Origin of the sequence: Shewanella sp. MR-4, assembly GCF_000014685.1 — a bacterium.
GTDB lineage: Bacteria > Pseudomonadota > Gammaproteobacteria > Enterobacterales > Shewanellaceae > Shewanella.
In genome coordinates, this window is the sequence record NC_008321.1 from 3,352,132 (window position 1) to 3,813,504 (window position 461,373).

The 461,373-nt window shown below is 47.8% G+C and carries 388 protein-coding genes, 4 tRNA genes, 3 rRNA genes, 1 pseudogene, 2 riboswitches and 1 other annotated feature (2 of these 399 cut by a window edge); of the genes and pseudogenes, 177 read left to right on the forward strand and 219 right to left on the reverse strand.

Going from position 1 to position 461,373, the window contains the following annotated elements; translation table 11 throughout:
* Window positions 1-226: the 3' end of an HPP family protein gene (locus tag SHEWMR4_RS14705; protein ID WP_011623553.1), read on the forward strand. It extends 254 nt beyond the left edge of the window; 226 of the gene's 480 nt are visible here — the last part of the coding sequence; its start codon lies beyond the left edge, outside the window; the stop codon is at window positions 224-226.
* A 131-nt stretch (window positions 227-357) separates the two neighbouring features.
* Here the strand turns inward: SHEWMR4_RS14705 and SHEWMR4_RS14710 are convergent, their stop codons facing one another.
* The gene (locus SHEWMR4_RS14710; protein WP_011623554.1) at window positions 358-1,686 is read right to left on the reverse strand and encodes a short-chain fatty acid transporter; all 1,329 of its coding nucleotides are present in this window, start codon (window positions 1,684-1,686) and stop codon (window positions 358-360) included.
* Window positions 1,687-1,907: 221 nt separating this feature from the next.
* On the opposite strand from SHEWMR4_RS14710, the gene SHEWMR4_RS14715 reads away from it, so the two are divergent.
* Window positions 1,908-2,378 (forward strand): FKBP-type peptidyl-prolyl cis-trans isomerase, encoded by a 471-nt coding sequence (locus tag SHEWMR4_RS14715; protein ID WP_011623555.1) that lies wholly within the window; start codon window positions 1,908-1,910, stop codon window positions 2,376-2,378.
* Window positions 2,379-2,444: 66 nt separating this feature from the next.
* Here SHEWMR4_RS14715 and SHEWMR4_RS14720 read toward each other — a convergent pair whose 3' ends face one another.
* The gene (locus SHEWMR4_RS14720; protein ID WP_011623556.1) at window positions 2,445-5,051 is read right to left on the reverse strand and encodes a glycosyl hydrolase family 18 protein; all 2,607 of its coding nucleotides are present in this window, start codon (window positions 5,049-5,051) and stop codon (window positions 2,445-2,447) included.
* A gap of 107 nt (window positions 5,052-5,158) precedes the next feature.
* Window positions 5,159-5,246, reverse strand: a riboswitch (cyclic di-GMP riboswitch).
* Window positions 5,247-5,693: 447 nt separating this feature from the next.
* Complete coding sequence (locus SHEWMR4_RS14725) at window positions 5,694-6,485, reverse strand: ROK family protein (RefSeq protein ID WP_011623557.1); 792 nt, start codon at window positions 6,483-6,485, stop codon at window positions 5,694-5,696.
* A 361-nt stretch (window positions 6,486-6,846) separates the two neighbouring features.
* Here SHEWMR4_RS14725 and SHEWMR4_RS14730 point away from each other — a divergent pair, with 361 nt between their 5' ends.
* From SHEWMR4_RS14730 to SHEWMR4_RS14740, 3 genes are all read left to right on the forward strand, one after another.
* Window positions 6,847-8,664, forward strand: coding sequence for an aminopeptidase P family protein (locus SHEWMR4_RS14730; RefSeq protein ID WP_011623558.1), 1,818 nt, complete (start codon window positions 6,847-6,849; stop codon window positions 8,662-8,664).
* Window positions 8,665-9,131: 467 nt separating this feature from the next.
* Window positions 9,132-10,700 (forward strand): methyl-accepting chemotaxis protein, encoded by a 1,569-nt coding sequence (locus SHEWMR4_RS14735; protein WP_011623559.1) that lies wholly within the window; start codon window positions 9,132-9,134, stop codon window positions 10,698-10,700.
* A 324-nt stretch (window positions 10,701-11,024) separates the two neighbouring features.
* Window positions 11,025-12,326 (forward strand): DEAD/DEAH box helicase, encoded by a 1,302-nt coding sequence (locus SHEWMR4_RS14740; protein ID WP_011623560.1) that lies wholly within the window; start codon window positions 11,025-11,027, stop codon window positions 12,324-12,326.
* Window positions 12,327-12,557: 231 nt separating this feature from the next.
* Here SHEWMR4_RS14740 and SHEWMR4_RS14745 read toward each other — a convergent pair whose 3' ends face one another.
* Window positions 12,558-13,451 carry a hypothetical protein gene (locus SHEWMR4_RS14745; protein WP_011623561.1) on the reverse strand — a complete coding sequence of 298 codons (894 nt, stop codon included), beginning with the start codon at window positions 13,449-13,451 and terminating at the stop codon, window positions 12,558-12,560.
* A gap of 307 nt (window positions 13,452-13,758) precedes the next feature.
* Between SHEWMR4_RS14745 and SHEWMR4_RS14750 the strand changes: the two genes are divergently transcribed.
* The 3 genes from SHEWMR4_RS14750 to SHEWMR4_RS14760 all read left to right on the forward strand — a co-directional run bounded on the left by SHEWMR4_RS14750 (window position 13,759) and on the right by SHEWMR4_RS14760 (window position 16,039).
* On the forward strand, window positions 13,759-14,406 hold the full coding sequence (locus SHEWMR4_RS14750) for a peroxiredoxin-like family protein (protein WP_011623562.1): 648 nt from the start codon (window positions 13,759-13,761) through the stop codon (window positions 14,404-14,406).
* A 129-nt stretch (window positions 14,407-14,535) separates the two neighbouring features.
* Entirely contained in the window at window positions 14,536-15,171 is a 636-nt protein-coding gene (locus SHEWMR4_RS14755) for a DUF2913 family protein (protein ID WP_011623563.1), read from the forward strand.
* A gap of 118 nt (window positions 15,172-15,289) precedes the next feature.
* Window positions 15,290-16,039 carry a substrate-binding periplasmic protein gene (locus SHEWMR4_RS14760; RefSeq protein WP_011623564.1) on the forward strand — a complete coding sequence of 250 codons (750 nt, stop codon included), beginning with the start codon at window positions 15,290-15,292 and terminating at the stop codon, window positions 16,037-16,039.
* 109 nt (window positions 16,040-16,148) lie between these two features.
* On the opposite strand, the gene SHEWMR4_RS14765 is transcribed toward SHEWMR4_RS14760, so the two are convergent.
* The 5 genes from SHEWMR4_RS14765 to SHEWMR4_RS14785 form a co-directional block, all read right to left on the reverse strand.
* The gene (locus SHEWMR4_RS14765; RefSeq protein ID WP_011623565.1) at window positions 16,149-16,457 is read right to left on the reverse strand and encodes a ribbon-helix-helix domain-containing protein; all 309 of its coding nucleotides are present in this window, start codon (window positions 16,455-16,457) and stop codon (window positions 16,149-16,151) included.
* A gap of 104 nt (window positions 16,458-16,561) precedes the next feature.
* The gene (locus SHEWMR4_RS14770; RefSeq protein ID WP_011623566.1) at window positions 16,562-17,122 is read right to left on the reverse strand and encodes a DJ-1/PfpI family protein; all 561 of its coding nucleotides are present in this window, start codon (window positions 17,120-17,122) and stop codon (window positions 16,562-16,564) included.
* A 156-nt stretch (window positions 17,123-17,278) separates the two neighbouring features.
* Window positions 17,279-19,057, reverse strand: a complete 1,779-nt coding sequence (locus SHEWMR4_RS14775; protein ID WP_011623567.1) for a flotillin family protein — start codon at window positions 19,055-19,057, stop codon at window positions 17,279-17,281.
* Window positions 19,058-19,090: 33 nt separating this feature from the next.
* Window positions 19,091-19,726: a YqiJ family protein gene (locus SHEWMR4_RS14780; protein ID WP_011623568.1), complete on the reverse strand. Its 636-nt coding sequence runs from the start codon at window positions 19,724-19,726 to the stop codon at window positions 19,091-19,093.
* A 106-nt stretch (window positions 19,727-19,832) separates the two neighbouring features.
* The gene (locus SHEWMR4_RS14785) at window positions 19,833-20,399 is read right to left on the reverse strand and encodes a DsrE family protein (RefSeq protein WP_011623569.1); all 567 of its coding nucleotides are present in this window, start codon (window positions 20,397-20,399) and stop codon (window positions 19,833-19,835) included.
* An 81-nt stretch (window positions 20,400-20,480) separates the two neighbouring features.
* Between SHEWMR4_RS14785 and SHEWMR4_RS14790 the strand changes: the two genes are divergently transcribed.
* From SHEWMR4_RS14790 to SHEWMR4_RS20610, 6 genes are all read left to right on the forward strand, one after another.
* On the forward strand, window positions 20,481-21,974 hold the full coding sequence (locus SHEWMR4_RS14790; protein WP_083757928.1) for a carboxypeptidase M32: 1,494 nt from the start codon (window positions 20,481-20,483) through the stop codon (window positions 21,972-21,974).
* 118 nt (window positions 21,975-22,092) lie between these two features.
* A complete protein-coding gene (locus SHEWMR4_RS14795) occupies window positions 22,093-22,587 on the forward strand; it encodes a GNAT family N-acetyltransferase (protein WP_011623571.1) in 495 nt (164 codons plus the stop codon).
* A complete protein-coding gene (locus SHEWMR4_RS14800; protein ID WP_037415674.1) occupies window positions 22,587-22,937 on the forward strand; it encodes a DMT family protein in 351 nt (116 codons plus the stop codon). The genes SHEWMR4_RS14795 and SHEWMR4_RS14800 overlap by 1 nt, the downstream gene beginning before the upstream one ends.
* A gap of 37 nt (window positions 22,938-22,974) precedes the next feature.
* Window positions 22,975-23,232, forward strand: coding sequence for a DUF2960 domain-containing protein (locus tag SHEWMR4_RS14805; RefSeq protein WP_011623573.1), 258 nt, complete (start codon window positions 22,975-22,977; stop codon window positions 23,230-23,232).
* A 39-nt stretch (window positions 23,233-23,271) separates the two neighbouring features.
* Complete coding sequence (locus SHEWMR4_RS14810; RefSeq protein ID WP_011623574.1) at window positions 23,272-23,781, forward strand: RDD family protein; 510 nt, start codon at window positions 23,272-23,274, stop codon at window positions 23,779-23,781.
* A 49-nt stretch (window positions 23,782-23,830) separates the two neighbouring features.
* Window positions 23,831-24,496, forward strand: a complete 666-nt coding sequence (locus tag SHEWMR4_RS20610) for a hypothetical protein (RefSeq protein WP_011623575.1) — start codon at window positions 23,831-23,833, stop codon at window positions 24,494-24,496.
* 61 nt (window positions 24,497-24,557) lie between these two features.
* On the opposite strand, the gene lptG is transcribed toward SHEWMR4_RS20610, so the two are convergent.
* A complete protein-coding gene (gene lptG, locus SHEWMR4_RS14820; protein WP_011623576.1) occupies window positions 24,558-25,616 on the reverse strand; it encodes an LPS export ABC transporter permease LptG in 1,059 nt (352 codons plus the stop codon).
* Window positions 25,613-26,725 (reverse strand): LPS export ABC transporter permease LptF, encoded by a 1,113-nt coding sequence (lptF, locus tag SHEWMR4_RS14825; RefSeq protein ID WP_011623577.1) that lies wholly within the window; start codon window positions 26,723-26,725, stop codon window positions 25,613-25,615. Before lptF ends, lptG begins: the two co-directional genes overlap by 4 nt.
* A gap of 255 nt (window positions 26,726-26,980) precedes the next feature.
* Here lptF and pepA point away from each other — a divergent pair, with 255 nt between their 5' ends.
* Complete coding sequence (gene pepA, locus SHEWMR4_RS14830; protein WP_011623578.1) at window positions 26,981-28,489, forward strand: leucyl aminopeptidase; 1,509 nt, start codon at window positions 26,981-26,983, stop codon at window positions 28,487-28,489.
* A 176-nt stretch (window positions 28,490-28,665) separates the two neighbouring features.
* Window positions 28,666-28,784, forward strand: a sequence feature (Phe leader region).
* Between the two features lie 37 nt (window positions 28,785-28,821).
* Complete coding sequence (locus tag SHEWMR4_RS14835) at window positions 28,822-30,825, forward strand: chorismate mutase (protein ID WP_011623579.1); 2,004 nt, start codon at window positions 28,822-28,824, stop codon at window positions 30,823-30,825.
* A gap of 145 nt (window positions 30,826-30,970) precedes the next feature.
* Here the strand turns inward: SHEWMR4_RS14835 and SHEWMR4_RS14840 are convergent, their stop codons facing one another.
* The 11 genes from SHEWMR4_RS14840 to ffh form a co-directional block, all read right to left on the reverse strand.
* The gene (locus SHEWMR4_RS14840) at window positions 30,971-32,275 is read right to left on the reverse strand and encodes a cation:proton antiporter (RefSeq protein ID WP_011623580.1); all 1,305 of its coding nucleotides are present in this window, start codon (window positions 32,273-32,275) and stop codon (window positions 30,971-30,973) included.
* A 45-nt stretch (window positions 32,276-32,320) separates the two neighbouring features.
* The gene (locus SHEWMR4_RS14845; RefSeq protein WP_011623581.1) at window positions 32,321-32,656 is read right to left on the reverse strand and encodes a hypothetical protein; all 336 of its coding nucleotides are present in this window, start codon (window positions 32,654-32,656) and stop codon (window positions 32,321-32,323) included.
* A 163-nt stretch (window positions 32,657-32,819) separates the two neighbouring features.
* Window positions 32,820-33,950, reverse strand: coding sequence for a hybrid-cluster NAD(P)-dependent oxidoreductase (locus SHEWMR4_RS14850; RefSeq protein ID WP_011623582.1), 1,131 nt, complete (start codon window positions 33,948-33,950; stop codon window positions 32,820-32,822).
* A gap of 50 nt (window positions 33,951-34,000) precedes the next feature.
* Window positions 34,001-35,665, reverse strand: coding sequence for a hydroxylamine reductase (gene hcp / locus SHEWMR4_RS14855; RefSeq protein WP_011623583.1), 1,665 nt, complete (start codon window positions 35,663-35,665; stop codon window positions 34,001-34,003).
* Window positions 35,666-35,882: 217 nt separating this feature from the next.
* A complete protein-coding gene (gene tyrA, locus SHEWMR4_RS14860; RefSeq protein ID WP_011623584.1) occupies window positions 35,883-37,022 on the reverse strand; it encodes a bifunctional chorismate mutase/prephenate dehydrogenase in 1,140 nt (379 codons plus the stop codon).
* Between the two features lie 62 nt (window positions 37,023-37,084).
* Complete coding sequence (locus tag SHEWMR4_RS14865; RefSeq protein ID WP_011623585.1) at window positions 37,085-38,176, reverse strand: 3-deoxy-7-phosphoheptulonate synthase; 1,092 nt, start codon at window positions 38,174-38,176, stop codon at window positions 37,085-37,087.
* 665 nt (window positions 38,177-38,841) lie between these two features.
* The gene (rplS, locus tag SHEWMR4_RS14870; RefSeq protein WP_006080791.1) at window positions 38,842-39,195 is read right to left on the reverse strand and encodes a 50S ribosomal protein L19; all 354 of its coding nucleotides are present in this window, start codon (window positions 39,193-39,195) and stop codon (window positions 38,842-38,844) included.
* A gap of 34 nt (window positions 39,196-39,229) precedes the next feature.
* Window positions 39,230-39,976 (reverse strand): tRNA (guanosine(37)-N1)-methyltransferase TrmD, encoded by a 747-nt coding sequence (trmD, locus tag SHEWMR4_RS14875; RefSeq protein ID WP_011623586.1) that lies wholly within the window; start codon window positions 39,974-39,976, stop codon window positions 39,230-39,232.
* A gap of 15 nt (window positions 39,977-39,991) precedes the next feature.
* The gene (gene rimM / locus SHEWMR4_RS14880; RefSeq protein WP_011623587.1) at window positions 39,992-40,522 is read right to left on the reverse strand and encodes a ribosome maturation factor RimM; all 531 of its coding nucleotides are present in this window, start codon (window positions 40,520-40,522) and stop codon (window positions 39,992-39,994) included.
* A gap of 20 nt (window positions 40,523-40,542) precedes the next feature.
* Window positions 40,543-40,791, reverse strand: coding sequence for a 30S ribosomal protein S16 (gene rpsP, locus SHEWMR4_RS14885; RefSeq protein WP_011623588.1), 249 nt, complete (start codon window positions 40,789-40,791; stop codon window positions 40,543-40,545).
* Window positions 40,792-41,009: 218 nt separating this feature from the next.
* Window positions 41,010-42,383 (reverse strand): signal recognition particle protein, encoded by a 1,374-nt coding sequence (gene ffh, locus SHEWMR4_RS14890; protein ID WP_011623589.1) that lies wholly within the window; start codon window positions 42,381-42,383, stop codon window positions 41,010-41,012.
* A 288-nt stretch (window positions 42,384-42,671) separates the two neighbouring features.
* On the opposite strand from ffh, the gene SHEWMR4_RS14895 reads away from it, so the two are divergent.
* Entirely contained in the window at window positions 42,672-43,460 is a 789-nt protein-coding gene (locus SHEWMR4_RS14895; protein WP_011623590.1) for an inner membrane protein YpjD, read from the forward strand.
* Between the two features lie 101 nt (window positions 43,461-43,561).
* Window positions 43,562-44,833: an HlyC/CorC family transporter gene (locus SHEWMR4_RS14900; RefSeq protein WP_011623591.1), complete on the forward strand. Its 1,272-nt coding sequence runs from the start codon at window positions 43,562-43,564 to the stop codon at window positions 44,831-44,833.
* Between the two features lie 65 nt (window positions 44,834-44,898).
* Here SHEWMR4_RS14900 and SHEWMR4_RS14905 read toward each other — a convergent pair whose 3' ends face one another.
* The 13 genes from SHEWMR4_RS14905 to rpoE form a co-directional block, all read right to left on the reverse strand.
* A complete protein-coding gene (locus tag SHEWMR4_RS14905) occupies window positions 44,899-45,435 on the reverse strand; it encodes a DUF962 domain-containing protein (RefSeq protein ID WP_011623592.1) in 537 nt (178 codons plus the stop codon).
* A gap of 189 nt (window positions 45,436-45,624) precedes the next feature.
* Window positions 45,625-46,062: an IS200/IS605-like element ISShes4 family transposase gene (gene tnpA / locus SHEWMR4_RS14910; RefSeq protein WP_011623593.1), complete on the reverse strand. Its 438-nt coding sequence runs from the start codon at window positions 46,060-46,062 to the stop codon at window positions 45,625-45,627.
* Window positions 46,063-46,225: 163 nt separating this feature from the next.
* Window positions 46,226-46,609: a holo-ACP synthase gene (acpS, locus tag SHEWMR4_RS14915; RefSeq protein WP_011623594.1), complete on the reverse strand. Its 384-nt coding sequence runs from the start codon at window positions 46,607-46,609 to the stop codon at window positions 46,226-46,228.
* Window positions 46,609-47,346: a pyridoxine 5'-phosphate synthase gene (gene pdxJ, locus SHEWMR4_RS14920; RefSeq protein ID WP_011623595.1), complete on the reverse strand. Its 738-nt coding sequence runs from the start codon at window positions 47,344-47,346 to the stop codon at window positions 46,609-46,611. The genes acpS and pdxJ overlap by 1 nt, the downstream gene beginning before the upstream one ends.
* Window positions 47,347-47,435: 89 nt before the next feature.
* Window positions 47,436-48,137, reverse strand: coding sequence for a DNA repair protein RecO (recO, locus tag SHEWMR4_RS14925; RefSeq protein WP_011623596.1), 702 nt, complete (start codon window positions 48,135-48,137; stop codon window positions 47,436-47,438).
* A 49-nt stretch (window positions 48,138-48,186) separates the two neighbouring features.
* Window positions 48,187-49,206, reverse strand: coding sequence for a GTPase Era (gene era / locus SHEWMR4_RS14930; protein ID WP_011623597.1), 1,020 nt, complete (start codon window positions 49,204-49,206; stop codon window positions 48,187-48,189).
* The gene (gene rnc / locus SHEWMR4_RS14935) at window positions 49,203-49,883 is read right to left on the reverse strand and encodes a ribonuclease III (protein ID WP_011623598.1); all 681 of its coding nucleotides are present in this window, start codon (window positions 49,881-49,883) and stop codon (window positions 49,203-49,205) included. Before rnc ends, era begins: the two co-directional genes overlap by 4 nt.
* A 1-nt stretch (window position 49,884) precedes the next feature.
* Window positions 49,885-50,802 carry a signal peptidase I gene (gene lepB / locus SHEWMR4_RS14940; RefSeq protein WP_011623599.1) on the reverse strand — a complete coding sequence of 306 codons (918 nt, stop codon included), beginning with the start codon at window positions 50,800-50,802 and terminating at the stop codon, window positions 49,885-49,887.
* Between the two features lie 179 nt (window positions 50,803-50,981).
* Entirely contained in the window at window positions 50,982-52,772 is a 1,791-nt protein-coding gene (gene lepA / locus SHEWMR4_RS14945) for a translation elongation factor 4 (protein WP_011623600.1), read from the reverse strand.
* Between the two features lie 167 nt (window positions 52,773-52,939).
* A complete protein-coding gene (locus SHEWMR4_RS14950) occupies window positions 52,940-53,413 on the reverse strand; it encodes a SoxR reducing system RseC family protein (RefSeq protein WP_011623601.1) in 474 nt (157 codons plus the stop codon).
* 11 nt (window positions 53,414-53,424) lie between these two features.
* The gene (locus SHEWMR4_RS14955; RefSeq protein WP_011623602.1) at window positions 53,425-54,357 is read right to left on the reverse strand and encodes a MucB/RseB C-terminal domain-containing protein; all 933 of its coding nucleotides are present in this window, start codon (window positions 54,355-54,357) and stop codon (window positions 53,425-53,427) included.
* A gap of 12 nt (window positions 54,358-54,369) precedes the next feature.
* Window positions 54,370-54,993 (reverse strand): sigma-E factor negative regulatory protein, encoded by a 624-nt coding sequence (locus tag SHEWMR4_RS14960; RefSeq protein ID WP_011623603.1) that lies wholly within the window; start codon window positions 54,991-54,993, stop codon window positions 54,370-54,372.
* A 26-nt stretch (window positions 54,994-55,019) separates the two neighbouring features.
* On the reverse strand, window positions 55,020-55,598 hold the full coding sequence (gene rpoE / locus SHEWMR4_RS14965) for an RNA polymerase sigma factor RpoE (RefSeq protein ID WP_011623604.1): 579 nt from the start codon (window positions 55,596-55,598) through the stop codon (window positions 55,020-55,022).
* 189 nt (window positions 55,599-55,787) lie between these two features.
* Between rpoE and nadB the strand changes: the two genes are divergently transcribed.
* Window positions 55,788-57,401: an L-aspartate oxidase gene (nadB, locus tag SHEWMR4_RS14970; protein WP_011623605.1), complete on the forward strand. Its 1,614-nt coding sequence runs from the start codon at window positions 55,788-55,790 to the stop codon at window positions 57,399-57,401.
* Window positions 57,402-57,516: 115 nt separating this feature from the next.
* Here the strand turns inward: nadB and SHEWMR4_RS14975 are convergent, their stop codons facing one another.
* The 10 genes from SHEWMR4_RS14975 to rppH form a co-directional block, all read right to left on the reverse strand.
* Window positions 57,517-57,957 (reverse strand): protein YgfX, encoded by a 441-nt coding sequence (locus tag SHEWMR4_RS14975; protein WP_011623606.1) that lies wholly within the window; start codon window positions 57,955-57,957, stop codon window positions 57,517-57,519.
* Window positions 57,938-58,186: a succinate dehydrogenase assembly factor 2 gene (locus SHEWMR4_RS14980; RefSeq protein ID WP_083757995.1), complete on the reverse strand. Its 249-nt coding sequence runs from the start codon at window positions 58,184-58,186 to the stop codon at window positions 57,938-57,940. The genes SHEWMR4_RS14975 and SHEWMR4_RS14980 overlap by 20 nt, the downstream gene beginning before the upstream one ends.
* Window positions 58,187-58,269: 83 nt before the next feature.
* Complete coding sequence (gene nhaR / locus SHEWMR4_RS14985; RefSeq protein WP_011623608.1) at window positions 58,270-59,178, reverse strand: transcriptional activator NhaR; 909 nt, start codon at window positions 59,176-59,178, stop codon at window positions 58,270-58,272.
* A 95-nt stretch (window positions 59,179-59,273) separates the two neighbouring features.
* The gene (locus SHEWMR4_RS14990; RefSeq protein WP_011623609.1) at window positions 59,274-59,660 is read right to left on the reverse strand and encodes a hypothetical protein; all 387 of its coding nucleotides are present in this window, start codon (window positions 59,658-59,660) and stop codon (window positions 59,274-59,276) included.
* A 2-nt stretch (window positions 59,661-59,662) separates the two neighbouring features.
* Window positions 59,663-60,832 carry a Na+/H+ antiporter NhaA gene (gene nhaA / locus SHEWMR4_RS14995; protein ID WP_011623610.1) on the reverse strand — a complete coding sequence of 390 codons (1,170 nt, stop codon included), beginning with the start codon at window positions 60,830-60,832 and terminating at the stop codon, window positions 59,663-59,665.
* Between the two features lie 117 nt (window positions 60,833-60,949).
* Window positions 60,950-61,744 (reverse strand): thymidylate synthase, encoded by a 795-nt coding sequence (gene thyA / locus SHEWMR4_RS15000; protein WP_011623611.1) that lies wholly within the window; start codon window positions 61,742-61,744, stop codon window positions 60,950-60,952.
* Window positions 61,744-62,550 (reverse strand): prolipoprotein diacylglyceryl transferase, encoded by an 807-nt coding sequence (gene lgt, locus SHEWMR4_RS15005; protein WP_011623612.1) that lies wholly within the window; start codon window positions 62,548-62,550, stop codon window positions 61,744-61,746. The genes thyA and lgt overlap by 1 nt, the downstream gene beginning before the upstream one ends.
* A gap of 45 nt (window positions 62,551-62,595) precedes the next feature.
* Window positions 62,596-63,396: a sulfite exporter TauE/SafE family protein gene (locus SHEWMR4_RS15010; RefSeq protein WP_011623613.1), complete on the reverse strand. Its 801-nt coding sequence runs from the start codon at window positions 63,394-63,396 to the stop codon at window positions 62,596-62,598.
* A 58-nt stretch (window positions 63,397-63,454) separates the two neighbouring features.
* The gene (gene ptsP / locus SHEWMR4_RS15015) at window positions 63,455-65,689 is read right to left on the reverse strand and encodes a phosphoenolpyruvate--protein phosphotransferase (RefSeq protein WP_011623614.1); all 2,235 of its coding nucleotides are present in this window, start codon (window positions 65,687-65,689) and stop codon (window positions 63,455-63,457) included.
* 23 nt (window positions 65,690-65,712) lie between these two features.
* On the reverse strand, window positions 65,713-66,237 hold the full coding sequence (gene rppH, locus SHEWMR4_RS15020) for an RNA pyrophosphohydrolase (RefSeq protein ID WP_011623615.1): 525 nt from the start codon (window positions 66,235-66,237) through the stop codon (window positions 65,713-65,715).
* A 691-nt stretch (window positions 66,238-66,928) separates the two neighbouring features.
* Here rppH and mutH point away from each other — a divergent pair.
* On the forward strand, window positions 66,929-67,600 hold the full coding sequence (mutH, locus tag SHEWMR4_RS15025; RefSeq protein ID WP_011623616.1) for a DNA mismatch repair endonuclease MutH: 672 nt from the start codon (window positions 66,929-66,931) through the stop codon (window positions 67,598-67,600).
* 123 nt (window positions 67,601-67,723) lie between these two features.
* Window positions 67,724-68,791, forward strand: a complete 1,068-nt coding sequence (locus SHEWMR4_RS15030) for an adenylate/guanylate cyclase domain-containing protein (protein ID WP_041408833.1) — start codon at window positions 67,724-67,726, stop codon at window positions 68,789-68,791.
* A 25-nt stretch (window positions 68,792-68,816) separates the two neighbouring features.
* On the opposite strand, the gene oxyR is transcribed toward SHEWMR4_RS15030, so the two are convergent.
* From oxyR to SHEWMR4_RS15045, 3 genes are all read right to left on the reverse strand, one after another.
* Window positions 68,817-69,728 carry a hydrogen peroxide-inducible genes transcriptional activator OxyR gene (oxyR, locus tag SHEWMR4_RS15035; RefSeq protein ID WP_011623618.1) on the reverse strand — a complete coding sequence of 304 codons (912 nt, stop codon included), beginning with the start codon at window positions 69,726-69,728 and terminating at the stop codon, window positions 68,817-68,819.
* A gap of 218 nt (window positions 69,729-69,946) precedes the next feature.
* On the reverse strand, window positions 69,947-70,312 hold the full coding sequence (locus SHEWMR4_RS15040; protein WP_011623619.1) for an Hpt domain-containing protein: 366 nt from the start codon (window positions 70,310-70,312) through the stop codon (window positions 69,947-69,949).
* 184 nt (window positions 70,313-70,496) lie between these two features.
* A complete protein-coding gene (locus SHEWMR4_RS15045; protein ID WP_011623620.1) occupies window positions 70,497-71,426 on the reverse strand; it encodes a TIGR01212 family radical SAM protein in 930 nt (309 codons plus the stop codon).
* Window positions 71,427-72,012: 586 nt separating this feature from the next.
* Here SHEWMR4_RS15045 and gltB point away from each other — a divergent pair.
* From gltB to SHEWMR4_RS15095, 8 genes are all read left to right on the forward strand, one after another.
* On the forward strand, window positions 72,013-76,461 hold the full coding sequence (gltB, locus tag SHEWMR4_RS15055) for a glutamate synthase large subunit (protein ID WP_011623622.1): 4,449 nt from the start codon (window positions 72,013-72,015) through the stop codon (window positions 76,459-76,461).
* Window positions 76,462-76,467: 6 nt separating this feature from the next.
* Window positions 76,468-77,874 carry an FAD-dependent oxidoreductase gene (locus SHEWMR4_RS15060; RefSeq protein WP_011623623.1) on the forward strand — a complete coding sequence of 469 codons (1,407 nt, stop codon included), beginning with the start codon at window positions 76,468-76,470 and terminating at the stop codon, window positions 77,872-77,874.
* Between the two features lie 247 nt (window positions 77,875-78,121).
* Window positions 78,122-78,832, forward strand: a complete 711-nt coding sequence (locus tag SHEWMR4_RS15070; protein ID WP_011623624.1) for a 5'-methylthioadenosine/adenosylhomocysteine nucleosidase — start codon at window positions 78,122-78,124, stop codon at window positions 78,830-78,832.
* A 31-nt stretch (window positions 78,833-78,863) separates the two neighbouring features.
* A complete protein-coding gene (locus SHEWMR4_RS15075) occupies window positions 78,864-79,856 on the forward strand; it encodes a cobalamin biosynthesis protein (protein WP_011623625.1) in 993 nt (330 codons plus the stop codon).
* A gap of 55 nt (window positions 79,857-79,911) precedes the next feature.
* The gene (locus SHEWMR4_RS15080; protein WP_011623626.1) at window positions 79,912-80,289 is read left to right on the forward strand and encodes a DUF2721 domain-containing protein; all 378 of its coding nucleotides are present in this window, start codon (window positions 79,912-79,914) and stop codon (window positions 80,287-80,289) included.
* A complete protein-coding gene (locus tag SHEWMR4_RS15085; RefSeq protein WP_011623627.1) occupies window positions 80,286-80,912 on the forward strand; it encodes a trimeric intracellular cation channel family protein in 627 nt (208 codons plus the stop codon). The genes SHEWMR4_RS15080 and SHEWMR4_RS15085 overlap by 4 nt, the downstream gene beginning before the upstream one ends.
* Before the next feature lies 1 nt (window position 80,913).
* Entirely contained in the window at window positions 80,914-81,405 is a 492-nt protein-coding gene (locus SHEWMR4_RS15090; RefSeq protein WP_011623628.1) for a nuclear transport factor 2 family protein, read from the forward strand.
* 124 nt (window positions 81,406-81,529) lie between these two features.
* Window positions 81,530-81,958: a hypothetical protein gene (locus SHEWMR4_RS15095; protein WP_011623629.1), complete on the forward strand. Its 429-nt coding sequence runs from the start codon at window positions 81,530-81,532 to the stop codon at window positions 81,956-81,958.
* A 152-nt stretch (window positions 81,959-82,110) separates the two neighbouring features.
* Here SHEWMR4_RS15095 and tyrS read toward each other — a convergent pair whose 3' ends face one another.
* On the reverse strand, window positions 82,111-83,307 hold the full coding sequence (gene tyrS / locus SHEWMR4_RS15100) for a tyrosine--tRNA ligase (RefSeq protein WP_041408835.1): 1,197 nt from the start codon (window positions 83,305-83,307) through the stop codon (window positions 82,111-82,113).
* Window positions 83,308-83,434: 127 nt separating this feature from the next.
* Here tyrS and SHEWMR4_RS15105 point away from each other — a divergent pair, with 127 nt between their 5' ends.
* Both SHEWMR4_RS15105 and SHEWMR4_RS15110 read left to right on the forward strand, forming a co-directional pair.
* Complete coding sequence (locus SHEWMR4_RS15105) at window positions 83,435-84,835, forward strand: peptidoglycan DD-metalloendopeptidase family protein (RefSeq protein ID WP_011623631.1); 1,401 nt, start codon at window positions 83,435-83,437, stop codon at window positions 84,833-84,835.
* A 19-nt stretch (window positions 84,836-84,854) separates the two neighbouring features.
* Window positions 84,855-85,964, forward strand: a complete 1,110-nt coding sequence (locus SHEWMR4_RS15110) for an anhydro-N-acetylmuramic acid kinase (RefSeq protein ID WP_011623632.1) — start codon at window positions 84,855-84,857, stop codon at window positions 85,962-85,964.
* Between the two features lie 9 nt (window positions 85,965-85,973).
* Here SHEWMR4_RS15110 and SHEWMR4_RS15115 read toward each other — a convergent pair whose 3' ends face one another.
* Entirely contained in the window at window positions 85,974-88,124 is a 2,151-nt protein-coding gene (locus SHEWMR4_RS15115; protein ID WP_011623633.1) for a winged helix-turn-helix domain-containing protein, read from the reverse strand.
* Between the two features lie 309 nt (window positions 88,125-88,433).
* Here SHEWMR4_RS15115 and SHEWMR4_RS15120 point away from each other — a divergent pair, with 309 nt between their 5' ends.
* On the forward strand, window positions 88,434-90,839 hold the full coding sequence (locus SHEWMR4_RS15120; RefSeq protein WP_011623634.1) for a prolyl oligopeptidase family serine peptidase: 2,406 nt from the start codon (window positions 88,434-88,436) through the stop codon (window positions 90,837-90,839).
* Between the two features lie 515 nt (window positions 90,840-91,354).
* Here the strand turns inward: SHEWMR4_RS15120 and SHEWMR4_RS15125 are convergent.
* Window positions 91,355-94,378, reverse strand: a complete 3,024-nt coding sequence (locus tag SHEWMR4_RS15125; protein WP_011623635.1) for a TonB-dependent receptor plug domain-containing protein — start codon at window positions 94,376-94,378, stop codon at window positions 91,355-91,357.
* 690 nt (window positions 94,379-95,068) lie between these two features.
* Between SHEWMR4_RS15125 and aqpZ the strand changes: the two genes are divergently transcribed.
* From aqpZ to SHEWMR4_RS15140, 3 genes are all read left to right on the forward strand, one after another.
* Complete coding sequence (gene aqpZ / locus SHEWMR4_RS15130; protein ID WP_011623636.1) at window positions 95,069-95,764, forward strand: aquaporin Z; 696 nt, start codon at window positions 95,069-95,071, stop codon at window positions 95,762-95,764.
* A gap of 155 nt (window positions 95,765-95,919) precedes the next feature.
* Window positions 95,920-96,300 carry a DUF2750 domain-containing protein gene (locus tag SHEWMR4_RS15135; protein WP_011623637.1) on the forward strand — a complete coding sequence of 127 codons (381 nt, stop codon included), beginning with the start codon at window positions 95,920-95,922 and terminating at the stop codon, window positions 96,298-96,300.
* A gap of 18 nt (window positions 96,301-96,318) precedes the next feature.
* Window positions 96,319-96,774 carry a hypothetical protein gene (locus SHEWMR4_RS15140; protein ID WP_011623638.1) on the forward strand — a complete coding sequence of 152 codons (456 nt, stop codon included), beginning with the start codon at window positions 96,319-96,321 and terminating at the stop codon, window positions 96,772-96,774.
* A 128-nt stretch (window positions 96,775-96,902) separates the two neighbouring features.
* On the opposite strand, the gene erpA is transcribed toward SHEWMR4_RS15140, so the two are convergent.
* Entirely contained in the window at window positions 96,903-97,253 is a 351-nt protein-coding gene (gene erpA, locus SHEWMR4_RS15145; protein ID WP_011623639.1) for an iron-sulfur cluster insertion protein ErpA, read from the reverse strand.
* Window positions 97,246-98,052: a DUF6776 family protein gene (locus tag SHEWMR4_RS15150; RefSeq protein WP_011623640.1), complete on the reverse strand. Its 807-nt coding sequence runs from the start codon at window positions 98,050-98,052 to the stop codon at window positions 97,246-97,248. Before SHEWMR4_RS15150 ends, erpA begins: the two co-directional genes overlap by 8 nt.
* A 74-nt stretch (window positions 98,053-98,126) precedes the next feature.
* Between SHEWMR4_RS15150 and SHEWMR4_RS15155 the strand changes: the two genes are divergently transcribed.
* The 4 genes from SHEWMR4_RS15155 (at window position 98,127) to nhaD (ending at window position 104,446) form a co-directional block, all read left to right on the forward strand.
* A complete protein-coding gene (locus SHEWMR4_RS15155; RefSeq protein ID WP_011623641.1) occupies window positions 98,127-99,851 on the forward strand; it encodes a chloride channel protein in 1,725 nt (574 codons plus the stop codon).
* A 190-nt stretch (window positions 99,852-100,041) separates the two neighbouring features.
* Complete coding sequence (locus tag SHEWMR4_RS15160; RefSeq protein ID WP_011623642.1) at window positions 100,042-101,061, forward strand: aspartate carbamoyltransferase; 1,020 nt, start codon at window positions 100,042-100,044, stop codon at window positions 101,059-101,061.
* Between the two features lie 26 nt (window positions 101,062-101,087).
* Window positions 101,088-102,380: a glutamate-1-semialdehyde 2,1-aminomutase gene (gene hemL, locus SHEWMR4_RS15165; RefSeq protein WP_011623643.1), complete on the forward strand. Its 1,293-nt coding sequence runs from the start codon at window positions 101,088-101,090 to the stop codon at window positions 102,378-102,380.
* A gap of 818 nt (window positions 102,381-103,198) precedes the next feature.
* On the forward strand, window positions 103,199-104,446 hold the full coding sequence (gene nhaD / locus SHEWMR4_RS15175) for a sodium:proton antiporter NhaD (RefSeq protein ID WP_041408837.1): 1,248 nt from the start codon (window positions 103,199-103,201) through the stop codon (window positions 104,444-104,446).
* Window positions 104,447-104,508: 62 nt separating this feature from the next.
* Here the strand turns inward: nhaD and SHEWMR4_RS15180 are convergent, their stop codons facing one another.
* Window positions 104,509-105,642 carry a general secretion pathway protein GspB gene (locus SHEWMR4_RS15180; protein ID WP_011623645.1) on the reverse strand — a complete coding sequence of 378 codons (1,134 nt, stop codon included), beginning with the start codon at window positions 105,640-105,642 and terminating at the stop codon, window positions 104,509-104,511.
* On the reverse strand, window positions 105,642-107,330 hold the full coding sequence (locus tag SHEWMR4_RS15185; protein ID WP_011623646.1) for an ExeA family protein: 1,689 nt from the start codon (window positions 107,328-107,330) through the stop codon (window positions 105,642-105,644). The genes SHEWMR4_RS15180 and SHEWMR4_RS15185 overlap by 1 nt, the downstream gene beginning before the upstream one ends.
* 174 nt (window positions 107,331-107,504) lie before the next feature.
* Between SHEWMR4_RS15185 and SHEWMR4_RS15190 the strand changes: the two genes are divergently transcribed.
* Both SHEWMR4_RS15190 and SHEWMR4_RS15195 read left to right on the forward strand, forming a co-directional pair.
* Complete coding sequence (locus SHEWMR4_RS15190; RefSeq protein ID WP_011623647.1) at window positions 107,505-108,755, forward strand: multifunctional CCA addition/repair protein; 1,251 nt, start codon at window positions 107,505-107,507, stop codon at window positions 108,753-108,755.
* A 234-nt stretch (window positions 108,756-108,989) separates the two neighbouring features.
* The gene (locus SHEWMR4_RS15195; protein WP_011623648.1) at window positions 108,990-109,256 is read left to right on the forward strand and encodes an Lpp/OprI family alanine-zipper lipoprotein; all 267 of its coding nucleotides are present in this window, start codon (window positions 108,990-108,992) and stop codon (window positions 109,254-109,256) included.
* Between the two features lie 623 nt (window positions 109,257-109,879).
* Here SHEWMR4_RS15195 and SHEWMR4_RS15200 read toward each other — a convergent pair.
* The 4 genes from SHEWMR4_RS15200 to folB all read right to left on the reverse strand — a co-directional run bounded on the left by SHEWMR4_RS15200 (window position 109,880) and on the right by folB (window position 112,533).
* A complete protein-coding gene (locus SHEWMR4_RS15200; protein WP_011623649.1) occupies window positions 109,880-110,719 on the reverse strand; it encodes a putative RNA methyltransferase in 840 nt (279 codons plus the stop codon).
* Window positions 110,720-110,803: 84 nt separating this feature from the next.
* Window positions 110,804-111,604, reverse strand: a complete 801-nt coding sequence (locus SHEWMR4_RS15205) for an undecaprenyl-diphosphate phosphatase (protein ID WP_011623650.1) — start codon at window positions 111,602-111,604, stop codon at window positions 110,804-110,806.
* An 18-nt stretch (window positions 111,605-111,622) separates the two neighbouring features.
* Window positions 111,623-112,126 (reverse strand): 2-amino-4-hydroxy-6-hydroxymethyldihydropteridine diphosphokinase, encoded by a 504-nt coding sequence (folK, locus tag SHEWMR4_RS15210; RefSeq protein WP_041409112.1) that lies wholly within the window; start codon window positions 112,124-112,126, stop codon window positions 111,623-111,625.
* Between the two features lie 56 nt (window positions 112,127-112,182).
* Window positions 112,183-112,533: a dihydroneopterin aldolase gene (gene folB, locus SHEWMR4_RS15215; RefSeq protein WP_011623652.1), complete on the reverse strand. Its 351-nt coding sequence runs from the start codon at window positions 112,531-112,533 to the stop codon at window positions 112,183-112,185.
* Between the two features lie 238 nt (window positions 112,534-112,771).
* Between folB and plsY the strand changes: the two genes are divergently transcribed.
* On the forward strand, window positions 112,772-113,383 hold the full coding sequence (gene plsY / locus SHEWMR4_RS15220) for a glycerol-3-phosphate 1-O-acyltransferase PlsY (protein ID WP_011623653.1): 612 nt from the start codon (window positions 112,772-112,774) through the stop codon (window positions 113,381-113,383).
* Window positions 113,384-113,558: 175 nt separating this feature from the next.
* On the opposite strand, the gene tsaD is transcribed toward plsY, so the two are convergent.
* Window positions 113,559-114,575, reverse strand: a complete 1,017-nt coding sequence (gene tsaD / locus SHEWMR4_RS15225) for a tRNA (adenosine(37)-N6)-threonylcarbamoyltransferase complex transferase subunit TsaD (RefSeq protein WP_011623654.1) — start codon at window positions 114,573-114,575, stop codon at window positions 113,559-113,561.
* A gap of 214 nt (window positions 114,576-114,789) precedes the next feature.
* Between tsaD and rpsU the strand changes: the two genes are divergently transcribed.
* The 5 genes from rpsU (at window position 114,790) to SHEWMR4_RS15250 (ending at window position 119,610) form a co-directional block, all read left to right on the forward strand.
* Entirely contained in the window at window positions 114,790-115,005 is a 216-nt protein-coding gene (gene rpsU / locus SHEWMR4_RS15230) for a 30S ribosomal protein S21 (protein WP_006080725.1), read from the forward strand.
* A 6-nt stretch (window positions 115,006-115,011) separates the two neighbouring features.
* The gene (locus tag SHEWMR4_RS15235; protein WP_011623655.1) at window positions 115,012-115,455 is read left to right on the forward strand and encodes a GatB/YqeY domain-containing protein; all 444 of its coding nucleotides are present in this window, start codon (window positions 115,012-115,014) and stop codon (window positions 115,453-115,455) included.
* 83 nt (window positions 115,456-115,538) lie between these two features.
* The gene (gene dnaG / locus SHEWMR4_RS15240; protein ID WP_011623656.1) at window positions 115,539-117,263 is read left to right on the forward strand and encodes a DNA primase; all 1,725 of its coding nucleotides are present in this window, start codon (window positions 115,539-115,541) and stop codon (window positions 117,261-117,263) included.
* A 135-nt stretch (window positions 117,264-117,398) separates the two neighbouring features.
* Window positions 117,399-119,249, forward strand: coding sequence for an RNA polymerase sigma factor RpoD (rpoD, locus tag SHEWMR4_RS15245; protein ID WP_083757930.1), 1,851 nt, complete (start codon window positions 117,399-117,401; stop codon window positions 119,247-119,249).
* A 284-nt stretch (window positions 119,250-119,533) separates the two neighbouring features.
* A tRNA-Ile gene (locus SHEWMR4_RS15250) sits at window positions 119,534-119,610 on the forward strand.
* A 220-nt stretch (window positions 119,611-119,830) separates the two neighbouring features.
* Here the strand turns inward: SHEWMR4_RS15250 and SHEWMR4_RS15255 are convergent.
* Window positions 119,831-121,951: a methyl-accepting chemotaxis protein gene (locus tag SHEWMR4_RS15255; protein ID WP_011623658.1), complete on the reverse strand. Its 2,121-nt coding sequence runs from the start codon at window positions 121,949-121,951 to the stop codon at window positions 119,831-119,833.
* Between the two features lie 419 nt (window positions 121,952-122,370).
* On the opposite strand from SHEWMR4_RS15255, the gene SHEWMR4_RS15260 reads away from it, so the two are divergent.
* On the forward strand, window positions 122,371-123,921 hold the full coding sequence (locus tag SHEWMR4_RS15260) for a peptide MFS transporter (protein ID WP_011623659.1): 1,551 nt from the start codon (window positions 122,371-122,373) through the stop codon (window positions 123,919-123,921).
* A gap of 405 nt (window positions 123,922-124,326) precedes the next feature.
* Window positions 124,327-125,337: an LLM class flavin-dependent oxidoreductase gene (locus SHEWMR4_RS15265; RefSeq protein WP_041409113.1), complete on the forward strand. Its 1,011-nt coding sequence runs from the start codon at window positions 124,327-124,329 to the stop codon at window positions 125,335-125,337.
* 52 nt (window positions 125,338-125,389) lie between these two features.
* Here SHEWMR4_RS15265 and gabT read toward each other — a convergent pair whose 3' ends face one another.
* The 10 genes from gabT to SHEWMR4_RS15315 form a co-directional block, all read right to left on the reverse strand.
* A complete protein-coding gene (gabT, locus tag SHEWMR4_RS15270) occupies window positions 125,390-126,667 on the reverse strand; it encodes a 4-aminobutyrate--2-oxoglutarate transaminase (RefSeq protein ID WP_011623661.1) in 1,278 nt (425 codons plus the stop codon).
* Between the two features lie 102 nt (window positions 126,668-126,769).
* Window positions 126,770-128,218 (reverse strand): NADP-dependent succinate-semialdehyde dehydrogenase, encoded by a 1,449-nt coding sequence (gabD, locus tag SHEWMR4_RS15275; protein WP_011623662.1) that lies wholly within the window; start codon window positions 128,216-128,218, stop codon window positions 126,770-126,772.
* Window positions 128,219-128,274: 56 nt separating this feature from the next.
* Window positions 128,275-129,561 (reverse strand): NAD(P)/FAD-dependent oxidoreductase, encoded by a 1,287-nt coding sequence (locus tag SHEWMR4_RS15280; RefSeq protein ID WP_011623663.1) that lies wholly within the window; start codon window positions 129,559-129,561, stop codon window positions 128,275-128,277.
* 278 nt (window positions 129,562-129,839) lie between these two features.
* A complete protein-coding gene (locus tag SHEWMR4_RS15285) occupies window positions 129,840-130,655 on the reverse strand; it encodes an ABC transporter permease subunit (protein ID WP_011623664.1) in 816 nt (271 codons plus the stop codon).
* Entirely contained in the window at window positions 130,652-131,557 is a 906-nt protein-coding gene (locus SHEWMR4_RS15290; RefSeq protein WP_011623665.1) for an ABC transporter permease subunit, read from the reverse strand. Before SHEWMR4_RS15290 ends, SHEWMR4_RS15285 begins: the two co-directional genes overlap by 4 nt.
* Complete coding sequence (potA, locus tag SHEWMR4_RS15295) at window positions 131,554-132,690, reverse strand: polyamine ABC transporter ATP-binding protein (protein ID WP_011623666.1); 1,137 nt, start codon at window positions 132,688-132,690, stop codon at window positions 131,554-131,556. The genes SHEWMR4_RS15290 and potA overlap by 4 nt, the downstream gene beginning before the upstream one ends.
* Before the next feature lie 159 nt (window positions 132,691-132,849).
* Window positions 132,850-133,950: a polyamine ABC transporter substrate-binding protein gene (locus SHEWMR4_RS15300; RefSeq protein ID WP_041408839.1), complete on the reverse strand. Its 1,101-nt coding sequence runs from the start codon at window positions 133,948-133,950 to the stop codon at window positions 132,850-132,852.
* 616 nt (window positions 133,951-134,566) lie between these two features.
* A complete protein-coding gene (locus SHEWMR4_RS15305; RefSeq protein ID WP_011623668.1) occupies window positions 134,567-135,922 on the reverse strand; it encodes a glutamine synthetase family protein in 1,356 nt (451 codons plus the stop codon).
* Between the two features lies 1 nt (window position 135,923).
* Window positions 135,924-136,685: a gamma-glutamyl-gamma-aminobutyrate hydrolase family protein gene (locus SHEWMR4_RS15310; protein ID WP_011623669.1), complete on the reverse strand. Its 762-nt coding sequence runs from the start codon at window positions 136,683-136,685 to the stop codon at window positions 135,924-135,926.
* A 392-nt stretch (window positions 136,686-137,077) separates the two neighbouring features.
* On the reverse strand, window positions 137,078-137,626 hold the full coding sequence (locus SHEWMR4_RS15315; protein WP_039977919.1) for a cupin domain-containing protein: 549 nt from the start codon (window positions 137,624-137,626) through the stop codon (window positions 137,078-137,080).
* A gap of 234 nt (window positions 137,627-137,860) precedes the next feature.
* On the opposite strand from SHEWMR4_RS15315, the gene SHEWMR4_RS15320 reads away from it, so the two are divergent.
* Window positions 137,861-139,168 carry an NAD(P)/FAD-dependent oxidoreductase gene (locus SHEWMR4_RS15320; protein WP_011623671.1) on the forward strand — a complete coding sequence of 436 codons (1,308 nt, stop codon included), beginning with the start codon at window positions 137,861-137,863 and terminating at the stop codon, window positions 139,166-139,168.
* 44 nt (window positions 139,169-139,212) lie between these two features.
* Here SHEWMR4_RS15320 and SHEWMR4_RS15325 read toward each other — a convergent pair whose 3' ends face one another.
* The 4 genes from SHEWMR4_RS15325 to SHEWMR4_RS15340 form a co-directional block, all read right to left on the reverse strand.
* Complete coding sequence (locus SHEWMR4_RS15325) at window positions 139,213-139,725, reverse strand: DUF2937 family protein (RefSeq protein WP_011623672.1); 513 nt, start codon at window positions 139,723-139,725, stop codon at window positions 139,213-139,215.
* An 84-nt stretch (window positions 139,726-139,809) separates the two neighbouring features.
* Window positions 139,810-140,667 (reverse strand): sulfurtransferase, encoded by an 858-nt coding sequence (locus SHEWMR4_RS15330; RefSeq protein ID WP_011623673.1) that lies wholly within the window; start codon window positions 140,665-140,667, stop codon window positions 139,810-139,812.
* Window positions 140,668-140,812: 145 nt separating this feature from the next.
* On the reverse strand, window positions 140,813-141,178 hold the full coding sequence (locus SHEWMR4_RS15335; protein WP_374897024.1) for a septal ring lytic transglycosylase RlpA family protein: 366 nt from the start codon (window positions 141,176-141,178) through the stop codon (window positions 140,813-140,815).
* A 192-nt stretch (window positions 141,179-141,370) separates the two neighbouring features.
* Complete coding sequence (locus tag SHEWMR4_RS15340) at window positions 141,371-142,867, reverse strand: aldehyde dehydrogenase (RefSeq protein WP_011623675.1); 1,497 nt, start codon at window positions 142,865-142,867, stop codon at window positions 141,371-141,373.
* A gap of 280 nt (window positions 142,868-143,147) precedes the next feature.
* Between SHEWMR4_RS15340 and SHEWMR4_RS15345 the strand changes: the two genes are divergently transcribed.
* The 4 genes from SHEWMR4_RS15345 to SHEWMR4_RS15360 all read left to right on the forward strand — a co-directional run bounded on the left by SHEWMR4_RS15345 (window position 143,148) and on the right by SHEWMR4_RS15360 (window position 147,319).
* On the forward strand, window positions 143,148-144,488 hold the full coding sequence (locus tag SHEWMR4_RS15345) for an aspartate aminotransferase family protein (protein ID WP_011623676.1): 1,341 nt from the start codon (window positions 143,148-143,150) through the stop codon (window positions 144,486-144,488).
* Window positions 144,489-144,539: 51 nt separating this feature from the next.
* Window positions 144,540-146,030 carry a CoA-acylating methylmalonate-semialdehyde dehydrogenase gene (locus tag SHEWMR4_RS15350; protein WP_011623677.1) on the forward strand — a complete coding sequence of 497 codons (1,491 nt, stop codon included), beginning with the start codon at window positions 144,540-144,542 and terminating at the stop codon, window positions 146,028-146,030.
* A gap of 16 nt (window positions 146,031-146,046) precedes the next feature.
* A complete protein-coding gene (locus SHEWMR4_RS15355; RefSeq protein WP_011623678.1) occupies window positions 146,047-146,412 on the forward strand; it encodes a cupin domain-containing protein in 366 nt (121 codons plus the stop codon).
* Between the two features lie 184 nt (window positions 146,413-146,596).
* On the forward strand, window positions 146,597-147,319 hold the full coding sequence (locus SHEWMR4_RS15360) for a TorF family putative porin (protein WP_011623679.1): 723 nt from the start codon (window positions 146,597-146,599) through the stop codon (window positions 147,317-147,319).
* 64 nt (window positions 147,320-147,383) lie between these two features.
* On the opposite strand, the gene nagP is transcribed toward SHEWMR4_RS15360, so the two are convergent.
* The 8 genes from nagP to SHEWMR4_RS15400 all read right to left on the reverse strand — a co-directional run bounded on the left by nagP (window position 147,384) and on the right by SHEWMR4_RS15400 (window position 158,909).
* Window positions 147,384-148,682 (reverse strand): N-acetylglucosamine MFS transporter NagP, encoded by a 1,299-nt coding sequence (gene nagP / locus SHEWMR4_RS15365; RefSeq protein ID WP_011623680.1) that lies wholly within the window; start codon window positions 148,680-148,682, stop codon window positions 147,384-147,386.
* 339 nt (window positions 148,683-149,021) lie between these two features.
* Window positions 149,022-150,209 (reverse strand): transmembrane glucosamine N-acetyltransferase NagX, encoded by a 1,188-nt coding sequence (gene nagX, locus SHEWMR4_RS15370; protein WP_011623681.1) that lies wholly within the window; start codon window positions 150,207-150,209, stop codon window positions 149,022-149,024.
* Between the two features lie 138 nt (window positions 150,210-150,347).
* Window positions 150,348-151,484, reverse strand: a complete 1,137-nt coding sequence (gene nagA, locus SHEWMR4_RS15375) for an N-acetylglucosamine-6-phosphate deacetylase (protein WP_011623682.1) — start codon at window positions 151,482-151,484, stop codon at window positions 150,348-150,350.
* Window positions 151,485-151,527: 43 nt separating this feature from the next.
* Window positions 151,528-152,526, reverse strand: coding sequence for a glucosamine-6-phosphate deaminase NagB-II (gene nagB-II / locus SHEWMR4_RS15380; RefSeq protein WP_011623683.1), 999 nt, complete (start codon window positions 152,524-152,526; stop codon window positions 151,528-151,530).
* 58 nt (window positions 152,527-152,584) lie between these two features.
* Window positions 152,585-153,493, reverse strand: a complete 909-nt coding sequence (gene nagK, locus SHEWMR4_RS15385; protein ID WP_011623684.1) for an N-acetylglucosamine kinase — start codon at window positions 153,491-153,493, stop codon at window positions 152,585-152,587.
* A gap of 223 nt (window positions 153,494-153,716) precedes the next feature.
* Window positions 153,717-156,407, reverse strand: coding sequence for a family 20 glycosylhydrolase (locus SHEWMR4_RS15390; protein ID WP_011623685.1), 2,691 nt, complete (start codon window positions 156,405-156,407; stop codon window positions 153,717-153,719).
* Window positions 156,408-156,435: 28 nt separating this feature from the next.
* Window positions 156,436-157,923: a methyl-accepting chemotaxis protein gene (locus SHEWMR4_RS15395; protein ID WP_011623686.1), complete on the reverse strand. Its 1,488-nt coding sequence runs from the start codon at window positions 157,921-157,923 to the stop codon at window positions 156,436-156,438.
* On the reverse strand, window positions 157,923-158,909 hold the full coding sequence (locus SHEWMR4_RS15400) for a substrate-binding periplasmic protein (protein ID WP_011623687.1): 987 nt from the start codon (window positions 158,907-158,909) through the stop codon (window positions 157,923-157,925). The genes SHEWMR4_RS15395 and SHEWMR4_RS15400 overlap by 1 nt, the downstream gene beginning before the upstream one ends.
* A gap of 490 nt (window positions 158,910-159,399) precedes the next feature.
* On the opposite strand from SHEWMR4_RS15400, the gene SHEWMR4_RS15410 reads away from it, so the two are divergent.
* Window positions 159,400-160,302 carry a sulfite exporter TauE/SafE family protein gene (locus tag SHEWMR4_RS15410; RefSeq protein ID WP_011623688.1) on the forward strand — a complete coding sequence of 301 codons (903 nt, stop codon included), beginning with the start codon at window positions 159,400-159,402 and terminating at the stop codon, window positions 160,300-160,302.
* Window positions 160,303-160,339: 37 nt separating this feature from the next.
* Here the strand turns inward: SHEWMR4_RS15410 and SHEWMR4_RS15415 are convergent, their stop codons facing one another.
* The 3 genes from SHEWMR4_RS15415 to SHEWMR4_RS15425 form a co-directional block, all read right to left on the reverse strand.
* Window positions 160,340-160,990 (reverse strand): putative 2OG-Fe(II) oxygenase, encoded by a 651-nt coding sequence (locus SHEWMR4_RS15415; RefSeq protein WP_227499207.1) that lies wholly within the window; start codon window positions 160,988-160,990, stop codon window positions 160,340-160,342.
* A gap of 20 nt (window positions 160,991-161,010) precedes the next feature.
* Window positions 161,011-162,546, reverse strand: a complete 1,536-nt coding sequence (locus SHEWMR4_RS15420; protein WP_011623690.1) for a tryptophan halogenase family protein — start codon at window positions 162,544-162,546, stop codon at window positions 161,011-161,013.
* A gap of 62 nt (window positions 162,547-162,608) precedes the next feature.
* Window positions 162,609-165,272, reverse strand: a complete 2,664-nt coding sequence (locus SHEWMR4_RS15425; RefSeq protein ID WP_011623691.1) for a TonB-dependent receptor — start codon at window positions 165,270-165,272, stop codon at window positions 162,609-162,611.
* 426 nt (window positions 165,273-165,698) lie between these two features.
* On the opposite strand from SHEWMR4_RS15425, the gene SHEWMR4_RS15430 reads away from it, so the two are divergent.
* Window positions 165,699-166,715: a LacI family DNA-binding transcriptional regulator gene (locus SHEWMR4_RS15430; protein ID WP_011623692.1), complete on the forward strand. Its 1,017-nt coding sequence runs from the start codon at window positions 165,699-165,701 to the stop codon at window positions 166,713-166,715.
* 60 nt (window positions 166,716-166,775) lie between these two features.
* On the opposite strand, the gene SHEWMR4_RS15435 is transcribed toward SHEWMR4_RS15430, so the two are convergent.
* The gene (locus SHEWMR4_RS15435; protein ID WP_011623693.1) at window positions 166,776-168,065 is read right to left on the reverse strand and encodes an NAD(P)/FAD-dependent oxidoreductase; all 1,290 of its coding nucleotides are present in this window, start codon (window positions 168,063-168,065) and stop codon (window positions 166,776-166,778) included.
* A gap of 192 nt (window positions 168,066-168,257) precedes the next feature.
* The gene (gene glnB, locus SHEWMR4_RS15440; RefSeq protein WP_011073353.1) at window positions 168,258-168,596 is read right to left on the reverse strand and encodes a nitrogen regulatory protein P-II; all 339 of its coding nucleotides are present in this window, start codon (window positions 168,594-168,596) and stop codon (window positions 168,258-168,260) included.
* 237 nt (window positions 168,597-168,833) lie between these two features.
* Between glnB and SHEWMR4_RS15445 the strand changes: the two genes are divergently transcribed.
* Window positions 168,834-169,346, forward strand: coding sequence for a GspH/FimT family pseudopilin (locus SHEWMR4_RS15445; protein WP_011623694.1), 513 nt, complete (start codon window positions 168,834-168,836; stop codon window positions 169,344-169,346).
* Window positions 169,347-169,500: 154 nt separating this feature from the next.
* A complete protein-coding gene (locus SHEWMR4_RS15450; RefSeq protein ID WP_011623695.1) occupies window positions 169,501-169,983 on the forward strand; it encodes a GspH/FimT family pseudopilin in 483 nt (160 codons plus the stop codon).
* Window positions 169,984-170,011: 28 nt separating this feature from the next.
* Here the strand turns inward: SHEWMR4_RS15450 and SHEWMR4_RS15455 are convergent, their stop codons facing one another.
* From SHEWMR4_RS15455 to murJ, 12 genes are all read right to left on the reverse strand, one after another.
* Complete coding sequence (locus SHEWMR4_RS15455; RefSeq protein ID WP_011623696.1) at window positions 170,012-170,311, reverse strand: TapY2 family type IVa secretion system protein; 300 nt, start codon at window positions 170,309-170,311, stop codon at window positions 170,012-170,014.
* A complete protein-coding gene (locus tag SHEWMR4_RS15460) occupies window positions 170,308-170,751 on the reverse strand; it encodes a type IV pilin protein (RefSeq protein ID WP_011623697.1) in 444 nt (147 codons plus the stop codon). The genes SHEWMR4_RS15455 and SHEWMR4_RS15460 overlap by 4 nt, the downstream gene beginning before the upstream one ends.
* 8 nt (window positions 170,752-170,759) lie before the next feature.
* On the reverse strand, window positions 170,760-174,293 hold the full coding sequence (locus tag SHEWMR4_RS15465) for a pilus assembly protein (RefSeq protein WP_011623698.1): 3,534 nt from the start codon (window positions 174,291-174,293) through the stop codon (window positions 170,760-170,762).
* Between the two features lie 3 nt (window positions 174,294-174,296).
* On the reverse strand, window positions 174,297-174,749 hold the full coding sequence (locus SHEWMR4_RS15470; protein ID WP_011623699.1) for a PilX N-terminal domain-containing pilus assembly protein: 453 nt from the start codon (window positions 174,747-174,749) through the stop codon (window positions 174,297-174,299).
* A gap of 12 nt (window positions 174,750-174,761) precedes the next feature.
* Entirely contained in the window at window positions 174,762-175,775 is a 1,014-nt protein-coding gene (locus SHEWMR4_RS15475; protein WP_011623700.1) for a PilW family protein, read from the reverse strand.
* Window positions 175,776-176,342: a type IV pilus modification protein PilV gene (gene pilV, locus SHEWMR4_RS15480; protein ID WP_011623701.1), complete on the reverse strand. Its 567-nt coding sequence runs from the start codon at window positions 176,340-176,342 to the stop codon at window positions 175,776-175,778. It abuts the gene before it with no gap.
* 215 nt (window positions 176,343-176,557) lie between these two features.
* Complete coding sequence (gene ispH, locus SHEWMR4_RS15485) at window positions 176,558-177,514, reverse strand: 4-hydroxy-3-methylbut-2-enyl diphosphate reductase (RefSeq protein ID WP_011623702.1); 957 nt, start codon at window positions 177,512-177,514, stop codon at window positions 176,558-176,560.
* A gap of 1 nt (window position 177,515) precedes the next feature.
* Entirely contained in the window at window positions 177,516-177,938 is a 423-nt protein-coding gene (gene fkpB / locus SHEWMR4_RS15490) for an FKBP-type peptidyl-prolyl cis-trans isomerase (RefSeq protein ID WP_011623703.1), read from the reverse strand.
* On the reverse strand, window positions 177,938-178,450 hold the full coding sequence (lspA, locus tag SHEWMR4_RS15495) for a signal peptidase II (protein WP_011623704.1): 513 nt from the start codon (window positions 178,448-178,450) through the stop codon (window positions 177,938-177,940). Before lspA ends, fkpB begins: the two co-directional genes overlap by 1 nt.
* Window positions 178,451-178,459: 9 nt before the next feature.
* A complete protein-coding gene (ileS, locus tag SHEWMR4_RS15500; protein WP_011623705.1) occupies window positions 178,460-181,282 on the reverse strand; it encodes an isoleucine--tRNA ligase in 2,823 nt (940 codons plus the stop codon).
* A 32-nt stretch (window positions 181,283-181,314) separates the two neighbouring features.
* Window positions 181,315-182,250: a bifunctional riboflavin kinase/FAD synthetase gene (gene ribF, locus SHEWMR4_RS15505; RefSeq protein WP_011623706.1), complete on the reverse strand. Its 936-nt coding sequence runs from the start codon at window positions 182,248-182,250 to the stop codon at window positions 181,315-181,317.
* 65 nt (window positions 182,251-182,315) lie between these two features.
* Entirely contained in the window at window positions 182,316-183,875 is a 1,560-nt protein-coding gene (murJ, locus tag SHEWMR4_RS15510) for a murein biosynthesis integral membrane protein MurJ (RefSeq protein WP_011623707.1), read from the reverse strand.
* A gap of 252 nt (window positions 183,876-184,127) precedes the next feature.
* Between murJ and rpsT the strand changes: the two genes are divergently transcribed.
* Complete coding sequence (gene rpsT / locus SHEWMR4_RS15515) at window positions 184,128-184,394, forward strand: 30S ribosomal protein S20 (protein WP_011623708.1); 267 nt, start codon at window positions 184,128-184,130, stop codon at window positions 184,392-184,394.
* Between the two features lie 60 nt (window positions 184,395-184,454).
* Here the strand turns inward: rpsT and SHEWMR4_RS15520 are convergent, their stop codons facing one another.
* A complete protein-coding gene (locus tag SHEWMR4_RS15520) occupies window positions 184,455-184,751 on the reverse strand; it encodes an ArsR/SmtB family transcription factor (protein ID WP_006084975.1) in 297 nt (98 codons plus the stop codon).
* A gap of 135 nt (window positions 184,752-184,886) precedes the next feature.
* On the opposite strand from SHEWMR4_RS15520, the gene SHEWMR4_RS15525 reads away from it, so the two are divergent.
* The gene (locus SHEWMR4_RS15525; RefSeq protein WP_011623709.1) at window positions 184,887-186,293 is read left to right on the forward strand and encodes a M28 family metallopeptidase; all 1,407 of its coding nucleotides are present in this window, start codon (window positions 184,887-184,889) and stop codon (window positions 186,291-186,293) included.
* Window positions 186,294-186,364: 71 nt separating this feature from the next.
* On the opposite strand, the gene yaaA is transcribed toward SHEWMR4_RS15525, so the two are convergent.
* Together yaaA and SHEWMR4_RS15535 are read right to left on the reverse strand one after the other, a co-directional pair.
* Complete coding sequence (gene yaaA, locus SHEWMR4_RS15530) at window positions 186,365-187,138, reverse strand: peroxide stress protein YaaA (protein ID WP_011623710.1); 774 nt, start codon at window positions 187,136-187,138, stop codon at window positions 186,365-186,367.
* Window positions 187,139-187,246: 108 nt separating this feature from the next.
* Window positions 187,247-188,713, reverse strand: a complete 1,467-nt coding sequence (locus SHEWMR4_RS15535) for an alanine/glycine:cation symporter family protein (RefSeq protein ID WP_011623711.1) — start codon at window positions 188,711-188,713, stop codon at window positions 187,247-187,249.
* A gap of 431 nt (window positions 188,714-189,144) precedes the next feature.
* Between SHEWMR4_RS15535 and SHEWMR4_RS15540 the strand changes: the two genes are divergently transcribed.
* The 5 genes from SHEWMR4_RS15540 (at window position 189,145) to SHEWMR4_RS15560 (ending at window position 196,133) form a co-directional block, all read left to right on the forward strand.
* Window positions 189,145-191,511, forward strand: coding sequence for a phosphoketolase family protein (locus SHEWMR4_RS15540; protein ID WP_011623712.1), 2,367 nt, complete (start codon window positions 189,145-189,147; stop codon window positions 191,509-191,511).
* A gap of 238 nt (window positions 191,512-191,749) precedes the next feature.
* Window positions 191,750-192,868, forward strand: a complete 1,119-nt coding sequence (locus SHEWMR4_RS15545; RefSeq protein WP_011623713.1) for an OmpA family protein — start codon at window positions 191,750-191,752, stop codon at window positions 192,866-192,868.
* Between the two features lie 248 nt (window positions 192,869-193,116).
* Entirely contained in the window at window positions 193,117-194,073 is a 957-nt protein-coding gene (tal, locus tag SHEWMR4_RS15550) for a transaldolase (protein WP_011623714.1), read from the forward strand.
* A gap of 20 nt (window positions 194,074-194,093) precedes the next feature.
* Window positions 194,094-195,731 (forward strand): glucose-6-phosphate isomerase, encoded by a 1,638-nt coding sequence (gene pgi, locus SHEWMR4_RS15555; RefSeq protein ID WP_011623715.1) that lies wholly within the window; start codon window positions 194,094-194,096, stop codon window positions 195,729-195,731.
* A 216-nt stretch (window positions 195,732-195,947) separates the two neighbouring features.
* The gene (locus SHEWMR4_RS15560; protein ID WP_007650190.1) at window positions 195,948-196,133 is read left to right on the forward strand and encodes a DUF3545 family protein; all 186 of its coding nucleotides are present in this window, start codon (window positions 195,948-195,950) and stop codon (window positions 196,131-196,133) included.
* A 67-nt stretch (window positions 196,134-196,200) separates the two neighbouring features.
* On the opposite strand, the gene SHEWMR4_RS15565 is transcribed toward SHEWMR4_RS15560, so the two are convergent.
* From SHEWMR4_RS15565 to SHEWMR4_RS15580, 4 genes are all read right to left on the reverse strand, one after another.
* Window positions 196,201-196,737, reverse strand: coding sequence for a hemerythrin domain-containing protein (locus SHEWMR4_RS15565; protein ID WP_011623716.1), 537 nt, complete (start codon window positions 196,735-196,737; stop codon window positions 196,201-196,203).
* Window positions 196,738-196,958: 221 nt separating this feature from the next.
* Entirely contained in the window at window positions 196,959-197,681 is a 723-nt protein-coding gene (locus SHEWMR4_RS15570; protein ID WP_011623717.1) for a hypothetical protein, read from the reverse strand.
* Complete coding sequence (locus SHEWMR4_RS15575; RefSeq protein WP_011717976.1) at window positions 197,674-198,276, reverse strand: sigma-70 family RNA polymerase sigma factor; 603 nt, start codon at window positions 198,274-198,276, stop codon at window positions 197,674-197,676. Before SHEWMR4_RS15575 ends, SHEWMR4_RS15570 begins: the two co-directional genes overlap by 8 nt.
* A 47-nt stretch (window positions 198,277-198,323) precedes the next feature.
* Complete coding sequence (locus tag SHEWMR4_RS15580; RefSeq protein WP_011623719.1) at window positions 198,324-200,198, reverse strand: vWA domain-containing protein; 1,875 nt, start codon at window positions 200,196-200,198, stop codon at window positions 198,324-198,326.
* A gap of 225 nt (window positions 200,199-200,423) precedes the next feature.
* Between SHEWMR4_RS15580 and dauA the strand changes: the two genes are divergently transcribed.
* The 4 genes from dauA to SHEWMR4_RS15600 all read left to right on the forward strand — a co-directional run bounded on the left by dauA (window position 200,424) and on the right by SHEWMR4_RS15600 (window position 205,445).
* Window positions 200,424-202,184, forward strand: a complete 1,761-nt coding sequence (gene dauA / locus SHEWMR4_RS15585) for a C4-dicarboxylic acid transporter DauA (RefSeq protein WP_041408844.1) — start codon at window positions 200,424-200,426, stop codon at window positions 202,182-202,184.
* Window positions 202,185-202,439: 255 nt separating this feature from the next.
* A complete protein-coding gene (gene purE / locus SHEWMR4_RS15590) occupies window positions 202,440-202,931 on the forward strand; it encodes a 5-(carboxyamino)imidazole ribonucleotide mutase (RefSeq protein WP_011623721.1) in 492 nt (163 codons plus the stop codon).
* Entirely contained in the window at window positions 202,931-204,028 is a 1,098-nt protein-coding gene (gene purK, locus SHEWMR4_RS15595) for a 5-(carboxyamino)imidazole ribonucleotide synthase (protein WP_011623722.1), read from the forward strand. Before purE ends, purK begins: the two co-directional genes overlap by 1 nt.
* Window positions 204,029-204,182: 154 nt before the next feature.
* A complete protein-coding gene (locus SHEWMR4_RS15600; RefSeq protein WP_011623723.1) occupies window positions 204,183-205,445 on the forward strand; it encodes a sensor domain-containing diguanylate cyclase in 1,263 nt (420 codons plus the stop codon).
* A 75-nt stretch (window positions 205,446-205,520) separates the two neighbouring features.
* On the opposite strand, the gene SHEWMR4_RS15605 is transcribed toward SHEWMR4_RS15600, so the two are convergent.
* From SHEWMR4_RS15605 to SHEWMR4_RS15625, 5 genes are all read right to left on the reverse strand, one after another.
* Window positions 205,521-206,138, reverse strand: coding sequence for a hypothetical protein (locus SHEWMR4_RS15605; RefSeq protein ID WP_011623724.1), 618 nt, complete (start codon window positions 206,136-206,138; stop codon window positions 205,521-205,523).
* A gap of 156 nt (window positions 206,139-206,294) precedes the next feature.
* Window positions 206,295-206,756: a hypothetical protein gene (locus tag SHEWMR4_RS15610; RefSeq protein WP_011623725.1), complete on the reverse strand. Its 462-nt coding sequence runs from the start codon at window positions 206,754-206,756 to the stop codon at window positions 206,295-206,297.
* On the reverse strand, window positions 206,756-208,405 hold the full coding sequence (gene gshA, locus SHEWMR4_RS15615) for a glutamate--cysteine ligase (protein WP_011623726.1): 1,650 nt from the start codon (window positions 208,403-208,405) through the stop codon (window positions 206,756-206,758). Before gshA ends, SHEWMR4_RS15610 begins: the two co-directional genes overlap by 1 nt.
* A gap of 183 nt (window positions 208,406-208,588) precedes the next feature.
* The gene (locus tag SHEWMR4_RS15620) at window positions 208,589-211,438 is read right to left on the reverse strand and encodes a M16 family metallopeptidase (protein ID WP_011623727.1); all 2,850 of its coding nucleotides are present in this window, start codon (window positions 211,436-211,438) and stop codon (window positions 208,589-208,591) included.
* A gap of 141 nt (window positions 211,439-211,579) precedes the next feature.
* Complete coding sequence (locus tag SHEWMR4_RS15625) at window positions 211,580-212,005, reverse strand: YqaA family protein (protein WP_011623728.1); 426 nt, start codon at window positions 212,003-212,005, stop codon at window positions 211,580-211,582.
* A gap of 287 nt (window positions 212,006-212,292) precedes the next feature.
* Here SHEWMR4_RS15625 and SHEWMR4_RS15630 point away from each other — a divergent pair, with 287 nt between their 5' ends.
* Window positions 212,293-213,546: a dicarboxylate/amino acid:cation symporter gene (locus tag SHEWMR4_RS15630; RefSeq protein ID WP_011623729.1), complete on the forward strand. Its 1,254-nt coding sequence runs from the start codon at window positions 212,293-212,295 to the stop codon at window positions 213,544-213,546.
* Between the two features lie 158 nt (window positions 213,547-213,704).
* Window positions 213,705-213,872, forward strand: a complete 168-nt coding sequence (locus SHEWMR4_RS20995) for a hypothetical protein (protein ID WP_011623730.1) — start codon at window positions 213,705-213,707, stop codon at window positions 213,870-213,872.
* A gap of 40 nt (window positions 213,873-213,912) precedes the next feature.
* Here SHEWMR4_RS20995 and SHEWMR4_RS15640 read toward each other — a convergent pair whose 3' ends face one another.
* The 7 genes from SHEWMR4_RS15640 to pssA form a co-directional block, all read right to left on the reverse strand.
* A complete protein-coding gene (locus SHEWMR4_RS15640; protein WP_011623731.1) occupies window positions 213,913-215,043 on the reverse strand; it encodes a sodium ion-translocating decarboxylase subunit beta in 1,131 nt (376 codons plus the stop codon).
* A gap of 8 nt (window positions 215,044-215,051) precedes the next feature.
* Window positions 215,052-216,887, reverse strand: a complete 1,836-nt coding sequence (oadA, locus tag SHEWMR4_RS15645; protein ID WP_011623732.1) for a sodium-extruding oxaloacetate decarboxylase subunit alpha — start codon at window positions 216,885-216,887, stop codon at window positions 215,052-215,054.
* An 11-nt stretch (window positions 216,888-216,898) separates the two neighbouring features.
* Window positions 216,899-217,186, reverse strand: coding sequence for an OadG family protein (locus tag SHEWMR4_RS15650; RefSeq protein ID WP_011623733.1), 288 nt, complete (start codon window positions 217,184-217,186; stop codon window positions 216,899-216,901).
* Window positions 217,187-217,755: 569 nt separating this feature from the next.
* Window positions 217,756-217,871 (reverse strand): 5S ribosomal RNA (rrf, locus tag SHEWMR4_RS15655).
* A gap of 221 nt (window positions 217,872-218,092) precedes the next feature.
* Window positions 218,093-220,985 (reverse strand): 23S ribosomal RNA (locus tag SHEWMR4_RS15660).
* A 357-nt stretch (window positions 220,986-221,342) separates the two neighbouring features.
* Window positions 221,343-222,885: ribosomal RNA gene (locus SHEWMR4_RS15665) — 16S ribosomal RNA — on the reverse strand.
* The 16S, 23S and 5S rRNA genes sit together here, the layout of an rRNA operon.
* Before the next feature lie 680 nt (window positions 222,886-223,565).
* Window positions 223,566-224,384, reverse strand: a complete 819-nt coding sequence (gene pssA, locus SHEWMR4_RS15670; RefSeq protein ID WP_011623735.1) for a CDP-diacylglycerol--serine O-phosphatidyltransferase — start codon at window positions 224,382-224,384, stop codon at window positions 223,566-223,568.
* A 91-nt stretch (window positions 224,385-224,475) separates the two neighbouring features.
* Here pssA and SHEWMR4_RS15675 point away from each other — a divergent pair, with 91 nt between their 5' ends.
* Window positions 224,476-224,940 (forward strand): DUF4124 domain-containing protein, encoded by a 465-nt coding sequence (locus SHEWMR4_RS15675; protein ID WP_011623736.1) that lies wholly within the window; start codon window positions 224,476-224,478, stop codon window positions 224,938-224,940.
* Between the two features lie 182 nt (window positions 224,941-225,122).
* Here SHEWMR4_RS15675 and clpB read toward each other — a convergent pair whose 3' ends face one another.
* The 3 genes from clpB to rluD all read right to left on the reverse strand — a co-directional run bounded on the left by clpB (window position 225,123) and on the right by rluD (window position 229,578).
* Window positions 225,123-227,696, reverse strand: a complete 2,574-nt coding sequence (gene clpB, locus SHEWMR4_RS15680; protein WP_011623737.1) for an ATP-dependent chaperone ClpB — start codon at window positions 227,694-227,696, stop codon at window positions 225,123-225,125.
* A 118-nt stretch (window positions 227,697-227,814) separates the two neighbouring features.
* Entirely contained in the window at window positions 227,815-228,603 is a 789-nt protein-coding gene (gene pgeF / locus SHEWMR4_RS15685; protein ID WP_011623738.1) for a peptidoglycan editing factor PgeF, read from the reverse strand.
* Window positions 228,604-228,606: 3 nt separating this feature from the next.
* Window positions 228,607-229,578, reverse strand: coding sequence for a 23S rRNA pseudouridine(1911/1915/1917) synthase RluD (gene rluD, locus SHEWMR4_RS15690; RefSeq protein ID WP_011623739.1), 972 nt, complete (start codon window positions 229,576-229,578; stop codon window positions 228,607-228,609).
* 122 nt (window positions 229,579-229,700) lie between these two features.
* Between rluD and SHEWMR4_RS15695 the strand changes: the two genes are divergently transcribed.
* The 6 genes from SHEWMR4_RS15695 to hmpA all read left to right on the forward strand — a co-directional run bounded on the left by SHEWMR4_RS15695 (window position 229,701) and on the right by hmpA (window position 234,188).
* Window positions 229,701-230,462 (forward strand): outer membrane protein assembly factor BamD, encoded by a 762-nt coding sequence (locus tag SHEWMR4_RS15695; protein ID WP_041408847.1) that lies wholly within the window; start codon window positions 229,701-229,703, stop codon window positions 230,460-230,462.
* A 219-nt stretch (window positions 230,463-230,681) separates the two neighbouring features.
* A tRNA-Phe gene (locus tag SHEWMR4_RS15700) sits at window positions 230,682-230,757 on the forward strand.
* Window positions 230,758-230,812: 55 nt separating this feature from the next.
* Window positions 230,813-230,899 (forward strand) — tRNA-Leu (locus SHEWMR4_RS15705).
* Between the two features lie 43 nt (window positions 230,900-230,942).
* Window positions 230,943-231,029, forward strand: a tRNA-Leu gene (locus SHEWMR4_RS15710).
* Window positions 231,030-231,193: 164 nt separating this feature from the next.
* Window positions 231,194-232,819, forward strand: coding sequence for a methyl-accepting chemotaxis protein (locus tag SHEWMR4_RS15715; protein ID WP_011623741.1), 1,626 nt, complete (start codon window positions 231,194-231,196; stop codon window positions 232,817-232,819).
* A gap of 175 nt (window positions 232,820-232,994) precedes the next feature.
* The gene (gene hmpA, locus SHEWMR4_RS15720) at window positions 232,995-234,188 is read left to right on the forward strand and encodes an NO-inducible flavohemoprotein (RefSeq protein WP_011623742.1); all 1,194 of its coding nucleotides are present in this window, start codon (window positions 232,995-232,997) and stop codon (window positions 234,186-234,188) included.
* Between the two features lie 92 nt (window positions 234,189-234,280).
* Here hmpA and SHEWMR4_RS15725 read toward each other — a convergent pair whose 3' ends face one another.
* Window positions 234,281-235,006, reverse strand: a complete 726-nt coding sequence (locus SHEWMR4_RS15725; protein ID WP_011623743.1) for a pseudouridine synthase — start codon at window positions 235,004-235,006, stop codon at window positions 234,281-234,283.
* Window positions 235,007-235,020: 14 nt separating this feature from the next.
* Window positions 235,021-235,641: a helix-turn-helix transcriptional regulator gene (locus SHEWMR4_RS15730; RefSeq protein WP_011623744.1), complete on the reverse strand. Its 621-nt coding sequence runs from the start codon at window positions 235,639-235,641 to the stop codon at window positions 235,021-235,023.
* Between the two features lie 146 nt (window positions 235,642-235,787).
* Between SHEWMR4_RS15730 and SHEWMR4_RS15735 the strand changes: the two genes are divergently transcribed.
* The 3 genes from SHEWMR4_RS15735 (at window position 235,788) to SHEWMR4_RS15745 (ending at window position 237,484) form a co-directional block, all read left to right on the forward strand.
* Complete coding sequence (locus SHEWMR4_RS15735) at window positions 235,788-236,402, forward strand: NADPH-dependent FMN reductase (protein WP_011623745.1); 615 nt, start codon at window positions 235,788-235,790, stop codon at window positions 236,400-236,402.
* A 50-nt stretch (window positions 236,403-236,452) separates the two neighbouring features.
* On the forward strand, window positions 236,453-236,869 hold the full coding sequence (locus SHEWMR4_RS15740) for a VOC family protein (protein ID WP_011623746.1): 417 nt from the start codon (window positions 236,453-236,455) through the stop codon (window positions 236,867-236,869).
* Between the two features lie 144 nt (window positions 236,870-237,013).
* A complete protein-coding gene (locus tag SHEWMR4_RS15745; RefSeq protein WP_011623747.1) occupies window positions 237,014-237,484 on the forward strand; it encodes a YcxB family protein in 471 nt (156 codons plus the stop codon).
* A 78-nt stretch (window positions 237,485-237,562) separates the two neighbouring features.
* Here the strand turns inward: SHEWMR4_RS15745 and SHEWMR4_RS15750 are convergent, their stop codons facing one another.
* Entirely contained in the window at window positions 237,563-238,132 is a 570-nt protein-coding gene (locus SHEWMR4_RS15750; protein ID WP_011623748.1) for an acetate uptake transporter, read from the reverse strand.
* Between the two features lie 738 nt (window positions 238,133-238,870).
* Between SHEWMR4_RS15750 and SHEWMR4_RS15755 the strand changes: the two genes are divergently transcribed.
* The 5 genes from SHEWMR4_RS15755 to SHEWMR4_RS15775 all read left to right on the forward strand — a co-directional run bounded on the left by SHEWMR4_RS15755 (window position 238,871) and on the right by SHEWMR4_RS15775 (window position 242,733).
* Complete coding sequence (locus SHEWMR4_RS15755) at window positions 238,871-239,107, forward strand: hypothetical protein (RefSeq protein ID WP_011623749.1); 237 nt, start codon at window positions 238,871-238,873, stop codon at window positions 239,105-239,107.
* Window positions 239,108-239,460: 353 nt separating this feature from the next.
* Window positions 239,461-240,324 carry a MipA/OmpV family protein gene (locus tag SHEWMR4_RS15760; RefSeq protein ID WP_011623750.1) on the forward strand — a complete coding sequence of 288 codons (864 nt, stop codon included), beginning with the start codon at window positions 239,461-239,463 and terminating at the stop codon, window positions 240,322-240,324.
* Window positions 240,325-240,350: 26 nt separating this feature from the next.
* Window positions 240,351-240,743 carry a DUF3019 domain-containing protein gene (locus SHEWMR4_RS15765; RefSeq protein ID WP_011623751.1) on the forward strand — a complete coding sequence of 131 codons (393 nt, stop codon included), beginning with the start codon at window positions 240,351-240,353 and terminating at the stop codon, window positions 240,741-240,743.
* On the forward strand, window positions 240,743-241,456 hold the full coding sequence (locus SHEWMR4_RS15770) for a winged helix-turn-helix domain-containing protein (RefSeq protein WP_011073412.1): 714 nt from the start codon (window positions 240,743-240,745) through the stop codon (window positions 241,454-241,456). Before SHEWMR4_RS15765 ends, SHEWMR4_RS15770 begins: the two co-directional genes overlap by 1 nt.
* Before the next feature lie 8 nt (window positions 241,457-241,464).
* A complete protein-coding gene (locus SHEWMR4_RS15775; protein WP_011623752.1) occupies window positions 241,465-242,733 on the forward strand; it encodes an ATP-binding protein in 1,269 nt (422 codons plus the stop codon).
* A 28-nt stretch (window positions 242,734-242,761) separates the two neighbouring features.
* On the opposite strand, the gene SHEWMR4_RS15780 is transcribed toward SHEWMR4_RS15775, so the two are convergent.
* Complete coding sequence (locus tag SHEWMR4_RS15780; RefSeq protein WP_011623753.1) at window positions 242,762-243,070, reverse strand: DUF1289 domain-containing protein; 309 nt, start codon at window positions 243,068-243,070, stop codon at window positions 242,762-242,764.
* 158 nt (window positions 243,071-243,228) lie between these two features.
* Here SHEWMR4_RS15780 and SHEWMR4_RS15785 point away from each other — a divergent pair, with 158 nt between their 5' ends.
* Window positions 243,229-243,765, forward strand: coding sequence for a DUF4136 domain-containing protein (locus SHEWMR4_RS15785; RefSeq protein WP_011623754.1), 537 nt, complete (start codon window positions 243,229-243,231; stop codon window positions 243,763-243,765).
* A 200-nt stretch (window positions 243,766-243,965) separates the two neighbouring features.
* On the opposite strand, the gene tnpA (SHEWMR4_RS15790) is transcribed toward SHEWMR4_RS15785, so the two are convergent.
* Both tnpA (SHEWMR4_RS15790) and cysM read right to left on the reverse strand, forming a co-directional pair.
* Entirely contained in the window at window positions 243,966-244,403 is a 438-nt protein-coding gene (tnpA, locus tag SHEWMR4_RS15790) for an IS200/IS605-like element ISShes4 family transposase (RefSeq protein ID WP_011623755.1), read from the reverse strand.
* Between the two features lie 192 nt (window positions 244,404-244,595).
* Window positions 244,596-245,474, reverse strand: a complete 879-nt coding sequence (gene cysM / locus SHEWMR4_RS15795) for a cysteine synthase CysM (RefSeq protein ID WP_011623756.1) — start codon at window positions 245,472-245,474, stop codon at window positions 244,596-244,598.
* Window positions 245,475-245,681: 207 nt separating this feature from the next.
* Between cysM and cysP the strand changes: the two genes are divergently transcribed.
* The 4 genes from cysP to SHEWMR4_RS15815 all read left to right on the forward strand — a co-directional run bounded on the left by cysP (window position 245,682) and on the right by SHEWMR4_RS15815 (window position 249,713).
* A complete protein-coding gene (cysP, locus tag SHEWMR4_RS15800; protein ID WP_011623757.1) occupies window positions 245,682-246,689 on the forward strand; it encodes a thiosulfate ABC transporter substrate-binding protein CysP in 1,008 nt (335 codons plus the stop codon).
* Window positions 246,690-246,861: 172 nt separating this feature from the next.
* On the forward strand, window positions 246,862-247,707 hold the full coding sequence (gene cysT / locus SHEWMR4_RS15805; RefSeq protein WP_011623758.1) for a sulfate/thiosulfate ABC transporter permease CysT: 846 nt from the start codon (window positions 246,862-246,864) through the stop codon (window positions 247,705-247,707).
* 9 nt (window positions 247,708-247,716) lie between these two features.
* Window positions 247,717-248,586 (forward strand): sulfate ABC transporter permease subunit CysW, encoded by an 870-nt coding sequence (gene cysW / locus SHEWMR4_RS15810; protein WP_011623759.1) that lies wholly within the window; start codon window positions 247,717-247,719, stop codon window positions 248,584-248,586.
* Window positions 248,583-249,713 (forward strand): sulfate/molybdate ABC transporter ATP-binding protein, encoded by a 1,131-nt coding sequence (locus SHEWMR4_RS15815; protein ID WP_011623760.1) that lies wholly within the window; start codon window positions 248,583-248,585, stop codon window positions 249,711-249,713. Before cysW ends, SHEWMR4_RS15815 begins: the two co-directional genes overlap by 4 nt.
* 123 nt (window positions 249,714-249,836) lie before the next feature.
* Here SHEWMR4_RS15815 and SHEWMR4_RS15820 read toward each other — a convergent pair whose 3' ends face one another.
* From SHEWMR4_RS15820 to SHEWMR4_RS15840, 5 genes are all read right to left on the reverse strand, one after another.
* Window positions 249,837-250,982 (reverse strand): HlyD family secretion protein, encoded by a 1,146-nt coding sequence (locus SHEWMR4_RS15820; protein WP_011623761.1) that lies wholly within the window; start codon window positions 250,980-250,982, stop codon window positions 249,837-249,839.
* A gap of 1 nt (window position 250,983) precedes the next feature.
* Window positions 250,984-251,400, reverse strand: a complete 417-nt coding sequence (locus SHEWMR4_RS15825) for a DUF3302 domain-containing protein (protein WP_011623762.1) — start codon at window positions 251,398-251,400, stop codon at window positions 250,984-250,986.
* Window positions 251,401-251,924: 524 nt separating this feature from the next.
* Window positions 251,925-252,275, reverse strand: coding sequence for a hypothetical protein (locus SHEWMR4_RS15830; RefSeq protein WP_041408848.1), 351 nt, complete (start codon window positions 252,273-252,275; stop codon window positions 251,925-251,927).
* A 132-nt stretch (window positions 252,276-252,407) separates the two neighbouring features.
* Window positions 252,408-252,890, reverse strand: a complete 483-nt coding sequence (locus tag SHEWMR4_RS15835) for a hypothetical protein (protein ID WP_011623763.1) — start codon at window positions 252,888-252,890, stop codon at window positions 252,408-252,410.
* A gap of 197 nt (window positions 252,891-253,087) precedes the next feature.
* Entirely contained in the window at window positions 253,088-254,575 is a 1,488-nt protein-coding gene (locus tag SHEWMR4_RS15840) for an AAA family ATPase (protein ID WP_041408849.1), read from the reverse strand.
* Between the two features lie 217 nt (window positions 254,576-254,792).
* Here SHEWMR4_RS15840 and purT point away from each other — a divergent pair, with 217 nt between their 5' ends.
* The 5 genes from purT (at window position 254,793) to SHEWMR4_RS15870 (ending at window position 263,212) form a co-directional block, all read left to right on the forward strand.
* Window positions 254,793-255,968, forward strand: a complete 1,176-nt coding sequence (gene purT, locus SHEWMR4_RS15845) for a formate-dependent phosphoribosylglycinamide formyltransferase (protein WP_011623765.1) — start codon at window positions 254,793-254,795, stop codon at window positions 255,966-255,968.
* A gap of 224 nt (window positions 255,969-256,192) precedes the next feature.
* The gene (locus SHEWMR4_RS15850; protein ID WP_011623766.1) at window positions 256,193-257,701 is read left to right on the forward strand and encodes a DUF3142 domain-containing protein; all 1,509 of its coding nucleotides are present in this window, start codon (window positions 256,193-256,195) and stop codon (window positions 257,699-257,701) included.
* Complete coding sequence (locus tag SHEWMR4_RS15855; protein ID WP_011623767.1) at window positions 257,691-259,970, forward strand: tetratricopeptide repeat protein; 2,280 nt, start codon at window positions 257,691-257,693, stop codon at window positions 259,968-259,970. Before SHEWMR4_RS15850 ends, SHEWMR4_RS15855 begins: the two co-directional genes overlap by 11 nt.
* A gap of 1,074 nt (window positions 259,971-261,044) precedes the next feature.
* Complete coding sequence (locus SHEWMR4_RS15865; protein ID WP_011623768.1) at window positions 261,045-261,749, forward strand: hypothetical protein; 705 nt, start codon at window positions 261,045-261,047, stop codon at window positions 261,747-261,749.
* 449 nt (window positions 261,750-262,198) lie between these two features.
* Window positions 262,199-263,212, forward strand: a complete 1,014-nt coding sequence (locus SHEWMR4_RS15870; RefSeq protein WP_011621306.1) for an IS110-like element ISShes7 family transposase — start codon at window positions 262,199-262,201, stop codon at window positions 263,210-263,212.
* Window positions 263,213-263,671: 459 nt separating this feature from the next.
* On the opposite strand, the gene SHEWMR4_RS15875 is transcribed toward SHEWMR4_RS15870, so the two are convergent.
* The 3 genes from SHEWMR4_RS15875 to gbpA form a co-directional block, all read right to left on the reverse strand.
* Window positions 263,672-265,828 carry a S46 family peptidase gene (locus SHEWMR4_RS15875; protein ID WP_011623769.1) on the reverse strand — a complete coding sequence of 719 codons (2,157 nt, stop codon included), beginning with the start codon at window positions 265,826-265,828 and terminating at the stop codon, window positions 263,672-263,674.
* A 238-nt stretch (window positions 265,829-266,066) separates the two neighbouring features.
* Window positions 266,067-267,242, reverse strand: a complete 1,176-nt coding sequence (locus tag SHEWMR4_RS15880) for an aromatic amino acid transport family protein (protein ID WP_011623770.1) — start codon at window positions 267,240-267,242, stop codon at window positions 266,067-266,069.
* A gap of 557 nt (window positions 267,243-267,799) precedes the next feature.
* Window positions 267,800-269,275, reverse strand: coding sequence for an N-acetylglucosamine-binding protein GbpA (gbpA, locus tag SHEWMR4_RS15885; RefSeq protein WP_011623771.1), 1,476 nt, complete (start codon window positions 269,273-269,275; stop codon window positions 267,800-267,802).
* 125 nt (window positions 269,276-269,400) lie between these two features.
* A riboswitch (cyclic di-GMP riboswitch) is annotated at window positions 269,401-269,496 on the reverse strand.
* Between the two features lie 402 nt (window positions 269,497-269,898).
* Between gbpA and SHEWMR4_RS15890 the strand changes: the two genes are divergently transcribed.
* Window positions 269,899-270,456 carry a TMEM165/GDT1 family protein gene (locus tag SHEWMR4_RS15890; protein ID WP_041408851.1) on the forward strand — a complete coding sequence of 186 codons (558 nt, stop codon included), beginning with the start codon at window positions 269,899-269,901 and terminating at the stop codon, window positions 270,454-270,456.
* Between the two features lie 70 nt (window positions 270,457-270,526).
* On the opposite strand, the gene katB is transcribed toward SHEWMR4_RS15890, so the two are convergent.
* The 6 genes from katB to fkpA form a co-directional block, all read right to left on the reverse strand.
* Window positions 270,527-271,987: a catalase KatB gene (gene katB / locus SHEWMR4_RS15895; protein ID WP_011623773.1), complete on the reverse strand. Its 1,461-nt coding sequence runs from the start codon at window positions 271,985-271,987 to the stop codon at window positions 270,527-270,529.
* 359 nt (window positions 271,988-272,346) lie between these two features.
* Window positions 272,347-272,592 carry a YgjV family protein gene (locus SHEWMR4_RS15900; RefSeq protein WP_011623774.1) on the reverse strand — a complete coding sequence of 82 codons (246 nt, stop codon included), beginning with the start codon at window positions 272,590-272,592 and terminating at the stop codon, window positions 272,347-272,349.
* A 53-nt stretch (window positions 272,593-272,645) separates the two neighbouring features.
* The gene (locus SHEWMR4_RS15905) at window positions 272,646-273,083 is read right to left on the reverse strand and encodes a PaaI family thioesterase (protein ID WP_011623775.1); all 438 of its coding nucleotides are present in this window, start codon (window positions 273,081-273,083) and stop codon (window positions 272,646-272,648) included.
* Window positions 273,084-273,191: 108 nt separating this feature from the next.
* Window positions 273,192-273,647, reverse strand: a complete 456-nt coding sequence (locus tag SHEWMR4_RS15910; RefSeq protein WP_011623776.1) for a hypothetical protein — start codon at window positions 273,645-273,647, stop codon at window positions 273,192-273,194.
* Between the two features lie 126 nt (window positions 273,648-273,773).
* A complete protein-coding gene (gene exeM / locus SHEWMR4_RS15915) occupies window positions 273,774-276,386 on the reverse strand; it encodes an extracellular exonuclease ExeM (protein WP_011623777.1) in 2,613 nt (870 codons plus the stop codon).
* 626 nt (window positions 276,387-277,012) lie between these two features.
* On the reverse strand, window positions 277,013-277,786 hold the full coding sequence (fkpA, locus tag SHEWMR4_RS15920) for an FKBP-type peptidyl-prolyl cis-trans isomerase (protein WP_011623778.1): 774 nt from the start codon (window positions 277,784-277,786) through the stop codon (window positions 277,013-277,015).
* Window positions 277,787-277,940: 154 nt separating this feature from the next.
* Here fkpA and SHEWMR4_RS15925 point away from each other — a divergent pair, with 154 nt between their 5' ends.
* The 6 genes from SHEWMR4_RS15925 to pepN all read left to right on the forward strand — a co-directional run bounded on the left by SHEWMR4_RS15925 (window position 277,941) and on the right by pepN (window position 284,645).
* Window positions 277,941-278,891, forward strand: coding sequence for a WD40 repeat domain-containing protein (locus SHEWMR4_RS15925; RefSeq protein WP_011623779.1), 951 nt, complete (start codon window positions 277,941-277,943; stop codon window positions 278,889-278,891).
* A gap of 9 nt (window positions 278,892-278,900) precedes the next feature.
* Entirely contained in the window at window positions 278,901-279,113 is a 213-nt protein-coding gene (locus tag SHEWMR4_RS15930; RefSeq protein WP_011623780.1) for a SlyX family protein, read from the forward strand.
* Between the two features lie 53 nt (window positions 279,114-279,166).
* Entirely contained in the window at window positions 279,167-279,712 is a 546-nt protein-coding gene (gene def / locus SHEWMR4_RS15935) for a peptide deformylase (protein WP_011623781.1), read from the forward strand.
* Window positions 279,709-281,109 (forward strand): COG3014 family protein, encoded by a 1,401-nt coding sequence (locus SHEWMR4_RS15940; RefSeq protein WP_011623782.1) that lies wholly within the window; start codon window positions 279,709-279,711, stop codon window positions 281,107-281,109. Before def ends, SHEWMR4_RS15940 begins: the two co-directional genes overlap by 4 nt.
* A gap of 67 nt (window positions 281,110-281,176) precedes the next feature.
* Window positions 281,177-281,770: a penicillin-binding protein activator LpoB gene (gene lpoB, locus SHEWMR4_RS15945; RefSeq protein WP_007645693.1), complete on the forward strand. Its 594-nt coding sequence runs from the start codon at window positions 281,177-281,179 to the stop codon at window positions 281,768-281,770.
* A gap of 241 nt (window positions 281,771-282,011) precedes the next feature.
* Window positions 282,012-284,645 (forward strand): aminopeptidase N, encoded by a 2,634-nt coding sequence (gene pepN / locus SHEWMR4_RS15950; RefSeq protein WP_011623784.1) that lies wholly within the window; start codon window positions 282,012-282,014, stop codon window positions 284,643-284,645.
* Window positions 284,646-284,702: 57 nt separating this feature from the next.
* On the opposite strand, the gene SHEWMR4_RS15955 is transcribed toward pepN, so the two are convergent.
* The gene (locus SHEWMR4_RS15955) at window positions 284,703-286,235 is read right to left on the reverse strand and encodes an EAL domain-containing protein (protein WP_227499208.1); all 1,533 of its coding nucleotides are present in this window, start codon (window positions 286,233-286,235) and stop codon (window positions 284,703-284,705) included.
* 217 nt (window positions 286,236-286,452) lie between these two features.
* Between SHEWMR4_RS15955 and SHEWMR4_RS15960 the strand changes: the two genes are divergently transcribed.
* On the forward strand, window positions 286,453-288,345 hold the full coding sequence (locus SHEWMR4_RS15960) for a methyl-accepting chemotaxis protein (RefSeq protein WP_011623786.1): 1,893 nt from the start codon (window positions 286,453-286,455) through the stop codon (window positions 288,343-288,345).
* 102 nt (window positions 288,346-288,447) lie between these two features.
* On the opposite strand, the gene SHEWMR4_RS15965 is transcribed toward SHEWMR4_RS15960, so the two are convergent.
* The gene (locus SHEWMR4_RS15965) at window positions 288,448-289,890 is read right to left on the reverse strand and encodes a diguanylate cyclase domain-containing protein (RefSeq protein ID WP_011623787.1); all 1,443 of its coding nucleotides are present in this window, start codon (window positions 289,888-289,890) and stop codon (window positions 288,448-288,450) included.
* A 335-nt stretch (window positions 289,891-290,225) separates the two neighbouring features.
* On the opposite strand from SHEWMR4_RS15965, the gene SHEWMR4_RS15970 reads away from it, so the two are divergent.
* Window positions 290,226-291,122: a DUF72 domain-containing protein gene (locus SHEWMR4_RS15970; RefSeq protein ID WP_049764549.1), complete on the forward strand. Its 897-nt coding sequence runs from the start codon at window positions 290,226-290,228 to the stop codon at window positions 291,120-291,122.
* A 12-nt stretch (window positions 291,123-291,134) separates the two neighbouring features.
* Here SHEWMR4_RS15970 and SHEWMR4_RS15975 read toward each other — a convergent pair whose 3' ends face one another.
* From SHEWMR4_RS15975 to SHEWMR4_RS16000, 6 genes are all read right to left on the reverse strand, one after another.
* Window positions 291,135-292,604, reverse strand: a complete 1,470-nt coding sequence (locus SHEWMR4_RS15975) for an inorganic phosphate transporter (protein ID WP_011623789.1) — start codon at window positions 292,602-292,604, stop codon at window positions 291,135-291,137.
* Between the two features lie 194 nt (window positions 292,605-292,798).
* A complete protein-coding gene (locus SHEWMR4_RS15980; protein ID WP_041408853.1) occupies window positions 292,799-294,475 on the reverse strand; it encodes a glucan biosynthesis protein in 1,677 nt (558 codons plus the stop codon).
* A 256-nt stretch (window positions 294,476-294,731) separates the two neighbouring features.
* A complete protein-coding gene (locus tag SHEWMR4_RS15985) occupies window positions 294,732-296,207 on the reverse strand; it encodes a carbon starvation protein A (RefSeq protein ID WP_011623791.1) in 1,476 nt (491 codons plus the stop codon).
* Between the two features lie 227 nt (window positions 296,208-296,434).
* The gene (locus SHEWMR4_RS15990) at window positions 296,435-296,911 is read right to left on the reverse strand and encodes a GNAT family N-acetyltransferase (RefSeq protein ID WP_011623792.1); all 477 of its coding nucleotides are present in this window, start codon (window positions 296,909-296,911) and stop codon (window positions 296,435-296,437) included.
* Window positions 296,912-297,094: 183 nt separating this feature from the next.
* Window positions 297,095-297,829 (reverse strand): LrgB family protein, encoded by a 735-nt coding sequence (locus SHEWMR4_RS15995; protein WP_011623793.1) that lies wholly within the window; start codon window positions 297,827-297,829, stop codon window positions 297,095-297,097.
* Entirely contained in the window at window positions 297,829-298,263 is a 435-nt protein-coding gene (locus tag SHEWMR4_RS16000) for a CidA/LrgA family protein (RefSeq protein WP_011623794.1), read from the reverse strand. Before SHEWMR4_RS16000 ends, SHEWMR4_RS15995 begins: the two co-directional genes overlap by 1 nt.
* A 120-nt stretch (window positions 298,264-298,383) precedes the next feature.
* Here SHEWMR4_RS16000 and SHEWMR4_RS16005 point away from each other — a divergent pair, with 120 nt between their 5' ends.
* On the forward strand, window positions 298,384-299,274 hold the full coding sequence (locus SHEWMR4_RS16005; RefSeq protein ID WP_011623795.1) for a LysR family transcriptional regulator: 891 nt from the start codon (window positions 298,384-298,386) through the stop codon (window positions 299,272-299,274).
* A 4-nt stretch (window positions 299,275-299,278) separates the two neighbouring features.
* On the opposite strand, the gene SHEWMR4_RS16010 is transcribed toward SHEWMR4_RS16005, so the two are convergent.
* Window positions 299,279-300,103: a hypothetical protein gene (locus SHEWMR4_RS16010; RefSeq protein ID WP_011623796.1), complete on the reverse strand. Its 825-nt coding sequence runs from the start codon at window positions 300,101-300,103 to the stop codon at window positions 299,279-299,281.
* A gap of 374 nt (window positions 300,104-300,477) precedes the next feature.
* Between SHEWMR4_RS16010 and SHEWMR4_RS16015 the strand changes: the two genes are divergently transcribed.
* From SHEWMR4_RS16015 to SHEWMR4_RS16025, 3 genes are read left to right on the forward strand one after another with little or no spacing between them, the layout of a single operon-like run.
* Entirely contained in the window at window positions 300,478-301,212 is a 735-nt protein-coding gene (locus tag SHEWMR4_RS16015) for a basic amino acid ABC transporter substrate-binding protein (RefSeq protein WP_011623797.1), read from the forward strand.
* A 5-nt stretch (window positions 301,213-301,217) separates the two neighbouring features.
* Complete coding sequence (locus SHEWMR4_RS16020; RefSeq protein ID WP_011623798.1) at window positions 301,218-301,898, forward strand: amino acid ABC transporter permease; 681 nt, start codon at window positions 301,218-301,220, stop codon at window positions 301,896-301,898.
* Entirely contained in the window at window positions 301,891-302,616 is a 726-nt protein-coding gene (locus tag SHEWMR4_RS16025; protein ID WP_011623799.1) for an amino acid ABC transporter ATP-binding protein, read from the forward strand. Before SHEWMR4_RS16020 ends, SHEWMR4_RS16025 begins: the two co-directional genes overlap by 8 nt.
* Before the next feature lie 109 nt (window positions 302,617-302,725).
* On the opposite strand, the gene SHEWMR4_RS16030 is transcribed toward SHEWMR4_RS16025, so the two are convergent.
* Window positions 302,726-303,130 (reverse strand): GFA family protein, encoded by a 405-nt coding sequence (locus SHEWMR4_RS16030; RefSeq protein WP_011623800.1) that lies wholly within the window; start codon window positions 303,128-303,130, stop codon window positions 302,726-302,728.
* Window positions 303,131-303,287: 157 nt separating this feature from the next.
* Window positions 303,288-303,779: a DUF7000 family protein gene (locus tag SHEWMR4_RS16035; RefSeq protein WP_011623801.1), complete on the reverse strand. Its 492-nt coding sequence runs from the start codon at window positions 303,777-303,779 to the stop codon at window positions 303,288-303,290.
* A 226-nt stretch (window positions 303,780-304,005) separates the two neighbouring features.
* Between SHEWMR4_RS16035 and SHEWMR4_RS16040 the strand changes: the two genes are divergently transcribed.
* The gene (locus tag SHEWMR4_RS16040) at window positions 304,006-304,917 is read left to right on the forward strand and encodes a TIR domain-containing protein (protein WP_041409130.1); all 912 of its coding nucleotides are present in this window, start codon (window positions 304,006-304,008) and stop codon (window positions 304,915-304,917) included.
* Between the two features lie 344 nt (window positions 304,918-305,261).
* On the opposite strand, the gene SHEWMR4_RS16045 is transcribed toward SHEWMR4_RS16040, so the two are convergent.
* Together SHEWMR4_RS16045 and SHEWMR4_RS16050 are read right to left on the reverse strand one after the other, a co-directional pair.
* On the reverse strand, window positions 305,262-305,717 hold the full coding sequence (locus SHEWMR4_RS16045) for a hypothetical protein (protein ID WP_041408854.1): 456 nt from the start codon (window positions 305,715-305,717) through the stop codon (window positions 305,262-305,264).
* A gap of 14 nt (window positions 305,718-305,731) precedes the next feature.
* Window positions 305,732-307,687 (reverse strand): alkyl/aryl-sulfatase, encoded by a 1,956-nt coding sequence (locus SHEWMR4_RS16050; RefSeq protein WP_011623804.1) that lies wholly within the window; start codon window positions 307,685-307,687, stop codon window positions 305,732-305,734.
* A 394-nt stretch (window positions 307,688-308,081) separates the two neighbouring features.
* Between SHEWMR4_RS16050 and SHEWMR4_RS16055 the strand changes: the two genes are divergently transcribed.
* From SHEWMR4_RS16055 to SHEWMR4_RS16065, 3 genes are all read left to right on the forward strand, one after another.
* Window positions 308,082-308,735, forward strand: a complete 654-nt coding sequence (locus SHEWMR4_RS16055; protein WP_011623805.1) for an oxygen-insensitive NAD(P)H-dependent nitroreductase NfsB — start codon at window positions 308,082-308,084, stop codon at window positions 308,733-308,735.
* Window positions 308,736-309,037: 302 nt separating this feature from the next.
* Complete coding sequence (locus tag SHEWMR4_RS16060; protein WP_011623806.1) at window positions 309,038-309,682, forward strand: DNA-J related domain-containing protein; 645 nt, start codon at window positions 309,038-309,040, stop codon at window positions 309,680-309,682.
* Between the two features lie 266 nt (window positions 309,683-309,948).
* Entirely contained in the window at window positions 309,949-310,701 is a 753-nt protein-coding gene (locus SHEWMR4_RS16065; protein WP_011623807.1) for a DsbA family protein, read from the forward strand.
* Window positions 310,702-310,779: 78 nt separating this feature from the next.
* Here the strand turns inward: SHEWMR4_RS16065 and SHEWMR4_RS16070 are convergent, their stop codons facing one another.
* The 3 genes from SHEWMR4_RS16070 to hemG form a co-directional block, all read right to left on the reverse strand.
* On the reverse strand, window positions 310,780-311,787 hold the full coding sequence (locus SHEWMR4_RS16070; RefSeq protein WP_011623808.1) for a DUF4382 domain-containing protein: 1,008 nt from the start codon (window positions 311,785-311,787) through the stop codon (window positions 310,780-310,782).
* 267 nt (window positions 311,788-312,054) lie between these two features.
* A complete protein-coding gene (locus SHEWMR4_RS16075) occupies window positions 312,055-312,582 on the reverse strand; it encodes a cytochrome b/b6 domain-containing protein (protein WP_011623809.1) in 528 nt (175 codons plus the stop codon).
* 42 nt (window positions 312,583-312,624) lie between these two features.
* Window positions 312,625-313,146 carry a menaquinone-dependent protoporphyrinogen IX dehydrogenase gene (hemG, locus tag SHEWMR4_RS16080; protein WP_011623810.1) on the reverse strand — a complete coding sequence of 174 codons (522 nt, stop codon included), beginning with the start codon at window positions 313,144-313,146 and terminating at the stop codon, window positions 312,625-312,627.
* Between the two features lie 444 nt (window positions 313,147-313,590).
* On the opposite strand from hemG, the gene SHEWMR4_RS16085 reads away from it, so the two are divergent.
* Window positions 313,591-314,796 carry an MFS transporter gene (locus SHEWMR4_RS16085; protein WP_011623811.1) on the forward strand — a complete coding sequence of 402 codons (1,206 nt, stop codon included), beginning with the start codon at window positions 313,591-313,593 and terminating at the stop codon, window positions 314,794-314,796.
* Window positions 314,797-314,935: 139 nt separating this feature from the next.
* Complete coding sequence (locus tag SHEWMR4_RS16090) at window positions 314,936-315,775, forward strand: TIGR03899 family protein (protein WP_011623812.1); 840 nt, start codon at window positions 314,936-314,938, stop codon at window positions 315,773-315,775.
* A 21-nt stretch (window positions 315,776-315,796) separates the two neighbouring features.
* On the opposite strand, the gene cysC is transcribed toward SHEWMR4_RS16090, so the two are convergent.
* The 5 genes from cysC to cobA all read right to left on the reverse strand — a co-directional run bounded on the left by cysC (window position 315,797) and on the right by cobA (window position 321,586).
* Window positions 315,797-316,414 carry an adenylyl-sulfate kinase gene (gene cysC, locus SHEWMR4_RS16095; RefSeq protein WP_011623813.1) on the reverse strand — a complete coding sequence of 206 codons (618 nt, stop codon included), beginning with the start codon at window positions 316,412-316,414 and terminating at the stop codon, window positions 315,797-315,799.
* A gap of 50 nt (window positions 316,415-316,464) precedes the next feature.
* The gene (locus SHEWMR4_RS16100) at window positions 316,465-318,189 is read right to left on the reverse strand and encodes an SLC13 family permease (RefSeq protein WP_011623814.1); all 1,725 of its coding nucleotides are present in this window, start codon (window positions 318,187-318,189) and stop codon (window positions 316,465-316,467) included.
* 3 nt (window positions 318,190-318,192) lie between these two features.
* The gene (cysN, locus tag SHEWMR4_RS16105) at window positions 318,193-319,635 is read right to left on the reverse strand and encodes a sulfate adenylyltransferase subunit CysN (RefSeq protein ID WP_011623815.1); all 1,443 of its coding nucleotides are present in this window, start codon (window positions 319,633-319,635) and stop codon (window positions 318,193-318,195) included.
* Between the two features lie 130 nt (window positions 319,636-319,765).
* Complete coding sequence (gene cysD, locus SHEWMR4_RS16110) at window positions 319,766-320,674, reverse strand: sulfate adenylyltransferase subunit CysD (protein WP_011623816.1); 909 nt, start codon at window positions 320,672-320,674, stop codon at window positions 319,766-319,768.
* A gap of 81 nt (window positions 320,675-320,755) precedes the next feature.
* Window positions 320,756-321,586 carry a uroporphyrinogen-III C-methyltransferase gene (gene cobA / locus SHEWMR4_RS16115; protein ID WP_011623817.1) on the reverse strand — a complete coding sequence of 277 codons (831 nt, stop codon included), beginning with the start codon at window positions 321,584-321,586 and terminating at the stop codon, window positions 320,756-320,758.
* A gap of 429 nt (window positions 321,587-322,015) precedes the next feature.
* Here cobA and SHEWMR4_RS16120 point away from each other — a divergent pair, with 429 nt between their 5' ends.
* On the forward strand, window positions 322,016-322,900 hold the full coding sequence (locus tag SHEWMR4_RS16120) for a phospholipase A (protein WP_011623818.1): 885 nt from the start codon (window positions 322,016-322,018) through the stop codon (window positions 322,898-322,900).
* A gap of 187 nt (window positions 322,901-323,087) precedes the next feature.
* Window positions 323,088-324,635, forward strand: a complete 1,548-nt coding sequence (locus tag SHEWMR4_RS16125; RefSeq protein ID WP_011623819.1) for a S41 family peptidase — start codon at window positions 323,088-323,090, stop codon at window positions 324,633-324,635.
* 54 nt (window positions 324,636-324,689) lie between these two features.
* Here SHEWMR4_RS16125 and SHEWMR4_RS16130 read toward each other — a convergent pair whose 3' ends face one another.
* The 5 genes from SHEWMR4_RS16130 to SHEWMR4_RS16150 form a co-directional block, all read right to left on the reverse strand.
* The gene (locus tag SHEWMR4_RS16130; protein WP_011623820.1) at window positions 324,690-326,426 is read right to left on the reverse strand and encodes a hypothetical protein; all 1,737 of its coding nucleotides are present in this window, start codon (window positions 326,424-326,426) and stop codon (window positions 324,690-324,692) included.
* A gap of 365 nt (window positions 326,427-326,791) precedes the next feature.
* Entirely contained in the window at window positions 326,792-327,577 is a 786-nt protein-coding gene (gene mtgA, locus SHEWMR4_RS16135; protein ID WP_011623821.1) for a monofunctional biosynthetic peptidoglycan transglycosylase, read from the reverse strand.
* A gap of 676 nt (window positions 327,578-328,253) precedes the next feature.
* Entirely contained in the window at window positions 328,254-329,051 is a 798-nt protein-coding gene (locus SHEWMR4_RS16140; protein WP_011623822.1) for a phosphoadenylyl-sulfate reductase, read from the reverse strand.
* Entirely contained in the window at window positions 329,044-330,741 is a 1,698-nt protein-coding gene (gene cysI / locus SHEWMR4_RS16145; RefSeq protein WP_011623823.1) for an assimilatory sulfite reductase (NADPH) hemoprotein subunit, read from the reverse strand. The genes SHEWMR4_RS16140 and cysI overlap by 8 nt, the downstream gene beginning before the upstream one ends.
* Window positions 330,742-330,815: 74 nt before the next feature.
* On the reverse strand, window positions 330,816-332,630 hold the full coding sequence (locus SHEWMR4_RS16150) for an assimilatory sulfite reductase (NADPH) flavoprotein subunit (RefSeq protein WP_011623824.1): 1,815 nt from the start codon (window positions 332,628-332,630) through the stop codon (window positions 330,816-330,818).
* Between the two features lie 417 nt (window positions 332,631-333,047).
* Here SHEWMR4_RS16150 and SHEWMR4_RS16155 point away from each other — a divergent pair, with 417 nt between their 5' ends.
* From SHEWMR4_RS16155 to SHEWMR4_RS16165, 3 genes are all read left to right on the forward strand, one after another.
* Window positions 333,048-334,574 carry a Re/Si-specific NAD(P)(+) transhydrogenase subunit alpha gene (locus SHEWMR4_RS16155; protein WP_011623825.1) on the forward strand — a complete coding sequence of 509 codons (1,527 nt, stop codon included), beginning with the start codon at window positions 333,048-333,050 and terminating at the stop codon, window positions 334,572-334,574.
* Window positions 334,575-334,585: 11 nt separating this feature from the next.
* Complete coding sequence (gene pntB, locus SHEWMR4_RS16160) at window positions 334,586-336,070, forward strand: Re/Si-specific NAD(P)(+) transhydrogenase subunit beta (RefSeq protein ID WP_011623826.1); 1,485 nt, start codon at window positions 334,586-334,588, stop codon at window positions 336,068-336,070.
* Between the two features lie 154 nt (window positions 336,071-336,224).
* Window positions 336,225-336,614, forward strand: coding sequence for a hypothetical protein (locus SHEWMR4_RS16165; RefSeq protein WP_011623827.1), 390 nt, complete (start codon window positions 336,225-336,227; stop codon window positions 336,612-336,614).
* Window positions 336,615-336,702: 88 nt separating this feature from the next.
* On the opposite strand, the gene SHEWMR4_RS16170 is transcribed toward SHEWMR4_RS16165, so the two are convergent.
* The 3 genes from SHEWMR4_RS16170 to hldE all read right to left on the reverse strand — a co-directional run bounded on the left by SHEWMR4_RS16170 (window position 336,703) and on the right by hldE (window position 339,590).
* Window positions 336,703-337,182 (reverse strand): TetR family transcriptional regulator, encoded by a 480-nt coding sequence (locus SHEWMR4_RS16170; protein WP_011623828.1) that lies wholly within the window; start codon window positions 337,180-337,182, stop codon window positions 336,703-336,705.
* Window positions 337,183-337,335: 153 nt separating this feature from the next.
* On the reverse strand, window positions 337,336-338,163 hold the full coding sequence (locus SHEWMR4_RS16175) for a hypothetical protein (RefSeq protein ID WP_011623829.1): 828 nt from the start codon (window positions 338,161-338,163) through the stop codon (window positions 337,336-337,338).
* On the reverse strand, window positions 338,160-339,590 hold the full coding sequence (gene hldE / locus SHEWMR4_RS16180; RefSeq protein WP_011623830.1) for a bifunctional D-glycero-beta-D-manno-heptose-7-phosphate kinase/D-glycero-beta-D-manno-heptose 1-phosphate adenylyltransferase HldE: 1,431 nt from the start codon (window positions 339,588-339,590) through the stop codon (window positions 338,160-338,162). Before hldE ends, SHEWMR4_RS16175 begins: the two co-directional genes overlap by 4 nt.
* Window positions 339,591-339,692: 102 nt before the next feature.
* On the opposite strand from hldE, the gene SHEWMR4_RS16185 reads away from it, so the two are divergent.
* Window positions 339,693-340,619, forward strand: a complete 927-nt coding sequence (locus SHEWMR4_RS16185; protein ID WP_011623831.1) for an LpxL/LpxP family Kdo(2)-lipid IV(A) lauroyl/palmitoleoyl acyltransferase — start codon at window positions 339,693-339,695, stop codon at window positions 340,617-340,619.
* Between the two features lie 166 nt (window positions 340,620-340,785).
* Here the strand turns inward: SHEWMR4_RS16185 and SHEWMR4_RS16190 are convergent, their stop codons facing one another.
* Complete coding sequence (locus SHEWMR4_RS16190) at window positions 340,786-342,510, reverse strand: potassium/proton antiporter (RefSeq protein ID WP_011623832.1); 1,725 nt, start codon at window positions 342,508-342,510, stop codon at window positions 340,786-340,788.
* 622 nt (window positions 342,511-343,132) lie between these two features.
* Here SHEWMR4_RS16190 and SHEWMR4_RS16195 point away from each other — a divergent pair.
* The 3 genes from SHEWMR4_RS16195 to SHEWMR4_RS16205 all read left to right on the forward strand — a co-directional run bounded on the left by SHEWMR4_RS16195 (window position 343,133) and on the right by SHEWMR4_RS16205 (window position 348,254).
* The gene (locus SHEWMR4_RS16195) at window positions 343,133-345,418 is read left to right on the forward strand and encodes a nitric-oxide reductase large subunit (RefSeq protein ID WP_011623833.1); all 2,286 of its coding nucleotides are present in this window, start codon (window positions 343,133-343,135) and stop codon (window positions 345,416-345,418) included.
* 193 nt (window positions 345,419-345,611) lie between these two features.
* Window positions 345,612-347,168: a nitric oxide reductase transcriptional regulator NorR gene (norR, locus tag SHEWMR4_RS16200; protein WP_011623834.1), complete on the forward strand. Its 1,557-nt coding sequence runs from the start codon at window positions 345,612-345,614 to the stop codon at window positions 347,166-347,168.
* Between the two features lie 171 nt (window positions 347,169-347,339).
* Window positions 347,340-348,254, forward strand: a complete 915-nt coding sequence (locus tag SHEWMR4_RS16205) for a L,D-transpeptidase family protein (protein ID WP_011623835.1) — start codon at window positions 347,340-347,342, stop codon at window positions 348,252-348,254.
* 97 nt (window positions 348,255-348,351) lie between these two features.
* Here SHEWMR4_RS16205 and SHEWMR4_RS16210 read toward each other — a convergent pair whose 3' ends face one another.
* Entirely contained in the window at window positions 348,352-349,179 is an 828-nt protein-coding gene (locus SHEWMR4_RS16210) for a M14 family metallocarboxypeptidase (protein WP_011623836.1), read from the reverse strand.
* Window positions 349,180-349,341: 162 nt separating this feature from the next.
* On the opposite strand from SHEWMR4_RS16210, the gene SHEWMR4_RS16215 reads away from it, so the two are divergent.
* Window positions 349,342-350,757 carry a M16 family metallopeptidase gene (locus SHEWMR4_RS16215; RefSeq protein ID WP_011623837.1) on the forward strand — a complete coding sequence of 472 codons (1,416 nt, stop codon included), beginning with the start codon at window positions 349,342-349,344 and terminating at the stop codon, window positions 350,755-350,757.
* A complete protein-coding gene (locus SHEWMR4_RS16220) occupies window positions 350,754-352,289 on the forward strand; it encodes a M16 family metallopeptidase (protein ID WP_011623838.1) in 1,536 nt (511 codons plus the stop codon). Before SHEWMR4_RS16215 ends, SHEWMR4_RS16220 begins: the two co-directional genes overlap by 4 nt.
* A 34-nt stretch (window positions 352,290-352,323) precedes the next feature.
* Here the strand turns inward: SHEWMR4_RS16220 and SHEWMR4_RS16225 are convergent, their stop codons facing one another.
* The 7 genes from SHEWMR4_RS16225 to SHEWMR4_RS16255 all read right to left on the reverse strand — a co-directional run bounded on the left by SHEWMR4_RS16225 (window position 352,324) and on the right by SHEWMR4_RS16255 (window position 360,245).
* Window positions 352,324-353,004, reverse strand: coding sequence for a response regulator (locus SHEWMR4_RS16225; protein ID WP_011623839.1), 681 nt, complete (start codon window positions 353,002-353,004; stop codon window positions 352,324-352,326).
* A complete protein-coding gene (locus tag SHEWMR4_RS16230) occupies window positions 353,004-354,617 on the reverse strand; it encodes a sensor histidine kinase (RefSeq protein WP_011623840.1) in 1,614 nt (537 codons plus the stop codon). Before SHEWMR4_RS16230 ends, SHEWMR4_RS16225 begins: the two co-directional genes overlap by 1 nt.
* Before the next feature lie 15 nt (window positions 354,618-354,632).
* Window positions 354,633-356,153: a tripartite tricarboxylate transporter permease gene (locus SHEWMR4_RS16235; protein WP_011623841.1), complete on the reverse strand. Its 1,521-nt coding sequence runs from the start codon at window positions 356,151-356,153 to the stop codon at window positions 354,633-354,635.
* A gap of 2 nt (window positions 356,154-356,155) precedes the next feature.
* Window positions 356,156-356,623, reverse strand: a complete 468-nt coding sequence (locus SHEWMR4_RS16240) for a tripartite tricarboxylate transporter TctB family protein (RefSeq protein ID WP_006085948.1) — start codon at window positions 356,621-356,623, stop codon at window positions 356,156-356,158.
* 10 nt (window positions 356,624-356,633) lie between these two features.
* A complete protein-coding gene (locus tag SHEWMR4_RS16245; RefSeq protein ID WP_011623842.1) occupies window positions 356,634-357,587 on the reverse strand; it encodes a tripartite tricarboxylate transporter substrate binding protein in 954 nt (317 codons plus the stop codon).
* Between the two features lie 12 nt (window positions 357,588-357,599).
* Entirely contained in the window at window positions 357,600-358,880 is a 1,281-nt protein-coding gene (locus tag SHEWMR4_RS16250) for an OprO/OprP family phosphate-selective porin (RefSeq protein ID WP_011623843.1), read from the reverse strand.
* A 576-nt stretch (window positions 358,881-359,456) separates the two neighbouring features.
* On the reverse strand, window positions 359,457-360,245 hold the full coding sequence (locus SHEWMR4_RS16255; RefSeq protein WP_011623844.1) for a bactofilin family protein: 789 nt from the start codon (window positions 360,243-360,245) through the stop codon (window positions 359,457-359,459).
* 228 nt (window positions 360,246-360,473) lie between these two features.
* Here SHEWMR4_RS16255 and zapE point away from each other — a divergent pair, with 228 nt between their 5' ends.
* The 3 genes from zapE to SHEWMR4_RS16270 all read left to right on the forward strand — a co-directional run bounded on the left by zapE (window position 360,474) and on the right by SHEWMR4_RS16270 (window position 363,336).
* Complete coding sequence (gene zapE, locus SHEWMR4_RS16260) at window positions 360,474-361,676, forward strand: cell division protein ZapE (RefSeq protein WP_011623845.1); 1,203 nt, start codon at window positions 360,474-360,476, stop codon at window positions 361,674-361,676.
* A 49-nt stretch (window positions 361,677-361,725) separates the two neighbouring features.
* Entirely contained in the window at window positions 361,726-362,163 is a 438-nt protein-coding gene (locus tag SHEWMR4_RS16265) for a MerR family transcriptional regulator (protein WP_011623846.1), read from the forward strand.
* A gap of 237 nt (window positions 362,164-362,400) precedes the next feature.
* Window positions 362,401-363,336, forward strand: a complete 936-nt coding sequence (locus tag SHEWMR4_RS16270) for an NAD-dependent epimerase/dehydratase family protein (RefSeq protein ID WP_011623847.1) — start codon at window positions 362,401-362,403, stop codon at window positions 363,334-363,336.
* Between the two features lie 98 nt (window positions 363,337-363,434).
* Here the strand turns inward: SHEWMR4_RS16270 and SHEWMR4_RS16275 are convergent, their stop codons facing one another.
* A complete protein-coding gene (locus SHEWMR4_RS16275) occupies window positions 363,435-364,058 on the reverse strand; it encodes a LysE family translocator (protein WP_011623848.1) in 624 nt (207 codons plus the stop codon).
* A 75-nt stretch (window positions 364,059-364,133) separates the two neighbouring features.
* Window positions 364,134-365,111: a LysR family transcriptional regulator gene (locus tag SHEWMR4_RS16280; RefSeq protein WP_011623849.1), complete on the reverse strand. Its 978-nt coding sequence runs from the start codon at window positions 365,109-365,111 to the stop codon at window positions 364,134-364,136.
* Between the two features lie 136 nt (window positions 365,112-365,247).
* Between SHEWMR4_RS16280 and SHEWMR4_RS16285 the strand changes: the two genes are divergently transcribed.
* A complete protein-coding gene (locus tag SHEWMR4_RS16285) occupies window positions 365,248-366,207 on the forward strand; it encodes a sodium-dependent bicarbonate transport family permease (protein WP_011623850.1) in 960 nt (319 codons plus the stop codon).
* 81 nt (window positions 366,208-366,288) lie between these two features.
* On the opposite strand, the gene SHEWMR4_RS16290 is transcribed toward SHEWMR4_RS16285, so the two are convergent.
* Window positions 366,289-367,260, reverse strand: coding sequence for a sensor domain-containing diguanylate cyclase (locus tag SHEWMR4_RS16290; RefSeq protein WP_011623851.1), 972 nt, complete (start codon window positions 367,258-367,260; stop codon window positions 366,289-366,291).
* A gap of 59 nt (window positions 367,261-367,319) precedes the next feature.
* Window positions 367,320-370,184: a bifunctional [glutamate--ammonia ligase]-adenylyl-L-tyrosine phosphorylase/[glutamate--ammonia-ligase] adenylyltransferase gene (gene glnE / locus SHEWMR4_RS16295; protein WP_011623852.1), complete on the reverse strand. Its 2,865-nt coding sequence runs from the start codon at window positions 370,182-370,184 to the stop codon at window positions 367,320-367,322.
* A gap of 251 nt (window positions 370,185-370,435) precedes the next feature.
* Here glnE and SHEWMR4_RS16300 point away from each other — a divergent pair, with 251 nt between their 5' ends.
* From SHEWMR4_RS16300 to SHEWMR4_RS16335, 8 genes are all read left to right on the forward strand, one after another.
* Entirely contained in the window at window positions 370,436-371,413 is a 978-nt protein-coding gene (locus SHEWMR4_RS16300) for a hypothetical protein (RefSeq protein WP_011623853.1), read from the forward strand.
* A 15-nt stretch (window positions 371,414-371,428) separates the two neighbouring features.
* Window positions 371,429-372,328: a DUF350 domain-containing protein gene (locus SHEWMR4_RS16305; protein ID WP_011623854.1), complete on the forward strand. Its 900-nt coding sequence runs from the start codon at window positions 371,429-371,431 to the stop codon at window positions 372,326-372,328.
* 4 nt (window positions 372,329-372,332) lie between these two features.
* Entirely contained in the window at window positions 372,333-374,066 is a 1,734-nt protein-coding gene (locus tag SHEWMR4_RS16310; RefSeq protein WP_011623855.1) for a polyamine aminopropyltransferase, read from the forward strand.
* Window positions 374,067-374,144: 78 nt separating this feature from the next.
* Window positions 374,145-374,558, forward strand: coding sequence for a YjfI family protein (locus SHEWMR4_RS16315; protein ID WP_011623856.1), 414 nt, complete (start codon window positions 374,145-374,147; stop codon window positions 374,556-374,558).
* 12 nt (window positions 374,559-374,570) lie between these two features.
* The gene (locus SHEWMR4_RS16320) at window positions 374,571-375,260 is read left to right on the forward strand and encodes a PspA/IM30 family protein (RefSeq protein ID WP_011623857.1); all 690 of its coding nucleotides are present in this window, start codon (window positions 374,571-374,573) and stop codon (window positions 375,258-375,260) included.
* Window positions 375,261-375,407: 147 nt separating this feature from the next.
* Complete coding sequence (locus SHEWMR4_RS16325) at window positions 375,408-376,061, forward strand: hypothetical protein (protein WP_011623858.1); 654 nt, start codon at window positions 375,408-375,410, stop codon at window positions 376,059-376,061.
* A 107-nt stretch (window positions 376,062-376,168) separates the two neighbouring features.
* Window positions 376,169-376,498, forward strand: coding sequence for a hypothetical protein (locus SHEWMR4_RS16330; protein ID WP_011623859.1), 330 nt, complete (start codon window positions 376,169-376,171; stop codon window positions 376,496-376,498).
* A 135-nt stretch (window positions 376,499-376,633) separates the two neighbouring features.
* Window positions 376,634-377,458 (forward strand): ion transporter, encoded by an 825-nt coding sequence (locus SHEWMR4_RS16335; protein WP_011623860.1) that lies wholly within the window; start codon window positions 376,634-376,636, stop codon window positions 377,456-377,458.
* Between the two features lie 38 nt (window positions 377,459-377,496).
* Here SHEWMR4_RS16335 and SHEWMR4_RS16340 read toward each other — a convergent pair whose 3' ends face one another.
* Complete coding sequence (locus tag SHEWMR4_RS16340; RefSeq protein ID WP_011623861.1) at window positions 377,497-379,008, reverse strand: inorganic triphosphatase; 1,512 nt, start codon at window positions 379,006-379,008, stop codon at window positions 377,497-377,499.
* A 231-nt stretch (window positions 379,009-379,239) separates the two neighbouring features.
* Here SHEWMR4_RS16340 and SHEWMR4_RS16345 point away from each other — a divergent pair, with 231 nt between their 5' ends.
* The 6 genes from SHEWMR4_RS16345 to SHEWMR4_RS16370 all read left to right on the forward strand — a co-directional run bounded on the left by SHEWMR4_RS16345 (window position 379,240) and on the right by SHEWMR4_RS16370 (window position 387,446).
* Window positions 379,240-379,920 carry a TIGR00153 family protein gene (locus SHEWMR4_RS16345; protein ID WP_011623862.1) on the forward strand — a complete coding sequence of 227 codons (681 nt, stop codon included), beginning with the start codon at window positions 379,240-379,242 and terminating at the stop codon, window positions 379,918-379,920.
* Between the two features lie 25 nt (window positions 379,921-379,945).
* Window positions 379,946-381,235, forward strand: coding sequence for an inorganic phosphate transporter (locus SHEWMR4_RS16350; protein WP_011623863.1), 1,290 nt, complete (start codon window positions 379,946-379,948; stop codon window positions 381,233-381,235).
* Between the two features lie 192 nt (window positions 381,236-381,427).
* On the forward strand, window positions 381,428-381,976 hold the full coding sequence (locus SHEWMR4_RS16355) for a TIGR04211 family SH3 domain-containing protein (protein WP_011623864.1): 549 nt from the start codon (window positions 381,428-381,430) through the stop codon (window positions 381,974-381,976).
* 259 nt (window positions 381,977-382,235) lie between these two features.
* Entirely contained in the window at window positions 382,236-385,430 is a 3,195-nt protein-coding gene (gene putA, locus SHEWMR4_RS16360; protein WP_011623865.1) for a bifunctional proline dehydrogenase/L-glutamate gamma-semialdehyde dehydrogenase PutA, read from the forward strand.
* A gap of 1,007 nt (window positions 385,431-386,437) precedes the next feature.
* The gene (locus SHEWMR4_RS16365; protein WP_011623866.1) at window positions 386,438-387,172 is read left to right on the forward strand and encodes a DUF599 domain-containing protein; all 735 of its coding nucleotides are present in this window, start codon (window positions 386,438-386,440) and stop codon (window positions 387,170-387,172) included.
* Between the two features lie 94 nt (window positions 387,173-387,266).
* A complete protein-coding gene (locus SHEWMR4_RS16370) occupies window positions 387,267-387,446 on the forward strand; it encodes a helix-turn-helix domain-containing protein (protein WP_011623867.1) in 180 nt (59 codons plus the stop codon).
* A 51-nt stretch (window positions 387,447-387,497) separates the two neighbouring features.
* Here the strand turns inward: SHEWMR4_RS16370 and cyaB are convergent, their stop codons facing one another.
* The 4 genes from cyaB to SHEWMR4_RS16390 form a co-directional block, all read right to left on the reverse strand.
* Window positions 387,498-388,112: a class IV adenylate cyclase gene (cyaB, locus tag SHEWMR4_RS16375; protein WP_011623868.1), complete on the reverse strand. Its 615-nt coding sequence runs from the start codon at window positions 388,110-388,112 to the stop codon at window positions 387,498-387,500.
* 52 nt (window positions 388,113-388,164) lie between these two features.
* Window positions 388,165-389,916, reverse strand: coding sequence for a heme ABC transporter ATP-binding protein/permease CydC (cydC, locus tag SHEWMR4_RS16380; RefSeq protein WP_011623869.1), 1,752 nt, complete (start codon window positions 389,914-389,916; stop codon window positions 388,165-388,167).
* Window positions 389,913-391,868 (reverse strand): heme ABC transporter permease/ATP-binding protein CydD, encoded by a 1,956-nt coding sequence (gene cydD / locus SHEWMR4_RS16385; RefSeq protein WP_011623870.1) that lies wholly within the window; start codon window positions 391,866-391,868, stop codon window positions 389,913-389,915. The genes cydC and cydD overlap by 4 nt, the downstream gene beginning before the upstream one ends.
* A 247-nt stretch (window positions 391,869-392,115) precedes the next feature.
* Window positions 392,116-393,162: a DUF3626 domain-containing protein gene (locus SHEWMR4_RS16390; protein WP_011623871.1), complete on the reverse strand. Its 1,047-nt coding sequence runs from the start codon at window positions 393,160-393,162 to the stop codon at window positions 392,116-392,118.
* Window positions 393,163-393,557: 395 nt separating this feature from the next.
* Here SHEWMR4_RS16390 and SHEWMR4_RS16395 point away from each other — a divergent pair, with 395 nt between their 5' ends.
* On the forward strand, window positions 393,558-395,207 hold the full coding sequence (locus tag SHEWMR4_RS16395) for a DEAD/DEAH box helicase (protein WP_011623872.1): 1,650 nt from the start codon (window positions 393,558-393,560) through the stop codon (window positions 395,205-395,207).
* 109 nt (window positions 395,208-395,316) lie between these two features.
* Here the strand turns inward: SHEWMR4_RS16395 and SHEWMR4_RS16400 are convergent, their stop codons facing one another.
* Complete coding sequence (locus SHEWMR4_RS16400) at window positions 395,317-397,017, reverse strand: methyl-accepting chemotaxis protein (RefSeq protein WP_011623873.1); 1,701 nt, start codon at window positions 397,015-397,017, stop codon at window positions 395,317-395,319.
* Between the two features lie 269 nt (window positions 397,018-397,286).
* On the opposite strand from SHEWMR4_RS16400, the gene SHEWMR4_RS16405 reads away from it, so the two are divergent.
* The 4 genes from SHEWMR4_RS16405 (at window position 397,287) to SHEWMR4_RS16420 (ending at window position 401,551) form a co-directional block, all read left to right on the forward strand.
* Complete coding sequence (locus tag SHEWMR4_RS16405; RefSeq protein WP_011623874.1) at window positions 397,287-398,534, forward strand: aminotransferase class V-fold PLP-dependent enzyme; 1,248 nt, start codon at window positions 397,287-397,289, stop codon at window positions 398,532-398,534.
* Window positions 398,535-398,601: 67 nt separating this feature from the next.
* Complete coding sequence (locus SHEWMR4_RS16410; RefSeq protein WP_011623875.1) at window positions 398,602-399,045, forward strand: SufE family protein; 444 nt, start codon at window positions 398,602-398,604, stop codon at window positions 399,043-399,045.
* 110 nt (window positions 399,046-399,155) lie between these two features.
* Window positions 399,156-400,319, forward strand: a complete 1,164-nt coding sequence (locus tag SHEWMR4_RS16415) for a membrane dipeptidase (RefSeq protein ID WP_011623876.1) — start codon at window positions 399,156-399,158, stop codon at window positions 400,317-400,319.
* A 59-nt stretch (window positions 400,320-400,378) separates the two neighbouring features.
* Window positions 400,379-401,551 carry an AAA family ATPase gene (locus tag SHEWMR4_RS16420; protein WP_011623877.1) on the forward strand — a complete coding sequence of 391 codons (1,173 nt, stop codon included), beginning with the start codon at window positions 400,379-400,381 and terminating at the stop codon, window positions 401,549-401,551.
* Window positions 401,552-401,575: 24 nt separating this feature from the next.
* Here SHEWMR4_RS16420 and SHEWMR4_RS16425 read toward each other — a convergent pair whose 3' ends face one another.
* Window positions 401,576-401,905, reverse strand: a complete 330-nt coding sequence (locus SHEWMR4_RS16425) for a cupin domain-containing protein (RefSeq protein ID WP_011623878.1) — start codon at window positions 401,903-401,905, stop codon at window positions 401,576-401,578.
* A gap of 146 nt (window positions 401,906-402,051) precedes the next feature.
* Here SHEWMR4_RS16425 and SHEWMR4_RS16430 point away from each other — a divergent pair, with 146 nt between their 5' ends.
* The gene (locus tag SHEWMR4_RS16430; protein ID WP_011623879.1) at window positions 402,052-404,319 is read left to right on the forward strand and encodes a toxin-antitoxin system YwqK family antitoxin; all 2,268 of its coding nucleotides are present in this window, start codon (window positions 402,052-402,054) and stop codon (window positions 404,317-404,319) included.
* A 62-nt stretch (window positions 404,320-404,381) separates the two neighbouring features.
* Here the strand turns inward: SHEWMR4_RS16430 and SHEWMR4_RS16435 are convergent, their stop codons facing one another.
* Together SHEWMR4_RS16435 and SHEWMR4_RS16440 are read right to left on the reverse strand one after the other, a co-directional pair.
* A complete protein-coding gene (locus SHEWMR4_RS16435) occupies window positions 404,382-404,756 on the reverse strand; it encodes a PH domain-containing protein (protein ID WP_011623880.1) in 375 nt (124 codons plus the stop codon).
* Between the two features lie 141 nt (window positions 404,757-404,897).
* Complete coding sequence (locus SHEWMR4_RS16440; protein ID WP_011623881.1) at window positions 404,898-406,814, reverse strand: peptidase U32 family protein; 1,917 nt, start codon at window positions 406,812-406,814, stop codon at window positions 404,898-404,900.
* A 187-nt stretch (window positions 406,815-407,001) separates the two neighbouring features.
* Here SHEWMR4_RS16440 and rluA point away from each other — a divergent pair, with 187 nt between their 5' ends.
* From rluA to SHEWMR4_RS16455, 3 genes are all read left to right on the forward strand, one after another.
* Window positions 407,002-407,679 (forward strand): bifunctional tRNA pseudouridine(32) synthase/23S rRNA pseudouridine(746) synthase RluA, encoded by a 678-nt coding sequence (rluA, locus tag SHEWMR4_RS16445; protein WP_011623882.1) that lies wholly within the window; start codon window positions 407,002-407,004, stop codon window positions 407,677-407,679.
* A 95-nt stretch (window positions 407,680-407,774) separates the two neighbouring features.
* Window positions 407,775-408,236, forward strand: coding sequence for a transcriptional regulator AsnC (asnC, locus tag SHEWMR4_RS16450; protein WP_011073571.1), 462 nt, complete (start codon window positions 407,775-407,777; stop codon window positions 408,234-408,236).
* A 205-nt stretch (window positions 408,237-408,441) separates the two neighbouring features.
* Window positions 408,442-412,623, forward strand: coding sequence for a rhombosortase-dependent M36 family metallopeptidase (locus tag SHEWMR4_RS16455; RefSeq protein ID WP_011623884.1), 4,182 nt, complete (start codon window positions 408,442-408,444; stop codon window positions 412,621-412,623).
* Window positions 412,624-412,698: 75 nt separating this feature from the next.
* On the opposite strand, the gene SHEWMR4_RS16460 is transcribed toward SHEWMR4_RS16455, so the two are convergent.
* From SHEWMR4_RS16460 to SHEWMR4_RS16505, 10 genes are all read right to left on the reverse strand, one after another.
* Entirely contained in the window at window positions 412,699-413,202 is a 504-nt protein-coding gene (locus tag SHEWMR4_RS16460; protein ID WP_011623885.1) for a hypothetical protein, read from the reverse strand.
* A gap of 144 nt (window positions 413,203-413,346) precedes the next feature.
* Window positions 413,347-414,117, reverse strand: coding sequence for an ABC transporter permease (locus SHEWMR4_RS16465; RefSeq protein WP_011623886.1), 771 nt, complete (start codon window positions 414,115-414,117; stop codon window positions 413,347-413,349).
* On the reverse strand, window positions 414,114-415,052 hold the full coding sequence (locus tag SHEWMR4_RS16470) for an ABC transporter ATP-binding protein (RefSeq protein WP_011623887.1): 939 nt from the start codon (window positions 415,050-415,052) through the stop codon (window positions 414,114-414,116). Before SHEWMR4_RS16470 ends, SHEWMR4_RS16465 begins: the two co-directional genes overlap by 4 nt.
* 227 nt (window positions 415,053-415,279) lie before the next feature.
* Window positions 415,280-415,810: a hypoxanthine phosphoribosyltransferase gene (hpt, locus tag SHEWMR4_RS16475; RefSeq protein WP_011623888.1), complete on the reverse strand. Its 531-nt coding sequence runs from the start codon at window positions 415,808-415,810 to the stop codon at window positions 415,280-415,282.
* 7 nt (window positions 415,811-415,817) lie between these two features.
* Window positions 415,818-416,477 carry a flavin prenyltransferase UbiX gene (locus SHEWMR4_RS16480; RefSeq protein WP_011623889.1) on the reverse strand — a complete coding sequence of 220 codons (660 nt, stop codon included), beginning with the start codon at window positions 416,475-416,477 and terminating at the stop codon, window positions 415,818-415,820.
* 1 nt (window position 416,478) lies between these two features.
* Window positions 416,479-417,876 (reverse strand): UDP-N-acetylmuramate:L-alanyl-gamma-D-glutamyl-meso-diaminopimelate ligase, encoded by a 1,398-nt coding sequence (mpl, locus tag SHEWMR4_RS16485; protein WP_011623890.1) that lies wholly within the window; start codon window positions 417,874-417,876, stop codon window positions 416,479-416,481.
* Between the two features lie 171 nt (window positions 417,877-418,047).
* Window positions 418,048-418,680, reverse strand: a complete 633-nt coding sequence (locus SHEWMR4_RS16490; protein WP_011623891.1) for a hypothetical protein — start codon at window positions 418,678-418,680, stop codon at window positions 418,048-418,050.
* 197 nt (window positions 418,681-418,877) lie between these two features.
* Entirely contained in the window at window positions 418,878-419,741 is an 864-nt protein-coding gene (locus SHEWMR4_RS16495) for a sterol desaturase family protein (RefSeq protein WP_011623892.1), read from the reverse strand.
* Between the two features lie 44 nt (window positions 419,742-419,785).
* On the reverse strand, window positions 419,786-420,817 hold the full coding sequence (locus SHEWMR4_RS16500; RefSeq protein WP_011623893.1) for a DUF2804 domain-containing protein: 1,032 nt from the start codon (window positions 420,815-420,817) through the stop codon (window positions 419,786-419,788).
* A 254-nt stretch (window positions 420,818-421,071) separates the two neighbouring features.
* On the reverse strand, window positions 421,072-421,635 hold the full coding sequence (locus SHEWMR4_RS16505) for a porin family protein (protein ID WP_041408858.1): 564 nt from the start codon (window positions 421,633-421,635) through the stop codon (window positions 421,072-421,074).
* Window positions 421,636-421,771: 136 nt separating this feature from the next.
* Between SHEWMR4_RS16505 and SHEWMR4_RS16510 the strand changes: the two genes are divergently transcribed.
* The 4 genes from SHEWMR4_RS16510 (at window position 421,772) to SHEWMR4_RS16525 (ending at window position 424,896) form a co-directional block, all read left to right on the forward strand.
* Complete coding sequence (locus SHEWMR4_RS16510) at window positions 421,772-422,338, forward strand: YajG family lipoprotein (RefSeq protein WP_041408859.1); 567 nt, start codon at window positions 421,772-421,774, stop codon at window positions 422,336-422,338.
* A gap of 33 nt (window positions 422,339-422,371) precedes the next feature.
* Window positions 422,372-422,959: a peptidylprolyl isomerase gene (locus SHEWMR4_RS16515; protein WP_011623896.1), complete on the forward strand. Its 588-nt coding sequence runs from the start codon at window positions 422,372-422,374 to the stop codon at window positions 422,957-422,959.
* A 69-nt stretch (window positions 422,960-423,028) separates the two neighbouring features.
* Complete coding sequence (locus tag SHEWMR4_RS16520) at window positions 423,029-423,349, forward strand: hypothetical protein (protein ID WP_011623897.1); 321 nt, start codon at window positions 423,029-423,031, stop codon at window positions 423,347-423,349.
* 149 nt (window positions 423,350-423,498) lie between these two features.
* On the forward strand, window positions 423,499-424,896 hold the full coding sequence (locus SHEWMR4_RS16525) for an AmpG family muropeptide MFS transporter (RefSeq protein ID WP_011623898.1): 1,398 nt from the start codon (window positions 423,499-423,501) through the stop codon (window positions 424,894-424,896).
* A 90-nt stretch (window positions 424,897-424,986) separates the two neighbouring features.
* Here the strand turns inward: SHEWMR4_RS16525 and SHEWMR4_RS16530 are convergent, their stop codons facing one another.
* Entirely contained in the window at window positions 424,987-425,472 is a 486-nt protein-coding gene (locus SHEWMR4_RS16530; protein WP_011623899.1) for a YajQ family cyclic di-GMP-binding protein, read from the reverse strand.
* 162 nt (window positions 425,473-425,634) lie between these two features.
* Between SHEWMR4_RS16530 and SHEWMR4_RS16535 the strand changes: the two genes are divergently transcribed.
* The 4 genes from SHEWMR4_RS16535 (at window position 425,635) to SHEWMR4_RS16550 (ending at window position 429,008) form a co-directional block, all read left to right on the forward strand.
* The gene (locus tag SHEWMR4_RS16535; RefSeq protein WP_011623900.1) at window positions 425,635-425,997 is read left to right on the forward strand and encodes a VanZ family protein; all 363 of its coding nucleotides are present in this window, start codon (window positions 425,635-425,637) and stop codon (window positions 425,995-425,997) included.
* A complete protein-coding gene (locus SHEWMR4_RS16540) occupies window positions 425,997-426,977 on the forward strand; it encodes a ketopantoate reductase family protein (RefSeq protein ID WP_011623901.1) in 981 nt (326 codons plus the stop codon). Before SHEWMR4_RS16535 ends, SHEWMR4_RS16540 begins: the two co-directional genes overlap by 1 nt.
* Before the next feature lie 295 nt (window positions 426,978-427,272).
* On the forward strand, window positions 427,273-427,611 hold the full coding sequence (locus tag SHEWMR4_RS16545; protein ID WP_011623902.1) for a P-II family nitrogen regulator: 339 nt from the start codon (window positions 427,273-427,275) through the stop codon (window positions 427,609-427,611).
* Window positions 427,608-429,008: an ammonium transporter gene (locus SHEWMR4_RS16550; protein ID WP_011623903.1), complete on the forward strand. Its 1,401-nt coding sequence runs from the start codon at window positions 427,608-427,610 to the stop codon at window positions 429,006-429,008. The genes SHEWMR4_RS16545 and SHEWMR4_RS16550 overlap by 4 nt, the downstream gene beginning before the upstream one ends.
* Window positions 429,009-429,070: 62 nt before the next feature.
* Here SHEWMR4_RS16550 and SHEWMR4_RS16555 read toward each other — a convergent pair.
* The 6 genes and pseudogenes from SHEWMR4_RS16555 to SHEWMR4_RS16580 form a co-directional block, all read right to left on the reverse strand.
* Window positions 429,071-429,259 (reverse strand): annotated as a pseudogene (locus tag SHEWMR4_RS16555) (EAL domain-containing protein); the annotation flags it as partial.
* A 48-nt stretch (window positions 429,260-429,307) separates the two neighbouring features.
* Window positions 429,308-430,180 (reverse strand): DMT family transporter, encoded by an 873-nt coding sequence (locus SHEWMR4_RS16560; RefSeq protein WP_011623904.1) that lies wholly within the window; start codon window positions 430,178-430,180, stop codon window positions 429,308-429,310.
* Between the two features lie 164 nt (window positions 430,181-430,344).
* Window positions 430,345-431,193 (reverse strand): 3-deoxy-8-phosphooctulonate synthase, encoded by an 849-nt coding sequence (gene kdsA, locus SHEWMR4_RS16565; RefSeq protein ID WP_011623905.1) that lies wholly within the window; start codon window positions 431,191-431,193, stop codon window positions 430,345-430,347.
* A 57-nt stretch (window positions 431,194-431,250) separates the two neighbouring features.
* Window positions 431,251-432,498: a DUF819 domain-containing protein gene (locus SHEWMR4_RS16570; RefSeq protein ID WP_011623906.1), complete on the reverse strand. Its 1,248-nt coding sequence runs from the start codon at window positions 432,496-432,498 to the stop codon at window positions 431,251-431,253.
* 144 nt (window positions 432,499-432,642) lie between these two features.
* Window positions 432,643-433,431, reverse strand: a complete 789-nt coding sequence (locus SHEWMR4_RS16575; RefSeq protein WP_011623907.1) for a tetratricopeptide repeat protein — start codon at window positions 433,429-433,431, stop codon at window positions 432,643-432,645.
* Window positions 433,431-433,826 carry a SirB2 family protein gene (locus SHEWMR4_RS16580; RefSeq protein ID WP_011623908.1) on the reverse strand — a complete coding sequence of 132 codons (396 nt, stop codon included), beginning with the start codon at window positions 433,824-433,826 and terminating at the stop codon, window positions 433,431-433,433. The genes SHEWMR4_RS16575 and SHEWMR4_RS16580 overlap by 1 nt, the downstream gene beginning before the upstream one ends.
* 118 nt (window positions 433,827-433,944) lie before the next feature.
* On the opposite strand from SHEWMR4_RS16580, the gene SHEWMR4_RS16585 reads away from it, so the two are divergent.
* Complete coding sequence (locus SHEWMR4_RS16585; RefSeq protein ID WP_011623909.1) at window positions 433,945-434,358, forward strand: GNAT family N-acetyltransferase; 414 nt, start codon at window positions 433,945-433,947, stop codon at window positions 434,356-434,358.
* A 145-nt stretch (window positions 434,359-434,503) separates the two neighbouring features.
* Here SHEWMR4_RS16585 and prmC read toward each other — a convergent pair whose 3' ends face one another.
* From prmC to hemA, 3 genes are read right to left on the reverse strand one after another with little or no spacing between them, the layout of a single operon-like run.
* A complete protein-coding gene (gene prmC / locus SHEWMR4_RS16590) occupies window positions 434,504-435,364 on the reverse strand; it encodes a peptide chain release factor N(5)-glutamine methyltransferase (protein ID WP_011623910.1) in 861 nt (286 codons plus the stop codon).
* Window positions 435,365-435,366: 2 nt separating this feature from the next.
* Window positions 435,367-436,458, reverse strand: a complete 1,092-nt coding sequence (prfA, locus tag SHEWMR4_RS16595) for a peptide chain release factor 1 (RefSeq protein WP_011623911.1) — start codon at window positions 436,456-436,458, stop codon at window positions 435,367-435,369.
* A 14-nt stretch (window positions 436,459-436,472) separates the two neighbouring features.
* Window positions 436,473-437,723, reverse strand: a complete 1,251-nt coding sequence (gene hemA, locus SHEWMR4_RS16600) for a glutamyl-tRNA reductase (protein ID WP_011623912.1) — start codon at window positions 437,721-437,723, stop codon at window positions 436,473-436,475.
* Window positions 437,724-437,977: 254 nt separating this feature from the next.
* Here hemA and lolB point away from each other — a divergent pair, with 254 nt between their 5' ends.
* The 3 genes from lolB to SHEWMR4_RS16615 all read left to right on the forward strand — a co-directional run bounded on the left by lolB (window position 437,978) and on the right by SHEWMR4_RS16615 (window position 440,538).
* Window positions 437,978-438,622, forward strand: coding sequence for a lipoprotein insertase outer membrane protein LolB (gene lolB / locus SHEWMR4_RS16605; protein WP_011623913.1), 645 nt, complete (start codon window positions 437,978-437,980; stop codon window positions 438,620-438,622).
* Window position 438,623: 1 nt separating this feature from the next.
* Window positions 438,624-439,478 (forward strand): 4-(cytidine 5'-diphospho)-2-C-methyl-D-erythritol kinase, encoded by an 855-nt coding sequence (gene ispE / locus SHEWMR4_RS16610; protein WP_011623914.1) that lies wholly within the window; start codon window positions 438,624-438,626, stop codon window positions 439,476-439,478.
* Between the two features lie 112 nt (window positions 439,479-439,590).
* Window positions 439,591-440,538, forward strand: a complete 948-nt coding sequence (locus SHEWMR4_RS16615) for a ribose-phosphate pyrophosphokinase (protein WP_011623915.1) — start codon at window positions 439,591-439,593, stop codon at window positions 440,536-440,538.
* A gap of 185 nt (window positions 440,539-440,723) precedes the next feature.
* Here the strand turns inward: SHEWMR4_RS16615 and SHEWMR4_RS16620 are convergent, their stop codons facing one another.
* Window positions 440,724-442,586 carry a methyl-accepting chemotaxis protein gene (locus SHEWMR4_RS16620; RefSeq protein WP_011623916.1) on the reverse strand — a complete coding sequence of 621 codons (1,863 nt, stop codon included), beginning with the start codon at window positions 442,584-442,586 and terminating at the stop codon, window positions 440,724-440,726.
* A 400-nt stretch (window positions 442,587-442,986) separates the two neighbouring features.
* Here SHEWMR4_RS16620 and SHEWMR4_RS16625 point away from each other — a divergent pair, with 400 nt between their 5' ends.
* From SHEWMR4_RS16625 to SHEWMR4_RS16635, 3 genes are read left to right on the forward strand one after another with little or no spacing between them, the layout of a single operon-like run.
* Window positions 442,987-443,520, forward strand: a complete 534-nt coding sequence (locus tag SHEWMR4_RS16625; RefSeq protein ID WP_011623917.1) for an RNA polymerase sigma factor — start codon at window positions 442,987-442,989, stop codon at window positions 443,518-443,520.
* Window positions 443,520-444,095, forward strand: coding sequence for a hypothetical protein (locus SHEWMR4_RS16630; RefSeq protein ID WP_011623918.1), 576 nt, complete (start codon window positions 443,520-443,522; stop codon window positions 444,093-444,095). The genes SHEWMR4_RS16625 and SHEWMR4_RS16630 overlap by 1 nt, the downstream gene beginning before the upstream one ends.
* Entirely contained in the window at window positions 444,092-445,048 is a 957-nt protein-coding gene (locus tag SHEWMR4_RS16635; protein ID WP_011623919.1) for a DUF4097 family beta strand repeat-containing protein, read from the forward strand. Before SHEWMR4_RS16630 ends, SHEWMR4_RS16635 begins: the two co-directional genes overlap by 4 nt.
* An 85-nt stretch (window positions 445,049-445,133) precedes the next feature.
* Here the strand turns inward: SHEWMR4_RS16635 and rsuA are convergent, their stop codons facing one another.
* Window positions 445,134-445,841 (reverse strand): 16S rRNA pseudouridine(516) synthase RsuA, encoded by a 708-nt coding sequence (gene rsuA, locus SHEWMR4_RS16640; RefSeq protein ID WP_011623920.1) that lies wholly within the window; start codon window positions 445,839-445,841, stop codon window positions 445,134-445,136.
* Window positions 445,842-446,179: 338 nt separating this feature from the next.
* Between rsuA and SHEWMR4_RS16645 the strand changes: the two genes are divergently transcribed.
* From SHEWMR4_RS16645 to SHEWMR4_RS16660, 4 genes are all read left to right on the forward strand, one after another.
* Window positions 446,180-448,264, forward strand: coding sequence for a M13 family metallopeptidase (locus SHEWMR4_RS16645; RefSeq protein WP_011623921.1), 2,085 nt, complete (start codon window positions 446,180-446,182; stop codon window positions 448,262-448,264).
* 197 nt (window positions 448,265-448,461) lie between these two features.
* Complete coding sequence (locus SHEWMR4_RS16650) at window positions 448,462-449,247, forward strand: RelA/SpoT domain-containing protein (protein ID WP_011623922.1); 786 nt, start codon at window positions 448,462-448,464, stop codon at window positions 449,245-449,247.
* 248 nt (window positions 449,248-449,495) lie between these two features.
* Entirely contained in the window at window positions 449,496-449,903 is a 408-nt protein-coding gene (locus tag SHEWMR4_RS16655) for an SMI1/KNR4 family protein (RefSeq protein ID WP_011623923.1), read from the forward strand.
* A 41-nt stretch (window positions 449,904-449,944) separates the two neighbouring features.
* Entirely contained in the window at window positions 449,945-450,445 is a 501-nt protein-coding gene (locus SHEWMR4_RS16660) for a DUF4447 family protein (RefSeq protein ID WP_011623924.1), read from the forward strand.
* A 71-nt stretch (window positions 450,446-450,516) separates the two neighbouring features.
* Here the strand turns inward: SHEWMR4_RS16660 and SHEWMR4_RS16665 are convergent, their stop codons facing one another.
* Both SHEWMR4_RS16665 and SHEWMR4_RS16670 read right to left on the reverse strand, forming a co-directional pair.
* Window positions 450,517-451,146, reverse strand: a complete 630-nt coding sequence (locus tag SHEWMR4_RS16665; protein WP_011623925.1) for a glutathione S-transferase family protein — start codon at window positions 451,144-451,146, stop codon at window positions 450,517-450,519.
* Window positions 451,147-451,265: 119 nt separating this feature from the next.
* Window positions 451,266-453,851, reverse strand: a complete 2,586-nt coding sequence (locus tag SHEWMR4_RS16670) for a TonB-dependent receptor (protein WP_011623926.1) — start codon at window positions 453,849-453,851, stop codon at window positions 451,266-451,268.
* Window positions 453,852-454,050: 199 nt separating this feature from the next.
* On the opposite strand from SHEWMR4_RS16670, the gene SHEWMR4_RS16675 reads away from it, so the two are divergent.
* The 4 genes from SHEWMR4_RS16675 to SHEWMR4_RS16690 all read left to right on the forward strand — a co-directional run bounded on the left by SHEWMR4_RS16675 (window position 454,051) and on the right by SHEWMR4_RS16690 (window position 458,536).
* Window positions 454,051-454,593, forward strand: a complete 543-nt coding sequence (locus SHEWMR4_RS16675) for a PH domain-containing protein (protein WP_011623927.1) — start codon at window positions 454,051-454,053, stop codon at window positions 454,591-454,593.
* Between the two features lie 83 nt (window positions 454,594-454,676).
* A complete protein-coding gene (locus SHEWMR4_RS16680; RefSeq protein ID WP_011623928.1) occupies window positions 454,677-455,963 on the forward strand; it encodes an Nramp family divalent metal transporter in 1,287 nt (428 codons plus the stop codon).
* 151 nt (window positions 455,964-456,114) lie between these two features.
* Window positions 456,115-456,579 (forward strand): DUF1456 family protein, encoded by a 465-nt coding sequence (locus tag SHEWMR4_RS16685; RefSeq protein ID WP_041408865.1) that lies wholly within the window; start codon window positions 456,115-456,117, stop codon window positions 456,577-456,579.
* Window positions 456,580-456,847: 268 nt separating this feature from the next.
* The gene (locus tag SHEWMR4_RS16690) at window positions 456,848-458,536 is read left to right on the forward strand and encodes an NAD-dependent malic enzyme (RefSeq protein ID WP_011623930.1); all 1,689 of its coding nucleotides are present in this window, start codon (window positions 456,848-456,850) and stop codon (window positions 458,534-458,536) included.
* Window positions 458,537-458,604: 68 nt separating this feature from the next.
* Here SHEWMR4_RS16690 and SHEWMR4_RS16695 read toward each other — a convergent pair whose 3' ends face one another.
* The gene (locus SHEWMR4_RS16695; protein WP_011623931.1) at window positions 458,605-459,039 is read right to left on the reverse strand and encodes a DUF3069 domain-containing protein; all 435 of its coding nucleotides are present in this window, start codon (window positions 459,037-459,039) and stop codon (window positions 458,605-458,607) included.
* A 24-nt stretch (window positions 459,040-459,063) separates the two neighbouring features.
* Window positions 459,064-459,591 (reverse strand): phosphatase PAP2 family protein, encoded by a 528-nt coding sequence (locus SHEWMR4_RS16700; protein WP_011623932.1) that lies wholly within the window; start codon window positions 459,589-459,591, stop codon window positions 459,064-459,066.
* Window positions 459,592-459,705: 114 nt separating this feature from the next.
* Here SHEWMR4_RS16700 and SHEWMR4_RS16705 point away from each other — a divergent pair, with 114 nt between their 5' ends.
* Window positions 459,706-461,373, forward strand: partial view of a GGDEF domain-containing protein gene (locus tag SHEWMR4_RS16705; protein ID WP_011623933.1) — the 5' portion only. 273 nt of this gene lie beyond the right edge of the window; only the first 1,668 of its 1,941 coding nucleotides appear in the window; the start codon lies at window positions 459,706-459,708; the stop codon falls past the right edge of the window.

Sequence of the window (461,373 nt, forward strand, 5' to 3'; positions counted from 1 at the left end):
GCCGCTGAGCTTAGGATTGGCCGTAGGGGCGGGAATCGCATTGATGATGCTGACCCACACAGTGCATCCTCCTGCAGGAGCAAACCCGCTAGTTATTATGCTGACCGCGCAAGAGTGGGACTTTTTATATTCGCCGGTCGCCAGTGGTCTAGTGCTGATCCTATCCTTTGGCTGGCTGTATCATAATCTGCTGTGTCGACGCCCCTATCCGCAGAAATGGTTTTAAGCTGCGTCAAAACACTAAAACCTTAACGTGTTAACACATTCAGGCGTGAAGTGGCTAAAAAAGAGAATAAAGAAGAGGATAAAAATAAAGGGCAAGTTGATTGCCCTTTATCAAAACTGCTCACTTTAAACTTAAAACCAGCTGAGGGCGATACTGATAATCCCCCCGGTGATCAGCAACTGCATTAAACAGAACCCCATGATATCCCTCGCCTTTAATCCGGCGATTGCCAGCACTGGCAGCGCCCAGAAAGGCTGAATAAGATTGGTCCACGCATCACCCCAAGCCACTGCCATAGCAACACGTGCTACATCGGCGCCCAAGGCTTCGGCGGCGGGTAACATAATTGGCGCCTGCACCGCCCATTGTCCGCCCCCCGAAGGCACGAAAATATTCACAATCCCTGCACTGATAAAGCTCCAAAATGGTAGACTTTCGGCACTGGCGATGGCCACAAAACCTTCGGAAATACTCTGGGCTAACCCCGATTGCACCATCACCGCCATAATCCCAGCGTAAAAAGGAAACTGGATGACGATACCCGCGCCGCCTTTAATGGCCTCGTTGAGACTCAGTAATAAACTGCGTGGCGTTTGATGTAGCACTATGGCGAGGAATAAAAATAAGAAGTTGACTAGGTTAAGGTTTAAGCTGCCGCCCTGCACCGCAAAGTAATAGCCTAAGTAAACGAGTCCCGCGCCGCCGACACTCCAACCGAGCAAGCGACTGTTTTCTAATTTATCCGCAGGGCGAGTCGTATTGGCCGTTAACTGTACCGCTTTATCGTCTGCGCCCCCATCCTCCAGCGCCTTAGGATCAACATAAATGCAGTCTTTATCTTCTGGCAACATAAAGCGGTTCACCAGTGGCATCACCACAAACAAAATCAGTACTAACAGCAGGTTAAAGCTAGCGAAGATGGTCTCGCTGGTGGGGATAATACCGATTTGTGATTCTGAGAAATGCCCAGCAGTGGCAATAGTTAACGGAATCGAGCCCGCTAAGCCGCCATGCCAAACCACAAATCCCGAGTAAGCACTGGCGACCAATAAACGGTAATCCACACGCACTTTACGCGCTAAGGCCTTAGCGAATAAGGCGCCGACCACTAAGCCAAATCCCCAGTTAATCCAACTGGCGGCGAGGGAAACCAAGGTCACTAAGATAATGGCCTGAGGCGCCGACTTGGCAAATCCTGCGATGCCATCGAGTAATTTCTTAATCGGTGGCGAGCTGGCGAGCATAAATCCCGCCACCAGCACTAATAGCATCTGCATCGAAAAACTCAGCAGCGCCCAAAAGCCATCGCCCCAGTAATTGATGACTTCGAGTGGGGTTTTCTGCTCGGCTACCACGGCCGAAATCAGCACCACTAAGGTTAAGAGCAAGACAAAGATATAAGGATCGGGTAAATATCGGTCGACGAGCTTGACCAGAGGTTTTGCCGCTTTGGTTAACATAAGACTGTCCTTGTTTATTCTTCTTATCTGTTTTTATTGAGTTTTTGTAGAGTCTAATGTCACAGGTTAAGCGATCTCTAAAACGGGATAAAGCCTTTAACCATTTTAAAAAAGTGAGAAAATGTAACGCGAATCATCCAACACCGCGCCCAACCGAGGCGCTAGCCACTTCGGCTAAAAAACTGATAACATGACCAAAATTGACTGAGGTGCTCCTTAAAATGAAAATGTTACTTGCCGTTGTTGTGATTGCTGGGGTGATTTTTTACTTCTTTACCTCGATGAATAACCAAAAAGCGGCCCAAGAAAATATCCGTTTAGGTAATGAGTTTTTAGCGCAAAACAAAACCCAAGAAGGAGTGAAAACCACCGCCTCTGGATTGCAATATCAAGTGTTAAAGCAAGGCACTGGCACTGTTCATCCTAAGGCGAGTGATACAGTGACTGTGCATTACCACGGCACCTTAATTGATGGCACAGTGTTCGATAGCTCGGTAGAGCGCGGCGAACCCATTGCCTTCCCATTAAATCGTGTTATTCCAGGTTGGACTGAAGGCGTGCAACTGATGGTCGAGGGCGACAAGTATCGCTTCTTTATTCCTAGCGAACTGGCCTATGGCAACCGCAGTACTGGTAAAATTGGCGGCGGTTCAGTACTGATTTTTGATGTTGAGCTGCTGAAGGTAAATTAATTTCAATATTAAAAACAAAGCCATGCACTGCATGGCTTTGTTCTATTTAGGCGCTCTATCTATCCTTTACGGGCACGTTGCTGCACCAATATCAGTCCAAACGGACGCGACACCGGGAACATCTCCCTTAGTCCAGTATTTGGCCTGCCACTGACGACCGTTGTAGTTAGTAGTTGCACCACCGCTGTAGGCAACACCCGCATCCCAACCCAGCTCGACCTGACTCAACAATTGCCATTGGTCAGCCGTTCTTGAAGGTGTGTCACCTTGAGTCCAGTATTTCGCCTTCCAAACCAGCTGGTTATAACTCACTGTATCACCCGTGTTGTAAATGCTTGTCGTATTCCACGCCGGATAATTGGCCGCATTAGGGTCAGTGGCATCACATTGACCACCCGTTGCCTTAGGCGTCACGGTTAAAGTCAATGCGGCACTAGCATCTAAGGAGCCATCGGAGACTAATACACTCAAACTGTATTGGGTAGATTGAGTAACAGCTGGCGCCGTCACCACCAGTGTGGCACTGTTTTGTCCACTCGCCGCCACGCCGCTTGGCACTGTCCATGCGTAGGTAAGACTGTCGCCATCGGCGTCGGTCGCCGTCGCGTTGATACTGACTGATTGCCCCGCTTCAACCGTCACACTCGCTGGCACAGTCACTACAGGCGCTTGGTTTACGGTCTCGGCCTTATGGGTGAGAGTCACTGTATCGGTTGAGGATAAGCCTTCAGGATCGGTAACTCGAAGGCTAAACACATACACCACATCCGACGCCGTCGCGCTCAGCTGCACCACAGCATTGGCCATATCCGCATTAGTGATACTCAAGCTTGGGCCCGAGACTTGACTCCATTGATAACTTAAAGCTGCGTTTTCAGGATCCCGCGACGCGCTGCCGTTTAGCGTCACATCCAACGTGCCCGTTACGGTGACATCCGTCCCCGCATTGGCAATCGGCGCTTTATTCGCTGGTGGCGTTGTGCCCTCTCCATGACCTAGACCTTCGTGCATGGCATTGAGAATGTCACCATTATCGGCATCAATTTCCCAGGCGAACAGACCACCGAGCTGATTGGCCAGCACGTATTGGCCCTTGGCTTTAACAGAACGAGCATCGTCGAAGGTAATTAAATCACCCGTTGATGCATTAAAGACAGATGGTGCTTCGGCAGTTTCATCATAGGCATAGCTCCAGCCTGCGCCCATATAATCCTTGGCGATCTGGCGATAATCCACCACGCCCGCTTCCCAAGTGCCCTTCACTTTGCCCGTTGCAGTGCCCGTGAAAGGATTGTTACCGCTATAGCCATTCACCCCAGTCCAGCCGCGGCCGTACATAGCAGCACCGACCACAATCTTACCCGGAGTCACCCCTTGAGAGAGCAGGGCTTTTACGCCTTTGTCCGTGGTGTAACGGGTATTAGGATCCCAGCTCGCCTCATAGAGATTGGTTTGATGCCCAAGCTCTGTATTGGTCCAGCCGCCATTAAAGTCGTAACTCATCAGGAAGATGTAATCCATATATTGCTGCGCCGCCTGATAATCGACCTTAGCAATCTTATCGCCGCCCGCACTGATGGCCGACGTTAGCTCATAGGTGCGTCCGGTTTCGGCGCTGAGTTCATCGAGCATCGCCCGCAATTCACGCATCAGAGTGACATAGGTTTCTCCGTCATTGGCATTACCTAAGCTTGGGTTAGCACCACTGCCGCCGGGAAATTCCCAGTCGATATCAACACCATCAAAGAATTTCCAAGTTTGTAAAAACTCCTTCACCGAGGCCACAAAGGTGTCACGCTTGGTTTTATCCCCTAAAAAGTAGAAGGGATCCGAGAGCGTCCAGCCGCCAACGGAGGGGAGGATCTTCAGATCGGGATAGGCTTGTTTTAACGCCATCAATTGGCCGAAGTTGCCTTTGTAAGGGTCGGAATAATCACTCACACCCGCCTGCGGCTTTTGAATCGCAGCCCAAGGGTCATGAATTGCAACTTTAAAATCGGCACGGCCAGCACAGGCACGTTGCAATGCCTCAAAGCTGCCTTCGATTTCTTTTAGGCTGTCGTTGATGCCATTGCCGCCACATATAGGAGTAAAGCCATATAAAATGTGGGTTAAGTTTTGTGCTGGCACCATATCGACGGGGAACTTACGGCCATAAACTCCCCACTCCACAAAATAACCCCCGACTACTTTGCCGGATTTATTCGCATAGGGACGATTGTTTTCTTTCAAAGGCGCATTCAGTGGCGCTAAGTGACTACCATCAGTATCTGCCACGAGGATTTGTTTAGCATCACTCGCCGTACAACCGTCACTGTTACACAATTGCACTTGCATTTGATAACGGCCGCCCTTGTTCACCTTAAAATTAGCGACCCCATTGGCGCTGGCGGGTCCTTCCCAAACCAGATTGCCATCGAGCAACACTTGGGCTTTGTTGCCAATATCGCCATTATTCAGGTTCCAATTTACCGACACGTCGGCAGCATCCTTAACCGTCACTAACTGGTTATAGGCTGAGGCGGCTTGATTCACCTCGATAATAGCAAACTTGGTTTCTCCCCAACCTAAGGTAGGTTTTCCTGGGAGCGCGGCAAATGCTTGAAAACTGGCGACGGATGCCAGCACCGAAGCCACCAGCATCGCAGTGGTGGAGATTTGAGTCTTAAACATGAAAATTCCCTATTGAGTAAGTTATGCATCAATAAGGCAAACAAAGCATAGACAGGATACAACACTCTTAAAACCATGTGCGTACAACGGCAACATGAAGAACAACCTGCGGTATCCCCGCTATCATAGGTACAAACGACCCTTAGACCGGAGGCTTTGCGTCCCAATCTTTCAATTGGTTTGCCTTTCACAATAATGACAACGTTGTCATTACGTTATTTAGCATATGTCGCAACCCAACCAAATTGCAACCAAATATTAACAGCTAGGCTGTTATACCGATTGCTATCGCCGTATCATTCGTAAAAATAGGCACATAAATTCATTATAAAATGATATTAAATCATTGTGTTTAAATAAAATTATATGAAAACCGCCTCTCATCATCGGCTGTTGGCGTTAGCTGGATAGCGCACAGAAAAATAAGTCGAAAGTATTAATATCGACACGGAATAGGGTGCGGTATAAGGAGTGCGAATAAAAATACGGCCATTGAATCGGTGCGCTTCAATACAGAAGCACTCTTACCCAATGACCGCATGATTTTTATCTTTATTTTGTGACCACATAATAGCTGAGGTTGAATTGTGGTCGAACTTATGACGCCTCAACCTCGGCTTATTCTAACTTAGCCGAATGCCGCTAAGCAGCGCTCTTCGAGTAATCCCTTGCCAAGATCACCGACAAACCTCGGCAAACCAAGGTTTCCATATCATCGACACGATTAATCTTCATTTCGGCTAACGGTGCACTTAGGGCCATGCGTCTTAAACTATCGAGACAACCCTTGTAGTAAGGCGCGCTGTTCATCATGCCGCCCGCTAACCAAATCCGATTTGGATTAAACAGATTGACCGCCCACGCTAGCCCCATCCCCAGATAAGTGCCGGCGAGATATAAATCATCGGCGGTAGAAATCTTGCGGCTGCGGATAGAATCGCCACTGGCGAGTTGTTCGAGACTAAATTCCCCCGATTCTGTCATCACTCGGCAATGTCCTAGCTCCCCCGCAACCCCAGTCGCGCCAGTAAAAGCCTTGCCGCTCAACGCGATCGACATGCCAATCCCAGTGCCACACATGACTAACAACTCACAGGCATATTTTTCGTCACAGGTTGCCTGCATACCAGCGTCGATATCATTGCAGATAAACTTAAGTTCCCCTTGGGTTTTCAAGGTTTCAAAGCTTAGCCCATTGAGACCGGGCAAAGACTTACAGGAGACCAAACGATTCTGTTGTACGAGTCCAGGTACAGCAATCGCTAAATGGTAATTCTGTAAATCATAATCCCGTTCAAGCGCCGCGATTTGATCATTTAAATCTTCAATTTTAAAGCCTTCACCCGTGGGGATTTTATATTGTTCTGTATGCCCCTTGAGTTGAAGTTCGAACAGGGCTTTGCTACCGCCCACGTCTATTGTTAATGTTTGCATCGCCAACTCCACTGATACATGTGCTCCCCTCTGACCCCGAGCGGAGATGGCGAATGTTAGCATAATGGGTAAATATTAGCGATTGAATAAAACTTAAGTGGCTAATTTGTAAGAATTAGTCGGAGGAACTGAGTGATAAAGATAACATTTCAATTTAAGAATTAGCCTAAGATCACAGCCCTCGTTATCGTAAAATGACAGCTAAAAAACAAAATTGTATACAAAATCCTTTATTCCATCCCCTTGCATCTTAGCCATTGAGCTTGCGATAATCGCCGCCAATTCGCATCCTTTTCGCCAGCATTACGCATTATAATTTGGCCGCCTACGTCAGCCGCCAATGCCAATATTTGGAGCCCCTATGTCGTTATCATCATCGTCACAATCCCTACAGCCTAATAAGATTGCTAACCGTCTTGCCGCCATTCGTAGTGAACTTGCCAGTGCCAATTTAGATGCCTTTATCATCCCGCGCGCGGACGAATACTTAGGCGAATATGTGCCAGAGCATAATGAGCGTTTGTACTGGGCAACGGATTTTACCGGCTCAGCGGGTATGGCTATTGTCTTAAAAGACAAAGCCGCCATCTTTACCGATGGTCGTTATACGGTGCAAGTACGTCTGCAGGTGGATGCGAATCTCTTTAGTTATGAAAGCCTGACCGACACACCGCAAATCGAATGGCTATGCGATACGCTTGCCGCAGGTTCACGTGTGGGCTTCGATGCCCGTTTACACACTTTAGCTTGGTTTGAAAACGCCAAAGCGATGTTAGCGAAAGCCCAAATTGAATTGGTTGCCGTTGAACAGAATCCGATTGATAAGCACTGGCAAAATCGACCTGCACCGTCGAGCGCGGCTATCACGTTATTTAGTAATGAGAGTGCGGGTAAGACCAGCCTGCAAAAACGGACCGAGATTGGCGCACTAGTCAAAAAAGCCGGCGCCGATGTCGCGTTAATCGCCGCTTTAGACTCCTTCTGCTGGCTACTCAATATCCGTGGTAATGACGTACCGCGTCTGCCAGTCGTGCTCGGCTGCGGGCTACTTCACGCCAATGGCGATATGCAGCTGTTTACCGATTTAAACAAACTCCCTGAAGGCATTGAGGAACATGTTGGAGCGGGTGTGAGCTTTAAGAGCGAAGCTTCCCTTGCCGATACCTTGGCAAGCTTACAGGGCGTGAAACTGCTCGCCGATCCCAATTCTGCTAACGCTTGGGCACAAAATATCGCCCGCGATGCAGGCGCCAAGTTAATTGCCGGTATCGACCCGGTCTCCCTGCCTAAGGCACAGAAAAATGCCGCCGAATTAGCGGGCATGCGCGCCAGCCATATCCGTGATGGTGTGGCCGTGAGTCGTTTCCTCGCTTGGCTCGATGCCGAGGTCGCAGCCAATCGTCTGCACGATGAAGCCACCCTCGCCGACAAGTTGGAAAGCTTCCGCCTCGAAGATCCACAATATCGAGAGCCAAGTTTTGATACTATTTCCGCCGCTGGCGCCAATGCGGCCATGTGCCACTACAACCATAACAATGGCACGCCAGCCATGATGACGATGAACAGCATCTACCTTGTGGATTCTGGCGCTCAGTATCTGGACGGCACCACAGATGTCACCCGTACCATCGCCATTGGTAACGTGACCGATGAACAGAAGAAAATGGTCACCTTGGTATTAAAAGGCCATATCGCTTTAGATCAGGCCCGCTATCCGAAAGGCACGACAGGGCAGCAACTCGATGCCTTCGCCCGTCAATATCTGTGGCAACATGGCTTTGATTACGACCACGGCACAGGCCACGGCGTTGGTCATTTCCTCAGCGTGCACGAAGGTCCGCAGCGCATCGGTAAAAACCTCAATGCCATCGCCTTAATGCCAGGCATGGTGTTATCTAACGAGCCAGGGTATTACCGCGCCGACAGTTTTGGGATCCGCTTAGAAAACCTAGTGGTAGTCCAACACTGCGAAGCCTTAAAGGGCGCCGAGCGTGAAATGTATGAATTCGATGCCTTAACGCTGATCCCAATGGATGCTCGCCTTATCGATAAGAGCCTGTTAACCCAAGGCGAAATCGACTGGTTTAATGCTTACCATCAGAAAGTGTTTAACACCTTATCGCCATTAATGTCGGGCAGTGAGCTTAAGTGGCTGACACAGGCGACAAAAGCCATCTAACACTCGTTCAACACGAAAACCCAAGCCCCAGCGCTTGGGTTTTTATTAGAAGCAGCCTCAAAGCAAATTGAGCGGAATCTGTCCCCCATATATCTGCTCAACAACGACATTAGTCCAATAGGCACGCTTAGGTTTTTCATCTAAGCTGCGGCCATGTTTTTAACCTTATCAGCTAATAGCGGTATATGCCCCATAAGCGAGAAACTGACCCTATATAAAACTCTGAAATTTGCTTTTTAACAGGATAAACACTCGTTTGAAAGCGAATTAAAAACGTAATGTTTAAAAACACGAATGAAATTTAAAAATCATTACTTTTATTGAGGTTAAAGCTAAAAACCTCTCTCCAATAACCCCACAAAAATGATACCATTATCACATAACAAGCCGGCTCCAATGAGAGCTGGCACTCGTTTTACCCGTTACATTTACCCCAATGTCGTTTCGGCCCTGAATGGACACACTAAATGAGCCAGAGTAACCCTAGCCACAATAAAATTAGTCATATCCACAGCAACGCCCAAGAAGTCCGCCTCACACCACAAGACGAATTGATTTCCACAACGGATACCCGCGGGATCATTACCTATGTCAACCAACGTTTTGCCGAGGTGTCGGGCTACAGTGCTGAAGAATTAATCGGCCATCCCCACAACAAAGTACGTCATCCCGATATGCCCAGCGCCGCCTTCAAAGAGATGTGGGAAAAGCTGAAATCCGGCCAATCCTGGCGAGGCATAGTCAAAAACCGCTGCAAGAATGGCGGTTTTTACTGGGTCGATGCCTTCGTCTCTCCGCTGTTTGAGAATGGGACTATCGTCGGCTATCAGTCGGTGCGTATCCAGCCGCAGGCGGCCTATGTCAGCAAAGCAACGGAGATTTACCGCAGGCTAATGCAGAACAAACCCATTCCTAAGCCGCTGAGTTTAATGCAAAAGCGATTTGTGTCTGCCGTGGTGGCCACCACGGGTTTACTGATTGCAGGTTACTTTTGGGGCTGGGGCGTGATTTTCGCTGGGGCGATGTTAATGAGCCTCAATCTGGCGATTTTCTACGATGAAGCTTTTCGCATTCCAGCCAAATTGATTGAAATGCAAGAGAAATATGACTCTATCAGCCGCTATATCTATTCGGGCGCCGATACCTCATCGATTCTCGATTTCCAATTGATCCTATTGCAAGCCAAGATGAACGGCGTGCTTGGTCGTACCCAAGATCAGGCCCACCACTTACATGCGATTGCCGATCAGCTGGTGGTGACCACAGAACAAACCTATGTCAGCCTAGACCAAGAGAAAAACCAGCTAGAACAACTCGCCAGCGCGATGGAAGAAATGAGCTCAACCATTGCCGAGGTTGCACAAAATACCCAACTGACCTCGACCAGCATCAACACCGCCTACGATCTCTGCCTGAAAAGCAGCGCCAATATGAAGGCCAACACCCAAAAAGTTGAGCAATTAGCCAAATCCGTGGCCGATGCCGCCAATAATGCTCATCAACTCAATAAAGAAGCCGAACGGGTAGCCAGTGCTATGGGCGAGATTGACTCGATTGCCGAGCAGACTAACCTGCTCGCCCTCAATGCCGCGATTGAGGCCGCCCGCGCAGGAGAACAAGGCCGCGGGTTTGCGGTTGTCGCCGACGAAGTACGCGCGCTGTCGAGCCGTACCCAGTTATCGACCAACAGCATTTCCCAAAGCGTCGACAAGATGTTCAGCATGTTAAATGCCTGGGCCAAGGAGATGGAACAGAGCCGACAACATGCCGAGGTGTGTGCTAACGACATTCAAACCTCCGCCGAAAATGTAAATACCATTTACCAAGAGGTGAGTGAGATCCACACCTTTGCTCAGCAAAACGCGGTGGCCGCCGATCAGCAGCGTCAAGTGGTGCATGAAATCACTAACAACATTCACTCCATCACCCAAACCAGCAGCGAAAACCTCGCGGCAACCCATCAAATTGGTGATGCAGCTAATCACCTCAAGCAAAACGCCGAAAAGGCACTCGGCCTGCGCCGCGCCTTTGGCTAATCGTCCAGTCGCGCCATTGTCTGTTTGGACAATGGCGCAAGACTCGCTGTCCACATCGGCCCTTCAAACCTTTTATCCACACCAAAACCCGTTTACGCTTTGTCTTAAAATCTCAAAGGCTTAAAAAGTACAGGTTTTAACCGAAAATTTTGCTATACTCCGCGCCCGCCATTTTTCTGCTCGCAATGTAGGAAAATACAGGCTGGAGAAATGCGTAACCAAGTGCATATTCTGTAACAGACCCTGTGCACAACGGGCTGAATCGCCTTTCTACTGCGCACAATGCGCTTGAGAGATTGAATAAGTGAACAACAGGAATCCAAAATGAGATTTGAATCTTTTAGTTTTTGCCCCGAGATTTTACGCGCTATCTCAGATTGCGGTTATCAAAAAATGACACCTATTCAGCAGCAAGCGATCCCCGCCATCCGCCGCGGGCAAGATGTGCTCGCCAGCGCGCAAACGGGCACTGGTAAAACGGCGGCATTCGCATTACCTATACTGCAAAAGATGGCAGAAAATCCCAGCGAGACCTTAAAATCGAACGCGCGGGTATTAATCTTAACGCCGACTCGCGAGCTCGCAGCTCAAGTTGCCGACAACGTTGAAGCCTACAGCAAGTATTTAAATTTCAGCGTGTTAACCATTTACGGCGGTGTAAAGGTTGAGACTCAGGCGCAAAAACTTAAACGCGGTGCCGATATTATTGTCGCGACGCCAGGGCGTTTGCTCGAGCACCTTACCGCCTGTAATTTAAGTCTCTCTAGCATCGACTTTTTAGTGCTCGATGAAGCCGACCGTATGTTAGACATGGGCTTTAATGCGGATATTCAAAAAATCCTCCAAGCGGTGAATAAGAAGCGTCAAAACCTATTGTTCTCGGCCACCTTCTCCAGCGCGGTGAAAAAACTGGCCAACGAGATGATGGTCAAGCCTCAAGTCATCAGCGCCGATAAGCAAAACACCACCGCAGATACCGTGAGCCAAGTGGTGTATCCGGTTGAGCAGCGCCGTAAGCGCGAACTCTTATCCGAACTGATTGGTAAGAAGAACTGGCAACAAGTGTTGGTCTTTACCGCGACGCGTGATGCGGCCGACACCTTAGTGAAAGAATTGAATTTAGACGGCATTCCGTCTGAAGTGGTGCACGGAGAGAAGGCGCAAGGTAGCCGTCGCCGCGCACTGCGTGAGTTTATGTCGGGTAAGGTACGCGTCTTAGTCGCGACCGAAGTCGCCGCCCGCGGCTTAGATATTCCCAGCCTTGAGTATGTGGTCAACTTCGACTTACCCTTCCTCGCCGAAGACTATGTACACCGTATTGGCCGTACCGGTCGCGCGGGTAAATCTGGGGTCGCGATTTCATTTGTGAGCCGTGAAGAAGAGCGCACCTTAGCGGATATTGAAAAGCTTATCGGCCAAAAAATTCGTCGTATTACCGTTCCCGGATACGAAGTTGGTAGCCGCGACTTGCTGTTAAAGCAGCTACAAACCCGTCGCAGTTTTGCCAAGAAACAACAGCGACTCGACAACGTCAGCGAGCAGATTGTCGCCGAGAAAAGCATGCAGGGCCGCCGCGTGAAAATGAAAGTTGGCCAAGCCCCAAGCAAGGCGAAAAAGCTGAAATAACTCCCGACATAGGCAACACAGCCTCGCCTGTCGGTCTCGTTATAAAAAGCAAAAAAGCGTCCTAAGGGACGCTTTTTTTATTGAGCCGAAACAATGGGTGACAAGCCATAGGCTATAAGAGTGACTCGCTCTCAAAGATGGCTTATCTCAGTCCAACCTCTAAACGTACACAATCGGCAAGTTATCCCCTACCTCATTTGCACAATACTTAACCCACTGAACTGAGGCTGATCACTTATTCGAAAAAACACCAAATAACTGCTTAAGCCTTTGCTCATCAATGGGATTTTCGCCGCGCCACCCTGCTAGCGGTAAGATGATGTCGGAGCGAATACTGCCGGGATATTTGATATTGCAGATCGCTTCAAATGGCGTAAATGCCTCATAAAGCGGCGCAACATAGGGATTTGGCATGATGCCAAGCTCAGCTAACACCATCAGTTGGCCACGGAAACTGTACTTATTAAATTGGGGGATAATCTTGGCTTTCTTCACCCTTTGCTCGAGTTTTCCGGGTGTTTCATCTAAAGGAGCCTGACGGATAGCTTCAATTAAAGCACTAAAGATGGCCACATCCTCGGCACTAGGTTTACAAGGCGATAGCGTACAAAATTCTTGTAATTCTATGAGGTTGTGCGCCCAGCGCTCGTTCCACACACTGCCAGCGTAACAGGAAAAGATTTTTTGCCCCTGCTCAATCCAGTTAACGCGCTTGATGGAACACATAGGACAAATGTCACTATCGGTTGCCATCGAATGTTCTGGTAGCGCCTTCGCAAACAGATAGCTGAGTATTGGCTGTCGACCGCGCGGGAAGCTTGAAAAACCACATAAATAGGCTGCCAGTAAATTTTCGAAGGAAAGATTCGGCTGCTTTAGTATCGCTTTATAGCCGAGAACCACATCATCATGACTCAGCTTAACCCTGTCGTTGACGGGATAGCCACTCTGTTCAATCAATGTGATTTCGGCATCAGATAGTCCTTGATAGGAGTAGATATAGGTTCCCGTATCGACATCAAACACATCACCATTATCGATTCTTTGTTGGTAACCATGCTCGTCTTTGCGGTACGACTTTTTAACATAGACTTTCTTTAACGCCTTAAATAATCCCTTATCCATTTACCACTTTCCTATTGAAAAACTTAATAAAATTTAGCCGTTGCCCCCACGGCGCGAGCCATAGTACCACTCCAAGGTTCACAACCCCACCATTGGCTCACGCTAGACTCACACTAAGCGCAAAACCATCAAGTAGGAGTTGCTCCACATCCCTTAAAAAACGTCGAAAAATCGTGATTAACGCTGCAATAAATTGAGCCAATAACCGTTCTTATATCCGTCACCACAACCTATTTCTGTTTGACAAGCGTACAAGCTAGAGGCAATCGCTTGAGTTAACAAAAAACATAACATGGAGAGATTATCTATGCAGTCCCTATTACAGCGCTTTTTACTGACAACCACCCTATTGCTCGGCAGTTTTGTCAGTCAGGCCGACCCTATCGCCAAGGATGAATATTCCGTTAGCCCACTGCTAAACGGCGAGCAAATCCCCACAATCACTTTGCAAGATATGAATGGGCAAAGCGTTGATTTAGCAAAATTAACGGCACAAAAACCAACCATTTTCTTCTTTTACCGTGGCGGCTGGTGCCCCTTTTGCAACAACCAAATGGGGCAGCTAAAAGCCATCGAGCCTAAACTTATCGACATGGGCTTTCAATTAGTCGGTATTTCGCCGGATACGCCCGCACAGCTAAAATCATCGGCCGCTAAAAACGAGCTTAAATACCAGCTGCTTTCCGATGAAAAAATGCTGGCATCACAAGCCTTTGGACTCGCCTTTTACACCAGCAAACAAGTCACTGATACTTATTTGAGTCGCTTAAAACTGGATAACCCACTGTGGACCACGCCCGAAGGCGACAAAAGATTAGTGCTGCCAGTGCCAGCTATCTATATCACCGACACAAAAGGGTTAATCCATTTCCAATATGTAAATCCCAACTACAAGGTGAGACCCGCGCCTAAGTTAATTCTGACCGCAGCAAGCCTTGTCAGTGCCCCAGAATAAGCCTAGATAAACCATCGCAGCCAGTAAGAATCGTTATCGATTTATTGGCTGCTTTGCTAAACTAGTTCCGCCGCAATTCAAACGCATAGTTCCATTAGATCAATCCCTTTAGCCCGCGGCGGAGCCAGAATGAATTCTCAAACCTATAACCAAGCCGTACTCGAACTCGCTCGCGCGGGTCTTGCCGATTTAATCGCCTCAGCCCAAGCTAAAAAAGCCCAACGCACGCCTGCGCAAGAGAGTCATTTTTTGTGTAACTGGATGGTCGAGGCGCTCAAAGAAAAGCGTTTCTCTAAACTGGTGGCCGACGATCTCACTGCATGGATCCGTATGGCTCGCAGCCAAGGTGCTGGTGCCGAACTTAAGCGGTTATTGGAGAGAATTGTTCAACAGTATCAAAGCGTTGAAAACTCTCACGTCGAATTAGGTACGGCGTTAAATGCTATGATTGCCGAGTTAACTCAGCTCGAATGGCTAGTGTTTACTGACACCGAAATTAACACCAAACTTAAGCTGGACGCCGATGGTCAATCTAGCTTAGTGATTGATATGAAAGAGTTTACTCAACATATCAGAGATAATCAGCTCATCAAACCCATCAACTTATATGTCCGCGCCGATGAGCAGCAGTTGACTCAAATCGCCCTCTCCCACGGGCTGCTTATCAGCCAAGGTAATAAAAAAACCAGCCTGATTAAGCACCATAAAACCTATCAAATTTATCCTCATAATCAGCTACCTGCGTTGTGCCAACTCTTGGCTTAATGACAAAAAACTGCTTGAATAGGAAAACTGCGTTACAGCTAACAATTTTTTCACAATGACAAGATAAAATGTAGCGCAGTCACTGCGAAGCTCGTTCAACCAAGGAGTGAAGGACAAGATGCGTAAAGCTGGTATTTCCTATCGTTGGCGAGTAAACGCCATTTTGTTACTGCTACTCTTTGCTCCCTCTTCCTTTGCCCAATTACTCAAGTACAACATCACCGGCTCTTATTCTTGGTACCCCTATTTTATTGCCAATCAGCCAGAGGCGCCGGGAATGATTACCGAATTAATTCCGCTGATTTTATCCTTAGCCAATATCGAGGGAGAAAATCTCTCCTTGCCGCCCAAACGGACGAACAACGCCCTTGAAACGGGCCAGTTAGACTTTGATGTGGTGAGCCCAAGTTGGTTTGCAGATCAAGACTTTGGCCCCTTATTCGTTAAATCCGATCCCATTATGCCCATCACTGAGTACATAGTGACAAGGCCCGAACATGTCGAATCATTTAAGGAAATTTCCGAAATCAAAGGCAAGCAAATCGGGACTGTTCGAGGATATTTGTACCACGATGACAAGGAGTTTATCCGTGTCGATTTTACTTCAGAGCAAGAGCTGATTAAGGCATTAGATAAACACCGCATCACTGCCATTATCTCAGGTAACTATCCCGCTTTGTACTGGTCGAACAAACTTAAGATCCCCGTTGGATTGGCCGCGGTGCATTCCGATGGCGTATTGGTGCTAAGGCTACGTAAGGAGCATGCCGATCTACTGCCCGCACTCAATCACGCGATAGCGCAGCTTAAAGCCGATGGAAAGGTGGAGCAGATTATCCAGAAATACACCCAAGCCTTTGCCAGCTAAATCAATATAGGCTGATGTATCCAAGCTTATTGCAACCATAAGCTTGCCAGCCAAGAAGGCGGCTAAGTTTAGTTTCCGCAAATAGTAAGAATGACATGCGCCTTAGTGTTTAAGAGGATGTCGCGTTTAGCTCAACCTTAGGTTTTAACACCAAACGCTGCCCTTGGTTAAGATGGGTGGTGCAAGCAACGCGCAGCAAAGAGGCAAAGTTAGCCACCTCACCGTGACGAGTTAACACCTCACGGTAAATACGGGTCAAAAATACCGCCACACTCAGCTCGGCATCCTCGGCAATCTCTTCAATAATCTGCCAGAAAATCGCCTCGAGCCGCACGCTCGTCACGACACCATCGATTCGAATAGAACGGGTTTTGAGTTCAAACAGTTCGGGTTCGGCACCGGAATAGATTTCACACACAATATCACTCCCCAGCTATTGCGCTTAGCTTAAGTCCACAGCGGATATTCAACTTAAGCCTCTACCCGAACTGTTATGCCATAAATAAGGCAGGATGAATATCGTTAATTCAATAACTTGTTGAACTGCGCCAACCATGCTGGATGCGCAGGCCAAGCGGGCGCGGTCACTAACTTGCCATCGGTAATCGCCGCCGTCACCTCAATATCACAGTACTCGGCGCCCGCTTGTTTCACTTCGGGCGCGCAAGCAGGATACGCGGATACTTTCTTACCGCGAACCACATCGGCCGCCGTCAGTAGCTGCGCCCCATGGCAAACGGCTGCAATGGGTTTATCTTGGGCGGCAAACCCCGCCACCAAGGCAATCACCGCAGGGTTTAGACGTAAATACTCAGGCGCACGGCCTCCGGGAAGCAGCAGCGCATCGAAATCGCTCGCATTCGTGCCGGCAAAGTTGCCATTTAAGGCAAATAAGTGTCCCGGTTTTTCGGTATAGGTTTGATCACCTTCAAAGTCATGGATAGCGGTCTTAATAGTTTGCCCCGCCACTTTATCAGGGCAAACAACCGTCACATTGTGTCCCACCATTTGTAGGGCTTGAAACGGCACCATTAACTCATAATCTTCAACAAAATCACCGGCGATAATCAAAATATTGGCCATAAGAAACTCCTTTTATTCGATAAGGGAAAACGCGACATCGGATTTCACTCTACTCCGACCATTAAATTTAGGGTAATAGTGGAATACTACAAATCGATGCAGCGGTTTCAGGCATAAAAAAAGCGCCCGCAGGCGCTTTAATCTAAACCATTAAGATCAATTACTTATCTTTGGTTCAATCGCAGCATGTTGCTGACTATAACCATTTAATCCGGTATTTGCAGATTTCACTACATTTAAGGCTTCAGCGGTTAAGGCATTATTGCCATTGAGTAAGTCATTTAAGGTGCCAGACTCCGATTGCACTAAGCCTAACTCTCGCAGCATGGCATCCACCACTGGCGCATTGGCGCGGTAGTTTAACGCGGCGCTGGTGACTTGCTCGGCGATGCCACCTTGATTCACTGCTGCGCCATCAGCTCCCGATGCCAATTGATTACCAGCGCCATAACCTTGAAGAATTTTAATGCCTTCGATATTTTCCAGCGGTTTAACCGCCTGCGCGACAATCTCAGGCAGTGCTTTTAAGATAGCGAGGGATTTTTGCAGCGCAATCTGCTCATCACGCAACACGTTTTCGGCTTCATACAGAGCTTGTTTACCCGCCGCTTCAACGGCATAGACCTTCTCGTCGGCCTCGGCTTGCAGTTTCTTGGCATCTGCACTGGCGCGGGCTTCAATCAGAATCGCGCTCGATCTGTCTTCGGCGGCACGTTTTTCCGCCTCAGCTTGTACTGTCACGCCTACCGCATCGCGCTCCGCTTCTTTGCGTGCATCGATGACTTCAATCTCTTTACGACGATTCGCCTCAGCCACTTGGCGCACCGTAATAACCGCTTCTTCTTTCTCTACCTTGGTTTTTTCCGCTTCGGCGGCGCGGGCACGGGCGGCAGACTCTTCTTCCGACTTCGCGGCTACCGCGATGTGTTTTTCCTGCTCGGCAACTTCGATATCACGTTGCTGTTGAATACGGGCCTGTTCGATAGATTTGCGCTTTTCAATCTCGCGGGTCTCGATATCTTTAGTCTTTTCGATTTCAGCGGTTTCGATTGCGCGCTCTTTGGCAATCTCAGCTTCGCGTTCTTCACGGGCCTTGTTTTCTTTTTGCTTAATAATTTCCGCTTTTTGCTCGGCACGTTTAAATTCGAGCGACTGCTGCTGAATAAGGCGCGCTTCTTCTTCGGCCTTTTCAATCTCCAGCGATTCTTTTTCCGCCTCTAGGTTACGCTGCTCGATTTTGATGCGGTTTTCCTGCTGGATATCGTTGGTCTCTTTACGTTTTTCTTCGATGATCTTGGCTAAACGTGCACGACCTTCGGCATCGAATGCATTGTTTTCATTAAAGAATTGCAGATCAGTCTGGTCAAAACCCGTTAACGAAACGGATTCGAGTTCTAACCCGTTTTTCTCGAGATCGTTGGCAACGTTATTCTGTACCCGCTGGACGAAATCGGCGCGCTGCTCGTGCATTTCAGTCATGGTCATTTCTGCCGCGACCGCACGTAACACGTCAACAAACTTAGATTCCATCAGCTTTTTCAGCTCTTCCACGCGTGTGGTACGGGTACCTAAGGTTTGTGCCGCCATTGAAATACCTTCGGCATTGGGCGCCACACGCAGATAGAAGTCGGCCTTCACATCGACACGCATTCTATCCTTAGTGATAAGCGCATCTTTTTGGGTTTTCTCCACTTCGATACGCAGGGTATTCATATTTACCGCTATGGTTTCATGCAGCACGGGTAAGACGATTGCGCCGCCGTCCTTAATAATTTTTTCACCACCAAACCCCGTACGTACAAAAGCCATTTCCTTCGTCGCACGTTTATATAACTTGGCGAAAATCAGACCAATCACAATCAGGCCAATCAATACCATTCCGGCAACTAACAACACGAAGTTGCTCGAACTGGTTACGTCGTTTAACACATCCATTTGCTTTCCTTTTTCGTTAATGGCTTTGGAAAATTAATTATCAAAGCGAGTCGCAGACCAGACTCTTCCTTCTCGTTTTAGCAGCACCACTTGCGTGCCACTGGCAAACTCGATACCCGAGGTTTCGGGTTCGACTAATACATAATGTTTTTGTTGATGTTTATCGCGCACCACAGCTTCCGAAGGCATGCCCTTCATGGCGCAGCCTAAGGTGATAGTACCAACATAACCACTTAAATCATCAAGGGATATGGCGGTGGACTCATTTTTGGGGAGTAAATCGGCCAAGATCCGCCCGAGATAGCGACAGGCAAACGCACTGCCAACCACAGCAATCGGTAAGGTGAAGAGTTGCGGTAACAAAACGCCCGTGAATAGCAGGCTCAGGTAATTTGCAATATAACCGACTATTGCAAAGCTGGTCAGTGCCAGCACAAACCAGATAAGTAAGGGTAATCGATTCAGACATAGCCAGCCCGCAATCCCCGTCAGGCCAGTACCACCAATATCGGCATCATAATCCACATCGGCGGGCACCCATTGGTCGAGCGCACTCATCATGCTTAGCCCTATGACTAGGGCTAAGGCTTCAAACACACCAAGGACAAGCACGCAGGCGAAGGCAATAGTGTAAGGTAGGTTAGGCTGTTCAACTAAAAACGCCCACATAGTCATCTCCTTGAACGATACAGCATTCCATTTACTTCACTGTAATTATCAACTTACGAGTGACAGAATAGCAAGGCGAGCCTAGTTTCCAAACAAAAAATTTACCCTAAAACGGATTTTGACTAAATCCTTGCTGCGCCAGAATCGCATGGGCCGTCATCGCAGACAGGGCCATATCGACGCCCGGTAACAAAGAGGCATTGTGTAAGTCAAAATAAGCGGCGCTCTGACCACAGATATAAAACTTCACCCCATGGGCCACTAAGGTTTTCACTAAGGCTTTATTGGGGTTTTGCGCCCCGTTGTGCTGCTTGGCATAAAAACTATCATCGGCTAAATCGCCAACGGCACTGCCATGCACCACCATCGCTAGCTCAATATCGCTTTCTTTCACGCCAGCCGCCACGTGCATATTAATAAAACGGGCAAGGCTGTCGAGCTGACGATTCACTTGGCCGACATCGGCCGCCTTGCTCATATCGAATGCCACCTTAAACTTCATCCCCGCAGGGATCGCAAGGTTGCTTTCGACCTTAGCCACTTGACCAAATTCGGGGATAGCGGTTCCAGGCGCAAAGCTCTCGGCTCCGGCATGGGCGGCACTGGATAAGCCAGCCAACAGCGCCATGGTCATGACTTTAAGGGTTTTAGTGTGATGTGATTTTGGCTGCATGATATTATCATCCTGTTATTGTTATTTTTTCGTGCTAATAGATAACGACAGCACCTTAAGATTGAGTCTATGGATACCGCTATGAACACCAAAGAACCTACGCAAAGTTACGATAAACTCACGGCCCATTTCCAGAAAATTTCACATTTTGAACATTTTAGTGCGCTTGGTGATTGGGATCAGGCCGCCATGATGCCCCTCGGTGGCGGCAGCGAGCGTGGCGATGCGATGGCAGAACTGGCGTTACATATCCACAGCCTTAAAACGGCGCCAGAGCTTGGCGATAACCTCGCACAAGCCTCGCAAGAGGCGCTGAGCCCAGAGCAACAGGCCAATCTGAGGGAAATGCAATATCAGTATCAACAGGCGACCTTAGTGCCGGGTGAGCTAGTACAGGCCAAAACGAAAATGGCCTACCAATGTGAGAATGCCTGGCGCGAGCAACGCAAAAACAATGATTGGCAAGGTTTTAAACCGAATCTAAAAGCGGTGATTGCCCTCGCGAGGGAAGAAGCCTTAATTCGCGCGCAGGCCCTTAACATCTCCCCCTATGATGCCCTGCTCGATAAATTTGAGCCCGGCATGACCACGGCAAAGCTTGAGCAGACCTTTGGTGACTTAAAAACGTGGTTACCCAGTTTTATCCAAGATGTACTGGCAAAACAAGCCAGTGAACCCAAGCTTACCCTTAACGGCCCCTTCGAAATCAAGGCACAGCAAGCCCTAGGCCAAGCGGTGATGGCCTATTTAGGGTTTGATTTTAACCATGGCAGGCTCGATATCAGCAGCCACCCATTTTGTGGTGGAGTGCCAAGCGATGTACGCATCACGACGCGTTATAATGAAGCCGATTTTAGCAGTGCTATCATGGGCATAGTGCATGAAACTGGCCACGCCCGTTATGAACAGGGCTTACCGAAACAATGGCGCGGTCAGCCCGCAGGATTGGCTCGCTCCATGGGCGTCCATGAGAGCCAAAGCTTATTTTGTGAAATGCAGCTCGGTGCCAATCCCGCGTTTTTACGCCAATTACAACCACTGATTAAACAGCATTTGGGCTGTGAGTTTAGCGCCCAAGACTTGGCAAGACACTATACCCGCGTCAATCCCGGGCTTATCCGTGTCGATGCCGATGAAGTCACTTACCCTTGCCATATTCTATTGCGCTTTGAAGCCGAAAAAGCCTTTATCGACGGTAGCCTGAGTGTGGATGATCTCCCTGATTTTTGGTCAAGCCAGATGCAACAACTGCTCGGGATCAATACCGATGGAAACTATCGCGATGGTTGTATGCAGGATATCCATTGGGCCGTAGGTGAATTGGGGTATTTTCCAAGTTATACCTTAGGCGCCATGTATGCCGCCCAATGCCGTTTTGCGCTGGAGCGAAGCTTAGGCCCGATTGAAAACCTCATCGATAATGGGCAGTTATCCCAAGTATTTGACTGGCTTGGCACTCATATTTGGTCCAAAGGCTCATTACTGACAACGGATGAACTCATCATTCAAGCCACAGGAGAGCCGCTCAATAGCCAATATCTAGCCAAACATTTGAAGCAACGTTATTTGGAGTAAACGCCGTAAGCAGCCGAGATAATCGCAGCACAGGCGAGTTTCAAAGCTTTTGCTGCGATTTGGGTATATAATCCCCAACTTATTTATTCACACTGTTTTGGACAGAAAAAGGTCGACCATGTTACTGCGTGCAATCACCCCAGAGGATTGGGATGCTATTTTACAGATCCAGGAAGAATGTTACTCCCAACTGGATCCTGAACCCCTGCATGTATTGCAAAGCAAGTGGCACGTTTCACCTCAATCCTGCTTTGTGTTTGAGGTGAATGAGGCTGTGGTGGGCTATTGCCTCGCCCACCCTTGGACCACCAATATGCCTCCCGCACTGTATGAGCCCATCACTCAGTTACCTAAGGCTGATACCTTGTATCTACACGATATTGCCATCTCGGTAAAGGCCCAAGGTTTAGGCGCAGGCTCCAAAGCCCTAATGCGCTTAAAGCAACTCGCGGATCGCTTTAACTTGAGCTCCCTCTCTCTGGTCGCGGTACAAGGTGCCGATAGCTACTGGCGTAAAATGGGCTTTAAACCTAAAGCCATTGAGAAATGCCTTGGCAGCTATACCGACGATGCAATGTATATGATTTATAAGCTTAATCATCGAGAAGAATGATGAACCCCACCCTAACGACTATTGGTTTACTCTGTCTTAGCAATATTTTTATGACCTTTGCATGGTATGGGCATTTAAAATCCTTAGGCTCAAAGCCTTGGATTATTGCCGCCTTAGTCAGTTGGGGCATCGCCTTATTTGAATACCTACTGCAAGTGCCCGCTAACCGCATCGGCTACACAGTGATGAATGTCGGCCAATTAAAAATCCTGCAGGAAGTCATCACCTTAAGCTTGTTTGTGCCCTTCGCCTATTTCTACATGAAGGAACCGCTCAAACTCGACTATCTCTGGGCGGGCCTGTGTATCCTCGGGGCGGTGTATTTTATTTTTAGAAGCGAATTTAACTAATTCCAGACTTATTTCAGGACTTTTTCAGGAGAAAACCATGGCGCGTCAAGTGACTTACACCTTCAAAGGTGAGACGAAAACCATCGCCTTTAGTTATGATAAACACCGCGATTTATACGAAGCCGTGGCCGAAGCCGAAGGCATAGACTTAACCAGGTTTCTCGCGATGGAACAACAAATTGCCATGACCTCACGCAAAGGCGCCAAGGCTGAAAAAGACTATCGCAAGGTCGAATTTGCGCGCTTTGGGTTTAGCAATATCCACTTTGTACGCGATGAAGAACCCGAGGCCTAAGCCTTATCGTCATTTATCCATTTAGAATTAGGATTGCAGATGTTAAATGCTGAACATGCTAACTTTCCCCGTGCAGGATTCTTCCGTCGCTTAGGGGCAATGATCTATGATCTGCTGCTCGCAGTAGCCGTGTATATGTTTGCTGGCGCCATCGGCTTTGGTATTTTCTTCGGACTCACATCCTCCGGCCTGATTAGCATGAATGGCTTTGAACATGTGTCCGACGCTCTCAATGGCACACCGATTTACCATGGGATTTATCAACTCTGGTTAGTGCTCTGCGTTGGTACTTTTTATGCGCTTTTTTGGAGTAAGGGCGGTCAAACCCTCGGGATGCGCGCTTGGCGCCTTAAGATCCAACATCCTAATGGCCAAAACCTAAGCCTTATCACCGCCTATGCACGCATCGTCTGGTCATTACTCGGCATTGGTAATCTGTGGGTGCTGATCAACGACGATAAACTCGCACTACAGGATATGATGACCCGCTCTGAAGTGGTTGTGTTATCCAAGGAAGCCAACCAAATGCGCAATTGGCATGGTGCATAAGTAGTCAAAAGTTTAATTTAAAAAAGATAGAACTAAATAAGGATATACTTTGATAAATACAATGGATAAAAAATTTAGCTCTCATCTACTAATTATTCTGGCAACGTTCTTTATAGCTATAGCGTTAATTAGTTTAGGTTGGATTTTTGGAAAATATATTAACTCATCTATCCTAATCGAAAAGTTATTAGGCTGGTTTGAGCAGATTGCAACCATTGTAGGTGGATGCGCTACTGTACTTGCTGCATTTATAGCCGTAAAAGCTTTGAGTACATGGAGAACACAATTCGAACATTCTGAACGATATAAAGCTATAGTGGATTTAGAAAAGTCTTATAGACAATACATAGATAGTTTTGAGATTTATCTTGATGCCCATATCAATTCTTGTAGATTGAAAGAGGGAGTTATACTTTCTCCTAAAAATAGAGATATTGCTTTAAAAGTCGACGATTACAGAGCCTCATGGGAACAAACAAATGACCAACTTCAGAAATCATATCAATGGGCTAGAACATTTTTAATTGCAGAAGATATTGAAAATTTAGAAGGGTATAGATATCAAAAGAATGAGCGCGAAGGAACTTCCTATTTTGAGAATACAACCATTCTGATGCAAGAAATAATACAATTACCATCGAAACAACATTGTGAAAACTTTAAAATTTATTCATCTGAACTAATGAAAGAATTACTCGTATTAAGAAAAAAATGAACAAATAAAACGTAATAAAAAACGACGCCTTATGGCGTCGTTTTTTATTATCCGCGTTTGATCACCGCCGGATAAAGTAGAAGGCAATGCCAGTAAACAGCAGACTCGGCGCGATAGCCCCCACGTAGGCCGGCAACTCATATACCATACTCATGGGGCCAAAGATCTCGTTACTGATATAGAAGCTAAACCCTGCCACCACACCGAGCAACACCCGCGCCCCCATAGTGACTGTCCGCAGCGGCCCAAACACAAAGGATAAGGCCACCAGCATCATCACCCCGACCGTCACAGGCTGCATCACCTTGCGCCACAGGGCTAATTCGTAACGGCTTGGGTCTTGGCTGTTATTTTTAAGGTAATCTAAATAACCCATTAAGCCGCGAATCGATAAGGCCTCGGGCTTGACCGATACTACGCTAAGCTTGTCGGGCGTGAGACTTGAGCGCCAAATGTCTTCATCTAAGTGTTCGAGCTTCACTTCTTCGTAGCTTAGGTCGGTACGCTTTACATCCATAAGATGCCAGCTGTCCTTACTGAACAAGGCACTCTTGGCATGCACAACGTTCGTAAGCTTTAACTCACTGTTAAACTTATACAAAGTAATATTATTTAGCTTATCAATATCGGCGACTTCGCCAATATTCACGAACAAATCACCATCCTTTGCCCAAATGCCTCGGTGGGATTTAATCAAACTGCCGCCGGAGAGTTTAATGGCTTGGAGTTCATTGGCCTTTTGCTCGGCCACTGGTGCGCCCCACTCTCCCAAGGCCATCACCATCAACATCAATGGCACTGCGGTTTTCATCGCCGATAACGTGATTTGCAACCGCGACATGCCCGAGGCTTGCATCACCACCAGCTCAGAGTTCGAGGCCAGCATCCCCATGCCGATCAGCGCGCCTAACAGCACCGCCATCGGGAAAAACATTTCAATATCGCGAGGCACGAGGAATAACACATAAATGCCCGCATCCATCATGGAGTAGGAACCACGACCGACTAAGCGCAGCTGGTCAACCCACTTGATGATGCCCGACAGGCCCGTCAGCACCAGCAAACACAGCGCCGAAGTGCTTAATAAAACTCTGGCGATATAAAGGTCTAAAATCTTCATGCGGCCACCTTTTTACGCGCCATTGCCGTCGATAAACGAGCAAATAAGGGTCTGTCTTTTCCTAGGAGTAAAATCCCCATAATGAGTGCCGACAAATGGATCCACCACATGCCTAAATACTGTGGAATAACACCATCCTGCAACGCTTTACGTCCCGCGACCATCAGGCCAAAGTAGCCAAGATATAACAGTACCGCGGGGAGCATTTTGGCAAACTTACCCTGGCGCACATTGACTCGCGCCAGCGGCACGGCAATGAGAGTCATGATAGGAATCGCCAGCGGAATAGCTAAACGCCAATGGAACTCGGCCACGGCTTCTGGCCCTTCAACTTTCATCAACTCTGTCAGCGGTAAGGCTGAGAGTTTACGACGACGCTCATCGACCTGTTGCTCTTTGATTTGCATCTTATAACCACCGAATTCAATCATTTGGTAGTCTTTCTGTTGTGGGCTGCCCTGATAGCGCACCCCATCATTGAGCTGTAACTGCTGCGAGCCGTTCTGATCTTCCAGTACCCGCCCGCCTTTAGCCACGACCACGTTGGTTAAACCAATTTCGTCATTTGGGTCAGGCAACTGGGCCACAAACACTTTATCAAGATCGTTATCCTTGCCGATACGCTCGACAAACAGCACTGCACGGCCGTTAGGACTCGCCTGAAAACGCCCCTGCACTAATGCGGCAAGACCCGCCTCGGATTGGGCTTTCTCGAGCACTTGGTTTTGTTGCTCCTCGGCCCAAGGTGCAACATAGAGGGATAAATAGCCAGTAAACAACATGTTGATCACGGCGAGGATCAAAGTTACTCGGGTAACATACCATTCACTTACGCCAACACCGTGGAGAATGACCATTTCATTCTCGGCATACATGCGGCCGTGGGCCATGAGGATCCCAAGGAACAAACTTAAAGGTAAAACGAGAACAACAAGATAGGGTAAGTTGAGGCCTATCAAGGTGGCGATAAGAGAAGCAGGAAATTCACCGTCTGAGGCGTCGGCCAATATGCGCACGAAATGCTGGCTAATAAAAATAGTTAACAGTACGAAAAGTACTGCAATTTGCGCCTTTAAAACTTCTCGAATAAGGTATCTAAATACAATCACAGGTAGGATCCGGTCTCTAAACTTATCTTTTTGCTGGTAACAGACTAACTTTCATGTAAACTGTTTACTTTTGATAGTTTTCTGACCAGCTTCAGGGGTTCCTGGCAAACAATAAATGTCACGGATTTTTCACAAAAACGTGACTCAAGTGCCGAGAATAAATCACCTTTGGAGTAATAACTTAGGCCCTTTTCGGGACAAGCAGACATTATCCAATAAATATAAAAATTTGTCTTTAAGAATCTAGGAGTGCTCATGGAGTTTAGCGTAAAGAGCGGTAGCCCCGAAAAACAACGCTCAGCCTGCATCGTTGTCGGTGTTTATGAACCCCGCCGTCTATCCGGCATCGCCGAGCAATTAGACAAGATTAGCGAAGGTTATATCAGTAATCTACTGCGTCGCGGCGATTTAGAAGGTAAGCCAGGCCAAATGTTATTACTGCACCACGTTCCTAACGTATTGAGTGAACGAGTGCTGTTAGTCGGTTGCGGCAAAGAACGAGAACTAGACGAACGCCAGTACAAGCAGATCATCACTAAAACCATCAACACCTTAAATGAAACAGGTTCAATGGAAGCCGTGTGCTTCTTGACCGAGTTACACGTAAAAGGTCGCGATACCTATTGGAAAGTTCGCCAAGCGGTAGAAACGACCAATAGCAGTTTATATAGCTTCGATGCGCTCAAAACCCGTAAAGGTGAAACCCGTCGTCCGCTACGCAAGTTAGTGTTTAATGTTCCAACTCGCCGCGAACTGACCTTAGGTGAGCGTGCGATTGAGCACGGCATGGCTGTTTCTGCCGGTATGCATTTATGTCGCGATGTGGCTAACATGCCGCCAAATATCTGTAATCCAGCCTATTTAGCCTCTCAAGCTCGCCAATTGGCCGAAGTTCACGAAAACCTGCATGTCACGACTGTGGGCGAAGAGCAAATGGCAAAACTCGGCATGAACTCTTATCTTGCCGTCGGCCGCGCCAGTGCCAATGAATCCATTATGACCGTAATGGAATACAAGGGTGCCGTTGACAGCACAGAGAAACCTATCGTATTGATTGGTAAAGGCTTAACCTTCGACTCAGGCGGTATTTCATTAAAACCAGGCGAAGCCATGGACGAAATGAAATACGACATGGGCGGCGCAGCAGGTGTTATCGGCACCATGAAAGCCATCAGTGAGATGAAGCTGCCAGTCAACGTCGTTGGTATTCTCGCGGGCTGTGAAAACATGCCATCGGGCAATGCTTACCGACCAGGTGACATTTTAACCACAATGTCGGGTCAGACCGTTGAAGTGCTCAACACCGACGCCGAAGGCCGTCTGGTACTGTGTGACGTATTAACCTATGTTGAGCGTTTCGACCCAGAGCTGGTTATCGACACGGCGACACTGACAGGCGCCTGTGTGATTGCCTTAGGTAAACATGCCTCAGGCCTGTTCTCCTCACACAATCCTCTGGCACACGAGCTGCTCAATGCTGGTGAGCAGAGTGGTGACCGCGCATGGCGTATGCCACTGTGGGATGAGTACCAAGATATGCTCGATAGCCCATTTGCCGATATGACCAACTTAGGTGGTCGTCCAGCGGGCGCGATTACTGCGGCTTGTTTCCTGTCTCGCTTCGCCAAGAAGTACAACTGGGCTCACTTAGACGTGGCCGGTACTGCCTGGAACAGCGGCGCGAATAAAGGTTCAACCGGCCGCCCTGTGCCAATTTTGACTCAGTTCCTGATCAATCGCGCAGGCGTAGAATTAGGCGAGTAATCACTAACAACACTGAAAAGGCGAAGAATTTCTTCGCCTTTTTTATTTGGCTCGAAGGCTAAATGACGATTGGCTGAGGAATAATTGCAGCCTAGCAACGCGAAGAGGAAAGAAAATCGCGATTGAATAATTTTTGATTGACAGCCACGCCCTCGCCCTTTAGTTTTACTCCCTATGAAAACAAATACCGCAGCTTTTTTTACTTTCTTTTTTACACCCCCACTCTAGGAGGCGGATTTACTGTGTAAAAACGAAAGTAAAAATCCAAAGCCTCCCACTGGGAGGCTTTTTCGTCTTAAACGCTCGATAATACGGTGGCAAATGAGGTCAGAATGCAAAAACCACAGCCTTTAAATCAAACGCGAGAACAAATTACTCACCTCGACAATGAGCTTCTCTCGTTACTCGCCGAACGTCGACGCCTAAGCCTTGAAGTGGCCCGCAGTAAAGAAGTGGATGTGAGACCCATTCGCGACACCCAAAGGGAAAAAGAACTGCTGGCAAGATTAGTCACAGCTGGCCGAGAAAAAGGCTTAGATGCCCATTACGTGATCTCACTGTATCAAAGCATTATCGAAGACTCAGTTCTCAATCAACAGGCTTATCTCCACGGCCGTGCTAATCCAGAAACCCAAAAACAGCAGTACTGTATTGCTTACCTTGGCGCCCGCGGTTCCTACTCTTACCTTGCCGCCTCTCGCTATTGCCAACGTCGTCAAGTTGAGATGCTCGACTTAGGCTGCCAAAGTTTCGATGAGATTGTCCAAGCCGTTGAGTCAGGCCACGCCGACTATGGCTTTTTGCCGATTGAAAACACTTCGTCCGGCTCTATCAACGAAGTATATGACGTGCTGCAACATACGAGTCTGTCCATCGTAGGCGAGACTACTATCGAAGTCAGCCATTGCCTGTTGGGCAAACCGGGCAGCAAACTGAGCGATATCAAAACTGTTTATGCTCATCCGCAGCCAATTAGTCAGTGCAGCCGTTATCTGAGCCAGCACAAGGACTTAAGACTGGAATATTGCTCAAGCAGCGCCGAAGCGATGGAGAAGGTCAATCAATCTGCCGACAATAGCGCCGCTGCGATTGGCAGCACCGAAGGTGGCGCGCTTTACCAACTCGAGTCGATTGAGTCAGGCCTTGCCAATCAAAAGATTAACCAGAGCCGCTTTATCGTGGTGGCTCGAAAAGCCGTAGCAGTACCCGAGCAATTACCCGCTAAAACCACCCTGATCATGGCCACTGGCCAAAAGGCGGGGGCGTTGGTAGAAGCCCTGTTGGTGCTCAAAGCGCATCAGCTCAATATGAGCAAACTCGAATCTCGCCCCATTCCAGGCACGCCGTGGGAAGAAATGTTCTATCTGGATATCGATGCCAATATCTCCAGTGAAGCCATGCAGCAAGGTCTTAAGCAACTCGAGAGGATCACGCGGTTTATCAAAGTATTAGGTTGTTACCCCTGCGAAACCGTCAAACCGACGCAACTCAGTAATAGCCAATTACTCATTGAGCCGAACACCTCAAAAGCTGAGGTGATAAGCACGGTGAGCCTTGACCCGTCGCCCTATCGCTTCAGTAAGGCGTACAAGGCGCAGGCGAGTGAAATTCACTGCGGCCCCTTTACCATTGGCGCAGGCCATATTGGTGCCATTGCCAAAATCACGCTGAGCAAAAGCCTACTGCAGCAAGAGTCGTCGCAGGCCGCCTTATCCGCCTTTGAGCGCAGAGTAAAACAGCTAAAAGAAGCGGGTTTCCAAGCAGTGATTTTAGACGGATGTAACTCACTCGCCTCGGCCGAAGCCATCATCCCTAAGCTGCGCCAAACCCTACATCAGTATGATTTGCTCTGTGTCATAGCCATCGAACAGGCGACGGATATGCCATTGGCGACAGGTCATGCCGATATGCTGTTCTTAACGGGCAAACAAATGTTTAATCAATCCTTGCTGACTCAGGCAGGCACCTTGCCGATTCCGCTATTCCTCGAACGTAACGATATGGCAAGTTATGATGAATTTATGGCGGCCACGGAGACGATTTTAAGTCAAGGTAACCAACAGCTTATCCTATGTGACTCTGGCATTCGTACCTATAACAATGCCAACTTACCCACCTTGGATTTAGCAAGCCTCATTCAAATAAAGGCCAACAGTCATCTCCCCATAGTGATTAACCCTTGTTATGCCATCAGCGAAGATGCACTGCCACTGCAAACTCAAGGAATTAAGCAGCTGAAAGCCGATGGCCTAATGCTGAATTGCTCCCTCGAAGAAGATAAAGCACATGACTCATTGGCGCTGATGAGCGAGGTCGTAAGGGAGTTATACCGCTAATTTGCGTGTATAAGGATACTGAAGAACATACAGCCACGAATATCGTGGCTGTATTGTTTAGGACTTAGGATTTAAGACTGTAGATCTAGGGCTGCGGATTTAGCGCTTAGAGTTTGGATTTTACCCCTAATTAAACCCAGCGGGTCTAGGTTCGCTCAGTTGCAATCTGATGATTAGCCTCTGTTGTCACCGCATTACTGCGGCGAATTAACCCCGTCATACTCGAGCCTTGCACAAGGATTGAAAACACCACTACGGCATATGTCATCACGAGCACAAGCTCTCGCAGCTCGGCACCACTTTGAGAATCGATAATCACACCCTCGGGTAAACTCATCGCCATAGCTAAGGCTAGCCCGCCCCTGAGCCCGCCCCAAATGAGTATCGACTCGGCATAAGGATTGTAAGACTTAACCAACCTAAACCCGATATAAGGCAGCAACACACTCACCGCCCGCGCCGTTAACACGAGTGGAATAGCCACTAACATAAACCACCATAATGGCGCCTTAAAGGTGACGAGCAGGAGTAATAATCCGAGCAAGAGGAACAGCAGCGCATTGAAGAAGGATTCAATCAGCGACCAAAAAGTATAGAGCTTTACCCGCTCTTGACGCGCAAAATACTTAGGCACGCTGTAGTTACCGATAATCATCCCCGCACTGACCATCGCCAGCGGCCCCGACACCCCTAACACTTCGGCGATGACATAACCGGCCGTCGGGATCAGTAAAGTGACCAACATCAGCTGGGTTTCTTCCTCACAGTAGCGAAAGAAATGGTGCAGCAATACGCCGAGCACGGCGCCATAAACGACGCCCCCGAGCGCCTCTTGGATGAACAATAGCGAGATTTGCGAGAAGGTCAGCGGCTCAGTTGAAAAGGCCAGATGGGAGATGGCCACAAAAATCACCAACCCTATACCATCATTAAAGAGCGACTCCCCTTCTACCTGAATGGCAATATCTTCGGGCGCGCCCATCTTCTTCAGAATGGCTAACACGGCAATCGGATCTGTGGGTGAAATCAAGGCACCAAAGAGCAAACAATGGCTTAAGGCCAAGGGCAATCCCAGCATGGGAGCAATGTAGTAAAGCAAACCACCGACGATAAAAGTCGAGAGCAAGGTACTAACAAAGGCAAGGATGAGAATTTCCCATTTCTGATGCCTTAAGATTTTTAAGCGGATCTGTAATGCCCCAGCAAACAAGAGAAAACCCAACATGCCGTTGAGTAAAAGGGCCTGAAAGTCGAGCTTCTCCAGCCCCGCGACAAAGTAACCATAAACATGGCCGCCAAGCGCTTTACCACCCAGTAAGAGTAACAGGCTCATGCCCAACGCCAATGCGGTAATGGCAACGGTTTCTTGCAGCTTATGCAAACGAGAGGATGCCACAGACGTGACTAAGGCTAACGCACAAAGAATACAGAGAATTTGATAACTAGTCATAAGAGTCTCTAATCACCCTAAGATGAAGAGACTCTAGCACAAGTTTTAGACTTCTAAACCATCCAACAGACTTAACCAGCCTTTAATAATCCGATGGCAAAACCAAATGATACCAAAGAGATAAATCGAAAGACTGAGCCAAGTGATGGGCAGGCAATAGCCCAACACTAACAGACCGAGAAATATCACATTGGAATGACGTTGCCAGCGTAAATGCGAGGCCAGCAAGGCATTACCTTGCGTATGCCGTTGAGACAAGTTGATAAATAGACTCAACAACACTGGCAGCAGTAACAGCGGAAAGCCTGACATTAAGGCGTAAAGCAAATGGCCTAAGCTGCGATCTTCAATTTTTGCGGCATATGTGGTTGTCGTTGTCATTGAGAGACTCCAGCCAGACGATGGGACAGGGCGTTACTCCGCCCTCGTCTTTAACCTTACGTTCTCGCAGACATAATCGCAACTAAGGCGCAAAAATATTTCCGCGCGAGATCTTTTAAATCATCGATGTTTTGAATCGACCAATGCCCTTCGCTGGCAAGTATCAGGTCAAAGACAGGGTCACATCCGATTTGAGTTTTGTCGAGCAAGCTAACACATATCCGGCTTCGATTTCGGCAGGTGTTAAGGTCATGCTACTTGTGGACTCGGTTTCCCCTTCGAGCACCTTGCATTTGCACGCGCCGCATACGCCCGAACGGCAAGCCGCAATAATCGGTAAGCCTTCGGCTTCAATCCCCTCAAGCAAGGTTTGCTCGGCCGTTAAAGCCCGCTTTTTATCGCCAATGGATAACATAAAGCTGTTACTGCCACTCACAGGATCTTCAGTCTGCATTTCAGCCTGTTTTACGCGGCTATGCGCCTCTTTCACCGCTGTGGCAAAGCTCTCGTGATACAACTGAGTCATATCGAAGTTAAGCTCAGCCAGAATCGTTTTGACCGCCTGCATATAGGGCTCAGGTCCACATAAAAACACGGTTCGCTCTGAAAAATCGGGGACTAAATCTCGTAGATTATCAGCACTTAAACGGCCGATATCATGCAATACCGCCTCGGGATGCCAAGCCGTGTCAGCCGTGACATCCTCCACAAGGTAACGCAGCTTAAAATCTCGATGGCGCGTAGCCATGGTCTCTAATGAGGTTTTAAAAATAATATCGGCCTGGGTGCGAGCGCTGTGCACAAAAGCAATGTCGGCATTCATTTGGCTGTCGGTTAAATAACGCGACATCGAATACATGGGCGTGATCCCACAGCCAGCACTCAAAAATAGGTATTTTTTGGCAGGAATATCAAACAGATTAAATTGACCCGTTGGCGGTAATACGCGGACCGTCTGCCCCGGCTGTAAATGATCAATCAAGTAATTCGACACCAGTCCGCCATCGACTCGCTTAATGGTTAACATTAAGGAATAAGGTCTTGATGGGGTTGAGGATAAGGTGTAACTGCGACAAGCCTGCTCACCGTTGATCTCTAGCACTAAGGTCATAAATTGCCCCGGCTTATAATCAAACTTCATCGGCTCACCAGCTTGAAAGCGAAAACTCACCACATCGGTGGTTTCGTTCCAGCGCTCCACACACACTAGTTGACTAAATCCCACAAGACCTGCGGGGGCAGAAGCTAAAGAAATATTTGGCATAGTACTGATATTCATCGTCTTTGTATCCATAGCACCGCGGCTTTACAACGAAAGCCGCAGTGACCCATGCGTCAATCGGCCTATGCCACGTTCAGCATGGTTTTAAGATCGGCTTCAACTGTGGTGGTGTTACGCAGGCCAAATTTTTCTTCCAAAATTTTGGCAAGATTAGCCGTTAAAAACGCTGGCGGCGTCGGGCCGGTACGGATATTTTTCACCCCAAGCGACAATAGCGTCAGCAGCACGACAATGGCTTTCTGCTCAAACCATGAAAGCACGAGGTTCAATGGTAATTCATTGATATCGCATTCAAAAATTTGTGATAGCGCGATAGCCAACTGAATAGCCGAATAGGCATCGTTACATTGGCCAATATCGAGTAAGCGCGGAATACCGTTGATATCGCCAAATTCCAGCTTGTTGAATTTGTACTTACCACAACCTAAGGTCAGGATAACGGAATCCTTTGGCGCCGATTTCGCTAAGTCAGTGAAATAACTCCGCTCAGACTTATCGCCATCACAGCCACCGACTAAGAAGAAGTGTTTGATAGAACCGTTTTTCACGTTTTCAACCACAGTCGGTGCCGCAGCCATTAAGGCATTACGGGCAAAACCGATAGTGATATTGTGTGGGATTTCATCGTATTGGAAGCCATCAAGAGCGAGCGCCTTGTCGATCACAACTGAAAAATCGTCCCCAACCACATGGGTTACACCAGGCCAACCCACGATACTGCGGGTAAAGATACGGTCGCTGTATTGGCCCACATTCGGGTCAATAATACAGTTTGAGGTCATCACTACGGCGCCAGGGAAATTAGCAAATTCTTTTTGCTGGTTCTGCCATGCACTGCCGTAGTTACCCACTAAATGAGCATATTTTTTAAAGGCGGGATACGCCAGCGCGGGGAGCATTTCGCCATGGGTATAAACATTAATGCCTTTACCCGCCGTTTGCTCGAGGATAAGCTCTAAATCCTTCATATCATGGCCAGAAACCAGAATCGCTTTGCCTTTAACCGCTTTAGTGTTGACGACAGTCGGTTCCGGATGACCGAAGGCTTCGGTCTCGCCCGCATCGAGCATCGCCATGATGCGGTAGTTCAGTTGACCAATATCCATGGCTGTTATGAACAGTTTATCGGCATCGACGCTCGGCTCACCGAGAAACGCCATAATCTCATGGAAGCGACCAGCAATCTCAGCGTCGGTTTTACCTAATACACGGGCGTGCTCCATGTAAGCCGCCGCACCTTTAAGGCCATATAAGCACAGTAGTCTCAGCCCAAGGATATCTTCGTGGATATCATTTTTATCTTTATTGAGTAAGGCGACTGGCGCTTGAGACAACATTTCGGGCTTACTGGTACCCAGTACAAATTGCGCCACAGGAGGGAGCGATTCAGCCGATTTACCCGCAGCTTCACACGCCGCTTCATAGGCATTTTTTAAACTTTCACGGTACTCAGCCGCCTGCTTGGCATAGGCGATGATGCGTTCATCATCGAAGTTAACGTTGGTTAAGGTCGAGAAAAAAGCTTTAGGAACAAAGGTATCCACCTCAGGGTCAACGACGCCCAGTTCACGAGCCTTAGTCGCATACACTGAAACACCCTGCAGCATGTAGATTAACAAGTCTTGCAGATCCGAGGTCGCGGCCAATTTGCCACACATACCTTGGGCATAGCTACAACCGTTGCCGGCGGGGGTACGAATAGTTTGCTCACACTGAATACAAAACATGGATAGACTCCTAATTTAAATTCATGCTTTATTTTTGCATGTTTAAAATTAGTCTACCGAAACCGAAAATAAGCGACAGTGTTTTCTCACCTTGAATGCCAAATCTTAGAGGGAGATCACCTTAAGCAATTACTAATTAACACAGTGGAATCAGCCTGAAAAACCTAAAAAAAATACCCATCAAAGATGGGCATTTTTGTTTCTAAGTCTTTTATTATCAGTTCGTTTTCATATCACTGACCGATTGCAGCATCATGCGACTTTCACGCTGAAACTGAGGAGCAAAATCACCAAACCATTTTGCTACCGTTTGGAACTGGCTGATAAACGCGTCCCTATCGCCCCGCTTTAATAGCTCTAATGCTTCGCGATAGTTATCCAAATAATCGCCAATCGCATGCTGGCTATCCTGCTGGGCAAAAATAATATCGGCATAAAGCTCCGGGCTTTGGGCAAACAAGCGCCCGACCATGGCGAGTTCTAAGCGATAGATAGGTGAGCTAAATTGCAGCAGGGTTTCAATATCCGCTTCTTCTTTGCAAAGGTTCAAGCCATACACAAAGGTCGAGAAGTGGCGCATCGCCTGTACCAATTGCATCGCATTGTCGTGACGTTCAGGCTCAGCTTCTACAATCCGTGCGCCCCAAATTCCAATTTGCTCGAGCAACCATTGGTATTTATCGGCTTCGCGGCCATGGCACACCACCACCACCTGCTTAGCCAAACTGCCGACATCTGGGCCAAACATGGGATGAAAGCCGACAACAGGCCCCTTGTGAGCGGCCAACATGGCATTCATAGGTTCAGTCTTGATTGAGGTTAAGTCGGCTAAGATACATTCCTGCGGTAATTGGGTCAGTTTCTCACGGATAATGTCGCAGGTGATGGCGATAGGCACAGTCACCAGTACCAATCCGGCGTCGGCAAATAAGGTTTCCGCCTGCTGCCAGTCGTCTTTATCAAGCACTTTAACCTGATAACCCGAGAGCGTCAGCATTTGTTGGAACAGTCCACCAAGCTGACCCTTACCACCAACAATCACGACTGAACCGAGATCGTTTTTTACTTGCTTAAAGCCGACATCCTTCTCGTTGAGATAGGATTCACGCATCAAGCGGCGCAAAATATCTTCAATCAGTTGTGGCGCTATGCCCATGTTCTTGGCTTCTTCGCGGCGTTTTGCCAGCATAGCCGCTTCGCGTTGCGGCGCATAAATTGGCAGGCCTGCGGCGTGTTTTACCGTTCCCACCTGAGCGACTAAATCTAAGCGTTTACGTAGTAAATGCAGCAATTGTTGGTCGACACCATCGATGAGACCTCGAAGGTGTTCTAATTCAGTTGTGGTTTTTTCGTTCATCTTATCAGTCCACTACACACCTAAAATAAGGTGTTTAAACATTCGGCTCTTAAGATTGACTCTTAAGCATTGGCCACTTTGAGCATATCGAAACGGGTTGCTAATACCGAAGATAACTTCGATGCGCCCGCACGTAAAACGCTTTCGGTTTTTTCCCAATTAATACAGGAGTCTGTCACAGAAACCCCATAGGCCAATTCGCTCAATGGTTTATCACAACTCTGATTACCTTCATTTAAATGGCTTTCTAACATCACGCCAATGATGGATTTATTGCCGTTGTAAATCTGGGCAAATACATCTTCACACACAGGGACTTGCCTTGTGTAGTCCTTAGACGAATTACCGTGGCTACAATCGATAATAAGGCGAGCATTGAGTTTGGCTTTATGTAACTGCGCTTCACACTCGGCAACGCTCTTTGCATCGTAGTTTGGCGTGGCGCCGCCACGCAGGATCACATGTCCATCGGGATTTCCCGCGGTTTGCAATAACGCCACTTGGCCCTGCTGGTTAATCCCCATAAATCTGTGGCTGCTGGCCGCCGATTTCAGCGCGTTAATCGCTACATCGAGCTTTCCATCTGTGCCATTTTTAAAGCCGACGGGCATAGATAAACCCGACGCCATTTCCCTGTGGGTTTGCGACTCAGTCGTGCGAGCACCAATGGCCGACCAAGTGACTAATTCCGAGATGTACTGTGGGCTGATCGGATCGAGCGCTTCGGTTGCCACAGGCAGTTCGAGTTCGGCCAACCAAATCATCAGCTCACGGGCCATCTTTAAACCCTTCTCAACATCGAAGGACTCGTCCATATCAGGATCGTTAATCATCCCCTTCCAACCCACTGTGGTACGTGGCTTCTCAAAGTAGACTCGCATCAGGATGTAAAACTCATCGCTGAGTTCATCGTGTAGTTTTTTAAGCTTTAAGGCGTATTCCTTGGCGGCATCGATATCATGGATAGAACAAGGTCCAGTGACGATAAGCACGCGGTTATCGCGCTTATGGACAATATCCGCCACTGTTTTGCGTGCATTGAGGATATAACGATACGCATGCTCAGAGAGTGGCAGGGCCGCTTTTAGCTCCTGCGGTGTAATAAGAACTTTCTCTGAACTGATGTGTACGTTATTGATCGTATCCTGTTGCATGCTTACCACCTAAAACTGAAGTCATATCCCCACATTATCAGGAGTCTGGATCTCAAACTGCTGCGGGGAAGAATAAATAGCCGAGGCCACCACGTAACACTGTAATGCTACACCATTACAGCGAGCGACCAATATGCCTATTAATTGGCAGAAGATCAAGGAAGAATTTAACAAATTCAGCATTTATACCCATCGTATCAGGGCGTGTTGACGTTTCAGGGTTATTTTTGCAGCAGTTTGGCAGGCTTTTATGCAAGGCAAAGTCCGTGCTGTGCAGTTATTCTACATAAACGGACGATAACGCCGCAGAAAAGCCAGACAAATGCTGCCCGAAGGGTTCGTCTGGCAAGCCCTTGCACTTTGTCACTCGTCATTTGAGTAGAATAACTACACATCATTCCTCGTTTCGCGAGCACGTACTTGCCAGAACGAACAAAATCTAATCTCGAAACGTCAACACGCCCTAAATATCTGTTCATTCAGCGGGAGTTAAACCCGCTTTAGACAAGGCGAAGGCTTGAAGGAATAGCGGTTCTCTGTCGAAAGCCGTATTAACCCGAAACGCACTCAATACGGCTAAAAAGAAAAACGTCAGGCAACAAAAAACCGCCACGAGGGCGGTTTTCTGTGCGAACACTACGTCTTGTTTTCTGTAGCGGGTACTATTACTTAGTAGCCAGCTTTTCACGGATACGCGCAGATTTACCTGAACGATCACGTAAGTAGTACAGTTTGGCGCGACGAACGCGGCCACGACGCTTAACTTCAATGCTAGCGATCAGAGGGCTGTGCGTTTGGAATGCACGCTCAACACCTTCGCCATTAGAGATTTTACGTACTGTGAATGCAGAGTGCAGACCACGGTTACGCTTAGCAATTACAACGCCTTCGAAAGCCTGTAAACGCTCTTTATCACCTTCTTTAACACGAACCTGAACTACTACTGTATCACCAGCACCAAACGCAGGTACGTCTTGTTTCATTTGCTCATCGTTGAGCATTTTAATGATGTTGTTCATAACTTACTCCGTTCTAGAATTAACTGAGCTACGACTAAGCATTCTTGTCCATTGCTTCAACGAACTGCGCTAAAAGAGTCGATTGTTCGTCAGTCAGAGCTAGATTTTCAAATAATTCTGGCCGTCTTAGAAAAGTCCTACCAAGGCTTTGCTGCAAACGCCAGAGTCTAATTTGTTCGTGGTTGCCACTTAGCAGTACTGCGGGTACATCGAGTCCATCTAAGCTTTCAGGGCGCGTGTAATGAGGACAGTCCAGTAAACCGTCGGAGAAAGAATCTTGCTCCGCCGAAGCTTGTTTTCCTAGCACGCCAGGAACCAATCTCGATACTGCATCTATCAAGGTCATTGCAGGTAATTCGCCGCCCGAAAGCACGTAATCCCCAACCGACCATTCTTCATCCACTTCCGTTTGAATAATGCGTTCATCAATACCTTCGTATCGACCACACACCAGAATCAACCGGGATGATTCAGCCAACTCAGTGACGCCTTGCTGATCCAGCTTGCGTCCTTGAGGTGACAAGTAAATCACCTTCGCCTCTTCGCCTGCCGCCGCTTTCGCAGCATGAATGGCATCGCGTAAGGGTTGCACCATCATCAACATACCGGGACCACCGCCGTAAGGCCTGTCATCTACCGTACTGTGTCTATCATGGGTGAAATCGCGAGGATTCCACGTGTGCAACTCAAGCAGACCGTTTTTCACGGCACGACCCGTAACCCCAAAGTCTGTTACGGCACGAAACATTTCTGGGAACAGGGTTATTACCCCTAACCACATATGTTGTACCTCGACTTAAAAGTCAGGATCCCAATCCACTAAAATCTGTTTACCTTGGATATCCACCTTTAAGATGAATTGTCCTGGAACAAAGGGAAGCATACGCTCCACTTTGCCGAAGCTATCTTTCGCGTTGGCTTTCACTAAGAGCACATCGTTCGAACCGGTTTCCACGATTTGATCGACAACACCCATGTTATAGCCATTAGTATTAATCACTTCACAACCGATGAGGTCACGCCAATAGAACTCGTCTTCTGGCAATGCGTTCATCTGCTCTGGCAGGATCCCAATTTCGCAATTGGTGAGCATTTGTGCTCGCTCCCGCGTGGTGACACCTTCAAGCTCGGCGACAACCGCTTTGCCTTGGTAACGCCACTGAATGACTTTTACTTCACGCCATTCACCATTTTCTTTAATAAGCCAAGGTGAATAGTCAAAGATCCCTTCAACAGAATCGGTATAGGCGGTGATTTTCAGCCAACCTTTAATGCCATGACAGGAGCCTAATTTCCCCAGTACGACTGGCTGTTGGTTACTGCTCATCAATCTATACCTTAACGCTATTAAGCAGCAGCTTTAGCGTCTTTGATCAATTTTGCTACGCGATCAGTTGTCGCAGCGCCGTTAGAAACCCAGTGCTCAACGCGAGCTAGGTCTAAACGTAAAGTTTCTTCTTGGCCACGAGCCAATGGGTTGAAGAAACCAACACGCTCAATGAAACGACCGTCACGAGCGTTACGGCTGTCAGCAACAACGATGTTGTAAAATGGACGCTTTTTAGCGCCACCACGAGCTAAACGAATGGTAACCATGCGTTTTCAATCCTCTAATGATTTGCTTGAAGCAAAAATAAAAACTGGAACCCCGTGTTCGCGAAGAGTCCCAGATAGAAAGCCGGAAGATTTTACCTGACTTTTCAACGAATGCAACCAAATCTGGCGATTATTAAACCTGCCTTAGGATTGCCCGCCTCATTTCAAATAGAATCAACCAACTGATAAAACATCAACTTTGATGAAAATCGCTGGAATTAACGGCCAGGAAATTTCATCCCGCCAGGCATCATGCCACGCATTCCGCGCATCATCTTCTGGATGCCGCCCTTGGCAGACATCTTTTTCATCATCTTTTGCATTTGGGTAAACTGTTTCAATAAACGGTTCACGTCTTGAATTTGCGTACCAGAACCCGCAGCGATACGACGCTTACGTGAGCCCTTGATTAAATCGGGGTTTTTACGCTCTTTCGCCGTCATTGAGTTAATGATGGCTTCCATTTGACGGGTCATTTTACCGTCTTGGATTTGCGCTAAGGCATCCGGTGGCAACTGACCCACACCGGGCAGCTTTTCAATCATGCTCATCATGCCGCCCATGTTTTTCATCTGCTGTAGCTGCTCGCGGAAATCTTCAAGATCAAAACTGCCGCCCTGCTTCACTTTGGAAGCCAGCTTCATCGCCTTATCTTTATCGACACCGCGCTCAACTTCTTCGATAAGCGATAATACGTCGCCCATGCCGAGAATACGTGAGGCGATACGGTCTGGATGGAAAGGCTCTAGGGCATCGGTCTTCTCGCCGACACCGAGGAATTTAATCGGCTTGCCTGTAATGTGGCGAATCGATAATGCCGCACCACCGCGCGCATCACCGTCGACCTTAGTTAAAATAACACCGGTGAGCGGCAGCGCTTCGTTAAAGGCTTTGGCCGTGTTTGCCGCGTCTTGACCTGTCATGGCATCGACTACGAACAGTGTCTCAATCGGCTTAACCGCCGCGTGCAGCGCCTTGATCTCATCCATCATGGCTTCATCGACGTGCAGACGACCCGCGGTATCGAGGATCACCACATCGATAAATTTGAGTTTGGCGTGGGCAATGGCCGCCTTGGCGATATCGATTGGCTTTTGGCTCACATCCGATGGGAAGAACTCCACATCGACTTCGGTCGCTAAAGTTTCAAGCTGTTTAATCGCCGCAGGACGATAAACGTCAGCACTGACAACTAATACCGATTTTTTATGGCGCGTACGCAGCAGCTTACCCAGTTTGGCAACGCTGGTCGTTTTACCCGCACCTTGAAGACCCGCCATCATCACCACGGCTGGCGGCTGAGTGGCTAAATCCAGAGCTTGGTTTGCCTCGCCCATGGATTTTTCAAGTTCACTTTGAACAATCTTAATAAAGGCTTGACCAGGACTTAAGCTCTTCGCCACTTCCTGACCAACGGCACGTTCTTTTACATTGTTAACGAATTCACGCACCACAGGCAGGGCAACATCGGCCTCCAGCAGCGCCATACGCACTTCGCGCAGGGTTTCCTTAACGTTTTCTTCGGTTAAGCGACCACGGCCACTGATATTTTTCAGCGTGCGTGACAGTCTGTCGGTTAGATTCTCAAACATCGTCCTGCTCTATACCTTTAGGATCTCGATTAATGGGCTGTATTATAACGATGCGGGCGCATTATGCTACTGCTATGCCCTACTTGCGTTAACTTCGGCAACTAACCTGCTTTAGGTCATATTTTGCGATTCGCCTACGACTATTTACGTCTAACAATAAGAATCTGCTAAATTTTGCAACTTATGTCACTGCCCATTTGCCGACGGCTCATGTTATTCTAGGCAAAATATTGATCTGTATGCCCCGTTTTTAAGGCACCATTAACAACACGAATAGGTTAATTACCCATGGTCATTTTTTCTGCCTCAGCCATGTTTTTTTATTGCATCGCATTGGTATTAGTGACAAGTCGACTGTTCCACCCTGAAGGTCCTAATCGAAAGGCCGTTGCTGGTGTCGCCGCCATCGCCGTGATTTTGCACGCTGCCGCCCTTTCTCAAGCGATGTTTACGACCGATGGACAAAACTTCAGCCTCACTAATGTGATCTCGTTAGTGAACTGGATCATCGCCTTCACCTTTACCGTGATGATGTTTAGGCTAAAAGTGATTGTGGTTGTACCCGTGGTTTACGCCTGCTCTGTGCTCTCTGTAGCCCTACTCTGGTTATTGCCGCCTAAATTTATTACTCACTTTGAGCTGTACCCTGAGGTTTTGGCCCACGTTGTGCTCTCTCTCATGGCATACAGCGCCCTGATGATCGCCGCCCTGTACGCGATTCAGCTGGCGATGATCCAAAATAAACTCAAAAAGAAACAATTAATGTTGAGCCCAGGCATTCCACCGTTGATGACGGTAGAAAAGCAGCTCTATCATCTTGTGATTATTGGGGTGATTTTATTGAGTTTATCCCTCGCCACTGGCTTTATCTTCCTCGATGATATGTTTGCCGATGGCAAAGGCCATAAGGCGATTCTGTCAATCATCGCGTGGTTTGTGTATATCGCCATGCTATGGCAGCAGTATTGGGTCGGTTGTAAAATTCGCACCGCGGTCATTTACACCTTAACCGGCGCGACCTTGTTATCCTTAGCTTATTTCGGCGCTCGCATTGTCAAAGAGTTAATTCTTAGTTAATAATTTCAAGTCAGCTTAGGCGCTTATTCCCTAAGCTGACTTGACACTCCGTGTATTTCTCGGTATCAACTTAAACTTATCGGCCTGATTGGAGCCTATTTTTGGACGCTATATCGACAAGCGCACTCCTCATTTTCTTACTAGTGCTTATTCTTTGTTCTGCCTACTTTTCAGGTTCTGAAACCGCCATGATGACCCTTAACCGCTATCGGTTAAGACATCTCGCCTCAAACGGCCATAAAGGTGCCATTCGTGCCCTCAAGTTGCTCGAACGTCCAGACCGCTTAATTGGCTTAATTCTGATTGGCAATAACCTGGTTAATATTCTTGCCTCGGCCATTGCCACCATTGTTGGTATGCGCCTTTGGGGCGATTTAGGCGTCGCGATAGCCACAGGTGTGCTGACCTTGGTCGTATTGGTCTTTGCCGAAGTCACACCCAAAACCATCGCCGCCTTGAACCCTGAGCGAATTGCCTTCCCATCGAGTATTTTACTCATTGGTTTATCAACAATTTTTGCCTATGTCGTTACCAGCGTTAACTGGATAACCACAGGTATGCTGCGTCTCTTTGGCATCAAAACCATCAGCAGCAGTGATGCACTCAGCCAAGAAGAATTAAGGACGGTAGTCCATGAGGCTGGCGCCTTGATCCCCCAACGCCACCAAGAGATGTTGTTATCAATCTTGGATTTAGAGAAGGTCACCGTAGAGGACATCATGGTGCCGCGCTCGGATATTTACGCCATTAACGTCAACGATGATTTTAAGTATATCAACCGTCAAGTGATCCAAAGTCCACATACTCGTGTACTGGTTTACCGCGATACCATTGACGATGCCGTCGGCTTTATTCATCTGCGTGACGCGCTGCGCCTGCAATCGAAAGAGCAGTTCAGTAAGTCCTCATTGCTACGTGCTGTCAAAGAACTCTACTTTATTCCCGAAGGTACACCGCTCAATGTGCAATTAGCCAACTTTCAGCACAATAAAGAACGTATCGGCCTAGTAGTCGATGAATACGGTGATATCCAAGGATTAGTGACACTCGAAGATATTCTCGAAGAAATTGTCGGTGACTTCACCACCTCTATGCTGGCCACACCGAGTGAAGACATTACCGCCCAGCAGGATGGAAGCTACTTAGTCGATGCCAGTATCACTATCCGTGATTTGAATAAAGAAATGAAATGGGACTTCCCAACCGATGGCCCCAAAACCCTCAATGGCCTGATCTTAGAGTATTTAGAGGATATCCCCGCAGAAAACACTAGCCTTCGCCTAGCCGGTTATCCATTAGAAGTCATTGAAGTCGCAGACAATATGGTCAAAACCGTACGTATCATTCCACAGCATTATCAGTCTCCACGCTAACGTCCCCATATAAAAAATCGGCTGAATCCAAATGGAATCAGCCGATTTCCTTCTCCCCCAAGAAATTATTTAACGCTTCGCGTCTTGAGACGTGCTTCGAGCGTCCGGCGCTTCTCGATAGCGATAGGTGTAATCTCGGCATCTAACGCCTTTTCTAACCCCAAGATAAAATACACTTCGGCCATCAAGAAAAATGGGCCTATTAGCAGTTGATTTAAATCGTCCACAAAAGCGGGTTTAGCCTTCTCGTATTGATGGCCAATCAACTGAAAAATCCATCCCACGATAAAGACCGATATAGCCAACCAGAAGGCGTTGGGAGAGTCAGCCATTAGCTCTGTGGTATAAACGACGGGGGCGATAAATAAAGCTAGGCCAATCGCTAACTTTGCATGTAAGCGAAAGTAATAAACCAGCACTCCTGCCCCTAAAATCACACCTAAACTCACATCAACCGCACTGCCAAGTGGAATACGGATAGTCGCCAGCAATAGGAAAGCAGACCATATAATCAATGGAATACCAACGAAATGGGTAAGTATGTTGCGCTGATTTAAATGCACACTCTTATAGGTTGATAGCTGCTCTACGGCGGATTTCATCTGGGGCTCCTTTTGCTGTGTCCCTGCACATTAGTGTCTAGATACCACTTTTGACCTAACCTAGCCCAAAAATGCGAAACTGAACAGAAAAAAGTAACAAAAATGTTGCCACGCATTTTACGCAGTAAAGAATCCGCCTTCTTAGAAGGCGGCTTTGATTTGCCCCTGGAAGGGGCTATTTCCTTACACCTACTTCATCTGTAGCGACAATTGAGCATCATGCTCTAGATCTTGCTTATCTTGATGGCGAACATAGCGTCTTATGATTTCCTCATTTACGCCTACCGTATCAACAAAATAACCCCTCGCCCAAAAGCTATTTCCCCATAACTTCTTACGAACATGAGGGAATTTGTTAAAAAGCCTTATTGCGCTCCTACCCTTCAATATCCCCATTAATGTGGATACTGACAACTTTGGGTGAATTATCACGACTAGATGCACATGATCTATCTGGACGTTTAATTCTAAGACCTCACAACTTTTCATATTGCATAGAATATAAATCGACCTGTAGAGCTCTTTACCAAGATTACCTTTTAGAATTTTGAATCTGTACTTAGGCGTCCAAACGATATGATATTTACAACGCCAGTAAACATGTGATGAACTTCTGTAATCGCCCATGTTTCTCGTTTCCTCTTACTTGTGGTGAATAAGAAGGTCTCTTTTAACATGGGCGTTATTCAGGCTATAGCCTTAAGGGACAATCACCACCGCCAGAGGCGGTGGTTTTGGGATGACAATAAAAAAGGGAGCTAAGGCTCCCTTTGTGCTAATGGGTTAGAAACTAGCGCGATTCGAGGATAACCGTCGCAATGGCGTAGGATTTTTCATCGGCGATTGAAATGTGTCCAACCACGCCGTTGAGCAAAGCTAAACGCTGCTGTGCCCCTTGTGTAAAATCAATCGTCGGCGCACCATCGGGCGTATTCCCAATATGGATATGCTGAAAAGATACTCCTCGACCAATCCCCGTCCCCAGGGCTTTTGCTGCAGCCTCTTTGGCGGCAAAACGTTTAGCCAAATAACGGCTCGGTTGGCTATGCTGTTGATAGATATCGAACTCAGCCTCCGTGAGTACACGTTTAGCCAGCTTATCGCCGGAACGTGCCACATGAGCAGTGATGCGCTCGATTTCAACTATATCAGTGCCAAGCCCAACGATTGCCATTATTCGCCTCGACGACCTTCTAACATCAGTGCTTTCATGTCTTTAACCGCTGTCGCTAAGCCATCAATGGCCGCACGCGCGACAATGGCATGGCCAATGTTGAGTTCATACAGCTCAGGGATCGCCGCAATCGGCTTAACATTGTGGTAATGCAGCCCGTGGCCCGCATTCACGACTAAGCCCTTACCGTGGGCGTATTTAGCCATTTCGCTGATACGCGCAAGCTCTTTGGCCTCTTCCTCAGCTGTTTTAGCATCGGCATAGCAACCGGTATGGATTTCGATAAGTGGCGCGCCAGATTCGACTGCGGCATCGATTTGCGTCTTATCGGCATCAATAAACAGTGACACTTGAATACCATTGGCGGCTAAACGGCTTACCGCTGCAGTGATTTTATCTAATTGACCAGCCACATCTAAACCGCCTTCAGTCGTCACTTCTTGACGTTTTTCAGGGACTAAACAAACGTAGGTTGGTTTGACTTCGCAGGCGATGTTGAGCATTTCTTCAGTCACTGCACACTCAAAGTTCATCCGCGTCTTTAAGGTTTTTGCCAGCAGATACACATCGCGGTCGATAATATGGCGTCTGTCTTCCCGTAAATGAATCGTGATACCGTCGGCACCCGCATGCTCGGCAACCGCCGCCGCATGGACAGGATCGGGATAACTGGTGCCGCGAGCCTGACGCAGGGTCGCAATGTGGTCGATATTAACACCCAATAAGATACGGCTCATCGGGAACTCCTTTATGTTTGTAAGGCTAGAATTAACGCTGATTTGCGCCCTATTGTACTGGGACAGACAGTAAAAAACAGGAGCTAGGGCTAATTATTCCCATCTCTGATAGAGGCTGTCGCTTGAATAAACAACTGCCTGCTCACCAGCGGCTTATTTCCGAGCAGGGGTTGCAGCATAGAGCGCATCAACCGTTTAGCCTCTAAAAACTGCTCTTGCAACAATTGATTATCGTTAAGCGCGGTTAACATCGCGCCTTGATAGGTATGCTTTGCCCTGCTGTTCAACACAAATTGAAAACCCAGTTCTGGCACAAGCTGATAGTAATGTTCAGGGATCAGCGGTTCACCTTGGGTATCGCGAATAAGGGATGGCATGGCCCCAAGCTCCCGCAAGAGCGCCAGCTCAAGGTACCGCAGCTTCGACTCACAAAACTGCGCCGCAAGTCCTACTAAGGCTTGGTGGTAGATGAGAAATAACGCCTCGGCATTATGGTGGACCGACAAGGTTCGCATCAGCAACTCATTGATATACATGCCGGCATACAGGCTATAACCCGATAAAGGCACGGCTGGCGCGGCCGCTTCAATTTGGCTGATGTTTTTGAGTTCAGATTTACCGCTAAATTCAAAAATCAGCGGCTGAAAGGGCTGGAGGATACTTTTGATGGAGCGTTTACCGCTCCCGACTCGCGCGATGGCATCGACACGACCAATACCGTCAACCAAGAGATTGACCAGCGCGCTAGACTCCCGGTAGGGGCGATGATGCAAAACATACCCCCGTTTCATCGGTCTGCGCGCTCGTTCATGGTCAGGCTCGGCCTATTATCAGTAACGATTAATCGTCACCGTAACCTAAGCTTCGCAGGGCGCGTTCATCATCGGCCCAACCGGATTTGACCTTCACCCACACCTCGAGGAACACTTTGTTATCAAACAAGGTTTCCATATCGAGGCGCGCTTGCGTGGCGATGGTACGAATGCGCTCACCTTTGCTACCAATCACCATCCGCTTTTGGCCTTCGCGCTCGACAAGGATCAGGGCGTTGATTTGATAAACACCGTTTTCCATCATCTTAAACTGCTCGATTTCAACCGTCGCATCGTAGGGTAATTCATCACCTAAAAAGCGCATCAGTTTTTCGCGGACAATTTCAGAAGCCATAAAACGCTGCGAGCGGTCGGTCACATAATCTTCTGGGAAGAAGAAGGGATTCTCGGGCAGAGACTCCGCCGCCATCTCTAAAATGCGCTTAACGTTAGTGCCCTTACTGGCTGAAATCGGCAGGATCTCATCGAAGGGATACTTCTTGGCCACTTCTTCCAAATAAGGGAAAAGGGCTTCTTTGTCTTTGATATTATCGACTTTATTGATAGCTAAAACGGTTTTACGCTCTTCACCGCCACGGCGAAGTTTGCTTAATACCATCTCATCATCGGCGGTCCATGTCATACCATCGACCACAAAAATCACCATAGACACATCGGCAAGTGAGCTCGCCGCCGCACGGTTCATCAGACGGTTAATCGCACGCTGCTCTTCAATATGCAGACCCGGTGTGTCGATAAACACGATTTGGCGTGGACCATCGGTATGGATACCCATGATGCGATGACGCGTCGTTTGCGGCTTTTTCGAGGTAATACTGATCTTTTGCCCAAGCAAACGGTTCAGCAGGGTCGATTTCCCCACGTTAGGGCGCCCAATAATGGCCACCATGCCACAGTAGGTCACATCATAGTGAACAGACGGCGCCGCCGCGCTCGCTGCATTCATCCTTGCCAGTAATTCATCTAAGCTAGGCTCATTGCTCGCGTTAGCGGCATCGACAGCTGGCAAGTCTGTTTTTTTGGTCATTTCTTCAGTAACTCCAATACTTGAGCCGCGGCAATCTGCTCGGCTTTACGGCGCGAACTCGCTACGCCAATCACGCTTTCGCTCAAGTCATCTATACGACATTCAACAGTGAATGTTTGATCGTGGGCATCGCCTTCTATATTGATTACTTGGTAATCGGGTAGCGGCTTCTTTAACCCTTGTAAATATTCTTGCAGTAAGGTTTTAGCGTCTTTTTGATTCACGCCGGGTTGGATCTCGGCCAAACGCTCGGCGTACCAATGCAGTAACAATTTACGGCACACTTCGAGATCGGAATCTAAGTAGATTGCGCCGATAATCGCCTCGACCGCATCGGCCAAGATAGACTCACGTCTAAAACCACCGCTTTTTAACTCACCAGGGCCTAAGAATAAATAATCCCCAAGCTTAAAGGCCTTAGCAATCAAGGTGAGCGTATCACCACGCACTAAGGTGGCGCGCATCCGGCTCAAATCACCCTCAGTCGCCTTAGGAAACTGATGGTATAAGGCGTCTGAAATCACAATAGATAAAATCGAATCGCCTAAAAACTCTAAACGCTCGTTGTGCTTATTTGCCGCACTTCTGTGGGTCAACGCTTGGGTAAGAAGCTCAATATTCTTGAACTCATAACCCAAAGTACGACACAAACGTGGCAAATTTTTAATCGGTTCCATACTAGTGAATTCCACCTACTCGTTCAAAACGTACTCCACTTGGCACCCAAGTTGGCAGGAAGTCGGCTTTAGAACGGTCAAACTCAAAACTAATCCAGATAGCGACCGCTTTGCCGACAAGATTTTCTTCAGGGACAAAGCCCCAGAAACGGCTGTCGGTACTGTTATCGCGGTTGTCACCCATCGCAAAATAATGACCTTCTGGTACAAGGAACTCACCCGCGGGTAAGTTAGCTTCACGCTTGAAGTATCCCAGCATATCGGGGCGGCTTGGATTGATTAAAATATCGTGGGCCACTTCACCGAGTTGCTCTTTAAAACGAATTAATGGCACACCATCTTGGCTGAAATCACCACGGCTGATTTCGGTACGCGCCACCAGTTCTGGCTCTGGGCAATGGGTTTGCTCTGCGCCGCAGGCTTTTTGGATCATCAACTGCTTGTTGCGGTAAATAATCCGATCGCCCGGTAAACCCACCACGCGCTTGATGTAGTCAATCTGAGGATTCTCAGGATATTTAAACACAATCACATCGCCACGTTTCGGCTCGCCCGTTTCAATCAGTTTAGTGCGCCATACGGGATCTTTTAGGCCATAGCTAAACTTTTCCACCAGAATAAAGTCACCCACTAACAGGGTTGGCATCATAGAGCCTGAGGGAATTTGGAATGGTTCATAAATAAACGAGCGCAGGATCAACACGAAGGCAATCACAGGGAAGATGGAATGCGCGGTTTCAACCACTGTGGGTTCGCGGATGATGTTATATTCGGCTTCCTCGGTTAAATTAGCCTGCGAAGCCTTGGCTAAGGCTAAGCTTTCGCGGCGTTTAGGCGCAAATACCAGCACATCGATTAACCAGATCAGCCCTGAAATCAGGGTGACTAGCACTAAAATAATGGAAAAATAGGCTGCCATTGCTTATTGAACTCCTGCCTTGAAATGTAAAGATCCAAACTCAGCGACTATTGTATTTCGACTCGCGAACTTTAGTTAACTTACCGTATTTCTAAAAAAACACCACAAAACATACGATAAGCTAAGTAAAGCGCCGCAAACTGCGGCGCAATAATAGCTAAATTGTGTTATCTCGAGTGTTACTCGTTTAGCTTAAGTACCGCTAAGAACGCCTCTTGCGGCACCTCAACGTTACCCACTTGTTTCATCCGTTTCTTACCCTCTTTTTGTTTATTCAAGAGTTTCTTCTTACGGGAAACGTCACCACCGTAGCACTTCGCCGTTACGTCTTTACGTAGGGCTTTTACGGTAGAACGGGCAATAATTTGGCTGCCAACAGCGGCTTGAATCGCGATATCGAACATCTGACGTGGGATCAGCTCTTTCATCTTCTCAACCAACGCTAAACCACGGTGACGAATGTTTGAACGGTGAATAATCATCGCCAATGCGTCTACGCGGTCGCCGTTGATCAGAATGTCTAAGCGCACCATGTCCGCAGGATCGAAGCGAATGAAGTTGTATTCTAACGATGCATAACCACGGCTAGTCGATTTTAAGCGGTCGAAGAAGTCCATCACCACTTCAGCCATCGGCAGATGGTAAGTCACGGCCACTTGATTACCGTGGTAAACCATGTTCACTTGGGTACCACGTTTTTCGATACACAATGTAATCACGTTACCTAAGTATTCTTTTGGCACCAGAATGTTAGCTTCAACGATTGGCTCACGCATCTCTTCAATGTTGTTAATCGCTGGCAAGTCTGCTGGGTTATCAACATAGACGGTTTCACCACTGGTCAACAGCACCTCATACACTACGGTTGGTGCCGTCGTGATAAGGTCAAGATCGTATTCACGCTCTAAACGCTCTTGAATGATTTCCATGTGGAGCAGGCCTAAATAGCCAATACGGAAACCAAAACCCAGGGCCGATGAACTTTCAGGTTCGAAGAACAATGACGCATCGTTTAGGCTGAGTTTGTTCAGCGCATCGCGGAAGTTTTCATATTCATCGGTCGAAATTGGGAACACACCAGCGTAAACCTGAGGCTTCACTTTCTTAAAGCCGGGTAATGGCTTTTCAGCGCCATGCTTAGCCAGCGTCAAGGTATCACCCACTGGTGCACCGTGAATTTCTTTAATACCCGCGATAACGAAACCTACTTCACCGGTTTTCAGCTCGGTTTTATCGGTTTGTTTAGGCGTGAAAATACCCACGCGGTCTGCGGTGTGGTTTTGTCCAGTAGACATTACCTTAAACTTGTCGCCTTTCTTCAGCACGCCGTTTTTAATACGTACGAGAGAAACAACGCCTAAGTAGCTATCAAACCAAGAGTCGATGATCAGCGCTTGTAGCGGCGCCTCTGGGTCGCCTTCTGGCGGCGGAATTTGCTCAACGATGACTTCTAACACTTCGTCAATGCCCACGCCGGTTTTGGCCGAGCAACGCACAGCATTCATCGCATCGATACCCACGATGTCTTCAATCTCAGCGGCTACGCGCTCAGGATCGGCTTGGGGTAAGTCGATTTTGTTTAGAATAGGCACCACGTCCAGATTCATATCCAGCGCGGTGTAACAGTTTGCGAGCGTCTGAGCTTCAACGCCTTGACCCGCATCCACCACGAGCAGCGCGCCCTCACAGGCGGCTAATGAACGAGATACTTCATAGGAAAAGTCAACGTGGCCTGGGGTATCAATAAAGTTAAGTTGGTAAGTTTCGCCATTTTTGGCTTTGTATTCCAACGTGACGCTCTGCGCCTTAATCGTGATACCGCGCTCACGTTCTAGATCCATAGAATCAAGAACTTGCGCATCCATTTCACGGTCGCTTAACCCGCCACAAACCTGAATAAGACGATCCGATAGCGTCGATTTACCATGGTCGATATGGGCAATAATTGAGAAGTTTCTAATGTGTTTCATTATGCTGCTATGACTAATACTGAAAAATGGATACGGTTCAAAGGTGCGAAATTGTACCTGATTGCGGTTTCAATACCAATCAGATTCACTCATCCTTCTCTTTAAGTCGAAAAATGCGGCTCTCAGCGGAAGTTTATTGCCAGATTAAAATCAATAACAATATGAAATTAAACGGGTAATTTTTCTAAACTGATCCCTGAGCCTAAATAAGCCAAAATGACAGGTTGCGAATCCACTTCGAGTTGTTTTGCCTTGTGCTTTCCAAAGAACCAAGCGGCTATCGCCCCTAAGGCGGCAAACACTATCGCACTGAGATCCGAATTGATTTCAAACAAACCTGCGAAAAACTGGCCAAATACCGCGCCAGCAAATAAACCAAGCAGCGGCATCAAATAAACTAAGGCGGCCGCTTTCAGGATCACGCTCTCAGGCAAACCGAGCTTTAGCAGTTCGCCAACCTCGCAGGTTCGTTCACTTTGAATGGAGAATTGTTGTGTCTTTGCCGAAAAAGCCTGAGCTACCGCCGACGTACCACAAGACTCGCTACTACTGCAGCTCTTACAGGTACTTTTAAGCTCTACCTCGACGGTCAGCCAACCTTGATTATCGCAGGCGACAACCCGCGCCACTTCTTCCATCATGATAAGAGGCCTTATTCTAACATCAGACTTTTCGCGATACGGGCTAGGGTTTCGGTCGGTACTTTACCTACGGCAACTACTTCGGCATTACCCACTTTTTCAGATACCAAAGACAAACCATTACGAGTGATTAACTCTTCGGGTAATGGCGTGGAGCCCGCCCGTGCTACATAGACAGAAATATTGGCTAAGCCATCGGTTAACGCAATATATTCAACCGCCTCGTGACTGCCAATCAAACGGTGATGATCACGCACCACAACGCTAAATCCTGCTGGCAACCAAGAAAACTGCCAATTTTGTCCATCTTGGCGTTCAGCCTGGTCGATAACCGCTGGCCATTCTTGCTTATAGGCTTCCTGCAGAATCGATGGCGGCTCATTTAACTCAATCAGCTCAATCACCATCAACTGTTCAAGTAATTGTTTATCTTGAGTCAGCATGTCGTATCTGAGGGGCAGGTAGGTGTCCATATCCAGCCAAATTTGGAAACCGTAACGGTACTCATCATTTGGCAATAAACGGATCATTTGACCGGGACGTCCCGCAATACGCGTACGACCACCGAGTACAAACTGATAACCCACTTCTAAATCACTCATCTTTGACGAGAAAGCCGCAGGCCATACGCCCTGAATATGATTAGAAAGGATGCTATAGGCGGGTTGATCGTGTTCGATAAAGGTGACTCGATTGCCCACTCTGACCGCATTTTTGGGCGGGCCATTGAGGTACTCAAGAAACGCAACTTCCTGATTATTCACCTTTCCGTGAAGATAAACCAAAGGCCGAATATGGTCGGCCTGAAGTTGTATAATCGATGCTTTAAATTCTTTCTCTTGTAAAGCCTGGCTCATTTTTTCAAGCCAGACTTTAGCAGGCATATCTTCCTGCGCCACTGCAGGGAATACCAAGGCTACTAAAGCCAACAGGATTAGACGCAAGCTAACTCCTTACTACTGATTGACAGGAACGGGAATAACCTCGCTATTGTCTTCTACAACGGCACCTGTATTCAATCGTTGTTGCAACATATGGTCCTGAATATAAGTATTAATTCGGCGACGTTGCTCATTCATTTGGTCATTCGTGTAGCTCTGATTTTGCTGCACTGGACCTGTCTGTAAGCTCACTGGCGACGCACTACCAATCAACGGACGGGTAATGAGCACAGGCGATGGCGAAGCTGCATCATCGGCAGTTTGGTTAAAGTTCTGTACGCCTACGATAGCGAACATGGCCACAGTTGCGGCAATCGCATACTGACCAAACTGCTTGAATAAGGGCACAACACGGCTTTGTCCAGCATTGACGGCGACTTGTTGTGGAGCCGCTGTAACTTCAGGTGCGTTTACTTGAGGCGAGACAATGGCAGGCTCAAGCTCGATTGCAGCCGCAATACTGGCGGAAAGGTCTAACGCCATAGTCTGGGGCAACTCACCCCGCATAGCATCACCTATCACATGATAGTTACGCCATTTATTATGTGAATGCGTATCGGCAGCGAGTTCTGCCATAGTCTGCAGATCTGTCTCTCCATCGACAGCGGCAGATACCCATTCTTGACCTAATTTATCCATTGTTCACCTGTCTAAATTTAAGGGTGTTACTCTTCCAGCAATGGCTGGAGTTTTTTGTCGATTGCTTCACGGGCACGAAAGATACGAGATCTTACAGTCCCCACAGGGCAATCCATGATGATGGCAATATCCTCGTAACTCATCCCATCGAGTTCACGTAGCGAAATCGCCATACGTAATTCTTCCGGCAAGGTTTCTAATGTCTCGAAAACCACTTTTTTGATTTCGTCCGATAACATTAGTCGCTCTGGGGAGGCAAACTCCTTTAGCGCATCACTGCCTTCATAGTATTCGGCATCCTCGGCATCCACATCATTTGCAGGCGCTCTGCGCCCCTGTGACACGAGATAATTCTTAGCCGTGTTTACGGCTATGCGGTACAACCAGGTATAAAACGCACTTTCTCCACGAAAGTTTGGCAAAGCTCGATAAGCTTTGATAAACGCTTCCTGTGCCACATCGGTAACGTCGGCTTGGTTACGCACATAGCGTGAAATCAAGCTCACCACTTTACTCTGATATTTAAGCACCAACAGGTTAAAAGCGTTTTTATCTCCCCGTTGTACGCGCTCAACTAATTGTTGATCACTTATTTGTCCACTCATCCGAGCCGACTTCTCCCAAATCTAAAATGCTGATTTCTCAGTCGCTCGAATCACATTCACTTATGTAGACTAGCGTGCTTTGAAAAAGTTCTAAGAATTATACAAAAAAAGTAAGGTTAAAAGGAAAGTACCCATAATCGGTGAGTTGGTTTACCATAGATGGCACTCTCAGTCATAGCATGATACCCGATGAAACAAGTAGTTGAACACCAATCTGACATATTAGTCATAGGTAGCGGTGCCGCAGGTCTGACACTAGCTTTGCATCTTGCTGAAAAAGCAAACGTAATTCTGCTCTCAAAAGGCCCACTCTCCGAAGGGTCGACATACTACGCCCAAGGCGGTATCGCCTCCGTGTTCGATGAAAGTGATACCATCGAATCCCATGTGGCCGATACGTTAGTGGCCGGTGCCGGCTTGTGCGATAAAGAAGTGGTAACTTTTACCGCTGAAAACGCCAAGAGCGCCATGCAATGGTTAATTGAATGTGGCGTGGCATTCGATAAAGAAGAAACCGCTGGCGATAATGCCAAAGACGCACCTTATCATTTAACCCGCGAAGGCGGCCACAGCCATAGACGCATTCTGCATGCCGCAGATGCGACGGGCAAAGAAGTGCAAACCACGCTGCAAGAACGCGCCCTCGCCCACCCCAATATTCAAGTTTTAGAACGTTACAACGCCATCGACCTCATCACCACCCGTAAATTAAATCGCCCCGGCAATCGCGTGCTAGGCGCTTATGTGTGGAACCGTAATGCCGAGCAGGTCGAAACCATTAAGGCAAAATTTGTCGCATTAGCTACAGGTGGTAGCTCTAAAGTCTACCAATACACCTCAAACCCCGATGTGGCGAGTGGCGATGGCATTGCCATGGCGTGGCGCGCAGGTTGCCGTGTGGCCAACATGGAATTTAATCAATTCCATCCAACCTGCCTTTACCATGCCGATGCCCGTAACTTCCTGCTGACCGAAGCCCTGCGCGGTGAAGGTGCTTATTTGCGCCGCCCCGATGGCAGTCGCTTTATGCCAGACTTTGACGAACGCGCCGAACTCGCACCTCGCGATATCGTAGCCCGAGCCATCGACTACGAAATGAAACGCTTAGGTGCCGATTGCGTCTATTTAGATATCAGCCATAAAGACAGCGACTTTGTCATCAAGCATTTCCCGACGATCTACAGTCGCTGCTTAGAGCTGGGGATCGATATCACCAAAGATGCCATTCCTGTGGTGCCTGCTGCCCACTATACCTGTGGTGGTGTAATGACGGACTTGCATGGCCAAACCGACCTCAACGGCCTCTACGCCATAGGTGAGGTAGCTTATACCGGCTTACATGGTGCGAACCGCTTGGCAAGCAACTCGCTGCTGGAGTGCTTGGTATTTGCCCGCGCCGCGTCGCAGGATATTGAGAGCCAAATGCACAAAATCCCATTACCGGGGCAAATTCCAGCGTGGGACGAGAGTAAAGTCTCCAACTCCGATGAAGAAGTGGTGATTGCCCACAACTGGCACGAACTGCGCCTCTTTATGTGGGACTATGTGGGAATCGTACGCTCGGATAAACGCTTGGAGCGCGCACTGCGCCGCTGCTTGATGTTGCAGCAGGAAATCCAAGAGTATTACAGCAACTTCAGAGTCAGTAATAATCTGCTGGAACTGCGTAACTTAGTGCAAGTAGCCGAGCTTATTATCCGCTGCGCGATGGAGCGCAAGGAAAGCCGTGGTTTGCACTACAATATCGACCATCCCGAAAAGGTTGACTCTCCGCAACCGACGATTCTGCAGCCTGAAAAATAATCGAGTTGCATAACGTAAATATTAAGCGGGCTAAATCTACTCAGATTTAGCCCGCTTTGTTTAGTCAAACTAAAATGGGATAAAACCTAACTATTGTTCATTGTTCAGATTTAGATTAAAAATGTTCGCTTTGGCTCGCAGCCTGAGTTTTAACCTTAAGCAATAGCCGGCACAAGTGGCGGTAATCCGTATCGCTAAACATATCGGCCCAAAGGGGTAAAAGATGCAACTTATCGGCGGACTGATAGTAAACTAAGCAAACAAAGGGCGTTACCCAAGTTCTGGGGAGCACATGGAACGCCTCCCCCGTCGAGAGCCAGCCTTTCCCTTTCCCATTGAGCTCAAAACGGCAATGCCAAGTCCTCAGTCGCCATAACTGATAGCCCAAGAATCCGAGGATTAAAACGGCGAATACCAACTTAAGCACAAGCCAAAATACGACATCTGTTTCAGGCCAGATCAGTAAAGAGGTACCGCAGACACAAACAAAAACGACCAACGAGAGTCGCTGGTCGAAGGAGGCTTTTACACTAAAACTATGGCGCCGCTCTGCCACGGACTTGCACTACCATACGGGCAAGCTCAGGATCTGGGCAGGCTTCATGACCCATAAACCAGGCAAATAATTCAGGATCTTCGCACTCGAGTAAACGTATAAACAGGGCCTTGTCTTCATCTGACAAGTCCTGATAAACATTTTCGACGAAAGGCTGGAACAAGACGTCTAATTCGAGCATTCCGCGGCGACATGCCCAGCGGACCCGTGCAATGTTCATTAACTCCAAGTTAATCTCTCCCAAAACAAAATTCGCCTTAGTCTACCAGTTCACGCCGTAGAGTGTCGATGCAAGCAGTGCTGAAACTCGGTTTAGCACTGCTGGACTTGGCTGTCTAATCCGGCAAATAAATCACTGAAATCCGTCTCTAATAGACGCTTCACCGCCGGATGTTGGATCATCCGCTCTGCGAACATGACATGGTATTCCTCTTTAACATCAAGAGTTTCACCGAGTAAATGCATGCCGTGGGAAATCACTTCTTGGGGATAAATCGACGGCGTAACGAAGATTCCACGTTTAAGGTAGCCAAAGGCCTTCATCATGGCCGCATCATCAAATTCGCCTAAGATACTGACCTTAAGATTTTGCTCATCGAACCAACGGTATAATTGTTGCCCAAGCGATGTTCTACGACCTGGGATCAGCAATTGTCCTTGCTCTAAACAAGCAGGGAAATCGGCGCTGTAGGTTTCTGCAGAAAAAAAACTCACGCCACACTCACCCAGCTTTTTCGATAAAATTTCGGGATATTTCAATGACTCACCCGCACAGTCTGAGAGGATCATATCCAATTTATGCTCGCGTAAACGGGTCATTAAACTTTCGTGAGTCGCCTCATAACAAGCAAGGTGCATGGAACCGTCATTAGGTACCACAGAAAGTAATACTCGACTCGCCAGGGCTTTAGACAAGGCATCGGCAATACCAACTTCAAACAAAATCGCATCATCTTTTTGATAGTTCAGTAAATCGAGCATCTCATAACTGAGGGAAAACATCTTATCGGCATAGCGAAACACCAGTTCCCCAAGTTCAGTCGCTTCTAAATTTCGTCCGACACGTTTGAATAAACTACCATTTAACCTGTCTTCTAGGGCGCGAATTTGGCCTGTGATGGTTTGTGGCGCTAAACAAAGAGCTTCTGCGGCCTTAGCCACTGAACCCTTCTTCTTGATCATCCAGAAATAATAAAGATGGTTGTAATTAAGATGCAGCATCGCCAATAAGCTTCCTCTAAGGGATGCCGCAACCCTTAAGGCTGCGGCATGTCGGATCGCAATGACTCAGCTTACCAAATGATGAGTCTGTAGCGCTATTTTAAACGCTGACAATCCAATAAGTTAATGACAATTCCTTGCAGCTGGTCTAAATCGGCTGCCGTGCCCGTGCTAACCGCCTCCGTCACCCCAGAGACTAAACTGTCTCTATCCGGAATACGGTTGGCACAATAGGTGCGATTCGCCTCCTGGAAACGTTTACCGCCGCGGTACTTGAGTGCTCTAGACTCATAACCATTGGTTTCAAGCCTTGCACCTAATGCCTCAGATTTAAACATTAGTGCGCCATCGACTATACCCTCAAGGTAGCTTTGACAGGTTTGTGATGCGACATCCTTGTTACACGCATCAATCTGCGAAGCCATCGCACTTGAAGAGACTGTTAATAGTGCTGCCACTCCTACTAATTTCAAATTTATCATAGTTATACTCCTTGTTTTGGTAACACTTTTGATAACCAGAAATACCCGATCAAGGCCGCAAGAATCGAGCCGATCAAGGTGCCAAGGCGTGCTAAGTCGCCGTACATAGGGTCTGCTTGCTCAAATGCCAACGAAGCAATAAACATCGACATAGTAAAACCAATACCACACATAGCCGCTACTGGCGCAATCTGCTTCCAACCAATTCCATTAGGCAATTGCGCCAATCTTAGTTTGACGGCCGCGTAACTAAACAGCATCACACCAATCGGCTTACCTAACATGAGTCCCAATGCAATACCAACTGGCACAGGGGAGATCAGTGTATTTAGGCTCATGTTTCCTAAGGCCACCCCCGCATTCGCAAACGCAAATACTGGCAGGATCAGAAAGGTGCTCCAAGGGTGCAAGCTATGCTCTAAGTGCTCAGAAGGTGAGCTTCCGTCTTTTGCACGCAGCGGAATACAGAAGGCAATAATCACCCCGGCTAAAGTCGCGTGTACTCCAGACTTTAATACCGCCACCCACAGAACGAGTCCTAATACCCCATAGGGGGCTAATGCGGTCACGCCTTTACGGTTTAAGGCAACTAAACCAACAATCGCAATGCTGGCAATAATCAGGCTAATGGTCGAGAGATCGGTGCTGTAGAAGAGCGCAATAATCACAATCACGCCTAAGTCATCGATGATGGCGAGCGCCAACAGGAAGACCTTCAATGCCACAGGCACACGGCTACCCAGCAGCGCCATGATACCCAAGGCAAAAGCGATATCGGTAGCCGCAGGAATCGCCCAGCCCGCTTGTGTCACAGGATCGCCATAGTTAAATAGCAGATAAATGCCTGCTGGTACTAACATGCCACCAATCGCTGCGAAGGTTGGCAGCGAAGCCTGTGCGACACTCGATAGAGCACCTTCCAACAGTTCACGCTTAACCTCTAAACCAATCAGTAAGAAAAACAATGCCATTAGGCCATCGTTAATCCACAACAACAGCGGTTTATGCAGATCGAGTGCACCAACACGGACTTGTACTTCAGTACCGAGAAATCCTTGATAGAGCCCCGCGAGAGGAGAATTGGCCATCAGCATGGCTAAGGCAACAGCAACTAATAATAGGATGCCACCAGCCGATTCTTGGCTCAGAAAATTTCTAATTGCTTTTTCCATCTTGCACTCCAAAAAATCATAATGAATTGAGTGTAGACGAAGAAAAAGGACAAGTATAATCGATAGTTTCGACAAAACACCTCGTTAATTCCGAGGTGTTAGTCGATTATTTCGCCATCAAACGGCGACAGGCGCTTTGATATGCGGGTGCGGATCGTAGTTGGTCAGCTCGAAATCTTCGAATTGATAATCGAAAATAGAGGCCGGTTTACGCAGGATAGTCATAGTAGGCAAAGGTCTTGGCTCGCGGCTTAACTGCAACGCCGTTTGTTCCATATGGTTGGAGTACAAGTGGGTGTCGCCGCCCGTCCACACAAAGTCACCCAAAGCTAAATCGCATTGCTGTGCCACCATCATGGTCAGCAGCGCATAACTGGCGATATTGAAAGGTAAGCCTAAGAACACATCACAGCTACGCTGGTACAGCTGGCAAGATAATTTACCGTCGGCAACATAGAATTGGAAAAAGGCATGGCAAGGTGCCAACGCCATTTTATCCAGCTCGCCCACGTTCCACGCCGAGACAATCAAACGACGCGAGTCAGGTTGAGATTTGATTTGTGCGATCACCTGAGCGATTTGGTCGATAGCATCGCCACTTTGGGTCGGCCAGCTGCGCCACTGCGCGCCATAGACAGGGCCTAAATCGCCGTTTTCATCGGCCCATTCGTCCCAAATACTGACCTTATTATCACGCAGATAAGCAATATTGGTATCACCCTTCAGGAACCACAATAGCTCATGAATAATTGAACGCATATGACACTTCTTGGTGGTCACTAAGGGGAAGCCCTTACTCAAATCGAAACGCATTTGATAGCCAAACACCGAGCGAGTGCCGGTACCTGTACGGTCTGATTTATCCACACCTTCGGCTAAGATGTGCTTCATCAAGTCTAAATACTGTTGCATTACTGCTTACCCTCTGGACGAAGAATGAGATATAAACCGAAGAGGACCATCGGCACAGATAGGATCTGACCCATCGTCATAAAGCCCCAGTAGAGACCTAACTGCGCATCAGGTTGTCTTACGGTTTCAACAATCACACGGAAAATCCCGTATCCGAGTAAGAACATGCCCGACACGGCGCCGACTTTCTTCGTTCGTTTACTGAACCAATAGAGGAGCAGGAATAAGGCTACCCCTTCAAGGGCGAATTGATAGAGTTGTGATGGATGACGAGGTTCTGGTCCACCACTTGGGAACACCATGGCCCAAGGGACATCGGTGACTCGGCCCCATAACTCACCGTTAATAAAGTTACCGATACGGCCCGCACCTAAGCCGATAGGCACCACGGGCGCCACCATATCTGCGACCGCAAAGAAGGTACGCTTTTGCTTCCAGGCGATATAAATCATGGCGGTAATAACCCCCATCAGACCGCCGTGAAAAGACATACCACCTTCTGAAATCTTAAACAAATACATTGGGCTAGCGAGGAAATAATCGAAATGATAGAAGAGCACGTAGCCGATGCGGCCACCTAAAATCACCCCTAAAAAGCCATAAAACAGCAAATCGGAAACCTGTTCCCTCGACCATAAACCATTGGAGCGGTCAGCCTGACGATTGAGTAACCACATGGCGGCGACAAAGCCAACTAAGTAAGTAAATCCATACCAACGTAGGGCGGGTTCAAAGGTTTGTCCAAAAATATCAAAGGGGCCAAACTTCACGATCACAGGATCGATATTAGGAAAATTCAATGCCATAACTTATCCATCAACAGCCTCAAATTGAGGGCTAAATACTAAAAATCAGCTCAGAATTAATTTGAGACCGACACACAGGAGTAAAAGTGCAAATATTTTTTTAAGGACCGAGGTAGGCCAAGTGCTTGCCGCCTTAACGCCTACTGGAGCCATTAAAATAGAGGTTATGATTAAGCCAAACAGCGCGGGTAAATAGATATACCCTAAGGTTCCCTCGGGGAGATCCGGCGCGTTAAAGCCCGCGATTATATACCCTAAGCTGCCCGACAAGGAGATTAATAATCCGGTTGCGGCAGAAAATCCCACCGCAAGGCGCATCTGCAAACCAAAATAGGTTAAAAACGGCACTAACAAGACGCCACCGCCAATTCCCATTAACCCTGCTATAACGGCAACAATCATGGCCACCACAAACAAAATCGCCGAGTTTGGTAGCTCTCGGTTCGATTCGGTTTTAAAGGGATAAGCCATTTGAATCGCCATTAACATCACAAATACCGCAAACCCTTGTCTGAGGGTCGCCGCAGGGATTTGTTCGGCAATAAAGCCGGACATCAAGGCGCCGAGAATAATCCCCGGGAACATGGTTCGAAACAATCCCCAGGGCACATTACCGCGTTTATGGTGCGCTCTTGCAGAAGAAATCGAGGTTAAAATAATCGCCGCAAGGGATGTGGCAATCGCAATATGGGGTAACTGAGCCGAAGTGATACCGACAGAAGGTAAGATATAAAGCAGTGCGGGCACGACAATTAAGCCACCACCAATGCCCAATAACCCCGCCATAAAACCGACAAATGCGCCTAAAGCCAAGCAAATAAAGAACACCGACAGCAAACTATCCACACGGGTACCTACAGCGTGATTAAGTGAAGCCTTAGCTTAAAGCAAAAGGCGCGATTAGTTAATTAAGAATTGTGGCCAATCCCTGCTGTGTTAAATATTCTTTAACCAACTCACGCACTTGGAAACCATTTGATAGGCTCAAAGCCTGCGACAAGAGTTGCGTCAAATCGGCGCGAGACACACGGCGCAGCAGGTAATTTATCCGGGCTAAACTGCCTTGGTTCATACTCAAATGCTGATATCCCATCGCCACCAACAGAATCGCCCCCATGGGTTCCCCCGCCAGCTCGCCACAGATACTAATATCGAGTTCATGGTAGTCACAATCGAGCCGAGCCTGGTGCAGCGCCCGAAGAATGCCTGGATGATAACTATCAAACAGGGAACTCACCCTTGGGTTGTTACGATCTACTGCGAGTAAATATTGGGTCAAATCGTTACTGCCGACCGACACAAAATCGACGCGTTTTGCGACTTCATCTAACTGATATAATAGCGCAGGAACTTCGAGCATAATGCCAATGCGCGGCATTTCAATCTGGCTGTTCACATCGTTCTTGAGTTCAACATAGGCCTGCTCTAAATAGGCCAAGGATTGATCAATTTCATCTAAGTTACTGACCATAGGCAGTAAAATACTGAGCTGCTTGCCCTCTCCGCCCGCTTGCAACATAGCTCTTAGCTGTACGAGGAACAGCTCGGGATGATCCAATGATAAGCGGATACCGCGCCAGCCTAGGAAGGGGTTATCTTCTTTGATCGGGAAATAAGGCAGCGGCTTATCGCCCCCCACGTCTAAGGTACGCATCACCACAGGGCGAGCCGATGCCGCCGATAACACCTGTTGATAGACTTTTACCTGCTCGGACTCACTCGGAAAACGCTGCTGTAGCATAAAGGGAATTTCGGTGCGATAGAGCCCGATACCATCGGCGCCTTCGGCGATTTCAGAGGCGACGCCACTGAGTAAGCCAGCGTTAAGATATAAACGAATACGCGTACCATCGAGCATGACTGACGGCAGGGCTAACTCCTGCGCGTATTGGCGTTGCAACGCCTTTTGCGCCGAAATCAAACTGCGATATTCGCTCACAATGGCGGGCGATGGCGACACCATCAATTGCCCACGGCTGGCATTGACCACTAATAACTTCTGGTCAATATCGGCCGACAACAATTGCTCAACGCCGGTAATGGCGGGCACGCCTAGTGCGCGCGCTAAAATGGCCGCATGGGAGTTAACGCCCCCCAGTTCAGTGACAATACCGGCTAATTTTTGTCGAGGGAATTCCGCCAGCAATGTGGCATCCGCTTCACGGGTAACGAGAATCACCGGCTTATCGGGTTCAAGCTCTAAACGCTCGGGTTCGATTAACTGCCTTAATACCTTTTGCCCAAGGTCACGAATATCACTCGCCCGCTCCTTCAGGTAGGGATCTTCCATCGCTAAAAACTGTTGAATATAACGCAGCGAAACTCGGCTGACCGCCGATTCGGCTTCCCAGCCCTGCTGCACTTCACGGGCATATTCACCACCTAGGCTGGCATCATCGAGCAGCAGCTGCAAGGCATTGAATATCGAGGCTACTTCTTCATCCTGCTCACGGTCGAAACGTTGAGATAAGGCGCCGATTGCCTCTTTACAACGCCCCATTGCCGCCACTAATCGGCTGGATTCGAGGGCAATATCCTCGCAGCGTACATCGGGCTGCTCGAGGGAAATTTCGCCACCGAGCACTAAGGCATGGGCAATAGCGATACCGCTTGATGCTGAGGTGCCCTGGAATAAAATCTGTTGATGCAGCGAACTGACTTGTGCCTTTTGCTTTAATCCTCTAATCGCCATCGCGAGCTGCGCGGCCAAGGTCATTAAGAAGGCTTCTTCCCCTTCGCTAAACTGCCGCGCGCTGGCCTGCTGCACCACAATCACGCCAACTACGGCTTTTTGATAAATAATGGGGACGGCTAAAAAGGCACGGTATTCTTCTTCAGCGACTTCGGGGAAGAGTTTAAAGCGTGGATGCAAACGCGCATCGGCGAGGTTTACGGCTTCTTCGCGTTCAGCGGCCAAGCCAACCAAACCTTGGGTTAACGGCATGCGTACACGCCCAACGGCACTCTTTTCGAGGCCATCGGTGGCTGATAATACGAGTTCTTGCTGATCTAGGATGTAGACCGAGCAACATTGGGTTTCCATCGCCGCTTTGGTCGATGAAACTAGGACTTCTAATGCGGTTTCTAAGCTGTGGGCGGACGCCACAGCTTGAGTAATATCCCTGAGCGTATTTAACACTGTTTTCAATCCTCTTTTGAAAATCAGCCCGTTGTTCTTTGTCTTACCCGCTTCCTCGGAATTTCCTGGGTTTGGAATGACAATGCCGTTACCGCAAATTCTTTCATGACCTTACGATAAACATCACGCTTAAATGAGACAACTTGCCGCACAGGATACCAATAACTTACCCAACGCCAATCGTCAAACTCAGGGTGGCCTGAAGAACTTAAATTAATCGCACTATCTTGGCTTTTGAGTTGTAACAGAAACCATTTTTGTTTTTGGCCGATACACACAGGCTTGCTGTCCTGCCTCACTAAACGTTTAGGTAAACGATATCTCAACCAAGAACGGGTCGAGGTTAATATAGTGACATGCTCAGGTCTTAAGCCTACTTCCTCATACAATTCACGGTACATCGCCTCTTCGGCCGTCTCACCATCATCGACGCCGCCCTGAGGAAATTGCCATGAATGTTGTCCGAATCGTCTGGCCCACATGACTTGGCCGTATCTATTACAAATTATTATGCCCACATTTGCGCGAAAGCCGTCGCTATCAATCACATGGACTCCAAATAAGGATAACTTTTAATAAACCGATTGTTTCACAAAGCCAGTCTCTCAGCAAACCTCTATTTACAGCTATTTTTTGGATAAATACCCTCAACTTACTACTTTATCAACAATCCAAGGGTTTCAACCTTGGGGATATCCACATTTTCTGTGGATATCTCTGTTTGAAACTAGGGTAAACTAGGTATATCGTTCAAAAAACATCAAATATCGTTCATGACAGTCTGCTTATTTAAATAAAATAAAAAATTTAAAATCATAAAGTTACATATAATCAGCGTAAGAATATGTGACTTAAAAACTAAAAAGCTCACTTTTTGACCTAATGCAAATTATGCGATTTCATCCGAGTAACACCTAAATGTTATACACAGAGCTCTCCCAAAATTACCCACACTCCCGAGGAAAAATGCCCCTTTTAGCCATTGACTCACGATTTTCAATCGGTTAAAGCCCACTGCATTGTGAGTTATCCATAATATCTGTGGATAAATATGTGAGAAACGCAAGGGAAAACCGAGAGTAACTTTGAACACTTTCGCAGGCATTGGATTGCAAACTGACAACCAATATTAAAATCATGCACTTACAGATTTCTCTATGAGTACAATCTTATCCTTTTTTGAGTGCTTAATTTTTAACCTCTGTTGCTAAGCACCTATTTTCCAGTAAAATTCGCCCTATGAAACCGATAATCCCCCCTCAAAATCTGAGCGAACTGCTCGAACGTGCCAATATGATGGCCGGCATCTCTTTGGCCCAAATAGCAGCTCACCGCGGGATTACTGTGCCTAAGGATCTGAAGCGAGATAAGGGCTGGGTCGGACAACTCATTGAAATGGAGTTAGGTGCAACAGCTGGCTCAAAACCCGAGCAAGACTTTCTCCACCTCGGTGTTGAGCTAAAAACCATTCCCATCGATAGCAAAGGCAAACCACTGGAAACCACCTATGTGTGTGTGGCGCCGCTAACCAATATCGAAGGCTTAACTTGGCAAGACAGCTTAGTGTGTCACAAGTTACAGCGTGTGCTCTGGGTACCCGTTGAGGGCGAGCGGCATATTCCTGTGGGAGATCGTCGAGTCGGCACCCCCATATTGTGGGAGCCTGATCTCCAAGAGCAAAGGTTACTGCAACAGGATTGGGAGGAGATAATGGAACTTATCGCCTTAGGTAAAGTGGAAAAACTCACCGCAAGGCATGGCGAAGTGTTGCAACTGCGCCCTAAAGCCGCCAACAGTAAGGCGCTGACCCAGAGCATTGCCGAGGACGGTAGCCTGAAAATGACCAATCCACGGGGTTTCTATTTAAAGACCGCTTTTACCGCCATGCTATTAAATAAGGTATTTGGTTAAATTTTCGTAGCTATATAGCGTTGGATTGATCCAGATCACAAATATCACTGGCACTCTAGTGATGATTTTCTATAAACTACGGCATTCTGAAATATATGGCCGTATTCGGATACAAAACCCGTAGTGAGAGCACGTAGACAAGCGAAAAAACTTCTTTTTGCGATATTAGCTTGGGCGATAGCCATGGCTGCTTTCGTGTTTTTCCGATATGCCCAGTCGCCAGAGTTACCGCAATGGGCTGTGGGTTCGGCCGATCTCGCGACGCTTGCCGTCTACATGGGTATCATTTTTGGCAGCCTTCATTGGATGTCTAATTTGATCGCCGACTTTAGTGCAATCAATCGTCTTCCTTATGTCTTCTCGGTGATTTTTAAAGGTTTGTTCCTGTTGCTCGGAGCGACGACCTTAGCCTATATGACCCAATTTTTGAATATGTGGGCCATTGAAAACCATATGTCGACCCTAAGACAAATGCTCACGGCACATATTCTCTATAGTCCTTCCTTCCAAGCGCTGATCGTCTACTTAGTCGTTGTGCGAGTCAGCTTAGCCTTTGTCGAACAAATGGCACTCTTGGTTGGGCCACGCATTTTGCTCAATATTGGTTTAGGCAAGTACCATAAGCCGAGATACGAACAGCGTTTATTCCTATACTTAGATATGGTTGCATCGACAACCCATGCTGAATCCCTCGGGGATTATCGTTTTAGTCGCCTGATCCAAGATAGTTTTAGCCTGCTGTCGGATACTGTGAGCAATAACGAAGCGGAAATTTATCGCTATATGGGCGATGCCGTCTTGATCCACTGGCCGTTAGAAGAAGGCGTAGTACACGACCGCTGCATGAATATCTATTTTGAATTTAGCCAGCAATTAAATTGGCAGCGACGTTACTTTGAAGAGCACTATGGTTTTGTGCCTAAATTTAAGGCAGCGGCCCACTGTGGACAAGTAGTTGCAGCGGTTGTTGGCGTGCAAAAACAAGAAATTAGCTTCTTTAGTGATGTGCTAAATACCTTAGCCAGACTTCAAGATCAGTGTAACCCACTGGGGCAACGCATGCTGATTTCTGGTGCGTTGGCGGGCCGACTCGACAATCCCAATAGCGAATACCGCTTAACTAATTTGGGTCCAGTCAAACTAAAGGGGAAACAACACTCGATTGAAGTGTTTGGCGTTTCCCCTCTCTAATTTCAACTCACTGAACGTACAGCCATTATTCCATGTCTTTGGTTAACAGCTTTTGGATAAGCAAACCTAAGGTACGGAAGGTCAAAATTCGGCTGGTTGTTTGTCGCCAGACTAAACCGATATCGCGGTAAGGCGCTTCACCGGGCGGAGTCATCACCACCAGATCGGTATCGTTTAAAATACCAGCATCGATCGCCATTTGCGGTAAGAAAGTCGTGCCCAGTTTGCTATTCACCATTTGCACTAGGGTATGCAGACTGGTCGCCGCAAAGGGATTCACCTTCGCACTGTCACCTAACTGACAAGCGGTAATCGCATGCCCCGTAATGCAGTGTTCACTCTGCAGCAGGAAGATACTCTCATCGGGCAATGTTTGGTAATCGATAGGCTGATGAATGCCGCCTGCCAAGTCTTTATGGATCACCATCTTAAAGGGATCTATCCCCACTTTCATGCTGTGATAACCACTGGTATCCACGGGCAAGGCAAGGATCAGTAAATCCAACTCCCCCTTACCTAAGGCATCGAGCAAACGCTCCGTCGTGTCCTCTTTGAGCAATAAACTCATCGCCGGATAAGCTTGCTGACATTGCTTAACCACGCGGCTTAATAAAAATGGCGCAATCGTTGGAATACAGCCTAAGCGAATATCCCCCGTCATTGGTTCGCCCTGGTTTTTAACCAGTTCGACTAAATCATCCACATCCGTGAGGATTTTACGGGAGCGTTGCACGACTTCTTCACCAATTGCGGTGAACATAAAGGATTTATGATCACGTTCAATCAATTGATGACCAAGCTGTTCTTCAAGATTCTGGATCCCACTCGACAGCGTTGATTGGCTAACAAAGCACACCTTAGCGGCGCGGTTAAAATTCTGTTCTTGGTGAAGATTCACCAAATAGAATAAATTCTTGAGGCTAGGTAAATTTTTCATTTAATCGATTGCCACTAAGGTTATGAATTAATAAATTTAATCAACTCTAGCATAAGTTATCAACTAAAACGCGGCTGAATTACTCAATAGTGTGAGCAAAATCGATTTTCAATCAAAGGAAAATGCACTAGGTGACTTATAGACGACAAACGGATGGAATGAAGGCAGGAAATGAGACTATCGAGGTGCAACCTGAAGCTGCACCTCTAGGCGACAAACTAGGCTTTAGCCTGTAGGAATTGCTTTAACTGCTGCAGATCGGCACTTGCAAATTCAACAATTTGCGCGACCCAAGTTGCATGTTCTGTTTCCCAACGAGCTTCTTCACCATGTTGGAGTAACTGGGCAATTTGCTGAATACGTTTTAAACCCACCGATCCAGCCGCACCTTTAAACTTATGGGCTTCGGAGCATAAAGTGTCCTTATCCGCAGCTTCGTTAGCCTTTACCAGATTCCCAACATACTCAGGCATTAATTGCTCAAATAATACCACGCTCTTTAGTAGAGTTCCGGCACCAATCGCGCTGCAATACTGTTCTAACGTATTGAGATCCAGGATTGTTTCTAATTCAACTGTGGCCATCTAGGCCTCCCTTAAGTAGTCCAATGCTTAAAACACGTTTATGACATGATACCCACTAAAATTGTCAGTGCAACTTATAGCAGCATTTGTGGTCAAAAGGCGTTTAGTTTAACAAAAAATCAACCATTTCAAACACTCTCAGCGATGAGCCTATATTGAACGGGCCTCTCTAACGCATATCCTATTATGGTCGCGCTAATGCAGCCCCTTGTCCACCCTTACACGCAAGATCCTCAACAATTGCCACTAAACCATTCCAGCGATAGCCACACCAATCGGGCGCGAGTAGTATCGGTTTTTTCGCATAGGCGGTCACCCGATGAAAAATCACCTCTTTCGGTGTATGCCGAACCAATTCGCCGACACAAGCCGCATACTCCTCAATACTGAGCAAAGGTAAGCGCCCTGCGCGCCAAGCTTTCGCCATCGTACTGCCCTCCACCACATGTAATGGATGTAACTTTAAGCCATCGACGCCCTGCGCCAGCACCGCCTGCAGTGTCGCCATATAATCGAGGTGAGTTTCACCGGGTAAGCCTAAGATAAGGTGGGTACAGACTTTTACCCCTCGACTTCTGGCCCGTGCAACTGTATCGCAATAACAGGCAAAATCGTGCCCACGGTTAATCTTATGCAAGGTGCTATCATTGGCGGTTTGCAATCCAAGCTCCAGCCAAACATCGACGCCCTTTTGCTGATAACTCGCTAATAAATCTAACACATTGTCTGGCACACAGTCAGGACGAGTGCCGACACACAGGCCCACAATCTCACTGTCCTTGACCGCTTCATCGTATTTAGCCATCAACATTTGATACTCATCATAGGTGCTCGTATAGGCTTGAAAATAGGCGATAAATTTATCTGCGTTCAGCTTAGGTTTCGCCTCTTTATAACGGGCTTTCCCCTGCCGTAATTGCTCACTAATGCTGAGCGTTTCCGCCTGCTGATAACTAAAGGAGGCCACATTGCAAAAGGTACAACCGCCACGTCCCAGAGTGCCATCACGGTTAGGGCAAGTGAATTTTGCATCTATGGTGAGCTTACGTAATCGCTCGCCGTATTTAGCCTTACACACGGCACCAAATGTGTTTACGTATGCATCGAGCCCCATTAGCTCGCCCGCCAAATTTCATGTCGTTTCATTAAAAATAACCAAGATAAAATCATAAAAAAGAAGGAGTAAAGACGTGTGTTTAGATGAAAAAACTCATGATAAACAAAGCGAGCACACATTTCTTGGTGGTAAATCAAACTCCCATAATATTCACCCAGACCCAGCTCAAAACCTGAGCCATTGCTCACAGTGTCTTTACACTCCGTGATTTCGCTCACAAGCAAAAAGAATAACAATTCACTTATTTCATATTTTTATACAAACACTGTATTTGCAATAAAAATCACTATTTCTAAATCAAAAACAATCCTTATTTATGTTGCATTTTAGTAACTACTGAGTTTTGCAATTTTTAAAATTCTTTTTATTCATAACGTTATACAGCATTTTAGTCAGTTAACGTTAACGTCAAGCAATTGTGTTTTGTGTATGAAACATGAATTTATACCCATATTTTATGCAAAATTTTGGTTTGACCTTTAGTTAATCTCAGGATAATTTGGGTGGTTCGGGTGCATATCTATAGAAAGTCTTTACATTTCTCCCGAGTAGTAATTTCGTTGAGGTCAAGGGAGGTTTTTGTATGAGCTTATATCATCCCAGTTTTGAGCGGGACAATTGTGGTTTTGGCTTGATTGCACAAATGGATGGCGAAGCCAGCCATCGTATCGTGCGCACCGCCATCCATGGCCTCGATCGCATGAAACACCGTGGCGGTATCGCCTCTGACGGTCGAACTGGGGACGGCTGTGGTTTATTAATGCAGCTACCATTGCAATTCTTTGAAGCCATTGCCGCGGAAAATGACTGGCACCTGAGCCGTAAATTCGCCGTTGGCATGTTGTTTTTAAGCCAAGATGAAGAACTGGCCGACCAAGCCAAGTTTATTCTCGAACGCGAACTCGAGCGTGAAACCTTAAGCATTGCCGGTTGGCGTAAAGTCCCCGTCAATCCAGAGGTATTGGGTGAGATTGGTAAATCGAGCCTGCCGCAAATCTATCAAGTCCTGATCAACGCCCCAATTGGCTGGCGTGAGAAAGATCTTGAGCGTCGCCTCTACATGGCTCGCCGCCGTTTAGAGCAACAAATTACTGACGATAAAGACTTTTATGTCGCGAGTCTTTCAGGCCAAGTCATAGTCTACAAAGGCTTGATGATGCCTGCCGACTTGCCCGCATTCTATCCTGACCTTGCCGACATCCGGTTGAAGAGCTCTATTTGTTTATTCCATCAACGCTTTTCAACCAATACTTCACCTAAATGGCCACTCGCTCAGCCCTTTAGATATCTTGCCCATAACGGCGAGATCAACACTATTACCGGTAACCGCCAATGGGCCCGTGCACGTGCCTACAAATTTAATTCGCCGCTGCTGCCCGATTTACAACAGGCGGCACCCTTTGTGAATGAAACGGGCTCAGATTCATCCTCCCTCGACAATATGCTCGAGATGCTGCTCTCAGGCGGTATGGACCTATACCGCGCCATGCGTTTGCTTATTCCGCCAGCGTGGCAAAGTAACCCAGAGATGGATGACGAGCTAAAAGCCTTTTATGACTTTAACTCCATGCATATGGAACCCTGGGACGGCCCAGCGGGTATCGTCATGACCAACGGTCGCCACGCCGCTTGCGCAGTGGATCGTAACGGTCTTCGTCCATCACGTTATGTGATCACCAAAGATCGTATCCTCACCCTCGCCTCCGAAGTGGGCATTTGGGACTACGCCGCCGATGAAGTGATTGAAAAAGGCCGCGTCGGCCCGGGTGAACTGTTAGTGTTAGATACTCTCAATGGTCGTCTGTACCAGTCATTCGAAATCGATAACGATCTTAAGCGTCGCCACCCCTATAAAGAGTGGATGGCGAAAAACAGCCGTACTCTAATCCCAGCAGAGCAGTTGGCAACGGAGCAACATGGCGCCAGCGAATTAAGCGCTGAGCAACTGCTGCAATACCAAAAGCAATTTGGTTACACCCGCGAAGAGCTTGAACAAGTAATTTGGGTGCTGGCAAAACAAGGCGAAGAAGCGACAGGTTCCATGGGCGACGATACACCAATGGCCGTATTGTCGAAAAAGTCACGCTCGCTCTATGACTATTTCCGACAGAAATTCGCTCAAGTCACTAACCCGCCTATCGATCCGCTGCGTGAAAAGCACGTGATGTCTCTGGCGACCTGTATCGGCCGCGAGCAAAACCTCTTCAACGAAACCACTGGCCATGCTTATCGAGTGATGTTCAACTCACCGATATTATTATTCAGTGATTTCAATCAATTACTCGGATTAGATAGCACTTACTATCGCGCCAATATCGTCGATTTAAATTACGATCCGAAGGAAGGCTTAGAACACGCTATCCGCCGCATCACCTCGGAAGCCGAACGTTTAGCTCGCAGTGGCACCACGCTGCTGATTTTATCCGACCGCGCGATTGATAAATCGGCGCAGGTGATCCCGGCGGCCATGGCGGTTGGCGCTGTACAACAAATGCTGGTGAGCAAGAGCCTGCGCTGCGATACCAACATCATTGTTGAGACCGCATCGGCGCGGGATCCGCACCACTTTGCGGTGCTGCTCGGTTTTGGTGCCACGGCGATTTATCCGTATCTAGTGTATGAATCAATCTCAGATCTGGCGAAACGCCATCAACTGACCGATACCACGGCGCTGATGCTGAACTTCCGCTACGGCATAGAGAAAGGCCTGCGTAAGATCATGTCGAAGATGGGGATCAGCACCGTCGGCTCCTACCGTTGTAGCCAACAGTTTGAGGCCATTGGTATTGCCAGCGATGTAATTGAACTCTGCTTTAAAGGGGTAGTGAGCCGCATCGAAGGCGCCAGCTTTGAGGATATCGCTCAAGATCAAGCGCTGCTGCATAAGGCCGCTTACCGCGCCCATGTGCCGCTGCCACAAGGCGGTTTACTCAAATACGTTGATGGCGGTGAGTACCACTGCTTCAACCCAGATGTGGTCAACACGCTGCAAGCATCCTTAATCGACAAGAATTTTGCGACCTATAAGAAGTTCGCCGAATTAGTCGATAACCGCCCAGTCGCCACCCTAAGGGATTTGATTGGCATTAAGGCTGACCAAGCCGCGATTGAACTGGATAAGGTCGAGGCTGCCAGCCACTTATTCCCACGCTTTGACAGCGCGGCCATGAGTATCGGCGCCCTAAGCCCCGAGGCCCATGAGGCATTAGCCATCGCCATGAACCGTTTAGGTGGCCGCTCTAACTCGGGCGAAGGTGGTGAAGATGCTCGCCGTTTTAATACCGAACGTAACTCGGCGATTAAACAAATTGCGTCGGCACGTTTTGGCGTAACCGCCCATTACCTAGTCAATGCCGATGTGCTGCAGATTAAAGTTGCACAGGGCGCAAAACCCGGTGAAGGCGGACAACTGCCAGGCCATAAGGTGAGTGTGGAAATTGCAGGGCTGCGCCACGCGCGCCCAGGTGTAACCTTGATTTCACCACCACCACACCATGATATTTACTCTATCGAAGACTTAGCACAGCTGATTTTCGACTTAAAACAAATCAATACCAAGGCACTGATCTCCGTGAAGTTAGTGTCTGAGCCTGGTGTCGGCACTATCGCCACGGGTGTGGCAAAAGCCTACGCCGATATGATCACTATTTCTGGCTACGATGGCGGCACGGGCGCAAGCCCTATCACCTCGGTGAAATACGCCGGCAGCCCATGGGAACTCGGCCTTGCCGAAGTGCATCAATCTCTGGTGGAAAATGGTCTGCGCCATAAGATCCGCTTGCAGGTCGATGGCGGCCTAAAAACCGGTACCGATGTTATCAAGGCGGCCTTACTCGGCGCCGAGAGCTTCGGATTCGGGACTGTGCCCATGATTGCCTTAGGTTGTAAGTACCTGCGTATTTGCCACCTGAACAACTGCGCAACCGGTGTCGCGACTCAGGACAAGAAACTGCGCGATAACCACTACCACGGCTTACCAGAGCGAGTGATGACTTACTTTGAGTTTGTCGCCGAGGAAGTGCGCGAATGGATGGCAACGCTAGGGGTCAGCAAGTTCGAAGACTTAGTCGGCCGCAGTGAGTGGCTACATACCTTGGAAGGCCAGACCGATAAGCAACGTGGACTCGATTTAGCGCCGATCCTGTATCAGCCAAAGGTCAGAGCCAGCACCTCGCGCACTTGGCAGGAAACCAATCCACCAGCGGATTTAGGCTTACTCAACCAACATCTGCTCAACGAGTGCCAGAATGCGGTCGATAAGGGCGAGTGTTTCGATGCCGCATACAGTATCAACAATACTGACCGCTCAGTGGGCGCACGCCTATCGGGCTATATCGCCAGCACCCTTGGCGTTAAAGGCACTAAGGCCCCGATTAAACTCAGCTTTAATGGCAGTGCCGGCCAAAGCTTTGGGGTATGGAACAGCCCAGGTCTTGAACTCAAGCTCTGCGGTGATGCCAACGACTACGTCGGTAAAGGCATGTCGGGCGGCAAGATTGTGATTTATCCACCGCTAGGGAGCCCGTTCCAGAGCGAGCGCAGCGCGATTGTCGGTAACACTTGTCTGTATGGCGCGACTGGCGGACGCTTCTTCGCAGCGGGTCAAGCGGGTGAACGCTTCGCGGTACGTAACTCGGGCGCCATCGCCGTAGTTGAAGGCTTAGGCGATAACGGCTGCGAATACATGACCAGCGGTATCGTTGTTGTGCTCGGCAAAACCGGGGTTAACTTCGGCGCAGGGATGACGGGCGGTTTTGCCTATGTCTTCGACCAATTTGGCCGCTTTAACCGCCGCGTGAATAACGAGCTTGTCGATACCCAAAAACTCGAGTCTCCTATCCATCAACAGCATTTGAAAGGCTTGATTGAAGAGCATGTGGCCGAGACCGGCAGTGAGCACGCGAAGATGATCTTAAGCGACTTTGCCAACTGGTTAGATTGCTTTGTTTTAGTGAAACCGAAAAATATCGCCGTTGCAGATCTGCTCAAATTAGAGCAATCGAGCCCGGAACTAGCAGTTAAAGCGGGGTAATAGCAGATGAGTAACGATTTTCAATTTATTGAAGTGGGTCGTAAAGACCCAACTAAACACCCTGCAGCAAAGCGTTCGACTCAGTTTATTGAGATTTATCAGCCCTTTGCTCAAGCTCAGGTGACTGAACAGGCGGACCGTTGTCTGGATTGCGGTAACCCTTATTGTGAGTGGAAATGCCCGCTGCACAACTATATTCCCAACTGGCTAAAGCTGGCACAGCAGGGCCGGATCATGGAGGCGGCGGACTTAGTCCATGAAACCAATACCCTGCCCGAGATCTGCGGCCGCGTCTGTCCACAGGACAGACTCTGTGAAGGGGCTTGTACCCTAAACGCCGACTTTGGCGCCGTGACTATCGGTAATGTCGAGAAATACATTACCGATACCGCCATCGCCCAAGGCTGGCGTCCGGATATGAGCAAGGTCACGCCGCGCAAGGAAAAGGTCGCGATTGTGGGCGCTGGCCCTGCAGGTTTAGGCTGCGCCGATATTCTTGCCCGTAATGGGGTTAAGGCTGTGGTGTTTGATAAGTATCCCCAGATTGGTGGCCTGCTGACCTACGGTATTCCCTCCTTTAAACTGGATAAAGCCGTGATGGCAACTCGCCGCACTGTGTTAGAAGGCATGGGCATCGAGTTCAAGCTGGGCGTCACTGTGGGTAAGGACGTCGCCTTTAACCAGCTGCTTGAGGAATACGATGCTGTCTTCCTCGGTATGGGGACCTACACCGCCATGAAAGCGGGCCTTGAGGGCGAAGACGCCCAAGGCGTGTACCAAGCCCTGCCCTACTTGATTGGCAATACCCATCACCTGATGGGCAGCAGTAATCCAGACACCCCTTACCTCAACCTTGCCGGTAAGCGCGTCGTGGTACTCGGTGGTGGTGATACCGCCATGGACTGTGTTCGCACCGCTGTTCGCCAAGGAGCCAGCAGTGTGATTTGTGCCTATCGCCGTGATGAAGCCAACATGCCGGGTTCACGCCGCGAAGTGCAAAACGCCCGTGAAGAGGGAGTGAACTTCCTGTTTAACCGTCAACCCGTGGCGATTAAAACCCAGGACGGTAAAGTGGTGGGTGTGGAATGCGTTGAAACCCAAATGGGTAAAGCCGATGCGAGTGGCCGTCAACGTGCCGAAGCGATTGAAGGCAGTGAGCAGTTACTCGATGCCGATGCGGTGATTATCGCCTTCGGTTTCCAACCTAGCCCTGCGCCTTGGTTTGCCGATTACGGCATTGAACTCGACCAATGGGGCCGAGTGAAAGCCAGTAAACAGGCCGATAACCCATTCCAAACTACCAATCCGAAGGTATTTGCTGGCGGGGATATGGTCCGTGGCTCGGATCTGGTTGTGACCGCAATTGCCGAAGGACGTGATGCCGCGCAAGGCATTCTTAACTACTTAGATTAATTGTTTTTTGTTGTACCGCTGTACCTGTGAGTCTCGGACTCGTACCCACGAGTCCACCATTTGCTTGTGAATTTTGGCGCACCTTAGGGTGCGCATTTTTTTACCTTCCGCGCGTTTTATCCCACCCCAATCAAGCAATCGCAATCCCACAATAACGTCAAAGCATAACTGTGGTATATTAGCCGCCATTCTGTTATCCCACTCTTTTAGTGGCATCACACATTCAGTTGAATCAAAAGGGTCTCCCATGAAAATTGGTATTATTGGCGCAATGGAGCCAGAAGTTGCCCATCTTATTGCGGCTATGACAAACGCCTCATCACAAACGATCGCGGGTATTGAATTTATCGCAGGCACCTTAGCGGGCAAAGACGTAGTAGTGACACGCTCTGGTATTGGTAAAGTCGCTGCCAGTATCGCAACCACACTGCTGATTGAGAAATACGCCCCCGATGCGGTAATCAACACAGGTTCTGCGGGCGGTTTTGTCGATTCACTGTCGATTGGCGATATCGTGATTTCATCCGAAGTGCGCCACCACGATGTGGATGTCACCGCATTTGGTTACGAAATTGGCCAAATGGCGCAGCAACCCGCGGCGTTTATTCCGGCGCCATACTTAGTCGAAGCGGCCAATAAGGCCATCAAACAATTAGGTGAAGTGAAAGCCATTGAAGGCTTAATCTGCACTGGCGATAGCTTTATTTGCGATCCAGTACGTACCAAGACCATGCTGGAACACTTCCCGACTATGGCAGCCTGTGAGATGGAAGGCGCGGCGATTGCTCAAGTGTGTCATCAGTTTGGCGTGCCATTTGTGGTGATCCGCTCACTCTCAGACAACGCTAACAATGACTCTCCAGTCGACTTCGATTCTTACATTGTAAAGGCTGGCTACCATTCGGCACTGATGGTGATGTTACTGCTTGAGCAATTAGATCCAAATTCAGTAAAGTAATTGGCTAAAGCATGATCGTGGAAAGTACCTGATGCACAGCTCTTCTTTTTATCAACAACTTGTCGAAATTGATGGCGCTTTGTTTGAGGGCTTCTTGGTACTTTTCTTTGCTTTACTGCTGGCGCGTTTAGCGCCATTACCTAGGGAAATGCAGCCGCTGATTTGGTTTAGTCACTTAGCCAAACAGCTCGCCGCCAAAGTTAATCGCCCCGGACGCGCCCCCAGCCAACAGGCAACCGCAGGCTTTTTAGCCATGTTGCTGTTGGTGTTTCCCTTCTGGGCGATTATCACTTTTTTGCTCGAACTTGCCGCCTTCCCTTGGTTCTTTGAGTTTTTGGTCCTGTATCTGTGTTTGACGGATGCAGGCTTTAGCCAAGTCGCCGACGAAATTTCTAAGGCATTGAAACGCCAGGATAATGCCAGCGCAAAAAAGCTATTACAGCCGTGGGTTGTCCGAGATACGGATAATCTGTCGGAAGTCGGCTTAACCAAGGCCACGATAGAAAAGCTTGCTACCGCGCCGATTTACGGCACAGCATCGACTATCTTTTTCTTTGCGATCGCAGGCGCCCCTATGGTGCTGGCGGTCAGAATGATTAAACAACTCGAACTCAGTTGGCCGCCCATTCAACCTAAGTACCAACAGTTTTGCAGTTCAGTGCACCTTATCTCCACGGCGCTGCTGGCAATCCCCGCCTGGTTATGGAGCCTATCAATTGCGATTCAGGGCGGTCCAAAAGCCTTAGCATTGCTGTTTCGCACCTCTAAAAATCATCCTGCCCTGCGGGGTTATGTGATGAGCGTGTCCTTAGTCGCGAATATTTTACGCATTGAATTGGCAGGGCCGCAGAAATTTTCGGGACAACGTATTGATGTAGCAAAGATTGCCTATGGGCCGCAGCCGCACCAAGAGATGATTGCTCCCGCGGTGAAACTCACCTCACGTGCCTGCGCTATCTGGTTTAGCTTTATTACCCTGATCCCCATCATTTGGGCAGGTTTACGCTGGCTACAAACCCTGTGATATGATGCCTTTAATCTTAACATTAGGTTAAAGGCTGACTATCTTGTTCGAAAACATGCATGTTTCATTAACAACTCCCGCCTTACTATTTCCGGCAATCTCGCTGTTATTGCTCGCGTATACCAACCGATTCTTTGCGCTGGCGGCACTGATACGTCAGCTCAGTAACGGCGATAAACCCGTGCATAAGGATCAGATTAAAAACTTAAGCCAGCGGATCCGGATTATTCGCCGCATGCAGGAGGCTGGCGTATCCAGCTTTGCCCTGTGCGTGCTCTGTATGATTTTCATTTATATCGGTTTTAATAAGACGGGCTCAGTAATCTTCGGTGCCAGCTTATTACTGCTACTCTATTCACTGATTTTATCTGTGATAGAAATTCGTATCTCTGTGGACGCGCTAAACATCCACATCAAAGAGATGAGTAAATGAGTCACTGGATTTACTTCTTCGATTTATGTGGCACAGCGGTATTTGCCCTTTCCGGCGCTTTAGCCGCAGGGCGTCACCGTATGGATCCCTTTGGCGTTATCGTGCTGGCCTCGGTGACTGCGGTCGGCGGTGGCAGTATTCGCGATGCGCTGATTGGCGCGACGCCCGTGTTTTGGATCCGCGACCCAAACTACATCATTGTCATACTCGCCACAGTCCTAGCTTGTTTGCTGTTGGTGCGCCGCCCCCGCAAGATGCCGCAATACACGCTACCGGTCGCCGATGCCTTAGGTTTAGCCCTGTTTACCGTGATTGGTGCCGAAAAAGCCCTCAATATGGGACTCAGTGGCATGATTGCCGTCGTGATGGGCTTGATCACGGGCGTGGGAGGAGGCATTATTCGAGACTTACTGTGCAGACAAATCCCTATGGTGTTACGCACAGAAATCTATGCCACGGCTTCGATTATTGGCGGCATAGGTTATACCGTAAGCTTAGCCTTCGGTATGGGCGAAAAAACGGCGCTGTTTTTATCCATGGCCAGTGCCCTAATCATTCGTTTAAGCGCCATCAAATGGCATTTGTCGTTACCCGCCTTTGATCTCAAAACCAAGAGGGAATAGTTTGCGAATATTGTGTCTTTTAGTCTGTCTTATTTTTGTTCCGGCCTTGTATCCTACGTCTGCACACGCCAACTCGGGGGAAATGCCAGAAGAACAGCAGTTAGCCGTAAAATACATGAATGCGCTAACCGAGCACGACTATCAAACACTCGGCAAATTCTATAACCGTGATACCGTCTTCTTCGATAAAACCGCCAATCGTAAATACACGGGTGGACGATTTATTATCGACTTCCTCGAGCGCGCCCACGAAGGTGTACTCGAATATGATTTCAATATTGAGCATATGTATAACGCTGGCTCCCTGGTGGTGATGATTGGTAACTATCACTTTAAGGGACCCGGCGAGCAGTTTGGCAAACCCGGAAAAATTATTGATGTCGCCATTCCAGGGGTCACCAGCCTTAAGCTCGATATGCGTAATCACAGGGTCACAGAGCATGTGGATCTGATTGATTACCAGACCATGTCAGACCAATTAGCGATGCAGTAGTCACAAAATTTAGCTTTGATTGAAACTTGAGCTCTAAAAAGGAGTCGAAACCTGCAATGAGTCAATACGACCGAAGGCGCGGCATCTGATGCCCCAAGGTTCGTTTCGTTTCAATGAGGTTTGTATGAAGTTGTTTGGACTGATTGCCCTACTCGCCCTTAATGGCCTAATGCTCGCGCCCCACGCACAGGCGCAGCAACCAATTATCGTTTCCTACGCGGTGCAACCCGTTAGCCATTTCAATCAGCAGTTGCGAGTAGCCCAGGAGCAACATCAAGCCTGGAGTGAAGATCCCAAAGCTATCAGCAGCCAATATGCGGGTAAAAAATTCACCCTTGTCCGTACTCAGTCAACCAAGAATGGGATATTTACCTATCAAGTGAGCGAGTTGTCGCAGCAGCACCCACAAATGCTGTTAATTTTGTCGCTTAAGAAGAGTGCCCAGCGCTGGCAAGTGGATTCCGCCCAACTGGCGTGGAAGTGTCGCGACGGCCAGCATTTCGGTACCGACAGATGCAATATCGGCGAGCATGAGGCAAGCACAGCACCTTAAGCACAGTTTCTTAAGCACAGCCTCTTAAGCTATCGAGATAAAATGCAGTTATAAAAAGAGCGCCCTTAGGCGCTCTTTTTACTGCTTGGTAAGTACTTATTAACCGTTTAAGCACTCACTGGCTGTAGTCACATGGTGACATCCGATTCAGCTTAAACCAGAGTCACTTTCGCGAACTTACGCTTACCGACTTGGAATACGGCAACCGTGCCAGCGCTTAAGGTCATACGGCTATCGTCAACCTTCTCACCGTCCATCTTCACCGCGCTTTGCTTGATCATACGCATCGCATCGGAAGTCGAACCCACTAAGTCGGCATCTTTAAGTAAGTTAGCAATCGCTAAGCCTTCACCCGCAGCTAATTCAACCTCAGGGATATCATCTGGGATAGCGCCCTTTTGGAAACGGTCGATAAAGGCTTGATGGGCACTCTCGGCCGCCGCTTGGTCGTGGAAGCGCGCGATAATTTCCTTCGCGAGCGCAATCTTGGTATCACGCGGGTTAGCACCGTTGGCGATATCTTGTTTGAACTGTTCAATCTCGGCCAAAGGACGGAATGACAGCAGCTCAAAGTAACGCCACATTAATTCGTCAGAAATCGACATGATCTTGCCAAACATTTCATTGGCGGGCTCACTCACACCAATGTAGTTGTGCGCCGATTTAGACATTTTCTTCACGCCGTCTAAACCTTCGAGCAGTGGCATCATGATCACGGCTTGTGGTTTTTGGCCTTCGGCTTTTTGTAACTCACGGCCCATCAACAGGTTGAACTTCTGGTCGGTTCCGCCTAATTCAACGTCGGCCTTCAGGGCTACTGAGTCATAACCCTGTAAAAGTGGGTACATAAATTCGTGGATAGCGATCGACTGACCCGAAGCATAGCGCTTCTTAAAGTCGTCACGTTCCATCATACGAGCAACGGTTTGCTGCGAGGCTAAACGGATCATCCCCGCTGCGCCTAATGGCTCTAACCAGCTCGAGTTGAACTCAATACGGGTTTTTGCAGGATCCAGAATTTTATAGACCTGCTCTTTATAGGTCTCAGCGTTGGCTAATACTTGCTCACGGGTGAGGGGTGGACGCGTGCTGTTTTTACCACTTGGATCACCCACCATACCGGTAAAGTCACCAATTAAGAAAATGACTTCATGACCTAACTCTTGGAATAATCTTAATTTATTTAAAATTACTGTGTGTCCAAGATGGATATCCGGTGCGGTAGGATCAGCGCCTAACTTGATACGAAGTGGACGTCCTTCTTTGAGTTTTTCCAGCAGATCCGATTCGAGTAGGATCTCATCGGTACCACGTCTAATTTCTGCTAATACTTGGTCTAAATCAGCCATCTCGGCGGGGACTCCTAAGGCCATGATCATAAAATGAGGAGACTTATGTTACTTGTTAGCCACCACAATTGAAAGTGTGTACACTAACGGGATTATTCAAGCCTTAGGTAATCGGTATCGGCGTCACATGGGAAAGGTTATAACGTTATTTAAATTGCTGCCTAAAAAGCATCAAATTCTCCTCAGCATTCTTTCTGTTATCACTACGATAACCCTGCTCTTTCCCTCTGAAGAAGCGCAAGCTTCAAGACAAACTCAAGGTGTCGCAGACCAAGCTCAAGTCAATACCCGTTACGATGTTCCCTTAGCCTTTCGCTCACCAGAGCGTCCAGAAGGTGTTGAGGGCCAATCGCAAGATGCATCCACCAACGCCACGCCGTTATCTTCGGCCGACGCCTTAGCCGCTGGCAATGTGTCAGCCAGTGAAACCTTAGAGAGCGCCCACCATAGGGACGTAGAACATTTTAATGTGAAAAATGGCGATACCTTAGCCGCAGTATTTGAGCGCGCGGGACTCACCAGCAAAGATGTGTATGAAATTACCCAGTTGCCACTCGCCAAACAGAATCTGTTAAAAATCATCCCAGGCGAAGAAATCGTGATTTCAAAGAATGCTAAGGGCGATTTAACCGAAGTCCGCTACCGTGTCGATGCGGTATCGACTTTAGTGATCACTAAGGATCAGGATAAGTATTCCGAGAAAATCTCCGAAAAGGACATTGAAATACGCACCCAATTCACCAGTGCGAAAATCAAGAGTAACTTCTGGAATGCCGCCGTCGATGCGGGTTTAAACGCAAACCAAATTATGCAGCTCTCGACCGTGTTTGGCTGGGATATCGACTTTGCCTTGGATTTACGCGAAGGCGATAGCTTCGCCATTATCTATGAGCAGGAATATGCCGAAGGTGAGTTTTTACGTAACGGCAATATCCTCGCCGCCGAGTTTATCAACCAAGATGAACGTTACACCGCGATTCGTTATACCGACGGCAACTATTACTCCGAAAACGGCACCAGCATGCGTAAGGCCTTCCTGCGCTCACCGGTCGACTTTAAATACGTCAGCTCCAACTTCAACCCGAAACGTCTACACCCTGTGACGGGGCAAGTTAAGGCTCACCGCGGCGTTGACTATGTTGCCGCCATTGGCACCCCCATTAAGTCGGCGGGTAATGGCCGAGTTATCGAATCCGGCTACAATCAATTTAACGGTAACTATGTGTTCATTAAGCACAACGATACCTACACGACTAAGTATTTGCATTTGACCAAACGCAACGTCAGTAAAGGGGCCAGCGTTAAGCAGGGGCAAATTATCGGCACCTTAGGTAAAACAGGACGCGTCACCGGCGCTCACCTACACTATGAATTTATCGTTAATGGCGTGCACCGTAACCCAAGAACGGTTGATTTACCTAAGGCCGAATCGATTGCCCGTAAAGAAAAGCCACAATTCGATGCGCTCAGCAAACAGTTGATGGCCAGCATTTCACAGAACAAGCAAACCCAATTGGCGATGCAATAACGACGGACGGATCCCCTACATGAACAAGGCTTATTATATTGGACTGATGTCTGGCACCAGTATGGACGGCGTCGATGCGGTGTTAGTCGATTTTGCGGGCGAGCAGCCACAACTTATCGCAACGCACACCGAGGCGATTCCAAGCCATTTGCTAAAGGGATTGCAGCGCCTGTGTCTGCCTGGCAATGATGAAATCAACCGCCTTGGTCGCCTTGACCGCAGTGTGGGTAAATTATTTGCCCTCGCCGTCAACAACTTGCTCGCCAAAGCCCAGATAGCCAAAGAAGATATCATTGCCATTGGTAGCCATGGCCAAACCGTGCGCCACATGCCAAATCTTGAGGTAGGTTTTACCCTGCAAATTGGTGACCCAAATACCATTGCAACCGAGACTGGCATCGATGTGATTGCCGATTTTCGTCGTAAAGACATTGCCTTAGGTGGCCAAGGCGCGCCGCTAGTGCCCGCCTTCCACCAGCAAACCTTTGCACAAGTGGGTAAAAAGCGCGTGATCCTCAATATTGGCGGCATTGCCAATATCACCTATCTGACCGGGAATCGTGAAGAGGTTTTAGGCTTCGACACAGGGCCTGGCAATACGCTGATTGATGCCTGGATCCAGCAAGTGAAAAATGAGCCCTATGACAAAGACGGCGAATGGGCCGCTTCTGGCAACACCGACCAACAGCTATTGGCGCAATTGCTGTCGCACCCTTATTTCTCCCTCGCCTATCCCAAGAGCACGGGGCGTGAATTGTTTAATCAGGCTTGGTTAGAACAGCAATTATCAGAGTTTAATCAATTGGATGAAGAAGATATCCAATCGACATTACTCGATTTAACCTGCCACAGTATCGCCCGTGATATCCTTAAACTTGCCCCAGTGGGAGAGTTATTTGTCTGCGGTGGAGGTGCCTTTAATACCGAGTTAATGCAGCGCTTAGCGGCGCTACTACCGGATTATCACATCGATACCACCTCCGCACTCGGTGTCGACCCTAAATGGGCCGAAGGCATCGCCTTTGCGTGGCTCGCAATGCGCCACAATTTAGGTTTGCCCGCTAACCTACCTGCAGTGACAGGCGCCTCGCGCGAAGCCGTATTAGGCGGACGCTTTAGCGCTAAGTAAAACTCAAACCTACTTAAGTAGCTTGTGTTTAAGCAGTATGATGTCCCGCTGCGGGAAGCCATCGAGTGTCATCACTAAGCGGTTTGACTCCGGAATATAGGTCATGGAGCCAAAGCCGCTTAGGCTAGAGCGGGGAACCCTTAGGAGTGATGTCAGCTGCTGACTGCTCGCCTCCCAAAAATTCAGCCGCTGCTCGTTACCATTGCTCGATTTAAAATACACTCCGTGTGCAGTAAGCACCCAGTTATTGCCCGCACGAAACACCTTCCCCGGGATAATCTCTTGCACCTGTTCGGGCTGCGTGAGATCAATCTGCCAAAGACCATTTACCCCATAGCGACTAAATACAAATTCGTTAGCCGATTTCGCAAAACCCACCGCCATAGTCAGAGGACTGATCACCCTTGGTGTACTGTTGTCTAAATAAAACTCCGTGATGCCATCAGTGGTCGATGCCAACACCGCCGTCCCCTGCCAATTCCAGCTGGGGCGACCATGATTGTGATAACTCGAGGCTAAGGCTGTAATATTTTTACTGGCTAAATCTAAAATAAAAATACGATTACCTTCATTGCTGTCATCGGGGGCGATAAAGGCGATTTTAGCGCCATCGGGAGACCAACGCGGGTAAGCTACGCGCGACTTGAGATGAGTATGTTGCTCAAGTTTTTTGCCGTTTATATCTGACGTCCAAATCTCGTTATAGCCCGTATCGCTGGAGACAAATACAATCCGTTTCGCCTCAGGGGAATAATCGGGATTGCGGTGGCTAATGCCGGAATACAGCAATGGAAACAAGCTGCCGGGCACGGATTCACCGAGGGAAAAATACGCCATCTGGAATTGACGACGATACTGATGATAAACCAGCTCGCCCTCATCGGATACGCTACTGGGATAGCTCATGCCCTCCACATCGAGTGGGCGAATATGGGCCGTTTCAATATCGATAGTAAAGCCGTTGCGACTACCAGAGTCTTCCGTAGCAAAAACCAGCGACTGGCTATCAGGCGTCCAACTCAAGCCGCGAATATCTTCTAGCCCATGGGTTAAACGTGTTTCATTGGCACTGGCTAAGTCGCGAATAAAAATATCCTCAGAGATATTACTAAAGCGCCTCGCTATTGCCAGCCAACGACCATCTGGACTGAAAGCTAAATCCCGGTCCTCATAGTTACAGTGCGCTTCGCAGGATAATCTTTCAGCCTTGGCGTCGGGTTGCACCAAAGACAAGCGGTAGATGCCACCCACCTTCCCCGCCTCATGGGAGGAGACATAGGCAAGATATTGGCCGTCAGCAGAAATATCTATCGCCGCCATATCGGTCGTGCAAGGCGCTAAGGCGAGGGTTTCATTGGTCGCAAGGGTCAACTGAGTGATGTGGCACTCCCTTGTACCCTGGGTGCGGGAGGCAAAAAACAGCTTAGTATCGTCTAAACTCCACACCGCTCGCAGCTCTGCAGACGAGAGAGGAGTTAACTGACGGGCGGGGATATCTTCACGTTTAAAATCTTTCAGATACAGGCTAGAAGTCACTCCAGGGCGACTCGCACCATACACTAACCAACGTCTATCGTGGGATAACCTAGGATAACGCTCCGACCCCGGATCTCGGGTCAGCACTGTCATTTGGGTCTCCGTCATCCGCTGCTTATCTTGGTACAGATGCACGCCAATCAATAGACCTGCAATTAAGATAACCGCCCCCACCAATATCGCCATCAAATGCAGTCGTTGCGTCGTATGTTGTAACTTCGCCTCAGTGGTTTGCAGTTTATCGATGTCGGCATCATCAGAATTATCATAGATAGGGGGCAATAACAGGCGGTAGCCCGCCTTTCGAACCGTTTCAATTACCCCGCCCTCCTGCTCGAGGGGCGATAATTGCTGTCGTAAATGCCAAATTGCATTGGTGAGAGCCTTAGTACCTACGTAAACATTGCCCTCCCACACTTTTTCGATCAACTCATCACGGGTCACCACATGAGGATGACGCAGGGCAAGATAGCTAAGCACTTCAATAAACTTAGGTTGAAGTGACACCTTAGCGGTTTCATGTTGGGACGTTTCATCCCCCTGCGTTTGAAATGAAATTGAGTTATCAGAAGGGTCAATGCGACAACTTCCTAAGCAAAAACTCAACTTACTCTTATCCTTCATTTTTCTCACACCTGAGTTATTGATCTTTTTATGGTTAGGGTAATGAGTACAACATCTTGGCTAGATACTACCTAAGACTTAGCCCAGTTAGCAAACGAATGACTTAAATTAACTATATAAAATTCAAAATATTAGCTTGTATAAAATCTAAAATAGAGATTTAAACAATATAGAATCGAGCCTAGGCGGATTGCGGCAAAGCAACAGATTGCTTACAACTGCATGACCAATAACAACATATGCGTCAACGTCTTACTCCTGTTACAAATTATCTGTGCGGGAGTTATTCACTTTGTTAGGGACCCAAATATGCTTCGTTTAGCCTTGATTTGCATCGGGATGATGTTATGTCCGATTTTTACCCCACAGACCTTAGCACAAGACTACCAAAAACCTTCCTCTGCGTTGCAGCAAACCATTAACCACAGTACCAGCCTCACGACTCGGCTTTCAAACGATCACCAATGGTTGGCATTGCTCAGCCCTATTTCGGCTCCCAGTATTACTACGTTGGCCATACCAGAGCAGAAACTCGCCGGGTTACGTATCGCGGCAGAGCAATATTTACCCAGCCGTATTAGCAAACGCTATCACCAACTCAGGCTAATTCATATTCAAAACAATCAGCAGCGAATGATTAGCTTGCCCGGCGGCCATGATATTACTGAGCTACAGTTTTCCCCCGACAGTCGCTATCTGTCCTATGTGAGCCTAACGCCAGAGGGCGGTTACTTATATGTTTACGACATCGTTAAAGGTCAGCATAAGCGTCTCTCGGATGAGCGCCTTAATGGCACCATAAGTCTTGACTATCAATGGGCTAACAATACCACCCTGCTCGCGCGTTTCGTGATAGCACCCGAGATCAACACGGTTGAGACTCAAGCTTCCATCGCCCCAAAAACTAAGGAAACCTCGGGTAAAAATAGTCCGCAGCGCACCTATCAAGATCTACTGAAAACCGCCGCGGATAAACAACGCTTTAACCAACTGACCACCAGTCAACTGGCAAGGGTAGATTTAGATGGCAAACTGACGAACATCGCCACACCGAGCATTATTAAGGAGTTTTCGGTGTCGCCCGATGGTCAATATATCTTAACGAGTCAGCTCACCACGCCCTTCTCGACTCAAGTAAAGTATTATGATTTCCCAATCTTAACAGAGATCTACAAACTTAACGGCCAACGAATTACTCAGTTACACCAAAGCCAGAGTGGAGAATCTAAGCCCCAAGGACGAGACTCAGTTTTGCCCGGCCCGCGGATGTTCCATTGGGTTCAAGGGCAAGCCGCCACCTTAGCCTTTACCGAAGCTCTAGATCAGGGCGATAGCCAGCAGGAGGCGCCGCTACGGGACAGTCTATGGCAACTCGATGCCCCCTTTGCCCAAAAAGCCAAACTGATCGCCAAAACCCCATGGCGGATCCTCGATATCGATTGGGCGGAAAACAACATCGCCTTAGTGACGCAGCGCAATAGCAAAGCACAGTTACTACGACTCAGCAGCCTAGACTCAAGTATTGGACAAAGCTCGTTACATACCTTGAACGAACGCAATCTGCGCGATAAATATCAAGAACTTGGCTCATTCCCAAGGCTATATTCCCAAGGTAAAGGGCAAGTGGTTCGCCTGCAGCAGCAAGCACAAACCACAGAGCTACTCCACTACGGCCAAGGGGCGTCCCCTCAGGGCGATAAGCCATTTTTAAAACGCACCTCACTCGCTACAGGCGAATCATCACTGTTATGGCAGTCTGCAACTAACCAATTGGAGTCAGTGCGCTATGTGCTCAATCTTGAGCCATTACAAATAATTATTAACCGTGAAAGCCCTACGGAGCCTCCGAGTCTTGTCTTAATCAATGGCACGAAGGAAAGCCTGCTATACCAACAAACCGATGGACTGAGTGCATATCGGGGCATGCAAAAGCAACTTGTCACCTACAACAGAGCCGATGGTGTTCCCCTATCTGGCACACTCTACTTACCCGCCAATTACACTAAGGCGCAAGGTACCTTACCCGTGTTGATGTGGGCTTATCCGCGGGAATTTAACGATCCCGATGTTGCTGGCCAAATTAGTTTTAGCGCCAATCAATATCCCACTATCAGCCCTAGAGGCCCGATCCCGCTTGTTGCCGAAGGCTTTGCGGTGTTTGATAAAGTCTCTATGCCCATCATAGCCCTTGGGGATAAAGAGCCCAATGATAGCTTTCGCGAACAACTCGTTGCCAACGCCCAAGCGGCTATCGATACCTTGGTCGATTTAGGCATTGCCGATCGCAAACAAATCGCGGTGGGCGGACATTCCTATGGGGCCTTTATGGTCGCAAATTTGCTCGCACATACGGATTTGTTTTATGCCGGTATTGCCCGTAGCGGGGCTTACAACCGCAGTCTCACTCCTTTTGGTTTCCAAAATGAGGAGCGTTATTACTGGCAAGCCAATGATATATATCAGCAAATGTCTCCATTTAATTATGCTGATAAAATCAAATCGCCTTTACTCTTGGTTCACGGTGAGATGGATCAAAACTCAGGCACTTTCCCGCTGCAATCTGAACGCCTATTCGATGCAATGCAAGGGCTTGGCGGTAAAGCAAGGTTAGTTGTTCTGCCCTTTGAAGGACACAGTTATGCGGCTAAGGAATCCCTAGAACATTTGCTATGGGAACAAAGCCAGTTCTTAAAGACAAATCTGCCCATACGCTAATCTACAAACCAATGCGCTTGGTAAGCGCTTAACATTTCACAAGAACACATCTCAGGCCATTGGCGGCATAACGAGCCGCCAATGGCCTAACAAGTTACTGTCATCGCCAGTCCCAAGACCCAGTGTTAATACTAGATTCTTGAGAATATCCCTCACTTACGCACTTAGCCTTTGCCTCTGTTAACCTTTTTCTGCTTCCTGTCCGTTAGCCGACTTACTTCTAGCATATTTATACACTGACCCAAGGAGCGACTAATATCAGTAGCCTATGCTAGGAGCTAATATTTAGAACTAGTGCTAAGTATTGATGTTAAGTGCTTAAGTTAAACACGGCAGTCCAGATGAGTATCAAAGATTAGTTTCGCCTATACCGTTATAGGCTTGATGCGTGCATCGAACCTATTGCGACGAACCCTTGATGTACGCGTCTAACGGTTATCGGCAATAAAAAAACCGCATGCAGGGAGCCACATGCGGTTGAGCAAACTTAAGTTAATAGTATCAATTCAGTGATATTAGAACTTAAGCTCTGCACCTAGGTAAGCATAACGTCCCACACCACCGCCATAGGCGCTGTTGTAGTTACCATTGCCCGTTTCGTCTAAATCACCGGTATCAGCAACCCAAGGACCTTGATTGTCGAAGATGTTGCGCACACCACCGTATAAACGTAATTCAGCCTTGCTCACATCCATAGTGTAAGACACGGATAAATCGTGGGTGATATACGAGCTGTAGAATAGGAATGCTGGCGTTTCTGGATTGGCCACAGCAGTATCATCACCTGCGTCAAGTTTTGCCTGGTTCTTTGCCTTCAGCACGTTCCACTCTTCGACTCTCTCGTGGCTATCGACCATGGCACTCTTATACTTAGCGCTCCAACGTACACGCCAATCATCGTTTCTCCAAGTCAATGAAATTGCGCCTCTGTCTTCAAAAATGCCACTGTCAAGCTCACCTACATAGTCATCTTCTACTAGGCCATCGGCACCATAATAACTTGAGCTAAATTCCAACACATGGGTCCAGTTGGTTTTTAAGCTTAGCTCACCGTAACCATCCAGCTGCCACTCGTAGGCCATGGCAATATCAACACCGCGAGTGACGATATCATTCAGGTTAAGCTCCTGTTGGATAATTTGAGTGATTTGCCCTTCAGTATCACGAGTGATGACCTGGCAGTATTCGTTATCGGCACCATAGGGGTTACTGGAGTTGTAACATTCGGCCAGAATATCTTCGTTGCTTAATGAACCAATGGCATCGGCAACCTTAATATCGTAATAATCGACCGCCAGATTAAAACCTTCTAGGAAGGCGGGCGCCATGGTAAAGCCAAGGGTATAGGTATCCGCCGTCTCTTCGGTCAGATTTTCATTACCAGCATTGGGTGAATACTTAGAACCGCTTTCCGCCTCAAAACTACCAGTGCTAGCTATGACCGCAGCGATACCCGGATCGAGTCGACAACTATCATGCCCAGCCCCTGTTGAAGTTGCCGTTACTCCATCACAAATATCGCGAATACTGTCGTAATCCCCACGGGGTGGAGAAATCAGTTCGGTAATATTCGGTGCACGTTGCGAGCGAGAGTAATTAGCACGTAGGGCATAGTTTGCGATAGGCTCCCACAAGATACCCGCGCGATAACTCGACATTAAGTCAATGTTTTTCTGGCTATAATCAGCAAGACGCAATGACAAATCTAGGTCAAGCTTATGGGCGAAAGACTCATCCCTTAACAAGGGAAGATTCGCTTCACCAAAGGTTTCCCATACTGTCACATCCCCTTCGAATGGCGGTACGTCGTTAAAGGTAATCGCATCGCCACGCATCGCTTTATCGGTATCGACGGCTTGGGTATCACGGCGATATTCAATACCGAACGCAGATTGCACGCCACCTGCGGGTAATTCGAACAATTCCCCGGAGATAAATCCTAGGGCATTAAATTGCGTGATATCTGTGTTGATGTAGGGATTGGCGCGGATATAGTCAGCCCCTTCTTTGCTGATTGAACCTTCCCCAAAGATATTCACTGGGACGCAGCCCTCGGCTCTAGCCTCTTCGCTGGCGCATTGGATAGTCGTGCCATCGGCGGCATATTCGGCATCGAGGGCATATTTCAGACGACGAATACTGATCTCATTGCTGCGGCGTTGACGCTGTTCGAACTTACCGTAACCAATCGAGGCATCCCAGGTCCAAGTATCAAATAAATAGCCCTGTAATCCTGCCCAAGTACGTAGGGTTGTGCGCTCGTTATCGCTCTCGACTGGCCCCACTTCTTGGAAACGGCGATCCCAGCTAATACTCTTTCCGGCAGTTGCGGCAATTTCGGCAGGCACATAAGGATTATTTGGTGAAATGCTGCCAGCAGCAATGGATCCTGGCAAGCCAGTCTCAGGATCGATGTAAAGCTCGGAATCGTTATAATCTTGGCCTTCGGCATCGGTACGACGAAACGCAGTATTGCGGCTAAATTGTACTTGCACATTGGCACGCACATCGTCGCTAAGGTCATAGTTCATTTTGACCGCTGCGGCTAAGGTATCCTCAGGAACCTTTAGCAGACCAGTAGTGTAGCCGTTGTAACCGTCACGCTCTTCTTTAAAGTCGGTCTTAAGCTCAGTGCCATCGTACCACCAAGAATTTGACTTAAAGCGACCGCCAACGATGTCGTTGCTGCGCTCGCGCCAATCGTCTCGGGTTATATCACGCATACACTGATCGCCATCGACCGTGTTCATGGCATTACACATTTGCTTTTTATCGTAGGCAAAACTTGACTCATACAGGGCTCTTTCCCTGTCGGTTGCAAATAATCCATGTTGCTTATCGTAAGTGGCGCTGGCGAAGATATAACCTTTATCACCATTAAAATCAGCGCCATAGCCCATATCCACTGTGGTTTCGCGGCCACCACCTTCGGTGGTTTCGCCGCCACGGGCATTTATCTCAAAGCCAGTCTTATTCTGCTGAGTAATAATGTTCACCACACCGGCAATCGCATCCGAGCCATAGACGGCCGACGCACCGCCAGTGATGATTTCGACCTTATCGACCATAGCCGCGGGAATAGTGCTTAGACTGATGTAGTTACCGCTGTAACTGTTTGATACCACACGGCGACCATCGATCAAGGTCAGAGTGCGGTCTGTACCTAAGTTACGTAAATCAATGGTTGAAAGACCCGTATTTTGTACGCTCGATTGGCTATTTGTGCTGCTAACGCCTTCTGCTAATGCAGGAATTTGGTCAACTAAAATATCCGCCAATGAGCCGATACCGCTATCGGCGATGTCTTTAGCATCTAACCCCTGTAGTGGGGTACTAAGGGAAAAGCTGTCACGCTTAATGCGCGACCCTGTTACTGTGACTTTTTCAATAGCTTCTTGCTTATCTGCGACCTCAATTTCAATTCGATTGGCACTCTCATTCACCGTATTCACTTCAATCGGATCGGTAGCCCAGGCTACCGAAGGGGCAATACCAAACATTGATGCTTGTATTGCTAAGGTCAATAGTTTCTTCTTCATCCTTCCCACCTTCACTTTTAGACATCGCAAACCATTTTTGTTGTTATTTGGCTCTGTTACTTGAATTAATCCAAAAACCTTAGTCAGCGATTTTTCTTCAAGGACTTTGGTCTAATCATGGTTAGCAACACGGCAAACACATAATTAACATTTAAGTAACCCAGTCCTTTTACTTTGCCTAGTAAAGAGCGGCAACGAAATACCCCTCGTTTATTTCCCCGTTTTATATCTATTAAACATCTATTCTTTTATTTTCATAAACTTAAAAACATTAAAGAAGAATAATCAGACAATTAAATGCGCAAGTTATTTGGGAGGAAAACTCCCTAAATCACTGGATTGCCCTCTGTACGGCATAGGCAAATAACAGACAAAAATGGCTAATATCCCGAGAAAAAGCTGTTGATTGGTACAATAAGCCATGATCAAAAATGCACAATATAAAAACCCATCTATGCTTGATCACAGTTGTGTCATCTAAACTCGCTAAAGTGATTGTTAACTAAGCAGTAAATACACAACTCTCTAGTTGTAAGGGTCAACTTAGGTCTGAGCAATATGGAGGCGCAACACTTCAATTAAGGGAATGGTTATTTATCTAGCTCAACTTAACCAGCAAGATAAACAAGGATTTATGCAATAAGCGCTAAGCACATGTCGGCATAAATCGACTGAATAGGAAATCAATCAATGAATATGTCACAAAAAATGGCGGCAGAATTTTTGGGCACTCTGTGGCTGGTTCTCGGCGGCTGCGGCAGCGCAGTGCTTGCAGCAGCTTTTCCTGAGGTGGGGATAGGCTTACTCGGAGTGTCACTTGCCTTTGGTTTAACGGTTCTGACAATGGCCTTTGCGATTGGTCATATCTCAGGTTGTCATCTGAATCCAGCGGTATCCTTTGGACTTTGGGCTGGCGGACGTTTTCCCGCATCGGAACTCCTGCCTTATATCATTGCCCAAGTGGCGGGCGGTATTGTCGGTGCTGGCGCATTGTACGCAATCGCCTCAGGGCAAGAAGGTTTTAGTCTAGCGGCGGGCTTTGCTTCTAACGGCTTTGGCGAACATTCGCCCGGCGGTTACAGCATGATGTCGGTGCTGATCTGCGAAATCGTGATGACCTTGTTCTTTTTATTAGTGATTTTAGGGGCGACCGACGAGCGTGCGCCTAAAGGCTTTGCACCGATTGCGATTGGTCTGTGTTTAACCCTTATTCACTTAATCAGCATTCCCGTGTCAAATACCTCGGTCAATCCGGCCCGCAGTACCGGCCCTGCGCTTTTTGTTGGCGATTGGGCAGTATCGCAACTGTGGATTTTCTGGGTTGCCCCCATAGTTGGTGCGATTATCGCGGGCGTGATTTACCGTTATTTCAACGCCGCTAAGTAATTCCCCGCTAGCAACAGCGCCCTCGCGGCGCTGTTGTGCTTTTTCAAACCCCGCTCTAATGTTACCATCTTGCCAACTGGTGAGTTTGCTGTGCCTGCGTTTGTACGTTAGTGGCACGACAGGCTTCGCCCTATTCACGCATAAGAGATATTTTCATGAGCAAGACTGTTAAAACCTTTGCAGAAGCCGCTGGCATGACTCCAGAAGGTCGTTACGATTACCTCGTTGAACAAGTTAAACAACACAAAGTGTTATGGACGCTACAGGACCAAGATGGTTGCGTCATGCTGACCACAGAAGATGAAGATTGCATCCCAATGTGGCCAACCGAAGAAGCGGCCGAGTCTTGGGCAGTCGATGACTGGAGCGAATGCCAAACCTTAGCGATTCCCTATGATGAATGGCATGACAGATGGGTTCCTGGCATGGAAGAAGACGACCTGTTCGTTGCCGTATTCCCAGTACAGGATGACTTAGGTGTGGTGATCCCACCCTATGAATTAGATCAACGTTTAGTTACTAAACAAAGCCACTAATCAAAAGGGCAAACCACAATGTCGCTGAGCGAGCAAGAATCCTCTTTGGCAACTCAGGCTACGCCGTCCTTGGCGAAAGCCCGTTTACCTAAACGCTTAATTGCCTTGCTGCTACTCTATGTTGCGGCATCGGTTAGCGGCTTAATTGCCAAACAAGGGGTGCTTTTCTGCCTGTTAACCCTATTGATGGTGCTTGGGATTATCGGTCGCCAAAAGGCTGGACTGATTATGTTAAGGGGTTACACCTTAGTGCAATTGGCGCTAGTCAGCATGTTGCCTGTGATCCTTTATGATCCCGACAACCTAGTGGCCGGGCCAACCACAGTGCATCTTGGCGAGTGGCAAGAAAAGCTGCCCGATTACGTGATTTTTATCGTGTTGATTGTCTTATCTTTATTGCAGGTGTGGGTGGCATTCGATAAGAAAGTGAAGGCTTGGTTTAAACCTAAGCTTAATCTGAATATTATGAATTAACTCCAATGCAACGCGATTACGCCTTGCTTTGCCAATAACTTGCAACCCTTGAAAGACCAACAAAAAAGCCGTCATCTCGACGGCTTTTTTTATCTTCTATATCAGCTCACTACATGCGTAGAACAAACTTATACAGAGAAACTTGCACCACAACCACAGGTGGTTGTCGCATTCGGGTTCTTCACAAAGAAACGCGAACCTTCGAGGCCAGAAGTGTAATCCACTTCACCGCCAACGAGGTATTGTAAGCTCATTGGATCGACGACCAATTGGACGCCTTGCTTCTCAACGGTGAAGTCGCCTTCGTTGACCTTTTCATCAAAGGTAAAGCCGTACTGAAATCCAGAACAACCACCACCCGTCACGTACACACGTAGCTTAAGTGCAGGATTTTGCTCTTCTTCCAACAAGCCCTTTACCTTAGCGGCTGCCGCATCGGTAAATTTGATAGGCATTGCTGCGTCAGCTTGATCAGTCATTACTACCTCTTACATCAGTTTTCTGGGGCAAATTATCCGTTACCTGACTATTTTGTTCAAGTATTACCCGCGGTTCTTTTTCACCCTGTAATAGTTCAGGGACACTATAGACATGTTCTGTCTGTGAATTTTTGGTCCAGCGGCTCGAAGGCACCACAACTTTGACTTTGACCTGCACCAGATTAAACCCCGCAGGCACTGTGACTTTGGTATCTATGACCTGAAAATAGCGAAAATCAAATTCGAGCTTAGAACCCGTGAGTTTGTTCACACTTAACTCAACGGATTTTCCATCTTGCACACCGATTAGGGTGATTTCGGTGCGGCCTTGAATCGCCTGTTTACGCTTTTGGAGTTGAGTCAAAATCAGCTTGAAATTATATTCATCCGCTAAGGCGCCCGGCGTCATTTCTAAACCGTGAATGGCCACCCCTTCGGCATTGTCATCCGGCGACATAATACTGCGATAAAAAGCTAATTCGTGCTCCAGCTCTTTTTGTTTTTTCATCTGCTGCGCAAACATATCCTGCATTTGCGCATTGGCTTCACGCTCGACAGATAATTCTAAATTACGTGTCGCAAGTTCCTGGGTTTGCGCCTCAAGTTCCGCGGTGACACGTTGCAGTTTACCGCCGCCAATATGCTTTACGACGGGCTCGTCACTGTTGAGCACAATAAAGCTTACCCAAGCACCTAACAGAAATGCCACTAAGACTAAGGACAATAAATACTTGGTCGATGGACGATACTTTAGATCCATGACTTGCAGCCGATCTAGCCAACGATGATAATTTGGCATTAGGTAACAGCCCCTTATATAAAATACAATCAACTCAAGAACGAGTTCGATACAATACAACTCAGGCCAATGCAGTGCAATTAACGATAAATAAAGCCGCGATTCAAGACGCCATCAGCACAGCTAAAAAGTACTTAACTAACGAGCTGCGTGATCATTTATCCCAAGCCAAGATCAGTGCGCAGTTGTGCTTACTGGCCTTGCTATTCGCCATCTTCGCCTCCTGCGTGATCCTGTTGTTTCGACTCTTACTCCTGTGGGCGAACCATTACACCCAAATCGAGACGCTGGATTTTACGGGTAACATCGCCGACTGGCGAGCACTGTTGCCACTTTTTGGCGCCTTGTTGATCTGGATTGTGGCCAAACTCGGCTCCAAACGTTACAAACGCATGGGAATTGCCTATGTATTACATAGGGTTAAATTGCACTATGGCAAAATCCCGTTGCAATCTGCCGCGGGGCAATTTTTTCAAGCGCTGTTTGCCTTAGGGACTAACTTCTCGGTAGGACGCGAAGGCCCCGCCATTCACCTTGGCGCCGTAAGTGCCAGCGTGTTGGCCGAAAAATTTAATCTTCCCGACAATAGCGTGCGAATTATGTGCGCCAGTGGGATTGCCGCAGGGATAGCAGCAACCTTTAACGCCCCGCTAGCGGCAGTAATATTTGTACTCGAAGTGATAGTGCGCGAGTACAAGGTGCATTACTTCTTCCCGATTATGCTGTCCGCGATTTGTGGTGCGGTTTCCAGCCAGCTGGTTTTTGGTAATGTGCACGAGTTTGATCGTATTCAAGTAATCCATATTCCATTGGATCACTATCCCATTTTAGCCTTGGGCGGCATTGCACTGGGCTGCGCGGCCGCCTTCTTCAACTACGCGCTCCTTAAAGTCACTGCCACTGGGCAAAACTGGCCACTGATTTATCGGCTCTTGCTGGCGGGCAGTATCACTACGCTGATTGGCTTAATCTTGCCCCAAGCCCTCGGCACTGGGGATTTAGCCATCAGCGAAGCCATTAGCGAGCACCCTAGTTTATTGCTACTCATCGCCCTGCTTGCGGCAAAGATTATCGCCACGATTGCGGCAATCGGACTTGGGATCCCAGGCGGTTTGATTGGTCCACTCTATGGTATCGGCGCCTTAATAGGTGCCATCTTAGCCTTAGTTAGCGCCATTCTATTCCCTTCGATTGCGCCTTACGTTGGTCTCTATACGGTTATTGGCATGACGGCCATGATGGGCGTTTGCCTCAGTGCGCCGCTCGCCGCCTTAGTGGCACTGCTTGAGATGACTAACGATGCCAGTATTATTCTGCCGGCGATGTTTGTAACTATTCCCGCCTTCTTGATTGCCTATCAAGGGTTTAAAACCAACTCCATCTTCTTCAAGCAGTTAGAAATTATGGGTCTAGGCTATAAAGTCGCCCCAGTGAATTTGGCGCTACAGAAAAAAGGCGTGCGCGCCCTGATGGATAAACGCTTCGTTATAGTCAACAACAACGACGAGCTGCTGCTCGAAGTGTTAAAACGCGCCGAAGGTCGTCCAGTGTTAGTGCGTAACGCCGATGGGGTGATCGAAATGCTCAGCCTCGAGATGCAATCCTACGATGACAACATCACCCTCTCGCGCCATCCAATGCAGGGGCTGAGTGACACTAAAACCCTCGATGAGGTGTATAACTTGTTGTCGCCCAGACGCAGCGGTGAGGTGTTTATCTATCAAGATACGCCTGACAATGTAGTGGGCGTAGTGAGTTGGTCGAACCTACAGCAGGAAATTCGCTCGGGCCAAGTCTAAGCCCTGCAAAGATGGGCTTGGATTCACAAAATCCTGTATTAGCTCCCTAAAAAATCCATGCGAGGGCGCGGCGACTATTTCGCTGCCCCTGTGCATCTGCTACAATCGCGCCTCAGCCACCCTACACAACATCAGGGCACGGAGCGCAATCTTGCACTTTAACGCCCCCTAGCAATTGGAAAACAGGCTGATGAACCAGTTCGAAGGATCTCATATCCTCTCCGTAAACCAGTTAGATCTTGATTCAATCCAAACTATTTTTAATGTTGCCAATCGTATGATGCCCTATGCACTTCGTGAGAAGCGCACTAAGGTGCTCGAAGGCGCCATTTTAGGTAACCTGTTTTTCGAGCCAAGTACCCGTACCCGCGTGAGTTTTGGCTGTGCCTTTAACTTACTCGGCGGCCATGTGCGTGAAACCACAGGCATGGCTTCATCGTCCTTGTCTAAGGGCGAGTCCCTGTACGATACCGCACGTGTACTCTCGACCTATTCCGATGTGATTGCGATGCGCCACCCAGACTCTTATTCAGTGAAAGAGTTTGCTGAAGGTAGCCGCGTGCCGGTGATCAACGGTGGTGATGGTTCGAACGAGCACCCGACTCAAGCGCTGCTCGATCTGTTCACCATTCAAAAAGAATTAAGCCATGCTGGCCGTGGTATCGATGGCATGCATATCGCTATGGTGGGCGACTTAAAATTTGGCCGAACCGTTCATTCCCTGTCGCGCCTGCTGTGCATGTACAAGAACATCAGCTTCACGCTGATTTCGCCTGCTGAGTTAGCAATGCCTGACTATGTGATCTCCGACATTGAAAATGCTGGCCATAGCATCAAAATAACAGACCAGCTTGAAGGCCACTTAGATAAAGCCGACATTCTTTATCTAACCCGCATTCAAGAAGAGCGCTTCCCATCCCAGGAAGAAGCGAACAAATACCGCGGTAAGTTCCGTTTGAATCGCAGTATTTATACCCAACATTGCAAATCTAACACTGTGATCATGCACCCGCTGCCACGGGATTCGCGTGCGCAAGCTAATGAGTTAGATAATGATTTGAACAGCCATCCTAATCTCGCTATCTTCAGACAGGCGGACAATGGACTGCTAATTCGTATGGCACTGTTTGCATTGACACTCGGGGTTGACTCGCAACTCGAAAAATATGAGTGTCCCGTTAATTGGTATTCACGTAAAGCCGATCGCTAATCGGCTACTTACTTTAAGGACTTAACATGACCCGTTCCGAAGCGCTATTTGAACAGGCTAAAAAAACCATCCCCGGCGGTGTTAACTCTCCGGTTCGTGCATTTAACGGTGTAGGTGGTTCGCCGCTGTTTATTGAAAAAGCCGATGGCGCTTATATTTACGATGCCGATGGTAAAGCTTATATCGACTATGTTGGCTCTTGGGGCCCGATGATCCTCGGCCACAACCATCCAAAGATCCGTGAAGCCGTATTAGCTGCGGTGCACAATGGTCTGTCTTTTGGCGCGCCAACCGAACTTGAAGTGCAAATGGCCGAGAAAGTCATCGCCATGGTGCCTTCAATTGAGCAAGTGCGTATGGTGAGCTCAGGCACTGAAGCCACCATGAGTGCAATCCGTTTAGCGCGCGGTTTTACCAATCGTGACAAGATCTTAAAGTTTGAAGGCTGCTACCATGGCCACGCAGACTGCCTATTAGTTAAGGCAGGTTCTGGTGCTCTAACTTTAGGTCAACCAAGCTCTCCTGGTATTCCTGAAGATTTCGCTAAGCACACCTTAACGGCTGTGTATAACGATCTCGATTCTGTTCGTACGCTGTTCGAGCAATATCCAATTGAGATTGCATGTATCATCATCGAGCCTGTGGCAGGCAACATGAACTGTATCCCACCTATCCCAGGCTTCCTCGAAGGTCTGCGCACTATGTGTGATGAGTTCGGTGCGCTGCTCATTATCGACGAAGTGATGACGGGTTTCCGTGTATCACGAAGCGGTGCGCAAGGCCACTATGGCGTTACACCAGACTTAACCACACTAGGTAAAGTCATCGGTGGCGGCATGCCTGTGGGTGCATTTGGCGGCCGTAAAGACGTGATGCAGTTTATCGCTCCAACAGGTCCTGTGTACCAAGCGGGTACCCTGTCAGGTAACCCAATTGCGATGTCAGCAGGTCTAGCGCAAATGGAAGCCCTGTGTGAAGAAGGTCTATACGAAGCGCTGAGCGCGAAAACCAAACGTATCGCCGAAGGCTTTAAAGCGGCGGCCGACAAACACGGCATCCCAATGGCCATCAACTATGTCGGTGGCATGTTCGGCTTCTTCTTTACCGAGCAAGAGCAGATCACGCGCTTCGACCAAGTGACTAAGTGCAATATTGAACACTTCCGTACTTTCTATCACGGCATGTTAGATGAAGGCGTTTACTTAGCGCCGAGTGCCTATGAAGCTGGCTTCCTGTCGATGGCCCATGGCGAAGAAGAACTGCGCCTCACGCTAGAAGCGGCGGATCGCGTATTAGCTCGTATGAAAGCGGCTATGTAAGCGATAGCTTAAAACACTAAGGGACGCATGAGCGTCCCTTTTTATTGCTTGGCGTTTGCGTTGGTTATTGCGTGAGCCTTGACCCCATCAATAGCTATCGGAACGTTTAGAACCTAAGGCTGATTTAAATACAACCGCCGCGACGAGGACCTGTAAGGTCAAAGTGATATGGTCAACCATCAGACTAGGATTATGTAATATTCCTAACGAAATCAGCTGCTTGCCACTATATGTTAACCACACTAAAGAGCCTAACAACAGGAGACTCCGGAGCACAAATGTCATTTTGCATTATCCTTAAGATACAACATCCAGTGTCTTAACTACTAAAGAGGCACAAGATACAGCTCACTTTCTGCCCAGTCAATATTTTGACCTGGTCATTTTTGTGACACAGCTAAAGGATCCCGCACTCAGCACCGTAAACAGCACAAAATCCGATCCTTTAGTTGAATGACTGCATTTTCGTTCAATATTTCCTTCATAAAGAAAAATTAATTGCGGGATCGGCAAAATAACTGCTTAGACTTTAATCGTAGATCTTACTTTACAGTCCTCCGGCAATCTCCACCAAACAAGATAATTAACTACTCATTAAAAATAAAATAGTGTTTAACGCTAAAAACCTATCGCTTTCACTGAGACCAATATCACAAAATGACGCAAATCCGAGTTACAGCTAACAGTTGCGTTATTCACCCCATTATGTTCTGATCCGCACGCATTAACACGGCAAGCTTAATTTAGCCTTGATAATGCCACTCAATAGCTCGCCTTTGGCTTGCCACGACATTAAAACAGCAGTTGGAATTGCAGTTATGTTATATACCTTTCTGATCATACTGGCGGTGCTCGCATTGCTCAGTATTATTTTCGAAGAAGTCACCCACCTTAATAAAGCAAAAACCACCTTATTCTTTGGCTGTATTTCCTGGGTAGCACTGTTTATGGCTGCCGGAGACGCCAACCATGAGAAACTGGTTGCCCATCAACTCAATGAAAACTTGCTCGAAATTGCCACCCTGTGGCTGTTTTTGATGTCGACAATGACCTTTGTGGCCTATCTAAACGCCAAAGGTATGATCCAAATTATGGTGCAGAAGCTGTTCCCGCAGAAGGTTTCTGTGCGTTTGTTGATGATCCAAGTGGCCTTATTCGCGCTTATCCTGTCGGCTTTCTGTGATAACGTCACCGCGACCTTAGTGTCTTTAGGCTTGTTAACGACCTTTAAGCTCGAAAAGCAAATGCGCCGCAGAATGGCTGTGTTGATTATTTTCGCCGTGAACTCTGGCGGTGTCGCCCTGATCACCGGTGACGTCACCACTTTAATGATCTTCTTAGGCGGCCACGTACACATCTCCGAACTGTTGATGCTGTTTATCCCATCTGCCGTGAGTGTGATTTTACTGGCGACGTTGTTCTCATTGAAGGCTGAAGGCGTGGTGTCCACCACCCCAATTAAACACAGCTATCAAACCGTGGATCTGCTCATTGCCTTAGTGTTCTTCTGCACGATTCTGATGACCATGCTGCTGAACATTCTGTTTGGTATTCCACCGGTACTGACCTTCTTAACCGGTCTGTCGATTATGTTCCTTATCGGCCACACGACCCGCAGTGATAAAGAAGAAATCAAGATCCTCGAATATATTCGCCAAGTCGAATACGACACCCTGTTGTTCTTCTTAGGGATTTTACTGCTGGTTGGTATGCTTAAAGAAATCGGCACCTTAGATATGCTGACCGAAGCTTACAGCCTGTTTAATCCAAACATCTCTAACTTCGTTACTGGTATGGGTTCTGCCCTTATCGATAACGTGCCATTGACGGCTGCGCTGCTTAAAGCAGAGCCAGTACTCAACACCCCAGAATGGTTAGGGTTAACCTACAGTGTGGGCGTGGGTGGTTCATTGTTAGTGATTGGTTCGGCTGCGGGTATCGTCGCCATGAGCAAAGTGAAAGAACTGACTTTCGTAAGCTATCTGAAATATGTGCCAGCCCTGTTCCTGTGCTATAGCATTGGTTACGCCCTGACCTTATTCCTGGCATACAATTTCTTTGCTTGACCTTTGATTTTAATCGATAAAAAAGGCGCCATTCGGCGCCTTTTTTGTTTGCTACAGCACAGTTAAATAGCAGGCACCCTAAACTGCGTACCTTGAATTTCGAGCACCACATCCCGTGGGCGAATCGCAATAATCTTTAACTTGCCTCCAATCTGGTCGCCTTCCTGTAACTCGGCGCCATCGACATTCAACCAACGCTGACTCGCATCCGTCGAATAAACGTGGGCAACAATATTAAATTCAGGTACTTGGAGTTGTAACCCTGCAGGCAGTTGCCCATATTTAGGAATATCGTCGTTTTCGACCTTAGGAATAGGATCAAGCTTGGGCTCAGTTACCGGCGTCTTAGCCGCCTTTACATATTCCACATCCTTGAGCGCATCCTGAAAATTCGCGACTAACTCATCCTCTTTGCGGCTCTGCGCCGTCTCTAAGCCCACATCGGCCGCAGCGGCATTGACTTGCTCACGCAGTGCCTCGAGTGTCGCTAAGCCCTGACGATTTGCATTAGCACCCAACATAATAGGCTCAGACTCACTCGTCTCCTGTGGCGCAATGTCTTCAACTGAGGGTTGCTGTGTTCGAGTCGTTTCATCTAAGGCGGCAGACGTCGCCAGATAGTCATCGTAGCTAGGATCCGCACTCGCAGAAGCGGATGCTGTGGTAGATAGAGCCGAACTCATGTTGGGATACTGATAAGACTGCACGTTTGCAGGCGCCTCATTTAATACCTGCTCCCTCGGCAATGCCACTTTGCCCGCTAACCTAAATCCAGAGGATTCTACTGTCATTTGCGTCGATAAATCATCTTGCAAGGAAGCGCTTGTAGCATTACCAGCAGACGCGTTGGTCCCTTCTGGCTTCGACTGCTGAAGCGTCGTTAATAGGGCTGAGCCTGTCTGTGATGCCTTTTCAGCGATAAGATTACTCGCATTCGCCTGGCTTGAATTACTGGAGCCTGCAGGCACCTCATATGCCTTCACAATTAACTGTGAATGTTGCTGTTGCCAATTCGCCACACCCCACGCCACACCCACCCCCAGCGCCACCGCGACGGCAAGCAAGGATAACTTAGCCACAGGAAACGCCGATTTACGCGCCGAAGGATAACTTGCCCTCGGCGTTAATACCGCATCGGGTAAGGGTGAAGTTTGTTGCTGCTTATTACGGGTTACCGCATCGAGTAAAATGGACATTAACTCTGCGCTCCATTATCGGTGAGGCGCGGTCCCTGATCGCTTAAATACAAATTCAGTCTCACTAAGGTTTGATTACCTGCAATACCATCGGCCTTTAAACCATGCTGGCTTTGGAAGGCTTTAAGATCGTTCTCTAATTTCAGATCAAATTGAGACACCCGGCGCGAAGGTCGGTTAGCCACATGGGCAAGGGCATTTTCAAGCCATTGTAATTGTCCAGGACTCGACTTATGGCTGATTTCCAGCATAGGCAAATTAGGTGCCTGCCAGAGAATTTCAAAGGTGCCGCTAAAGTGTTGATTGAACCAGGCTCTATCGACCCAAAGCTGCTGCTCGCCCAACTGCATTAATAGCTGCTCACCATCGACAGCAATCACAGCGCCATAAAAATCTTGTTGGTTGTCATCCACTAAATACACAACCGCGGGATAATTGAGCCTTGTGAGCGACATCCAATTGCCCTGCTGTTGATAGCATGAAAGCCCCTGCTCCAGCGCCGACTGGCACGCGGTTAGGCCTTTAAAGGGGACCTTACCCCACACATTAAAGAGGCCTGCAAAGGCGGTATCGATACTGCGACTTTGTTTGATGGCCTCCTGCAACACCCGCACACTCGGATCCGGCGCCGCAAGCGTTTGCGGCTCGCTAGCCACTGGCGCACTCTGGGTCGCTGCCTGTGTTTGCTCCGGCTGAATACTATTAGCTTGAGTCGCTGCTTGAGTTGCAGCTGGTGTCGTTTGGCTCGCTTGTGTCACAGGCGAATTGACCACATTGGCAACCGCTGGACTTTCGGTAAATAACCAATAAGACACGCCGAAAGCCACAACTAATGCCGCCGCAATAGCACTCGGCCACAAGAGTTTATTTTGCTGTGGTTCTTCTTCGCCTAATACTTCAGCCGCCGCTTGTCTCACCATATGGTGATCGATTGGCACCTTAGATTGTGCGTAACCCGCCATCAGCGCACGCTCACACAACAAGTTAATTAACCGCGGAATACCGCCACTGTATTTGTGCAGCACTTTAATTGCTTTACGGGTAAAAAGCGGTTCGAAACGACCCGCCACCTGTAAACGGTGCAACACATAGAGTGCGATTTCATCTTCATTAAGAGGTAATAGATGATAGCGGGCAGTAATACGCTGAGCTAACTGTCTAAGCTCTTGACGTTTAAGTAGCAATTGCAGCTCTGGCTGACCAATTAAGATCACCTGCAGCAGTTTTTTGGTGTCGGTCTCGAGATTGGTGAGCAGCCTTAATTGCTCTAATACTTCGGCACGCAGATGCTGCGCCTCATCGATAATGAGTACGGTATTGCGGCCTTTCTCATGATTGGCCAGCAAAAAACGGCTCAGATGATCGGTTAACTGTTTAAGGGTTGGGTTTTCACCATAGCTAATCTTCAATTCATCACAGAGTGTGGCGAGGAGTTCCAACTCAGTCAGCGAAGGATTTAAAATAAATGCCGTGTCGGTATGGTCGGGCAATTGCCCAAGTAAACAACGAGATACTGTCGTTTTACCCGTACCAACCTCCCCCGTCAATAACACAAATCCCCCAGTCTCACCTAGTCCATAGGTCAAATGAGCTAAGGCTTCTCTGTGTCTGTCACTCAAGAATAAATAATGAGGATTGGGTGCAATCGAAAAAGGGTTATCACTGAGTCCATAAAAGGCCTTGTACATACCACCAATCATCCTAAGCTAAAAATAACGCCCCACGTTAAAACGTCCCAATGATATTGTCAAAACATCCGCAACATGGATGTGACATCCCAATAAATATCTGCATCCAAATTCGACTCGCCATCGCCTCATCATGTTAAGCTAGCTTTATGACACACTAGCTAAAATATTCCTGTGAAAATTTATTTAGTGGGCGGAGCTGTACGAGACAGTCTGCTCAATCTCCCAATAAAAGATAAAGATTTTATGGTTGTTGGCGCCACTCCGGAGCAAATGCTGCAATTAGGCTATCGCCAGGTGGGTAAAGACTTCCCAGTCTTTTTGCACCCTAAAACCCAACAAGAATATGCTTTAGCGCGAACGGAGCGCAAAGTCGGCCTAGGCTATGGCGGTTTTAGCTGTTATGCCAGTCCGGAGGTCACCCTAGAGCAAGACCTACTGAGACGTGATTTAACCATTAATGCCATAGCTCAAGATGAGGCGGGTAATTTACACGATCCTTTTCATGGTATCGCGGACATAGAGGCACGACAGCTGCGGCATGTTTCGGCAGCCTTTTCAGAAGATCCACTGAGAGTATTACGGGTTGCCCGTTTTGCCGCACGTTTTCATGGATTAGGTTTCGAGATTGCCCCAGAAACCATGGCGTTAATGCAGCACATGAGTCAAACCGAAGAGTTAACCGCACTCACGCCTGAACGCGTCTGGCAAGAAGTCGATAAGAGTCTTGGCGGTCCTCACCCAGAAGTCTTCTTCGAAGTGCTACGCCAATGTGGCGCCTTGAAAGTCCTCTTTCCCGAGATTGATGCGCTGTTTGGCGTCCCTCAGCCTGAAAAATGGCACCCAGAAATAGATACGGGTTTGCACACTATGATGGTATTAGCCCAGTCCTCATCCATGACAGAGGAAAAAGCCGTGCGCTTCGCCGCCTTAGTGCACGATCTAGGTAAAGCATTAAGCCCCAAAGAACACTGGCCTAAACACCATGGCCATGGGCAAAAAGGACTGCCAGTGATTAAAAGCCTGTGTGAACGGCTGCGCGTGCCCAATGAGTATCGGGATCTAGCGCTTTTGGTAAGCGATCAACATCAGAATGTGCACCAAGCTTTTGAGTTAAGGAGCGAAACCATCATTAAACTGTTCGATAAAGCCGATTTTTGGCGTAAACCCGAACGACTAAAGCAACTTCTATTAGCCTGTATCGCCGATATGCGTGGTCGAACGGGATTCGAACATCAACCTTACCCACAGAGCGACTACCTCAATGCGTGTTTTTTAGCCGCCAATAATGTTGATGTAAAGGCAATCATTGCTGCAGGTTTTCAAGGTGCCCAGATAAAAGAGGTAGTCAATTCGAAGCGAATTGAAATGGTCGCTCAGGTAAAACAACATTGGCCAGGAGCACAGGCTAAAGAGACGCCATAAATTTGTAATAATTTTGTAAATACGACCACACTTTCTGGTAAATACTGTGCCGTTTTTCGATGAAAAAGGCCGATATAACCGAGAAAAAACGCTTTTAAAAAAAATTTATATGTCTATAGTGGTTAAACGCATTAATATTCGTAGCAAATTAAAATAGCTATGTCATAATTAGGCAGTTTCGATTCCAAAGTGACGAAACATTCAAATCCAACCTATTTTAAGGGATTTTTTACAATGAACAAAAAAGTACTGATGATTGCTGGTTTAGCAATGACTGCCCTACTAGGTGGTTGTGCAAACACTACTGCTCTGGAAGAAAGCGTTGCAACTCTGGGCAACAAAGTTGATCAATTATCAGCTGATGTTAGCTCTCTGAAATCAGAGCAAAGCAAACTGTCTGCAGACGTTAAAGATGCTAAAGCAGCAGCTATGGACGCACAAGCAGAAGCTAAGCGCGCTAACGACCGTCTAGACAACGTTGCTTCTCGTTACAAGAAGTAATGATAAGTAATTAACCTGCAATTCAGCGGGTTAGGATAAAAGGCTTGTGAGAGATGAAAGCGAATAGCACATCTATCCAGGCCTTTTTTTATGGCTCGAGTTTACCCTTGTGCCAGAATTCTCCTTATAAGTAACACTAAACTCAACCCCAAACTTTCTTGGTTCATTTTCCCTTTACACTTCCCTGCACTTTAAAACTCACTCGCCTTAACGACAATCTAAGTTCGAAGCTGAAGCCGTCCACTGATTTGTTTTAAGCGGATTTGATTTTTAATCTCATCCATAAACTGAGTTTTTAAGTTTTCTTAATCCTCGCGAATACTTTTACTTAAAACTTTATTTTTGCCCCAATGCTATCGCTGACATTTTAAAGAAACTGCAACGCGACAAACTGAGGCTATTAGGGAAACAAAGGCAATAACGTGGTAATAATTGTGATAGACAAAAGCGTAATAAAGATAAAGTTTAAGCCACGCGGTTTTGCATTTACATTAAAACAACATAAAAAGCTCGATTAGTATCATATACTTGCGCAAATGGCCCTGTTCAAACATCAATAAACGCATTCCATAAGCCAATGAATAGATTAAAAAACATCCTATCGGATTTTGTATTTTAGGCTGTTAAGACCCAATTAAAGACTTTTGCGCCAAGACTAAAACAAAGTCAATTTCGAGAGCATCGAACGTTCGCGTCCGAATTAGCCGTTTGACCTGCTCAGAGGCACGCCACGCATAGGGTGTCATATCGAGTAAGACCAAAGCTTGTTCGCCCGTTACCGACAAGCTGAATTGCAATCGGTGTTGGTCTTTGACTATTAATGCTGAAGGTAAATTTATTTGAACAGTTTTTTCAGTCAGTTCCGGATAAATACACTCCCTTATTTGCCACAAATGACGAGCGCCGGGGATCACCTGTAAGATGAATCCCTGCTCCTTGAGCACTCGCACACATTCTTTCCCCTTCATCGGCTTATCGATCACTGTGATCACATCGATACAATTATCGGCAAAAGGCAGCACTTTTGAGGTGCTTAAGCACAGTGTTGCAGGGGTTTGCGCTTTGGCCGCAGCAAAAATAGTATTTTCTGCGTCCGCTACGCCACTGTACTGGACGTTTAATCCATTTGTAAGCCTAGGTAGCACCGAAGCTAAAGCGCGCAAGTAGAAGCCCTCAGCGCACTCGTAATCCAACAGGCAATCATCTGCCTTGAGATGAGTAGCAATCATCGCGCCCATTTTTTCGATCAAAGGTGCAAAAATCCCTGACTCAAGCAGGAATCGCTTCGCCCTTACTTGTTGGCGAGAGTCGCCAGTCGGCTTTTGCCGTGCCGGTTTAGTAAAAATCCAATATCCCGCCTCGTTTTTATCAAAATGATGCTTATTCGCACAGTAAAAACCTTGGGATGCCTGATGCTGCATCAGTGCCGAACCACAGGTAGGACATTGAAATTGAAGGTCCATAACTTACTCCGTTAACGAAAATCCGCGCCTAAAAACACAAAAATCGGGTACTAGACCCGATTTTTTAGCCATGGCGCCTCTGTATTATAGGAAGATAAATCCACATAACACAGCACCGAGGATGAGGCGGTAAATCACAAATGGCGTCATACCCATACGGCTGATGATTTTTAAGAAATAGTGAATACAAAGATAAGCGGCTACAAATGAAATCACAGTACCGAGTGTCAGTGCTTGAAAATCAATGGGCAGTGGGCTCTCAGCTAAATCTTTACCCACTAAAATGGCAGCGCCTAAGCTAACGGGCACAGACATAAGGAAGGAGAAACGCGCAGCCGCATCGCGGCTAAGGCCTAACATGAGCGCGGCGGTCATGGTTGCGCCCGAGCGAGAAGTACCAGGAATTAATGCCAGCGCCTGCGCAAAACCGATTAACAACGCCTTGCGCCACCCAGTTTGATACACAGTTAAATCACGGCGCGACATCTTATCTGCCCACCAGAGCAATAAACCAAAGACGATAGTGGTCACGGCAATCACGCCTGCACTGCGCAAATGGGTTTCGATAAAGTCTTTGGCGATAAAACCAAAAAAGACTGCGGGTAAAGTGGCAAGAATGATCCACCACGCCAACTTACTGTCATCGGAATGTTGACCTTTCACCATGCTGGCAATCCAGGCCTTGAACATGGCCCAGAGTTCATTGCGAAAATAAATCACTACGGCGAATAATGACCCAGTGTTCACGGCGACGTCGAAGGACAAGCCTTGGTCTTCCCAGCCTAGAAGCTGTGCGGGTAGGATAAGGTGCGCCGAACTAGAAATGGGGAGGAACTCTGTTAACCCTTGAATTAAAGCTAAAATAATTACCTGAAACGTATCCATGACAATCCTATCAATCAATTAAAAAGTGAGCCCATGAGGCCATTCAAAGGCTACAGGCCACAGCTTTTGCGATGCTTTATCATATTCATCCCACATTGCGGCATAGGTTTTCTGCTGCAATGGGTGAACCAAATTGGGGGCGATTTCCGCTAAAGGCCAAAGCACAAAAGCATTAGTAACAATTTCGGCGCGGGGCAGTACCACAGGGGTCTGACAAACGACATCATCGTAAAGCAATAGGTCAATATCTAAGGTTCTTGGACTAAACTTTTTGGCCCCCACCAACCGGCCGTGATTTTGCTCGATTTGCTTAAACTGCGCAACTACCTCAGCAATATTCAGGCTCGTTTGTGCACAGGCCACCATATTTAAAAAGTTAGTACCATCAAACCCTACGGCTTCACTCTCATACATAGAGGAAAGCTGCAGTGGACCAAAGTGCTCCCGTAATGACAGCAAGCCCGCCTTCAGATAGCGAGAAGGTTCTATATTACTGCCTAAACTAATGTATATACGTGCCATATCCATGTCCGAACCGTCAGTCTAGCGAAGCTAAAACGCGAATCTACAGATTCAAATTAACGCGAGCGCTCAATCTCGACCCCAACAGCAGAGGCTGAAGGCACTGCTCCGGGTTTCATCACCACCACTTTGACCCAACTCACCTTAAACTCACTGAGTAAGCACTCGGCGACCCGCTCGGCAACGGTTTCGATTAACTCGATAGGCTTTTCGGTGACAAGTTGAGTCAGGCGATTAGATACCGTCTCATAGCAGAGGGCGTATTGATAGTCGTCGGTTGCCGCGGCGGCCTTATTATCCCAAGCCATGTCGAGATCCAAAAACAGGCTTTGCTGGATTTTCTTTTCCCATTCATAGACGCCAATCACAGTATCAATACGTAATTGTCGAATAAGCACTTTATCCATACTAATTCCTACTCACTCATGCCAATGAGGTCTGATAAGCTAAACGCGATAGAGTCTGTATAATCCGCCGTTCAATGGAACGACTAATTTACTTTCTACTCGGAGCAATCCGAAGTAGGATAACGCCCAAATGGATTTGTTCGTTCAGAAACTATCGCCATCGCTTATGACTGAATGCTTGCCAAGTGGCTGTTAAATTGTGGCGCGATAATACCTTAAGACGTGTAAGGAAACCAATGTGAGTCAATTAACACTGACACTTTTGATGATTGTGGCCGCCTATTTAGCCGGTTCTGTCTCAAGTGCTGTGCTAGTGTGTAGGATGAGAGGCCTACCCGACCCCAGATCACAGGGTTCTGGCAACCCCGGAGCCACCAATGTGCTGCGCATCGGCGGTGCAAGCTCGGCTGCCATGGTGTTATTTTTCGATATGCTTAAGGGCGCCTTGCCCACTTATCTTGCCTATTTAATGGGAATTGACGCCATATCCCTCGGTCTGATCGCAATCGCCGCCTGTCTTGGCCATATCTATCCGATATTTTTTGGTTTTAAAGGGGGCAAAGGTGTGGCGACCGCTTTTGGTGCCATGGCGCCGATTGGCGATGACTTGGCCATTTGCTTGATGGCTTCTTGGGTCGTCTTAGTCCTGATCAGCCGCTACTCTTCCCTCGCCGCGATTATCACTGCCCTGCTGGCGCCACTTTATACTTGGTGGCTGGACGACAGATTTACCATTCCCGTCGCCATGCTCTCGACGCTGATTATCATCCGCCATAAAGAAAATATTCAACGGCTGCTGAAAGGTGAAGAGTCTAAAGTGTCACGTAAAAAGCGTCCTAAAACACCTTAGGCAAGCAACACCTTGGTCGCGCAACATCGTAGTGATTCAACACAATTGCAACGCCGAGAAATGGCTTAATAACTCATTCGAAAAACCAATATTTGAGTGACTAATCCAAGAAAACAATAAAAAAAACAGCGCATCATGCGCTGTTTTTTATTGTTCTTATTTGGCTAGCGATAACTCACGCAACTGGCGGTAAGGTATCGAGCGGCCATCTCGGTTGACCTTTGACCGCTAAGTCTTCCTGCTGCCCCGCCTTTAAACGCTGCAGGCCAGCGAAAGCAATCATGGCGCCGTTGTCAGTACAAAACTCGCCGCGAGGATAATAAACTCGGCCACCGATAGAGGTCATCATCTCGGCCAAGGTTTCCCGTAAGCGTGTGTTGGCGCTCACGCCACCCGCGATCACTAAACGGTTATAGCCCGTTTGTTTTAACGCGCGGCGACATTTTATCGCGAGGGTATCCACAACCGCTTCTTCAAAGGCTCGGGCGATGTTGGCGCGGGTTTGCTCATCATCTGGCTCGGCGGCAATGGTATTGGCGGTAAAGGTTTTCAGGCCTGAGAAGCTAAAATCGAGCCCGGGTCTATCGGTCATTGGCCGCGGAAATTGATAACCTGCAGGCTCACCTTTGGCGGCCAGTTTCGCAAGCCGTGGACCGCCGGGGTAATCCAGCCCCATTAGCTTAGCGGTTTTGTCGAAGGCTTCACCGGCGGCATCATCCACCGACTCACCTAAAACTTCATAAAGGCCGATGCCATCAACCTTTACTAACATAGAGTGGCCACCTGATACTAATAGTGCAACAAAGGGAAACTCAGGCGCATCGTCTTCCAGCATTGGCGCCAGCAGATGCCCTTCCATATGATGCACACCGATGGCGGGCTTGTTCCAAGCAAAGGCAAGTGAGCGGCCAACACAAGCGCCCACTAATAAAGCACCGATAAGGCCAGGGCCTTTGGTGTAGGCAATGCCATCTAAATCGGCAATCTCGGTATTGGCGTTTTTCAACGCTTGGCGGATCAGCGGGACAATTTTGCGCACATGGTCGCGGGAAGCCAGTTCAGGCACTACCCCACCATAATCCGCATGCAACTTAACCTGACTATATAAAGCATGGGAGAGTAACCCCAGCTTATCGTCATAGACGGCAATACCTGTCTCGTCACAAGATGTCTCAATACCTAGAACCCGCATGGTGCCTCATATTCAAATTACCAAAGGGCGCTAATTCTACCTGTATGATGACAATTACTCCAGTCGCCGATCATCATATACCCATGGCCAACCCCGACTCAAAGGATTAGGGCTTTACAAGCCTAGTTGTCTCGGTATAAAATTCCGCACCATTTTAAATACACTTGGTTCAAGCAATTGAACCACACAACCTACACCTAAGGGGTGATGGCGTATGCCAATTATTAAAGTACGTGAAAACGAACCATTCGACGTAGCTCTGCGTCGTTTCAAGCGCTCTTGTGAAAAAGCTGGTATTTTAGCCGACGTGCGTGCTCGTGAATTCTACGAGAAGCCAACTACTGCACGTAAGCGCGCAAAAGCAGCTGCAGTTAAACGTTTAGCTAAAAAGCTTTCTCGCGAAAACGCACGTCGCGTACGTTTATACTAATCTCTTATGAGCCTAATTGATCAGCTAAAAGACCATATGAAACAGGCCATGATCGCCAAAGAGAAGGCGAGATTGGGCACTATTCGTATGGCACTTGCAGCCATTAAACAGATTGAAGTGGATACCCGCGAAACTCTGAATGATGAGCAGGTTATAGCTGTCTTAACCAAAATGGTGAAACAACGTCGCGATTCGATTGCTCAATATGAAGCAGCGGGTCGTAACGAGTTGGCCGCAGCAGAAGCAGAAGAGATTCAAGTCATTGAAACTTTCCTGCCAACTCCCCTCTCTGAGGCGGAAATTGCCGCGTTCATCGATGCCGCTATTGCTGAAATAGGCGCATCCTCCATGGCGGATATGGGCAAAGTAATGGGAGCATTAAAACCTAAAGTTCAAGGACGTGCAGACATGGGCGCTATCGGCGCTATGATCCGTGCAAAATTGCAATAATTAGCGTTTCAATGTATGAACAAGCCGTGCCTATGCGCGGCTTGTTTGTTTAAATTCGCGCAAGGCGAGATTTTAAGCACTCAATGGCAATACCTCGTGATTTTATCAATGAGCTAATCGCTCGCACCGACATTGTCGAACTTATCGACCGCAAGGTGCCCTTGAAAAAGGCGGGTAAAAACTACTCGGCCTGTTGTCCTTTTCATAGCGAAAAATCACCTTCGTTTACCGTTAGCCGCGATAAACAGTTTTATCATTGTTTTGGCTGCGGAGCCCACGGCAACGCCATCGATTTTGTGATGGAGTACGACAGACTCGACTTTGTCGATGCCATCGAAGATCTTGCCGGACAACTGGGCTTAGAAGTCCCAAGGGAACAAGGCTCGGGTAAACGCCAAGACGATGGCCTAAGCCGTGATCTATACCGATTAATGGAAGAAGCGAGCCGCTTTTTTCAAACTCAATTAAGACAACACCAAGATAAACAAAAAGTTATCGACTACCTCACCTATCGCGGATTATCCGATGATATTGTTGAGCATTTTGGGATTGGTTTTGCGCCCGACGGTTGGGATGGCTTATTAAGCCGCTACCGACACAGTCAAGATGCACAGGATAAACTCCTGACCACAGGCATGCTGATCAGTAATGACAGCGGTAAAAGATACGACAGATTCCGTGACCGCCTGATGTTTCCTATTCGCGACCGCCGTGGTCGTGTGATTGGATTTGGTGGCAGAGTATTGGGAGATGGCACCCCCAAGTACTTGAATTCGCCAGAAACGCCCATATTTCATAAGGGCAATGAACTCTATGGCCTGTACGAGCTAAAGCAACGTCATCGCGATCCCGATAAGGTACTGATCGTCGAAGGCTATATGGACGTGGTTGCCCTCGCTCAATATGGCGTGGATTTCGCGGTCGCCTCCCTTGGCACTTCGACAACGGCGGAACAATTCCAATTGCTGCTGCGTAGTGCAAAGGAAGTGATTTGTTGTTATGACGGCGATAGAGCCGGTAATGAGGCCGCCTGGCGCGCCTTAGAAACCGCTTTACCCCTACTAAAACCTGGGGACAAAGTGCGTTTTATGTTTTTACCTCAATCAGAAGATCCGGATTCAATGGTTCGTAAGATTGGTAAAGACGCCTTCGAGCAAATGATGGAAAGTGCCATCACGCTGCCCGAATTTTTGTTTGATACATTAGCGACGAAATTTGGTACCGATAAAGGTAACTTAGCCAAACAAGCCTTTGGCCTAATTGAAAAAATTCAAGATACTGTGCTGCAAAACCTACTGCTTGAGAACTTAGCTCACAAATTAGGCATGAACAGCTCAGACGATATGAAGAAAAAACTGGGTTTTAGTGTCAAACAAACTAAGCCCACTACATCAACGGGACTCAAAGGACGCGGTACGCCATTGCGACTTGCCATCGCCTTGTTAGTACAGCATCCCGAGCTAGGAGTGGGATTATCCCCACAACCGGCATTAAACCATCTGCAAATGCCAGGCATCGACTTGCTGCCATTGCTGTTGGAATTAACACGAGAGCATAGGTTAAACAGCGCACAACTACTTGAGCAATTCAGAGACAGCCCCCACAGCGGGACGCTGCATAAATTAGCCCAATGGGACCATCAAGTGGCGGATGAAAACCTGCTCGAAAAGTTTAAACAGACCCTGGTTTGGTTGAACAATCAATATATTGAACAACGATATCAGGAATTGAGTCTAAAACAGACCCATACTAAGGAAGAGAAGATCCAGCTGCAGAAGCTGATCTCAGTCATGAAAGGACTAAACTGAGGCAAAAATGTCCTCATTCAGTATCCCAGTGACTAGCACAGGTAAGTGCACATGGCTATAATTGACGATTTGCGCGGCACTTAGCACGAGCTAACTGTCCGTCGTTGTAACAGTTTCCCAACTTGGATGATATCTATGGATCATACTCCGCAGTCGCAACTCAAGCTGTTGCTTGCCAAAGGTAAAGAGCAAGGTTACTTAACCTATGCAGAAGTGAACGATCACTTACCTGCAGACATGGTCGATTCTGACCAGATCGAAGATATTATCCAGATGATAAATGACATGGGTATTCGGGTGTTTGAAGAAGCGCCAGATGCCGATGACATGATGATGTCGGAAGACAACACAGACGAAGATGCAGCGGAAGAAGCCGCAGCCGCCCTTGCCACAGTAGAAAGTGAGCTAGGCCGTACCACAGACCCTGTGCGTATGTACATGCGCGAAATGGGTACCGTTGAACTGCTGACCCGTGAAGGCGAAATTGTTATCGCCAAACGCATCGAAGAAGGCATCAACACAGTTCAAAGCTCTGTCGCAGAATACCCACAAGCGATCGCCATGATCCTTGAACAGTACGACCAATACGAAGCCGACGAACTGCGCCTGTCTGATATTATCTCTGGATTTGTTAACCCGGACGAAGAAGACCTAGGCCCAACCGCAACCCATATCGGCTCTGAATTATCGGAAGAAGATCTTGATGATGAAGATGACGATGAAGAAGATGAAGACGAAGACGGTGATGGCGACGGCGATGACGATGGCAACAAGGGTCCCGATCCTGAAGAGGCGCGTGAACGCTTTGGCCAATTAAGAACGGCCTACGAAAATGCCCTTAAAATCATCGAAGCCAAAGGTCGTGAACATCCTGAATCGATCAAAGCACTGTTTGAAATCGGTGAGATTTTCAAAGAGTTCCGCCTAGTACCCAAGCAGTTCGACCGCTTAGTAAAAAGCATGCGTTCTATGATGGACCGTGTTCGTGTACAAGAGCGTCTGCTGATGAAGCTCTGTGTCGAACAGGCCAAGATGCCGAAGAAGAATTTTGTTAAGTTCTTCACCGGTAACGAAACCAATTTAGATTGGTTCGATGCTGAAAAGAACTCGAACAAGCCTTATGCCGAAGGCTTAAAAATGGTTGAAGAAGACGTTCAGCGTTGCCGTAGCAAGCTGGCCGCCATCGAAGAAGAAACTGGCTTAGTCATTGCTGCCATTAAAGACATCAACCGTCGTATGTCAATCGGTGAAGCCAAGGCTCGCCGTGCGAAGAAAGAGATGGTTGAGGCAAACTTACGTCTGGTAATTTCTATCGCGAAGAAATACACCAACCGTGGTCTGCAATTCTTGGACTTAATTCAAGAAGGTAACATCGGTTTGATGAAGGCAGTTGATAAGTTCGAATACCGTCGTGGTTACAAGTTTTCGACCTATGCGACTTGGTGGATCCGTCAGGCAATCACCCGCTCAATCGCGGACCAAGCCCGTACAATCCGTATTCCAGTACACATGATCGAAACCATCAACAAGCTGAACCGTATCTCTCGCCAAATGTTACAGGAAATGGGTCGTGAGCCTTCTCCTGAAGAACTGGCAGAGCGTATGATGATGCCGGAAGATAAGATCCGTAAGGTACTGAAAATCGCTAAAGAACCTATCTCCATGGAAACCCCAATAGGTGACGATGAAGATTCGCATTTAGGTGATTTTATCGAGGATACTACCCTCGAATTACCACTGGACAGCGCCACTAGCGAAAGCCTGAAGAGCGCGACCCATGAGGTATTAGCTGGCCTAACAGCCCGTGAAGCGAAAGTACTGCGTATGCGTTTTGGTATCGACATGAATACCGACCACACGCTGGAAGAAGTGGGTAAACAATTTGACGTGACCCGTGAACGTATCCGTCAAATTGAGGCGAAAGCCCTGCGTAAACTACGCCACCCTTCACGCTCGGAAATCTTAAAGTCATTCTTAGACGAATAGTCAACCCAAGCTTAATCCCCAAGCCCCGCCTAGCGGGGCTTTTTATTAGTGCTCACAAGCTAAACATAAAATTCAGACCAATTTGCCATCGTCCTTCAAGATCAAATGGTTATAAATCAAACTCCGAATCCAATCACTTCAAGTAACCAAAGCCAAAACCACAGTTGATTAACAGATAACCACTTGAATCAATTCGGTGAATTTCATCAAAAAACACGGGTGACAAGCGCAAACAAGCTTAGTATACTGCCACTCGCTTTAGGTAATGACGATTACCTTTAGTCGGCCCCTTAGCTCAGTTGGTTAGAGCACACGACTCATAATCGTTAGGTCCACGGTTCAAGTCCGTGAGGGGCCACCACCCAATTCAACAAAAAAGCCCATTTAAAAATGGGCTTTTTTGTATCTGCAATCTATCTATTTTATCCAATGCCTAGCGCGACTTATCACCCGATAAGAGTGAAACGTATATTCGATTTATCAGAACCAGAAAAAATAAAGGCACTAAGCGGGATCCACTTAGCACCTTGTTATCACTTATATCTGCCTCGCCATAAACTGCGCGATAGCAATTAGTTTAATTAGGTCTTCAGCTTACCTAACTGCTGATGTTGTTGTTTCACCAGTTCGGCGAGGACCACACTGCTTTGCTGCGCTTCACCCGCAAGGCGCGCCAGCTCCGAGGCCGAATCGGAAATGCCTGTAATATTGCGGTTCACCTCTTCGGTTACGGCGCTTTGTTCCTCCGCCGCGGCGGCGATATGTGTCACCTGAGAAGAGATCTCCTCAATTTGACTGACCATAGAGTTGAGCGACGTGAGTGCTTGCTCGGTTTGCGACACGGCCATCTGCGCACGCTCAGCACCTTTATCAATAATGCCAGACGCACTGTGGACTTCTTTTTGTAAAGCATCGATAAGTACACTGATATCATCGGTCGAGCTTTGAGTTTTAGAAGCCAGTGCCCTCACCTCATCGGCCACTACGGCAAAACCCCGACCTTGTTCACCGGCCCGCGCCGCCTCAATCGCAGCGTTTAGGGCGAGCAAGTTGGTTTGCGCGGCAATAGAACTAATCACCTCGAGAATACGACTGATATTAGTGCTGCTTTCCGCCACTTTGCTCACCGCAACTTTAGCCTGCATCGACTCCTGCGACATAGTGGTCACATACTCCATCGCTTTAGTCAGGTTCTCTTCACTGAGGCGTACATTGCGCGACATAGCTTCGGTTTCAGCAGCAGTTTGTTCAGAGGCTTTCGCTACTTCAAGCGCCGTGGCACTCATCTCATTGACCGCGGTTACCACGCTCTCAATTTCGCCGTACTGACGATGGACGCTATCTCGGGTCAACTCCGCAATTTGTGCCGAGGAGAGACTTTCCTCCTGAGTGCGTCCCGCGAGCGTTTTTAACTCGCTGATCAAGTCTTTTAACTTATGGATAAAGGAGTTAAAGCCTTTACCCAGCGCGATCAATTCCGCATGGGCATCCACCACAATGGATTGCGTCAAATCCCCATCGGCACTGGCAAGGTGTTCCACACGACCCTGGATCATTTTCAGCGGAGCGATAATACTGCGGATCACTATGCTAATCGTCACGACAGCGAGTAAAGAAACGGTTAATCCCACAACTAACAAGATGCTACCAAGGGAGGTCGCCATTTCATCCATTTTATCGTTCAACTCAATTGAGCTCTTAAAGGCCTGTGCTTTAGGAACTTGAATTGCCAGAGACCATTCCGCCTTAGCCAGTGGAATTTTTATCGGATAGGCCACGATAATCTCATCATCGCTCGCCATATAGCCGCCATTCTTATGTAAGCTAATAATTTGTGAGGCTAATTTAGGATCGATAGACTCACCCAAAGGACGCGCCTTTTTACTACCATGGCTGGCAGCAACCACTAATCCACGGGTACTGAGTAAAGTGACTTTAGCTTGACCGCCATAAAGGCTTTTAGAGAGTTTATCAATTAAGGCTTGAAATACAGGCAAGTTCACATCTATGCCTACAACCCCAATAAACTTCTTATGTTTCACCACAGGTACAGTTAACGATGTCATCAATGCCGTATTACCGGGGCTGATTTCATAGAGATAGGGCTCCATCAAACAAGGTTTTAAGGTTTCCATGGCGCATAAGTACCATTCGGCTTCTCGGATCCCAAACTCGTTTAAGGTGGCGACATATTTTTCTGCTGAATCATCCACTTGGTGATGTTCGACCGTGCCATCGTCATTACGAGTGTAATACACCTCTAATGATCCTGATGACGCGACGCTATGACTAACCTCGACATTTAAAAACTCACTGTCGAGGCCATCGTAACCATTAGGCTCAAATTGCGCATACATTGAGGATATCTGAGTGTTTTTCTTTAACACCGCCGCAATGGCTAACTCTAGACGGTCACGCTTTAATGGCAGCTCTTCCGCGGTACTTTCTAACATGCCAGAAAAGGAATAAGGGATACGATAAGCTTCGTTGATAAAGCCCGCCACCATCTCGCCATATTCGCCAGCACGAGCCTCGAGTTTGTCACGGGTTTCGGTTTGTAATGTTTCTTGCACCTGATTGGACAGCTCAGTGTTTTGGTCTGAGAGGGTCCACCAGAGACTGATAGAAAGGATGGCAACTATTGAGAGAAATAGAGCGGAAGTGATCCACAACAACTTAGTACTGATGGACAAATGCTTCATCGAATAAACTCCAAAAGATTGAAGGTCAAGAGCCTAATTATTTTGATCTAGTTCATTTTTCTTTTTGCTTCTTAGTTTAAAAAATAGCATCCAGTCACGAGATTACCAGCCTTTAAGATAGTGAATTGTTAACTATAAGTAAAACTTTCTACTGATGTAGTTGAAGCCTATCGCGGTAATTTTTCGATACGGAGAGAATTTGATATTTATCGGGAAATGCCACACGACGACATGACCTAACTCACAATAAGCTTCCGCGGACTGGCTACCATTTTTTTACAAAAATTAATTCCAGATTAAAAATGCCCATTTCATTTGTAACAAAGTCTATTCTGTCGCGTTGTGGCATTGGTTTGCACAGACTCTCGCCTTATACTCTTGACCTCTAACACAAAACAACAATAACGGAAGCAAGCTTTATGACTCTTGGTACCAATCAGGTAAGCAAGACACATTCATTTATGACTGTGTCACTTATCGAATTATGGGAACGTTTTGGTTATTACGGCATGCAGGCGCTGATCGTGTACTTTATGGTGCAGCGTCTTGGCTTTGATGACTCCCGTGCAAACTTAGTTTGGAGTGCCTGTGCGGCGCTGATTTACGTGTCGCCAGCCATTGGTGGTTGGGTTGGGGATAAAATTCTCGGCACCAAACGCACCATGCTGCTCGGTGCAGGCATTTTATCTGTCGGCTATGCCCTAATGACAGTGCCAACTGAAAACACTTGGTTTATGTTCTCCGCACTTGGGGTAATTGTGGTCGGTAACGGCCTGTTTAAGCCCAATGCCGGTAACTTAGTCCGTAAGATTTACGAAGGCGACGATTCTAAAATCGACAGCGCCTTTACCATCTATTACATGGCGGTAAACGTAGGCTCGACCTTCTCTATGCTGCTAACGCCTTGGATTAAGGACTATGTAAATGCCCAATACGGTAACGAGTTTGGCTGGCACGCAGCCTTTGCCATGTGTTGTGTGGGCTTAATCGTCGGCTTAGGTAACTATGCACTGATGTACAAGAGCCTCGCCAACTATGGTTCAGAGCCAGATACTCGCCCAGTTAATAAGAAGAACTTGGCGATCGTCTTGGTATTAGCGGCGCTTTCGGTTGTTGCTTCAGCCATTATTCTTGAATATGAAGATGTTGCCCGTGTATTCGTATATGCGGCTGGTGTCGCGGTATTAGGGATTTTCTTCCATTTAATTCGTACCAGTGAGCCAAGTGAGCGTGCAGGCCTTATCGCGGCGCTTATCCTCACAGTGCAGACCGTCTTCTTCTTTATCTTCTATCAACAAATGTCGACCTCACTGGCCCTGTTTGCGCTGCGTAACGTCGATTGGGATTTCCAAGTCTTTGGTACCCATTTATGGACTTGGTCTCCTGCACAGTTCCAAGCACTGAATCCAATCTGGATCATGGTGTTAAGCCCAGTTTTGGCCTGGAGTTATTCTTGGGCGGGCCGCAATAATAAGGACTTTTCGATTGCCGCTAAGTTCGCCTTAGGTTTTGCGGTTGTCGCTATTGGCTTCTTTATCTACGGTTTTGCAGGCCAATTTGCCGTTGAGGGTAAAACCTCTTCTTGGGTGATGATTTGGGGTTATGCCTCATACTCTCTGGGCGAACTGCTGGTGAGCGGTCTTGGTTTAGCCATGATCGCCCGCTACGTGCCTGCACGCATGGGCGGCTTTATGATGGGCGCGTATTTCGTGGCATCGGGGATTTCCCAGTACTTAGGCGGCGTTGTAGCCAACTTTGCTAGCGTGCCACAGGACTTAGTCGATCCGCTGCAAACTCTGCCCGTTTATACCAATTTATTCAATAAATTAGGTATTGCGGCCGTGGTCTGTACTTTTATCGCCTTAGCCGTATTGCCGCTGATGCGCCGTTTAACAGAAAGCCATCATGCCCATAACAGTATTGAAGATAATGCTTCGGCCTCACTGCGTGATGTGAAAGCCGAGCAATAATCCTTCACTCGCATAAACGATTTGTGAGCGATAAAAACTGCCGACAAGCCTTGCTTGCGGCAGTTTTTTATACCTATGCGTTACAGCTCATCACTAAACAGTCTGATATTTTTTTCGCAGATTTTCCACGTATCCCCTTGGGGTAAGGCTTTCAGCCTTGTTCGCGAAAACAAGATGTTCGGTTCCAGTTTTAGAGCGGTTTGAGCCTAAGTTTTAACCTTGTTTATGGATTAAGCATCACCATATCCTAGGGTAAGACTCCATCAGCACTTGGCTGACTATTTAGCTAAACTCCCATGACCTAATCAATGGGAGCCAAGCATAAGGTATTCCGCCACAGAGCTGACTCACCCATAAGGCGCTTAATTTATGTCTATATCATCCACTTCAACATCAGCAGCCCCCATATCTCAGGCAAAGTCTCCCCTGGCGGATATTCCCTTTTCACTCTTAGAACTCGCCCCCGTACGTCAAGGCGCCAGCATCGGAGACACGCTACGCGCAAGCCTGCAATACGCTAAGGTTGCCGATGAGTTAGGTTTTAATCGATTCTGGTTTGCCGAGCACCACAATATGCTCGGTATCGCCAGCGCCGCGACATCGGTATTAATTGGCTATATTGCCGAGAATACTAAGCGCATTCGCGTCGGCGCGGGTGGGATTATGCTGCCCAACCATGCGCCCTTAGTGGTTGCCGAGCAGTTTGGTACGCTCGAAAGTCTTTATCCTGGGCGTATCGATTTAGGGCTTGGCCGCGCTCCTGGGAGCGATCAAATCACCAGCCGCGCCCTTAACCGCGATATGAGCCGCGCGGAGCAATTTCCCGCCGAGGTGAGCGAGTTACAAACTTTGCTCGGCGACTACAGTGGCCATCATCCCGTAAGAGCGATTCCCGGCGAAGGCACCCATGTACCGATTTGGCTACTCGGCTCTAGCCTGTTTAGCGCCCAGCTTGCGGCACAGCGCGGCTTACCCTATGTCTTTGCAGGGCATTTTGCGCCAAGATTCCTCTACGATGCGATTGAGATTTACCGCCGCGACTTTAAGCCATCTAAGGTGTTGGATAAGCCCTATGTTATGCTTGGCCTGCCGCTAATCGCTGCCGAGACGGACGCCGAAGCCGAATACCTGAGCACCACCTCCAAGCAACGGGTACTTGCGCTGATCCGTGGTGAGGCTCTGTGGTTAAAACCGCCCGTGAACAGCATGGATGGCCTGTGGAGCGAGCAGGAAAAAACCTATGTCGATAACTTCTTAGGCTTATCCGTCACTGGTGGCCCCACCGCCATCAAGCACCGCTTAGAGATGATAGTGAAAGAGCTGGGTGTCGATGAGTTTATCTTTACCAACGATTTGTATGATCAGGACAAACGTGAGCGTGCACTGCAAATCCTGATGGAGATAAAAGGCTCTTAAGCGTTAAACCACGCCATAAAAAATCCCGCCTAAGCGGGATTTTTTATGGCTATTAACCTTTTAACACGGCATCGAAGCAGGCTTTAAGAATCCCCAGCCCCGCACCGAGCTGCTCGTCTGGCACTGTCAATGGCACCAAAATACGCAGCACGTTTCCGTAGGTACCGCAGGAGAGGAGGATCAATCCTCGGTTTCTGGCCTCGGCTAAGATTTGGGCACAGTACTGAGGCGCGGGTTTACCATCCTCCATCAACTCAATGGCGATCATCGCCCCTAGACCACGCACATCGGCGATTTGAGGATGTTCAACCTGCATAGTATTTAGCGCCGACTTAATGCGCTCGCCAATTGCATTGGCACGTTCAAGCAGCTTTTCCTCTTCAAACACCTCAAGTACGGCGAGCGCCGCCGCACAGGCCAGCGGATTACCGCCGTAGGTGCCACCAAGGCCACCGGGACCGATGGCATCCATGACTTCAGCTTTACCCGTAATACCAGAAAGAGGGAAACCACCGGCAATGGATTTAGCAAAGGTGGTGATATCGGCGCTCACACCCATTTGCTCCATGGCGAAGAAGGTCCCGGTACGACCCGCACCCGTTTGCACTTCATCGGCAATCAACATAATACCTTCACGGTCGCAAAGCGCGCGTAAACGCTGCATAAAGGCTGGCGATGCGGCATAGAATCCACCTTCACCCTGCACAGGCTCGAGGATGATGGCCGCGATATCGCTCGGCTCGGCATCATTTTTAAAGATACGTTCGATAGAGGCCATCGCATCATCATCTGACACGCCGTGCAGCGCACAGGGGAACTCGGCGCGGAACACATTGGCCGACATTAATCCCATCCCTTTACTGTAAGGCGCGACCTTTCCCGTTAACGCCAGTGCCGCCATAGTGCGACCATGGTAACCCGAGGTAAAGGCAATCACGCCCGCCCGCTTAGTGTATGCACGAGCCACTTTAACTGCGTTTTCAACCGCTTCTGAGCCGCTGGTGAATAAGGCCGTCTTCTTGGCAAAATCCCCCGGCACTAACTGATTCAGTTTTTCACAGACTTGAATATAACTTTCATAGCCAAGCACCATAAAACAGGTGTGGGAAAAGTCCTCAAGCTGCGCCGCAACGGCCGCCTTCACCTTAGGATGTAAATGCCCAGTGTTGAGCACAGCAATACCACCCGCAAAATCGATAAACTCTCGACCTTCAACATCCCACACGGTCGCGTTTTCGGCGCGAGCAGTAAAAACAGGATGAATTTGACCAACACCGCCTGCGACTGCGGCTTGGCGACGTGCCATCAATGAATCATTGGTTGTGCTCATTTAGTATTCCTTGCTCGCGTGCCTAACTTGGCTATACACAAATGTCGATAACAATGCCTATGCCCAAAGGGCTACCACTGGCGGTCTATTCCAAACTGATGCTTAAACAGACATACAGATATATTTGATTTCTAAATATTCTTCGATGCCGAACTTAGAGCCTTCTCGGCCAAGCCCTGAGGATTTCATTCCGCCAAACGGCGCGACTTCGGTGGAAATCAACCCAGTGTTGACGCCCACCATGCCGTATTCCAATGCCTCGGCCACTTTCCACACGAGTGAGATATCACGGCCATAAAAATAAGCCGCCAAGCCAAACTCGGTATCATTGGCTTGCTTAATCACATCGTCCACATCGGTAAACTTAAACAGCGGCGCCAGTGGGCCAAAGGTTTCTTCACGGGCGACACGCATACTGCTATCGACATGTGTCAGTACCGTGGGCTCGAAGAAGTTGCCACCTAAGCTATGGGGCTTGCCTCCCGCAACCACCGATGCCCCTTTGCTGAGCGCATCCTCAAGATGGCTCTGGACTTTTTCGACCGCCGCGCGATTAATGAGGGGGCCCGTAGTGACGCCTTCAGTAATCCCCTCACCCACCTTTAATTTGCCCACGGCAATACTGAGCTTGCGGGCAAATTCGTCATACACGCCCGCCTGAACATAAATACGGTTAGCACAGACACAGGTTTGCCCCGCATTGCGATACTTAGCGATCATGGCGCCTTCAACCGCCGCATCGATATTGGCATCGTCGAATACGATAAATGGCGCGTTACCGCCTAATTCTAAAGATAATTTTTTCAGAGTCGGCGCGCATTGCTCCATTAACTTAATGCCCACTTGGGTCGAGCCAGTGAAAGACAACTTACGCACAGTTGGGTTGCTACACATCTCATTACCAATGCCGATAGCATCACCAGTGATCACGCTGAACACTCCTGCAGGGATCCCGGCGCGCTCGGCAAGCACGGCTAAGGCTAATGCGGTAAAAGGCGTTTGCGGCGCAGGTTTCACCACCATAGTGCAACCTGCCGCCAGTGCTGGCGCGGCTTTGCGGGTGATCATCGCCGCAGGGAAGTTCCAAGGAGTAATGGCCGCAGTCACGCCCACGGGCTGCTTGATCACCATGATGCGTTTATCGCCCTGATGCCCAGGAATCGTATCGCCATAGACGCGCTTCGCCTCTTCGGCGAACCATTCGATAAAGGAGGCGGCGTAGGTGACTTCTCCCTTAGCTTCGGCGAGGGGTTTACCCTGCTCACTGGTCATCATTAGCGCTAAGTCATCACTGTTTTCATTGAGTAATTCAAACCAGCGGCGCAGCTTGGCACCACGCTCTTTTGCGGTAAGCGCCCGCCATGCGGGCAAGGCCACTTCGGCTGCCGCAATTGCCGCTTGAGTTTCGGCTTGCCCCATCACAGGGACACTGGCGATCACCACGCCCGTCGCGGGATTGGCGATAGCGACAGTTTCTTTTGACTGTGCATCGCACCACTGACCATTGATATAACATTGCTGACGCAGCAGACTCGGGTCTTTTAACAACACAGGAAATTCCTCTCGCGGCGAGGTAATGCCTTACCTCGTATAAAAATTCAAATAAATTAGATACCTAACTTGTCTCTTAGACTGTAATACCATGCCCCCAGCGCACTAAAAGGCACACGTAAGGCGTGACCACCGGGGAAAGGATAATGGGGCAGCGCTGCAAAAGCATCGAAACGCGTGGCTTGACCATTGAGCATTTCGGCAATTAACTTGCCTGCCAAGTGGGTATAAGTGACGCCATGGCCACTACAACCCTGTGAATAATAGATATTTTTACCAATACGGCCGACCTGTGGCAAACGCGATAAGGTCAATAAAAAGTTACCAGTCCAGGCATAATCAACCTTAACCCCTTTTAACTGAGGGAAGGTTTTGAGCATATTCGGGATAATCAGGGATTCGATATCCGCAGGGTCGCGGGCACCATAAACAACACCACCACCGTAGATCAGACGCTTATCGCCAGACAGCCTGAAATAATCCAGCAGATAGTTACAATCTTCGACGCAGTAGTCTTGGGGTAATAGACTTGCAGCCAACTCTTCGTCCAAGGGCTCTGTGGTGATCACTTGAGTGCCACAGGGCATAGACTTGGCTTGCAATTCAGGCATGAGTTTACCGAGGTAAGCGTTACCCGCCACCACCACAAACTTGGCTTTTACACTGCCCTTAGCGGTGTGCACCACTGGACTATCGCCTTCATCGACTCGCAGCACCGCTGAGTCTTCAAAAATCTTTCCGCCGAGGGATTCTACCGCGCGGGCTTCACCCAAGGCTAAATTCAGCGGATGAATATGGCCGCCGCTCTTATCTAACATACCGCCGACATAGCGCTCAGTATTTACCACAGAACGAATGCTGTTTGCATCGAGCAGCTCAAGCTTGCCCATGTGGCCATGGCTTTCCCATAACTGCTTTTGATGGCGTAAATGGCCCATCTGCTTTTCGTTCATCGCCGCAAATACGCCGCCATCCTTTAGATCGCAGTCAATGTTGTACTTAGCAATACGTTCACGGATGATGCGTCCGCCCTCGAAGGCCATTTGTCCAAAGAGCTTGGCTTGTTCTTTGCCAACGGTTTTTTCAATGGTATCAATGTCACGGCTATAGCTGTTGACGATTTGTCCGCCATTACGCCCCGAGGCGCCCCAGCCAATTCGCGCCGCTTCGAGCACCACCACACTAAAACCCGATTCGAGTAAATGCAGTGCGGCAGACAGGCCTGTGTACCCCGCGCCAATCACACAAACATCGGCTTCAATCGATTCCTGTAAACGCGCGCGCTCAACCTTATCGTTGGCCGATGCCGCATAATATGATCCAGTGTGAGGTATGGCTGACATGATGTTCCCTTGATTTTTATGTTCATTATTTTAAACAACTATCACATCCTACACCTTCAAATCGGGAAACACTAGCCATAAAAGCACAATAATTTACACAATGTTTGATATTTCAAACAAAGTGTCCTTGATGCCTTAACGGATTCGAAAATTACTGTGGAGGTACAGATAAGAAGACTTGGAGGGCTGAGAGATGGATGGCCTTGGCGATCAAGGCCATCCTTTTAGCGAGAGAAGACAACTCAGTGTTTGTTCGCTCTGTGTTGTATCACCACTTATTAGTTAAGCGGCATACGCTCACGTTTTTCGGCGCGTCTTGCCATATACCAAGACAAGAAGGCGATTAACGATACACATAGAATGATCAGTGTTGCCAAGGCGTTGATCTTAGGCGATACCCCCAAACGCACCGAGGAGAACACCACCATAGGTAAAGTGGTCGCGCCTGGGCCTGAGGCAAAGCTTGCGATCACTAAGTCATCGAGTGATAGACTAAAGGATAACAACCAGCCCGCCACTAATGCCGGTGAAATCATGGGCACAGTGATCAGGAAGAAGGTCTTAAGCGGCGTTGCACCTAAATCCATTGCCGCCTCTTCGATTGACATGTCTAACTCACGCAATCTTGACGACACCACCACAGCCACATAGGCCGCGCAGAAGGTCGAGTGGGCAATCCAAACGGTCACCATGCCGCGCTCTTTCGGCCAACCTAAGAGATCCGCCATATGCACAAATAACAGTAGCAATGACAGACCCGTGATCACCTCAGGCATAACCAAAGGCGCGGTGATCATGTTCGACAAAGTGAGCTTGGCCCAAGAGCGCTTAAATCGCGTCATCACAAAGGCGGCCATAGTGCCGATAATCACCGCCATGGTTGAGCTGTAAAACGCAATCCTAAGGCTGGTCCACACCGCATCGAGAATTTGCTGATCGGCAAATAACTCGCCGTACCATTTAGGTGAAAACCCGCCCCACACTGTCACTAACTTAGATTCGTTAAAAGAATAAATCACTAGGATCAACATAGGTGCGTACAAGAAGAACAAGCCGAACCACAGCATCACCGAAGAAAAACTCAGCTTTTTCATAGGTCTTTCTCCAAACTACGCGCCTGATAGCGATGGAATAAGGTAATAGGAATAATCAAGAGTGCCAGCATCACAATCGCCAGAGATGAGGCCACAGGCCAGTCACGGTTATTGAAGAACTCCTGCCACAGCACTTTACCTATCATCAGAGAATCTGGGCCGCCGAGCAACTCAGGGATCACAAACTCCCCTACCGCAGGAATAAACACCAGCATAGAACCTGCAATCACCCCGCTCTTCGATAACGGGAAAGTGATTTTCCAGAAGGTATTTAAACGGCTCGACCCTAAGTCAGATGCAGCCTCAATCAGGCTCATATCTAACTTCACTAAGGTCGCGTACAGCGGCAAAATCATAAAGGGCAAATAGGCGTAGATAATCCCGATATAAACGGCGATGTTAGTGTTTAAGATTTGCAATGGCTCAGAAATGACTCCTAACCACATCAATGTGTTATTGATAATCCCCGTGTTACTTAAGATCCCCATCCAGGCATAAACGCGGATTAAGAACGAGGTCCAAGAAGGTAACATCACCAATAACAACAGCACGGTTTGCAACCTTGCTGGCGCACGGGCAATGGCATAGGCCATGGGATAACCAATGATCAAACAGCCAATGGTCGAAATAAGCGCCATTTTTAATGAACTGAGATACGCGGTGTAATACAGCGAATCATCAAGTAACATCAAATAGTTACCTAAATGCAGGAAGATGTTTAATACATCATCCGCATATTGGAAGGTCGCCTCGTAGGGCGGAATCGAAATCGCCGCCGTCGAAAAACTGATCTTAAGGACAATGGCAAAGGGCAAGGCGAAGAACAACAACAGCCAAGCGTAGGGGAAGCTAATCGTCCAGAAACGTCCCTTAAGCCATTTTAGTTTTGACTTCATCTTCATGATCTTAACACCACGCCACTGGTGTCCTCCCAGCTGATGAACACTTCATCATCCCATGTCGCATGGTCGGCACGGCGTTCACGGTTGGTCATACTGCATTGCACTATTTGGCCGTTTTCGAGGCGAATGTAGTACACCGAAATGCCACCTAAGTAGGCGATGTCATGCACAATGCCCTTGGCCCAGTTGTACTCGCCCTCGGGTTGCTCGCGGCTGATAATGGTTTTTTCGGGGCGTACCGCTAACCACACATGCTTTTCTTCGGCGCTGGTCGTTACGCCGTAACCCACATAGAAGGGCTGGGCTAAATCATTGGGTTTAATGATGAGGTGGTCGACTTCGTCCACTTCAATCTCGCCGCCAAAGAGGTTCACTGAACCGATAAATTCGGCAATCATGCGGCTGTTAGGACTCTCGTAAATGTCCATAGGTGAGCCAGTTTGGGCAATCCAACCGTCGCTCATAATCGAAATGCGGCCCGCCATGGTCATGGCCTCTTCCTGATCATGGGTCACCATTACACAGGTCACGCCAACACGTTCAAGAATCTCAACCACTTCTAACTGCATTTGAGTACGCAGCTTTTTATCCAGTGCGCCCATAGGCTCATCGAGCAGCAATAATTTAGGACGTTTCGCGAGGGAGCGGGCTAACGCCACCCGTTGACGTTGACCACCGGAAAGCTGATGCGGCTTACGTTTGCCATATTGCTCCATATGCACCAACTTGAGCATTTCTTGCACCCTTTGCTCAATTTCCGCTTTGGGTAACTTATCTTGCTTTAAACCGAAGGCGATATTTTGCGCGACCGTCATATGGGGAAAGAGCGCATAAGACTGGAACATCATGTTGATGGGACGTTCGTAGGGTGGCAAATCGGTAATATCTTCACCATCGAGAAAAATCCGTCCAGAGGTCGGTCTCTCGAACCCCGCGAGCATACGTAATAAGGTCGACTTACCCGAGCCAGAGCCCCCAAGTAAAGCAAAAATCTCACCTTTATTAATCGTCAATGATACGTCGTCAACCGCGCGTACATCGTCGAACAATTTACTGACCCGCTCAATCTTAAGCAGGACTTTTTCTTGCGTCTTTGTAGTGGGTTTGTTGGTGACGCCCGAGGTGCTTGCCATAGTACTTCTCCACCCGAGTATTGATGCGACAAGGCGTTCAATACTTGAGATTTACACAATGAATTAATGAATAGAGATAAAATCTGTAGGCCGAATGCTCAAGGAGCAAGGCAATGTCTGTGCGATTAAAAGGGGCAAGCAATGCTTGCCCCATCTCGATTATTGGCCAGACTTCACTTTGGTCCAGACGCGGGTTAATACGCGTTGGATTTTCAATGGACGGATTTCGCCAATATACAATTTATCCAACACTTCTTTTGGCGGATAAATCGCAGGGTCATTGCGAATCGCTTCATCAACTAAAGGCTGTGCTGGGTCGTTAGGGTTCGCATAAGCCACATAGTTAGAGATAGGCGCAATCACTTCTGGACGAAGTAAGTAGTTGATAAGTTTATGAGCATTTTCAACGTTAGCCGCATCCGCAGGGATAGCTAACATATCGAACCACAGGTTCGCGCCTTCTTTTGGAATCGAGTAACCAATCTTATTACCGTTACCCGCTTCATCGGCACGGGCCGCAGCTTGGAATACGTCACCTGAGAAGCCGAACGCCACACAGATATCCCCGTTTGCGAGATCAGAGATATAGCGTGATGAGTGGAAATAAGTCACGTAAGGGCGAATTTTTTCGAGTAATTCACCTGCTTTTTCATAGTCTTCGGCTTTCGTGCTGTTAGGGTCAAGACCTAGGTAGATCATCGCCTGTGGCACCATATCATCGGCCGAATCCAGCATAGCAAAGCCACACTTAGAGATTTTTTCAGCATATTTTGGGTTAAAGATCAGCTCCATTGAATCAAATGGCGCATCTTCACCTACCGCGGCTTTCACTTTATCGATGTTGTAACCGATACCATTGGTACCCCAAAGGTAAGGCACGGCATATTGGTTACCAGGATCAGCCTTCTCTAACTGTTTCATCAGATCGGCATTGAGGTTTTTAAAGTTGCTGAGTTTAGAGCGGTCTAGCGGCTTGAATGCGCCAGCCTTAATTTGTTTAGCGAGGAAATGGTTAGATGGAACCACGATGTCGTAACCACTGCGGCCAGACAGTAACTTGGCTTCCAGCACTTCGTTACTATCAAACACATCGTAAATCACCCGAATGCCCGTCTCTTTCTTGAAGTTTTCTAAGGTATCTTCGGCGATATAATCAGACCAGTTATATACGCGCACTACTTCTTCAGCTTGAGCAGCAACGCTTGCGAGGGCGCCCGCGGTTACTAAAGCCAAAGTCGTCATCTTATTAAATAGCTTCATGCTTTCTCCTTTCTCGGGTAGCAGAATTGCCTTTAACAATTCTGAAATTGTGTCACCGACCATCTGCTCGGTTATTGTTGTTATTCTCGACCAATGCTACACCTTAAAAACCGCATCGGCAGTCTCTACAGCACCATAATGCCTTCATCTCTAGGTGGCTGCAATGAATGGGAGTATCAGATTTCATGCCAAATTTGTCGATTTACCCACTTGCATTAACAAGCACAAAAAAAGACTAGATATTTGTACGCCCTACATCTTGCAACATTCAGGCAAATGCCTCAAGCCCCTAGAAAAACCGCTGAAACCATCTCAGGAAAACTCTTTTAAACCTTAACTAACAGCGAGTTACAAATCGCTTCATTCAAATGAATTTATGTATTGGCAACCAATGTACAAAATTATCATCGCTTTGAGTTCATTGAATGAGATTTCACAGCACGACTCAGTTACCGTAAAGCATACGTAAGCATTTCAATTTAAAAGCACTCTGCACCAAAGTTAAGCAAACTCACCGAATTGGTGCAGAGTATTTTTACTGATTGTTCAAATATTCCCGCTATCTTGACCCTAAATCCGTTAAGGCCGTGACAGTTTTGAACAAAAACAGTGCAAATTACACACTGAGTAACAGGAACTCACGCTCCCACGAACTCACGACACGGCGGAAGTTTTCAAGCTCGGCCTGTTTGACCGCCACAAAGCCGGTAGTAAAGGCTTCACCTAAATATTCCTTACAGGCATCACTCTCTTCCATCGCCGCTAACGCTTCTTCTAAGGTCAACGGCAGGCAATGTGGATTGTTGCTACGGCTTTCGTTCGATTTACCCTGTACTGGTGTCGAAGGTTTTAACCCTTCCACCATACCGATGTAACCGCAGAGTAAGCTCGCCGCGATGGCTAAATAGCAGTTTGCATCCGCCCCAGGAATACGGTTTTCAATGCGGCGGTTTTGCGGTGAAGACTCAGGAATACGCAGGCCGCAGGTTCTGTTCTCAACGCCCCATTCCAAGTTTACTGGCGCAGAGGTGCCCGGTAAGAAACGGCGGAACGAGTTGGCATTAGGAGCCATCAACGGCAAGAGTTCAGGAATAAACTTCTGTAAACCAGCGATATAGCTCAGGAATAATGGGCTTTGAGTACCGTCTTCATTGGTGAAGATGTTTTTGCCTGTTTCCTTATTAATCACGCTTTGATGAATGTGCATGGCACTGCCAGGCTCATCGGTCACAGGTTTAGCCATAAAGGTGGCGCACACATTGTGCTTTAATGCCGCCTCACGCAGGGTACGCTTGAATACAAACACCTGATCCGCAAGAGATAATGGATTACCATGGCTGAAGTTAATCTCCATTTGCGCTGGGCCGTCTTCGTGGATCAGCGTATCGATATCTAAACCTTGCAGCTCGCACCAGTCGTACATATCTTCGAAAAGCGGGTCGTATTCGTTAGCCGCATCAATCGAGAAAGACTGACGTCCCGCTTCGGGTCTGCCCGAGCGACCAATAGGTGGCTTAAGGGGTAAATCGTGGTCATCGCTACGGCTGGTGAGATAAAACTCCATCTCAGGTGCAATAACTGGCTCCCAGCCTTTTTGCTCGTATAGCGAAAGCACTTTCTTCAACACGTTACGTGGCGATAATTCGATGGGATTGCCCATTCTGTCGTAGCAATCGTGGATCACTTGAGCTGTGGCTTCAATGGTCCAAGGCAGCATAAACACGGCATTTTCATCGGGGACACAGACAAAATCGATGTCGGCGTCGTCGAGCAAACTGTAATAAATATCATCGTCAACAAAGTCACCGGTCACGGTTTGCAGCAACACGCTTTCGGGTAAACGCATGCCTTTTTCATCGAGGAATTTATCCACTGGGGCAATTTTTCCGCGGGCGATACCTGTCATATCGCTGATAACACATTCGACTTCTGTGATTTTTCGTTCTTTTAAAAAAGCGATTAGCTTATTCATTTTATTTCACTCGAGTTGTAGCCCTACGACGGCATGCATCACCAAAGGCATTGAATATAGAGAGGAAAAATGGGTTTTCGCTCACCTTCCATTCAGGATGCCATTGCACACCGAGGGCAAATTCATTTGCGTCTATAACGGAGAAGGCCTCCACTAGACCATCTGGAGCATAAGCTTCTGGCCGCAACCCAATCCCAAGACGCTCCACGCCCTGGGTATGTACAGAGTTTACCTCTGCCGAGTTACGGCCCCAGGCCTCGTAAATGACCCCCCCAGGCTCCACAGTAATACTGTGGGATGGCCCATATTGCACCTCTAACGAGGCCTCTTTATCTTCTCTGTGTTCAATAAAACCGCCCACTTCGTGCAACTTCTGATGCAGACTGCCACCAAAAGCGACGTTCATCTCTTGAAAGCCACGACAAATCCCAAGCACAGGCACACCCGCCGCAATGGCCGCACGGATCAGCGGTAAGGTGGTAGCATCGCGTTTGGGATCGTGGTGAGTACCGACTTCACTCGGTTCACCCGCATAGAGATGGGGTTCAACATTCGAAGGCGAACCAGTAAAGAGAATGCCATCGAGACTTGCCAGAATCGCCTCAATAGGTTGTTCAGCACCTAATGAGGGGATCACTAAGGGCCAGCCCTTAGCACCATTCACTACACCTAAGAGGTATTTTTCACCAACAATATTAAAGGGATGTGATCCCAATTGTTGATTACACGCAATAACACCAATAAGGGGCAACTCGACAGACATAACTCACCTTCACCTTGAATGACTGCATAATGAACATGTTAAGTTTTAATGTTCATTTTTTCACACAGTACACCGAATTTTAACCTCAGGCAAGAGGTTAAACACTTGTTAATGATCGTTTAGTTGCAAGACAGCATTTTGGGATGTAATACAGGAAATTAGGGGGCATTGTGTTGCCTAAGGGTAACAGAATCGGCTTATAGCGGTTGTTTATGATGAAAACTAGGCAAAGATAATCAGAGCTGATTTAGAGTCATTTGAAAAATATTATTTACACTTTGAAAAATATTTTGTAATCCAAAGCCAGTTTGATGCGAGGTAGATAAGGGGGAAATCTCAAGATGGCGCCATCCTAGACAATCTAGGACAGCGCTCTGCGACTAGCTATGCGATTAGAAATTCGCTGGCGTTGTTGCACTGACCAGTCGACAGGGTTCATCGAAAGGGTTACGAAATCTATGGGGTAATTCACTGTTAAAATAGTAACTATCACCCGCTTCTAAGATATAAACCTCATCGCCAACGGTCAGTTCGAATTTGCCTTCGATCACCATGGCCGCCTCTTCACCTTCGTGTTTCAGCATTTCCTCGCCCGTATCCGAACCCGGTGGGTAGGTTTCACTCATCACCGACATGGCACGATTGGGAAAGTCGCGGCCAATCAACTTAAATTCTAACGGCCCTGTACCTATATCGAGGAGTTCATCGGAGCGATAAACTACTTTTTGCTCACTCTCAATCGAGGCTTCAATCGAGAAAAAATCCACTAAAGACATAGGGATACCCGACAATACCTTTTTCAAAGAACTGACGGATGGGCTAACACTGTTTTTTTCGATCATTGAAATTGTACTGTTAGTCACACCAGCACGCTTAGCCAGCTCACGCTGGGATAAGCCTTTCATTTTTCGAACAGTTCTGAGACTGGCTCCAATATCCAAATTTCGCATCTCCCCAAAGGATCGGTTGCCCCGATAGATGAAGAACAGGTTGTTCAGGATAAACATCATCCCAAACACATTTTAGCCCTAAAAGCGTGAGTTTAATCGCTTCCGTTGTATTCTATCTAAAAAGTGTGTTAAATAAAATGCACACTTTTTAGCAGTATCACAAAAGTGTGATGAGTATACTGGGACAAGCCCAATTTACAATAAAAACAATTTTTTGGAGCTCAAATGACCACCAAACCTCCCGTTCATAGTGAACAATATCCCCAGTCTTATTATGTTGATACTGCAAAAGAAATTTACGCTCATCCCCAACTTGAGGGTAAGGTAAGCACCGACGTTTGCATTATCGGCGGTGGTTTCAGTGGTATTAACACAGCTATCGAACTGCGGCAAAAAGGCCTAAACGTAGTGCTACTCGAGGCCAAGCGCATAGGCTGGGGCGCCTCAGGGCGTAATGGTGGCGAGCTGATCCGCGGTATTGGCCATGATCCTGCGCAATTTATCAATGAGATAGGTCAAGAAGGCGTGAGCGCCATTGAGCAAATGGGGTTTGAAGCGGTAGAGATCGTGCGAAATCGGATCCAGACCCATCACATCGATTGCGATTTACAAATGGGCTATTGCGATCTTGCAGTTAAACCTCGGCATATGCTCGAACTAGAACAAGAGTTCGACCATCTTAAACACCTTGGATATCAGCATGAAATCAAACTATTAACTCAGTCTCAGCTCGGAGAAGTTATCGGCTCAGACTTTTACCAAGGCGCCCTAGTCGACATGGGCAGCGGTCATTTACATCCACTGAATTTGGCCTTGGGCGAGGCTCGTGTTGCCCGAGAATTGGGCGCTCAATTATTTGAATACAGCGCCGCAGAAAAGATTATTCCTGGGGATAAACCGCGAGTATTAACGGCAAAAGGCGAAGTGACTTGCCAATATGTGGTGCTCGCTGGCAACGCTTATATTGGCCATAAATTGAATAGCTACATCGGCGGTAAAGTACTGCCCGCGGGGAGTTACTTGCTTGCAACCGAGCCACTGACAGAAGCGCAATGCCAAAGCATTATCCCGCAAAATATGGCCTTTGCAGACATGCGAATCGCCTTAGATTACTTCCACTTATCGGCGGATAGACGCTTGCTCTTCGGCGGACTTTGTACTTATTCAGGCAAAGATCCTAAGGATATTGAAGCAGCGCTCAGACCGAACCTTGAGAAGGTATTCCCACAGTTAAAAGGCGTACGCATCGATTACGAATGGGGCGGCATGATAGGCATTGGCGCCAACCGTATGCCCCAAATCGGTCGCCTCCCCGATGCGAGTAATATTTTTTACGCCCAAGCCTACGCAGGCCACGGCGTCAATGCCACCCATATGGCCGCCAAACTGCTCGCCGAAGCCATATGTCAGCAGGCGGGATATTTTGATGTGTTCGCTAAAATCAAGCATATGACCTTCCCCGGCGGCCCCACATTCCGCTCGCCCATGCTGGCAGCGGGCATGCTATACCACAGGTTTAAAGACTTATTCTGAGGTTTGTCCTGTCGTTGGATAAGCGAGCAAGCTATCCAACGGCACTAAATGGCGCGGACAGCGTTAAGGCGTTTGCGGCGCCTTGACCACAGAATAAAAGGCAGCGAGCCAAAATAATGCACGACTAACGCCACCAGCACGCCAAAAGCGATCCCACTGGTGGTTAACGGGATGCCAGGCTTAAAGTTAACTATGGTTTGCTGTAAATATTCAAAACGAGCTGGATTAAACATATAGGCGGTTTTCTCGAAGAGATTCCCCTGCGCAAAGGTCTGCATTCCCTGCTGCAACGCTTGATACAAGGCTAGCGTCTGGCGCTTTTGCTCGGCATCCGCCCTGACGCTAGGCTCCTCGTTTTGCAAATGGCGGGCAATCATGGTTTCGACATCGCCGTAGTGATATTCCTTCGCCGTGGCCTCGTAGCCCTCAACTTGCCATTGAGTCGACGTATAGAGCCCCGCCAAAAATTGCTGATAATGATCGGCTAATTGGGGAAGTTGCAGCGCAATCACTAAGATAAAGCCGAAAATCAGCTTATCGAACAACCGGGTTATCATGGCAAACTCCTTGATAAGTCAAAGGATATATCACTGCCAATGGAGTGCTGCAGAGTGTCCTGCTCAGCACTCCTGCATCAACGCCTATTGCGCTATGGGTAAATCGCTGCGACTGCCCCAGTCTGCCCATGAGCCATCGTAGAGCACAGCATCGTCATGGCCAGAAGCGAGTGACGCTAAGATTAGGATACAGGCGGTAATGCCCGAACCACAGCTGAAAATCCTTAACGATTTATCGCCAGCAAGCCCTTGAAACAGGGTTTGTAATTCGGCCGAACTTTTGATTTTGAAGCCATCGAGCACCTCTGCAAAAGGTAAATTAACCGAATGGGGAATATGCCCACTACGCACACCAGGGCGTGGCTCACTCACTTGGCCGAAAAAGCGCGCGGCGCCGCGGGCATCGATAATCGCGCTGCCGCTATCATCAAGCTTGGCAAACACGGCCTCGGCATCCATCACCTTGGCAGGCTGATATTCCAAAACGGCAGTGAGTTCCTCACTATCGCTTGCACCATAATCTATCCCTTCTTCCTGATAGCGGGGTGAGGTGACTCTGTCTTCAGCCATCCATTGGGGTAAACCACCGTCGAGCACGTACACACGGTGAAATCCCATTACCTTGAATATCCACCAAGCGCGCGGAGATGAATAAATCCCTTGATTATCATAGATAACCACCACGCTTTGCGGGTCTATTCCGAGCTTGGCAATGCCTTCTACAAACTGTTCAAACCTTGGTAAGGCGTGGATTTGAGAAGAGGTTTTATCGCAAAAATCCGTTTCGACATCAAAGCGCCTCGAGCGCGGAATGCACACAGGTTCGGAATAGAGGATAGGCTCTTTACCCAACACCACGGCCATGCTGGCATCGAGTAACACGAGATCTGGCGAGGTAAGGTGCTCTTCGAGCCATTGAGTACTCACGAGAGGATATTCCATTGGCTGTCCTTATTCTGATTCCCAACTGGGATAATGACTTATCAGCCTGCGTTTTGCTGCACATGCTAAAACCCAAGCGCTATTAAAACCATTCGAACTGATACTGTTTCGGTAAAGCACACATGGCAAGCTCATTGAGAGTCGATTACTGACTCGCCGCTTGAATCACTTCAATTTTGACATCTAATAAACCCGCCGAAGTATTGCCTATGCTGCTAAATGCGGATTTGGACAAATCTATAATTCGGCCCCGCACGAAAGGCCCTCTGTCGTTAACCTTAACCACAACCGTTTTACCGTTCTTAAGATTTGTAACTTTAACCACTGAACCAAAAGGAATTTCCTTATGTGCGGCCGTTTTTAATTTATGGTTATAACGCTCACCGCTGGCGGTTTTCTTATTTTGATGTTTATCGCCGTAGAAAGAGGCTTGGCCAGACTCGGTAAACCCCTGCCAGCTTCCCGAATGGGTAGAAGAACACCCTGACAAGGCCAAGGTGACTAGCAGCATTAAGGTCAAAGATAAGTATTTGAGACTCACAGAACATCCCTTAGCAAATGAGTTCATCATCCGAGCAATGTACAGCAAAAATCCCTAAGAGGCACCCTTGCGCCACTTTATCCATTTAATTAGAGGGTTAACCAGAAAAAATAAAGCCCCTTTCGAATCGGCGTAAAGAGGCTTGAGAGGGAGTCAAACGACTTAGAGGACTATCCAAGTCGCCTTGATTTCGGTGTATTTATCGAAGGAGTGCATGGATTTATCGCGGCCATTGCCCGACTGTTTGTAACCACCGAAAGGCGCCGTCATATCGCCACCATCATAATGGTTAATCCACACCATACCCGAACGCAGTGCCTTGGCGGTTTTGTGCGCCTTGCTGATATCCGCCGTCCACACGCCAGCAGCTAAGCCGTAAATGGTGTCATTGGCTATCGCAATCGCCTCGTCCATGCCATTGAATTCAATGACAGATAACACTGGGCCAAAGATTTCCTCGCTGGCGATTTTCATCTTGTTGTGTACTTGGCTAAAGATAGTGGGCTGCACATACACGCCGCCCGTTTCGGCCAGCACTTGCTGTCCACCATGGACTAAACTGGCGCCTTCATCTTGACCCGCCTTGATATAGCTTAAGATGGTATCTAGTTGTTGCTTATCGACCACAGCGCCGCTAACGGTAGCGGGATCCAGCGGATGCCCGGGCTGCCACGAGGCGAGTTCTTCAGCAATCAGCGCAATCAATTGCTCTTTAACCCCAGATTCCACCAGCAAACGCGAGCCTGCGGTACAGACTTCACCTTGGTTAAAGGCAATGGCTTCGGCGGCCGCCACCGCCGCCGCTTTAAGATCGGGCGCATCGTTAAATACAATGTTCGGGCTCTTACCACCAGCCTCGAGCCACACCCGCTTCATATTCGATTCGCCCGCATAAATCATTAATTGCTTAGCGATTTTTGTTGAGCCAGTAAAGACTAAGGTATCGACATCCATATGCAGCGCCAGTGCCTTACCGACCGTATGCCCATAACCTGGCAGTACGTTTAGCACGCCCTTAGGGATCCCGGCCTGTACCGCAAGTTCAGCGATACGAATGGCCGTTAAGGGGGATTTCTCAGAGGGTTTAAGAATAACGCTGTTGCCCGTCGCCAGCGCTGGCCCCAGCTTCCAACAGGCCATCAATAACGGGAAGTTCCAAGGCACAATCGCCGCCACCACGCCTACGGGTTCGCGGGTGATCATGCCGATTTCATTATGTGCCGTAGGTGCCAGCTCATCGTAGAGTTTATCAACAGCCTCACCCGACCAACGGATAGCACGGGCGGCGCCGGCAATATCTACCGCCTTTGAAAAACGGATTGGCTTACCCATGTCCAAGGTTTCTAACAGGGCGAGTTCATTGGCGTTTTCTTCCAATAACTCGGCAAAACGGATCATCACTTGCTTACGTTTAACGGGAGCTGTCTTTGACCATACGCCAGATTCAAACACCTCACGGGCATTAGCGACGGCAATATTGGCGTCCATCAGATCGCAACTGGCGACCTTGGCTAATACGCGTCCGTCGATTGGGCTGACACAATCAAAGGTGCTGCCCGCTGCCGCATCGCGGTATTCGCCATTGATATAAGCCTTGCCATTGATTGCTAGGCTAGCAGCGAGGCTTTCCCAATCACTCCGTTTTTTAGGTGTACTCATGATGACCTCTTAATCGTTTGTATTTGTTTATTTTAGCTTTATTGGGATGAGGGCTATCTCGACGGCCAAATGCCAAAGATGACCTAAGTCGTTAACTGCTGCTTAGATTACGCTGTTCAATCATTAATATTCAATATTTTTTACAAAAATAGCATTTTTGCCACAAATAACTGCACACACCTCTTCCATGTTCATTATTTCTAACATAGCATAGCAAATATTAGCCACCCTTAACGAAGACCTGACCTCATTTAACAAGGAAAAGGACAAGGTAAACACTATGGCCGATTCACCCTACAACACAACGCATGAGCATCCTTCTCTCGAACATTATTGGATGCCCTTTACCGCCAACCGCCAGTTTAAAGCTAGCCCTCGCCTGCTCGCCCAAGCAGAAGGCATGTATTACACGGATATCAATGGCAACAAGGTATTAGACTCAACGGCTGGCTTGTGGTGTTGTAACGCCGGCCATGGACGCCGTGAGATCAGCGAAGCCGTTAGCAAGCAAATTCGCGAGATGGATTACGCGCCGTCCTTCCAAATGGGTCATCCCCTCGCCTTCGAACTCGCCGAGCGGTTAACTGAACTCAGCCCTGAAGGACTCAATAAGGTCTTCTTTACCAACTCTGGATCAGAGTCCGTCGATACCGCGCTTAAAATGGCACTCTGTTACCACAGAGCCAATGGCCAAGCATCGCGCACCCGTTTTATTGGCCGTGAGCTGGGCTACCATGGCGTAGGATTTGGTGGCATTTCAGTGGGGGGCTTGAGCAATAACCGTAAAGCCTTTAGTGGCCAACTGCTGCAAGGCGTGGATCACCTGCCGCACACCTTAGATATTCAAAATTCAGCCTTTAGCCGTGGCTTACCTAGCCTAGGTGCCGAAAAAGCCGAAGTATTAGAACAACTCGTCACACTCCACGGCGCTGAGAATATTGCCGCCGTTATCGTTGAACCTATGTCGGGTTCGGCGGGGGTGATTTTACCGCCACAGGGTTACTTAAAGCGCCTACGCGAAATCACCCAAAAGCACGGCATCCTGTTGATTTTTGATGAGGTGATCACTGCCTTTGGTCGCGTCGGCGCCGCCTTTGCCAGCCAGCGCTGGGGCGTTATCCCCGACATAATCACTACGGCCAAGGCCATCAATAATGGCGCAATTCCAATGGGCGCCGTGTTTGTGCAGGATTTTATTCACGATACCTGTATGCAAGGCCCCACCGAACTCATCGAGTTTTTCCACGGTTATACCTATTCAGGGCATCCAGTAGCGGCGGCCGCGGCGCTCGCTACGCTGTCCATCTATGAAAACGAACAGCTATTTGAACGCAGCTTCGAACTTGAGCGTTATTTCGAGGATGCCGTTCACAGCCTCAAAGGTTTGCCGAATGTGATTGATATCCGCAACACTGGATTGGTCGCAGGCTTCCAACTCGCGCCGAATAGCCAAGGCGTAGGTAAACGAGGTTACAGCGTGTTCGAGCATTGTTTCCATCAAGGCACGCTCGTGCGGGCGACGGGCGATATTATCGCCATCTCCCCACCGTTAATCGTAGATAAACATCAAATAGACCAAATAGTTAACAGCCTAAGCGATGCAATTCGCGCCGTAGGATGATGCACAATTTTTTATCTAACGCCCAAATTGGGGGCAATTGAAAGGTTACCTATGCTGACAATGACTCATTATGTGAATGGCGAGCACTCCGCCGCCAGTACAAGAAGCCAAGAGATTTTCGAACCCGCTACGGGAGAATGCCGAGGTCAGGTCTCCCTCGCGAGTCGCGACGAAGTCTCCGCCGCCATTGCTATCGCCAAATCGGCCTTCGACACTTGGTCACAGGTAACGCCCCTCAATCGTGCTCGTGTGTTATTTAAGTTTAAAGCGCTGGTCGAGCAACATATGGATGAGTTGGCGCGACTGATTACCTTAGAGCACGGCAAAGTGCTCGATGATGCGCGGGGAGAACTCATCCGCGGCCTCGAAGTCGTCGAATTTGCCTGTGGTATCCCACACTTGCTCAAAGGGGAGCATACGGAGCAGGTCGGCGGTGGCGTAGACGCTTGGTCAGTCAATCAAGCTTTAGGTGTTGTCGCAGGCATAGCGCCCTTTAACTTCCCCGTGATGGTTCCCATGTGGATGTTCCCAATCGCGATTGCCTGCGGTAACACCTTTATTATGAAACCCTCGGAAAAAGACCCAAGCGCGATAATGCGTATTGCGGAATTACTCACCGAAGCTGGTCTCCCTGCGGGGGTATTTAACGTGGTCAACGGTGATAAAGAGGCCGTCGATACCCTGCTCAGCCATGAAGATATTCAAGCCGTCAGCTTTGTTGGCTCCACCCCGATAGCCGAATACATTTACAGCACCGCATCTAAACACGGTAAACGGGTGCAAGCCTTAGGCGGCGCGAAAAACCATATGCTACTGATGCCGGATGCGGATTTAGATCAAGCGGTGAGTGCCCTCATGGGCGCCGCCTATGGCAGCGCCGGCGAGCGTTGTATGGCCATTTCGGTGGTATTGGCCGTAGGAGATGTGGGCGACAAGCTGGTCGATAGATTATTACCGCAAATTCAACAGTTAAAAGTGGGCAATGGCCTCACCCCAGAGATGGAAATGGGACCGTTGATCTCCCGCCAGCACCTCGCCAAAGTCACGGAATTTGTCGACGCTGGCGTCCAAGAAGGCGCGACCTTAGTGGTAGATGGTCGTCAGTTAAGCGTGGCCGATCATCAGCAGGGTTACTTCTTAGGGGCCTGTTTATTCGATAACGTCACCCCTGAGATGCGTATTTACCGCGAAGAAATCTTCGGCCCAGTGCTGTCGATTGTGCGGGTTAAAGACTATGCCAGCGCACTGGCGCTTATCAACCAACATGAATTTGGCAATGGCACCGCCATCTTTACCCAAAGCGGTGAGGCTGCCAGACATTTTTGCCACCATGTGCAGGTCGGTATGGTAGGGGTTAACGTGCCCATCCCAGTGCCTATGGCCTTCCACTCCTTCGGTGGCTGGAAACGTTCGCTCTTTGGTCCCCTGCATATGCATGGTCCTGATGGGGTACGTTTTTATACCAAACGTAAAGCCATCACGGCACGCTGGCCCGTAGGCAAACAGACTCAGGCCGAGTTTGTTATGCCCACCATGAAATAACCTCGGTGGAGCCAATATGACCATGAGCGTAACCTCGATCATTCGCTTTGCCAGCGCACAGTCGCCGGTGGAAAGTTATCAAGTCGCCCCAGAAAAGCGCATCTCTGGTAACCCCACCCAGCAATTACAGAATCATTACTCTAGCCCCTGTAATCAATTCCATAGTGGAATTTGGCAAAGCGAATCAGGTGCTTGGAAAATCAACTACACTGAATACGAGTATTGCGAGATCCTCGAAGGGACCAGCGTCATCACAGATCTTGAGGGACAGTCACAAACCTTCAGTGTCGGCGACCGATTTATTATTCCTGCGGGGTTTCAAGGGGTGTGGCAAGTCGTTGAACCGTGTCGCAAGGTTTATGTCATCTTCGAACAAAAGTGAGTTTCATAGGGGTGCTTTTTACCTCGTTTAACCAAGCTAAAGCGATTTAGCTTAACTCGCCATGAGGTCACAGCTACGGGGTTTCCTGAGTTGTTGTTTGGCAAAGCAACGAATGTACTAGCCTGTTTTAAAAGCTAAAAGAACTTAGTACATCCGTGTCAACCAAGAAAATGGGAGAAATACCGTGAATAACAACCTAAATAAAAAGCGGCTGGCACAAGTTGTTGGGCTCGCGCTAACGACCAGCTTATTCTCCGGCATTACCGCCGCAGAAGTGTCGGGGGAAATTGGCGTAACCAACGATTATCGCTTCCGTGGCATCTCGCAAACTGCGGGCGATCCCGCGGTTCAAGGCGGTGTCGATTGGAGTTTTGAGTCAGGATTTTCGGTCGGCGCCTGGGCCAGTAATGTCGACTTTGACGAGCCAGGTTACAACGGTCCAGATATCGAGTATGACTTTTATGTTGCCTACGGCGGTGACATCAATGATAACGTCAGCTACGACGTGACCCTCAACCGCTATAACTATTCGGGCGAGAGTGATCTCGGCTATTTCGAAGTAACAGCTGGTGTCGAGTTTAGCGGCTTTCGCGTAGCCTATTGGTACACCAATGATTACGGTGGCAGCGATTTAGATTATCACTACGGCGAAATCAATTACTCCTATGAGTTTGTTGAAAACTGGAGCCTCGATCTGCATTACGGCTACAACGTAGGCGATGCCTTAGACGATGGTGAAGGCTTTGATAGCTACTCGGATTATTCCGTCGGCGTATCCACCGAATTTATGGGATTTGGCCTGTCGCTCGCTTGGCTTGGCACTGACTTGAGCGGCGATCAGAAAGTCTCCGACGGTGTGTGGGAAAACGACGATACCGTTTTAGCAACAGTCAGCTACGCCTTCTAATTCACGCCCTGCAATTACCAAAAAGCCCTCTGTTGAGGGCTTTTTTACATCGCGTGATAACCGATTACCAGTGACGCATCTTATGGCCTTTCACGGCATAGAAGAGAATAAACAGGTAACAAGGTAACATCACCATATAACCGCCCTGCTGCCCCATATCGGTGGCCGAACTCGTGAGTCCCCAAAACAGTGGACCGAAAGCACCACCCGCAATCCCCATGATGAGTAATGCCGAACCTGTGCTGGTGAGCTTACCTAAACCCGACAGTGCCAGAGGCCACACCGCAGGCCAAACAATCGCATTGGCTAATCCTAAGAAGGCAATGAAGAGTAAGGTATCAGGCAAGGCCACCCCGCCGAAAGGCACTAACAGCACATTGGCAATCGCGTAGGAATGGTTATCCCCAAACAGTATGGCTAGGGTCAGTAATAGGCCAAGAATCGCCGAAATCATCAGTGCCGTTGGCTGAGAGATAAAGCGAGGGATCAGGATAATCCCTAAGGTATAACCCAGAACCATACACACCATAGTGTATGAGGTCATCACACCGTAATGTTCAACCCCGAGCGATAAGGCAAAGGTACCGATAGTGTCGCCGGCAATCACCTCAACGGCAACGTACACAAATAGCGCGATAACCCCAAATGCAAGGTTAGGATGGGATAAGGCCGCTTTGATTTGGCCTTTATCAGTGTGCTCGGCCACTTCATCTTCATTAGAGAGTTCTGGCAGTGGAGATTTTTTTACAGCAAGTGCCAACACCCCAATAAAAATCGCCATACCGAGGTAAGGGAAAACCAAGCTGTTTGCCATTTCATCAATTTGCACTTGGGTTAACGTAGTCCCAATGCGGTCTTTAAAGCTATCTAAAATCAATGCAGAGAAAACTAAGGGTGCAATCACCCCTGCACCTTTATTCAAAATGCCCATCACGCTCACTCGGGCCGCAGCAGACTCTTCCGGTCCAAGGCGAACCACGTAGGGATTGACCGCAGTTTGCAACAAGGTTTGGCCTGTGCCCATCACTAATTGCGCACATAAAAACAGACCAAATATTTGGGTTTTAGCCGCAGGAATAAACAGTAAGCCGGCGAGCATCATGATGCCCATCCCCAGTGCCATACCATTTTTATAACCCACTTTACGGATCACCCACGCCGAAGGTAGCGCGGTAAAAGTCACTGCAATGTAGAAAGAGAACAGGATTAATGAGGCTTGGAAGGGATTGAGTTGCAAAATTTGTTTTAAATAGGGCATCAAAGATCCATTCAACCACGTTGCGAATCCGAGGATGAAAAAGAGTGCTGCCACTATCGCCATGGGGAGAAAACTGCTTTTCTGCTGGCTTTTATCGAGTGTCATTTCCATAAACCTGCTTCTTATAGTAATTAATTTTTTAAGGTGATGGCGGGACTAAAAACCGCTGAGTATTCCGCACATCCGTATCGCAACTCATCTGCAATGGCTAATGTTATCATCCGAACGCACCATTGTTTCAGTGATGTTAAAACAAACAACACAAAAAGACAACGCTGTCATTTGCGATTTAGCCCGCAAAATGGCCTTGTTTGCCCAGAATGAGCCCTAAACTCTCAGTTAACCGCTGATTTACAACCAAAGATGCTCTGAGCTCTTTGTGTGCTAGAAATAAAAAAGCCACAGAGGTGAGTCTGCGGCTTTGAAAAAAATCTGCTATCGACGTTAGATCCGCACAAAAATATTGCGACGATACATCCAATACAGCACTAACCATTGAACGGTGAGCAAACCAATCACGGCCGCTAAGGGCTGAGCATTTTCTGGTAATGCCGCGATAACGCCACCGAACACACTCTGGGCGATATACTTCCAATCCACCAGACTAGAGGCCAAATAAATAATGATGGCGTTAGTGCCTATCACCACAAAAATAAAGGTGAGCTTTTGCCATTTGAGCACATCCACTAGGGCATAAAACAGCGCTAACAGCAGCATGCTCCAACCGCTAGTGACCAATACAAATGAGCTTGTCCACAGCTCTTTATTGACGGGAATAACCCCATCCAGCAACCAGCCTAGGGCCAAACAAACACCACCAGCAACGCTCAATAAGCCAACCTTAGCCCACTCCCCTTTTGGATGGGATTTCACAATAAAGTGACCGACAAACACACCCGCTAAGGCGTTGACTACGGCGGGCAGTGTCGATAACACGCCTTCAGGATCGGGCGTTCGTCCTTGATAACTCACACCTGGCAATAAAAGGCTATCCACATAAGCATTGATTGACTCAGTGGGTGATAACACTCCAGCCTGTCCACCAGGAAACGGCAACCAGAGTTGCATCGCGCCATAGGCCACTAATATGCCCAAGGCCACCAGCACTTGGGTCCTCAAACTGGTATGCCACACCAACAAGGCGGCAAAAAACCACGCAAAGGCAATTCGACCTAAGACGCTGGCATAACGGACTTTCTCAGGATCGGCAGGCACCCCCGTTCCCCAACCATGGTTGTAAAGAATGCCCAGCAACAACAAAAGAAACAGTCGCTTAATCCCGTGGCGATACACAGGCATACGCTCATGCATTGGTAGTTTATCTAAGCGTTTTGGCGATAATCCAAGCGCAACACCAGAGAGAAAAATAAACAGCGGAAAAATCAAATCATAGAAGCGAAACCCATTCCACTCGCTATGGTGCATTTGGGTATCACCCCATTGCCAGCCAGCCCAGCCCGTCAAGATAAGCAAGGCGCCAAATAGGGCTTCACCACCTAAAATCCAAAACATGTCGAAGCCGCGCAAGGCATCGAGGGACATCAACCGCGGTTTTGACTGACTCTTTTTCGCGGCAGCATCCTGAGCATTCACGCCCGTATTGGCGACAGATCCCGGCGCAGTCGTACTCATACCATTATCCTTTATTATTGTTATTTCACTAATTTTATAACTTTTGAGCAAAATGCAGACTGTACAATAAAAAAACTTAGCCCCTGTCATCAAAATACGACAAGGGCCAAGGTTAACGCTTTACTGACTCAACCCACACTAAGGGCGAACATAAACCGCATTTCCAGCAATATAGTTGGCCAGCACTTTGTGTTGATTATCCAGTAGTACTAAATCGGCACGCTGCCCTACCGCTAACCGACCAACGTTCTTGGCAATGCCAAGGAACTCGGCAGGATACAAAGACGCCATCCGCAAGGCCTCACCGAGCGGTAAACCGAGCATCTTCACGCTGTTCTCAACCGCGGTCGCCATGTCTAACACACAGCCTGCCAGTTCACCCGTCACCGCATTTAATCTATCGCCGACACGCAGCACCTGAGTACCAAACAGCTCAAAACTGGTTTCATCATCCATGCCTACTGGTGGCATAGCATCGGTCACTAACATCACTTTGCCACGGGGTTTAGCGCGCAGGGCGACCCTTGCGGCAGCTGGATGAACATGGTGGCCATCGACAATCAAACCACACCAAGCGGTTTCGCTCTCAATCGCCGCGCCCACCATGCCTGGCTCACGGGAACCTAAGGGTGACATAGCATTGTAGAGGTGAGTAAAGCCTGTCGCCCCCGCCGCTAATGCTGCGACAACGGTATCGTAGTCCGCATTGGAGTGGCCTAAACACACTTTAACGCCCGACTCCACCAACAGGCGGATCACCTCGGGCGAGACATTTTCAGGCGCTAAGGTCACCACTCGAATACCTAAATCCTGACGGCAAAAAATCGCCAGTTCAGCCTCGGTGATCTCACGGATAAAGCCTTGTGGATGTACGCCTTTTTTAGGTACCGAAAGATGCGGGCCTTCAAAATGTACGCCTAATACGCCTGCACTCTTTTTCGCGACCGCACTGGCAACCGCATCGGCAGCCTTGGCCATCACCTGCACATCATCAGTGATAAGCGTGGGTAAAAAGCCTGTGGTACCAAAGCGAGCATGCGCCTTGCCTATGGTTTCAATGCAAGCGACCGTTGGGCTGCTATTGAATAACGCGCCGCCACCGCCGTTAACTTGTACATCGATAAAACCTGGCACTAGGGTGCCTGAGTAGCGAATTTCCTTAGCACCCGATGCGGTGTCTAAGCTGGCGATCAGCCCATCTTCAATGGTGACAGGCACATCCCGATGGAAGGCTTCACCATCAAACAGTTGCTCGGCAATTAAGGTGAATTTCATCCCAAACCTCTTTTCAAATTAACGCGGCGACAACGGCCATTCATTACAGCGTTTGAGTGACTTTTTTCAGCCCAGCGGGTTGGTCAGGGTCAATACCACGGGCAATCGCGACTGCGGCCACGTCGATATAAAAACGTTGCAGCAGGGCTAACGGCGCAACACGTGGGTGAATATCCGTCGACGTTTGATTTAAGTGCACTAAATCGGCGCCACGCTGACTCACATTTTCAATCTGTTCGATATGGCTAGCGTACGACTCATCGCCAATGCAGACATCCACAATCGTGAGTTTTTTCTCCACTAAGGTCACAGGACCATGGAGGAACTCAGCACTACTAAAGGCTTCGGCATGGATAGAACACACTTCTTTTAACTTAAGTGCGATTTCCTTAGACACGGCATAACCTAAGCCACGGCCTAAAACGACTAAGTTTTTCACGTTTTCAACCGATGCTGGAGTCAATTGTGGCTCAGCATCGACCGCAGTTTGCAGTGCTTGCGGTAATGAGTTAACAGCCGCCGCGAGGGATTCGCTCTGCGTCCACGCCGAGGCTAATTGTAGAATCGCCGACAGAGTTGCAAGGTAGCTCTTGGTTGCGGCAACGGCTTTCTCTTCGCCAGCACGTAGCGGCACTACCACATCGACGATATCCTTGATTGGCGCGGTTTCATCGTTCACTAACGCCACACAAAACGCGCCTGCGTTTTTTGCCATACGCGCCTGGGCTAAAATATCAGGGCTGCGGCCAGATTGCGAAATCACAATCACTAATCCGCCTTCTAACTTCAAGGTTTTACCGTAAACGCTGGCCACTGATGGCGCGGCGGCAAAGGTGGGTACACCCGCTTCGATTTCAAAAAGATATTTAGCAAATACACCCGCATGGTCCGATGAACCACGGCCCACAATCATCACAAAACGGGGATCGAAAGCACGCAGTTTTTCACCTAACTGCTGCATTAAATCGGCGTTAGCGGCTAACTGACCCGCAATCTTCTGCGGCGCGGTGCGAGCTTCTTGCTCCATAATAGTGTTTGTCATGTTATTTACCTTACAAATCAATACGGGTATTGCTTTAGCACTGATGCGCTAAAACGGCTTATTCATTAATGTTAACTGAGTTAAATTGCTGTTGAGCGAAGTACATGGCACCCATTTCTGGCGGCGCTAAGGTTTCAGAAATCTTGGCCACCACATCGCTGCCAAGCCATGCCTGTAGCGGTTCGGCAAGACCACCGATCATCGAGAATCGCACTGGATTGAGGCTAAACAGCTTGCGTGCCATTTCACTGATGTAATCGGCGCCTTCCTGCACAATCCCGCGAGCGACTTCATCACCCGCGTTGGCGCAATCGAGTACACTTCTGGCCAATTCGGCATAGCAACTCGAAGACTTACCGGCGAGATGCTCGACGATGCCCAAGGCATCACTTACCCCAAAATGCTTTAATAACATCTCGGTTAAAGCAGTCGGCGCGGCAAAGCCATCGAGGGCGAGTAACACATGCTCGGCGGCTTTTAAACCTAACCAAGCCCCACTGCCCTTATCTCCCAGCGCAAAACCGTGTCCGCCAATGCTTAAGCTGTCATCACCGACATGGGCATAACCGCAAGAACCTGTACCCGTAATGATCACCGCACCATCCGCGCCGCGGTGTGCACCGATACAAGCGGTATGAAGATCGGTTGTGACATACATGGCGGCAAACGGATGTTGCCAGCTGATCACATCCTGATACAGGCGCGGCACATTGACCCCTGCCAGCCCTAAGCCCGCGACGAGTAAATGGCTATCGGTTTCCTTCATGCCCGCATCCAGCAGAGCTTGGCGAGTCGATGCTTCAATAGATGCAAATGTTTGTGCAAGACCATGCAGCGGATTAGCGCGCCCAGCAACACCTGTCCCTAAAACGGTACCGTCCGCAGTATAGATAGTGGCTCGGCACTTACTGCCGCCCCCATCAACACCGATAAACAGTTGTTGATCTTTTGTCTGGACTAACCCCATGACACCCCTCTTCATCTCTTAATGCAGCGCTACCGTTGCTTATACTTATGCCGTTAATACGACACTCAACTTTAGTTAACTCAATGTTACAGTAAAAATGACAGCGTTGTCATTTATTTTTTGAAGCAATTTCTAATCAAATGTCAGGCGAAAGAATTGACTGAAAGTGAAAAAGAAAAAGGCTGTATTTTTATTTTAAAATACAGCCAGATATAGCTTTTTATTAATTAACGACTAAGCTGCGGCCTTTACGTTTTCCATCGGCCGCGATGGCGCGGATCTCAACAGGGCCCGTTACCGCCTGCCCAGCTTGATAGGATTGCCATTGCCCACTCGCTTGGCGCCATTCAATCTTGAGTCCTGGATAAGCGACGTTGGCAAACAGTTTACCGTCACGGATCTCGGCGCCGACGGTCGGCACTCGGTAATCGATACCCGCTTTATCGAGTTTGATAAACTCCTTATGTCCTAAGGTGTTAGCCATTTGCTGCCAAGATTGCGCCTGAGCCTCACGCATAGCAGCGGTGAAATGTCCCGTAGTTTGATTATACAAAGCGCCTTGATATTGATATGGCACTTCCCACGCGGCTTGATGCCAAGCACGCTCCGCCAGCATCAATAAACGCGGGAAAATCATATATTCCACGGTGTTATCACTGCGGATGGTTTCACTCCAGAGCTGGCCTTGTAATCCGGCAAAGGCTTTACCTTGTTCCCTTGGGCCAGATTGTTTGCCCTTCTCATCGGTTCTGGCCCTATCGTCGGCCTCAAAAGGTAGATTTTGAATATCGGTCCACTGCTCCGCGTTTGCCACTAAGTTGTCCGGCATAAAGCTAAACACTTTGTGCGCGTTGGTTGCGCGGCTTGCCCAGTAGTAGCCATGCTCCTTAGGATCGGCTTCATAGGGGAAATCAAAATAAAGCACCTCAGGGTTTGAGAGCACCACATCCCAGCCGTTGTTGACTTGCTGATTGGCATGCTCATAGCCCTTATAGGCAATCACATCCCAAATGTTGGATTGGACTTTAGCAGGCATGTTGCTTGGGCGAACATGGCTCATGCCATCGCTCCAACCCGCCGCTTCGATGCCTTTACTCGCGAGCTGATTCGAAATGCGCTCAATAAAGTACGCCCCTAAATCGTCGATGGATTTCACGCCTTTATCGTTATTGGCCACAAAGTCCAAACAAGCTGGCGATTGCTTCCACGCCCCTGCCGTTTCGTCGGCACCGATATGGTATCGGGTTAATGGCTGGCCCGCTGCTTGGTGTAATTTTGCAATTTCATCAATGACTTTATCGACAAACAGATAGGTCGACTCCATGCAGACGTTCAAGGTGTTATCGTTGTAATACTGCACCGAAGAATACACTGTGGTGTCCGCCGCATCCGACAACAGATAGGTTTTAGCTTCCTCAGCTTTACCTTCGGCCACTAGCTTACGGTAACGCGCCTCCATCGATTTTATCGCCGCGCGGCTATGGCCAGGCATGTCCATCGAAGGGATCACTTGAATTTGGCGCGCATCGGCATATTTAACGATGTCGATATAGTCTTGTTTGCTATAGAAACCGTTGACGGGCACATCCGCAAAAGGCCCGCTGCCAAGCTGCGGTAACAGACAGGTATTTTCCTCAAGATCGTGGCAACGCTTACTGCCGATGTCGGTCAGTTCCGGCAGGCCATCGATCTCTAGGCGCCAACCTTCATCGTCGGCCATATGTAGGTGCAATTTGTTGAGCTTGTATGCAGCCATTTGATCCAACAGATCAAAGACCAACGCCTTGCTATGGAAGTTACGGGCCACGTCGATATGCATGCCACGGAAGGGATACCTTGGGCTATCCTCAATCGTCATGGCATTTACGCGCAGATCCTGCACATCAATCAAACTAGCAAGTGACGATAACGCATAGGAAAACCCGGCAGCATCGGCTGCGGCAATATCTATAGCATCCGCTTTGATATCCAGCAGATAGCTGCCCTCAGCGCCTTGACGCCAGTTCAGCTTTACCGCTACACCTTGTTCTGACTCGTTAACGCCTAAGCGCGCTAAACGGGAAAGTGCCGCCGCCAAGTGTTTAGAATCCAAAGATTGTTGCGCGGCTGATGCGTTAGTGACTGAACCGAAATCCAGTTTAATACCAGAGGTCAGTGACACGGCTTTATCTTGGCTGTGGATAGCGACTTTTTGCGGCGTCGGAATAATGGTATTGACCGCTAAGCTGGCATCTTCACTGACCTGTTGATTATTGCTAAACAACTGCGCAGGCGTCGCAGGCGCTAATTTATCCGCATCGGTACGGCGATACTGCTTCACCATATCGGTGTACGCCTCAACATAGGGGCGCACTTCCATCTGTGTCTCAGGATCTTGCTGCACTTGCGTGCTGGCGATCACCACTGGCGATAAATCGCCTGCAACTATGTAATAGTTGGGCATGGCATCGGTTTCTGAGAGCTGCCACAACTCACCGCGGAACCTTAGGGTCTTTTTCTCGCCCTTGCTAAAACCGTTAAATGCCTCAGTGGGCGCGATGCGATAGAGATCGCCCTTGATATGCGTAATACTAAACTCTTTGCTTTCAACGGCTTGAACTGGGCGCATTTGACTAAAATAAATCGCCCAATCACGGCTCTTAAGCTCAACCTCTGGGACAAAATCGATTTCAGCAACAAAACAACGACCTTCGGCGGCGGCTTTGTCACAGCTATCGTCGGGCCTGTTAGTGAGCACGCGATAACTCACGCCCAAGGTATCCCCAAACTGCTGCAATTGCGCTTGGGTTAATTGGTTGGGCTTAGCCTGCTCAGCAGTACTTGAGCTAGGCACTGCCTCGGTTTTAGGCACATCGCTACAGGCCGTTAAGCCCAGAGCCAATAAAATCGCGGTGGCGGCAATCGTTTTATTCATGATATTCCTTTTCTAGCTTCAGAAATGGCTACAATCTGAAGGAAGTTACTAACGTCCGCAGTCTTTCCCCTTGGTGAAACAGTCGCTCACTCGATTGTGCTAAGTGCTCACTATCGAGGGAGGCTGAACCTGAGACATTGGCAAGATCATTTAATGTACGAGAAATCGCTTCGGTGACGCAGGTCTGCTCCTGCGCCGCATGGGAAACTTCGATATTCATATTACTGATATTGGAAACTAAATCAGTCACTTTAGACAGCACTAGCTTAATTTCTTCCGAACGGTTGACCCCTTGATTGGAGAGAGTCTGGCTCGATTGCATCACATTCACGGTTTCGGCAACTCGGCTCTGCACCTGTTGGATCATTTTTTGGATCTCACCCGTCGCCTGTTGGGTGCGGCTCGCTAATGAGCGCACTTCATCGGCAACAACGGCAAAACCACGCCCCTGCTCACCCGCTCTGGCGGCTTCAATGGCGGCATTTAGGGCGAGTAGATTAGTCTGTTCGGCAATGCTGTTGATCACCACCACGACTTCATCGATGCGTTGAGTTTCCTGTTGTAGCTGCGATACCGATTGGGCAGAACGCGCTAATTCCCCCGCTAATTGACGGGTAATGGCTAAGCCCGAGTCAAACTGACGCTGCCCGTCGTCGACCGCTCTATCGGCTTGGGTTGCCGCATCGGCAGTACGTTTTGCATTGATGGCCACTTCGTTGGCACTGGCACTCAATTGAGTCACGGCAGTGACCGCGGCTTCGGTTTCTTTAAGCTGAGCTTGCACCCTTTGATTGTTGCTTTGCGACAGCGTACCCAGCGCCTTAGCATCGCCCAATAGCAGGCCCGAAGTTTCATGCACTCTGGTAATAGTGCCATGAATTTGCTCGACGAAACCGTTGAAAGCATTGGCAAGTTTGCCGATTTCATCTTCGCTCTCCACGGGTAATCTGTGGCTTAAATCGCCATCACCATTGGCGATTTCTTCTAACGCGGCGACAACTTTATCTAAGGGACTAATCACTAAGCGTTTGAGAATGATGAAAATCACTAATAGACTGCCCGCTAAAATCAGCAGTGCCTGTAAAAAGTACCCCAGCAGTAACTCAGATAATTGCGCCTTAACCGGCAAAGTAGAGAAGGCAATGGTTAAACGCCCTGTCGGATTACCTTGGTCGCTGAACTGTAACTCTCTTGTTTGTAGGTCGCTTGCGGCAACGGCCTCGGCTTGTTTGTCTTCGGCGAGCAACTTACCCCGATGATCCACAACGGTGATTTGATAGATTTGCTCAGACTTTAACATGACAGACAACACCGCACGGATCTGCTCGTAGTCGTAGGTAAAAATCGGCTGCGCCATGGTGACCTGAAGATTAGCAACGGTATTGTCTTCAAAGGCCATTTCGTTGCTGGTCAAGCTATCGCTCGCCAACCAATAGGACACCCCAAACAGCACGCTGACTATCATAAATATCGCAGCTGCTAACCCAATTTGTACTTTTAAGGCTAATGTTTTCATTATTTTGCACCTTGCATACTAAATAGATCTAACCACAACTCTTGGCGTTCAATGGGGGTTAAGGGACTTAAATCGGGCGTATCGAGACGAATAATGACGCGCTGCTCAAACTGGGCATCACGGTAGAGCTTGTCTATCTTAAGCTCACGATTAAACATCTCATCGAAGCTGCCGTCGCTTATCATATTTTCGAGTCCGGCCAAGATTGCCGCCGCTAACTCGGGGCGTTTTGGGGACACAAAAAAATATGCTGGCGAACGGTATTGCAGCAGGATATGAGTATCGATTTTCAGCGCAGGATCGGGGTGGCTTGCGAGTTCATCGCCAATTTCCTGCGCGCCGAGGGCAAGGTAATCGAATCGCCCCCCCTCTAACATCGGATACAGGTTGGTGTATTGATAGCTAGTCACAACTGGCAAACCATTGGCTTCCAGGATACTGGCATCGGGCCAATAGCGGTTTTGCCCTGCTTTTAATCGCTTAAAATCCGCCAGCGTTTTTATATTGGCAAATCTAGCCTCATCCGTTTTGCGGATAATTAACAGGCGGTTACCGAGTAATCCCTTAAACAAGGGGATACGAACCGGGAGCACGGTTTCCTCAAGCTCCTTAGAAGTCATGCTCCAAAAAACATCGACAGTACCAGCAAGCGCTTCTTCGACCTTACGTTTTTGGTTCATCTGCGTCGACATTTGTTCGACCTGATAGGACTGACCTGAGCGGCGCAGCGCCTCTTTGAGGAGATTAAACTGCCACTGCTGTTGGATTGTGGTCACTATCTTGATGGGAGCAGCATTGTTTGCCGTAGAAGAGCCTGCAGTAGCGGCATTTGTAACCGTAAACGACGCCGACTCCACGGCGGCTATCGCGGTGAAACTAAAAGCACAAACCATAGCGCTCGCCCAGAGTCCAAAGATGGGCATCAGCAAACGTTTAGCAAAAGTAGTTACTACGCTGCCAAGCAGTGTAGCAATATGAATAACCATGAATCGCAGCCTCTTTTTTATGACTGGAATATCCAGCGAGTTTTATTTTTTAATGCCGCTAACTTGTCTGCTTATCCGAAGCAAGGTCGCTCTACCTAAAAAAATGGCTGGGCACTGCTTACAGTACCCAGCCAACGCTAGTTTCTGGGGAGAGACTATCAAAATATTAAAGACAAACGTATCGCCGCCCGACCAGCAATACTTCTGCCAAGTACATGAATAAGGAGACCTCATCCTCTTCATGCAGACCTTACAAAACAACGAATCACACAAGCAGATGACAGCGTTGTCATTAATTAAATTACACAAGAAAGAACAGGTTTTCTACATTTTTTTGACATTTATCGATATTTTTTTAGCCAAAACACTTTTAATCATTAAATATCAATAGATTATGTTTTAATTTTTTATTTCCACACCAGTGTGACAACGCTGTCCTTGACTGATAACATGCATGCAACAACTCACCCACTCCACTCAATAACTCAAAATGCTGCCATATGGTCTTATCTTCAAACGTAGACATATTAACCTCGGTCAATATTATCGAACGTTGGCAATCGTCCTTGTGCTATTGAGTGCATGGCTATGTTGGTTAGTCCAATTTCATCAACCCATTGAGTTAATAAAACAATACGGTCAATTTGTGTTTTTGGGGATAACGGGAGCCATCTTCGCAAACGCCACGGGAGCGGGAGGTGGAGTGATCTTTATTCCGGTGTTCTCTAGTTTAAATTTCAGTGAAGTTCAGAGTGTCTCCACGTCATTTATGATCCAATGTTTTGGTATGACGGCAGGGGCGATTTCATGGTCAGACTACTATCGAAGACACCATCACCATGACAAAACCTGGTCAGGCTTTATTCCGAGCATTTTATTAGCGGCAACCTGCTCAGTACTTGGCCTTTGGAGCAGTCAGTTATGGCAATTGAACTCACCTTCCTCGCTGCATACCAGCTTTAGCCTTTTTTCCATCGTATTAGGGATAGCGATCATCATCAGCAGCCAGAGGCGTACTCTTCAAAGCCATCGCCTCAACGCCCTAGACTATTGCTGGCTAGCAGTAATTGGTTATTTGGGCGGGATCATCACGGCCTGGTTATCGGTTGGCGTGGGCGAACTGCTAGTGATCTATCTGATGTTACGGGGAGTGTGTGCCAAGATGGCCGTTGCCATCGGAGTGGTTGTCTCGGCGATCACCGTCTGGTCGGCAAGTCCGATACATGTGTTTGCAAGTAGCAGTCATGCCCTATTCGAACTGGTACTGTTTGCAGGCCCTGGCGCAATTATCGGCGGTTTATTAGCGCGAAAACTGGCGCTATTTCTCCCAGTCAAAACCTTAAAGCTGTTTTTCTCAAGTTGGATTATCTTGACTGGGTTTGTAATGATTTGACCTTCTGACAGACAGAAATTAGAGCTGAAAATGTTATTCAATCCAGCGGAGGAAAACCGACTTCTATCACTAAACAAGTCCGAGGTAAGGTGTTTTTATGGACCGTTGTGCCATGTAAAAAACGAGCATCATGGCAAATCAATCTTCCCGCCAGAGAACTGACTCTATATTGCTGCGCCAAAGGATACTCACTGCATGACTTACCACGCATAAGCTGCCGATTATCATCCTGAATAAAGACTAAATCAGCACTATTTTCAGGCACATCTGTATAATAAATTGCAACTAAATGCGGTATAGACCAATCATCATTCGCATGCCTGTGAGCCACGGCATCACAACCATACTCCATACGATTGGCCCAGGTACGGTGATACTTTAACTTTCTAATATTTCTCGTTTTATCAAATCCAAGCTGTACCGCTGCATCAAAAATGCACATCAATATCCAGCGCCCTAAAGGATTGGACTTAAAATTTAACAAATGAGGAATTGGATGGGTTTGATGCAAGTGAACCGTAGATAAGGCTCGTCCCCCATTAGCATCAGGTACGTTTGCCTCATTTAGCACTTCTGGTAACGCAAACAAGGCATCAATTGTTTGATAAGTATCGTCTTTACCTTCAAAACTATCATACTGTTCAAAATCATAGATACAGATTGCGTTATCAAATATTGGCACTAACATTATAGCCATCCAGATTAAAATTAAACCTTTGTAGAACGAGCCTGCTCAAAGGCCTGCTTTAAGCCTTCAAGCCAATCTCGATGTTTTAATAGCATTGAAGCCGCTTTAACGACTAGCTGATCATTTCCTTTCATTAATGCATCACAATGCTGAACTTCTTGTGCTGATAAGACTGTAGCAGCCGTGTTGAACTTCATTCCATACAACACATAAAGGAAGTTTTTATGGTCGAACAACTCAAAACGCCCAAAAAAATCAGATGCATAAGGAGGTCTTAAGGCAAAACGCGCAAGTCGCTGATGTAGCTCCTCAGATATAGTCTCGCTCTTTTTATTATCGAGCCAGAAATCCGAGTCTGTTCTATCTGAAATGCAGTAATGCAATTTAATAAAGTCCACGACTCTTTCCCACACATAGGTCGTGACCTGATTATAGTGAGGCGTGAGCACATCGATATCTTCCAGATGTCGAGGGAAATTAAGTGCAAGTAATTCAGCAGAAAAGTCCGATACCAATATCGACGTTGCTTCTAGCGGTTCCACAAAGCCTTGCGCTAACCCTAATGCAACACAATTCTGATGCCAAAATGTTTCTCTGTAGCCGACCTTCATTGGAATTTTACGCGGATTAAATTGAGCTTTATCGATGCTTAGATAGTCGGCGTATAAGCCTAACGCTTCGTCATCACTCATATGGCGACTAGAATACACAAAACCAGTACCACGCCGAGTCGTGAGTGGAATATCCCAAATCCAGCCTGCTTTATGGGCTGTCGCTGTGGTGTAGGGGTTAATCTCCTCATCGGCACCCAGTGCAACCTGCTGAACGAGTACTGTATCAGTTAGTAACTCATCAGCTTTACTCACAAAAGGCACTTTGAGGGTTTTATCAATTAAGATTGAAGCAAATCCACTGCAATCCACATAAAAATCAAATGCGAGTGAAGTATCATCCGCAGTCACTAAATGGGTAATTCGGCCGGATTGACAAACTTCGGCACCTTTAATCGTGGCAAATTGATGCTTTACCTTAAATCTCGACTTGGCGTTGTTAGCGAGAAGAACTGCAAATTTCAAGGCGTTGAAGTGATAGGCATAGGACAGTGCGCCTTCATAATCGCCAGAACCTTTACGTTTAGGCGATAATCCTAACTCACAAATCCGAGCTTGGATCCCGACATCATCAAAGGGCCGGTCAGCAGCATTTGCCAGCCAATAATTCGATACATCGACACCCGCGGGATAGGGGGTATCAAAACTATGATAGTAATGATTTTCTCCATGTCGTTCTGGGTCTAACCAATTAACAAATTTAATCCCTTGCTTAAAAGTTGCATCGCAAGTCAGTAGCATCTCAGCCTCTGAAATACCAAAACGTTTCAGCCCTTTGGCAAGATAAGGCACACTTCCTTCCCCCACGCCAATGGTTGGTACGTCTAAAGATTCTATCAGGGTGATCTCGATTTCCGGGTCGTGACATAACTCTGCGCCCAAATGGTTTGCGGCTAACCAACCCGCTGTTCCGCCACCAATAATTGCAATGCGTTTGATTTTCATCGGCTTTGACTCATCTATAAAAAAGCCCAGTCGAGACTGGGCTTTTAGACTAAAACAACATATTAGAATACAAAACTTGCGCCTAACTTGTAGGTAGTTTCGCCTTTAAACGACCATGTTGGGAAATCGTCTTGGAGTGCAGGTTTAACTTCTGTGCCTACGCCAGCCGCACCATATTGCACATCGTCTTCAGCTGTTAAGTTAACAATTTCAAGACGTAAAGCAATGGCTTCTGTAACGTTCCAACCTAAAGTCACATCCAGAGTACCAAAGGCATCGTGCATGCGGTTACCGTAGTATTTGCCGTATTCACGAACCATATACTCAGAACGCCAGTTATAAGCTGCACGAGCTGAGAAATCATCATTTTCCCAGTAACCCACTAAGTTCGCACTGTGCTTAGAAGACTCAGTGAACATACCGATGTTATCAGTATACACTTCGGCAGGAGCGGTACCATCTGCGTAGGTATAGTTAGCGTTAACACCGAAACCATTGTCGAAAGCGTGGTTTAACTGTAACTCGATACCATCGATCTCACCACCACCCGCGTTTTCATAATTGTTTACAGTCCAATTATCGGCAGGGGTTTCTAAGTCATTGTTCACTACGCCAATCTGTTGATTGTATTGGGTAGTAGCAACAATGAAGTTACTGATATCTTTGATAAAGTATGTAGCAGAAACTAAGTTGCCATCACCATAGTAGTATTCAAGGCTTAAGTCAGCTTGTGAAGACTTCATTGGCTTTAAGCCAGGATTACCGTAGGTGATCTCTTCGTTACCACGTCTATCATCTGGATAACCAGTTGATGTTGATAAGAATAAGTTATCGTAGTTAGGACGAGTAATTGCTTGTCCTGCTGACATACGTAAGATCAAGTCAGGTGCAAGGTCGAAAGAAATGTTAAAGCTTGGCAATACATCACTGTAGCTGTCGCTGATGCTATGGATTTCTTCGCTCCAACCTTGGTTCACACTTAAAACGTCTGCCGGCGAGTTATCGATGATATGACCGCTAGAAGTCACGTCAGTTTGGATGTAGCGTAAACCGAAGTTACCACGGAAGCCTTCACCGTCGAATGAGAACATACCGTACATCGAGAAGTTATCTTCTTCGATCAGGCCGTAAGCTGAACGGCTATAAGCAAATTGGTCAACTAGAGATTCTGTCGCGTTGATCATTGCATCAAGGTCGGCCTTAGGAATAGTCCAACCGTCATAGCCTAACTTCATGGTGCCGCTGTAAAGATCTGAAGTCTTGAACTCATTCTTCTTAGCTGGGTCGTAAATAGCACGGTATTCACTCTTTTCAAATTCATGTTGAGTGTAACGCACGCCGGTTTCAAACTTATTGATAACGCCAAAATCTAAGTCAAAATCAACATCTAACTGCAGATAAGTTTCTTCGTCAGAGTTAGGTCCTTTGATACCAGTCCAAGTTGAAGTACCAACAGTAGTGTCTAGCTGATCTTGGGTGAATCCCATGTCACGGCCATTGATGTCAATTTGCTTGCCAGTCGCATCAACGGTACCCGCCCATTTCACCTGACCAAACTTGTCACCCCACCAACCATAACCAAAGTTAGCACTCATCTGAGTACCGCCTTCAGCCTTAGTTTTACCTGCTACACCAGAGATAGCAAAACCGTCACCTTTATAATCCGCATTTAACTCAAAGGTATCAGATGTCATTTCACCTTTACGTGCCCAGTTTTGGAAGAACACGTTAGATGGGTCACTTTCTGGAGTTACGCTCAGAGTACACACACCCGCAGCGTTAAACTGTTTACAGTGAGAAGCTCCTTCACCCCAGTTAGTGTCGGTTTCGATATACATGTTGGCACCAATACTATCAGCACCAAGCTTGAGTGATAGTACGTGAGCACCAAATTCTAAATTGTCTGTTGGACGGAATTGCACTGTTGCATCGAGCGCAGTCCGCTCTTGTTCTTGCAGGAAGCTAGAGGGTTGAACCGAAGAACGGCCGCCCCAGTCGAGGTCCGCTTCAGTACCAGTACGCAGATATTCACGGTCAATGTATGACCCAGCGACTAAAACACCGAAGGTTTCATCGTCATTTTTCCAGCTATATAAACCAGATAGCTCAGGTGCAACATCTTCGTTCACTGAACCGTATTCACCTTTAACAGAGGCAAATACAGAGTTCGCATCCATATCTAACGGTTTACGAGTCTTAACAATCACAGTACCACCGATACCACCCTCAACGAGGTTAGCTTGGGTAGACTTATACACTTCCATACCACCAATCAGTTCTGATGGCAGCATAGAGTAGTTGAATGAACGGTCTACGTTCATTTGATCATACCAACCTGTTGATGCAACGTTTTGACCATTCAAAGTAGTCAACGTCATTAACGGATCGGTACCACGAATAGAAACAGAGCTACCTTGACCAAATGTGCGGCCAACAGTCACACCAGGAACACGTCCTAAAGCTTGACCTACGTCAGAATCAGGAAATTTACCGATATCTTCAGCCGTTACCGCATCAACAACTGCATTTGAAAATCGTTTTTCGTTGATATTGGCTTTGTTTGAAGCACGAATACCGCGCACTTCAATCTTTTCAATATTTTCAGGTACCGCTGCTGCAGCGGCTGCTTCAGCCTCTGCAGCAACAGCACTGATTGAAACAGCGCTGCCGAGTAGGATAGCAATGTTTGTAGCTAGTACACTTTTCTTAAAGGATGATGGTCGCATCTCGTTTCCCTTCCATAACTTTATTATCGTTTTAGTATTCATAACCATTCCGATGGAATGACAACGCTGTCATGTCTAGTGCAAACATTACACAATAATTAACAGCCTTGCCACAACAAAATAACTCTGGACGAAAAAAAATGTCATAAAGCGAAGTGTTGAGAAGTGAAAAATCAATATATTTTAGCAAAAATAATCACTTAGATATTTTGATGTAAAATTACAACTTACAACCGAGTGTTAACAGTTGAAAAATGCCTCAGTTTGTAACAATTCAGCATTGCTATACGCGGTAAATGCTCGCACTATAAGAAGCATAATAAAAAGTAAGCTGACAACGCTGTCGGCTTGTAAATTGCGCCTAAAGGATTTAGGTTCATCAATTAGCTAGCCCTTCGCACATTTGAATAAAGAGTTTGTAGATCAATGAAAGTCACTATCAACGACGTCGCTAAATATGCTGGAGTGTCAATCAAGACAGTTTCCCGCGTAACCAATAACGAACCTTCGGTAAAACAAGCCACGGTTGATAAAGTGAACGAGGCCATCAAGGCATTAAACTACCAGCCCAATCTCGCGGCCAGAAACCTTGCTGGCACAAAATCCTATGCCATTGGTTTTATTTATGATAATCCCAACGCTTATTACATTATTGATATGCAAAACGGGATTTTGTCGGCCTGTAAAGATAAAGGCTATGAGCTGGTTATTCATCCTTGTAACGCCAAATCTGACACCATTTGTGATGAACTGACTCAACTCGTGAAACATTCGCGACTGGCTGGTTTAGTGTTAACACCGCCTCTTTCTGAAGATCCTAAAGTACTTAAAGCCTTAAGTGATATTGAGGCCAACTATGTGCGAATTATTGCCGGCGAAGGTAATAAGGAGCAGGATGGACTGACGATTTTAGTCAATGACAAATTTGGTGCGGTTGAGATTACTCAGCATTTGATCGACTTAGGCCATAAAGAAATTGCCTTTTTAAGTGGTGATCTACACCACGAGTCTACCAAAGAGCGGTTACTTGGTTATAAACAAGCATTAACAAAAAATCGCCTGCTTCTGAATGAAGATTACATAATTGAAGGAAAATATTCATTTGAGTCGGGTGTAGAAGGGGCTAACACCCTGATCAAACAGAAGAACCGTCCAACAGCGATTGTTGCCTGTAACGACGAAATTGCAGCAGGGGCACTTTTTGCTGCTCGTTTAGCAGGGCTAGATATCCCTGGCGATCTATCCATTGTCGGCTTCGAAGACAGCCCATTCTCACGCCAAACCTGGCCAAAACTAACAACAGTGCATCAACCTAACGCTGAAATTGCCCAAGTGGCAACAGAGCTGTTAATCGCGAAACGCCGTGAACAAGATGCCAAGTTTGCAAAAACATTTACGCCAGAGCCAGTGATCCGAGACTCTTCAGCCTCTCCCAAACATTAATTTTCAGCCCTGCAAGGCTAAAACAAAACAGAGAGCCAAGGCTCTCTGTTTTGTTTTTAGTTAATGCAATTTCAGCTTTGGCCTTTGCCATTTCAGCAGCTTTTGCGCAATGCGATAAATAATTGCGGAGAACCAGCCATATAGGCTCGCTAAGTGTCTTTGGTATAACGAAATATACATGATCCTTGCGATATGACCTTCCACGAAGAAAGTCCCAGAACGCAAATTCCCCATTAGATTACCGATCGCAGAAAAACGACTTAAAGACACCAGAGAACCATAGTCTTTATACACAAAAGGTTTTTCTGCCTTCCCTTGCAAACGGCTCACAATATTCTCATACAGGGTATCCGCCATTTGTGCTGCCGCTTGAGCGCGCGGTGGCACAGGTTGACCCGACTCCAAAATTAATAGAGCGCAATCCCCAAGTGCATAAATGTCTTGATGGCCTTTAACTCGCATACAAGCATCAACTTCCACTTGATTGCGTGGCGTAATGGGTAACTTAGAGAAGTTTTGAAACGCTTTTGGACCTTTCACACCAGCCGCCCACACTTTAAGTCCCGCTTCGATAACGTCACCATCCTGTGTAATAAAGCCATCGCGGGTGACTTCCTTAACCTGCACCCCGATATGCAAACGGATGCCAATTTTATCCAATACCGCTTGAGCTCTTGCGCTCACACGTTCGGGTAACTGTGGGAGAATTTTGGGAGAGGCTTCAATAAGATGCACATCAAGATGATGCTTAGAGATATTGAGGTAGCCATACTCTTTCACCGATTCAATGACATGGTGAAGCTCTGCGGCTAATTCGACACCAGTGGCACCTGCGCCAACAATACCTATACTTACTTTCTCTTGTGTTTCATTGAGTTGCAGTAATGCATCCAATAATTTTTGATGGAATAAGTTAGCGTTATCTAAACTATCAAGGAAAATACAATGCTTCTCAGCACCTAGGGTATTAAAGCTATTAGAGACCCCGCCTAAGGCTAGCACTAAGTAATCGTATTCAATTTGACGGGGCTCAAGCAGCAATTCACCCGAGTCACTATAAACCGCAGCAAGTTGGATGGTTTTGGCATCGGGTTCACATTGCTCAATTTCGCCACGAATGTATCGATAACCATTCTTAAGGCCATGATCTCGATACAACAATCCCTCTATAGACTGGTCAATAACCCCAACAGCTACTTCGTGTAATTTTGGCTTCCAAATATGGATTGGGCTTTTATCAATTAAGCAAACATCGACGACATCACTACCGCCCATCTTGCGGCCTAATTTAGAGGCTAGCGCTAAACCTGCCGCCCCACCACCTACTATCACGATTCGTTTCGTAGCCAAAATAACAACCTCAACAAGCCTATTTAAGTGGCTAAGTTATACCATGGAACAGATAAGAGATAACTACTTTAGTCTAACTAAAGAGGCAATTTTGCATTAAAGATATTTCAGGAACAGAAAGACTTAGTCCCATTAATCATAAATTTTAAGCAACAAAAAAGGGCCTAATGGCCCTCTCTTTAAACGGATAAATCACACCGCTTCTTCGTTTTCTTCACCAGTTCGAATGCGGATAACACGTTCTACATCGGTTACGAAAATCTTACCATCGCCGATTTTACCTGTACGAGCTGTTTCCACAATAACATCAATCGCTTGGTCGACTAAATCATCTTGAATCACGAGTTCAATTTTCACTTTAGGTAAAAAGTCGACCATATACTCAGCACCACGGTAAAGCTCGGTGTGCCCTTTTTGACGGCCGAAGCCTTTGACTTCAAGCACTGTCATCCCCGTGATACCTATCTCAGCAAGTGACTCGCGTACATCATCCAATTTAAAAGGCTTAATAATCGCTTCAACTTTTTTCATCAAACATTCCTCGGCACTTGCTGACAGATAATCAAATAGAATGCCATTAGCTTACACGGGGTTAGGCGATTATTGAAGTATAGGTAGCGCTTTCCTCATAAAACACAGTTTCTATAAAACAATTCTTAGTCCGTAAAAATCTAAAAGGCTCATTGGTGCGCTTCTATACTATAACAGCAGCAGTTTTGCTCCAAAGGCTCGTAGGATGCGAGCGACATTTATAACAAAGGAACTGTTATGAAAACTCTACCACATGGCTTTAGCTTGATTGAACTCATCACTACGGTATCCATTTCTACCATTCTGTTATCGATTGGTGCTCCCTCGTTAAGCGATTTCAACACGAGATTCAGGGCTGATAGTAATATCAAAGTCATCCAGCAAACACTGATGCTCGCCCGAAATCATGCTATTTCCTTCAATCGAAAAGTGACTGTCTGTGCCTTAAGCAACAATCAGTGCACATCTAACTGGCAGCTTGGTTTAACAGTATTTATTGATGTTAACAGCAATAGTCAACTCGATGGCAATGAAACGACTATTTTTACCACTAACGCTTTTAATGCCAGAGATACAGTTATCTACAATCGAACCTTAATTCGTTTTCAACCAGATGGTCTTGCCTCTGGTACTAATGGAACATTGAAGTATTGCCCATCAAGTCCCACCAGCCCATACTCACGAGGGATTGTGGTAAATCAAGCTGGCAGGGCAAGACTATCGACTGATGCCAATATCCGCTGCGGATAAATGGCGAGAATTGATAGAGGCCAATATCAACTGACAACATAAAAGGATTGAGACTATCTTTTAGAATTTAAACAGCACAAAGGATGCAACTTAGATACTGAAATCCCGCCTATTCTCGCTTATACTTTAGTTTGTATAAGTGAGGGTTGAGTGCATGCTAAATAAATTGCTTGGTTTCACACTGGTTGAACTGATGGTTACTATTGCAGTGGCTGCAATATTATTAACTATCGGAGTACCATCTTTAATATCCGTCTATGAAGGTGTGCGCGTTAATAATAATATCGCCAAAATTCATGACATTATGGTTTTTGCCAGAAATCAAGCCGTCAGTTATGGCGCAACAATTAAAGTTTGCGCATCAAATGGAAGTGCATGTGGTACAAATTGGGGAAATGGGATTAAAGTGATCAGCCCTGATAATAAAGATATTCGCGTTATTGACGCATTCAATACAAATGACAGTGTAAAAAGCAATTCGGCGAGTTTTACCTTTAGCTCTGAAGGCATGTTATCAGCAAACAGCGCTGTAGAAATCATCTACTGCCCTGGAGGCTCCGCGACAAACTCCAAGAGTGTAAACATAAGCTCTAGCGGACTAATCTCCTACGGAGCAGATGGTAAAAGCTGTTCATGAGCCAGAAGATATGTCCGCACACATAAGCTTATCTCAAGGTTAGCTCGTCAATTTTCTTACTGTTTTCATTAGTGAACTCTTGGCTAAGCTCAACACACTCTACTACCTCTTTAATAAAGAATTTCTTTTTATCTCCACCTACTTTTTGCTTGCTAGGAAGACTAGCCATGTTCAAATTGACATCTTTAATCCTCCATCGATAAAACAGTACTTTATCACCATTTGTCGTTGTGACATGGCATTTGTAATCCTGCATAACAACTGTAGGTTCCGCAGCAAACACAAATGTAGGCAAAGCTAATACTAAAGCAATACAATATCTTATCATTTCCAACACTCCGCAGAAGGCCCCTTTACACCAGCAGATGTCATCGTAATAGTTGCACAGGTAGTATCTTTTACTTGACGACTATCAGGATTCACTGTGGCGGTGATGATAAATTCTATATATCTTGGAGGTTCATCGGCTGCCGCTACATTTTTAGCATCATCAGAAAGAAAATCTACCGTATAATACCCATGCTCCGTTTCAAACGGATCTTTATCTAAACCTAGAGATTTCATATCTAAGGCATATGAGCGATTATCCAAATAATACTGCTCTTGAAGATTTGCAACCTTCATCACCGCCGCAACACCTTCAGACCGTCCACTCTTAACCACGTAATCAATGTATGAGGGATATGCTATCGAAGCCAAAATCCCCACAATAACAACAGCGATCATGACTTCAATTAAAGTGAACCCTTGCAGTCTATTCTTTTTCATTAATGTTCTTACTCATCAATATGATAATAAATTTTGTTAGTTTTTAAACCACTACCTAACTTAATGGTACCTTTACACGCGCCGTTTTCGCACTCACCTTTACCAACACCAATCACGTAGGCTTCAGGTTCTTTTCCTTTTTCTGGTTCAGGAATAACAATTTGTGGGGTGTCAGGAACGCGCTCACCAACTTCATAATACAGAGTGTTAGATGTCCTAGTACCTCTATGTAAATCAAACACATACAATCGGCCTTGGCCGGAGAAACCACAAATACCTGCATCAAGATCAACGTCTTGTTTCGTTGGAGGAACAAACGATGTAAAGTACACTTTTCCATTAAAAATCAATGAGGCAGAAAGACTCTTCTCACCTGTCGATGGAAAGTCATAATACCAACCTCTTTTCTCACCAAATGCAATATTTTCATCCTGGCTTACGGGAGCAGCAGAGGTGACATTGTATAAATTTGTAATATTCAATGGAGCAGGAACATCTGCACCCACATACTGCTTAGTTACCACGTTTCTATCTTGGAACACATAAAACATATCATTCGTTTTGATATCTAGTGGGTTAGTTCTATTGCCTGTTCCCACCGCGACCGCATCATATGGAATACTTTGATAAGACTCCACACCATTCTCGGAATGTATATTATTAAATTGAGTCTGGGCGACTGTTGGCTCAGCGAAAAACATTCGATTATCGGGTGCAATACCACTAATAGAGGCAAATTTAAATATGCTCCATTTAGATTCTTCATCTGTTGGTAAATCCATACGCCATACATTACCAGCAATATCAGTGGCATAAATACGGTCAGTGTAACCATCATTATTGCTATCTAACACAGCAACCTTATTCGGCACACTGTTCATTCCATCGGCAGTGAAACTATGGATAAAAGTCCCCTTATTTGCATCAACAATATAAATGGCTTCACCACTTCCGGTAGCCGAAGCTAACCCCCCACCGAATATCAACACAGGCGTTTCGTGACCTGGAATGAATGTCACTAAAGGTTCAGACCAAGATTGGCCAAGCTTTGCGAGACCACTGGTAGATGAATCAATTTTCCACTTAAAGATTGGCGAATCTGGAGTGGTGATATCGAGGGCATAATATGAACTTCCACCTCGACGCATACCTAAAAACACCCATGCTTTATTAACTTCACCATTTTCATTGGTCTCAGTATATGCCACGGGTGACAAATCCATACCATAAACACTATGTTCACCTATAGGTGGATTTTGCCTTAATTTAGGGACATTTCCCCATAATTCAGGAGGGATAAATGCCCATGACTCTTTAACGCTACCAATATTGAAATCATTGCTGCCGGTATCGGAATCCTTAAACATGTGCACTAAGCCTTGGTTAGTGCCAACCAATACTCGCACATCTAAATCAGCACCTTTTTTACCAAAGTTAATCGCTAGCGGCTTAGAATGAAGCGGATCGCCCATAATATCTTCTCTAGCATCCGTATTGCTGCCACTATTGTTATCATCATCAACGTCGACACCGTATAACCAATCAAGATCGGCTTGTGAATAATCACTAACAAAACTTGTAGCAGTAATATTAACAATATTACTGCCACTCAATGATTTAAGCTTACGATCCTTAAGGGATTCTCTTAATATAGGTAACACTCCGCCCGAATTAACTTTATTTCCATCTGGCGAACCAGCGGCACAAACATTCCAATAAGTGCAAGTTGAAGCAGAGATATTACCATTGCTATCAATTGCATTTGTGTCACCACCTGGGCCAACAATTTCACCCGCTGAATTCACTTTCAATTTTTTTAAATTGCCGCTCCAGCGAGGGCCTTCTCCAGGTAAAAACATCGCAAAATAAGCCGAGTTATAGGTTTGGGTTTTATCAAAATTATTACTGGCAATGCTTGGAGAAGTGAAGGAAGAGTCGATTGATAAAATTGACTTTAATGCGTCATCCAAAGCTTGAATCAAATCCAATCCTGTTGCGGCTCTATAGTAGCCTTTAGAGACCAAATTCCCATTTTTAAGTTCTCGTGGATTCCCCCCCCTAAAAGCGGTTTCTTCCAGCAATTTTGCTGCAACGTCAGCACCATCAGTGAAACCTATGGTAAAAGTACGCACATTCTGCTTGTTATCAATTCCAGTAGCGTCTGTAACACCTTTAACTAGGTCATTATTTGCCATATAGGCGGCTAAAGCAGGAAGATAGCTGTTTTCTTTTTCACCTTTATCATTTGTAAACTCAAATCCAGAGTAATCCGCAGCCACTTCAGCTTTGCCTGTCAAATCGAGTACTTTAGCATCGGCCGAATGATCTAATGTTGGTGCACCGTCGGTAATGTAGATGATATAAGCCGTATCGGGACATTTTTTAAATGGCGTAGTGTATTTACCTGTAGATAAGATGCTTGGCGGACTATTAGGCACATATCCATCAATTTTATCGTTTCCTTTCGCATTAGCATCCTTATTGCCAAAAGTCACATCACCACCACTAAAATATTGATGGGCTTCATATAATGTTTCACATAGTGGGGTATTAGTTTGTGCGGGCATACCATTAATCAAGGACATCAGCGATGTTTGATTCGCGCTGGTTAATTGCTTAATGGACGATACGATGCGACCACCATCAGCATCCCCTTCAGCGGCGTAGTTGAGGTTAAAGACCGCCAGACCAGCGTCAATGTCTATGTTTAAATCTGTTAAGGCCGAGTCAATTGCGGCTTTAGCCACATCAAGTCTAGAGCCTGTTCCGCCGCTATTTTGTCCCTCGGTAGTCGTAGTCACCCACTTATACCAAACCAAATAATGCGCGGTATATAAAGTAACTGGCGATCCCTTACCAAAATCCGTTTTATCTAAACTATCTTTTTGAGCGTCACTATCGGTGGCTGTGGTATACATTGCTTTTGCATCAATGGGATATCCATCGGCAAAGTTATTGTAAGTATTTCCCTGTTTATACCTACCGGGGTTTATGGGATCACCCTCAATAATATCTTGATAGCAATCAACAATTTGCCCCTGGTTAAAACCTTCGTTTTCAGCCAATGCCGTCCATTTGCCGCTTTGGCCACTCGCCTTAAACTCCCTTAACAACCCAGTGTAACGCCCCCGTGACTCTAGGGCGATTTTGGCCTTATTACAGTTATTGTTATCGGCATAAAAACGACGGGAATCATTAGGTGAATCTGGTGTTGGGGCGTTACTCGTATTATCAATTCCCCCGGCATTCCAATAAATCCCTTTTTGACTGATATAGCCTGAATAACCCTCTAAATAGGTAGCAAACCCATCTGGATAAGTACAGTTACTCGCAGCTTGGTCAGCTGCTGAGCAATAGGAACTGACAACATTAGTATCTTCAGTTGACATACTGCCTGAGTTATCAAAGATAATGAGTATCTGCGGACGCTTGCCAGTTTTCACACTCGAGTCGACTAGATATAGCTCGGTATCGTCTGCATGGATTTGCCCTGCAATGACCACAAAAGTAACACTCAGGGCACACAATATTTTTTTAAACATAAATTAGTTTCCCGTTAGCACTTGCTGCTCGACACCAGAGACAACCGTTAGAGAACCGAGCTTATTCCGTCCAAATTCTACGGAACTACTCACTTCTACCCGCCTACAGCTAATCAAATCTGCACTGGTTGCATTTGTTGTGCGCTGACACCCCACATCACGAACACCAGTTTCGGGTAATGGTACTAATTTTTGAGAGGTCTCGAATTTTTGAGAGGAAGGTAAAACGGATTCATCCTTAACATCGGCTAAATTAGCAAGTTTTGCACCAGAGTAGTCATCAATAACTTGTTCCAGCCCACCATCTGCAATCGCTTTTGCTTCAATCCGCTCAGCTCCAGCCCCAGCCATTCGAAGAGATTGTGTTGAATTAACAGCTAAAGCAACGCCTATCACTGTCATTATGATAAGCACAATCAGTGCAAAAAATAGTACAACACCCTTCTGCCTTCTCATCTTAATCCTCAATTAGCTACGTATTAGTACAGGGTTTTCTAATACGATTGTCGTCGATAATATTTTACGGCGGTAATGGTCAGCAGGAGCCTTAATTGTTTTATCGCCTAATTGATATTCTGTATCATTGCTGTAGGTTTTATCCTCATTGATTGAACGAACCAGTAGAAATACCTTAATCGCCACTAAACGCTGAAATCCTTCATTATCCCACATAAGCGTTGTGACATCTTTAGCTGGCATAAAACTGTCCGGAGTACTATCACCATCATTATCAAATCCATATAAATACCGAATATTTTCAATCCCCTCAACAAGCTGTTCATCGTTGCTCATACCTGAACTCGTTAAAGTTTTACGCCGTAGGATAGGAATACCACTAGCATCATTGGCAATAAAATAGACATGGTGTTGGTACTCCCAAATTCGTGAATTATCAGGAAGTAAAACCGGCTTATCGCCTACAAAAAACACTGCTTCAGTCGAGTTTACAGCAATGAAAATGGCGGAATCATTCCCCTCTGCAACACTTGGCCCGAGTAAGCGTTTAAGCTGCAATACATCAGTGCCTTTTTTATCTATGCCAGCATAAACATTAGAACTTGAAATACAGCTCAAACTTTCAGAGGATACTGACTCATAACCCCAAAGCCTTCTGAAGTGTGCGGATTGAGTATTAGGCAAAGTTCCGTTATTCAAGCCTGCACCTATACAATCTGATGACAGAGTAGGCACTTCATCAGTAGTATTCGTGCCAATAATAAAATCGGTACCTGTCATATCCCCCATAAAAGCTAGCTGGGTAATATCGCGTTCTAATATAGCTAAAGCAATACGGCCATTTTCCTGCAATTGATTAAACTGACTAGTGGTGGTGACATTAGAAGAAGACATACTGAACATCGTAAAAACGCCAGCAGTTAAAAACAGACCAATAACCATGGCAACCATTAACTCGACGAGTGATAAACCTCGTTGGTTGGTTCTAGCTGAATGAGTAGAGGCTAACGTTCTTGAACATTTCATCTATATAATCACTGTTCTTATTGAAAAAATACGACGATTTGGCGTTTCCGCCTCTGAATCACATCCCCCAGATATATCCTCAACTGCTGAAGTATCAATGTTTGTGCTACGGATCCCTTTCCAAACGATCACAACTAAAACATCATTTCCACTAACCTGCACACAAGCTGTTGGAGTATCTAACCCTCCAACATTTTGCCCCCCAACAACCTCTAAAGAACCAAATAAAGCACGGCCCCAATCGTATTTGTCCCATGTCGCCATTTGCTCAGGAGAACATAGCTGAGCTTCACAATTCTCCGCCATAGAAGGAGGTTCTTCAAAATTATATGTTCCCTCATAACTAGTCAGCTGGGTACGATTGAGCTTCATTCTATTAATGATGTCAGTGGCATAGTAAGATGCTTGAGTCTGTTGAAATGACTCAAAGCTGCCGCGTTTAGCCACAATGTGTAAATTAAAAATACCGATCAAGCCAATCACTAGAATCACCAATGCGACAAGCACTTCAATTAAAGAGAAGCCCCGTTGAATTCTGTTATGCGTCAATCGTTCGAATTTAGTCATATTTTTGACAAGCTTTTCAGCTATTTACCCTTTTAAATCTTAATCTTACGATAAAAATATTGCTAGCAGTTAATAATAGATGAGTAAAATGTAAGTAGCCAGTAACAATAGCATATAAGCGCTAATTCCATTATTCCTTGTTTGTATTTGGTGAATTTTGATAATAAAAAAGAGGCCATTGGCCTCTTTTTTATTATCATATTGATTCGAATGAACTAGCGTAATTCCGCAGGTACGGCAAAGACGGTATCTTCTTTACGCCCTTCAACTTCGGTGACGACACTCGGTGCTAATTTTGCAATCGCTTGAACCACCTGCTGAACCAGCACTTCTGGTGCCGATGCGCCAGCGGTCACCGCAACTTTAGTCACATTTTCAAACCAAGATGAATCGATATCATCCGCGGTATCAACCAGATAAGATTGAGTTCCGGTTTTTAATGCCAATTCACGCAAGCGGTTAGAGTTAGAACTGTTTTTCGAACCGACCACAATTAACAAATCCACATCGGCCGATAAATTACGCACTGCATCCTGACGGTTTTGCGTCGCATAACAAATATCATCCTTACGTGGACCTTCAATCGAAGGAAAACGCTTTTGCAATGCCGTGATAATATCGAGGGTATCATCTACCGAGAGCGTCGTTTGAGTCACGAAGCAGAGGTTATTTGGATCACGAACTTCTAAAGTTTCGACATCTGCAGGAGATTCAATCAGATAAACACCACCATTAGGGTTATCGTATTGCCCCATGGTGCCTTCCACCTCTGGATGTCCCTCATGGCCAATCAAAATGCATTCAATCCCCTTTCGGCTCGCACGGGTGACCTGCAAATGCACTTTGGTGACTAATGGACAAGTCGCATCGAAAACTCGCAGCCCACGCGCCTTAGCCTCGGCACGCACTGCCTGAGAAACTCCATGAGCACTGAAAATAACAATATTGTTATCTGGTACTTGGTCTAACTCTTCAACAAAAACGGCACCGCGGTCCTTCAGATTTTGCACTACATAGCGGTTATGCACGACTTCATGGCGAACATAAATCGGCGGCGAAAATAACTCGAGTGCGCGCTCGACAATACTAATGGCGCGATCCACACCAGCACAAAAGCCGCGAGGATTGGCCAGCATAATATTTAAACTTGGGCTGGTAGGATCTAATTTCATCTTACAGTACCTTCACCACGTCGAGTTCAAATGTCACTTTGCGTCCCGCTAGAGGGTGATTGAGATCGACCGTAATCGAATCGCCAGCAACCTCACGCACGATTCCGGGGATCTCACTGCCGCCAGGGCCTGCGAAACTGACGATAACACCAACTTCAAGCTCCATATCGGCTGGGAAGCGGGTTCTATCCATATAATGAATCGCATCGGGATTTGACTCACCAAAGGCATCGACCGCTTCAAGCGTAAAGCTGTGCTTATCGCCTAGATTCAAGGAAACAAGTTGCGCTTCAAATGCAGGGCTTAAAGTACCATCGCCGATATTAAGGCGTGCTGGCTTACCCGAGGCTTTAGTGCTATCGGCGGTCGAACCATCTTCAAGCACAATATTCATATGGCACAATAACGAACGTGTCACAGTCACTACTTCACCTCTTCGGTTTTATCTTGTTCGGATTTGCTGTTAAAAAACGAATCCCAAATGATCAGCACTGCGCCGATAAAAATCGCGGAATCGGCGATATTAAAGGCGGGATAATGGCTCTTACCCCAATAAAAATCGATAAAATCCACCACAAAACCGTGCATCAATCGATCGATTAAGTTACCTAGGGCGCCACCAATCACTAAGGTGTAAGCCAAGTTTAACTTCCAGAGGGATGCCGATTGCTTGCGCAGCCACACAGTCAACAAGGTACTGAAACCAACAGCCACTAAGGTAAATAACCAACGTTGCCAACCGCCTGCTTCACTTAAAAAGCTAAATGCGGCGCCATAGTTACGTACATAGGTGAAATTAAAAAAAGGTAATAACTTCACCGATTCGAACAAATCAAAATTGGCTAAGACCCATTGTTTGGATAGTTGATCGGCCAAAAACACCAATACAACTACCCAATACCAACGTAAGCCACTGTCTTTCCAAGTTAATGGCATACAGATCCTTTACGCAAACAGACGAACTTCGCCGTCACCTTCAATATTGGTTACGCAGCGATGGCACAGCGTTGGATGAGCCTCAATCTTGCCCACTTCTTCCCTGTGGTGCCAACAACGTTCGCATTTCTCTGCTGTTGTTGCATTTACCACTAACTTCAATGAAGCCAATTCAGTTTCAACGGCATCGCTTGTCGCATCTGCCAATGGCAATACTTTGGCTTCTGAAGTTAATAGGACGAAACGCAGCTCATCACCAATGTGCGTTAACTGCTCAGTTAAAGCAGCATCGGCAAACAGCGTGACTTCGGCTTCCAAGGAGCCGCCAATACGTTTATCGCGGCGCGCTTGCTCGATAACCTTGTTGACTTCGTTACGCACAGTCAGCAGATTTTCCCAGTACGCATCACTTAAATCAGTATCTAAAGTGATAGATTGCAGATCTTGGTACCATTCTTGGGTAAACACGTAAGCATTACGTTGACCAGGCAGTAATTGCCACACTTCGTCGGCAGTAAAGCTCAGGATTGGCGCAATCCAACGCACCATAGCCTCAGCAATGTGGAACAGTGCAGATTGGCAGCTACGGCGGGCATGGCCCTCTTGCTTAGCGGTATATTGACGGTCTTTGATGATGTCTAAGTAGAAGCTACCTAGCTCAACCGAGCAGAACTGCATCAGCTTTTGCGTCACAATATGGAAGTTATATTGCTCATAAGCTTCAATGATTTCTTGCTGCAGCGCTGCTGCGCGGCGCACCGCCCAGCGGTCTAACGCCACCATATCTTCTACAGCCACTAAGTCCTTAGCTGGGTCGAAGCCATTAAGATTCGCCAGTAAGAAACGAGCGGTGTTACGAATACGGCGATAAGCATCGGCGCTACGGTTTAAGATTTCATCCGATACTGTCATTTCACCGCTGTAGTCGGTTGCAGCAACCCAAAGACGCAGAATATCCGCACCTAGCTTGTTAGTCACTTGCTGAGGCGCAATAACGTTACCGATAGATTTCGACATCTTGCGACCTTTACCATCAACGGTAAAGCCGTGGGTCAGCACTTGCTTGTAAGGTGCTTTGCCAGTCATAGCAGTAGAAATCATCAATGACGACATAAACCAACCACGGTGTTGATCGCTACCTTCAAGGTATAAATCGACACCATGACCATGAAACTCTGGGCGCGCGCCTACCACAGAAGCAAAGGTTGAACCTGAGTCGTACCATACGTCTAAGGTATCGGTCACTTTGCGGTATTGTTCTGCTTCTTCACCCAGTAATTCGGCAGCATCGAGATCCCACCAAGCTTGAATGCCTTCTTGCTCAATGCGGTTGGCCACACGTGCCATTAACGACACGCTGTCAGGGTGCAGCTCTTCAGTTTCGCGGTGTACGAATAAGGTAATTGGCACGCCCCAAGTACGTTGACGGGAGATACACCAATCAGGACGATTCTCAACCATCTTCTCGATACGGCTTTGGCCCCAGTCAGGGATCCACTGAGTCTGCTCAATTTCGCTTAATGCTTGCTTGCGCAGGTTTTGGTTATCCATTGAGATAAACCATTGCGGCGTAGCACGGAAGATAATAGGCGTTTTATGGCGCCAGCAGTGTGGATAGCTGTGACGGTACGCAACATGGTGTAATAGCGCGCCTTTTTCTTTCAGCAGTGCAACCACATTGTCGTTTGCTTTAAATACGTGTTGACCGGCAAAAAACTCAGTGTCTGGTTTGTAAACGCCGTTATCGCCAACAGGGTTGGCCACTTCTAAGCCGTATTTTTGACCAACCACGAAGTCGTCTTGACCATGGCCAGGTGCCGTGTGAACCACACCCGTACCCGCGTCAGTCGTCACGTGGTCGCCTAAAATCGCAGGTACGTCAAAGGCTAAGAATGGATGTTTAAAGCGAACCAGCTCAAGTGCTGCGCCTTTAACTTTACCTAACACGTTGTGGCTCTCGGCGCCGTAACGCGTCATGCAAGCTTCAACTAACACGTCGGCCAGAATAACTGCGTGAGTCGCGCCCTCTTTCGCAAATTCAACCAAGCTGTAATCAAGCTCTGGGCTGATAGATAACGCACGGTTAGCAGGCAGCGTCCAAGGAGTGGTAGTCCAAATCACCATAGCGACAGGATGTGAGTAATCGCTTACACCAAATTGAGCGGCAACGGCTTTGCTGTCAGTCGCAGTAAAGGCCACATCGATAGCGGGAGAGGTTTTATCCTCGTATTCCACCTCGGCTTCAGCCAATGCAGAACCACAGTCTGTACACCAATGAACAGGTTTAACACCTTTATGTAAGTGACCGTTTTCAATCACTTTAGATAAAGAGCGTACGATATTGGCTTCGGTAGCAAAGTCCATCGTTAAATAAGGCTTTTGCCAATCACCCAGCACGCCTAAACGAATAAAGTCAGCACGTTGGCCATCGACTTGCTCGGCAGCATATTTACGGCATTCCTCACGGAATTCGGCCGCTGAAATTTTTTGACCAGGCTTACCGACTTTTTGCTCAACTTTCAGTTCAATTGGCAGACCGTGGCAATCCCAACCAGGCACATAAGGCGCGTCAAAACCTGACATGGTTTTTGACTTAACAATAATGTCCTTAAGAATTTTGTTGACTGAGTGACCAATATGAATGCTGCCGTTCGCATACGGTGGGCCGTCATGCAAAATAAAAGGTGTGCGGCCAATTCGGCTATCACGGATCTGCTGATACAGACCGTCTTTCGTCCAGCGCTCTAACATCTCTGGCTCGCGATTTGCCAAATTACCACGCATCGGAAACTCAGTTTCCGGCAAATTCAAAGTAAATTTATAGTCGCTCATTGATCCTATACCGTTAATTAAACTGATAAATATCAGCCTGCATCGTTACCAAATAAAGCTCTGGCCTCATTTGCATCATTCAAAATCTGTTGTTTTAGTGCATCCAATGAATCAAAGGGTTGTTCATCGCGAAGTTTTGCCACTAACTCAACCTCAACATGCTTGCCATAAATGTCACCTTCAAAATCAAAAAGATGCACCTCAAGCTGACAAACTTGACCATTTACGGTCGGGCGGAAACCAATGTTGGCAACCCCTTCATAAATATCGCTCTCATCCCAATAGAGTTTCACCGCAAACACCCCGCGCACGGGCACCACATTGCGTTTGAGGGCAATATTGGCGGTGGGAAAACCTATGGTTCGGCCAATTTTTTGGCCATGGGCCACACGGCCGCTTAAGGTAAAGGGATGACCGAGTAGGCGTCTTGCCTGCTCTAGGTTCCCTTTAGCCAATTGTTCTCTTACCGCGGTCGAACTCACACGTTGCGAACCCACCATAAAACTCTGGGTGCTAACCACGGTAAAACCATAACGAGCTCCCGCCTGCATCAGCATTTCAAAATTGCCTTTTCGGCCTTGACCGAAGCAAAAGTCATCGCCAACGACGAGGTATTTCACCCCGAGCTTGCGCACCAGCAGTTCTTCGATGAAATGCTCCGCCGGTTGGTCTGCAAAGGCACGGTTGAAGTTAACACACACTAACCGTTCAACGCCTAACTCATCTAACAGGATGATTTTGTCCCGCAATAAGCTCAGACGCGCGGGCGCATTCTCACCACGGAATAACTCCTGTGGTTGAGGCTCAAACGTCATCACTGTCGGAGGTAATGAAAGCTGCTTGGCCTTTTGCACCAGATTGGCAATCACCTGCGCATGGCCGCGATGCACGCCATCAAAATTACCTATCGTCAGCACACAGCCATGGTGAGATGACAAAATGTTATGTATACCGCGGATTAATTCCATAACTTTAGACAACTGCCAAGCGCAAATCGGCTGATTATATAACAGCTAACGATAAGAATCAGCAATCAAACTCCCCGTTTCATTGACCAAGGACGAATTCCTAACGCCAATAAGCCAAGTAAATACGTCATAGCGCCAACAGCAATCAAACCAATCAAAGCCTTAGCACGCCCAACCAGCTGCCATTCCAACCATTGGGATTGTGAAGGTAAGAAGTAGTACAAGACTACCACCATCAAGGCTGCCGAAACCACGGCTTTAAGGAAAAACACCATTGTTGGCTTAGAAATTCGGTAAACACCCGCCTTATGTAGGCCACGATATAAAAGAGTGGCATTCAGTAAAGCCGACATCGATGTCGCAATCGCTAAGCCGACATAACCAAAGGGAATCGCAAAGATCAAGTTAAAGCCCATATTGGTAATCATGGCGATAATGCCGTAACGCACAGGGGTCTTAGTGTCTTGGCGCGAGTAATATCCAGGCGCTAACACTTTAATAAGCATAAAGCTGAGTAAACCACTGCCATAAGCCATCAAGCTGTAGGATGCCATCTCAACGTCTTGGATAGAGAAGGCACCACGCATAAACAGCACCATCAACATAGGTTGGGCGAGCACAATCAGCCCCATCATGGCGGGTAATCCTAATAACAGAATCGCCTTGATGCCCCAATCCATGGTTTTACCAAAGCCATCACCTTCTGCATTTACATGATTTCGAGATAAAGCCGGTAAAATCACGGTACCAATGGCAATACCAAATAAACCGAGTGGAAATTCCAATAAACGGTCCGAATAGTACAACCAGCTGATAGAGCCCGTCATCAGGAAGCTGGCGATAAAAGTATCGAATAACAGATTGATTTGTGAAACCGAAACTCCAAATAGTGCAGGGATCATTAAGGTTCTGATCTTCACGACCCCAGGATGATTCCAGCCCCATGAAGGTTTAACGAGAGCCTTTTCCCTTAGCAAAAAGGGAATTTGGAATAAAAACTGAATTAAACCACCACAAAATACCCCCCATGCCAAGGTAATTTCAGGCTGAGAAGACGTAGGTGCAAAAAACATGGCAGCCGTAATAATGGCCACGTTTAAGAATACTGGGGTAAATGCCGATACCGCAAACCGCCCACGGGTATTTAGGATGGACCCTGCTAACGCGGTAAAGGTGATAAACCACAAATACGGGAAGGTGATTTTAAGCACAACGGTTGCCAGCTCAAACTTGGCGCCATCGGGCTCATTGTTAAGCCAAGCCACAAACCAGCCGCCACCAAATAAGGCCGACAATACGGGGGATGCGATGACTCCGACAAGAGTTACAATCGTCACCAATAGCCCTAAGGTCCCCGCCACTTTACTGAGTAACTCTCGAGTCTCGTCCGAAGTGTGTTTTTCCTGATATTCGGTCAGTACCGGAACAAATGCCTGAGCAAAAGCGCCCTCGGCAAATAATCGACGTAAAAAGTTAGGAATTTTATTGGCGAAGAAAAAAACGTCGGCGCTTGTCCCTGCCCCCATTAAATTGGCAACAACTACATCTCGAACCAAACCTAAAACACGAGAAATCAACGTCATAGCACTAACAATCATGCCAGATTTCAATAATTTTTTACTCAAACGTCCCCCAGACCTACATCGAATGGATTAGGTGATTCATCTCAAAAAATCGACTCAGGCTCTGTCACACTGCGGCAATAGCTGTTAGAATTGCGCCACATATTACACGAGTTGGGTTGAAGATAGCCAAGGCGGGTTGAATTAATTTATCTTTATGATGATTATTCAATCATAGTCATTGACAAAGTGACTAAATGCAGGCATATTCCTCGGCCTTTAAAAGTATCAAATCCAGTTTTTAGGAGTTGCACCTTGGCTAATAGCAAGTCTGCAAAGAAGCGCGCGCTTCAATCTGAAAAGCGTCGTCAGCACAACGCCAGCCGTCGCTCAATGTTACGTACATACGTTAAAAAAGTTATCGCTGCTATCAAAGCTGGCGATCACAAAACAGCAACCGAAGCTTTCGCTGCTGCACAACCAATCGTTGACCGTATGGCGACTAAAGGCCTTATTCACAAGAATAAAGCTGCCCGTCATAAGGCTCGTTTGAATGCTAAGATCAAAGCACTAGCTGCTTAATTTTCTTAGTAAATAAAAAAAACCGGCAATTGCCGGTTTTTTTATATCTGATGATTACCATTAATGACAATAAATATTGTTCAGCAAATGGATCATCTCACGCACTTCATCACTCTTAAGCGAATAGAATACGGTTTGCGCTTCTTTGCGTGTGGTTACTAAATTATCTTTGCGCAACCAAGCAAGGTGTTGTGATAGTGCCGATTGACTTAAGCCTAATTTTTTATTCATTTCGCCAACGCACATTTCACCTTCGTTCAATAAATAACAAAGGATAAATAAACGGCGTTCGTTTGCGAGTGCTTTTAATAGCACTACGGCATGATCGGCTCGCTCCTGCATCAATTCAATATTCATTACGCACTTTTTCTCCTAAAACTAACCCCTGCGCTAATATAGCGTTGCCTTACAGATATAGTCGGGACATAAAGCACACTTTTTGCTAGATTGTTTTCAAAAATGGGACATGCTTAATAAAAATAAAGGAAACCTATGAAATCCTACCAAACAACACTAATAACTGGGCTATTTATTGGCGGTTTGAGCGCCTGCCAAACTCACGTAGAAACACCCGTAAAAAACGATATTCCGGCTCAATTGCAGCAAACCGCATTAGCGTCATCCTTGGGATATGACATAGTCGAATCCCTCACTGTAGAAGTCGGCCCTCGCTTAGCTGGCAGCCCAAAAGACATTATTGCCGTGAACTGGGCAATGAATAAGTTAACAAGTCTTGGGTTTGATAAGGTTTATAAAGAGCCTGTACAAGTTCCGATTTGGGAACGCGGTGAAGCCAAAGCCAAGATGATCTCGCCGGTAGAACAGCCTTTAGTGATAACAGCCTTAGGGGGCAGTATTGCCACGCCAGCCGAAGGCATTCAAGCCAAAATTGCTCGTTTTGATAGCCTTGCGGCACTACAAGCGGCAAATCCAGAAGATGTAAAAGGCAAGATTGCCTTTATCGACCAAAAGACCGAACGTCACATCACTGGTGAAGGTTATGGCAAAAGTGTCGGCGGCCGCTCAAAAGGCGCAGTCGCAGCCGCACAAAAGGGAGCCGTAGCAATCGTCATTCGCTCAATTGGCACCGATCATGACCGCATGGCGCACACTGGTGTGATGCGTTATCAAGATGGCGTGCCTAAAATCCCAGCCGCAGCGATGTCTAATCCCGATGCAGACTTAGTAGATGCGATGTTAAAACGCGATCCAAACGCGGTGCTCGAACTACATATGTCACCAAAGGATTTAGGCACCAACACATCCTACAATGTGATTGCAGAAGTCACTGGCAGTAGTAAACCTGACGAAATCGTGTTGATTGGCGCCCATTTAGATTCCTGGGACGAAGGTACAGGCGCGATTGATGATGGCGCAGGCGTTGCCATTGTGACGGCAGCAGCAAAACATATTCAAGATCTTCCGCAAAAGCCCGCTCGTACGGTACGAGTGGTACTTTACGCTGCCGAAGAAATTGGTTTAGTGGGAGGCAAGGCTTATGCTGAAGCGCACAAAGCCGAGCTACCTCTGCATTATATTGCTGCCGAATCGGACTTTGGCGCAGGCCCGATTTATCAAATTGACACTAAGGTAAGTGACAGCGTTTTCGCCCAAGTCCAACAGAGCATAAAGCCAATGACATACAACGGTGTCGCCCTTGGTAATAATCAAGCCTCTGGTGGGCCAGATGTCTCCATGTTGCCCGCATTGGGCGTACCAGTTGCCTCATTAAGACAGGATGGCCACGATTACTTCGATTATCACCACACCCCTAACGATACCTTAGATAAAATAGACCCTAAGGCGCTGGCACAAAATGTGGCTGCGTACGCTCAATTTGCTTATATCATGGCAAACTCGAATTTAGTGTTAACTCCCATTAGCACTGAATCGAAATAAGCCTCATAAGTAAATCATTCACTCATAAAAAGAGCAGCCTAAGCTGCTCTTTTTATTTAAACCGTAATAGGTTACTGCGCTTCACGCAAGAATGTTGGCTCATTCGGTTTACTCAATTCTTCACTGTAGTAATAACCGGCCACATCAAACGCTTTTAATTCATCAATCGAACTGACTTGCTGATCAATGATATATCTTGCCATCATTCCCCGCGCTTTTTTCGCAAAGAAACTGATGACTTTATATTGGCCATTTTTAAAATCTTTAAATACTGGAGTGATTAATTGCCCAGTTAATTGCTTTGGTTTAACCGCTTTAAAATATTCATTCGATGCAAGGTTAATTATCAGCTCATCCCCCTGCTCTGCAACGGCACGATTGACCGCTTCGGTGAGAATATTGCCCCAGAAATCGTAGAGATTCTTACCTTTAGGATTGGCAAGCGCAGTCCCCATTTCTAAACGGTAAGGTAAAATCAAATCCAAGGGTCGCAGTAAACCATAGAGCCCAGATAAAATACGCAATTGTGACTGGGTACGTTCGAGCTGTTCAGGCGTCAACGTATCGGCATCAACCCCCGTATACACATCCCCCCGAAAAGCAAAAATCGCCTGTTTGGCGTTGGCAATACTGTAGTCGGGTGTCCACTCACCAAAACGCGCGGCATTTAAGCCCGCGATGTTATCGCTCACCTTCATTAATGTTGCAATGTCACTCGGGGTTAACCGTTGGCAGACTTGAATGAGTTCTTGGCTATAAGCTAAAAAATCGGGCCGAGTATGGGTTTGAGTCAAAGGAGGTTGCTCAAAATCTAGGGTTTTCGCCGGTGAAACCAAAATCAACATTAACACGCTCCAACAAATAAAATACGCCACTATGATACTGAACAGGTATAAAAAAACCACGTACGGATGACGTGGTTTTTCCGATAGCACTAATCAGTGAACTTGAGTTTAGCGACTCAGCGCAGATTCTGTACGCGTTTTCGCCTGCTCGTTAGCACTATTATCCTGCCAAATACCATCATCGAGTTGTTCCATTAGCTCAGGGAACTTACTGCGATCGAACTCAGGCATTTTGCCACTCTTCAATTGTTCACAGTAATCATTAATAACCCGTATCGCGAGACCCGATAGCAACAGCAATGCAATGATATTGACCGTGGCCATCAGCCCCATAGACACGTCAGCTAAGTTCCACACTAAGCTGATTTTGGCTACAGCACCAAACATCACCATGCCCAATACGCACAGACGGAATAGCGGTAACGCCTTAGTGCTGTTGCCCGTCAAGAACATCACATTGGTTTCCGCGTAGGAATAGTTAGCAATGATAGAGGTAAAGCAGAATAGGAAAATGGCTATCGCGATAAAGGCGCCGCCCCAGTCTCCAACGTGGTTTGACATCGCATTGATGGTGAGACGAATGCCGTCTTCACTAGAACCGATATCGCCTGAAAGTAAAATAATTGCCGCAGTTGCAGTACAGATAACGATGGTATCGACAAACACTCCCATCATCTGCACAAAACCTTGAGATGCTGGATGGTTAGGATTCGGTGACGCACTAGCAGCAACGTTTGCAGCGCTCCCCATCCCCGCCTCGTTTGAGAACAGACCACGGGCAATCCCCGCTTGCATAGCTTGTGCAACAGTATAAGCAACACCGCCCGCAGCAGCCTCTTGCCAACCGAAAGCACTCTTTACAATCAAACTTATTACAGCAGGTAATTGTTCTAAGTTGAAAAGCACAATAATGAAAGCGATCAGAATATAAGCCAGCGCCATGATAGGCACGATAAACTCAGACACTCGAGCAACTTTACGTAATCCACCGACAATCACAAAGCCACTGGCTAACACTAAGCCTATACCCACATAGGTTGGATTGAAGCCAAACACCCGCTCCATTGCCCCCGTAATGGTATTCGCTTGCACCGCGTTAAACACCAGACCAAAGGCAATGATCAGGAAGAAAGCAAACAACACTCCCATCCATCTCTGACCAAGCCCTTTCTCCATATAATAGGAAGGGCCGCCGCGGAATTGACCGTTGGTGTCACGCACCTTATATACTTGCGCAAGAGTCGACTCCACCATAGCCGTCGCCATACCTAGTATGGCAATAAGCCACATCCAGAATACAGCGCCAGGTCCAGCTGCGCCAATAGCCACTGCCACCCCAGCCATGTTTCCAGCCCCCACACGGGCCGCCATACTAGTACAAAAGACTTGAAATGAAGACAGACCACTCTCGCAACCTTGACGGCTCATGGTCATCACTTTAAGAGAGTGTTTGAAATGCGTAATTTGAATAAATACAAGTCGTAAGGTGAAATAAAGACCCGCACCCACCAGTCCGTATACGAGCAATTTGCCCCAGAGCAGTGCGTTCAAAAAGTTTACAATGGTTTCTAGCATATTATTTTACTTCTTCCCGTAGCAAATGCCCTCCCCCACCTATAATTAAGCGAGGTGCAACATTTGTGGTGAATGAATCCTTCCAAATAAAGGTAAGAATATCGGTAGATTTATTCTTTCAAATTATCCTTCCGTGAATTTACAACATCACGGCTACCGAATTCAACGCAGCAAAATAGCACAGTATTCGAAATTACTCATGTGATCAAGCCTAGGTTTGCATGGTTAAACAGCTACAAGCTCACACTCGTAAAGCCTAGATAAGTCACTGTTAATATTAAATTAACATTTTGACAAACTTAATCCACATGCGTTAACCACAGACACAAGTTTTAAAATTTGGATGTAGAACACATTTTTGTAAGAAAATTACAAATATAGTAACTCCAAGAAAACATAATTCACTTACGTCTGCTCCGATGAGGCTTAATATGACGACTACACATGAGATTAATGCTCTTAAAAAGTATGTAAGAGCCACAAACTTCCTCGCTACGTCTCAGATTTATCTAAAACAAAACGTATTGCACAAACGCCCCCTTGCGCATTCGGACATTAAGCCTCGTTTGCTCGGTCACTGGGGAACTTGTCCAGGTATCAACTTTGTCTATGCCAACGTCAACCGACTCATTGTAAAACATAATCGTCCTTTCATTTACTTAGTTGGCCCAGGCCATGGCTTCCCTGCTGTACAAGCTAACTTATTCATTGAAGGCTCACTCAGCCACTTCTACCCAGAAACCATTCCTTATAATGAAACCGGCATCGAAGATATCTGTAAGAAATTTTCTGCAGCCTATGGTTATCCTTCCCATGCAAACCCAGAAGCACCAGGTCAAATCCTTGAAGGCGGCGAATTAGGTTATTCATTATCAGTTGGCTGGGGCGCAGTATTAGACAACCCAGATCTTATCGCTACAGTATTAGTTGGTGACGGTGAATCAGAAACTGGTCCTCTGGCAGCATCTTGGTATGCCAACCGCTTAGTTTCACCCGCAACCAACGGTGCTGTATTGCCTATCGTACATATCAACGGTTATAAGATTTCAGGCCCAACCCGTATGGGACGCATGAGCCATGAAGAATTAGATCTTGAATTCCGCGGTCTTGGCTACCACCCAATTATTGTTGACAGCGAAGCGGAAGAAGATATCTACATTCAGATGGCGACCGCCATGGATACCGCTTATAGCATGATCAACGATATTCAAACTCGAGCACGTAAGGGTGAAGATATTGTCAAACCTCGCTGGCCAGTGATTTTAATGCGCACCGCCAAGGGCTGGACAGGTGTGAGCGAATATAACGGTACGAAATTGGAAGGTAACTGCGAGTCGCACCAAGTTATCGTCAATAAATGTGCCACTGATAAAGGCCACTTAGCTGCACTGGATAGCTGGTTAGCCAGTTATCAATTCCAAGAGCTTTACCAAATCAACGGGCAGGGTGAACTGATTTTTGATGCCGATATTAGCTCACTGATCCCGCCAAAACATTTAGCTTGCGGTCGCCAACATCTCACTTATGGTGGTGAAGTCGTCAGAGCCTTATCTAATCCAGATCTAGAAAAGCTCAGCTATGGCCCAGAAGTACCACGTGGACACCGCGGTTACTCTATGCTGAAAATGGGGCAATGGATGCGCGACGCATTCAAATTGAACCGTGATCAACGCAACTTACGTATCTTCAGCCCAGATGAAACCTATTCAAACCAGCTGCAAGCAGTATTTGAAGAAACCGACCGCGCATGGCAATGGCCAATTGAAAGCTGGGACGAAGACATGTCTCGCGATGGTCGAGTACTCGAGTTGCTCTCAGAGAACTTACTGTTTGGTATGCTGCATGGCTACACAGTGACGGGACGTCACGGAATGTTCCCTACCTATGAGTCTTTCTCACAGGTCGTATCCTCCATGGCTGACCAATATTGTAAGTATGTTTACGCCAGTCAAGGAGTGCATTTCCGTAAGCCTTTACCGGCGTGCAACGTGGTACTTTCTTCATTATTAGAACGTCAAGATCACAACGGTTATTCGCACCAGAACCCATCATTCCTAGGTGCGATGCTTGAAAAACATCCAAAGATTATTTCTGCTTATTTACCTGCGGATGCTAACAGCACCTTAGTTTATACCGAACGCGCTTTTGCAGATCGTGACAAATTGAACATCCTAGTCGCAGGCAAAAAAGAACTGCCACAATGGCTCAGTTTAGAAGAAGCGCGTAAACAAGCTAAAGACGGCGTCATGGTGTGGGATTTTGCTTCCGATGAAAATCCAGATATCGTGCTTGCAGGTTGTGGTGATTATGTCACTCAAGAATGTATGGCCTCTTTAGTGATTATTCGTGAACTATTACCTAGAGTCAGAATTCGCTTTGTCAGCGTGACAGAATTAAGCAGCGATGGTTTAGGTAGTCGTAAATTTAAAGAAAAACCATGGATGATGGATGAAATATTTACCCAAGATAAAGGGGTAGTATTTAACTATCACGGTTATCCAAATACGATCAAAAAGTTAATATTTGATTACAAAGGAAGCCGTCGCTTCAGAATTAAAGGTTACGAAGAAGAAGGTTCAACAACCACTCCATTTGATATGGGTGTTCGAAATGGCACTTCTCGCTATCACCTTGTTATTGATATGGCTTACAAACTATTCCAGCAAGGTGTCATCGACGAAACCAAGCACGTTTCCATCACAACCGACATGCTGCAAAGACTCGTTGATCATCGCAACTATATTAAGGCAAATGGTGTTGACCCTGTTGAAATTGAAAATTGGATTTGGACCCGTTAATCACATCCGGAATTAACAAATAAAAAACAATTTAGGGCATCCTTCGGGATGCCCTTTTAACATTAATCAAAAATAACAACATGCTATTCCATAAAAAAACTTTGGACTAAGCACTGGAAAAATTTAACAAATGCAGTGATAATTAATCGCTGGCTACAATACCAAAGGATCCCCACACTAAGTGCTAGCAATGTTTTGCATAAAACCTGCAAAGCATATTGGTGGAGAATCATAAACAATGGACTTAGAGAAAATGATGAAGAATACATTAAAAGTAGTTTTGCTTACATCAATGCTTCCACTTGCTGCCAGTGCATCTCAAGAGTTAACACCTTGGTATGTTGGTGCAGGTTTAGGCGTTAATAACTATGAACACATTGCAACTGACAACGGCGATGACAACCCATACGCATGGGACATCTTCGCAGGCTATATGTTTAATGACTACTTTGGTGCTGAAATCGGCTATCGTGATCTAGGTAGTGCAGATTGGACCTATGCAGGCATTGGCAATGATGCAGACGTTAAAGGTGCAACTCTTGGCTTAGTTGGCGTATGGCCACTAGGTAACCGTTGGAGCCTATCTGCTGAAGCCGGCGCAATGTACTACACCCTAGAAAACAACCAACGCGTTGGTAGCGTTTCTACTTCTTACAGCGAAAACGACTTTGCACCTTACTTCGGTGCAGGTGTTGGCTACAACTTCACCGATAACCTGAAGTTACAAGCTAAATACCGTCGCTACGAAAACTTAGACGATAACGCAGGCGCCAATGCGATTGTTCCAGTAAACGCTGACAGCAACTACTGGGGCTTAGAATTAAGCTACCGTTTCGGATCTCCTGCTGCGCCAGTAGCTGCAGCTGTTGTTGCAGCAACGCCAGTTGACTCTGACAACGATGGTGTTTACGACGATAAAGATCAGTGTCCAGCGACTCCAGCAACTCACAAAGTTGACTCTGTTGGCTGTACTATCTATGAAAACGTTAAGAAGCAAGAAGATGTAGGTTCTATCCAGTTTGCTAACGATTCTGCAGTAGTGAAGAAAGAGTACTACAAAGACATCGAAAGACTGGCTAACTACCTGAACAAGAACCCAGAATTCACTGTTGAAATTGCTGGTCACGCTTCTAACGTAGGTAAACCAGACTACAACATGACTCTGTCTGACAAGCGTGCTGACGCTGTTGCTAAGATCCTTGTTGAAAAATATGGTATCAGCCAAAGCCGTGTAACTTCTAACGGTTACGGTATCACTAAGCCATTAGTCGCTGGTGACAGTAAAGAAGCTCATGCAGCTAACCGTCGCATCGAAGCTATCGTGACAACTACTGAAAAACAACCTGTTCTGAAGTAATTGCACTATTAAGAATTTAAAAGTCGCTGCTTGCAGCGACTTTTTGTTTTTATAACATCTACACTATGCAATCTGATGACGCTTAGCTCACTGTTGTAATGCAATCACAGCTTTTCGCCTAAATTCGATATAGTTTTACCATTTTTGTAATTTTTTTACATTGATGGTTGGAAAAGTTGGCAAAATCGCTTCTAATAGTCATCAGTTCATTTCTGAGTTTAGACCGCTATCTGAGAAGGATGTTTTTCATGGCAAATACATTAGAGCAACTCAAGTCATACACTACGATTGTGGCCGATACTGGCGATATTGAAGCGATCAAACGCTATCAGCCAGAAGACGCAACGACCAACCCATCACTCATTTTAAAAGCGGCTCAAATTCCCGAGTACAGTGCTTTAATCGACAATGCTATCGCATGGGCTAAATTACAAAGTGCTGATATTGAGCAACAGATTGATGATGCCAGCGATAAACTTGCAGTGAACATTGGTGTCGAGATTTTAAAACTGGTCCCTGGCCGTATTTCGACCGAAGTGGATGCCCGCTTATCCTTCGATAAAGAAAAATCCATTGCGAAAGCGCATAAGCTAGTACGTCTGTACCAAGAAGCGGGTGTAGATAAATCTCGCATTCTGATCAAATTAGCCTCAACTTGGGAAGGCATTTGTGCCGCCAAAGAGTTAGAGCAAGAAGGCATCAACTGTAACTTAACCCTACTATTTAGCTTTGCTCAAGCACGTGCCTGTGCAGAAGCTGGCGTGTACTTAATTTCTCCATTCGTTGGCCGTATTCTCGACTGGTACAAAAAAGACACAGGTAAAGACTATGACGCAGTAAATGACCCAGGTGTTGTTTCTGTGACTGAAATTTACAACTACTACAAACAGCATGGCTATAACACAGTAGTCATGGGTGCAAGTTTCCGTAATATCGGTGAAATCATCGAATTAGCGGGCTGTGATCGCCTGACTATTGGCCCTTCATTACTCGAAGAGCTGGCAAACTCTCAAGTTACTATTCAACCTAAACTCATTCCTGCCAGCACCACAGTTGCTGCCGGTGAGCCTTTAACCGAAGCGCAATTCCGCTGGGACTTCAACCAAGATCCTATGGCTGTCGACAAGTTAGCAGAAGGTATCCGTAACTTCGCCATCGACCAAGGCAAACTCGAAGTCATGCTCAAGGCAAAACTGGCAAACTAAGTATCTTCGGAGACGATTCGATGACTATCTTGACCCAAAGCACAACTTGGCAAGCGTTAGCAGCGCATAGCCATCAGATCCCGCATATGCGGGAACTCTTTGCAGGCGATCCTGCACGCTTTAGCAACATGTCGCTTTCTACCTGTGGCTTATTTTTAGATTATTCAAAAAATAGAGCGACACCTGAAACACTCAACTTGCTGCAGACACTGGCGCAAGAGGCAAAGCTTGACGCTAAAATCAAGGCGATGTTTGCCGGTGATATAATTAACACCACAGAAAAGCGCGCCGTGTTACATACCGCACTGCGCAGCACCGCCGAGCAATCCATTGTTGCCGAAGGTCAAGATATCGTTCCTGAAGTACAGCAAACGCTGAACAAGATGCAGCAGTTTGTCACTTCAGTCACCTCAGGACAATGGAAAGGTTTCACTGGCAAAGCCATTACCGATATCGTCAGTATCGGTATCGGTGGCTCGTTCCTCGGGCCAAAGATTGTTTCCCAAGCATTACGCCCATACTGGATTACTGGTTTAAACTGCCATTTCGTTGCCAACGTTGATGGCACCTCGATCAGTGAAAAGCTTAAGCTGCTCGATCCTGAAACCACCTTATTTATCATGTCGTCTAAGTCTTTTGGTACACAAGAGACTCTGACCAATACCCTAACGGCGAAGGCGTGGTTCTTAGCCAAAGGCGGTTCACAGTCAGATGTGGCGAAACACTTTGTTGCCGTGACCTCTAACGTGGCAAAAGCGACTGATTTTGGTATCGATGCTGACAATATTTTCCCAATGTGGGACTGGGTTGGTGGTCGTTATTCACTTTGGTCAGCCATTGGTTTACCCATAGCTTTACTCATCGGCATGGATAACTTCCGCTCCTTATTAAAGGGCGCGCACCAAATGGATACACATTTTGCCAATGCGCCTCTAGCGGAAAACATGCCAGTGATCATGGGGCTATTCTCTCTGTGGTATGGCAATTTCTTTAATGCTCAAAGCCATGTGGTATTAACTTACGATCATTACCTACGTGGACTTCCCGCTTACTTCCAGCAACTGGATATGGAAAGTAACGGTAAGTCAGTCACCCTTAATGGCACCCATGTGGATTACAGCACGGGTCCTGTGATTTGGGGCGGCGAAGGCACAAATGGTCAGCACGCTTATCACCAGCTGCTGCATCAAGGTACCGCATTAATCCCGGCAGATTTCATTATGCCGCTGCAAAGCCATAATCCTATTGGTGAGCACCATGATCAGTTAGCCTCTAACTGCTTCGGACAGACTCAGGCACTCATGCAAGGCCGCACCTTAGATGAAGCGTTGGCCGAATTGAGCAAGAGCAGCTTAAGTGATGAAGAAAAGTTACTTATCGCCAAACACAAAGTTATGCCAGGCAATAAGCCAAGCAATACTTTGTTAATGGATAAGCTGACTCCTGAAACCTTAGGTGCACTGATTGCGCTCTATGAACACAGAACCTTTGTCCAAGGCGCCATTTGGGACATCAACTCCTTCGACCAATGGGGTGTTGAACTCGGTAAAAGCTTAGGCAATGACGTGCTCGCCCGCATCGGCGCAGAGCAAGACGCCACCGCCTTGGATGCCTCGAGCAATGGGTTAATTAACCTATATCGACAGGGCAAAATCTGATCGAACAAAAAGCCAGCAATAGCTGGCTTTTTTATTGTATCTCTTTAATAATCTTAAGATATTCGTCAACAAGCTCATCTACTTCATTCGTCAAAATCAATGACATATCATTCAAACTTCATTTCAAGTTAACACAAATGAAACATAATTCTTGCACCCTGTTTTGAAAATATGTTATTTAATCGCTGACAAAACATACAACAACAGGAGGTTACCATGGATCGTTTAGATTATGGTTGTGCGCTAGATGAAGTCGTAGAAAGACCCGATCGCTCGCGAGGCTCCAATAAAAAGCGTAAGTGGCGAGAAATTGAAGCGTTAAAGGACAAACATCGTTTACTCAAGGAACTTCAAGAGATTGATAACAACTTTGATTACGATATAGACGCTATCCAGTTGTAACCCATTGTTTGATAAACAGCATATAAAGAAAAAGCGCCAATGGCGCTTTTTCTGTTTTTGCCGTCCGCTATTCGGCTGTCCTGAGGTAAGAGCGCAGCTCATCAAAGGCCTGTTGCTCGCGGTCGAGGAATAACGGATCATCGATTAAAGATGCTTGGCATTGCTGCTCAATAACCAGCCAATCTTTGTCGGTTAAGGTTTTAGCCAGTAACGGGAAAATCTCCCGCTCTTCCATTTGCATGTGCTTTTCTTGTAGCTCAATGTATTCGGCAAAATCGATGACTAACTTATCCCTCGCAACGACTATGTCACTCAAGATAAGATTCAAAGTATTCATCAATGCCGAGGAGGCTGCAGTAACCATTTGATGCTCTGCGCTAAGCTTGTCAACTTCATCATTCGCCTTATGCGCCAAATAGTAAGCATAAATAATGTCTTCAACAGGATGATGACTATGCTCAGCATATCCTTGCATATACTCGACTATGTCCCGAACCACGATAAAATTAATAGCTTCGCCTTCAGCTAATTTCATCTGCTTGTTTTTCAAGACATTCAATAACACTGCTATATGTTTGTGATCATGCATGAGTCTTTTAAGCATATCGCCTCCTGAACTGGGACTCTGACTATTGATACTAGTCAAGTCGTTTATCGATCTCCAATATAACAGGCGAATTCGTGTTCACTTTATGACCATGATCAAGTAATTAACATGAGAGTCGGTAAAAAAGAGCGAATGAACAGGCAAGTAAACCCTAAATATCAGATTAAGAGTGAACAGTGAGTTAGCTAAAATGAATCTAACTCACTGTTTATATTTTGTTATTTACTTAATTGATTTAACTGGAGTTGCAATAATTTAAACTTCGCAATCGCTTGCGTATCATCTGCGGTTGCTTCTCCCTCGGCTTTTGCCAACTCTGGGTATTGCTTCATCAGCGTCTGCACTAAAGCAGATGCATCCTGTGTTTGTTTGGCTTCAATCAAAGCTTGTAAGCGTGTTAAAGACTCCATCAGAGCTTCTTCCCGAGCCATTACAGGTGTATCTTGCTGCGGTAGTGCCCGTGCCATTTGTGGTGCTGCTCGAGACTCTAGTTGCTGATTTTCCTGCGCAGACATCTTAGCCTGTGCCCTCATCGCTTCCCTTTGCCTATTTTGTGTGGCGGCTTCTTCCCTAGCTTGATGCGCCATATCTGCTTGTTGTGCAGCATTATCTAACTCAGCCTGAGCGGGCATAGGCGCACTCATAGTCAGAGCGGCTGGCGCAACTAACTCTTCCTCAAAATGGCCTCGGTTGAGGATCACTAAACCGACGACGAGCACTAAGGAGGCTGCGCTCGATAACGCCCATGGAAAACGGCGCCACACAGGCGTGACAGAGGGCTTGAGCTGGTTAACGTTAATGTCTGCCAAATGGGCCTGTGACAGGCGCAAAATATCTTGGTCAAGTCGCTCAGGTGGCATCTCCAGTGCTTGCTTGTGATACCAAGCCGAAACTTCCTGACGTAGCGCCTCTTCTTCCGATGACAGAGTCGAATTACTCATGACCAACCTCCTGCCATTTAGCATTGACACAATCTTTTAAGCTTTGATACGCGTAGCGAATGCGGCTCTTGGTCGCTTCGAGTGTTACCCCTGCGATATCGCTTATCACTGCAGCGGTAAAACCCATTTCGATATTGAGAATAAAGGCCTCTTTTTGCACTTGGGGTAACAGGGCAATACAGGTTTTCAGCAACAAGCTTTTTTGCGTTTCCTGCCAATGCACATCGGGTTGTTCCTGCTCTGCTCCCACAAAAGTATCTAGCCCTTCCTCGTTATCGTGACTGACTAGATCAACTGGCTTAACCGCCCTGACGTGATCAATCAACAGATTATGGGCAATCCGATAGAGCCAAGTATTAAACTTGGCGCTCGGCTCATAATTGGCGGCGGCACGGATCACCCGTCCCCAGGTTTCTTGATATAAATCTTCGGCTAACTGTTTGTCACCGAGTTGGCGCACAAAGTAACGGTACAAGGCGCCTTTGTGTTTAAGATAAAGCTGCTCAAACGCTTTGCCATCGCCCTTGGCATAGCGTTGCATTAACTGCTCATCGGTATGCTCATGGGCATGCATTTGCGGTATCGCCAAGGCCATAGCAGCTCCCTCATGGTTAACTAACTGAAACATAATAATTTGGCACATCACTGATGCGGTTTATCCTCGGGCGGGAAAGGTTTATCTCCGGCATCAAAGGATTTTTTGATTGGCACTCGCTGTGTTTGTGCGAGTATCGCAGCGGTATCGACAAGTTGCATAAATTCATGTCGGTAGCCGCTAGTATCTTCCCCCAGCGCAGAACGTGTGAGCGCACTAAGCTTATTATAATCAAATTGATGCAAATAGTGGCTTTGATTCAGTAACTGTCCTAATCCTGCCACTGCAGCGGCAAAACGAAAATCGTCACTCGCCTGCGCTAATGAGTTTGCCCTTTGGTCGGCACGAATTGGATAACTCAGTAACTGGCTTTGAGTCGCATCCGGTAGCTGATAACGTAATTTCAGAAAGGCGATTTCATCACGGCTATATTTTTCATTGCCAGTCTTGGGATTATAGCCATAGCGAAGTTTATCATTAGCCAAATTTCCCGCATCAACATAACGCAGCTCATATAGCGCCGTCACAGTATGCCCAGCGCCTATTTCGCCCGCATCCACCTTATCATTATTAAAATCTTCACGCGCTAAGGCACGGTTCTCATAACCAATAAGACGATACTCAGCCACAAGGGCGGGATTAAACTCGACCTGCACTTTCACCTCTTTGGCTATGGTCAGTAAGGTTGCACTTAACTGTTCCACCAGCACTTTTCTCGCTTCATTGAGGGAATCAATATAGGCGTATTGTCCATTGCCTTTATCGGCTAATTGCTCCATTAGATGGTCATTGTAGTCGCCCATACCAAAGCCGAGCGTCGTTAGCCCAATGCCCAGTTGCTTCTGCGCGCTAACCAAATCGATTAACTCATCGAGGTTAGTCGTGCCGACATTAAAGTCACCGTCGGTCGCAAATATCACTCGATTGATGCCGCCTTCAACCAAGTGCTTTTTCGCAAGCTGATAGGCAAGCTGAATACCCTGCGCCCCATTGGTAGAACCACCCGCACTGAGCTGCTCTAACGCATAGTTAAGGGTTTGACTGTCGTTACCCGCCGCGCCATCTAACACCACACCAGCTGCGCCAGCGTAGACGACAATCGATACCTTATCCTGAGCACCCAGTTGCTGAGTCAGCATTTTCAAGGCAGTTTGCAATAGAGGTAATTTATCGGGCGATGCCATCGACCCTGACACATCCAGCAGAAACACTAAGTTACTGGCGCCGAGTTCTGCTTTACTCTGCTCATATCCCTTCAAACCGATGCGAAGTAACATCATGTCATAGTTATAGGGCGATGGTGCAAGCTCAGTGGTAACACTAAATGGCGCCTCATTTTTACTCGGTAATGGATAGTCATAGGAAAAATAATTCAGCATTTCTTCGACCCGCAGCGTGTCCTTTTGCGGTAATCGCCCCTCCTTTAGCATTCGCCTTAACGTCGTGTAACTACCAGTATCGACATCGATAGCAAAGGTCGAGACAGGGGTTTCCCCCGCAACCATGATGCCGTTTTGCACTTGTTTCTCAAATCGATTGCGCTCTGGTGGCACAGCCCCAGGCCAATCGCCGTTTAACGCGGGCGCCGCACTGATAGTGGCAGCAGGCTGAGCGATATAGGCTCGATGCTCAGCATTCATTGTCCGCAATTTTGTTGACGTGGCTTGTTCATGTATGGCGATTGCAGCATCTCTTTGCCTATTGGCCTGACGCTCAACACTGTCCTTTAACTCTACTTGCTGCTTAAGCTCAGCCTGTTGCTCGGCGGCGAGTTTTGTTTGATCGGCTAATTCAGCACGCTTTTGCTGGTCGTCGGATTTATCACTGCAACCATTCAAGCCGAGCAAAATAGCGAGTGTTAATCCCGAAACGACAATGCTTGAGAGCGTTTTACGGCGAAAGACTGAAGATGGATATCTCATGTTACTAGCCTCATGATAGTGACCTCTAAGGTTGATATCCCTATAAACGCCGCCTCGGCACAAAAGGGTTATTTCATTGGGAAAATGGTTACATTCGATTTGCCAAGCACAGTATTTATCAAAAACAAAGACATTTAATCGTCTTTTGTAACTATGATCACACAAGGAGATGTTTCTGGACTCTAGAATAGAGCCTTGTAACAAGCCGCGTTTATGGACCCACACGTGTCACACTCTGCTCATTTGTTTTCATTAAGAATTGCCCACGCCCTTAGCGAGGCGTGCGTAAAAGATAAATATTCGGTTAAGCGTTTTGGACAAGATCTACTGGCGGGACTGACCGTCGGGATTATTGCCATTCCGCTCGCAATGGCACTGGCGATTGCCAGCGGTGTCGCACCACAATATGGCCTATACACCGCCATTGTCGGTGGTTTTATCATTGCCATGACGGGCGGCTCCCGTTATAGCGTGTCGGGACCAACGGCCGCCTTCGTGGTCTTACTCTATCCCATCGCCCAGCAATTTGGTTTGGCGGGACTGCTTATTGCCACCGTAATGTCAGGCATGATGTTGGTTGCCATGGCCATGCTAAGACTGGGCCGATTAATTCTCTACATACCAGAGTCTGTCACCTTAGGTTTTACCGCGGGGATTGGAGTGGTGATTGCGACCTTGCAGCTAAAAGACTTTTTTGGCCTGCATATAGAGCACATGCCGGAGCAATATTTTGCCAAACTCATGGCCTTAGGTCAGGCATTGCCAAGCCTACACTTGCCGAGCTTGCTAGTAGCCGCAGCCACCTTAGCGACTATGCTACTCTGGCCTAAGTTGAAGATGCCTGTGCCAGCGCATCTGCCCGCAATCGCCTTAGGCAGTATTCTTGCCTTAGTGTTAAATACCATGGGTGCAGATATTGAAACCATAGGGACACGTTTCCATTATCAATTAAGCGATGGCAGTGTCGGCACCGGCATACCCGCTGTTTTACCCCACTTTGAATGGCCATGGTTACAAACGGGCGCCAATGGCCAAGCCTTTGAATTTAATCTGGCGACCTTTCAAGCCTTACTCCCTGCCGCCTTCGCGATTGCCATGCTAGGCGCTATTGAGTCGCTACTGTGTGCCGTGGTACTCGATGGCATGACGGGAAAACGCCACAGCGCAAACAGTGAACTCCTCGGCCAGGGTATAGGTAACATTATTACTCCCTTCTTTGGCGGTATCCCGGCAACGGCGGCCATCGCCCGTAGCGCGGCAAACGTTAAGGCGGGGGCCCAGAGCCCGATAGCATCGATGATCCACGCCATTGTGGTATTGATTGGTCTAGTCGCACTCGCAGGGATTTTAGCCTATTTACCCATGTCGGCCATGGCTGCATTATTACTGGTCGTTGCCTGGAATATGAGCGAGGCGCCTAAAGCGGTGCACTTACTCAAAACCGCACCCACCAGCGATATCTTAGTGTTTTTAACCTGTTTTTCACTCACAGTGATTTTCGATATGGTGATCGCCATCAGCGTGGGAATTATCTTAGCCGCACTACTGTTTATGAAAGAAATAGCCGAGATGACCAAGCTCTATGATATCAGCACCAATAAGCGCTATGTTGATCAACCACTTCCCGCAGATTGGGCTGTGATAAAGATTAATGGGCCATTATTCTTTGCCGCGGCCGACCGGATTTTTGCCGAGATAGCGAGCCTTACCCAAGATAAACAAGTGATAGTGCTTTACTTAGATGGGGTATCAATTCTCGATGCCGGTGGCCTTGCTGCACTCAATAAACTCATTGATAAATGTAAACTTAACCACACTAAACTGATTGTGGCCGATCTGCAGTTTCAGCCCATTCGCACCCTAGCGAGGGCCAAGGTGCAACCGATTGAAGGGGTATTGAAGTTTTATCCTACCCTGCGCGAAGCGTTGGCGGAGGCGCCGGCACCAGAACTGGCCGTCGAAGCAAGTGCAGCCACTCACTCCTAAGGTTAGCGATAGCAGTGTGTCTCCAGAGTCCTCATCGGGCTTTGGAGCATGCATTAATTTAAGCCCATTCAGCGAACACTTTATCCACGCTAAAAGCGCTATTTTTACGCGCAAAAAAAGTCAGAAATCAAGCTTTACATGCTATTATTCTGCGCCATGATGCTCCCGGCTCTGACAGGGGTTGCGGACATCGACTGTACCCAGACCTGATACAAGGTCGAAATATAATTAAAATTAGTGAGTTAAGGAGTTATCATGCAAGCCCTTGTTGCTGTTGTTATGGGTTCTAAGAGTGATTGGCCCACAATGGAAGCCGCCGCTGAGATCATGGATAAACTGCAAGTGCCTTACCATGTTGAAGTCGTATCTGCCCATAGAACGCCAGATAAACTGATGGAGTTTGCAGCCAGTGCAGCTGACCGTGGTTTTAAAATTATTATCGGTGGTGCGGGCGGTGCTGCTCACTTACCCGGTATGATTGCCTCAAAAACTCGCTTACCCGTATTAGGTGTACCAGTACAAAGCAAAGCGCTGTCGGGCATGGATAGCTTACTGTCTATCGTGCAGATGCCAAAAGGCATTGCCGTAGGCACACTGGCCATCGGAACCGCTGGAGCCTTTAACGCCGGATTACTCGCCTGCCAAATTCTTGCGAATAACGATGCCGAACTTGCCACGCGTTTAGAAGCCTTTAGAGAAGAACAAACCCGCGCAGTGCTGGACAATCCCGATCCGAGGGAAGCCTAATGACTCAAGCAAGTGCAAAACCTAAGGTTTGGGTATTAGGTAATGGTCAGCTCGGCGCCATGCTAACTCACGCTGGCGAGCCGCTGGCTATTGATGTTCGCGCCGTCGATATCATGACGCCCACCGATGAAATCCTGCCGCTGGCACCTCACGATATCATCACCGCCGAACGCGAGCAGTGGCCCGAATCCGCCCTAAGCTTACAACTCAGCACCCATCCGCATTTTGTTAACGGCCCAGTATTTAGCCGTTTAGCTGACCGTTATAGCCAAAAAAGCTTACTCGATCAGATCCAAGTCCCAACCGCGCCTTGGACACTCGTAGATGATAAGACCGACGCCGAAAACCTATACCAAGCCTTTGGTCCTCGCGTGCTGATGAAGCGCCGCACGGGTGGCTACGACGGTAAGGGTCAACATTGGCTAAAACAAGCCGAAGCGGGAGAGATCCCCCAAGATTGGCGTAACTTGGCCATTGCCGAGCAAGCAATTAACTTCGATGAAGAAGTGTCCTTAGTCGGCGTACGTACCCGTGAAGGTCAATGCGTGTTTTATCCATTAACACTTAACCTGCATCAAGACGGCATTTTGATGGCATCGATTTCGCCACTGACTCGTCTGAATCACCTGCAAGCACAAGCGGAAGGCATGCTGAGCGCTATTATGCATGAGCTGGAATATGTCGGCGTGATGGCGATGGAATGTTTCCGAGTTGGCGATAAGCTGCTGGTTAACGAGTTAGCCCCGCGGGTGCACAACTCTGGCCATTGGACCCAAGCGGGTACCCATATGGATCAATTCCAACTGCATTTAAGAGCCCTGTGCGGCATTGCTATTCCGCAGCCACAGGTAAACTTTCAATGCGTGATGGTCAACCTGATTGGTATCGATAACGATACCCGTTGGTTAAGCCTGCCTAATGCCGAGCTTTATTGGTACAACAAAGAAGTGCGATCTGGCCGTAAAGTCGGGCACTTAAATCTTTCGGTACCTAATCTTGCCGTGTTAAAAGACAGCATTGGCGCACTACAAACTTGGATGCCAAGCCAATATCAAGCGCCCCTCGCGTGGATTTTAGCAGAGTTTGCTAAAGACTAACGGAGCCACGCATATAACTGATAAGGGAGTATATTTGTTCCCTTATCAGTCAATTTCTCATCTTGGTTATATACTTATCCATACTCAGCGTGAATGAGTTAGTGGTGTAGTGATTAAAGCTGACTAACCGGAGCACGAATAAGGGAACTGCCGAGTGAAATTAAGGGATAATTTTAAACGTAAAACCATAGACCGCTTAGACTACCGCTATCATCTATTACTGCTGATAGTGCCAATACTGCTATTCGTCTTATTGTTTGTGTTTAATGCTCCCACCGAAGGCTGGACTATCCTTCCATTGCTGTTTGTCTGTCTTATCTATGTGTTTGCCTACAGCTTAATTTATTATCTTCATCAGGGTCGCTTAACGCGGCTATGGCTGCATTTAGAGCAGGTTGTCAGTATTAACGATGCCATTTACGAGCTTGCCCACTTATCGAGCCAATATAAAAACGAGCATGCGTTTCTCGACGCGCTGCTTAATAAAGCCGTCTGTATCATTAACGGTGCAGAAATGGGCAGCATCATCAAAGTCAACGAAGAGACCCATAGACTGCATTTCGAATCCGTTGTTGGGCTCGACCTTAACATGCTCAAGCAATTGAATTTTTCCCTCGAGCAATCCTTCGAGTATCGTCTCACTAAAGGGAAATGTGACCGTGTAGTTGTGGTCGATGATATGAAAAACATCAATGCCGCCAGCACGCTCACCGAAGAAGAACAACACATCTTACTCACGGCTGCCAAACATCCTATCCGCTCTACGTTGTCCAGCCCAATACGCATTGACGGCAAACTCTACGGCATGCTTAATCTCGATAGCAGTAGCGTTGGCGCATTTAGCGACTACGACCGCAATCTGGTCTCTATCCTCACCCATGAAGCCAGCAATGCGATTGCCTTGTATCAAAAATCGCTGCAAATCACCAAATTGGCGAATTTCGACAATCTCACCGGACTCTATAACCGCAAAAATTTTGAAGATGCCCTACTTCATTGGCAACCCAAGGCACACTTAGGCAGTTATTTGGTGATTATCGATATGGATAATCTCAAGACCATTAATGACCAACAGGGGCACCAAGTCGGCGATCTCGCCATTAAGCAAGTGGCTAAGACTATCCTCGGCTTCTGGAAGCACAAAGGCATTATCTCGCGTTTTGGCGGCGATGAGTTTGTTGCCCTCTGCCATGGTCCGCTTGAGCAGCTCGAAAACGATCTCGATGCCATGCGCCTCAAGCTACACCAAGAGTCATCCCTAAACCTTAACTTCAGCGTGGGGATGTCAGCATTTGACAATGATTGGGCCAAGTCCTTTAAACTGGCGGACCATGCTATGTATGAGCAAAAACGCGGTAAGAAAAAGGCAGTTAAAGCACTCGAAGCCATTGCGGCTAAGAATCAACTAATGCAATAGACATATTGATAGGAGCTTACCCTTGATAAGCTCCTATGGCATGGTTTGTAAACTAACGGAAGAGGAAGAATTAGACTAACCGAAAAATAAGCGCCACAGCCAGGAAGAGTCTAAATCTTCTTTACAGGTTTTATACTGAGCCGCATAACGCTTAGCCCTGTCATCCACCTTAGCCGCGACTTTGACCAGCCACGCCTTAGACTTATAAGTCCCACGACGATAGCCACCCCACCCTTCGTGGTAGTTGAGGTATTGCGCCCTCGCATCCCACTTGGAAACCCCATTGATTTTATTGGTCTTGTAAATAAACCAGCCCATAAAATCCATGGCATCATCAAAATTACTCCGCGAAGACCAGCTGTTTCCCGTCTCGCGGACATAATCATCCCAGGTCATGGTTTTTGCTTGCGCGTAGCCATAGGCATCACTGGCTCGCCCGATGGGAATAAATCCTAAAAAATATTCCATTGGCGGCGCGGCATTATGCTTGAAGGAGCTTTCTTGATACATCATCGCCAGCGGCACATGCACAGGCACGCCCCATTTATCACGGGTGTCCTTAGCCGCTTCGTACCATGAACGATGCTCTTGGAAAATATCGCAAAGGTTATCGGGAGATTTAGGCGGAGAAGTGGCACAGCCAGAGAGGAAACCTATGGATGCACATAACAGAGTTGTCGAAAGCCATCTCATTAATCGCTTGTTCTCCCAAGAAATAAAACTGGCCCATCATCGCACAGTCATAGGGTGAGGCAAAGCGCCAATCCTGTTTTTGGCGCTAAGATCACCTTAGCACCTATTATCAGGTCAAACTCATTAACACAAATGACAATCCGTTGTTAAATCTGATTATTTTGTTTCAGAGCTAAGATCAAACTGGCATTCATGGTTTTCTTGTTGCCACACACCGGGTTCCCAATAGTTGGTATCTTTACCCATATAGCGCTTATCCGTGTGGAATAAGGCGCCAATATGGTAACGCTGATGCCCTTCGACCTTTAACTTAAAGGTTTTAGGAGTGCGCGCACTGAGGGACACGCCTAAAGAAGGCGCATCAATCAGCTCGGCGACCGTGAACTCATATTCCCCCGGCGCCAATTGATAATTAGGTTTAGACACCACGGGCTTACCATTGAGATGGGTCACCACTACGCGATACCAATGGGTGCTAGCATCGGGCTGTAAATACCCAGACACAGTCCCGCAACTTAAGTCATCTTCAGGCGAGGAGGCGCAACCAGACAAGAATGCCGTGAGCCCGAGTAGACTGGCGGCTAGGGTAAGTTTGTGCCCGGTTAAATAGTGACTCATTAGGATGAAGTCCCGAAATAGTCCGTCAGATAATCATCAAAGGATACTGCACTTTGCACCGCTTCGATGTCCGCTTGCTTATTAAGCGATGCTTGCGCCTCGGCTTGATAATCGCTGACAACCTCGGCCGATAAGGGGTAATCCATAAAATATTGGTGATATTGCTGCGCCAGTGACATCACCCATTGTCCATGGTCTTGGCCTTTGGTGATTAATTGCTGAATGACTTGCCCAGACAAGGTCTTTTGTGGGTCATTCACGGCTTCACGCCAATGGGCTAAGGCCGCTTGGTACTCCTGTTTATCGCCATCGAGTAACTTAGCCAATGAATCCAAATGCTCAAACAGATCCAAAAGCCACGTTTGCAGTGAACGCGTTCCTGTCTCGGTTAATAACTCGAGCCCAGGCTTACGGCCTTCAAGCACAACAGATTTTAAGTTAGCACTTAAACGGGCTTCTTCTGCCGCATCGGACTTAGGCGACTCGGTTAATAAGCAATAGAGTAAGAACAAGTCGAGAAAACGCACTTGGTTCTCTTCAATCCCAATCGGGCTGAAGGGGTTCACATCTAATGCACGCACCTCAATATACTCAACCCCTGCACGTGCAAGGGCTTCGGAGGGCTTCTCACCACTTTTGGTGACGCGCTTAGCGCGGATAGGCGAGTAAAATTCGTTTTCAATTTGCAGCACATTAGCATTGAGCTGGCGATATTCACCATCCACTTTCACGCCGATATTGGCAAAGTTGGCCGATGGCATCTTAATCGCGGCTCTCACCCCAGCCAGATACTCGGGCAGGGAGTTATAGCTAATGTTAAGATCTTCCTGCTCTTTATTGGTGTAACCCAGATCGCTCATCCGCAGCGAAGTCGCATAGGGTAGATACAGGGTGCCGCGACCCGATTTTTCAAAGCGTAAATCGGTCTTCTGCCCTTTGATAAAGGAGCTGCACAGCGCAGGCGATGCCCCAAACAGATAAGGTAATACCCAGACTAAACGGCGGTAATTGCGAATAAGGCCAAAGTAAGATTCGGAGATAAAATCCTCGAAGCTCACGCTTTTGTCACTCAACTCATAGAGGCTTTGCCACAATTCCTGTGATACCGAGAAGTTAAAATGCACCCCAGAGATGATCTGCATCAAGGCACCATAACGGTAGGTTAAGCCCTTGCGATACAAGGTTTTCATCTTACCCGTGTTAGAGCTGCCATAACGGGCGACCGGAATATTCTGCTCATCCTTCACGTAACATGGCATGCTCACGGGCCACAGGCGCTGACCATGCAAATGACGCACGCTAAAGGCATGGGTCTCGGTGAGTCCTTGCAATAGGGGACCAACTTGATTGTTTACCGGCGTGATAAATTCAAGCAGTGCTTCACTGTAATCTGTCGTAATGCGCGAATGCGTTAATGCCGAGCCAAGCTCTAATGGATGACCATCTAACGCAAGGTAGCCTGACTCGTCGATACGCAGCGCTTCACGCTCAATTCCACGTAACATGCCAAGGAGTGCGGCACGCCCTTGAGCGTCCGAGAAATGTTGTACTAATTCATTGAATGGCTTCAATTTGCGCTTCTCTGATTGGTGATTCGCTATCGCGACAAGGTTAACAGTCAGACCTTTATTTTGAGGCTTATCTTTCAAAATACGCCTCAAAATAAATCTAAACCTGTCCGTGGAGCAAGCCTAATTACATTCTTCTGCAATAAAACGCAGACGGTGACAGCTAATGCTGTCACCGTCTTACTCGTTAATACTTTAGACTGGCAGCGAGGTTGTGCCGCACAATTAGCTTGTCTGCAATTTATATTGGGTCGAAAAGCTAATTTACAATACTAAAGTTTCAATTGGATAGCCTAAAGTTGCTAAATCCGCTTCAATTTTCGCCTTATCTCCCACCACTAAGATGATCATTTTCGAGATATCTAGCTCGGAAGCCGCGAGGGCATTGAGTTCATCTTTTGTTACAGTATTTATAATTTTGTCCTGCTCGGTAGTAAAATCTTGGCTCAGCTGGTAACGCTGGATCATCCGCATAAAGCCCGCCTTCTGATAAGGCGTCTCATAATCCAATGCTTGCCCTTGGGAAACCGAGTTACGCATAAAGCCGAGCTCAGTGTCTGTCATCCCATTTTGCTGATAGGCTTTGATCTCTTTGATAAATTCATTTACCGCCTTGGCGGTCACATCGGTACGCACATCACTCGAGGCCACAAAATCACCGACTTCGACGCCACCGGTAAATGAGCTGCGAGCCCCATAGGTATACCCCTTGTTTTCACGTAGGTTGAGGTTAATACGGCTATTGAAGGCGCCACCGAGCGGATAGTTCATCAGGTAAGATTTAAAATAATTACCCGTTGCATCATAGGGTAAGGCACGTTTCGCAATGTTAATCACCGACTGAGCGGCGCCCGGTTTATCGATCAGATAGATAGTCCCGCCCTTCAGCGCAGGGAATGATTTAAGCGGCGGCAATCTACTCGCCTCCCCTTGCCATTGACTCAATCCTGCAAGTTTGGGTAGCAATGCACTTTCAGGCAGATTCGCTACCGTAATGATTTTAGCGTTCGCACCACGGTACTGTTCGGCGTAAAACGCCTTCACATCCGCAAGTGTCAGCGCGGCAACGGAATCTAAGGTCCCTGCATCGCTGACGCCTTGAGCGTTATTCTTACCATAGAGCAAGCTATACAGCGCAGAGTTAGCGACATAGCCGGGGTCTGACTGCATATGCTGAATTTGCTGCAACTGTTGCTGCTTCACCCGCGCAAAGTCGGCCTCGTTAAACGCAGGCTGGAACAGCTTTTCTTCCAATATGGCTAAGGTTTCATCCAAGTGCTCGGTGAGCGCCGACACCTTAATCGTGCTTTGGGATTCGGAGGCACTAAAGTCCACCGTACTGCCGAGCATCTCAAGCGCCTGCGACAATTGCTCTGTTGAGCGCTTTTGAGTCGACTCATTCAGCATCTCAGCGGTTAAGCTTGCCAGACCCGCCTTTTCAACGGGCACTAATCTGTGTCCGCCGTTAAGATAAATCACTAACTCCACAGTCGGGGTTTCGCTGCTTTGAGTGCCCATCACTTCGATACCATTGGCTAACTTAGTCGTCCAAATTGTCGGGACTTTAAGCACGGGCGCCGCGCCCGTGGCTGGCATTGTTGAGCGGTCGAAACTTGACACCAACTTAGCAGTAGGTAAATCCCCCTCTACAGCCGTATTCGCCACGGGCAAGGTTTGAGGGGTGAAGTTATCCGGATGAGCGACTAAAGCCGTCATTCCCTGCGGTACCACACTCATCACCACCATAGGCTTGTCTTTGATGTACTTTTTAAATACCCGCATCACATCGTCTTTGGTCACATTGGCGTAGCGCGCAAGGTCTACTCCAATCTTATTCGGCTCACCAAACATGGTTTGATTCAAGGCAAGCATAGACACTTTGCCTTTTACGCTCTGCAAGCCAAAAATGGTATCGGCCTCAAACTGTACTTTCACTTTTTGCAGGTCATCGTCGGTAACGCCGCGCTGCTCAAACTCATTAATCGAGTCGAGAATGCGCTGTTCAAGCTCGGCTAAGGTCGCGCCCTTTTGCGGATTGGCTAAGGCATAAATCGACATCTGACAGGCTAACTCTTGGCAGGGTTGGCTCACGCTTGCCTGCACGGCATAACCATCCTTCACAAGGTTTTTGTACACGAGTGAGGTTTTACCGCCACCGAGGATATTGGCTAATAAGTCCAGAGCGGCTTCATCGGGATGGCTGGCATACACAGTCGGAAAGCCGATACGGATCAGCGGCAGATGCACGTTATCTTCCATCGAGATATAGCGCGTCTTATCGAGCGTAACTAAGGTCTTAGGCTCAGGTTGAACCTCGGGACCACGGGGGATTTCGCCAAAGTATTTGTTTACCCAGGCTAAGGCTTGCAGTTCATCAAAATCGCCGCCAATGGTCAGCGTGGCGTTATTCGGACCGTACCAGCGCTGGAAAAAGTGTTTCACATCATCCACTGTGGCGCGGTTAAGATCCTCTGGCCAGCCGATCACAGGCCAAGAATAGGGATGACCAATCGGGAACATCGCCTGATTAAAGCGCTCGCTCATTCGGCCATAGGGTTGATTATCAATGCGTTGAGCGCGCTCGTTTTTCACTGTCTCGCGCTGTACTTCAAACTTTTCGCTGGTTAGCGCCGGCAACAAAAAGCCCATGCGGTCAGACTCGAGCCACAGCATTTTTTCGAGCTGGTTGCTAGGGACTGTCTCAAAGTAGTTGGTTCTATCGGTATTGGTAGAGCCGTTCAGCGTGCCCCCCGCCTCGGTTACCACCTCAAAATGTTGCTCATCGGCGACGTGCTCAGAGCCTTGGAACATCATATGTTCGAATAAATGGGCGAACCCTGAACGGCCTGCCAGTTCTCTGGCCGAGCCGACGTGATAAGTCACATCGACATGCACTAAGGGATCAGAATGATCTTGATGCAAAATAACCGTTAAACCATTAGCAAGCTGATATTTTTTAAAAGGAATACCGACTTCAGAGTCCGTCAGTTGTACATTCTCAATTAACTTTACGCCCACGGGTAATTGAGTTGAGGTTTCGGTAGCACAACCTGCAAGTGCGGCAGAAATTGCAACCGCTAATATCCATTTTTTCAAGGTATTCCCCTTATACATCAATAGGCTAAAAAATTAGCCCCAGTAGAATGCTCGGTATCAATAATGAGTTAAGACTCATTAAGCCCTACAAAGTTCCAAGTAATACAAGGACTTCCTTTGCAGCGTTATCATCCTTTAACCGAGCAACGTGTTTAAAAACTAACTAAACCAATGTAATGCGGCAGCGGCAACTATCAGATAACGAAGCGTTTTGCCAATTAAGATCATCAGTAAGGCGGGTAACACGCGAAGCTTTAACCACCCCGCCAATAAACATAGTAGATCACCAACTACAGGCGCCCACGACAACAATAGCGACCAAACGCCGTAACGCTCAATAAGGGCTAAGGCTTTGGCATGCTTTCCCTCACTTAGGGCCTCGGGGGACTTTGCAAACCGGCCGATACGCCCTAGATAAAAACTCGTCATCGCCCCTAAGGTATTGCCGACACTGGCCACCACCACTAATGCGACCCAAGCTTGCGGCGCTTTATTCAGCAACGCAATCAGTAAAACTTCTGATCCTCCCGGTAACAAGGTCGCGGCTAAAAAAGCCCCAGAAAACATCATACTTAATTCAGACATAAAAGCTTACTCTATGAAATTGCAGCTCTTTCACGCTCTCGAACAGAGAACTACCACAGCGTTAAAAGGATGTAGCGACTAACCATTTCACAACAAACTCATTTATCACAATAAGTTATAAGAAAATCGGTTTGTTATAACCCTATCACAGCCGATACAATGCCTTTAATGGCAAAAAATGTCCTGTACCTGACTCGTCGCTTGGTATAAGTTCACTCACTTCAAGTGGATACTCATACTAGCATCTCAGGTCCATGGGCTTGTAATGATATATTTTTGGAAAACACATGATCCTTCAAACCATTAGCCGCATTCCTTTTTGGCAAAAAGTCCTCGCAGGCTTCATTTTAGGTGCGCTCGTTGGCGTACTTTTAGGTGAAACCGCCACTGTGCTTAAACCGCTTGGCGATTTGTTTATCAGCGCCATTAAGATGCTGGTTGCGCCACTGGTCTTCTGTGCGATTGTGGTCAGTATTACCTCGCTCGGCTCTCAAACGAATCTCAAACGCTTAAGTCTTAAGACCTTAGGCATGTTCATGCTGACAGGCACTATCGCCTCACTGATAGGTTTAGCTGTTGGCTCGCTTATCGATATGGGCGGCACAATGCAACTGGCAACCACGGAAGTGCGTGAGCGCAATATTCCAGGCTTTGCGCAGGTGCTGCTCAATATGATCCCAGTGAATCCCTTTGCCTCACTGGCGGATGGAAAAGTACTGCAGATCATTGTATTTGCCGCATTAGTCGGGATCGCCATCAACAAGGTTGGCGAGAAAGCCGAGCCACTAAAACGCACCATCGAAGCGGGTGCCGAAGTTATGTTCCAACTGACACGCATGGTGCTAAAACTCACCCCAATCGGCGTGTTTGGTTTAATGGCTTGGGTAGTGGGTGAATATGGTTTATCGACCCTATTACCTCTAGGTAAATTTATCGCCGCTATCTATATTGCCGCCCTTATCCATATGATTTTTGTCTACGGCGGACTAGTGAAATTTGCCGCGGGTTTAAGCCCTGTGCAATTTTTCCGTAAGGCCATGCCGGCGCAATTAGTGGCTTTTAGTACCTCTTCAAGCTTCGGCACTCTGCCTGCGAGTACCAGAGCGGTTGAGACCATGGGTGTTTCAAAGCGTTATAGCGCCTTCGTTATGCCGCTCGGCGCTACCATGAACATGGATGGCTGTGGTGGTATCTACCCTGCGATTGCCGCAATTTTTATCGCTCAAATTTACGGTATTCCACTCGATACCTTAGATTATGTGATGATTGCCGTTACAGCCACGGTGGCCTCAGTCGGTACGGCTGGCGTGCCAGGCAGCGCCATGGTGATGTTAACTGTTACCTTAGGCGTGATTGGTTTACCCCTAGAAGGTATCGCCTTTATTGCCGCCATCGACCGTATTATCGATATGATCCGCACCGCGACCAACGTCACAGGCGATATGATGACCGCCGTAGTGATTGGCAAATCTGAAAATGAGCTTGATGTTGATCAGTTTTACAACAACGAGACTCAAACGGCTGCCATTGCCGATAATTAATCACTCAGGGTAAATCATTAAAGATTTATCCAATAAAAAGACCGCAAATGCGGTCTTTTTTATTATCCGTATTTCACTTATTGCGAATAAAACGTCCATGACTTTCGGCCAAGCAAGCTGTTAAACTCTTCACTTATTTACCCAAAGTAGAATGAAGCATGACTAAACTGTTTTTATTCCCGCTTATCCTTTGCTTGCTGTGGATACTGTTTTTAAAAGCCAATGGTTTACCGCTGGCTCAAGGAAAACGTGGCTTTATCTACATCATAGCCATCAGCGGCACGGTGATTTTGCTTCTTATGCTGCTCCTATGGTTAACGGCTTAGAAGCCTATTGTTAGTCAATAGGCTTCTAAACCTTTACAACTTAACCAAGCACGGCGAGTAAAATCCCCGCCGCAACCGCAGAGCCTAATACCCCAGCAACGTTTGGCCCCATGGCGTGCATCAGCAAAAAGTTATGGTGATTAGCCTCTAACCCCACCTTATTCACCACCCTTGCCGCCATTGGCACTGCAGATACGCCCGCCGCGCCAATTAATGGATTGACCTTACCGCCAGTTAATTTGCACATCAGTTTTGCCATCAGCACCCCTGCAGCGGTACCAATGCCGAACGCCAACGCGCCAAGCACTAAGATGCCTAAGGTTTCGACGCGCAAGAACTGCTCCGCAGAAAGTTTAGAACCAACGGCTAAGCCTAAGAAAATGGTGACGATATTAATCAGCTCGTTTTGCGCCGTTTTCGATAATCTATCTACCACACCCGACTCACGCATTAGGTTGCCAAGGCAGAACATCCCAACGAGAGGCGTTGCAGCGGGTAAGAATAGAATCGTTAAGCCCAGGACCATCAGTGGGAAAATAATCTTTTCCTTTTTACTCACCTCCCTGAGCTGCTCCATCTTTATCTCACGCTCGGCTTGGGTCGTGAGTAAACGCATGATTGGCGGCTGGATAATCGGCACCAGCGCCATATAGGAATAGGCAGCCACGGCAATCGCCCCGAGCAACTCAGGCGCCAGCTTAGAGGCAAGGAATATCGCCGTTGGTCCATCCGCGCCACCGATGATGGCAATGGCAGCGGCATCCTGCATGGTAAATTCAAAGCCTGGTACTAGATTTAGCGCTATCGCCCCAATTAAGGTTGCGAAAATCCCAAACTGCGCCGCTGCGCCGAGTAGCAAGGTCTTTGGATTGGCAATCAGCGCACTAAAATCTGTCAGTGCCCCGACCCCCATAAAGATCAGCAGCGGAAACACCCCGGTTTCAATCCCAACATGGTAGGCGTAATAGAGCATTCCTCCCTCTTCGGTAAAGCCCGCGTTGGGAATATTCGCCAATACAGCACCAAAACCAATGGGTAACAGTAGCAGTGGCTCAAAGCCACGCACTATCGCAAGGTATAACAGCAAGGCACCCACAGCCATCATCAAGACTTGCCCCGCAGTAAAATGAGCTATGCCCGTTTCGGCCCAGAAAGCCAGTAAACCATCCATAACGACTCCTAGGCTAAGGCCAGTAATTGAGAACCCACGGCAACCGAATCCCCTTCTTTCACAAAGAGATGGGTAATAATGCCATCCCCCTGTGCGCGGATTTCGGTTTCCATTTTCATGGCCTCTAGGATGATAACGACATCACCGGCGCACACCTTGTCACCAATGCCGACATGCACTTTGAAGATATTGCCCGATAGTGGCGCGCTCATCTTAAGTTTGACCTCACTGGTTTGAGGCATTGGCGCAGCGCTCAACTGAGAAGGATTAGCTTGGCCAAGCGGCAGTGCGGCTTGCCCCTGAGCTTGGATCTGGCTAATTTCGCCGCCCTCGGCAACCTCAACCACATAAGTTTGCCCCTCAACCGTGACTGTATAAATCTCGGCCTCACGCGGCGTAGCAGATAACACTGGCGCAAGTTCAGGTTTTGGCTCAAAGGCCGAGGGATCGTGACGATTCTTTAAAAACTGTAAGCCAATCTGCGGGAACAGTGCGTAGATGAGTAAGTCATCGTCCTGAGACTTTTCTTTGCTCTCTGAGACGAGACTAATCCCTTGCTCCTGCGCCTTTGATAATAACTCCGTACGCAGTTTGTCCAACTCGGGTGCGAGTAAATCCGCAGGACGGCAGGTGATCGCCGCCGCACCGTTAAGCACTCGAGCCTGCAACTCGGGATTAACAGGGGCCGGAGTGGCACCATATTCGCCCCTTAACACACCTTCAGTCTCTTTGGTCAACGATTGATATCTTTGCCCCATCAGTACGTTGATAACCGCCTGCGAGCCAACAATTTGCGAAGTTGGTGTAACCAAAGGCAGAAAGCCTAAATCCTGACGCACCCGAGGGATCTCCTCGAGCACTGCGTCCAGCTTATCGGCTGCACCTTGTTCTTTGAGCTGACTCTCCATATTCGTCAACATGCCACCGGGCACTTGAGCGCGAAGGATCCGCGAATCGATACCTTTTAACGCTCCTTCGAACTTGGCGTACTTTTTCCGCACCTCACGGAAATAAGCGGCAATCTCTTCAAGTAAGGCAAGGTCATAGTGAGTTTCACGCTCGGTCTCCGCCACCATAGCAACCACGGTTTCAGTTGCCGTATGGCCATAGGTTTGGCTCATGGAAGAAATGGCAGTATCGAGCACATCGATTCCCGCCTCTATCGCCTTTTGATAGGTTGCGGTACTTAGCCCCGTCGTGGCGTGGCAATGCAATGAGAGCATGAGTTGAGTTTGTGATTTTAAGCGACTAATAAGCTCAAAGGCTTCCATCGGCTTGAGTAGGCCCGCCATGTCTTTAATGCACAGCGAATGGCAGCCCATGTCCTCAAGGCGCTTTGCCATATCGACCCAAGTATCAACCGTATGAACAGGGCTGGTCGTATAAGAAATTGTGCCTTGCGCGTGCCCACCGACGTCACGCACCGCTTTTACTGCCATCTCAAGGTTACGCACATCATTCATCGCATCAAAGATACGGAATACATCCACACCATTGGCATGGGCACGCTCAACAAAACGAGTCACTAAATCATCGGCATAATGGCGATAACCCAATAGGTTTTGACCACGCAGTAACATTTGTTGAGGCGTATTGGGCATTAACTTTTTCAGCTCACGGATCCTATCCCAAGGATCCTCTCCTAAATAACGGATACAGGCATCGAAGGTCGCTCCGCCCCAAGACTCCAGCGACCAAAATCCCACTTCATCGAGCAGAGGTGCAATCGGAAGCATGTCATCGATGCGTAAACGCGTCGCTAAAATAGACTGATGTGCATCCCTCAAGACGACATCGGTTAACTGTAATGGCTTAGACGCCACAATCGAATTTACTCGGTTCATATGGCGCTCCATTATTTAGCCTGAGAACGATACTGCTGGACGGCTAAGCTGATCGCAGCCACCAATTTAGGATCTAAGGTGTTTGCAGCTCCGATTGAGCTCGCATCATTCACCTTTAGCGGATCTGCTGCTTTAGGCTCTTCACGGCACCACTTAGCAACCAGATTCACTCCTAATATCAATACACTTAAAAATAAATACACCAGCCCCATGCCCAATAACATGATGCCAACAGCATCTAATAGCTGCTGCGTTAGCTCCCCTTTCACGTCAGTACTCCTCCAGCTCTCAACCCACATCAAGTGTCAGATTTACAACTTCACAACATCTTCATTGATAACAAACTCAATCTACGGTTGTAAATTGGTAAGACCAATTTACATAAAATCGGCAATAAGTGTCTGAGAGATCCTTAGTGAACGAGCAATAAAATGAATATTCGTTAATGAAACAGCAAAGCAGATATTTTTATTGGGGAAAAAAGGGTTACTGGCTCTCAAGATTAAGGCCTGAGTAAACAGCAGCCGAAAGTGCAATCTAACGATAATGAGGTCTTGAATCTCTTATTAAATGAGTACAAGTTTAAATCGAACGATGAGACTTATAAGTAAGGACACAATCCAAGGCGCATCAAAATACAGCGCTAAAGCATTAAGCTGCCAAGAAGGTGTTAAGGGGAAATGAGTACACAGGTTTGAAAGTCTAGAAAACAAGATAATCAGCCGTTCTCCATTAACGCTGCATCTTAGACCGTAGAGTAATAACGTTAGTAATTAAAGAAGGCTTATGAAGAATACAGAGACTGAAATGGTAAACACGAAAAACAAAAAAGCCAGCTTGTTCAGCTGGCTTCGTTGTTTAATTAAGCGCTTGGCGATGACCTACTCTCACATGGGGAGACCCCACACTACCATCGGCGCGATTGCGTTTCACTTCTGAGTTCGGGATGGGATCAGGTGGGACCACAATGCTATTGTCACCAAGCAAATTCTTACTGGTTAATTCTACGTCTGACGGCATTGTTTCCTCACTCCAGTGCTCATGTACTACCGTACACTCCGCCCTTCGCTCGTCACGGCTTTGTCTGCCGTACAATTACCTGCGTAATTAACCTTTATTTGTTAATTTAGAAAGCTGTATTGAGTACCACTTCTTAAGTGTTTGTATTCGTCTAAGTACTACTTAGTAAAACCCATCTGGGTTGTATGGTTAAGCCTCTCGAGTCATTAGTATCAGTTAGCTCAACGCCTCACAACGCTTACACACCTGACCTATCAACGTCCTAGTCTCGAACGGCTCTTTAGTGGACTTAAAGTCCAAGGGATGACTCATCTTGGGGCTCGCTTCCCGCTTAGATGCTTTCAGCGGTTATCGATTCCGAACATAGCTACCGGGCAATGCCATTGGCATGACAACCCGAACACCAGCGGTTCGTTCACTCCGGTCCTCTCGTACTAGGAGCAACTCCCCTCAATCATCCAACGCCCACGGCAGATAGGGACCGAACTGTCTCACGACGTTCTGAACCCAGCTCGCGTACCACTTTAAATGGCGAACAGCCATACCCTTGGGACCGACTTCAGCCCCAGGATGTGATGAGCCGACATCGAGGTGCCAAACACCGCCGTCGATATGAACTCTTGGGCGGTATCAGCCTGTTATCCCCGGAGTACCTTTTATCCGTTGAGCGATGGCCCTTCCATTCAGAACCACCGGATCACTATGACCTACTTTCGTACCTGCTCGACGTGTCTGTCTCGCAGTTAAGCTGGCTTATGCCATTGCACTAACCGTACGATGTCCGACCGTACTTAGCCAACCTTCGTGCTCCTCCGTTACTCTTTGGGAGGAGACCGCCCCAGTCAAACTACCCACCAGGCACTGTCCTTAACCCCGATTAGGGGCCCAAGTTAGAACATCAACACTACAAGGGTGGTATTTCAAGGACGACTCCATCAGAACTAGCGTTCCAACTTCAAAGTCTCCCACCTATCCTACACATGTAGGGTCAATGTTCAGTGCCAAGCTATAGTAAAGGTTCACGGGGTCTTTCCGTCTAGCCGCGGGTATACGGCATCTTCACCGCAATTTCAACTTCACTGAGTCTCGGCTGGAGACAGCGTGGCCATCATTACGCCATTCGTGCAGGTCGGAACTTACCCGACAAGGAATTTCGCTACCTTAGGACCGTTATAGTTACGGCCGCCGTTTACCGGGGCTTCGATCATGAGCTTCTCTTGCGATAACCCAATCAATTAACCTTCCGGCACCGGGCAGGCGTCACACCGTATACGTCATCTTGCGATTTTGCACAGTGCTGTGTTTTTGATAAACAGTTGCAGCCACCTGGTATCTGCGACTGCCGTCAGCTTAGGGAGCAAGTCCCATCACCAACAGCAGCGTACCTTCTCCCGAAGTTACGGTACCATTTTGCCTAGTTCCTTCAGCCGAGTTCTCTCAAGCGCCTTGGTATTCTCTACCCGACCACCTGTGTCGGTTTGGGGTACGATTCCCGCTAACCTGAAGCTTAGAAGATTTTCCTGGAAGCATGGCATCAACTACTTCATCCCCTTGGGGACTCGTCATCAGCTCTCAGTGTATAGTGACCCGGATTTGCCTAAGTCACCCACCTACCACCTTAAACGCGGACTACCAACGCCGCGCTAGCCTAGCCTTCTCCGTCTCTCCATCGCAGTTAGCGGAAGTACAGAAATATTAATCTGTTTCCCATCGACTACGCCTTTCGGCCTCGCCTTAGGGGTCGACTCACCCTGCCCCGATTAACGTTGGACAGGAACCCTTGGTCTTTCGGCGAGGGGGTTTTTCACCCCCTTTATCGTTACTCATGTCAGCATTCGCACTTCTGATACCTCCAGCGTGGGTTACCCCTTCACCTTCAACGGCTTACAGAACGCTCCTCTACCGCGCAACCCTAATGGATTGCACCCGTAGCTTCGGTGGTATGTTTAGCCCCGTTACATCTTCCGCGCAGGCCGACTCGACTAGTGAGCTATTACGCTTTCTTTAAATGATGGCTGCTTCTAAGCCAACATCCTAGCTGTCTAAGCCTTCCCACATCGTTTCCCACTTAACATACACTTTGGGACCTTAGCTGACGGTCTGGGTTGTTTCCCTTTTGACGACGGACGTTAGCACCCGCCGTCTGTCTCCCGGATAGCACTCTTTGGTATTCGGAGTTTGCAAAGGGTTGGTAAGTCGGGATGACCCCCTAGCCTTAACAGTGCTCTACCCCCAAAGGTGTTCGTCCGAGGCGCTACCTAAATAGCTTTCGAGGAGAACCAGATATCTCCCGGTTTGATTGGCCTTTCACCCCCAGCCACAAGTCATCCGCTAATTTTTCAACATTAGTCGGTTCGGTCCTCCAGTTGATGTTACTCAACCTTCAACCTGCCCATGGCTAGATCACCGGGTTTCGGGTCTACGCCTTGCAACTAAACGCGCAGTTAACACTCGGTTTCCCTACGGCTCCGCTATTCGCTTAACCTCGCTACAAAACGTAAGTCGCTGACCCATTATACAAAAGGTACGCAGTCACGGTCTCAAGAACCGCTCCCACTGCTTGTACGTATACGGTTTCAGGTTCTATTTCACTCCCCTCACAGGGGTTCTTTTCGCCTTTCCCTCACGGTACTGGTTCACTATCGGTCAGTCAGGAGTATTTAGCCTTGGAGGATGGTCCCCCCATATTCAAACAGGATATCACGTGTCCCGCCTTACTCGTTTTCATCAAAGGTTAGTTTTCGTGTACGGGGCTATCACCCTGTGCCGCTGGACTTTCCAGACCATTCCACTAACACCCCTCTGACTTAAGGGCTAATCCCCGTTCGCTCGCCGCTACTAGGGGAATCTCGGTTGATTTCTTTTCCTAAGGGTACTTAGATGTTTCAGTTCCCCTCGTTTGCCTCACTACACTATGTATTCATGCAGTGATAACAGCTTATGCTGCTGGGTTCCCCCATTCGGACATCGTTAGCTCAAATGCTTGTTACTAGCTCGCCAACGCTTTTCGCAAGTTACTACGTCCTTCATCGCCTCTGACTGCCAAGGCATCCACCGTATACGCTTAGTCGCTTAACCATACAACCCAAATGAGTTTCACTTGAATTGTTGCGACCAGCTGGTTTTACTTGTCTCATCTTCGACCAAGAAGATGGACTCGCCTTAGACTTGAATATTCAAGACACTTAAAAAGTGTTTTAAGAACTCAATTTTTTTCGTATTAACACAACGACAGACATCATTGTATTAATTACTATCAGCTTTCCAAATTGTTAAAGAACAATGCTTACCGGCTCGCGGTGCATTTCGCTCTCCCTCCTCTTTCGAGAAGTTCAACAAGCCATCTGTGTGAACACTCAGGCACATGGATGTGCCGTGTGTAAGAAACGCATGGAGCAGTTTCTTACCAACCAAACATCAAGTTAGTCGTATAGGTAAGGAGGTGATCCAGCCCCAGGTTCCCCTAGGGCTACCTTGTTACGACTTCACCCCAGTCATGAACCACAAAGTGGTGAGCGCCCTCCCGAAGGTTAAGCTACCCACTTCTTTTGCAGCCCACTCCCATGGTGTGACGGGCGGTGTGTACAAGGCCCGGGAACGTATTCACCGTGGCATTCTGATCCACGATTACTAGCGATTCCGACTTCATGGAGTCGAGTTGCAGACTCCAATCCGGACTACGACGAGCTTTGTGAGATTAGCTCCACCTCGCGGCTTTGCAACCCTCTGTACTCGCCATTGTAGCACGTGTGTAGCCCTACTCGTAAGGGCCATGATGACTTGACGTCGTCCCCACCTTCCTCCGGTTTATCACCGGCAGTCTCCCTAGAGTTCCCGCCATTACGCGCTGGCAAATAAGGATAGGGGTTGCGCTCGTTGCGGGACTTAACCCAACATTTCACAACACGAGCTGACGACAGCCATGCAGCACCTGTCTCAGAGTTCCCGAAGGCACTAAGCTATCTCTAGCGAATTCTCTGGATGTCAAGAGTAGGTAAGGTTCTTCGCGTTGCATCGAATTAAACCACATGCTCCACCGCTTGTGCGGGCCCCCGTCAATTCATTTGAGTTTTAACCTTGCGGCCGTACTCCCCAGGCGGTCTACTTAATGCGTTAGCTTGAGAGCCCAGTGTTCAAGACACCAAACTCCGAGTAGACATCGTTTACGGCGTGGACTACCAGGGTATCTAATCCTGTTTGCTCCCCACGCTTTCGTGCCTGAGCGTCAGTCTTTGTCCAGGGGGCCGCCTTCGCCACCGGTATTCCTCCAGATCTCTACGCATTTCACCGCTACACCTGGAATTCTACCCCCCTCTACAAGACTCTAGTTTGCCAGTTCGAAATGCAATTCCCAGGTTGAGCCCGGGGCTTTCACATCTCGCTTAACAAACCGCCTGCGCACGCTTTACGCCCAGTAATTCCGATTAACGCTTGGACCCTCCGTATTACCGCGGCTGCTGGCACGGAGTTAGCCGGTCCTTCTTCTGTAGGTAACGTCACAGATAAGCCGTATTAAGACTTACCCTTTCCTCCCTACTGAAAGTGCTTTACAACCCGAAGGCCTTCTTCACACACGCGGCATGGCTGCATCAGGGTTTCCCCCATTGTGCAATATTCCCCACTGCTGCCTCCCGTAGGAGTCTGGGCCGTGTCTCAGTCCCAGTGTGGCTGATCATCCTCTCAGAACAGCTAGGGATCGTCGCCTTGGTGAGCCATTACCTCACCAACTAGCTAATCCCACCTAGGTTCATCCAATCGCGAGAGGCCCGAAAGTCCCCCTCTTTCCCCCGTAGGGCGTATGCGGTATTAGCAGTCGTTTCCAACTGTTATCCCCCTCGACTGGGCAGATCCCTAGGCATTACTCACCCGTCCGCCGCTCGCCACCTCATGAGTAAACTCACTTGTGCTGCCGCTCGACTTGCATGTGTTAGGCCTGCCGCCAGCGTTCAATCTGAGCCATGATCAAACTCTTCAATTAAAAGTTTTGTGAACCCGAAGGTTCGACTCAATGAATTCTGAATCGACTTAACTTAATAAGTCGTTGTACATATTGCTATGAACACTCATTCATTGATTTAATTCTTTGATTACTCGCCAAACGGCAGAGTAATTTCGATTAACTCAACACCTGTGAGTGCCCACACAGATTTCTTGTTTAGATTGTTAAAGAGCATTTGACCATTCACTTCGCGTTACCGCTCAGCGGGTCAGGGCTGCGTATTCTACGCATTTCCCTTGTCGCGTCAAGGCGTTTTTGCAAACTTCTTGGCGCTTTCGAATCAACTGCACATTTTGCATTCGATTCGAACTGTCACCGCGCTTGCTTTCGCTGTCTGCCGTGTCAGTGGATGCGCATTATAGGCAGCAGAACTTTTTGTGCAAGGGCTTTTTTAACAAATTATGTCAAGTGAGCAAATAACCATCAAAACTGCAAATATCGGATAAATATGCTGCAATCTTTGTCACTCGGGTTGATAAGTTTGGCATATGCGGCATGGATGTACAGGGAATTCTATAGATCGAATAGCCTTAAGAAAGGGCGCTTTAAAACTTTTGTATATATATGTATAGGAAAACGGTTCAAGAATAACGAATGGCGACTCTTGAACCGTGGAACAGACTCATTGAATAACACTTGCTTGTATTGAAGCTGTCGGGCTAAGGATTATCCGTAGAATTTGTCGAACTCTTGGTGCCCTCTCCCGTGCCTTGTTCCTTTTCATGATCGCCATCGCCCACAATGTGCGCCACTTTTAGTTTTCTCACGGTACGAATGGTGATCACAGGCCCCGAGATAGCGTAGAGGTAAAAACCAATACAGAGTATTAATGCCGGTTGCACCGACACCACCACAAACACGCCAACCACAAATAAGATAGCAATGAAATTCACTTTGCCGCGCCAGTCAATTTCCTTAAATGAGTGATAACGGAAATTACTCACCATTAATAATCCCGTGGTGGCCGTAATCAATCCGGCTATCCAACTGATATTCTTACCATCGAGGTTGTACTGGTTGCCAAGCCAAATGCTACCTGCAATAACTGCCGCCGCAGCAGGACTCGCTAAGCCTTGAAAATAACGCTTATCTGCCACGCCAACTTGAGTATTAAAACGTGCCAGCCTTAATGCGGCGCCCGCACAATAGATAAATGCTGCAAGCCAACCAACTTTGCCTAAATCCGCAAGCGCCCAATTGTAGGCGAGTAATGCTGGCGCCATACCAAAGGACACCATGTCTGCCATGCTGTCATATTCGGCACCAAAGTCACTTTGCGTGTTCGTTAATCTTGCCACTCTACCGTCTAAACCATCGCAAATCATGGCCACAAAAATCGCAATCGCCGCCGCTTCAAAGTTAGCATTCATAGAGGCAATCACAGCATAGAAACCGGAAAACAAGCCGGCAGTGGTGAATAAATTCGGCAGTAAATAGATACCTTTATTCTTTACTGTTTGATTTGAGGAATTTTGCATACACTTATAAAGCTATGAGCTGAAATGGAAGTAGGCTTCAAGATAGCATATTTTACTATCATGTCGATGGTGACCCTTAGGGATGATTTTTATGTTAAGAAAAGCCAAGGTTAGCGCAATGTTTCTGCGGATTACATGCTTAATGCTGCTCACTCAGCCCGTATTCGCCGGGGTGATTTACACTTGGGTCGATGAGAATGGTGTCACCCATTACAGTCAACAGCCACCGGAGCAGGAACAACCCAAAACGCAGCAACTTTATAGCGAAGATATCGAGCCTGGTAAAATTGGCTATATCACTCCCGCTAAAAAAGATGCGCCCCCTGAAATGTCCGAGTCCGAAAAGTCGGCAGCGTTAATTAAAGAGAAAGACGCTAAACAAGCCGAAACGATTTGTGAAAACGCTAAACATAATTTAGATGTGTTAACGACTCATACCAAGCTCACCCGCCAAGAAGAAGGCAATAAAGAGCCGCTCGCAATGACAGAAGAAGAGCGCCAAGCGGCAATTAGCGAGAATCAGCAGCGGATAAAACTGTTTTGCGATAAGAAATAATGCTCTGCGTTTGTTATAGGCTGCATGCAAACCTTGATAGTCACGCCACACTTTCGCGTACAGCTCTTTTAGGGTTACCGCACATTTATCGGTAGCGTATAGATATAAAAAAACCGAAGCCTGAAACTTCGGTTTTTTTATTTAGGTTAAGCAGCATTTAGCACGCTAACCATCCGCGCAAATTATTGCTCGAATACCAACTCACCACCGGCGCAACTGACCTTAATAGGTTTGCCGGGCAGTAAATCGCCACGCAGTAATTTTTGCGCTAATGGGTTTTCCATCTCTTGCTGCAAGGCACGTTTCAGCGGTCTTGCGCCATAGACTGGGTCGAAACCAATTTCGGCGATTAACGATAATGCCTCGTCGGTGATCTCCAGCGTATAGTCTTTCTCTGCCAAACGCTTACGTAATGAAGCAATTTGGATAGATGCAATATGCTTGATATTTTCCGCATCCAAGGGATGGAATACCACTGACTCGTCGATCCGGTTTAGAAACTCGGGTCTAAAGCTATGGGTAACCACATTCATCACCGCGCTCTTCATTTCGCTATAACTTAGGTGACCGAATCCTTCTTGGATAATGTCAGAGCCTAAGTTTGAGGTCATGATGATCACCGTATTTCTAAAGTCGACGGTACGGCCTTGACCATCGGTTAAGCGGCCATCGTCTAACACCTGCAGTAAAATGTTGAACACGTCTGGGTGAGCCTTTTCCACCTCATCGAGCAATATCACCGAATAAGGCTTACGGCGTACCGCTTCGGTTAAGTAACCGCCCTCTTCATAGCCGACATAGCCTGGAGGCGCCCCCACTAAACGGGAAACCGCGTGTTTCTCCATAAATTCAGACATGTCGATGCGCACTAAGGCCGATTCCGTATCGAAGAGGAACTTAGCCAACGACTTACACAACTCAGTTTTACCCACACCGGTTGGTCCTAAGAACAGGAACGAACCAATAGGACGATTCGGGTCGGCAAGTCCTGCGCGGCTACGGCGAATCGCATTGGCCACCGCATCCACGGCTTCGTTTTGGCCAATCACCCGCTCATGCAGTGCCACTTCCATTTGCAGCAGCTTTTCACGCTCGCCTTCAAGCATCTTAGAAACCGGAATGCCCGTCGCCTTTGATAACACTTCGGCAATTTCTAAGTCAGTAACTTTATTGCGTAGCAGCGTCATGTCCTGCATCTCGGCTTGCGAAGCTAAGTCCAGTTGCTTTTCAAGCTCGGGAATACGGCCATATTGCAGCTCGGACATACGGGTCAAGTCGCCCGCGCGGCGCGCCACCTCTAAATCCATCCGCGCCTGCTCAAGGTCGGCTTTAATATGCTGAGTCCCTGCAAGCGCCGCTTTTTCGGTGCGCCAGATTTCATTAAGCTCCGACGCCTTAGCCTCAACTTCATGCAACTCGACACGTAAATGTTCGAGTCGACGGCGGCTCGCCTCATCGTTTTCTTTTGCTAATGCCTGCTCTTCCAGTTTCAACTGGATTGCACGGCGCTCCAATCTGTCTAGGGATTCAGGCTTAGAATCCATCTGCATACGGATGCTCGACGCCGCCTCATCAATCAAGTCGATGGCTTTATCGGGTAATTTACGGTCCGACACATAGCGGTGCGACATGGTGGCCGCCGCCACAATCGCCGGATCGGTAATTTCCACATGGTGATGCAGCTCGTAACGCTCTTTGAGACCACGCAAAATCGCGATGGTATCTTCAACGCTAGGCTCATCCACTAATACTTTTTGGAAGCGGCGCTCAAGGGCGGCATCCTTTTCAATATATTGACGATATTCGTCCAGAGTGGTCGCGCCCACACAGTGAAGATCGCCACGGGCCAGTGCAGGCTTTAACATATTGCCCGCATCCATGGCGCCATCGCCTTTACCCGCGCCCACCATAGTGTGCAGCTCGTCGATAAAGAGGATCACTTGGCCTTCTTCCTGCGCCAGCTCGTTAAGCACGGCTTTTAAACGCTCTTCAAACTCGCCACGATATTTAGCGCCCGCAATCAGTGCGCCCATGTCTAAGGATAAAACGCGTTTATTTTTAATCCCTTCAGGCACTTCACCGTTCACAATTCGCTGCGCGAGGCCTTCAACAATCGCGGTTTTACCCACGCCAGGCTCACCAATCAGCACAGGGTTGTTTTTACTACGGCGTTGCAGCACTTGAATGGTGCGACGGATTTCATCGTCGCGACCAATCACAGGGTCAAGTTTGCCTTGCTCGGCACGCTCAGTGAGATCGACGGTAAACTTTTTCAGCGCTTGGCGTTGATCTTCCGCGTTAGGATCATCCACATTCTGACCGCCGCGCACTTGCTCAATGGTTTGCTCGAGCAGCTCTTTGGTGGCGCCTGATTTCTTTAAGCATTGCGCCAAGGCATCGCTGCCTTCGAGTGCCGCTAAGACAAACAACTCACTGGAGATATATTTGTCTTTGCGCTTTTGCGCCAACTTGTCGCACAGGTTTAATAGGCGAATTAAACCTTGGGATAATTGTACATCGCCACCAGTGCCTTCGACCTGCGGGAGACGTTCAAGCTCTTGGCTCAACAGCGAGCGCAGCGCACTCACCCGAATGCCAGCTTGGGTTAATAAAGGATGGATAGAACCAGAATCCTGGTTCAGCAGCGCCATCATCAAATGTAACGGTTCGATAAACTGATGATCACGCCCGAGCGCGAGCGACTGGGCATCTGAGATGGCAAGCTGAAATTTATTGGTCATACGATCGAGTCGCATACAGCCTCCTAAAACTCACAAATTTAGGTATAACATTTTGTTAGTTAAAAGATGGGGGCTATTTGACCGATTTCAAGCAAGACGGCGGGAAATTAATACAAATTGTAGGGGAATAAACCTAAGACTTAAGCCAGATCAATGAAGCCATGCGGCCAGTGATTTTATCTCGGCGATAAGAGAAATAATCAGGGCTAGAGACAGTGCAAATATCGGCGCTGTAGACCTGCGTAATGCCAAGTTTCTTTAAGCGCAATTTGGCTAATCCGATAATATCGGCAAGGTATTTGTCTGGCTTAGTTGACTGACATTGAGCAACAAAGCAGTTTGCGGCGTTTGGATCTGTTGCCATAAAGGCAGCACGCACCTCGGCGCCAACCTCAAAGGTCTTGGGCCCAATTGCTGGCCCTAGATAAGCAATCAGCTCGCTTGGCTTAGAGGCAAACTTAGCCACACTCGCCTCTATTACACCATCACAGAGTCCGCGCCAGCCGGCATGGGCAGCGGCAACTTCAGTACCTTGTTGATTACACAGAAGTACTGGCAAACAATCGGCGGTCATCACCACACACACCCGTCCAGCGAGGTCGGTGTAGCTGGCATCGGCCACCAAAGGTGGCGTATCTTGCGAGGTCACACTCTCTGATTGAGCTTTTGGGGCAAGATTGATTGGGGCGATATCGGCCAAATCAATCACCTGAGTGCCATGGACTTGCTCCAACCACACAGGCTCAGTCGCAAGGCATAACTGCTTCGCCAAAATACCACGATTAGCCAATACCTGCTGCGGCGCATCCCCCACATGCAGCCCTAAGTTCAGGCTATCGTAGGGCGCGAGACTCACACCGCCGTAGCGGTCAGTCATCGCAATTGCCACATTATCCGGTACAGGCCAATCGTGACGCAGCATAGCTTAGTACTCGACTGGGTGTTCTAAGGTGTCTTGACGCAGCGCCTTAGTCAAAATAACCATGTCTTCTGGGATAGGTGCTGTCCAGCTCATGATTTCACAAGTCACAGGATGCGCTAACTCCAGACGCACCGCATGCAGTGCTTGGCGTTTAAAGTTTTTCAGGATCTCGAAAAACTCTGGGCTTGCCGCCTTGGGTGGTTTTGGACGACCACCATAAACAGGATCGCCCACCAGCACATGGCCGATATACGCCATATGCACACGAATTTGGTGAGTACGGCCCGATTCTAAACGCAATCTTAAACGGGTGTGATTACGGAATTTTTCCGCAACACGGTAATGGGTCACCGCGGGTTTGCCCGAATGATGCACCGCCATGTGGGTACGTTTTGTCGGATGACGACCAATAGGCTCATCGACTGTACCGCCCGCCGTCATAGTGCCGAGGACAATCGCCTCATACTCACGGGTGATTTCACGGGCTTGCAACGCGGCAACTAAGTGAGTTTGTGCTTCTACCGTTTTGGCCACCACCATCAAACCTGTAGTGTCTTTATCCAAACGATGCACAATACCCGCACGTGGCACGTGCTCGATATTAGGGCAATGATGTAGCAGGGCGTTCATCAAAGTGCCATCGGCATTGCCAGCACCGGGGTGAACCACTAAGCCCGCTTGTTTATTGATGACTAAGATATCATCGTCTTCATAGACAATATCCAGCTCAATAGCTTGTGCGGCCGCATGCACTTCTTCTTCGAGCGTGGCATTAATTTCAATGCGTTGCAGCTCGAATACCTTTTCGCGCGGCTTATTGACCATCACGCCATCGACATAGACTGCATCAGATAGGATCCATTCCTTGATGCGCGTGCGCGAGTAATCTGGGAACAACTCAGCCAGTGCTTGATCCAATCTCAGGCCAGTTTGTGTTGCCGAAATCTCGCTTTTTAGATTAATCTCTTGTGTCATAGGAACCGTATCCCCATTTTGGGGTCAAAAAATGTGTGCTATCTGTTACAATCGAATGCTTTCTATTTTATCGTGAAATGGAAAAATTCTTAACTACAACTTATAAAGAATTGAATTCAAGTATGTATAAATTCTCCAAAGGCTTAACCTTAGTCCTATTTTCGCTAGCGTTATCAGCCTGTAGTAGCAGTCCTGAAGATAACGATATTGCCGCCAAAACCTCACCTGATGTGCTCTATTCTCAGGCAAGAACCTCCATGGAACTTGGCAATTACTCTAAAGCCGTCCGTTCATTGGAAGCGTTAGACTCACGCTTCCCCTTCGGACCACATAAAACTCAGGTTCAATTGGATCTGATTTATGCCTATTACAAAATGGATGATGTTGCCTCTGGCATTGCCAACATTGACAGATTCATCCGCTTAAACCCCACTCACCCTGATATCGATTATGTCTACTATATGCGTGGACTCGTCAATATGCAGGCGGACAGCTATCTGTTCCACGATATGTTAAATATCGATAGAACCGACCGCGATCCTAAAAATGCCCAAGATGCCTTTAAGGATTTTGATCGTTTAATCAAAACCTATCCCAACAGCAAGTATGCTGCCGATGCACAAAAACGCATGTTGTCGCTGAAAAACCGTTTAGCAAAATATTCCATTCAAGTTGCTGAGTATTACCTCAAAATGAATGCTTGGAGTGCTGCGGCCGTTCGTGCTCAATCTGTGTTGGAAACATATCCCGGCACCCCTTCAACGGAGCGGGCACTGGAGATTATGGCAGAAGCTTATGGCGAGTTAGGTCAGAACCAACTGAAGCAAAACGTGCTCATGGTAATGCAAGCTAACTTCCCAAACAACGAAATCTTATCGAACTAAGCGTAAATGCCCCTTTATAAGGGGCATTTTTTTAACCTTGGCTTCTCCTTTACCACACTTTAGTGACTAGGGTTATCAAGCACTCAAGCTTCCCATCATCCCTTAATCAGTCAAGAAATACCCTATTCGTGTAAAACTTACCCAACCGCACCACTTTTTACATTATTTCGTAAAAATCAGTTGACTCAAAAGCCGAAAAGCCTTTAAATTGCGCCCGTCGCCCGAATAGCTCAGTCGGTAGAGCAGAGGATTGAAAATCCTCGTGTCCCTGGTTCGATTCCGGGTTCGGGCACCATCTTTAAATTGGTTGCCTCAGCGACCAGTGTTAAAGAATCGCAATAAAGTACAGTGCAGGTGTGGTGGAATTGGTAGACACGCCAGCTTCAGGTGCTGGTGCCCTTACGGGCGTGGAGGTTCAAGTCCTCTCACCTGTACCAAATTGCGATTCAAGTTTAATTCGACACAGCGTCGAATACCAATGCAGATGTGGTGGAATTGGTAGACACGCCAGCTTCAGGTGCTGGTGCCCTTGCGGGCGTGGAGGTTCAAGTCCTCTCATCTGTACCAACATTTAAACCTCGCTAAGCGAGGTTTTTTTGTATCTGCGATTAAATTTCCTTAAATAACCAACCTCTTTTAGCATATTTGCTATAACTATTCATACAGACTCATCATAGGGATAGCTCGAGCTCTGCCTAAAAGGACTCCCTTGCTTTACTAAGGAAATCCATATGAATGGTCTTCAAATAAAACAAAAGATGTTTATTGGCATTCTCGTGCCACTTGTTATGCTTCTAACTATCGGTTTTATCGCTATCAACATGATGGGAAAAATCGAATATGGTGTCGAACGTATCTATAACGACCGAGTCGTCCCCCTCGATGATCTTAAAGTTATTGCGGATAAATATGCCGTCGATGTGATTGATGCGGTGAACAAAGCCAATGCTGGCGGTATTAGTGCTTCAGAAACTATCAATGCACTCGATAGCGCCAAATCCATTGTAGATCAACGCTGGCATAAGTATCTCGCCACAGAGCTCACCAAAGAAGAGTCTCAACTCGCGCAACAAGCCGAACGTTTATTCATTCCCGCCAATGGGCAAATAGAACAATTAATCGCTTATCTCAGAGGAGTTAATGGTGATGTCGTTCATAAGCTGAATGACAAAATATTGCCTCTATATCAAGCCATAGACCCTATCAGCGGTAAAGTCTCCGAACTTATCGATCTACAAATTAAGATTGCTGGGCAAGAAAGAGATAGCGTAAAAAGTATCTATCAATCATCCATTTCCATATTTATTATTCTCGCAGGGATGGCAATGCTGATCAGCATAGTGATTGGACTCTGGGTCAATCGCAGTGTGATGAATCCTATTCGCGATATAGTTCAAAACCTGAAAATCATTCGGCAAGACTCGGATCTCACGGTGAAGTTTAAAACCTTCAACGATGATGAGCTCGGGCAGATCTCCACTAGCCTCACCCAAGTTATCGAGCACTTACGGGGGATCTTACACTCTATCGCCGAAGCCGCGAATACGGTGAATAGCTCGGCCACTGAGTTAGGTAGTTTTACCCAAGAAACCAACAAACGCATGCAGCAGCAACAGGCGGAAACCGAACAAACCGCCACCGCCATGAATGAGATGACGGCCACGGTCGCCGAGGTGGCTCAAAGCGCCGCCGCAGCAGCGGATTCAGCTAAGGATGCCGATAATTACGCAGCCAATGGTAATCACATTGTGATGCAGTCCATCACCAGCATGTCGCAACTTTCTGAGCAAATTCAAAAAACGGCGCAAGTGATTGGCTTTTTATCCAATGAAAGTCAAAACATCGGCCGAGTATTAGATGTGATCAAAAGCATTGCCGAACAAACCAATCTACTGGCACTCAATGCAGCCATTGAAGCCGCCCGCGCCGGAGAGCAAGGCCGAGGCTTTGCGGTGGTCGCCGACGAAGTCCGGACATTGGCGCAGCGCACCCAAAAATCAACCCAAGAAATTGAAGCGATGATCGCCACTCTGCAGCAAGGAGTTAAAGAAGCCGTGAATGCGATGGAAGTGGGGATCAATCAAGTCGATGATGCCAACGATAAGGCGAATCAAGCTGGTCAAGCTTTAAAAGAGATTGTCGCGTCCGTCGATAACATCACTGAGCTAAATACCCATATCGCTACGGCTGCCGAGGAGCAAAGTAGCGTCGCCGAGAGCATAAACCGTAGCATTATTGCCATTAGCGATATTTCCGAACACTCCACAAATTCGGCCTTAGAGTTGAGTGAGTCGGTGATGAATCTGACTAAGCTTGCCAACAGTATGCGTAATCAGGTGAGTGCATTCAGACTCTAGTTCATTTTACTGGCACAGGCCTGCTGTGCCAGTCTCTTTGCTGATTATTCTGCTGACTTTTTATCTTTAGATGACATTCCGTCTAACAGTTTTTACTGTGATTTTTATTGATCCAAATCAAATGAATCTTTAAACTCAGATAACATTCATAAATAAGGCGTGTTAAGGATTCACTATGTTGGATAGCCGTACCATCCAGATTATTAAGAGCACTATTCCCCTTCTCGAATCAGCAGGTCCTGCACTGACCCAGCATTTTTACCAACGGATGTTTACCCACAATCCTGAGTTAAAAGATGTGTTTAACTTGGCTCATCAACATTCAGGTGGTCAGCCCGTCGCCTTGTTTAACGCAGTTGCAGCCTATGCCAAGAACATCGATAACCTAGGTGCATTAGGTACGGCCGTCGAGCGCATTGCCCAAAAGCACACTGGTTTTTTAATTCAGCCTGAACAATATGCCATTGTCGGCGGTCACCTTCTGGCCACACTACAAGAACTGGGAGGAGAGGCGGTTACCGAAGAAGTACTCACCGCATGGGGCGATGCTTATCAATTTTTAGCTAACATTTTTATCCAGCGCGAAGCACAGATTTATCAAGAAAGTGCTCAACAGGATGGCGGTTGGTCTGGGGTTCGTGAGTTTATTATTAGCGAGAAAAAAGCCGAGTCAGCCGTAATCACCTCGTTTGTCTTAACGCCAACTGATGGGCAAGCGGTAAAAGACTTCACTCCGGGGCAATACTTGAGCATTAAGCTGCAACATCCTAAGCTCGCCTTCGATGAAATTCGTCAGTACTCGCTGTCTGATGCGCCAAATGGCCGAACCTACCGCATTAGCGTGAAACGAGAACCTAATGGCCAAGTATCAAACCTGCTTCACGATATGTTGCAAGTGGGCGATACAGTTTCAGTCATGCCGCCTGCGGGTGATTTCGCCTTAACGGCTCAGCCAAAGACGCCTATCGTATTGATTTCGGCAGGAGTTGGGCAAACGCCGATGAAGAGTATGTTGAACCAGTTGCTCAAACTAAAACACCCAAGTGCTGTCACTTGGTTGCACGCTTGCGAGCATGGTGAAGTACACGGCTTTAAAACAGCGGTTAAAAGCAAACTTGGTCAACATGCCAATCTTGCCAGTCATGTGTGGTATCGAGAGCCTAAAGAGGCAGACATTTTAGGACAAGATTATGATTTTGAAGGAACGATGAACTTAACCTCAGTCGCCGATAAAATCGCTACCGATGCGCATTACTATTTCTGCGGCCCGATTGGCTTCATGGCTTCTATCAAGCAGCAATTACTCGCCTTTGGTGTGCCTAGCGAGCAAATGCATTATGAAGTCTTCGGTCCACATGCCGAGCTATAAAGCTGTACATTTATAATCATAGTTAACTGACTCAAAACCAAAGCCACCTTCTCATAAGACAAGGTGGCTGAACACTTATCACAAGTACTAACCTAATCAGGCTTCGTCGTAAGATAGATAGATGCGACCTCCTGCGCCGTCAACATACGACTCTCGCCCGGTTTTAAGGCTTCATCTAGGGTAATCTCACCGATAGAAAGTCGGTGTAATCCCAGCACAGGGTTACGAAAACGGCCAAACATCCGCTTGATTTGATGGTATTTACCTTCCCTTAAGGTCACCTCTGCAACGTGAGGGGCGAGGATAACAAGCTTTGCCGGCTGAGTGGTGATATCTTCAAAGCCAAAATACATGCCCTGTGCAAATGCCGCGATATACTCATCGCTCAAAGGATTTGCCAGAGTCACCCGATACACTTTATCCACTTTTTGCTCTGGCGACATGAGCGCCTCGGACCAACGGCTATCATTGGTCAGCAGCAATAAGCCCGAAGAGTTTAAATCTAACCGACCCGCAATATGCAGCTCTTGGCGAGTATCGCAATCGAGCAAATCAATGACAGTGCGATGCTCTTTGTCTTTGGTTGCACTCACCACGCCAACGGGCTTATACAGCATAAGATACACAGGCTGGTTGGCCTGTAAGACTTGTCCATCAAACACTATGTGGGAAAATTCATCCACCAGCAGATCGAGCGATTTCGCAGGCGCGCCATCCACATACACTCGCTCCGCCAGCAAGAGTTCTCGCACGGCTTTACGGTGAATTTGTAGCTTAACGGCAAGGTATCTATCGAGACGACCGCGTTTTGATTGCATCACTCCACCCTGCTCTAAGATAAAGGCGCAATGCGATAGGCGCAGCGACGAGCGCCATCGATGATATGCTCTTCACGGCTTACAGTGGCGATATCGGCAAATAATTGCTGGAACTGTTGCAGTTCGGAGCGGCAAAAGTTTTGGCACTTAGTCGCTGCGCTGCAAATTGGGCAGTGATTCTCAAGTAACCAGAAAACGCCATCGGCTTGTTCCTGCGTCGCCATATAGCCCTCGAGGGTACGCAGCTCCACCAGTTTCGTTAGGCGACTGGCTATATCCGTCATGCCGAGCATCGCGCTGCGATACTGCTGCATGGCCGTTTGCTCCCTATGCTCGATCAGCTTATCTAGGCCTTGATCGCCAAATATCATTTTAACGGAATCAATCAATTGCAAACTAAGCTCACTGTGGCGATCGGCAAAGTGAGTGCGACTCTGCTCGGTTAATCCCCAATAACGGGTTGGGCGTCCACGGCCTTCGACCCTATCTTCAATATCAACATCACCCGCATCCTCTAAGGCCTGCAAATGCTGCCTAACTCCCATGGTCGTCAGTGCCAGTTCTTCCGCTAGGGTCTTTGCCGTTAAAGGACCATGCAACTTGAGTAATTGAATAATCTTATCAGTGGTTTTCATATGCGCTCTCCGCTCTTCACCTCGGATTATCCCTCAATCGCCCACCTTTTAACAGAATAAATAAAGTTTTTTATTTATTTTATCCTTTACAAGATTAAATAAAGTAATTACCTTATAAATAATTTATAAACAAATAAGTTTACATAATGAACTTACTCATCATCAGCACCAGTCAAAGAGCCAACTCGCAAAGCGCTAAAGTCGCGAGATATATAGCCGAAACCAGTTTTTTATCGCCCCATAGTGTCGGTTACGACGCTATCCATCATTTAGAACTTTGCCAGTTCAATCTGCCATTTTGGGATGGTGAAGAGGACAACAAGGGCGAACATTGGCCTGAGATTGAGCGAAGAGTCGATGCGGCAGATGCCTTGGTTTTGATCACGCCCGAATGGGGTGGAATGGCATCGCCACTGCTTAAAAACTTCCTGCTGATGTGTAGCCGCCAGGAAACCGCCCATAAGCCAGTGTTGCTGATTTCAGTTTGCAGCGGCATTAGCGGCGCCTACCCTATTGTGGAAGTCAAAATGAATGCTCTCAAAAACAATAAATTGGTGCCCATTCCCGACCATTTGATCATCCGTAATGTCGAGAATGTACTCAACGCCACGCCCCAAGGTACGCGGGATATCAACCTCAGGGAAAGAGTGCAATACAGCCTGTTTATGTTGCATCAATACGCCCAAGCCTTAGCGCCGATACGCCAACGTCATATTCATCAACCCTATCCCAAGCAGCAGGAATACTGCTACGGTATGTAAGCAGCTTGGATGTGAATCACACTGACTAAAATCATTACAAGGAACGCATTATGATCCATTTAGAGCACATCAACCTAGTCGTCGACGATATCCCTAAAGCACTCACTTTTTATCAAGCCGCCTTCCCACATTGGCGTGTCCGTGGCGGAGATAAAGGGACTTGGTACGGCAAGCCGCGCAATTGGATTCATTTTGGCGATGATTATCAATACATTGCCTTTAGCGATAACGGTGAAGGGGAAAACCGCGACTTAACGGGCCATCAAATTGGCTTAGCTCATTTTGCCTTTGTGGTGAGTGATCTAGATGCAGTGATAACAAGGCTAACCCAAGCTGGTTTTCCGATAGCCAAAGATGGCATGGAAGATCGCTATCGCCGCAATATCTACTTCTTCGATGCCCATGGATTTGAAGTCGAGTTTGTCGAATATCTCAGCGATCTGCCCAACGAACGCAATCGTTATTAAGCCGTAAGGTTATTGGCGGCGGGATACATAAACCCAGTATTCCGCGCCAGTTCTTCACATCGACGCTAGCCTAAAAATCGTTACTTTGGCAGGTTAAACCGCTAAACTAGCGCGCAATCAGGCTTTCCAATATTAGATAACTCGATGACAACACCTTATTGTTATTCCACTACTTATATCTTAGATAAAGCACATTTTGACGAGTGTTATACCCAGTCAGTCAAACCCGATCCCACGCTCAAGCCTTACTATAAAGCCATGGGGTTTGGTCTTATGGGGATTGCACTGATTTTTGCGGATATCAGCCTCTATCTAGCCTATTTCTTTGTCGGGCTTGGGGTAATTGAAGCGTTAAATGTGAAATACAACAAAGCTTGGTGGTTGATGCGGCAGATGATGAGTAAGGCCGCCAATAATGAAGTCACACTGGTTGTCGATGAGCAAGGGATTAGCACCCAATCACAATACGTTAAAAGCCAGATCCACTGGACGGATATTTTCCGTATTGTGCAAACTGAAAAGGGCTTTCTAATCACCCATAAAACCGGTACTAGCTATATTTCTAACCGCAGCTTAGATGAGGCCTGCACTGCATTTATAAAGACCAAAATCTAATCTAAGTAGCAAGCCCAAAAACAAAAAGGCTGAATCATTCAGCCTTTTGTTTAACTCTGCAGAACTAAGAGTTAATTATTAAGCCTTAGCCTTTAACTCACCAATCGGCAAAATCGTGCGGCCATATTCATTGTTAAGCACTTGCGCCATAGCAAAGTAAATCGCACTCGCGCCACAGATGATCCCTTCAAAACCCGCGATAGTGCCGATCAAGGCGCTGCCGGTGAAATCCCTTGCCGCCAACAGGAAGAACAAAATGGTCAGCGAGGCAAACACAAACTGTTTCGCTCTTGGGTAGCGTAGCGAGCCTACGAACATAAAGGCGGTAAAGATCCCCCACAGGGTTAAATACCATCCCATAAAGTGGGTTGGGCTCGCCGCAACCCCTGCATTGGGCATTAAAATCAGCCCGACTAAGGTTAGCCAAAATAAACCGTAGGAAGTAAATGCGGTAGTCCCAAAGGTATCACCACGCATAAAACACATAATGCCGACAATGATTTGGCCGAGTCCGCCATAGAAAATACCCATAGCTAAGATCATTGCATCAATCGGAAAATAACCCGCATTGTGAATGTTCAGCAGGATAGTCGTCATACCAAAGCCCATTAAGCCTAACGGAGCAGGATTCGCCAGTTTTGTCGACACAGGAAGTCCCCAAAATAAATAAGTTAATCTCAGTACCTAGATAAACACTAGGTAGCTATAGTTTTATAAAAAGCGGCGAATTTTAGATAACTAGCAACGGGATCACAACCAAAATATCAATACCAGATAAAATAAAGTATTAATCATTTAAAATCAGACACATAAAAAATTAATTTTATATTAAACATAAAAATTAAAAATTAATCTTTTTAGATTCAAACAGCTATGAAAAGTTTGTATAAATAGTGCGCCAAATCTGATTTATTGCGTAATTTTGCTAAGGTTCAAACTTCCTGTTCTCCATCTTTAAAAGTGGGTTGTAGCACACAGGAGAAAATCATCAAAAACATTAACTTCATCCCATAAATCTATCAAAGTTGATATAAATCTAGTTTTAGACAGATTGATAACATTTACTCGCATTCGGCAATGAAACTTCGGGCCTTTTAGACCGTCTTAAGGGAAAGAGCCTGATCTTGGTGTAAAAGTGATAAGGATTGAGTGATGCTTCGCGGCATATTCATCTTTGGCAAAACAGGTTAAAGCAACGCCCTAAACGGCCAGTAGAATCGCCCATAAAACCACCAAGTTTAACTGGTAAAAATGGCTCACCAAATTAGCGAAAAATTATTTATATCTAAAAAATAATAGCAGTGATAGATTGCTATCTGTTGACGCAGCGGCATGATGGGAAACCAGTTAGGCTGTTGTTAACTATCAATAACTAAAGGAAATAAAATGAAAACGTTATCAGCTGTTATCACACTCTCGGCACTTATGAGTTTCGCAGCCTTTGCCGATGAATCGACACTTCCTCCTGCACCTGCAAATGATATCGCTCAACTGACAGAAGTGTGCCAACAAATGGCCTCTGAAGATCAGGTCGAAAATGCCGAGCTTAAGCAATATGTTCTCGACTGCGTGAACGACCAACTCACAGAAATGGGCTATCAAACCGTCAAAGAGCTTAACTGATCGATTTTAACTTCCTTTAGCCTATAAGCTCGATTAGGTTTTTAGCGTGTTCTGCTTATGCCATTCAAACCTTGAATGGCATTTTTATTGGGGCGGACGACTCAAGCCCGTAAACGTTTACCCCACCAAACGCAACAAAATAATTACCGAAAATTAGCAAAAAACAAAATGCGAAACAAAGGCATTTAAGGTTTTTATTTTTGTCTTTCAATTAATTAGGGAATCTACATACATACTATTTATATGATATCTGTATCATTTTGCATCCCTTCAGGTGAAAGCACTGTGGATTTAAGCATAAAATGCTAATCTGTTGACCATTACCGAACAACATCAAACCCGAACGCAAAATCATGTATCGAACACTGTTTATCTTACTCGCCGCACTTAGCCTGCCTTCAATAGGAATGGCGAAGGAACCGTGCGTCACTAAAGATGAATGCATCGAAATGCGTAACTGGGATTTGGGCGTGGCGGTCGGCTGGGGACAAAAGACCAATCCACTGCGGGATTTTGATGATATTCCAGTCTTTTTTATCCCTACCGTAGCTTACTATGGTGAACATTGGTTTTTTGATAACGGTAACTTAGGTTTCAGCTTAACCGAGCAGAAATACTTCAGTTTAAACTTAGTGACCAGCTATAGCTTAGATAGAGCCTACTTTTACCGCTGGGATCCATCGAACATCTTCCTGAAACGCAGCTCACAGGAAGAGGCAAGACTGCTCGCCACCAATACTGCCCTCAGCACTGAACCCGATCCCGTGTTTAACTCCTTAGAATCGCGAAACTTTACCATGCTGGGCGGCGCTGAAGCCTTTATTTATAGCCCGTTAGGTGTAGTTAGATTAGCCTACACCCATGATATGTTTAATGTGCACCAAGGCGCTGAAGCGCAAATAAAATGGACCTATGGCTGGCATTTAACCCACTGGGTCATGGATATGTCGCTCGTGTTTGATTGGAAAAGTACTAATGTCGTCGACTATTACTATGGTGTACGTCCGAGTGAAAATGCTTATTGGAGCCAACATTACCATGCAGATGCTGGTTGGAATAAAGGGATAGAAATGACGGCCCGTTATATCTTAACTGATAACTGGGATATGCTTTTTGCGTTTCGCTATACACAACTTGCAGATGAAATTGCCGCCAGCCCCTTGCTCGATGAAGACTATAGCAGCACATATTTTATTGGCGCAGCGTATAGGTTTTGACACTAGTGACTCCCCTTCGTATCAGGATGCTGTGCTTGTTGGGCCTAAGCGTGAGCTTGATGGGGCCAGCGAATGTACTTGCCGCACCGGATGAAGAGTCAAAGTTAAAACTGACCCCCGAAATCTGTATCACTGGGGATGAAAGCCAAGCCTGCGAGATCCGTGTCGAGTTACAGTGGCAACTCGCCAATGACGAGCTGGTCTGTATCTTGTCCGATAATAATGCCTATCCTAAATGGTGTAGCGAATCACTGGAACAGCATAAAATCACGCTGAATATCAGCACATTAAACGATATTCAATTTATCTTAGTGAGTAAGGACACCAATCTAACACTGGCTGGAGCCAAATTAAAAATTACGTCAACCTCGCAGCCTCAGGTGCGCAGACGTTACCGTAACCCTTGGAGTTTATTTTAATGACGAATCCACAATCACCCCACAGAGTGTTATTGGTTGAAGACGATGTCCGTCTTGCGAATTTAATCGTAGATTATTTGAAATCCCACGGCATGCATGTTGAAGTCGAGCGCCGTGGTGACACTGTCCTAACCCGCTTAATCAACTACAAGCCAGATATCATACTGCTAGACATTATGTTGCCAGGTATCGATGGCCTGAGCCTATGTGAAAAGCTACCCGATTACTTTGCTGGCCCCATCCTACTGATGAGCGCTCTAGGTTCGAGCGAAGATCAGATCAAAGGTTTAGAGCTCGGTGCCGACGACTATGTCGTTAAACCCGTTGACCCAGCGCTGCTCGTCGCCCGTATAAACAACCTATTACGTCGCCAAAATCAACCGCCTCAGGCCGAATCCCATTGTCTGACCTTTGGTAAGCTGAGTATCGATCCCCATACCCATGCAATCCGCCTCGACAATAAAGAAGTCGACCTCACCAGCCATGAGTTTGAACTCCTCTGGTTACTGGCCTCACAGGCAGGACAAGTGCTGAGCCGTCAGTACATCTATCAATTACTGCTTAACATTGATTTTGATGGTAAAGATAGAAAGATAGACGTGCGCATTTCAAGGCTACGTAAAAAGCTGAATGACAATATCGAGACCCCCTTCAGAATTAAAACCGTCTGGGGGCAGGGTTATCTCTTCGCCCCAGAGGCTTGGAACAACTAAGAACTTCCGTGAAACGTCTCTTTATCAGCTTATATTTACTGCTGAGCCTCAGTTTTCTAGGCATAGGCTGGACACTGGACAGCCTGTGGCAGAAAAATGTGGACGAAAATAATGCCTTAGATGCTCCTCTGGTTGCGTTAGCCCAGTTGCTAACACAGCTACCAGAGGAGAATCGTAACGCCTATCTCGAGGCGCTGCCCAGCCATGATCAGTTGCCCCTTAATCTGCTCAGCCCAGATCAAATCGCGCTAGCCAAAGACCAACAGCTCACGCCCAATCATGTGGTTACCACCACAACCAGCGAGGGCGAACAATTCCAGTTTATTCAGGTAGGCGAGCAAGTGTTAATGGCGGGTCCCATCGAGATAGACCCTAGAGCCTCACTGCGTAATCTGTTTACGCTGTTTTTCTATCTCTCACTGGCATTAGTTGCACTGATTTGGGTCGGTCCGCTGTCGCGGGATTTAAGCATTTTACGTAAGGCTACCAAGGATTTTGGCGAGGCCAAATGGGATACACGCATTAGCCTTTCAAACCGCTCCCAGGTTAAACCCTTAGCGAACACCTTTAATGAAATGGCGCGCCATATCAGTGCGTTAATCGAAAACCAAAAACATTTATCCAATGCGGTTTCCCACGAGATCCGCACACCACTCGCGCGACTGAAATTCGCCCTCGCCTTAATGCCCATGTACTGCCAGCCCGATTCTGACGAACAAAAGCGTCAAGACTTTCTCAATGAGATGCAGCTCGACATAAAAGAAATGGAAAACCTGCTGCAGGAACTGCTGACTTACGCCAGTCTGGAGGCTCAGCGCGAAGGCACACCGTTGGATGAATACGATTTACTCAGCTTAGTTAACCAGTGCATTAAACGTTTAAGCAGCCTAAGTGATACTCCCATCCGCTTACAGGCGGAGATGACGAGTCTCCCCTTGGTCGGCGAACCCGCACTGATTGAACGCGCCCTACAAAACCTGCTGACCAACGCCCAGCGTTTTGCCCGCCAGCAAATCCTGATTGAAGTCAGCCAAACCCCGCAAAGGGTGACTTTGAGTGTGAGTAATGATGGAGAGCCTATCCCCGAGGTGGATTTACCTATGGTGTTCGAGCCATTTTACCGTAGCCAATCGGTGCAAAATGGTAACAAGGGTCATGGCTTAGGGCTGGCGATTATCAAACGGATCATGCAGCGTCATCAGGGCGAAGTGAGCGTTAGCAGCAATCCCACTCAAACGTGTTTTACCTTAAGCTGGCCAAAAAAGCGGGAAATTTAAGCGCTTAGTTGGTGCTCTCAAAGTTAGATTATTCCTCGAGATCAAAATCATCGAGGTCCAATTCGGCGGCATCTTGCGGCGCAAAATCGAGTTGGGGATTAAGCGCCGCCCTCTCCTGCTCAAGTGCTTGCTGACGGGCTTTGTATAAGGCCAACTGCCGCCGACGCTTACGTTGGTTGCATAAACGGATCACATCGTGCTTTTGCGCGTCGGTAAAGTGCAACCAATTGAATCGCTCATCACGACTACGCAGGCAACCTTTGCAATAGCCGCGGGCATCGGTTTGGCACACACCGATGCAAGGGCTAGGTATTTCGAAAAAGGCTAACTGTTCCATGATGTTGAGCTACTCTGGCAAATTAAGCACTTAAAATGCGTGACCTTAAATACACAAGTAAAACAATACAAAAATTAAACACTTTTCACTAAATTACTTGCAGTCTTGTTGTTAATCAAGGCACATTGAACAGAGTTTGTACAACTTGGAGTGTCATCATGGGATACAAAAATATCGCCAGTCTGTTTGTCGCCTTGGTCTTAGTCAGCGCCTGCAGCAGTAAGCCGAAAAACGATTACGATCTCAATTACGACTTTAAGGCATTACAGAGCTTCAGCCAGCTCGCCCCCCAACCTAGCGACGACCCACTCAGCGCCCAGCGCATTCAAACCGAAATCACCCAACAATTAAGCCAAAAAGGCTTTACTGAAACTGCCACTTCCCCCGATTTTAAAGTCGCCTATGGGTTATTAACCCAAGACAAGCCTAAAGACTCGGGTCTCTCCATAGGTTTAGGCACGGGCAGTTTTGGCCGTTCTGGTGGCATTGGCGTAGGCACAAGCGTTGGGGTACCACTTGGCAGTGACACGGCAAAAATTCAGACTATTCAAATTGATATTATCGATACGAAAACCAATAAGCTGATTTGGCGCGGCACAGATAGTTTCGATTTTGACAGGGGCGGCGATAAAAAAGCCCAAGACACAGCCAAAGCCGTTAGCCGGATTTTGGCGCAGTTTCCACCGCAACCATAAGCCAGTGCTAAGTGCTAAGTGTTAAGTGTTAAGTGCTATTGATTGGTCTGATAGTAGGTAACTCTTGATGACTTAAACCATAATGACTTTAATAAACCACAATGGCTTAAACCACAATGGCTTATGCAATAGTCAGTAAAGAATCCGCCTTCTTAGAAGGCGGCTTTGATTTGCCCCTGGAAGGGGCTATTTCCTTACACCTACTTCATCTGTAGCGACAATTGAGCATCATGCTCTAGATCTTGCTTATCTTGATGGCGAACATAGCGTCTTATGATTTCCTCATTTACGCCTACCGTATCAACAAAATAACCCCTCGCCCAAAAGCTATTTCCCCATAACTTCTTGCGAACATGAGGGAATTTGTTAAAAAGCCTTATTGCGCTACTACCCTTCAATATCCCCATTAATGTGGATACTGACAACTTTGGGGGAATTATCACGACTAGATGCACATGATCTATCTGGACGTTTAATTCTAAGACCTCACAACTTTTCATATTGCATAGAATATAAATCGACCTGTAGAGCTCTTTACCAAGGTTACCTTTTAGAATTTTGAATCTGTACTTAGGCGTCCAAACGATATGATATTTACAACGCCAGTAAACATGTGATGAACTTCTGTAATCGCCCATGTTTCTCGTTTCCTCTTACTTGTGGTGAATAAGAAGGTCTCTTTTAACATGGGCGTTATTCAGGCTATAGCCTTAAGGGACAATCACCACCGCCAAAGGCGGTGGTTTTGGGATGACAATAAAAATGGGCGATTAACGCCCATTTTTATTGCCGAAGGAAGGTTAAATCCTAAGCGTGAATCTTAGTTAGGGTTAAGAAAATAACCCAGATGACAGATAACGGTCGCCCCTATCACACACAATCGCGACCACAACCGAACCCGGATTCTGCCTCGCAATCTCGAGCGCCGCAAATACCGCGCCGCCAGAACTCACGCCAGCACAAATGCCTTCTTCACGGGCCAAGGTTCTTGCCATGGCTTTCGCATCTTGCTCCTCAATATCCATCACCGCATCGACACGGGCAGCATCGAAAATACCCGGTAGATATTCCTGCGGCCAACGACGAATCCCCGGAATCGAACTGCCATCGGCGGGTTGTAGCCCGACAATGGTGACATCTGGGTTGCGGCTCTTTAGGTATTTCGACACGCCCATAATAGTGCCTGTGGTGCCCATGCTGGAGACAAAGTGGGTGATCTTACCTTGGCTCTGCTGCCAAATTTCGGGGCCAGTGGTCTGGAAATGGGCGTTGGCGTTATCTTGATTATTGAACTGATCCAGCACCTTACCTTTGCCTTGTGCCTGAAGCTCTAAGGCTAAATCCCGCGCGGCTTCCATATTGTCCACCAGCAGCAGCTCGGCGCCATAGGCCAGCATGGCATCCTTACGCTCTTGGGTCGAATTCGACGGCATGATCAGGATCATCTTGTAGCCTTTAATCGCCGCCGCCATGGCTAAGGCGATGCCGGTATTGCCACTGGTCGCTTCAATCAGGGTATCCCCAGGGGCAATCTCTTGGCGAAGCTCCGCCTGAATAATCATATTCAGCGCCGCGCGATCCTTTACCGAACCCGCGGGGTTATTCCCCTCCAGCTTTAATAATACCGTTGAGCTACCACAATCAAGTCGCTGCAAACGTACCAGCGGAGTTTGCCCAATACAGGCTTCAATAGTCGGAAAGTCAGACACTCGGATGATCCTTGTAATAAAAGCGATTCAGCATAGGGGTATTTTAAGGGGGTTAGCCACAACAAACACGATGAATCTCACCCGAGGCATACAATTATTCGCTCATAGTTATTCTAAAAAGTTCTATTCATGCAGCTTTTTATAAATAAATTCTTCTATTACTCTATTCCTATACACTGACACAGTTGCCAGATTAAGGAGTACAAAATGCCAGTAAAATTGACTAAGGCCCTACTGGGAACCCTATTGCTGGGAACCACCCTCAATGTGGCAGCCGCCGATCAGACACTATTAAATTCCTCGTACGATATCGCGCGGGAATTATTCAATGCCTATAACCCTGTTTTTGCTAAACATTGGCAAGAAAAAACTGGCAAGACAGTTGAAATCAAGCAATCCCATGCGGGTTCTTCCGCCCAGGCTCGCTCGATTCTTCAGGGCTTACCCGCCGATGTCGTGACCTTTAACCAAGTCACCGATGTGCAAATTCTCCATGACCGCGGCAAGTTGATCCCAGAAAACTGGCAACAACTGCTGCCGAATGCCAGCTCACCTTACTACTCCACCATCGCGTTTTTGGTGCGTAAGGGCAATCCAAAGCAAATCAGCGACTGGAATGATTTAGCCAAAGATGACGTTAAGTTGGTGTTCCCGAACCCAAAAACCTCGGGTAATGCGCGTTACACTTACTTAGCAGCCTTAGGTTATGCCCAGAAAAACTATGGTAAAGATAATCAAGCCTCATTAGATGAGTTTTTGAAGAAGTTCCTCGGTAACGTTGCCGTATTTGATACGGGCGGCCGTGGTGCAACCACGTCGTTTGTTGAACGTGGCATCGGCGATGTGCTGATCACCTTCGAATCTGAAGTTAACAATATTCGTCAGCAATATGGTGCCGATGATTACCAAGTCGTCGTGCCAAAAACCTCGATTCTGGCAGAATTCCCCGTTGCCGTAGTTGAGAAAAACGCTAAGCGTAACGGCACGCAAGAACTCGCAACCGAGTATTTAAACTACCTTTACAGCGAAGAAGCACAACGTTTGTTAGCCGGATTTAACTACCGCGTTCACAACGAGAAAGTCGTTGCCGAATTTACCAAGCAATTCCCAACGGTTGAATTAATGACCGTTGAGCAAATCATAGGTAACTGGGACAACGCGATGAAGACCCAATTTGCCAATGGCGCCAAACTGGATCAGTTATTAAAACGCTGATAATTCGCTTGGGTACCTAAGTCATCAAATTCACAACCCGGGCAATGTCCCGGGTTTTGTGGTTATATCGCAGCAAGAATTCACAGCGTTTTTTTATCGTGATTGAGCAATAACGTGCTAATGGCATAATAATATTGGACTAACTCCATCAACCTTATCGGGTGGTTATTCAGTGATATTTAATAATGGGCGTTTACGCCACAAGCGGGTTTTGCCAGGGTTTAGTATCAGCCTAGGTGTGTCTTTGCTGTTTGTCAGCTTGATTCTCTTACTCCCCACCACAGGCCTGATTATGCAAACCAGCCAGATGAGCTGGGCAGAATATTGGGGCGTGATTGCCGATCCCCGCGTGCTGGCAAGTTATAAAGTCACCATTTTATCTGCACTTGCCGCCTCCCTGTTTAACTGTCTTTTTGGCCTGTTACTCGCTTGGGTGTTGGTGCGTTATGAGTTTCCGGGTAAGCGCATCCTCGATGCCTTAGTCGATTTACCCTTTGCCTTACCCACCGCCGTCGCGGGTATCACCTTAGCGACTCTGTACGCCGAGAATGGCCAGATTGGTAGCCTTTTGGCCGAAATCGGTATCAAAGTGGCCTACACGCCATTGGGGATTGTGGTTGCGATGATCTTCACCAGCATTCCCTTCGTGGTGCGAACCGTTCAGCCCGTACTGGAAGAGTTATCCCACGATGAAGAAGAAGCCGGCATGACCTTAGGCGCAACCGATGGCACCGTGTTTTGGCGGGTGATTTTACCTTCCCTCTGGCCAGCCTTAGTGGTCGGTACGGCGCTGTCTTTTACCCGCAGTCTGGGTGAGTTTGGCGCGGTGATTTTTATCGCAGGCAATATGCCCTACATCAGTGAAATCACCTCCCTGATGATTTTCGTTCGCCTACAGGAATTTGATTTTGCCGGCGCCAGCGCCATTGCCTCCGTTGTACTGCTGACCTCGCTGTTGCTGCTACTGCTGATTAACCTGTGGCAGGCGCGTTATTTACGCCGCATTCACGGCCGATAAGGAGCCACCATGAACTCATTTAAACCGTTAAGAGTCGGTGAAGCGCCCCTCATCAAATGGAGCCTAATCATCCTAGCCGTGTTTTTGGCCATGGTGTTGTTGCTGCTGCCCTTAGTCAGTATTTTCCAGCAGGCCTTCGTTGGTGGTTGGGAGCGTTATATCGAGCATCTGAGCCAACCCGACTCACTCCACGCCATCGGGCTGACCCTGATGGTCGCAGCGCTAACCGTGCCGATTAACTTAGTGTTTGGGGTACTGCTCGCCTGGAGCGTAACGCGCTTTGAGTTTCCGGGGCGTAAGTTACTCATTACCTTGATTGATATTCCCTTTGCCGTATCGCCCGTGGTCGCAGGCTTGCTCTATCTACTGCTTTACGGCAACAGTGGCTGGCTCGGTGCTTGGCTGTTTGAGCACGATTTACAGATCATGTTTGCCTGGCCGGGGATTCTGTTAGTCACCATTTTCGTGACCTGCCCCTTTGTTGCCCGAGAATTAATCCCCTTGATGCAGCAACAGGGCGCATCGGAGGAGGAAGCCGCAGTCATTCTTGGTGCCTCATGGTGGCAACTGTTTCGCCGCGTGACTCTGCCCAATATCAAGTGGGCACTGATTTATGGGGTGATCCTCACCAACGCCAGAGCCGTAGGTGAGTTTGGTGCTGTTGCCGTAGTATCTGGCAATATCCGTGGCGAAACCAACACCTTACCTTTGCATGTGCAATTACTTTACGAAGATTATCAGGCCGAAGCCGCCTTCGCGAGCGCGTCACTGCTTGCCTTAATCGCCCTATGTACCTTACTGCTAAAAGCCTTAGTAGAGTGGCGCCAACAACGCAGCTTATCCGCCAATGACAACCAAGAGCAGAGCCAATCATTATGAGTATTCGTTTAACTAATATTTCCAAAAAATTTGGCCAATTTCAGGCGCTCTCGCCGCTCAATCTGGATATTCAAGAAGGCGAGATGATAGGTCTTCTCGGCCCTTCCGGCTCAGGTAAAACCACCCTATTGCGGATTATTGCCGGCCTTGAAGGCGCAGATAGCGGCCAAATCCATTTCGGTAATCGTGATGTGACTCAAGTGCATGTGCGTGACCGCAGAGTGGGGTTTGTGTTTCAAAACTACGCCCTGTTCCGCCATATGACGGTCGCCGACAACGTCGCCTTTGGGCTCGAAGTCATTCCGAAAAATCAGCGACCTTCTAAGGCCGAAATCCAAAATCGCGTCAGCCATTTACTCGAAATGGTACAACTTGGCCATTTAGCCCAGCGCTACCCTGAGCAGCTTTCGGGCGGACAAAAACAGCGTATCGCCTTGGCCCGCGCCTTAGCGACTCAGCCCGAAGTACTGTTACTCGACGAACCCTTTGGCGCCCTCGATGCCAAGGTGCGTAAAGAACTGCGCCGCTGGTTGCGCAGCCTTCACGATGAGCTGAAATTCACTAGCGTGTTTGTGACCCACGATCAGGACGAAGCCTTAGAGCTTTCCGATAGAGTGGTGGTGATGAGCAACGGCCATATTGAGCAGGTCAATACTCCCATAGAGTTGTATGCCCAACCCAACAGCCGCTTTGTGTTTGATTTCTTAGGTAATGTCAATCGGTTTGAAGCGAGCTGGCAACAGAATCGTTGGACCAACGGTGACGCCTTCTTAGTGCCACCAGAGCAAGCGCCACTGCAACAAAACGGCGCGCTCTATGTGCGTAGCCATGAGCTGGCACTGGCGGATAAACCCAACAGCCAAGCCCATATTCCCTTTACCATAGTGGCAATAACACCGGTTGGCGCAGAAGTGCGTGTCGAACTGGCGCCTATCGGCTGGCAGAGTGAAGAACTGTGGGAAGCCACCTTTACCCACCACCATCTGCAAGAATTAGGACTGCAAAAAGGCAGTGTGGTCTACGCCGCCCCAAGAACGGCTTATTTCTTTGGTGAACAAGGTGATGGTTCGCCTATTCGTCAAAGTTGGCCATTCCTGCCGCCGGGCAGCTTGACCTTCGATATTTAATCGCAGCCTGCATTCACCTGCTGCATATAACAAAAAAGCGCTGACAGTCTTATCAGCGCTTTTTTATTCACTCTTGGACAGCTTAAAACCAGATCCAAGCAAAGTCGTTAGCGTAAAACTCCACTAGTGCCCATCGAAGAACAAGTAGTTTAACCAGCCCTGCATCCGCAGCAGCACTTTACGCATCACGGCGACATGGTGGAAATGTTCTGTGTACACAGCCACTTGTCCCGCAACGCCCGCTGGGAATTGGCGGCGTATCGCATCGTCTTCAATATCGATTAACACGATAACCCGACCTGTTTGGAATAGCTGATTGGACGATTGCAGCATGCCATTCATCTGGATCTCGCCTTCGGCCATCGCGGGGAGTACCTTAGCGACTTTGCCCTTAAACACTTGTCCAGGCGCCGCATCTAATACCACTTCCGCCTCATCCCCTTCCTGTAATCGCAGTAGGGAGTTTTGCCAGAATGCGCCAGCAAAATAACGCTGCTCGTCGGGGATAAAACTCATCACCGGCCGTAAAGGCAAAGGCACCGCCATTGCACCTGGGCGCAGCGCCATTTGAGTCACAATACCATCGGCTGGTGCCCGCACGACGGTTTGCTCGAGATTATAGAGCGCGCTTTCAAGATCCCCCTGCAGCCCCGCCACCTTAGAATTTACCCCATCCACATTGGACTCATAGGCAAGACGTGCGCGTAACTCTTCGGCCTGCGCAGCCGTTAGCTGAGCCTCTGAGGCTAAAAACAGTTGGCGTCTATTGTCTAATTCCAGCTCAGTAAAGGGAGAGTTCGCTCCACCTTTACGATGGCCTTGTTCATAACGGTCATAAGCCGATTTATTACGCTCCCTATCCGCAGCGACTCTGGCCACATTCGCCTTAGCAGACTCCCAAGCGGCCTCAAGTTGTGGCACTTCCTGCTCCGCCGCTAACAGAGCGGCTCTTTTGCGTTTAACCACGGCTTCAAAGGGAGTGGGATCGATTCGAAACAGCACATCCCCTTGTTTAATCGGCGTATTAGGCTTAACGTCCACCGAAATCACTAACCCTTTTACCGCTGGAGTGATTGGAATAGTGGCATAGTATTCCCGCGCGAAACGTGAATAGGGATGGTTGTAATTCATAATCAGCAACAACGCCCCGATAAGAACCACGCCCCCTAATACCGCCGTGGGCACTGTCCATTTGTTCATCGGGATCTTAAAGACTTTAAAAATCACAATGCAGATCGAGGCATAGGTTAATATCAATAGTAAATCCATGTTATACCTCGGCTTTTTGGCTAACTTCGGTCACACTAGCTTCTGCTGTCATTGCAGCTTGATGGTTTACAACCGCTGGAGCGGCTGTCGATTCGAGTCGCTCAAGCTTTGTCTGTAAGGCCAATACCGTTTCCCTTAGCGCTTTAACATCATCCTCCAATGCCTCTTCGCGCTTCATCACAGTGCTAAAGCCCCAGCCTCTATCCTCTCGATACAAGGTCGCCCAAATCCATAAAAATGGCCAAATAGCATGTAAGGTAAATAAACTGACCCACCCGGCGATATGTAATGCATCCTGCTGGGGATGATTGCGCTTTTTCGCAATTTCATACGGGATGTCGTGAATCGCAATCACGCCATAAAAAATCACCACAATGACAAAAAATAAAATGCCTAAGGCAAAATAGTCCAAAAACATGCTCAGCTCCCACTCCCTTCCCGATCTTAATTTCGGTAAAACCACCCATACCAAAATCGTGCTTTGTCCCGCAGTGCCTTTCAATTTGAGACACAATATAGATCTACACCAGAATGACAAATTCGCAACAAATCCATCTAAATAGCTTGATCAAAAACACAATTGTTTATTCCAATGAAACAAATGGCATCCAAGGAAGAAGGTAACTGACGACATAGACCTATCGCCAAGGTGACGTCATAAGTTATCTAACAATAAAACGATGGACTTGGTATCACCCGTCTTTGTCTCAACTGTGGGATTTATCGTGGATGAGTATAACTTCACGTAGTTATAAATGAGGTTTACAAAGCAAATATCGTATTGAGACGAATAAATCTAAAATATTGATTATTAATAATTTAGTGTCAACTGACATTAGCCTATAGACTAGAGCCATAATGGCGATTCCATTTGACGCCAATCCATAATCAGTCAGACCCTTAGCTAAGGCGAGCAACTTGTTTCGAGTCTACCAGCACTGGTTAATGATATTGCTCATGATCAATCCAATGTTTGCACAAGGCGCCAATCTCATCCGCATCATGCTGCCGATTTCTCCATGCTTTTTCGAGCTCAACTTTTAGCAGATATCCCTTTACATAAAATTCTGCCTCATCGTATGCCCCAAACCATTTTGGATTAAAACTTTTATTTTCTAAGAGGCCGTTAATCATCTTGATGCTTGCTTTGGCTTTATCTTCAGATATTAAGGAAAGATCGTATCTTCCAATCTTTCCTTCTCGTTTCGACCATTCATTGCATAGTCTATTATCGATATTCTCAGCAAGCGTAGAGTAGCTTATTAGAAATAGAAAAATTACGGTTAACTTCATAAACACCATTAAGATTTTATTAGTACGGATGCATATTTTAAACCTATTCCTCCCCCCAAAGAGTGAAGAATAAAATACAACGAGCTTACTATACCTAATCTCACAATCCCCGAACGCTTAATTTATGCTGAGTTAGCATCGTTCTTGCCACTGACACTCTACTAAATTGAACTCATAGTGGCTGTCGTGGGGGGCGATATTGGCCTTTAATTTAAAGCGTTGGCCGTCTGCGGCAATCCAGCACTGGGAGAACCATTCGATAAGCGCGTTTGTCGCGATATGCCAAGGGTCAAGGTCCTCATCCTTTTCGATATATTCCTCTTCAAACTCATCGGGATAGACATGGTCTATGTCGAGCAAATTTGGATTGACTGGTGACGGGTATGCCGCCTTGCCATCGAGATAGATAAAATACTCGGTGTTATCTTTATCCATAAAAAATACCCGCACCGGGAATTGGGATGAAAAACTATCGACAAAGACTTCAAACGCCAGCGTGACCACCTCTTGGGGATAATCATGCTCAATCAGTTGCTTAAGAATGGGCTGTAACTCATCGGTGAGATTGTCTAAGTAACCACCGACTTTTTCTGTAAACTCTTGCTCGAAACTCATCTCTTCCCTGCTTATCATGCTGTACGACTCGAACGGCGAAAATAACTCATATCGACCAGCAAGTTAACACCAGCTGTGATGATATCCAACTTCCCCCACCCCAAAGCCAACACTAAAATCTAAAGCTGCTTATCGTGTATAAGGCTCAGCCGCCCCATACGCCGCCAGAACGCGAACAGTGATAGCGGGTTAAGTTGCTACTCATGGGCATTGACTGTGCGCCCTGCGGCCCATTGTCTTAGGGCATTAATCTTATCGCCCATCACTATGGATAAAGGCTTGGTCTTGGTCAGCTCTTCTAACAACATGTCTTGGTCGAGCGTTCGCGCTAAACTGCGGGCGCTGTACATGGCGGCGATAACGGCTTGTTCAATTTCAGCTCCAGAAAACCCTTGGCTGTGGCGCGAAAGCTGCGCAAGGTCGAGGCGAGTCACATCAATACCACGGCGCTGGCAATGGATCAGGAAAATCGCCTTACGTATGGCCTCGTCGGGTAAATCGACAAAGAAGATTTCATCCATTCGCCCCTTACGCATCAGCTCAGGCGGCAGGGCTTGAATATCGTTAGCGGTGGCGACCACAAATACCTCGGACTTACGCTCTGCCATCCAAGTTAACAGTGTGCCAAGAATGCGGGTCGAAGTGCCCTCATCACTGCTACTGCCGCTTAAGCCTTTCTCTATTTCATCAATCCAAAGGATACAGGGCGACATCATATCGGCCAGCTCGAGAGCGTTGCGCAGGTTCTTTTCGGTTTCGCCTATATATTTGTTATATAAGGCACCCATATCGAGTCTGAGCAAAGGCCGTTGCCACACACCCGCTACCGCCTTGGCCGCAAGGCTCTTACCACTGCCCTGCACCCCGAGTAATAACACGCCCTTGGGCGCATCGGGTTGTAAAGCAGCCTTGGCATCAGTGGATACCTGCACTGCGGGCGCGCGCTGCTTTAACCATTTTTTGAGATTATGTAATCCGGCAATCTGCGAAAAATCACTGGTGTCATACTCAAATTGCAGCACACCGTTAAGATCGAGTAATTGGAATTTGGCTTTGTTGATAAGGTCCACATCCGAATGGGTAATGGCGCCATCATCCACAATAGCCTTATGGATCAATCGTCTGGCATCATCTAAGGTTACACCGCGCAGATTTTCCGCCAGTTTAACCACGGCTTTATCATCCACAGTAAGCGGTATCCCTTGGCCGCATACTTTATCCACCTCAAGGTAAATCAGGTTCTCAAGCTGGGAGGTACTCGGCAGGGTAAGCTGAAAATAGGCGCAATAACGCTTAATTTCCGGCGGGATCTCAAAGGCATGACTCACTAGCACCAGCGTATGTTGCAGCGCATCGTATTCGAGGGCGATTTCTTTAAGCAAACGGACATTCTTTGGCGCATCAACCACAAAGGGATGAAAATCACAGAGCACATAGATGCCCTGCTGGGTCGTCGATTTAATCTGCCCTAAGATATCGCCAGGTTCAGTATTAAATTTCTGCGCTGCCATGGGTTTATCGACCCGCGTCAGCCCTTGAGTAATGCTCCAAGTAAATAAGGGCTGATAGAGCACATTCGCCACCCGCTTAAGCATGTCTACAACACGGTATTCCTCATAGGTTTCAATCACTACGATAGGCGTTTTAGAGCGTAGTACGGCGGTTAAATCACGAATGTCTTGCATCTTAGGTTTCCATAATCCGTTATGACACGAAAAGTTAACATAAAACACCGCCACAAACAGGATTTTTACCACCCCCAAGCCCTAATCACCCTTAAATAGCTTGATCGAAAACACAGTTGTTAATTTCAGTCTCATGCTTTAGCGCCAATCGGGGTAGACTATGACCCAAGAACGTCCAAAGGCGTCAATTATCCCAATATAAAAAGGTACCCACACCATGATAGGAACTCCCTACACAGAGGGCGCTCGACGCGCCATGTTGCTTGGCTGCGGTGAGCTAGGTAAAGAAGTCGCCATCGAGCTCCAACGCTTAGGTGTTGAAGTGATTGGCGTCGATCGTTATCCCAATGCCCCCGCCATGCAAATTGCCCATCGCTCCCATGTGATCAATATGCTCGATGCAAAAGCGCTTCGCGCCATTATCGAGCTAGAAAAGCCCCACTTAGTGATCCCCGAAATTGAAGCTATTGCCACTCAAACCTTAGTTGAGATGGAAGCCGAAGGCCTCAATGTCGTGCCGACAGCGCGCGCAACTCAGCTGACCATGGACAGAGAAGGCATTCGTCGCCTCGCCGCCGAAACCTTAGGTCTGCCGACCTCGCCCTATTTCTTCTGCGACACTGAAACCGAATTTAATCAAGCCATTGGCAAGATTGGCGTGCCCTGCGTAGTCAAACCCGTGATGAGCTCATCGGGCAAGGGCCAAAGTGTTATCCGTGATGTATCCCAAAGCGCCAAAGCCTGGCAATATGCCCAAGAAGGCGGCCGCGCGGGCGGTGGTCGTGTGATTGTCGAAGGCTTTATCCCCTTCGATTACGAAATTACCCTGCTGACCATTAGCGCAGTCAATGGCATCCACTTCTGCGCGCCAATTGGCCACAGGCAAGAAGACGGCGACTACCGCGAGTCATGGCAACCTCAAGCCATGTCGGCCGACGTGCTAGCAAAATCCCAAGCAATCGCCAGCAAAGTGGTGGAAGCCCTCGGCGGTTACGGCTTATTTGGGGTCGAGCTGTTTGTGAAGGGCAGCGATGTGTACTTCTCTGAAGTCTCGCCTCGTCCGCACGATACCGGTTTAGTCACCTTAATTAGCCAAGATTTATCCGAGTTTGCACTGCATGTCAGGGCAATTCTTGGCCTGCCGATTCCGAATATCCATCAACATGGCCCCAGCGCCTCGGCGGTAGTATTGGTGGAAGGCAAATCGAAAAACATTCGCTATCAAGGTCTTGCCGATGCCTTGGCGGCGGAAAATACTCAGCTCAGATTATTCGCTAAGCCTGAAATCGATGGTCGCCGCCGTTTAGGGGTTGCCCTCGCCCGCGATAAAGATATCGAAAGCGCAGTCAATAAAGCGCTGGATAGTGCATCTAAGGTAAAAGTGATTTTCTAGGCTTGAATGCTTAACGATTTGTCGCCAACACCTTGGCGATAATCACTGCGCCCAGCCTGTTGCTGGGCGCGTTATTAAGGCATCAAAGCCGAGTTAACCGCCATCTCTTATTCAATCAAATTGATTTCGCGTCTAATGCAAAAGCCTGATGCAATCCAAGGTGGTTTTGAGGCATAGTAGTCCTCTATTTGGCATGCCCCACGCTAGGCTTTTACTCTTATCCCATGGATTTACGCAGTCGTTATTCCACTCTTTTTCACGCTAAGCGCTTTCACTCTAGTCGCTCTCACTATAGGCGCTTTCAGTCCAAGCACTTTGAGCACAAGCACTCAAAATCCTTGCAAGCGAGACATCGCACCCTTTCACTTTTGCTCAGGTTATCCCAGCTGCTGGCGTTATCCTTTGGCTTAGTTTTCCTTAGTGCCTGTCAGCCTGCGAATCAAGATACATCAAGCATCAAAACAGCCACCACCGCCCCGCGTGAATTAACCCAAGAGGTATATGTGTGGCAGCGGCAATGGCGCAATGCCAATCAAAGCGCCTTGGTCGAAAGTCAAAGCGCGTTTAATGGCGTGCGCATTCTGGCATTGCAAGCCCACCCTAAACCCAATGGCGCGGATATCTGGTTTGAAGTGCAGGTCAACCATGCTTGGTTACAGGCCGATCCTCGCCCTAAAGTGGCGGTGATAAGATTAGATGGGCAACTGGCGCGCCTAAATAATCGCGAAGTGGTCCAAAAAATCCTCGCACTAATTCAAGACTGGCAGGCAAAGGGCACCAATCTTGCGGGAATTGAAATCGACCACGATAGCGCCAGCAGTAAACTCGCGGCCTATAACGCTTTTTTACGCGAGTTAAAAAGCCAATTACCTCACACGCTTAAACTCAGCATTACCTCATTGCCCGCTTGGCTCAGCAGCCCAGAGTTTCCGCCGTTGTTTGACAATATCGATGAGCTGGTACTGCAAATTCACAGTGTCAGCGATCCGCGTTTAGGGCTGTTCGACGCCACACAAGGCTGGCAATGGGTCGAGCAGTTATCACGCTTAGCTAAGGTACCCTATTTGATTGCCCTGCCATCCTACGGCTCGGCGGTCTATAGCACGGCATCGGGTTATCGAGTGGAGAGTGAAGTGCCGATGCGAATGCCATTGGCAGATACCGCATCTTCGCAGCATCTTGCGCGCCAAGAGCTGATGGCCGATCCACAGGAGTTGCAGTCCTTCGTTAAAAAACTGCACACCTTTGCCGACCCAAGGCTTAAGGGAATGATTTGGTTTCGATTACCCCTCGAAGGGGATAAACGGGTTTGGCCACTCTCGACCCTGATTGCGGTCGCCCAGCAGCAACCACTCGCACCACACATTGAGCTAGAAATCTTAAGCCAAGCCAATAGCGAGTCAGCCCAACATGAGGCGCCGGGAAGCAGTTTATTTCAACTGGTATTAGTCAATAAGGGCAATCTTGCAGGCAAGTTACCGAGCCAGTTGTCCCTAGCGGCGCAGGCGTGCAGCGGGTATGATGCGCAAAACGGTTATCAAGCCAAATTAACCCAAGGAACATTAGTGTGGCAGTTACCGCAAGCCACCTCAACGGAGCGCGCAGCCGCACCAGCCTCCTCGCAGTTTGCGCCGAATTTAATCTCAGCGGTCGAGCTAAGCCCAAACGGACGCAGAGTCATAGGCTGGGCACGTTGTGAGTCATTACATTTACAGGGAATTTATGCGCCATAAGCCACATTCATTGCCAGCGAATCCTCTCCCTCGCTGGAAAACCAAATTCAAACAAACCAGCCTGATTGGCTTAAGTCTCTTCTCCCCTGCGCTATTAGCCTGCGGCCCAGACTTTCCGCTGCAATTAACCCAAGACAGGCAATACAACTTAAGCTATTTACCGCAAACCAGCTTTAGCCAGCAAATCAATGGGCTTGCTAAGCCGTTAGCCTGGCAATTTCAAGATGAGCCAGCGGCGCAGGAATACCTCTGGGATGAGGTGCATAGTCGCTATCTTTCGCAGACTCGCGCTTATGAAAACAGCGAGTTATCCGAGGCGCAGCTCGCGCTAGTCAATAGTCTGCGTGATGCGCAAAGCTTGGCAGAAGCCGAGCAAATCGCCGCGCAGTTAAAAGAGAGCTTAGCGCCTGCCTTAACCTGGTACAGCCTTGGCGCTATGGCGTTTGATGCCAAAGAGTACGATAAAGCCAGCGACTACTTTAAAAAAGTCATCGCCCTACCTGAGACTGAACGCGCGGGTCGCAGCCTGTGGGCGCTGTATAGCTTGTCTCGTATCGAGCTGATTAAGAGCAAAACCGCTAGCGATAATAGTCACTTTGTCCAAGCTAATGCTTACTTGCAGCAGCTGCAAACTGAGGTAACCCAAGGCGCCGCCGATCCGCTGCGCTTGAGCTTAGCCGGCCTTGGCGAGCAGGCTTATGTTCTGCTGCACCAAGGTCAAGCTCAAATCCAAGTGGCTCGTGGGGAATATGAACCGCCGAAAATTGATGTGGCCTTAAATCCCGCGACGCTGGATAAGATTATCGAGCTGTATGCCACTCAATCGGCCGAGGGCGACAGCAGCGGTTATGATTCGCTGCTCATGTTAAGTCGCACCTTAATGGCGAAAGATATCACTGAGATTAAGCCCTTATTGCAGCAACCAAGTGTGCAGCAGTTGCTTATCGCCTACTGGCAGAGCAGCGCCAATGACTTAGCCTTTGATGGACAGCTTACAGAAATGGGTCAACAGGTCGCTAAAACGCTGACCGTCTTCCCAACCGACGGCCTCATGCTGAGCCAAGGCGATAAGTTAGCCGCGATTTATTATCAGTTGGGCGACTATGCCAGTGCCGAGCGCCTCATTGCCCTCGCAAAACCCAGCGGCCTGACTTGGTGGCTGACGGCAAAATTAATGATGCAAAAGGGCGATCAAGCCCAAGCCGCTAAGGCCTATGCCGAAGCGGTGCGCCATTTCCCAACGGATATGAACGCTACTGCCGCAACTGGCAGCCAACAGGATGCCCAGCAGCAGGCCATTGAAGCCGATGCCGAGCAAGCCACCTATTGCCGCATTCGCGCCGAGCAGGGCGTGCTATCCCTTGAACGGGGCGAATATGTCGATGCCCTAAGCCAACTGTTCGCCAGTGGTGATGAGTATTGGCAGGATATAGCCTATGTGGCCGAGCGCGTGCTCACCACCGCCGAGCTTAAGCTGTTTATCGACGAGCATGTGCCGGTAATGAACTTCGAGTATCCCAAGGACAGCGATTGGTACGACAGTGTCGAGCCACTCAACAATCGCCTACGTTACTTACTGGGTCGTCGCTTACTGCGTGAAGGCGCAACTGCCGAAGCGCCTGCTTATTTCAGTAATCCCACACTCAATGCCAATGTGCAGGAGTATGGCAAGGCACTGACCACAGCCAAGAGTAGCAAGGGCATTGAGAGCGCCCGCGCCTATTGGTCTGCCGCCGAACTCGCGCGTCATCAAGGCATGGAAATCTTAGGCTTTGAATTAGCGCCGGATTATTCGATTTACGCCGGGATGTTCGACCCAAGAGATTGGTATGCAGCGGATAAGCTCAGCCATAAAGAGCAGCAACGCATCAGCGCCAGCCAAGCGATTCCCGACAAACGCTTCCACTATCGCTACCAAGCTGCAGAACTTGCAAGCAAGGCCGCCGATCTCGTGCCCCACAACAGCCAAGCCTATGCGGCGTTATTGTGCCAAGCCACAGGTTGGGTGTTATATCGCGATGATGAACTCGCCCAACGCTACTATAAAAAATACGTCGCCAACGGCCCCTTTGTGCCTTGGGCGGAGAATTTTGGTACGCAGTGTGAAACCCCAGACTTTGACCGCGCCGCCGAACGGGAAAAAGCCAACCAAATCGCCCAGTGGAATGCGATTTACCACAAACTGAAAAAGCCCGTGGCCGTTAGCTTTGCCATCATCGCCGCCCTACTCGGCGCTTACGCGTGGCGCAGAAGAAAGCGTAAACAGTAAAAACACAAAGCGCCTTTCTTATATTCCCAAAGAAAGGCGCTAAAGCTAACTGCCTGATAATTTGCCATTAGGTATGCAGGAGGAATTGTCACTGTTTCCCCAGTGACACGCCGCCTCTTTATTTAACAAGAGTTGTCCCTATAGGCTCGACGGCGGCATCTGCAACACATGGAAGTGTAAATGCCGCGATCACATGGATGTGAAAGAGTGGCCATGCCGCCAACGGTCACTGTTGCAACAATGGCAATCCTAACTATCCCTCTAGCTGCTCGTTCAGCTAAAAAGATATTTGCTCCAAAGTGTGTTTCGGCTCGTTAGATCAACCGAAAATTCCTACACCTGTAGCCATACAAACTCTCATCTAGTTACCTATGTTTTGCCCTACCATAAATCGACTAAGAATGTATGGGTATACAGTCGTATTTAAATTTAGGTGTTTTGGTATGATTTTAAGACAAAATCAGTGCGCACTAATTCCATCCGCAATAAATAAAACGCTATCAAATCAGGTAAATATAGTAACTGAATTTTAGTTAATAGGTTTGGAAAACGCGCATGCGCGTTTTTCCAGATGGTGTATTTGGCAGAAAGCTGATAAGTTCTTTGCATACAGATAGTTAACCGTGCGCGTTTTCACTGGTCTAACAAGGTAAACGCGCATGCGCACTAATCAAATGTTATAAAGCGCGGCCTTTTTGGTTGGTGAGTTCGGAAAGTTTTTACGCTGTAGCGGCTAAGTTACTAAGCGAGTTTTGGTAGCAACGCAGTTCCGTTAGAATCTCTGGAATAGTTCGAACGGGCGTCTTCTGCACTTGGCAACCGGCGCTTTAAAGTAGGGCGCGGCATGGTTCTGAAAAACGCTAGTGAAGTTTGTGCGGCCTGAAGTATTTTAGTCCGCAGTACGTTTTACCAAATGTGCGCAGTGTTATAACAAAGTGTTCAAATTCGTTACGCTGCGCTCCACCGGACAGAATTTAAGTTGCTCTTTTGTGATTTTGCTTCGCAAAAAGTTTCCACAAAAGCTCAACTTAAATTCTGCCGTTTAACACAACGTTAGCAATACAAGGAGAAAAATTGGACATATTGAAAGACAAAAATGAGAGATTACTGTTGGTTCTAAGTTGTCTTTCCATGTTTTTACTACTCGTTTCTGGTGCACGTTTACCTTTAGTTGAACTTCTTGATGGCACAGTTTTAGGTACGTTACTCACGTCGACAACGTATATTGCCGTTTTCGAAAACCTATTAATAGGTTTCCTAGCAGCTTATGTATTCTATCTTCTTAACAGTTATTTTCCGAAACAAAAGCTAAAGAAGGACAATCTCAAACTATTAAACTCATGTGTGGCCTCAATACTCGATAGCTACAAACGTACAAGGATTTGGGGTCATGAGACAGCTTTACCCTATGTAGACACTGAGTGTTTAGAGGCAACTTGGCTCAAAGAACAAATATCTGAGCTGAAAAAGGGAAAAACTGACGCATTAAAGCTTAAATTTACTCTAGATACAGCTCATACCAGAGAGAGTGACTTTAAAAATTTACTACAAATAGCTTCGTCTATATCACCTGAACATGCTGAAAAGTGGCTTGTACTAGTAGATAAGGTTCGACTTTTGTCTGAAAACTACGGCATACAGCCCGAAGCTAACGATGAACAAATGTACCTCGTTCGTACAAGAAGCAAGGAAAGTCCAATGCATAGTTACCACTTAACTTTGGAGTTCAGAATTATGGAGTTGATGGAGGTAACAGTAGAATGGTTAGCGCTGGAGTAGTATTGCTAACAAAGCGTTTAAGGCGGATTCACAACGCTTGGCGATTTCAGTTCCAGTTAGGTTAAGTGTTTAAGGTACAATGGATTAGGTTCGGTGGTAGGCGTTGTTCACCACTTAACTAGGCGTTAACCCATAGAAATTTTTTCCGAAACAGACGCGTTAGAGTTAAAGCTTTAACTCGAAAATGTCCCAAAACATGCGGTGTATTTCTTTGTTAATACTCACATGCGACGCCAATGCTAAGCAGGTGAGCTATGGTGGTTTGCGAGACGACCGTCCGCTCCATGGCCGCTCTTTGGCATCCATGCCATCGCGGCATTTGTGAATCCATTCACATCAGACGGGGCGGTCGAGCATCCACGGATGATGGGATGGACACCTCTTGTGAAGTAGGCGTCATTTACGCCATATTGAATTTGCACGTTCAATAACAACAAAAGGTGTCCAAAATGAAAGTTACACTAATAGGAATTGATCTCGCAAAAAATATCTTCCAAGTATGTGGGGTAAATCAAGCTGGCAAGAGTGTTTTTAACCGTTCGATTAAACGTGCTCAGCTCCTTACTTTTCTGCGTACTTACCCTGATGCCACTATTGCGATGGAAGCCTGCAGTGGCTCTAACTATTGGGGCAGAGAGTTACTTTCTCTCGGGCATGACGTCAAACTGATCCCGCCTCAGCATGTTAAGCCATTTGTCAAAGGCAATAAGAACGATCGCAATGATGCCTTCGCTATCTGTGAGGCGGCGCAGAGACCGAACCTGATTTTCGTCCAGCCGAGAACCTTAGCGCAGGTTGATATCATCATTACTCACAGAATTCGCGAGCGCCGGATCAGAATACGCACTGCACTAACCAATCAAATCAGAGGTTTACTAAGTGAATATGGAATAGCCCTCCCTAAAGGACGTAATCCATTGAATCTTTTACTGCCGGAATTACTTGAGGATGCCAGTAATCAACTCACTACGATTGCACGCCAATACATGCGTGAGCTGATGGAAGAGTTGCGTGCGATCAACGTTGCAATAGGTTCACTGGAAAAAGACATCAAACTGCAGGCAAGAACGCACCCAGATGCCAAGCGACTAATGGGTATAAGAGGCGTTGCAGAAATCATTGCCACTGCCGCGGTGTCATTTGCCGGAGATGGCTCTGGCTATCATGGTGCTCGGCATTTTTCTGCAAATTTAGGACTGGTTCCTAAAGAGTTTTCCAGTGGGGGAAAACAGAAATTAAGCGGCATAACCAAACGAGGTAACAGCTATCTGCGGCGGCAACTGATCCAGGGAGCTTGGTCGATTATTCGCTATGCAAGTAAGAGTAATGACAGGATCTCCGTATGGGCCTTAAAGGTGATTGAGCGGCGGGGTAAACAGAAAGCGGCAGTAGCAATTGCAAACAAATTGGCGCGGATCATTTGGGCGCTGCTGTTTCATCGCAGCGAATATCGGTCTTGTTAATTTGTAAAAATCGAGTATTAAACTCACCCCAAAAACACGACTACAGATAATGAAGTAACAGGTAATACCGGCCTTTGCAGATGCTGAGAGAGTACAAGGAGCATATGACTCCGGACGGACGATAAGCTGCAAAGGCGCGGTTCTCATTAAGGCCAGAGAGCAAAGATTCTCATAAACAGGTCGGATATACGTACGCAGTATTACTTTCTGTTACTTAAAAAGTGGTTGATCTATTCGAGGTGTCCATATAGGACTTGCTGCGTGTCGGTGAGCGAATACCATGGCTCGCCTAGCAATACTGCTATCTCAACAGCTATCAGTAGTCATTGCACAAAAAAATAGCGATAAACTTACTTAGTTTATCGCTATTCTGATGTGTTGCTATTGCAGTCTTATATCACGCTTAAATGCTGATAATCCGGCCACTATAGGCCGCACCATTGCTGATGCGGCGATGGATTACTTAACGATTTCCATCTCGGCTAATAGGTTGTCGGCATTATCTAAATACTTCATTACCCACAGCATATAACGGCTATCGACTTGGATTGAGCGGTTGATGTTATCGTCGTACGCCCAGTCACCGATGATGCTTTCATACACGCCATCGAACAGTAAACCCACTAATTCGGCGCGGCCGTTTAGGGTTGGAGAACCAGAGTTACCGCCGGTGGTGTCTAAGGTCGACAGGAAGTTTACCGGCACAGAATCGATGGCTTTCACATAGAAATCACCGTATTGCTTCTGCTTGATAAGCTCTAACTGCTTTTTCGGCGCATCAAATGGGTCAACGCCAGTGTCTTTTTGCACTATGCCTTCGAGGCGAGTAAAGGGCTTAGCCACTAAACCATCTTTAGGTTCATAACCTTTAACATGGCCAACGGTCACGCGCAGGCTAGAGTTCGCATCGGCGTACACTGGCTTACCTTGCTCACGGTTATAGGCGATGATGGCATCCATATATTGCGGACGCACTTTCATCAGCTCGCCATCCAATTCTTTCTCTTTCTTCTCTTCGCTCATGTTGGTGTCATACATGGCCACGGCGAATTGAATAAAAGGATCCTTAGAGGCTTTGAAGTCATCAACGGATTTTTCCATCCAAGCTAAACGTACATCTTTGTTGCCCAGCTCGGTTTTGGCGTACATTTTGTCTAAGGTTTTCGCAAGTTTAGCTTCGTTAACCTTTTTATCGATACCAAAGGCTTTATCCATTGCTGGTAAGCGCTGCGCCTCGGGTAACGCGGCATAACGTTTAAGCATATCCAAGAGAACGGCCTTATCGACACTTGGCGCATAACGGCGATCGATACGTTCCATGCTCGCCTTGAAACGTGTCATATCGCGGTCTTGGAAGCCAGGTTCGCGTTGCATATCAGGCAATTGCTTCTCATGGGCTAAACGGTACAGATTGGTCGCCGTTGGCACCATAGTGGTGTTGCCAATGTAGCTTAAAATCATATCCCGTTCTTGGTGGGCTTTGCTCTTAGCGATCAGCGCGTCTAGCTCGCTTAAGGTTTTACCGTATTTGGCTTCGCGGCTGCTGTCTTTGGCAATCCATGCGGCGAGTTCGGCTTCACGGGCCTTGCGATCGGCTAACATGGTGGATTTGCCATAAAACTCGATCATCGAGGTGAAGTTTTTAGCGTAGTTAGCTAAGCCAGCGATTTGGCTTTCGTACTTAATGCGCTCGTCGCTGCCTTCTGGCGCCGTTTCTTTGATGATTTCAATAAAACGTTCGCGCAGCATCTTGCCTTCAGGGTAAGCCCATTCGAACTGATTTTGCACTTCGTTCGCGGTGCGGTATCTGTTAGTGCGGCCGGGGTAACCTGCCACCATCACAAAATCCCCTTCGCTCACACCTTTGGCCGAGACTTTTAAGAAACTCTTTGGTTCGTACGGCACGTTGTCGGCGCTAAATTCGGCAGGTTTACCGGTTTTAGACACGTAGGCGCGGTAGAAGGAAAAGTCGCCCGTGTGGCGTGGCCACATCCAGTTATCGACATCGCCGCCGTATTTACCAACACTGCCCGCTGGGTTATAGACTAAACGTACGTCGCGGATTTCTAACTGTTTTACCAGATAGTATTCTAAACCACCGTGGAAGCTATACACTTGGCAGCGGTAGCCTTCATCCTTTTCACACTCGGCAACGAGTGCTTTTTCTTGGTTCTCAACGCCTTGATAAAACTCACGGCCCGCTTTGTTTTCAAGCCCAGCGTTGACGCGCTCAGTCACATTGGTCACCTCTTCGGTGACATAAACGCGAGAACCTGGCGCGGCGGGTAATTCATCGGCAAAGGTTTTAGCTAAAAAACCGTCCTGCAGCAGGTTTTTCTCTGCAGTCGAGTTATATTGAATCGAACCATAGGCGCAGTGATGGTTTGTCACCACTAAGCCTTTTGGCGAAACAAAAGATGCCGTACAGCCACCTAGGCTGATCACAGCATTCATGGGGAATTCGGTCAGTTTGGAAATCGATTTTGCATCAATCTCTAAGCCTTTCGCTTTGAGTTCATCGGCCATTGCGGGCAATTGGTGTGGCTGCCACATACCTTCATCGGCATGGGAGGCAAAACTCGCCGCCACGGCAACTGAGAGTAACCATTTTTTCATTATCTTAAGTCCGTTTTAGGTGAAGAAAGCCGAGCGCTTGCGAGGCCATTTCTTATATTTATTGGGATTACATGCCACTTTGGTTAACGCTAAAAAGCAAAAAGTCAGGCACTGGGCCTGACTTTAGCATATCGTACGCACTCTATAACAGAGTTAGAAAAATTCGCTTACAAAGCAAATACATTCATCATATTTATCGGTTTAACTCTGCCGCTTCAGTACGCTAAACGGCTTTAACTTACAGCGCGACAAATAACTGAGCGCCGATAATCACTGCGCCTAGCAAACCCGCAATTCCGAGGGCAAATGTGCCGCCAGACACTTGGTATCCCTGCGGCGTGGCTTGGCGCTGACGCAGTGCCATCACGATCGGCAGGAAGATAATCATCACCACCAGCGGCACGGCTGCAAAGCCTAATACCGCAACAAAACCTTCGGGGACATAGAGCGCACATAACAGCGGCGGCACAAAGGTTAACAGCCAGGTTTGGGCGCGGCCGAGGAAGGTCTTCTTTGCGCGGGTCAGTTCGGCCACAAAATCATACAGGCTTAAGGTGACCCCGAGGAAAGAGGTGATTAAGGCTAAATCCGCAAACAGCGAAATACATTTGCTGATCCAAGGCGTGTGGGCAATCTCTTGTAATGCACTGATCAGCGCAGGTAAAGAGCCATTAAAGCTGCTAACTTCGTTGCCACCCACTGTGCCTAAGGTCACCAATAACCAGAAGATATAACAAGCGAGCGGAATGGTTGAACCGATTAATAATACTTTGCGCAGCGAAACAGCATTGCCATCCAAATAACGCACTAAGGTGGCGATACACACGTGGAAACCAAAAGAAGTAAACACCACAGGAATCGCCGCCATCCAACTGCTGGTCATGGACTCGGCCACTGCACTGGTTGCCATACTCGAGATACTGACTTCCGGTAATAAAAACAGCACGACCACAATCAGCAATAAAATCATCAGCGAAAACAAGAAGCGCGAGGCTTTATCAACCCAAGCGACTCCTAAGGCCGCAAATCCACCCAGCACTAAGGTAAACAGCACGACCGCCAGTTGGTTATCTAACACGAGGTCGAACATATTTTTGGCTTTAAGCACTAACAGCGATGAACCGCCCGTCAAATACGCCGCCGTTAAGGCAAAGAGTAAACTGAGAAAGGAGGCGCCTTGCACCATTTGGCCTTTCTTGCCGAGGAGTTTGCCCGTGATGGCGTGGACGTTATCACCAACGCCTGAGCGCAGGTTAATCTCAAGCATTAACAATGAGGTATAGGCTGACAAGCCCCAAATCACCACCATTAACAAAATGGCTGGCACCATGCCTAAGGCGGCCGTGGCTAAGGGTAAGGCTAACATTCCCGCGCCAATGGCGGTCCCCGCGACAATGGCTATCGAGCCTAACATTTTTGAATTCACACAATTATCCTGTTCAAGTATTAATTATTATTTTTTAAGGTTTTTTGAGTAGATTTGAAGGATAAAGCCTTGCGCACTCTGTGATTAAGCCAACAGCAATCTCAAACGAAAAGCGTCACTAAACTTAAAGCATCCAATCCGATCTCAAAGAGCAGATCAATTGGCCCCAATAGCTTTTGAATATTTCAACCCAGTCGCCATTGAGGCTAACTAAATCGTTTGCAGAAAAGTGACATTAATTTCAACCGTGATTGCCTTAGCAAAGCAGCGACATCGCGCGTAAAAGAAGATAGCTCTGGACATTAACAGAGCCAACCCCAGCGGGCAAGCCAGTTATAGACAAAGATGACGCCGCTTTGGCTATCCGAAGGGGAAATGTGAGTAAAAGATAAAAAATCGAGGCGGATCTGTTATCAAAACAATAAACCCTGCAACACTTGTGGCATTGCAGGGTTTATCAATGAGTTTAGCGATTCGACGGGGGACGGGATTGCGCTAAAGCGGATTAACGCGACTCACAATCCGCTTATTCCCCTGTTAACCGATTACAGCTCAGTCCAAGCCATATTCCAAGAGCCGCCGACACCCGGTTCAAACCCGGTTGCAGTTGGCGACCATTGCATGCAATAACCACTGTAAGGCCAAGGTTTACATTGATAGACCTTGCCAGTTTTAGGTTGCAGCACTTTAGTACCCGCCACATAGTTTTTAATGCCCTCGGGGAAGACATAATCGGCATCCGGCGCTGTGGCTTGATCTTTTAAGAACAGATCGAAGTTTTGCTGGATAACCTCACCTTGCTTCGGCTCGCCCTTCACTTGTAAGTGATAATGGCCAGCCTTAGGCGCGACGACATCAAGCACTAGACTCGCGCTAGTATTATTAACCACTTGTGTGACATATCCAGCTGCCGTGCCATCGTGGCTAAATAGGTAAGCCGAGACCTGCATATCCGCATTAGTGCTGACATCGAAGCTGACCTTTGCGGCACCATCGACAATAGTGTAATCATCGGCCAGTGACGTGACATCGAGCTGATTGCCCGGCGCAGGCGCAATATCAAAGCTCACTTCCACTCGCTCTAGGCCCGAATTAGGCGCGGCATAAATCTCATTTTTACCGTAAACGGGCGAGATCACCCCAGAGGGATTCTTCTGCCCCGCCTTAAGTTGTGGCTGCTGGGCATTAATGGCACTGGCTAACAGGAATGGCCAATTTTGCTTGGCACCTTGAGTAGTGTCGGCAATGGTTATCTGAGTCTGCTTGGCAGTTTGCTCGCCATTAGCATCAAACACCCGCGTCATCACCTTATCACCCGCCTTAAGATCAAGTGACGGATTGATATCGCCAATATCGGTCCACTCGCCCGGCACCACAACACCAGAGCTAAAGTTCACATCGATAGCATTATAGAAACTGTTGGTGGTATCACCGACTTCCCACACGGCCAAAATCACGTGATAACCGCTTCTGTCTTCAGGCACATAACAGTTATGTGTCACTAACTTAGGCGGCTGAACCATACCTCCGTCGACCACACAGAAGGGAGCTAAGTCAAAGCTTGCACGGCTCAAGGCTTGGTTTTGATCCCAGCCTTGACGAGTTAAATAGTAACGCCAATTGCGGGTCACATGGTTAGCGGTGAACTGCCAGCTAAAGTCATTCCAACCCGACTTAATGTCATGCTTAGACCAACGACTTGGGCTCTGTTCATCCAAGGGAGAAAACGCTGCGTTGGCTGCGCTGGCAATTTTGCCGTCGGCAGGGCCTGACTCAGGAAAACCTGATGGACCTTCAACACTTTGCGGTTCCCATTGAACGGCGCCGCAGTTTAAATTGCTGCCAGTTTTACAGGCGTATGAGCGTGATTCTGGTGAAACCACATAACCGTGGGCCGACGCCGTTTGGCTAACTAGCGCACTCGTAGCGCTTAGGGCCAAGGCAATTAGGCTTAAACGAGCCAGTTGTGGGTGTTTGTGGTTAGCATTTGTGATTGATGTAAAAGCAGTTAGATGTGCCACTTTATTGTACTCCGTAGGGCGCCTTTCTCGACGAGATTGGCATAGGTATAAAAGTGGTATTTAGGCAAAACAGCATTAAGCAAAGCCGTTTATTTTTCAAAGAATTGAAAGCATCAGCTCAATTCTGAGGCAACCCCGCTATCTTAGTTTCAACATCCCTTTACAACCTTAGACCGGAGGCTTTGCGTCCTAATTTTTCAATTAGTTTGCCAAATACGGTGGATCTCCATTGAAGTTAACAGTATGTAACTTAAACGTTGAGACCCGGCTAATCTAACAACAAAAGACAGCGTTGTCAAAATTTAAGTTATTACAATTCAAAGCGTTACAAAACGATAAGCGGTATTTTATTGGCGCCTGTCAGATTATTTGCCCTCTGACTCGATGAGTTTAATCTTGAAACCCTGTTTCACTTGGGTATAATGCCCACCTCGCTTCGGGGGAGTAGCTAACTGGATTTCGAGCCATCGATATTCAGGGTGAACATCAACATACTTGGCCGCATGCCATGGTGTTCACAGCAAATCATCGATTTGTCCTGCAAGACCTGAGCACAGTAACCGCACCTAGGGGTGGACGGTCTATTGTGCTTATGTCAAAAACCACCCCTAAAAGGATCACACTTGGAAGCGTTACTCGCCTCAACCTTTACGGTTGCCATCGCCGAGATTGGCGATAAGACCCAACTGCTTGCCCTATTACTCGCTGCAAGATTTAAAAATAAAACTGCGATTATCTTGGGGATTTTACTCTCAACCCTGTTTAACCATTTTGCCGCCGCCTGGCTTGGCCAATGGGCGATTAACTGGGTGAGCCCAGATGTAGCACGCTACTTGGTTGCCGCCTCCTTCTTTGCGATTGCACTCTGGGTACTGATCCCCGATAAAGTGGACGCCGAAGAGAGCCGTTTCTATAAGATGGGACCCTTTGTTGCGACCTTTATTCTGTTCTTTATCGCCGAAATGGGCGACAAAACCCAAATCGCAACTGTCGTTTTAGCCGCTAAATACGATGCCTTAGCCATGGTGGTTGCAGGTACTACTTTGGGTATGTTGCTAGCGAACGTCCCAGTGGTTATTGCGGGACATTTTAGTGCCGAAAAATTACCAATGAAGTGGATCCACAGGGGCTGCGCAATTTTGTTTGCCCTGCTCGGCGTAGCAACCTTAATGGTTAACTGATTGATAAAATGAAGATAAACAAAAAGGCCAGTGATAACACTGGCCTTTTTTATGGGGTTAACGAATTAACTTATAACCCGAGTGCAGTTTGGATACGTTGACCGTAATCAGCATCGGCTTTGTGGAAATGTGCCAGCATACGTTGCTGTACCTCTACACTTGCCTGACGCAGTGAGCCAGAAATCGTTTCCACTAAGCGTGCCTTCTCGGCTTCGCTGAAGATGCGATACAAATTACCCGCCTGAGTGTAATCATCCTGATTGTAACGGCTGTAACGCGCCGCTTCGCCATCTAAACGCAGTGGTGGCTCGGCAAAGTTTGCCGGTTCAACTAAAGCACCCGCAGTGCTGTTTGGACCATAGTTAGCCGCGGCATCGCCACCGGTTTGACTACCGTGGTATGGGCATTGTGTTCCCGCCATGGCACCCGCACGTTGGTGATGGTTGGCTTTAGTCGCATGTGGGCAGTTGACTGGTAACTGGTTGTAGTTCGCCCCAATTCGGTAACGCTGCGCATCGGCATAGGCGAATAAACGCGCCTGCAACATCTTGTCGGGCGATGCGCCCACACCTGGTACTAAGTTGCTCGGTGCTAATGCCACTTGCTCGACTTCGGCAAAGTAGTTTTGCGGTAAACGATTCAGCTCTAACACACCAATTTCAATTAACGGGTAATCGCCATGTGGCCACACCTTAGTTAAATCGAATGGGTTGATATGGTAAGTGTTGGCATCGGCCTCAGGCATAATCTGTACGTTCACCGTCCAACGAGGGAAGTTACCGTCGGTCACAGCTACCACCATATCGCGCTGGGATGAGTCAGGGTCGATACCCTTTAACTTATCGGCTTGCTCATTGGTTAAGTTCACCACGCCTTGCTGCGATTTGAAGTGGAACTTCACCCAGAAACGCTCACCTTTAGCATTCCAGAACGAGAAAGTATGCGAACCATAACCATGCATTTGGCGGTAGTTTGCCGGAATACCACGGTCAGACATCAGAATCGTCACTTGGTGCATGGCTTCAGGGTTTAATGACCAGAAGTCCCACATAGCTTGTGGATCTTTCAAATTCGTCAATGGGTTACGCTTTTGGGTATGGATAAAGTCTGGGAACTTAATACCATCACGCAGGAAGAAGGTCGGCGTGTTGTTACCCACGATATCGTGGTTACCACGGGCGGTATAGAAGCGCAGACCAAAACCACGGGGATCGCGCTCGGCATCGGCAGAGCCCATTTCACCACCCACGGTAGAGAAGCGCACGAAGGTCTCAGTTTGCTTACCCACACCGTTAAAGTGGTCGGCGATGGTGTATTCGCTTAAGTCTTTAGTCAGGGTGAAAGTACCGTATACGCCAGTCCCTTTCGCATGCACAACACGCTCAGGAATACGCTCACGGTTAAAGTGGGCAAGCTTTTCAATTAAATGCCAATCTTGCAGTAGTAAGGGACCACGCTCACCCGCTGACAATGAGTTTTGATCGTCAGCAATTGGAGAACCGCTTTGGCTTGTTAAATACTGTTGACTCATATCTTGCTCCTCATTCTTGATTGGTGTTAACCCAAGATTCAATTAAATCGTAAATGGTGGCCATGGCTTATCTCCTTGGCAGGGCGACGTGTTGTCGATGGAGTTAGAATAGATAAGAGTGGCAATCAGATAAAGCGATTAATATAGATTCAAGCAATCTACTTTGAAGATTAAAAATCAACACAATGATGACTGCCGCCGTTTAAGCGCAGGCAGTGTTCATTGTTGAGCATAGGAGGACAAAGCACTGTTTAGTGGGATCCACAAGGGTGCCGAAGAGACGAGTTTCAGCATTGAGGACTTAAATTAAGGATGAATAATATGAGCACATTGGCAAATTTTTGAATCGAAACACCTCATCAATCTTGCTTTTGACTCAACTGCTCCCGATAAATGACGACCAAATAATAGGCATCGATTAACACAATAAAAAAGTTAACCGCCGCAACAGGATAAGCCTGTATTGCCATGCCATAAGCCACAAAGAGTAACGCCCCGAGCAAATTCAACCAGCGTAACTTTTTGATATTCGACATCATCAAAGAGATGGCCACCACTACTGACGCCAAGTAACCAACCCATTCCCAAATCATTGCACTATCCATATCACGTCCTTATTTTTCGATTGATACAACAGAAACAGGTTGGTTGAGCCCGATTAGCGTTTAACGACTGCCGCCGTCATCCGTGAAATACAGGTCAGCTCCCCTGCACTATTATGGATTAAGATTTCCCACACCGAACTGCGCTTCCCCAAATGAATGGGTTTTGCCGTCGCGGTCAGTACGCCATTACGCGAAGCGCGTAAATGGTTAGCGTTAATCTCTTGTCCAACACAATAATATTGCTCAAAATCCACCGCAAAGTTTGCGGCATAACTGGCCACAGTTTCGGCCAGCGCCACGTTCGCACCGCCATGGACAATGCCTAAGGGATTATGTACGGCTGGCGTGGCAGGCATAGTTGCCTTCATGTAGTCATCACCAATCTCACTGATCTCAATCCCTAGGGTCTGCATCAAGGTGCCTTTGCCCCCCATGCCAGCATCTAAACGCGCACAATCCTCTAAGGTGACAGGTCTAAACCAAATACTCATTTCAACATCCTAGTAAAGAAAACCAGCTAGCAGTTTACTAAGAAGTGACTGAAGTTCAACACATAAGCATTGGCTTAATCTGTGTAAAACGGCAAGGTGATGCTACGCCTAAGTTAACCAATGCTTTGTGACAGCAAAACGACTAAACCAGACTAAGAATACTCCCCACAGGATCACCACACTCGGCATAATGAGGGCATCGCTGCCTAGTACCGCAGCCGCCTGCTGAATACCAAATACATAGCTCATTTGCAGCAATACTGCGACTAAGGATGCAACTAACACTTTATAGGAAAAGGCTTTTTTAATAAGTAACAACAGACAACCAATCACCCCAGAAACCACAGCAAATCCAAAAATAAGATCGACCCAAGCAGGTGTTGATTCATAGAGCTTTATTTGATCTGGGCTCATCTGCGCCATGGCTTCAGGCGTCATGGTCATTTGGATAATAAACGCCAATAAGCCCATGATGTTCCATAGCAAACTGACAAATGAGACAAAATAAAACCACAGTGGCGCTTTCGCTACGCCGATTGCATGGTAGGAGCCAGTCGCTGCCATTTCTGCTCTCCGAGTGTTCAAGGTACAAACTTTCACAACAACAGTGCCATAAAAAAGGGATGGTAAAACCATCCCTTAGCTCTGAGTTTAGCTCACAAACTCAGTTGTGAGCTTGCAATCACTCGATTAACGTCGACGGCGTTGTAAGCCGAATAGGGATAGCAAGGCTAGACCCAAGTATCCTAACGCGCCACCATCATCCTTTGGTTTTGGCTCAGGTTTTGGTGGCTCAACAGGCGCTGGGTAGCTAAGTGCGACAATAACGGGATCGTGGTCAGACGCTGAGAAAGCATTCTCAGATTTGGCCAGTTCACCAGAGAATTTTTTGCCGTATTCGAACAGGTTAGATTCCACCGAGTTGATATGCCAATCTTCGATATCCACTAAACGCTTGGCAAGACTGGTGTTTGCTAAGGCATGGTCGAGGTTACCTAACTCACCGTTGTAGCTGTATGAGTAAGTTCCAGCGCCGTGGGCCTGAGTATTGAGGTTGATTAGGCCATAGCCCTTCTCAATCTTGCTACCTTGGCGCTCAAACACTTTGCCATCTAAGGTGGTCCATGAGGCGGTCATGATATCGCGCTCAGACTTGCTCGCATCGTAATCGGTCAATACGCGGATAGGATCTTCCATGCCGTAGGCATTCATATCGCCAATCACCAGCAGATCGCCTTTAACGTCTTTTAAGGCTTCGCCGAGCACTTTAGCAGCCGATACGCGGAAGGCATTACACTTGCCCTGTTGATCGGCCGGATCGACTGACTCTTCGAAGTTGACCCAATCTTCTAAACAGCCTGAACCTTTTGATTTCAGATGGTTAACAACAACTGTTAAGTTCTGTTCATGGATCTTAAAGGTTTGCGCTAGGCTGTGACGTTGGTAAGCATCGTTACCTGGGTTAGTCTCAGTCTTGCCATCTTTAACACGAGTCACACTGCCAGCGGTCGCGTGCTGCTCTGGAGTATCAATCGCACGAGCCGCACCCGCAAGGCTCACTTTACCCGCGCGGTAAAGCATACCTACAGTAATGGCATCACTACCGAAGTACTTACCGTCGTATTTATCTTCGTCGGTGATTTCAACGAAGCTGTAAGCATTTTCAGCGGTTTGCTTCTCGTTTAAGGCATCGACTAAGTTCTTAATCGCGCTCTTTTCACCAAAACCGTTGTTAGCGATTTCCATTAAACCGACGATATCGGCGTTCATGGCGGTAATGGCGCTGACGATTTTCGCACGTTGCAGCAGCATTTCTTCTTCGGTCAAGGCGCCGCGGTTACTGCCCGATGGGTTAGTATCACCACCAACAACATCGTTAAAGAAGTTCAGCACGTTAAAGCTGGCGACACGGATATCGCCCTTAGTGGCCACACTTGGTGCGTCGGTTCTATCATCACCACGGATAAAGTCACCAGCGGTGATAGTGTTGGTCGCCACTAAACGGTAAGCACCGTAGCTGTAACCAATCACACCTTCGAGGTTGGTCAACTGGTCACCCACACGGATATAACCTGTTTCGACGTTAAAGTCAGGGAAGTAAGGAATAACACCATCGGCTGGCTTGTAGTCAGATTCGATAAACAACTGATTTTCAAGGTTAGATTTAACTAAAGCCGTCGCCTCTGGTGACAGTGCTGGATACAGCTGAGTTGGCTTCATCAACGGCGCCTTGTAGGACACCAGCATATTATTACGACGGCCAGCATAATCGTAACTGAAGGTACGGCTGATCTTCAGATCGCTGCCCGCATCCAGTTTCACGTTCATGCCTTCGTAGCGCTCTAATGCCTGCGCTAAAGTTTCGCCATCGGCCACATAGAATGGCGCCGCAGCAGGGACTTCGCCCTTAGCACCGACTTCGAATTTCTTGTCAGTTTTGATATCTATTTGGGTTAGGCCGAAGTATTCCTTCACCTTACCTTGGACGCAGACTTCAACGCCGGGTTGAATCGCTTCTGGTGGATTCTCACCTAAAAACACGAACACGCCATCGGAAGTGTATGGCGAGTTATCGCCCTTCACTTCTTGGAGATAGAAACCTTTGAATAAGCTCTCGCCACGGGCAGTCACCACACCGCGAACCGTCACTTCGCTTTCAGACTCGAATGCACCTTCAGGCACATAAGGGCTAGATTCACCCGCGCCTTGGACTTGATAAATCGGAACGATTTTCGCGCCGCTGCAGCTAAAGACTGGTGTTTCAGGCTCAGTTGGGGTTTCTAGCGAACCCAAACCAGTAAATGTATCTTTAGGTAATTGTTCCCACTGGGCAGGATTAAAGACAGTGTTGGCGACTAATGCATCGAGTTTACGCTTGAGAGTGACATCCAGCCCCCAACCTGTCGGCGTTGGCACGTCACCGATAATATCGACCACTGCGCCATCTTTAACTAAGGCAACCGCATCGCCACCGTTAAAACTTAAAGAACCCGAAAAACTGTCGACACCTTGAGGAAGGGTAATGACTGCACTTGAGTTTAAAATGACTTTTGTCGATTTTGGCGCAATACTTTGTCCATCTAATACCTGCATATCAAGCGCATCAGTTGCGCCATCTTTATAACGAACGAGTTTATAACCCGAAAGATCAATTGCCGTATCACCGCTGTTATATAATTCGATAGCTTTGTTGTTTGAGCTACCTTCAACATATTCAGTGATCATCACATCAGCACTTGCCATCATTGGCAAAGCTGCGGCTACAGCTAAAGAAATAGCCGTTAACTTATTAACATTATCCATATCAACAACCCCATTATTATAATATTGCCGCTAATTTTTATTAACGTGCGGGCGGATTATTCCAGAGTTGAATAGCTAAAAAAAGAGGGGGAGATCTCACTATGCACGCATAAGATATTGATGGAAATGAAATTTTATGAACTCAACTGTCTTGAATCCAGAACAGTGATATAACACAAAAGTATTAAGCAGTAAGAAAACAATAAGTAAGATAAAGACATCACAACGACATATCACATTAAAGACGAGCAAATAACAATCAAAAAATAAATATGATATTTTGATGATATTTTTAGGTATGACATTCTGAATAAAATATTGCTTTTGGGTAATTTAAATAATGTCGATTTATTTATAACTTAATTATTTGATCATTATTTTGAAATATTTTTTGCAGTAAGAACAATGCGCATCCTCTACGCTTAAAACACAGTCTCAATTTAAAAACCCCGACATTTGGGGAGCTGGAGGCTGATGTAAAACAACTAAGTGATTGTAGCTTCGCCTTATCTTTATCGCCCACCACGATTTACCGTCACATATACCGCAAAAAAAATACCGCCCTAAGCGGGCGGTATTCTATAAATGCAATAACTTAGCGCTGGTTAAGCCGCCATCACTAAAAATTACTTTTTAGCAGGCTCAGCTGCAGCTGGTGCCGCTTGCGCTTTCTCAATTGATTTCAGTTCAACTTCAAAAATCAGGGTTGAGTTTGGTGGGATAGTACCAGTATCGCGCTCACCGTAAGCTAAGTTTGAAGGGATCACAAACTTGTACTTAGCGCCAACAGGCATTAACTGTACGCCTTCGGTCCAACCTGGAATAACGCGGTTCAATGGGAACTTAGCGGTTTGACCACGCTTGTATGAGCTATCAAACTCAGTACCGTCAAGCAGAGTACCTACGTAATCCACTTCCACTGTATCTTCAGCCGCTGGCTTTTCACCAGAACCTGGCGTTAATACTTCGTATTGCAGGCCCGATTCAGTGGTCACAACGCCTGGCTTAGCTTTGTTTTCCTCGAGGAACTTTTTACCTTCCTCGATGTTTTTAGCAGCAATGGCTGTCGCTTGTTCTTGACGTTTGTCGTTTAACTTTTTATCTAAACCTTGAAGAATGGTTTGCATTTCTTCTTCGGTTAATTTCAGTTGATCATTCAGACCGTTAGTAAAACCAGTCACGATCAGCGTACGGTCAACTGGCAGGCCTAATTCTTCTTGCTCTTTGATATGGCCAGACATATAACGACCGATTGAAGCGCCAACACTGTAGGCTTCTTTTTGTGCTTCAGTCGTTAATTCAACATTTGTGCTTGCATTTGTTGCTTTTTCTTCTTGATTACAAGCAGATAGGCCAATAACAGCCAATGCAACTAACGATAATTTATAAATCGATTTCATTAAAGCTTCCTCAGCATCCTCAAGCGGTTACAATAACCTAAGCGCGACAACTGTATACTAGTTATCTGGGTTATACCAACTAGATTCTGTTATGTGTTAACTGTGATTAATCTCACTCTACCCGAGTAGAGACACCAACTTTAGGAGCAAGTTCATGAAGAAAACCCTACTGCTGGTATTTTGCACAATTTTTTTAGTGGCATGTCAGCCAAAAGCCGATGATATTCGTGTACTTTCACAGGAACCATCATACAGCGCGAGCCTCTCTAGCGACGGCAATATCGCCATTGTCGCCACCCAAAGCCAAGGGGTGCAATGTTGGGACTTAACCACCCACAGCCTCAAGTACCAATGGGTGCATGGCGACCTGAATACTGGCGTCACCGCAACCGCCATTTCCCCTAATGGCCAGTTCGCCGCATCGTTAAGCCGCGATTCAGTTGCCCTATGGACAATAGCCGACGGCAAATCCAGTGGATGGTGGTCACTCCCCGCCTCGGGTGAGAGTGTCGCCGTGGCCAATAATGGCGCCCTGCTCATTGGCTTAAACGATGGCAGCGTGATGTCTCTCAATGCAGCCAAAACCGCACTGATTAAATTTTTAGGACATAAAGAGCGAGTCAATACGGTCGCACTTTCCGCCGATGGTCGCATTGCCCTCTCAGGCTCCAACGACATGCAGGCTATCCTGTGGCAGGCGCAAACTGGGCAGCCTATCCACACTTGGGATATCGGTAGTCGAGTGACTAAGGTCGCGCTCAACGACAGCGGCACATTAAGCTTTACCAATGGCAGTACCAATGAGGCGAAAGTGAGGGACAACAATAGCGGTAAAGTGTTAAATCAACTAGAGATATACCGTCGGCAAATGACCTTTTCTGCGGTGCGCTTTACCAAGCAAGACAGCCAGCTGCTCACGGGCACGCCCGCGCGCGAAGTCATACTCTGGCAACGTCAAACGGGTAAACCAATTGCTAAGTGGCAAATTGCGCTGACTAAAAACACCCAAAACCGAGGAGCCGTTGTATACTCTGTGGCAATTCGCGATACCAATAAAGTGGTTAGTATCAGTAGCCAAGGCCTAGTAGAGACTTGGCAGGAGTAGAGGTTAGTCATGCAAGGCGTACAAGAACAGATTGAAGAGTTGCAAACTAAATTGGCTTTTCAAGAGCTCACTGTAGAAGAGTTAAACCAAGAGGTGATTAAGCTAAATCAACTCATCGCCCACCAACAACATCAAATCCAGTTACTGATTGGTAAGTTACAAGCGATGGAGCCGAGCAATATTGCGACCCAAGCCGAAGAAACACCCCCTCCCCATTACTAGGGATAACTGAACACGTTAACGACACCATGGCCCATAAATATCCAAGGAATGCGATGTTTAAAGATGCGATATCACCCACACCCAGTCAGCCACTGCCGATAGCCGTGGTGGGTGAAGCCATTTTAAAAGAGCAAGCCGTTGAAGTTCGCGACTTCGATACGGCCTTGAGTCAATTAGCAGAGCAGATGGCTGTGAGCATGGTGGCCGCGAAAGGCGTTGGTATTGCCGCGCCGCAAGTGCACAGCCCGCTGGCACTGTTTATCATGGCATCACGGCCGAACGAGCGTTACCCCGATGCGCCGCTGATGGACCCTGTCGTGGTGGTCAACCCAGAGATCTTGTCTGCCTCTGCGGATTTAGTCAGCGGCGAAGAAGGTTGTTTATCGGTTCCTGGGCAAAGGTTTACAATTTGGCGCCACCAGCAGATAGTAGTGCGCTATCAAAACCTCGCAGGACAGTGGCAACGCTCTGAGTTAACAGGTTTTATTGCACGTATTTTTCAACATGAGTTTGATCATCTTCAGGGGATCACTTTGCTTGAGCGTTCACAAATGCCAGAACAAAAACACATGGCGCTAGAAGGTAAACCACAGGCATGAATAGCACCTTCATTCACTCTTTAATCAAACCCACACTCAGCACGCTGATGCTCGCCGCGATCTTAGGCTCGAGCGGCTGTGCCTATAACAGTATTTTTATCAATTATCCGGCGCAAATTGCACCGATAAAACAAGAACTCAATACCGCAACGCCCATGGCGGATATCGAGAAATTAGCCAGCAATATCCAAGGTAACGATGGCCTACTCTACGCCCAAGAAGCGGGACGCGTGGCGCAGGTTGCAGGGAACTTTGCCAGCAGCCGTAAGTACTACCAGCAAGCGGTCGAGGCCTATACTGCCTTCGATGATAAAGCCAAGATTAGCGCCAGCGACATAGGCGCAACCGCTACAAGCTTGGTATTAAACGATAATGCCATCCCCTACCGTGGCCCAGGCTACGAGCGCATTATGCTGCACCAATATCAAGCCTTGAATTACCTGTTCAGCGGTGACTATCAAGGCGCATTGGTGGAAGTTCGCCGCAGTAACGAGCTGCAAGGTTCTGAGCAGGAGCGTTATCAGAAGTCGCAAAAATCCGTGCAGGCCATGGCCAATGGCACCATAGATGCCGAAATGAATAAGCTCGGCCAAGCCGCAGGTACGGTAACCAGCTCCTTCCTCAATGCCTATAGCTACTACACGACGGGATTGCTCCACGAGGTTTTGGGCGAGCCAAACGATGCCTTTATCGACTATCGTAAAGCGGCGCAAATCAGCCCAGATAACACTTATCTGCAACAGGATTTAGTGCGCCTTGCCAAGCAACTCGGCATGCCACAATACGATGAATTTAAAAAGCGCTGGGGCGATGCCAAGCTTCCCAAGGCGGGTGAAGGCCAAGTCATCCTAATGATCGAAAAGGGCTTCGTACCTGAAAAACAAGCGCTCACAGTGCCCTTCACTATCCATGGCAACTGGCAAACCGTGTCTCTGGCCACCTATGGGCCGAACAATAGTGTTGTCGCCGAGACCCAAGTACAAGGCTTAGGTGCAGTGCTGAAAACCGAGCCCATCGCCAATATCGATGCCTTAGCCATTAACGCGCTCAAGGAAGATTTACCCGGCACCTTGGTTCGCCAAGTCGCGCGGGTGTATGCCAAATCGGAAATGGCGTATCAGGTCGAAAAAAGCGGTAAGCCCGGCAACAATGCCGCCGATATTGGCAGTATCGCCATGCAGATTTTTAACGTGGTCAGCGAACAGGCGGATCGCCGCAGTTGGTTGACCCTGCCAAAACAGGCGCAAATTGGTAGACGTTACCTTAATCCCGGGGAATACACGCTGCAGTTAGACAAGGCACCACCAGCCAAAATTGAAGTTGCCGCAGGCAAGACCACCTTGGTCTGGGCAATTGATACTGGTAATTACACCCGAATTTATTCAATAATCATTTAACCTAGCGGTGAATGTTTGAATAAAACGAGTGTCATTAAGTTTTTACAATCACAAAATGGAACTGACTATGAAACAATTTAAACTGATTTTTGTGCTGGCTGCCGTAATGGGTCTGGCTGCATGTCAATCGAAAGTCGAGTATGGCGATGCCACAGAAGTGGAAACCGTTAACGAAAACTTTGGCTCAACGGATCTGCAAGCCATCGCCGCTAAGATGGTCGATAGCATGATGACTTTCCCGCCAATCGTTGCTATGACAGCGAACAACCGCCCAATTTTGTTTGTCGATAGCATCAAAAACAAAACCTCTGAGCATATCGATACAGAGTCTGTGACCGACTCTATCAGCAACAAGTTACTGCGCTCAGGCAAGTTCCGTTTTATCGACATGACAAAAGTAGATTCAGTTCGTAAGCAACTGGATTACCAAAACAATACCGGTATGGTTGATCCATCAACCGCCATCAAGTTTGGCCGTCAAATCGGCGCCCAATACATGCTGTATGGCAACCTGTCTAGCATCGTTAAGCAAGATGGCAGCACCAAAGACGTTTACTACAAGATGACTATGCGTCTGATGGACTTAGAAACAGGCCTGATCGAGTGGTCTGACGAAAAAGAAATCCGTAAGACTAAGTCTAAGTCTTTCTTAGGCATGTAATCCCGCTAAGCCCCATGGGCTAAAGCCGAAATACTCAAAAAAAGCCAGCATTTTTGCTGGCTTTTTTTTTACATTTTTAACATTGGTTATCCCTGCTAAATAAGGTAGTGTACTCGCCCAAAATACCCAGCAAGAGTGCCGCTTTCGAAGGGGGCTTAGTTTACTCGGCCAGAGAGCCTAAACTTGCCAGCCTGCGCGCATCTAAGCCACAAATAAAGTAAATCGTTGAAGGATTGAAGTCGTGAATTTGTTCAAAGCCAGCCTAGTCGCCCTCACCTGCTCGGCACTCATGTCGTGCGCCGTCCAAAGCCCATTAAATACGGGCCCAAGGGATGCCAGCCCCTATATCAGCCAATATCAGGCGAGCTTACGTTCACAGGTGATTTCGAATGTGCTTTATGAGCTGGATTTTCAACTGACTGGCGACACTGAGTTTAGCGCAACGACTAAGGTCAACTTCAATCTCAGCGAAGTGCCCAAGCAATTGAGTCTCGATTTGAACAAGGCACAAATTAAGCGCTTTTTGATCAACGGCACCGCGGTTTACCCCAACTACAACGGCGCCTATATCAGCCTGAATACTCGTTTGCTGTCCTCGGGTGACAACACCATTGAAGTGCAATTTACTCGCCCCCACAGCACCAACGGTGAAGGCTTGCACCGTTTCCAAGATCCCGTCGATGGCAAGGTCTACCTGTATTCACACTTCGAACCTGCTGCGGCGCAGCAAATGTTTGCGGTGTTCGACCAACCCGACTTGAAAGCCAACTATAAAATCAGCGTAACTGCGCCGAAGGACTGGCAAGTGATCAGCACCATGCGCGAGTCCTCAGTCACACCTGCTGGGGCCATGAATCGTTGGGAGTTTCCTGAAACGCCTAAGTTAAGCCCTTATAACTTCTCGATGCATGCTGGTCCGTACCATATGTGGCAGGACAACTCTGGCCGCTATCCGATGCGCCTGTTTGCGCGCCAATCTGTGGCTAACCAAGTCACGCCTGAGGATTGGTTTACCTATACCAAACAAGGTTTAACCTTCTTTGATGCCTATTTCGGTATTCCTTATCCCTTTAAGAAGTACGACCAACTTTTAGTGCCTGATTTTCTCTACGGCGCAATGGAAAACGCCGGAGCAGTGACCTTTGCCGAAGATCATTTCCTCCACAAAGCGGCAATGACCGCAGAGCAAAAACAAAGCTTAGCCGGCGTTATCATGCACGAAATGGCGCACCAGTGGTTTGGCGATCTGGTCACCATGAAGTGGTGGAATGGTTTGTGGCTAAACGAAAGTTTTGCCTCCTTTATGGGCACGCTCGCGACCCAAGAGGCCACCGAGTTCACCAATGCCTGGCGCAGTTTTTACGCTCAAGGCAAACAACGCGCCTATGAGCAAGACAGCCTAGTGACCACGCATCCCATCGAAGTGCCCGTGGCGACCACGCAAAACGCCTTCGATAATATCGATGCGATTACCTATCAAAAAGGCGCCTCGACCCTCAAGCAGTTACGTCATTTACTCGGCGATCTGGTATTCCAGCGCGGCGTGAGTAACTACTTAAAGCAATACAGCTATCAAAATGCCGAGCTAGATGACTTTATCAATAGCCTAGCTAAATCGGCGGGCCGTGACTTAAGCGCCTGGACGAAAGATTGGCTCTACAGCGCAGGGGTTAACACCATTAAGGCCGAATACCGCTGTGACGGTAACCGCATCAGCGATTTTAGCCTGTTGCAGTATCCTGCGAGCAGTGAGTTGCCTACACTCAGGGAGCAAAAAGTCCAAATCGCCCTGTTCACTAAGGGACGTTTCGATTTAAGACATGAGACTACGGTCGCCGTCACCTACAAGGGTGAGCGTACCGAAGTGAAGCAATTAGTCGGAGAACGTTGTCCAGATTTGGTTTACCCCAACTACGATGACTGGGGCTTTGTAAAGGTGCAACTCGATGACAAATCCTTCGACACCGCCAAGCAACAGTTAAGCCGTGTTACAGATCCTCTGCTGCGCTCTATGCTGTGGCAAAGCCTGTGGGACAGCGTGCTTGAAGGCAACCTGAGCCTAGATCAATACTTAAGCACGGTGTTCGTCAACGCCCCAGCGGAAAATGACTACACTGTGGTCGGCCAGATTATTTCGACTCTGCTGCGCAGCAAAGAATACCTCGCGCAAATCGCGCCGATTCAGCAAAACTATGCTGAAAATGCGGTCAAAGGCTTAGCGCAAATGAGCCTTCGCAAAACCATGGAGAGCCGAGGCGATAATGACTTCCAGCGCCGCTGGTTCAATGCCTATATTCAGTTAGCGGGCGATCGCGACAGTCTGCGCCACTTAGCGCAATTACTGGATGGCACAACCAAAATCAAAGGCTTAACCCTAGACCAAGATCTCCGCTGGGCCATCATCACTCAGCTGAATCGCTATGACTTCCCGAATGCGCAACAACGTATTACCCAGGAAGCCGCCCGCGATAACTCGGATTCGGGTGAAAAGGCCGCATTGGCCGCACAGGTTATCCGTCCTGAGGCCGCTGCCAAACGCCGCTGGTTGAGCAAAGTGCACGCCGACGCCCTGCCGTTTGCCAAACAGCGGATTATTATGGAAAATCTCTATCCTGCTGAACAGAAACTGCTAAGCGCCGCCACCGCGGAAGAGCGCCTCGCTAACTTGGCGGACATGGATAAGAAAGGCCCAGTGTTTATGCGTAGCTACAGCCGCAACCTTATCCCAACCGACTGTAATTACACCAGTATTGCCGCCTTGGATAAGGTATTAGATACCCAAACTGGATTATCTAACCTAACGCGCCGCACGCTGTTAGAAACCCGCCAAACCGAGCAACGTTGCGTGCTGATCAAAAATAAAATGACCCATTGATAAATCGGGTCATCATCCACTAAAAAGAGGCTCATTCGAGCCTCTTTTTTTATGCCTTTACCCTTGCTTGTCCGAGGGTAAGCCTTGATAGAATTGAAGCAAATCTTCTAATGCCAATGGCTTAGCATAAAAATATCCTTGATGTTGATAAACCCCTTTCGCGGCTAAGTACTCCACCTGCGCTAGAGTTTCAACGCCTTCGGCTACCATATCCATCTGCGACTCACGGCCAAAGGCGATAATGGCATCGAGTACCGCGCCCTTTAAGTCCTCGGTACCTATAGTATCGGTAAACATCTTATCGATTTTTATGCTGTTAATTCCGAGACGCTGCAAATAACTAAAACCACCAAAGCCAGTGCCAAAATCATCGAGTTTAAAGTCATGACACAGGGGCAATACCGCCTTCATCTCGGCGAGGGCTAACTCAAATTGAGTGATAGGTTTACGCTCTGTGAGTTCAAAAGCAATGCGTTTCACCCTAGGATCGCTATGGCTGGAGAACCATTTGCTCAATAACCCCGACTCGAGATGCTGGGCGACAATATTGGCGCTGACCCAACCTTTAAGCTGAGGCAAGTCCTGATATACCTGCTCGAGGATAAGATCGGTGATCGGCAGAATTAACCCCGAATCTTCGGCGTAGGGAATAAACTGATTAGGTTGAACGAGCACGCCATCGAATCGGCGCCAGCGGACTAACATCTCTTGGCCGACGACCTCTCCGCTGCGGCAATCGATAATCGGTTGATAATAAGGAATAAACTCTTTTCGGCTGATGCCTTTTTGGATAAGCATCCCCAGCGACACCCGCGCCGATTGCCAATTCCAATAAAAAATCACCGCAAGGAAAGACACTATCAGGGCAACGACAAATAGCACAACGGCTACGTGTGAGGCTTCTCGCCAGTAAAGCGTATCCCCCGCCCTTAAGGTCAAGGTCACATCTAATACGTTGATATAACGAGAGTCCTCAATTAATACGTTCTCTGTTTCTAGCCGCTCGACGCCCCGCTCTAGGGAAGAAAGGCCTTGATAACCAACCAATAGTTGATAACAACCTAGGCACAGATTTGACAGGGTTTCGTTATAGACAGAGCTATTGGTGAGCACGACTAACTTTTGTTCGCCCAAATGGAACACATAACCAATGCTACGGGCCCTATCGTTAGCCGCGACTGTAGTGGCAATATCCACTCGATGTGAATCGAAATATAAACTTCGAGAGCGGTCGAATTGATAATTGACCGGAGGCCCCATATTGGAGCATTGCGTCCCGTTTGCCAGTTCTAACTGAATAAATCGGACGATCGCCGGGCTTAGGGACGGACTATTTAGCAGCGCAATGTCATCCATATCGCAGGTAAAAGATAATTCGCCAAATGCCTGTTCGATGTTCGTCGCTTCAAATCCATCGAGTCCATTGGCAAACGAAGTCTCAATACTATCTAAATCATCGCTGAATCTATGCTCCATGCTGTAACGGGTTAGCCAAGGCTGCATAGCGCTCGCCAATAGGATTGGCAAAATAAAGATAAGGCAAGTGTGTAACCAGGGATTAAGGCTCCAGCGAGGAAAGTTCCATTTCATACTATTCCGCTCATTTACATTCATCAGTACTTATTTGTACTCATTTACTGTTATGCCAGAGTATGCCTGATCTCAGCTCAAAGCTGTGCAGCAAATCATTGATTCTGCCGATTTAACCACATTTAAAGATTGATGATTTATCTATTAATGCTTTCACATTTTCTGCCGCTATACTTTATTGACGTTAGACAGCTAACGGAATTTAAAGGAAATAATTATGAGATCAACACTCAAAACCCGCCTACTCTTTAGTAGTCTCTTCGCCGTTCTCATTACTGTCGCAGTGCTGGTAAGCATATCAAGCTATTTCATCCGCAATAATGCCTTAGAAAATACTCAACATGAAATTGATCAACTGGCGAATACCTTTGCCGAAGGTATTGGCCTGTGGATGCAAGATCGCAAAATGGCGATCACCAGTCTTAAAAAGACCATAGAAGCCGATCCCAATGTGCAAATCACGCCCTATTTATTACAAGCCCACAATGGTATGGGGTTTGCGCTGACTTATTTTGGTGATGAGCAGGGAAACATGTACCGCCAAGATCCCGCGCTCAATACCGCTAACTATGATCCCAGAGTCCGTCCTTGGTATATGGATGCCAAAGCCGCTAATGCGATGGTAATGACTGCGCCCTATGTGAGCGCCACCTTAAAAAAACAAGTGGTGACCATTGCCGAGCCCGTCATGGTATCGGGTAGTTTGTTCGGGGTTGCCGCAGCAAACCTCACCATAGATCAACTCACCGATGCGGTGCAGCGCCTTAAAGTGCCAGGTAAAGGCTATACCCTCATGGTGGACAAGACTGGGCTTATCATCAGCCACCCCAATAACCAGCTTAATAATCAACAACTAAATAAAATTGATAGCAATTTTACCCCCAGCTGGTTATCCCAACGTGCAAATGCCAATACCTTAGAAGAACGCGAGCTCGATGGCGAAACTCAACTCATCTATGTTGCAGCAGTGCCATCTACCGACTGGGAACTGATTTTCGTGATGAACAAGGAGGAAATCATGTCGCAGGCCACCACTCTTGCCTGGTGGATGTCCGCTGTTGGAGCTGGCTTACTGGTCATCTTCGGCTTGGTCCTAGTGGCCATCTTTAAAATTCAATTTAAAGACTTAGAACGCGTTGCCTTGGCACTTAATGATATTGCCGAAGGGGATGGCGACCTGACGGTTAGGATCCACACCGCCAACAGCCACGACGAAATTGGTATCTTGGCCTCAGGCTTTAACCGCTTCGTCGAACGACTGCATGGCATGATCTCCAGAATGCACCAGATCGCAGGCCAACTGGAATATCAAGCCCAGGGCAGCAGTGCATCGGCCACGGATAATAGCCAGCGCATCGCCGTGCAGCAGGACGAAGTGACCATGGTGGCGACCGCAGTCACTGAGATGGCGAGCGCCACCGAAGAGATTGCCAGCAACGCCGAGCACACAGCACAAACGGCGCAAGATGCAGTTGGACTATCTGACCATGGTCAAAAACAAGTGATGCAGAGTCAGCAATCTATTCGTAACTTGGCGAACGAAGTGGATACTGCTGGCCGTATTATCAGTGAGCTTAATGAACACTCACAAAAGATTAATAGCATCCTGCTCACCATCAGTGGCATTGCCGAACAAACCAACTTACTGGCGTTGAACGCTGCGATTGAAGCCGCCCGCGCCGGTGAACAAGGTCGCGGCTTTGCCGTGGTGGCCGACGAAGTGCGCGTGTTGTCGCAGCGTACTCACTCATCGACTCAAGAAATTCAAGCCATGATCGAGACCCTACAACAAACTGCGGCTAAGGCGGTTAAATCTATGACCCAAAGTCACGATATGGCTGAAACCAGTGTCGCCGACGCCAACTCGGCCAGTGAGAGCCTGCTACAGATCAGCAAAGCCATTAATGAGATCTCGGATATGGCGAGCCAAATTGCCACCGCCGCAGAGGAGCAAACTTCGGTCACCAGCGAAATTAACCGTAATACCGAGTCGATTCGTGAAGTTTCTGAAAACCTCTCCATAGAAGCACAAAGCTCGATGGTACAGGCACAAGAATTAGCTCACTTAGCCGCCTCGCTGCAGCAGGAAGTTGGTCGCTTTAAGCTATAAATGCGCCAACGGCTGACGCCCTAACGCATCGCCACGCTATAAAAAATCCCCGATAATCTGAGTCTTATCGGGGATTTTTATAAACGGCCACTTTGATTCCAATCAATGGGGCTGGATCAGAGGCTCGAAATAGCTGGTCTTTAAGCCTTGATAACCCATTTCAATCCGATTGCCACCATTGCGCTTCGCCTTATACATCGCCGTATCGGCGCAGGACAGCAGTTGTTTTTCATCCCTGCCATGCTCGGGATACAGAGCAATCCCAATGCTAGGCAAAATATGGATCTGCTGATTCACCAACTCGAAGGGTTGGTTAAGCACATCTAAGATTTTTTGGGCGACGAGTAAGGTATTCTGCGCCGAATCGACACGCTCTAGCAGGACCACAAACTCATCACCACCAAAGCGTGCAACCGTATCCGAGCTTCTAACGCATCCTAAAATCCGCTGGGCGGTAATTTGCAATAAGAGATCACCCACACCATGGCCATAGGTATCATTCACCCATTTAAACTTGTCTAAATCCAAGTAGAGTAAGGAAAAATAGCTCGACTCGCGATTCGCGCGCGATAACGCCTTCTGGAATCTGTCATAAAACAATTCGCGATTGGGCAAATGGGTGAGTTGATCATAAAGTGCAATATGCTCCAATCGCGCCAGCATTTGCCGACGCTCGATAGCGAAGGCGATTTGTGTCGACACAAACTCAACCAGTTCGCGATCCTGCTGAGTATAAGCCCGAGAATCTGGGGTGCTATGCATAATCAAGGCGCCGATAATGCCCTTCTGCAATGTTAGCGGCACACCAAGCCAACTTATGGCTTGCGGGTTATCTTGCTGATTATCTTGCTGATTTTTTTGCGGACCGACTTGCGAATAGCAAAGCTCACTTTCAACCGCAGAAACAGGCCGAGTCATGGGACAAAGCAGCATAGACTCTGCGCTTTGGATCACTTGCTCGGTAAAATGATCGAAACTGGCGGATTGCGCCGGATTTTGCTCCCCCGCCAACACGCGATAGGGAAAATCTAACTCATTAAGATCGGCATCATACAGCGCGATTGCAAAATTATCTGTCGGCAACAGCTTGGCCATGATCTGGTGAATGCGTCGATACAGGGCGAGGAGATCTTCTGCTACATGCACGGCTTCAGAAATCTCATACAGGGCAGCCTGACGCCGCTCGGCAGCCTTGCTCTTCGTAATGTCCCGGGCCACGGCAATCCGCTGCTGACGGTCCTCAGACCAACGGGCAGACCAGAGGATATCGACTAGGGTGCCATCTTTACGAACATAGCGATTTTCAAAATCTAGCTTAAAGCTGTCCGCCATAATGTCATTAGCTGCGGCAATGGTACGCTCCCGGTCCTCTGGATACACGAGATCTAACATCTGCATACCAATCATTTCATCTGGGGTATAGCCAAAAATACGCTCGGCGCCCGCACTAACAAACTCGAAGTGTCCGGTTTTATCGACGACGCAGATGGCATCTAATAACAGATCAACAAATTGGCTAAGGGAAGTATAACCATCGTTTTTCACACAACTCTCCAACTATACGGCGAATTTACATCAAGAGGCCCATTAACCTACAGGGAAGTACAGTTAAAGTCCTAAACACACAATAACATACTATTAGAGTAGGTTAATTACTATGACAGTTCCATGCCAGAACCTGCACAATCATGCCCTCAAACCGCCAAGGAAAGATGCCGATTTGACGGACACAAACTGATTTAAGCACAATAGCCCAAAGGGCGACGAAGGTTGTCGCACACAGGCTATCGATTCATAGGGCAGCAAGTTAATTAGGAGTATGTTTGACGTCGTTCAAATCCCCTTCCCATAAAGCGCAGCATTTACGTCTCGGGCTTGCCATGTGGTCGCATAACCATTGGCAAGAAAGTGTTTATGGTTCAGGTACTAAACAGGCCGACAGACTTGCCCGCTATGCCAGCATCTTCAACACAGTGGAAGGCAATACCAGCTTTTACGCTACGCCAAATGCGCAAACGGTAATGAATTGGCACAGCGCTACTCCCGATGATTTTCGCTTTACCTTCAAACTGCCACAAAACATCACCCATCAACTGCAGTTGCAGCATTGTCAGCAGGAGCTATTGGCCTTCTTCCAAATGATGGCACCCTTGGTCGAAAAAACCGGCTTGTGGAAAATTCAGCTCCCCGCCGCATTCGGCCCCGAACAGCTGCCAGTGCTAGCAGGTTTTTTTGATCTTTTACCGCAAGGCTTAAGTTATGGCGTAGAGGTTCGCCATTTAGCCTTTTTTGCCAAGGGAGACGCAGAGCGAGCGCTAAATCGCCTACTGATAGACAGACAAGCCAATCGCATTATCATGGACAGTCGGCCACTGTTTGCCCTGCCGCCCGCTAACGAGGCCATTATCGATGCCCATAAGAAAAAACCACAGGTGCCCGTGCACGCTATAGCGACCGCCCATACGCCCGTGGTGCGTTTTATTGGTCAAACGGATGGCACGATTGAAGCCTTAGCGGCGAGTAACAATAAATTGCAGGTGAATGATAACGATAGCTTTTTTAACAACTGGCGAAGGCAATTAGCGCAATGGATAAAAGAAGGCCGTGAGCCTTATCTGTTTATCCATACGCCCGATAACCAAACCGCGCCCGAATTAGCGGTACGTTTATACCAGCAATTGCAGCAACAACTGGCCGATGAGGTCAGCTTACCCACGATTCAGTTGCATGAGCCGCCATTGGCTGAGCCCGCCGCACAAATGCAACTGACCTGGTAAAAGGAATTTAGCTTAGCCCCAAAGGGCATTAGCCAGAATAAACACCAAGGCAGACAAGAGCATGGTAACCGGCAGTGTCAGTACCCAAGCTAATAAAATCTGCTTAATGGTTTGGCTTTGTAAGCCTGAGCGATTGGCCACCATAGTGCCCGCCACCGCCGAAGACAGAATATGGGTGGTTGAAACCGGCATTCCCGTCACGCTGGCGATCCCAATCGATGCCGCCGCCGTCACCTGCGCCGCAATACCTTGGCTATAGGTCATCCCCGAGGAGCCAATCTTCTCGCCGACCGTATAAACAATGCGGCGCCACCCCACTAAGGTGCCACAGCCCAGAGCCGTCGCTATTGCCACTATCACCCACAAAGGCGCATATTCAGTCGATTTAGCCAGATCCTTACGCCATTTATTGAGTGATGTTAACTCTTTGGCGGGCAGGTCTAATTTTGCCACCTTGCGCGCGGTATCATCGATACAGAGCAGCAAGCGGCGCACCTCTCGACGTTCTTCGACACTCATCTCTTGAAAACTACTGGCCTTATCTAAACGGCGGTCGAGCTGTGACATGGCCGGTAATACGGTTTGCGCCGAGCAATGGCTCAGCAAACTGTCACTCGTATTAACCTGTGCTTGCACATCCACAAGATCGCTAATCACAGCTTGATTGCGGCTATAAATCGCCATAATACGACGATTAGCATCTTGCGTTCTCGCCAAATCATAGGATTGGCTACTCATGTCGAGGGCAAAATACGCCGGCGCCATACAGATCAGCACCAGCATCACTAAACCAATGCCCTTTTGGCCATCGTTAGAACCGTGGGCGAAGCTCACCCCCATGGCCGAGGCTATCAAACTGACGCGCGCCCAGAACGGCGGATGGCGTTTACCATTAATCTGAAATTGTTCATCGGGGGTACGGTGGATCTTGTGCTTTTGCCACACTAACTTCATTAGCAATAACAGTATCCCCGCCAGCACAAATCCCAGCGTGGGCGAAATGATCAACGACAGCATAATTTGCGTGGCTTTGGTGAGATTAATGCCATGCAGTACAGGTTCATTGTGTATCCAGGCGAACGCGCCGCCAACCCCCATAATCGAGCCAATCAGGGTATGGGAACTGGAGGCCGGAATGCCAAAATACCAAGTCCCTAAGTTCCAAATAATGGCCGAAAAGAGCAGTGAGAACACCATCAACAGCCCTTGGGTTGAATCCATTCCCAGTAAAGAATCGACGGGCAAGAGATGCACTATTGCATAGGCGACGCCAAGTCCACCGAGCAGCACTCCGGCAAAGTTGAACAGGGCTGAAGAAATCACCGCGAGGTTGGCAGGCATTGCCTTGGTGTAGATGACAGTGGCAACAGCATTGGCGGTATCGTGGAAACCATTGATAAATTCGTAGGCCAGCACAAATAACACCGCCAGCACTAAAGCTACCGACCAACCCAGGCCGATAGAAGTCAATATCTCAAACATGAATCGCTAACCTATAACGAGGACGCCACAGATTACGCCTAAGGTTGGCCTCTTTGACAGTGAAAAATTATTTAGATTTGCAAAAAGTGAATCAGTCCTCAATAACTCCGTATCAGGCTTGCATTTAACAAATCCGCTAATGCAAAAACGCCAGCACAGGGCTGGCGTTTTAAGATTTAACACTGAGTCACGGCTTACTGCAGATGACCGGCGTTATGCAGCTCACGTTCGTTCACTGGTGGTGGTGTCCACTGGTACATCCAGGTCTCAGTTAACGGCTGACCATCTACCTCTAAGTAAACTCTGAGGTTAATCGGCTCTACGCTATCTTCTGGCGGCACTAGGTCAAACATAGCGCGGTAACCGTTGATCGCATGTTGTGGGCGAGCAGATTCGATTTCTACACGCCCCTGAGAGGTCGAAATCACCGCTTTCACTTGGGTATCTTTACCCAGCATAGGTAAGGAACCACCAGCAAAATCAATCACGAAGCGCTTGCTATAGTACTTACGCTTTTGACCAACCACACCACCAATACCAGTAAAGGTATCGACCACACGAGCACGGGGAGACTGCACGGGTGGAATACCGCCCCAGTACATGTTGTAGCTGTAGAGTAACTCTTGCCCCGGTTGAATGGGCTCTGCAGGGTTCCAAAACGCCACGATATTGTCGAAGGTTTCATCCAGTGTTGGAATTTCCACTAACTGCACCGAACCTTTACCCCAGTTGCCAGTTGGCTCAATCCACAGGCTTGGACGCTTCTCGTAGAACACGCCATCATCTTGATAATGGTCGAAGTTACGGTCGCGCTGCATTAAACCAAAGCCCTTTGGATTCTCATCGCTATAGGCATTGAAACGCAAGTTGCTTGGGTTGCCCAGCGGACGCCAAATCCATTCACCGTTCCCCGTGTGCATGGCAAGACCGTCTGAATCGTGGATCTCTTGACGCCAGTCGTAACCAGTGCGGCGATCGTTTTCACCCACCATGTACATACTGGTCAGTGGTGCAACGCCTAAACGTTCGATGGCTTTACGCGGGTAAATCGCCGCATCAACCTTCATTTTTAAACGCTCACCCGGCTCGATATCAAAACGGTAAGCCCCTGTTACACTTGGTGAATCTAACAGAGCGTACACAGTCGCAATATTAGAACCCGGTTGTGGTTTCTCTAACCAGAAACGGGTAAACATAGGAAATTCTTCAGGCTTAGGCAGCGCAGTGTCGACCGCTAAACCACGGGCAGATAGACCATATTGCATTTCTTGACCTACGGCGCGGAAATAGCTGGCACCTAAGAAGGCGACCACGTCACGCTGCCAGTCGGTATTAAACTGCATTCTAAACCCAGCAAAGCCTAGGTCTTTCGGTAGTTGGCTACCCTTTACCTTGGATTTACCGTAATCGAACATGGAAGACGAATATTCGATAAGCTTAGCCTTGCCATTTTCCAATTGGTAAATATGCACAGGCGTATCGAAGTACAAGCCTAAGTGGAATAACTCGGCGCGAAACTCCGAATCATCCTCACGCCACAGGGCGGCTTTTTTCTTGAAATGGAACTGCTGGTAATCATCCCAGCTCATGCCCTGTAAGCTTTTTGGCAACTCGCCCTTATGGCTCACATAGGACTCAGTCGCCAGCGTATGGGCATAGCCTTTCAACCAGGCGTAGCTAAACTCTTCTTCCTGCGGTGCGCTCGCCTTACCCGCTGCACAAGCAGATAAGCTTAACAACACGCTGCAAGTGAGTAGTACACTGCCCACAATGCGTTGTAAACGGCTACGGGTAGACTGAGCTTCCACCGACGGCATCACCATCGGCTCACGATTTAAATGTCTTTGTTCGGGAAATAAATTGGGTTGCATAAGCAGACTCTGATTTGGTGTAACTTCCTGACACTTCTCTGCAAAAGTAAGCAATATTGCAGTGACTGCCCTGTGGAGAACTGTTGATGACAGTGATAACCATACCTCTATCTCCATCAGTTCGCCAGAATCTAACATAATTTCGACGCAATGGAATATGTCACAGTGACAATATTCAATACTGACGCCAGTTTATGAAAATAGTATTAAAAAGGGCTGCAAAATGCAGCCCTTAGCAGTCATAAAACCGGTGAGGTTAAGAGTTTGTATTCAGCACTGTTTTGCGTTTGTTATGGGCAATAATCAAAGCCACTAAACACACCACGCCGACCGCAATCCCCACGGGTTGGCTCAGAGATTGAGGCAAACCTAAACCAATACCCGCCGTCATGATGTAAGAGATGGTCACACAGGTTCCGGCAATCGCAGGCAAACTCACAATCCAATGGAAGCTGCCTCTATCGAACAGATACTTAGTCGCCAACCACAGCACGCTTGTCGATAACAGCATGTTTGAGAAGGCGAAATAACGCCAGATCAAGGAGAAGTCGATCTTAGTCATAAAGTAAGCGATGGTCAGGATAGGCGCCGCCACCAGCAAACGGTTACGCATACTCTGTGGGATGTTAAAGGCGTCGATAATAGTGAGGCGCAGCGATCTAAATGCAGTATCACCCGAAGTAATAGGGAATACAGCCACCGCAATAATCGCCATCACACCGCCTAATACACCAAGATAGCTCGTGGCCACTTGGTTAACGACAAGGCCTGGACCACCTTGGTCGAGTAAGCTCTTAAGCTCAACATAACCACCAGGGAAGGCTGCAATCCCCGCAGTTGCCCACACACAAGCCACAACACCTTCAGCCACCATAGCGCCATAGTAAACGGGGCGGACGTATTTCTCGTTGGTCAGGCAGCGCGCCATGATAGGTGCTTGAGTCGAGTGGAAACCACTGATAGCACCACAGGTAATAGTCACAAACAGCAATGGCCAAATCGGTAAACCGTCGGGGTTAGGCTCGAGCAAGTCATTGTTGTAATGGCTGTGGTTGAAGTAAGCAAACACATCGCCCATTTCGGGTAACTGTGGCGCGCTGATCAGCAGAGCAACCGCAATCGAAGTGGTCATAACGATCATCAACAGACCAAAAGCAGGGTAAAGCTTAGTGATGATCTTATCGATTGGCAGCATAGTGGCTAAGAAGTAATAAGCCAAAATCACTAACACCCAGAAGGTGTTATTGCCAAAAATGGTATCTTTAAAATAGTCGAGGTTACTTAACAGACCCGCTGGGCTCATGATAAACACCACGCCCACGAAGAACAGTAACATCGCAGTAAACAGCAGCATCACGCCTTTAAAGTAGACATTAAAGTAGTGACCAGCGATTTCTGGCAGGCTCTTACCGTCTTCTTTAATGCTTAACACACCCGAGAAATAGTCGTGTACCGCGCCGCCAATAATGTTACCTAACACAATCCAGAGTAACGCCACTGGACCATATAAAGCACCTAGGATAGGACCAAAAATCGGGCCTACACCGGCAACGTTTAAGAATTGGATCAAAAACGCTTTGGCGGGGTGAACGGGCACATAGTCCACGCCGTCTTCGAATCTTGCTTGGGGTGTTTGCGCTTTAGGATCAATCCCTGCTTGGCGCTCAACAAATGGGCTATAAAACTTGTATGCCAGCACTAAGAGCGCAAGGCATAAGAAGAAAATAAACATTATTTAATTATCCATACTTTAGTAGGAGGTGATTAAATGGAGAGTTTCATTGAGTTAGCCAATGAGGTCAAGCCATCAGGTACTAGACTAAAGTCGGGTTGATAAATCTAAATTTACGATAAAACACGTATATCTAAATAGATTTATTAAATAATGTATCGGCTCTCAATATGCCAAAATCTCAGGTAAAGGGCTTTAAGCCTTTGGTTAGTGTGATGGTTTAAGCATCAGCGCAGTACCAACTCGAACAGTGGCGCCGCATCTCCCTTCTCTTGAATTAAAGTATCCGTCTTTACAAATCCGTGTCGCAGCAGCACTCGCTGGGACGCAAGATTATGCTGTGCTACATGGGCAAAAAGCGGCCTTGAGGTCACTAAAGGTAAAAATGCGCTTAAGGTTAAGGTTGCTACCCCGCGCCCCCAAAATGCGCGGTCAATCCAGTAACCAATCATCGCCTGACCATCCATATGCCAATGACCGATATTGCCAACCAGCAAGCCATCGACTTCTATCCCTCGTGCCAGTACCGACGCCTGTCCGAGGATATTTTGCTGCCAATGAAGGTAAAACGCCTCTCGAGCCCGCGAGGGAAACTGTGCCAATTGGGATGCAATCGGATCCTGTTGATGGGTGAAGATCAACTCCAGATCGTCTTGCCCTATGGGCCTCAATGTCACATTCGATACCCGTGTTTGCTTATCCATCCTATATCCCTATTCGATTTAATTTAGTGTCACTCTATTTCGAGACTCGCCGTTAGCTAAAAAAATGGGCGCATAACCAAGCAGAGGTTAGCGCCCTAAGAGGCAAAACAACATCATTAAAACTAACAAAATCACATTAAGGTGGAGAGGGTTAACGCAAATTCAGCACATCACTCTCGAACATTAACTGAAGATCACCGCAAATACGGGCGCGCCCAGCACCATGGCGATTCCGATAAAAATCATGGTCAAACTGGCAATAACGCCCTCTTGCTGGCCTAACTCACTGGCTTTTGCGGCGCCCGCACCGTGGGCCGAAGCGCCTAATGCCACGCCCTTACCTAAAGACGTACGAATGTGCATCAGCTTGAACAGCGGCTCACATACCAACATGCCGATAATGCCAGTGATGAGCACCATCATGGCGGTCAGTTCTGGCACACCGCCAAAGGCGCTTGTCGCCTCCATCGCAAAGGGCGTAGATACCGAGCGCACCAACAAGCTCTTAGACAGCTCGACCGGCAGTGGCACAAATTTCACTAACAGCCAGCTAGAAATCATGCCCAGCAACAATCCCGCTATCACTCCAAGGGCAATAGTCAGCGGATATTGGCGAATAAGTTTACGCTCCCGATAAATCGGCAAGGCAAATGCGATCGTCGCAGGTGCTAACATCGCCATTAACCAATGGGTGTATTCAAAATAAGTGGGCAGTGGAATATCGAGATTAAACACCAAGAGCGTGATCACCACGGGCGCGAGTACAATTGGCGCCAACCACCACACACGGTGGAGCCTATATAAACGCTTGGCCACAAAGTAACAAAATAGCGTTAATAACAAGCTGATAAGTGCCAATCCCGTCTGCGAAAACAGTAATTCAGAAATCGCCGTAGGGCTTAAGTTAAGGCTCGACATTAGGCGGCCTTAGCATGGCGACGTGCATGCTTTTTGATATTGAGTTGACGCTCGAAACGAAATACTCGGTCAACCACAAATCCCGTACCCACCATCACGCACACACTGCCCATGACTAAGGTGAAGAGAATATTCACCCCATATTGCTCAAACAGGCCTTCGTACTTGATAACAGAGATCACTGGCGGAATAAAAAACAGCAGCAACTCACCAATCAACCAAGCGGCACCAAGCTGCACCGCATTTTCAGGTATTAGCTTAGTCGCAAGTAAAATCAGTAAGATACCTAAACCTAAAACACTACCTGGCACAGGTAAATGCGCCCAAGTGGCTAACCAATGGCAGGCTAAAGACAATAAACAAAAGAGGCCAATTTGAGTTAACAATAAAGCCCCATGACGGCATCGACGTATTGCGGCTTGTAGGAAAGACATGCGGTTTCTCGATTTACACCAAAGTTGCTATGGGAATATTTTAGGCTTGCCTTTTCAATAAAAAAAATGAATATTAAGCATGTAATCCATGAATTTTAAGAATGTATTATCGAGGCGAGAATGGATCTTAAAGTGCTGCGTTATTTTATCGAGATCATCGATGCCGGCGGTTTTGGTAAGGCCAGCGAAAAGGTTCACCTCACCCAACCCGCCCTCTCCAAGGCGCTGCGCCAATTAGAGGAAGAACTCGATTTGGTACTACTCGAGCGCGGCAAGCGTGGCACTCAGGTTAAGCTTACCCAAGCGGGAGAAGTGGTCTATCGCCATGGAAAGGAGTTGCTCGCTGGGCGACAACGCATGCTGGCCGAACTCAGTGCCCAGCGCAGTTTAACCGCAGGCGAATTGAAACTCGGTCTTGCGCCACTCGGCAGTGCTGAGATTTTTGCTCCTATCATTGCCAAATATCGCCAGCAATATCCGCAAATTGATATGCACCTGCTGGTGCGCGGCGGCGTGGAGCAAACTTTAGCGATTCAAAAGGGTGAAATTGAACTGGCCACCGGGATTATTAACTTCGACGATGGTTACCACGGCATTCGGGTGTTTAACGATCCCATGGTGGTGGTGCTGCCCAAGGAGAATCCCCTCACCTCACGACCAATGCTGTCGATCCACGACTTAGTCGACGAGCCACAAGTGATGTTTGAAACCGAATACACCTTGTATCAACTGGTATTAACCGCTTGCCAACACGCGGGATTTACCCCTAAAAACATCACTCGAGTCAGCCAAGCCGACTTCGGGATCGCCCTCGTGGCGGCGGGCACGGGCGTGATGATACTGCCGCGCTCTATCGCGCGGCGTTACAGTGTATCGGGAGTGGTGAATATTCCATTGGCGAGTGACGAACTGCGCTGGGAACTATCGCTGTTTTGGCGCAAAGAACAGGTATTGTCCTTTGCGGCAAAAGCGATGATTGCGTTAGTGGAGAAACACTTAACGCAAAAGTAGCTCACTACCAAGGCACGACTAAGCTAAAGCGCACTAAGGTATCGTTATCCCAAGGCAGGATGGGCAAGTAGTCGGGTGAGTGCACACTCTCCTTGGCATAGTGGTCTAGATTGTATTCGGTATGCTCCACATACAGTAACCACTGGCTGCCCTTCTCCCAATAATCCGTATCGTAACTCATGCTGAAGCGATATTGATTTTCAAGCCATTTATCACCATCGTTCCAGTTTTGCGCGGCAAAACTCATGTTTAATTTAGGCGTGATATCAAAACCAAAACTGCCCATTAAGGTGTAAGCGAACTCGCCATTACCAAAATCTCCCCGATCGTAACCACGGGTACGGGGCACGTCGTCATCGATTTCTAAATAGTAATAACCCGCGCCCGCCTTTAACTGGGCCTGCGATTCCTGCCCCTTATAATTGGCGGTTAATTCAGGGAATAGCTTGGCTTGCTTTTCGATAGAACTCACAGTGTTACGTTTACCCTGTAGGTCCACTTGCCATCCGAAGAAGAAGCGAGGATCGATATGGTAGAACTCACCCGAGGCCACATAGTCCGATTTAAACCACACGGGAATATGGTCGGGGTCGAGATCGTCGGTATCAATGTCGATAAACATATCCAGCATGGCGGACAGGTAAATATCCGACGCCGTGGTATGTTCAATCATAATGTTGCCGTTAAATCCAAAGGTATGTGAACTCTCCTGTTCCACAATAAAATCGTGTATCCCCATGGTGTAATGCCACTGGGTCGATTCTTCTGCACTGACCGAAGTTGCTAGACCCAAAAGGAGTGCCGCTGGTGCCAGAGTTAGGTATCTCACATTTCGCTCCATAAATTGCTATTTGATCCTGCATTAAGATTAGATTAACTGGGCATAATTTAATGAAGTTTTTACAATTTTTGTTAGAAATCGTTCATCGCTCACTATTTTAGCCGTAAAAATGAATAAAAAATGATATATCCCGCACAAGTGAAAGCCGAAAATTGCTATTCACGGTCATCCTAAACAATTCACTAACGCTTTAAAAACGTATCGATATCAAACACAGCCAGCGTTGTAATCACAAGTGTTTAGGCATACAGCAATTGCGATCTAGTATGAATTTTTAATCATTTTTAAAGCATAATTATTGACACAAGAGCATCACATCCCTATAGTCGCCACATTGCGAGTCATTCAAAAGAGAGTCTTAAATGAAAAAATCCATGTTATTAGGCGGCCTAGCCCTCACTGCCACCTTGTTGTTAGCTGGATGTGGGAAAAGCAACGATGTTTTAGTGGTTGGCACCAATGCGGCCTTCCCGCCCTTTGAATATGTTGGCGGACAAAGTGGCGACGAAATCAAAGGCTTCGATATTGAGCTTGCCAAACAAATCGCTAAAGATGCCGGCAAGACGCTCAAAGTCGAAAACATGAAATTCGATTCACTGATCGTAGCGCTAAACTCAGGCAAGATTGATTTTATCGCCTCGGGCATGACCATCACCCCTGAGCGCCAAGCCAGCGTTAACTTTTCGGAGCCCTATTACGAGGCGACTCAAGTGCTACTCGTGAATAAAGATAACGACACCATTCATACCCTTGATGACATTAAAGACAAACACTTTGCGGTGCAGCTCGGCTCAACCGCCGATATGATGTCTAAAAAATACACCCAAAATGTCACCGCTTTTAACACAGGCTTCGAAGCCATTATGGAACTGAAGAATGGCAAAGTCGACTTAGTGCTATTCGATAGCGAGCCTGCGGCGAACTATCTGGCGAAAAACCCGGATCTCAAACTGATCAAGCTGGATTTCCCCCCAGAGTTTTATGGCTTTGCGGTATCAAAGCAGCAGCCAGAACTTCTCAATAGCATTAATAACACGCTGAAAAACTTGAAAGAAAGCGGCCAATATCAGGCGCTCGTTTCAGCCCATATCAAGTGATCCCTATGTTAGAAGCAATCAATACTTCGCTGTTTAGCCCCATTGGCGACGACGGCATGATAGGCATACTACTGATCTTAAACGGCTTAAAAGTCACCTTGATTGTGACCTTCTTCGCCATGTTATTAGGCGCAGTATTAGGCGTGGGTACCACACTGATGAAGATGTCATCAAAGTGGTATATCCGCTTCCCCGCAGAGCTTTATGTTGGCGTGATCCGCGGCACGCCAGTGGTGGTGCAGTTAGTAATCCTTTACTTCATCGTGCTGGCCGCATTCGATGTTGATAAGGTGACCGCCGCCATCATCGCCTTTGGTTTAAACAGCGGCGCTTATATCTCTGAGATTATTCGCGCAGGGATCCAAGCCGTCGATAAAGGTCAAACCGAAGCGGCACGCTCGCTCGGCCTGTCACAGGCGATGACCATGAAGCTGATTATTCTGCCGCAGGCGATTAAGAATATTCTGCCCGCGTTAGGCAATGAGTTTATCGTGCTACTCAAAGAAACCGCCGTAATTGGCTTTATTGGCGGGGTGGATTTAATGCGGGCGGGTGAAATTATCCGTAGCCGTACTTTTGAAGACAGTATCCCACTCTTTACCTGTGCACTGATTTACCTGTTCCTGACCTACAGCTTCACATTTATGCTGTCGAAATTCGAAAAGAGGTTGAAGCAAAGTGATTAACATAACCAACCTACACAAAAGTTACGGCGATAACGCGGTCCTTAAGGGCATCAACGAACATATTCGCCAAGGCGAAGTGGTGAGTGTGATCGGCCCCAGCGGCAGCGGTAAAAGCACCTTTTTACGTTGCATCAACCTGTTAGAAAAACCCACCCAAGGGGATATTGAAATCGAAGGGCAATCCATTACCGCTAAAGATGCCTGTGTCGATAAATTGCGGCAAAAAGTGGGCATGGTGTTCCAAAACTTTAACCTGTTCCCCCATAAAACCGTATTGCAAAACATTACCTTAACGCCAGTGAGCCTAAAGTTAATGACCCAAGCTGAAGCCGATAACAAGGCGCTGGCGCTGCTTACTCAAGTGGGTTTGCAGGATAAAGCCAATGCCTATCCTTCGAGTCTCTCGGGTGGACAAAAACAACGGGTTGCTATTGCCCGCGCCTTGGCGATGGAGCCGGATCTGATGCTTTTCGATGAGCCCACCTCGGCACTCGACCCCGAAATGGTCGGCGATGTACTGGATGTGATGAAGGACTTAGCGCAAAAAGGCATGACCATGGTAATTGTGACCCATGAAATGGGCTTTGCACGCGATGTTTCCGATAGAGTCATCTTTATGGATGGCGGCTATGTGGTGGAGTCCAATATCCCCGAGGAATTATTCACCCGCCCCAAAGAAGCCAGAACCCAAAGCTTTTTAAGCAAGGTGCTGCGTTAATTCAAGCAGCGGACATCGATTAAGCTTAATCTTCCACGCCCATTGTTAGTGTTAACTGTGGGCGTTTTATTTACCCTACTAAAGTCTCTCTTGAGTCGTTTGTGAGTTTTTAGGGGCCGTCTGGACCTGAATCCAAAAACTGTGGGAGCTCATCATTTAAATGTAACCAGTTCACTTTGCTTTGACACCATATGTGGTACTGAGGCTCGACTTTTGAACTCTCGTCTAACGTACATATTGTGATATCTATAGTTTTTGGCTCAACTGTCGCCCTAAAAGCTATCTGTGAACCACAATAACGACAGAACTCCCTCTGATATTTTTGACTTGAAGCATATATAGCAGCATCACCACTTGTGTATAAAAAACCAGAAAAGGGAATCGTTAACCAAGCTACCATGGGAGCGCCATTGGCTTTCTGACAAATTTTACAATGACAAAATCCAGCATCAATTGGGATTGCATCAATTGAATATCGTAATTTTCCGCATAAGCATCCGCCATCAAGCTTCATAATATGTCTCGACTTAGTAACGTCCACCTAAGGGGCTGGCAACGCATTACCACTAAACTCAAACACAACGGCCGTAATCACTTCGGCACAATGGGACAGGAAACGCCGCGCGTTAGCAGTTCCCCCTTGAAGCGTTTGTATTGTTATGTGCATATTATTAGTATGCCTTCAATGTGTTAAAAATCTCCATAGACAAGCCAGAAAACACAGTGAAAATTGACTCAGATAACATCTTGGCATTGTCGAAATCGGGACTGGCAAGCATTGTAACTTCAAAGATTGACCATTCTGGCATGACATCTTGGTTCACCCACTTAATGCCTTGTAACTTTTCCCAATAACTAATCTGAACATCTTTTGTTTGTCCCAACAACCAAAGCTCGAAGCGCACCTCTTGATGGTTTAGTACGATCGCTAACTTGAGTTTGTGTTTTTTAAGGAAATCGTTTTGCAAATAAAAATAAGTAAAGTCGATATAACCATGCAGTACATTTGCAACTAAGTATTCGCCTTTGTAATGTTTATCAAATTCAGTTCTGAGATTTTGTACGATTCCAACAAGGCTTTGATATGTTTTTTGGAGCTCCCCATTCGCGAACGCTTTTCTGTACGCTGGAATTCGAGCATTTAAACTTTTTTCATCTGGCATATCCTTGTCCTCTAAACTCTGCAGGCACATAACGCCAAATTAAGTGGTGAACAACGCCACCACCCAACCTAACGCATTCTACCGTAAACGCTAAATTTGAAGTAGAAGCAAAAGTGCCAAGCGTTGAGAATCCCTCTTAAATTGCTTGTTATAAGCCATTTGTCGCTGTAAACCAATTACTTATGGTAACATACTCATGTTTATCGCATATTACTTGGTTAGTTACATGGCTGATTTAACCACACTAGAAAAGAAGAAATTAGAACGCTACTTCGGTATGGAGAGCGGGTACTTTAGTAATTTTTCCAATAACTCTCTAGAGCTATTCGTTGCGGAGCACTTAAGCATCGAGATCTATGACGAAAAGTACAACCTTGGGTCTGGTTCAAAAGCAAACAGAGTAAGAGCCTTGTGGCAACTAGAAAGCAACGATGTCATTGCGAAATTTCTCACTGCAGTCATGGAACAGGATGACTTTGAGAAAGATAATTCTTACTCATACACTGGCAATACCAATGAGACTTTGAAACAAGAGTGCTTAGAAATTATTGCGAGACTCCAAGGAACCACACCGCAACCGCAACCGCAACCGCAACCGCAACCGCAACCGCAACCGCAACCGCAACCGCAACCGCAAAATTCGATCACTGAACCAGCACAAGCGCAAGCATTTAATTGGTCAACACCTCCGATGAAAAAGAAAGTATTCATAGTTCATGGTCATGATGAGCTAACTAAAGAAAAGGTAGCTAGATTTATTTCCCAAGTAGGCTTAGAGCCAATTATCTTGCATGAACAAGTTAGTGGAAGCCAGACGATCATCGAAAAAATTGAACGTTACGCTGACCAAGTCTGCTTTGCTATCGTACTGTACACTCCTTGTGATAGAGGCGCGAAAGCCAGTGAAAGAACACCTATGTTCCGAGCTAGGCAGAATGTCGTTTTTGAACATGGATATTTCATCGCTAAGCTGGGACGAAGCAAAGTTACAGCCATCGTGAAAGGTAACATAGAGCTACCAAATGACTTTAGCGGAGTGGTATACGTTCCATTCGATGAGAGTGAGGCGTGGAAACTATCACTAGCTCGTGAAATGAAAGGTGCTGGGTGCGAAATCGACCTCGCAGCCCTAGTCTAATATGCCTAAAGCCAGTGGAGCTAACTACTGGCTTATAACATTTTATTCGTGCGCATGCGCGTTTACCCCGTTAGACCAGTAAAAACGCGCAAGGTTAACTATCTGTATGCAAAGAACTTATCAGCTTTCTGCCAAATACTCCATCTGGAAAAGTGCGCATGCGCGTTTTCCAAAGCTATTAACTAATTTGGTGTAGCTATATGAAATTGATTCTAAATGAATTTGACAATTTCAGATTGGAAAAATGCACAAATTAATGAGTTTAAAACGTGAAAAGCGACTTAAAAAAGCCTTGTGACCATTTGAGCTCTTTCAAACCCAAAGGGTCACAAGGATATTGTTTATTAACTCTTCCAGACTAAACCAAGTTTTTCAGCCTCTTGCCAACTTAGCCTCTTTGAAACGATGCTATGCAAAGAGACCTCTGTTAACAGAAATACTTTTTGATTAATTTCAGGTGGTTGAGAGTGAATAACCAGCTTGTTATTGGTATCAAGCTTAGACCATAGTTGATTGTCTACTATGTAGATGTAAGCACCTTTTAGCTCTGCGGAATACTCATCTGCCAGCAACTGTAACCATCCACTCGCCCGACGCAATCCTTCCTCACCTTCGAGTTTCGAAAGTTCAGATATCGTTTTAGCGTTCAGCGCTTGTTGAGTCGCCATTGCAACATCGAGTGCCCCTGGGTAGCTTTCTGAAAAAGGGTTAGCAAACTGACCGTCGTAGGAGCAAGCCCAACTTATTGGGCTTGCGCTAAACGAACAGACTGCTGTCAAAAAAGCAGCCATTAGTTTCATTTTCAAGCCTCTTGCTAAGGAGTGACAATATTGAACCAGAAATTGAAGTTATCCAGCATTCCAACGAAATCCTTGAACACTTCTTTATCCCCATTCAATTGAATATCCCCATTCGCAATCGCTTTTTCCAAGGTGATATTACCCAGCTGCACGTCATCCAATACTGATTTTTTCAGTGTGAGCGTCACGTTTGGTTTATCGGATTGTTTCTTAGTATGAATGAGTACTGAGTCCTCCAGATACAAGGTGTATTTCTCATTTAAATCTGTAAAGTTCAGATTTATTGCAAAATTCTTACCTTCTGCTTTTTCGGGTAAAATACGTACCGCGAGATAATCAAACAGCATCTCAGGCGGCATATTTTTGATAATGTCGGGCGATGCAGTCTGAACTCCGCCAGCCGAAGGGGCGCCATTTCTTAACTCATAAGCACCTTGCAGGTAGACGGAGCGCCAAGGACCCGATTCGGACTGATAACCTAACTGCTCGTAAGCATCTGCCAGCAGTGCCTTGCCTTGTTGACTCTGTGGATTCGCAAAGACGACATGCTTAAGCACTTCGGCAACCCAACGATAGTTACCTTTATCGAAGTCTGCCTGCGCTTTATCAATTGCCGCTTTCTCCCCCCCCATATACTCAACGTATTTCACCGCGGCATCCGTAGGTGGCAAATTGTTCAGATCTGAGGGATTACCATCGTACCAACCCATGTAGCGTTGATAGACGGCACGACTGTTATGGCGAAGCGTTCCGTAATAGCCGCGAGTATTCCAGTTATTTTCTAATGATTTTGGCAAGGTAATGATTTCTGATATTTCTTCACCCGTGTAGCCCTGGTTCATTAAGCGTACTGTTTGGTCATGGGTATATTTATAGATGTCACGCTGCTTCTTAAAGTACTCAACAATGTCAGCATTTCCCCAAATCGGCCAATGGTGGCTTTGGAACTTGACCTTAACGTCCCCTCCCCACATCTCAATGGTATCCTGTAAATAACCAGACCATTTCAAGGCGTCGCGAACTTGCGCGCCGCGCAACGTCAGAATGTTATGCATGGTATTGGTTGAGTTTTCGGCCATCCACAGCGCCTTTTTATCTGGAAACCAAGTGTTCATTTCCGTTGGCGCTTCGGTGCCAGGCGTATATTGGAAAACCATTTTGACCCCATCAACCGTCATTTCATCGCCGGTTTTCTCGATGATATCCGTAGGTTCGATGAGTGTGGCTAAACCTGTTGAAGTGGTTTGGCCCAGACCACCGTTCACACCACCAAATTCATTTCGAGGCAATAAAGCGCCGTACATGAAAATTGCACGGCGTCCCATAGCATTACCGGCGATGACGTTTTCAGAAACCGCATGCTCGGTGAATCCATGCGAGGCGATAATTTTGACCTTACCGGCCTTAACGTCCTTTTCATCGACAATGCCGCGTACACCACCAAAATGGTCAATATGACTATGGCTATAAACCACAGCCACGACGGGACGCTTACCGAGTTTTTCATTGACAAAATCTAAGGCTGCTTTAGCCGTTTCTTGGGAGATAAGAGGATCAAAGACAATCCAACCCGTTTTACCTTTGATAAAAGTGATGTTACTGAGATCATAGCCGCGGACCTGATAGATACCATCGGTGACTTCAAATAGACCATTGATCATGTTCAGCTGTGCGTTACGCCACAGGCTTGGGTTGACACTATCAGGGGCAGGATTGTTGAGGTCGATATACTTTTTGTACTGTTCTAGATCCCAGACGACATCTCCTTGTTCGTTCTTAATGGTCACGACATCTTGTTTCGCAATAAGACCTTTCTGAGCGTTCTCAAAGTCTTTTTTATCACTAAAAGGCAAGGATTGTTTGACCGAGTTATTTGCGTCTATCGTTGCCTGAGTAGCAGGTTTTGACTCTGCCGCACTGACCCCGGAAGAAACCATCGCTGCTATAACTAATGTTGTTACTAACTTCATGCAATACTCCTTATTGCTTGCTATCAAAAGAACTTAATAAGCCTAGTACATCAATGTTCTATTGCAAAAAATAGCGATATTCCTTACCTAATAATGACATATACAAGATAGAGAATAGATTCTAAGAAAATGCTTACCTTCGAGGGATTTTTACGACAGGAAAGGAGAAAGGCCATAAATTTGCTTTGGGATACATTCATCTTCATTTTTCCTTACTCGTTATTCAGCCCTGCTTTAAAAATCTGCTTTAGGCCGCACAACTTCTAATGCAAACCCTTGGCAGTTTCAAAAATATTTTGAAACTGATAGCCGTTTTGATCACATTGTTTTTTGCCTAAACCCGCTTAAAATGCTGAGGTTGAATTTGTATTCCTAGATGATTTGGAGCCGTTACATGAGTGATTTAAGTTTTCTCGCTAAAAAGCGTTACACCACTAAGGCCTTTGATCCAACCAAGACAATTCCTGCCGACAAGATTGCCGAAATCAAAACCTTACTGCAGTTCAGCCCATCATCGACGAATTCGCAGCCTTGGCACTTTGTGCTAGCAAGCACGACAGAAGGTAAAGCCTTGATCGCAGAATCGACCGAGAACTACGCCTTTAATACTCAAAAAATTCTTAATGCTTCCCATGTGGTAGTGCTCTGTACTCGCACTCAACTCGATGAAGCCCATTTACTGCAAGTGCTAGAGCAAGAAGCCAAAGATGGCCGTTTTGCCAATGATGAAGCCAAGCAAGCTCAGCACAATGGCCGTTCCTTCTTTGCCAATATGCACAAGAATGAATTGAAAGATGCTCAGCATTGGATGGAAAAACAAGTCTACTTAGCACTAGGCACATTGATGTTAGGTGCGAGTGTGCTCGATATCGATGCTTGCCCTATCGAAGGTTTCGATGCGGTTAAACTCAATCAAGTCTTAGGCCTGCGCGAAAAAGGTTTCTGTGCTTCTGTCGTAGTCGCTCTAGGTTACCGCGCTGAAGAAGACTTCAACGCTAAGTTACCTAAGTCACGTTTAGCGCAAGAGATTATCTTTACCGAGATCTAATCTGCCCATAAATTATAAAAGCCCTTGTTTTACTTAGTTAAAGCAAGGGCTTTTTATTGCCTTATTCAATTATCCCTACGACAACATAACTAGAGTGAAAACCAACCAAAGTCGGAGTGACCTCGGGGTAAATTGCTCTAGAATCCTTCTTTGCCTACACTTTTCCTCTATGGCATAGTGTATTCCAAGCTCAGTAACGACTCGTCGTCAAAATAAGATAAAAGCATTTAAAATCTTATAGATAGTGAAACCTTACTTTTAATCACACTCGCTTGATAACAACTTAGGATGGGACAGTCAGTATGCTACTCGCTAAACCTTCACTCAGTGCAGAAGCTCAATCGGCAACGCTCTCGACCACTAAGGGCGATAACCCGTTAATCTGGCCAGTGTTATCCGTGTTACAAGCCTCTAATCAAAGCTGGAAAATCCATCACCTCGCTACCGAACTGCAAAATCGCGGGCTAATTCATCCGTTAGATGAAAACCCGGGTAATGATTTGTTTAAACGCAATTTTTTACTGATGAATGCCCTGTTCGAACTGCAAGAGATCCTGATGCCAAAGCAATGGCTGCAAGTCAAAGCGATGGAGATCCAGATTTTCCGCCTCGTGCCTTCCAACGTTAACCTATTGATAATGGAAGATACTTCCCTACGGGAATACTATCTTGACTGGAATAACTACGACACCAGTGAAAACGTAGTACGCGAATTATTGGAAGCCTTCTGGAGCAGTTATAAGAGCTATATTGGCCTGAACGTGAACTTAATGCATAAGGGCCACGCCCTGAGGGTATTCGAGTTAGATGAGAGCGCCACCCCTAGGGACATCCGCAAACAATGGCGCCGTTTAGCGCTGAAATGGCATCCCGATAGACCCGAGGGCGATGCGGCGCGTTTCCGTGAGGTCTGTGAGGCTTGGCAATCCCTGCGGGATATTGCTTAAGTTTTTCTTTTTATATCTGTGATCCCCTTTGCAGTCTGACAAAGTTCTCTGCCTAAACTCCCGCGGGATCACAGATTTAGTCCAATATCTACCAGCTATTTCAGCGATAATTAAGCATCCCAAACTAACCTAAAACCATATACACGCTGGTATAACGCGAGCGTAACTCCAAGACTGAAATCACCTGAGCCACCTTAGTCCACTTAGGTAGGTACAGCGCATGCAATTGATGCGGTGAATTCACTCTAACCGAATTTGAGGGTTCTATGATCAAACCAATCGCCTTGGCTGTCGCCTTAATCGTTGCACCATTTAGCACCTTTGCCGCCAACTATGTTGAAGGCACGCACTACACGCAAATCTCTGACAAAGCACCAAGCAGTGAGCCAAAACTGACCGAGTTTTTTTCCTTCTACTGCCATAACTGCTTCAATATGGAAACCAACTATCTGCCCGAAATCAAAGCGAATCTAAGCAAAGACATCGCATTTGACACTAAGCATGTCGACTTTATGAACAGCGACATTGGCACCGAAGTGATGCGCTCACTGGCAGTTATTCATGAGTTAGATAATAAAGACGCCATCGCCCATGCCATGTTTGCCGCCATCCAAGGTGAAGCAGGCGCAAATGGCCACGACCACAGTGCGCCGGGCCATAAGCATGAACCGCAAATCAACAGCCGTGACGACATTAAGCAAGTCTTTGCCAAGTTTGGTATCGATGCAGCCCAGTACGACAAACTTGCCGACAGCAAGACCACTGATGAGAAACTGGCCCTATGGCGTGCCCAGCAGAATCAATTTCGCGTTGAAAGCGTGCCAGCCTTTATCGTTAACGATAAATATGCGGTTAACTTAAGCAGTATCAGAACCTTAGATGAGCTGATTGGTTTAATTAACTATCTGGCCGTTGAGAAAGATGCTCAGGCGCCTAAGAGTTCAGGCGGCAGCTTAAACTGGTTATTCTTAGCATTTGCCGCCGTTATCGCCCTTGGCCGCCAAAAGCGTTTGAGCTAAGGCTCGGTTGACGAGCAGCCAATAAAAAACCAGCAGAGATGCTGGTTTTTTATTATGTGTTGATTACCAGATTAACGACTATGGGAAGTTACGCTCGGCAACCCCTTTCGCCGTAACAGTCACCCCAGTTTCTGCTGCGTGAATAAAGAAAGGCGCTTCCACATCATCGGCATTGTTACTCACATCAGGGTCATCATTTTGCGCTAAGCAGGTATAACCTAAGCTGTAATCCCCTGCGACCACAAAGCCAAATTCATAATCGTGGCCGATGACTTGGCCGCTTGTATCGGTGACATCATTCACCCGAGCCGCCGCAATAGGCGCAATCTCAGTGGCTGTGTCGGCTTCGGTTCTGAAATCCTTCATCTGCTCCAGCGTGGTATTGGCAGGATACAAATAAACCGCTGGCGAGAATACCGAACCACCCGCAGCGACTTCACAGCCTTCCATCACAGTAGCGCCAACTGTGCCTTTAATCGCGCCCACTTCGGACTGATTAAATAATTGCACTGAAGTCGGTTTGAGCGTCCAGTAATCTTTGTTGCCATGGGGATCCTGTAAACCTTGGCTTAAATCAAACTCGGCAACAAAGCTGTTGACGCCCGCCGCGATGGTGAATTTCTTATTGAAAAACAATCGGCCCGTATCACTTTCTTCTGCGCCCACACCACCGCATGAACCATTGCTGTTGGTCGTTAAGCCATAGAGAGTGTCATCGAAGGTTTGTACGTGGGAGCTTTCGCTATTCGCCACTGTGCTGTTCTTCATATACAGGCACATTTGGTATTCGCCCACGGGGATGGATTGCCCGCTCACCAACGTTTCTACCGCACTACCTTGAAACTCCAATAAGTCAACAAATTTAAGCTCACCATTTGGGGTGACATTGAACGAGTAGCTACCGGTGTCGTTCTTTAATACCACTTGTCTGAATGCAATCGTGACCGATTTTGCATCGGCAGGATTATCGGATACGCCTAAGTTAAAGGTCGCCATTTGGGTGGCAGGTTCGTCCGAGTCAGAACCACCGCAACCAAACAGCAAACCTGTCAACGCTATCGCTAGAGCACTTTTTTGAATATTCATAGGATACCTTCATTAGTCTTCCAAAAAATTCTCAACGTCGTCATACCTCACCCATGAGCACACTTCAGTAACGCCAAAGCATGAAAACATCGGCTCAAACGAGCTAGGTTGACGTGTAGAGATAAGTCTAGGGCTGAGTGTGCAGCTTGTCGATGAACGTACGCTGAACGCTTAAAATCCGTTCAACCGAGGAATATTAAGAAGAAGGTGTTGGGCTAGATGCTAAAGCAGGCCAAATTCTGAAGCGTAACTGACCATAATCGTTTGTTATTGCCTAATAAATTCAATAATGTGAGTTGCAGCCAAAACCAAGTGAACCACTAAAAAGCCAATAAATGCATCGGCGCAAATTTGATGGTAACCACGCCATGTCATCGCGAGCGGAGTGCCTTGATAGAAAAACCACACCGCGCCCGTGACGCCCGTAGCGACCAGCAGCAACATGCCAATACCTTCAACCGTGCTGAACAAACCTTTGCCACCGGCGACCGGCAATTTTCCCTTAAACAGTCCTTTGATATCCTGCGTGAGTTGCCCCCAATCCCCCACCAGCCAAGCAAAGTATTGATGCCATTTTCCTTGCAGACTGTTACGCAATAAAAATAGTATCCCTAATGCAGCAGCAATTAATCCAAGGTAAACATGCAGGTAATCCCAGAGACTGGCATTGGCGCGCAGGCTTCTACCGATAAAAATCCACGGGCTGGTACAGACGAGTAGCCCCACGGATAGCACAATCCACAGGTGCAAACGTGCCAACACAAAATCGAATATCTGGGTTACTTTTGCCGACATAGTGGGTTTCACCTTAATAGCAAAGCTTCACGGCTGGCTCGCTCAGGCTTGATGGATCTGTAGGCCGAATTCATCCACTTTTTGCCAATCAGTGTATTCCACATTGGTGACAGGGTCCGTTGGGCCTTTAGTTAACCACATGATAAAACGGATAATATTTCTATCGAATGCATTATAACCTTGGTAATTCAGATTACCGCCAAACACTTGCAACAACGTTGGGCGCCAAGTGGTTTTGCTTAAAAACGCCTGCATGTAGGGATTGGTTTCTGGGGTGTTTTTCTCTGGTTTACGAGCGACTAGACTCACAGAGAAAAACCCGCTCACCTTTTGCGAGAGGATCTTTTGATGCTTTTGGATAAATTCGTATAACGCAGGATTATGTTTTCCGTGGCGAATACTAGCGCCAATAATGATCTTATCGAAGGATTCCATCGCCGGAACAGCCTTAATATCCGCAATCACCACAGAATTACCCAACTCCTTGAGTTGCTGCGCCAATTGATTGGTAATTTTGCGAGTTTGACCATGAACACTAGAGAAGATGATCAGAATTTTTTTCACTTAAGCCTCGATTATCTCAACAAAAATAAGAAAAAGCGGCCAGAAGAAAAACAAAGAACGGCGGCTTTATGTTGACCTAAACAAACGAATTAACTCAGCTCCTATGACTCATTCAACCACTGCGATAATCAAACACCCGAAGAGTCGCTTCTTTGATGCACGAGTCAAATAGAGGCTGTTTAGGTTTACCACGCAAAAAGCAAACTGCCTATTACGATATTGCATACTAGGTGATTTAGTCACCTATTTACATGAAATAGATCACGGGCTTAGCGCCAAATGCACGCTGGATATACGGTAATTCTAGCTTGCTCACAAAAATAAATATCTGCGACCTTGGGAGCAAAATGTTACAAAATCAGCAATTGGTGCCATTTCTTATCGCTAGCGAATAACAGGTAAAAGCATTAGCATTTGTTGACTTATCGCCTGAGTATCCACCCCATGAAAACACCCCAAACCGCCAATCCCAAAGCACTACTGCTGTGGATGACGTTTGTTATGTCGCTCGTCTTTGCCGTCTGGCAAGCCCTGTTAAATAACTTTGTGATAGAAAAAGCCCAATTCACTGGCGCCGAAATCGGTATGCTGCAAAGCCTAAGGGAAATCCCCGGCTTCTTGGCCTTTACCGCCATTTTTGTGTTGCTGTTAGTCCGCGAGCAAGCCTTTGCTTTGCTGTCATTAGCCTTGTTATGCATAGGTGTAGCAATTACTGGCTTTTTCCCGCAGGTACTGGGTTTATATCTCACCACAGTCTTGATGTCGGTTGGATTCCATTATTTTGAAACCATTAACCAATCCCTCACACTACAATGGGTCGATAAACAAGACACTGCAGCATTTATGGGCAAAGCGCTGGCATGGCGCTCGGCGGCGGCCTTAGTCGGCTATGGCAGTATTTGGATAATAATGACCTGGCTAAAACTAGATTACTGGCATATGTATTTGATTATTGGTGTATTAGGTTTACTGATGACGATCAGTATGAGCCTGTACTACCCACAGTTTGAAACCCATGAAGTACAGCATAAAAAAATCATCCTACGTAAACGCTACTGGCTGTATTACCTGTTAACCTTCTTCTCTGGCGCCCGTCGGCAGATTTTTATGGTATTCGCTGGCTTTATGATGGTCGAGAAATTCGGCTACAGTGTCAGTGAAATCACCGCCCTTTTCCTAATCAACTATGTGGTAAACCTATTATTTGCTCCTGCAATTGGCCGCTTTATCGGCCGTATTGGCGAACGAAATGCCCTCACGGTGGAATACATTGGACTGTTTTTCGTATTTGTCAGTTATGCGCTTGTCGAGCAACCCCATATGGCCGCCGCCCTCTATGTAATTGACCATTTGCTGTTTGCGATGGCGATTGCCATGAAAACCTACTTTCAAAAGATTGCCGATAGCAAAGATATTGCGGCCACCATGTCGGTCAGTTTTACCATTAACCATATCGCGGCTGTGATTATCCCTGTGCTCTTGGGCTTACTGTGGCTGAGCGATCCCGCCCTTGTCTTCTACATTGGCGCCGGATTTGCGGTCTGTTCCTTAATATTAGCCCTCAATGTACCGCGCCATCCGTCACCCGGGAATGAAACCAATTGGGCTTGGTCTGCTAAATCCATAGAAAAACCGAGTCTCGACAGTTAAAAAGTGCCCGCAGCGTAATAAAAGCAATCCAGCGCAGAGACTTAAGGATTGCAATCGACTAAGCTGGAAGCATTTCGCGAAGGTGGGCTTGCCTCACCTGCGGTGCTAACAACACAACTAGGTGAGACAGGATTAAGGCATGAAAGATTCAGATATTTTAATGCTTGCGGATGAAGCGGCTCCCGCTGCCGAGGTCTCTGCCCGTAAAAAGGCTCTGGTACTGGGTCGCCAACTCGGTCTCGCCAGTGAGCAGGAATATCGTCCCGCCAATGCCTCGATTGCCGAACGTGCCCAGTACAGAGAGCGTAAACTCGCCAGCCAATATCAGGCCAATGTCGAAACCATTTTCGCCCTCGCCTTGAGCTACACCCCATCGGATGTTACCGGGGTCGATCTGGACCCCGACTGGAGCCATCAATTTTTTTTGATGGCGGAGCAAATCCACAACCGCAAAATGCAGGATCTGTGGGCGCGCATCCTCTCCAGTGAAATCGTCAATCCGGGTAACTTTAGCCTGCGTACCTTAGCACTGCTCAAGCAATTAACTCACAGAGAAGCGCAAATCCTCGAAAAGGCTCTCGGTATGGCGGCCAAGGTGAATAATGAGCAGCGCTTAAAGCTGATCAGCGGCTATCGGCTTACGGGCGGACTCGGCCAATATTTTCGTAAGAACTCTAGCGTGACTCTCGGCTTATCCCAATTTGGTCTGCCCTACTCCAGCATTCTCACCTTAGTCGATGCGGGGATCTTGCACAGCAGTGAGTTTGAAACCGGTTTACTCAACAGTAAAACCCCCATTCAACTCACCATGCCTGGCATTCAAATGAAGCTCACTCCCAAAAGTGGTAACTTACTGTTTAGCTACTATCGATTAACCCCGATTGGCGATGAGCTGGCGCAGCTTGTGTTACCCAAACAGGACCAAGAATACCTCAAGGCACTTCAAGCCCTGTTTGCCAAGGATTTCAAAATTGAGTAATAAGATTGAAGTTTCTAAAGACTAAGCCGAGGCAGTTAACCGACTGGGATTGATAACCTCGATCGCAGTCAAATAATCAATCAAGGCTCGCACCTGCGAGGCTAAATCCCCTTTACTGGTATCAATCGTTAATTCCGCCGAGAGTGGCGCCTCGTAGGGTGATGAAATCCCCGTAAAGTTGCTGATCTCGCCGCGGCGAGCCTTAACATACAAGCCCTTAGGATCACGCTGTTCACATATGCTGAGTGGCGTCGACACATGCACTTCAATAAACTGCCCTGTCGGGAAACGCGCACGTATGCTATCGCGCTCCTCACGGGTCGGCGAAATAAAGGCCGATAACACCACCAAGCCCGCATCCACCATGAGTTTTGCTACTTCGCCCACGCGGCGTAAGTTTTCATCCCTATCGGCAACGCTAAAGCCCAGATCCTTACATAAACCGTGGCGAACATTGTCACCATCGAGCAGATAAGTGTGAAAGCCCGCCTCAAACAGTGCACGCTCAAGCGCCCCTGCCAAAGTCGACTTACCCGCACCAGACAGCCCTGTAAACCAGAGTAATACCGGATTTTGTCCCTTAAGTTTGGCTCTGGCCGCTTGGTCAACGCTATGTTGGTGCCACACAATATTGCTCATAAACACTCCTCAAACCTTAGGTTGAGTAACAACCTAAGATAAAAAAATCATTAAAACGGAAAGATAACTGGCACCATAAAAATCACGATTAGCGAATACAGCAGGGATAAGGGTAGCCCTAAGCGCACAAAGTCACTGAAACGATAGTTCCCCGCATTAAACACCATCAAGTTGGTTTGATAACCATAGGGCGAAATAAAACTGGCGCTGGCACCAAACACCACGGCCATGATAAACGGCCGAGGATCGACGCCATAATTCAGCGCTACCGCATAGGCAATCGGAAAGGCTAAGGCCGCTGCGGCATTATTGGTCACGAGTTCTGTCAGCAGCAGTGTGACTAAATAAACGCCCACAAAGGCACCAAATACCCCGTAGCCATTGATGGCACCAAGCAATCCCTGGGCTAAACCATCGGCAAGACCTGTGCTCATCATCAGGTTTGCCAGTCCCAAAGCACTGCCCACAATCACGACTAACTCGAGCGGAAAGCGGCGCTTAAGTTCAGATAAGGTCACGGCGCCAATGGCAAAATAGCTGAGTAATAACAGCACCAGTCCTTTGGCTAAGGGTAAAATCCCCGCCAGACTCAGGCCAATCGTCAACACAAATCCGGCTAACACGATACGACTACGCTTAGTGTCTAACCGCACATTCAAATCGAGTCCGCTCACCGCCGCAAATTCGGTACCGAGTTTTGGATTAGCACTAAACCCATCCCCCGGCGTCAACAGCAACACATCACCCGGCTGTAATACGATATCGCCCAAGCCGCCCTTTAGCGGATGGTGGCCACGGCGAATCGCCATCACCGCCGCATCAAACTGCTCGCGAAAGCGGGATTCTTTTAAGGTGCTGCCCACCAGACTCGACGAAGGCGCTAACACAGCTTCGACCAGATTTTGCCCCTTGGCTTGATGTTTTCCAAACCAATCGAGACCATCGAATTGATGTAACAATTCCACCGACTCCACAGCGCCACTGAAACGCAGCACATCGTCCGCCTGTAGCACTAACTGGGGCGGGACAGGGCAAATACAAATGCCGCTTCGCTCAAGCTCAACTAAATAGAGTTTTTTCAGGGCTCTTAATTTGTTATCCACCACGCTGCGACCGACTAAAGACGAGCCTTTGGCCACGTGAGCTTCTAGCAGATAGGGCAACGCTTCCTCAGTCGATTCATCCCGCCTGTCGGGCAAGGTATTGGCCAGCACAATCAGCAGCACTATGCCTAAGAGCACAATCAGCATGGCCACTGGGGTGAACTCAAAGAATCCCAGCGCTGGCAAGCCAGCGTTTTCGACAAACGAGTTGACAATGAGGTTTGTGGAAGTGCCAATTAAGGTCAGCGTACCGCCCAAAATCGCCGCATAGTTGAGCGGCAGTAACAACTTAGCCGGAGCGTGAGCCTGATTACGGCGCACCACTCCAATCAAAGATGCGACGACCGCGGTGTTATTGGTAAAAGAGGACAGCAGCGCCGTTGAAAATCCCAGTTTTGCCATCGTCACCGCAAGCGAGCTGTTACCAATCACTTGGCTTAACTTGCCCAGCAGTGAGGTTTTCTCCAGCGCCGTCGCCGCCAGTACCAATAACACCAGTGTGACTAAACCTGTGTTGGTAAAGCTAGTGAGCGCCGTGTCGAGTGATACCATTCCTAGGAGGTAACAGAGTAAAAAAGCAAATAAAAACAACACAGCGGGATTAATGCGGCCGGCGATTAAGCCAGCCACTAATCCAAACAACACAATAGCTAATAGCCACAAGTCACTCACGTATTAGGCTCCAAGCTTTGAAATATCAATCGCTTGCCAATGCGGAAAATGCTTACGCACCAGTGCATTAAACTCGATTTCAAAGGCACTAAATTGTGAAGATACTTGCTTGTTCACATGCTGACCCGATACCACCATCACCGCCGCCACAGTGGCATTGGATAAACGGTCAATCAGGATCATACCGCCGGTATCACGCACCAGAGAATAGGCATCGAAGACGATATCTTCGGTCAGCTCTAAGGTTACACGGGCGATGGCATTGAGCCCTAAAGTGTCGGCGCTGCTGCGCGCAAGCGTATTCACATCAACCACATAGTCGATGGCCGTAACAGAGGCTTGGGTCTTCTTACCCGCGACTTTAATGTCGTATAACTGGCCGAGTTGTAATGGCTTTTCATCCATCCACACTAGGTCAGCCACGATTTGGTTGGCAACCTGTGGCGCACTCTCAGGCAGAGCCAGTAAGTCACCACGGGAAATATCGATTTCATCTTCTAAGGTGATAGTCACGGCTTGCCCAGCCGTCGCTTCGGCGAGATCGCCATCGAAGGTCACGATACGTTCAACCTTGCTACGCTTACCCGAAGGTAGCGCAACCACCTCGTCCCCCACCTTGATGACGCCAGAGGCTAAAGTACCGGCAAAACCCCGAAAATCCAGATTTGGACGCGACACATATTGCACAGGGAAGCGCACGGGTAAGGCACTCAGTTCACGTTGAGTATCAATGGTTTCGAGTAGCTCCAGCAGAGTACCGCCCTGATACCAAGGCGTATGCAGGCTCGGCTCAACCACGTTATCGCCATTGAGCGCAGATAAGGGCACAAAGTGGATATCTAAGTCGCCAAAGTCTTTCACGAACTCACTGAAATCATTACGGATACGATTGAACACTTGCTCATCGAACCCGAGTAAATCCATTTTATTGACCGCGACCACAAAGTGGCGAATACCCAGCAAAGAGGCAATAAAGGCATGACGCTTAGTTTGAGTCTGCACGCCGTAACGCGCATCCACTAAGATCACTGCTAAATCACAGGTTGAGGCGCCAGTCGCCATATTGCGGGTGTACTGCTCATGGCCTGGGGTGTCGGCGATAATAAACTTACGCTTGTCGCTTGAAAAATAACGATAAGCTACATCGATAGTAATGCCCTGCTCGCGCTCGGCTTGCAGACCATCTACCAGCAAAGCCAAGTCGATGGCTTCACCCGTTGTGCCCATCTTAGCGCTATCATTTTTTAAGCTGGCGAGTTGGTCTTCATAAATCTGCGCGCTGTCATGCAGTAAACGGCCAATCAGGGTGCTCTTGCCATCGTCTACGCTGCCGCAGGTTAAAAAGCGCAACAAACCTTTATGTTGTTGCTGGGCTAGATATTCTTTAACCCCGTGCTGGCTAATTTCTGCCGCCATACGATTGGTTTTATTGACCGCTTTATCCATCTTTATCTCACTCTTATCTTGCTCAACTGTTCGTGAAGTCGCTGTTACTTGATTGCTCTAAAAGCCTTCATCGGGACATCCACGAAATCGGTTTAATTTGTCTCTCAACCTGCGCTAGAAATGCTTTGGTTTAGAAATAACCTTGGCGTTTCTTCTGCTCCATCGATGCACTCTGATCCGAGTCAATCAACCGCCCTTGGCGTTCGCTCGAGCGAGTTAACAGCATTTCTTCGATGATTTTTTCGAGATTATCCGCCTGTGAATGCATCGCCGCCGTCAATGGATAACAACCTAAGGTTCTAAAACGCACCACCTCATGCTTGATGGTTTCGCCTTCTTCGAGTTTCATGCGCTCATCGTCAGCCATAATTAACTGACCGCCACGCTCAACCACAGGGCGCTCGGCGGCAAAATACAGCGGCACTAACTCAATGTTTTCTTGGTAGATATATTGCCAAATATCGAGTTCGGTCCAGTTAGATAAAGGGAAGACACGAATACTTTCGCCCTTATTCACTGCGCCGTTATAGGTGCGCCACAGTTCTGGGCGTTGATTCTTAGGATCCCATCTGTGGTGGCGATCGCGGAACGAATACACCCGCTCCTTCGCGCGGGACTTTTCCTCATCGCGGCGCGCACCACCAAATGCGGCATCGAAACCATATTGGTTTAAGGCTTGTTTTAAGCCTTGGGTTTTCATGATGTCAGTGTGCTTGGCACTGCCATGGTCGAAGGGGTTAATCCCTTGGGCAACGCCTTCTGGGTTGGTGTGGGTTAATAATTCAAAGCCAAACTTTTTCGCCTGCGCATCACGAAAGGCGATCATCTCTTTGAATTTCCAGCCCGTATCCACGTGCAGCAAAGGGAATGGGATCTTGCCGGGATAAAAAGCTTTGCGCGCAAGGTGTAACATCACCGAAGAATCTTTTCCGATGGAATACAACATTACTGGATTGTCGAATTCGGCAGCGACTTCACGAATGATTTGAATGCTTTCGGCTTCCAGTTGTTGTAAGTGGCTTAATTCACGCCCGGCCATACTCTTCTCCGTTTACCTAAAATGGGCTGCGACAGGCAGCTGGATTTAACTTAACTATTTCTAAAAAATGATCTGATTTAACTAAATTTTTGCAACAATCTTGGCGGCATCTGCGGTATCGAGCGCTGACTCGCCTTCACCCTTAGGTTGGAACCAATTTAAACTGTCAGCCAGCGCAACCACTTCGCCAATAATCATCAGTGCGGGCATTTGCAGTTGCGGATCGGCTGCGAGCTGTTCGAGTGAATCTAATTGACCAATAAAACGCTGCTGCGACTGAGTGGTCGCCTTAGAGACAATCGCCACTGGGGTTTGTGGGCTACGGCCAGCATCGATTAATCCTTGACGAATAATGCCTGCATTTAAAATCCCCATATACACAACTAAGGTATTGTTTGGGTTAGCGTAACCCTGCCAGTCCATCGGGCGGCTTTCGAGCTGACAATGGCCAGTGATAAAGGTCACTCCTTGGGCATAATCCCTGTGAGTTAATGGAATACCCGCATAGGCCGAGGTGCCACTGGCGGCGGTAATGCCAGGAACCACTTCAAATTCGACGCCCGCTTCGACTAAGGTTTGTAACTCTTCACCACCGCGACCAAAGATAAACGGATCGCCGCCCTTGAGGCGTACCACGCTTTTACGGGTATAGGCTTTCGTCACCAGTAACTGATTAATTTCATCTTGTGCAGCACTATGCTTACCGGCACGTTTGCCGACGGCAATCTTCTCTGCATCCTTAGGGATCAAATCGAGGATATCTTGGCTGACGAGCGCATCGTATAGCACAGCGTCGGCGGACTTGAGAATGCGCCAGGCTTTGAGGGTTAAGAGTTCAACGTCTCCGGGGCCTGCGCCAACAAGCCATACTTTGCCCTTCGCCCTTTGGCCCGGTAAAGATAAAATTTCCATCACATTCCCCGATATGAGATCAATGTGTAGCAATATAGCCCTAGTTATATTCCTTAATAAATATAAAATCATTAATTGTTATATCAAAAAGAAATAACAAAAGTGCTTCGAATTAAGCCTGTTAACTATAAGTGAGGGTAACCAAAACGCCAATGGCCGAAAAATCGCTTAAGTAAATGAAATAATTAAATAAAATATGATTTCATGCCGAATATATCGGCAATCAAAACTTGCGTCACCTCACATAACCGCACTATGTTATTGCTAAAAATTCTACTCAAGCGTCTCTTTAGCACATAAAAATGGGCGCAAGCTCGCGCCAGTTGCGTCACTCTCTGGCAGGATTTCTCACAATAGATCCACAAACTAATGTTAAGCTGGGCAAACAACGAGAAAGCGTAAGGCAAACAGACACATCAAGGAGGGCCGATGTCCCGATTTAATAAAGGTATCGCATTAATTGGACTGTTAACTTGTACAGGGCTTCAGGCGGAAGAATCCCTTGTTGAAGGACGCGTGCAGGACGAACTTGCCACCTCAGAACGCCCCTTCGTGATCACGCCACATAAAGTGAATTACATTTTACCCGCCACCTACAATCCCGATCCCAACATGGCCCCCTTTGCTCAAGATGCGGCGGAGAACAACTACACACTGGACGAGATGGAAGCTAAGTTCCAGATAAGCTTTAAGTTTCCTATTTGGTACAACGTCTTTGGCGACAATGGCCACCTGTTTTTTGCCTACACGAACCAATCCTATTGGCAGCTGTATAACAAGGATATTTCTTCTCCCTTCCGTGAGACTAACCACGAACCCGAAATCTTTATGCTGTTTAACAATGATTGGAAAATCGGCAGCGTGACTAACTCTTTCTGGGGCTTTGGCGCTGTGCATCAATCCAATGGAAAGTCAGGGCTATTATCCCGAAGCTGGAACCGTATCTACGGCACCATGATCTTCGATGCTGGCCCATTGGCCTTCTCAACCAAGGTGTGGTGGCGTATTCCTGAGGACGAAAAAACCGATATCCATCAACCCCGTGGTGACGATAACCCCGATATCGATGAATACATAGGCAAAGCCGAGTTTGTGGGAGTGTATGGCATTGATGATCATAGGTTCACCCTCACCCTAAAAACCAACTTTAAAGATATTGATCGAGGCTCAGCAGAATTTACGTGGAGCTACCCAATCATCGGCAATTTACGCCTTTATACTCAATACTTTAATGGCTATGGCGAGAGTCTTATTGACTATAATTACCATAACCAACGCATCGGTATCGGCGTATCACTCAACGATATTCTCTAACGATTTAACCGTGACAGAGCACAAAAAACAGCCATAATTCTATGCTAACTTGCCAAAACTGCTGCTAAATTGCTCAAATGGACAGGAGCAAAAGGGACCGAATGATGATTTTTATTGCCAAAATAGGCATTTACATCGATAGTCGCACACCTTTTTAGCCGTAAAAGTAAAGTGGTCATGGAGGAGTATGAATTTTAGCTATCGCACTGTCGTTACTTTACTGAGCGTGATCATTTGCGCGAGCCTCATCAGGCTCGCGTTTTTCGCTATTCCTGAAAAAGCCCAACCCACGCTGACGACCAAAGATATTCGCCAAGATCTCTATATTCTGTTCGACCAAATTGAACAACACTCGGCATTTTACGCACTGGACCCACAGGCCAATGGGCAACAACTCAAACGACTGGCAGGATTAATCACAGAACAATATCAAGATGTTATCCCTAAAGAACGCTTTGCCGCCGAGCTCACAAAACTGCTTAATACCTTGAAAGATCCAGGAACACAGGTCGCGAAAGTCGAAAATAGCAGCGGTGAACTGCCCTTAACGCTCAGGCCTGTCAACGAGCAATGGCTCGCCTTGGACAGCAAAAATAACCCCATCAGCGCCGATTTCCCCTTTATTACCCATATTGATGGTATCCCCTTAAGCAAGTGGATTTCGGCCAGCCAAGCCTATTTATCTGAGCCTGCGAAAAACAGCCAAGAGATGCAGCTAATTTGGCTCAAGCGACTCAATTTACTGCGGGAGGACTTAGGCTTAAGCATCAAGCCCCATGTGCTTATCAGCTTGATTAATGATGATTTGCAGACCACGCAAGTGACTATCGCCCTGCCGCAACCGTCAAAAACCATAGTCAAACCGATTGAAGTTGAGACTGAGCTGAGTCTTGAAAGCCTCATCACCCAACTCGATAATTTGGCCCCAACGGCGCCAATCAAGCCTGATTATTTACTGGAACAGGTTAATCCAACCACGGCTAAGCTCAAGATTGATGATCTCTACGCCTTTGAACTCGATAAAAATCAGCAGGATGCGCTTCGACAGGGAATGCAGCAGCCGTTACTGATTGTCGATTTGAGGCAAGCCAAGGGATTTAGCCCTAAGTTATTGACCATGTTGTCGCGTTATCAAGATATGCCGCCCAAAAACCAGCAATATCATTCGGCGCTAGAGCAAATCATGGGCTTTGCCCATTATCGCCGCTCCCCCGAACTTAGGAATGATTATTTAAGGCCCCTCAATTTTAGGCCGCTCGAAGCATTGGAACTCAGTTCGCCACGGCTGAATGTATTAACTCGGCGCTTGCCCAGCATAGATGAGAGCCGATTCAGCCCTTGGTTTGTCCGCACTAAACCCGAAGTGCTCGCCGAAGGTAGTAATCGCCTTGCACTACTCGTCAGCCCTTTGTGTAAACAAGAGTGCGAGTGGATAGCCTACCGAACAAAAGCCTGGTCTAGAGTCAATTTGATTGGTGAGAAGACCTCGGGGGATTTTGCCAGACAGTATCAACTTACCTTACCTAACAGTGATTTAGATGTTCGTTTTAGTAGCTCACTCACCTATGACGCCGTAGGCGAGCTGCTTTCAGGAAAAGGCACTGAGCCGGATATTTGGCTGCCACAGAACAACGATATTGAATGGCAAGGGCTAGTCAGTTTAGTGCGCACCGCTAAACCTAAACCCACAGATACGCCCCTTGGCTCTCAACCTAAGTTAGCCCAAGCCAATTAACAAAAAAGCCAGCAATAAGCTGGCTTTTCGATTAATGCACGATTGGCATAAAGCTTACTTCTTCTCGCTCGCCTTTGAGTTCATCACTGAACCAAACACTAAGCCCTGTTTATTCACATCGAAGCTCATTTGGACGCGCATATTGTAATCTTTCAGCGCTTGCAGCTCTTCAGGAATCGGCTCGCCAGTCAGTTCTAATAGCGTTAACACTGGGGTAAACATCTTACCGTAATCAGCCGACATGCTGTAAAGCCCATTGGCCGATGGCTTTTCGCCAGCCAATTTATTCGCTAACGCTAAGCCTTTATCGCCAGAGTAAACCACTAAATGTTGTCCCTTAATGGCCAGCATCGGCTTGATGTTCATCTCAGGCGGCAACATTAACAGTGGTGATAAATCGGTAGGCTCGCCATTATCAGCAACTTGCAGTTCAGCCAGCATAGGAGCAAAAGGTTTCACCATGTTGAACAGCATTGATGGGTTATCGGCCGTTAAGCTCACTAAGGCATCTAAGCCTTCAAGCTTAGGCTCTTGGTCTTGAGAACTCATCTTATAATCGAGCAATGACAGGCTCACACCTTTAACGCCGTTCGCCATGCCAGTAAACATACCCAGCATCGCAGGGCTTTGTTGGCTTAATTCGGCCTGTAACTCGGCAAGCGGCGCACAGGTTAACTGTGGCTTTTGCAGATCGTCCCAAATCGCCGTCAGTGAAGGCGCAACTTCATTAACGTCAATCCCCAGTCCCATCGAGAAGATAGTGCTGTTAATGTCAGCTAAGTGGGTTGGAATGTAGCCACGCATTTTTTGCAGCGCAGTTAGGATTGCTTGGTTTTTACTTTCAACCACAAAAGAAGCCTCCATATGGCTTTCTTTTTCGGTCGATGTAAATGCGGTTAAGCCACCCACAGTGCGCGGCCAGTTGGCAGCAATGGCGGTTAGCTCAGTTTTGCACTCAGGAGTACGGATTTCCGCTAACGGATCTTCACCATGGTTTTCTTCAGCCATGAATTGAGTAAGCTGTTTAGCTAACATATTGCCATCGGGAGACGTAATCGCTTTAACAATCTCAACGTGGTTGATAAAGCTGATGCTATCTTCCATAAAACCATGGGTTTTAATGATATCTTGCAACATGCCAGAAGCGGCTAAGGATTGAGTCGGTTTCTTTAATCCAAAGGCCATTTCTAAGATTTCTGGCTCAATCGTTGTACCAGATAAGGTCACAGTTAAGATGCCATCTTTATGGGCAAATAACAGGTCAACCTTCTCAGTAGAACCTTCTTCAGCGAGTGAATAAGCGCGATAATCAACGCCCGCTAAGGTGCGCTTTTCATGGGTGAAGCCGCTGTCTTTCTCGGCTTTATCCAATACAGTCCAAAACGCATCGACTTGATCCACATTGATTTTAAGGACAGGGATCACACCTAAAGTATAGAAAAAAGGCTCGACTTCATTTGGCAAACCAAAGGTCTTAAGCAATTGGGTAGGATCTTTCATCCCATCCATATACTGCGTATAGATGCTGACAAAAAACTTGGCCATTGGGCTGTCTAAATCGCCTAACTCGGCCAACGAATCGGTTGAATATTGCTGGTAATTGCCAGAAATGGATTGCAGGTAGTTTTTCAGGGGGAAAGGTTTTAACTGGCCCGAAAACACTGGGGTATCGGCAGGAACATAATCTAGCAAAGGATTGGCCGAAGCACTCGAGCTACTTCCGTGTTGAGTGTACCAATAAGCACCTGCGCCCGCTGCAATAATTGCCGCAGCAATAACAATCTTCTTCATCTAAAACTCCATTTAATAACCGTCAAAGTGACAAAAATAATACCGAAAGCACTCGCCTTCGGTATTTAAATACTGATCTGTTGTCATTCCTTTTTACACGCGTCATGGCAAACCAACATCCGACACAAGCTAAGAATTAGCGCGGGGAATAGCCCATGGACTGAGTGTATTTGAAGGGGAAATACGTTCGATAATTTACCATTAATTAACTTCGGATGCGAATGAAGCTGCGCGATTAATAATAATCGCTTACCAAGCTAAATAGTTTTCACATTCAGTGTCTAATTCACATTTAATATAAAGCGCATGCCATATTCATAAGACAAGAACTCGCGACTTTATACAATCCTTACAATTTCGTACCTTTAATCGGCATTATGAACACGGTTAAGCGTTACTTCCCCTAACTGGCGCATTTGCTTACGGATCCAAGCGGAGCGCTGCTCAACATAAGGTGAAGGCGGCGAGACTTTGTATCGCCAAGGATTGGGTAATACCGCCGCTAATAATGACGCCTCATAACGGGTTAATTTGGCGGCACTCTTACCAAAATAATGTTTCGATGCGGCTTCGGCGCCATATATTCCGGGGCCAAACTCGACGATATTGAGATACACTTCGAGAATCCGCGACTTATCCCAAATCAATTCCATTAACAGAGTAAACCAGGCCTCAATTCCCTTGCGGATAAAGCTGCGGCTCGACCACATAAACAGGTTTTTTGCCGCTTGCTGACTTAAGGTACTCGCACCGCGAACCTTGTTGCCCTTTTGGTTGTATTCGATGGCCGAACTTATCGCGGCTAAATCAAAACCCGTGTGGCTGGCAAACTTTTGATCCTCTGCGGCAATCACGGCTAATTGTAATTCAGGAGAAATTTGCTCGAGTGAGCGCCATTGATGTCGCACCTCTGTCACCGCTGCGGGCGGGAATAATGCCCGTTCAATCCGCCAAGTCCACATCGGCGGATCAATAAATCTCAGTAGCACCACGCTTAAAATGGAGGCGAGTAATAAGCCCAAGATGAGTTTAACGAGCCAAGCGACTATGCGCTTAAGGCCGCGCGACTTGGGTCTGGGTGCTGGGCGATTGGATTTGTTCCCTTGAGGGCGATTGACATGATCGCGCATGGCATACAAAGGGGCGGTCATCCAGTTATCCTCATCAATAGTTCCACCAAAGGCGCCGTTTGCGGTGGCATTAGCCACACCGCATAAAATAGCACAGTGTAAGTTGATGATAATATTGTCATAAACAGCGCCAAAAACCGAGCTGAATTGATGAATTAGCGAAATAAACGATGTTAGCTATGTTGGCTCAACCTCGGCAGCTTTGACCACAGCTGACCGAGGTGAAATGGGCAGATTAACGAGGGCTAGCAAGTCAATCAAACTGCTTGATACTCGCGGCGGCGAGCAAGGTCTCTTGGAAGCTTTACTGTTTTCCGTCTCGTTATATCGTTACACAGCAAACTAAGCCCATAAATAACGATATTCAACAACTTAACTTGGCAAAATACCGACTAAGGCATATCTGCGCAGTAAACTCCCTCAAAACCATCTACGGGAACGTTGTAATATAGCTCAGAACATTCTAATGTGCATAACTCTGTGAGTAAAAATGTACAAAAAATTTATTACCGATAAAAAAGTCTAAACTAACTCTATGAAAATAAACTCTATCTGACTTTGATGACGCCAGAATGACACACAAAATACTTTAACGGCCAAACCGCTTTAAAATTGAGCAAAATACCATTTTGATGGCGTAAAATAAAAAATGCCACAGGGGATACTGTGGCATTTATCTATTAAATCAAATAGATGACTATATTTCGTAATGCAAACCGCATTCGCGTTTTAAGCCATTAAAGCGGGTTTCTTCTTCAGTCATCCCTAATTCTAAGGGTTTACTCGAATGGGTATCCCCAACAGAAACATACCCTTGATCCCATAGCGGATGGTAAGGCAAGTCAAATTGCGTCAGATACAAATGCACATCTTTGTTCGACCACTCGATAATCGGAAGCAGCTTAAAGCGAGTTCCGTGGATAGCCAATATCGGTAACTCTTCGCGAGTGCTCGACTGACTGCGACGAAGTCCCGCAAACCAAGTGCCGACTTCAAGTTCTGCCAAAGCACGTTGCATCGGCTCCACTTTATTCAGTCGATTGTAACGCTCGAGCCCATCTAAGCCCTGCTCCCACAGCTTGCCAAAACGCGCTTCCTGCCATGCCGAGGTCATCGGCGCTTGGTAAACCTTGAGGTTTAAGGATAAGCGCTCGGTAAGCTGGTCAATAAACTGGTATGTCTCAGGAAAGAGATACCCAGTATCCGTTAAGATCACCGGAATATCCGATTGCACCTGACTCACCATATGCAGCATCACCGCCGCCTGGATCCCAAAACTGGATGACAGCGCGTGATTACCCGGCAAATAGGCTAAGCCCCAGAGCACTCGTTCTTGAGCCGTCAATCCGGCCAAGAAGCGATTAATGCGTTCCAGTTCCGCTCGCTGCACATCCTTAGGCGCCGTCAGCAGCGCTTTAAGTTCGCTGTGACTTACCACGCTCTGCAACGCGTTCGGCAAGCCGGAACCCGTCACCCCAGAATCAAGATCAGCCATGGAAATCCTTAGCGGCATCGATAACCGCCTTCACTACGCCCGTGCGGACGGTGAAGTTACCAAAGGTTTCGCCTGCATTACGCTCAATCGCGTAGCGGGCAAATAATGCATCCAATTCAGCAAGGATCTCAGCCTCTTGGATATTCTCTCTGTACATCTTATTCAGGCGAGTGCCTTCGAAGTTCGCCCCAAGATACAGGTTGTAGCGACCCGGCGCTTTACCCACTAAGCCGATTTCAGCGGCAAATGGACGTGCGCAACCGTTTGGACAGCCCGTCATACGCACCACAATGGCTTGATCGCTAATACCATTTTTCGCCTGCAGCGCATCGATATGGTCGATAAACTCAGGGAAATAACGCTCAGCTTCCGCCATCGCCAATGGACAGGTTGGCAAGGCCACACAGGCAATCGAATGACCGCGAGTTTGGGTCAACACTTGGCCGAGTAAACCGTGTTTACGGGCAAGGCCTTCAATGGTCGCTTTATCCTCGGGAGCCACACCCGCAATAATCATATTCTGGTTTGAGGTCATGCGGAAATCGCCCTTGTGGATCTTCGCGATTTCACGCATACCGGTTTGCAAACTCTTACCGGGCACGTCTTTAATGCGGCCGCTTTCAATAAACAGGGTTAAATGCCACTTACCATCGACACCTTCGACCCAGCCGTAACGATCGCCGCGATCGCCAATCACCACATCGCGCTTGGGCTCAAACTTGACGCCAGCACGGGCTTCCACTTCGGCCTTAAACTTCTCATAACCATGGTCAACGATAGTGTACTTAAGACGCGAACGCTTACGGTTGGTACGATTACCCCAGTCACGCTGCACTGTCATCACAGCTTCGGCAAACTTCATCACATCTTCAGTTTTGATGAAACCAAAGTCATCGGCCAAGCGCGGGAAGGTTTCCACTTCACCGTGGGTCGAACCCATGCCGCCACCAGCGGTCAGGTTAAAACCGACTAATTCGCCATTTTCAGCCACCGCAATAAAGCCTAAATCGTTGGTGTAGACGTCAACATCGTTATCCGGCGGTACGGCAACGGCCATCTTAAACTTACGTGGCAAGTAGGTTTTGCCGTATACAGGTTCAACGGTTTCGTCTTCTGTGGTCAGTAACTTCTCTTCATCTAACCAAATCTCGGCGTAGGCACGAGTGTGGGGCAGCAGGTGATCAGACAGCTTTTTCGCGACTTCATAGGCCTGCGCATGCAGCTTAGATTCCACCGGATTCGGGTTACACATCACGTTACGGTTAACGTCACCACAGGCGGCGATAGAGTCGAGCGCCTCACGGTCCAAGCCTTGAATAATGGTCTTGAGATTACGCTTTGGAATGCCGTGGTATTGGAACGTCTGGCGCGTCGTTAAACGAATGCTGTTAGAGCTGGTGAGCGTCGAGGCAATTTCATCCACGCCTAACCATTGCTTAGGTGTACACACACCGCCTGGCACGCGGGCACGTAACATAAAGCTATACAAAGGCTCGAGTTTTTGCTCTTTACGCTCGTTACGTAAATCACGGTCATCCTGCTGATAGAAGCCGTGGAATTTGATCAATTGCTGATCGCCATCGCTAAAACTGCCCGTCACCGAGGAATCTAATCCCTCTTTGATGGTGCCACGCAGATAATCACTGTCGGTCTTTAGGTATTCGTTTAATGCTAACTTTTGCTCACTCATGGCAACTGCCTCTTAAAATTCGTTCGGCGGCAGTATCTCCGTGGATACTGCTCTCTATCTTTGGGATCGATTAATTAGTACACGTCTTTTTGGTAACGTTTATGACTGCGCAGGGTCTCGAAATATTCTTCCGCCGCCTCGCTCGACAGTCCGCCAAACTCCACCGCAACCCCTAATAGGGCTTGGTGTACGTCTTTAGCCATACGTTCGGCATCACCACAAATATAGAGATGTGCGCCATTTTGCAGCCATTGCCACAGGGTTTGTCCCTGCTCTTTAATGCGGTGCTGCACGTAAATTTTATGGGCCTGATCCCGCGAAAATGCCACATCGATACGGGTTAAATCGCCGTTTTTCAGATACTGTTGCCACTCGGTTTGATACAGGAAGTCCTGCTCAAAATGAGGATTACCGAAGAATAACCAGCTATCGCCCTCAGCGCCTTGTGCCACGCGTTCCTGCATAAAGGCGCGAAACGGCGCAACCCCTGTGCCAGGGCCAATCATGATGACTGGCGTTTGTGGATCTTCAGGTAAACGGAAATGCTTGTTCGGTTCAACATACACTTTTACTTCGGCGCCTTCCTCTGCCGAGGCTAAGAAATGCGATGCACCGCCAAAACGGGCTTGTCCTTGGTGCTCATCTTCTACCAAAGCCACGGTGAGATGCACTTCGGTATCGACTTCACTCTGGCTCGAGGCGATGGAGTAGAGTCTTGGCGTTAATGGGCGTAATAATTCCACTAACTTGTTTGCATCGAGATTAGCATCGGCCTTGAGCTGATAGTTCGCCACTAAGTCTGCAAATTGATGATGTAAGATAAACTGGCGAACCTGTTCTTTATCTTCGCTCAGGGCAAGCAGCTCTGGGCTTGCGGACAACTCGGCCCAGGCTTTGACTAAACCAGGATATAACTGTGTCAGCTCTTTCTTCTCGATTAAGGCTTGTTTGAGGCTGATGGATTCATTAGCGACAGTCACCTTAGTATCGGCGGCTAACCCTAAGCCCGCTAAAATCTCATCAACCAAAGTTTCATTGTTGCTAAACCATACTCCAAGGGCATCACCGACTTCATAGCGTAAGCCTGACTCGCCTAAATCGATTTCAACGTGGCGCACGTCTCGGTCTGAACCACGTCCAGTGATCTTCTGGCTCACCAACACTTCTGCACTGTAAGGGTTTTGCTTAGTAAATTCGCTCTCGCTGGCAGCGAGTGCCGAGCTGGTATCATTGAGCGCCACCACGTTAGCCGTGGTTTGAATGAGTGGCTTCACGGCGGAGAGTACATCGGCGTGCCACTGTCCGGCCGCAGCCTCATAGTCCACATCACACTCAACCAGAGGCAGCAGCGCTTTGGCGCCTAATGCCGAAAGACGGGCATCGAAGTCTTTACCTGTCTGGCAGAAAAACTCATAGCTTGAATCGCCCAGCGCCAACACAGAGTAATGTAAGTTGTTTAATTGAGGTGCGCGTTTCGATGCTAAAAACTTATGTAATTCAATCGCATCATCCGGCGCTTCACCCTCACCATGGGTACTGACCACCAGCAATAACAAGGTTTCTTGCTTAAGCTGACGCACATTGTATTCACCCATAGAAGCTAGATTCACACTATAGCCCTGCGCTTTTGCCTTCTCGGCCAAGGCTTTGGCAATACCACGGCCATTGCCGGTTTGGCTGCCATAGAGAATGGTCACTGTCTGCGCCGCCTGAGCATCGGACACGGGCGCAAGCTGGGCCAGATTGCCCGACGCATTGGCCGTTGCGGCTAAATAACCGCTCACCCAAGCAAGTTGCACGGCATTTAATTCAGCGGTGAGTTGTTTCAGCTTTTCGACCTGCGGTTGCGACAGGGGTGAAGCCAGTGATGAAAGTTCTTTTAACAACATGAGACGGCCCTATGACAGTGTAATGTCCAGCAGATTAGCGTGGTTTTAGAAAAGCAAAAAAGAATAATATTTGATTTTTAATTCCATTTTGGAATATACAAAGTGCAAAATTTAAGCTACAAAAGTGTGCACTGGTTAAAAGTTTTTGATACGACCAGTTCAGAAACGACCAGCTTGAGCAATATGCGCTTGTGTCAAACCAAAGTATTGCCACAATGGTGACGAGCCTGCTGTACAGTACCTTCTGTTGCTCGCAAAGAAGTTTGTTTTCAAGCACAAATTTCATACCAAGATTGAATGCGCTAACTGCCACAACTGAATAAACGAGTTCATTCTTATCGCGGCCTAGCCCTACCTAGGTTTAGCTCAGGGGAAGCACTCAGGCGGAACGATTATATAAACCACCAGGGAGTAATCATGCAGATTGGAATACCGAGAGAGAGTCTCGCCGGTGAGACTCGGGTCGCCGCGACCCCTGCCACCGTCGAACAACTTAAAAAGCTCGGCTTTGAAGTTGTTGTTGAGGCCAATGCTGGCTTACTGTCTAGCTTTGACGATGCCGCTTTTGAAGCCGCAGGGGCGAAGATCACGGCAGAGGTTTGGCAAGCGGATCTGATTTTTAAAGTCAATGCACCGACCGATGCTGAAATTGCGCAAATTAAAGATGGCGCGACCTTAATCAGCTTTATCTGGCCCGCTCAAAATCCTGAGTTGGTCGAGAAACTGTCTAAACGCAACATCAATGTGATGGCGATGGACATGGTGCCACGTATTTCCCGTGCCCAATCCCTCGATGCTCTCTCTTCTATGGCCAATATCGGCGGTTATCGCGCCGTTGTTGAAGCCGCGCACCACTTTGGCCGTTTCTTTACTGGACAAATTACCGCCGCGGGTAAAGTTCCTCCAGCAAAAGTGCTGGTGATTGGTGCCGGTGTGGCGGGTCTAGCGGCCATTGGTACCGCAGGTTCATTAGGAGCTATCGTTCGCGCCTTTGACACACGCTTAGAAGTGGCCGAACAAATCGAATCCATGGGTGGCCAGTTCCTCAAGCTGGACTTCACCAATGAAGATGGCAGCTCATCGGATGGTTACGCGAAAACCATGTCGGACGAGTTTATCGCCGCCGAAATGGCACTGTTTGCCGAGCAAGCCAAAGAAGTTGATATCATCATTACCACAGCGCTGATCCCAGGCCGCCCTGCACCTAAGCTCATCACCAAGGCGATGGTCGACAGCATGAAACCCGGCTCTGTGATTGTCGATATGGCCGCGCAAGCGGGCGGCAACTGTGAATACACTCAGCCTAGCGAGCTATTCGTGACCGAGAATGGCGTTAAAGTCATCGGCTTTACCGATCTTCCCGGCCGCCTGCCCGCGCAGTCTTCACAGCTTTACGGCACTAACTTAGTCAACCTGATGAAGTTAATGTGTAAAGAGAAAAATGGCGTCGCCAGCATCAACTTCGATGATGTGGTGATGCGCAATATGACAGTGGTCAAAGCAGGCGAAGTGACCTTCCCGCCACCGGCGATTTCGGTGTCGGCGGCGCCCGCCAAACCTGCGGCTAAGGTTGAAGCCAAAGCGGCTGAGGCCAAAAAGCCATCCAAGCTTAAGTATATTCTCGCCGTCCTTGGTGTTGCAGGTTTTGCTGCGGTTGCCTCGGTTGCTCCAGCCGAGTTCTTATCCCACTTTACGGTTTTTGTCCTGTCCTGCGTGGTGGGCTATTACGTGGTGTGGAACGTATCCCACTCACTACATACGCCTTTAATGTCAGTGACTAACGCGATTTCGGGCATTATCGTGGTCGGCGCCTTGCTGCAAATTGGTCAAGGTTCAACCTTGGTCACTGTGCTGGCGTTTATCGCCGTGCTGATCGCCAGTATTAACATCTTCGGCGGTTTCACCGTCACTCAGCGCATGCTGAAGATGTTCCGTAAAGATTAAGGGGGTATAACGTGTCTCAAGGACTGGTAACAGCAGCTTACATTATTGCCGCCGTGCTCTTTATCTTCAGTCTCGCAGGATTGTCGAAGCAAGAAACGGCCAAACACGGCAATTTATTTGGTATCACAGGTATGGCCATCGCCCTACTGGCGACCATTTTTAATCCTGACACCAGCGGTGTCGCTTGGATTATTGTCGCCATGGTGATTGGTGGTGCCATCGGCGTGCGTTTAGCACTTAAAGTCGAAATGACGGAAATGCCCGAACTGGTCGCAGTACTCCACAGCTTTGTGGGTATGGCGGCGGTATTAGTGGGCTTTAACAGCTTTATCGACCTACACCCAGAGCAAGTATCGCAAGTGGTTGTGGCCGTTGGTGGAGATATCAACTCCACCTTAGCCGCAGTGCAGGATGCGCTAAGCGAAGCGGCCAAAGCCGCCGAGAAAGCCCATTTAACTGGCGCTATGCTCAACATTCACTTAGTGGAAGTGTTCCTCGGGATCTTTATCGGTGCGGTGACCTTCACGGGTTCTATCGTGGCCTTCGGTAAGTTACGCGGATTAATTTCCTCAAAACCTTTGATGTTGCCACATCGCCATAAACTGAACCTCGCAGCGGTATTGGTATCATTGGCGCTATTGGTTTACTTCGTACAAACGGGTGGCACTATGCCAGCCCTACTGTTGATGACACTTATCGCCTTCGCCTTTGGCTGGCATTTAGTGGCTTCAATCGGCGGTGCGGACATGCCAGTTGTGGTCTCTATGCTGAACTCCTACTCAGGTTGGGCGGCAGCGGCGGCGGGCTTTATGCTGTCAAACGATCTGCTGATCGTGACAGGTGCGCTCGTGGGCTCATCGGGTGCGATTCTGTCTTACATCATGTGTAAGGCGATGAACCGCTCGTTTATCTCAGTTATCGCAGGTGGATTTGGCACCGATGGTGTGGCCTCATCTGGCGATGAAGAAATGGGCGAATACCGTGAAACCAACGCCGAAGATGTGGCGGATATGCTGAAAAACGCAACTTCTGTCATCATCACCCCAGGCTATGGTATGGCAGTGGCGCAGGCGCAATATCCTGTGGCTGAAATCACCCAAAAACTGCGTGATCGCGGCGTTAAGGTACGCTTTGGTATTCACCCAGTGGCGGGTCGCTTACCAGGCCATATGAACGTACTCTTGGCCGAAGCAAAAGTACCCTACGATATCGTGCTCGAAATGGACGAAATCAACGAGGACTTTAGCGATACCGACGTAGTACTCGTCATTGGTGCCAACGATACGGTGAACCCTGCGGCGATGGAAGATCCAGGCAGCCCAATTGCGGGCATGCCAGTGCTCGAAGTGTGGAAAGCGCAAAACGTGATTGGCTTTAAACGCTCAATGAACACGGGTTATGCAGGTGTACAAAACCCACTGTTCTTTAAAGACAATACTCAAATGCTGTTTGGCGATGCTAAGGCCAGCGTTGAGGCGATTTTAAAAGCGCTGTAATGCTTAAGTTTGCGTATTAATCATAAAGGGAGCCACTTGGCTCCCTTTATCTTTTCCCCTGCTTAGGGGTGTGTTTTCACACGTTTTTAAGCCAGCTCAGCTAGTCTCTGCGCAACTTGCTTGTGGTCGCCCCATTCATTGAAAGGATAGCTTGATGCTGCTTGGATTATTTATGCTGTCGGCAATTTTGATTAAAACCTCGCTGCTGGGGCTCGGCTGGATATCGATTGGCATTGGCATCGGCGGTTATCTATTTTGCCGCTATTACCGCATCAATCTCGCCCCTCGCTTGGTGCAAAAGTTTAAGCGTCTCTTTATCACAGGAGCGATATTGCACTTGCTCTTGTACCTTGGGCTTATCGTTAAACTCTTCCTTATCGATAGTATTGAGGATATTCCAGCCTTCTTTATCAGCCATTTGGTGTTCCATCATGCGCTTTGCGCCCTGATCGCCGCGGCGCTGACCTTTATGGCTGTCGGCGTTTATCTTACCCAACAAAAGTTAAAACAAGCTCAGCTGTCTCCCCCATTGCAGCTTAACTAACTTAACAGCGCGAAAACGTAATCGGCGCGCCAAACCATAGAAACGAAAAAGGAGCCTGAAGGCTCCTTTTGATAGTAATTCGTTGAGATTATGCGGCTTTGGCAACATCAAAATTAGACAGCAGCATAACCGCAGTACGGCCTAACAGGTGATTGATGGTGCGATCGCCGACCAATCCTAATTCAGCAATGGCTTGCTGACGTGCTGTGCTGACCGCTCTGAAGAGCGTGATTTCATTATTCGCGCCACCACAGAGGCTGAAGAATAATCGTAACACTGCGCGGTAATGCTCTTCTTGCATCGCTTTCATCCAAGATGCCTCTAAGGCTTCTTGGCTAGAAAAGTCGAGTGCTGCAACAAATAAATTGCCAATACGACTATCTAAACGAATTAAGAAGTCGTTTTTACGCGGAAAGTGATGACTAATACCAGTGCGGCTAATCCCCGTTGCTTCAGATAACGTGGTGTAAGACATAGTCTCAAAGCCAATAGTCAAAATTTGTCTTAACGCTTCATCCATAATCTGATTTATGGTCTGCTCAGTCTGTACTCGCGAGCGCTTAGCCATAGTAAAGTCTCCCATTGTTCTTTTTCTGGGGTAGAGCTTACCAAAGCCTTCCAGGGATTACTGCTGTTTGGAAACACCAAACAAGTGTATTTCGCTTTTGTTCAGCTAGGGTTCAGTTTGAAACAGAGAGATTTAGCGGTTCCGTTTACATATTCACAACATTGAGTTTTGTACTAACCAGTCGTGTGCTTTTGTCTCACCCATTAATAATGTCAATGTGGGTGTGAGGTAACGTCCAAGATCCGGCTTACGCCAAAATAGGTATGCTGGCAGGGGTTGCAGCACTGTTTCACCAAAAGTGCGCTGCATTAAACTCGAATATTCACGCAGTACCTGTGGTTCGATTTGGACGATTTTTGGGTAAAAGTCGGCGACAAAATCACGGTATTGGCTGTATTGGGCGATTTGCCCTACCTGATACCTTTTTAACACTTGTATCATCATAGGGCTGGACCAGTGAGACATATACTGCGGACTTGTTAACGCCGCAAGGTTGCGCCTGTGATATTGCTGCCAGGCTAAATCAAGATTGCCTTTGGCCTTGGCAACACACCAAATCAGATAGAGATCCGCTAACCATTCATGCTGGTAAGCTGTTAATTCTTTAGGTAATAAACTGCCTTGCAACGCGAGATTTTCAAGGTGCCCCAACTCATGCCACAGGGTCAACTGAGCCTGTTCTTTTAGGTCGTATTGGTAGGTAGTGCCATCAATATTGAGCAGTTGAAATTCTGGTGTTTCTCGCTCATTTACCAGGATTAGACCGGAGAAATGACTATCCTCTATGGGTAACACCATGGCACTGCGAAGCCCGAGCTCGGTTTGAAACAGGGCTTCGCTGCGGGGGAGTTGTTCACGGACCTGAGTTGGAAAGCTTGCCAGACACTGACTCAATTGCGCTAACGGGCAAATTAACGCCTGCTTGTCGCCAATAGGCACCCAAGTCAGGCTAGAGATCAGCGTCAGAGCAATGAGACTCACTGTTTTGCCATGATATTTTGGATAATCGCCGTCGTTGATATGCCGTCTTCAAAGCCCAGCACTTGAACTTGACCGCCAGCGGCGATTACTTCCGCGCCGCCGGCAATATCTTCAATCTTATAATCGCCGCCTTTCACTAAGAGATCGGGGAGCAGTCTGGCGATGATCCGCTGTGGCGTGTCTTCACTAAAAGGCACGACCCAATCGACGGCGGCTAATCCCGCTAACACCGCCATACGTCTATCCACCTGATTGACTGGGCGACCTTCACCTTTTAAGCGTTTAACCGAGGCGTCATCATTCACAGCCACGATCAATCTGTCACCTAAGGCTTTAGCTTGTTTAAGATAACTGACGTGCCCCGCATGCAGAATATCGAAGCAACCGTTGGTCATCACCACTCGCTCGCCGCGCAATTTGGCTTGCTCTAGGGCATAGGCAAGTTGATCTTCACTCACCACCCCAAAACCCGACTCACCGTGGTGCAGAGCTAAGGCTTCAATCAGCTCGATACGAGACACGGTTGAAGTGCCCAATTTACCCACCACAACTCCAGCGGCGGTATTTGCAATGGCGCAGGCCTGTGGCAGTTCAGCGCCCGCCGCGAGTGACGTCGCGAGAGCAGAAATCACAGTATCACCGGCGCCTGTTACGTCATACACCTCACGGGCCACCGTAGGAATGTGTAACTCAGGGGCATTGGCCGTTACTAAGGTCATGCCCTTTTCGGAGCGAGTGACTAAGATAGCGTCGAACTGGTGTTTATTGAGTAAGCCTCGGGCCTTTTCGAGCAGATCCGCCTCAGAGGTTACCGCGCCAACCACGGCTTCAAATTCACTCATATTGGGTGTGATGAGTGAAGCGCCATGGTAACGGCTAAAATCGGAACCCTTTGGATCGACAAGCACTTTCACGCCTTTAGCGCGAGCCAGCGCAATAAAATCCTGCGGCTTATCGATAGCACCCTTCGCATAATCCGACAATACCACCACATCGACCGAATCGAGTAAGGCTTCAGACTGTTTAAGTAAACGCGCACTATCCTGCTTATCGAAGGACTCTTCAAAATCGAGGCGAATAAGCTGCTGGTTACGCGACAGTACCCGCAGTTTGGTAATGGTCGGTTTGTCGGCAATTTTTAGCCATTGTGGTTCAACACCCAGAGCTTGCACCCCAAGGGTTAACGCCTTAGCGGTATCATCCTCGCCCACTAACCCCGCCAATTGTACTTGGCCGCCTAGGGTCGCGATATTTAGCGCTACGTTGGCCGCTCCACCCGGTCTGTCTTCGACTTGGTTAATCTTCACCACGGGCACTGGCGCTTCGGGCGAGATACGTCCCGTCGGCCCAACCCAGTAGCGATCTAACATCACATCGCCGACAACTAACACTTTGGCTTTTTCAAATGCTGGCAGAGAAACCTTCATAGCGCTCTTATCTATTGCAGAAATTAAACCGTGATTGTACCTAATTTTCGACAAAATATGAGTTAGAATAAGCAGTAATTTTCAAAAGTAGTGAGTATTTTTGTGGTCGAGAAAGCTGAGTTTTCATCATCCTTATATCATCCGAAGCACTGGCCCATGTGGTTTGGGGTGTTAGTGATGCGGATTACCCAAGTGTTGCCTCTCTCGTGGCAGATGAAGTTAGGTAAAGGCATAGGCCGATTAGTCAAGGCTATTGCAGGCAGTCGAACCCATACCGCACGCTGCAATTTAACCCTCTGTTTCCCCGATATGCCCGAGTCGGAGCGTGAAGCCCTGCTGACCCGCAACTTTGAAGAAACGGGTAAAGCGATTTTCGATACCATCAATGCCTGGTGGTGGTCCGATGAAAAAATCCAACAGCATATGCAGATCACCGGCAAAGAATACGTTCAAGACACCTTGAATGCTGGCCATGGGGTGATTCTGTTTGCAGTGCACTGCTTACCACTGGAAATGGGCGCACGTATTTTTGGTCAATTTCAACCCGGTGTCGGGGTATACCGCCCACATAACAATCCGGTGATGGAATACCTGCAGGTCAAAGGCCGCCTGCGCTCGAATAAAGCCTTAGTACCTAAACGCGATCTACGCCAGATGGTACGTTGTTTACGTAATCCCGATGTGATTTGGTATACCGCCGATCAGGATTTTGGGCGTTCGAGTGCGGTCTTTATTCCCTTTTATGCCGTGCCCGATGCAGCAACCATTACCGGCGCCACCACACTGGCCAGACTTGGCAAGGCCAAAGTGTTGCCCTTCTTCGTGGAGCGCACCGAAGGCGATAAGGGTTACCATATTGAGATTATGCCGCCGCTCGATAACTTCCCCGGCGAAGATGAACTGACCGATGCCATTCGCGGTAACAAAATTATCGAAGGGATTATCGATAGAAATCGCGCCCAATATATGTGGCTCCACCGCCGCTTTAAAACTCGTCCAGATCCAACGGACAAGTCCTTATATAAATAAGCTATCGTTACGTCTGTTCGAGATAAGTGCTTAAAAGCAAATAAAAATGCCAAGCAATCGCTTGGCATTTTGTTATTTTAAATCTGTTGGTTTAAGGCATTGTTGAGGGCTTGAAACCCTAAGCATCATTTCCTGTTAAGCCCAGCATAGCAGGCTTAAGCACTGATTACGCCTCAGCTGGTAAGCGAATACCCACATTGGTGACTTTGCCTTCATAAAGCCCTGCGACCACCCAATGCAGTGACTGCCACAGGAACTGATCCCCAAGTACCGGATGTGAACCTAATTCTGCCGCCACTAAATCTGCGACAGTCATATCACCGGTTGCTTCGTCTAACTCCAGACCATAAATTGGCGCCAGATCCAGCAGCTTAACCTCGGTATCGATAAAGAAGTCCCCGAAGAAACGTGGTACTTCCTTGGTTTCAGGCGCCTGACTAAAGAGGTTACTCAAAGCCTCTAGACTCTTTTCTTGTCCTAGCACGCACAAAATATCTCCCGCTTCGAGACAGGTGCTGCCCGATGGGTGCAACAGTGTGTTATGGCGAAATACCGCCGCAATCCGCGTGCCATCAGGCATAGAAAGACGTTTAAGCGGCTCGCCAATGCACCATTTGTTTTCACTCAACCGATAAACAAACACTTCCCACTCGCTGCTAGGGTAAATTTCGACCCCAGAGCGTGAAATAGGTAATGGCTTAGGCGGTAATTCGACCTTGGCTAAACGCGCCGCAGTGGTAAGTGACGCCCCTTGCACTAACAGCGACACTAACACCACAAAAAACGCCAAGTTAAAGTACAACTGAGCGCCCGGTAATCCCGCCATCATAGGGAATACCGCTAAAATAATCGGCACGGCGCCGCGAAGCCCGACCCAAGAGATAAACCAGCGGTCACGACTGCTAAAACTCTTAAAAGGTAGCAAGCTGAGCCATACGGCTAACGGTCTGGCAAACAGGATCATCCCAAAGGCTAATGCCAAGCCCGGCAGCCAAATGTCCAACAAGTCAGACGGTGTGAGCAGCAAGCCTAATACGAGGAACATACCGATTTGACTAACCCAGGTCATGCCATCCAACACGTTTAAGATTGAATGGCGACCACGGGTGGGCTTGTTGCCAAGGAATAAACCAACTAAGTAAATTGACAGAATGCCACTGCCACCAAGTTTGTTCGACGCGGCGTAAATCATCAGGCCGCCACTGAGCACTAAAATCGAATACAAGCCTTCGGCAAGCTTGCTTAAATTCACCAACTTCCACAGCAACCAGCCGCCACCGAGGCCGAGGAAAATCCCCAAGCCAAACTGCTTGATAAAGCTTATCAGCATAAAGCTTGCGGATAGCTCGGCGTCCACATTGCCTAGGATGGCAATCAGGGTCACGGTTAAAAATACCGCCATAGGGTCGTTGCTGCCCGATTCGATTTCCAGCGTCGCGCCAACACGCTCGTTTAAGCTGCGTCCCTTTAATAGTGAAAATACCGCCGCCGCATCGGTGGAGCCGACAATAGCTCCCACCAGCAACCCCTGCAGCCAATGCAAATCGAATAACCATGCGGCCATCACACCAGTGATACTGGTGGTGATAGCGACTCCGAAGGTCGCCAACGATAATGCTGGCCACAGTGCCACCCTAAAGCTCGCGACCCGCGTGCGCATACCGCCATCGAGCAAGATAATGGCTAAGGCTAAGTTACTGACAAGATAAGCGGTTGAGTAGTCATCAAACAGAATGCCGCCGGGACCATCTTCCCCCGCTAAAATCCCTACAGCGAGGAAAATTAATAAGATAGGGATACCCAAGCGCGAAGACACGGGACTTAACAAAACACTCACAGCGGCAAGCAAGGCACCGATCAGAAAAAAACTATTGATGGAATCTGCATCCACACATGCCTCCTTAACTACAAGAGTGTTTAGTTAAACGATAAAGAAATCACCTAGATTAAAAATGACTCAATTGAAAATTTTTGTATTTTTATACTAGCATAAAAAATGCAAATTAATGGAGTTTTAAATATTAAATTTCAAACATCTACATTGAAATACTCCCTCATAGGCCGTTTCGACTAATTTTCATATAAAATCCAGTACAAACACAAAAACAAGCCGAACACACAACTCTCTCCACAACAAAGATAAAATCCTTATTTATCAATATATTTAAAAAAAATATTCCACACAAACTTACGCTTTACGACCTAAATAGTAAGGATAACCATATGAAAATACACTGTATCTACTCGAAGCTGACTTAAATCCAATTTAACGCCGTAATAACTTGAAAGCGTAGATAAAATCCCCTTTTCCATTGTGTTATCGACATTCAAGCTCCTAAAGCTGTCACAAAGACAATAACTGTCATATCGACAATAAAAATTCAGTATCAAAAAGACAATTAGCCATAGAGTAAAACTTATATTTCCCTTTATTTTCAACAACAAAAATATTTGGCACGTATTACGCAATAGCAGGTGAAACGTATCAAAATGACGTTGCATCAAGGAGACTTATGAGCAAACAAAAACTCACCGCTATCGCACTGTTAGTTGTGCTGATTGCTTCATTCACTGTCCTGCTGAGCATAGGCAGTGAAATCTATCGGGAAAAACCGCCGATACCCAATGCATTTACCGATGTGAATGGTCAGGTTATCTACAGCGAAAATGATATCGAACAAGGCCAATTGGTCTGGCGCTCCATGGGCGGCCATCAACTGGGGTCGGTTTGGGGACATGGCTCTTATGTTGCCCCAGATTGGACCGCCGACTGGTTACACAGAGAAGCCGAAGCTTGGCTCGATATTCGCGCAGAGCAGCAATATAAAACGCCTTTCGCCCAATTAAACTCCCAACAAAAGGCAGGGCTTGAGCAGGCATTAAGGGAAGATTTACGCCATAACAGCGTCGAGCCACAGGCCGATGGCACAGTGCTTATTCGCTTGTCTAGCACTCGTATCGAAGCGATTAACAGGGTCGAGCAGCATTATTTATCCCTGTTTGGGAGCGATCCAGAGCTTAGCAATCTTCGTGAACAATACGCCATGAAAGAGGGCACAGTGCCCGATCTTGCCCGCCGCGAACAACTCAATGCGTTTCTCTTTTGGGGAGCCTGGGCGGCAATCACTGAACGCCCCGATGCCCCCTATACCTACACCAATAACTGGCCCTTCGATCCCCAGTTAGGCAATACACCGACCTCGGATAATATCGTCTGGTCGATACTCAGTATTGTGACCCTAATTGCGGGGATTGGCGGATTGATCTGGCACCATGCGAGCGGCAAACATGAAAGCCTGCCCAAGCCTTCGGAGCAAGATCCGCTGTTTTTCACTAAACCAACCGCCTCACAAAAAGCCGTCGGCAAATACTTCATCACGGCAATTGGTCTGTTTTTACTGCAAATTTTACTCGGCGGGATCACTGCCCACTATGCGGTAGAAGGCCAAGAGTTTTACGGTTTACCAATTTCAGAAATACTGCCCTACTCTGTCACTCGCACCTGGCACACCCAATTAGCGGTATTTTGGATTGCCACGGCCTGGTTAGGCACAGGGCTATATATTGCTCCCGCCTTATCGGGTTATGAGCCGAAATATCAACGTCTTGGCGTTAACGTACTCTGGGTAGCCTTAGTCGTCGTAGTGCTTGGCTCGATGGCGGGCGAATGGATTGGGGTACAGCAGTATTTTGACCTCGATATGAACTTCCTCTTTGGTCACCAAGGATATGAATACATAGATCTTGGCCGAGTATGGCAAATCTTACTCCTCGTCGGATTACTGATTTGGCTTGCCTTAGTCACCGCCGCCATCAAACCCGCCCTCAAAGTGCAAGGCGAAATGCGCCCTGTTATTTGGGTACTCTATGCCTCCTGCGTGGCGATTGGTTTGTTCTATGGCGCCGGCCTCTTTATGGGTAAACACGCCAATTTAGCGATTGCAGAATACTGGCGTTGGTGGGTAGTACACCTGTGGGTTGAGGGCTTCTTCGAAACCTTTGCCACTGCCGTTATCGCCTTGATGTTAGTACGTTTAGGGTTAATCCGCGGCCGCAGTGCCAACGGCGCCGTGTTATTTACAACGGTGATCTTCTTAACCGGTGGCTTGATTGGCACCCTACACCACCTCTACTTTACAGGCACACCGACCTCGGTGATTGCCTGGGGCGCCATCTTCTCCGCCTTAGAAGTTGTTCCCCTCGCCATTATTGGTTTCGAAGCCATGGAAACCTACCGCCTGCGTAAAGCCAGTGGCTGGATGCAACGTTATCACTGGGCGATTATGTTCTTTGTGGCTACCGCGTTTTGGAACTTGGTCGGTGCCGGTATGCTGGGCTTCTTAATCAATCCACCTATCTCGCTCTATTACATTCAAGGATTAAACACCACGGCCACCCATGGTCACGCCGCCTTTATGGGGGTTTACGGTATGCTCGGCATGGGCTTGATGCTCTTCTGTCTGCGAGGCCTCACAGGTAATATGCAGTGGAATGACAAAATGCTCAAAGGCGCCTTCTGGTGCCTCAATATTGGCCTAGCGGCTATGGTGTTCATGTCGTTATTACCCGTAGGGATTACGCAGTTTTTTGCGGTCATCGACCATGGATATTGGTTCGCCCGTTCGCCAGAAGTGATCCATAGTCCGCTGGTTGAAAGGCTGGTTTGGATGCGCATGTTTGGGGATGTCATCTTCAGTATCGGCGGTCTCTTAATGGGCGCCTTCTTGCTCGATTTGATCAGAAAAGCCCTGAATAAACCTGCCAAAGTGCAACAGGAAGTCTTACAAACAAATCACTAACCACAGCGATTAATCCGGTCTGACCAAGGTGTCGTTTAGGCACCTTGGTTGCTGATTTTTTATAGCTTGCACCGTTTATCGTCCACCACGCTTTTAGAACCATACCGCATTAACGGTTAGCAGTGTCTAAATAACCTGTGTCAATATAACAATCAATGGTATAAATCAGGGAAGCCTCGCTGCAGGAGTTTTTATGGCCCTTAGTCAAACCGACCTTACCCGTATCGCTCTGGATATCACCTCAGGTTTAGCCCACAGGGACCGCTTCTCACGCTTGCTCGATACGGTGAGAGCTAACCTGCACTGTGACGCGGCTGCGCTCCTCACCTTCCATGGACACTATTTTACCCCGCTGGCCATCGACGGTTTGAACGAGGATGTACTCGGCAGACGCTTTATCCTGAATGAGCATCCAAGGCTTGAGGCCATTGCCCGTGCGGGGGATATAGTGCGTTTTCCCGCCGACAGTGAACTTGCCGATCCCTACGATGGTTTGATCCCCAATCAAACAGGGGCATTGAAAGTCCATGCCTGTATCGGACTGCCTTTATTTGCCGACGAGCAGCTTATCGGTGCCGTAACTATCGATGCCTTTAATCCCCTACAGTTCGATCAATTCAGCAATACTGAGCTTCGCAGCTTAAGTGCGATTGCCGCCGCATCCTTAAGCAACGCCCTGCTAGTTGAAAAGTTGGAGCGCATGGCGCTCAATAGCCACTCGACTCATGTGCAGGAAAAAAGCCCCAACCTTAACCACGATGCCGAAATCATCGGTAACTCGCCCCAGATGCAAAGCTTGAATCGAGAGATAGAAGTTGTTGCCCATAGCGACCTTAACGTACTGATTTTAGGCGAGACTGGAACAGGCAAAGAATTAGTTGCACAGGCAATCCATCAAAAATCCGCGAGACAGCACAAACCCTTGGTTTATCTCAATTGCGCAGCGCTTCCTGAATCGGTTGCCGAAAGCGAACTCTTTGGCCATATCAAAGGCGCGTTTACCGGCGCCATCAGCCATCGCAGTGGCAAGTTTGAAATGGCCGATAAGGGCACACTCTTTCTCGATGAGATTGGCGAGCTTCCGCTCACGCTTCAGGCCAAGTTGTTGCGGGTATTACAATATGGCGATATTCAAAAAGTGGGGGATGATCGCAGTCTTAAAGTCGATGTGCGTATCATTGCCGCCACCAATAAGGATCTGAAGACAGAGGTGCTGGCTGGTCGCTTTAGGGCCGATCTCTACCATAGATTAAGTGTGTTCCCCCTGCTGGTGCCGCCCCTGCGGGAGCGTGAGCAGGACATCACCTTGTTGAGCGGATTCTTCGCCGAGCGATATCGGCAAAAGCTGGGGATGAAGCAGCTTAACTTCAGCCCCAGTAGCTTAATGTTGCTCAATCAATATGCATGGCCGGGCAATGTGCGCGAGCTCGAGCACGCCATTCACAGGGCAACCGTACTGGCGCGCGTCTCGGCACAGGATGGCTGCTGCACCATAGCGCCACAACATTTTGATTTACCGTTTAAACAAAGCTCTGTAGAGACAAACGCATCGACAAGCTTAAGCGTAAACGATATGCAGCTTCGCCCGTTAGAAGGTGCCAGTTTAGCCCAAGCGACCGACGCCTTTCAGCGTGACTTCATCAAACAAGTACTCACTGCACATAATGGCAATTGGGCCGCCTCGGCCAGAGCCTTAGGACTCGACCCAGGCAATCTGCATCGCCTCGCAAAACGCTTAAGGCTAAAATAAGTGATAAATACGCCGTACGGATCATATTTCAGTTGAAATAATGGCCAAAATAAGGAAGGATGCGAGCTTCGCGCGCCAGTGCACTTTGCCCGACAATTTGCCGCCCTGTTTTGGGGAGAAAAAGCCGCGTAAAACAGGTTATTTTATTAACAGGAATCGTAGTATCCGCTTATGAGTATGCTTCGCACCACAGCTTTATTATTGACTCTGGTTTTTCCGAGTCTTTCCGCTTTAGCAACGGAATACCCTTTACCGTCTTCGAAGAGTCGGTTAGTTGGCGAGAACCTGTATTACACAGTGCCAGAGGGTAAACACACCCTCGAAGATATTGCCGCTAAATTCCAACTCGGTCTAAGCAACTTGCTGGAAGCAAACCCTGGCGTGGATCCTTTCCTACCAACACCAGGCAGCAAGCTATTAATTCCTCAACAGCTCATTCTGCCAAATGCGCCGCGTGAAGGCATTGTCATCAACGTCGCCGAAATGCGCCTGTATTACTATCCAAAAGGTAAGAACACCGTTGAAGTGCTGCCAATCGGTATTGGTCAGATTGGTAAAGATACCCCTGAAAACTGGGTCACCAGTGTTCAACGTAAACGCGCTAACCCAACTTGGACACCGACACCACGTATTCGTAAAGAATATGCGGCAAGGGGCGAAATTCTGCCTGCGGTATGGCCAGCGGGTCCCGATAACCCAATGGGACTCTACGCGCTCTACATTGGTAACTTGTATGCCATCCATGGTACCAACGCCAGCTTCGGTATTGGTTTACGTGTCAGCCAAGGCTGCGTGCGTTTACGCCACGATGACATTGAACACTTATTCAAAACGGTTCCAGTGGGTACCCGAGTACAATTTGTGAACCAACCGATTAAAGCGACCGAAGAACCAGATGGTAAGCGCTACTTAGCCGTGCACCAGCCACTGTCGCGCACCATTGCCGAGTTTGAATCAGCAGAGCCAGTCTCTCTGACCTTACCGAAAGACATCGCCAAGTTTATTGCCAAGGCCGATACCGATTCAGCAGTGATTAAAAAACTGCTCGATGAGCGTACAGGCGTACCAACGATTATTAATCAGTAATAAGCGAATCAATAGAGTAGCGGGTGATGCCGCTACCCCCATAAAAATACCCGCCTAGGCGGGTATTTTTGTTTCAATCGAAATAGCACTTATCGAATCAATCGCATAATGGTGCGCAAAGGGCCAAGAAATGGGTCATTGCCGCGCTATTTGCCAAGACGCGTTGGTCGAAGTTTTGCAGTGCTGGCGTTTCAGTACAGGCACCGACACGCGCGCCGCTACGCACTAAACACGCCTCAAATGAGGTATCGAAGTGGTTGAAAATGAGGCCATCTTTAACCGGGCAACCATCAATATCACCATCGGCCGCGATAGGGAAATAACCCCCTAAGGTATCGCGTAAATCGAGACTAAAACGTCCCGGCACTTGGCTTGGTTCGAAAGAATACACATAAGCATCACGGCTCAGCACATCCTCATGGCAGGTTAAAATACCGTCACGGCTCGCTCCAATGAGTAATTGTGCGTGTTCTAACAGCAGTTTACCTTCCACCGAGGTGCTCTCGTTGGCCTTAGGTTTACCGTTTTCGAACACGAAGCCACGGTTTGGGTTTTCGCCAAACTTATTAAATCTATGGCCACGCTTAAAGCCTGTTGGGTTCACCAGAGGCAGAATGCTCAAATTCACCCGTTCGAATAAATCGACCGATGCTTCACTTAAAAAGTGCAGTAAGCCCCAAGGGCCTGCCGATTCTTCACCGTGAAACCCTGCGCTGATCAATAACGAAGGTAAGCCAGATTTGGCGGCGGGAGATTGATACAGACTGACGCTGTACTTGCCGACTTCACCGAGTTTTTTCTCAACCATCCCCAAACGGGACATTTCCTGCTCAAGCTGTAGATAAAAATTATCGATATCAGTGCTTTCACAGTTAAAAATATCGCTTTTCCACTGAAAGGATTCGAACGGAGATCTGCTTACCATATCTTGTACTTATGCCAGAAAAAGAACTGTGCCATCATAGCAGTTCTTTTAAAAAACTGAATGCTATTCAACTGATTTAGATGAAATCTGACGAGTGGGTTAAGCTGCTTACACAACTACACGAATGAAAGCCTTCAGCGGGTAATTTAGATAGGATGCTAAATGAGACCATACCTTAGCGGTTATTTTGGCCTAGTTATCGCGTTGCTTAGTCCTGCGCTTAAGGCGCAGTGCCAGATAACGGGCACCGAGCGACTGTATCAACTCGAGTCGCAAATTGAGACTTACACTTTGGCCAATGGCCTCACTGTGCACCTCTTGCCACAAGCGGATAAGCATACCCTGACCATTGCCAGCCAATTTAATGTCGGCGCGCGCAACGAGGCCAAGGGCCAAACTGGCTATGCGCACTTATTCGAGCACATGCTCTTCAAGGGCAGTGAGCAGGCTCCCGGCGACAGCTATGCCCAGCAGTTAAGTGCCCTTGGGGCGCGTTTTAACGCCAGCACCCATTTCGATTACACCAATTATTACGTCACTCTACCCAGCCAAGCCCTCGGCTTAGGGCTGTTCCTCGAGGCCGATCGTTTTATTCGCCCCGATTTGAACCAGACTACGGTGAAAAATCAGCAGGAAACCGTGCTCCAAGAAATGGCGCAAACCATAGATAACCAGCCCTACGTGCGCAGTGCGATGGAATTTTTACTAGAGCAGGTTAAGGATACGCCCTACGGCCACGGTATTATTGGCAGTCGTGAGGATATTACCGAGGCAAGTCCCGAGCGTTTAACCGCCTTTCATCGCGACCATTATCGTCCCGATGCGATGCAGTTATCCTTAGTCGGCAAGCTTCCCTCCGACGTTAAGTCGCTTATAGCACAATACTTTAATGCTTGGCCCACACCTAGTCAGCCCATAGCCGAATTTGATGAGCTGAAAATCCCCCCCAAACCCGTGCATGCAGAGCTTATCGATGAGCGCGGTCCTTGGCCCGGCTTACTGCTCGCCTGGCATACTGTGGGTAAAAATCATCCCGACGCCGCCGCGATTCGCCTGCTCGAAGGCGATTTATTTCAAAATACCCGCAGCGCCATAGCGCAAATCAGCCAGCACGATCCGGCACAAATGTTAAGTTATTCACTGCCCTTTGAGCTGGAAAATCATGGCATAACCAATCTGGTCTTAGTGCCTCGGGCCAAAACCTCCCTCGATGACTTAACGGAAAAGGTTTTAGGCGTGGTTGCTAAAGTGCAGCAGACACCATTGAGCGACGCAGAACTATGTCAACTCAAACAGACCTGGCTGAACAATCAGCTAGCGCTGCTCGATAACACTCAATCGCTCGCCACCCTGTTATCCGCCACGGCGAAACAAGACCAAATACATCCTTTAACGGCCCAGTGGCAACGGATTAACTCCGTTAGTGCAGAGGATATTCAACGGGTGGCCACGCGATACTTTACCACCGATATGGTCAGGGTTGACCTGTTACCGCCTTGGTATATCCGCGTAGGAAAGACATTGCTGGAGTGGCTGCCATCGGGTGTGAGCGATAGCCTTGAGGACGCGGTACTATGATAAAAACGATTCCATTCACTAGATTGGCAATAGTGCAAAATATCCTTAAAGGCCTAAAAGCCATGAGCCTTGGCCTTATCGGTATCTCGCTAATGGCCTGCCAACAGACCCAGCTTAACTTTACCGCCACCCAAGCGCCCAGCTTGGCAAGCTTCGATACCCCAACTCAGCTACCGGAGGTGGGGCTGATCCGCCTGCCCACGGAATCGGCTTTTATCGATGTGGTGCCCGATGGCTTAACACTCCCCTACCAGCTCCACACAGTACACAGCAGCCAAGGGCTGAGTAATAGGGTGAGCCTCGTCGCCATCAGTCCCAGCATGCCCTTCGAAAATCCGGATATTTTACAGTTTGCCTTGCAGGAAAAAGCCCGCAGTCTGGCGCTCAACCAAACCGATGCCTGCCTTGAAACCTTTGAGACTCGCGTTACCCTGCACAGTATCAATCTGAGCCTAGCCTGCCCCATGCCGGTTAATCATCTCTATCGCCTATTGATACAATTTTGGCAAGCCGATGCGTTTAGCGAACATGGAGTGGCAGCGGTCGATATCGACAATATCCGCCGCCAATTGAAACTCAATAAGCACTTAAATGCCTTTAGTGGCGTCGAAATTGATAAAGTCTGGCGCGATAAACTCCTTGGGGCGGCACATCCCTATAATCAGAGCATCAATAATCAGGCTCTGTACGACTCACTCATCTTAAGTGAACTGTCGCAATTGCAGCAGCGCACGTTTGCCCAAGCAAAGTGGCACCTGTTTTTAGAAGGCACAGAGGCCGCAGTAGCCGAGTTTGATCTCAAGCAAAGCCTCGCCCTGTGGCCGAGGGATACAAACTCAAGCTTGCCAACGGCATCAACAAAACCAAAATCGGTTAATCAAGCGACTTCGTCGATAAAGCAGTCCCACACTATCTATCTGATTGATGCGCCGGGGAGTGTACAAACTCAGGTACGGATCGGTTATGCCCTCGACGATAAACACTTATCAGCACAGGATATTCCACTCGCTTGCCGCAGTTTGGCCGCCATCTTGGGACGCAGTTTTTCGGGTCGGCTCTATTACGACTTACGTGAACAACGCGGCTTAACCTATGGCATTTACGGCCAATGCGCTAATGCGCCGCTTGCCACCAGCATCAAGTTTTATGGCAGTACGGCGATAGAACACACGGGCGCCTTTGTGGTGGGGATTTTAGATCATCTCAAGCTGCTGGCCTCGGCGCCCGCGAGCGAAGGGGAAATCGCCGCCCTTAAAACCTATCTGATTGGCGAAGCACTGTTAACGCAAGACAATCCCAGCCAGCGCGAAACCCTGTTTATTCATCAGCTCGCAACAGGGTTAACTCAAGCTGAAGTGCAAAAGCTCAATACAGAGTTACAGGCTCAAACGCCCGAAAGGCTACAGCAGTTAGCTAATAAGGCGTTTAGCGGTGAGCCATTAATCATCTTGCGAGGCGATATAGAACAAATCGTCCCAGACTTAAAAGCGAAACTGCCAGAATGGCAGCTTGAAAGGGTCAAGGTGGACTAATGCTTAATGGAGAAAATCGAAGCTGAGTAAATAGCTAGCGCAACTTGTAGTAGCAACGTTCCGGGCGGCCGATGGAGCCATAACTTTGGTCCGCCGCCAGCTCATTGCATTCCAACAAAAACTCTAAATAACGCCGCGCAGTAGAACGGCTAACGCCTAGCTTTTCACCCACCATTTGCGCCGTGAGTTTATCCTGCGGCTTAGCATCAAACACTTCACGGATTTTCTGTAGGGTCAATTGATCGACCCCCTTTGGCAAACGAGCGGCAGCCTTGGTCGTCCCTGTCGGCACTTCCATAAAGGCATCGACCACGGATTGAGTCAGCTCTTCTGTGGCAGAAAGTTTGAGCTGGCGACTCTCAAATCGACTCAAAGCTTGGTCTAACCGGCTCAACAGTACAGGTTTCACCAGAAAATCGAACACGCCCAGCTGCATGGCTTTTTCTAAAATCTGCACTTCCTTGGCCGCAGTGAGCAATACCACTTCGCTGCGGATCCCTTGGCTGCGTAATTCTGCCAGTAAATTCAAACCATTACCGTCGGGTAAATACACGTCTAGCAGTAAGAGGTCCGGCGTGATGGCGCCCAATAAAGACCGCGCGGTACTGATATCGCTGGCCATGCCAATCACTTTATAACGATTGGTCGAGAACAAATATTGCGCAACCAAATGGGCGACTTCGACTTCATCCTCAACGATGATCACTGTATGCATTAAACGGTACCTACTTCAGGTAAAGGTTTAGTGGGAATATACACAGAAAAACGCGCTCCACCTAAATCTGAGTCGGCAAACTCTAAGCTGCCATGGCAGGCACACAGGTAAGTATTAACGATATACATGCCCACACCGTGCTGCGCCCCCTGCTTAGAGCTGTAATCTGGATCGAATATCGTACTGTACTCGGTTTTAGAAATCCCATCGCCACTGTCTTCCACATCAAAAATCAGGTTAGAGGCGGTTTCATCTAAAGTTACGACCACGCGGCGGGGCTTATGATTGTTCGCCCTGTGCACAGCCTCAATGGCATTATCGATAAGGTTGCCCATAATCGACACCATCCGCTCAAGCATAATGGCGTCTTGAACATCGCTGAGTTGACTGTCTGGGCTGATTTGAAACTCAATATTGAGCTCTTTCGCCTTGTGATACTTACCCAAGAGTAATCCGGCTATCGTCGGCTCATGGATTTGCGACAGTAATAAATGGATTTGAGCCTGCCAACCTTGGCTTTCTTGGCCGATAAATTCGACCGCTTTGTCGTAGGCTTTAAGTTGCAACAAGGCGCCTAGAGTATGGAGTTTATTCGAGTAATCATGGGTTTGCACTCTGAGCATTTCGGCAAACTCTTGCACTTTGGCCAGTTGTTGGCTCAAGCGCTCAATTTCATCGGCGGGGCGCATCGTCAGCAGCAAGCCATCATTTTGATCCCGCACCTGAAACGGCACCCGCGACATCACCAGCCATTGCTCATTGGCAAATAACTCGAATCCCCTGATGGTTTTGTTTTGATTCGTCAGTAGAAAATCGGCGTGCTGCGGCAATAAATCACTCAACATTAGATCATTAGGTTGGCAGGTCGGAGATAAGGCTAAGATCTCCCGCGCCCTTTGATTCAACTTGCGGATACGACCATCGGCATCCAATGCCACCACACCCATTCGCACTGTGTTAAGAATCGCGTCTTGCTCGACGAATAAACGGCCAATTTCAGCAGGTTGCAAGCCGAACAACATTTCCCGCACTTGCCGCCCCATCCAAAAAGCCACCAGCACGCCCATCAATAACACTCCTAGGACTGTCATGATGATTTCAGGAATACGTTTATCGATTAACGCGCCCACGGACTGACTCAAAAAGCCCACGGAAACCAAGCCGATAATTTCGCCTTGCTCGTCAAGCACTGGCACTTTACCGCGAATAGAACGACCTAAACTGCCCTGCGCCTCGGAGATATAAGACTCCCCTTCTAATGCCGCTTGGCTGTCACCGCCCTCCATCTTCTTGCCAATTTTATCTGAATCTGGGTGCACGATACGGTATTTATGAGTATCGCCCACCACGATAAAATCGGCCTTAGATGCTAGACGTATTCCTTCTATCGCGGCCAGCAATTTGGGGCTCGAATGCCCAGTCTGCAAAGCGGTAATCACATCGGCCCGTGTCGCGACTGCATGTGCCAGCCCTAATGCCTTAGCGCCCGATTGCTCAGTAATACTGCGGCTCAAAATTTGATAGCTGATGCCGCCAAATAAGGCGCACAGCAACAAACTCAGGCAAGTCACCCCACTGATTAACCAGGTTTCTAAGCGTTTAGGGCGTCTCATTAGCGTACCTTTACATTAAGAGGCTTTCGCCAATTTATCACTACGATGACTACGAATAAAACCGATCAATGGCACAGCCAGCATAGCGATTGCCACAATCAAGATAGTCAGTGTTAGCGGGCGTTCCCACAGAAAGCTCAAAGAACCATCGGAAGCGATCATAGCACGGCGGAAGTTACGCTCAATCATATCACCGAGGATGAAGCCCAGTAGCAGCGGCGCCATCGGAAATGCCAGCAAACGTAGCACCACAGCGACAATCGCAAAACCTATCATCAAGAACAGATCAAAGGTATTAAATGAGACTAAATACACCCCAATCAAACTGAAGAACAAAATCATTACAGTCAGAATCGACTTAGGCAAAGCCAGCACTTTGGCAAAATAAGGGATCAGCGGTAAATTCAGTACCAGCAGAATAATATTGCCGAAATACATAGAGATAATCACAGACCAAAACACGTCTGGACGCTCTTGCATCAACATAGGGCCAGGTTGAATACCATAAGCGATCAATGCACCAAGCATGATCGCCGTGGTACCCGACCCCGGAATACCTAAGGTCAATAAGGGTACAAATGAGCCAGTACAGGCCGCATTGTTAGCCGACTCAGGCGCCGCAACACCGCGAATCGAGCCCTTACCAAACTCATCGCGTTTCGCGCCGCGGGATAAATTACGCTCAGTGCCGTAGGCCATAAAGCTGGCAATCGTTGCGCCTGCGCCCGGTAATACCCCAATCAAAAAACCGAAAATCGACGAGCGACCAATCACAGGCGCTATCTCTTTTACTTCCTCTTTGGTTAAGCGAGTGCTGCCAATCGGCTGCGCCGAAAAGTTGATGTTTTCGGTCGACTTCGGCGGCTTAATCACATTCATTAACGCTTCCGACAGGGCAAAAGTCGCCATAGCGATTAACAGAAAACTGATGCCATCGAGTAAATCTGGCTGACCGAAGGTGAAGCGTTCCATCCCCGAGAAAGGATCGATCCCCACTGATGAGAGTAACAAACCTAAGTGAGTCATCATCATGGCCTTGAGGAAATCGCCACGATTCGAAAACGCTGCAATGGCCGTCAAACCGAGGAACATCAAGACCACATAATCGCCCGATTGAAAGCTCAGTGATACTTGCGCTAATAATGGCGCCGCGACCATCAACATAATGGCGCCGATAGTGCCGCCGGTAAACGAAGCATAGGCCGCAATCGCTAATGCTTTGCCCGCCATGCCTTTTTGCGCCATTGGATAACCATCAAATGACGTCGCAACCGTTCCTGCTACGCCAGGGGCGTTGATCAGAATTGATGATGTCGACCCACCAAAAATAGCGCCGTAGTACACGCCCGCCATTAAGATCATCCCTGAACTGGGGCCAATACTGTAAGTCACAGGGATCATCAAGGCGATCGCTGTGATCGGCCCTAATCCCGGCAGCATACCGATCACTGTGCCGACCAAGCAGCCTAAGACTACATACATGAGGTTTTGCAATTCAAACGCGGTCGATAGACCAATAAACATTGCATCGAACATAGTTAACTCCAAAGAGAACCTGAGGCCAAGTAAATACCTAAGACTTGCGTCATCAACACCCAGAACACCAACACCACGGGCACAGAGGCGAGCAACAAGATCTTAAAGCGGCGCTCTCCCATCAACCAAAATCCAGCGACCAAAAACAATAAAGTAGCGACAACAAACCCCAACGGTTCGAGTCCGGCGGCATACAAGACCATCAGCACAATCAGCGCCGCGGTTTGTTGTAAGGCGGCTTTTGTCAGCAGCGCCCCCCGCTGTTGAACCGTGTTTCCTTTCAGCAAGACAGCAACCAGAGAAAACAGACTAAACATCAGCCCCATGGCAGCATAAATCTTCGGCATAGTGGAAGACGTCACGACTTCAAATTCTTCAAACGGCAATAAGGGAATTTGCCATGCCAGCACGCCATATCCGGTAAACACGGCGACAAATAGCAAGGAACCAAGCAGATCACGATTCAACATCTGTCACTCCTTACTTAATAAAGCCCAGTTGCAACATAGTGGCTTTAAGCTGTTGCTCCTGTGCTTCCAATGACTTAATGAACTCGGCTTGGGGTTCAAACAAATTGATCCAACCATTACGGGCACGCACTTGTTCCCATTCGGGTGTCTTGAGCAGCGCCGCAAACTTGGCCACATACTCATCAACTTTGGCTTTAGGCGTATCGGGTGCAGCAAAGAAGCCACGCCAGTTAGTAAACGTCATGTCATAACCGAGGGACTTAATCGTCGGAACCTCTGGATATTCGGCAACAATTTCAGGCGCCGTCATCGCAAGGATCCGTCCTTGACCACTGCCTGCAATTTCTAACGCTTCACTAAATCCCGTCGACAATAAATCGACTTCGCCCGAGAGTAAGCCTGCCTTAGCTTGACCACCTGCATCGTAGGGAACATAACGTAAACGACCGCCATCTAAGCCCGCCGCCGCAATCGCTTGCGCCGCAACTAAGTGGTCCATACTGCCGCGCGCCGAGCCGCCAGCGATATTGAATCTTTGTGGATCCGCCTTAAAGGCAGTCAACACATCATCCCAGGTTTTCAACGGTGAATCGTTACGCACCACAAAGGCACCGTAATCGGCGACTATGCCAGCAACTGGCGTTAAATCGCGGTAACTAAACGGGATTTGCCCAGAAAGTGCACGGAGCACAATCGGAGTTGAGTTGACGAGTAAGATGTCGCCCTGTTTGTTTTTCGATTTGATCATAGAGGCAATCGCACGGCCGCCACCGCCGCCCGAGAGGTTTTCAAAAGAGGCATTACCATCGATTTTCGACTTCACTAAGGCTTCACCGACGCCGCGCGCCGTGGTATCCCAACCACCGCCTGGACCGCCAGGAATGATAAAGTGGATATCAGCACTCGCCATGCCAGAGACACCGAGTAACAGCGCACTCATGACTAAAGATTTCATTTTCAACATGATTCATTACTCCTAAAACACATATTGCAAACGGGCAGCAAAGGCATCGCCCACATCTTCATTGCCGACTAAGGCAATCGTGCCTGCCCCATCGACGGAAGAATGAATGTAGTTAGCCATCACTTTGATTTTTGGATTGAAGTAGTAAGACACACCTAAGGTATAGGTTTGGGCTTGAGTGCCTTGAAAGTCGGAGCTTGCATCCACGCTAGAGAAACGTGCCGCCAATTCCCATGCATCGGTTACGCCCTTAGGTTGAGAAAACACCGCGCTCCCCTTGGAATAGCTGCGCTGTTCGCCCGTTAAGAAGTAACTCGCCTGCAGGTAATACGCCTCATAACGCTCACCATCAAGCACAGACAGAGGATCTTGGGTCGTTAAATTCCGCTGGGCGTATTCGCCTTGCAATAACAAAGCCTTATGTTGGAATGCCAGCTCTAAACCCACTTGATTTAGCCGATCTATCGCCGCCGTTTCACCACCCGCAACATAGTTAATCAGGCGAGTATTGGTCTCTCGCAGTTCGCCGCGAGCAAAGCTGGCAGACAAGTTATCGCCGTCCATTTGGCGCGCCGAGTACCACAAGCCCGCATGCAGCACTTGGCCCGGTTCAGTGGCCTGTGACCAGGTCACTCGCGAGCTCAGGGCAAAATTCAAGTCATCGGTGTCATCTTTGCCATCGCTACCAAAGGCATCGTTTTTATAAACACCCAAGGCGTAACGTAAACCCGTGGTGGGGAAATATTGGTAGGCAGAAACACCCCAGCGGAAATAGGGTGACATAGTATCGGCAAGGCTAGAACGTTCGATCAGCGCAATGTGATTACTGCTGGTGAGCGCATCGAGGCTAATATCCTCACGCAACTTACCCAATTGCAGTTTAGGGCCATTCTCAAAACCCGAGTAACGCATCCTAGCCATGACGATTTCAGCAGTATTTTCAGCAAATTCAAGCAGTAGCTTGTAATCCCAATCCGATAATTCACCTTCCACAAAGGTACGTACTCGGCGGGGGAAAATTTCCTGCGCGCGACTGCCGTTATGTTCGGCGTTATAGGCACCATTGAAGAGGTTGTAATCGAGTTGAATACGACCACCTATCTCAAAGGCTGGCGCACTAGGCTCAGATGGAGTCGCGGCGGCATTCACTGCCTGCTGTTGTTTTAGCAGGTTTACTTCTTGAGTCAATTGGGTGAGTTGTGCTTGAAGCTCTTGTGGCGTTAAGTCTTGCGCATGCGCAAAACCAGTAAAAGCCACAGCGGTTGCCGCGGCAAGTAAGGTCAATTTAGGCATCAATGCCTCCTGTATTGCAGTCTGCCATTCCCAGTGGGAATGCCTGTGTTATTAGAATTGTGTCAGGTCTGTGACGGACTACTTCCTCGCCCAGGTAACGAAATGTATCGTTAACATTTCGTTAAAGATATTTAACGAACTTAATCTCCATTAAGGGACTTAAGGCGACTAAAAATCATAAAGCGCATGAACAAAATGAACTTAATTCAATATAAACGGCTTGAAGTGCACAAAATCGATAAGAATGAGAGGTAACTCAATGAAAATGCGGCACGAATATTAGCGGGCGCAAAATGTTAACAGATGAATGAAATCGCAGAAAAAAAGGACAAATTAACCCTTAAGAGGTAAAACCAAACATAGAGTGAATTCATAAAAGCAAACATAAGATCAAAGCGCAGTTACGCGCTTCTCGGGAACCTTGGCCAAAACTTGCAGCGAATAGTGAGCCGAATTTCGGTGCTAAGCATTAGCAACCATGGGCAAATAACAGTGGTTGAGCAAAAAAATGCTCACTCCATAGTATGCTACTGCTTATTGATTCGAGCTTATGGCTTAAATAAAAGATCTTAACAATCAGAGCTTATTGCCAGCATTCTCACTGGTGGGCGCGGCGCCATTATCCCCCTGCGCCATCTGTGCATGGCCTTGTTCCATTTGCTGTAAATCTTCCATCGCCGGATCCTGCGACAGAGCCGGCGGTTCGGACTCTTCGGATATGGCTGCGCTATTGTCGGCATTCGCGGTATCTGGCGCAGTCGTTTGTTGCGTGAGTAATGGAACATCCTGCTCCTGAGCCACGGGAGACACTTCAGCACTAAGCGGGTTATCACTCACATTCGGTAACCACTCACGCAATTGCTCGGGTCCAAAACTAAAACCTAAGGCGATGACGACCGTTGCCGCAGCAACATACAACCAAGGGCGAATGGCGCGATTATCGCCTCTTAATGAACCGCTCTCACTGGCATATAACTGCGTATCCGAGCGATGTTCTGCTGGCGCGAGTGCTTGCAGTATGTCTGGCAAGGTATCTAGCTCAGGGCCTTTAATCCGCTGACCAATAAACTGGCCGCCTTCGTAAATCTCCATCTGATGGCTGGCTACTTCACCTTCAACCACACCAGAATTGGTAATAATCAACTTATTACAACAGGCTCTGCCACTAAATAAACCGCAGACCCGCAGCTCATCACAGTTGATTTCACCGGAAATTTCACCACCGAGTTCAATCTTAATTTGTCCCGCTGAGCCAATCTTGCCCTGCAATTTACCCGCAACTAATGCCGTGCCCGCCAGTTGAATCTCACCCTCAATTGAGGTTGAGGCACTGATAAAAGTGACACTATTACCTTTGCTAGCCATAGGTTTAGTTCCATATCATTATTTTTGTGAAAAAGATGTTAAGTGAAAAGACCTGAATAATAAAGCATTGGATTCCTTTGATATTTGACTTGAGTCGGTTTTAGGTAAGATTTTAGTCCACTGATTAACTGTGTTAGGCTGGCAAGGTTTTTCAGCAAATTGGTGCTAAAACTCTCACACAAGATTAGCCCAAGCTGCTGCCGTAAAGGGATAACACTGACTCAATTTATGACAAATTCCATGGTCTTAAACCCACTCACAAGGGCAACCGCCCCCCAATCACCTCTGGCCATTTATCAGGCCCAAATTGGCGCCGGGCTGATTGAGGATCCCGCGCAGGCACAGGCGGTACTCGCCTTAGATAAGCTTTATCAGCAGATTATTGGTCGAACAGACGCTCAGCCAATCAAAGGCTTATATCTGTGGGGTGATGTTGGCCGGGGTAAAACCTTTCTTATGGATTTGTTCTTTGATGCCCTGCCACAGCAGGGGAAGCTTAGATTGCACTTTCATCGCTTTATGGCGCGGGTGCACCAAGCCTTAAAGCAACATGCGGGGCAGCGCGATCCCCTTAAGCTGATCGCAAAAAATTTAGCGCAGGAGTGCAAGGTACTCTGTTTCGATGAGTTTTTTGTCTCAGACATAGGTGATGCCATGATCCTCGCCGGATTGTTTGAGAGCCTGTTTGCCCAAGGGGTGGTACTGGTCGCCACATCCAATATTCCCATCGAGCGCTTATATGAAAATGGCCTCGCAAGGCACAGATTTTTACCCTGTATTGCCCAGCTCCTAGCCCATACCCAAATGCTGCATCTGAATGGCGAGCAAGACCACAGGTTGCACGCCTTGAATCACGAGCCATCGGCTGAGGCCATTGCCGCCACCTCAAAGAATATTGGCCTGACGGGCACACTGGATTTCGATGGCATTTTTGCAAAGCTCACCCAAGGCGCGCCAACGCTTGAAGCCTGCACGCTGCGCGTCTGTCAGCGTGATATTCCCGTCGAGCGCGCCACTGCTGAAGGGCAACTTCCTTCAGTTGCTTGGTTTGATTTTCATGCCCTGTGCGATGGCCCGCGCTCGCAACTCGACTATATTGAAATTGCGAGCCGATTTAAGGTGTTAATGCTCCGTAATGTGCCAAGACTCGGAGGCGAAGTAAAAGGTTGGATCCGCGCCCGCGGCACTGAAGATGGCACAGGCGACAATCAAGCGGCCACCACGGGAGAGCGGCAACTGTCCTACGCCGCTAACGATGACCCAGCGCGGCGTTTTATCAGCCTTATCGATGAGTTATACGATCAAGGGGTGAGATTATATTTAAGTTGCGACGTGCCACTGAACGAACTTTACCAAGGCGGCGCCCTCAGTTTTGAGTTTCGCCGCACCTATAGTCGACTCATTGAGATGAGCCAGCAAAGAGTCGAGTGAGTCAAAATGCCATGGCCACGGTTAACATCAGCAAGAAAGCGATATCAAGATGAATATTGGTGAATTATCCCAAAAGACCGGACTTGCGGCGTCGCGGATCCGATTCTACGAGCGCATTGGTTTACTCAAAGCGGTGAAGCGTAAAGCCAATGGTTACCGCAGTTATCCCCCTGAGGCAGTGATGGCACTCAAGATGATCACCACGGGGCAACAGGCGGGATTTAGCCTCGATGAACTTCGTTTATTACTGCCAGCCGATCTGGCCAACTGGGATCATCAGCATCTACTCACTACGCTGCGGCAAAAGGTCCACGATCTCGAAGAAATCGAGCGAAAAATCGCGCTCAATAAGGCCAAGTTATTGGAGGTCTTAAGCGAAATAGAGGCTAAACCCCAAGATATGGACTGCCAAACCAATGCGCAGCGGGTGATGTCTCAATTCGGCTGGGATATTTTACCCTCAAAATCACAACCCAAGACCAAATAACCCGATCACTGAAAGGCTTCAGATCGAAAACAATAACGGCCCCCTCTTTTGGCCACCACTTTGCTGGCTGTGGATTTAGCCTAAATGAGTCACCACACCCCTAATACCTTCTTTATTCTTATGGCATCACTTAGTGCGGTTTAAGCTCAAGCGAATAAACCCCAAGATTGGCTATTGACCTTAAACTTAGCTTTAACCTTAGGATAGTGGCAAACGAGTCATCCCTTTGGAGAAAACATGAGACAAACCATACTCGGAGCCAACGGCCAAATCGGCAGAGAACTAGCCCTTAGCCTTAACCGCGAGTTTGACTGTGACATTCGCCTTGTTAGCCGCAAGCCGCAAAAAGTGAATGCCACGGACGAGTTAAAGAGCGCCAACCTGCTCGACTTAGCACAAACCTTAGCCGCGGTGGAAGGCTCTGAAATCGTTTATCTCACGGCGGGACTGCCTATGGATACTCAGCTTTGGGTCGAGCAATGGCCTGTTATCATGGGTAATGTTATCCAGGCCTGTAAGACTCACGGCGCCAAGCTGGTGTATTTCGATAATACCTATATGTATCCGCAAACAGCGGCGCCGCAGCGCGAGGATGCAGCATTTGCGCCCAATGGTGCCAAAGGCCGCGTGAGGGGCGAAATCACCCAAATGTTACTCGATGAAATCCATGCGGGGCGACTCGAGGCGATGATCTGCCGCGCGCCAGAATTTTACGGCCCTGGCCAAACCCAGAGCATTACCAATACCACGGTTATCGACAATCTCGCCCAAGGGAAAAAGGCCAAAGTGTTTTTGCGTGACGATACGAAACGCAGTTTGATTTACACCCCAGATGCCAGCCGCGCCATGGCCTTACTCGGGAATACTCCCGATGCCTATGGCCAAACATGGCACTTACCCTGTGATGACAATAGGCTGACCTATAAGGAATTTATTACTCTTGCTGCCGACATTTTTAAAGTGCCGGCTCGATATACTGTGGTCAAAGAATGGCAACTGTGGCTCGCGGGTAAATTCAATCCCACCATACGAGATGCGGGAGAGTTGCTGCCCCGTTATCGCTGCGACAATCTATTTATTTCCGATAAATTTAAAGCCCATTTCCCTGATTTTAAGGTCACTCGCTTTGCACAAGGGTTGGCTGAAATCGCCAAGGAGCGCCAGTTAATCTAAGAGTATGCTCGATGGCGTCGTGGATAAGCATGACGCCATCACATGCACCCACTAATAGGTGGCGATTAAAAGATCCTTAATAACAAACACTTAAGCTATCACTCGCTAATAGCGACTTTTCCGGCCAGACCGACCAGTAACACGCCAGAAACGCCCTCAAGTCCGCGAGCGTAACGCTGTGAATCGGCTCGATTAAATAACCAGCTACCACTGGCGGCATATAGCAGATTGACCAAGGTTGCTAAGCCACTGAAGAGTAAACCTAAGATCAACAGCTGCGTGGTAACCGCGCCCGAGGCGGGGTCGATAAATTGCGGTAAAAACGATAGGAAAAACAACGCTACCTTAGGATTTAACACACTCACCACCACGCCCTGTAAAAACACATTGGTGTTTGGCGCGGCGTTGTCGCCAATCACGATTCTGCTCTGGCCCTGCCAGCAGGATATCAGTACTTTTACACCTAAATACAATAAGTAAGCCGCACCGAGCCATTTCACTATATTAAAGGCCAAGGCCGAACTTAAGATAATGGCGGAGAGCCCTAAGCAAGCGGCCAAGGTATGCACAAAATAACCGGTCCCTAATCCTAACGCCGCTTTAAGACCGCTTGCCACCTTACCCTTCATAGTGTTCGAAACGATGTAGATCACATCGGGTCCTGGGATCAGATTGATTGAGAGACACGCAATCACAAACATCAACAACGAATCTAGCTCCATTTAAATTCCTTTTTACTTCTGTACCTATTATTTTGTCTAAACTACCCATCGTCAGTTAAACGCCAAGACGGAGTATCATCCATTAAACCGTTGGCTTAACTGCTGAATATCCACGGCAACCCACTCAGGTTCAATACACTCGGCGAGCTGACTCGCCATAAACGACACCAACTGCATGGCAGCATAGGGTAAGCGCCTATCCTTGCGCCCCACCAGATACCAGTTACTCTCCAGTGGAAATCCGTTCACCGACAATATTGCGGGTTTTTCACGGCCTTCTTGCAGAGTGTGGGCCGAAATCACCGATAAGCCTAAGCCCGATGCCACGCTTAAACGGATGGCCTCGTTGCTCTCAATTTGCATAGTGTCGCTCAAGGCAATGCCTTGGGCGCTACACCAAGACTCAAACATCAGCCGTGTGGCAGAGCCTGGCTCGCGCATGATAAAGCGCTCTTGTTTCAACTCGCTAAAGTTGAGATGTTGGCGCTCAACTGCCCAATGGTCCTTAGGGGCTATCAGTTGCAGCGGATTTTTAATGATCCGCGCAGATAATACATGCTCACCACTTGGGGGATGACTAAAGAGATATAAATCATCTTCTTGACGTTCGAATCGCCCCAAAATATGCGCACGGTTGCCAATATTCAGAGTGACTTTCACCTGCGGAAATTGCCGATAGAAGGCCCCTAAAATCCGAGGCATCACGTATTTTGCCGTGGTCACTAGACCAATATTGATATGGCCCACACTGCCGCCCCTCGCCTGCTGGATAAAGGCATCGAAGTCTTCGAAACGACTCAAGGTATCGCAGGCAACCCGATAGAGCTCTTGCCCAACTAAGGTCGGCTGCATTCGCCCCTCTGCGCTTACTAACAGAGGCTCACCCAAAATATCCGCCAATTTCTTCAGTTGTAGCGAGACCGTCGGCTGAGTGAGATGCAAGGCGCGCGCGGCGGCTGAGATATTGCCAAGCCTGACGACCTGCACATAGACCTCAAGCAAACGAAAGCTTAAGTGCCGAAGTTTAAGTTGGCCTTGGGATGATTTATCCATAGATTTTTATCTATACCTAATCTGCAAATAATTTATTTTTCAATATAGCGAATTGGGTTCAGAATCTCCAGCCATCGATGCCCGTGGAACTTTCTCGGCGCATTATTCTGTTGATGTCGTTATTAATGAGATACTTATGCCAGATATTGTCATTGCGTTTTTCGCCTTAGGTTTACTCGCCGGTTTGGTTAAATCCGATCTTAAGGTCCCCCCCGCCATCTACGAAACCCTCTCGATTTTGTTAATGCTGACCTTAGGGCTTAAGGGCGGTATGGCGCTGCACGGCCATACCCAAAACCTAGTGATCACCGAATTGGTTGCCGTTGTCGCCTTAGGCTTACTGATCCCCTTAGTGCTTTACCCTGTGCTGACGCGCTTAGTGCAACTCGGTCGAACCGATGCCATCAGTATCGCCGCCCATTATGGGTCGGTGAGCGCGGGCACCTTTGCCGTGGTTCTCGCCATGGTGGAAAAATCAGGGATGACATTAAGACCAGAAACCACCCTATACCTAGTGCTACTCGAACTGCCCGCGATTGTGGTTATGCTCTGGCTGCACAGATACTTAAGCTCAAAACAGGCGGGGCAAGATGCCGCGCCAACGGCCCATAAATCCAGTGTGTTGCACGAGGCGCTAACCAGCCGTGGCGTCGTGCTACTGGTTGGCGGTGTCGTGATAGGTTGGCTCTATGGCCCGACGGGACTTGCCCCTCTCACACCAGTGCTGCTCGGCGGCTTTAAAACCCTACTGGCACTGTTTTTACTAGAGATGGGCTTAGTCACGGCAAAAGTTTGCTTACCACTGCCACTACAACAATGGCGTCTGTTAGTATTTGCCGCCGTAACGCCGTTTATCTTGGCATGGTGTGGTATCGGAGTCGGTTTGTGGTTGGAATTGCCCGAAGGTAGCATCTTAATACTTGCGGCCTTAAGTGCCAGCGCCTCCTATATTGCAGCGCCTGCCGCTATCCGCGCCGCGATTCCCGAGGCCAATATCGGTTTAGCGATGCTGGCATCGCTGGGGATTACCTTCCCGGTAAACGTGCTAATCGGTTTGCCCCTGTATCAGCACTGGGTGATACAAATTACCGCTTAAACTTCGCCCATAAAAAAGGGAGACGACAGTCTCCCTTTTTAGCTTTTCAATCTGCTTATCACTGAACCAACGCCCAATCCACTAGGGCTTATCCAAGTGGTGTAAGGCTTTGTTTTCATACATAGCCCGGTCGGCGGTATCGAGTAAATCCTCAAGGTTCATATCGGATTCTGGCGACCAATGGGCAACACCGATACTGGTTTCTAACGGGCGTTGCTGCGGACGTTGCTGATTATATTGCTCAAGCAATAACTTAAAACGCTCGATGGCAAAACTGACGGTATCAGGCTGCACAAAACTGAGCAGCACCACAAACTCATCTCCGCCCAATCTGGCTATCACATCGGACTCTCTAAACGCTGCCATTAAAATATGGGCAAAATCATAGAGCACTTGGTCGCCCTTACGATGGCCAAAGCTGTCGTTTACTTCTTTAAAAAAGTCGAGGTCAAAAAACACTAACGCCGCTTTTGCGTTAGTACGTCGACAACTGGCAAGAGATTGATAGGCTAGCAGTTCAAACCCACGCCGATTAGAGATCATGGTGAGCGGATCTAAGGTATTTTGCGCGATAAACAGCAGTTCGGCTTCAACCATTTGCCCCAGATCCGTTAAGGTTTCAATGTCATCGTCGCTAAACTCCCGCGGCTCATTGCCGATTAAACACAGCGTCCCGACCCGATATTCCCCTTGAATGGTAAGAGGATAACCCGCATAAAACCGGATATGCGGAGGCTCGGTAACTAAGGGGTTATCGAAAAAACGGGGATCCTTGAGGGCATCGTTAACGATAAACACGCCATCATGGTTAATAGCATGGGCGCAAAAGGAAATATCCCTTGGAGTTTCAGTCACCTCTAACCCTTGGCGAGACTTAAACCACTGACGATTCGCGTCGACTAGGGTCACCACGCAAATCGGCAGGGCAAAGATCCGCCGCGTTAGCCGAGTGATCCTGTCGAATCTTTCCTCGGCATCGGTATCGAGTACATTCAGCGCCCTCAGGGTGGCTAAACGTTGTAACTCATTCTCAGGAATGGGAGGTAATTGCATAGTACACTCCGCTAATGGCTCTCTAACAAGCTTAGACTAACTGCAAGGCCCACGTTGATTTACTCAAGGATTGCCTGATAAATCACAACCACTCTCTCCGCGTGGGCAGCCACATCATCAAAGGCCAACTTACCGGCTTTTTGTTGCAGGGTGAGACGATGATTTTCATCCCGTAGCCAGCAATAACTCTGAGTCAAATGCTGCGCGCTCATGAGCGGCAAAAGCTCAAGCTCTGCCAGCACACCAAAAATACGCACGTTATCAGACCAAATCGACAATTCGGGATACTCATGTGCGTGAGCAAGCACTAAATATTGGGCGATAAACTCAATATCCGTGATCCCGCCGGGGCTCTGTTTTAAGTCGAATTCACCTTCGCTGACTTTAAGTAAATGGTCACGCATCTTTTGGCGCATCTCACGCACGGCCTTTTTCAGCTCGTCCTTGTCCCTTGATTGCTCAAGCACAGAGGCGCGGATCTGGCTAAATTTAGCCGCTAAACTATTATCGCCAAAAACAAAACGTGAGCGCACTAAGGCTTGATGTTCCCATGTCCAGGCCTCCTGCGCTTGATACTCACCAAAGCGCGCAATCTCACTCACCATTAAGCCCGATGCGCCAGACGGACGCAGGCGCATATCCACTTCATACAACTCACCCGAGGTGGTTCGGGTCGAGAATAAGTGCAAAATACGTTGAGCCAGTTTCAAATAAAAATGACCCACTTCTATCGGTCTATCGCCATTGGTAAGGCTGTTGGCCATATTTTCGGGCGCTTCGTAGAGGAAAACTAAATCCAGATCCGAACCGTAACCCAATTCGATACCGCCTAACTTGCCATAGCCTATGACCGCAAAGCCGGTGTCGTTGCCTTCTTCAAGATAACTGGGCACACCATGACGCACCGCCACTTGTTGCCATGCCTGCATAACCACTTGCTCGATAATGGCTTCGGCCAAGAAGGTTAAGTGGTCACTCACCTGCATCACAGGTAAAACGCCTGTCACATCGGCGGCAGCAATTTTCAGCTGTTGTGACAACTTAAACTGACGCAGCGCCTCCATTTGCTGCTCCATATCATCCTCAGGTACTCGCAGCAGATATTGGCGTAGCTCACTGGGGTAATCATCAAGCGAGGTTGTATCGTACAGATGCGCAGGGTCGATAAGCTCATCGAGCAACATCGGGAATTTAGCAAGCTGCGCCGCAATCCAAGGACTGGCGCAGCACAGGCTCACAAGCTGTTGCCGTGCGCCGGGGTTTTCGCACAGTAACTCAAGATAGGTCGTGCGCGTCAGAATTTGCTCTAGCACCTTTGAGACAGGCTCGAAGGCCGCTGAAGGGCTCGGCTGATTGAGTAACTCGTCCAGCAACCTTGGCATTAATTTATCGAGGGTCTCACGACCACGGGGGCCAATCGAGCGTTTAGTCACGGTGTCACGCCAACTGCTGAGCAGCGGCCAGAGTTTATCGTCGTCAATCTGCTGCTCGGCGAGGAGGTTAATCGCGTGGTCGTCCTGCTGCACATTCCACAGCTGCGCAGTCCAATGCTCGGCTTTCTCCTCCCCTTCTTCACCGCCCACTGTGGCTTTAAAATGGCGATGAATTTTCGCCATCGCCGCCTCGATATGGGTGCGAAGATCGGTTTCGTTGGTCATATCCAGCACTGCGCAAAGTCTTGCCCAATCGAGGGGATTATTTGGCAGTGTCTGGGTTTGCTTATCATCAATCGCCTGTAACAGGTTCTCGACTCGGCGCAGTAATAAGTAGCTGTGTTTTAGCTCATCGACCGCTAAGTATTCGAATTGACCTAGGCTGTAAAGGGTATCCATGGCCCCAAATAGGCTCTGCTGGCGCAGGGCGGGTTCACGACCGCCGCGGATCAGCTGAAAGCTTTGCACCACGAACTCCACCTCACGTATCCCGCCCGCACCGAGTTTAATATTGTCGGTTAACTGACGGCGACGCACTTCTTGGGCAATGAGTTGTTTCATTTTGCGCAGAGATTCAATCGCCGAGAAGTCGATATAACGGCGATAAACAAAGGGGCGCAGCAAGCTGTGTAATTCGTCGGAAAAATGGTTCCAAGGTCCGAGCGAACGGGCTTTAACCATGGCATAGCGTTCCCAATCCCGCCCTTGCTCTTGGTAATAATCCTCAAGGCCACTAAAACTCACCACCAATGGACCACTTTCGCCGTAGGGACGCAGGCGCATGTCGACGCGGAACACAAACCCATCGACAGTAATTTGGTCGAGTAAATTAACTAGCCGCTGCCCCATACGGATGAAAAACTGTTGATTATCGAGGCTTCGGCGCCCCCCCACAGTTTCGCCATGTTCGGGGAAGGTAAAGATAAGGTCGATATCGGAGGAGAAGTTAAGCTCACGCCCACCGAGCTTGCCCATGCCCAAGATAAGCAAAGGCTGCGGGTTGCCCGCCTTATCCATAGGCGTGCCATATTGGGCACACATTTCTTTATAGAGCCAATCCCTTGCACCAATCACCAACGCTTCGGCGAGTGCCGAGAGGTCCAGCAGTGATTCTTCTAAGCTGGCGTAATCTAAAAAATCTCGCCAGGCTAAACGCACCATTTGATAGTTACGGAATCGACGTAATTGACGTTTTGCGAGGTCTTCAGTCGTCGCACTATTTAACTGTTCGTGTAGCTGGGCATCAAAGGTCTGCCGCTCCACTTGCTGTAGATCGCCTGCGAATAAAGTGTTAATCCACTCGGGTGACCGAGTTAACTGCGCTGCGATATAATCGCTTAATCCTAAAACGTTTTTCAGTTCTTGCTGCTGCGCAGGCGTTAAATTTGCCAGACCTTCTGACCATACTTCGGCGAGGCGTGCCCAATGACGATCTGAAGCTTGGGTAATGAGGGGAGACAATGACTTATTACTGTCTTTTTGTACGGCCATAATAATCCCTAACAAATTTAAACGTCGACATATTATGTCGCAAATGATATAGAATGAAGTCACATCAGGTTTGATGCCTTTGCCATGCATCAAGGCAAATTTCCCTCCATGGCAAACTCAACCCAAAAGAAGGTGGCCCCCTCTTTCTTGGCTGTTTAGGGTACTATAACCTGTGAGGCAAACATATTGGGCAAGTAGATTATTATTGTCCGCCCATATTTGAGTTTTATTTCAGCACTTTTGGAGAAAACATGGCAGGAATGCTAATGCGGGTTCTCACGTCGATACTCATTTTGGCCGCGACCTTATCGCTTACGGGTTGTGGCGATGACAGGCCAGAGAAAATTGAGAAGTATCAACAACTCACTCAGCAGCGCCTCTCGACACTCAATACTATGCTTGAGGACGGTCAGGTACGTAACGCTAATCTGCTCAAGCAATATAGCAGTTTGCTCAAACAGCAAAAGCCCGATTTTGCGCCACTCTTGGATGAATTAGCCAAGGATTCCACCGCCGAAGGGCCAATGTATACGTCGCTGAAGCGCCGCTTAGACGATGCCAAAAACTCGGCTAACTTTACCGATCTCGACCAGCAACTCGCCGAGGTTGAGAATCTCTATCAAGCGGCCGATCCCAGCCTGTATAACGACATGCTTTCCGATCCCGTCAACGTGATTGCCGATATGTCGGATGGCAAGCTTGCCCGCGTTAATGCCATCAGTCGTGAAGCGGCAGCCCTTGCCAATAATGCCGAAGATTTTGGCCCTGGTAGCCAATTGGTGGGTAACCCTGCTTACGGCAGCTGGCAGACAGACTCGAGCGGCATGTCTTTCTGGGCTTGGTACGGCATGTATTCGATGTTTTCGAATATTTTCCACCGCCCCATTTATTACGACCGTTGGTCGGGTAACCGTGGCTACAGCTATTACAACGACGTAGGTCGCTATCGCTATACCTCGCCAAAACAAGCACAGGCGCAGGAAAAAACCTTCGAGCAGACCAAAAAACGTTTCGATTCTCAAGGGAAACGCTTCGACAGCCCCTATTCAAAATCGCGCACGGGTGCCACGGCTCTCTCCCGTGAGAGCAGCAGCGCGCCTAAAACCAATACCACAGCGAATAAGTCGAGCGCGCAGTCGGGCAGCAAATTCCGCTCAAATTATTCTAAAGACAGCAGTTTCCGTAATTCCAGCAACCGCACGACCCGCAGTGTGCGCCGAGGCAAGTAAACTAAAGGATCTCCCATGACATTATTTCAGGATTTCGGTATCACACCAGAGCTAGTCACCATACTGGCAATTGACCTCACGATTGCGGTTATCTTATTGACATTAATGCGTTATTTGCAGGGTTGGAGCGTCAGAGTCAATAGCAGTAAAGAGCTGGCTGAACGCGATAACTTTGCCTTTGGGATCAGCACCGCCGGCGCTGTTGCCGCGCTCGGCATAGTGCTGACAGGCGCAATTACTGGCGCTGCTGCCCCCTCCTATTTAACCGAAGCCATTGGCATGAGTGCCTACGGGTTATTTGGTTTAGTGCTGATTAAACTCGGACGTTTTTTACACGACAAAATCGCGCTAAACGAGTTAGATAAGAATCAACAAATCCTTAAAGGCAACGTGTCTGTCGCCATTGTGGATGCGAGTGCTGCCATCGCTACCGCGATTATTATTCGTGCCGTACTGCTGTGGGCCGAGGATTTAACACTCGACACCTTTATTGCCATCTTCAGCGCCTTTGCGATTTCGCAGTTGATGCTAGTGCTGCTCACCCGCCTACGCGAAAAACGCTTCGCGAGTCGTAATCAAGACTCTTCCATGCAGCAAGCTCTCGCCCAAGGCCACACGGCATTAGCCATTCGCCATGCAGGCTTTATGATCGCCATGGCACTTAGCTTTAATGCTGCGAGTCATTTTATCCTGTTCAACCCAACCGCCTATGTGACTAACATCATCGGTTGGTTAGTGTTCTCTATCATCATGTTGGTGGTACTGACACTGCTACTGTTTGTGATCAAAAAGCTGGTGCTGGCACGAATCGATTTGGCGGATGAGGTAGAGAGACAGCACAACATTGGTATCGCTGCTGTAGAAATGGCCATCAGTATTGCTATCGCACTTATTCTCACGGCCCTAATGGCGTAATCCAATGCACGAATCCCAAACAACTGGCTCAGCGACTCAAGCGGTAAAAACGAGTCGCCTAAGCTGGTTCGATGATGTCCTACTATTGGGCATTATGGCCGTACTCGCTGGGTGCGGCCTGATCTACGAATACCTGTTGTCCCACTACGCAGGCCGGATCTTAGGCGCGTTAGAAGCCGCCATTTACACTATGATCGGCCTGATGATCGTCTCCATGGGTCTTGGCGCCTTTGCCGCTCGCAAAATTAAAGATGCCTTTACCGGCTTTGTGGTGCTCGAACTCACGGTCGCGCTCTGTGGCTCGCTGGCGATTTTAATTACCGCTGCCGTGATAGGTTTGGGTCAGCAGCTGCCGATGCTTATCGCCTCCACCTTAGGCTTACCACCGGATCAACTGCCTGAAGGTGGCATGGTTGGTTCGCTACAAAAGCTGAGCGAATATCTGCCCTATATCTGGGGCGTTTCGCTCGGCTTGATGATCGGGATGGAAATTCCGCTGATCGCGAGGGTGAGACAATCCCTTTCTGACGAGCATTTACTCCACAACGCGGGGACGATTTACGGCGCCGACTATATTGGCGCAGGCATTGGCGCGGCTATTTGGGTCGGCTTTATGCTGGCCATCGATATTCAACTCGCTGCCGCGCTGACCGCCAGCTTTAACTTGCTCGCCGGCTTTGTGTTTATCTGGCGTTTTTGGCCCAAGATCCAAAGGGCAAAATTATTGCTCGCAGGGCATTTTGTGGTCACGGGCGTATTATTGCTGCTCGCCATTCAAGGGCCGAGTTGGGAGCTGCAGTTCAACAATCTGCTCTATAAAGACAAAGTGGTTTACGCTAAGGCCACGCGTTTTCAACAACTCACCTTTACCGAGCGCTTACGCGGCAATGGCCTCTCCCCCATATACTCTTTGTATATCAATGGCCGATTACAGTTTTCGAGTATCGATGAGCATATCTACCATGCGTTTTTAGTTCACCCAACGCTTGCGGCCAGCGCTCGCCATAACAAAGTATTAATCATTGGTGGTGGTGATGGTCTGGGCCTAAAGCAAGTGCTGCGTTGGGAGCCTGAGCAAGTGACCTTGCTCGATCTTGATGCCGCATTGGTGCAACTCTTTAAAACGCCCGATACGGATATGCCTAAGCGTCTAAGCCAAGCCCTGTTAGCCCTCAATGGCAATGCCTTTAACGATCCTCGCGTTAAGGTGATCCACGACGACGCCTTTAATGGGGTCGATAAATTGATTGCCGCAGGAGATAAATACGATGCCATTATTGTGGACTTGCCCGATCCTAGCCATCCCGATTTAAATAAGCTCTATTCGGATTATTTCTATCGCAAGCTCAAGGAACTAATGAGCAGTGATGGCGCTCTGACTGTACAGTCAACCTCGCCCTATCACGCGCAAAAGGCCTTTATCTCGGTCGCGAAAACCTTGGCTTTAGCGGGGTTTGACGTAAAACAGTATCACCATAACGTCCCAAGCTTTGGAGAATGGGGCTGGAGCATTGCCACCCTATCGGGAAAAGATGCCCAGCATCGCCTAGGCGAGCTGACAACACTACCGATAGCGGATGACTGGTTAACCTTAGGTTTAGTCAAAGGCGCCTTTGAATTTCCTGCCAATTTTTATCAGGACGCCGCCAATATTAAGCCTAACGAACTGGGTTCGTTGCAGTTGTACCATTATCATCAACAGGCATGGTCCGAAACCCAAGGACTGGATCTTTTTTAACGGATGAAGATAGTGCTTGACATATTATGTCTCGGTGCTATCTTTGAACACAGACATAATATGTCAATAAGGACAAATATGAATATCCATACTCTTGCTAATCACCTCAACAGCCTTGGCAATAACAGCCAGACCGGCTTCCAATTCGATTGCTATCCAATTGATGGTGAAGTCGAAGTGTTGCAAGTGAATGTGGTCGGCCGTGAAGAAATCCCGGTATTCGTATCGGTTACGGACAACCAAATTCTCTGCATCAGCTACCTGTGGGGCGAGAACGAAGTAAACCAAGAACGTCGCAGCAAAATGTTTGAAACCATGCTCGAATTAAACATTCCAATGCCATTGTCAGCCTTTGCCAAAATTGATGACAAATACGTGGTTTACGGCGCGCTGTCTCTGCAATCTAGCATGCTCGAAATCGAGCAAGAGTTAGCAGTCTTATCCGATAACTGCTTAGAAGTTATCGATGAAATGGTCGACTATCTGAAATAAGGAGCCACAATTATGGGCATTCTGAACAAAATTTTAACAGCGTTTCGCGGTGGTGCCACCGAAGTTGGCCAAAGCATCGTAGACGCAAACTCAACTCGAATTTTCGAACAGGAAATCCGTGATGCCGAGAAACACTTAACCAACGCCAAGCGCGAACTGACCGATGTAATGGCGAAAGAAATGCAAGCCAGCCGCGAAATTGACCGCTTAAAGCGTTCTATCGCCGAGCATGAAGGCTATGTAGCCCAAGCATTAGACAAAGGCAATGAAACCTTAGCCATTGAAGTGGCTGAAAAAATTGCACAATTGGAGCAAGAGCTGGCAGAGCAGCAAAGCGCCAACGACAGCTTTAGCGCCCATGCACTGCGCCTGAAAGACTTAGTGAAGAAGACCGAGCGTCAACTGTCTGATTATCAACGTCAGTTAAGCATGGTCAAAACCACCGAAAGCGTGCAAAAGGCGACAGCGACCATTACCGACTCTTTTGCGTCAAGCAACTCTAAGCTGCTGAATGCCAAAGATTCATTAGAGCGTATCAAGTCGCGTCAACAACAGTTTGATGACAGATTAAAAGCCGCTGAAACCCTAGCCGAAGAAGGCAGCGATAAATCATTGCAGGCCAAATTAGCCGAAGCAGGCATTGGTGAGCAAAAATCCAATGCCAACGCCGTGCTCGAACGTATCAAGGCACGTAAAAGCTAATTCATGATTGACCAAACGCCGAGCACCAATGGGACCATCACCCCCTATTGTGCTCGGCTTTTTTGTTTTAGGTACGCTAATATGCCCTTAACGCCAGCTAACTCATGGTGTTAACAAGGGAATTGTCCGCACTGTTTAGGAGCGAATATGGGATTTTTTAACAGTATTTTTGGTAAAAAGGCGCCGCCAGCGCGTGAACTCAATCATCCCTCTGCGCTCAAGATCGGCGATATGATCTCCATCGACAATAGCTTTGCTCTGCCGCCACAATTGCGCGGTCAACAACTGAAAGTCGAAGCGGTGAATACCTATGAGTTTGAACGCAATCAGCAAACCGAGTGGGTGCTAAAAGGTCATGGTAGCGAGACGCTATTTTTGAGTATTGAAGAGGACGATGAAACCTACCTCGCTTTCTCCCTTAAAATTACCCGCGCGCAGGTAGAGCAGTTATTCGATTTAGAGCAATTCAGCACCCTGTTCGATGAACCAGGCCACGCCGAACTCACCACCCAAGAGCTATCGCCACCATTAGCCGAGCAACTCGAACAATGGCTGGGTAAGCAATACCATCAAGTGACCTTTGCGCTGTTTGGCTATTTTCACCGTGAAGACTACCGCGGATTAAAACCGCCGCAGGATGCTAATGGCGCAACTGGCGAGCCCTTCGAATATTATTTATTACTCGACGATGATGAAAGCCGCGCGGTAGAAGTCGAAGTATATGAGGGTGGCGATACCGATGTGGTTCTGACCTTATATCGTCCATTGTCAGACATTCGCGACTACTGGCCCGGTCAGTAAAGTTTGGCATATGATAAAGTGCGCGATTCGCACTTTATCGCTTAACCCATTACAATCCCAATATAATTCGCTCGAAATGTTCGGTTGATAGCAACAGGTAGCACCTAATGAGTAAAACGAAACACCCTCTCCCAGAGCAATGGCAAAAGAACCAGCAAGCCGCAAAAGCGACACAAGTTGCCTTCGATCTCGATGAAAAGTTTCAATATTCTATTCGTAAAGCCGCGCTCGATGCGGGTGTCAGTCCTTCCGATCAAATCCGTACCATTTTAGGCCTAAGTGTTTCAAAACGTCCGACTCGTCCACGTTTAACCGTATCTCTTAACGCCGACGATTACGTACAGCTCGCAGAAAAATATGGCCTCAGCGCCGATGCGCAGCTTGAGATTAAACGCCGCGTGCTCGAAGACCTAGTGCGTTTTGTCGCTGAAGATTAATCAGTCGGCTTCAGTTTAAGCCATTAAATCGCCTGACATACCTAAGTCGGGCGATTTATCACAAAGTTAATTTACTCATAGCGTAAACTCTTTTACCTTAGACATTCGCCTTAAAACACAGGGATCATGTTAGGCATGACAGATAAAACCTCTTGGTCGCTCCGTTCTCTGGGTAATCCATCTCCCTTCGAATTCGCTATGATGCTGCTGTCGCTGCTCTCAGTCATCATAGTGCTGGTGATGACCTTTGGCCGCCTCGACAAAGAAACCTATCGGTTACTGTTTTTTATCGATACCACGATTTGCATGATTTTTATGGTCAACTTTTTCATTGGCCTGTTTCGCGCTCGCGATAAAGTTTTTTATCTGCGCCATCATTGGATTGATTTTATCGCCAGCATCCCCGCCATCGAGGCGCTGCGAATTGCGAGGGTATTTCAAATCCTGCGGGTGATCCGTTTAATCCGCATGAGCCGCTCTTTCCTTATTCCATTGATAAAACAGCGTAAACAAGCCACTCTCGCCAGTTTACTGGTCGCTATGGTGACCATTTTAACCTTCGCCTCTATTATCATTCTGATCGTCGAAAGCGGCACAGAGGGCGCTAATATTCAAACCGCCGAGCAAGCCATTTGGTGGGCCTTAGTGACGATTTCAACCGTGGGTTATGGTGATTTCTATCCCGTCAGCACCGCAGGACATATTGTGGGTGGCATAGTGATTGTCAGTGGCGTGAGTTTTTTCGGGGTGATTTCGGGTTATATGGCGTCGGTATTTGTCGCCCCCGATGAAAGCGAGCGCCAAGAACGTCAAGACGCCCATAAGGCAGAGATTAAAAGCGAACTCGAAATGGCTCTTGCCAGAATGGAAGAAAACCAGCGGCAGATGGAGCAAAATCAGACGCAGATGTTGGCAAAAATTGCCGAGTTAAAACAAGCACTAGAAGCGAAAAATAGCTAGGAAGGCATGGCCTTCCTACGCTTTATGCAATGTGACTATTACCAATAGGTCGTCTGCTGAATTGCATTTTGCCTCGAGGCCTCCATCGCAAAAAGTAAGCTTTGCTGCTTAGCCTCAAGCCAGTCGCTTAAGTCAATGCCAAGCATTTGAGCTGCAAAGGTTAATTGCTGATAACAGGCTAAGGTTCGAATCCCTAACACCAGATCCTGCCAGGGAGCCCTAAAGGCATCGCGGGATTTCGCCTCATACAAAAGCCCATACGCTTGTCCTACTTGAATACTTTCATCGAGTAAAACGGCGCACTGCAAATAATCCTCGGCTGTCATGGTCTTATCGCTAGGCATAGCCGAGAGAACCGCCTGCCATGAGGCTTCCTGTGCATGATCAGCATGCTGGGATAACCCAAGCTCTGCGGGCAGTTCTATGTTACCCGCGCTAAGCGCCAATAGGATCTCAACGATAGCCAACTGCAATTGACCGTATTCGACGCCTTGCCAAAGCGAGCTTAAACGCCCTGGCAAATCCATCGCCTCAAACTGTTGCTGTAATTGTTGCATCAAGGCTTGGCGGGATTCGAGCCGACTTAATAACCCTTTTTGACTGCCGAGCAAGGCCGCTAAGGCCTGTGCCTCTTCAATAAACGTAAGCTGGGATTCAATCAGATTAAAGCACTGCATCAAAGTAGCGTTAGCAAGGCCAAACTGGCTCAGCGTCATACGCAGTAAACGGATACAGGCGCGCATCCGCCACCAAAGGGCTATCGCGGCTTCGTTATCTTGTTCTTCGGCAATCATGGCTTCGAGCAACTGCCAACGTTCGAGCGCAGTTTCTAGTAGCACTTGGCAGGTGGCCGTTAAATCCTGCTGATGAGGCTGATGCAGGTTGAGATCCTCAGGCACAGGCAGCGGTAAAAACTCGAGAGCACTTAAGGTTAATGGCTTAGATTGCCCCGCGAGTCGATAGCCACGCTGCGCCTTACTGGCTTTACCTAAACGCACAGGAACGCTATCGGCCACCTGAGTAGCCAGTGTTAATAATGAGCAGGCATCCCCCGCTAATAGCTCAAATTCGAGTTCACAGAGTGCTTCATGCTGACCATTGGCGGTGATTTCTCCAGTGTCTAAAGCAACCTCAATAAGGCTCTCGCCTAGAGTCACATGCCAAGCGCGGCGATAAAAATCGGTGTGAAATACGCAGCCAAGCTCCGCCTGTACAGCCGCTAAATTGGCATTTGCGGGCCAGATACTGGCAGGAAAGAGGCTTAAATTTGGGCTATCGGCTGCAATGGTGACGTTATATTCGGGACGAGAATGGATCCCCCCCACAACTTGCCCCGCCGTCTTAATCGTCTGCTCTCTGTGACCATCAAACCCGCGCACCCTTAGCCCCATGTCCCATTGGCGTAATTGTAATGCGGGGGTATCAAAGTAACCATTGCTTAAGCGACGCTTTCCCTGCGATATGGCGTTCGGCAGGCTATCTAGCTTATTTATCAAGGATTCTTGAAACTTAGGAAGGAAAAACAGTTTTAATTCTATCTCTGCATTCATTGCGGCACCGCTCATTTTGTCATCAAAGATTCATTGATGCGTCACTTTTAGTTCATAATGTCACAAATGTGTCATAAAAATCCCGTAGGATTTGGTTTTGAAGTTGGTATATAACCCGTTAGAATAAAGCTGTGATTTTTTCTCAAAAAACACAGTTTCAATACGCGGACGCATAGGGTAACATGCGCCCGCTTTTTCCAATCATGGAACAATCTAAATAGGTAAACGGCAATGCCAGTAAACTCTATTTTGGGCGTGTTTGCAAAATCGCCAATTAAGCCTCTTCAAGAGCACATGGACAAAGTCTACGATTGCGCATCGTTACTGGTCCCCTTTTTCGAAGCCACCATTACAGGTAACTGGGATGGTGCAGTTCAACTACGCAAGCAAATCAGTTTAGCGGAAAAGCAAGGTGACTCACTCAAGCGTGAAATTCGCCTCACTCTGCCAAGCGGTTTGTTTATGCCAGTTGAGCGTACAGATCTATTGGAACTCCTTACTCAACAAGACAAAATCGCTAACAAAGCAAAAGATATCTCAGGTCGTGTTATCGGCCGTCAATTATTAATCCCTCAGGTCATGCAAGTGCCTTTCATTGCGTATCTACAACGTTGTATCGACGCTGTGGGTCTTGCAAAACAAGTCATTAACGAACTCGAAGATTTGCTTGAAGCAGGTTTCCGTGGTCGTGAAGTCGACTTAGTGGCTAAAATGATCAACGAACTCGATATCATCGAAGAAGATACTGACGATCTGCAAATTCAACTACGTCGTCAGCTATTTGCATTGGAATCAGAATTGAATCCTGTCGATGTAATGTTCCTCTATAAAACGATTGAATGGGTCGGTGGTCTTGCAGATCTTGCCGAACGAGTCGGTTCGCGTCTTGAGCTTATGCTGGCTCGCGTTTAATAAATAAGGTTATCAAGGTATCAATATGGTTGATGCAGGTATGGAGGTGGCTAACGTCTTAGCCACTAATGGGCCGTGGCTTATTGCCATTGCGGCCGCGTTTGGTTTTCTAATGGCGTGGGGTATTGGTGCGAACGATGTAGCCAATGCCATGGGAACTTCTGTAGGTTCCAACGCTATTACTATTAAACAAGCGATTATTATCGCAATGATCTTCGAATTTGCTGGTGCTTACTTAGCCGGCGGCGAAGTAACCAGTACGATCCGTAACGGTATTATTGATTCAAGCTACTTTACCGAAACCCCTGAACTGCTGGTATACGGCATGATTGGCTCGCTGTTAGCCGCAGGAATTTGGTTAGTTGTTGCATCAGCCTTAGGCTGGCCAGTATCTACCACTCACTCTATCGTGGGCGCGATTATCGGCTTCGCGGCTGTGGGTGTTGGCACTGATTCAGTCGCTTGGGAAAAAGTAGGTGGTATTGTTGGTTCTTGGGTCATCACTCCTGCAATCTCTGGCTTTATGGCCTTCATTCTGTTCCAAAGCACACAAAAACTGATTTTCAACACAGATAACCCACTCGCTAACGCGAAACGCTATGTGCCTTTCTACATGGCTTTTGCGGGCTTTATCATGTCGTTAGTGACCATCCTTAAGGGTCTATCACACGTTGGTATTCACTTAAAAGGCGCCGAAGCTTATATGCTGGCGGGTGTGATTGCGCTGATCGTCGGTATCATTGGTAAAGTGGTGATTTCTCGTTTAAAAATGGATGAGAAAGCGACCCATAAAACCATGTACGCTAACGTTGAAAAAGTGTTTGCTATCCTGATGGTTCTGACCGCCTGTTGTATGGCGTTCGCCCACGGTTCAAACGACGTGGCTAACGCGATTGGTCCATTAGCGGCAGTCGTATCTGTAGTTAACAGTGGCGGTGAAATTGCGTCTAAATCTGCATTAGTTTGGTGGATCCTGCCTTTAGGTGCCGTGGGTATCGTGATGGGTCTGGCTATCTTCGGTAAGCGCGTGATGCAAACCATTGGTAAAAACATCACTCACTTAACGCCAAGCCGTGGTTTTGCTGCCGAATTAGCAGCAGCTTCTACCGTAGTTATTGCTTCTGGTACTGGTTTACCTATCTCTACTACCCAAACCTTAGTCGGTGCGGTATTAGGTGTGGGTATGGCCCGTGGTATTGCAGCAATCAATATTGGTGTTGTGCGTAACATCGTTGTGTCTTGGGTGGTAACCTTACCTGCGGGTGCAGGTCTGTCGATCATCTTCTTCTTTATGATTAAAGGTATCTTTAACTAAGAAGCGCATCACTATGGCAAGCTTGCCGTAGAAACGTACTAAACACATAGGAATCGCTAGCATGGATGCGGCAAAGTTGAGGGAAGTCTATGACTTCCCTCTTGCATTGCAGGCCTCAAATCCCTAGCATGTGGTCACTATTTCGTTGATGAGAATACAAAAGTGTTAAGAATGCTGACTCTGGTGGGAATGATGTTACTCTCCCCCAACCTGCTGGCCGAAGGCCAACCCCGCTATATCTCGGATAACGTGTTTCTTTATATTCTCAATGGCCCGAGTACAGACTACCGTATCTTAGGCTCAATTGAAGCGGGACAACCTATTACCTTTTTGGGCGAAACCCAAGGCGATTACTCGAAAATTATCGACCACAAGGGTCGCGAAGGTTGGGTACCGACTAACATGATTAGCTCTACCCCGAGTTTTCGCGAGCAAGTATCGTCACTCACCAGTGAACTGGCTGAAGCTAAAGCTAAACTGGACGAAGTGATGAATTCAACCGAAAACCATACGGATGAATTGGCCGAGCTAAAAGCCAAGCTGACCGAAGCCGAAGCGATGCTCAACAAAACCACCCAAGAACGTGACAGTTTGAAAGTGGCCGTGGATCGCAGCGCTCAAGAAGCGCAATTCGCCCTATGGCGTGAAGGTGGATTGATCGCCGCTGCGGGGTTAGTGATCGGGGTAATTTTGGTGTATCTGCCGAGACCGCAGCGCCGCAATAAAAAGCGTTGGATGTAAATTTTTACGCTAATCGCCGCGAAGTATAAGTAAAAGCCAGTGTTTTCAAACACTGGCTTTTTTGTCAATTGAGCGTTACATCTGGCGCGTAACAAGCTAATCAAACAATCTTCACATTCTTTCACGCTATAGTGTTGTCCGTCACATTTTGGTTGTATAATCTGCGCGCGCAAAGCTTCATATTGTATACAAAATATCAAATGCGTTTCGCGCCCCCCCATTTTTGTTTCAACAATAGAGCCCAAAACAACTGGCCAAGATGGAAGCGATTACTATGTTCAAAGCGAGTGAAGTGCTGGCAGGCCGCTACGATTCTGCCAATCTCGACGAACTGTTCAAAGCCGTCACCGACAACTATATTGTCGATGAAGAACAATACTTGTCAGAGCTAATCAAACTAGTGCCCTCCAGTGATGAAGCCATCGAGCGCGTCACTCGTCGTGCCCACGAACTAGTCAACAAAGTTCGTCAATTCGATAAGAAAGGTTTAATGGTAGGCATCGACGCCTTCCTGCAGCAATACAGCTTAGAAACACAGGAAGGGATTATCCTGATGTGTTTAGCCGAAGCCCTGCTGCGTATTCCCGATGCGGCCACCGCCGACGCCTTGATTGAAGATAAACTCTCAGGCGCGAAATGGGATGAACACTTAAGCAAGAGCGATTCGGTTCTGGTTAACGCCTCCACTTGGGGCCTGATGCTCACTGGCAAAATCGTCAAACTCGATAAAAAAATCGATGGTACGCCAAGCAACCTGTTAAACCGTTTAGTGAATCGTTTAGGTGAGCCTGTGATCCGCCAAGCCATGATGGCGGCGATGAAGATCATGGGTAAGCAGTTCGTACTTGGCCGCACCATGAAAGAAGCGCTCAAGAACAGCGAAGACAAGCGTAAATTAGGTTACACCCACTCCTACGATATGCTGGGTGAAGCTGCGCTGACGCGTAAAGATGCCGAAAAATACTTTAACGATTATGCCAATGCGATTACCGAGTTAGGCGCGCAAAGCTATAACGAAAGCGAATCACCACGCCCAACCATTTCTATCAAGCTGTCGGCGCTGCACCCACGTTACGAAGTCGCTAACGAAGACCGTGTACTGACCGAGCTGTATGACACAGTTATTCGCTTAATTAAGTTAGCCCGTGGCTTAAATATCGGTATTTCTATCGACGCCGAAGAAGTTGACCGCCTAGAGCTGTCGCTAAAACTGTTCCAAAAACTGTTTAATTCCGACGCCACTAAGGGTTGGGGCTTACTCGGTATCGTGGTGCAAGCTTACTCTAAGCGCGCCCTGCCTGTGTTGGTATGGTTAACCCGCCTAGCGAAAGAACAAGGCGATGAAATTCCGGTTCGTTTAGTGAAAGGCGCTTATTGGGATAGCGAGCTGAAATGGGCACAACAAGCTGGCGAAGCCGCATACCCACTCTACACGCGTAAGGCTGGTACAGACGTGTCTTACTTAGCCTGTGCGCGTTATCTGTTGTCCGATGCGACACGCGGCGCAATTTACCCACAATTTGCCAGCCACAACGCGCAAACGGTTGCCGCGATTTCCGATATGGCGGGCGATCGTAACCACGAGTTCCAACGTCTACACGGCATGGGACAAGAGCTGTACGACACTATTCTGTCGGAAGCGGGTGCGAAAGCGGTACGTATCTATGCTCCTATCGGTGCCCATAAAGATCTGCTGCCCTACTTAGTGCGTCGCCTGCTGGAAAACGGTGCGAACACCTCGTTCGTTCACAAGCTGGTCGATCCTAAAACCCCTATCGAGTCTTTAGTGGTTCACCCACTGAAAACCCTGACAGGCTACAAAACCCTGGCTAATAACAAAATCGTTTTACCTAGCGATATCTTCGGTAGTGATCGCAAAAACTCCAAGGGACTCAACATGAACATCATTTCAGAAGCAGAGCCATTCTTCGCGGCCTTAGACAAATTTAAATCGACGCAGTGGCAAGCGGGCCCTCTGGTTAATGGTCAAACCTTAACTGGCGAGCACAAAACCGTTGTTAGCCCATTCGATACCACCCAAACCGTGGGTCAAGTGGCCTTTGCCGACAAAGCGGCTATCGAACAAGCTGTCGCCTCTGCCGATGCTGCGTTTGCAACTTGGACTCGTACTCCCGTTGAAGTGCGCGCCTCAGCCCTGCAAAAGCTGGCGGATCTGTTAGAAGAAAACCGCGAAGAACTGATTGCTCTGTGTACCCGTGAGGCTGGCAAGAGCATTCAAGACGGTATCGACGAAGTGCGTGAAGCCGTAGACTTCTGCCGCTACTACGCGGTGCAAGCTAAGAAGCTGATGTCAAAACCTGAACTGCTCCCAGGCCCAACGGGTGAGTTAAACGAACTCTTCCTCCAAGGTCGCGGTGTGTTCGTCTGTATCAGCCCATGGAACTTCCCATTGGCGATCTTCTTAGGCCAAGTTTCGGCAGCACTGGCGGCGGGTAACACTGTCGTTGCTAAACCTGCTGAACAGACTTCAATCATTGGTTACCGCGCAGTGCAGTTAGCACACCAAGCGGGTATTCCAACGGACGTGCTGCAATATCTACCAGGCACAGGCGCTACCGTAGGTAACGCGCTGACGGCTGATGAGCGCATCGGCGGCGTATGTTTTACCGGTTCAACTGGCACAGCCAAACTCATCAACCGCACACTGGCAAACCGTGAAGGCGCAATCATTCCGTTAATCGCCGAAACCGGTGGTCAAAACGCTATGGTGGTTGACTCTACTTCTCAGCCAGAACAAGTGGTTAACGATGTAGTATCTTCATCCTTCACCAGTGCGGGTCAACGCTGCTCGGCGCTGCGTGTACTCTTCCTACAGGAAGATATTGCAGACCGCGTAATCGATGTACTCCAAGGTGCGATGGATGAGTTAGTGATTGGCAACCCAAGTTCAGTGAAAACCGACGTAGGCCCAGTTATCGATGCGACCGCGAAGGCTAACCTTGACGCCCATATCGACCACATCAAGCAAGTTGGTAAGCTGATCAAGCAAATGTCTCTGCCTGCGGGTACCGAGAATGGCCACTTTGTGTCACCAACGGCCGTTGAAATTGACTCAATCAGAGTGCTTGAAAAAGAACACTTTGGTCCAATCCTGCACGTGATCCGTTACAAGGCATCTGAACTTGCCCATGTGATCGATGAAATCAACAGCACAGGTTTTGGCTTAACCTTAGGTATCCACAGCCGTAACGAAGGCCATGCCCTCGAAGTGGCTGACAAGGTTAACGTAGGTAACGTGTACATCAACCGTAACCAAATCGGTGCAGTCGTTGGCGTACAGCCTTTCGGCGGTCAAGGTCTGTCGGGCACTGGTCCAAAAGCCGGTGGTCCACACTACTTAACTCGCTTCGTGACTGAAAAGACTCGCACTAATAACATCACCGCTATCGGTGGTAACGCCACACTGTTATCACTGGGTGATAGCGACGCCTAAGCTTGCTCACATCTTCAGCTTTAAGCTAAGACTATTCCATAAAGTTAAGGCCAGACATTGTCTGGCCTTTTTTACTTCATTAATCAAAGTCGTGGGGCTTCACCCCACACCCGACCAAGGAGGACTGCTCGTCCTATCCTCCTTGGATGCTCCAAGACGCCCCAACGGAGTTGAAAGCCCCTTGTGCTCATTGCCAAATTTGCTATCGCTTCCGAAGGATGCGTCCCTGCACCTGCGAAAGCTAGTCGGTCATCCATGACCGAACTCACGCAATTTGTCTATTCGCCCTGCGGCAACTCCGAGGGGAGGTGTATTCTGTTACTTCAGAGTTAACAGTTAATCCCAAGAGAGTGGTGACTATCCCTCCATGAATACGCGAGTGTAAAAATAAAACTATATATCAATACGTTATATTGACTTGAAACACATAAAAACCGCTACAGCAAAAAACAGGACATGCGCAGATCTTTGGGGATTAATAGCTCACACAATTGCGTCAAGAGTTCACCTTCTCCTGCGAAGTTGCAGAAGGGCGTTGAAGAAAATCGCGTGACGCAGACAGGACGTCTGCGTAGCTTTCGGGGGGAAGGTACGCCCCATCGGAAGCGTTAGCGATTTTCGAATAAGCACGAAGCCACTCATCAATGCATGTAACTTCGCTAGGGACGCCGGGGGATTTCCAAAAGGGGAACAGGCGTTTTTCCCCTTTTGGTCGGGTGTGGGGTGAAGCCCCACGACTTTGATTCACCTCGGCCGTTAGGCCATGATTCGAGATTCGTGACACAACCCCTACGCATTTTTCTCACTCACTTACCTGACATGAATGTCCTCAAAACTGAGTCTCACCAAGCAAGCGGTTTCAAAGCCAATGTGAGCGGCTTCAAATTGTGAATAGGCAAGATTTGAAAGCGATATGAGGGGATTGCGCCTAAGAGATAAAAACCTTCATAATCGCCATTCAATCAACCGATTTTTTACTTTCTCAAAGTCACTTTCTCAAGGTAACTATGACATTCTCGCTATTAGATATTTCTGCACTGACGTGGTTTATCGTTTCTTGGGCTGGCTATACAGCTTTTGCCCGACGTAAGGCGAAGGATACCGACTGTATTGCCCGTGGCCTGCATAAGCACCGAATTTACTGGATGCTCGAGCTGATGACTCGAGGCGTGCGCGTTGGCGATGCGGCGTTATTAGCGAACCTTGAGCGTAATATTGCCTTTTTTGCCTCAACCACACTGTTCGTGCTCGCGGGGGTATTAACCTTATTTGCCCAAGTTGAACGCCTCGAAGCCGTGATCGCCACTATTCCCTATGCTACGCCGCCGAACCACTCCTTAGTCCAAGTGAAGTTGGCGCTATTAGTGGTGATCTTCGTAATGGCGTTTTTCCAATTTACCTGGTCGATGCGCCAATACGGCTTTGTGAACGTGATGATAGGCGCAGGCCCCATGGATAGCGAAGGCGCCAATGACAACCTCAAAGCCTACGCGCGGCAAATGGCAACGGTGCAAGACCAAGCCGCCCATTCCTATAACTATGGCCTGCGGGCGTACTACTTTTCGATGGCCGTGCTCTGCTGGTTTGTGCACCCGATACTGTTTATTTTGGCTAGCCTGTTTGTGGTGGTCACCCTGTATCGCCGCGAATTTAAATCCCGCGCCGTAATAGCCATTACCGCCGCCAAGGCACATTTAGGCAGCGAATATCAGGCGCGAGAAAACCAGCGCCAATCTAAGTAGTCCCAGCCAACCTAAGACTGCGCCAGCCAAAGCGCAGTCTTATTCTTGTTCTATACTCATTGGGTTAATCACCAATCAATAATGGGAGTGAGCCATGAGTGATAATCTGTTAACTGTGGATGAAGTATGCAAGTTGCTGGATAAGAGTCCGGCAACGATCAAACGCTATGCGCGGGAAAACCTGCTCAGCAGTGTGAAAGACGGTGAAGAATTGCGATTCCCCGAAGAAGAGGTCAAACGTTACTTAGCCTTTTCGCAGCGCTTAGGAAGATAAGCCGCCGCGCCTTTTATCGATTCATCCCCAAATGGACTTGGGATGCCTCGCTTATCCTTGTATAGCCATCTGTAACTGTCTGTAAGATAAAAACTCCCGTTGTGATTCCTCTAGCCCAAGTTCTGCGGCTAAGGCGAGGAGCTGCGCCTCATAGATTGGCAGCTTAGCTTCATCATTAGTCATAATAGCAAGCTCGGCAAAGTCACCTAAGCCTTCGAGCCAATCAAGCGTTAAGTGAAATTCCCCGAGAAAATACACGCTGCGGCGTTTTTTAATCTCAAGCACACATTGATAACCTAAAGTCCGCAGCATACTTTTGGCCTTGTTGGCATCCGTGATATTAACCGCCTCACAGCGGTCCTTCTCGGGCCCTTTCACAATCCACAGCATGATGCCAGAGGGCTGCATCTCGCGAATACACAGGCTTTTATGCTCAGCCGCTAAGGATGCTGTTGGTGAATCAAAATAGCAGTCATGCTCAAGATTATCCTCGAGCATCACCTCAGGGGATTTGGCACTTAAACGTGCCCAAAAGGCCTCGCGGTCCGTGAGTCGATACTTAAGCTCTACCTCAAACTTACCGTTAAAATGGGCGTTAATTTGCGGAGCGAATTCTTTTGGCGCCAATTCTTTTGGTGCAAGGTCTGCTGGCATAGGGTTATTCATATAAAGGCTTCACTCCTGCTGCGCGTATTTCTCACCCATTCGACATCCAGACTTAAGCTAAGCGACGATAGAGCGCCTGATAGGCGGGGCAAGTTTGAAGTAACTGCTGATGATCGCCCGATGCCACAATTTGCCCCTCGGCGAGGAGGTGAATTTGGTCCATCTTGGCCATCGCCGTTAATCGATGGCTGATCATTAGCAGGGTTTTATCCTTTGCGAATTCAAGCAGTAAACTTAAGATCTCCCGCTCGGTGCGCTTATCTAAGCCCTCGGTTGGCTCATCTAACAGTAACAAAGGCGCATCACGGAGCAATGCCCTTGCCACGCCAATACGGCGCTGCTCACCGCCCGATAACTGCCGGCCGCCCTCACCAATCCACATATCGAGAGGCTTGTCGCCTTTAAGTAATTCGCCTAAACCAACCTGCTGTAATACTTGGATAAAACGCTCGTCATTAGCGGTACGCTTTTGCCCTTCTGGCACAGGCAAGGCAATAGCAAGGTTCTCCCGCAGCGTGCCCGCGTACAGGTAAATTCGCTGGCTCACGACTGTCATCGCCGATCTTAAGGCAGCCTCGCTATAGTCCGTCAGCGGCTGACCATCTAGGCAAATTTGGCCACGCTGCGCCTGCCATTCACGGGTGATTAAGGACAATAAACTGGATTTACCGCAGCCCGTTGCGCCCAATAACGCCACCTTTTGCCCGGGCTCTACCGTTAAGGATAAGCCCTGCAGTACGCTCTGGTTATCGTGATAGCCAAAATGGATATCCGTCATCTGCAGCCCGCCCGATGTCGCCTTAAGCGTTGAATCTTCGCTAAAACGAATATCGCTTTCTTGCTCGGTGATTTCGTGAATTCGTGTCGCCGCCAGCACACAGCCCGACAAATGTTGGAAAGCACCCGCGATTGGCATCATCATTTCGACGCAGGCCATAGTGGCAAACACCATCAAGGCAAACATAGGGCCGGGAGGCACGGCATCGCCCACGCCATTGGCGGCTAAAAATAGCATCATGATGAGTGCCGAGCCTGTCGCGAGGATCAGCATGGCTTGGCTCAAGGCGGTGATATTCGCCATCGCCCCTTGGCTGGCAAATAACGCCTGCTCGGCCTCATCGAGCTTGTGTCTGTATCTGGCGTTCGCACCAAATAAACTCAGCTCAGCTTGGCCCTGCAGCATCTCAAGCAACTGCACCCGATATTGGCGTTTGGTCTCCAACATATTGCGACTTGGCTCATGCCCAAGCCGATAAAACAGCAATGGTAGCAGCAGCCAAACCACCACTAAAAACAGGCATAAACTTAAGGCCAGCTTGGCATCAAACCATGCGAGGAACAGATATAACAACGCCGTCATCAGCAAGGAAGCCGCCATCGGCGTCAACAATCGTAAATACAGATGGTCGAGTGTATCTATATCCGCCACGAGGCGGTTTAGCATATCCGCACGGCGCAGACCCTGCAGATTTTTAGCGCTAAGTGGGAAGAGTTTTCGCCACGCCCACACTCTGAGTTCAGTCAGTAATTTAAAGGTCGCCTCATGGGTCGCGAGGCGCTCACCGTAACGACTGGCCGTTCGCGCGATAGAAAGAAAACGCACGCCACCTGCGGGAGTAAAAAAGTTAAAGGATTGGGAGCCGATAACCGTTAATCCCGCCACCGCCGTCGCCGATAAAAACCAACCCGACAGCGACAATAAACCAATCCCCGCCATGAGTGTGGTTAGGGTGAGTACAAGCCCAACGGCCATCATCAACCATTGGTGGGAGAACAACCGAATAAAGGGAAGGAGTATTTTCATTGTGCGGCTCCCTCGGTTGTCCCTAACGCGGTATCGCTATGGGTATCAGGTTTTGGCGATTCCAGCCCAATATCGGCTACTGATTCAGTATTTTCATGCAACATAGTTTGGAATAACCCCGCCTCAGTTGACAGCGTCGCAAAATCCCCCCGCTGGACTATCTCGCCTTTATCGAGCACTAGGATGGACGACATATGGTCCAGCTGATCGACTCTGTGGGTTACCATAATGCCCATCTTACCCGCCATCGCCGCTTTTAAGGTGCGGCTAACGAGTTGTTCGCTGACACTGTCTAAACTCGCCGTCGGTTCATCGAGAATAAAGACCTGCGCCGCCTGTCCCAATGCTCGCGCAAGCGCAATACGTTGCGCCTGTCCGACCGATAAGGTCGATGACTGCTCGCCTATCGGCGTGGCTAAACCAAGGGGTTGGCTGCGGACAAACTCATGGATATTGGCCTGCTCCAGCAATTGCCAAACCTGCTCATCTGTCATTTCAGGATTGGCTAAGGCGACGTTTTCTCGCACTGTGCCATGGAATAACTGCGGCTCCTGCCCAAGCCATGCTAACTGCTGTCGCCAATGGGCAAGATCTAGGCTTGCGAGTTCAACCCCATCGATTAGCAGCTTGCCTTTATAGGGCAAAAATCCTAATAAGGCATTGAGTAAACTGGTTTTACCGGCGCCGCTTGGGCCAACCAGAGCCAAGTGTTCGCCCTGTTTCAACTCAAAACTAATGGGGCCGAGTAAACGGCTGCCATCGGTACTAAAGACTTCTAGATCTTTTACGCTAAGGTGAGTCAGCTTATCGAACCGCGTTTGCTGCCCGAGCTTGTCCTGCGAAGAACCTTGTTCAGAACCCGACTCTGGCTCAGGGTGTTCCAGCAGCGTCATCAATGCTTGGGCCGCGCCAATCGCCTGCGCTTTAGCGTGATAGTGAGTGCCCATATCCCTAAGGGGCTGATAAAACTCAGGCGCCAAAATTAAGATAAACAAGCCGACAAACAGGCTAAAAGGTAAGCCTTCATTCGCATTAGGCCCAAGTTGAGCATGCGCGCCATAGTAGCCAAAATCGAGGTGACCTAAATAACTGAAACCAAAGTAAACCGCTAATACGGCAATCGATACCGCGGCAAAAAACTCTAGCACTGCCGAGCTTAAAAAAGCCATGCGCAGCACAGACATAGTACGGCTACGGAACTCCTCCGAGGCTTTTTCAATCACCTTGAGTTCAGCATCACCCCGATAGAAGAGTTTTAAGGTCGAAAGCCCTTTTAATCTATCCATAAAGTGGCCGCTTAATCTGGCTAAGGCATTGAAGTTTTTACGGTTGGCATCGGCCGCGCCCATACCGACGAGGATCATAAACAACGGGATAAGTGGCGCAGTTAACAGCAAAATCAACCCCGCCGCCCAGTTGATAGGAAACACTGCGATAAGGATCAAAAAGGGGATCACGCCAGCAAGGGTCATTTGCGGTAAATAACGGGCATAAAAATCTTGTAAATCTTCCACTTGCTCTAAGACTATGCTCGCCCAACTGCCTGCGGGTTTGCCTTTAATAAACGCGGGGCCAAGCCGAGTTAACTTATCCATTACCGCACCGCGGATCTGTTGGCGTAAGCGTTTGCCCGCTTCAAAACTGGCGCGCTCGCGGCCATAGGCGAGTATTGCTCGCAGCAACATTAAGCCAATCAAGGCCATAAAATGTGGCAGATAATCGCTTGCCCCTACAGTTGATTGCGCTTGGATGCTATTTGCGCCATCCGTAAATGCCTGCAAGGCATTGCCAACAATGACGCCATCGAGGAGTGTGGCTATCAGATAAGCCTGTGCTATCAATGCAATAGCACTTAACATTCCACACCATACGGAGAGCTTAACAAACCAGCCACAGGCCTTTTTTTGCGACTTGAGCCAAACGAGAAGGGACTTTTCTAACGACTTATCCATGGTGCTCCAACAGAAACTAGCAAAGCAGTAGGTTGTAGAAATAGGCTAAACACTGAGTGACCCCGAGGGGCTTGCAAGTGTTGAAAAGGTTCGATAGGGACGCAGTATCGCAGGCATCCAAGGTAGATGAAACCTTAGCGGAAGCTTTTGTTAGCCTATTCACAAAAATGAGATAAAGATCAATAAATTCCCAAAGTGCGGGAACCCAGAGCCAACGCTTGCCGCCAGCTTAATCAATCGGCCTTAATTATTGCTGAGCGCCGTATTTGACTAACACATGCCAGAGCAGCTTTAGCTCGTGTGCCACCTGAGCGCGGTTCCCCCGATCGCGCCAATGCTGGGGCGAGTGGTATAAATCCCGCGCCGCCACGCCAATGGCATAGGCATCGACACGCTCATCGATAGCAATGCGACTCGCCAAAGATGGCATAGTCGGTCCACGGAAATCACTGGGGATCTGCGCCGTGTGCAGACTAAAACCATTATGATATTGCAGCTCGATATCATAGCGATCACAGACCTTGCTCAAGGTGACACCGATTTCAGTCCCTTTAAAACTAGGATCTGCCACCAGCATGGCAATGTCTTCATCGAGGGACACATCACCGTGGATCTGCGCCTCAATATAATGGTCGAGATTGTTCGACATCGGCCGTTCAAAGCGCGACAGCAGGGAGGAGTTCAGTTGATGCGCCAAATATTGGATCACGTTGAGCGGTTTAAAATCCACTTTCCCCAAGGCATAGTGGCGCTCAAAACTCTCGGTGAGCAGCGCCGCTAATACATCATCAAAGCAGGATAAAGTGCCCTTTTCCTTCGGGTTACGGTAGGAATCTAAATAAGTGAACGTCGAGCGCGTGAGCAACTGTGAATGGGTCAGCAAATAACAGCTGCCAAAACGCGGGGCAGGGCCATCCTGCCACATGCCTAAATCCAAGGCGCCATACTTAGGCCGAGACTTAGTCCCCTTGTAAGCATCGCCAAAGAGTTGATTTTCCCAATGATCCCTTGGCCCACCTAATTCGGGGGATAACTGTCCATTGGAGATATGGGTTTCGAATTGGCTGCGGTATTGACCATCACGCAATAATCCTTCGGCCACTGTGATACCGCGGCTATCAATTCTGTCGGGATGAAAATGCAGTGCGACTCGGCCACAGTGTAACAATTGCTTCAGCGCCGCTTGCATCTCCTGCATGGGAATGTTGGACATCTGCTGCACGTTTCGAATAACCGCCACGGCCTGTTCACTTCGACCACGTGCGAGGCGTTCAATATGCTGTATTGCTGTCATAATCCACCTGCCATGGAGCGTCAATATGCCTAAGAGGACTCATCCTAAGAATTCAATGCTGCTGAATTCAAGCTACAAAGGGAAAATTTCCCAGTTATCTTTACTAATCCGATTGATGACTAACGTCTTTGCAACCTATTGAGGATGTTTGTTAATTTTACCCCAAGTTAGATTACTTAGAAGCAATGAAATTAACACAAGCGTGATCTTTCCCTAAATACTGAACAAGATACTGATAGGTCGATAAATTAGCCACTCCTGAATCGGCTTTTGCGCCAGATAGACAACAAACCACTTTCAAACATGGCGATCTAGCGCCTCTTCATGTAAGCTGCACGCCCGCCAATTCGGCCATACTACTGCTGCGACACTTTGCTGCCACAAGAGACCCATTAATGAGTTTTTCCTCCCTAGGTTTATCTGCACCGATCCAAAAAGCCGTGACTGAACAAGGTTATGACACACCCTCTCCTATTCAAGCACAGGCGATTCCCGCCGTACTGACGGGTAAAGACGTGATGGCTGCGGCCCAAACGGGGACAGGAAAAACCGCAGGCTTTACCCTGCCGTTGCTCGAATTACTCTCTAAAGGCAATAAAGCCAAGGTGGGACAAATCCGCGCCCTAGTGCTAACCCCCACGCGCGAGTTAGCGGCTCAAGTAAGCGAAAGCGTTGAAACCTATGGTAAATATCTGCCATTGCGCTCAGCGGTCGTCTTTGGTGGCGTGCCAATTAATCCCCAAATTCAAAAGCTACGCCACGGGGTAGATGTACTGGTCGCCACACCTGGACGATTATTAGATCTTGAGCAGCAAAAAGCGGTGAAGTTTAATCAACTCGAAGTCTTAGTGCTGGATGAAGCGGATCGCATGCTCGACATGGGTTTTATCCGCGATATCAAAAAGATCCTCGCCATGTTGCCCGCTAAACGACAAAACCTGATGTTTTCGGCGACCTTCTCCGATGAAATCCGCGAGCTGGCCAAAGGCCTAGTGAATCAACCAGTAGAAATTTCAGTTACGCCACGCAACGCCGCGGCAAACACAGTCAAACAATGGATTTGCCCCGTCGATAAGAATCAAAAATCGGCGCTGCTAATTCAGCTCATCAAGCAGGAAAACTGGCAGCAAGTCTTAGTGTTTTCACGCACTAAACACGGCGCCAACAGACTGGCTAAGAGTCTTATTCAAGCCGAGATCAGCGCCGCCGCTATCCACGGCAATAAGAGCCAAGGCGCACGCACCAAAGCCTTAGCCGACTTTAAGAGTGGCGAAGTGCGCGTGCTAGTGGCGACCGATATTGCGGCGCGCGGGCTCGATATCGACCAATTACCACAAGTAGTGAACTTCGATCTGCCCAATGTCCCCGAGGATTACGTACACCGCATTGGCCGCACCGGCCGTGCTGGCGCCTTAGGCCAAGCCGTATCCTTAGTCAGTAGCGAAGAAACTAAGCTGCTCAGGGACATTGAGCGTTTGATCAATCGCGTGCTTGAAAGGCAGGAGGTTGAAGGCTTCAGCCCTGTGCATGCGCTCCCCGAATCGACCTTAAATGCCCATGGTAAAGAGAACAAAATCAAAGCCGTGGCGAGCCAACGTAAGCATCGCAGCGCGGGTAAACCCTCGCCAAGAGCCGGTACAGGCCGCGATGGTCGTAAAACGCCAGACAGCAGCGACGGCGCTGCGCAGCAAAAGAACTCAAATCCAAACCAAGGCCAGCGCAATAATCAGGGGCAGCATAAGCGTCCTCAAGCGCCAAAAAACGCTGAGCATAAAAACACGCACTCAAGTACCGAAGCTGGCCGCACGCCAAAACCACAGGATAAACGTCCTCCGCGCGGCAAAGGCCCGGCTAATAGCGAACATAAAGCCAAAGGCCAGCCTCATTCAGCGGCGCAACAACTTAGTCCACAGGCTCGCAGCGAAAAACAACATTCTGACTCACGCCGCCAAGGCCGCGCTCAGCCGAATGCTAATCCCGCCAGCGGTGAACACAAAAAGCCCTCGCATCGACCCGATAACCGCCCTAATCGCGTAAAATCCTAATTCGATTTCACGCCCAAAAGCCCCGTAATAAGATGCCAAAAAAAGATGCCCAGCACTGAGTGCTGGGCATCTTTGTTTGAGTACTAACTTACCTAAAATCCTAGAGTTGTTAGGCTTCACGCACCTTAAATTGCTGCATGGCTTCGCGTAGGGTGTTGGCCTGCTGCGAGAGGGATTCGCTGGCCTTCGCCGTTTCAAATGCGCTATTAAGCACGGATTCTCCCGAGTCACGAATGGTATTTAAGCGTTCGCTGATATCTTCGGCGGTCACCGCCTGCTCCTCACTGGCGGTGGCGACTTGAGCATTGGCCTGCGAGAGCTGAGTTAAGGCATCTAAGATCTCAAACAAGTTTTGTTTAATTTGCTTAACTTGGAGCGATGACTCATTGATTTGCTGCTCATTTTTACCAAATGAGTCGACGGCCGACTGGGCATCAAGCACTAAGGTTTGAATAAGCTGACTAATTTCCTGGGTGGCGGTTTGGCTACGCGTCGCGAGGGCGCGCACCTCGTCGGCAACGACGGCAAAACCCCGTCCCTGATCGCCCGCCCTAGCCGCCTCAATGGAGGCGTTTAACGCCAGTAAATTTGTCTGCCCCGCAATGGCATCGACTACGGAAACAAAGTTTAAAATTTTGCCTGTGCTGGCCTGGAGCTGCTGGATAAGTTGGCTCGATTGCTGGGCACTCTCCACCAGTTGCTGAGTGATCCGCTCGCTGGCCTCCACAACGGCGCAGCTATCCTTGGCTCGGCCTTCCGCTTGGCCCGCCGAAAATGATGCCGTTTCGGCGCTGCTTGCAACCTCGGTAATGGTCGCCGCCATTTGCGTCATCGAGGCGGCGACTTGGTCAGTATCTTCCTGCTGGCTGAGTATTGCCCTGCGATTATTTTCAGCCACCGCATTGAGCTCTGTCACCATAGAGGCCATTTCTTCGCTGCGCCCAATCACATGCCCGACGGTTTGGCTCAGGGTCAAGGCCATTTGATTCATGCTCAGGGTTAACTCGCCAAGCTCATCCTTAGATTCTGCTTGCAGCACTCGGCTAAAGTTGCCCGACTCCATCATGGCGGCGGCATTACGCAAGCGCGTAATAGACCGCACTATGTATTGACTAAAGAGCATACCAATACCCAATCCTAAGATAAGCGCGACCGACGAAATCACCATCAGGCCGTAAATCGCGCTTTTCTCCTCATCCTCAGTGATGGATACTGCGGTTTGGGTCATTTGCTCTAAACGCTGCGCAAACTGACTGAGCTGGGTGTTGAATTGGGATTGAGTTCGCTCAAGGTCGCTCACTTGCTGCACCAACGCTGTGGCCTGAGTATGTTGCTGTATCGCATTCACCACAGTCGCTAGCTGGGCATCATAGTCGCGATAAACGCGAATAATGTCGGTGACTTCTTGGATCAATTGTTGGGTTTTATCACGTAGTTCAGGCGGTTGAGGGAGGGTTAACGCCTCATTTAGCATGGTCTGTGTGGAGAGTAACTCGCCGTTAATTCGCTCTTTATGCTGAATCACTTCCCCGATAAAACCTTCAATTAATCGCTCCTGGGCTGAGACAGGGATCTCTGAAGCGCGAAAAGCCTTTTCAAGACTAATCGAACTCTCGAGCTGCAAAATAGTGACCTCACTCGATAACTTCACTAGGGGGAGGTTTTCGGCGGTAATAGTGTGGATTTCATCCGTTACCCGCTTCATCTTTAGTAGGCTAAAAGCCGCTAATAACAGCATGAGTAGCAGCATAATGCCGATAAGGCTGCCCATCTTATATTTGATCCGTAAATCTTTTAAAAAACCAAGCATAAGCTTTGAACTCCAACAACCAAGGATCCCTTTGTCTGTATTTAGCATAGTTGGAGTTTTACGCTTTGCCGCTTAGGCTAAGCGCTTATAAACGAAAAATAAAACCTTTAGCATCCACAGTTCACCCAATCCAATTAGGCGACTGAGTGTCAATCCCTTACAGACTCTAGCGTCCCCTTGCAAACCACAAGCCCGCAACCGATGAAAACTTGCATTCAGGTGAGAGATAACCGAAGATCCAAAAGCCTTTTTATTGCGTTAAGCCCTAGATGACACATTCAGCCTCAACCGACACAACATTGCCCGATAGCCATAGCCAAATCCGCTCGCAATTTCCAACCCTCTCGCAAATGTTGGGCGACTATCCCCTGTGTTATCTCGATACCGCGGCCACCAGCCAAAAGCCGCAATCCGTGTTAGATGCCATGGCTCAGTATTACCTGAACGACAATGCCAATGTGCACCGTGCGGCGCACCAGTTATCGGCGCGCGCGACCTCTAGCTACGAGAAAGTCCGCGATGAGTTACAAGGGTTTATTAATGCAAAGCGCCGCGAAGAAATCATCTTCACCCACGGCACCACAGAGTCGATCAATCTAGTCGCCTATGGCTTAACGCCACAGATTGCTGCGGGCGATCTGATTTTGATCGATACCGCCGCCCACCACGCCAACATAGTGCCATGGCAAGAATTGGCAAAACGCACGGGCGCCATCATTAAACCTATCCCTCTCGATCGTGATGGCAGGCTCGATCGCCATGCCTATCAAGCGCTGCTCGCCCTCAAGCCCAAAGTAGTCGCCCTGTGCCATGTTTCTAATGCCTTAGGCACAGTGAATCCTGTTGTCGAATTAGTGCAGCAAGCCAAGGCACAAGGGGCGATCACCTTAGTCGATGGGGCGCAGGCGGTTGCACACTTAAGCTTAGATATGGCCGCTATCGATTGTGATTTTTATGTGTTTTCCGGCCATAAGATGTATGGCCCGACTGGCATTGGTGTGCTTTATGGCCGCTTCGATAAGTTAGATACGCTCACGCCACTGTTAACGGGCGGTGAGATGATTAAACGAGTGAGTTTCGATGGCACCGAATTTGGCAGCCTACCCAATCGCTTAGAAGCGGGTACACCACCCATCAGTGAAGTCATCGGCCTAGGCGCCGCTATCCGCTTTTTGCAACAACACTTAACGCCAGAGGTTCAGGCCCACGAGGCTGAGCTGCTGCAGTATTTACAGCACCAGCTGCGCGCCCTCGGAGATGTGCATCTCTATGCTGCCCATAGTGATAATCTCGGTGCGGTTGCCTTTAATCTGGGCGATGAACACCATCAAGATGTCGGGATTTTATTAGATCAACAAGGCGTTGCCGTGCGCTGCGGTCATCACTGCGCCATGCCCTTGATGCAAAGCCTTAACCTGAAGGGCTGCTGCCGAGCATCGATTGGTATCTACACCAATAAAGCCGATATCGACCGCTTTATTGCCGCCTTAGCCTCAGTCAAAGAGTTGCTGCTCTAATCCGCTCGCTAAGGGCTAACATCATTGCGCCATCAGGCAACACGCTTAAGAAGAGGACATTTTCGCCATGACATTGCCAATCATGCCCGTTGCCACCGAGTTTGATTACTCCGTTGAGGAGGCATCAAGCCTGTTAGCCCGTTTTGAGCAAGCACCAAACTGGCAGGAAAGATATCGCCAAATCATGTTATTAGGTAAAACCTTACCGAGTTTAGCGGATGAGTTTCGCCTTGAGTCCGCCCAAGTCAAAGGCTGCGAGAGCGATGCCTGGCTGTACCATCTAGAGCAAGACGCTAAGCATTATTTCCTAGCCGATAGCGATGCGCGCATTGTGAAGGGATTAATCGGTTTACTATTGAGTGCCTGTCACGGCAAACAGAGCGACGAGATTCTCGCCTTTGACCCTTCTGCCTATTTCAAACAATTAGGGCTAGAGGGTCAATTAAGCCCCTCGCGCACCAATGGCTTACATGCCTTAGCCAAGGCGATGATTGATGCGGTAAAACCCTAAATCAATCTGTGGGTAAAATCGGTAAAAGAGGGATTTAATCAAAGACTTCTACGCCTTAACAGGGTATAAAGAAGTAAAAATTAGCTTCATCTGAAGGAGAGCGCACGCCCATGAAGGCTGTCAATCAAGATCGTCGAACGCTGTTAAAAGGGATTGGCGCCGCCACGCTACTTTGCCCCTTTGCCAGTTTCTCCAGCCTTGCAGCGCCGCGCTCTCGGCGCTTATATATAGATGGTTTATCCTTTCTGCCCGATGACTTAGCCGATGTTCCCGCATCGGGGCTCGATGCCTTTTTATGTGATATCTCTGCCATCGAAACCATTGAACAAGCCGATGGCACCTTAAACTACAAACGCACTTACAAAGCCTGTATGGAAAGCATCCAGCAAGCCGCGAAACGCGTCAGCGAACACTCAGACATTCTCCTACAAGGCTTAACTGGACGCGATATCAAACTGGCAAGAGAGAGCAATCGCACCGCGGTTTTCTTCCAGATCCAAGGCGCGGATTGCGTGGAAGAAGACAGCGAGGCCAACCAATGGGCCCGTGTCGATGAGTTTCACCGCCAAGGTCTGCGAGCACTGCAGCTGACCCACCATTACGGCAATACCTTTGCGGGCGGCGCCCTCGATAACGATGCCAATGGCGGGCTCAATAAACCTCTTACCGCCCATGGTCGTGCACTGATTGAAAAACTCAATCATGCCAATATCTTAGTCGATGTCAGCCACTCGAGCGCCCAAACCGCGTTAGATGCTGCCAAACTCAGCCGCGCGCCCATAGTCCAAAGCCATGGCGCGGCGCGCGGTATTGTCAAACATGCCCGTTGTAGCCCCGATGAAGTGATCCGCGCCATTGCCGACTCAGGCGGCGTATTCGGGGTCTTTATGATGAGCTTTTGGCTCACCAATAATGCCGTTCCAACTGTCGATGATTATATCCGCCAGTTAGAATATGTCACCCGTATCGGCGGGGTCGATTGTGTTGCCATCGCCAATGATTATCCGCTCAGAGGCCAAGAAAATCTGTTAGCCCTGAATAACGACAATGCCCAGGGCGTGAAGGAATATCAGGAATGGTGGTACAGCCTAAGGGCTAAGCAAGTGTTAGGTTTTGATGCCGAACCAAGGCATGTGGTGATTCCCGAGCTAAACCATATCGAGCGTATGAGCCGTATCGACGATGCATTAGCTAAGGCCCGTTTTAAGTCGACCGATCGCGACCGCTTTATGGGCGGAAACTGGCAAAGAGTGCTCAATCAGGTACTCATCTAAGCCCACGCTAACTCAGTCAGGGTTGAATTGCGAAAAATCACTCGAGTAAATGGACCGCCATGCTGACTACCCTAGCCATCTCTAACTATCGCACCTTGAGGGAGATAGTCTTACCCCTTGGGCGCCTGAATCTAGTGACCGGCGCTAACGGTAGTGGCAAATCCAATTTATACAAAGCCTTACGGCTACTCGCTCAAACAGCGCAGGGTGGCGTTGTTAATGCTTTGGCGCAGGAAGGCGGCTTAGACTCCTGTTTTTGGGCGGGACCTGAAAATCTCACCAAGGGCATGTTAGCGGGCGATACGCCAATTGAAGCTACAGTCAGACAAGCGCCCAAACGCCTAAAATTGGGATTTGCGGGCGAAGATTTTAGTTATCTGATTGAGCTTGGCCTCCCCAAACCCGACTCCACCACCCTGTTTGGGTTAGATCCGCAAATTAAACGTGAGGCGATTTGGAATGGCCCCAAATATCGCTCCGCCAGCGTGTTGGTGGAGCGGCGCGGTCCTATGGTGAAGAGTCGCAGCCCTGAGGGACAAGGTTGGCTCACCTTGAGCGCCCATCTGCAAAGCGGTGACAGTATTTTTACCGAACTTGCCGATCCTGAACGTAGCCCTGAAGTATTAACGCTAAGGGACAGCATTCGCGCCTGGCGGTTTTACGATCACTTTCGAACCGATGCCGAAGCCCCAGCGCGTCGTCCACAGCTAGGGACGGCTACGCCCGTATTGCACCATGACGGTCGAGATCTCCCCTCTGCCATACAAACTATTTTTGAGATTGGCGATAAAGCGGCATTTGATCATGCGGTGACCGATGCTTTTCCGGGGGCCAAGGTGCGTATCACGCCCCAAGCGGGTGGGATACTCCAACTCGAATTCCACCAGCAGGGCTTATTAAGGCCACTGCATGCCAGTGAACTCTCCGACGGCACCCTGAGGTATTTATTGCTTATCGCCGCATTACTCACCCCAAGACCACCCGAGTTAATGGTATTAAACGAGCCCGAAACCAGCCTGCACCCCGATTTATTGCCCGCTTTAGCTCGGCTTATCGCTAAGGCTTCCGAGGTGTGTCAGCTTTGGGTCGTGTCCCACGCTAACCGTTTGATTAATGCCTTGAGCCAGTTTGAGCACTGCAATACTTTGGCACTGGATAAAAATCTAGGGCAGACCCAAATAGTGGGGCAGGATTTACTCAATACGCCGAGCTGGCAATGGCAACTCAAATAGCTGCTAAGATATAGCGTCTTTGCATCATACCGTTTCAGCATCGTAAAATACTGCCAGCCATAGGGTTTCGCCCTCTGAACTGGTCGAAGCGACTCTGTGCTTTTGATGCGGCGCTAGGGTGAGATAATCCCCAGGTTTAAGGGTAACTAACTGAGCATCTTCGAATTCGAGCTGCGCCTCCCCTTTGAGCAACATCACCCACTCATATTGCGATTGATCGTACCACTCCCCCACTGGCGTCGAATGGCCTTGCGAGATAATGCGCTCGATCTTCAACTTGCCATTGCCAGCAAGAGTTTCGAACACTTCTTGTGATAAATCATCGGGGAGTGACTGATAAAAATTTTGTAGCATCTTGAATCCTTATTATGGCTCGAGGGCAAGATAATCTATTGAGAAACCAAAGTATAAACCGTTATCATAGGCGCTCTTAGGGCTAAGAGCCTTATGAGATAACAAGATAAGACAGTTGTATCATATGGATATGGAGAAGTTGACCTATGTCGTTGTTTCGCGCGTTTAAAGCTAAATTATTTAATACCAAAGAAAAAAGCTGCGCCCATCAAGACATACCTCTTCAAACTTCTCCCAATCCCACTCCTCTCCCATCTAGTACGTTCAAACCCTATTTTAGTCTTGCCATTCAAGCGACTCCGGCGCAAGCCACTCATTCAGAAACCCACGAAGAATTTACCCGCCACGACTTCGACAGCCCGCAAACGATTGAGCTGCTCGGTTGGGAGCGAGAGCATGAATCCTGCACCTTTCACGAGACCCAATTTGACCGCGTCGAGATACACGGCCCTGTGCAAGATTTTTATCTCGGTCAGGATAAGACCTGTAGCCTAGCGCAGGATTCTGATGCAGCGACAACTCAAGCCCGCTGGCAAGTGGCACTGGTAAACCCGCAGGAATTAGTGATCTGCCGTTTTTATATCGATGCAGAGTACAGAGTACAAGGCGATATGCAGGACTTCGGCAGTCTCACTGGCAAACTGCAACGGACATTCCATCAGATTGAGACTGAGCAAGGTCAGAATCTACTCAGAATTGTCACCCAATCCCCCAACCTCACTCAAGCCGTCGATTGCAATTACTTTGGTGAGCGCAACGGCATCACTCGCCAATTCAACGCCTTAGGTGTATTGCAGTTCGAAGGGCATTTTATTGAGGAGCAACAGCTCGGGCGCCAGACTTGGTATGACAATGAGGGCAAAATCAATCAAGTCGAGGAGCGCCACGCCGAGGGAATGTTACTGACCCGCTACTATAGCAATGGTCAGATAAAAGAAACCGCCGAAAAGGATAGCGAAGATAATTATATCAATCAGTTAACTCGCTATTATGAATCAGGCGCCCTGTGGCTGATACGCCCCATGCGGGCGGGAAAAATCCATGGCACAGAGCATATCTACTATGAAGATGGCACGCTGCAGGCCGAGCTATCCTATGACATGGGGGAATTGGTTAAAGAGCTTTGGTACCATACCAACGGCAATCTTAAGCAAGAAGTTCATCTCGATGCAGCGGGCAAAAGCCTCGAAACCTATTACGAAGATGGCCAACTCGCCTGGCGGGAACACCTCAATCCACAGGGGTTAAATTGCGGTCTACGCCAGGAATGGCACCCCAATGGCGTGCTGGCAAATCAACTCAATTTTGTTGATGGTGTTGCCCATGGCAACAGCGAGAAATGGTATCCAAACGGACAGCTTGAACAATGCATCCCCTTTGAGAATGGCTATGAGCAGGGGCTTGCCACTTGGTACCATGAAAATGGTCAACTCTCCCTTGAGATCTACCTTGAAAAGGGCCTAAGAGAAGGCCTTTTCCGCAGCTATTATGCTAGCGGCGTATTGTCAGCCGAGGGCCAATATCAGCGTAACCTCTCCGTCGCGCCCTTTATCGAATATTATGAAAACCAGCAAATTCAAATGTATTTACCCCACACTCAAGGCAATCGCGATGGCTCTGCCCGCTGGTTTTATGAAGACGGTACCATCAAGACGATTGCGGAGTATTTTGTCCGCCATGGCCAAGGTTACCTTAAGGAAAGCTCCTCCTATAACAAGCAAGGTGTTCTCGAATCCTTTGAGAGCCACTCCAATACCCGTTGTGGCTATCTTCTTGAGGATAATCAACGGGAATATTATCAAACGGGCCACCCAGATACTCGCATCGAATACTATGAGGATGGGGCTATCCGTTGGCTGCTCACTCGCCTAGACGAGAACCTATTCAGCTCAAAAGCCTTTTCAAAACAAGGCGAATTGCTCGAGTCTGGTTTTGTGAAAGTGATAGATAACGATTATCAAGATGTCGGCCACTGGCAACGTTTTACACCGCAAGGCCAATTGCAGCGCGAAGCCTGGCTCAGTGACGATGGCAAGCTCAATGAAACCCGTCACTATTTTGATACCACCGAGCAGCAACAGACGATGGCAGCGGAAACCAAGGTCGATGACAATAACATTGTCGAAGCAATGGCTAAGTCTAACGATACTAAGGAGCCCCAAACGTCGGCGCCTATTCTTAGTTACCATTTGAAATTTGACCCAGATAGCCAACTCTATGCCATGAAACGCTATCATCCGAATCGTCAAATCGCCGAAGAAGGCAACTTACATTTTCGGGGACAAGAGCACTTTTGGGTGGGGATCCACAATCAGTACGATAAACAAGGCCGACTCGAATTATCCGAAACCTATACTATGAATGGTGAACCGATAGAACAGTCCAACGGTTCAAATCATAGAGTCTTGAATTGATTGAATATCAGCAAGTCAATTAGGCGATGACCTGCTGATAACTCGATCGCAAAAGTGAGGGGTTATAGCGCGAACGTCGCTATGGTCTTTTGGATCCCCACCACATCGGTACCGCGTTTGAGCTCTTTGACCAGAGGATCACTTTGGCCAGAGATCCAGATCCTAAGCTCGGCATCCATATCGAAATGGCCTGTGGTTTCCACTTCAAAATGGGTGATGGATTTATAGGGCACTGAGTGATAGCTGGTTTTCTTGCCCGTCAGTCCTTGCTTATCGATTAAAATCAAGCGTTTGTTGGTAAATACAAACAGATCGCGGATCACTTTATAGGCCAGTTTTAATTCTTCCTGAATCCCCATAATTGGGCGCAGCTCTTCGGCCAGTTCCTGTAAATCGACCTCAGACGCATTCCCCAGTAACCCATCTAACAATCCCATGCTGACATCCTTTATTATTGAAATTTTTCAATAAAATATCCTGTAGTTAACCAAGTAGCAACATAGAGAGCGGCAACAGCCCTAAAAACAAAAAGGGAGCATTGAATACTCAATGCTCCCTTGATAACCATTCAAGCTGAATTAAACGGCTTTTTGACCGCGAACCTGGCGGTTTTCACCGACGACCATCATCTCGCATTTTGGACAGTCGAAGACCAACTTCAACACATCGTTACCTATCTCAAGCACCATAGGATCCGCCTTAATGCCCGGCACTTCCTTAGGACAGAGATTAAAGTTAAATCGCAGGCAATGCTTAGTGATCATTAACGGCACATCTTCGGTCACGCCATTTTTCTCGTAGGTGTCCTGAATTTCAATCACGCCATGGCGTTGGTAAAAGTCCTTCGCCTTTTCGTTTGCCACGTTACCCAAGTAACTTAAGTGTTTGAATGGATACACGGCATCTTGATTATATTTCCAAGGTTTTGGACGCTGGTAACCTTCAACACGGGCAAGTTCTAATGCTGCGACCGCATCACGGCGCAGGCCGTTGAGCACAGATGCAGGCAGGAACCAAGGCTCGACGGTTTCGATACTAATCTGGCGCGCTGTAAAATCGGTACTACCAAGTTTCGACAATTGAGTACGGATAGTCTGCAAGGTTTTTTCAGCGTCGGTGGCGGGCGTTTTTTCGACTGCAAGCTCAACCGTTGCACTGAGGCCGTAAATATCCGTTAAGGTCAGCGCCACGCCCGTAGCAGTATCGGTTAAACACATGTCGACGACGATAATACGCTTGGCTGACTCCTTAGAAAGTAACGTCTCGAAAGCTTGGTTATGGTTACGGTATAAGGTCATACCGATACGCAGATCGCGCGGCACCTGCAATACATGCAGCTTATGACCTTCGGCACGGTTAACACGCAGTCCCTGCAATTTGTCATCGGACTGTTTGGCCATCGCATAGTTTGGCGGGAAATACGCTAAACCATCGCCGTTATTAAACTCGTGGGTTGAACTGACTTGAATAAAGTCTTTACCGATGGCGACCACTTTACCCACATCTTGCCCGATATATTTTGGCGAGCGGAAGTCTTTAATCCCTTGGCTACGCTCATTCACAAAGTAATCTGTGCTGCCACGGTTAAAGGTTTTTTCAGGATCCGGAGTAAAGGTATGTTCAGTACGGCCATGGGATGACGCTACAAACTCAGGGCGACGCGCCATAATGGCATCGAGCTTTTGACGATAATGGGCGGTCACGTTTTTAACATAACTTAAGTCCTTTAAACGCCCCTCAATTTTGAAGGAGCGAACGCCGGCATCAATCAAGGCTTCGAGGTTATCGGTTTGGTTATTGTCTTTTAATGAGAGTAAGTGCTCATTTTGCGCCAACACATCCCCTTGGCGGGTCTTAAGATTGCCCGGCAGACGACACATTTGCGAACATTCGCCACGGTTTGCACTGCGGTTACTGAAGGCATGACTTAAGTTACATAATCCACTGTAGGCCACACACAGGGCGCCGTGAATAAAGAACTCAATCTGCATATTGGTGTGAGCCGCAACCTCACGGATTTGGCTTAAGCCTAACTCACGCGCCAATACTACTTGTGAGAAACCCACTTGCTCTAAGAAGGCGACTTTCTCGGGATTACGGTTATCCATTTGCGTACTAGCATGTAGCGCAATCGGCGGCAGGTTAAGTTGCAATACGCCCATGTCCTGCACAATCAGTGCATCGGCGCCCGCGTTATACACATCCCAAATCAGCTTTTCAGCGGTTTCGAGCTCATCGTCCATCAGAATAGTGTTAATAGCCACAAACACTTGCGCATGATACTTATGAGCAAAAGTACACAGACGGGCGATATCTTCCACACTGTTACCCGCGGTCGCACGCGCGCCGAATGCGGGGCCACCGATATAAACCGCGTCGGCACCATGGCGAATGGCTTCAATGCCATAATCGGCATTTTTTGCAGGCGCCAATAACTCTAAGCGGTTATTAACGTGAGAAAGTGTCTCAGGTGTGTAAATCTCTGGCTGGCTCATACTTCACTGGCTCAAAATGAACAATCACGAAAAAGGTGACGAGTATAACAAAAACTCAAATCCAGCTCTATCTGCAAATCATTTTTCGCTGGATTAAAGCGAGGCGAGATAAGGAGCAGAGACAACAAACTTGCACCCCAGAGCCGAGCAGAGTATCTTTGCCGCGCATTGTTTAATAGGCGCGATTATGACTGATTTTATTTACCAACCACCGACAACTCCCTGGCTCGATGTGCTTTACCAAGATAAAGACATTATCGTGGTCAACAAGCCTTCGGGATTATTGTCCGTGCCAGGTCGCGATCCCGCCCATTACGACAGTGTTTACGCCCGAGTAAAAGCCGAGCATCCCCATTGCCAAATCGTCCATCGCCTCGACATGGCGACCTCAGGTGTCATGGTGGTTGCGCTCATTCGTAGCGCCGAGCGCGAGCTAAAACGCCAATTTCACGATAGAGAAACCAGCAAAACCTATCTCGCTCGGGTGGCTGGTCATATCAAAAACGATACTGGCAGTGTGGATTACCCGCTAATCTGTGACTGGCCCAATCGCCCAAAACAGAAGGTTGACCACGAAATTGGTAAACCCTCATTAACTCACTTTGAGGTGTTAAGCCGCGCCAAACGCTCGACTCTCGTTAAGCTAAAGCCGATTACTGGACGCTCACACCAACTCAGGGTGCATATGATGGCACTTGGGCATCCTATTCTCGGCGACGGCTTTTATGCCGATCCGCTGGCAAAATCCTTAGCACCGCGATTACTACTCCACGCAGCAGAACTGACCATAAAACACCCTTATACGGGTGAGAGCATGACGTTCAGTGCCGATGTCCCCTTTTGTGAGCCAGAAGGTGAGCAATGATCACTAAAAACAATAAAAACACCTAAAAGCAGTAGCCATTCACCATAAAAGAACGTAACTTTATGACAATTCATTATGTTATAGAGAGTTTATTTATGGAAACCGCATTTCAGCGCGATCAGCTTGATAACCATATCCTCGAAGCCTTAATGCAAGACGCACGCACCCCGTTTGCCGAGCTTGCCAAACGTTTCGGCGTGAGTGCGGGTACTATCCATGTGCGTGTCGAGAAAATGAAACAAGCGGGGATTATCACGGGTGCCCAGATCACCATCAATCCCAAGGCACTAGGTTACGATGTCTGCTGTTTTATTGGAATTAATCTCAAAAGTGCCGGCGACTACCCCGCCGCCATCGCCAAGCTAAACGCCCTAGAAGAAGTGGTAGAAGCCTACTACACCACAGGCAACTACAGCATTTTTGTCAAAGTCATGTGCCAATCCATCGATGGCCTGCAACACGTGCTGATTAACCGCATCCAATCAATCGACGAAATTCAATCGACGGAAACCCTTATCAGCCTGCAAAACCCTATCACAAGAGCGGTAAAGCCTTAGTAACAGAAATCACAAAAAAGCCAACAAACAGAATGTCATACCACAAAATATGACTTAGGTCTTTTTTTCGCCAAAAGTGTTAACCGCGAGATACTTTTGTGTTACAACTTCATTGCTAGCAATATAGTTAGCATCATAAAAATAACAATTCAGCTACATGGTGCATTGCCAGCACCAAAAGCACTAATTGACAAGGAATGAAGTTGTGAAGACAAAATTATCTATCGCTATCTCGGCTGCACTTTTATCAAGTGCAGCAGTTGCAGACAATAATACTCTGCGTATCCACCAAGTAAGTAATAACCTCGACAGCAAACAGCAAAATTCAACCTTAACTTCAGTCAGTGGCATGAAAGATCAATATGACCAAGAAACTGGAGAAACGACTTTTCAATGGGCCAAATCAAATCAAAGAACACCCGATATGGGAGCCCTTGATACACAATACAAACTTGCTTTTGCTGCTGATTACTACCTTAATCAAGTAGCAGGGTTATCAACCAGCAAAAATGCAAGCTTGAAGCCTATACTTGCTAACCTACATGATACAGGCCGTGGTGCTAAAATTGCTAAGTACCAGCAAGAATATCAAGGTGTTGAAGTCTTCAATCGTAATTTCAATGTGTTGATGAATAGCAATTTTGAACTCGTAGCAACCTCAGGTAGCTTATTGCCTTCCAGTACAGCAAACACAACTGAGCTAAAGGGGATCAGGACAACTTTTAATGATCCTATTAATGCAGTGAAAGCTGCTTCAAAAGCAATGGGCGTTACCGATGCAAATATCAACGCAACGACATTAGTTGGCAAATATCAATCTTTCAATGTAACAGCTACTGATAGTGCAAAAATACTCAAAGGTGAGCCTCGTGCTAAACCGGTGTTTTTTGAATTAAAAGGTTCACTGATCCCTGCTCATTATGTAGAAATTGAAGTCGCTGATAACGATAGTGTTGACTCTGAATTCTATTCTTTTGTCATTAGTGATTTAGATAACAAAGTTCTCTTTAAACATAATCTGACAGCACAAGAAGCCGCATTTAACTACCGTATATATGCTGATGAACAGGGTGTACCTTGGGACGGTCCACATGGCAATGTCATCCCTGCAATGAGCGAAGACCAAGTTGATGCAACTGAATATTTAGATGCTCCAATGGTCACAATCACATCAGGGCCCATCAGTACAATGGATCCTTGGTTAGCGGAAGATGCCACCACAACATCAGGTAATAACGTCTTTGCCTATGTAGACGCACTAGCCCCAGATGGCTTTACCAATGGTGACTTCACAGCAGAAATCACTAGCGATAAAACTTTTGACTATCAATATAATACAAATCAAGTCGAAAGTTCTGTTAACAACCGCAAAGCATCTATTGTTAACCTGTTCTATATGAACAACTATTTGCATGATTTATTTTATGATCATGGGTTCGATGAAGCCTCAGGAAATGCTCAAGCTCAAAACTACGGCCGTGGCGGTGAAGAAGGTGATGCAATTAGAGCTGAAGTACAAGATAACTCAGGTTTTAACAATGCAAACATGAGCACCCCAGCTGACGGCCGCTCACCAAGAATGCAGATGTATCTTTGGGATAGTAAAGATGCAGTCAATGGTGAGGACTATGGTGTAACCGTAACCTCTGATACAACTATCGGGTTACTCCCATCGACACAACGCGCAAGCTTTGGTCAAGGTCAATTTGAAATTAGTGGTGAAGTGGTTCGCCTTGTTGATGGTGTTGCCCCTGTAAATGACGGATGTTCAACACCAACAAATGCTGCCGACCTTGCGGGCAAAATTGCCATTATTGACCGTGGTGTTTGCGGCTTTACCGTGAAAGCTAAATTCGCCCAAACTGCAGGCGCTATTGGTGTACTCATTGCTAACAACTCGGGTACCACAGAGCCAGCGCCAATGGGCGGCAGCGACGATACGGTAAAAATTCCAAGCATCGGCTTGTCAAAAAATGACGGTGCATTGATTTATGCCCAGCTCGATGCAGCCAAACCAGTCAGTGTCACCATGTTCAACAAAAAGCCGTTTAAAGACAGCTCTTGGGATAATGCTATTGTTGCCCATGAATGGGGACATTACATCAGTAACCGTTTAGTGGGTAACTCTTCGGGTTTAATCAACCAACAGGGCCGTTCTATGGGCGAAGGTTGGGGAGACTTCCATGCATTGCTCGTTATATCTGAGGCAGATGATGCATTAATCCCAGGTAACGAGTTATTCCAAAAACCTTATGCAGCTATTAGTTATGTTGCCTCTTTCTATTCAGGCATTCGTAATTACCCTTACAGCACCAACATGGAAGTGAACCCACTCACCTTCGGCAATGTTGAACTAAATAAAGGAACTGGGGCTGATGTTAATGGTAATGCCGAGGTCCATGATGCAGGTGAACCATGGGCTGCAATGCTTTGGGATTGTTATGTTTCTTTAATCAATGATGAGCGCTATACCTTTGCAGAAGCACGTAGCATGATGATGAGTTATCTCGTTGCTGCCTATAAAATGACGCCTATTGCGCCAACTTATACAGAAGCCCGAGATGCCCTGTTAGCAGCGGCGTACGCAAATGAGCCAAAGGACTATGAACTATTCGTAAAAGCCTTTGCACGTAGAGGTATGGGTCTCGATGCAGTATCGCCTGAACGTTATGATACCAAACATCGCGGAGTGGTCGAATCTTATAAGACTGAACTATCTGCCTTCAATGTGACGAATCATGAAATCAATGCTGACTATGAAGGCTTAACTGTAGGTTATTGCAGTAAAGACGGCATTTTAGATAAAGGTGAAACGGGTACTGTCAGCTTCACGATAACAAACCGTGGAAGTAAAACTTTTGAGGGGCTAGAAGGAAAAGTTGAAGTTGTCAGCGGACAAGATATTACGCTTGCAAACGGCGGCAAAGTCACCTTTGGTGCCCTAGATTTATTTGCGGAAGTAACTAGTACTCCGATAGAAATGACTCTTAATGAAGCTACAACAGCCGATACTGTAGAGTTAAAACTGACGTTCCCAACTCTAGAAGGAACTGAAGTAAATGAGTACAACTTTACGACCATCGTTAACATGGACTTTAAAGACAAAGCACCTGAAAGCAATATGTCTACGAGTGATATGGAAAGCCAAGTTGGACTAGTTGACTTCAAGGAGCATGTGCTAGATGGCGGAGATCAGGCTAAGGGCACCGCGAAACTTGAAACTCGATATGCAGATTATTTCCCTGTTGGCACTCAATATCTACGTATTGCCAATAATGGTTTTGCATCCGATGTTGCTTATGAAACCAAACCTGTAACTGTTGGTTACGGTGGTGATTTCAAAATCAGCTGGTTCCAATATTTTGAAATTGAAGAAAACTACGACGGTGGTGTCGTCGAAATTAGCGTCAACGGAGGGGATTGGGCCGATGTCACTAAAATGGGCGGTGTCTTTGAAGGTGCAGGCTACACTGGTGAGTTAGAAAATTTACTCCCAGGCCGTCTGGCATTTACCGGTTTCATGGATTTCCCTGGTGATATTGAAACGGTTAACTTTGGAACTAAGTTAAATGGTAACGAAGTTCGCTTCCGCTTCCGTATAGTGTCGGATACCAACACAAATGAGTTTGGTTGGGTTATTGATAACGTCACCTTCTCAAATATTGTGACTAGCGTCTTCCATGATCAAACTGCAGGTGATGTAAATCCATGCGCTAACCGCTTACCAAATGTTAGCTTGGTCACCAGCGCTACAGAGGTGAAAGAAGGCCAAGTTGTGAGTATTAATGCTACTGCTATTGATGCGAATGCTGATGACACCCTTACTTATACTTGGGTTCAAACTTCAGGAACTGCTACAACACTAGCAGGAAAAGATACTGCTTCGTTAAGTTTTACAGCGCCAAATGTTGATGCTGATGAAGTTTTAGAATTCGCATTAACTGTAAATGATGGTACGGGTGATGTTGTAAAAGCTGCATCAATAACAGTAAAAAACAATAATATTCCCGATATCAGTTTGACTCCAAGTGCGACTGAGGTAAAGGAGGGTGAAGACGTTAGCATAAACGCTGTAGCAGTTGATGCTGATTCCGGTGATGTACTCACCTACTCTTGGGCACAAACTTCAGGAACTACAGTCACCCTGAGTGGTGCAGACACAGCATCATTAAGCTTCACAGCTCCACAAGTTAGTGCGAATGAGACTCTTGAATTTACGTTAACCGTAAATGATGGAACTGAAGATGCAGTAAGCACTATATCCGTGAAAGTAAATGATGTGCCGACTACTACACCAACTCCTACACCTCATAAATCTTCTGGAGGCAGTTTAGGTTGGTTAACGTTTATTTTATTGCCTTTAGCAGCATTACGTCGCCGTAAATAACGCTATTTAGGACGGGTCATATACTGATAAAAAGCCGCGATTTGCGGCTTTTTTATTTCAAAAATTCCCTAAATGCTACATTTCTGAATTTTTATCTCGTGGAGTGTAATCCACCTCTAATTCAACTTGACCGAATTTCTGTAGCCTTTTAAGAATATCTAGTAATAAAAGAGAGCTATCGCTTGGCGTTAGTCGATAAGTATTATCTGCAATACGCTCAATCCCAAAACTAGAGGATAATGCCGCTAAATCAGATTTAGAAACTAGTACGAATGAGCCTCTAAGCAGTCCAAACGTCGATATTTGCGTATCGTAAACCACTGTTCCTTTAACCAGTCGAGCTGTATGTGCGGTAAACTGACGTTCATTAAATTGATAATTGTATAATTTCTTTTTCTGAGCCAAGCCTTTTGATTGTGTTGATGAGAGATTGTTTTGTGGATAACTCTCCCACTCCGTAGGCAAAGTTGTTACTTGACTATTGCTAGTAGAAAGAGTGTCGCTGGCTGTTACTTCATTTTTTGCGTTCGTACAACCAAATAAGCAACCCACAATTAGTATATATAAAGTCCTATACATGCTCATCCTTCATTTCAAACCAACTTAAAGCATTACCTTAGCAAGTTATCATCAAAAATGAAGCTAAATACTCCTTAAACAAAAGCCTGCACATAAAAAGGCATAAAAATTTACGCCTTCCAAAGTCACAACCTTAATAGTTATTTACGAACGCAGCCCTATTCCCCGTGAGATGAGGTAATATGCAACACCCCAGAGTACGGCACAAAAGCCCACCATGATACCGATTGAAAGTGGGACGCTGATATCGGCAAAACCTAAGAAACCGTAACGGAAGACGTTGATCATATAGACCACAGGGTTCAGTGCCGAAACGCCTTGCCAAAAGGATGGTAACAACGACAGTGAATAGAATACTCCGCCTAGGTAGGTTAAGGGCGTGAGCACAAAAGTCGGGATGATACTGATATCATCGAAACTCTTGGCAAATACCGCATTAATTAATCCACCCAAGGAGAACAACACTGAGGTTAAAAATACCGTCATGACCACAAGGCCGGCATGGTGCAAGCTGATGTCGACAAAGAACATGGCGACTAGCGTGACGATTAAACCAACGCATAAACCCCGAGCGACACCGCCACCCACGTAGCCTGCGATCATCACATAGTGAGGCACGGGCGCGACCATTAGCTCCTCAAGATTGCGCTGAAATTTTGCGCTGTAGAAAGAGCTCGCCACATTCGAATAGGAGTTAGTAATCACCGACATCATGATTAGACCAGGCGCAATAAACTCCATATAAGATACGCCACCCATATCGCCAATCCGGCTACCGACCAAGTTACCAAAAATCAAAAAATACAAGGTCATAGTGATTGCAGGCGGAACTAAGGTCTGGATCCAGATCCGGGTAAAACGATTGATTTCCTTAGTTAATATGCTTTTGAAGGCGATAAAATACAGCTGTTTCATGCCTTAGCTCCTTGAGTTTTCTTCACTAACTCGACAAAGAGTTCTTCTAAACGATTGGATTTGTTGCGCATAGACAACACTTCTACATTGGCAGCGGTTAATTGGGTAAACACATCATTAAGATTGTGCTCCTTCGCCACGTCCACTTCTAAGGTATGGGGATCGATTAAACGACACACCATACCATCGAGTGTGGGAGCGACATCGATATCGCGGCGCAGGTCGAGAATAAAGGTTTCGAGATTCAGTTTACTCAGCAAGGCCTTCATACTCGTGCACTCCACCAGCACGCCCTTATCGATAATGCCGATATTGCGGCACAGCATTTCGGCCTCTTCAAGGTAGTGGGTGGTCAGAATGATCGTCACGCCCTGCTGGTTGATTTGCTTGAGGAATTCCCACATTGAGCGGCGTAGCTCAATATCGACCCCCGCAGTAGGCTCATCTAAGATCAGTAACTTAGGTTCGTGCATCAGGGCGCGGGCAATCATTAATCGCCGCTTCATTCCCCCAGAGAGTGTACGAGATTGGCTGTTGCGCTTATCCCACAAATCCAGCTGGCTTAAGTATTTTTCGGCTCGCTCAAGAGCCACAGCCTTAGGCACGCCATAATACCCCGCCTGATTCACGACGATTTGCAGTACCGTTTCAAACTGGTTAAAGTTAAATTCCTGTGGCACTAAACCTATGTGCAGCTTGGCTTCTTCAAGCTGTTTATCGATATCAAAATCAAATACTTGAACAGTGCCCGCGGTTTTCTGCACCAAGGAGCTGATGATGCCAATAGTGGTCGACTTACCCGCGCCGTTCGGGCCTAACAGGGCGAAAAAGTCTCCCTGTTCAACGGTAAGGCTAATCCCCTTTACCGCCTCAACACCGCCTTTGTAGGTTTTTTTTAGCCCCTCGAGTACGAGAGCATGGGCATGATTGGCCATAGTGCTACCTGATCCTGAAACAATGAACAAACTACTAAAATGGTGACGAAAAAAGCAAATGCAACATGCTAAGCTGTATAAAAACGCATTATGACTCTAATCGATTGAAAGAATTATTATTAATTTATTAAAAATAACGAATCGTTGGCAGGTATCACTTGGTATCTATTCAGCACAAAACAAAACTCCCGCCTTAGCGGGAGTTTGAATCGTCGAGCAACGAGTACCTATTCGAGCGGTACTACTTTGGCGATATAAGGCAAGTTGCGGTATTGCTCGGCATAATCGATGCCGTAACCCACAATAAACTCGTCTGGAATGGTAAAACCGATAAAATCGACTTTAACATCCACTTCACGGCGCTCGGGTTTATCCAACAGAGTGCACAGGGCTAAGCTCTTTGGCTCACGCAATAACAGCATTTCGCGCACTTTGTTTAAAGTGTTGCCCGAGTCAATTAAGTCTTCCACAATCAGCACGTCGCGGCCCGCGATATCCGATTGCACATCCTTCAGCACTTTCACATCCCGTGAGCTGGTCATGGCATTGCCATAGCTCGAAACCGACATAAAATCGATTTCAACATGGCCTTTAATACGGCGGCACAGATCAGCCATAAATACGACTGAACCTTTTAACAATCCCACCATCAGCAAACGTTCGCTGTTGGCATAGTGGGCATTGATTTGCTCGGCCATTTGATCCAATTTTTGGCTGATCTCTTCGGCGGAGATCATCACTTCGGTGGTGTGTTTCATATCAGTCTCAATTGTCGATGTCATTGGGGGAGTGTTTGTCATAACCCCAGCGACTCGTTAATGCATGGTCAACGCCCAAATGATCGAGGATTCGAGCGACCATGAAGTCTACCAGATCTTCAACCGATTTGGGATTGTGATAAAAGCCCGGCGCCGCCGGCATAATAGTAACGCCTAAGCGCGACAGGTTGAGCATATGCTCTAAGTGTATGGCATTAAAGGGAGTTTCCCGCGGAACGAGGATCAGTTGACCACGTTCTTTTAACACCACATCCGCCGCGCGTTCGAGCAAATTATTGCTCATTCCCGTCGCAACAGCTGCCAGAGTCCCCGTCGAGCAAGGACAAATCACCATTTGTTTGGGGGCTGCACTGCCTGAAGCTGGCGGCGAAAACCACTCATCCTTGCCTAATACCACTAACTCGCCAGATAAAGTTGCATTCTTTTCTGCAAGCACCTCTAACAATTGCGCCTTGGCTTTATCGCTATTCGCACTGAGCTGCAAACCATGTTCAGTGGCCAGCACCACTCGGGCGGCGCTTGAGATCATTAAAAATACCTGATAGCCCGAGGCCAATAAGCATTCTAATAATTTCAAGCCATAGGGCGCGCCCGAGGCACCCGTCCAGGCTAAGCTAATGGCTTTCTCAGATTTGGCATAGGCCATATTAGTCCGCCTGCTGAACAAACTGTGGGCTCACTTCGAGCGCCGCCAACAGTTTTTTATGTAAGCCGCCAAAGCCGCCGTTACTCATCACCACGATAGTGTCACCCGCTTTTGCCGAGGCAGAGACTTTAGCGACAACATCATCAATTTGGTGCAAGACAGTCACAGGGATCACCGCCGCTTCCATCGCCTCTTTCATATTCCAATCGATAGTATCAGCTTGATATAAAAAGGCTTCATCCGCTTGCAGCATAGAATGGGCCAGCGTGTCTTTGTGAACACCACTCTTCATCGTGTTCGAGCGCGGCTCTAATACGATAGTAATTTTGCTTTGACCAACTTTGGCACGTATACCTTTGATTGTTGTCGCAATCGCCGTCGGATGGTGAGCAAAATCATCGTATACACTGACACCGTGAACAGTTCCTAACAGCTCCAGGCGACGCTTAGGCGGTACAAAGCGGGTTAATGCAGCAATCGCGGCACTCGGTTTAACCCCAACATGGCGCGCGGCCGCGATGGCCATTAGCGCGTTTTCGATATTGTGCTGACCAATCAGCGCCCATTCGAGCACCCCTTGGGATTCGCCGTCGAAGAAGACTTCAAACTCGTGGCAATCATCACTTAAGGCCTTGGCATGCCACCCCTTAGTCACCTCAGCGATGTGGAAAGTCTCTTGCTCGCTCCAGCAGCCCATCTCAATGGTTTGTTTTACCGCGTGGGAATCGGCAGGCCAAATCACTTTACCTTGCCCTGGCACGGTACGGATCAGATGATGGAACTGTTTTTGGATCGCCGCTAAATCGGCAAAAATATCGGCATGGTCAAATTCGAGGTTATTGATCACCAGCGTACGGGGATGATAATGCACAAATTTAGAACGCTTATCGAAGAAGGCGCTGTCGTATTCATCGGCTTCGACCACAAAAAACGCCGATTCCCCTAAACGAGCCGACACGCCAAAGTTTTGTGGCACACCGCCAATTAAGAAACCGGGTTGATAACCACAATCCTCTAAGATCCACGCCAGCATGCTTGAGGTAGAAGTTTTTCCATGGGTGCCTGACACGGCTAACACCCAACGCTCAGGCAGAATATGATCGGCTAAAAACTGTGGTCCAGAAGTGTAAGGGATCCCAAGGTTTAATACCGCTTCGACACAAAGATTGCCTCGGCTCATGGCATTACCTATCACCACGAGATCAGGATAACAGCCCGCTTCACCTAACTGACTGGGATCAAAACCTTGAATGAGTTCAATACCTTGCTCTTCAAGCTGCGTACTCATCGGTGGGTAGACGTTGGCATCCGAGCCAGTCACTCTGTGCCCTTTTGCCCTAGCCAAGAGTGCTAAGCCACCCATGAAGGTTCCACAAATTCCTAAAATATGTACGTGCATACCGCTCGCTCTGATGTTTTTGAATTCAAGGCTATTCTAATCCATAGCACCGCAGATTGGCAGGTTCGGATCTCGGAAAAGCTACTTGTTTGGCAAAGATACTGATAGAGAAAGGGATTTTTACAATTGAGTGAAATTTAGCTAACAGAATTGTGTCACCAAGCTCACTTGTTAGCGCAAGCTGGTATAAAGCTTAGGAAACTGACTGCGGTGGCGATTAAAGAGGAACTGACGCAGGGCCTCACGCTCTTCGGCTTCGGCCTGAAACCTGACAATCGCTAGCCCTTGCTCGTGGCGAATAGGCTCGATTTTAACCCGCATGGTTTCACCATCGGGTAACTGTAACTGCAGTTCCTGGCTATCGATCAACTGCTCAAACTGCTGCTGGGATTTAGCTCGAATCGCCATGCCAGAACTCGACAAAGACACAACAGACCATTGTTCGCCCTGATCTTGGTCGAAGATCCACACATCTTCTGGCTGAGCCAAACGCCAACTCCGCTCAGCACCAGTAGTGTCGAACACTTCGGGGACACCTAAGGTGGGCTGCAATTGGCCAAAATCATCGAGGCGCATCTCTAAGGGAAACCAGAGTTTATAAGGTCCGACTTCGGCCAACAGAGTCAACTTGGCCTTACCTAATAGGGAGGCAAGCGCCTGCGGCACCTCAGTTTGCACCGTCAGTACGTGGTTAACCAAAGGCTCGGAACTCGCGTCTTCGGTGCTATGGGTTATACGGTTAGGAGAAAATAGCTCTCTAAAGCAAGCCAATTCCTCCAAGGTTAAATGCCGCTCATCAACCATACAACAACCTACTCAGATGAATCACTTGTACAAAAAATTACCACCAAAGCATGGTGCTGTACATTTTTTCACCTATAAATTTGCAAAAAAAGAAAAGTAGGCTAGCAAGGCTAAGGTCTGACTCCTATTAGCCATTTGCACTATTTAGTGAAGATTAACCACTCGTTGAGCGCTGCAGGATCGCGTATTGAGCTAAATCACTTATCCTTTTGCTGACTGGCTGGAGGCGCGAAGAGGATTTTACATCGCTCCGTGAATGTCAGCCCCCGCGCCGTCACCTCGCTGAACATATCGCGCCATTCGCTAAAGGTCACTTTAAGTGGATTAAAACTGTTGACAGGTTTAGTGATCCCGTAAATCACTGTCTCGCCCTCGGGTACAAAGGTACCGAAGAGTTTGTCCCAGATGATCAAAATACCGGCATAATTTTTATCGATATATTGTGGATTTCGCCCATGGTGCACCCTGTGGTGGGAAGGCGTATTAAACAGCCATTCTAAGGGACCAAGTTTTCTGATCGCTTGGGTATGCACAAAAAACTGTAATCCCAAGTTTAGCAGTACCACAAATACCACCCAATTAGGATCAAAACCTAAAATCACCAGCGGCAACCAAAATATCCACATGCCAGCGAAGGGATACATCAAACTCTGGCGAAACGCTGTGCTAAAGTTCATATTTTCTGAGCTGTGGTGCACCACATGGGCCGCCCACATCCACCGCACTCTATGGCTCGCACGGTGGAACCAGTAATAGCAAAAATCTTGGGCAATCATCAGCAGCACAAAGCTGAGTGGCCCCATTTGAATATCGAATAATTTCCAACCAAATACCGCTAGGTACAACTTAGCGATCAACAAACCCGTGAGGATATCCGTGCCTTGGTGCATGGCGGCGAGACTAAAATTACACAGCACTTCCTTCGTGTGGTAACGGGCACTCACTGGCAGTTTTTGTCTTCTGTCGCCGAAATACCATTCCAGCAAAATGCAGACAAAAAACAGTGGAGCCAATACCAGCAGCAACACCTCGGGGTGATTGATTAACGCGGCGATATCCATATACCTTTATCCTATTGTTATTATTCTATTAAAGCGTAAATCGCCTACCAGCGGGCGTAATGGTCCTCGGTCAATCCCAACACATTGTTGAGTTGGAATTTACGCCCCTGATTGTCAATGATAAAACCGCTAAAAAGCCCCAGATATTGGCGGAAATTACTCTTCAGCAAGATAAAATTGCGTTTCTCACTGCGGCAATTTCGCGCCGTAAACTCTAAATCGACACGGCCATCGTGACTATGAATACGCCAGAGATCTGTGCCCTGCTGGCCATGACGGTCAAACTCAAATTGCACAGGTCCGAGTAAATGGCGCTCGCCATTGATCCAAAACACGTTTTCATTGGCACCAGTTTCATTAACGCCCGCAGCAAGATTTAATCCGATCACCCCTTCATCGATTTGGGCATTGATGGATGCCCAGCGCCAGCTAGTATCACGGCGCATAAAGCCCGCAGAAAAATCATAACCTGCGAGGGCAAAATTCAATGGTTGCGGTTCATGGTCTATGGTGAGTTGTCCTTTGACCGATAAGCCATTGTGTTTTTGGGTATAGGTCCAGCCGTTGTATCCCGTAGGGCTACACATGGCCATAGGTAAACTTAAGGGTAAGGCATGCAGGGTTAAATCGGCTTGAATGCTTTTAGTATCAATGACTAAATGCCAATTACCCTCTTGGATCTTAAAAGTCACGCTAGCGCCTTTGCCGCCGATAGCGGCAACCCCATTGGCGGGAGAAGGCGTCATCCGGTAGCCAATCCCAAAGGGTTTTAGCCAGTCCTGTTGAGTTAACCTATTATTTTTAATGTCATATAAATAACAGAAACCACTCCCCAGATAAGCGATATCCGCCAGTGCAATTCCAATGATGTAGCGCGGCGTGATAATCGAAATAAACTGGAACTGCTTAAAATCAAACCGTTTTGCCCAGGCCGATGCGGGCTTGTCCATGGTATCAAAATAGGCAAAATCCGCTAAACCTAAGCTACCGACTATGCCATCGAAATGGCCGAAATGTGGCTGACCTTTGGCATTGATTAAACTGTCGGGGGCGATTTGGGTAATAATCCTAGACATAAACTCGCCTTTGCTTGTGCAGTCGAAGGAGCATTTATGCTCTCTTATTTAATGTTGAATTTTTACTCTAACCTGTCGCCCATTGCATTAAAAGAGTGCAAGCTCAAATTGTTGTGATTTTGTTGCCGGCAAGAATTCGGTTTAATCCCACCAGCGGATCATAAAAAAGCACCCGAAGGCGCTTAATCGACACAAACTTATCCACTAATTGATAGCGAATGACTCAGTAAACCTGATTCCGTAAACCTAAGTCGTTAGAAACGATAACTCATGCCAAAGTTAACCCCCTGTAGCTCGAGTTCTTTCATTGGCACATATTGGTATTCAAGGTTTAGCCCAAAGCCCGAGCGAAAACGATATTGCCAACCGACCGCGCCGTAAAAGCCTACATCGTCCGAATCCATCTCTTGCTTATCCATCTCATAACTCACTTGGGTGTAAGCAGCGCCGAGTTTGGCGTACAGACTATTACCACGGGAGAGCGCATATTCGCCGTAGGCGGTAGCTCTAACACCTTGGAAGCGTAAATCTTTTATCTCGCTGATCACACTAACGAGCGCACTCGCCACCCCACCAGAGCCCGTTAAATACCCTGCTTCAACGCCAAAGTTGTCATTAAGCATATAGCGATAATATAAATCGCTGGTGAAGGTATCGCCCGCATCATATTTACCGCTCTTAGTTTCAAATTCTTGAGTGCCGTAGCCTAAGCTGCCACCTAACACATGGGGAGAATCGGCAGCATTCGCCTTGCCCACAACAGCCCCGGTAAACAACGCGAACGACAACAGCCAAGTATTAATTGTTAAGTATTTCATATTGTTTAAATTCAGTACTCAGATGTTGGCACATCATAAGCTTTGCACCTGTATAAGGACTGAACCCGAGTGCATTGTGGTAACGGAGGGGATTTCTGGTATGCTGTAGCCACTTTTTACTTGCATGAGATCCCCCATGAAAAAGTTATTATTGACGCTGACTTTCCCCCTGCTCTTCGTGGGCTGCGCGAGCCAAAATCCAACTCATATGGCATTTAGCCCACAGGTTCCCGATATTAGCCAACAGACCAACAGACCCGTACAGATCTCATTGGATACCATTGATACCCGTAACGTCGAGTACGTGGCGCGCTTTATCGAAGAAGGCACTAAGACTCGCCTCGTCGGCCCGAGTGAGCCACCTAAATTATTACTCGATGAAGTTTTCCGTAACGGTTTTACCCAAGCGGGCTACCAGATTGACCCAAGCGCGACCAACTCAGTGCAAGTTCAGTTAGAAGAACTGCAAATGGATGTCACCAAAAAGACCTTCGGTTATGAGGCCAAACACAGCGTGCTGATTGCCGTGCAAGCCCGTAATTCCAGTCAAGAATTGGTCAAACGTTATAAAGCCAAGGGCACTTTAAAAGGCCCGTTAACGCCAGACTTTGCCACTCTAGAGCTGGATATGAACAAGTTACTCGGCCAACTCACAGGGGAAATTTTGAATGACCCTGAGTTAAACCAGTTCCTGCAACAATAATAGTGCTAATCGATAATTAATAAGGAAATCATAATGTTTCGTTGGATATCTGCACTCTTAGTTCTGTGTGCCAGCTATAGCAGCTGGGCGGCAATCGACATTCAACCCGATACCTTGTATCCACAAGTCGAGTTTGATACCAGCCTAGGTAAGATTGTGGTCGAACTCGATAGAACCCGCGCACCGATTACCGTCGATAACTTTCTGACCTATGTGGTCAAAGGCGAGTACAACAACACGATTTTCCACCGTATTATCAGTGACTTTGTCGTTCAAGGTGGCGGACTAAACCCACAATTAGAAGAGTTACCCGCAGGCAAGCCGATATTTAACGAGTCTGGCAACGGCTTATCCAACAGCATGGGCACGATTGCGATGGCTCGCGACAACGATCCCCACTCGGCTACCCGTCAGTTTTACTTCAACGTGGCGGATAACACTAAGCTGGATCCATCCAAACGTCGTTGGGGTTATGCGGTATTTGGTGAAGTGATTGAGGGCAAACAAGTGCTTGAAGCGATGGCCGTGGTCGAGACCACTACCAATGCGAAACTCAATTGGCCCGATGTGCCAGTGACACCTATCATATTGAAAACAGCTAAATTACTGCCGAAAAAATAATCGAAAATAATTTGAGCAAAAGCCCTAATCCTCTGTCTATACTCAAAAGGCAACAGAAAGGAGGCAAGGGTGACGATTGAAGAATTTATCGATAATAAAGCGCCCCAGCTTGCTATGTATGGCAAAGCATTTTTGAGTGACGAGCTCGATTTCCATGAAGTCCAGCTCTATCTTTGGGACACACTCGAGGAATGGCAATTACTCATTCCAAGTAGTGAAGCGCAAACAGAAACAGAAACCGTGTTTTGGCATTTGCTCCATAGCTTTAACAAGTGGCCAGACTGGGTGATCCGCGGCAATCAGTACCTGTATCAGCAGTTGCATGCGTGCTGCGACTTCCTTAGTTTAGGAGGCCAAATGCCCTCAGGGTGCGTTGGTATTCGACCTTGAGCAATACACTCTCTAAAGACTCAGCTTGCTGGGTCTTTTTATTTTCCCCCAGCCGCACAGAAACCCATCGAGCATCAAAAGGATACGCATTAATCCTTGAATCCCACCGCATCTTACCCGTAAGCTAGGCGGATTCGACTCCTCGGCTCATGCTTATGTTCGTAATCGGTTTAAATCGGCGCATCTTAGAATTCTTTAGCGTTTACTACCATAAGCGCGTGTTGATACTGCTGTTACTCGGCTTTTCTGCCGGCCTGCCATTAATGTTGGTCTTTTCAACCTTGTCTTTTTGGCTGCGGGAAGCGGGAGTCGACCGTACTTCTATCGGGTATTTCAGCTGGATAGCGCTGGCTTATGCCTTCAAATGGGCCTGGTCGCCCTTGGTGGACAGATTATCTCTGCCCATACTGACGCGCTTTTTAGGTCGTCGGCGCAGTTGGATGTTGTTCGCCCAGCTGCTATTGGTCGGCGCGATTTTGGGTATGTCCTTTAGCGACCCACTGCAAGATCTCGAACGCTTGGCCGTATTTGCCCTGATGGTCGCCTTTGCATCCGCCACCCAAGATATTGTGATTGATGCCTTTCGTATCGAATCTGCCCCCGAAAAAATGCAGGCCGCGCTTGCTGCCGCCTATCAGGTGGGCTATCGCAGCGCCATGATTGTGGCGACCGCTGGTGCACTCAGCATCGCCGCTTGGGTTGAGCCAGGCAATACCGAATATAACCTGCTCGCTTGGCAAACTTCCTATTTGGTGATGGCAGGACTGATGTTTGTCGGGGTGTTAACAACGCTTTTTAGCCGCGAGCCACAGGTCGATACCCGCGCCGCCGATGAGACCGAATTAGCGGTAAAACAACGCTTGAGCGAGCGTTATCCCAAGCCCGTTGCGGCGAGTCTCTCATGGATTTATACCGCCAGCATACTGCCCTTTATTGACTTTTTTAAACGCTATGGCCGTAGCGCCATTTTGATTCTTTTGCTGATTTCCTGCTATCGCATTTCGGATATTGTGATGGGGATTATGGCCAACGTGTTCTACGTGGACATGGGATTTAGCAAAGAAGAAATTGCTTATCTGAGTAAGATCTATGGCCTTATCATGACCTTAGTTGGCGCAGCCTTTGGCGGTATCCTATTAGCCCGCTTCGGCACAATGAAGATTTTATTCCTTGGCGCCCTCTTGGTCGCCGTCACCAATTTGCTGTTTGCTTGGCAGGCGATGATTGGGTACAACGTCCAATTTTTAACCTTCGCGATCTCAGTCGATAACTTTAGTGCCGGTATTGCCACCGCCGCCTTTATCGCTTACCTCTCGAGCCTCACCAGCAGCGGCTACAGTGCAACCCAATATGCGCTACTCTCCTCAATTATGTTGCTCTTCCCTAAGTTTATTGCCGGCTTCTCGGGCGCCTATGTCGATGCCTATGGCTATGTGAACTTCTTTGTCGCTGCCAGTGTGATAGGTTTTCCCGTGTTGCTGCTTATTCATTTAGTGAATAGATACGTGCCCCATGGCAGCAAAGATAACGCTGAATCTAAGCAATAAAAAAGCCCCTCGCCTTTAATAGCGAGGGGCTTTTGAATCTCTATCAGCACAGTGACTCGAGGTGAATCAACTGCTGGCTAGGCTTTGCGATTAATCGCGGAAGTTATTGAACTGGAAAGGCTGACCCAGATCCGCTTGACGCACTAACGCCATCACAGCTTGTAAATCATCGCGGGCTTTACCCGTTACACGCACTGTGTCGCCTTGGATCTGAGATTGCACTTTAATCTTGCTATCCTTGACCATCTTAACGATTTTCTTGGCGATATCCGTCTCGATCCCTTGCTTAAAACGCACTTTCAGGGAGAAGGTTTTGCCACTGTGAACCGACTTTTCGTCGACATCCATAGTCGAAGGCTCAACGTTACGCTTGCTCAATTGGGTACGCAGAATATCGACCAACTGCTTACACTGAAAATCATCTTCCGCGGTGAGAGTCACCACATGATCTTTATATTCGATGCTGGCATCTTTACCACGAAAATCGAATCGGCTGCTGAGTTCACGGCGGGAGTTTTCGACCGCGTTACGTAATTCAACCTCATCCACTTCAGACACAATATCAAATGAAGGCATAGTTGCCGCCCCTTAGGTGATTGTAAATGCCCATAGTTTACCGACTCCCTCCCCCAAGTTGAAGGTTAACTTTACCCAAGCAAGATAAAACTCGGGTTATGGATGACTTTGGCGGCACATTTTCCTATTATGGCGTCACACTAAGATAATCAAATTGTATTTGTGATAACTAAAAACACCCTATTCAAATTGGCTTTAGCCGTAGCCTTTGTCGTGATCAGTTATCTGGTGTTTTCCAGACCAACCTATTCGCAAAGTATCCCCAATATCGATAAGGTAGGCCATCTTGGGAGCTTCTTCTGTCTCTCTTATCTGACCTTTCTCGCCTTTCGCCCTAAGTGGTACTGGCTCTCGCTGGTGCTTGCCGCCTACGCGATTTTGATTGAGCTAGTGCAATCGCGTTTACCCTACCGCAGCGCCTCTGTGGGCGATGTGTTAGCGGACTTTGCTGGTATCGCTTTGTTTTACTTCTGTCTTTGGGCCTATCGAAAATACTTTAGCGCCGCCCAACTCAAGGAAGAATAATGTTCGGCCAAGGTGCGTCATCCGCTATGGAGCCTCAAATCACCGATATCGCGATTTTAGGGGCTGGCGCCGTGGGGCAATTGATTTGCCATCAACTGCATTCGGCGGGATTAGCCGTAGGCCTGATAGCGCGTGAATCAGTATCCACTTCTGAGGCGACGGATTGGCAAGACCTTGTGTTTTGCCCTCTGCCATCAACAGATGCAAGTGCCGATTCAGTGTCATACCGAGTGCCTAAAGTTAGTTTAGACAGCACAGGCTTACAGCAGGTTAAGCTGCTAATTGTGTGCGTTAAGGCTTATCAAGTCGTTGATGCTATTAGCCCTTTACTCGACAAACTCTCGCCCCAGTGTCATATCCTGTTATTGCATAATGGCATGGGCCCACACTTGGCTCTCGCGCCCAAATTACAGGGTCGCGGCTTAAGCCTTGGTACTACCTCCCAAGGCGTGCTGCGCCAGTCCCGCTGGCAAGTCAAACAAACCGGTCAAGGCTTGACCCAGTTTGGCCATTTTACCGGACCCGCATTATCGCAAGCACTGCGTGATGGGCTGCTCAACGCTATCCCCAGCAGTGAATGGGTTGAGGCAATTATCCCGAGTCTTTGGCAAAAGCTTGCGGTAAACGCCGCGATTAACCCGCTGACTGCCCTGCATCAATGCCCCAATGGCACCTTGGCTCAAGCAGAATTTACCCAGACCATCGCCAGTATCTTAGATGAACTGGTCGAGGTGGCCGCCCACGATGGTATCGAGCTGGATAGACAAATGCTTGAAGAGCGCGTGTACCGGGTGATTGAACTCACGGCCGCGAATTTCTCTTCGATGCACCAAGATGTAGCACACCATAGGCCAACCGAGATTGAACAAATTAATGGTTATATTTGTGACCGCGCCAGCGCGCACGGTTTAAGTGCAGCCACCAATGCCCAAATGTGCCAAGCGATTAAACAGCTGTCGGCGATAACACCACGAGCTTAATCAATTCATTCAATTGATTTTAAATGGATTTACCTCTAATCAACCGAGCTAAATAAAACTCGGTGATATTGCTGCATCGTTAAATGCACTCGAATTGGCATTTTAATGTTAAATGCACCATCACAGCGCACCAAATCGGGGCGCAATCACCTGTTTTTGCACTGTTTTGCGGCAAAAACGCTGTCTATTTGAGTGCGCCACTTTGTTAACATAATGATAATAAAAACATTATTGTTATGGCCTGATTCCTGCTTTGTTCACCCCACTTACGTCTGAAGTTCGTTGGAGAATAAAGTTGAAACTCATCACCGCTATTATTAAGCCCTTTAAAATTGATGATGTACGTGAAGCGCTGACGCAACTTGGCATCCAAGGTATGACAGTGACCGAAGTACGCGGTTTTGGTCGCCAGAAGGGACATACAGAGCTATATCGCGGCGCCGAATATGCGGTCGACTTTCTCCCCAAAATGAAGCTTGAAATCGCCATCCATTCCGAGCTGGAAGATGCGGTAATCGAAGCCATTGTTGCCGCGGCTCACACGGGTAAAGTAGGCGACGGCAAGATATTCGTCACTCCACTCGAGCAAGTGATCCGCGTGCGCACCGCTGAGGAAGGGAGTGATGCAATATGACCCAACAGACAACCGCACTTAACGCTAAGCTCCAGCACGGCACGAATACCCAAATCAGCCTGCACACTAAGCTCGCTCAGCCAAACGCCCGTTATTCAAAATTGGGTTATCAGGCATTATTGGCGCTGTTCGCCAGCGGCTTTGCAGGCACGGCTTTGGCCGATGAGGCGCAGCTCAGCGGCGCCAACACTGCCTGGATTTTAAGCTCATCTGCCCTAGTCCTATTGATGACACTCCCAGGGCTGGCGCTGTTTTACGGCGGTCTGGTGCGCAGTAAAAACGTGCTATCGATTTTAATGCAGTGTTTTTCTATCGCCGCTATCGCCTCCGTGCTGTGGTTTGTGGTGGGTTACTCTATCGCCTTCGATACCGGCAACGGTTTTATCGGCGGGCTTGGCAAAGCTTTTCTAGCCAGCATTGGTCGCGATAGTGTCAGTGGGGATATTCCCGAACCTTTATTTATGCTTTTCCAAATGACCTTCGCGATTATCACGCCAGCGCTGATCATCGGTGGCTTTGCCGAGCGGATGAGATTCTCCGCTGTACTGATGTTTTCAAGCGCTTGGTTGCTGTTAGTCTATGCACCTATCACCCACTGGGTGTGGGGCGGCGGCTGGTTGGCCGAGCTTGGCCTGTATGACTTTGCAGGCGGTACAGTCGTACACATTACTGCTGGGGTAGCGGCACTGGTGGCGGCAAAAGTGTTAGGGCCGCGTAAGGGATTCTTAAACTCGGCCATTATGCCCCATAACTTGACCATGACAGTGACAGGCGCGGGCATGTTGTGGGTAGGCTGGTTTGGCTTTAATGGCGGCAGCGCTTTAGGCGCCAATGGCACTGCGGCCATGGCGATTCTCGCGACCCATCTAGCCGCGTCGATGGGCGCCATCACGTGGGCAGGTATCGAGTGGTATAAATTCGGTAAGGCCAGTGCACTCGGTATCGTCACCGGCATGGTGGCAGGCCTTGGCACTATCACTCCTGCATCGGGTTATGTCGGCCCTGCTGGCGCGTTAGTTATCGGTTTTCTTGGCGGCGTGGTCTGCTTCTTTTCAACTGTGTACATTAAACAAAAGCTTAAGATTGACGACTCACTCGATGTGTTCCCAGTGCACGGTGTCGGCGGTATTCTCGGTACTTTGCTGGCGGGAGTATTTAGTTCGACTCAGCTTGGGATCTTCAGCGGTTATGGTTTTGCCAGTGTCAACCACACTATGCTCGACCAACTCGGGGCGCAGGCCATTGGCGTTATCGCTACGTTCAGCTATACAGCGATTGTAACGTGGTTATTGTTTGTGGTGATTGGCAAAATCCTCGGTGGACTTCGCGTCAGCACAGAGCAGGAAGTGAATGGCCTAGACCTTTCCGAACATGAAGAAACAGGCTATAGCCTGTAGCTTGATGACTACACTTGCCATCAGGACTCACGTCCTGATGGCAAGTTTACTGATACAACTTGTTAATGAGCCTTCAGCCATTGCATAAGCTCATCTAATTTCATCGGCTTAGCGTATAAATAGCCCTGCAAAGAGTGCACATTACGACTGATTAAATAGTCCGCCTGCTCTTGGGTCTCCACCCCTTCGGCCACAGCCACATAATTCATCTTATGGCAGAGTTCGATGATGGTATCGAGCACATGGGAGGATTCTTCACATAGAGCAAGAAATCACAATGGTAAATCCACTTCAAATAGTCACTCCCACATCACAAGAATTGCTGCGACCGCAATCAGCACTAGGCCAAACATTTCTTTTATTTTTACTCGTTCCTTTAGCCAGAATGCCGAAATCAGCATCATAAAGAAGATTTCCACTTGCCCTAGGGTTTTAACATAGGGCACGGCCTGCAAAGACATGGCACTAAACCAACCAATGGAGCCAAAGCAGCTGGCGGTACTCGTCAGCAAGGTTAACTTAGGACGTTGGATTAAGGCGCTTAACGTTTCCTTATCCTTTAGGACTAAATAACTGACTAACACTATGGTTTGTAGACATATCACCAAAAGCAATACCCAAGCGGCGCTATGGGGAAAGCCGACATTTAGCCTTAGGCTTGCTTCCCTCACCCACAAAGAAGTCAGTGCAAAGGCGCTGCCGCTAGCAATGCCGAGCAGCACTGTGCTTAGGGATAACTGCCTAAGCCCTTGCTTGGCGCTCAATAAAAACACGGCAACGCCACCTAAAATCACCCCAATCCAACCGAGTAACGATAAATGGGTGCCAAAAAAGAAGGTGCCTAATATCGCAGCAACAATGGCCTCACTCTTGGCAAGCCCGGCACCGATGGCAAAATTTTGTTGTTGGAACAACTTAACCATCAAGCCAGTCGCGAGGATCTGCATCATAGATGCACCGACAATAAAGCCGATAAATTCCGCCGTAAAATGCGGTAACCCCACATTGTCCCAAAGATATAACAACCCAAGATACAAGGCCGCAATCGGACCAGCCCAAATAAACCGCGCTAAGGTAACGCCCGCCACCTTAACCTCTTTACTCAGTTGGCTCTGAAAGGCATTGCGCCACGCCTGCATAAATGCGGCTAATAAGGTAAAGAAAATCCACATCCGAGCCATCCTGTTACTGCCAGACTGCACTCTGACATGGGTTATGCGCTAAATTGGAACCAACATCATAAACACAAGGTATTGATATCGCTATGGAGAAAATTTCACCCAATAAAAAACCCCGAACGATTCGGGGCTTTTTAGTTAAGAGGGTTCAGCCAAGCTTACTTGCTGGTATCAATCGGGTCGAAGGATTTAACCAAATCATCGATCGCCTTCATCTGCTTCAGATAGTTTTCTAACTGGTGCAGTGGTAAGGCACATGGACCATCACACTTAGCGTTATCTGGATCTGGGTGAGCCTCAATAAACAGACCCGCTAAGCCTAACGCCATGCCACTACGAGCTAATTCAGTCGCTTGAGCACGACGGCCGCCCGCAGAATCGGCACGACCACCAGGACGTTGCAATGCGTGGGTGGCATCGAAAATCACTGGGTAGCCGGATTGCTTCATCTCATCCATGCCCAGCATATCAACCACTAGGTTGTTGTAACCGAAGCATGAACCACGCTCACACAGGATAATCTCATCGTTACCCGCTTCGTTAAACTTAGTGATGATATGGCGCATTTCATGGGGCGCTAAAAACTGTGGCTTTTTCACGTTGATGATAGCGCCCGTTTTCGCCATGGCGACAACGAGGTCAGTCTGGCGCGCTAAGAAAGCTGGGAGCTGAATAATATCAACCACTTCAGCGACAGGCGCACATTGGTAAGGCTCATGCACATCGGTGATCAATGGCAGATTGAAAGTCTTTTTGATTTCTTCAAAAATCTTTAAGCCTTCTTCCATGCCAGGACCACGGTAAGAGTTAACAGAAGAGCGGTTAGCCTTGTCGAACGACGCCTTGAAAACATAGGGAATACCCAGTTTTTGCGTCACTTCGGCATAGGTTTCAGCAATCGACATAGCGAGATCGCGAGACTCAAGCACGTTCATGCCACCAAACAACACGAAAGGTTTATCGTTAGCGATCTCGATTGAACCTAGGTTTATGATTTTATTACTCATCGCAACTTCTCTCTAAAATGCTGGAACCTTACCAGCGCTGAACAGGAGCTAAGGCAACTATACCGCGACGGCTTGCAGTAACTGACCGCAGAGCCACGCCATATAAGTGCCTAGCGCATAACCAAATACGGCTAACAATACCCCAACAGGGGCTAAAGCTGGGTGGAACGCCGCTGCCACAACTGGCGCCGATGCAGCCCCTCCCACGTTTGCCTGACTGCCCACGGCCATATAAAACAATGGAGCCTTAATTAATTTAGCAATCAATAACATAAAGCCAGCGTGCACTATCATCCAAATAATGCCCACTAAAAAATATAGCGGTGTATCAAGGACCTTGCTCACATCCATATGTAAACCAATGGTCGCCACCAAAATATACAAGAATGCCGACGCCACCTTAGAAGCCCCCGCCGCCTCTAAATGGCGCATAGGGCTAAAGGACATGGCTAAACCTATGGTGGTCACAATCACCACTAACCAGAAGAACTTAGAGGTTAAGCTGTAATCCTCTGTCCAAGGATAGTTGGCCTCAAAATAAGGGCCGAGGAAATCGGCGGCAATATGGGCCACGCCAGTGATGCCAAAGCCGACGGCCACAATCAGCATCAGATCACGCAGGCTTGGAATACGTGCATTTTCAGCATGATACTGCTCAACCTTGTTCTTTAAGGTCTCAATTGCTGTGGTATCAGCACCTGTCTTGGCATCGATTTCTTTGGCTTTTGACGCCATAAACAACAATACCGCCATCCAAATATTGGCCACAATCACATCGACTGTCACCATCACGGAGAAGATATTGCCGCCCACCTCATAAATTTCTTTCATCGCGGCTTGGTTGGCACCGCCGCCAATCCAGCTCCCCGCGAGGGTCGTCATGCCACGCCACACAGCATCAGGACTATCGACACCAATCAATGAGGGTTCGATAAAGGACACTACGAGCAGTGCGATCGGTCCGCCGATCACAATGCCGACAGTCCCAGTTAAAAACATGATCACCGCCTTAGGCCCCAGCCCTAAGATAGCTTTTAAATCCACACTTAAAATCAGTAGCACCAAACAGGCGGGCAATAGATAACGCGAGGCCACATAGTAAAGCTGCGATGTGCCACCATCGATCACCCCAAAGGTATTCAACAACGATGGCAAGAAATAGCAGAGTAATAACGCGGGGATAAAACGGTAAAACTTTTGCCAAAATGGATGGCTACTACTACTGGTATAAAACACAAATCCCAGAATCGTTGCCAATATTCCCAGCGCCACCGCGTCATTGGTGACTAATGCCGTGCTTGCCATGTGTATTCTCCCTGTTTGGTACAGTTGTTATTGTATTTATGCTAAAAACTGCCGTTTGCAGTTAGTGGGCAAACTTCCCATTCGCCCCATTTATTGTTGTTTTTTAGAAAAACAAGGAGAGCCTACTAGGCTCTCCTTTAAGATTTAGTGATAGATTTCAGCGTGTTCACTGAGCTCTTTGAGCTGCATTTTGACAATTTCGATAACAGGATCATGCGGGCTGTTATCGACAAAGTGTTGCAGATCGGCCGCAGCGACATTGATACACCCCAGTTGCTGGGCGATAAAGGCGCGCTCCCGATTTAAATGCACATCATCTGGGTGCCACTGTAGCAGTAAGTTGCAACATTCCATCGCCGCCTCAAATTGATGCGACACAATACACCCCGCCTTAAGCTCATGCAGCATGCGCGAAATCAGCTTCTTCACCGACGCAGCCTTTAAATAGCTTGGCTTAAGCTCGGCCGCGTTCCCCAGCTCACCGCGCACTAACACATGGAGCTGATGTTTCGTTAGCTCTTTGCCCGTCAGCGGATCGTGATAACGCACAACGCCAGCAACATTACTGCGAAGCACGGTATTACCCGGTAAGAGTAAGGCTTCGAGCTCTAAATCGAGCTGCTTGGCCAGTAGCATCAAAACCGTCGCCAGTGTGGTGCTATTGCCCTGTTTAGTGATAAGGCAAGTGCCTAAGTCCGCCGCTTCGGTACTGAAGTAATTGTCGCGGACACAAAAACCCAAGTCCTGATAAAACCAATGCAGCAACGCATTTAAGCGTTGCTGTTGATCCACCAGGTAATGACTTAATACGGCTCCCGCCAATTCAAACCAAGCCCATTTCGCCGCTTCGAGGTTTGAAAATCCAAGGTGAGCACCTACATCCAATGCCGACTCGGGCAAAGAAATGCCATCTTGCAGATTGTATTTACCCATTAACCCAATAATACCGCTTGTTTAAAATGCGCCAATTTGGCGGCGTAAACTAACCAACCTAATGCACCTAAAAAGGCAAAAACTTTGAACAATTTGTTTCTGTTCGCTTTTATCGCAATCACGCCCAAGGCAATATACGCGAGCACGGCGCCAATCTTTTCGGTCAACCAAGGGTCCACAAAAGGATATTGCTTGATCATAAAGCACAGGGTTAAACCCGACAGCAGTAAAAAAGTGTCGATAACATGGGGCGCGATTTTGAATACTTTCTTGCCCATCAGTGCTGACTGACGTAAATGCAACACAAAACGAACGACAAAAAACAGCACACTCACGGCAATTAAGGTTAAATGCAGGTGCTTAACAGCAGGATAAAGACTGTAAAAAGTTTCCATTGTGATACTTATGGCCAGTGACAAAGGCGCTAGTTTACCCTAATCATAACGCCAGACCAATGCCTAACGCGCGAGATTCGCGGACGAAACCCCGTCCCTCAGTTTGCAGGAAACCACAATGAATTTAATGATAATTGACGATGAGTCCGCCGAATTTGCCGATGCAGTAAAGCAAAAAATCGTCGAATTTAATCAGCTGCACTGGCAAACACTAAAACGCCAAAACCTAGGATTAAAATTACAGGATGAGGACGGCAGCTTGCTCGCGGGCTTAAGCGGCAAAACCTTTGGTAATTGGCTATTGATTGACTACCTTTGGGTCGATGCCGCATTGCGCCAGCAAAATATCGGCTCACGCTTATTACTCGAGGCCGAAACCAAGGCCAAACAACGCGGCTGCCAATTTGTCCTGCTCGATACCTTAGATTTTCAAGCCAAACCTTTCTATGAACGCCACGGATATCGCGTGCAGTGGGTACAACAAGCCTACCCTGAAACCGGCAGTAAATTCTTTATGGTGAAAGTGTTATAGCTTCAGCCTAAGCTTAGAGCTGATTTTGAAGATATTGAGTCGGGCACTTGCCGAAAGCGAAGCACTTCAATCGATACACAAATAAAAACGCCATTGATAAATAACCAATGGCGTTGTTTAGTGTTTGGCAGGATAGGATTAAATATTAAATGCCAATCAAGCCCATCCACTTACCCATAGTGCATCTGTCATTGCTGCCAAAATCCCGCACGGTCGCGACATTCTGATAACCCAGCTCGGTCAGTTTTTCTCTAAGCTTTACCGCCTGCTCAAAACCATGTTCGAGCAGAATATAGCCGTTGGGCTTTAAATAATCCCGAGCGGTTTTGGCTATGTAGTAAAGATCGGCAAAGCCCTCATCGGCGGCAGTGAGCGCACTTTGCGGCTCAAAACGTACATCACCTTGATGTAAATGCTCATCGGCCTCATCAATGTAAGGCGGATTTGAGACAATTAAATCAAAGTCATGGGCCTTGATAGCGCTAAACCAGTCACTTTGGAGGATCTCCACCTGCTCGAGCTTAAGGTTAGTCCGATTCGCTTTGGCCAAGGCCACCGCATCTTCCACCTTATCGACGGCAGTGATTTGCCAAGTCGCCCGCTCAGAAGCCAGAGCCAGCGCAATCGCACCGGTTCCGGTTCCTAAGTCCAGCACCTTAGCATTGCTCTCAAGGGGCAAGTTTAAGGCAGTCTCGACTAAGATTTCGGTATCGGGGCGAGGAATTAACGTGGTGTCATTCACGATAAATGGCAGTGACCAAAACTCACGCTCACCCACAATATGCGCCACGGGTACGCCCTGCTGGCGACGTTGCACCATTTGCTGGAAACGTTTCCACTGCTCCACCGTTAAGGCTTTTTCGGGCCAAGTGTAGAGAAATGCACGGCTTTTATTGAGGCAATACAGCAGGAAAACCTCTGCATCCAAATGGGCGGATTCAGAGGTAGGCGCTAGCTGGACGTAGGCCCATTGCAGAGCCTCGGCGATACTCGATTGATCAGCCAAAATTACCCCTGCTCATCAGCCAGAGCGGCTAATAGGTCGGCCTGATGCTCTTGCATCAGCGGTCCTAAAATCGCATCTAAGTCGCCTTCCATCACTTCGTTTAAGCGATATAAGGTTAAGTTGATACGGTGTTCACTCACGCGGCCTTGTGGGAAGTTATAGGTACGCACACGCTCGGAGCGGTCACCACTGGCCACCAGACTACGGCGAGTCGACTCTTCGGCGCTGCGGCGCTTTTCGTCTTCAACGGCTTGGATACGCGCGGCTAACACGCTCATCGCTTGAGCGCGGTTTTTATGCTGTGAACGTTGGTCCTGACATTCCACCACAATCCCGGTAGGAATGTGAGTAATACGAATAGCAGAATCGGTTTTGTTAACGTGCTGACCACCGGCGCCCGATGAACGGAAGGTATCGACCTTCAGATCGGCTGGGTTGATTGAAATCGCTTCTGCTTCAGGCACTTCGTGCATGACTACCACAGTTACGGCAGAGGTGTGTACACGGCCCTGAGATTCAGTTTCAGGCACACGTTGAACACGGTGACCACCGGATTCAAACTTGAGTTTACCGTAGGCACCTTCACCACTAACTTTAACGATGATTTCTTTAAAACCGCCGTGCTCGCCTTCGTTCGAGCTCATGATCTCGAGCTGCCAACGGTTGGCTTCGGCATAACGGCTATACATACGGAACAGGTCACCCGCGAAGATTGCGGCTTCGTCACCACCCGCACCGGCACGAATTTCGATAAAGGCGTTGGTGTCGTCGTTAGGATCTTTTGGCAGTAACAGAATTTGCAGCTCGGCTTCGAGACGCTCGAGTTCGGCTTTAGCCGCCTTGATTTCTTCCTGCGCCATTTCGCGCATTTCAGCGTCATCTTCTTCCAGCATTTCCTTGGCAGACTCGAGATCCGCCAGGGCTTGCTGGTAGGCTTTGAAGCCTGCAACCACTTCTTCTAACTGAGAATATTCTTTGGATAACGCGCGAAAACGCTCCTGATCGGCGATGACAGACGCATCACCAAGCAAGGCTAAGACTTCTTCATTGCGCTCGAGCAAGCCTTCCAGCTTGCGGATAACGGATTCCTTCATTTAACTCGCTAACCTTAGTTTTTATCTAATCCGAGCACTGTTCTTAACTGACCTAAGGTATTCAAATCACCCTGACGACTCGCCACAGTGAGGGCTTGGGTTGGTGCGTGAATGAGTCTATTAGTCAGGCGATTGGCTAGTTCAATCAATACCTGCTCAGTGTCGCCCCCCTGCGCTAATTTATTCAGGGCGCGTTCCACTAACTCATCCTTTATCGCCATGCTCTGGCTGCGATACTCGCGAATACTGTCGACCGACTCTAAAGAACGCACCCACTCCATAAACAGATGAGATTGTTCTTCAGTAATTAATTCAGCTTGCTCGGCGGCCTCCTTACGGGAAGCCTTATTCTGTTCAATAATGCTATGCAGGTCGTCCACTGTATACAGAAACGCATCGTCCAAATCGGCGACTTCCGGCTCAATATCCCGGGGAACTGCTATATCAACCAATAACATAGGTTGATGGCGACGCTGCTTTAGCGCTTTTTCTACCATGCCCTTACCAAGGATTGGTAGCGGGCTGGCGGTAGAGGATATCACGATATCGGCTTTAGGGAGAAAATCTGGTATCTGTGCCAGCGTAATTGCCGTGGCATTAAACTCTTCACACATGCTTTGGGCACGTTCGAGAGTACGGTTTGCCACGACCATAGAAGCAACACCGTTATCCTTAAGATGTTTAGCCACCAGCTCAATGGTTTCACCGGCGCCGATTAACAGCACCTTAGTGGTCGACAGTGATGAGAAGATATGTTTTGCCATGCTCACGGCGGCAAAGGCCACAGAGACAGCCGCGGCACCGATTTCGGTTTCGGTACGCACTTTTTTCGCCACGGAGAAAGTATTTTGGAACATGCGGTCAATGGTCAGCGCAACGGTGCCCGCTTCTTTGGCTTTCACGAAAGCCTGTTTGACTTGTCCAAGAATCTGCGGCTCACCCAAAATCAGCGAGTCAAGACCGGAAGCTACGCGCATTAAATGCCTCACCGCCGCTTGACCGTGGTAATTGTAGAGGCACGGCGCTACATCTTGATGATCTAGGCCGTGATATTCTTCTAGCCATTCAATGATGTCGGCCTCATCGCCATTGTTACAATACAATTCAGTGCGATTACAGGTCGAGACGATAACGGCTTCACCCGAGCGTGTTCGACTGGCCAGACTCTTCATGGCATCATGAATTTTGTCCGGAGAGAAGGCAACTTTCTCACGCAGGTCTACCGTGGCTGTTTTATGGTTAATACCGATTGCTACAAGGCTCATCTGACTCTTTTCTAGATTCTTGGCGTCTCTCTTAATAAGGGCATTCTACTGAATTGGCCCAACTAAAAACAGAATACGCTTAACAAAACCGAATAAAGGTCTAACTTCTTACCTAAATTTTCTATCAATGATAGACAAATGCAGATTATCGCGACCGAAGTTATCCCAAGTGACCGCCAATGGAAATTTTACGATTGGCATTGGTATTCTTTACAAGCCCTCGTATCATAAGGACTTTGGTATATCAGTTATAGATGAATAATTTGAAGCGCTTCACAAAATCCATTTTCTCTTGTATCGCCTTGAGCGGCCTATTGTTTTTAGGCGGCTGCGAGACCCTGCCGCCAACGACAGATCTCAGCCCTATAACCGTCGACAATGCTGCCCAAGCCAAGGCGTGGGAGTTACAGGGGAAACTCGCCATCCGCACGCCAGAAGATAAGCTCAGTGCCAATCTCTATTGGCGCCACAGTGAGGAACGGGATGAACTCACCCTCACAACCATGTTAGGCACCACAGTGTTAACCTTGGATGCTACGCCTAACTCTGCTCATCTGCATGTCGATGGCAAAGATTTTCGAGATAGCAACGCCCAAGCATTACTCGAGCGAGTCAGTGGCTGGTCCATCCCGATTAACGACTTACCCCTTTGGATCACAGGCCAAATCGGCGCTTTAGACCGTGTGCTTGCCGTCGATAGCAATGGCAAAACCAAACAAATTCAAAACTCGCAAACCTTGCCGCCTTGGGACGTCACATTTTTGAGTTGGCAGCCCCAAAGCGGTGCTGAGGTACCCTATCAGTTAAAGCTTGAACGTGGTGATTTACAGCTCAAGCTGCAACTCAATCAATGGCAAGCCTTAGGTAAACCCTCAATAATGCTCGGAGAAAAACCTTAGCATGTCGAATGAGATTTCACGCAATTGGCCCGCGCCCGCCAAATTAAATCTGTTTCTGCATATCAACGGACGCCGCGCCGACGGTTACCATGAGTTGCAAACCCTGTTTCAGTTTATCGATTGTTGCGATCTGCTCGATTTTCGGGTGACACAAACACCTGAGCAGATATTGCACTCGGACATGTCAGCCGTTGTCGCGGATAGCGATAACTTAATTCTGCGAGCCGCAAAATCATTACAACAGGCGACAGGTTATCCTGGCGGTGCCGAAATCTGGCTCGAAAAACGTTTACCTATGGGTGGCGGTTTAGGCGGCGGCTCCTCGGATGCTGCCACCACGCTCGTGGCGTTAAATCAATTGTGGGATACCCAATTATCTAACGATGAATTGGCGACGATTGGATTAAAACTCGGTGCCGATATCCCTGTTTTTATTCGCGGTTTCGCGGCATTTGCCGAAGGTGTTGGCGAACGTTTACAGGCGGTGACGCCCACTGAGTTTTGGTATTTAGTGATAGCGCCCGATGCCCATGTTTCAACCGCTGCTGTGTTCCAAGATCCTTTGCTACCCCGCAATACACCTAAGCTTGGCATCGACACGTTAATGAGCCAACCTTGGGCAAATGATTGCCAAGATCTGGTCGTTTCCAAATACCCTCAAGTTGCCAAGGCCTTAGCCTGGCTGCTAGAATATGCGCCGTCGAGAATGACCGGAACGGGCGCATGCGTGTTTGGGGAGTTTTCTTCGCAGCAGCAAGCTCTCGCAGCCTTGGCGAAATTACCGTCTGATATGCAAGGATTTGTTGCAAAAGGGATGAATATTTCGCCGCTCATAGTGCGACTCAATCGTCCATAAACTACTTTCTTCTAGAGCAACTTTTTACGATAGCCCACGGGTTCCGCTCCCGTCCCCGCATCGTCGTTGCTCTAGCCACTAAAATATAAAGCAAACGCCTGAGGTTCATACAGTGCCCGACATCAAGCTCTTTGCTGGGAACGCCACCCCCAGTCTCGCTAAGAAGATAGCCGATCGTCTATTTTGTAAACTCGGAGACGCAGTGGTTGGTCGTTTCAGCGATGGTGAAATCAGTGTCCAAATTAACGAAAATGTACGTGGTGCCGATGTGTTTATCATCCAATCCACCTGCGCCCCAACCAACGATAACCTAATGGAACTTATCGTTATGGTTGACGCGCTACGCCGTGCATCAGCCGGTCGTATCACTGCCGTTATTCCTTACTTTGGTTATGCTCGTCAAGACCGTCGCGTACGTAGCGCACGTGTACCTATTACTGCGAAAGTGGTTGCTGACTTCCTGTCAAGCGTCGGTGTTGACCGCGTTCTGACCTGTGATTTACACGCAGAGCAAATTCAAGGCTTCTTCGACGTACCAGTAGACAACGTGTTCGGTAGCCCTGTGCTGCTCGAAGATATGCTGGCGAAGAAATTAGATAACCCAGTGGTTGTTTCTCCAGATATCGGTGGTGTTGTCCGCGCTCGTGCAGTGGCAAAACTATTAGATGATTCTGATCTAGCCATTATCGACAAGCGTCGTCCACAGGCAAACGTAGCGCAAGTGATGCACATCATTGGTGACGTTCAAGGCCGTGACTGCATTATCGTTGACGATATGATCGACACAGGCGGCACTCTGTGTAAAGCGGCTGAAGCCTTAAAAGAACACGGTGCAAACCGCGTATTTGCTTACGCGACTCACCCAGTATTCTCTGGCAAAGCGGCTGAAAATATCGAAAACTCAGTGATCGATGAAGTGATCGTGACCGATACCGTACCTTTAAGCCCTGAAATGCTTAAAGTAGCTAAAGTGACTCAACTGACGATGTCGGCCGTATTGGCAGAAGCCATTCGCCGCGTCAGCAACGAAGAGTCTATCTCTGCAATGTTCAGCCACTAATCTCGGCGCTTTGCATAAAAAAACGCACCTTAGGGTGCGTTTTTTGTTTGTGGGTTTATCGCAGTTTTCATTTAGAGCCATTCGCGTGAACTTAGCCCGCTCGAGCAACCTAAGACATACCTCTGCGCTTAACTTCGCCATAAAAAACGCACCCTAGGGTGCGTTTCTAACAGATAAAAGTGCGACTAGATCTTAAAGTGGCTCACGGCACTGACCAGATATTCGGCGCGGGATTTAAGTTCATCCGAAGCCGACGCATTAGCATCGGCAGCCCGAGAAGAATCCTCAGCAATATCACGGATAACGACCACGTTCTTATTCACTTCGGCGGCAACCATGCTCTGCTCTTCAATCGCTGCAGCAATCTGTGTACTCATATCCATAATATTATGCACATCGGTATTGATAAGCTTCAGCAACTCTCCTGCCGCTGCGGCCTGCTCGGCACTCTCGGCGCCTTGTTTTTGGCTCGCATCCATTAATTGCACTATGGCGCGGGTTCGGCTTTGCAAGGTTTGAATAATGTTGGCAATTTCCTGTGTCGACGATTGAGTTCGCATCGCCAGACTGCGTACTTCGTCGGCAACCACGGCAAAACCACGGCCTTGCTCACCCGCGCGAGCCGCTTCAATCGCCGCATTGAGTGCCAGTAAGTTGGTTTGCTCCGCAATGCCACGGATCACATCGAGCACGCTACCAATGGTTTCACTGTCACGCTCGAGCTCATCCACCACAGAGGCGCTGCTGTTAATCTGATCTGACAGTTGTCTGATCTTAAGGATGGTTTGCTCCACCTCCGTTTGCCCTAATTGGGCGTTCTCATGGGTTTTACCCGCTTTGAGGGCCGCAAGCTCGGTAGTTTTAGCAATTTCATCAATGGTCGCGCCCATTTCGGTAATCGCCGTCGCCACCATATCGGTTTCATTAAGCTGCTGGGCAACGCCTTCAGAGGCGAGCATTGCGTTCTCTGACACACTCTTACAGGAAGTGTTGATTGTCGCAACCGACTCAATAACCTGCTCGATAAGCTGCTGAAAACTGCCCACCATGCTATTGAAATGCTGTGCAATTTCGCCCAATTCATCTTGGGTTGAGGCATCGCATCTAAGGGTTAAATCCTTACTGACTTCGATACGCGAGATGACCTGAGTAATACGCTCGACCGGGGTGATAATGCTGCGGATGATGAGGTAGGTAATCACAGCAAGGATCAAGGCGATAATAACAAAGACCAAAATCCCGATATTCACACTGCTGCTTTGAGTATCATCGATGGCTTTTAACGCAAGATTATGCAGCTCGTCAGCACTGACTTCGGTCAACTTATTGGCTGCGATCAATTTCGCCATGGTGCCATCTTTTTCACTGAGTCCAAGCTGCTGCTCTTTGTTGACTAAGCTTTTAAAATCCTTTTGATATTGCTCAATTAAGGCCGCAATTTTATTTTGAGTATCCGTGTCTAAACTCGATACCCTTAGGCTAGCGTTGAACTTGGCGATGTTAGCGTCGAAGGTCTCAACGTAGCTCATCTCGCGGCGCAGCATAAAGTCTTTTTCGTTGCGGCGTAACTGCAACATGGCGACTTCGAGGGGTAACTGGTCGTATTCCTTCAGCATGGACTCGACATTATGCACAGCCGTTCTTAGGGTGCCGTAGAGACCCGTTTTAGGCGTTAAACCAATTTCTTGCTGAAGCTGCACCACTTCATTGAAGGCGGCCTGGTACTGATTTAGGTTACGATCAAAGCTTTCGAGTGACGTAGTAGAAACTTGGTATTTTTTAAAAACACTCTCAAGGTTGGAGACTAAACCATCAATTTTTGCATGTACTTCTTTATGCTTTTCAACATATTGAATGTCTTTTCGACCAAAGAAATCCTTTTCATTTTTACGCAGTAACAATACGTCTCGCTCTAGCTCGAGAACGGTTTGTGCGGCGTGGGAGAGTTCCGACTCAACCGAATTAGAATGAAGCTGCAATCCAAACATGGCAATCAAGGCCGTCACGGATACAGCGGCACTGAGTAACAACTTTGAGCGGATTAACATATAAAGCCCCTAATAAATAACATCTCTTAAAAAGATAGCTGGGAGTTAGGCCTTTAACAGCAAAATATCCCTGATATACAAAGTTTATCTTTTATTTATTGTGCACTGGTCGAGCAATGCTCCTCTGTTGACTATCTCCATGGGTAGCTATACAAGCTTTGTGCTTAACATAGCGAGCGAGCAATCACGCTTTTTAGCTATTACGCCTGAATACCATTTGGTATAAAATTAATAACTTCAAAAAGTTAGCATCAAAAAACCTAACTAATTTTACTACAACTAACAAAAGAGTTACTCAATATTTAAAAAATAAACCGACTATTTTTTATTGGATACAAACCTTTTCGGCTTTTCATAGCGTCCAATCAATAACCATTCACCTAGATGACAGGAAAATACAGTGACGGCAGGGAGACTCCCACTCAACGATGCAATGTCAGAATTTGACCTCATCACCTTGGCCAGCCAAGGCAATAGAGCCGCATTTAAGCAACTGTATTTAAGCCATCATCCAAGGGTATATGCGTTATCACTGCGGTTAAGTGGCCAAGCCTCGCAGGCGGAAGAAATCACCCAAGAGTGCTTTATTCTGGTCTGGCAGAAATTGCCACAATTTAGGGGAGAGAGTCAGTTTTCCACTTGGTTACACAGCATCTGTGTGAATCAGGCGCTGAGCTTTATCCGCAAGCAGAAGTCGTTTTGGGCGCGTTTTATCCCGATGGAGAGTGACGATGAACACCCAAGCGCAGATGAACATTATCAAGGGTTAGACAAGTTGATCCTCAAACTGCCAGAGCGGGCGCGTATCGTGTTTGTGCTCTGCGCCATTGAAGGTTATCAACATGAAGAAATTGCGCAATTACTTGGCATTGCCGTGGGAACCAGTAAGACCCAGTACCACAGAGCCAAGCAATTACTACAGGAGATGCTGTAATGTCCTTATCTAATGATCCCCGCGAGGCCAAGCTCCAGCAATTGATTGATGATGCACCCAAAGCATTAACTCCCGAACGGGATCTTTGGCAAGGCATCGAAAAACGTATGGATAAGCCATTGCCGTCGCAAACGGCTAATAATTCAAAGCGGTATTCAAGTGCACATTGGGCCATTGCAGCAACTGTAGTGCTGGCGGTGTTCTTCGGTTTCTACACTCAAGCTCCGGTAAAAACGTCGCTCCCTGAACAAATCGCCAACCAACCGGCAGATGATGAGCAAGCGCTGCACACTTTGCTGACCCAAATTGCCCAGACTCACCAGGCCCAAGTGACGAACCTTGAACAAACCTCAACGGTTGTCGCTTGGCAAGCCAGTCGCTTTAGCGCGCCGCTAGAGCAAGGCTTAGCGGAATTACGCCGTGCCGGCGAGCAGATTTATCAAGCATTGCAGGCTAATCCAACCGACAAACAACTTTGGCAACTCTGGCTTTGGGTGCAACAACGTGAACTCGATTTGCTACAGCAAGGCCAAAAACTTCCGATTCAAAACTCAACACAAGGAAATAGCATATGAGCCATTTTACCCTCACGAAAACCAGTCTCTTAGTGTCAACGCTTTATCTTGGCCTTATGGGCAGTGTATTTGCCGCTGAAAGCGTGGATAAGCAGTTACCAATAAGCAGCGATACCCTGCTGCAAATCAAAGTCCAACGGGGCGAAGTGCAAATTCAAAGCTGGGATAAAAATGAAGTCAGCGTGACGGGCACCCTCGATGAGCTGAGCGAAGGCTTTGTGTTTGAGCAGAAAGGTAACAATCTGAATATCGAAGATAAAATGCCACGCCATTATAACGGCAATGACAACAACGGCTCAAAACTCACCATTAAGGTGCCTAAAACCGTCAAACTGAACGCCGATACGATTTCAGCCAATCTGCAAATCAGCCAGACTCAAGGCGAGCTCGATCTCAATACCGTCAGCGGGAATATCACCGCCGAGGCGCTGGATGGCAACCCAACATTGCACACTGTGTCTGGCGATATCACCACTAAGGGGTTAGCAGGTAAAGTAATGTTAGATACCGTCTCCGGTGAGATTAAAGACAGCCAAAGCAAAGGCGAAATCAAATATCGTTTAGTGAGCGGCGATCTCGACAGCCAAACCTTAGCCGATAAAGTGAAAGTCGAACAGGTTTCAGGGGAAGTAAACGGCGACTTTAACGTCGCTAAAGAAGTCAATGTCCGCACCGTGAGTGGTGATACTCAAGTGTCACTGGCAAAAAGCTTCGATAAAGCCAATCTGGAAAGCGTGAGTGGCGATATTATGGTGACGTTTGCCGATACGCCCGATGCCGATTTCGACCTCAATGGTGGTCCAGGCGGCAAAATCAAAAACGGTTTGACCCAAGATGTGCCACAAAGACAAAAATACGTGCCGAATGAATCCTTAAGCTTCCAAACGGGTTCTGGTAGCGCCAGTGTGAAGATGGACACTATTAGCGGTAATCTTATCCTGAAAAAACAATAGTCTTTATCAGATAGCACTAGTAGCAGTATAAATAGCAATAAAAATGCCGCTCCATGAGAGCGGCATTTTTTTAACCCAAATGAGTTTAAATCGAGGCGATTTCCTCACTCGTCAGATAGCGCCATTCACCAGGGGCAAGATCTGAGTCTAATTCAATTCTGCCAATGCTTTCACGGTGTAAGCCAACCACATGATTGCCCACGGCAGCAAACATCCGCTTAACTTGATGATATTTACCTTCGGTAATGGTTAAACGCACCAACTGTGGCTCGATGATTTCAAGCACCGCGGGCTTTGTCAGGCCATCTTCATTTCTCAGTTCCACTCCGGCGGCAAATATGCCTACCAAACTCCCATCCACAGGATCGGCTAACGTCACTAAGTAACGCTTGCCACAGTCTTTTTTCGGCGAGGTGATCCGATGCGACCATTGGCCATCGCTGGTGATCAACACAAGGCCCGTAGTATCGGCATCTAAACGGCCAGCAATGTGTAAAGTTTCTGGCTTTTCGATATCCAGCAGACTCAATACCGATGGATAGGCTTCATCGATAGTCGAGCAAATCGTATCCACGGGCTTATTAAGCATCAGGTAACGCTCTCCGACGAGGGAGATAGGCTCACCTTCGAGGCATACTTGCATCCCCTCAAGCACTTTAAAGCCAGAGTCTTTGACCACAATACCGTCACAGGTAATCTCACCACGGTGTAAGGCTTTTTTCGCTAAAGAACGGGTAAGCGAGGTACTTTCACAGATAAATTTATCTAAACGCACTGGACGACTCAACTTCAATAAATGAAAACCGCCGTATTATGGGGCCCAACGGACGAAAGGGCAAAGCCTAGCCAATGAAAATACTCAGAGAAGCTATTGGTGGCCGCGCGTAAACCTAAGTGCTTACTAACTTGTCAGAGCTTGCGTACGGTATGTTTGGCGGTTTTTAGGCCAAATTCAACCATGGTAATTTTTAGTTACAACTGATGGATAATAAATCCGGCTGAAAAAGTGTAATCACCTTGTTTAGATTCCCACTAAAGCATTAACATACGTAGCGTTGCGCCTGAAGCAATCCCATTTTACAGCCAAACAGACCCAGAGATGGGCACAATAACAAATTCGAAGGAAACGACATGAGAAAAGTACTCATTGGGGGACTGTGTGCCTCACTCATCGCGGGCCTCACTGCCTGTAATGACAAACCCGCTGAAGTTAAAGCGCCAGAAACCACTAAAACCGCCACTGCTGCCGCTGTAACTAAAGCATTAGGTTCAGGTATCGAATTTGAAAACTTCGATAAGTCTGTGCGTCCACAGGACGACTTCTATGAATATGTTAACGGCGCTTGGCTGAAGAAAGCCGAGATCCCAGCCGATCGCACTAGCATTGGTGCCTTCTACGATCTGCGTGAAAAATCCCGTGATGACGTTAAAGCCATTATCGAAGAAGTTGCTGCTACGCCAAATCTGGCCGTAGGCACTGACGAGCAAAAAGTGGCTGATCTTTACCGTTCATTTATGGACACAGCAACGCTAAACAAACTGGGCGTGACGCCACTGAAAGGCGAGTTTGATGCCATCAACGCCTTAAAAGACAAAAACGAGCTGGTGAAATACTTCGCCCACAGTCAAATCATGGGTGCGGGTACACCTATCGCCTTCTACATCGATATCGATGCGAAAAACTCTAGCCGTTACGCGACTCACCTGTGGCAGTACGGTTTAAGCCTGCCGGAAAAAGATTACTACTTCAACGAAGCAGAGCGCTTCGTCAATATCCGTAAGGCTTACCTTGCCCATATTGAAAAAATGTTCACTCTGGCCGGTCTTGCCAATCCAAAAGCCAGCGCTGAGTCAATCCTCGCACTCGAAACTGCGATTGCCTCTAAACATTGGGATGTGGTTGAAACACGCGACAGCACTAAGACCTACAACCTGTACCAAGTGAAAGATCTGCCAAGCTTAGCGCCAGATATCGACTGGACTGGCTACTTAACGACATTAGGTGCTGACAAGCAAACCGACATTATCGTTAACCAACCGAGCTATATCCAAGGCCTGAACGAAGTCCTCAAAACGACCGATCTGGCAACTTGGAAAACCTACATGCAATGGCAAGTGCTGACCCATGCGGCAAGCAACTTGAGCGAAGAGTTAGACAACGAGAACTTTGCTTTCTTCTCTAAAACCCTAAACGGTCAAGAAGAACAAGAGCCACGTTGGAAGCGCGGTGTTGCGGCAGTCAACGGCGTATTAGGTGAAGTGGTGGGTAAAGTGTACGTGAAGCGTCACTTCGCACCAGAAGCCAAAGAGCGCATGCAAGCATTGGTTGAAAACCTGCGCGGCGCCTACGGCGACAGCATCAAAGATCTGACTTGGATGAGCGATACAACTAAGCAAGCTGCTGCCGAAAAATTAGCGAAATTCAACCCGAAAATTGGTTATCCAAACAAGTGGGAAGATTACAGCAAGCTGACCATTAAAGCCGATGATTTGATTGGTAACGCGGTTCGCGCAAGCGAAGTTGAGCACGCTAAATCACTGGCTAAGTTAGGCGCGCCAATCGATAAAGACGAGTGGCACATGACCCCACAAACGGTTAACGCCTACTACAACCCAACCATGAACGAAATCGTGTTCCCTGCTGCAATTCTGCAACCACCTTTCTTCAACATGGAAGCGGATGATGCCGTCAACTACGGTGGTATCGGTGCGGTTATCGGTCACGAAATGGGCCATGGTTTCGATGACCAAGGCGCTAAGTTCGACGGCGAAGGCAATATGCGTGACTGGTGGACAGAGAAAGACTTAGAAGAATTCTCTGCCCGTGGTAAAGCGCTGATCGCACAATACGATGGTTACTATGTGTTTGACGATCTGCACGTGAACGGCAGCCTGACCTTAGGCGAAAACATCGGTGACTTATCGGGCGTGACTATCGCTTACCGTGCGTACAAAAAGTCGCTCAATGGTAAAGAAGCACCGGTTATTGACGGTCTGACTGGCGACCAACGTTTCTTCATCGGCTTCACGCAAATTTGGCGTGCAAAAGCCAAAGAAGAAGCCCTGCGTAACCGCGTAGCGACAGATCCACACTCACCAGCAGAATTCCGAGCACTGGGCGCACTGTCTAACATGCCTGAGTTCTACACTACCTATGATGTGAAACCAGGTGATGCTATGTATATCGCGCCAGAGAAACGCGTGAAAATTTGGTAATCCCAAATTAATTCAAGACAGTAGTAAATAAACCCAATGGCGCCGCTCACAATAGCGGCGCCATTTTTTTAGGCACGAAAAATGTGAACCTAAGCCAAACATGAACAAGTCTTCATCATTGATTCAGCTTTAATTAAGCCACTCCAGCCTATGGTATTCCCGTGATGTGTATCACTCCCATAAGGAAGTAGGCCGTTATGAATAAGTTATTTCGTACCTTTTTTATCTTTCTACTCTTATTATCGACCCGCACAGGCGTAGCCAATCCTTTAGATATCAATGACAGCAGAGCCGAACGCGGTAATTACAGTGCAAGACAGGCTCAAAGCCATGATCTGCATGGTCTTTATGCGCTAAACACTCAAACCTTCGACACCCCACGTCAAGCTTCGGCCTGTTTAGACAACTTATATTCCAATGCCCACGCGGCCCAAAATGAACTCGCAAGCCTGTTGCAGACAGTGGCTGCCAGTTCACAGGCGCAGGTGATTTTGCCTGACGTAAAAAGTTATCAACGCGCCGCCGAGAAGGTCGCCACCAAATTTAATGGGGATGCAAGCCAGATCACCGACCTTGCCCGCGCCAGCATCGTCAGTAACAGTATCTCCGAGCTGATGCAAAGCTATTACGCCTTAAGCGAGCAAGCTCAGGTCGTGAAACAGAAAAACCGTTTCGCCGAACCTAAAGCCTCAGGTTATCGCGACCTTAACTTACTGGTACGTTTGCCCGAAAGCGGCATGATTGCCGAGGTCCAATTACACCTTAAGGATATTGCCGACATCAAAAGCGGCCCAGAACACAAGGTTTACGAACAGGTTCAACAGATTGAGGCGAACGCGATCAAACAGCAACGGGGGTTAAGTGAGTTTGAAACCGCGCAGATCGCTAAGCTGCGCCAAGAGTCACATAAGCTGTATCACAAAGCTTGGCTTAACTATAAACGCGTCGATGAGGGATTGCTGCTCACTAACTCAGTTGCTTAATCACCCATTTGCTTAATCGCTTTACCGTTTACCTCTGTACCACTTCCACTGTTGCGCTGGCTATTTGTGAAAACAGATGCCAGCGCTTTTTTTACGGAGCCACACCAGACTTAGCCCAAAGCGTCACTGCTGCAAATACGCAAACTAAAGCCGAACTATCCCTACTACAAGCTCACAGCCCTTCCCTCGCATCCAGCCTTGTTTCCCTATATAATCCCGCGCCATAAGGCGACCCTTAAGGAAATTCCATGCACGACATTATTGAGCAACTCCAAGAACGCAGCGAAACCGTGCCTGTGCCACTCGAGTTACCGACATTCGAGCAGTTAGTGGAGGTTGAGGAACAGATTTTGATCCCACTGCCACGGGAATTAAAGGAATACCTACTCCATGCCAGTGATGTGATTTATGGCGCGATTGAGCCTGTGACTGCAGCCGATCCCTATTCACACACCTATTTACCCGAAGTCACCTGCTATGCTTGGTCAATTGGCTTGCCAAGGGACTTAATCGCCATCTGCCAATTGGGCGATGACTTTTACTGTATCGATCAGGATGGCCAAGTTCACTTCTGGCAAAACGGTGACTTTACCGATACTTATTGGGAATCCTTCTGGGAATGGGTCGAAGATATTTGGCTTAAAAACAAATACTGATTTTACCGAGATTTTATTTTTATCAACTTGAGAACCGCATTATGTCTAAAAATATTGGCTTGAACGCCATCGAAATGAGCTACTTACGCCAATCACTCAGCCTCAGTGCGGCTCAAGTAGGACAACTGACCAACCACAGCGAAGCCGATGTATTAGCATGGGAAAATGCTGAAACACAGGCCCCTGAACTGGCGCAGAAGAAGCTGTTAGATCTCGACGATATTATCGAGATGCAAGTGCTCAATACCACTGACGGCATCGAAGCCTTATTTAAGAAAGAGCCTAAGCGTCACTTGGCCTTCGTGGTGTATCCAACCCAAGCCGTTTACACCCAATATAACCCTGAATTTTTAAGCTCGCTGCCGTTGACTGAGCTGTACAATACGGCGGCATGGCGCATTAAGAAAGAATGTAAACTGGTGCTAGAAGTGGATGTTAGCTTAGTCAATCTCGATGTCGAAGCCTACAAGGCATTCCGTGAGCAAAATGGGTTAAGCGAAAGCCGTGAAAGCCGCGCAAAATGGGCGGCGACTCAGCTATAAACGCTAAACGACTTAAGCAAAAGGGCAGAAGTAAATCTTCTGCCCTTTTGTTTTTTATCGCTTAGTGCCAATTAAGCCTGCGCTGCGTTGGCGACGGCTTCCATTTTAGCGAGTGCCGATTTACGCGAAGGACGCGCCGCTACTCTATCTCGATACGCCGCCAATTTAGGCGGGATCTGCTGCTCAAATAAAGTGCCCCAAATGAGGGTGTGGGCAAGCAGGATATCGGCAACCGACAAGGTGTCGCCGAGTAAAAAGTCACTATCGGGCAGCATAGCTTCGGCCAAGGCCGCCGCCTTATCAAACTCCCACACAGCGCAGGGCATAATAGAAGGATGACGCTGCGCTTCCGGGAGGGCAAATTTATGTTTGCCCATTGTCCACAGTGGCTGCTCGAGTTCGGTGATAATAAAGCTAACCCATTGATGATGCAGACCCGATGCAGTAGTGCCCGGCGCAGGTAACAACTGGCCAAATTTCTCCGCCAGATACAGGCAAATGGCCGCCGACTCAGATAAAACTAGATTATCATCGGTTAACACTGGCACTTTGCCGCAGGGATTGAGCGCTAAGAAAGCGGCGCTACGGTGCTCGCCCTTATTCATATCCACAAACGAAAAGGCCCATTCGGCGCCTAACTCTTCTAACACCCAAGAGACTCGTAATGCTCGGCTGCGTGGTGTGCCATATAAGGTGATCATGTTAACGTCCTTTTAGTAATAACTAATAAACTACAGGGAAGATACACTGTGTGGCTGCAGAGTAAAAGACAAAAAACGGCGCCGAAGCGCCGTTATCGAATAGTGCAACCAATGATCAATTAGAAGTTCATGGTCAGTTTAGTGTAGATATAACGTCCCATTGGGTTATGTACAGAAATCACATAACCATAGAGGTCGGTATCGCCGTCACCAATCGCAAAAGGTGGCTCTTCATCGAATAGGTTGTTCACGCCTAATGTCAGCTTAAACATCTCGTTGAAACGGTAACTACCTGACATATCGACTAATAACTGAGCATCAACCATACGAGACTTGTTCGTTTCGAAGTCTAACACACCGTCAAAGTCGATATCAGGAGTATCTTCGAACTCACCGATGTAACTCAGGTTTACGTTGGCGGCGAAGTTATCCATGGTCCAGTTGGTGGTGAGTAACCAGCGATGTTGTGGGAACTTGTACTCGCCAGTGTAATCGAGACCGTCTTTTTCGAAGTTATGTAAGTAGCTGTACTCTAGGCCAAACTTCAAATCACCAAAGCTATCTAGCTCAAGACCATAGTGGGTTGACAGGTCAACACCCTGCACATCCTGCGAGCTTAAGTTGATAAAGCTTGAGTGAATAATGCTGATAGGACCTAAGGTTTGACCCGCTTGCGGTACTAAACGCTCACACACTGTGCTGTTTTGATCGTTACAGTTTGCGGTGTAGATATCACCCAATGGCTGCTTATCGATCTTGTTATCTTGAGTGATGCTGTAAACATCGAACCCGATATCAAACTTCTGGCTTGGCGCCCAGATAAGTCCAAGGTTCCATGTTTCTGACTCTTCGGCATCCAACTCAGAGTTACCCTGGAATTCAGTGTTGTAGTCGAGCGCTTCACAATCCACACCATCGGCGGCGCAGCGATAAGTATCGATAAAGAAGCTACTTTCGCGTGATGGGCCTAAACCAATTTGTGCTAATGAAGGCGCGCGGAAACCCGTTGACCAAGAACCACGGCTCGTCAGCTCATCGGTGATGCCCCATTGGAACGCCACTTTAGGGTTAGTGGTTGAACCAAAATCGCTGTAGTGGTCGTAGCGACCCGCGAGTTGCAGCTCAAAGTTATCCGTGACAGGAATAGAGAACTCCACATAACCTGCGTATTGGTCACGGGAGGCCGCAGCTGAAACCGCTTCGGTACCGAAAATCAGCCCACGTTGGAACTGTTCATCCGGCACGTCGCTCACGCTTTCTTCACGGTATTCCACGCCCGCCGCCATCATAATATCGCGGTCCGCCAGTGTGAACGCTTGGCCAGAAATGTTCGCCGCGTATGACGTCATGCTCGATAAACCTTGGCGAACTAGGCTAGTCGTAATCGCATCGATCACATCCTGCGAGTTCATGGTGCCGCCAAAAGGATTGTAGCGACCCGCATCGATCTCGGCTTGCAGGTAATCGGTTCTGACCCAACCTTGAGTACGATCGCCCGTTTGTGTCGATTCACTGCGGCCACGTTGTACCGAGGCTTCCCAATCCCACTCTTTAATCGTGCCACGTAAACCCGCCACTAAACGTAGGGTGTCGGACTCGATATCCCAACGGCGAGCGCCCGCATCCACAGTACGGAAACGACCGATTTCGATATCTTTGCCCCAAGGATTATTTGGGTGAGTGCCTGGCACAGTTAAGGCCGCATCTTCATCCAAAGGTGTTGGTGCACCACCCGCAATTGAAGAGTTATGTTGCGCGGCTAACTCGAGGAAAGCGGTTAAATCGTCATTGAAATGGTAATCGAATTGACCAATAGCCCCAATACGCTCAGCCTCAGGGATCACTAAGTTGTATGGACCATAGTCAAATAAACAGCTGCCGCTGGCCGTTGCACGATCGGGCGGACAGGATGGATCGATTGTCTTCACACCATCGACATAAAAATAACCGGGGAAACCGCGTGAGGAACGGAAATCTTCACCACCGTAAGGGCTTTGATCGGCTGTGCCAAAACGGCCCAAATCGGTTGCCGCTAAGGTATCGTTTTTAAAATAATCGAGAATAACCGACGCACTACCCTTTTCGGACTTCACGCCCCAAACGATACTTGCCGTGGTTTCATCGTAACCCGTACCCGGGGTATCGCCGTAACCTAAGTTAACCTCAATCCCTTCGATGTCTTTTTTCAAGACGATGTTGACTACGCCCGCAATCGCATCGGAACCATAAATCGCCGACGCACCATCTTTCAGAATATCAATGCGTTCAATCGCTGAAACCGGAATGTTGTTAATGTCGACGAAGGAGTTAGTGATACCTTCAGCAAAGGCACTTGCCGCAACACGGCGACCGTTAATCAATACCAGAGTGGCGTCAGGGCCTAAGCCACGCAAACTGATTGAAGCACCACCGTTTGCGGTCGAGTCTTGGCTGTTCCCACGGGTAGAGAAAGCGCCAGCACCGTTGGCAGGCATACGTTCAAGTAACTGTTGCAGGTTGTCAAACCCCATGTTGGCAATATCTTCTTTGCCAATGGATTGAATGGGTGACGGTCCCTCGATATCAGTGCGCTTAATACGAGAGCCCGTTACTTCAATGCGTTCAACTTTGTCAGCGCCGTTATCGGCTGCATAGCTAATATTCGGGGCAAATGCCATTGCGATCGCGATAGCACAAGCACTGGGTAGAATCTGAGGTCTTTTCATTTACATCCCCTAATCTTCATTTGTTAAATTTATTTTACTTTTATTAAACTAATTTTTAACACAACCAAGGTAATCGGTTGTAAAACAAAGTCAATGGGGGACTGCAAAAAGTTAAACTTTTGTTACCAAGAAAAACCATGTATTTTCCTGCTGAGATCTCTCAAGATAGCGAAACGGAACATTGGCGTTGAGGAAGAACATGCAAGAACAAACAATTCATGAAGCCCAATTTGAAGATAATTTAGGTTTGTACTGGTTACTCTCAGGGGCCGCTTACTTCACCTTAAGTATTGTTGGTATTCCCTTGTTATTACTTTGGTTTCCTATTGGGTTATGGGGAACTCGCCGCTACATCAGCAATATGAGCGCACGCTTAACTAGCAAAAAGCTGATCGTGCGCAGAGGCATGTTAACTCGCACAGAAAATACGGTTCCCTTAGATAAAATTACCGATATCGCCCTCATTCAGGGGCCAATTATGCGCCTGATGGGATTACATAAACTCACCGTAGAAACCGCAGGACAATCGGGCGCAGGCGCTTTAATTAGTCTGGTTGGTATAGTCAACGCCCCCGATTTTAGGGCGCAGATTTTGGAGCAAAAAGAACGCTTAAGTGAGGCACATACCACCAGCGAGACGAGCGCTCCCACAGAGGATAACGTCCTGTTGACCCAACTTGTGGAAATGACGGCAAGCTTAAAACGCATCGAAGCCCTACTCGCCTCAAAATACAATTCTTAACAGTTAACAACGCGACTTAAGCGCTTAGATAGCTCAGTATCGAGCAAACCATTTCCAACGGATAAGGAAACACCCTGCGTATTATGGCGACTTCTCAAGTAAAACCTCTCTCCATGAATTGGACAGCCCAACTGACCCTCGGCATAAAAGCCATGGGGCCCGGTGTATTAATGGCCGCCGCCGCGATTGGGGCTTCACATTTAGTGTCATCCACCCGCGCCGGCGCAGAATTTGGCTGGCAACTCGCCTGGGTGATTCTGGGAGTAAACTTGCTGAAATACCCCTTCTTTGCCGCGGGTGCGCGTTACACCGCCGCCACAGGGGAAAGCCTGCTGCATGGTTATCTTAAACAGGGCCGAGGTTATCTGTGGTTATTCACAGGCCTCAATGTGATTGCTTCCATCGCCAGCACCGCAGGGGTTTGCATGTTAACCGCCGCCATGCTCACCCAGTTTATCCCCTTACCTATTGATGTGTTGGCGTTATTGGTGCTGATAAGTTCGTTGTTGTTATTGATTTTAGGGCACTATTCATTGTTGGACAGGCTGACTAAGATCATCATGTTTGCCCTGACACTCACCACATTAATCGCCGTCGCCTTGGCATTAGATCATGTAAAACCGCTAGCAAGCCAGTTTGTCTCCCCCTCACCTTGGCAGTGGGCCCATGTGGGATTCTTGGTCGCCATGATGGGCTGGATGCCTGCACCTATTGAAGTCAGCGCATGGAATTCGCTGTGGTTATTGGAAAAACAAAAGACATCACCCGTTACCCCCGCCCAAGCTATCTTAGACTTCAACTTAGGTTATCTAGTCACCGCTCTGCTAGCCGTGGTCTTTTTGGCCTTAGGCGCGCTGGTGATGCATGGCAGTGGTGAGCATTTTTCCGACTCTGGCGCCAAATTTGCGAACCAATTAATCAACTTATATAGCCAAGTCATGGGTGGTGAAAGCCGCTATTTGATTGGCATAGTGGCGTTTTTATGTATTTTCAGCACCACTGTCACTGTCATCGATGGCTATAGCCGAACCTTGAACATGGGCTGGCAACTGCTCTCTAAAACCACAGTAACCGACGCGCAATCGGACAAACGCCTGACGGGCATCATGCTCATCTTAAGCACCTTAGGGTTAATGCTCATCCTGTTTTTCAAGGGCGCCCTACTGCCACTGCTGGAATTTGTGATGATTTTAGCCTTTATGACTACAGTGGTTTTTGCATGGCTAAACTATCGCTTAATGACTAGCACCCAACTGCCAGAGGCTCATCGTTATGGCACCAAAATGAAATGCCTCTCTTGGGTAGGATTAAGCTATTTGCTTATTTTTGCAGTGCTTTTTATTTATTGGTATCTCGTCATTCAGCCTTAAACTAGCGCACAGCCACTAAGTAGGAGAGCACCTCACTCACACTAACGGTGCGAGTATTTAACAGTGAGATAGACTTACCTGCTTTTGTTCAGCTTTGGGTATATAATGTCTGCTCTTAAACCAGACTGCGCAGCCGCGCCTAGAGATGACCATGATTAACAATGATATTTTGCGCCGTTTGCGCTTCGTGTTTGATTTCAACAATGCCAAAATGATTAAGATCTTTGCCAAAGTTGGAAGAGAAGTCACAACCGAAGAGATGATTAGTCTACTGCGCAAAGAAGAGGAAGAAGGCTATAAGGCCTGTAACGACACGACCCTATGTCAGTTTTTAGATGGCCTTATCATCGAAAAACGTGGTTTACGCGAAGGGGCTGAAATCCCAAAACCAGTTTCAAAATTAAACAACAACTTAATCTTCAAAAAGTTACGTGTAGCCCTAGAAATGCGTGAAGAAGATATTGTGGCCACCTTAGCACTAGCCGAAGTACAAATGTCTAAGTCTGAATTAAGTGCGCTGTTTCGCAACCCAGATCATAAAAACTTCAAGGCCTGTGGCGATCAGATCCTGCGTAACTTTATCCGTGGCCTATCACTAAAATATCGCGGAGTCTAATGCCTCTTCCGCTTAAAATCACAAACGCAGCCTAGGCTGCGTTTTTTGTTTTTACCTCGCCGTTAAACAAGCTTTTGCTTGGCAAATGCTTTTACAATCAATTAACAGATGCACGTTTTAAACAGACCAATTGATGTCTGCTGCAAAAAAAGCCACAAATAGCGTAAGACACAGGCAACAAAGATCACATTTCATGATAATCTTACGTGACTTACAGCACGTCTCAAGCACGTACCGAACCACTTAAACAATAACTCAAAGGTTACCCATGGACGATAATAAACGCCCCCTCTATCTTCCGTTTGCAGGACCTGCCATTCTTGAAGCGCCATTGATTAACAAGGGCAGTGCATTTTCGGAAGAAGAGCGTATTTTCTTTAACCTCGAAGGCTTAGTGCCCTATGCCATTGAAACTATTGAAGAACAGGCTTCCCGCGCCTACGATCAGTTCAGAAGTTTCAATAACGATCTCGATAAGCACATCTATCTGCGCAACATTCAAGACACCAACGAGACCCTGTTTTATCGTTTAGTGCAAAACCACATCAGCGAAATGATGCCAATTATCTACACCCCGACGGTAGGTTTGGCCTGTGAGCGCTTCTCGAAAAACTATCGCCGTAACCGTGGTCTGTTCATCTCCTACCCGAATAAAGACAGAATCGACGACATCCTCAATAACTCGACTCGCCAAAAAGTAAAAATCATCGTTGTGACCGACGGTGAGCGCATCTTAGGCTTAGGCGACCAAGGTATTGGCGGCATGGGGATCCCTATTGGTAAATTGTCGCTCTACACCAGCTGTGGTGGGATCAGCCCCGCATACACACTGCCCATCACCTTAGACGTAGGGACCGACAATCCACAGTTGCTGGAAGACCCTATGTACATGGGTTGGCGTCATCCACGCATTGGCGGCGAAGAATACGCAGAGTTTATCGAAGCCTTTATGCAAGCCGTGCATGTACGTTGGCCAGACACCCTGATCCAATTCGAAGACTTTGCCCAAAAGAACGCGATGCCGATCCTTGAGCGTTATAAGGAAAGATACTGCTGCTTTAACGATGACATTCAAGGCACTGCCGCAGTCACTGTTGGTTCATTACTCGCCGCCTGTAAGGCCGCTGGCACTGAACTGAACAAACAACGGGTTGCCTTCTTGGGCGCTGGTAGCGCAGGTTGCGGTATTGCCGAAGCCATTGTCGCGCAAATGGTGTCAGAGGGTATCAGCGACGAGCAAGCACGCAGCCAAGTCTGTATGGTTGACCGCTGGGGCCTGCTGCTCGACAACATGCCTAACCTGTTGCCATTCCAGCAAAAACTGGCTCAAAAATGTGCCGATATCAGCCACTGGAATAACTTCAGCGACAATATTTCACTGCTCGATGTGGTCAATAACGTTAAACCAACGGTGTTGATTGGCGTATCGGGCGCACCGGGTCTGTTTACTGAAGAGATTGTTCGCGCAATGCATAGCCACTGCGAACGTCCGATTATCTTCCCACTGTCAAACCCAACTAGCCGCGTTGAAGCAACGCCAAAAGACATTCTGCACTGGACTTCTGGCCAAGCATTAGTGGCAACGGGTAGCCCGTTTGAACCTGTGGTTGTCGATGGCGAGACCTATGAAATCGCCCAATGTAACAACAGCTTTATCTTCCCAGGCATTGGTTTAGGTGTACTCGCCTCAGGTGCCCGCCATGTATCGGATGCGATGTTAATGGCATCGAGCCGCGCATTAGCCGAATGCTCACCGTTAGCCATTAATGGCTCAGGGCCACTCCTGCCAAAACTGGAAGATATTCACTCAGTAAGTAAGCATATTGCGTTTGCCGTCGGTAAAGTGGCGATTGAGCAAGGATTATCCTTGCCTGCGAGTGATGAGCTGCTGATGCAATCTATCGAAGATAATTTCTGGAAGCCAGAGTACCGCCGTTATAAGCGTACATCTTTCTAATTTCAGATATTATCCAAAAAAAAGCCCGTCAATCGACGGGCTTTTGCTATGCTGCGCCATCTGATGAATTAAGACGCCATCACCTGTTTAAAGCTATTTAGCATTGAACGGTCGGTACGTGCTTTCTTTAATTTACGCACACACTCCTTGAGCGACTCATCGGCTAAACGAGTAAAAATACCGTTATATTCTTTCTCGTTTATGGCTTCATCCGTCTCTGCCTGCTCAGAAATCTCCTGGGCGACACGGCTCAGTTGTAACCAAGCGTTAGCGATATAAAAACCATGAAATTCAGCCTGTGGCATCAAATTGCGCGCACTGGTGGGTAATGCTTCCCACGCTTGGCCAAATTTAGCTTCTCTGTCTGCTAACAGTTCGGCACATAAACCTTGGTAAGCCGCTAACAGGCTCTCAGGCATTTTTGCCATAGGTAGCACTTTATTGGCAACATTGTAAGCAATGCGCTCGGCGGTTTCACGGTACTCAACTGATACTTCAGCCATAATTACTCTCTTATCCTAAGCGGCTTAAAATTGGCCACTAATATATAAACCATAGACCCCATTGTGGGCTAAAGGTGTCACTGTGATCCCTTTGTAAGGCTCAGTAAAATACCAACCCGCTAGTGCGCCAATAGCTGCGCCTGCGAGCACATCTTCTAAATAATGCTTATCGCTCTCGACTCGGGTATAGCCCACATAAGTCGCAGCAAGATACGCAGGCAGGCCATATTGCCAGCCATAACGCTGCTGAATAAAAGTGGCCGCCATAAAGCTGTCCGAGGTGTGCCCTGACGGAAAAGAATCATCACCACTGCCATCGGGTCTATCCTTACTGACACCCAGTTTAAGTCCTTCAACAATCACTCGGCTCGAGACTGCAGCCTTCAGTAATTGCCACGATCCCTCATTTCCCTCTTCATAGAATAGGGTCGCGCCCAAAGCCGTTGCAGGCAAGAGTAGATGCACCACATCGCCCGAGGTTTCGATATCATCCGAGTTTGCCCAACTCGCTCCTGTGAACAGCAACAGAGCGGCACAGAGTAATTTTTTCAAGGGTTTTCCTTAATGGGTGAGATCCAAGGCGACGTTTATACCTTGATAGCGGAATGAATGCAAAAATTGCAAACTTCGCATGTAAACAGTACGTAAAAAGTTTATGCTAAGATAATGATTAGCTATCTGTTTCAGCGTGAACAGGAAACCTCTCACTTGCGATATAGCCTACGATATTTAGCCATTTGTCTTATGCTGCTTATAGGGCCGCTAAGAGTTGCTATTGCTGAAGAAAAGACACGAGTCGATCAGATTTTTGCATTATTCGATAGTGGCGAGAGCATGACCCGTGAATCTATCGAGCAAAATATATCTCTGCTGGAAAAACTCATTTCAAGTGATGATACAGTTCGTATCGAAAAACTGAATCAGCTCAAATGCTGGAATCAGCCTTCTGAGACCGAAGCTGACGTCTCGCGCTCTCTCAAGCATACCGAACAAATACTGACACAGATTTCGCCAAGTGCTTCCCCGCATTTCGTTATCGATGTCACCCTTTGTCATGCTTGGTTTTTACAGCTTAGTGGTGACATTAATGGTGCAATGGAAGGCTATAGTAAGAGCGTAAAAAGTGCATATGAGCACGAGGATATAAAACTCATTGCCGATGCGCGCAGCCTTCGTGGAGCTCTACATTCCTACATTGGCGACTTTTCAGAGGCATTAGACGATCTCGTCACGGCTCAAGGGCTGTATGAATCATTAAATCTCACGGGCTGGGCCAATATAAATTTAACCGACATAGCCACCAGTTTTAGGCGCTATGGCGACCCTGAGAGCGCCATAAAATACTATCAAAAAATCAAAAATCTCTATTTAAAAAATGGCAACTTGGATCAAGTTGCCAGTGTCACCTCGGATATTGGAATCGCCCTAGATGAAATGGGTGAACATGAACAGGCAATAGAAAACTTTCGCTTTAGTTACCAGTATTTTAAAGACCATAAATATAAGCTTATTGCCGCAATCAACGCGACCAATATTGCCTACAGCCTGATTCAATTAAATCGTTTAGAAGAAGCTGAAAAATATTTAAAAGAAGCTGCGCTCGACATTACAGAAAAAGAGCCTGGGTCTTATAGTTTTATGAAACTTTTTATGGGGAAAATCCGCTATCAGCAAGGCCTTTACCAAGAAGCACTAGAAGAACTGACCTCCGCCGAAAAGGCATTTCGTACCATGCATAATGACCGTGGCCTAATCCAACTTTTACAACTAAAAAGTGACATCTATGCCGCGATGGGGGACTTACAACATGCCTACCATACTCTTCAGCAATTTGTTGATCTAACAAAGAAAGTCGATAACAGCTCCACGGCGCATCAAACAACCGAGCTAAAAGTGAAGTTCGATACCAGCAGGATCGAATCGGAAAACAAACGCTTGCTCGATAATCAAAAATTAAAAGAACAAGAGTTAGCACTGCTCGAGAAAAATAAATCACTGCAACTGATTATCCTGCTGCTCACGGGCTGTATTTTGGCGATAGTGTCACTCTTTGCCTACAAGCAAGTGCACCGTAACCGTCACCTACAGACCATAGCCTTAACAGATTATCTGACCCAATTGCCCAATCGCAGGCATATATACGCCCAAGCGGAGCAATATTTTCAGCAGGCCCTCAAACAAAAAACACCTTTATCTGTGATTATTTTCGATGCGGATTATTTTAAAAAGATTAACGATAATTTCGGCCATGAAATTGGCGATCAAGCCCTGTTAACCATAGCCCAGGCGTGTAAAGAATTAACCGCGGACCGCAATCTGATTGGCCGGATCGGC

What these genes read in the sequence shown, in the direction of transcription:
- SHEWMR4_RS14710 (WP_011623554.1), bottom strand. Translation starts at nt 1,686, where the DNA reads ATGTTAACCAAAGCGGCAAAACCTCTGGTCAAGCTCGTCGACCGATAT.
- SHEWMR4_RS14715 (WP_011623555.1), top strand. Translation starts at nt 1,908, where the DNA reads ATGAAAATGTTACTTGCCGTTGTTGTGATTGCTGGGGTGATTTTTTAC.
- SHEWMR4_RS14720 (WP_011623556.1), bottom strand. Translation starts at nt 5,051, where the DNA reads ATGTTTAAGACTCAAATCTCCACCACTGCGATGCTGGTGGCTTCGGTG.
- SHEWMR4_RS14725 (WP_011623557.1), bottom strand. Translation starts at nt 6,485, where the DNA reads ATGCAAACATTAACAATAGACGTGGGCGGTAGCAAAGCCCTGTTCGAA.
- SHEWMR4_RS14730 (WP_011623558.1), top strand. Translation starts at nt 6,847, where the DNA reads ATGTCGTTATCATCATCGTCACAATCCCTACAGCCTAATAAGATTGCT.
- SHEWMR4_RS14735 (WP_011623559.1), top strand. Translation starts at nt 9,132, where the DNA reads ATGAGCCAGAGTAACCCTAGCCACAATAAAATTAGTCATATCCACAGC.
- SHEWMR4_RS14740 (WP_011623560.1), top strand. Translation starts at nt 11,025, where the DNA reads ATGAGATTTGAATCTTTTAGTTTTTGCCCCGAGATTTTACGCGCTATC.
- SHEWMR4_RS14745 (WP_011623561.1), bottom strand. Translation starts at nt 13,451, where the DNA reads ATGGATAAGGGATTATTTAAGGCGTTAAAGAAAGTCTATGTTAAAAAG.
- SHEWMR4_RS14750 (WP_011623562.1), top strand. Translation starts at nt 13,759, where the DNA reads ATGCAGTCCCTATTACAGCGCTTTTTACTGACAACCACCCTATTGCTC.
- SHEWMR4_RS14755 (WP_011623563.1), top strand. Translation starts at nt 14,536, where the DNA reads ATGAATTCTCAAACCTATAACCAAGCCGTACTCGAACTCGCTCGCGCG.
- SHEWMR4_RS14760 (WP_011623564.1), top strand. Translation starts at nt 15,290, where the DNA reads ATGCGTAAAGCTGGTATTTCCTATCGTTGGCGAGTAAACGCCATTTTG.
- SHEWMR4_RS14770 (WP_011623566.1), bottom strand. Translation starts at nt 17,122, where the DNA reads ATGGCCAATATTTTGATTATCGCCGGTGATTTTGTTGAAGATTATGAG.
- SHEWMR4_RS14775 (WP_011623567.1), bottom strand. Translation starts at nt 19,057, where the DNA reads ATGGATGTGTTAAACGACGTAACCAGTTCGAGCAACTTCGTGTTGTTA.
- SHEWMR4_RS14780 (WP_011623568.1), bottom strand. Translation starts at nt 19,726, where the DNA reads ATGTGGGCGTTTTTAGTTGAACAGCCTAACCTACCTTACACTATTGCC.
- SHEWMR4_RS14785 (WP_011623569.1), bottom strand. Translation starts at nt 20,399, where the DNA reads ATGCAGCCAAAATCACATCACACTAAAACCCTTAAAGTCATGACCATG.
- SHEWMR4_RS14790 (WP_083757928.1), top strand. Translation starts at nt 20,481, where the DNA reads ATGAACACCAAAGAACCTACGCAAAGTTACGATAAACTCACGGCCCAT.
- SHEWMR4_RS14795 (WP_011623571.1), top strand. Translation starts at nt 22,093, where the DNA reads ATGTTACTGCGTGCAATCACCCCAGAGGATTGGGATGCTATTTTACAG.
- SHEWMR4_RS14800 (WP_037415674.1), top strand. Translation starts at nt 22,587, where the DNA reads ATGAACCCCACCCTAACGACTATTGGTTTACTCTGTCTTAGCAATATT.
- SHEWMR4_RS14805 (WP_011623573.1), top strand. Translation starts at nt 22,975, where the DNA reads ATGGCGCGTCAAGTGACTTACACCTTCAAAGGTGAGACGAAAACCATC.
- SHEWMR4_RS14810 (WP_011623574.1), top strand. Translation starts at nt 23,272, where the DNA reads ATGTTAAATGCTGAACATGCTAACTTTCCCCGTGCAGGATTCTTCCGT.
- lptG (WP_011623576.1), bottom strand. Translation starts at nt 25,616, where the DNA reads ATGAAGATTTTAGACCTTTATATCGCCAGAGTTTTATTAAGCACTTCG.
- pepA (WP_011623578.1), top strand. Translation starts at nt 26,981, where the DNA reads ATGGAGTTTAGCGTAAAGAGCGGTAGCCCCGAAAAACAACGCTCAGCC.
- SHEWMR4_RS14835 (WP_011623579.1), top strand. Translation starts at nt 28,822, where the DNA reads ATGCAAAAACCACAGCCTTTAAATCAAACGCGAGAACAAATTACTCAC.
- SHEWMR4_RS14840 (WP_011623580.1), bottom strand. Translation starts at nt 32,275, where the DNA reads ATGACTAGTTATCAAATTCTCTGTATTCTTTGTGCGTTAGCCTTAGTC.
- SHEWMR4_RS14845 (WP_011623581.1), bottom strand. Translation starts at nt 32,656, where the DNA reads ATGACAACGACAACCACATATGCCGCAAAAATTGAAGATCGCAGCTTA.
- SHEWMR4_RS14850 (WP_011623582.1), bottom strand. Translation starts at nt 33,950, where the DNA reads ATGGATACAAAGACGATGAATATCAGTACTATGCCAAATATTTCTTTA.
- hcp (WP_011623583.1), bottom strand. Translation starts at nt 35,665, where the DNA reads ATGTTTTGTATTCAGTGTGAGCAAACTATTCGTACCCCCGCCGGCAAC.
- tyrA (WP_011623584.1), bottom strand. Translation starts at nt 37,022, where the DNA reads ATGAACGAAAAAACCACAACTGAATTAGAACACCTTCGAGGTCTCATC.
- SHEWMR4_RS14865 (WP_011623585.1), bottom strand. Translation starts at nt 38,176, where the DNA reads ATGCAACAGGATACGATCAATAACGTACACATCAGTTCAGAGAAAGTT.
- rplS (WP_006080791.1), bottom strand. Translation starts at nt 39,195, where the DNA reads ATGAACAACATCATTAAAATGCTCAACGATGAGCAAATGAAACAAGAC.
- trmD (WP_011623586.1), bottom strand. Translation starts at nt 39,976, where the DNA reads ATGTGGTTAGGGGTAATAACCCTGTTCCCAGAAATGTTTCGTGCCGTA.
- rimM (WP_011623587.1), bottom strand. Translation starts at nt 40,522, where the DNA reads ATGAGCAGTAACCAACAGCCAGTCGTACTGGGGAAATTAGGCTCCTGT.
- rpsP (WP_011623588.1), bottom strand. Translation starts at nt 40,791, where the DNA reads ATGGTTACCATTCGTTTAGCTCGTGGTGGCGCTAAAAAGCGTCCATTT.
- ffh (WP_011623589.1), bottom strand. Translation starts at nt 42,383, where the DNA reads ATGTTTGAGAATCTAACCGACAGACTGTCACGCACGCTGAAAAATATC.
- SHEWMR4_RS14895 (WP_011623590.1), top strand. Translation starts at nt 42,672, where the DNA reads ATGGTCATTTTTTCTGCCTCAGCCATGTTTTTTTATTGCATCGCATTG.
- SHEWMR4_RS14905 (WP_011623592.1), bottom strand. Translation starts at nt 45,435, where the DNA reads ATGAAATCCGCCGTAGAGCAGCTATCAACCTATAAGAGTGTGCATTTA.
- tnpA (WP_011623593.1), bottom strand. Translation starts at nt 46,062, where the DNA reads ATGGGCGATTACAGAAGTTCATCACATGTTTACTGGCGTTGTAAATAT.
- acpS (WP_011623594.1), bottom strand. Translation starts at nt 46,609, where the DNA reads ATGGCAATCGTTGGGCTTGGCACTGATATAGTTGAAATCGAGCGCATC.
- pdxJ (WP_011623595.1), bottom strand. Translation starts at nt 47,346, where the DNA reads ATGAGCCGTATCTTATTGGGTGTTAATATCGACCACATTGCGACCCTG.
- recO (WP_011623596.1), bottom strand. Translation starts at nt 48,137, where the DNA reads ATGAAACGGGGGTATGTTTTGCATCATCGCCCCTACCGGGAGTCTAGC.
- era (WP_011623597.1), bottom strand. Translation starts at nt 49,206, where the DNA reads ATGACCAAAAAAACAGACTTGCCAGCTGTCGATGCCGCTAACGCGAGC.
- rnc (WP_011623598.1), bottom strand. Translation starts at nt 49,883, where the DNA reads ATGGAACCGATTAAAAATTTGCCACGTTTGTGTCGTACTTTGGGTTAT.
- lepB (WP_011623599.1), bottom strand. Translation starts at nt 50,802, where the DNA reads ATGGCAGCCTATTTTTCCATTATTTTAGTGCTAGTCACCCTGATTTCA.
- lepA (WP_011623600.1), bottom strand. Translation starts at nt 52,772, where the DNA reads ATGAAACACATTAGAAACTTCTCAATTATTGCCCATATCGACCATGGT.
- SHEWMR4_RS14950 (WP_011623601.1), bottom strand. Translation starts at nt 53,413, where the DNA reads ATGATGGAAGAAGTGGCGCGGGTTGTCGCCTGCGATAATCAAGGTTGG.
- SHEWMR4_RS14960 (WP_011623603.1), bottom strand. Translation starts at nt 54,993, where the DNA reads ATGGATAAATTAGGTCAAGAATGGGTATCTGCCGCTGTCGATGGAGAG.
- rpoE (WP_011623604.1), bottom strand. Translation starts at nt 55,598, where the DNA reads ATGAGTGGACAAATAAGTGATCAACAATTAGTTGAGCGCGTACAACGG.
- nadB (WP_011623605.1), top strand. Translation starts at nt 55,788, where the DNA reads ATGAAACAAGTAGTTGAACACCAATCTGACATATTAGTCATAGGTAGC.
- nhaR (WP_011623608.1), bottom strand. Translation starts at nt 59,178, where the DNA reads ATGCTGCATCTTAATTACAACCATCTTTATTATTTCTGGATGATCAAG.
- SHEWMR4_RS14990 (WP_011623609.1), bottom strand. Translation starts at nt 59,660, where the DNA reads ATGATAAATTTGAAATTAGTAGGAGTGGCAGCACTATTAACAGTCTCT.
- nhaA (WP_011623610.1), bottom strand. Translation starts at nt 60,832, where the DNA reads ATGGAAAAAGCAATTAGAAATTTTCTGAGCCAAGAATCGGCTGGTGGC.
- thyA (WP_011623611.1), bottom strand. Translation starts at nt 61,744, where the DNA reads ATGCAACAGTATTTAGACTTGATGAAGCACATCTTAGCCGAAGGTGTG.
- lgt (WP_011623612.1), bottom strand. Translation starts at nt 62,550, where the DNA reads ATGGCATTGAATTTTCCTAATATCGATCCTGTGATCGTGAAGTTTGGC.
- mutH (WP_011623616.1), top strand. Translation starts at nt 66,929, where the DNA reads ATGAAACCGATAATCCCCCCTCAAAATCTGAGCGAACTGCTCGAACGT.
- oxyR (WP_011623618.1), bottom strand. Translation starts at nt 69,728, where the DNA reads ATGAAAAATTTACCTAGCCTCAAGAATTTATTCTATTTGGTGAATCTT.
- SHEWMR4_RS15040 (WP_011623619.1), bottom strand. Translation starts at nt 70,312, where the DNA reads ATGGCCACAGTTGAATTAGAAACAATCCTGGATCTCAATACGTTAGAA.
- SHEWMR4_RS15045 (WP_011623620.1), bottom strand. Translation starts at nt 71,426, where the DNA reads ATGGGGCTCGATGCATACGTAAACACATTTGGTGCCGTGTGTAAGGCT.
- gltB (WP_011623622.1), top strand. Translation starts at nt 72,013, where the DNA reads ATGAGCTTATATCATCCCAGTTTTGAGCGGGACAATTGTGGTTTTGGC.
- SHEWMR4_RS15060 (WP_011623623.1), top strand. Translation starts at nt 76,468, where the DNA reads ATGAGTAACGATTTTCAATTTATTGAAGTGGGTCGTAAAGACCCAACT.
- SHEWMR4_RS15070 (WP_011623624.1), top strand. Translation starts at nt 78,122, where the DNA reads ATGAAAATTGGTATTATTGGCGCAATGGAGCCAGAAGTTGCCCATCTT.
- SHEWMR4_RS15075 (WP_011623625.1), top strand. Translation starts at nt 78,864, where the DNA reads ATGCACAGCTCTTCTTTTTATCAACAACTTGTCGAAATTGATGGCGCT.
- SHEWMR4_RS15080 (WP_011623626.1), top strand. Translation starts at nt 79,912, where the DNA reads ATGCATGTTTCATTAACAACTCCCGCCTTACTATTTCCGGCAATCTCG.
- SHEWMR4_RS15085 (WP_011623627.1), top strand. Translation starts at nt 80,286, where the DNA reads ATGAGTCACTGGATTTACTTCTTCGATTTATGTGGCACAGCGGTATTT.
- SHEWMR4_RS15095 (WP_011623629.1), top strand. Translation starts at nt 81,530, where the DNA reads ATGAAGTTGTTTGGACTGATTGCCCTACTCGCCCTTAATGGCCTAATG.
- tyrS (WP_041408835.1), bottom strand. Translation starts at nt 83,307, where the DNA reads ATGGCTGATTTAGACCAAGTATTAGCAGAAATTAGACGTGGTACCGAT.
- SHEWMR4_RS15105 (WP_011623631.1), top strand. Translation starts at nt 83,435, where the DNA reads ATGGGAAAGGTTATAACGTTATTTAAATTGCTGCCTAAAAAGCATCAA.
- SHEWMR4_RS15110 (WP_011623632.1), top strand. Translation starts at nt 84,855, where the DNA reads ATGAACAAGGCTTATTATATTGGACTGATGTCTGGCACCAGTATGGAC.
- SHEWMR4_RS15115 (WP_011623633.1), bottom strand. Translation starts at nt 88,124, where the DNA reads ATGAAGGATAAGAGTAAGTTGAGTTTTTGCTTAGGAAGTTGTCGCATT.
- SHEWMR4_RS15120 (WP_011623634.1), top strand. Translation starts at nt 88,434, where the DNA reads ATGCTTCGTTTAGCCTTGATTTGCATCGGGATGATGTTATGTCCGATT.
- SHEWMR4_RS15125 (WP_011623635.1), bottom strand. Translation starts at nt 94,378, where the DNA reads ATGAAGAAGAAACTATTGACCTTAGCAATACAAGCATCAATGTTTGGT.
- aqpZ (WP_011623636.1), top strand. Translation starts at nt 95,069, where the DNA reads ATGAATATGTCACAAAAAATGGCGGCAGAATTTTTGGGCACTCTGTGG.
- SHEWMR4_RS15135 (WP_011623637.1), top strand. Translation starts at nt 95,920, where the DNA reads ATGAGCAAGACTGTTAAAACCTTTGCAGAAGCCGCTGGCATGACTCCA.
- SHEWMR4_RS15140 (WP_011623638.1), top strand. Translation starts at nt 96,319, where the DNA reads ATGTCGCTGAGCGAGCAAGAATCCTCTTTGGCAACTCAGGCTACGCCG.
- erpA (WP_011623639.1), bottom strand. Translation starts at nt 97,253, where the DNA reads ATGACTGATCAAGCTGACGCAGCAATGCCTATCAAATTTACCGATGCG.
- SHEWMR4_RS15150 (WP_011623640.1), bottom strand. Translation starts at nt 98,052, where the DNA reads ATGCCAAATTATCATCGTTGGCTAGATCGGCTGCAAGTCATGGATCTA.
- SHEWMR4_RS15160 (WP_011623642.1), top strand. Translation starts at nt 100,042, where the DNA reads ATGAACCAGTTCGAAGGATCTCATATCCTCTCCGTAAACCAGTTAGAT.
- hemL (WP_011623643.1), top strand. Translation starts at nt 101,088, where the DNA reads ATGACCCGTTCCGAAGCGCTATTTGAACAGGCTAAAAAAACCATCCCC.
- nhaD (WP_041408837.1), top strand. Translation starts at nt 103,199, where the DNA reads ATGTTATATACCTTTCTGATCATACTGGCGGTGCTCGCATTGCTCAGT.
- SHEWMR4_RS15180 (WP_011623645.1), bottom strand. Translation starts at nt 105,642, where the DNA reads ATGTCCATTTTACTCGATGCGGTAACCCGTAATAAGCAGCAACAAACT.
- SHEWMR4_RS15185 (WP_011623646.1), bottom strand. Translation starts at nt 107,330, where the DNA reads ATGTACAAGGCCTTTTATGGACTCAGTGATAACCCTTTTTCGATTGCA.
- SHEWMR4_RS15195 (WP_011623648.1), top strand. Translation starts at nt 108,990, where the DNA reads ATGAACAAAAAAGTACTGATGATTGCTGGTTTAGCAATGACTGCCCTA.
- SHEWMR4_RS15200 (WP_011623649.1), bottom strand. Translation starts at nt 110,719, where the DNA reads ATGGACCTTCAATTTCAATGTCCTACCTGTGGTTCGGCACTGATGCAG.
- SHEWMR4_RS15205 (WP_011623650.1), bottom strand. Translation starts at nt 111,604, where the DNA reads ATGGATACGTTTCAGGTAATTATTTTAGCTTTAATTCAAGGGTTAACA.
- folK (WP_041409112.1), bottom strand. Translation starts at nt 112,126, where the DNA reads ATGGCACGTATATACATTAGTTTAGGCAGTAATATAGAACCTTCTCGC.
- folB (WP_011623652.1), bottom strand. Translation starts at nt 112,533, where the DNA reads ATGGATAAAGTGCTTATTCGACAATTACGTATTGATACTGTGATTGGC.
- tsaD (WP_011623654.1), bottom strand. Translation starts at nt 114,575, where the DNA reads ATGCGGGTTCTAGGTATTGAGACATCTTGTGACGAGACAGGTATTGCC.
- rpsU (WP_006080725.1), top strand. Translation starts at nt 114,790, where the DNA reads ATGCCAATTATTAAAGTACGTGAAAACGAACCATTCGACGTAGCTCTG.
- SHEWMR4_RS15235 (WP_011623655.1), top strand. Translation starts at nt 115,012, where the DNA reads ATGAGCCTAATTGATCAGCTAAAAGACCATATGAAACAGGCCATGATC.
- dnaG (WP_011623656.1), top strand. Translation starts at nt 115,539, where the DNA reads ATGGCAATACCTCGTGATTTTATCAATGAGCTAATCGCTCGCACCGAC.
- rpoD (WP_083757930.1), top strand. Translation starts at nt 117,399, where the DNA reads ATGGATCATACTCCGCAGTCGCAACTCAAGCTGTTGCTTGCCAAAGGT.
- SHEWMR4_RS15255 (WP_011623658.1), bottom strand. Translation starts at nt 121,951, where the DNA reads ATGAAGCATTTGTCCATCAGTACTAAGTTGTTGTGGATCACTTCCGCT.
- SHEWMR4_RS15260 (WP_011623659.1), top strand. Translation starts at nt 122,371, where the DNA reads ATGACTCTTGGTACCAATCAGGTAAGCAAGACACATTCATTTATGACT.
- gabT (WP_011623661.1), bottom strand. Translation starts at nt 126,667, where the DNA reads ATGAGCACAACCAATGATTCATTGATGGCACGTCGCCAAGCCGCAGTC.
- SHEWMR4_RS15280 (WP_011623663.1), bottom strand. Translation starts at nt 129,561, where the DNA reads ATGTCAGCCATACCTCACACTGGATCATATTATGCGGCATCGGCCAAC.
- SHEWMR4_RS15285 (WP_011623664.1), bottom strand. Translation starts at nt 130,655, where the DNA reads ATGAAAAAGCTGAGTTTTTCTTCGGTGATGCTGTGGTTCGGCTTGTTC.
- SHEWMR4_RS15290 (WP_011623665.1), bottom strand. Translation starts at nt 131,557, where the DNA reads ATGAAGATGAAGTCAAAACTAAAATGGCTTAAGGGACGTTTCTGGACG.
- potA (WP_011623666.1), bottom strand. Translation starts at nt 132,690, where the DNA reads ATGGCAAGCACCTCGGGCGTCACCAACAAACCCACTACAAAGACGCAA.
- SHEWMR4_RS15300 (WP_041408839.1), bottom strand. Translation starts at nt 133,950, where the DNA reads ATGAAGCTATTTAATAAGATGACGACTTTGGCTTTAGTAACCGCGGGC.
- SHEWMR4_RS15305 (WP_011623668.1), bottom strand. Translation starts at nt 135,922, where the DNA reads ATGAATAAGCTAATCGCTTTTTTAAAAGAACGAAAAATCACAGAAGTC.
- SHEWMR4_RS15310 (WP_011623669.1), bottom strand. Translation starts at nt 136,685, where the DNA reads ATGTCTGTCGAGTTGCCCCTTATTGGTGTTATTGCGTGTAATCAACAA.
- SHEWMR4_RS15320 (WP_011623671.1), top strand. Translation starts at nt 137,861, where the DNA reads ATGACCACCAAACCTCCCGTTCATAGTGAACAATATCCCCAGTCTTAT.
- SHEWMR4_RS15325 (WP_011623672.1), bottom strand. Translation starts at nt 139,725, where the DNA reads ATGATAACCCGGTTGTTCGATAAGCTGATTTTCGGCTTTATCTTAGTG.
- SHEWMR4_RS15330 (WP_011623673.1), bottom strand. Translation starts at nt 140,667, where the DNA reads ATGGAATATCCTCTCGTGAGTACTCAATGGCTCGAAGAGCACCTTACC.
- SHEWMR4_RS15335 (WP_374897024.1), bottom strand. Translation starts at nt 141,178, where the DNA reads ATGCTGCTAGTCACCTTGGCCTTGTCAGGGTGTTCTTCTACCCATTCG.
- SHEWMR4_RS15340 (WP_011623675.1), bottom strand. Translation starts at nt 142,867, where the DNA reads ATGAGTACACCTAAAAAACGGAGTGATTGGGAAAGCCTCGCTGCTAGC.
- SHEWMR4_RS15345 (WP_011623676.1), top strand. Translation starts at nt 143,148, where the DNA reads ATGGCCGATTCACCCTACAACACAACGCATGAGCATCCTTCTCTCGAA.
- SHEWMR4_RS15350 (WP_011623677.1), top strand. Translation starts at nt 144,540, where the DNA reads ATGCTGACAATGACTCATTATGTGAATGGCGAGCACTCCGCCGCCAGT.
- SHEWMR4_RS15355 (WP_011623678.1), top strand. Translation starts at nt 146,047, where the DNA reads ATGACCATGAGCGTAACCTCGATCATTCGCTTTGCCAGCGCACAGTCG.
- nagP (WP_011623680.1), bottom strand. Translation starts at nt 148,682, where the DNA reads ATGACACTCGATAAAAGCCAGCAGAAAAGCAGTTTTCTCCCCATGGCG.
- nagX (WP_011623681.1), bottom strand. Translation starts at nt 150,209, where the DNA reads ATGAGTACGACTGCGCCGGGATCTGTCGCCAATACGGGCGTGAATGCT.
- nagA (WP_011623682.1), bottom strand. Translation starts at nt 151,484, where the DNA reads ATGAAATTCACCTTAATTGCCGAGCAACTGTTTGATGGTGAAGCCTTC.
- nagB-II (WP_011623683.1), bottom strand. Translation starts at nt 152,526, where the DNA reads ATGACAAACACTATTATGGAGCAAGAAGCTCGCACCGCGCCGCAGAAG.
- nagK (WP_011623684.1), bottom strand. Translation starts at nt 153,493, where the DNA reads ATGGGGTTAGTCCAGACAAAAGATCAACAACTGTTTATCGGTGTTGAT.
- SHEWMR4_RS15390 (WP_011623685.1), bottom strand. Translation starts at nt 156,407, where the DNA reads ATGAATAAAACGATTGCCGCCACCGCGATTTTATTGGCTCTGGGCTTA.
- SHEWMR4_RS15395 (WP_011623686.1), bottom strand. Translation starts at nt 157,923, where the DNA reads ATGAAAACATTAGCCTTAAAAGTACAAATTGGGTTAGCAGCTGCGATA.
- SHEWMR4_RS15400 (WP_011623687.1), bottom strand. Translation starts at nt 158,909, where the DNA reads ATGGTTATTCATATTGCTACACTGCTTGGCAGCGTAGTAACTACTTTT.
- SHEWMR4_RS15410 (WP_011623688.1), top strand. Translation starts at nt 159,400, where the DNA reads ATGCTGCCATATGGTCTTATCTTCAAACGTAGACATATTAACCTCGGT.
- SHEWMR4_RS15415 (WP_227499207.1), bottom strand. Translation starts at nt 160,990, where the DNA reads ATGTTAGTGCCAATATTTGATAACGCAATCTGTATCTATGATTTTGAA.
- SHEWMR4_RS15420 (WP_011623690.1), bottom strand. Translation starts at nt 162,546, where the DNA reads ATGAAAATCAAACGCATTGCAATTATTGGTGGCGGAACAGCGGGTTGG.
- SHEWMR4_RS15425 (WP_011623691.1), bottom strand. Translation starts at nt 165,272, where the DNA reads ATGCGACCATCATCCTTTAAGAAAAGTGTACTAGCTACAAACATTGCT.
- SHEWMR4_RS15430 (WP_011623692.1), top strand. Translation starts at nt 165,699, where the DNA reads ATGAAAGTCACTATCAACGACGTCGCTAAATATGCTGGAGTGTCAATC.
- glnB (WP_011073353.1), bottom strand. Translation starts at nt 168,596, where the DNA reads ATGAAAAAAGTTGAAGCGATTATTAAGCCTTTTAAATTGGATGATGTA.
- SHEWMR4_RS15445 (WP_011623694.1), top strand. Translation starts at nt 168,834, where the DNA reads ATGAAAACTCTACCACATGGCTTTAGCTTGATTGAACTCATCACTACG.
- SHEWMR4_RS15450 (WP_011623695.1), top strand. Translation starts at nt 169,501, where the DNA reads ATGCTAAATAAATTGCTTGGTTTCACACTGGTTGAACTGATGGTTACT.
- SHEWMR4_RS15455 (WP_011623696.1), bottom strand. Translation starts at nt 170,311, where the DNA reads ATGATAAGATATTGTATTGCTTTAGTATTAGCTTTGCCTACATTTGTG.
- SHEWMR4_RS15460 (WP_011623697.1), bottom strand. Translation starts at nt 170,751, where the DNA reads ATGAAAAAGAATAGACTGCAAGGGTTCACTTTAATTGAAGTCATGATC.
- SHEWMR4_RS15465 (WP_011623698.1), bottom strand. Translation starts at nt 174,293, where the DNA reads ATGTTTAAAAAAATATTGTGTGCCCTGAGTGTTACTTTTGTGGTCATT.
- SHEWMR4_RS15470 (WP_011623699.1), bottom strand. Translation starts at nt 174,749, where the DNA reads ATGAGAAGGCAGAAGGGTGTTGTACTATTTTTTGCACTGATTGTGCTT.
- SHEWMR4_RS15475 (WP_011623700.1), bottom strand. Translation starts at nt 175,775, where the DNA reads ATGAAATGTTCAAGAACGTTAGCCTCTACTCATTCAGCTAGAACCAAC.
- pilV (WP_011623701.1), bottom strand. Translation starts at nt 176,342, where the DNA reads ATGACTAAATTCGAACGATTGACGCATAACAGAATTCAACGGGGCTTC.
- ispH (WP_011623702.1), bottom strand. Translation starts at nt 177,514, where the DNA reads ATGAAATTAGATCCTACCAGCCCAAGTTTAAATATTATGCTGGCCAAT.
- lspA (WP_011623704.1), bottom strand. Translation starts at nt 178,450, where the DNA reads ATGCCATTAACTTGGAAAGACAGTGGCTTACGTTGGTATTGGGTAGTT.
- ileS (WP_011623705.1), bottom strand. Translation starts at nt 181,282, where the DNA reads ATGAGCGACTATAAATTTACTTTGAATTTGCCGGAAACTGAGTTTCCG.
- ribF (WP_011623706.1), bottom strand. Translation starts at nt 182,250, where the DNA reads ATGGAATTAATCCGCGGTATACATAACATTTTGTCATCTCACCATGGC.
- SHEWMR4_RS15520 (WP_006084975.1), bottom strand. Translation starts at nt 184,751, where the DNA reads ATGAATATTGAATTGATGCAGGAGCGAGCCGATCATGCCGTAGTGCTA.
- SHEWMR4_RS15525 (WP_011623709.1), top strand. Translation starts at nt 184,887, where the DNA reads ATGAAATCCTACCAAACAACACTAATAACTGGGCTATTTATTGGCGGT.
- yaaA (WP_011623710.1), bottom strand. Translation starts at nt 187,138, where the DNA reads ATGTTGATTTTGGTTTCACCGGCGAAAACCCTAGATTTTGAGCAACCT.
- SHEWMR4_RS15535 (WP_011623711.1), bottom strand. Translation starts at nt 188,713, where the DNA reads ATGCTAGAAACCATTGTAAACTTTTTGAACGCACTGCTCTGGGGCAAA.
- SHEWMR4_RS15540 (WP_011623712.1), top strand. Translation starts at nt 189,145, where the DNA reads ATGACGACTACACATGAGATTAATGCTCTTAAAAAGTATGTAAGAGCC.
- SHEWMR4_RS15545 (WP_011623713.1), top strand. Translation starts at nt 191,750, where the DNA reads ATGGACTTAGAGAAAATGATGAAGAATACATTAAAAGTAGTTTTGCTT.
- tal (WP_011623714.1), top strand. Translation starts at nt 193,117, where the DNA reads ATGGCAAATACATTAGAGCAACTCAAGTCATACACTACGATTGTGGCC.
- pgi (WP_011623715.1), top strand. Translation starts at nt 194,094, where the DNA reads ATGACTATCTTGACCCAAAGCACAACTTGGCAAGCGTTAGCAGCGCAT.
- SHEWMR4_RS15560 (WP_007650190.1), top strand. Translation starts at nt 195,948, where the DNA reads ATGGATCGTTTAGATTATGGTTGTGCGCTAGATGAAGTCGTAGAAAGA.
- SHEWMR4_RS15565 (WP_011623716.1), bottom strand. Translation starts at nt 196,737, where the DNA reads ATGCTTAAAAGACTCATGCATGATCACAAACATATAGCAGTGTTATTG.
- SHEWMR4_RS15570 (WP_011623717.1), bottom strand. Translation starts at nt 197,681, where the DNA reads ATGAGTAATTCGACTCTGTCATCGGAAGAAGAGGCGCTACGTCAGGAA.
- SHEWMR4_RS15575 (WP_011717976.1), bottom strand. Translation starts at nt 198,276, where the DNA reads ATGGCCTTGGCGATACCGCAAATGCATGCCCATGAGCATACCGATGAG.
- SHEWMR4_RS15580 (WP_011623719.1), bottom strand. Translation starts at nt 200,198, where the DNA reads ATGAGATATCCATCTTCAGTCTTTCGCCGTAAAACGCTCTCAAGCATT.
- purE (WP_011623721.1), top strand. Translation starts at nt 202,440, where the DNA reads ATGCAAGCCCTTGTTGCTGTTGTTATGGGTTCTAAGAGTGATTGGCCC.
- purK (WP_011623722.1), top strand. Translation starts at nt 202,931, where the DNA reads ATGACTCAAGCAAGTGCAAAACCTAAGGTTTGGGTATTAGGTAATGGT.
- SHEWMR4_RS15605 (WP_011623724.1), bottom strand. Translation starts at nt 206,138, where the DNA reads ATGAGATGGCTTTCGACAACTCTGTTATGTGCATCCATAGGTTTCCTC.
- SHEWMR4_RS15610 (WP_011623725.1), bottom strand. Translation starts at nt 206,756, where the DNA reads ATGAGTCACTATTTAACCGGGCACAAACTTACCCTAGCCGCCAGTCTA.
- SHEWMR4_RS15620 (WP_011623727.1), bottom strand. Translation starts at nt 211,438, where the DNA reads ATGTATAAGGGGAATACCTTGAAAAAATGGATATTAGCGGTTGCAATT.
- SHEWMR4_RS15625 (WP_011623728.1), bottom strand. Translation starts at nt 212,005, where the DNA reads ATGTCTGAATTAAGTATGATGTTTTCTGGGGCTTTTTTAGCCGCGACC.
- SHEWMR4_RS15630 (WP_011623729.1), top strand. Translation starts at nt 212,293, where the DNA reads ATGATCCTTCAAACCATTAGCCGCATTCCTTTTTGGCAAAAAGTCCTC.
- SHEWMR4_RS20995 (WP_011623730.1), top strand. Translation starts at nt 213,705, where the DNA reads ATGACTAAACTGTTTTTATTCCCGCTTATCCTTTGCTTGCTGTGGATA.
- SHEWMR4_RS15640 (WP_011623731.1), bottom strand. Translation starts at nt 215,043, where the DNA reads ATGGATGGTTTACTGGCTTTCTGGGCCGAAACGGGCATAGCTCATTTT.
- oadA (WP_011623732.1), bottom strand. Translation starts at nt 216,887, where the DNA reads ATGAACCGAGTAAATTCGATTGTGGCGTCTAAGCCATTACAGTTAACC.
- SHEWMR4_RS15650 (WP_011623733.1), bottom strand. Translation starts at nt 217,186, where the DNA reads ATGTGGGTTGAGAGCTGGAGGAGTACTGACGTGAAAGGGGAGCTAACG.
- pssA (WP_011623735.1), bottom strand. Translation starts at nt 224,384, where the DNA reads ATGCAAAATTCCTCAAATCAAACAGTAAAGAATAAAGGTATCTATTTA.
- SHEWMR4_RS15675 (WP_011623736.1), top strand. Translation starts at nt 224,476, where the DNA reads ATGTTAAGAAAAGCCAAGGTTAGCGCAATGTTTCTGCGGATTACATGC.
- clpB (WP_011623737.1), bottom strand. Translation starts at nt 227,696, where the DNA reads ATGCGACTCGATCGTATGACCAATAAATTTCAGCTTGCCATCTCAGAT.
- pgeF (WP_011623738.1), bottom strand. Translation starts at nt 228,603, where the DNA reads ATGCTGCGTCACGATTGGCCTGTACCGGATAATGTGGCAATTGCGATG.
- rluD (WP_011623739.1), bottom strand. Translation starts at nt 229,578, where the DNA reads ATGACACAAGAGATTAATCTAAAAAGCGAGATTTCGGCAACACAAACT.
- SHEWMR4_RS15695 (WP_041408847.1), top strand. Translation starts at nt 229,701, where the DNA reads ATGTATAAATTCTCCAAAGGCTTAACCTTAGTCCTATTTTCGCTAGCG.
- SHEWMR4_RS15715 (WP_011623741.1), top strand. Translation starts at nt 231,194, where the DNA reads ATGAATGGTCTTCAAATAAAACAAAAGATGTTTATTGGCATTCTCGTG.
- hmpA (WP_011623742.1), top strand. Translation starts at nt 232,995, where the DNA reads ATGTTGGATAGCCGTACCATCCAGATTATTAAGAGCACTATTCCCCTT.
- SHEWMR4_RS15725 (WP_011623743.1), bottom strand. Translation starts at nt 235,006, where the DNA reads ATGCAATCAAAACGCGGTCGTCTCGATAGATACCTTGCCGTTAAGCTA.
- SHEWMR4_RS15730 (WP_011623744.1), bottom strand. Translation starts at nt 235,641, where the DNA reads ATGAAAACCACTGATAAGATTATTCAATTACTCAAGTTGCATGGTCCT.
- SHEWMR4_RS15735 (WP_011623745.1), top strand. Translation starts at nt 235,788, where the DNA reads ATGAACTTACTCATCATCAGCACCAGTCAAAGAGCCAACTCGCAAAGC.
- SHEWMR4_RS15740 (WP_011623746.1), top strand. Translation starts at nt 236,453, where the DNA reads ATGATCCATTTAGAGCACATCAACCTAGTCGTCGACGATATCCCTAAA.
- SHEWMR4_RS15745 (WP_011623747.1), top strand. Translation starts at nt 237,014, where the DNA reads ATGACAACACCTTATTGTTATTCCACTACTTATATCTTAGATAAAGCA.
- SHEWMR4_RS15755 (WP_011623749.1), top strand. Translation starts at nt 238,871, where the DNA reads ATGAAAACGTTATCAGCTGTTATCACACTCTCGGCACTTATGAGTTTC.
- SHEWMR4_RS15760 (WP_011623750.1), top strand. Translation starts at nt 239,461, where the DNA reads ATGTATCGAACACTGTTTATCTTACTCGCCGCACTTAGCCTGCCTTCA.
- SHEWMR4_RS15765 (WP_011623751.1), top strand. Translation starts at nt 240,351, where the DNA reads ATGCTGTGCTTGTTGGGCCTAAGCGTGAGCTTGATGGGGCCAGCGAAT.
- SHEWMR4_RS15770 (WP_011073412.1), top strand. Translation starts at nt 240,743, where the DNA reads ATGACGAATCCACAATCACCCCACAGAGTGTTATTGGTTGAAGACGAT.
- SHEWMR4_RS15780 (WP_011623753.1), bottom strand. Translation starts at nt 243,070, where the DNA reads ATGGAACAGTTAGCCTTTTTCGAAATACCTAGCCCTTGCATCGGTGTG.
- SHEWMR4_RS15785 (WP_011623754.1), top strand. Translation starts at nt 243,229, where the DNA reads ATGGGATACAAAAATATCGCCAGTCTGTTTGTCGCCTTGGTCTTAGTC.
- tnpA (WP_011623755.1), bottom strand. Translation starts at nt 244,403, where the DNA reads ATGGGCGATTACAGAAGTTCATCACATGTTTACTGGCGTTGTAAATAT.
- cysP (WP_011623757.1), top strand. Translation starts at nt 245,682, where the DNA reads ATGCCAGTAAAATTGACTAAGGCCCTACTGGGAACCCTATTGCTGGGA.
- cysW (WP_011623759.1), top strand. Translation starts at nt 247,717, where the DNA reads ATGAACTCATTTAAACCGTTAAGAGTCGGTGAAGCGCCCCTCATCAAA.
- SHEWMR4_RS15815 (WP_011623760.1), top strand. Translation starts at nt 248,583, where the DNA reads ATGAGTATTCGTTTAACTAATATTTCCAAAAAATTTGGCCAATTTCAG.
- SHEWMR4_RS15820 (WP_011623761.1), bottom strand. Translation starts at nt 250,982, where the DNA reads ATGGATTTACTATTGATATTAACCTATGCCTCGATCTGCATTGTGATT.
- SHEWMR4_RS15825 (WP_011623762.1), bottom strand. Translation starts at nt 251,400, where the DNA reads ATGTTTTTGGACTATTTTGCCTTAGGCATTTTATTTTTTGTCATTGTG.
- SHEWMR4_RS15830 (WP_041408848.1), bottom strand. Translation starts at nt 252,275, where the DNA reads ATGAAGTTAACCGTAATTTTTCTATTTCTAATAAGCTACTCTACGCTT.
- SHEWMR4_RS15835 (WP_011623763.1), bottom strand. Translation starts at nt 252,890, where the DNA reads ATGAGTTTCGAGCAAGAGTTTACAGAAAAAGTCGGTGGTTACTTAGAC.
- SHEWMR4_RS15840 (WP_041408849.1), bottom strand. Translation starts at nt 254,575, where the DNA reads ATGCAAGACATTCGTGATTTAACCGCCGTACTACGCTCTAAAACGCCT.
- purT (WP_011623765.1), top strand. Translation starts at nt 254,793, where the DNA reads ATGATAGGAACTCCCTACACAGAGGGCGCTCGACGCGCCATGTTGCTT.
- SHEWMR4_RS15850 (WP_011623766.1), top strand. Translation starts at nt 256,193, where the DNA reads ATGGATTTACGCAGTCGTTATTCCACTCTTTTTCACGCTAAGCGCTTT.
- SHEWMR4_RS15855 (WP_011623767.1), top strand. Translation starts at nt 257,691, where the DNA reads ATGCGCCATAAGCCACATTCATTGCCAGCGAATCCTCTCCCTCGCTGG.
- SHEWMR4_RS15870 (WP_011621306.1), top strand. Translation starts at nt 262,199, where the DNA reads ATGAAAGTTACACTAATAGGAATTGATCTCGCAAAAAATATCTTCCAA.
- SHEWMR4_RS15875 (WP_011623769.1), bottom strand. Translation starts at nt 265,828, where the DNA reads ATGAAAAAATGGTTACTCTCAGTTGCCGTGGCGGCGAGTTTTGCCTCC.
- SHEWMR4_RS15880 (WP_011623770.1), bottom strand. Translation starts at nt 267,242, where the DNA reads ATGTTAGGCTCGATAGCCATTGTCGCGGGGACCGCCATTGGCGCGGGA.
- katB (WP_011623773.1), bottom strand. Translation starts at nt 271,987, where the DNA reads ATGAGTCAACAGTATTTAACAAGCCAAAGCGGTTCTCCAATTGCTGAC.
- SHEWMR4_RS15900 (WP_011623774.1), bottom strand. Translation starts at nt 272,592, where the DNA reads ATGGATAGTGCAATGATTTGGGAATGGGTTGGTTACTTGGCGTCAGTA.
- SHEWMR4_RS15905 (WP_011623775.1), bottom strand. Translation starts at nt 273,083, where the DNA reads ATGAGTATTTGGTTTAGACCTGTCACCTTAGAGGATTGTGCGCGTTTA.
- SHEWMR4_RS15910 (WP_011623776.1), bottom strand. Translation starts at nt 273,647, where the DNA reads ATGGCAGCGACTGGCTCCTACCATGCAATCGGCGTAGCGAAAGCGCCA.
- exeM (WP_011623777.1), bottom strand. Translation starts at nt 276,386, where the DNA reads ATGGATAATGTTAATAAGTTAACGGCTATTTCTTTAGCTGTAGCCGCA.
- fkpA (WP_011623778.1), bottom strand. Translation starts at nt 277,786, where the DNA reads ATGAAATCGATTTATAAATTATCGTTAGTTGCATTGGCTGTTATTGGC.
- SHEWMR4_RS15925 (WP_011623779.1), top strand. Translation starts at nt 277,941, where the DNA reads ATGAAGAAAACCCTACTGCTGGTATTTTGCACAATTTTTTTAGTGGCA.
- SHEWMR4_RS15930 (WP_011623780.1), top strand. Translation starts at nt 278,901, where the DNA reads ATGCAAGGCGTACAAGAACAGATTGAAGAGTTGCAAACTAAATTGGCT.
- def (WP_011623781.1), top strand. Translation starts at nt 279,167, where the DNA reads ATGTTTAAAGATGCGATATCACCCACACCCAGTCAGCCACTGCCGATA.
- SHEWMR4_RS15940 (WP_011623782.1), top strand. Translation starts at nt 279,709, where the DNA reads ATGAATAGCACCTTCATTCACTCTTTAATCAAACCCACACTCAGCACG.
- lpoB (WP_007645693.1), top strand. Translation starts at nt 281,177, where the DNA reads ATGAAACAATTTAAACTGATTTTTGTGCTGGCTGCCGTAATGGGTCTG.
- SHEWMR4_RS15955 (WP_227499208.1), bottom strand. Translation starts at nt 286,235, where the DNA reads ATGAAATGGAACTTTCCTCGCTGGAGCCTTAATCCCTGGTTACACACT.
- SHEWMR4_RS15960 (WP_011623786.1), top strand. Translation starts at nt 286,453, where the DNA reads ATGAGATCAACACTCAAAACCCGCCTACTCTTTAGTAGTCTCTTCGCC.
- SHEWMR4_RS15970 (WP_049764549.1), top strand. Translation starts at nt 290,226, where the DNA reads ATGTGGTCGCATAACCATTGGCAAGAAAGTGTTTATGGTTCAGGTACT.
- SHEWMR4_RS15975 (WP_011623789.1), bottom strand. Translation starts at nt 292,604, where the DNA reads ATGTTTGAGATATTGACTTCTATCGGCCTGGGTTGGTCGGTAGCTTTA.
- SHEWMR4_RS15980 (WP_041408853.1), bottom strand. Translation starts at nt 294,475, where the DNA reads ATGCAACCCAATTTATTTCCCGAACAAAGACATTTAAATCGTGAGCCG.
- SHEWMR4_RS15985 (WP_011623791.1), bottom strand. Translation starts at nt 296,207, where the DNA reads ATGTTTATTTTCTTCTTATGCCTTGCGCTCTTAGTGCTGGCATACAAG.
- SHEWMR4_RS15990 (WP_011623792.1), bottom strand. Translation starts at nt 296,911, where the DNA reads ATGGATAAGCAAACACGGGTATCGAATGTGACATTGAGGCCCATAGGG.
- SHEWMR4_RS15995 (WP_011623793.1), bottom strand. Translation starts at nt 297,829, where the DNA reads ATGTCGAGCCTTAACTTAAGCCCTACGGCGATTTCTGAATTACTGTTT.
- SHEWMR4_RS16000 (WP_011623794.1), bottom strand. Translation starts at nt 298,263, where the DNA reads ATGTCTTTCCTACAAGCCGCAATACGTCGATGCCGTCATGGGGCTTTA.
- SHEWMR4_RS16005 (WP_011623795.1), top strand. Translation starts at nt 298,384, where the DNA reads ATGGATCTTAAAGTGCTGCGTTATTTTATCGAGATCATCGATGCCGGC.
- SHEWMR4_RS16015 (WP_011623797.1), top strand. Translation starts at nt 300,478, where the DNA reads ATGAAAAAATCCATGTTATTAGGCGGCCTAGCCCTCACTGCCACCTTG.
- SHEWMR4_RS16020 (WP_011623798.1), top strand. Translation starts at nt 301,218, where the DNA reads ATGTTAGAAGCAATCAATACTTCGCTGTTTAGCCCCATTGGCGACGAC.
- SHEWMR4_RS16030 (WP_011623800.1), bottom strand. Translation starts at nt 303,130, where the DNA reads ATGAAGCTTGATGGCGGATGCTTATGCGGAAAATTACGATATTCAATT.
- SHEWMR4_RS16035 (WP_011623801.1), bottom strand. Translation starts at nt 303,779, where the DNA reads ATGCCAGATGAAAAAAGTTTAAATGCTCGAATTCCAGCGTACAGAAAA.
- SHEWMR4_RS16040 (WP_041409130.1), top strand. Translation starts at nt 304,006, where the DNA reads ATGGCTGATTTAACCACACTAGAAAAGAAGAAATTAGAACGCTACTTC.
- SHEWMR4_RS16045 (WP_041408854.1), bottom strand. Translation starts at nt 305,717, where the DNA reads ATGAAACTAATGGCTGCTTTTTTGACAGCAGTCTGTTCGTTTAGCGCA.
- SHEWMR4_RS16050 (WP_011623804.1), bottom strand. Translation starts at nt 307,687, where the DNA reads ATGAAGTTAGTAACAACATTAGTTATAGCAGCGATGGTTTCTTCCGGG.
- SHEWMR4_RS16055 (WP_011623805.1), top strand. Translation starts at nt 308,082, where the DNA reads ATGAGTGATTTAAGTTTTCTCGCTAAAAAGCGTTACACCACTAAGGCC.
- SHEWMR4_RS16060 (WP_011623806.1), top strand. Translation starts at nt 309,038, where the DNA reads ATGCTACTCGCTAAACCTTCACTCAGTGCAGAAGCTCAATCGGCAACG.
- SHEWMR4_RS16065 (WP_011623807.1), top strand. Translation starts at nt 309,949, where the DNA reads ATGATCAAACCAATCGCCTTGGCTGTCGCCTTAATCGTTGCACCATTT.
- SHEWMR4_RS16070 (WP_011623808.1), bottom strand. Translation starts at nt 311,787, where the DNA reads ATGAATATTCAAAAAAGTGCTCTAGCGATAGCGTTGACAGGTTTGCTG.
- SHEWMR4_RS16075 (WP_011623809.1), bottom strand. Translation starts at nt 312,582, where the DNA reads ATGTCGGCAAAAGTAACCCAGATATTCGATTTTGTGTTGGCACGTTTG.
- SHEWMR4_RS16085 (WP_011623811.1), top strand. Translation starts at nt 313,591, where the DNA reads ATGAAAACACCCCAAACCGCCAATCCCAAAGCACTACTGCTGTGGATG.
- SHEWMR4_RS16090 (WP_011623812.1), top strand. Translation starts at nt 314,936, where the DNA reads ATGAAAGATTCAGATATTTTAATGCTTGCGGATGAAGCGGCTCCCGCT.
- cysC (WP_011623813.1), bottom strand. Translation starts at nt 316,414, where the DNA reads ATGAGCAATATTGTGTGGCACCAACATAGCGTTGACCAAGCGGCCAGA.
- cysN (WP_011623815.1), bottom strand. Translation starts at nt 319,635, where the DNA reads ATGGATAAAGCGGTCAATAAAACCAATCGTATGGCGGCAGAAATTAGC.
- cysD (WP_011623816.1), bottom strand. Translation starts at nt 320,674, where the DNA reads ATGGCCGGGCGTGAATTAAGCCACTTACAACAACTGGAAGCCGAAAGC.
- cobA (WP_011623817.1), bottom strand. Translation starts at nt 321,586, where the DNA reads ATGGAAATTTTATCTTTACCGGGCCAAAGGGCGAAGGGCAAAGTATGG.
- SHEWMR4_RS16120 (WP_011623818.1), top strand. Translation starts at nt 322,016, where the DNA reads ATGTCCCGATTTAATAAAGGTATCGCATTAATTGGACTGTTAACTTGT.
- SHEWMR4_RS16125 (WP_011623819.1), top strand. Translation starts at nt 323,088, where the DNA reads ATGAATTTTAGCTATCGCACTGTCGTTACTTTACTGAGCGTGATCATT.
- SHEWMR4_RS16130 (WP_011623820.1), bottom strand. Translation starts at nt 326,426, where the DNA reads ATGAAGAAGATTGTTATTGCTGCGGCAATTATTGCAGCGGGCGCAGGT.
- mtgA (WP_011623821.1), bottom strand. Translation starts at nt 327,577, where the DNA reads ATGACCGCCCCTTTGTATGCCATGCGCGATCATGTCAATCGCCCTCAA.
- SHEWMR4_RS16140 (WP_011623822.1), bottom strand. Translation starts at nt 329,051, where the DNA reads ATGGCTGATCTTGATTCTGGGGTGACGGGTTCCGGCTTGCCGAACGCG.
- cysI (WP_011623823.1), bottom strand. Translation starts at nt 330,741, where the DNA reads ATGAGTGAGCAAAAGTTAGCATTAAACGAATACCTAAAGACCGACAGT.
- SHEWMR4_RS16150 (WP_011623824.1), bottom strand. Translation starts at nt 332,630, where the DNA reads ATGTTGTTAAAAGAACTTTCATCACTGGCTTCACCCCTGTCGCAACCG.
- SHEWMR4_RS16155 (WP_011623825.1), top strand. Translation starts at nt 333,048, where the DNA reads ATGCAGATTGGAATACCGAGAGAGAGTCTCGCCGGTGAGACTCGGGTC.
- SHEWMR4_RS16165 (WP_011623827.1), top strand. Translation starts at nt 336,225, where the DNA reads ATGCTGCTTGGATTATTTATGCTGTCGGCAATTTTGATTAAAACCTCG.
- SHEWMR4_RS16170 (WP_011623828.1), bottom strand. Translation starts at nt 337,182, where the DNA reads ATGGCTAAGCGCTCGCGAGTACAGACTGAGCAGACCATAAATCAGATT.
- hldE (WP_011623830.1), bottom strand. Translation starts at nt 339,590, where the DNA reads ATGAAGGTTTCTCTGCCAGCATTTGAAAAAGCCAAAGTGTTAGTTGTC.
- SHEWMR4_RS16195 (WP_011623833.1), top strand. Translation starts at nt 343,133, where the DNA reads ATGAGCAAACAAAAACTCACCGCTATCGCACTGTTAGTTGTGCTGATT.
- norR (WP_011623834.1), top strand. Translation starts at nt 345,612, where the DNA reads ATGGCCCTTAGTCAAACCGACCTTACCCGTATCGCTCTGGATATCACC.
- SHEWMR4_RS16205 (WP_011623835.1), top strand. Translation starts at nt 347,340, where the DNA reads ATGAGTATGCTTCGCACCACAGCTTTATTATTGACTCTGGTTTTTCCG.
- SHEWMR4_RS16210 (WP_011623836.1), bottom strand. Translation starts at nt 349,179, where the DNA reads ATGGTAAGCAGATCTCCGTTCGAATCCTTTCAGTGGAAAAGCGATATT.
- SHEWMR4_RS16215 (WP_011623837.1), top strand. Translation starts at nt 349,342, where the DNA reads ATGAGACCATACCTTAGCGGTTATTTTGGCCTAGTTATCGCGTTGCTT.
- SHEWMR4_RS16220 (WP_011623838.1), top strand. Translation starts at nt 350,754, where the DNA reads ATGATAAAAACGATTCCATTCACTAGATTGGCAATAGTGCAAAATATC.
- SHEWMR4_RS16225 (WP_011623839.1), bottom strand. Translation starts at nt 353,004, where the DNA reads ATGCATACAGTGATCATCGTTGAGGATGAAGTCGAAGTCGCCCATTTG.
- SHEWMR4_RS16230 (WP_011623840.1), bottom strand. Translation starts at nt 354,617, where the DNA reads ATGAGACGCCCTAAACGCTTAGAAACCTGGTTAATCAGTGGGGTGACT.
- SHEWMR4_RS16235 (WP_011623841.1), bottom strand. Translation starts at nt 356,153, where the DNA reads ATGTTCGATGCAATGTTTATTGGTCTATCGACCGCGTTTGAATTGCAA.
- SHEWMR4_RS16240 (WP_006085948.1), bottom strand. Translation starts at nt 356,623, where the DNA reads ATGTTGAATCGTGATCTGCTTGGTTCCTTGCTATTTGTCGCCGTGTTT.
- SHEWMR4_RS16245 (WP_011623842.1), bottom strand. Translation starts at nt 357,587, where the DNA reads ATGTTGAAAATGAAATCTTTAGTCATGAGTGCGCTGTTACTCGGTGTC.
- SHEWMR4_RS16250 (WP_011623843.1), bottom strand. Translation starts at nt 358,880, where the DNA reads ATGCCTAAATTGACCTTACTTGCCGCGGCAACCGCTGTGGCTTTTACT.
- SHEWMR4_RS16255 (WP_011623844.1), bottom strand. Translation starts at nt 360,245, where the DNA reads ATGGCTAGCAAAGGTAATAGTGTCACTTTTATCAGTGCCTCAACCTCA.
- zapE (WP_011623845.1), top strand. Translation starts at nt 360,474, where the DNA reads ATGACAAATTCCATGGTCTTAAACCCACTCACAAGGGCAACCGCCCCC.
- SHEWMR4_RS16265 (WP_011623846.1), top strand. Translation starts at nt 361,726, where the DNA reads ATGAATATTGGTGAATTATCCCAAAAGACCGGACTTGCGGCGTCGCGG.
- SHEWMR4_RS16270 (WP_011623847.1), top strand. Translation starts at nt 362,401, where the DNA reads ATGAGACAAACCATACTCGGAGCCAACGGCCAAATCGGCAGAGAACTA.
- SHEWMR4_RS16275 (WP_011623848.1), bottom strand. Translation starts at nt 364,058, where the DNA reads ATGGAGCTAGATTCGTTGTTGATGTTTGTGATTGCGTGTCTCTCAATC.
- SHEWMR4_RS16280 (WP_011623849.1), bottom strand. Translation starts at nt 365,111, where the DNA reads ATGGATAAATCATCCCAAGGCCAACTTAAACTTCGGCACTTAAGCTTT.
- SHEWMR4_RS16285 (WP_011623850.1), top strand. Translation starts at nt 365,248, where the DNA reads ATGCCAGATATTGTCATTGCGTTTTTCGCCTTAGGTTTACTCGCCGGT.
- SHEWMR4_RS16290 (WP_011623851.1), bottom strand. Translation starts at nt 367,260, where the DNA reads ATGCAATTACCTCCCATTCCTGAGAATGAGTTACAACGTTTAGCCACC.
- glnE (WP_011623852.1), bottom strand. Translation starts at nt 370,184, where the DNA reads ATGGCCGTACAAAAAGACAGTAATAAGTCATTGTCTCCCCTCATTACC.
- SHEWMR4_RS16300 (WP_011623853.1), top strand. Translation starts at nt 370,436, where the DNA reads ATGGCAGGAATGCTAATGCGGGTTCTCACGTCGATACTCATTTTGGCC.
- SHEWMR4_RS16305 (WP_011623854.1), top strand. Translation starts at nt 371,429, where the DNA reads ATGACATTATTTCAGGATTTCGGTATCACACCAGAGCTAGTCACCATA.
- SHEWMR4_RS16310 (WP_011623855.1), top strand. Translation starts at nt 372,333, where the DNA reads ATGCACGAATCCCAAACAACTGGCTCAGCGACTCAAGCGGTAAAAACG.
- SHEWMR4_RS16315 (WP_011623856.1), top strand. Translation starts at nt 374,145, where the DNA reads ATGAATATCCATACTCTTGCTAATCACCTCAACAGCCTTGGCAATAAC.
- SHEWMR4_RS16320 (WP_011623857.1), top strand. Translation starts at nt 374,571, where the DNA reads ATGGGCATTCTGAACAAAATTTTAACAGCGTTTCGCGGTGGTGCCACC.
- SHEWMR4_RS16325 (WP_011623858.1), top strand. Translation starts at nt 375,408, where the DNA reads ATGGGATTTTTTAACAGTATTTTTGGTAAAAAGGCGCCGCCAGCGCGT.
- SHEWMR4_RS16330 (WP_011623859.1), top strand. Translation starts at nt 376,169, where the DNA reads ATGAGTAAAACGAAACACCCTCTCCCAGAGCAATGGCAAAAGAACCAG.
- SHEWMR4_RS16335 (WP_011623860.1), top strand. Translation starts at nt 376,634, where the DNA reads ATGACAGATAAAACCTCTTGGTCGCTCCGTTCTCTGGGTAATCCATCT.
- SHEWMR4_RS16340 (WP_011623861.1), bottom strand. Translation starts at nt 379,008, where the DNA reads ATGAATGCAGAGATAGAATTAAAACTGTTTTTCCTTCCTAAGTTTCAA.
- SHEWMR4_RS16345 (WP_011623862.1), top strand. Translation starts at nt 379,240, where the DNA reads ATGCCAGTAAACTCTATTTTGGGCGTGTTTGCAAAATCGCCAATTAAG.
- SHEWMR4_RS16350 (WP_011623863.1), top strand. Translation starts at nt 379,946, where the DNA reads ATGGTTGATGCAGGTATGGAGGTGGCTAACGTCTTAGCCACTAATGGG.
- SHEWMR4_RS16355 (WP_011623864.1), top strand. Translation starts at nt 381,428, where the DNA reads ATGTTACTCTCCCCCAACCTGCTGGCCGAAGGCCAACCCCGCTATATC.
- putA (WP_011623865.1), top strand. Translation starts at nt 382,236, where the DNA reads ATGGAAGCGATTACTATGTTCAAAGCGAGTGAAGTGCTGGCAGGCCGC.
- SHEWMR4_RS16365 (WP_011623866.1), top strand. Translation starts at nt 386,438, where the DNA reads ATGACATTCTCGCTATTAGATATTTCTGCACTGACGTGGTTTATCGTT.
- SHEWMR4_RS16370 (WP_011623867.1), top strand. Translation starts at nt 387,267, where the DNA reads ATGAGTGATAATCTGTTAACTGTGGATGAAGTATGCAAGTTGCTGGAT.
- cyaB (WP_011623868.1), bottom strand. Translation starts at nt 388,112, where the DNA reads ATGAATAACCCTATGCCAGCAGACCTTGCACCAAAAGAATTGGCGCCA.
- cydC (WP_011623869.1), bottom strand. Translation starts at nt 389,916, where the DNA reads ATGAAAATACTCCTTCCCTTTATTCGGTTGTTCTCCCACCAATGGTTG.
- cydD (WP_011623870.1), bottom strand. Translation starts at nt 391,868, where the DNA reads ATGGATAAGTCGTTAGAAAAGTCCCTTCTCGTTTGGCTCAAGTCGCAA.
- SHEWMR4_RS16390 (WP_011623871.1), bottom strand. Translation starts at nt 393,162, where the DNA reads ATGACAGCAATACAGCATATTGAACGCCTCGCACGTGGTCGAAGTGAA.
- SHEWMR4_RS16395 (WP_011623872.1), top strand. Translation starts at nt 393,558, where the DNA reads ATGAGTTTTTCCTCCCTAGGTTTATCTGCACCGATCCAAAAAGCCGTG.
- SHEWMR4_RS16400 (WP_011623873.1), bottom strand. Translation starts at nt 397,017, where the DNA reads ATGCTTGGTTTTTTAAAAGATTTACGGATCAAATATAAGATGGGCAGC.
- SHEWMR4_RS16405 (WP_011623874.1), top strand. Translation starts at nt 397,287, where the DNA reads ATGACACATTCAGCCTCAACCGACACAACATTGCCCGATAGCCATAGC.
- SHEWMR4_RS16410 (WP_011623875.1), top strand. Translation starts at nt 398,602, where the DNA reads ATGACATTGCCAATCATGCCCGTTGCCACCGAGTTTGATTACTCCGTT.
- SHEWMR4_RS16415 (WP_011623876.1), top strand. Translation starts at nt 399,156, where the DNA reads ATGAAGGCTGTCAATCAAGATCGTCGAACGCTGTTAAAAGGGATTGGC.
- SHEWMR4_RS16420 (WP_011623877.1), top strand. Translation starts at nt 400,379, where the DNA reads ATGCTGACTACCCTAGCCATCTCTAACTATCGCACCTTGAGGGAGATA.
- SHEWMR4_RS16425 (WP_011623878.1), bottom strand. Translation starts at nt 401,905, where the DNA reads ATGCTACAAAATTTTTATCAGTCACTCCCCGATGATTTATCACAAGAA.
- SHEWMR4_RS16430 (WP_011623879.1), top strand. Translation starts at nt 402,052, where the DNA reads ATGTCGTTGTTTCGCGCGTTTAAAGCTAAATTATTTAATACCAAAGAA.
- SHEWMR4_RS16435 (WP_011623880.1), bottom strand. Translation starts at nt 404,756, where the DNA reads ATGGGATTGTTAGATGGGTTACTGGGGAATGCGTCTGAGGTCGATTTA.
- SHEWMR4_RS16440 (WP_011623881.1), bottom strand. Translation starts at nt 406,814, where the DNA reads ATGAGCCAGCCAGAGATTTACACACCTGAGACACTTTCTCACGTTAAT.
- rluA (WP_011623882.1), top strand. Translation starts at nt 407,002, where the DNA reads ATGACTGATTTTATTTACCAACCACCGACAACTCCCTGGCTCGATGTG.
- asnC (WP_011073571.1), top strand. Translation starts at nt 407,775, where the DNA reads ATGGAAACCGCATTTCAGCGCGATCAGCTTGATAACCATATCCTCGAA.
- SHEWMR4_RS16460 (WP_011623885.1), bottom strand. Translation starts at nt 413,202, where the DNA reads ATGTATAGGACTTTATATATACTAATTGTGGGTTGCTTATTTGGTTGT.
- SHEWMR4_RS16465 (WP_011623886.1), bottom strand. Translation starts at nt 414,117, where the DNA reads ATGAAACAGCTGTATTTTATCGCCTTCAAAAGCATATTAACTAAGGAA.
- SHEWMR4_RS16470 (WP_011623887.1), bottom strand. Translation starts at nt 415,052, where the DNA reads ATGGCCAATCATGCCCATGCTCTCGTACTCGAGGGGCTAAAAAAAACC.
- hpt (WP_011623888.1), bottom strand. Translation starts at nt 415,810, where the DNA reads ATGAAACACACCACCGAAGTGATGATCTCCGCCGAAGAGATCAGCCAA.
- SHEWMR4_RS16480 (WP_011623889.1), bottom strand. Translation starts at nt 416,477, where the DNA reads ATGGCCTATGCCAAATCTGAGAAAGCCATTAGCTTAGCCTGGACGGGT.
- mpl (WP_011623890.1), bottom strand. Translation starts at nt 417,876, where the DNA reads ATGCACGTACATATTTTAGGAATTTGTGGAACCTTCATGGGTGGCTTA.
- SHEWMR4_RS16490 (WP_011623891.1), bottom strand. Translation starts at nt 418,680, where the DNA reads ATGGTTGATGAGCGGCATTTAACCTTGGAGGAATTGGCTTGCTTTAGA.
- SHEWMR4_RS16495 (WP_011623892.1), bottom strand. Translation starts at nt 419,741, where the DNA reads ATGGATATCGCCGCGTTAATCAATCACCCCGAGGTGTTGCTGCTGGTA.
- SHEWMR4_RS16500 (WP_011623893.1), bottom strand. Translation starts at nt 420,817, where the DNA reads ATGTCTAGGATTATTACCCAAATCGCCCCCGACAGTTTAATCAATGCC.
- SHEWMR4_RS16505 (WP_041408858.1), bottom strand. Translation starts at nt 421,635, where the DNA reads ATGAAATACTTAACAATTAATACTTGGCTGTTGTCGTTCGCGTTGTTT.
- SHEWMR4_RS16510 (WP_041408859.1), top strand. Translation starts at nt 421,772, where the DNA reads ATGAAAAAGTTATTATTGACGCTGACTTTCCCCCTGCTCTTCGTGGGC.
- SHEWMR4_RS16515 (WP_011623896.1), top strand. Translation starts at nt 422,372, where the DNA reads ATGTTTCGTTGGATATCTGCACTCTTAGTTCTGTGTGCCAGCTATAGC.
- SHEWMR4_RS16525 (WP_011623898.1), top strand. Translation starts at nt 423,499, where the DNA reads ATGCTTATGTTCGTAATCGGTTTAAATCGGCGCATCTTAGAATTCTTT.
- SHEWMR4_RS16530 (WP_011623899.1), bottom strand. Translation starts at nt 425,472, where the DNA reads ATGCCTTCATTTGATATTGTGTCTGAAGTGGATGAGGTTGAATTACGT.
- SHEWMR4_RS16540 (WP_011623901.1), top strand. Translation starts at nt 425,997, where the DNA reads ATGTTCGGCCAAGGTGCGTCATCCGCTATGGAGCCTCAAATCACCGAT.
- SHEWMR4_RS16550 (WP_011623903.1), top strand. Translation starts at nt 427,608, where the DNA reads ATGACCCAACAGACAACCGCACTTAACGCTAAGCTCCAGCACGGCACG.
- SHEWMR4_RS16560 (WP_011623904.1), bottom strand. Translation starts at nt 430,180, where the DNA reads ATGTGGATTTTCTTTACCTTATTAGCCGCATTTATGCAGGCGTGGCGC.
- kdsA (WP_011623905.1), bottom strand. Translation starts at nt 431,193, where the DNA reads ATGAGTAATAAAATCATAAACCTAGGTTCAATCGAGATCGCTAACGAT.
- SHEWMR4_RS16570 (WP_011623906.1), bottom strand. Translation starts at nt 432,498, where the DNA reads ATGGCAAGCACGGCATTAGTCACCAATGACGCGGTGGCGCTGGGAATA.
- SHEWMR4_RS16575 (WP_011623907.1), bottom strand. Translation starts at nt 433,431, where the DNA reads ATGGGTAAATACAATCTGCAAGATGGCATTTCTTTGCCCGAGTCGGCA.
- SHEWMR4_RS16580 (WP_011623908.1), bottom strand. Translation starts at nt 433,826, where the DNA reads ATGGAAACTTTTTACAGTCTTTATCCTGCTGTTAAGCACCTGCATTTA.
- SHEWMR4_RS16585 (WP_011623909.1), top strand. Translation starts at nt 433,945, where the DNA reads ATGAATTTAATGATAATTGACGATGAGTCCGCCGAATTTGCCGATGCA.
- prfA (WP_011623911.1), bottom strand. Translation starts at nt 436,458, where the DNA reads ATGAAGGAATCCGTTATCCGCAAGCTGGAAGGCTTGCTCGAGCGCAAT.
- hemA (WP_011623912.1), bottom strand. Translation starts at nt 437,723, where the DNA reads ATGAGCCTTGTAGCAATCGGTATTAACCATAAAACAGCCACGGTAGAC.
- lolB (WP_011623913.1), top strand. Translation starts at nt 437,978, where the DNA reads ATGAATAATTTGAAGCGCTTCACAAAATCCATTTTCTCTTGTATCGCC.
- ispE (WP_011623914.1), top strand. Translation starts at nt 438,624, where the DNA reads ATGTCGAATGAGATTTCACGCAATTGGCCCGCGCCCGCCAAATTAAAT.
- SHEWMR4_RS16620 (WP_011623916.1), bottom strand. Translation starts at nt 442,586, where the DNA reads ATGTTAATCCGCTCAAAGTTGTTACTCAGTGCCGCTGTATCCGTGACG.
- SHEWMR4_RS16630 (WP_011623918.1), top strand. Translation starts at nt 443,520, where the DNA reads ATGTCCTTATCTAATGATCCCCGCGAGGCCAAGCTCCAGCAATTGATT.
- SHEWMR4_RS16635 (WP_011623919.1), top strand. Translation starts at nt 444,092, where the DNA reads ATGAGCCATTTTACCCTCACGAAAACCAGTCTCTTAGTGTCAACGCTT.
- SHEWMR4_RS16645 (WP_011623921.1), top strand. Translation starts at nt 446,180, where the DNA reads ATGAGAAAAGTACTCATTGGGGGACTGTGTGCCTCACTCATCGCGGGC.
- SHEWMR4_RS16650 (WP_011623922.1), top strand. Translation starts at nt 448,462, where the DNA reads ATGAATAAGTTATTTCGTACCTTTTTTATCTTTCTACTCTTATTATCG.
- SHEWMR4_RS16655 (WP_011623923.1), top strand. Translation starts at nt 449,496, where the DNA reads ATGCACGACATTATTGAGCAACTCCAAGAACGCAGCGAAACCGTGCCT.
- SHEWMR4_RS16660 (WP_011623924.1), top strand. Translation starts at nt 449,945, where the DNA reads ATGTCTAAAAATATTGGCTTGAACGCCATCGAAATGAGCTACTTACGC.
- SHEWMR4_RS16665 (WP_011623925.1), bottom strand. Translation starts at nt 451,146, where the DNA reads ATGATCACCTTATATGGCACACCACGCAGCCGAGCATTACGAGTCTCT.
- SHEWMR4_RS16670 (WP_011623926.1), bottom strand. Translation starts at nt 453,851, where the DNA reads ATGAAAAGACCTCAGATTCTACCCAGTGCTTGTGCTATCGCGATCGCA.
- SHEWMR4_RS16675 (WP_011623927.1), top strand. Translation starts at nt 454,051, where the DNA reads ATGCAAGAACAAACAATTCATGAAGCCCAATTTGAAGATAATTTAGGT.
- SHEWMR4_RS16680 (WP_011623928.1), top strand. Translation starts at nt 454,677, where the DNA reads ATGGCGACTTCTCAAGTAAAACCTCTCTCCATGAATTGGACAGCCCAA.
- SHEWMR4_RS16685 (WP_041408865.1), top strand. Translation starts at nt 456,115, where the DNA reads ATGATTAACAATGATATTTTGCGCCGTTTGCGCTTCGTGTTTGATTTC.
- SHEWMR4_RS16690 (WP_011623930.1), top strand. Translation starts at nt 456,848, where the DNA reads ATGGACGATAATAAACGCCCCCTCTATCTTCCGTTTGCAGGACCTGCC.
- SHEWMR4_RS16695 (WP_011623931.1), bottom strand. Translation starts at nt 459,039, where the DNA reads ATGGCTGAAGTATCAGTTGAGTACCGTGAAACCGCCGAGCGCATTGCT.